Source organism: Bradyrhizobium sp. CCBAU 53415, assembly GCF_028128735.1.
In the GTDB taxonomy this organism is placed as follows: domain Bacteria; phylum Pseudomonadota; class Alphaproteobacteria; order Rhizobiales; family Xanthobacteraceae; genus Bradyrhizobium.
Genome location: NZ_LBJF01000027.1, coordinates 976175 through 1427720, shown reverse-complemented (window position 1 = coordinate 1427720; position 451546 = coordinate 976175). Strand labels below are relative to the sequence as shown.

The following is a 451546-nucleotide window of genomic DNA, read 5'->3' as shown; positions in this document are numbered from 1 at the left end:
CCGCGGCGTCATCGACCAGCCCGAACGCGCCGGGGTCGGTCGCCAGCGGCTTGAAATAGCGCGCGATGAGGGCGTCTTCGGCGGAGGGATTGTGCGGGTCTGCCACGTGCCTAGCCCCATTCTCCACTGTCATCGCCCGGCTTGACCGGGCGATCCAGTATTCCAGAAACGGTCGTGTGAACTCGATGGGCCGCGGCGTACTGGATCACCCGCCGCCGCGGGTGATGACAGCGGAGTATGGGGCAGCCATCGCGCATCAATTCACCGCCCTTGCGGGAAACTACCCCCGCCCGAACTCGTCGCCGCGAAACTGGCGGCCGATCTGGTCGAGCACCGCATTCACCATGCCGGTTTCCTCACGATCGACAAACGCGTTGGCGACGTCGACATATTCCGAAATCACCACCCGGCCCGGCACGTCCTTGCGATGCTGGAGCTCATAGGCTCCCGCGCGCAGCACCGCGCGCAGGATGGCTTCGATCCGCTTCAAGGGCCAGCCCTTCGACAGCGCCTCGTCGATCAGCGGATCGAGCTTCTTCTGGTCGCGCACAACGCCCGAGACGACGTCGCGGAAGAACGCCGCCTCGGCCGGCAGGTAAGTGTCGCCCTCGACCTCGTTGCCGAGCCAATGGCTCTCGAACTCGGCAAAGATGTCGTTGATGCCGGCCCCGGCGATATCCATCTGGTACAGCGCCTGCACGGCGGCGAGCCGCGCCGCGCCGCGGCGGTTCGCTTTCTTCTCCGGAGCGCCCGCCGGCTTCTTGGTGTTGTCAGCCATGGCTTCAGGCCTGCGCCAGGCGGCGCTTGATGCGCAGCATCGCAAGCGCGGCGCGCGCGGCATCGCCGCCCTTGTCGAGCTCGCTGGCGCGTGCCCGCGCCCAGGCCTGCGCTTCGGTGTTGACGGTGAGGATGCCGTTGCCGAGCGGCAGCTTGCGCGCCACTGCGAGGTCCATCAGCGCGCGCGAGGATTCCTGCGACACGATCTCGAAATGAATGGTGTCGCCGCGGATGACGCAGCCGAGCGCGATCACGGCGTCATAGGGCTTGCCGTTCGCCGCCGCGGCATCGACCGCGATGGCGACCGCCGCCGGGATTTCCAGCGCGCCGGGAACCGTGATGACGTCATGCGTCAGGCCAGCCGCCTTCAGTTCAGTCACCGCGCCATCCAGCAGCGCGTCCTGGAGATCGTCATAGAACCGCGCCTCGACAATCAGCGCGCGCGCGCCGGAAATGTCGGTCTGATCCTTCAGGGGTGCGCGCCGCGCGTCTGCCATCGTTCAATCCGTTTCGAAAGGGGTCGGCGCTATGTAGTCGCCGGAAGCATGTAAGCCAAGCTAGAAACCGTCATTCCGGGGCGATGCGAAGCATCGAACTAGGGTGCGCCCTTGCGCACCCGAGAATCTCGAGATTCCGGGCCTGGTCCTGAGGACCATCCCGGAAATGACGGCTACGCCGTCATTTCCGTCAGCCGCGCCGCGTAGCGGGCCATCAGGTCGACTTCGATGTTGACCTCGTCCCCCGCCTTCCAGCCGCCGATCGTCGTGACCGTCAGCGTGTGCGGGATGATCAGCACTGAAAAGGTCACGTCTGCAACTGTATTGACTGTCAACGAGACGCCGTCGAGCGTGATCGAGCCCTTGGTCGCGATGAACCGCGCCAGCTCGCGCGTCGTCGAGAGCACGAACCGCGCCATGTCGGGCAGATCCTCGCGGCTGACGATGGTGGCGATGCCGTCGGCGTGGCCGGCGACGATGTGGCCGCCGAGCTCGTCACCGATCTTGAGCGCGCGCTCCAGATTGAGCCTGGTGCCCAGCTTCCAGTGCTTTGCCGTCGTCAGCGCCAGTGTCTCGGCGGCCGCATCGACGTCGAACCAGGTCCTTTGCTTAGAGTCCTTGCCGTCGGCGACGCCGGAGGCAACCACCGTCAGGCAGACGCCGTTGCAGGCGATCGAGGCGCCGTCCGCAATGGTGGTCTGATCATAGCGGCAGGCGATGCGCAGACGGTGCAGCTGCCCCTGCGCCGTGGGCGTGAAGCTGACGATCTCGCCGATATCGGTGACAATGCCGGTGAACATTACGCACGCTCGTAGATGGTGAGAGTATCCTTGCCGAAGGTCTCGCTAGCATGAAGCTTGTAGGCCGGCGACTGCGTGATTTTCGACAGGGGCAATGCATCGAGCGCATCGACGCCGCCGGAGCCGACCTCTTCCGCGCCGCGGAACAGCCAGGTCTCGTCGACGAGATCGGCCGCGACGAAGGACGCGGCGACACGGCTGCCGCCCTCAACCATCAGGCGGGTGATGCCCTTCTCCGCCAGAGCGTGCAGCACGGCCGGAAGGTCGAGTCCGGACGAGCCTCCCCGCGACATGCGGATCACTTGCGCACCGGCCGCGCCAAGCCGCATGGCGGCAGCGGCTTCGGCGAGCTCAGAACCCACCACCCAGAGCGGCGTCTCGCGCGCCGATCGCACGAGCTGGCCCGATGCGGGAATCCGCAGGCTCTGGTCGAGCACCACGCGCACCGGCGAGCGCGCCGCCATGCCCGGCAGGCGGCAGGTGAGGAGCGGATCGTCCGCCAGCACCGTTCCGATGCCGACCAGGATCGCATCGCTGTGCGCGCGAAGGAGATGCACGCGATCGCGCGCCGCTTCGCCCGTGATCGCGACCGGCTTGCCGCCGGCCGCGCCGATCTTGCCGTCGGGCGAGACCGCGAGCTTGAGGATCACGTGCGGACGGTGATCCCTGATGCGGCGAAAATGCCCGGCATGGTCGAACGCAGCCTCCGCCGCGCAAAGACCCACATCCACCGTGATGCCGGCGGCGCGCAGGCGCGCATGGCCCTGGCCTGCGACCTCGGGATTGGGATCCTCGATCGCCGCCACCACCCGCTTGATACCGGCGGCAATCACCGCGTCGGCGCAAGGCGGCGACTTGCCGAAATGCGAGCACGGCTCCAGCGTGACATAGAGCGTGGCGCCCCGCGCCGCCTCGCCTGCGCGCAGCAAGGCCTCAGGCTCTCCATGCGGCCGTCCCCCCGGTTGCGTCCAGCCGCGGCCGACAATCACCCCGTCCTTGACGATGACGGCGCCCACGGCCGGATTGGGCCAGGTCCGCCCCTGCCCGCGCCTGCCCAGCGAGAGCGCCAGCTCCATGAAACGGCGATCGGCATCCCTGGCCTCGCGGGCCTTCTGCGCGAACTGATCCTCCAGGATGCGGAAGATCATTTGCGGATCGCGGCGAGCCGCGCTTCCTCCTCGCCGGAGAGCTCGCCGAGCACGTCGGCGAAATCCTTGGCCTCGCGGAAATTGCGGTAGACCGAGGCAAAGCGCACATAGGCGACGTCGTCGAGCGTGCGCAGATGCTCCATCACGGTCTCGCCGATCACCTCCGAGGATATCTCGGCCTCGCCCCCGGTCTCGAGCTCGCGCACGATGGTGGAGACCATCTTCTCCACCCGCTCCGGCTCGACCTGCCGCTTGCGAAGCGAAATCTGCACCGAGCGCATCAGCTTGTCGCGATCGAACGGCACGCGGCGGCCGTTGCGCTTGATCACCGTGAGCTCGCGCAGCTGCACGCGCTCGAAGGTGGTGAAGCGGAAATTGCAGGCGACGCACACGCGCCGCCTGCGGATCACGGACGAGTCCTCGGTCGGACGCGAGTCCTTCACCTGCGTATCGAGACTGTTGCAGTTCGGGCAGCGCATCCGTCGGACCCCTATTTTCGCATGATCTTATCGGAAAACCGGTATCCACTTTTCCGGATCATGCGGCGCCTTACTGGTAGATCGGGAACCGGTCGGTGAGCGCCTTCACCCGCTCCTTGATCGCAGCTTCCACCAGCGGCGCCTTGCCGTCGGAGGACTGCGCGATCGCGTTCAGGACCTCGGCGATCATGCCGCCGACCTGCTGGAATTCGGCCACCCCGAACCCACGGCTGGTCGCGGCCGGCGTGCCGAGCCGAATCCCTGACGTGACGAAGGGCGACTCGGGGTCGAACGGAATGCCGTTCTTGTTGCAGGTGATGGCCGCGCGGACCAGCGCCTTCTCCGAGACGTTGCCCTTCAGGCCCTTCGGCCGGAGATCGACCAGCATCAGATGATTGTCGGTGCCGCCGGAGACGATATCGAGACCATGGCCCTTCAAGGTCTCGGCCAGCGCCTTGGCGTTCTCGACGACGTTCCTGGCGTAGACCTTGAAGTCCGGACGCAGCGCCTCGCCGAAGGCGACCGCCTTCGCGGCGATCACGTGCATCAGGGGACCGCCCTGCAGGCCCGGGAAGATTGCCGAGTTGAGCTTCTTGGTCAGCGTCTCGTCATTCCACAGCATGAGGCCGCCGCGCGGACCGCGCAGCGATTTGTGCGTCGTGGTGGTGGTGACGTGGGCATACGGCACGGGCGAGGCATGCACGCCGCCGGCGACGAGCCCGGCGAAATGCGCCATGTCGACCAGCAGGTACGCCCCGACGCTGTCGGCGATCTCGCGGAAACGCTTGAAGTCCCAGGCGCGCGAATAGGCCGAGCCGCCGGCGATGATCAGCTTCGGCTTGACCTCCTCGGCCTGCCTGGCCACCGCATCCATGTCGATGATCTGGTCCTCGCGGCGCACCGTGTAGTGCGCGGCCTTGAACCACTTGCCGCTCATGTTGACGGGCGAGCCGTGGGTGAGATGGCCGCCGGCCGCGAGATCGAGACCCATGAAGGTGTCGCCGGGCTGGAGCAGCGCCAGGAACACCGCCTGGTTCATCTGGCTGCCGGAGTTCGGCTGCACGTTGGCGAAGTTGGCGCCGAACAGCTTCTTGGCGCGATCGATCGCGAGGTTCTCGGCGACGTCGACCCACTCACAACCGCCGTAATAGCGCGCGCCCGGATAACCCTCCGCGTACTTGTTGGTCATCACCGAGCCCTGCGCTTCCAGCACGGCCCGGCTGACGATGTTCTCGGAGGCGATCAGCTCGACCTCATGGCGCTGCCGGCCGAGCTCGCCCTTGATGGCGGCGGCGATTTCCGGATCGGCCTGCTCGAGCGAGGCGGTGAAAAACGAATCGGGCGCGGAGGCGGTCTTGGGTGCGGTCATCTTGCGAATATCTCCACCGCCGCAGCCTTTTGGCGGGCTACGGGCAGGTCTGGTGTGGCGATCGGAAGCGGCGAGCGCGATCTACCACATCGCCCGCGACAGGCCAAGCATTTGCGGGTCGGGCCTGATATTTATGCAAGATATGGTGGGGGATTGGGGGTTTTCGGCGCGGGAGCGATTCCATGGAACCACTCCGCTGCGATACTGGACCAGGGCCGCTTTGAGCCTCTTCTCTCGCCAAGAGCCGCTGCCCCCGGCCCGGCCCGGCGTCGTTTCACAGCCCCGTATACCCCGCCTTCACCGGGTCGACGCTGCCGTCGAGCTGGCGCAGATAAGTGAGGCCGCACACCGTCAACCTGTGAGTGTCCGTCTCGCCGGCTTCCATCAGGATGTTGAGGTAGTTCGTGACCTTGACACGCGCCTCCTCGCTGGCCGCGGCGGTGCGGTTGGCGAGCAGGTCATAGGTTTGCATGATGCGGTCAATGGCGGCTTCCATGGCATCCTCTGGTTCGTCGCGATTTCGGGAGTTTCGTCAGGCAACCGCCCTGGCCTCGGTCTGCGCCTGGAACCGGGCGATCGCCTTGTTGGCGAGCCTGATCTTGTTGGATTCGCCGCGCTGGAGCAGCTTGACGATGAGGCCGAGCAGGCGTTCGTCGGTGACCAGAGAGTCAGGGATCGCGCCGGAGCGGCGAAGATAGTTCGCGGCGATGCCGTAGGCCTCGCTGACGAGTTCCACATTCATCGCCTGCAACCCGCGCTCGACCAGCATCGTACCCTCCGGTTGGGAGGAATAACGGCGAAGCGCGGAACTGGTTCCGCAGACCAACAATTTTTTTTCGCAGGTGCGAAACAGGACCGTCGGCGGCGTTTCCGGTGACCTACCAGGTCACGCGCGCGCCGCCCTTGCCGAAATAGGTGCGCGAGACATCGTTGGTATAGGTCGCCTCGCCCAGCGCAAACAGCGTGAGCCGGCCCATCTGCCAGTCGACGCCGGCGCTGCCGTAGCCGCCGGCGACGCTGCCGCGGTCCGACGTTGCTGCGACGAAGTTCTGCCCGAGCAAGACGACGTTGAGCAGGCCGCCCGCGCTGCGCTGTTGCGCGAGCGCACCGGCAGAGACTCGCGCGGTCACGCGATGTCCGTTGGCGAGCGTCGCGCTGTTGGCGAAGGTGAGTTCGGCACGCTCCTCCCAGGCCTGGAAGTCGCGGCCGGGCACGCTGACATTGGCAAGGCCCGCGCCCGTCTCGGTGTAGCCGCCGAAATGCGCCGCCACGTAGCGCAGTTTCACCGCCGGGGTGACGGTGAAACCGCGCCCGTCGACGTCAAGGCGGCGCCCGAACATCAGCGCCGGATTGACGAACCAGCCGCCATAGGAAGCCGTTGCCGTCGCGACGGCGAGACCGCCCCCGATATTGCGCTGGCTGGTATTGTCCAGGCTTCCTCCAATCACGGACAGATCGAGGAAGGTGCCGCCCCAGGTCTTGCGGCCATAGGCACCGCCGAACACCGTGTCGGTGCCGGTGCTGCCGGCATTGAAATGAAGGTTGGTCTTGTTGGCGCTGCCGCCCGCCAGCACACCGAGCCTGAGGTCCGGACCGACGAGGCGCTCATAGCCGACGGCACCGCCATAACCGGTCGTGGTCCCGCCGATCAAGGCGTCGCTGTTGTCCTGCTGGCGCTGGCCGCCGAAGGCCTTGGCCCAGACCGCGCTGCCGTCGCCTTAGCTTGCGCTCGCCGCCTTGAGAACGGGCGCGCGGGCATATCCCGGGGCATCCGAGGGGAAGCTGGCGAACGCATCGAACGGGGACGGCGAGCTTTCCGTTGCGGCAAAGGCGGTGGCCCCACCCGCGCCGGGCGTGAACACCGGCGCATCGGGCAGGACCGACGCGATCCAGCCGGTGATGTCCATGATGGCGCGGTTCTGGGCGCCGACGCCGGAGAGATCGGCGACGATGATTTGGCTGGGCGTAACCACATAGGGTTTGCCGGCGGTGGTCACGGTCGACAGCGTCTTGTCAAAATTGGCGTGTTCAGGATCCAGCTTCCCGGTCCGAAGCTGACCGTGTCGGCACCGCCGCTGAAATCGACCACGCCTCCGAAGCGCGCGCCGGGAAGCACGGTCAGGCTGTCGGACTGTGCCGGTGTCGTCGCTCCGAACTGGATCGCCGTCCCGCCCGCGCCGATGATCGTGCCGGAATTGACCACGCTGCCGGCGGCGCCCGAAACCACGCCGACACCGGAAGGCCCGGTCCCGACGATTGTTCCCGAATTGACGACGTTGACGCTGCCATTGAACGCGCGAGCACCCACGCCGCTTCCGCTGATCGAGCCCGAGTTCGTCAGGAACAAATCATCGTTGCTCGCCGAGATACCCGCCGAATGGCCCCCGACGATCGTGCCCGAATTGGTAAGGCTCGCCGTCTGGGAGGCAATGACGCCTTCCCAACAGCCGCGCAGCACCCCGGAATTCGTGATGTCCACGTTGCTGCCGCTCACGCCGGAGCCGTTGTTCGCGATGATCGTGCCGGAGTTGGTCACGTTGGCATTGGCGGCAGAAATGGCCGGGCCAGATCCCGTGACGATGATCGATCCCGAATTGGTCACGTCGATATTGCCGCTCGAGAAAGGCCCTGCTCCGGCAGCCGTGATGGTGCCGGAATTGACGAGCGTCAGACTGGTCAGCGCGTACATGGCGCTGCCGGAACTCCCCAGCATCGACATCGTACCCGAATTGATCACGACGGCACTGCCGCTGGCGGCCCGGATCACAGCCGCCTGGGCGACGATGGTGCCGGAATTGGTCACGAAGGCGTCGCCACCGACGAGGATCCCGTAGGAATTGCCGGTGATGCTCCCCGAATTGACGACGGTGGCGTTCTGGCCGGCATAAACGCCCTCGAAGGGGGCGGTGATGGTACCGGAATTGGTGACGGTGACGTTGGTGCCGCCCCGCACGCCGTCACCGTTGAATGACGAAATCGTCCCGGAATTCGTCACGACCGCAGTCCCATTGGAGGCGACGCCGTACAGGCCGCTGAGCACCCCGGAATTCGTCACGGTGACGCTGCCGATGGCCTCGATGGCGGACAGGTTCGTGCCGGTGACCGTACCGGAATTGACGACCGATCCACTGTTGAACCTGATGCCGTAATTGGTGCCGGTCACCGTCGCACCCTGGACGACGGTCACGCCGAGATTGTTGATCAGAGAGGTGCCGAAGCCATTCGGATTGTCCTGGTTGACGGTATTGCCCGTACAGGTCGCCGAGACATTGTCGGCGGCGGCGGGGGTGCAGACCGCGAGCCGGCGCCGCGAACAGCGTCATGGCGGCAAAAGCCGCGAGCGCCCCAGCAAAGGAAACAGCCGCCGCGCATCGGCGCCCGGACGAATGCGGAAAATGACCGGGAGCGGCTTGCAACGGACAGGGAGAGGGCATCTGCAAAGGGCCTTGAGCGTCAAATCACTTGCGACCAATAGGTTGCCGGCACGGCATCGTAAACGGATTCGGGTTCTGCGAAGCGCGGCAGATCGATTTTGAATTCAGCGGTCAAGTCTTCCGGTCCAGGAAGTCAAATTCTTCTTCGGCGCGCGTCGGGCGCCATTCTATAACGGCCCTCGAAAGACGTTGGGATTTCACCGGCAGATTATGTCCACCCCCATTCCCGTGCTGCATTTCGACACCAGAGATTTTCCAGAGCAGGACAGATTCGACATTTGGCGTTCGAGCATCGCCACGCATCAGGTGAGCCGTCTCGAGCCTGACGCTCCGTTCGAGGCCATCGTGGATGCCTGGACCCTGGGCGACATGGTCGTGACCCATTCCCGGATCGGCGCAGCCAGGATGGCGCGGACCGCCGAGATGGCGAAGGCCGACGGGCTCGACGTGATCCAGGTCGTCTTCCTCAAGACCGGCACGGTAACCTTCACCGACGACGCGCCCTCCCCGCGCACGATGCGGCAGGGCGAACTGGCCGCATTCGATACGCGCCGCGCGCTCGTGACCGAAAGCTCGGCGCTGGATTGCGTCACCTGCACCATTGCGCGGCGCGCCTTCGAGCGTACCGGCTACGATCCCGCCACGCACGGACTGATCATTGACGGAGCCTGGGGCCGCCTCGTCGCGGATTTCCTGTTGTCCTTCGTGCAGCAACTCGAGGAGATGAGCGTCAACGATGCGGCCAGCCTGTCGGCCGCATTCGTGGGATTGCTGACGACGGCGATGCGCGCAAGGCCGCCGAGCGTCGACGGCGCGAGCGGCAGGTCGGTGACATTGGTCCGTGAGCGGGCCGAGGCCTATATCGACCAGCACCTCGCCTCCGACAAGCTCGACATCGCGGCGATGAGCCGGGCACTGGCGACGTCGAAGTCCAACCTCTATCGCGCTTTCGCCAATTTCGGTGGCGTCACGGCCTACATCCGCAAGCGACGGCTCGAGACGATCCACGCCCGCCTGAACGCGGGAGAGCCGCTTGCGATTTACGATATCGCCAGGGAATACGGATTTGCCAGCGCGGCGCATTTCAGTCGCGCGTTTCGCAAGCAATTCGGATCAGCCCGCGGCGCGCGCGCCTCGGTGGCGTGTCGGCCCCGGTCGACGCGGCCGATGACGACGTCGCACTGTTTCGCCAGTGGGAGGAACGTTTGCGCTGATGGGCGCGCGGGCTCGCTCGACGTGGAGATGCTGCTCTGCGCATCGGAGTTGCGCACATGCGCGAACGGCGCACCAGTCCGAACAGGCGGACCGGCGCGCTTGGGGAAGTCGGACTTTCGTTCGGGAGGCTGCCGGTCTTGTTGCGGGCCGGCTTGGCCTTGATCCCTTCAGAAAACTCAGAGGCGATAGAGGATCTGGTCGGTCCAGAACCGCTCGAGGCGGTGCAGCGACTTGTTCAGGGTCGCAAACTCGTCGCCGGAAATGCCGCCGACCTGCTCCACCGTCTTGACGTGCTTCTGGTATAGCGCATCGACGATGCGGCGGACTTCCTGGCCCTGCGGCGTCAGGCGGATGCGCACCGAGCGGCGGTCAACGCGCGAGCGCTGATGATCGAGGAAGCCGAGCTCGACGAGCTTCTTCAGATTGTAGGAGACGTTGGAGCCGAGATAGTAACCGCGCGTGCGCAATTCGCCCGCGGTCAGCTCCTTGTCGCCGATGTTGTAGAGCAGAAGCGCCTGCACCGAGTTGATGTCCGCACGGCCGCGGCGATCGAATTCATCCTTGATCACGTCGAGGAGCCGGCGATGCAGCCGCTCCACCAGAGTCAAAGCTTCCAGATAGAGCGACTGCACCGAACCTTGCTGGCCGGAGACGCGCTCTGCGGTATCTGCCGCAGTTGCGACGGCTTTCATCATGACACTTCCCCTGTTGTCGTTTTTATCGACACTTATTCGACGAAACTTGTGTCCCGCCTGATAGGTGCAACTTAAGGGGCGCGTTTGAAGATCGGCTTAAATAAGAGAATAAAGAGATCATGAATTTAAGACAGTGAATTGCGGATTAAGCGTGTGCCACAAGCACTTTTCGCAACAGTCTGTTGACCTTCGCAAGGTCCTGTTCACCCTCCGTCCGCCCCAGTTGTCGCATTCCAGAACAGCCCCGCCCCGTTTCGAAACGAGCGCGTAACGGCTGTGGCGGAACCGGCTGGTCAATGAAAACTTACCGCGAATTTTAGGCAACCAGCGGTCAACCAAACACAACACTCTCATGTCCCGGACAAGCGCAGCTCTTGGCAACGCGCAGCGTTGTCCAGGGCGGAGCGCAGAGCCGGGACCCAGATGTTTCAACGCGAGATTTCGGAGAGATAGGCCCCGGCTCTGCAGCGCACCGCTGAAGGGCGCTGCGCTGCGTCCGGGGCACGAGAGTGTGCGTTGTGGTCGTCCCCGCTACGGCGGCCGTTCGCGCGCGGCCATCCAGGCGAGCGCCAGATAGGCGGCGAGCATGAAGACCTCGACGCCGACCACGACGAGACTGCCGCCATAGATTCCCGGGAACATCAGCTCGATCACGGCCATCGACACCACGGTCGTCAGCCACACCACCGCGCCCCAGGGCGTGGCGAGCCAGAGGCCGACGGCGGCCACGAGTTCGATCACGGCGAAGTAGACGGTCGCGGCCTGCCAGGCCATCGACTGGTTCTCGAACGCCTCGTCCTCGGTGCCGACGAAACCCGTCACCTGCGCCCAGTGATAGAGACCTTTCAGGATCGAGAGCAGCGCCATCACCCGCAGGAACAGCACCAGCCGGCGCGTCCAGACATTGTCGTCCGACGCGGCGCGCTCCGACGAGATCGCCGCCACCGACAGCGCACTCTCTCTGGCATTGTCTCGGGCGGCGTCCCTGGCATTGGCGCCGTCGCGGGCCGCATCACGGGTGGAGATCTCGGACATGGCCCCTTCTGGCTGGTTCGCCCCGCAAAATCAATCGGCTGCCATCCCTTGCGGCAGGTCAAGCCGCGGTGACGGGAACCGTGCGAGCTGGTATAAGAATAATTCCAGCCGGAGGAAGAGTGATGGCGATCAAATACGGACGTCCGATCGAATTGCGCGAGGTGTCGCGCCGGGATGGCGGGGCAGCCTCCCCTGCCCTCGATCTGACCGTCCGGCCCCGCCGCAACCGCAAGGCCGAGTGGGCCCGGCGCATGGTGCGCGAGAACGTCCTCACCACCGACGATCTGATCTGGCCGCTGTTCCTGATCGACGGCCACAACAAGCGCGAGCAGGTCGCCTCGATGCCGGGCGTCGACCGCCTCAGCGTCGACCAGGCCGTGCGCGAGGCCGAGCGCGCGATGAAGCTGACCATTCCTTGCCTCGCGCTGTTCCCCTACACCGACCCGTCCCTGCGCGACGAGGAAGGCTCGGAAGCCACCAATCCGAACAATCTGGTCTGCCAGGCGGTGCGCGCGATCAAGAAGGAGTTTCCCGAGATCGGCGTCCTCTGCGACGTCGCGCTCGATCCCTTCACCAGCCACGGCCATGATGGCCTGATTTCCGACGGCAGGATCCTGAACGACGAGACGGTCGCGGTGCTGGTGCGCCAGGCGCTGGTGCAGGCCGAAGCCGGCTGCGACATCATCGCGCCCTCCGACATGATGGACGGCCGCGTCGCCGCGATCCGCGAGGGGCTGGACCGCTCTGGTCTGCTCGACGTGCAGATCATGGCCTATGCGGCCAAATATGCCTCCGCCTTCTACGGCCCGTTCCGCGACGCCATCGGCTCGGCCAAGACGCTGACCGGCGACAAGCGCACCTATCAGATGGACAGCGCCAACACCGACGAGGCGCTGCGCGAGGTCGAACTCGATATCGCCGAGGGCGCCGACATGGTGATGGTGAAGCCCGGCATGCCCTACCTCGACGTGGTCCGCCGCGTGAAGGACACGTTTGCGATGCCGACCTTCGCCTATCAGGTCTCGGGCGAATACGCGATGATCGCGGCCGCCGCCAACAACGGCTGGCTCGACGGCGAACGTGCCATGATGGAGAGCCTGCTCGCCTTCAAGCGCGCCGGCGCGGATGGCGTGCTGAGCTATTTTGCGCCGAAGGCGGCGGAGAAGCTGCGAGCGCAGGGGTGAGGTGCCGCAGACTGGGCGCCAAAGCCTCGCCTCATCGCCCCCGAATCGCCGGAATATTTCGGCTAGTTGACGTCCGGGTGCCCTTGGCACGGCGATGACCTGTTCCCATGTCCTGCCACGGGAGAACTCTCCTTGGGAGACGGACATGTCGTATTCGGATTCGGGCAATACGTGGCGCAATGACGGCGGCGCGCAGCCGCACGCCTACGACCCCTATCTACATCCGGAACTGTTCCGCGGCGTGGCGACGCGGCGGGTGTTCGCGTTCCTGATCGACATGGTCGTGATCTCGGTGCCCGTGATCCTCGGCTACATCTTCATCGCACTGTTCGGCGTGGTCACCCTCGGCATCGGCTGGGCATTGTTCTGGATTGCCTGGCCGGCCTCCGTCGTCTGGGCCATCGTCTATTACGGCGCCTGCATCGGCGGTCCGTCGTCGGCAACGATCGGCATGCGGGTCATGGACCTGGAATTGCGCACCTGGTATGGCGCGCCCGGCTACTTCGTGCTCGGCGCTACCCATGCCGTGCTGTTCTGGGTCACGGTCTCGTTCCTGTCGCCCCTCGTGGTGCTGGTCGGCCTGTTCAACGGCCGCCGTCGCCTGCTGCACGATTTCGTGCTGGGCACCGTCGTGATCAACAATTCCGTTCGCGCCCCCGTGCCTCAGGCGGCAAGACCGTACTGATCAAGAACCTGTCAACCAGGACCGACTAAGCTGCGTGATCTGACCTGCCGAGCAGACCGATTGACCAGGGGCTTCCGTAGCGCGATGCTGATGCTCACTTCGGAGGCCCACGACGTCCCTTGACCCAGCACTCGCGCGACACCCCCCAGTTTTACCTCACGGCGCCCTCGCCCTGCCCCTATTTGCCCGGCCGGCACGAGCGCAAGGTGTTTACGCACCTCGTGGGTGACCGCGCCGGCGATCTCAACGACCTTCTCACCCACGGCGGCTTCCGCCGCAGCCAGTCGATCGCCTACCGGCCGGCCTGCGACCAGTGCCGCGCCTGCGTCTCGGTCCGGGTGATCGCCAACGAGTTCCGGCCTTCCCGCAACTTCCGCAAGGTCATGGCGCGCAACGCCGACATCATCGGCGAGCAACGCAGCGCAGTGCCCACCTCCGAGCAATATTCGGTGTTCCGCGCCTATCTCGACGCCCGCCACCGCCACGGCGGCATGGCCGACATGACCGTGCTCGACTACGCCATGATGGTCGAGGACAGCCACGTCGAGACCCGCATCATCGAGTACCGCAAGCGCGGCCCCGACAGCGGCCTCACCGGCCGCGGCGAGGAGCTGATCGCGGTCGCCCTCACCGACGTGCTCAGCGACGGCCTGTCGATGGTCTATTCGTTCTTCGAGCCGAGCCAGGTCAGCCGGTCGATGGGCACCTTCATGATCCTCGACCACATCGCCCGCGCGCGGCGCCAGGGCCTGCCTTACGTCTATCTCGGCTACTGGATCGAAGGCTCCAAGAAGATGGACTACAAGGCCCGCTTCCTGCCGCAGCAGCGCCTCGCGCCCTCAGGCTGGCTGCGCATCGACGCGCAGGGTGACTCTGCGTCCGAGCCGCAGGATTGAAGAGGCGAATGATGAGTGGCGAATAGCGATTAGAACGCCATTCGCCATTCGCCACTCACCATTCGCGCTTCTCACCCGAACAGCGTATCCGCCAGCAGCTTCAGATTCAAAACCACGATGACGCCCGCGACGATCCACGCGATCGCGGCGACGGACACCGGGATCGCGAACTGGCCCATCTTGCGGCGGTCGGAGACGAAGCGCACCAGCGGGATGACGGCGAAGGGCAACTGCATCGACAGCACGACCTGGCTGAACACCAGCAGATCCGCCGTGCCGCGCTCGCCATAGATCGCCGTGACGATGATCACGGGAACGATGGCGATGCCGCGCGTCAGCAGGCGTCGCGCCCAGCTCGGCAGGCGCAGGTCGAGAAAGCCTTCCATCACGATCTGGCCGGCGAGCGTCGCCGTCACCGTCGAGTTCAGTCCCGAGGCGAGCAGCGCCACCGCGAACAGCGTCGAGGCAATGCCGAGGCCGAGCAGCGGCGACAGCAGCTCGAAAGCCTGGCCGATCTCGGCGACATCCGAATGGCCGCTTCCGTGGAAGGTCGCGGCGGCGACGATGAGGATCGCGGCGTTGATGAACAGCGCCAGCATCAGGGCGATGGTGGAGTCCGTCGTCGCCCATTTGATCGCTTCGCGCCGGCCGGTGTCGTTGCGCTCATAGGCGCGCGTCTGCACGATCGAGGAGTGCAGGTAGAGATTATGCGGCATCACAGTCGCGCCGATGATGCCGATCGCGATGTAGAGCATCTCGGAATTGGTGAAGATCTCGGTCTTCGGCACGAAACCGTGCAGCACCTCCGCAACCGGCGGCGCGGCAGCCACGATCTGGACCGCGAAGCAGACCGCGATCACCGCCAGCAGCGCGATGACGAAGGCTTCCAGGAAACGGAAGCCGCGGTTCATCAGGAGCAGCAGCAGGAAGGCATCGAGCGCGGCGAGCAATGCGCCGCCGATCAGGGGAATGCCGAACAACAGCTTCAGCGCAATCGCGGTGCCGATCACCTCGGCGAGGTCGCAGGCGATGATCGCCGCCTCGCAGGCGATCCAGAGCAGGAAGTTCACCGCCGGCGAATAGGTCGCCCGGCAGGCCTGCGCGAGATCGCGGTCGGTGACGATGCCGAGCCGCGCGGCCAGCGACTGCAGCAGGATCGCCATCAAATTCGAGAGCAGGATGACCGAGAGCAGCGTGTAGCCGAACCTCGACCCGCCGGCGAGGTCGGTCGCCCAGTTGCCTGGGTCCATGTAGCCGACCGAGACGAGATAGCCCGGACCGACAAAGGCGAGCAGCCGCCGCCACCAGCGGCCGGCGGCCGGAATGGCGATCGTGGAATTGACCTCGGCGAGGCTCTTGGTGGTGGGCGCATCATGGCGCCAAGCGGTGGCGTCTGGGCTCGAGGCGGGGGTCAGGTCGGGCGATCTTGCATCCATGGGGGGACAATACCGAAGTCAAAGCTTATTGCAACTCATTTGCAACTGCATCTAGCCGCATCGAGCCCCGATGCGGCGGTTATCCGCGGTCCTGTCGGGAAGCGGGTGGGTTGGCCACCCGCAGGAACGGATACTGGCGCCAACTCGACTCTGCAGGAAATGAGCCATGTCAAATCCGCCTCGCCTCCCCGACACCTTCAACCGTCTCGCCTGGTCCAACCTCGCGGCGCAGTCGGCCGAGCAGGTCGCATTGGCCGCAGCCCCCATCGTCGCCGTGCTGACGCTCGGTGTCGCAGAAGGCCAGACCGGCCTGTTGCAGACCGCGCTGACCCTGCCCTTCGTCCTCTTCGCCATTCCGGCCGGCCTGCTCGCGGACCGCGTCTCGCGCCGCTTGCTGATGGCGGGAGCCGAGGCGCTGCGGGCGGTGGCCCTTGCCGCCATCGTGCTGCTGCTCGCGCTCGGCGCCCTCGATCTGCCGCTGCTGGCTCTGCTCGGCTTCACTGCAGTGTGCGGCACCGTCGTCTACAGCGTCGCCGCGCCGGCTCTGGTGCCCTCGCTGGTGAGCGCGGACCTCCTGCCGGCGGCGAATGCCCGGATCGAGCTTGCGCGCACCATCGCCTTTGCAAGCGGGCCCGCGCTCGGCGGCGCGCTGGTCGGCTGGTGGGGCGCGAGCCCGGCGTTCGGCTTTGCCGCGGCGCTCTCGGCCATCGCCGTGGTGCTGCTCTCCGGCATCTACGAGCCCGCGCGCTCGCCGGCCCCGCGGCGGCATCCGTTCCAGGACATCCGCGAGGGCGCGGCCTTCGTGTTCCACCATCCGCTGCTGCGGCCGGTGTTCATCACCCAGTTCATCTTCAACACCGGCTGGTTCCTGCAGATCGCGGTGTTCGTACCCTACGCCGTGCGTCATCTCGGCCTGACCGCCGCCGGGGTCGGCACGGTGCTGACGATGTACGGTGTCGGCATGGTGATCGGCGCGCTCCTTGCCACGCGCGTGATGAAGCGCATCGCCTTCGGCACGGTGATCGGCCTCGGCCCGGTCACCGGCTTCGTCGCCGCATTGGTGATGGCGCTGACGGTGCTGCTCCCCTCGCCCTGGCTCGCAGGCCTCAGCTTCTTCCTGCTCGGCGTCGGCCCGATCCTGTGGGTGATCTCGACCACGACGCTGCGCCAGTCCGTAACGCCGCCGCGCCTGCTCGGCCGCGTCTCCGCCATCAACATCATGAGCTACGGCGCCCGCCCGCTCGGCTCGGCGCTGGGCGCAATCGTCGGCGGCCTCTGGAGCGCGGAAGCGTGCCTCTATCTCGCCGCCGCCGTGTTCGGCATGCAGGCGCTGGTGATCCTGCTGTCACCGGCCGTGGCGCTCGACCGGCAGCCGGACATGGTGGGGGATGAGGTGGCGGTGAGGTGCTAGCTGCGCTCTCTGCAGTCGTCCTGGTTTTCCGCCAGGACGACATTGGGGAACAGCGGCGCTAATTCGCCAGATACCGCTCATAGCTCCCCGTCACCGGCTCGCTCGCGTCGACTTCCGGATCCAGCGTGTAGAGATCCTGGGCGCGGCCGATGCCGCGCAGCGCGTAGCGGCCGGTGGAGACGAGATAGCGGCGCCCAGTGGCATCGAGGCCCTTGTAGAATTCGGATGAGGCAAGCAGCTCGCGGTCGACCGATCGGCTCATCGAGGCGATGCGGCTGACCTCGTTGACGGTCGGGCCGACCACGGTGAAATCGAGCCGGTCCTCGCTGCCGATATTGCCGTAAAAGACCTCGCCGACATGCAGGCCGATATAGGCCGACGTGGTCGGACGGCCCTCCGCCGCCCGCCGCTTGTTCAGCGCGGTGACGTTCTTGCGGAACAGGTGCTCGGCCCGCAGCGCCGCCCGCCGCGCATCCGCCATATCCTCGCCCCAGAACATCGCGAGCACGCCGTCGCCGATCAGCTTGAGCACGTCGCCGCCGGCATCGTGGATGGCGTCGATCACGGCCTGCGCGTAGTCGTTGAGGAACGGAATGATCTCGTCGGGACCGATGCTCTCGCTGATCCCGGTCGAGCCGCGCAGATCCGAATACCAGAGCACGGCGTTGATGCGCTCGGTGACGCCGCGCGAGATCCGCCCGCGCAAAACCTGTTCGGAGGCGTCGCGGCCGAGATAGACGCGGCCGAGCGTGCGCGCGATGTCGACCTGCTGCGCCGATTTGATCGCAAGACCCAGCACCGGCACGAGATCGCGCAGCGCGGCAAGCTCGGATTCGGTGAAGCCATCGTCCCGCCGCGTCGTCCAAGAGGAGTAGAGGCAGTCCATCTGCCCCAGCGCTCCGGTCTCGCCGAAGCGATGCACGAACGCCAGGAAATGCCTGTGACCGGTTTCGGCGAGGTCACCGATCTGCGAGAAATCGAGCGACGGCGCGTCGGCGAGATCGATCACCATCTCGTCGTCGCCGTGCTCGAGCAAATGATAGAATACCGAGCGGCGCCAGTTCCTGGCCGCGTCGCCCTCCGCCGTGGAGCCATACTCGACGACGTCGCTCTCGTTGGTCGGGGTGTCGCTCCAGCGGAACGCCCGGCCCTCGTAGATCGGATGCAGCGTGTCGATGACGACGAGCCCGCGCGATAATGCTAGCCCTTCGGCGCGGCAGCGCTCGCAGAAGCCGCGGAGCAGTTCAGGTTCGGGCAGGCCCGTAAGGCCCTGCCCAGCCAACCAGTTCATCAACTCGAGGCGCGAGGTCAGTTGCATGCGCCATTATGCCGTGCATTCGTGACGGGCGAAAGGTGCAGGGCCGGCTGCGCGCCAGCCTCCCGGCCCTTGCAGGTCGAATATGTCGCGGGCACGGTTGACGCACTCGCCGCGCGGGCGGCAAGTGTTGGCGATGAACACTTCGTCGACCAGAATCGGACGCACGCGCGGATGACCCAGCGCCAGCTTCCGATCATCCTGGCGCTCGGCACCACGCAGACCCTGGCCTGGGCCTCGAGCTATTATTTGCCGGCGCTGCTCGCCGATCCCATGGCCCGCGACCTCGGCGTCTCCTCCAACTGGATCTTCGGCGCGTTTTCGGCCTCGCTGGTGATCTCGGCAATGCTCGGCCCGCGCATCGGACGGCAGATCGACCTCGTCGGCGGCCGTCAGGTGCTGTCGGCCTCGAACCTGACCATCGCCGCCGGTCTCGTGCTGCTTGGGTTCTCCCAATCGATCGCGGTGATGGCGATCGCCTGGCTCGTGCTCGGCATCGGCATGGCGATGGGGCTCTACGACGCCGCCTTCGCAGCGCTCGGCCGCATCTACGGCACCGAGGCGCGCAAGCCCATTACCGGCATCACGCTGATGGCGGGCTTCGCTTCCACCGTCGGCTGGCCGCTCACCGCCTGGGGCATCGCCCATATCGGCTGGCGCGACACCTGTTTCGCGTGGGCCGCCGCCAACATCCTGATCGGACTGCCGCTCAATTTCATCATGCTGCCGGTGATCAAGGGCGCCAAGCAGGCCGCGTCCACGGCCGAGAAGCCGCATTTGCCGCTCGATCGCACCATGCTCCTGCTCGCCTTCATCTTCGCGGCGGTCTGGACCGTCACCGGCGCCATGGCCGCGCATTTCCCGCGCATCCTCGAGACCACAGGCGCAACGCCGGCCGAGGCGATCGCGGCCGGCGCGCTGATCGGCCCGGCGCAAGTCGGTGCACGCATGCTGGAGGCCGGCTTTCTCAGCCGCTTCCATCCGCTGTGGTCGACACGGCTCGCCTGCCTCACCCACCCGGTCGGAGCCGTGATCGTTGCGATCTTCGGCGGCGCGGCGGCGAGCGCGTTCGCGCTGTTCCACGGCTCGGGCAACGGCATCTTGACGATCGCGCGCGGCACGCTGCCGCTGTCGATCTTCGGCCCGAAGGATTTCGGCTATCGTCTCGGCATCATCGGCGCCCCGGCACGGATGGCGCAGGCGGTGGCGCCGCTCGCCTTCGGCCTGCTGATCGACCTCATGGGCGCCAAGGTGCTGATCGTCTCGTCCGCGCTCAGCCTTTCGGCGCTCGTGGCGCTGTTCCTGATCCGCCCGGGACCGCGGCCAGATTGACCGGGGCAAGGCTTTCGCGCACAAGCGGGCCATGACCGAAAACGCTGGCCCGCCTCGTACGCTCAAAGGCCTCCTGCGGTGGGCGACCACGCCGCCCCAGGCCTGGGGCGTCTATCTTCTCGCCATCCTGCTGGTATGGCTGCTCTCGTTCTATGCCGGCACGCTGAAACCGAAGAAGACCCCGGACGCGAGCCCTCCGACGGTGACCGCGCCGCGGAGCTAAGCCGCTTTGGCCTCGCTGGTCGCAACCCAGATACCGGCGAACACGGCGACCAGCCCGGCCAGAAGATTTCCCGTGATCGGCTCACGGCGGATCGAGATCGCCATCGCCTCGCTTCTCGTCCGGAGGACTGGTTGGAGGATCGTGTGCCGTCAACGACACCCCGTCCGCAACCAGTCGCGCGAGTTGCGGCGCGGCGGCGCTGGTGCCGACGAGGCGAAACACGGCGCCGCTTCGATTGCCCCCGGCGCGTACGCCCTGGAGAGCATCCGATTCGTCGCAGAACAGCGCATAGTCGGGACCGACGCGCCGTGGGTAGGGCCCGGGTCGTGCAGGGCCCGCCGACGAATAAGACGACTTGCGTTTTGGCGCCGAAAGAATGTAGCCGCCGGCCACGTGCACACCCGCGACGCTGTCCGTAGCAATCCCGTTAAGGGTGCCCAGGCGAGAAACAAGCGATCCGCTCCTGTCGAACTCCCCATCGGCATACGTGCAGCCGGACCCGGCCGCGCGGCCGGCCTCCCATCCGGCATCGACAAAATACGAGCGCTTCGCGCCGGTGCGCATGTTCATGTTCGGATCGGTACGCGCCACATAAGCGTGAACCTCGTGCCCGACCTCGATGCCCTCGACCCTGATCTTCCAGTTCCCATGTTCGGGCACCGTGCCGGCTCCGGCGATCGTGGGCTCGACCGCCATCAGCCACACCCTGTCGTCACCCCAGACAACCGGGGCATACGCACCGGTGTAGGGTGGAAGTACGGGTATGCTCGGCGGCGGAGGTGGAGGGGGTGGGGGCGGAGGACCAGCGGTCGATGAGGAGCTACGACCGCCGGGCGAGGTGAGCGTAACGATGACATTGTCCGTGTGGTTCTCCTTCATCCAGACCTCGGCAAAGCAGAGCACGGTGTTGTCGGGAGGAAGGCGCCACGTCCATTCGACATGATCGGGGTCTGCCATGGTTTGCCTGACGAAACGGACGTGCCCCTCGCCCAGATAGGCGTTGCCGGCGGACAGAAAAATATCAAGCTTTGGACTTCCGGAAGTGCCGTCGTAGTAGGTGACAAGCTCCCTCAGCTTGTCCTCGAGCGCCGCGGTGCCGTCGTGAGGTCCGGTCGTCGGTCCGTAGCTGACATTGATCACCACGTTCCTTATCCGGGAATCGACAAATGACATGATGTATTCGATTCCGTCCGCGACGTAGCCCTTCAGCCACACGCCGGTCGCATCACGAAGGCAGCTCTCCGGAAACTGCACGAACACGATATCGGCTTCGCAAGCGGGATCGGTCATGGGATCTCCGGGATTCCAACTCGGCGGATCGCGCCGCGCGATGCGTGCCGAGGGCGGTATGCGTCCTGCGAGGACGTCCATCACATGTGCGCCATGCGAGCGTTGATGCTTGAGGGTCTTGAAACCCGCATCCGCGTAGGAGCCATCCTCGTCGATCGTGTTCGCCCTCTTGTGCAACAGGATCCAGTCGTCGAGCCCAATCACGCCGCCTCCGGACTCTCGGAAGAACTCGAGGCCGTAATTGAAGTCGAACGGCTTCTCGCCGAAGACGTCGGCGCCGACCGGGATCGGGACTCTGGCTGGATCCTCATTCTGATCCCAGATGCCGCGCACGCGCGTCCCGGTCGCAACACCCGCGGTCCATTTGACGAACTGAGCGGCGGCGAACGGACAGCCATCGTCGATCACGCCAATGAGGAGCGATGTCGGCGCTGCTGCGCTCGCGGACCTGTTGCGGAACGCGCCCTTCTTGATGGCCGTCGGCTTCAACGGCAGCGACAGTTCGACCCGGGATACGTTGTCGTTCCATGCCCGGTAACTCTCCGGCCTGACGGCCGCCTTGCGAGCCCGCATGGTCAAATGTCGCGAATTCGGGCTGGTCAGTCCGAATTCCGCGCCGAGGTCGTGACGGCTCATTGCGGTCTTGAAGTCATCGGCCAGTTCGGCCGTCTTGAGCTCCACGAACAGGAACAGCTTCGAATTCTGCTCGTCGAAAAACTCGAAGTTCTTGAAGTCGCTCCCGATCGCGTACCGGAGATACGGGTCGAAGGATTTCGGCAATTCCTTGGCCATGGAAGGTCCTCCGCTGCAACACGCTGAACGAAGCCTCGCCTAGGTGAATTTGTACCAGTCCGTCCACTCGGCCCTGGCCTTTCCCCAAAGCTCATTCATGATGAGGGACTGTGTGATGGGCCCCTCCGGAGATTCCGAGTAGAACTTGTTCGCAGCGAACTGCTGGTCCGGGCTGAACGGATTGAAGTCCGTCCCGGCATTGTTGTCGATGTAGTTGGCGTTGAACGTGCGGCTCTTCGATGCTGTGCTCCCCAGACAACGTCCGACGAAATACTCGCCCAGCGTCACGCCCAACATGCGCCCTGCCATGCTGTCGACCGGAAAATGGAGGCCCGCCACAACACGATTGGTCGCAATGCGCGCCGCCTGACGGTCGAGCTGCTCGATCACCGTCGGGTATCTCGGTGCGAGATTGAGCAGTGCCTTCAATACTTGAGCCACCGCGTAGGTCTGCGTAGCGTGTCCCATCGGGAAGGTGCCGTGACCCGGCGTCGTGATCATCGGCTGCACTTGCGCGTTGTATTCGACCGGGCGCCAGCACGCCAGCGCGTGCTTGAAGCGCATTTCCACATAGACGCAGAACTGCAGCACCATGTTGATGAGTTCGAACGTGCGCCTCGTGCGATCTGGGTGCAGATAGACGATCGACGACCAGAAGGCGTACTGGGGATCAATCTGCGCCATGATCTCAGTGGCTCGTTCGCTGCGCAGCTCGGCCCAGCTGAGAACCATCGGGACCTGCGCCACGAATGTTGCCGGCGCCGGTCGTTGGATTTCCGCGACCAGCGATCCGGACGACCAAACCTGGAACGCGGTGCCGGCTCCCGTCCCGACTTTCGCAAAGCTGATTCCCTGCAGCATCTCGCCGACGGCTATGAAGGCACGAACCCAGGGTTCCCAGCGCTCTATTTGCACCGGGTCTTCAATGCTGGGCAATCCCGGAGCGTAGCAAACTGGCGGCGGCCCCTCGGGAACGATGATCCCTTCACGCTCGAGGATGAGTGCATCCACCATGATGGGATTGGCCCAGACGTCGCCGAGTGTGCCAAGCATCGCCCCTCCGGCCCCTCCGGCGCCGCCCGCTCCGCCTGCACCTCCTGCCCCACCTGCGCCGCCGGCTCCGCCAGCACCACCTGCGCCGCCTGCTCCTCCCGCTCCGCCTAGTTGAGCCATTGCCTGTCTCCTTGTGAAAACAAGTCGGTATGAGGTTCGTCAGCCTGTCGTCGGTAATCCTGCCGCTTCCAGGCAGCGGGCCCAGTGCCTGCCTGTTTCGAGCTGCGCATTCGGGAGGCGCCCGATGTATCGATCCACGGTCAATTGCGGCTCGAGCTCGCGCATCCTGCCCAGGGCTTCGCGGGCCTCCGCTATCCGTCCCTGCGAAACGAGCGCGATAGCAAGGACCCGCCAGGTGGACGGATGCATGCGATTGAGAACGAGAGATGAGCGCGCGAGCTTTTCCGCCTCGTCGTATCGATGCGCCGACAGGAGCGCCGTCGCGCCGAGAGACTCGAAATAATAGCGCTGCGGATCGAGCGGCGAGAGCTCCATCGCGCGGCGCGTTGCTTCCACGGCCGCCTCGCCCTCACCCTTGAAGGCATTGACGGTGCCGCGGTAGAGCCAGCCCAGCGCGTGGCTGGGGTTGGCATCGACGGCCTGGTCGCAGCGCTTTCGAGCGGTCTCCAGGTCCTTCAGCATGTGGCAATAGACGAAGCCCTCGGTCGCAAGCGCAAGCGCATCGGAGGGGTCGCGGTCGAGCGCCGCGTGAGTGGCGCTCAAGGCCTCGGCGGCCTCGCGCTTGCGGTCCTCGGACCAGCCGCGCGTCATGCGCAGGATGTACCAGTTGGCGAGCCAGGCGCGCGGGGCAGCTATCCGGCCGTGGCGATTGATCAGCTCGTCCAGAACCTTGCGCGTCTGGAGAAACTCCTCCCTGCTCGACCGGTGCATCAGGCGGATGCTGCCAAGCAGCAGCGAATAGCTCTCCAGCGTCGGCAACGGCTGGGTCAGGATATGCTCGACCTCGGCATCAAAGACCGACAGATGCACCGCAGCGGCGATGCGGTGAGCCAGTTCGCTCTCCGGCTGCAGCAGGTCGCCGAGACCGCCGCCCAGGCGGTCGGTCCAGACCACCTGGTTGGTCCGCGCCGCCGACAGCTCCGCCGTCACCAGTATCCGGTCCGCATCGACCACATAGCTGCCGCTGAGAATGTAGGTGGCACCGAGATGCGCCGATACTTCCGCCACATCGCTGACCCTGCCGCGGAATGTATTGGTCGACAGACGCGAGATCACCTTGAGGTTCGCCGATTTGGATAGGCGCCAGATCACGCTGTCCGCGATCAGGTTGCCGATGTCGAGATGTTCCTCCGCGTCCCTGCGTGCGTCGAAAGGTATGACGGCGATCGTCGGCTCCATGGGAGTTCCATAGTCTCGCCGAGCGGCGAGGCTCGGATGTGGACTGGCCGGGCCAACGCGGTAGGCGCGAACCGGCTTGTCAAAGTGCTTGAGGATACAGTCGCCCAAATCTTCGCACAGCGCATCCACTCCATGCGTCAGCTCGTCGCGCGCCGCAGCGCTGCCAATCGTCTCCCCCGGATTAGCCAGGCTGGCAAGAGCCGCCGCCAGCTGCTCATGCGCGGCCTCGCTGGCGATCGTTTCACCGGGACCGGCAAGGGTTGCGAGCCGGGCTGCAAGGTTGATACCGGTGCCATAGAAGTCGATGCCGTCGCTCCAGGCGGTGGAAGCGTTGATCCCTGCACGAAGCTGGAAGTGTTGATCTTCGGGACGCCCGGTATTCTGAGCAGCGATGCTCCGGTGCATGTCGGCCGCGGCATTGACGGCATCAGGCACCGACTCGAAGCGGGCCATCAGCCCGTCTCCAAGGCTTTTCACGAGGCCGCCGCGATAGCGCGGCAGAATCTGGCCGGTGGCAAGTTGGACGAAGTCGGTCCATCGGCGCACCGCGGATGCCTCGTGCTGCCGCATCAGCCGCACGGACTCGACGAGGTCAACCAAGAGGACCACAGTGTCCTGCTGCACGAGGCCCATTGCTCGTCTCTCCGAAGCCCGGCCTCCACTGACCGGACTCTCAGGTGAATGGCCCTTAAGGCCGGTGCTGTTTCACTTCCCTGATCTCGACCGGACCTTGCCCGGCAGTTGCCAATTCGGCGGCAGCCCTCATCGAGCGCACGTAACTCCATACTGCGCACGCGGCCGCTCGGTTATGAACCAGATCACGATTTTGCGAAATGCCCGGCCGGGCCGCATCCGCGGCAGACATGCACAACCCACGACAAACAACACAAGCTTCTTCCCGTCATGCGAGAATTCACGTTCATTCGCCGCTAATGCGGACACGTCTCCACCTCGACGGTGACGTGGCTGAGACCTTTCAATCCCGCCAGCCGCCGCTTGTAGACGGCCGGCTGCTTCGGCTTGTCCGACACCACCGAGAGCAGCACGGCACAATGGCCGGGCCCGACCTGCCAGAGATGGAGGTCGGTGACGCGATCGTCGCCGACCTCCATACGGGCCCGGATCACCCGTTCCAGCTTCTCGTCGGCGCGCACGTCGAGCAGCACCGCACCCGATGACTTGACCAGGCCGAACGCCCAGCTGGCGATCACGGCGCTGCCGATCAGGCCCACGGCCGGATCGGCCCAAACCCAGCCCGAATACATGGCGACGGCGAGCGCTGCGATCGCCAGCACCGAGGTCGCCGCATCCGTCATCACATGGACATAGGCCGCGCGAAGGTTGTTGTCGTGGTGATGGTGACGATGGCCGTGACGATCGTGGTCGTGGTCATGATCGTCGTGATCATCATGGTCGTGACCGTGATGGTGATGATGATCGTGGCTATCGCGCAGCAGCCACACGCTGGCGAGATTGACGCACAAGCCGAGGGCAGCCACCGCCATGGCTTCGCCGTACACGATCGGCACCGGCGTGATCAGCCGCAGCACGCTCTCATAGGCGATCTCGACGGCAATCAGGCCCAGGATGATCGCGCTGGCGAAGGCGGCAAGATCCCCGAACTTGCCGGTGCCGAAGGTGAAATGCGCATTCCCCAGATGCCGGCGCGCGAAGCGATAGGCGAAGGCGGCAATGCCGAGCGCCGCCGCGTGGGTGCCCATGTGCCAGCCGTCGGCCAGCAGCGCCATCGAGCCGTACAGCGAGCCTGCCACGATCTCGCCGACCATCATGACCAGCGTCAGGACGACCACGAGCCAGGTGCGGCGCTCGTTCTCGTCATGCGTCTCGCCCAGGAACGCGTGGTCGTGGGTCCATGGTTCGATGGAATGGGAATGCATCGAATTCTCCGGAATAATCAGGTCAGTCAGCGTGCAGTATAGACGGCGGGCACCAATTTCCTAAGACCCAAACGCTCCGCGGATTGACAGTGCTGCCTGGTTTCGCTGTAATCTGCGCCATGGGGATCGAGCGATCTCCCCACGAGGCGACAGGCCCAAGCATCGCGTCCCGTTCGTTTTTTGCGAGGACGCATCATGTCTACATTCACGACCATCTCGTCTGACAAAATGGCACGGCTGATCGGCACGGCGAACGCGCCTGCACTGATCGATGTGCGCACCGAGGAGGATTTTACCGCCGACCGGCGGCTGATCCCTGGCTCCGTCAGGCTCAGCCACGCCAATGTGACGGATTGGGGCGGCGCCTTCGCGCGCCGCCGCGCCGTCGTGTCCTGCTTCCGCGGCGAGAAGCTCGCGCAAGGCACCGCGGCCTGGCTGCGCCAGCTCGGGGTGCAAGCGGAGACGCTGGAGGGCGGCTTCGAGGGCTGGAAGGCGGCCGGGCTGCCGCTGGTCGATGCCCGCAAGCTGCCGCCACGCGATGCCGAGGGCCGCACCGTCTGGGTCACTCGGGCGCGTCCGAAGGTCGATCGCATCGCCTGCCCATGGCTGATCCGCCGCTTCGTCGATCCCAGCGCCGTGTTCCTGTACGTAGCGCCGTCGGAAGTGGTGGGGGTGGGCGAGCGCTTTGGTGCCGCCCCCTTCGACATCGAGAACGTGTTCTGGAGCCACCGTGGCGAGCTCTGCACCTTCGACGTGATGATCGAGGAATTCGGGATCGCAACGCCGGCCCTGCTTCGCCTCGCGACGCTGGTGCGCGGCGCCGACACCGCGCGGCCGGATCTGGCGCCGGAGGCGCCCGGCCTGCTCGCGGCCTCGCTCGGGCTGTCGCGGATGTACGACGACGACCTCGAACAGCTCAAGGCCGGCATGACGCTCTACGATGCCTTCTACCGCTGGTGCCGCGACGCCACCGCCGAGACCCACAACTGGCCGACCAACAAGGTGAAGGCGTAATGGACACCCGTAACGTTCAATCAGGAGCTGACGCCGGTCACGGCGTCAGCTTCAACGAAGCGTTCCGCGTCTGGCTTCGCGTCGCGAGCCTGAGTTTCGGCGGGCCCGCGGGCCAGATCGCGGTGATGCACCGCATCCTGGTCGAGGAGAAGAAGTGGATCTCCGAACGCCGTTTCCTGCATGCGCTGAACTATTGCATGCTGCTGCCGGGCCCGGAGGCGCAGCAGCTCGCGACCTATGTCGGCTGGCTGATGCACCGCACCGCCGGCGGGCTGTTGGCGGGCGGGCTGTTCATCCTGCCCGGCATCATCGCCATCATGGGCCTCAGCTACGTCTACGCGGCATTCGGCAATGTCAGCCTCATTGAGGCGCTGTTCTTCGGCCTCAAGGCCGCCGTGCTCGCCATCGTCGTCGAGGCCGTGGTGCGCGTCGGCAAGCGCGCGCTGAAGAGCCGCATCATGATCGCGCTCGCGGCCGCGGCCTTCGTCGCGATCTTCTTCTTCGCGGTGCCCTTCCCGATCATCATCATCGCCGCCGGCCTCGTCGGCTATGCCGGCGCGCGCAGCGGCCGACCGGAATTTGCCCCGGCCGGTCACGGCCATGGCGCTAGCAGCGCCGCGATCGACAGCATGCTCGGCGAGGCCGCGCCCGACCATGTCAGGCCCGACACCGCGCGCGCGGTCCGCGTCGGTGCGCTGTGGCTGGCGCTCTGGCTGGTCCCGGTGATGGTGTTGTTGCTCGCGCTTGGGCAAGGCAATGTCTTCAGCCAGATCGCGCTGTTCTTCTCGAAGATGGCGCTGGTCACCTTCGGCGGCGCCTACGCCGTGCTGGCCTATGTCGCCCAGCAGGCGGTCGAGCATTATCACTGGCTGAAGCCGCACGAGATGCTCGACGGACTCGGCATGGCCGAGACCACGCCGGGCCCGCTGATCATGGTGCTCCAGTTCGTGGGCTTCATGGCGGCCTATCGCGATGCCGGCGGCCTGTCGCCGATGCTCGCAGCCACGCTCGGCGGCCTGCTCGCGACCTGGGTCACCTTCACGCCCTGCTTCCTCTGGATCTTCGTCGGCGCGCCCTATATCGAGCGCCTGCGCGGCAACACGGGCCTCGCCGGCGCGCTCAGCGCAATCACCGCCGCCGTGGTCGGCGTGATCCTCAACCTCTCGATCTGGTTCGCGCTGCACACGCTGTTCCGAGAGACCGTGCCGTTGCATGCGTTTCCGCTGAACTTCGACATGCCCGTGCTGAGGAGCGTCGACATCCCCGCTCTCGTGCTCTCCATCGCCGCGGCGACGGCGATCTTTCGGTTCAAGCTGGGCATGCTGACGGTGCTCGCGGGCAGTTGCGCCGCGGGTGTGGCGCTGCGACTAGGGGCAGTCATCTAGGACGTGTAGTCACGTCCGGTGCGCACAATGCGTTGCACGATCAGCGATCTGGATTGGGGACCCATTCCTCCGCGGTTGAGTCCCAATGATGGGTGTCGTCGAAGTGCTTCCAGAGCGGTGGCCCTTGCTTGCTTTCGCCGTTCTGCCGGTTTGTGCGTGTGCGGCGTTGGACGACAAGGGCCACAGCCATAACTACCCATTCGCGAGCACTGTGTCGGAAGTTCCATTTGATTGCCGCGAGCATGGATGCCTCCGTGAAAGTGGGGCTTTCCTCACCTTAGTCCGCACCAAGGGCGCACACATGTAAACTACTTCACAGGCGGTCAAGATCTTGGACGTCGCCGAGGGCGATCACTGCGCGGTGAACGCGAGCAAGTCATCGGCTTGTCCTTTCCGTTTCAGGGTCAAAGGCAGCGCTCGCCGACCGGACGGATTCTGCCCTACTTCGTCCAAGACATGTCACTGCGGTCTGCGTGCCTGCGCCACCTCCACCCCTTCACGCACCCCGGCGGCCAGTTAGAAGATTGCTATGGACGGGCCTCGAGGATCAAATTGAACGGAGTTTCGGCGGCGCGGCGGAAGCGCGTAAACCCGGCCTGCTGAGCCACATCCCGCAGTCTTGCCTCGCCAGCCTGCGCCCCTAGCGCCAAGCCCACTTCTTGGTCGAGGGATGCAGGTGTACAGATCATGGTCGAAGCTGCGTAATAGATGCGCCCGATCGGGTTGAGATTATCCTCGAGCCGGTCATTGGCGAACGGCTCGACCAGCATGCAGGTCCCGTCCGGAGCCAAGCTCTCGCGCACATGTTTGAGAGCACCCACGGGATCACCCATGTCATGGAGACAATCGAAGAAGCAGATCAGATCATAGGCGTCGCCGGGATAACTCTTTGCCGAGTGAACATCGAACGTGATGCGATCCGCCAGACCGGCTTCCTTCGCGCCAAGCCGGGCGGCTTCGATCGAGCCCTCGTGGTAGTCGAAGCCGAAAAAGCGGGAGTTCGGGAAGGCTTGCGCCATGAGCCGAGTGGACACGCCATGGCCGCAACCAACATCGGCGACTTTGGCCCCGCGCTCCAACTTTTCCATGACACCAGTGAGCGCAGGTAGCCACTCCTGAACGAGATGATGTCTGTACGAGGTTCGAAAAAAGCGAGCGGTGCCACAGAACAGGCATTCGCTGCGCCGGTTCCAACCGACACCTCTGCCGCTCCTGAACGCGTCCGATATTTTCGGCTCGTCCAAAAACGTGGCGGCAACCACGTTGCCGACAGCGCCCAGGAAGACGGGACTGTCTTCATTGGCGAGGGCGAGCACCTGCTCGGGCTGCATCGAGAACTTGTTGTTCTCCGGATCATATTCCACGTAGCCGGAGGCGGCCTGAGTTGCGAGCCATTCTCGAACGTAGCGTTCGGCGGTGCCTGTCGCCTGCGCCAGTTCCGTGGAATTCATCGGCCCCCGCTCCGCGAGGGCCTTGTAGAGCCCGAGCTTGTCACCGAGCAGCATAAGCGAGGCGCTCATAGCTGCACCGAGATCTCCGATCATCTTCCCCATGAAGGCATTGAGGCGTTCTTCGTTGACTTCCATGATGTTCCTCCCAGGCAATCTTCACCGGCAAAAGCATTCGATCGGGCCGAGCCGCATTGCCCGCGTGCTGCTGGAGCTCGACAATAGCCATGCCCATGCTGCCGCGCCCTCAACCGGGATGGCAATTCAATGTGTGACAGCTGCAGGCGGCCCGACAAGCCAGTCCACGTTCCATTGCAGAGGCGCAGATCGAAGCCGACAACCCGTTTGCCCGCGGGCGAGCTTCGGTTGGCCGGGCCTTGCGCCCGCAAGTGTACTTTCCATCGCAAAGTGGAATGGGCCCGGAATGGAAGCAGCAATCCCCGCAACAATGGGCTCGCCTAGCGATGTCGCTGCGATCGTGATCGTCACCACAGATATGGTGACTACAAGCACATAGGTCACAATTCCCATCGAAATGTGCTTTGTCATGAGTCGAGCCCTCACAACCAAAATGAAGTCCTGCGCAGCTTAGCTCGTACGCGAATGAGTATTTGAACAGGCGTTCACCGCACGTGAGGTGCTTGTTGCGTTTATAGACCAGTCGTGAACAATGGTGTAGCAGCGATCCAGACCTAGTCTGAGCCAAGAGGCCTTGCGGCTCCTTGACGCTCGGGAAACGTAGCTGTCGTAGCCACAGATCGCGCATTCGTTGTTCTCAATATCTTGGGTTGTATATTCGCGACCACGACAGGCATGGCAACGCGTCTTCGCCTGCGGCGTAGACCGCTTTGTCCGCTTCAGGCGGAGCGACTTGCGTTCGCCCGCGAAAGTTGCCGTTCATGAGCACATGCTCTCAAGGCAAAAGCCCATAACCAATGTCCAATCGACCATTGCCCGTCGGGCGAGCCAGCCGCGCGCCCTGACCTCGATCCTGTCAAGCCCCCTTCTCGCAAAATATTCCACTTTACCGAAATTCGGATTTGTCGTACAAGCAGGACACCCTGGCCCGAGACGAGGGGCGGATCGCGATCGTCACGAACCGCGGGCTGGGCAGCGATGGACGCGACGGCGTCGGGCGCGAGAGGCATTGCAGGGCGGGACACCGTGAGCAATGGCTCCTGCGCCAACGACACGGCGCTGACAGCGTCTTCGCATGGCTTCGGGGGCGAGCACACGCCACCCCTCGGATTCCCAGCGAGGACGTGCGCGGACGGAGAAGTCGTGTGGTCCCGACGCCCGGGGTCTGTGCGTCAAGGCTTGCGGCGATGCGGCGGCCGACCGGCACGCGCATCGATCAGCTGCAAGGCGACGGGGGCAATAGTGCATCGCTCCCCGAGGAGAGCACGAAGGACACCGTTAAAACCATTCGCGCAGGGAAGGCCGGGCGACCGGCAACACCTGTGGTCCACCCCGTGTGCATTCTGTCGCGCACGGACTCGGGTGCCAGCCGGCGCCCGGCCTTCCCTGCGCTCTCGTCTTTGCGGGCGCGGCACATGAAGCAAAACTCGGGCGAGGCGCGCCGCGAGAAGGAGAACTCTTGCCCGTTATTTGAAACGTGTATCGGAGCGTCGACTGGTCAGGCCCCACTCTCAGTGTCATCGCCCGCGAAAGGCGGGCGATCCAGTACTCCGAGACGGTTGTGGTTGGGTCGATAGGCCGCGGCGTACTGGATGCCCCCGCCTTCGCGGGGCATGACACCGTTGTTATGGCAGCGGACCGCGGCCAAGTTGCACTCCCTACCGCATCATCATCCGCGCGATCGCCTCGCCGATCACCACTGTCGTGAAATGGGTGTTGGCGCGGCAGTCGGACGGCATGATCGAGGCGTCGGCGACACGCAAGCCGGAGATGCCCTTCACCGTGCCGTCAGGGTTGACGACGCCATCAGCGTCGCCGACGCCGCTCATGCGGCAGCTGCCGGCGGCGTGCTGGATGTCGCCGGTCTCACGGCGCAGCACCGCGTCGAGCTCGTGATCCGGCAGGCTGGCGGCCTGCGGCAGCGTCAGATCGGTGTCCGCGAGCCGGATCCAGTCGGCAACGCCCGAAAGCGCCGGCTGCGACGTGATCACGGCAAGGCGCTTCACCGCGTCCATCATGCGCAGCATGTCGCGGGGGTCGGCGAGCATGTTCTCCTCGACGACAGGATCGATCGCGGGATCGGTCGAGGCCAGCTTGAGCGTCCCACGCGAATACGCGTTGAACAGCCCGGCGCCGATCGCACCCGGGACGCCGATGCCGCGATGGTTGAACGCGATCAGGATCATGTCGCGCTTGCCGCCATTGGCGAGGCCCGACGAATAGGTCACGCAGCAATTGGTGTGTCGCGTATCGGGATCGGTGGGGCGAAGCTCCTCCCGGAGCTGGATCGTGGCGCGAAACAGCGGGTGGTCGAAGAAGTGGCGGCCCACCGGCAGATCGCGCGCGACAGCGATCCCCATCGCCTTCAATTCCTCTGCCGGTCCGATGCCCGAGCGCAGCAGGATCGCCGGACTGTGGATGGCGCCGGCGCAGAGCACGATCTGGCGCGCGCTGATCTCCTGGGTGCCCTGCCCCTCGATGTGGACGCGCAGGCCGGTCGCCCGTCCTTCGCTGATCAATACGCGATCGACCAGCGCATGCCCGCGGATTTCCAGATTGGCGCGGCCGCGCGCAGGCTCGAGATAGCCCTCATTGGTGGTGATGCGGCGGCTGTCGCGGCTGTTGATGGGATAGCAGGCGACGCCCTCGCCATCAGGACCATTGACGTCGGCGCACCAGGGATAGCCGCTGGCCAGCGCGGCGTCGCGCAGGCCACGATCGATCGGGCCCCATTTTTCCGGCGGCGCGCGATAGACCGGCAACGGCCCGCCGCGGCCGTGGCCCTCGGCATCGCCGAATTCCAGATCGTCCTCGATCACGGAGAACAGCGGCATCACCTCCTTCGCCGACCAGCCGGTGCAGCCATTGGCCGCCCATTCGTCGAAGGCATCCGCAACGCCGCGGATGGCGATCTGGCCATTCATCATCGACGAGCCGCCGAGCCCCTTGCCGCGCCAGTAGAAGCGTGGCTCCTGCCCCGCCACCCGGCGCGTCAGCAGATCGGGCCACTGCCATTTCTCCTGGTACTCGCGCTTGTGGATGATCGGGATCGGGTTCGGCGTCCTCACTTCCCAGGGCGCTTCATCGGCGCGCCAGTCGAGGCCGGCCTCAAGCAGCAGCACGCGACGTGCGGGATCTTCGGAGAGCCTTGCGGCCACGGCCGCGCCGGCGGAGCCACCGCCGACAACAATGACATCGTACATCGCGTTACTTCTCAACGTTCCAGAACACCGGGATGGCGGACGGTATCAGACCGCGCAGGGTCGCGCGATAGGCGGCCGGCTGGGCGAACTGGCCCCACGGAATTGCGGGTGCCTGATCGTACATGACGGCCTGGATATCGCCCGCGATCTTCTTGCGGTCCTCCTCGGCCGGCGCCTTGGCGAAGGCTTCCAGCAACGGCGTGATGCGCTGATCGCATTGCCAGCCTGTGAAGTCGGCGCAATTGAACGCCACCATGATGTTGGTCAGCGGCGAGCCCAGATCGAAGCCGCCGGCGTGGACGCCGTAAACGCTCCAGCCCTCCTTCTTGGCGCGGCGCGCCAGCACGCTCGCCCAGTCCATCACCTGCAGATCGACGTTGAAGCCGACCGCCTTCAGCCGCTCGGCCAGCACCTGCGCCGAGACGCGCGGCGCTTCGAGATCGTTGGCCTCCATCACGACCACCGGCTCGCCGGCATATTTTGTCGCCTTCAGTGCGGCTTTCGCCGCTTCTATCGACGGATTGGCGGCGGCTTCCGTGCCGGCCTTGCTCTCATAGGTGGTCCCGCAGGTGAAGAACGTCGCGCAGGGCGTGGCGTATTTGGCATCGAGGCCGAGCGCATCCAGCACCTCGCGCTGGTCGACCAGCTTCCACAGCACGCGACGGATGGCGGGATCGTCGAACGGCTTCGACGCGGCGTTGAGGCGATAGGCGCCGGCAAACATGTTGCCGCCGGTGAAGTTGACGACCTTGATGCGCGAATTCTTCTCCATCTGCGGCAACAGATCGAACGGCGCATATTGCATGAAGTCGACTTCGCCGGCCTGGAGCGCGGACGCCGCGGTCGATCCGTCCGGGATGACGCGGATCTCGAGCGTGTCGACGTTGACGCGCTTGCCGCCGGCCAGGAAGTCGGCGGGCTCGGGACGCGGTACGTAGTCGGCGAACTTCTTCAGGATCATGCGATCGCCGGTGCGGTGATCAGCCTTGCTGTAGACGAACGGGCCGGAGCCGATAATCTCGGTGATGCGCTGGTCGCCGGGTGTCTTGGCGATGCGCTCCGGCATCATGAAGGCCACGGGGCTGACGGGATTGCCGAGCGCGTCGATGACGAGCCCGGATGGCTCCTTCAGCGTCAGCACGAAGGTCTTGGCGTCGGTCGGCTCGAGCGAAGTCGTAATCGCGGAAATACGGCGGCCGAGCGCGTTGCGGGTGCCCCAGCGGCGCAGCGAGGCAACGCAATCGGCCGCCGTCACCGGCTGGCCGTCATGCCATTTCAGGCCGTCGCGCAGCGTGAACGTGTAGGTCAGACCATCGGCGGAGACCTTCCAGTCCTGCACCATCTGCGGCTTGACGTCGCCCTTGGAGTCCTTCGCAAACAGCGTGTCGAACACCATGTAGCCGAACGTGCGCGAAATGTAGGCTGGCGAGAAAATCGGATCGAGCGTGACGATTTCCGCCTCGAGCACCGCGACGAGATTGCCTGCCGCATGCGCGGGCGCGGATACCAGCGCGAGACCGAGCAGCGCGGGAATGAAAGATTTCAGTTTGAACATTGGTGCCTTTTTTTGCTGCTTATCGAAAGTTCACTTGCAGCGGCGAAAAAGCAATGTTCGTGCCCGATCGACGGAGGCACTCATGCACACGCGACTATCTGGTACGCGCCTGCGGGATACGCACTTCTGAGTTGGAGAGCGGTGCAATCGCATCCCGTCATGCGAGCCACCGGGTCCGCGCGAAGCGCGGCCCGATACAGGCTCCGCGAAGCAATCCAGAATCCCTCGACGGAAAGGCTGGATTGTTTCGCTGCGCTCGCAATGACGATGAGGCGGCAGTCGCGCCTATCCGATCACCTTGCCGAACTTGTTCGACTTCGGGAACCCCTTCGGCGGCAGCCGGCCGGCGTCGGCGCGGGTGCCTTGCCACTCAGCGAGCTCCTTCATGGTCGCCGAGAATTCGCGGCCCGCGGAGTCCTTCCAGGTCAGGCCGGCCTTGGCGTCGAACACGGCAACGTCCGAGAGCCCGCCATCCTTGTACTTCTGCAGGCGCACGCCGCGGCCGCGCGCCATCTCCGGCACCTGGTCGAGCGGGAAGACCAGCATCTTGCGGTTCTCGCCGATGACCGCGACGGTGTCGCCGAGCACTTCGGTGATCGCGCGCGCCTCGTTCGGCATGTCGACGTTGAGGACCTGCTTGCCCTTCTTGGTGGTGCCGACGCAATCGTCCTCGTTGACGACGAAGCCCTGGCCCTCGTGGCTCGCGACCAGGAATTTGCGTCCGCCCTTGTGGACGAACAGCGCGACGGGCGCAGCTTCCTGCTCGAGGTCGATGAACAGGCGGATCGGTTCGCCGTGGCCGCGGCCGCCCGGCAGCTTCGCGACATCGAGAGAGTAGAACTTGCCGTTGGTCGCGAACAGCAGCAGCTTCGAGGTCGTCTCAGCGAAGAAGGCGAAGCCGAGCTTGTCGTCCTGCTTGAAGGCGAGCCCGGAGAGATCCTCGACATGCCCCTTCATGGTGCGGATCCAGCCCTTGTCGGAGACCACGACCGTCACCGGCTCGCGCTCGACGAAGGCTTCCTCGATCGCGGCGAGATCGTGCTCGGGCGCGTCGGCAAAGGTGGTGCGGCGCTTGCCGAGCGGCGTCTTCGGCCCGAACATGTCGCGGACCTTGCCGACCTGCTCGCCGACCTTCTTCCACTGCTCCGCTTCGGAAGCGAGCACCGCGTTGATGCCCTTGAGCTCGGCACGAAGGTTCTTGTCCTCGGTGCGGATCTCCATTTCCTCGAGCTTGCGCAAGGAGCGCAGGCGCATGTTGAGGATGGCTTCGGCCTGCACCTCGGTGAGCTTGAACTCCTTCATCAACGCCGGCTTCGGCTCATCCTCGGTGCGGATGATCTTGATCACCTTGTCGATATTCAGATAGGCGATCAGGAAGCCGCCGAGGACCTCCAACCGGTGCTCGATCTGCGCCTTGCGATAGTTGCTGCGGCGGATCAGCACGTCGCGCAGATGATCGAGCCATTCGCGCAGGGCTTCGGCAAGGCCGACCACCTTGGGGATGCGGCCCTTGATCAGCACGTTGAGGTTCAGCGGAATCTTGTTTTCGAGCTCGGTCAGCCGAAACAGCGATTCCATCATCAGTGCGGGATCGACGTTCTTCGACTTCGGCTCGATGACGATGCGGACGTCTTCGGCCGACTCGTCCCTGATGTCGCCGACCAGCGGCAGCTTCTTCTGGTCCTGAAGCTCGGCGATCTTCTCGATCAGCCGCGACTTCTGCACCAGGAAGGGAATCTCGGTGACGACGACGACCCAGGTGCCGCGCGCGCCCTCCTCCTGCTGCCATCTGGCGCGGACGCGGAACGAGCCTCGGCCGGTGGTGTAGGCTTCGGCGATCGCCTGCTTGGAATCGACGCAGATGCCGCCGGTCGGGAAATCCGGGCCCTTGACCCACTTCAGCAGCGCCCTGGATTTCGCGTCGGGCTTCTCGATCAGGTGGAGCGCGGCGTCGCACAGCTCGGCGGCGTTGTGCGGCGGAATCGAGGTCGCCATGCCGACCGCGATACCCTGCGCGCCGTTGGCGAGCAGGTTCGGGAAGCCGCCGGGCAGCACGACGGGTTCCTTCGACTGGCCGTCGTAGTTGGCGCGGAACTCGACACCGTCCTCGTCGATGCCCTCGAGCAGAAGCCGCGCGACGTCGGTCATGCGCGCTTCGGTGTAGCGATAGGCGGCGGGATTATCGCCGTCGATATTGCCGAAATTGCCCTGGCCGTCGACCAGCGGATAGCGCGAGGAGAAATCCTGCGCGAGGCGGACCATGGCGTCGTAGATCGCCTGGTCGCCGTGCGGATGGAACGAGCCCATCACGTCGCCGACGATCTTGGCGGACTTCTTGAAGGCGGTGCCGGGATCGAGCCGAAGCAGGCGCATGCCGTAGAGGATCCGCCGATGCACGGGCTTCAGGCCATCGCGCGCGTCCGGCAGCGCGCGATGCATGATGGTGGAGAGCGCGTAAGCGAGATAACGCTCTTCCAGCGCCTCGCGCAGCGGCACCTCGTGGATTTCGGCCGGTTCTTCCGGCGGAACGATTCGTTTTCCCATGCCGCCCGGTTAAACCGTGGAGGCGAATCGGGCAAGGATCGATTGGTTCCCTGTGGGCGGCCTACTGGCCGGCCCAGCCGGCCGTGAAGGTCTGAGTTTTGGCCTGAGTGGGCGCCGGCGCATTGGTCAGGCAACGCCGAGCGGCCTCGATCTCGGCCTCGGTCGCGCCATGGGACCGCGCCCATGTCTCTGCGGCTGCAGCGGAATATTTCGCCACATAGTACCGGACGACCGTGCAGGAAGCCCTGCGAACCACACCCGGCTGCGGCTCGCCGGCCATTGCATCAGGCGCGAACGCAAGCAGCGCCGTGGACAAGGCGAATCCCCTGATCAACATTTAGGCTGTCCCCGTTGTGGAACCCCGAAGGCGAACTCGACCGGCCCGATTTCGTTCCGGGGAACTCCATGCCCGGGGGCAATGCAGAATCCCGCTCGGCTCATGGCGCAGGGATCGCCGCCCTCGCCTGCTGCCGTATCAAGGCATTGATGAAGCCGGCCCGCGCGTCGGAATGGCCCTGCCCGCGTGGCTCCAGCACGTGGCGCAGCAGGAAAAGGCCGGTCAGCCGGAAGCCGTCCTGGAGATCCTGCTCGGTGAGATCGCTCGCGGTTTCACCTTGGCGCAGGAACGGCGGCAGGCGCAACAGCCGGTCGCGCCACGGCTCGCCCGCGCCGCGCGACACCGCACCGCCGGATTTCGGCGAGACATAGATCAGGTCCGTGGTCTCGCCCGTCACCGCACAATTGTCCAGCGCCAGGCCGAAACCCAGCTCGGCGAGCATCGCCAGCTCGAAATGGATGACGTGCACGGCCGCGCTGCCGATATCGTCGAAATCCTCGAGCGAATGTTCGAGCAGCGCAAAGATGTCTTCGTGCGGATCGCGTTCCGGCAAGAGCCGCGCGATCGAAGCCAGATGGGTGACGCCGTAGACGCCGTGCGACGATGCCAGCAGCGTCGCGGCACGCAGCTTCAATCCCTCGATCGCATAGGTACCGAGATGCTCGTCGAGCCGCGCCCGCCACACCGCGCTGACGCTGTTGCCGGGCTGCAGGAGCGGCCGCATCCGCGAGCCGGCCCCTCCGCGCACGAGGCCGAGATGCCGGCCGTGCGCGCGCGTCAGCAGCTCGACGATGGCGCTGCTCTCGCCATGCCGCCGCACGCCCAGCACGATGCCTTCATCGGTCCATTCCATGGAGGGAATACTACAGGATTCCAGTCGGGAGCGCAGCGCCATCCCCCGTCATTCCGGGGCGCCTCGAAGAGGCGAACCCGGAATCTCGAGATTCCGGGTTCGATGCTTCGCATCGCCCCGGAACGACAGAACAGATCAATTCACGCGTTGAACCAGCCCTTCGCATCGCCGGTGAAGGAGCAATACAGCCCCATCGTCGTCAGCGCGCAGGAGACGATCTCGATGGCGCTGTCGAGCTCCATGCCCTTCTCGCCGATGATCTGGCCGAGCGAGATCACCGACAGCACGAGGGCCGCCGCCAGCACCCAGCGCGGCCAGTTCTTGCGCCAATGCGCGGCCAGCCAGACGAAATAGACGAGGAGCAGGATCATGCCGCCGGCGAGCAAGGTCGCCGTCATGATCGTCTGCTCGGTCATCTCCGCATTGGGCGTGCGGTCCTGCACCGCGACCGAGAGGGCATCCAGCATCAACGATGCATAGAGCAGCGCTTCGAAGCGCCGGACGTTGCTGGGCACGCTCATCGGATACCGATCTTTTCTTGGTTATTCCTTGGGGAAATCCAGGCCCATCTCGCGGTAGCGATCGGGATCGTCGCCCCAGTTCTCGCGCACCTTGACGAACAGGAACAGATGCACCGGCACATCCAGGATCTGCATCAGTTCCTTCCGCGAATCCGCGCCGATCGACTTGATGGTGGCGCCGCCCTTGCCGAGCACGATCTTGCGCTGGCTTTCGCGCTCGACGAAGATCGTCTGCTCGATGCGCACCGACTTGTCCTTGCGCTCCTCCCATTTGTCGGTCTCGACCGTGGACTGGTAGGGCAGTTCCTGGTGCAGCTTCTGATAGATCTTCTCGCGCGTGATTTCGGCCGCGAGCTGCCGCATCGGCGCGTCCGACATCTGATCCTCGGGATAGAGGAACGGGCCCGGCGGCACCATTTCCGCGAGCGTCTTGCGGATATCGTCGACGCCGTCACCCGAGATCGCCGAGATCATGAAGGTCCGCGCGAACTTCATGCGCTCGTTGGCGGCCTGGGCCAGAGCCAGCAGCTTCTCGCGCTGGACCAGGTCGACCTTGTTGATGACAAGAATCTTCTCGTGATTGACGCTGGCCGCCTTGGCGAGGATGGCCTCGGCCTCCTCGTCAATCCCGGTCTTGGCATCGAGCAGCACGCAGATGAGATCGGCGTCATGCGCCCCGCTCCAGGCGGTCGAGACCATGGCGCGGTCGAGCCTCCGCTTGGGCAGGAAGATGCCGGGCGTGTCGACCAGGATGATCTGCGCGTTGTTCTCGATCACGATGCCGCGGATCAGCGCGCGCGTGGTCTGCACCTTGCGCGAGACGATCGTGACCTTGGCGCCGACCAGCGCGTTGACCAGCGTGGATTTGCCGACATTCGGCGCGCCGATCAGCGCAACGAAACCGCAGCGCGTAGCAGTGGACGGCGCCCCGCCGCTTGCTTCAGCCGTCATTGCCGCCGCCAACGCCTTCGCGTTCGATCATCACCGAAGCCGCCACCTTCTCTGCCGCGCGCTTGCTGCCGCCGATGCCTTCGGCCGGCGCCAGCCCCGGCAGGTCGACGGCGACGCGGAACTGCGGATCGTGATGCGGGCCGGTGCGCTCGACCTCGCGATAAACCGGCGTCGGCAGTCCCTTGCCTTGCGCCCATTCCTGAAGGACGGTCTTGGGATCGCGCAAGGGACGGCGCGGCTTGTGCATTCGCTCGGTCCAGTTGCGCTTGACGAATTCGGCCGCCGCCGCATGGCCGCCGTCGAGGAAGATGGCGCCGATAACGGCCTCGCAGATGTCACCGAGGACGGACTTGCGCAGGCGAGCGTCGGCACTGGAGCCGACCGAGCCGAGCTTGATGTCGTCGAGCAGGCCGAGCGACTTGGCGACGTCGGCGCAGCTTTCCTTGCGCACGAGCTCGGCAAGACGCTTGGACAGCTCGCCTTCGTCGGCGTTCGGGAAAGCGTGATAGAGCATGTCGGAGACGACGAGCCCGAGCACGTGGTCGCCGAGGAATTCCAGTCGCTGATAGCTGTCGCCGCGCTTGCGCCCGGACTTCAGCGCAGAAACATGCGTGATCGCCTGCATCAAGAGGTTCGGGTCAGCGAAGCTGTGGCCGATGCGCGCCTCGAGCGCCGCGTTCGCATCCGTGCCCTTGGCCTTGCTGCTCCGCACCCGCTTCTTCTTCGCAGGTGCCTTGTTCGCAACGGTCTTGGTCGCAGCTTCCCCTTCGGGGCCCGCTTGCGCCTCGGTCGGTTGGGTCGCGATGTCCTTGGCTTCGTCTTTCATCGGACGATTTTGAAGAAGCGTTTCCAGCGTACCGCCCACGGCCAGCGCCAGAACATCCAGGCATGCTCGCCTTCAGCGATGGAGAAGAAGATCATCTGGGCGCGGCCGATCAAATTCTCCCGCGGCACGTAGCCGACCTGGCCGAGAAAGCGGCTATCGGTGGAGTTGTCGCGGTTGTCGCCCATCATGAAGAAGTGGCCGGGCGGCACCGTGTAGACGTTGGTGTTGTCCATGTAGCCGTTGTCGGCGCAGTCCAGCGTCTCATAGGACACGCCGTTCGGCAGCGTCTCCTTCCAGCGCTTCACCCGGGAGATGCCGCCGCCTTCCGAGCCGCAGGGGTCCTCGCCGACATATTCGCTCATGCGCTGCCGCTCGACCGGCGTGTCGTTGATGTAGAGCAGCCCGTCCCGCATCTGGACGTGGTCGCCGGGAAGGCCGATCACGCGTTTGATGTAGTCGGTGGAATCGTCCTTCGGCAGGCGAAACACGACGATGTCGCCGCGGTTCGGATCCGAGCCCCAGATCCGTCCCGAGAACAGCGGCGGCGAGAACGGAATCGAATAGTGGCTGTAGCCGTAGGAATATTTCGAGACGAACAGATAGTCGCCGACCAGCAACGTCGCCTTCATCGAGCCGGACGGGATGTTGAAGGGCTGAAACAGGAAGGTGCGGATCACCAGCGCGATCAGGAGGGCATGGATCACGACCCGGATCGTTTCACCGACGCCGCTCTCAGTTTTCGTTCCTGAAGTCACGCTCATTGCTCTCTCAATTCCGGCCGGCGGTCACAGAGCGCCCTCCTGGCGCGAGCAGCCCATTGCTTCGCGGCCCACGGAGATTGTCCTGATTCTGATAGTGAGGGCCAATTCCGGCGTAAAGCCGAATTCGCCCAGGCTGATTTGCGTCGGCGGACTTTTAGACGCTTGTCGCTTGCCACGCAATCAAGGATCGCATCAAAATTGAATAAGACATTGATTTATCGAGCAAATCACAAAACTATGGGAGATCCGTCACGATTTCGGCAGTGGGACTGCGGAAATGATGACAAAGGCCTGCGCCAGCGGCCAGTCGTCGGTGATCGAAACGTCGATCCGCGCCTCGAACCCCTCCGGCGTCAGGGCCTGGAGCCGGGCCTGGGCGCCGCCGGTCAATTGCATGGTCGGCCGCCCGCCCGGCAGGTTGACCACCCCCATGTCGCGCCACCAGACGCCGCGCCTGATGCCGGTGCCTAGCGCCTTGGAGCAGGCCTCCTTGGCGGCAAAGCGCTTGGCGTAGGTCGCCACCACCATCTTCTCGTTCCTGGCACGCCGCTCAGCCTTGGCCCGCTCGGCTGCCGTGAAGATGCGGTCGAGGAAGCGCTCGCCATGGCGCTCGATCACCTTGGCCACGCGGGTGATGTCGATCAGGTCGGAGCCGATGCCGATGATCATGCCCGGCTCCGGCCGCGGTCCATCGCCGCGCGCATGTTGCGCACGGTCTCGGCCAGCCCCACGAACAGCGCTTCGCCGATCATGTAGTAGCCGATATTGAGCTCCATGATCTCAGGCAGGGCCGCGATCGTCTCCGCCGTCGCGTAGTCCAGCCCGTGCCCGGCATGAACCTCGAGCCCGGCGGCCTTCGCAAGTTTCGCCCCCGCGACGATCCGTTGCCATTCGGCGGCCGCCTTGTCGCTATGGCCGTCGACGACGGCGTCACACCAGGCGCCGGTGTGGATCTCGATCACGGGCGCGCGCAGCCGGGCCGCCATTTCGATCTGGGCGGGATCGGCCGCGATGAACAGCGAAACCCGGATGCCGGCATCGTTCAGCCGCGCGATATAGGGCGCGAGCGCGTTGTGCTGGCCGACCACATCCAACCCGCCCTCGGTCGTCACCTCCTGGCGCCGCTCCGGAACCAGGCAAACCGCATGCGGCCTGGTGGCGAGCGAGATGCGCATCATGTCGTCGGTCGCCGCCATCTCGAAATTGAGCGGCTTGGAGATCTCGGCCTTCAGCCGCGCCATGTCCTCGTCGCGGATGTGCCGGCGATCCTCGCGCAAATGGGCGGTGATGCCGTCGGCACCGGCCTCGATCGCGAGCAGCGCCGCGCGCACCGGATCGGGATTGCGGCCGCCGCGCGCGTTACGCAGGGTCGCGACATGATCGACATTGACGCCGAGGCGGAGCTTCGAAGCGGGCATTTCAGGACTCACGAAATCAGGACGACAGAAGCATAGGCAAAGCGTCTATCCATTAACACGTTCGACTTTGGCGACGACCGCCTTCGCGCGCAACTGGGCCAGGATCGCGCTCAGGTGCTTCAGATCGTAGACTTCGAGGTCGATCGTCGTCTCCGTGAAATCGGGCGAGCGGCGCTGCATGCTGATGTTGTCGATGTTGCCGTCGTGCTCGGCGATCACGGTCGCGATCTGCGCCAGCGCGCCGGGCTCGTTGACGTTCTCCACCCTGATACGGGCCGGGAAACGTTGCGGTGCGGAATCCTCGATGTCCCAGCGGACGTCGAGCCAGCGCTCCGGCTCCTCCTCGAAATCCTTCAGGGCCGGCGCCTGGATCGGATAGATCGTGATGCCCTCGCCCGGCGTGACGATGCCGACGATGCGATCCCCGGGCACGGCGCCGCCGTTCGGCGCGAACTTCACCGGAAGGTCGGAATTGATGCCACGGATCGGGATCGCAACCGGGCTGCGCGGTTCCGAGGACTTCTCCTTGAGCTTGGCGGCAAGCCCTTTCTTGACGCCGTAGCGCGCGATGCGCTCCTCCTTGTAGTCGGGGTACATCGCACGCGCGACGTGGGACGCCTTGATCTCGCCCCGGCCGACCGCCGCCATGACGTCCTCGATCGAGGTGCGCGCGAGCCGCGGCAGCGCGCCCTTGAGCTTGTCGTCGGCGTATTCGATCTTGGCGCGCTCGAACAGACGCTCGACGATGCGCCGGCCGAGACCGACATATTGATCGCGCACCGCGGTGCGCGTGGCGCGGCGGATCGCGGCACGCGCCTTGCCGGTGACGGCGAGCGTTTCCCAGGCCGACGGCGGCGCCGATTGCGCCTCGGAGGTCAGCACCTCGACCTCGTCGCCATTCTGGAGTTCCGAGGACAGCGGCGCGAACTTGCCGTTGATCTTGCAGCCCACCGCGCTGTTGCCCACGTCGGTATGCACGGCATAGGCGAAATCGATCACGTTGGCGTGGCGGGGCAACGCGATCAGCTTGCCCTTCGGGGTGAAGCAGAACACCTGGTCGTGGAACAGCTCGAGCTTGGTGTGCTCGAGGAATTCCTCCGGATTGGCGCTCTCCGAGAGGATTCCGATGGTGTGGCGCAGCCAGGCAAACGCAGTGGACTCGCGCTTGAGGAATTCGGTCGGCGAGCCGACGCCTTCCTTGTAGAACACATGTGCGGCGATGCCGCGCTCGGCGATCTGGTCCATCGCCTCGGTTCGGATCTGGAGCTCGACGCGCTGGTTACCAGGGCCGATCACCGTGGTATGGATCGAGCGGTAGTCGTTCTGCTTCGGCGTCGAAATGTAGTCCTTGAAGCGCCCCGGCACGACCGGCCAGGTGGTATGGACGATCCCGAGCGCGCGATAACAGGCCTCGATGTCGTTGACGACGAGGCGGAAGCCGAAGATGTCGGACAATTGCTCGAAGCCGACTGACTTGCGCTCCATCTTGGTCCAGATCGAGAACGGCTTCTTGCGGCGGCCATAGACGCGCGCGCCGAGGCCCCGGTGACGCAGATTGTTGGAGAGCTGGTCCTCGATCTCCCCGATCAGGTTGCGGTTGCGCTCGGCGAGCGCATCGAGCCGCTGCATCACCACCGAATAGGCTTCGGGATCGAGGGTGCGGAAGGACAGATCCTCCAGCTCCTCGCGCATTTCCTGCATGCCCATGCGCCCCGCCAGCGGAGCGTAGATGTCGAGCGTCTCCTCGGCGATGCGCCGGCGCGATTCCGTCGGCACGAAGTCGAGCGTGCGCATGTTGTGCAGGCGGTCAGCGAGCTTGACCAGGAGCACGCGGACATCGTCGGCGATGGCCAGCAGCAATTTGCGCAGATTCTCGGCCTGCTTGGCCTCGCGCGAGACCAGCTCGAGCCGCTTCAGCTTGGTCAGGCCCTCGACCAGCGCGCCGATCTCGGGCCCGAAGATCTGATCGATCTCGGCCCGTGTCGCTTCCGTGTCCTCGATCGTATCGTGAAGCAGCGCGGCCACGATGGTGGCGTCGTCGAGCTTCAGGTCGGTGAGAATCGCCGCCACTTCGAGCGGGTGCGAGAAATACGGATCGCCCGAGGCGCGGGTCTGCGAACCATGCGCCTTCATGGCGTAGACATAGGCCCGATTCAGCAGGTCTTCGTTGGTGTTGGGATTGTAGGATCTGACGCGCTCGACGAGGTCATATTGACGCATCATGCGCGCGCGGGGCCTGGCCGGACGCGCGACGGGCGCAGCCGGGGCCACTGCAACCGATTCGGTTGCTGCCTGCATCTGCAAGGGTCTGCGCCGATACGCCATGCCGTCCTGCCTTCAAACGGGCCCTGGGCCGGCCCCGTTGTATACATCCTAGCTCCGATCGCACTTGTGTCCGATCAATTCAGTGACAGGACGCAGCGCCAGCCGGCAACGCTATGGTAACCACGAAAACGTCAACAAAAGCAAAGGCCCGAACGACGGTTCGGGCCTTTGATAAGATCACAAGAAGTCGACGATCGCGACGGAGGAATTACTCGTCTTCCTCGGGCTGCTCCTCGGGAGGCGCGAGGCCTTCCAGACCCTTCAGGAGCTCCTCTTCGGTCATGCGCTCCACGGCAACTTCGGTGTCGTCCGCATCGACGCTCGCGCCCGCGGAACCGATCAGCGGCACCGTATCAGGCTCGGGCTCATCCACCTCGACGAACTTCTGGAGCGAGTGCACCAGCTCCTCGCGGAGGTCCTCCGGCGAAATCGTCGTCTCGGCAATTTCGCGCAAAGACACAACAGGGTTCTTGTCGTTATCGCGGTCAACCGTTAGTTGTGAGCCGGACGAAATCATGCGGGCACGGTGGGCGGCCAGCAGGACCAGGTCAAACCGGTTGTCGACCTTGTCGATACAATCTTCTACGGTGACGCGAGCCATGAACTGTCGCTCCGTTGTGGGTGGACGAAATATGTGGATGAATGGCGCTAGTTATAGGGACCGGGAGGGTTTCGCAAGGCCAATTTGTGATTTGGCCTCGCCAAACGGCTCTGGTAACCCCACATTGGGGCCAGGACGGGTGGTTTTCCATGCTGCCATCGAGGGCGGCATCGGGCATATGCAAGTCCGCCATAACTATACCTTGATTGCCCCGACTTCTCCGGATTTGCGGTTTCGACGGGTCTCAGCGGCACTCTAGAACTGCGCGGCTTGCCATCGCCGCGCCAACAAAAAACGATCAATCACGACTACTACGCGAGCAAACTGAATGTCACCTTCTCCTACCAACAAGATCGCGCTCTTCATCGATGGGGCCAATCTCTACGCGACGGCGAAAACTCTGGGCTTCGACATCGACTACAAGCGCCTGCTGAAGGAGTTTCAGAGCCGCGGGACGTTGTTGCGGGCGTTCTATTACACCGCCATCATCGAAGACCAGGAATACTCCTCGATCCGCCCATTGATCGACTGGCTGGACTACAACGGCTACACCGTCGTCACCAAGGCGACCAAGGAATTCATCGACGCCTCCGGCCGCCGCAAGGTGAAGGGCAACATGGACATCGAGCTCGCCGTGGACGCCATGGAGCTCGCCGAGCACATCGACCAGATGGTGCTGTTCTCGGGTGACGGCGACTTCCGCTCCCTGGTCGAGGCCGTGCAGCGCCGCGGCGTGCGGGTCACGGTGATCTCCACCATCGCCAGCCAGCCGCCGATGATCGCCGACGAGCTGCGCCGCCAGGCCGACGTCTTCACCGACCTCGTCGAGCTGCAATCCAAGCTCGGCCGCGATCCGTCCGAACGCCCCGCCCCGCGTGACCGCGGCGAGCGTGGCGAACGCCACCACGCCCCGCAATTCCTCCAGCGCGCAACCACGATGGCGCCGAGGGGCGATGACGACTTCGAGGAGTGAGGCGGCCCGGTCAGGCCGCCAGCCTCTCACCGTCGTTCCCGACCGTGACTGCCCGCTCTGTCCGCGCCTGGTCGCCTTTCGCGAGGCGAATCGCGCACGCGAGCCGTCGTGGCACAATGCGCCGGTTGCGCCCTTCGGCGACATCAAGGCGCGCCTTTTGATCGTGGGCCTCGCGCCGGGAATGCAGGGCGCCAACCGCACGGGACGGCCATTCACCGGCGACTATGCCGGCGACCTGCTCTACACCACGCTGATCGAATACGGCTTTGCCAGGGGGACCTATCAGGCGCGCCCCGATGACGGCCTGAAACTGGTCGACTGCCGGATCGCCAATGCGGTGCATTGCGTGCCGCCGCAGAACAAGCCGCTGCCGGTCGAAATCAACACCTGCCGTCAGTTTCTCGCGGCGAATCTCGCATCGATGCCGAACCTGCGCGCGATCGTCGCGCTCGGGCGGATTGCGCACGACAGCGTGCTCAAGCCGCTGAATTTGAAGGGCTCGCAGGCCCCCTTCGGCCACGGCGCGGTGCATCAGGCCGGCGCGTTCAAGCTCTACGACAGCTATCATTGCTCGCGCTACAACACGAACACGGGCGTGCTGACGCCGGTCATGTTCCGAAGCGTGTTCGCGAAGGTGAAGGCGGATCTCGATTAGAGCCTTGATACAGTCAGACTAGGCAGGGTTCACCTCTCCCGGCGCGGAGAGGTGAAACCCTCAGCCCGCATCGTTTCAAACAAAACGCATCCGGTGCCGGCGATCTAGCCCTTGGTGGGATTGGCCTTCAGCCAGTCGAGCACCTCACCGGCGTTCCGGTCGGGCGGAAACACCGGATAGAACACATGCGTGATCCTGGCGTCATCGATGATCAGCGCCAGGCGCCTGATCAGCGTCAGGCCTGCGACCTCCATCGTGGGCAAGTTCAAGGCGCGCGTGAGCGCCAGCTTCTCGTCCGAGAGCACCGGGAACGGCAGATGAAGGCGCGAGGCCATCTCGGTCTGGTATTCGTTGCTCTGGGTCGAGAGGCCGAACACGTGGGAGGCACCGGCGGCTTTCAGCTCGGCGAACAGATCACGAAACGCGCAAGTCTGGGGCGTGCAACCACGTGCCCCCGGGATCATGTCCCAATCATCCACCAGCGCGATCTTGCCGGGCTCGCCGGTGCGGGGATAGGCGAACACGACGGTGCGGCCGCGCAGCGCCGACAGCGTGACCGACGTGTCGTCGGTTGCGAGCAGGCTGATCGACGGCAACATCATGCCCTCGAGATGCGCGGCGCCGCCGTCGTCGGAGGGCGCGGGAATCTGGCTCCAATCGACCTCGAGCAGGTTCCGCTGATTCATCCCGTCATCCCCTCGCCCGCATCAGCCGGCCCTTCTCCCGGCTCCAGTCGCGCTTCTTCTCGGACTCGCGTTTGTCGTGCAGTTTCTTGCCTTTTGCAACCGCCAGCTGCAGCTTGGCGCGACCGCGCTCGTTGAAGTAAAGCTTGAGCGGGATCAGCGTCATGCCCTCGCGGTCGACCGCGCCCATCAGCTTGTTGATCTGCCGGCGGTGGAGAAGCAGTTTGCGCGGCCGCTTGGGCTCGTGATTGAATCGGTTGCCCTGGAGATATTCTGGAATGGTGGCGTTGATCAGCCAGATCTCGCCGTCCTTGGAATCGGCGTAGGATTCCGCGATCGTGCTCTTGCCGTTGCGGATCGATTTGACCTCGGTGCCGGTCAGCGCAATGCCCGCCTCGATCGTGTCCTCGATGGCGTAATTGAAGCGGGCCTTGCGATTTTCCGCCATGACCTTGATCGGACGTTCGTTCTTATCGGCCATGACGGACAAACCTGACAGAGATGCGCGCGGATTCTAACAGTTCGGATGAAGTGCGCGCGTCACTTCTTGAGGAGATCGCGGATCTCGGTCAGCAGCTCGACCTCGGCCGACGGCTTCGGGGGAGCGGCCGGCGCCGCCTCTTCCTTGCGCTTCAGCGTGTTCATGGCGCGGATGACCAGGAACAGCACGAAGGCGACGATGATGAAGTTGAGCGTCAGCGTGAGGAAGCTGCCCCAAGCCAGCACGGCGCCTTGCTTTTTCGCATCAGCTAAGTTGGTGGCGGTGACTGCCTTCGACAAGGGGGTGTAGTAGTTCGAGAAGTCGAGCCCGCCGGTGACGGCGCCGATGATCGGCATGATGACGTCGCCGACCAGCGAGTTGACGATGGCCCCGAAGGCCGCGCCGATGATGACGCCGACCGCGAGGTCGACGACGTTGCCCTTCATGGCGAACTCGCGGAACTCCTTGAGCATCCGCATGCCCTTCTCGTCGACGCTCATGACGCCCCCGATTTGGCTAGCGCATCAGTTGATCAGCCCAGCGTGCACCATGGCACTGCGCACGGCAACGCGCGTCGGCTCCGAAACCGGCACCATCGGCAGTCGCAGCGTCTCGTCGAGCTTGCCGAGCAGCGACATCGCGTACTTGATCGGCGCCGGATTGCTCTCGATGAAGAGGTTGTTGTGCAGCGGCATCAGCTTGTCGTGGATCGCGAGCGCCGCCTTGGTGTCGCCCTTCTGCCAGGCGGCGTGGAACTCCGAGCACAGGCGCGGCGCGACGTTCGAGGTCACCGAGATGCAGCCATGGCCGCCATGGGCCATGTAGCCGATGATGGTGGCGTCCTCGCCCGAGAGCTGGTTGAAATCCTCGCCCATCGCCGCGCGCTGCTGCGACACGCGAACCATGCTGGCGGTGGCGTCCTTGACGCCGGCGATGTTCTTCAGCTCCCACAGCCGCTTCATGGTGTCGACCGACATGTCGATGACTGAACGCGGCGGGATGTTGTAGATGATGATCGGAATGCCGATTGCGTCGTTGATGGCCTTGAAGTGCTGGTACATCCCTTCCTGGGTCGGCTTGTTGTAGTAGGGCGTGACGATCAACACCGCGTCCGCGCCCGCCTTTTCGGCGTGCCGCGAGAGCTCGATCGCCTCCTTGGTCGAGTTGGAGCCGGCGCCCGCGATCACAGGCACGCGGCCCTTGGCTTCAGCGATGCACCATTCGACGACCTTCTTGTGCTCGTCATGGCTGAGCGTCGGGCTCTCGCCGGTGGTGCCGACCGGGACGAGGCCATTGGTGCCCTCCGAAATCTGCCAGTTGACCAGGGAGCGGAACGCCGCCTCGTCCAGCGAGCCGTTCTTGAACGGCGTGACCAAGGCGGTGAACGACCCCCGGAATTTCGTCTTGGCTGCCATGGACTTCCTCCGTACGCGGCTATCTTTCGAGCAAGCCCCATTCATATCGGGTCTGTCCTGCCGGTAAAAGGCCCGCTTCCGTGTGAGGCAGCCTTTAGGCCGCGATTTTGCCGCGGTGATGGTGCAAATCGGCCCGAGGTAAGCGGCTGTTGGTATTTTCTCCGCATATTCAATCGAATTCAGCTAGGTCTTGAGCCACTTCACTGATTCGGGGCGACGAAACGCCGTGACCTCCTCTGCTCGTGCCGCATGGCGATCCACCGGTCTGGTCGTGTGCCTGATGGCAGGACTGTCGGTAGGCTGCGCCGCCCTCGCCAAGTCCAATGAGACGACGGCGGAAACGGCCAGGGACACCGCGAAGCCGGCTACCAAGGACGCGGCCAAAGGACCGGCCAAGGGACCGGTCAAGGGGCCAGACAAAGGATCGACCAGGGAAACAGTCAAGGGAACCGGCAAGGACGCGGCGAAGGGCGCGAGCAAGGGTGCGTCCGGCGCTCAGGCCAAGGATGCCGCGAAGAAGCCTGCCAAGGATACTGCCGGCAAGGATGCAGCTGGCAAGGAACCCGCGAAGGACAAGCCCAGGCCCACGGCAGCGGTGCCCTCGTCGAAATCGCAACCTGCGCCCCACCGATCGCACCCCAAGGCCGCACCCGCGACGGCCACCGTCAGACCCGCCGCCCCGGTTGCCGCCAGACCGGTCGCAGCTCCCGTGCTGGCCCCTGCGACCCGCCAGCATGCGGCGCCGCGCAAGCCGGTCATCCCGGCCGCGGTCGCTGCGACGTCGTCGACGTCGCAAGCCGACAAGGACACGCTGGAGAGCGTCATCGAGCTCGTGCGCAAGCGCAAGGCCGGCGACGCCACCAACGCCGCGGCCGGCATCTCGGATCCCGTCGCGCGAAAGCTCGCCGAATGGATCATCCTGCGCAGCGAGGACAACGGCGCGACCGTGGAACGCTATCGCGCCTTCCTCTCCGCCAATCCGAGCTGGCCGTCGCAGGTCTTCCTGCGCCGGCGCCTCGAGGCGGCGATGTGGGACGACAGGCGCGACGATTCGGTCGCGTGGTCGTGGTTCGAGAATGAGTCTCCGATCTCCGCCAAGGGCCGCTTCACGCTCGCAAAGGCGATGCTGGCGCGCGGCGACCGCGCCAATGCCGAGCGGCTGGTGCGCGAGGCCTGGCGCAGCGATCCGATGTCGGAGGACACCGAGAACAACGCGCTCGACCAGTTCGGTGCCCTGCTGACGCCGGGGGACCAGAAAGCGCGGATGGACACCCTGCTCTACGGCAGCGAGACCGAGGCGGCGATGCGCGCCGCAAAGCGGCTCGGCGCCGGCTATGTCGCGCTCGCCAGGGCCCGCATCGCCGCCGTCAAGAAAGCGCCGAACACGCGGGCGCTGCTCGAGGCGGTGCCGCGCGAGCTGCACAATGACCCCGGCTACATCTTCAGCAGGATCCAGCTCCTGCGCCGCGAGGAGAAGTTCACCGAGGCCGCCCAGCTCATGCTGTCCGCGCCGAAGGATCCGGGTCGCCTGCACAATCTCGACGAATGGTGGATCGAGCGGCGCCTTCTGGCCCGCAAGATGATCGACACCGAGGAATTCCGCAGCGCCTATCTGATTGCGCGAGATGCGGCCCTGCCCTCGCGCGACATCTACAAGACCGAGCAGGAATTCACCGCCGGGTGGATCGCGCTGCGCTTCCTCAACGACCCCGCGACCGCCACCCAGCATTTTGCCCGCATCGGCGTCGGCAGCGTCAATCCGACCGCGCTGGCGCGTGCCGGCTATTGGCAGGGCCGCGCCGCGGAAGCTTTGGGCCGCCAGCAGGACGCGCGCAACGCCTATGCCCGCGCCGCCGAACAGTCGACCAGCTATTACGGCCAGCTCGCCCGGGCCAAGCTGGGCCTGCCGCAGATCGAGCTCAACCGCCAGCCGCGCGGGCGCGGCGCCGAGCGGCTGGAGATCGTGCGCGCTGCGCAACTGCTGTATGAGCTCGACGAGCGCGAGCTCGCGGTGCCCATGCTCGCCGACATGGGCGAGAACGGCGATCCGGAAGCGCTTGCCGGCCTTGGCGAGCTCGCCCAGCGCTATAGCGACGCGCGCGGCATGCTGCTGCTCGGCAAAGGCGCGCTCAATCGCGGCCTGCCGTTCGACTTCTATGCCTACCCGGTCAACGGCATTCCGCAGTTCACGCCGATCGGCCCCGAGGTCGAGCGCAGCATCGTCTATGCGATCGCGCGACAGGAGAGCGCGTTCAATCCGCGTGTGGTTTCGCCGGCGCAGGCCTATGGGCTGATGCAGGTGACACCGGACGCCGCCCGCTACGTCTGCAAGCGCCACGGCGCGACCTACGACCTGGGGCGGCTGAAGAACGATCCGGTCTACAACGCCACGCTCGGCTCGGCCGAGCTTGGCGGACTGCTCGAGGATTATCGCGGCTCCTACATCATGACCTTCGCCGCCTACAATGCCGGCCGCGGCAGCGTGAGGAAGTGGGTCGAGCGCTACGGCGATCCGCGCGACCCGAAGGTCGATGCGGTCGACTGGGTCGAGCTGATTCCGTTCTCCGAGACGCGCAACTACGTGCAGCGGATCATGGAGAACCTTCAGGTCTACCGCGCCCGCTTCGGCGGCGGCACGCGGTTGCAGATCGAAGCCGATCTGCGCCGCGGCGTCGGAAGCGTGGAATAGAGACCCCTCGTTCGACTCGCAGCCGGCAGCCAGGATAGCCGGCACCGTCCTCGTCAGCAGGACCTTGAGTCGCCGAGGCCTATTCAGCGATCGCCCACGATCTTCCGGCGTGACCTTGCCACGCGCGCCGTGAGCGCCGCGGCGATTGCGGTCCGGTCGGCACGCTCGCCGGTGCCTCGGCGGGCAGATGAAGGCGTGGATCGCTCCTGCCGCAAGGCCAGATCGTCAGGGTGCCTGGACGGCTGGGCCGGAGTACCCGCAGTCCTCTGCGCGCCTCGGGTCGGAAACCGCTTGCAGCGCGGCCCCCTCCCTCTTCCACGGTGACGCCCATTAGGCCGCGTCGCAGAACGATCAGGTCGACGGAGCGTGGCGCACCAAGTCGGACCATTGCGTCAAGCAAAGCGGCACGACCGGCAAAAGAAAAACCCCGGCGGTTGCCCGCCGGGGTTCTCTGTCAGGTCGTTAGACCGAACTTACCAGTTGCGCTGAGCGCGGAGCAGCAGCGTGAAGCTGTCCTGATCCTTGAGCTCGTACACAGCGCCAGCGGCCAGGCCCGGCTTGGCCAGCGCAGCGCTGGCGCCAGCCCCAGTGACCGTGCCGGCCGCGTACTTCTGGTCCAGGTGGGTCCAGTTGAAGTCAGCCGAGAAGGTCAGGTTCTTGACCGGGGTCCAGCGGGTGATGAGACCCAGCTGAGCGATGTTGTAGTCGGGGTTGCAGGAAGCCGAGGCAATGCCGAGGGCAACCGAGATGGTGCCGCCCACGCCGCACATCGCGGTCTTGGCTGCGCCACTGTAGCGGACGCCAGCGTACGCACCGTAGATCGCCGTGTTCCAGTACGGATCCCAGTTGTGGGTGTACGCACCGCGCATACCCCAGGTCTGGACCAGCTCCAGGCCGCCGCCGGTCACGAACACCGCGTCAGGCGCGAAGGCAATGCCGAGGCTCTGATACGCACCGGCCAGGCCCGTGCTGCCGTAGCTCGTCCAAGCACCTGCGCCACCGGCGAGGTCCTGGATGTTGTAACGGGTCGCACCGTCCGTGTAGACGCCCTGGATGTTGATCGTGTCACCCGCACCCGTCGGGATGTTCTTGATCGACAAGGCCAGCTGAGCTGCCCAGCCCCACTTGTCGCTGGGATGACCGGTGAGTTCAGTGGCGCCGTAGTAGCCCGCATGGTTCTCATGAGCCGCAACCGACGCCTGGAACAGACCCCAAGCCTGGTCGACGCGAACCATAGCGACGAGGTCCGGCGAGCGCGAGCCGGCGATATCGCTGGTGCCGTAGCCGAAGGTGCCCGGCACGGCCAGGTTGTTGATACCAGCCTGATAGTACTGGACCTGATCCTGCGCCGAGAACGACGCCGTGATACCCTGGCCGAAGTCAGCGGTGTAGGTGAACTGGTTGACACCGGTAACCGTGCCACCGCCACCGACGAGACCGTCGAAGTTGTTGCCGGGATAGTTGGTCCAGGGAGCGGAGAACTGGGAGACCGCCTTACCCATCGTGAAGCCAGCGAACTGGATGAAGGCGTAGTACACGCCGAGCGCACCACCGGCCACCGAGCCGCTGCCCGAGGTACCGGGAGGGGCCGAGTCGTACGCGGTCGTGCCGCCACCGGTGTATCCGCCGGTCGTCCACGAGAAGGTCGCATCGAAGAACGTGCGGACCACGCCGTATTCGGTCGCGGTGCGCGTGTCGATGTTGAGATCTTCACGAGCGCGCATGGTGTAGTAGTTGCTGAGGCGGTTGTTAGCGCCAGCAGCGCCGCTGAACGCGCCGTTGTAGACGCTGTTGGTGTTCAGCGCGACTTCAGCACGCAAGTAACCACCCAGCTTGATGCAGGTGTCAGTGCCCGGGATGTAGTAGAAACCGGCTCCGTACAGGGAGCAGATCTTCACGTATTCGACCGCCTTGGCCTTCACGGGCAGATCGGCTGCCTGCGCTCCGCCCACGGCGATCAGACCCGCCGCTGAGCCGAGCAAAAGGCTCTTAACCAACTTCATGTTAAACCTCCAAGTTGCTCTTTCAGGGAAGGTCACTGACCGGACGGCCAATTCCCCAACCCCCTCTAAATCACCGCTTTGGGCTCCTTCGCGCCTTCGGACACACCCGCATGAACGCGAGGGACTTAAGCGAATGACCTAAACGGGACGACCTCGGGATGCCCCCCTCCGTCGCTCAGCCACAATTACCGAACGTCCTTGCACACACAACAACAGAACGCTCCGAAACGGGCCGATGGAGCGTGTTTTCCGACGGGTGTTGCACAAATAACACGCAGATGTGATCAGATCGCCTTCGCAACATATTGTTTACATTGATATTTTTTTGACGGTTCCGCTTGCCATCAAAGTTCCCCACATGAGGCGCCCTAGCCGGGACCTCGGTCCGGAGGGGGTTCGACGGGCTCGAATCGTGGAATCACAAGAGAGACTCAATGAGCAGGCATCAGCCTGCCTCCGCGACTCCCAGTCTGGCGCAAGCCCGGCCACAGGCGGGCGGCAAACACTCTCTTGTCGCGCGGGGATCATCGGGATCGGGCCGGCAGCTCCGCGAACGAGGACGCGGGGGTGCCAGGTTCCAGCCCCTCTCACGCGCCATTGAATTCCCTGGCAAATTCAGCTTCCGACGCCGGCCATGCGCCAGCCGCTCCAGCTTCGGCTCTGCTCTCGCAGCGCTACGCTCTCGCCCGAGGACAAATCCGTCTTGCTTCGAAAATCACTGGGAATATTCGAGCAAAAACACGCGCTTCCAAATTGACCGGCCCAACTAATTAGAGGCATAAGGCTCGCACCGGAGAGGTGGCCGAGTGGCTGAAGGCAACGCTTTGCTAAAGCGTCATACGGTCTCAAGCTGTATCGAGGGTTCGAATCCCTCCCTCTCCGCCACCCAGCGGCAGAATCAACCCAGGTCCCTGCAATCCAGGTCGCTGCGTTCTTTCACCTGAAAGCGATCGTGAAGTTGGCGCGAAAGCCTGGGGCGAGGATGAGCATGGCGAGCTCAGCTCGATTCACGTGCTCCTTATAGATTCTCGTGCTCCTTATATATGTGTGTGCGCACCTAGATACCGGATCGCCATATCCGCCAATGCGAGGGCGATATCAGCACGGCCTCGTCGGCCCAGACATTGAACCAGACGCCGCCCCTGCGCCGGCACGGAAAGGGCCAGGGCACAACTCCCGTCTTGTGCAGACGTCCGAGTTCCAGATCGCACTCGTCCGGAGCGATCTGAATCGGCAGCCATCGTCCATTCGTACCTTGGTCGCCCATGCCGTCGGGTCTTATGCCGCGGCACGGGGCAGAAACTTGATTCAGCGCAACCCGGCCGCCCCGTGCAAACACGGGTGAGTCGCGACTCATCTCAGCGCGCGGAGATCCAGGCCCTCGCCTCGCGCTGCGCGACCGAGATCTCGGCGTCAGACATCTGTCCGGCGACTTCCTGGCGCAGCGCCACGGCGTCCTTGCGGCCCTTCAACGCGGCGAGGTTGAACCATTTGTGCGCGGCGACGAGATCGACGATCCCGGAGCGGCCGCTCGCCCAATAGATCCCGCGCTCGAACAGCACGTCCGACAGCGCGCCCGCGTCGATCGGCGTTGCCGTCTCCAGATCGAAAGTACCCTGAAACATCACGCATCCCCTTTGTTCTTATGCCGTCTCGCTCCCCGAGCGCGGCTCCCGTCCAGATAGCTGTTCAACTCTTCCCCGAGTCTTCTTGCCCATGCCGCTTGCCGGCTTGTTGGAGGCGATGATGGCGGGCAAATTTGAATGGCAGTTTAAGTATCGCGATGAAGCAGACGTAAACGCGAGCATGCGACGCCTGCACGGTGAATTCAAAAAGTCCCCGGTTTGCAGGCACTTCTGCAATTCGTCAGATTCGGTTTACCCTGGAATCTCAGGACATCGATAACCATCGCGCGCGGTGGCGCGTGTGATGTGGCGTCCCGTTTGCTGGCGTCGTCCGCGACCCGGCTGCGCCGAGGCATGCGGTTCTGCCGAAGCTTCAGCGAAGGCGGCAGGCGGGTGACCCAGTATTCCAGAGGCAGCAGTGATCCGCCGACAAGCTGCGACGTACCGGATCGTCCGGTCGACGCCGGTCAATGACACCGCACACGTGGAACGACCCGCGGACCGCAGCAGGCAGCCAACATGCACGCAGCGCTTCACCTGCTCCAAGGCAGCGCGGCCACGTCGCGGTCAGATCAGCAATGTCGGGGAAAAGGAATGCCGGCAATACCCCGGCCTCAGGAGAACGAGGGCGTCGGCGAACACGTCAGGACCAGATTCCACTTTGGCCCGAAGGCCACTCGTGAAATTGCGGAGCCCCTCGAGGAGAACCGCACCGAACGAAGAAAACTCGTTTCTTCTGCCGGACCGTCAAAGAGAACGATCCGACCGTTGACCTGATGTCTCGCCGACACCCTCTATCGTCGACCAGAACCTCTGGAAGGCGCTGATGACGTGCCGGCTATCTGGAGCCGGCAACTTCAGAAGCGAAGTTACTTCTTCTTCTTCGCGACCTTGCGGGTCTTCTTCGCAGTCTTCTTCACTGCGCTCTTCGCCTTCTTCGCCTTCGCCTTCTTCGCTTTCTTGGCCATGTTGCCCTCCGATGTGTGAGATGGCTTTAATCGCTGCGTGCACTCGGGGATCGAATGCACTTCATCCCGAATACACCAACACGAAGAAAAAAACAGCGTCTCGCTTAAAGAAGTGTTGACGGCGCAACGCGCCTGCGCTTGGCGAGCGCGACGCAAGCGCACCGCATGACGCGCAGCTGCGATCACGGAGAGCGGGCGCATCGTCGACGTTTGCGACGGATGCGATTGCAGAAAAACACTATGCGACAAGTATTTTTCTGCACGCGCGCGTCGCGCGCGATCAACGCGGCGACGTGCATCGCCATTCCTTCCATCACCTCGCAAAGGCGCTTCGCGGACTCTGAGTCGCGAATTTTGGCAATGAAAATATTTTCGTGCTTAACGGCGCGAACGCTCGTTCGAGCGTGTGCAAGCCGCTGTTTCGCGCGAATCGCGTGGCGGCGATTCGGGCGCGGCGTCGCCGCCGACGGGACGAAGCGAGCCGCCGAGGATGTGCGCGAGCGTCGCACCGAGAGCCGAAAGCGAGGTGACGAACGTGTCCGTCACCTCGTTCGAGCGCGCGAGGCTAGATGCCGAGCTTGGACTTGAGCAGGTCGTTGACGCTCTGCGGATTGGCCTTGCCGCCGGACGCCTTCATCACCTGACCGACGAACCAGCCGAGCGACTGCGGCTTGTCCTTGACCTGCGCGGCCTTGTCGGGATTGGCCGCGATGATGTCGTCGACAACCTTCTCGATCGCCGAGAGGTCGGTGACCTGCTTCATGCCGCGACTTTCCACCAGCGCGCGGGGATCGCCGCCCTCCTGCCAGACGATCTCGAACAAATCCTTGGCGATCTTGCCCGAGATCGTGCCCTCGCCGATCAGATCGATGATCGCCGCGAGCTGCTCGGCATTGACCGGAGAGTCCGTAATATCCCGGCCCTCCCTGTTGAGACGGCCGAACAGCTCGTTGATCACCCAGTTCGCCGCCATCTTGCCGTCGCGCGCGCGGTTGGCGAGCCTGTCGAGCACCGTCTCGTAGAACACCGCACTCTCGCGCTCGGCGACCAGCACGCTCGCATCATAGGCCGACAGGCCGAAGTCGGCGACGAAGCGTGTCTTCTTCTGATCCGGCAGCTCCGGCAGCTTCGCCTTCAACTCGTCGACGAATTCCCGGTTGAACTCCAGCGGCAGCAGGTCGGGATCGGGGAAGTAGCGATAGTCATGCGCCTCTTCCTTGGACCGCATCGAGCGCGTCTCGCCCTTGTTGGGATCGAACCGACGGGTCTCCTGCTCGATCTGGCCGCCGTCCTCGAGGATCTCGATCTGGCGACGCGCCTCGTACTCGATCGCCTGGCCGATGAAGGTGATCGAGTTCATGTTCTTGATCTCGCACCGGGTGCCGAGCGGCGCGCCGGGCTTGCGCACGGACACATTGACGTCGGCGCGCAGGCTTCCCTTCTCCATGTCACCGTCACAGGTGCCGAGGTAGCGCATGATCGAGCGCAGCTTGGTCACGTAGGCCTTGGCCTGCTCGGCGTCACGGATGTCCGGTTTCGAGACAATCTCCATCAGCGCCACGCCACAGCGGTTGAAGTCAATGAAGGACAGCGACGGCGACCGGTCGTGCAGCATTTTGCCGGGATCCTGCTCCAGATGCAGTCGCTCGATACCGATCGTTGCCGTCTTGCCGCCGTCGAGATCGACGATGACCTCGCCCTCGCCAACGATCGGAGATTTGTACTGGCTGATCTGGTAGCCCTGCGGCAGGTCGGGATAGAAATAGTTCTTCCGGTCGAACACCGAACGCAGATTGATCTGCGCGTTGAGACCGAGCCCGGTCCGGACAGCCTGCCTGACGCATTCCTCGTTGATGACGGGCAGCATGCCCGGCATCGCGGCGTCGACGAGCGATACGTGGCTGTTCGGCTCGCCGCCGAATGCGGTCGATGCGCCCGAGAACAGCTTCGAGTTCGAGGTCACCTGGGCATGGATCTCCATGCCGATGACCATCTCCCAATCGCCGGTGGCGCCCTTGAGAAGCTTGTGCGTGGCCGTGCTCATGTCCTGCTCCCGAGCAGCGTGGCAGCGATCCGCTCCCACTCCGCTTCCAATGAATCCTTTGCCGCCGGCTGGCCGGCCTGGCGGTACCAGTAACCGGCATTGCCGAGATCGCCTTCGACGCGGTGCAGATAGGCGTGCACCCAGGCGGCAGCGCGGCCGTTGTCGTCCTGAACGATCTTGTGCGCCTGGTCCCAGTCGCCCTTGGCGGCCCACCAGAGACCCGTGAGCGGCGCGCTCAGCTCCGGCGCGGGCGCGGCGCCGTCGAGGCTCGCGATGAAGCCAGCGACATTCACCACCACCTCGCGGGCGTGAAGCGGCCGGCGGCCTGCTCGATCACCTCGCCGAGCGAGAACAGCGTCTCCTCGTCGAAGGGCCGTCCGATCAGTTGCAGGCCGAGCGGCAAGCCCTGCGCGTCCTTGCCCGCGGGCACGGCGATGCCGGGCAGGCCCGCCATGTTCACGGTCACCGTGAAGATGTCGTTGAGATACATCTCGACCGGATCGGCGCCGCCCTTCTCGCCGATGCCGAAGGCGGCCGAGGGCGTCGCCGGGGTGAGGATCGCGTCGACACCCTTGGCGAAGCAATCCTCAAAATCCTTCTTGATCAGCGTGCGCACCTTCTGGGCCCGCAGATAGTACGCGTCGTAATAGCCGGCCGAGAGCACATAGGTGCCGATCATGACACGGCGCTTCACCTCCGCGCCAAAGCCCTCGGCGCGGGTGTTCTCGTAGAGCTCGATGATGTTCCTGCCCTGCTCGCGCAGGCCATAGCGCACGCCGTCATAGCGCGCGAGGTTGGAGGACGCCTCCGCCGGCGCCACGATGTAATAGGCCGGCAGCGCATATTTCGTGTGCGGCAGCGAAACCTCGACGAGCTCGGCGCCGGCACTTCTCAGCCAGTCCGCGCCCGATTGCCAGAGCTTCTCGATCTCGGCCGGCATGCCGTCGAGACGATATTCCCTGGGGATGCCGATCCTGAGGCCCTTCACGGACTTGCCGATTGCGGCCTCGTAATCCGGCACGGGCATGTCGACCGAGGTGGTGTCCTTCGGATCGTGCCCGGCCATCGAGCGCAGCAGCATGGCCGCATCGCGCGTCGTGCGCGCGATCGGACCGGCCTGGTCGAGCGAGGAGGCGAAAGCGACGATGCCCCAGCGCGAGCAGCGGCCATAGGTCGGCTTGATGCCGACGGTCGCGGTGAACGCCGCCGGCTGACGGATCGAGCCGCCGGTATCGGTCGCGGTCGCGCCCATGCACAGCAGCGCGGCGACGGCCGAGGCGGAGCCGCCGGACGATCCGCCCGGTACCAGCGTCGTGTTGCTTCCCTCGCGCCGCCAGGGATTGCCGACGGGGCCGAAGCACGAGGTCTCGTTGGCCGAACCCATCGCGAACTCGTCATTGTTGAGCTTGCCGAGCATCACCGCGCCATCGCGCCAGAGCTGCGAGGTGACGGTGGACTCGTAGGTCGGCACGAAATTGCCGAGGATCTTCGAGCAAGCCGTGGTGCGCACGCCCCTGGTCGCGAACAGATCCTTGATGCCGAGCGGGATGCCGGCGAGCGGACCCGCATCACCCTTGGCGATCCTGCTGTCGGCCTCGCGCGCCATCGCGCGCGCCTGGTCGGGCGTCTCCATCACGAAGGCATTGAGCACGCGCGCGGCTTCGATCGCGGAAAGATGCGCGTCGGTCAGCTCGAGTGACGTGAAAGTCTTGTCGGCGAGACCCTTGCGGGCCTCGGCGAGCGTCAGCGATGTCAAATCGGTCATTTATTGATCGGGCTGCAGAAGAACGGAGACAGGGTCTTGTCGTTGGCCGGGTCGTCTTTTTTGGCGGCGGCTTTCGCGGCAGCCTCGATCTCGTCGAGCACGGCATTGACGGCGACGTTGGGATCGGCAGCCTTGCCCTGCCGCTCCATCTTGTCGAGGTAATTCATGTAGGCCTGATAGGCCTTCTCATCGTCGCAAAGCATGCACATCGGACAATGTCCTGAGACTCTTAGTTTGGCGCATTTTCTTCACGCGAACCGGCTTCCACTTCGCTCGAAAACGCTATGCAAGTTACTCGACGACCTTGGGCACCAGGAAGAAGTGACCTTCGGTCGCCGGCGCGTTGGCAACGATATCGTCGGCGATCTCGCCGTCATTGACCACGTCCTGCCGCTTCTTCATCTGCATCGGGGTCACCGAGGTCATGGGCTCTACGCCCTCGACATTGACCTCCGAGAGCTGCTCGACAAAGGCGAGCATGGCGTTGAGCTCGCCCTGCAGATGCGGAACTTCGTCCTCGGAGACCGCAATGCGCGCCAGATGCGCGATGCGGCGGATGGTAGCGGCGTCGACGGACATTATATAAGGCCTCTCACGGCAAATCCTAAGTGCCGTATAGCAGAGGCCGGTTTTGCGCCGCAACCGGCGCTAGCGCATGATCCGGAAAAGTGCGAAGCGGTCTTCCGAAAAGATCATGCGCAAACAACAACTAAAGCGCCTATCCGGCCAGCCCCTTCATGCGGGCCATCGCCGATTTGGCGAGATCCCGGGTCAATTCGGCGGCCGGGACCTCGCGGCCGAGGGCAATCGCCTGTCCCGCCCAGAGATTGGTGAAATCCGCCCTGCCCTGCGTTTCGGCAGCCGCCTTCAGCGGCCCCAGCGCGGTCGCGGCATGGGGAAAGGGAGGTGCATCCGGCGAGACCGGGCCCGCCTCGCGCATCAGGCGGTTCTGCACGCCGCGCGCCGGCCGGCCGGTCATGACATTGGTGATGACGGTGGAATCGTCCCGCGCTTCGGCGAGCGCCTTGCGGCCGCCCGCGCTGACCTTGGATTCCGGACAGCGCAAATAAGCGCTGCCGATCTGCACGCCGGATGCGCCGAGCGCGAAGGCCGCGGCGATACCGCGTCCATCGGCGATGCCGCCCGCCGCGATCACCGGCACCTTCACGGCATCGGCAACCTGCGGCACCAGCGCGAAGGTGCCGGGCTGCTCCGCGATCCTGTCCGTCAGGAACATGCCGCGATGGCCGCCCGCCTCCGCGCCTTGCGCGATCACGGCATCGACGCCGCGCTGCTCGAGCCACACCGCTTCCTTCACCGTCGTCGCCGACGAGATCACGAGGCAGCCAGCTGCCTTCACCCGCTCGAGCAGCGCCCGTTCCGGCAGACCGAAATGGAAGCTGACGACTTCCGGCTTCAGCTCCTCGACGACGTCGCAGAACGCCGCATCGAACGGCGCGCGGTTCGCCGCGGCGATCGGCGCCGCGGGATCGAGGCCATGTTCGGCGTAGTAACCCGCGAGTCGCTGCTTCCAGCGCGCTTCGGCTTCGGCCGTGAGCTCGACCGGCGCGTGGCAGAAGAAGTTCATGTTGACCGGCGCCTTCACGCGCTGGCGGATGAGACCAACCTGCTCGCGCGCCTTCTCGGCCGAGATCATCGCACAGGGCAGCGAGCCCAACGCGCCGCCTTGCGCGGCCGCAATCACCAGCTCCGCATCCATCACGCCGGCCATCGGCGCCAGCACGATCGGAAATTCGGTCTTGAACAGATCGATCAGTCGACGGTCAGGCCACATGGTTGTTCTCTCTCGTTCGTTCTACCCTCCCCTGGAGGGGGAGGGTCGGTTCGCATGCAGCGAAGCGAAATGCGAAGCGGGGTGGGGTGATCTCTCCACACGGGCACCACCTCAATGGAGAGACTGTCACCCCACCCCGCTCGCGCTTCGCGCGATCGACCCTCCCCCTCCAGGGTAAGAAGTCTACGCCGCTATCACCGAATTCCGCCGTCCTTCCAGCAGCTGCTCGGCCTCCACCGCAATCCGCTCGACGATCTCGGCCGCCGGTGGAATATCATGAATCAGCGCGACTGCCTCGCCTGCGATCACGGCCGCGACGTCGAAATTGCCGGCCGCTTTCGCCGCGGCATAGTCCACGGCAACTGCGGCGACATTCTGCATCAGCTCGACCTCGCGGCCGATCCAGCGCCGGGCGTGATCATTGACCAGGCATCGCCCGGTAAAGGGCGCCGGCCAGACATTGTTGCGCGAGAGATCGAAGATGATGCCGCGCACCGTGGAGCCGCCATTTGCCGCGCAGATGCGCCGCTTGGCCTCCTCCGCGCCGTCGGCTTCCCGGCTCGCATAGAAGCGCGTGCCGAGCAGCACGCCGCTCGCGCCCAGCATCATCATGGCGGCGAGCCCGCGCCCGTCGGCGATGCCGCCGGCCGCTGCCACGGGAACACGACCCGCAACGAGATCGACGATCGCCGGCACGAGATCGACGGTGGTCCGCGATGCGCCATGACCGCCCGCCTCCGTTCCCTGCGCGATCAGAACATCGGCGCCGGCATCGAGCGCCTGTCGCGCCATCGCCTCGTCCTGGACCTGGCAGATGAGGCGTGCGCCGGCGGACTTGATCTTGAGCGCAAACGGCGCGGGATCGCCGAACGACAACATGATCGCCGATGGCTTCACGCCGAGCGCAATGTCGAGAAGCTCGGGCCGCTTGGCGAGGCTCCACGTGATGAAGCCGATCCCGAACGGCGCACGCAGTTCGGCGAGCTTCGCAGTCTCCTGCTCCAGCCACGCTCGCTCGCCGTAGCCACCGCCGAGAATGCCGAACCCGCCGGCACGGCTCACAGCCGCGACCAGGCGGCTGCCGGCGACGACATCCATCGGCGCCAGCAAGATCGGATGCGCGATCTCCAGCAGCGTGGTCAGCGACGTCGTCATCGGCATGGCTCCTCCCCGATCTGGACAGCGAGACTAGGCGCGACTAGCATTCTCGAAAAATGAATTGTTGCGAACGCTACCATCTCGAAAGCGAAACGACGCCATGGAACTCAGCGATCTCCAGACCTTTGCCGCCGTCGCTCGTGCCGGCGGCATCACCCGCGCCGCGGAAGAGCTCAACACGGTGCAGTCGAACGTCACCCAGCGCGTGAAGGCGCTGGAGGCGGAGATCGGAACGGCGCTGTTCGAGCGGCACGCGCGCGGCATGACGCTGACCGGTGCCGGCACGCGCCTCCTCCCCTACGCGCAAAAGATGGCGGCGCTCGCGCGCGAAGCCCTGCTCGTCGCACGCGACGATGGGGAGCCGAAAGGACCGCTCGCGATCGGATCGATGGAGACGACGGCGGCCGTGCGCCTGCCGCCGCTGCTCGCCGACTTCCATCGCCGCTTCCCCGCCGTGCGTCTATCCTTGCGCACTGCGCCGACGGCCGACCTCGTCACCGGCGTGCTCGACGGCACGCTCGACGGCGCCTTCGTCGCGGGCCCCATCACGCATGCCGATCTCATCGCGACGAGCGCCTTCCGCGAGGAGCTGATGCTGGTCAGCGCGCGGCGCTGGGCCTCGCTGGCCGAGCTGCGCGCCGGCACGCCGGAGTCCGGGCCGACCGCGCTGGTCTTCCGCACCGGCTGCACCTACCGTCAGCGGCTAGAACAAATCTTCGTCGAGTTCGGCTGGCCATCGGCCGCGCGCTTCGAGTTCGGCACGCTCGACGGCATGATCGGCTGCGTCGCCGCCGACATGGGCGTGACGTTGCTGCCGCGCGCAGTCGTCGAGCGCAGCGCGATGAACGGAAGCATCGCGATCCACTCGCTGAGCCCGGCGCACGCACGCGTCGAGACACTGTTCATTCAGCGCCGCGCGGGCTATCAAACCAGCGCGCTGAGCGGTTTTGCCGACTGCCTGAAGAAGGACGACGACGTCATCGCGGCCTGACACGACGCAGCATTCCACGCGACGAAATTCGTCACAAATCCATCGCGTTTCCGCATTGCGTTCCGCCGCGGCAACGCAGCACATCAAAAGCTTTGAGGCCCGCAACCGAACGACGAGATCGGCGCCGCCAATTACATGACGCCCGAGCTGGTGGTGAAGGCGGCCTCGCTGGTGAAGACCGGCAAGACCTACGCCCTCGGCATTCCCGTCACGCCGCAGACGCCGGCGTATCCGCCGCGCGCATTCAAGCTGACCATCGTGCAGCCCGGACAGGCCGGCAGCCCGGGTCTCGGTCCCAACAAGGCGACCTATAACGACGACATCCTCGACACCTGGGTCGGCATTGGCAGCCAGATCGACGGGCTCGGCCATCTCGGCGTCGAGCACGTCTACTACAACGGCAACAAGCTCGCCGATTTCGCCGATCCCAACGGGCTGAAGAAGCTCGGCATCGAGAAGGTGCCGCCGATAGTCACGCGCGGCGTGCTGCTCGACATGGCCGCCTATTTCAAGACCGACGTGGTGAAGGAAGGCACCGCCTTCAACGTCAAGGAGATCGAGGAAGCCGCCAAGCAGCAGAACGTCGAGATCCGCCAGGGCGACGTCGTCATCTTCCACACCGGCTGGCTCGGCCTGATCGGCAAGGACGACAAACGCTATTCGGCCGGCGAGCCCGGGCTCGGCGTCGAAGGCGCGAAGTATTTGACCGGCAAGGGCGTCGTCGCCGTCGGCGCCGACACCTGGGGGCTCGAGGTGCTGCCGTTCGAATCCAAGAACGTGTTCGAGGTGCACCAGATCCTGCTCGCGATGAACGGGACCTACATCCTCGAAAACATGGACACCGCCGCGCTCGCCCGGGACAGGGGCTATGAATTCCTGTTCGTGCTGGGACAGCCGCGCTGGACCGGCGGCGTGCAGGCAATGATCAACCCGATTGCGATCCGCTGACGCGCGGCCCGCATCGCAAGCGCCCCGGGTGAGGGTCATCAGTGTCTCGACGGAGCACACCGCTTCCCTCACCCGAAAGCCGCGTCGGTCCGCGCTCGAAGGACCCGGGCCCTAGAGTCGGATGTCCTCATAGGATTCGATCCGCCGCGGGCCGACCGAGGTCGCCTCGTGCGAATCCGCCTCGGCGAGATTGCCGAAGTCGAGCTTGGTCAACTTCGTCAGGTCCGCGATCGAGACCTGGAAGACGCTGACATCCTCCTCGGACATCCGCTCGAGCAGATCCGCCTCCTGGATGCGGTCGATCTCCATGACCTGCTTTCGCTGGCTCATCAGGAACGCCGCCGCCTTGAGCGCGTCGTCCTCCTCGTTGCGGCGGATCAGTATCTTCCAGAAATACTTCGGAATCTGAACGCCGCCGAAGCTTGGATCCTTGTGCGGCCGGCCGGCCGGATTGGGCAGATCGGAGCCGTCGGCATCCGGTCCGTCGAACACCGGGCCGTTCATGACGATGCCCTTCGCCTCGCCTTCGAGCAGGACATCGCGTGTATAGTCTTCCAATCCCGCCCAGAGCTGCTTGCCCTGGTTGAACGAGAAGAACTGCGGCGAGCAGTTGGTGAAATGGAAGGAATCGTCGCCATGCTGCTTGGCCGCGGCGACGGTGTCGCCCCAGGTCGCGTCCAGGCGGCGAACGAGATGACCGCGATCGAACGGATTCTTGCTGCGGTCCGCCTCGAAAGTGGCCTGCTTGCGGTAGAACTCGTCGCCGATCTGGGCATCGTCATCGATGCGCGGATCGCGCAGCCAGGAATCACCTTCGCGCTTCCCGACGTCCTGCTGCTTGCCGCCGTCGATATTGACGCAGCTGAAGAAGGCGAGCCGGCGCTCCTTGTTCATGACGACGCTGTAGTTGAAATATTTCAGCTCGGACTGCCTGGAGCTGCCCTTGAGCGTCGCGATCCTGGACTTGAGGGCGGTCGGAATCTTCGGCAAGGGGACCGAGAACTTGCCGGTGCCCAGAAAATTCGCCTTGTATCCGGGACGCGATTTCAGCGTGCTCTGATCGATGTGCACGGCCTCCATGGGCAGGCCGTTCTTCGCACTGATGTGAGGCAAGAGGCCGGCCGGCGGGGCGATCAACGGCTTGCCGCCGTTCGGCGCCCGTCCGTTGCCCCCCGCCGGGCCCGGAACGGGCGCGAGCGGCGCCATCGGAATGTCCTTCCTGAACATCGGCAATGGCACGCGGATCGGAACCACGAGCGAGGTCCCGTCAAGGGATTGCTCGACCCAGGCATTAACGCCAAAGGGAGGCGCGGCGGCGGGCGGCCGGACTTTCGCGACCTCGTCCCGGATCGGCGGCTCCTCCTCATCGAGCACCGGCCTGATCAAGGGATGAGAAGCAACGGCAACCTTGAGGTCGGCGACGATCGCGCTGGTCCGGATGCCTTCGTTGGCGATCCAGTCGATCGAGGATTCGTCCATCGCCGGCTTCCACACCTTGCCGTCCTTTGTCAGGGTGCGGCCCTGCGCATCCTTCCGGGGAACGCCGCTGTGGTGCAACGCGACCACCTGCCAGAAGCGGTTGAACGCCGGCGATCCCGACGATCCGGCCGTCGTATCGGTATTGTACCAGAGGAAGTCGCCGACATATTTGAGCAGCTTGTTCTCGCGGACGCAGACCTGCTTCATCTGCCCGCTGGGATGCTGGACGATGGTGAGATACTCGCCCGGGTCTGCCTTGCCGGGCGCGCCGCTCAGCGGCAGCCAGCCCCAATCCTCGAGCTCCTCGTGGCCTGACAGGGAGGTTGGCGCCACCGCAACGACCGAGAAATCCAGCCTATCATTGGTGTAGAAGAACTTGCCGGGCTCGAATCCGAACCTCACCGGCACACGCTCTTGTCCCGAAACGTCCAATTCGTAGTCGAAATCGGCGATCGAATTGGTCGCGTCGGCCGGCTTGCCGAAGACGTGATGGTTCGTCAGCAGCAGGCCGGGCCCGATCAGAAATCCGGAACCATAGCCGAGCAGATTCGACTTGAGATCCCTGAGCTGAATACGGCAGACCGAGCGTGCGGCGGCGGTCCCCTTGGCGAGATAGTTGATGCTGTCGAGATCATTGCCCTGGATGATCCGCTCCAGACCGATCTCGGCCGCCTGCACGTCGTGCGTCTCGGCCAGCAGCTGGCGCTGGCGCTGGCGGATCTTTTCGACGGTCATCTCGATCGGGCCGTCACCCAATTTCCGGTTCAAGGCTTCGGGCGAGAACTCGGCTTGCTTGAATCGCCTTTCTGAGCCCGCGATCAGGCTTGGCTTGATGAGCATCATGACCTCTCAAAATACCGGGCGAATATTGGACATGGACGGCGCCTGAAAAATTTGCGCCAAGGTTGCAGCGCGGACTGCCGGTCGCTGCCGATCATTCTGGAAATCGGGGCACGCGCCCCACACTACTTTAGACCTATATACTTACAGCTGCGCAACCAGAGCGTCAATCGGCGTGCGCTGCCGAGGACGCGACATCATGCCATGGCCTGCGACGTCGCCCGTGTGAGATTCGCCACAAATGATCGTTGCATTTGTGCGTGGTCGTTCTCACACGCTTCTTCCCATCGCCTTCAGGTGCCACCGCCGCAGCGCCACGACGGACCAGATCGCCTCGACCACACCGAACGGCCAGGCGCCCTGGAGAAACCCGTAGACCGAGCCGAGCGCGCAGGATGCGGCGAACAGCAGCACGAACCAGTGGCTGCGATCCTCCAGCGCGTAGGTGACCAGCATCGCCGTGACGGCGAACAGGCCGAATAATGTCAGCACGTCCATCTTCCGGGTTCACTCCGCTGCGTGACGCGTGATATGCGCTACGCCATGCCGGCTCTTATCCTGCCCCTCGTCGATGCTGCAACCCACTGGCCCGTGCGCGGCGCGCTGGTCGGGCTCGATCTGGGCACCAAGACCATCGGCGTCGCCGTGTCCGACCCCGATCGCCGGCTCGCGACCGGGGTCGAGACCATCGCCCGCAAGGCGTTCAAGCAGGACGCCGCCCGGCTGCTCGCGATCGCGGCCGAGCGCAAGGTGGTCGGCTTCGTGCTCGGCCTGCCCATCAACATGGACGGCAGCGAGGGCCCGCGCGCGCAATCGACCCGGGCCTTTGCCCGCAATCTCGCCGGTCTGACCGCGCTCCCCATCGGCCTCTGGGACGAGCGCCTCTCGACGGCGGCGGTCGAGCGCGAGCTGATCGGCATGGACGTCAGCCGCGCCAAGCGCGCTGAGGTGATCGACGAGCATGCCGCGATCTTCATCCTGCAGGGCGCGCTCGATCGTCTGGCAAATCTGCGCGCGGCGCCGGGGACGGACTGATCCATGCCGATCGTGATCGCGGCGCTGCTGCCGGTCTTCATCCTCATCGTGCTCGGCGTCGTACTGAGGCACAGCCTGATGCGGCTCGACACGCAATGGCACGGGCTGGAGCAACTGACCTATTTCGTGCTGTTTCCGATGCTGCTGATCCAGACCCTGGTCAAGGCCGACCTCTCCAGGGTGCCGGTCGCCGGCGTCGGCGGCGCGCTGCTGCTGTCGGCGCTCGCGATGTCGCTGCTCTGTCTCGCGCTGCGGCCGGCCCTGTCGCGGCTCGGCATCGATGGCCCCGCCTTCTCCTCGATCTTCCAGGGCGCAACGCGCTGGCAAACCTTCGTTGCGCTGTCGATCGCCGCCAACATGTTCGGCGATCTCGGGCTGGCGCTCGCCTCCGTGGCCATGGTCGCGATCATCCCGCTCGTCAACGTGTTCAGCGTCGCCGTGCTCGCCCATTACGCCGCGCAGGAGAAGCGATCCCCGCGCGCCATCGCCATGACGGTGATCCGCAATCCGCTGATCTGGGCCTGCGCGATCGGCCTCGCCGTCAATCTGATGCACCTGCCGCTGCCAAAAATCTGGCACGAGGTGGCCGACGCGCTCAGCCGGTCCTCGCTCGCCATCGGCCTGCTCGTCACCGGCGCGGGCCTGCATCTGAAAGGCCTGTTGCGTCCCAGCCTGGGCGCAGCTATCGGCGTCGGCCTGAAGCTGGTGCTGATGCCTGCGCTCGCGCTGGGGCTCGCGGCCTGGTTCGGCATCACCGGCAACGGCCTCGCGATCGTCGCGATCTGCGCGGCCGTGCCGACCTCGCCCAGCGCCTATGTGCTTGCCCGCCAGATGGGCGGCGACGCGCCGTTGCTGGCGCAGATCATCACGCTGCAGACGATCCTGGCGGCAATCACGATGCCGATCGCGATCGCGCTGACGGCTTAGCTCCCCAGCCACATCGTCAGCACCACCGCGGTCAGATTGTTCAGCGCATGGAGCACGATGGTGAGCCAGAGCGAATTGGCGCGATAACGCATGTAACCGAACCACAGGCCGATGGTGAAGACCTCGGCGAGAAAGTACATGTCGTATTGGAGGTGCACGACCGTCCAGACCAGCGACGACAGCAGGATCGCACCCGATACCCGCAGGAAGCTCGCCGACCAGCCGCGATAGAGGAAGCCTCGCGCCAAAATCTCTTCCGACATCGGCGCGGCCACGCTGAAGGCGAACAGGAGCAACAGCGCAGCGCCCTTGTCGCGTCCCGATTTCAGCAGGTCGGTCATGAAGCCCGGCGTCGCCTCACGGCCGAGCGCGCGCGACATCGTCTCCCAGACCAGCACGATCAGGATGAGGCCGACGGCGCCGAACAGCAGCTGCTTCCAGGACGGCCAGTGCAGCGCGAGATAGTCGACAAAGGACGCCTTCTTGATCCGAATGGCAAGCCAGACCGCGGCCAGCGTCGCCGGCAGACCCATGGTGACCGACAGCGCGAGCGCTTGGGGTTCGCGGCCGACGAGTTGCAGCGAGGCGAGGTCCATGGGAAGACCACGCTGCACCGCCAGCAGAACGATCGCGCCGATCTGCCCGACGAACATCGCGACGAAGATGAAAAGGCCCCACAGCGCCGTGCCCCAGAACTTCCACACACGTGGCGGCGCCGGCGTCACGGTCAGCGGCGGATGGTCGGGATTGAGGGAATCCATCAGGAGGCTTTCGTCAGCTCGCGCAGACTATCGAGAGGTCGTCATGCCCGGGCTTGTCCCGGGCATCCACGTTCTTCGCGTCGCAACTCAAGACGTGGATGGCCGGGTCAAGCCCGGCCATGACGATGTGGATTGAGAATGCCCCGCTCACGGCAGCGCCCGCTCCAGCAGCGCGCGGACGTCAGCGCTCTCCAGCTCGACCGCGCCGTACATGCTGGCGTGATCGGCCGCGAGGCGCGTCGCGGCGAACAATTCGGCATTGTGCGGCGACACGCCGTTGAGCGCCGCGGCGGCGGCAAGCAGCGCCAGCTTCTCGACGGCAAGGCGCGCGACGCGCTCGCCGTCGGCGCGGCGGAAGGTCCTGCCGATGAACGCGACCGCCTCACCGGCCCCCGGCAGACCCTTCGTCTCGGCCGCAAGCGATTGCAGCACAGCCATCGCCGCGTCCGGCTCACGCGAGAGCGCGCGGAGCACGTCGAGACACATGACGTTGCCCGAACCTTCCCAGATCGCATTGACCGGCGACTCCCGATAGTGGCGCGCCAGGATGCCGTCCTCGACATAGCCGTTGCCACCGAGGCATTCCATCGCCTCGTAGAGGAACGGCGGCGCGCTCTTGCAGGTCCAGTATTTGATCGCGGGCGTCAGCAGCCGCATATAGGCGGCCTCCGCCGCATCGTGCGGCGTGCGGTCGAAGGCACGGCAGAGCCGCATCACCAGCGCAACGCTAGCCTCGACATGCAGCGCCATGTCCGACAGCACGGCCTGCATCAGGGGCTGGTCGGCGAGATGCTTCTGGAACACGCTGCGGTGACGGGCGTGATGCAGCGCATGCGCCAGCCCCGAGCGCATCAGGCCAACGGACGCAATCGCGCAATCCTGCCGCGTCAGCTGCACCATCTGGATGATGGTGCGGATGCCCTTGCCCTCCTCGCCGACCGCTTGCGCATAGGCGCCGACGAACTCGACCTCGGACGAGGCATTGGAGCGGTTGCCGAGCTTGTCCTTCAACCGCTGGAACTGGATCGCATTGACCGAGCCATCCGGCGCGAAGCGCGGCATGAAGAAACAGGTCAACCCGCCATCCGCCTGCGCCAGCACCAGGAACGCATCGCACATCGGCGCCGACATGAACCATTTATGGCCGGTGATGCGGTAGCCGTCCCCGTCGCGCACGGCGCGCGTCATGTTGGCGCGCACGTCGGTGCCGCCCTGCTTCTCGGTCATGCCCATGCCGAGCGTCATGCCGCGCTTCTGCCACCACGGCGCGAAGCCGGGATCGTAGCTCCTGGTCGACAGCACCGGCATCACGCGCGCGAGCAGGTCGGGCTGCATCGCCAGCGCACCCACGGAGGCGCGCGTCATCGTGATTGGGCAGAGGTGGCCGGTCTCGACTTGCGCGGCGATATGGAATTTCGCGGCACGAACGACTTCGGCGGCATCGCCGGCAGGTCTTCCATCCGCCGTCCACGTCGAATTGTGCACGCCCGCATGCGCACTGTGCGCCATCAGCTCGTGATAGGCCGGATGAAACTCGACCTGGTCGCGGCGGTGCCCCCTGGAATCGAAGCTGCGCAGCTTCGGCGTGTTCTCGTTCGCAAGGCGCCCGCGATCGGCCATCGCCGCCGAGCCCCATTGCTTGCCGAATTCCGACAGTTCCCGTTCCGCCTTGGCCCCGCCGTTTGCCCTGACCGCTTCGACCAGCGGCAGGTCCGTGGCGAACAGGTCGACGTCCTCGAACGGCGGCGACTGGTTGAAGACCTCGTGGGTCGCAAAACTCGGCTGGGTCATCAGGCTTCCTCGGCGCGTGATCAGTTCCGGCGCGGCTGGATCGGGAAATCATAGGCCGCCCCGCCCGCCCCCGGCAGGGAAAAGTGCCACCACTCCTTCGAATAGTTCACAAAGCCGTGCCTGGCCATCGCAGCGACCAGCCGCTTGCGCCAGGCGCGCTGCTCCGGATTGATCGAGGTCACTGCGGTATGCCCCTTCGCGTCGGTACAGTCGTAGCCTGTGCCCATGTCGACGCTGCCTTCGGGCGCACGCATCTCGACCGGCGCCGTGCAGTCGGCATAGGTCCTTGACGGATCATATTTGGCCGAATTGTCGGCTTTGAGGTCGACCAAAGTGAGATCGAGCGCTGCACCCGTGGAATGCTGCGAGCGGCTCGCAATATAGCCGAGGCGGAACAGCTCGGTCTTCGGAATCTTCGGGTTGTAACGCCGCTCGGCCGCCGTCTCGTGACCGTTCTGCGACCACTTCACCATGTCGAGCGACGCCCGCGCCGGCCGGTAGCAGTCGAACATTTTCAGCGACAGGTTCTGTGCGGCGAGCTCCTGCTGGACCGCCTTCAGCCGCAGCCCCACCTCGCGCTTCACCACGCATTCGCCGGCGCCGTAGCCGGCGAGCGGACGGCCGACGAAATTGTTCGATGTGGCGTAGCGGATGTCCTGGATGATGCTGGGATCGATGTCGCGGAGGTAGACAAAGCTGCCGGGAAGCGATTGGGCGTGCGCTGTGCTCATCGTCATTGCGGCTAGGAACGCTGTCAGAATTTTTTTCACAGAATGCCCCACATCGTCATGGCCGGGCTTGTCCCGGCCATCCACGTTTTTTGCGTCAAATGCGATAGATGATCGTAGATGCCCGGAACAAGCCCGGGCATGACGGACAGGTCGCCACGGGGGCAAAACCGACAGATCAGGGGATAACTCGCCTCCCACCGTTTGCCCCTTGCTCCCCCCGCCATCCCCCCCTATAGCTCTGCTTTTAATGACATCGAAATCGACCTTCGTCCTCGGCCACCGGCATTTGCTGGGCATCGAGGGCCTTTCCGCGGCCGACATCAGCGGCCTCCTCGACCTGTCCGAAGAATATGTCGAGGTCAACCGCCAGGTTGACAAGAAGCGCACCGTCCTGCGGGGACGGACGCAGGTGAACCTTTTCTTCGAGGCCTCCACCCGGACCCAGTCCTCGTTCGAACTCGCCGGCAAGCGGCTCGGTGCCGACGTCATGAACATGTCGGTGTCCTCGTCCTCGATCCGCAAGGGCGAGACCCTGATCGACACCGCCGTGACACTGAACGCGATGCACCCGGACATCCTGGTGGTACGCCATCACGCCTCCGGCGCGGTGGAGTTGCTGGCGCGGAAAGTCGACGGTTCCGTGATCAATGCCGGCGACGGCGCGCATGAGCACCCGACGCAGGCGCTGCTGGACGCGCTCACCATCCGCCGCAACAAGGGCCGGATCGAAGGCCTCGTGGTCGCGATCTGCGGCGACGTGCTGCATTCGCGGGTCGCCCGCTCCAACATCATCCTGCTCAACACCATGGGCGCCCGCGTCCGCGTCGTCGGGCCCTCCACGCTGCTGCCGCCCGGCATCGAGCGGATGGGCGTCGAGGTCGCGCGCGACATGCGCGAGGGCCTGGAAGGCGCCGACATCGTCATGATGCTGCGGCTCCAGCGCGAGCGCATGAACGGCTCCTTCGTGCCCTCGTCATCGGAATATTTCCATTATTTCGGGCTCGACCAGAAGAAGCTCGCCTACGCCAAGCCGGATGCCCTCGTGATGCACCCGGGTCCCATGAACCGCGGCGTGGAGATCGACTCGATCGTGGCCGACGGCGCGCAGTCCCTGATCCGCGAACAGGTGGAGATGGGCGTCGCCGTCCGCATGGCCGTGCTGGAAGCTCTCGCCCGCAATCTGCCGAACGCGTGATGCCGATGTTGATCGATCGCCGCCCCATCCTGCTCGCCAACGCCCGCGTCGTCGATCCCTCCAGGGATTTCGACGGCGTCGGCGACGTCCTGATCGCCGACGGCACCATCCGCGAGACCCGCCGCGGCATTGGCGCGGCCGGCGTCCCCGAGGGCACCGACATCGTCAACTGCTCCGGCAAGATCGTGGCACCGGGCCTGATCGACATGCGCGCCTTCGTCGGCGAGCCCGGCCTCAGCCACCGCGAGACCTTTGCCTCGGCGAGCCAGGCCGCCGCGACCGGCGGCATCACCACCATCATCTGCCAGCCCGATACCTCTCCGGTGATCGATAACTCGGCGACCGTCGACTTCGTGATGCGCCGCGCCCGCGACACTGCGATCGTCAACATCCAGCCGATGGCCGCGCTGACCAAAGGCATGCACGGCGAGGAGATGACCGAGTTCGGCCTGTTGAAGGCGGCCGGAGCGGTTGCCTTCAGCGACGGCGACAAGAGCGTGACCAACGCCCAGGTGATGCGCCGCGCGCTGACCTACGCCCGCGATTTCGACGCGCTGATCGTGCATCATACCGAGGACCCCGATCTCGTCGGCGAAGGTGTCATGAACGAAGGCGAGTTCGCGACCCGGCTCGGCCTGATGGGCATTCCGAACGCCGCCGAAGCCGTGATGCTGGAGCGCGATCTGCGCCTCGTCGCGCTCACCGGCGGCCGCTACCACGCGGCCTCGCTGACCTGCATCGACTCCCTCGATATCCTCCAGCGCGGCCGCGACGCCGGGCTTGCGGTCAGCGCCTCGGTCTCGATCAATCATCTGGCGCTGAACGAGAACGACATCGGCCCCTATCGATCCTTCCTGAAGCTGTCGCCCCCGCTGCGGACCGAGGACGACCGCCGCGCGCTGGTGGCGGCGATCGCCTCCGGCCTGCTCGACGTCATCATGTCCGACCACAATCCGCAGGACGTCGAGGTCAAGCGCCTGCCGTTCGCGGAAGCAGCACCGGGCGCCGTCGGTCTCGAGACCATGCTGCCGGCCGGCTTGCGGCTGGTTCATAACGGCGAGTTGGAGCTGAAGACGCTGATCCGGGCGATGTCGACCCGCCCGGCCGAGCTGCTCGGCCTGCCGGGCGGAACCCTGCGTGCGGGCAGCCCGGCCGACGTCATCGTGATCGACCCCGATGTGCCCTGGGTGGTCGATCCCGCCGACCTCAAATCGCCCTGCAAGAACACCCCGTTCGACGAGGCTCGCTTTACAGGCCGCGTGGTGCGCACCATTGTCGGCGGACGAACGGTGTATGAGCATGTCTGACGTACGCGATCGTTCGACATCGGAATCGCGCCTTTGGAGCTGCCGCCATGGGGCTTGAAGCATTTCTGCCGGTGGCTTTCGTCATCGGCTATCTCCTCGGCTCGATTCCATTCGGGCTAATCCTGACGAAGCTCGCGGGCACGCAGGATATCCGCTCGATCGGCTCGGGCAGCATCGGCGCCACCAATGTGCTGCGCACGGGACGCAAGAGCCTTGCCGCGGGCACCCTGCTGTTCGACGCGCTCAAGGGCACCGTGGCCGTGGTGATCGCGGGTTACGTCGCAGGCCCCAATGCCGCAATGGTGGCCGGGCTCGGCGCTTTCCTCGGCCATCTCTTCCCGGTCTGGCTCAAGTTCAGGGGCGGCAAGGGCGTCGCCGTCTATATCGGTATCCTGCTCGGCCTGTTCTGGCCCGGCGCCGTCGTGTTCTGCCTGCTTTGGCTGGCGACCGCCTTCACCACCCGCTACTCCTCGCTCTCCGCGCTGGTGGCGGCGTTCATCACGCCGATCTTCCTGTGGTGGTTCGGCCATCTCGCCCTGTCGGCGCTCACAGCGGTGCTGACGCTGCTCCTGTTCTACGCGCATCGCGAGAACATCAAGCGCTTGCAGGCGGGCAAGGAAAGCCGGATCGGCGAGAAGGCCTAGAGCGTTTTCGAGCGAAGTGGATGCCGGTTCGCGTCAGGAAAACGCGTCAAACACGAATCTGAAGCCGAAAAAAGTACGGATATCGCCGCACCTCTACCGCATTATCCGCCAAATCCTGTTCGCAACCTTCCCGCCACTCGGGGCGGGCAGTAGCAAACGGGTTGCGCGCCTGTCATCTTGACACAGGAAGCGGCGGTTACGCGGTTGCTCAGAATGAGCGAGAAGATGATCGGTGCGCATGACGGGGCTGGTTCGCTGGGTGCTACCGGCAGCGCGGCAAGCCGGCTGCTCTCGACGACCAACATCTGGTCCGACGCGCCCTCGCTGCCGCCCGCCTCCGCGCCTGCCCCTATTTCACGGCCAGCGCCGCAGGCTCGGTCCGTCGCGCCAGCCGACGCTCGGCTCGATAGCGCGATGACCGAAGCTGTACCGGTCGGCCAGGCGCGTTCCGGCCACTGGCCGCCGCGAAAGCTTTCGCTGGCGCTGCAGGGTGGCGGCACCTTTGCCGCCTTCACCTGGGGCGTGCTGGAGCGGCTGCTGGAAGAGCCTGACATCGCGATCGACACCATCAGCGGCGCCAGCGCCGGCGCCGTCAATGCGCTGCTGCTTGCTTGCGGCCTTGCCGAAGGCGGACGCGAAGGCGCGCGGTCGCGGCTGAACCGGTTTTGGGTCCGGCTGATGCATGAGGCCTCGTTCCGCTCGCTGATGCTCGTCGGCGGCTTTTCACCGGCGGGAAGCTCGGTCGCGTTCGGCCCGACGCTGCGCTCCGGGCAGTTCGATCCATTCGATCTCGACCCGCTGCGGCAGGCGCTGTCGCGCGACATCAACTTTTCCATCTTGCGCGACGCGCGATGCCCGAAGCTGCTGATCGCGGCGACGCGGATCCGCGACGGGCAGCAGCAGATCTTCGCCAACGACGCCATCACCGCCGACGTCGCGCTGGCCTCGACCTGTCCGCCGCTGGTTCACTGCGCCGTCGAGATCGACGGCGAAGCCTATTGGGACGGCGGCTTCGGCGGCAATCCGCCGCTGCTGCGGCTGGTCCAGGAAACGGCGGCGACGGATTTGCTGCTCGTTCAGGTCACGCCGACGCGCGACAGCTATGTGCCGATCACGCTCGCCGCAATCGACCGCAGGCTCGACCAGATCATGGCCAACGCCGCGCTCAATGCCGAGATCGCGGCGATCGAATGGGCGCAGTCGCGCGCCACGGCTTCGTTGCGCCTCACCAGGATCGCGGCGGAAGACTCCGTCGACGGCCTGGCGCAGCGCTCATCGACCGATCTCGGCCGCGGCTTCATTCGCCTGCTGCACCGGAGCGGCCGCGAGGCCGCCGAGCGCTGGCTCGGGCAAGATGCAAGGGCCGGCGCAGCGCCCTCTGCGCCCGTTCAGGCCCTTGCTTCTTTCGAACCTGAGCTAGCCTGATTTCGCCAGCGCATCCTCCAGGAACCAGGCCGCCGCAAGCGCGAGCGGATCGTTGCCGAAGCGCGCGATCACCTGCACGCCGATCGGCAGGCCGCCGACCTTGAGGACAGGCACGTTGACGCAAGGATTGCCCATCAGCGTCCAGAGCCGGTTGTAGCGGGGATCGCCGGTGGTCGCGAGCTCCTTGGCCGGCGCCGTGCCCGGCGCAGAATAGGTCAAGAGCACGTCGACACCCTCGAACAGCTCGCCGAGCTCGCGGCGGCCGCGACGGCTGACCCGGCGCGCCTCGTCATATTCCTTCGGCGTCAGATGGGCCGTCGCATCGAGACTGGCGCGCAGCATCGGCGCGATCTCGTCGTGCCGCTCGGAGAACTCCCAGGCCAGCGCGCGATGCGCCTCAAAATCCTGGATGATCGGATGGATGCGCCAGGCTTCCTGCACCGCCTCGGGCAGATCGATCACCTGCACGCTGGCGCCGGCGCGCTCGGCCGCCTTGATCGCGGCCAGCAGCCCCTCTTCGGCCGCCGGCTCGACCGCGCCGGCAAACTCCTGCCTGACGACGCCGATGCGGGGCGCCTTCGCCGGGGCGATGCCCGAAAATTCGGTGCGGCCGGTCATCGCGAGCAGTCCGCGCGCGAGATCCTCAGCGCGCGCGCCAAACAGGCCGACCGTGTCGAGCGCCCACGAGTAGCACTTCACGCCGACCGTCGGCAGCATCCGGAACGACGGCTTGATCGCGGCGGTCCCGCAATAGGCCGCGGGCCGGATCACCGAGCCGCCGGTCTGGGTGCCCAGCGCCAGCGGGATCATGCCGGCGCCGACCGCCGCAGCCGAGCCCGAGGACGAGCCGCCCGGCGAGTGGCCAAGATTGTGCGGATTGCGCGTCGGCGTCGGATCGCGCGAGGCGAACGCGGTCGTGGTGGTCTTGCCGATGATGGTGGCGCCTGCCCGCTTCAGCAGCATCACGACCGGCGCGTCGCTGCGCGGCTGCCACCCGCGATAGATCTCCGAGCCCATCTCGGTCGGCATATTGGCGGTGTCGATGATGTCCTTGATGCCGACCGCAATGCCGCGCAGCGGCCCGGAGCCTTGCGCCCTCGCCGATTTGTCGTGGCGGACGAAGGCGTGGACGTCCTTCTCTTTGGCCTCGATCGCCGCGTGCGATTGCGCGATGGCGGCGTCGGGCGAAAGCTCGCCCGTTTCGATGCGGCGCTGGAGGTCGGCAAGCGAGATCATGGCAAAATCCTTCTTATTGTGATCGCTTTTAGCATCGCAGCAAGGTCGCGCAAGCGCACGTGACTGTTGCGCAACGCCCTCAGGTTGTTCCATGCTGTGCCTGCAAGGAGACGCCGTGGACGCCATCAATCCGAGCGTGGAGCTGACCGAGTCTGAGCGGATCGACCGCCTGCGGCTGATCCGCTCCGACAATGTCGGGCCGCGCACCTTCCGCTCGCTGGTCGATCATTTCGGCAGCCCGCGCGCCGCGCTGGAGCGACTGCCGGATCTCGCCCGCCGCGGCGGTGCGCAGCGAACGGGTCGCATCTGTAGTGCCGATGAAGCGAAGGCCGAGCTTGCCGCAAGCCGCAAGTTCGGCATCGCCTGGCTGGCGCCCGGCGAGGACGGCTATCCGCCGCGGCTGGCGATGATCGACGACGCACCGCCGCTGCTCGCCGTGCGCGGCGACACGAAGACCCTGATGCGGCCGATGATCGCCATCGTCGGCTCGCGCAACGCCTCGGGCGCCGGCTTGAAATTCGCCGGCCAGCTCGCGCGCGAACTTGGCGAAGCCGGCTTTGTCGTCATCTCGGGCCTCGCCCGCGGTGTCGATCAGGCCGCGCATCGCGCCAGCATTGAGAGCGGCACGATCGCCGTGGTCGCCGGCGGCCATGACTGCATCTATCCGCCCGAGCATGGCGACCTACTCACATCGATCCTCGGTCACGCCGGCGCGGCGATCTCGGAAATGCCGCTCGGTCACGAGCCGCGCGCCCGCGACTTCCCTCGCCGCAACCGGCTGATCTCGGGCGCCTCGCTCGGCATCATCGTGGTGGAAGCCGCACATCGCTCGGGCTCGCTGATCACCGCACGCATGGCGGCCGAACAGGGCCGCGAGGTGTTCGCGGTGCCGGGCTCGCCGCTCGACCCGCGCGCCGCCGGCACCAACGATCTGATCAAGCAGGGTGCAACGCTCGTCACCGAGGCCGCCGACATCATCAATGCGGTTCAGCCGATCATGGAGCGGCCGCTGATGCACCCCGCAGGCGAGCCCGACAGCGAGCCGTTCGAGAGCGATCCGCAAGGGCATGACCGCGATCAGATCACCAACCTGCTCGGCCCGGCCCCAATCTCGATCGACGATCTCGTGCGGATGTCCGGCGCCTCGCCCGCGATCGTACGAACCGTGCTGCTGGAGCTCGAACTGGCAGGTCGGCTCGAACGCCACGGCGGCGGATTGGTGTCGCTGCTTTAAAGAGCTTACCCTCCCCTGGAGGGGGAGGGTCGATCGCGCGCAGCGCGAGCGGGGTGGGGTGATCTCTCCACTCGGGCAGCGTTCGATGAGGAGAGACTGTCACCCCACCCCGTCTCACATTTCGCTGCGCTCATGTGAGCCGACCCTCCCCCTCCAGGGGAGGGTAAAGCGCGTGCCCCTCAGTGGGAGGTGACGGTCGGCTCGCATCGGTGAACCGAGATTGATCACGTCCTAACCGTCTTTACGCGCATCGAACCGCGTGCGTGCCGCCGCGATCTGCTCCTGATGTTCGATCGCCCACTCCCCGAGTGCCTTCACCGGCTGCTGAAGACCGCGGCCGAGGTCAGTCAGCTCATAGTCGACCCGCGGCGGAATGGTCGGGAAGATCGTGCGCGTGACGAGGCCGTCGCGCTCGAGGCCACGCAGCGTCAGGGTCAGCATCCGCTGCGAGATGCCGTTGATCATTCGCTTCAGCTCGTTGAAGCGCTTTGGTCCGTCGCTGAGCATCATGATGACGAACACGCTCCATTTGTCGCCGACGCGGGACAGTATGGAGGCGACCCCGCGGCAGTCCGCGTGGTTGGGATCCGGCATTGGATCTGGACTCTGATTTGGCCTTGGATTTGGCCTTGGATTTGGACTTGGGTTCAGCCTCGGCGGAGCAGGCAGATCGATGTTCTCAGGTTTCAATGATGTGCCCATGGCTCAAAAAAGTGCGTTCTTGCGGGGATTTCGATAGTCACTCATGTAGCGCTGGTTACAAACTTATACCAGGGTGACCCCAAATGAAACTCCTCCATATCGACTCCAGCGTGCTCGGCCCCCACTCCGTCAGCCGGCAGGTTTCCGCCGCCATCGTCGACCGTCTCAGGCAGGCGACCCCATCGCTTCAGGTTGTCTATCGCGACCTGACCCAGACGCCGCTGGCCCATCTCTCCGGCTCGCATCTCGCGGCCGCGCAAGGCGCCCCCGTGCCGGCGGAGCTGGCGCCTGACCTTGCCGCAAGCGCGGCCGTCCTGGACGAGTTCCTGGACGCCGAAATCGTCGTCATCGGTGCACCCATGTACAACTTCACGATTCCGAGCCAGCTCAAGGCCTGGATCGACCGCGTCCTGGTGGCTGGGAAGACATTCAAGTATGGCGCGGCCGGGCCGGAGGGGCTCGCCGGCGGCAAGCGCGTGATCGTCGCGATCTCGCGCGGCGGCTATTACGGCGCGGGCTCGCCCGTCGCAGCGCTGGAGCACCTCGAAAGCTATCTGCGCGGTGTGTTCGGGTTCATGGGCATCCACAATGCCGAGTTCATCATCGCCGACGGCATCCAGGTCGGACCGGATCACCGCGAGAAAGCACTTGCGGGGGCGCTTCAGGCGGCCACCAGCCTGCACGCGGCCTGACGCCGCGCCGAAATCAGCCGCCGCCGGACTGCGCGGCGGCTGACGGCTGCACGATCTGCAAAGCTAAGGCCAAGCGCCCTGTATGCCCAGGATCACGACAACGAGCGAGACGAACAGGCCGATCCCGGAGAACAACGCGATGGCGACGAATTCGGACGTGTCGGAACGCCGGGTCGGAACGGCGGATCGTTCGGTGAAAACGCGCGGTGACGAAATCGACGAAAAAATGCGGGCTGCTTTCAGCATAACCGACTCCCTCAAATCGTGAGTCTGTCTGTCCCTTGCCCATAATAATAAAGGGTCTTTGCGGCTGGCGCAAAGGTTCAACGCCTCACGCATGGCTTCAGTCAATGCGTCCCACAAGACGCCGGACCGGCCGGCGCAACCACACGGCGCCGGCCGATTCAATTTGCACTTGATTTGATCAGCCGCGATAGATCGGCGCGCCGCTCGGGGAGGCCACCGCGCCGCCGTCGACGAAGATTTCCTGGCCCTGCACATGCGCGGAATCATCGGAGGCGAGGAACAGCACCGTCTTTGCGACGTGATCGGTTTCACCGATGCGGCCGAGCGGCGTCGATAGCGCGATCCGTTTCTCGAACGCCTTCTCGGCTTCCGGCGTTGCCGTCGCTGGCCCCCAGATCGGCGTGCGGATCGCACCGGGCGCCACGACGTTGACGCGAATACCGCGCGGCGACAGCTCCGAGGCCATGATCCGCGCCATCGCCCGCACGCCGGCCTTCGCGGCGCCGTAAGCCGAGTAACCCGGAATGCCGAGCACTGATATCACCGAACCGTTGAGGATGATCGAGGCATTGTCGTTGAGATAGGGCAGAGCCGATTGCACGGTGAAGAACACGCCGGTCAGGTTGGTGCTGATGACCTTCTCGAAGACGTCCTGCGTGGCCGAGCCCAGCGGCGTGCCGCCGGCGATGCCGGCATTGGCGAATACGATGTCGAACTTGCCGAACTTTTCCGCGCCCTGCCTGATCGCGGCTTCCGTCGCCGTGATGTCGGTGGCATCGGCGGCGAGCGCGAGCGCGTTCGGCCCAAGCTCCTTCGCGGCAGCCTCCAGCGTCTGCTTGTTGCGCCCGGTGATCACCACCCTGGCGCCTTCGGCCACGAACAGTTTTGCCGTCGCAAGCCCGATGCCGCTGTTGCCGCCGGTGATCAGGGCCGTCTTGTTCTTCAGTCTCACGCTCGCCTCCAGTAGTTGCATGATGAAACTACATTGCCATCTAGGCCATTTGGTTTTATGATGCAACCACACAAGCGCGTGATCGGTGCTGACGCCGTGCGAACGCGATAGGACGGACGACGATGGTGAAACGAACGAGCTTCGAGGGCGATGCCTGCCCGATCGCGCGGTCGCTGGAGGCGATCGGCGACTGGTGGTCGCTGCTGATCATCCGCGAGGCGCTGTTCGGCCTGCGCCGCTTCGGCGAGTTTCAGAACAAGCTCGGCATGGCCAAGAACATCCTGTCGGCGCGCCTGCGATCGCTGGTCGACCACGGCATTCTGGAAACGGCCCCCGCCTCCGACGGCAGCGCCTATTCTGAATATCTGCTGACGCCGAAGGGCCGCGGCACCTTCCCGATCCTGGTCGCGCTGCGGCAATGGAGCGAGGAGTTCGACGAACACCCGGAGGAGATCGCGACCATCCTGGTCGACCGCGAAAAAGGCCGCCCGGTGAAGAAACTTGAGATGCGCGCCGAGGATGGGCGCCTGCTCAGCCCTGCGGACACCACGCTGAAGTCACGACCAGCATCGCGACGGCGGTCGGCGTAATGGCGCGCAGCTGCCACCGCCTCGTCATTGCGTCGCAATGACAGGGGTGATGCGGCGCGCCCCAATCTCGCACCGTCACCCTGAGCGCTTCCCGCAGCCCGAATGGAGCACAGCGCAATCCGGGGGCGCTTTGTCGGCGGCACGAGCCCGGATTACGCTTTCCATTCTATCCGGGCTTCTGCCCGCAAGCGCCCCCTCACGACAGCTTGCGCTTGGTCCGCAGCCGCAGATGCTCATCGGCCTCCAGCTTGGTCATCCCCAGGAGATAATGCAGAACGTCGAGCTTGTGGCGCTCGGCGAGCTTGCGCAATGCTCCGGTCTGCTCGGCGATGAAGGCCACCGCCTCGTCCGCGCCGCCCTCCCCTGGTTCCTCGTGACGCGAGCCTCCCCGCGCGCCTGATGCGGCGCGCGTCCGTTTCTTTGGCTTAGTTACCAAGACCCCACCCGAATCCATGGCCCCAACGGCAACATTACGCCCACATCGATCGCAACTCCAAGGTGGTATTTTGCAACTTTTTCGATATGAAACTTTTCCCATCGAGGCGGCTTTCAACACCCCTCGATTTGACAGCGGGGGCCTCACCACCCATGTTCGGGTCGAAACGGCCGACCCGAGTCCTTTCGTTTTCGGCCCGAGATTTTCCCGTAAGTTACTGGAACTACATGAATATCGTCATTGTGGAGTCGCCGGCGAAAGCCAAGACGATCAACAAATATTTGGGCTCGTCCTATGAGGTTCTGGCCTCGTTCGGCCATGTCCGCGACCTGCCCGCGAAGAACGGCTCCGTCGATCCCGATGCCAATTTCAAGATGATCTGGGAGGTCGACCCCAAGGCGGCCGGCCGGCTCAACGAGATTGCCAAGTCGCTGAAGGGCGCCGACCGCCTGATTCTCGCCACCGACCCTGATCGCGAGGGCGAGGCCATCTCCTGGCACGTGCTGGAGGTGCTGAAGGAAAAACGCGCGCTCAAGGACCAGAAGATCGAGCGGGTGGTGTTCAACGCCATCACCAAGCAGGCGGTCTCGGACGCGATGAAGCATCCGCGCCAGATCGACGGCGCGCTGGTCGACGCCTACATGGCGCGCCGCGCGCTCGACTACCTCGTCGGCTTCACCCTCTCCCCCGTACTGTGGCGCAAATTGCCGGGCGCCCGCTCGGCCGGCCGCGTGCAGTCGGTGGCGCTGCGCCTCGTCTGCGACCGCGAGCTCGAGATCGAGAAGTTCGTGCCGCGCGAATACTGGTCGCTGATCACGACCCTGCTGACGCCGCGCGGGGAAGCGTTCGAGGCCCGCCTGGTCGGTGCCGACGGCAAGAAGATCCAGCGTCTCGACATCGGCACCGGCGCGGAAGCCGAGGACTTCAAGAAGGCGCTCGAGCTGGCGACCTACGCCGTGACGGCGGTCGATGCCAAGCCGGCCCGGCGCAATCCGCAGGCGCCCTTCACCACCTCGACGCTGCAGCAGGAAGCCAGCCGCAAATATGGCTTTGCGCCGGCGCACACGATGCGCATCGCCCAGCGGCTCTATGAAGGCATCGACATCGGCGGCGAGACCACCGGACTCATTACTTATATGCGGACCGACGGCGTGCAGATCGCCCCCGAGGCAATCACCCAGGCGCGCAACGTGATCGGCGAGGACTACGGCAAGGCCTATGTGCCGGATGCCCCGCGCCAATACCAGGCCAAGGCGAAGAACGCCCAGGAGGCGCACGAAGCCATCCGTCCGACCGACATGTCACGCCGCCCGGACAGCCTGAGCCGCAGGCTCGATGCCGATCAGGCGAAGCTCTATGAACTGATCTGGAAGCGCACCATCGCAAGCCAGATGGAATCTGCCGAGCTCGAGCGCACCACCGTCGACATCATGGCGAAGGCGGGCGGCCGTACGCTGGAGCTGCGCGCCACCGGCCAGGTCGTCAAGTTCGACGGCTTCCTCGCCCTCTACCAGGAAGGCCGCGACGACGAGGAGGACGAGGATTCACGCCGCCTGCCCGCGATGAGCCAGGGCGAGGCCGTGAAACGGCAGAGCCTCTCAGTCACCCAGCATTTCACCGAGCCGCCGCCGCGCTTCTCCGAGGCATCGCTGGTCAAGCGCATGGAAGAGCTCGGCATCGGCCGGCCCTCGACCTATGCCTCGATCCTCCAGGTCCTGAAGGACCGCGGCTACGTCAAGCTCGAGAAGAAGCGCCTGCACGGCGAGGACAAGGGCCGCGTCGTGATCGCATTCCTCGAAAGCTTCTTCAGCCGCTACGTCGAATACGACTTCACCGCGGGCCTCGAAGAGCAGCTCGACCGCATCTCCAACAACGAGATCTCCTGGCAGCAGGTGCTGAAGGATTTCTGGCGCGACTTCATCGGCGCCGTCGACGACATCAAGGATCTGCGCGTGGCGCAGGTGCTCGACGTGCTCGACGAGATGCTGGGGCCGCACATCTATCCGCCCCGCGCCGACGGCGGCGACGTCAGGCAGTGCCCGAACTGCGGCACCGGCCGGCTGAATCTCAAGGCCGGCAAGTTCGGCGCCTTCGTCGGCTGCTCGAACTATCCGGAGTGTCGGTACACCCGTCAGCTCGCCGCCGATGGCGAGGCGACTGCCGACCGTTCGCTGGGACAGGACCCTGATACGGGTCGCGATGTCTGGGTCAAGGCCGGCCGCTTCGGCCCCTACATCCAGCTCGGCGAGCAGAAGGACTATGAGGAAGGCGAGAAGCCCAAGCGCGCCGGCATCCCGAAGGGCACCTCGCCCGCCGATGTCGATCTCGAGCTCGCGTTGAAGCTGTTGTCGCTGCCGCGCGAGATCGGCAAGCATCCGGAGACCGGTCAGCCGATCACGGCGGGCCTCGGCCGCTTCGGGCCGTTCGTGAAGCATGAGAAGACCTATGCCAGCCTCGAGGCCGGCGACGAGGTGTTCGACATCGGCCTCAACCGCGCGGTGACGCTGATCGCGGAAAAGGTGGCCAAGGGCCCGAGCCGCCGCTTCGGTGCGGATCCCGGCAAGGCGCTCGGCGATCACCCGACGCTCGGCACCGTCACCGTCAAGAGTGGCCGCTACGGCGCCTATGTCACGGCCGGCGGCGTCAACGCGACGATCCCTGCCGAGTTCGAGAAGGATACGATCACCCTGCCGCAGGCGATCGCGCTGATCGACGAGCGCGCCGCCAAGGGCGGGGGGAAGGCGAAAGCGAAGAAGGCGGCCAAGCCGGCCAAGGCCAAAAAGGCCGCCGACGGCGAGGACACCCCGCCAAAGCCGAAGAAACCGGCCGCGAAGAAGGCGGCCAAATCGAAAACTGAATCCACCAGCAAGGCGCGCGCCGCCGTGTCGTCGACCGCAAAAACGTCGCCGACCAAGGCCGCCGCCACCAAGGCTCCGGCCAAGAAGAGTGCCGGCAAGACTTGAGTGAAAGAATTAGAGGTTAAGTGAAACGCACGAAAGACCGTGGCTTTCCCGAAAGGCAAGCCATCGTCGCCTTCATCAAGGCAAATCCAGGAAAGGTCGGAACTCGCGAAATTGCGCGCGAGTTCGGCCTGAAGAACGCCGATCGCGCCGAGCTCAAGCGCATGTTGCGCGAGCTCGCCGACGACGGCATCATCAAGAAGAAACGCCACAAGGTGTCCGAACCGGACGCGCTCCCGCCGACGCTGCTCGCCGACGTCACCGGCCGCGACTCGGACGGCGAATTGATCGCCTGCCCCGCCGAATGGGACGAGGTCGAGAGCGGCGAGCCGCCGAAGATCCTCATCGAGATGCCACGCCGGCCCAAGCCCGGCACCGCCGCCGGCGTCGGCGACCGCGCCCTGCTGCGCGTCGAGCCGTCCGGCGAGACCGAAGGCCCGGCGTATCGCGGCCGCATCATCAAGGTCATCGACAAGGCCAAGAGCCGTATCCTCGGCGTATTTCGCAGCCTTCCCGAAGGCGGCGGCCGGCTTGTCCCCGTCGACAAGAAGTTCGCCGATCGCGAGCTGAACATCGCGAAGACCGATACGCAAGGCGCGCAGGATGGCGACCTCGTCAGCGTCGACATCGTCCGCTCGCGCGGCTTCGGCCTCGCCTCGGGGCGCGTGAAAGAGAAGCTCGGCTCGGTCAAGTCGGAAAAGGCGATCAGCCTGATCGCGATCTACGCCCACGACATTCCGCTGCAATTCTCAGCCGCCGCGATGCGCGAAGCGGAAGCGGCCGAACCTGCGAACCTGAAGGGGCGCGAGGACTGGCGCGACGTGCCGCTCGTCACCATCGATCCGCCGGACGCAAAAGATCACGACGACGCGGTCCACGCGCAGGCCGACGACGATCCCAACAACAAAGGCGGCTTCATCGTCAACGTCGCCATTGCCGATGTCAGCTTCTACGTCCGGCCGGGCACCGCGCTCGATCGCGACGCGCTCGACCGCGGCAACTCGGTCTACTTCCCCGACCGCGTCGTGCCGATGCTGCCCGAGCGCATCTCCAACAATCTTTGCTCGCTGGTGCCGGGCGAGCCGCGCGGCGCGCTCGCGGTGCGGATGGTGCTCGGCCCCGACGGCCGCAAGCGCTCGCACAGCTTCCATCGCATCCTGATGCGCTCGGCCGCGAAGCTCGCTTACGCGCAGGCGCAGGCCGCGATCGACGGAAAGCCTGACGACACGACCGGCCCCCTGCTCGATCCGATCCTGAGGCCGCTCTATGCGGCTTACGCCTGCGCCAAGCGCGCCCGCGACGAGCGCGACCCGCTCAATCTCGATCTGCCCGAGCGCAAGATCCTGCTCAAGAGCGACGGCACGGTCGATCGCGTCGTGGTGCCTGAGCGTCTGGAGGCGCACAAGCTGATCGAGGAGTTCATGATCCTCGCCAATGTCGCCGCGGCGGAGACGCTGGAGAAGAAGTCGCTGCCGCTGATCTACCGCGTGCATGACGAGCCGACGCTGGAGAAGGTCCACGCACTCTCCGAGTTCCTGGAGACGCTCGACATTCCCTTCACGAAATCAGGCGCGCTGCGTCCGACGTTGTTCAATCGCGTGCTGGCCCAGCTCGAAGGCCATGACTACTATCCGCTGGTCAGCGAAGTCGTGCTGCGCGCGCAGGCGCAGGCCGAATATTCCGCGGAGAATTACGGTCATTTCGGCCTGAACCTGCGCCGCTATGCGCATTTCACCTCGCCGATCCGCCGCTATGCCGACCTCGTCGTGCACCGTGCGCTAATCCGCGCGCTCGGGCTTGGCGAAGGCGCCCTGCCCGACAGCGAGACGCCGGAATCTCTCGGCGAGGTCGCCGCCCACATCTCGCTGACCGAACGGCGCGCGATGAAGGCGGAGCGCGAGACGGTCGACCGCCTGATCGCCCATCACCTCGCCGATCGCATCGGGGCAAGCTTCCAGGGCCGCGTCTCCGGCGTCACGCGCGCCGGCCTGTTCGTCAAACTGAGCGAGACCGGCGCCGACGGATTGATCCCGATCCGATCCCTCGGCACGGAATATTTCAACTATGACGAGAGCCGCCATGCCCTGGTCGGCACCCGCAGCGGGACCATGTATCAGCTGGGCGACGTCGTCGATGTTCGTCTGATAGAAGCAGCCCCGATCGCGGGCGCACTGCGCTTCGAGCTGCTCTCGTCGGAGAGCGAGAGCTCACCACGGGAGCGCAGGCCGTTCCGCCCGCAGCGCAAACCGTCAAAGGCCCATCCCGGACGCAGCCCAGAGAGAAAACGCAAGCCCGAGAAGCAAAGATCCGGCAAGGGAAAGAAGGGCCGAGACAAGAGCAAAGGGAAGAGCAAGGGAAAAGGCAACAAGGGTAGAGCATGGTGACGATGAGCACGGCCCCAAAAATCTGGACGCGCGAGACCGGCCTCGTCGAGAAGCGCGACCTCTTTGCCGCGATGAAGCGCGGCTTTCGCGGTCGATGCCCGCGCTGCGGCGAAGGGAAGCTGTTCCGTGCTTTCCTGAAGACGGCGGATCATTGCGCCAAATGCGACCTCGATTTCACGCCGCATCGCGCCGATGATCTGCCCGCCTATCTCGTCATCGTCATCGTCGGTCACATCGTGGTGCCCGCCATCCTCTGGATCGAGACCAATTATTCGACGCCGGTCTGGATCAGCTTCGCGGCCTATCTGCCCTTCACCTTCATTGCCTCGCTCGCGCTGCTGCAGCCGGTGAAGGGAGCTGTGGTCGGCTTGCAATGGGCTCTGCGCATGCACGGGTTTGACGAGAACCCTCCGGATGGTATTCCGCCTGTGTAAGCAACAAGCAAGAAGCGGTTTGGGTGAGGACATGACGGATATTGCGCAGACAGCGGAGAAGACCAAGATCCACGAGGGGAAGGAAGCCGATCATCATCCCTATTTCCGCCCACGGGATGCGGCGACGTTGATCCTCGTCGATCGCAGCGGCGCCGTTCCGAAAGTGCTGGTCGGCAAACGACACGACAAGGTGGTATTCATGCCCGGGAAATTCGTCTTCCCCGGCGGGCGCGTCGACAAGGCCGACTATCGCGTGCCCTGCGCGGCGCCGATCACGGCCGAGCTGGAAGCCAATCTCGCCAAGGGCAGCCCGAAGACGCCAGCCTCGCGCGCCAAGTCGCTCGCCATCGCCGCGATCCGCGAGGCCTGTGAGGAGACCGGGCTCTGCCTTGGCCGCAGAGCGGAAGGCAAGGCCCCGAAGCTCGACGGCCCCTGGAAGCCGTTCGCGGATGCCGGCCTGCTGCCCGATCCCTCCGGCCTGTTCCTGATCGCCCGTGCCATCACCCCGCCCGGCCGCGTCAAGCGCTTCGACACGCGCTTCTTCACGGCGGATGCCTCCGCGATCACCCATCGCGTCGAGGGCGTGATCCATGCCGACGCCGAGCTGGTCGAACTGGTCTGGGTCGAGCTCGGCTCGAAGCCGCTCGCCGATCTGCATCCGATGACGCGCAACGTGCTCAACGAGCTCGACACCCGCCTTGCCACCGGCCCGCTGCGCCATGACGCGCCGGTGCCGTTCTTCCATTTCTACGGCGGCAAGATGCAGAAGGATATTTTGGGCTGATTGCCTCACCTCCCGGGCTCGGTCTTCGGCGCGTGCGATAGCGCTTCCCGTCATTCCGGGGCGATGCGAAGCATCGAACCCGGAATGACGAACATGCTGAGGAACGCCCAAAAATCAAAAAATTGTTCCGCGCGATCCCCGTGGCACTGGCGCAGCCCGTACCTATGTCCTTCCGAACGACAATGAAGCAGGACACCGGGCGATGGCACAACGGCAACTCAAGCTTGGCGCGTTCATGCGCCCGATCAGCATCCACACCGGCGCCTGGCGCTATCCCGGGGCCTGGCCCGACGCCAATTTCAACTTCTCGCACATCAAGCAGCTGATTCAAAAGCTCGAGGCCGGCAAGTTCGACGCCTTTTTCATGGCCGATCACCTCGCCGTCTTGAACATGCCGATCAACGCGCTCAAGCGCAGCCACACCGTGACCTCGTTCGAGCCGTTCACGCTGCTGTCGGCGCTCTCGGCGGTCACCGAGCGCATCGGCCTGATCGCGACAGGCTCGACCACCTTCGACGAGCCCTATCACGTCGCACGCCGCTTCGCCTCGCTCGACCATCTCAGCGGCGGGCGTGCGGGGTGGAATATCGTCACCACCTCGAACCCGGACGCGGCGCTGAATTTCGGCCTCGAAGATCACATGGAGCACGCCGAGCGCTACAAGCGCGCCCGCGAATTCTACGACGTCGTCACCGGCCTGTGGGATTCCTTCGCCGACGATGCTTTCGTGCGCGATGTCGAGAGCGGGCTGTTCTTCGATCCCGCGAAGATGCACACGCTCGACCACAACGGCAAATATCTGAAGGTGCGCGGGCCCCTGAACATCGCCCGTCCCGTGCAGGGCTGGCCGGTGATCGTGCAGGCCGGCGCCTCCGAGGACGGCAAGCAGCTCGCGGCCGAAACCGCGGAAGCCGTGTTCACCGGCGGCGGCAGCCTCGCCGACGGGCAGAAACTCTATGCCGACATCAAGGGCCGCATGGAGAAGATCGGTCGCGACCCCGAGCATCTGAAGATCCTCCCCGGCGCCTTCGTCGTGGTCGGCGACAGCGTCGATGAGGCCAGGGAGAAGCGCGCGCTGCTCGACAGCCGCGTGCACTACGACAGCGCCATCGCCTCGCTGTCCGTCATCCTCGGCACCGATGCCTCCGGATTCGATCCGGACGGGCCCCTTCCCGACATCCCCGAGACCAACGCCAGCAAGAGCGGCCGCCAGCGCATGGTCGATCTCGCCGCGCGCGAAAAGCTCACCGTGCGCCAGCTCGCCCAGCGCGTCGGCGGCTATGGCGGCCTGTCTTTCGTCGGCACGGCCAGGACCATCGCCGACCAGATGGAGGAATGGCTGGTCGGGCGGGGCTCCGATGGCTTCAACATCATGTTCCCGTTCGTCCCTGCCGGCCTCGACGACTTCGTCGACAAGGTCGTGCCGGAGCTGCAGCGGCGCGGGATTTTCCGCAAGGAGTATGAAGGGGCCACTTTGAGGGAGAATCTGGGCCTGCCGCGGCCGAAAAACCGGTTCTTCGAGGCCTGATCGGGCCGATTTGAGCGGTTTTCGGGGTCTAGAGCCCCGTTCGGGACTCTACGTTGTTGTTTTTGACGCGTTTTCTTGACGCGAACCGGTGCCCACTTCGCTCGAAAACGCTCCGAAACCTTGACATCAGGCGGTTTCTGGCTAGGTTGCCGGCCAACGCGGGCCGTTTGGCCGGCTCCAGATTCCCTTCATTCCTGAGGTTCAGAACATGGCCAAAGCGGTCACCATCAAGGTCAAGCTCGTGTCCTCGGCCGACACCGGCTTCTACTACGTCGCCAAGAAGAACTCGCGCACCATGACCGACAAGCTGGTCAAGAAGAAGTACGATCCGGTCGCGCGCAAGCACGTCGAATTCCGCGAAGCCAAGATCAAGTAAGATCCGCTCAAGCGTCGAAGCGTTTTGCGGGGCCTCCATGGCCCCGTTTTATTTTGGCCGTCTCGCCTCCCGGCGCTGCGGCGTGCCTTCAACCATCGCTGCCTTGTCGACGGTTTTGCTGTGCGCCCCGGCAGCATCGCAAATCCCAACGGGCCCCGCCGCCACGCTTCCCCCTGTCACGGTCGATGCGCCGCAACAGGTGGCAAGACCGCACGTGTCTGAACGGGGAGCAAGCACAACGGCATCCCGCCGGACCGCGCCAACGTTCAAACGTCAACCGCGCGTGCGCCTTCGTATGCGCCGGGTTCTGTGATGGGGAGGATTGCCAGCCTGGAGAAAGTCGCCAGCAGTTGCAACGGCGGCTGTGCATCAAGCTTCCGGCACGGCAACGAGCCCTGGATTGGATGCAGCGAGTCGGGTGGCGGCCTGAACTATGGACCCCTGTCGCCAACGTGCCGAGACACCATCACCCATTCATCCTACGAGAATTGCGTCGAGACGAAGGTGTTCCTCGGCGAGTTTCGAAACAAAGCCCACTGGTTCTGCAGCAGCCAGCAGGCCGGCAACAGGTTCAAGGTCGCCGATCTCAAGCGCTCGGGACGCTCGCGTTAATTCTTCCTCGCCGCAGGTCTTCTGCTGCGGTTGAGCACCAGCCCTCTGCTCTCGCGTCTTGACACGCAATCTCCGAGCCACGACAAGCCGTCGTCGCTCGGATACGAGACATGCGATGCACGGCATCGCGTCGGAAGGCTCGAGAGATGAACGGCCGAGATGCGCGCCGTCGGCCGCCTCTCTATCTGACCGCGAACGGCGCTTGATAAGGCCGGCCGAAGGGCACCCCGTTGATCACGGTCTGGATCGGCTTGAGATAGGCCTTCCCTTCCCTCCTGTTGTTGCGGGTGTCGACGAAGCTGACCGGTCCCTCCACCAGCTCCATGATGGCGACATCGCCGGGCGCACCGACTTGCAGGGTACCGATCTTCGGCGCGCGATTGATGATTTTCGCCGGCGCCGTGGTGGCCATCGCGACCACCTGCTCCAACGTAAAGCCGAGCGTCATGAACTTACTCATCACATTGGGCAGGAACGGAATGCCCGGCGAATTGCCGGAGAAGACGTGGATGTCGGAGGAGATGGTGTCCGGCGTGCATCCGCCGGGGATCGCCACTTCCGCCACGGTGAAGTCGAAGCTGCCGCCGCCATGGCCGACGTCGAACATGACGCCACGCTGCTTGGCCGCCAGCGCCGCAGGCAGCAGCTTGCCGTCCTGGACGATATTGGTGAAGACGTTGGACATGTTAGGAGCGCCGGAATAGGCATGCGTCAGCACGTCACCCGGGCGCAGCAGATCGAGAATCTGCGACATCAGCTCCTTGGTTTCGACGCCGCCGATATGCACCATCATCTTGGCCGGCCAGCCGCACATCTCGCACGCCTGGATGCCGCGCTTCAGCGGCTCGAGCCCGTGCTTGTAGATCACGTTCTCCGACATACGCACCTTGACCCCAAGCAGGAAATCAGCGTTCTCGGCGAGCGCCATTGCGCAGGCTTCGGTCTGTGCGACGTCGATATTGTACAGCTCGGCAGCCGGGAACGCCGACAGGCCGTTATTGGCGATATGGACGAAGGCGTACATCCGCGCCCGGGTCTGGGCCACGATGAACCGGCGCAGCGCCGCCAGATTGTTGACCCCGGCATCGCCTGCCGAAACGACGGTCGTCGTGGCCTGGAACTGCACGAGCTCGTCAGCGGGAATGCCGATCGCCGAGCCGTAAGGATAGACGTGACAATGCAGATCGACCAGGCCGGGCATCACGAGCTTGCCTGAGGCGTCGATGCTCTTCAGCGCACGCTCGGCGGGAATGGTTTCCTGCACCGTCTCGATTACCCCCCAGCGGATGCCGATATCGCGTCTGGCGCGCAGTGACTGGCTGGCGTCGAGCACCTCGCCGCCGCGGATCACCAGATCGAACTTGTCGTTCGGGCCCATAGCCGCCCGCACCGGCGCGGTGAGGCCGACCGTAGCAACGGATGTCGACAGTGCCAGGAAATCGCGGCGTGATAACGCGGACATGATCGTCCCCCCTGTGCCTTTTGTTTTGCGGCAATGACCGGATTCGACCAGCAGCTCGGCCCTTGACGCCAACGCAGCCGTTCAGCGATGGGGCCAAAGCCATTGTGCCCGGAGAACCGATCCTATGACTGGATACAAGCCCTGAGGAGCGGCGAAATTTTCGAGAGCCGCATGAACCTTCTCGAAGCGGCATCGACTAAGCGACCGCATCCCCTGGGTCGCTTGGTGACCGACAACTCTGAGCAGACACGAGAGCTAGCGTCGCGGCGTTCGGCCGCGGATGCGGTCGAAGCCCTGCCTGATCGCCGCGAAGCGCTCGTCGATGTAGGGTTCGTGCTCGGTATCGGTGAAAATGTAAGGCCAGTCGTTTTCGATGGCCTCGCAGACCAACTCGCCCACGTAGAGCGGATCAATGCCGCAGCTGATCCGTTCCTCGAATGCCTTGATGAACTCGGCGCGAGGTCCTTCCGTCGGCGGAGGATTGCCGACGGCCCCGGCAAATCGCTGCGGCACGTTGCGCCGGGAGTTCATGATCTGCGTGCGAACTATGCCCGGACACAGAACAGAGACTCCGATCTTCCTCGGCGCGAGGACCTTACGCATCCCTTCGGACAGCGCCACCACTCCGTATTTGCTCACGTCGTACGCCGGACTTGGTCCCGGAATCAGCCCGGCCACGGACGCTGTGGAAACAACCTGCCCTCCTTCGCCATGCGCTTCGATCAGCGGACCGAAAATCTCGAAGCCCCAGATCACCGACCTCAGGTTGACGCCGAGGACCCAGTCCCAACCGGCATCGGTCCACTCACCATACGGGCCGCCGCCGCCCACGCCCGCATTGTTGACCAAGATGTGGATCTTGCCATACCGCGCGATGGTCGTGTCCGCTGCCGCCTGAAGTTCGCCTTTGAGCGAGACGTCGGCTTTCACGTCATCGACATCGACGTTGGTCCGTGTCTTCAGGTCCGCGACCGCTTTTTTCAGCGCCTGTTCCTCGATGTCGCAGAGCATGACCTTCACTCCGGCCTGTGACAACGCGGTCGCGATCCCGAGGCCAATCCCCGAGGCAGCCCCCGTCACGAAGGCGGTCCGTCCAGCCAGATCCTTCATGGGCCTTCTCCCCTGGTTCACCCAACAGTTCCCCCGCCAGACTGCGCCGCAGTCTCGTGTCCCGCGCCCGTGCGCCAAGCCTGGAAGTAGCCGATCGCCAGCTTCAAACTAGCACATTGGAGACCGGCTGGATAACGAGGACGGGGTGGGGTTTCGGAAGCGTTGGCTCCACGCCGCCCATGATCATTCAAGTCGGCTTGGCCGGGTGCCGCCGACTTCCGCTCTATCACTGCACTAAACGATGGTCGACGAATCACGTCATGCTGCCCGGAATGAAACAGCGGACACGAGGATGTCCATCGATGTAGTGCTTCCAGACCATGGTCCGTCCTGCAAGATTGGGTTGCTTGATGACAGCGCCGTCTGGCACGAGCACCCATTCGTCGTCGATGCGAACGCGGTATTGTCCGTGATCCGACTTCCAATTCGGTTCGGAGACCACGTAGGCGTCGGAGTCTTCACAGCACTTCCCGAATTCGCTTTGCAGACTCTCGAACCAGGGCTTCAGCGGGGAATTCGCATAGCGTCCGTCATCTCGCGCAAATGTTGCGGTCGACACTAGCAGTAGCAGCAGGCAGATTTGAGCTGCCAAGCGCTTCGTCGCTCTGATCGCCAGCATTTAGTCACCTCGGCCATCTCGGAAAATCAGTTTCGATTCAGCACAGCTGGCGTAATCGGCAAGGAACGCAGGAACACGAAGCGGGAGGTCACTGGTATTTCCGCGTCGGCGCGTCCCTCCTGGCCGATGAGAATGAGACCCGCTCCCCCGTTTGCGACGGTCAGGATGACCTCTTCACCAGCCCATGTCCGGATCGGGTTCATCCCGATGACGAGAAACTCACCTACGGGCTGGTCCAGATATTGAAGTCTGAGCTGCGGAGCGATTTCGGGCGGTGCAAGCCTGAAGCCCAGTTGCTGCGCGAGTTCGTAGATTTGCAGCAATGGCACCGTCTCACCCCGGAAGCCCAGATCGGCCGCGGTCACTGTCAGAAGTGTTACCGCCGTTCTGGTACCGCTGAGCGTAAACGCAGGTCGGGCAAGAGCCTCCGCAGCCGAGTTACCGACGCCGCAACCCGTCGCACTCAGTGCGGTGAGGAGAGCAAACGTATCCGGGAACGTCCCGATGCTGATCGTTTTCCATTCGGCAACATCCGAAACGGACGTTACCGGACCCGTGCGTGTCGGGACAACGGGCGCCGCCTTGAGTACTAACTGCCTCTGCAACACATCGCGCGCCGAGCATTGAGCGTGAGCGCGGTTCGCAGAGGCGAGAACGCATACGACCCAGATCAAGAGCCTCGCTGCAGTGGCAGCCCACGTCAGTACAGCCATCCGCCACATGACATCCTCCCTCGTGACGCGAGATCCGCAAGCAGTTCATGCAGTTCAGCTGCGTACGAGGATGCGCCGAGGTCACGAGAAGCGCTTTACGGGCGCCTTCCATTCTCCTTACCGTCTGCTTACATATCAGCTCCACAGGTGGGATCGTACCGCAGGAGGATGCATTTGCTTTACTCCTTTTCGGATTTCACGCTGGATACGGAACGGCGGGAGTTGCGGCAAGGAGCCGAGACAATCTCTATCGCGCCGCAGGTATTTGACCTTCTGAACTATTTGATCCGGAACAGGGAACGTGTCGTCAGTAAGGACGACCTCATCGCTGGCGTCTGGAATGGTCGCATCGTCTCGGACGCCGCTCTGACGACGCGCATCAATGCCGCCCGGAGCGCCATCGGCGACACCGGCGAGAAACAGCAGTTGATCAAAACATTGCCGCGCAAAGGTTTTCGCTTCGTTGGTGCAGCGCAGGAAGCCCGGAGGCCCGCAAATGAGACGGTTCGCGCAGTCGAGCGGACTGGCGACACGCCGCCGCGCCTATCCATCGTCGTGCTACCCTTCACGAATCTGAGCGGTGATCGTGAGCAGGACTATTTCGCGGATGGTGTAACCGACAGTTTGACCACGGACTTGTCGCGCATCGCTGGTTCATTTGTAATCGCGCGGAACAGCGCCGTCTCATACAGGGCTAGGGCAGTCGATGTACGGCAAGTCGGCCGCGAATTAAACGTTCGCTACGTGCTCGAAGGTTCAGTGCAACGCAGCGGTAAGCGGCTTCGCATCAACGTGCAGTTGATTGATGCTATCAGCGGCCAGCATCTTTGGGGCGAGCGATTCGAGAAGCCTGTCGTCGACCTGTTCGACATGCAGGACGAAATCGTATCGAGGCTCGCCAACACATTAGGTGCCCAACTCATCGAGGCTGAGGCGCGACGAGCAGAGCGTACGCCGCACCCTGATGCGATGGATTTGTACTTCCAAGGCCGGGCTTGGTTGATGAACGGGTTTAGCCTTGAATGCGTGACGCAAGCGCGGAGCTTCTTCGAACGCTCTCTAGAGTTTGACCCCGGCAACGTCGAAGCAATGATTGGCCTGGCAAATGTTGATAGGGCCGTTGGAGCCAGCTTTACGACGGATGACGGGCCTGCTCGGTTTGCAGCGGCCGAGGCGATGGTGAATAAGGCATTGTCGATCAGGCCGAACCATACTTCAGCCCACTTGACTCGGGGTTGGATCCAGATCTTTACGAACCGGGCCGCCCAAGGCATCCGTGAATTCGAGCATGTCTTGGCGCTGGATTCGAACAGGCCCAGCGCTCATGCGGCCCTTGGTTTTGCCAAATTCTATATGGGGCGCGCTGCCGAGACCGAAGGCCATATACTGGAGGCTTTACGTCTCTCCCCTCGGGACGTTGAGACCTACCTATGGGCGTGTTTTGTAGGCGTGGCCAAGCTACAGCTGGGTTCGGACGTCGAAGCGGTCAGTTGGCTACGACGAAGCACCGAGGCGAACCGAAACTTTCCTCTCGCTCATTTGGCGCTCGCCGCTGCGTTAGGCCTGACCGGCGCGCTCGATGAGGCGCGAACCGCTGCAAGAACGGGACTTGCGCTCAACTCAGGTTTCACCATCCGTCGCTTCGTCACTGCACAACAAAGCGACAATCGAGCTTTCCTTGCTGGGGTCGAGCGCGCGTGTGAAGGCTTCCGCCTCGCTAGCGTGCCGGAAGGGTGATGGACGTTTCCGGTCAAAAAACGGCCCGCAGCGCGTTCCTGCGCTACGTCGGCTTGAGTCACAAGCTGTCGATTGCGACGAAGCAACGCGGCATCAGTTCCAAACTCCCAAGCAGACGTTCTTTGAGTCCCCTCCTCGCGCCTACGCCGCCTTCAACAACGGCGCCGGCGGCTGCGACGGGCGGATCAGCGCGAACGCCACCTGCACGATGCCGCCGGCGAGGCCGAGCGCCACGCCGATGCGCCAGGCCATGGTGTAGGAGCCGAGCGTGTCGTAGAGCACCCCGCCGCCATAGGCGCCGAGGAAGCTGCCAATCTGGTGGCTCATGAAGGCGAGGCCCTGGATCATCGCCTGCCAACGCAGGCCAAACATCTCCGCGACCGCGCCCGCGACCAGCGGGCCGACGCCCATCCACAAAAAGCCCATGATCGCGCCGAACAGCAGCGTCGAGAACGGCGTCGCCGGCAGCGTGAAGTACCAGGCGAGCGCCAGCGAGCGCAGGATGTAGATGCCGCCCAGCAGCGCCAGCTTGTTCCAGCGCTGGCCTGCCCAGCCGAAGAACAGCGAGCCCAGCACGTTGAAGCCGCCGATCATGCCGAGCGTCTGCGCGCTGAGCATCGGATCGAGGCCGCAGATCGCCAGATACGACGGCAGATGCGTAGTGAGGAACACGAGCTGCATGCCGCAGACGAGATAGGCACAGGTCATCACCACGAAGGACGCATTGCCGAATGCCGCCTTCGTCACCGACGCTGCGGTCGCATCGCCGATCTCGTCGGCGGCCGGCTTGGGTAGCGGCACCTTATCGACGCGGCCGGCATACCACGCCGCGGGAATCATCAGCACCGACATGATGACGAAGCCGGCGAGCCCGATGCGCCAGCCAAACCCCTCGTTGAGCACCTGCCCGATCGGCGCCGACAAGAGCGCGCCGAGCGAGCCCGCGCCGGAGACGATGCCGAGCACGGTGGAGCGCACCGTCTCCGGCACCGCACGCGCCGCCACCGACATCGCGATCGCGGCGGCGGTGCAGGCCAGCGACGTGCCGATCAGCACGCCCGCTCCGATCATGATGCTGACGAGCCCGTTCGCGGTAGCCATCAGCGCGAGCCCCGCAATGTACATCAGCGCGCCCGCGATCATGATCGGTCGGAAGCCATAGCGCACGGTGAGCGCACCGGCGGGCGGCTGGAGAAAGCCCCAGGCGAGGTTCTGCACGGCCAGCGCCAGCGTGAAATCCGAGATCGAAATGTGAATGTCATGCGTCAGCGGCTGCATGAAGATGCCGAGGCTCTGCCGCAGCCCCATGCTGAGCGTCAGCATGATCGAGGCGCCGATCAGGATCGGCAATGTCGGACGCAGGACCTGCAACAGGGGCATATTTCTCTCCCTCGGCGGCGCGGCACGCGTGCCGTCGTCTGCGACATCGGTTGATTTTGGTTACACAGACCTGTGTACTTAGGCTATAGTCGGACGGTGCTGTCAAGCGAACAGGACGCATTCCGCTGCATGGCTCCCCCGCCCGCCCCACAGACGATGAAAGAGCGGATCCTCGAGACCGCCGACAAGCTGTTCTATCTGCAAGGCATTCGCGCCATCGGCGTCGACACCATTGCGGCCGAGATCGGCATAAGCAAGCGCACGCTCTACAACCACTTCCCGTCCAAGGACGCGCTGATCGCGGCCTACCTCGAGCGCCGCTTCGTAAGCGCGCGCCCGTCCGACAAGCCGCCGGCCGAGCAGATTCTCGCCACCTTCGATTCGCTGGAGCGGCGCTTTGCGGCCAAGGACTTTCGCGGCTGCCCATTCGTGAACGCGGTCGCCGAGCTGGGCTCCCAGGATCGCGCGGTGAAGAAGATCGCGGTGGCCTTCAAGGAAAGCCGCCGCCTCTGGTTTCGCGACCGCCTGAACGAGCTCGGTGTGGCCGATGCGGATGCGCTCGCAACGCAGCTGGTGCTCCTGGTCGACGGCTCCATCGCGCAGGACTTGGTGCGTGACGATCCGGCGATGGCGCGCGCCGCGAAGGAAGCGGCGAAGGTGCTGCTGCGCAATGCGGGGGTGGATGTGGGGGATGGGAAGCTGGCGAAGGGACGCAAGTAGGCGCCACAATATCACTGTCGTCCCGGACAAGCGCAGCGAAGCGGAGCGCAGATTCGGGACCCATAACCACAGGCCATTGTTTGGCGAAGACTCGTGGTGACCAGCTCGCGCGATAACCCCTCCCTGGGGTTATGGGTCCCCGCCCCCGTGCGCAATTGCGCGCTAGGCGGGGACGACAGCTGGGGTGTAGCAGCAGCATCAGCCCCACTATCCGACCCTACCAACATGCGCCTGTTTTGCCCGACAAGTCAAACTGCGCTGCCACCAGCGCATGCTTCTGCGCCACCGCGCAAGCCATTGATCCGACTAACGCCGGCTACTGTGCATGGGGTTGTTTTCGCAGTTTTGTGTCGCGGCAGCCTCACGCCGCCTGCGACACCACCCGGTTGCGGCCATCGTGCTTGGCCCGGTAGAGCGCGGTGTCGGCGCGCTTGAGGACATCGGCAACCGCCTCGCCCTTCCGCTCCAGCGTGGTGAGGCCGATCGAGATCGTGACCTCGATGCGCTTGGTGCCCTTGTGGATCGCGAACGGCTCGCCCGCGATCGAGCGGCGCAGGCGCTCGGCGACCATGCCGGCGACGTGCAGATCGGTCTCCGGCATCACGATCACGAACTCCTCGCCGCCGTAGCGGCAGGCGAGATCGATGCCCCGGATCGACTTGCGCACGCGCACCGCGAACTCGCGCAGGACGTCGTCGCCGGCGTCGTGGCCGTAATTGTCGTTGATCGACTTGAAGTAGTCGATGTCGAGGATCATCAGCGCCAGCGGCTTGCCGCGCATCGAGGCCTGCTCGGCCAGCGTTGCCAGATGGCTCTCCATGTAGCGGCGATTGTGCAGGCCGGTGAGCGCGTCGGTGATCGCCATCTCGATCGAGTTCTGCACGTTGTCGCGCAGATGGTCGGTGTAGCGGCGCCGGCGGATCTGGGTGCGGGCGCGGGCCAGGAGCTCGGTCTTGTCGATCGGACGCAGCAGATAGTCGTTGACGCCGATCTCGAGGCCGCGCAGCAGCCGCGTCGAATTCTCGGGATCGGCGATCGCAAGGATCGGCACATGCCGCGTGCGCTCCAGCGAGCGCGCCTGGCTGCACAGCCTGAGGCCGTCGAAATTGTTGAGGTCGAGCGAGACGATCAGGAGGTCGTAATTGCCCTCGGCGGCGTGGAACAACGCCTCCGTCGGATTCGGCTCGACGTCGATGGTGTGCTCGGCGGCGAGGATGGTCGCCAGCCGCTCATAGGAGGACTCGCGATCGTCGACCAGGAGGATGCGGCCGCCCTTGCCGGTGTCGGCCACGGCGCTGCGCTCGGGCGCCTGCATGCCGATCTCGAGCGAGGTGATGGCGCGCATGCGCAGCTCATCGGTCATCATCTTCAGCCGCGTCAGCGAGCGCACGCGCGCGATCAGCACGACGTCGGAGACGGGTTTGGTGAGGAAATCGTCGGCGCCGGCTTCCAGCCCGCGATTGCGGTCGGCGGGGCTGTCGAGCGCCGTCACCATGACGACGGGAATGTGATGCGTTGCCGGATCGGTCTTGAGGCGGCGGCAGACTTCGAAACCGTCCATGTCGGGCATCATCACGTCGAGCAGGATGATGTCGCATTCGGCGCGGCGGCTGATCGCCAGCGCCTCGGTGCCGTTCGAGGCGGTCATGACGTCGAAATATTCGGCGGACAGGCGGGCCTCGAGGAGTTTGACGTTGGCGGGAACGTCATCGACAACCAGGATACGCGCGGACACTTTGAACTCACTTCCTATCCGATAAAACGCCGGACCGTCTCAATGAATTTGCCGACCGAGATCGGCTTGGACAAATAGGCCTCGCAGCCGCCCTCGCGGATGCGTTCTTCGTCGCCCTTCATCGCGAATGCCGTGACCGCGACGATGGGAATGGTGCGCAGCTCAGGATCGTCCTTGATCCAGCGCGTCACCTCGAGCCCGGAGACTTGCGGCAACTGGATATCCATCAGCACGAGGTCGGGCCGCATCTTGCGAACGAGATCGAGCGCCTCGTAGCCGTTGCTGGTGCCGGAGGTCTGGTAGCCGTGGGCCTCCAACAGGTCGCGGAAGAGCTTCATGTTGAGCTCGTTGTCTTCCACGATCAGGACGGTCTTAGCCATCCCGCCCTCCTGATTGGCACGAAGCCGGATACATGTGACGCCTCAGACGCCGCTTCCCGGCGCTTCGAAAACTGGATTCAAACTAGCCTCAGATTCGCTTGAGTTTCGTTAAACCCGAGGGGCCACTTTCTGCGATGTGGTTTCCAGTTGCTTGCCTCGCCTCGCAAGACTCAGGCACGAGACTCGGGCATGATGCAAAGTAGACACCGAAAGTTAACGGAAAGGCAAATCGGGCCCGTGAAAAAGCCTGTTCACAACCCCCGCGAAGTCGCTGAAATCGTTGCGATTCAGGCGCTATCCTTTGTCGCGGGCGAGCCCGAGCGGCTGGGCCTGTTCCTGGCCGAGACCGGGGTGGGTCCGGAGACCCTCCGCAATGCCGCTGCGGACCCGAATTTCCTCCTCAGCGTGCTCGATTTCGTGCTGCGCGATGACGCCACCGTGAAGGCCTTTGCGCAGGCCGCGGAACTGCATCCGACCAACGTTGCTGCAGCGCGGCAGGTCCTCGGCGACGCGCTTGGCGACCCTTCCTGGGAGCGGGACGTGCCGTGAGCATCCCCGATCCGGCCGGGCCCCGCTGCTTCTGCCGGGACTGTCTGGCCGATCTGGGTATGGGCGTGCGGCGCTGCTCGGCCTGCGGTTCCCCTCGCCTCGTCCGCCACCGGGCGCTCGCCTCGCTGACCATCGCCCATATCGACTGCGACGCCTTCTATGCGACGGTCGAAAAACGCGACAATCCTGACATCGCCGACAAGCCCGTCATCATCGGCGGCGGCAAGCGCGGCGTGGTCTCGGCCGCCTGCTACATCGCGCGAACCTATGGCGTGCGCTCGGCGATGCCGATGTTCAAGGCGCTGGAAGCCTGCCCGCATGCCACCGTGATCCGTCCTGATATGGCGAAATACGTCCGCGTCGGCCGCGAGGTCCGCCAGGCCATGCAGGCGCTGACGCCGCTGGTCGAGCCGCTCTCGATCGACGAGGCCTTCCTCGATCTCTCCGGCACCGAACGGGTGCACGGCATGATCCCGGCAAAGGTGCTGGCGCGCTTTGCCCGCGACGTCGAGCGTGACATCGGCATCACCGTCTCGGTCGGCCTGTCCTGCAACAAGTTCCTGGCCAAGATCGCCTCCGACCTCGACAAGCCGCGCGGCTTTGCCGCGCTCGACCAGGAGGAAGCCCGTCTGATGCTGGCTTCGAGGCCGGTCGGCTTCATCTTCGGCGTGGGGCCAGCGACGCAGGAGCGCCTCGTGCAGCGCGGCTTCCGCATCATCGCCGACCTGCAAAAGGCCGACGAGATCGAGATGATGCGGCAGTTTCCGAGCGACGGCCGCCGACTGTGGCGGCTCGCACGCGGCATCGACGACCGCCGCGTCGAGCCCGACCGCGGCGCCAAGACGATTTCCAGCGAAACCACCTTCGAGACCGACCTCCGCGATTTCGCGACGCTGGAGAAGATCCTGTGGCGGCTCTGCGAGAAGACCTCGTCGCGCCTCAAGAGCAGCGAGCTGGCCGGCTCGACCGTCACGCTGAAGCTGAAGACCGCCGATTTCCGCCAGCGCACGCGCTCGCAGTCGATCGCAGCGCCGACCCAGCTTGCCGCAAAGATCTTCTCGATCTGCCGCGAGATGCTGGCCAGGGAGATCGACGGCACCGCCTTCCGCCTGATGGGTGCCGGCGTCAGCGCGCTGCGCGAGGGCTCGCCCGCCGACGACACCGACATGCTCGACCGACGCGCCGCCCACGCCGAACGCGCGGTGGACACCCTGCGCAAGAAGTTCGGCAGCGCCGCGGTGATCCGTGGCATCGCGTATGACGGGCCGGAGAAGGCGCAGGAGTGATCTAGTCCTGCTCGACTCAGTCGCGTTCGAATATCCGTGCACCCGGATAGGCGCGCCGGGCATACTGAACGACCAGCTGCCGATCCTGAGTTTCCAGGAACGGCGTTCGGATCTGGCAAGACCCGACGATGAGGTGCCACAAGCCGTTGAGCTTTCGAATGACGACGTTCATTTGAGCTTCCTCGCAGTGACCCGAGTGGACTCAAATTCTAAGAATCTCCCGCCGTCGCTCAATTGTACCAGCGTAAGGTCAGCGCATGAGAAGGATTGGAGGAGATATACAAAGGTATGTTGACCATGGCTTCAACAGCCGCTGGCGCCGCTAGCTTCGCAGGGGCTCAAGCGATCTTACCGGTTCGGGGACTGGCACTGTGACAGGCGAACGCGATCTCGACGCGCTGCTGAGTAACATGAGGCCGGAGATCCTGGACGGCATCTTCGTATTTTGCACGCTTGCGCCGAGTGCGAGCATTCCAACCACCATCAGCCCGATGCTGACGTTCCGCGAAGGCGAAGGAATAACGCTGGTGATACTGCGCGAGGAGGCCGAACGTGCCGGGCTGCGCCATGAATTTCCCTCGCGCCTGATCACCTTGACGGTTCACTCCGCGCTCGATGCGGTGGGCTTTCTGGCGGCGATCACGGCCCGTCTCGCCAAAGCCGGCATCAGCGTGAACGCCGTATCAGCCTTCCACCACGACCATCTCTTCGTGCCCGCCGACAGGGCCGACGAGGCGATGGCGGTTCTGCAAGAGATGGCCGAACCGAGGTCAGCATAGCGACGCTACTGGCAGCCCCGGATGGAGCAAAGCGCAATCAATCCGCAACCGCCACCGCCTCGATCTCGATCAGCCATTCCGGCGCTGCCAGTGCGGAGACACCGACGAGCGTGGACGCCGGCGGCTCCATGCCTTCGAAGAACGCGGAGCGGGCCTTGCCGATGATCGGGCGCAGCTCCGGCTTGTAGTTCACCACGAAGGTCGTGATCTTCACGATGTTGGAATAGCTCGCGCCTGCCGCCTTCAACGCGTGGCCGAGATTCTGCATCACCTGCGTGGTCTGCGCGGCGATATCGCCCTCGCCGACGATCCGTCCCTCCTCGTCCACCGAGACCTGACCGGAGATGTAGATGGTGCGCGCGCCGGAAGCGGTGACGACGTGGGAATAAGCGGGATTGTGATGCAGGCCGCTGGGGCGAAGATGATCGAGCTTCGGCATAGGACGGGCTCCCTTCTTGGTTGGGAGGGAGCCTAGCTGGAGAGGGAGCAGAGAGCCAGCCCTTCATTCCCGGCGGTCCGCAGGACCGAACTCGGAATGACGGCTGAGATCAATTGCAGGGCTTGCTGTCCTTGACGTCGAACTTGCCCATCGCGCCCGAGATCACGAAATCGTTGTAATCGAGCACGAGCTGGCGCGAGACGCCGTTCTCATAGAGCTCGAAGGACATCGCATAAACCGGCGTCTGCTCGCCTTCCTTCTGCTGGGCGTCGCGGTCGAAATAGCTGACAGTGACCGGCCAGCGCTTGAGCGACTTCATGTGCTCGTCCGACGTGGATGGATCGGACGCGGTAGCGCGGTCGGCGGGGATCGGCTGGCCGATCACGGTCAGCGTGTTGTAGACCTTCTGGCCGTCATCGGAGCCGTCATAGACGGAGAGCTCGAGCAGCGATTTTCCTTCTTTCGCGGCGGCGATGATGCGCTGGATCTGCTCGGTCGGGAACACGATCTTGCCGTCGAGTGTAAAGCTCTTCGGCGCCGGCAGCTTCAGCTTGACGTTGATATGGTCGCCGTCACGCTCGGCCGAACCGTCGACGCGGCCGGCAGCCGCCTCGTTCATGCGCGTCTCGATCTTGAAGCGGTAGCTCTTGCCGGCGGCATCCTCCCAGGAATTGGAGCGAAGATCGCTGAGCGTGACCTTGCCCTCGCCGCTGTCGAGCTCGGAGACCTGGCGGAATTCCGAGGTATAGCCCTCGCAGGCGTTCCCCGTGAAATTGTAGAGGATGCGGCCGCGGGCGTTGTTGACCGAACTGGAGCGCGATTTGACGAGGCTGAGGTCGTAGAGTGCCTGGTGCGCGAGGAACGGACCGTTGGCGGCCAGCGCCCCGCCGCCGGGGCCGAAAGCGGCCGCCACGAGCGCCATCACACCGAGCGAAGTCCGGAAAAGGTGCACCATATCTGTTCCCTGAGGAAAGCGCAGATTCGACATTTTAATGACCGTTCCATTGCGTCGCAACTGAGGCCGTTTCACGTAAAGTTGCCCTTTGCGTTGAACCTGCTGCTCTGCCTCGACAAAATGCAGCCGCCCTCCGATTGCTTGCATGTGGCCGCACGATGGGCGAAACAGGGCGCGCCCGGCCCTCAAAGGACGCGCCGGGGCAAATGATTTTGGACAACGAGGTCGGACATGGCGGGCACGGTCGAGCAGAAACTGGCGGAACAGGGCATCAAGCTGCATGAGGCCCCCACCCCCGTCGCCAACTACGTCCCGTTCGTGCGCACCGGCAATCTGCTGTTCGTCTCCGGCCAGGTCTGCTTCGACCCCGCCGGCAAGCTGATCGCCAAGGGCAAGCTGGGTGCCGGCGTCTCGATCGAGGACGGCGCGGCGGCGGCGCGCGGCTGCGCAGTCAACTTGCTGGCCCAGGTCAAGGCGGCGCTCGGCGATCTCGACAAGGTCGTCCGCGTGGTGCGCCTCGGCGGCTTCATCAACTCGGCGCCGGACTTCCTCGATGGGCCGAAGGTGCTCAACGGAGCCTCCGACCTGATGGTCGCCGCCTTCGGTGACAAGGGCCGCCATGCCCGGACCACCGTCGGGGTCGCCTCGCTGCCCGCCGATGCGGCGGTCGAGGTCGAGGGCGTGTTCGAGGTCGCCTGACGCGAATGCGTGCTCCGGATTGGCTGACAGCCCGGCCGGTCGCCCATCGCGGCCTGCATGACATCTCGCGCGGCATCGTCGAGAACATGCCGGGTGCGGTGCAGGCTGCGATTGCGGGCAATTTTTCCATCGAGGTCGATATCCAGCTCTCGGCCGACGGCGAAGCCATGGTGCATCACGACCACGCGCTGGGCCGTCTCACCGAGGCCACCGGGGACGTCATCTCGAAGACCGCGGCGGAGCTGAAGGCGGTCAAGTTCAGGGATACCGATGAGCGGATGATGTCGCTCGGCGATCTCTGCGCCATGGTCGCCGGCCGCGTGCCGCTGGTGATCGAGGTGAAGAGCTATTTTGGCGGCGACCGCAAGCTGGTGAAGCGGATGGCCGAGGTGCTGGCGTCCTATGACGGCCCCGCGGTCGGCATGTCGTTCGATCCCGACCAGGTGCTGGCGCTACGCCAATTGCTGCCCTCCCGTCCGCGCGGCATCGTCGCGCAACGGACCTATGAGGACGAGTACTGGGCCAAGCTTACCAAGGCGCAGCGCGACAGCATGCTGTATCTGCGCCATGGCTTCCAGACCCAGCCGCATTTCGTCGCCTTCAAGGTCGATCACCTCCCGGCCCCCGCGCCCTGGATCGCCCGCAACGTCTTCGGTTGCGCCCTGCTTGGCTGGACCGTGCGTACCCCGGAGCAGCGGGCTCGGGTCGGGCAATATGCGGATCAGATGATCTTCGAGGGGTTCGTGCCGTAGAGGGCATGTGTACCTCTCGTGGTGTCCCGGACGAGCTGCACGCTTTAGCGTTGCGGCGCAGAGCCGGGACCCACATCTCACGAATCCGCTGCAACATGGGCCCCGGCTCTGCAGCGCACCGCTGAAGAAGCGCTGCGCTGCGTCCGGGGCACGAGGACCCCTGTTCCCGCCCCTTGAAGTCGCTGCTGCAATGCACGATCTTGGACGCAATGGCATCATCCGAAATTACGCTCGAGGCCGTACCGTCCATTGGCGAAATCTCGCCCGAGGAGTGGGACGCCTGCGCCAATCCCGGCAAGGCCCTTACAGACAAGGCTCTTGCAGACAAGGCTCTTAACGAGAAGGCTTGCAACGGGCATGGCCCGGGAACCTCATCCGCCCATCCAGGCGATTCTCCCGGCCTCTCAAAACCTGCCTATAACCCGTTCGTCTCGCACGCATTTCTTTCCGCCGTCGAGAATTCGGGTTCGGCGACCATCCGCACCGGCTGGGGCCCCCGGCATCTCGTGGCCAAGGTCGACGGCCATGTCGTCGGCGTCGTGCCCTGCTATCTGAAATCGCACAGCCAGGGCGAATACGTTTTCGATCGCGGTTGGGCGGATGCTTATGAGCGTGCCGGAGGGCGGTACTATCCAAAGCTCCAGGTCTCGGTTCCCTTCACGCCGGCGACGGGACCGCGCCTGCTGGTCCGCGACGGTGTCGATCGCGAGCGCATCACGGAGGCGCTGGCGAGCGGGCTGGTGGCGCTGTGCGGCGTCAGCAAGGCCTCCTCGGTCCACGTCACCTTCGCGCAGGAGACCGAATGGAAGCTGCTTGCCGAGCACGGCTTCCTCCAGCGCACCGACCAGCAGTTCCACTGGCGCAACGAGGGTTTTACGAGCTTCGATGATTTCCTGGCGACGCTGAACTCCCGCCACCGCAAATCGATCAAGCGCGAGCGGCGCGATGCGCTGGCCGCCGGCATCACCATCCACTGGCTCACGGGCAAGGACATCACCGAGGATGCCTGGGACGCCTTCTTCGCATTCTACATGGAGACCGGCTCGCGCAAATGGGGCCGGCCTTACCTGACGCGCGAATTCTTCTCGCTGATCGGCGAGACCATGAGCAAGGACGTGCTGCTGGTGATGGCCCGCCGCAACGATCGCTGGATCGCGGGCGCGATCAATTTCATCGGCTCGGACACGCTGTTCGGCCGCAACTGGGGCGCGGTCGAGCATCATCCGTTCCTGCATTTCGAGGTCTGCTATTATCAGGCGATCGACTTCGCCATCAAACGCGGCCTCAGGCATGTCGAGGCCGGTGCGCAAGGCGAGCACAAGATCGCGCGCGGCTACCTGCCCCGCACCACCCATTCGGCGCACTTCATCGCCGATCCCGGCCTGCGCCGCGCCATCGACGATTACCTCAAGCGCGAGCGCGCCTATGTCGCGGAGGCCGGACGGGAGCTGGCCGAGCTCGGCCCGTTCCGCAAGGGCGCCGACGAGGCGCCTTGACGCCTCGCCGCTGCTGGTGACAGTAAGCGCAAAATCTCGAGGAGCCGCCGAGGAGCTGCCATGACCGCCTACGACACCAACAACATTTTTGCAAAGATCCTGCGCGGCGAGCTGCCCTGCTACAAGGTGTACGAGGATGAGCACGTCTTCGCCTTCCTCGACATCATGCCGCGCGTACCAGGCCACACGCTGGTGATCCCGAAGGTCCCCGCCCGCAACATTCTCGACATCAAGCCCGACGACTACGCCCATGTCGCCCGCGGCGCGCACAAGATCGCCGCCGCGGCGATGAAGGCGTTCGAGGCCGACGGCATCACCGTGCAGCAGTTCAACGAGCCCGCTGGCGGTCAGGTGGTGTTTCACCTGCACATGCACGTCATGCCGCGCCACGACGGCGTCGCCATGCTGCCGCCGGCGAGCCGCAAGGAGGACGCCAAGGTGCTGGAAGAGCACGCCGCGAAGCTGATCGCGGCGTTGAAGGGCTGATCGTCATTCCGTCTCGAAATCACCCTTCTGCGGCGCGGCCAATGGGGTGAACTCGCAGCGGTCGGGCTTGATGTCGATCAGCGGCGTGTTGTCGAGACAATCGAGCCCGCGCACCAGGATCGCGTTGCCTTCGATACCGACCAGCTTCACGATCGACGTGCCGATCGGATTGGGCCGCACTGGCGAGCGCAGCGAGAACGTGCCGCGGGTCTTCTCGTTGTTCTTCGGGCTTTGCAGGATGATGTCGCGGCGCGACTTGTCGAGCCAGTAGAGCACTTCGAGATTGCTGTAGAAATCGACGCCCTTGATCGCCGGCGCGAATGGCTCGAAGATCTCGAGGCGGCATATCGGGCCATCCTGACGCCCCTGCCGCGGCGTTTCCAGCCGCGACGTCCAGGGGGTGCGGATACGGCCGATGAAGACGAGGCCGGCATCTTGCGTCGGCGGCAGATCGATGGCGACCTCGCCCTCGCGGAGCTCCTGTTCGCGAACCATATTTCCAGTTCCTTGCTGTTCGCCGGCGGTTTTAGCCCAACCACCACTTGCCGGCCAGCATGAAGACTTCGCCCGTGACCACACCCGCAAAGATCGAGCGGCGGGTCAGCAGGAAGACGACGAGCCCGGCACCGACCGCGCCATAGCGCAGGACGTCAGGCACGGTGGCAAGCGCCCCCGGCGGCTCGACCACGATCTGGGCGATGACGCCGGCCAGGATCGCAGTCGCGACGGCCCGCACCCAGACCAGCAGCTCGGAGCCCTCGTCGATGCCGCCGCCGAACCACAGGCCCAGCATGCGCCAGATCTGGTTGGGCACGACGCCGGCGACGAACAGCACGACGAGCGCGTGCCAGTCGCCGATCAGCTGCGCGAAACTCATGCGCGCACCTCCCGCCACCAATGCACGCCATAGCCGATCGTGCCGGCCGCCACGCCGCTGACCAGGATGTCGAGGCCGGAGTTCATCTTCGCGGCCAGCGGATAGAGCAAGATCCCGAGCGCCAGCGCGACGACGTCGCCGACCTCGCGGCTGTTGCGCGCGGTCGAGAACAGGAAGGACAGCGGCGTCAGCAGCAGGATCGCCGCGCCCAGCGTCTGCGTCAGGTTGGCGGCGAGGAAATAGCCGACGGTGTTGGCTACGAGGCACACCGAGACCAGACCGAAGCCAAGCCCGTTGACGAAGGCGATCCGCCGCTCGCGCGGCACCTGTGGCAGGAAGCGATGGCATTCGACCCACAGCGTCACGGCGGTGAGATGCGCCGCGAAGAACAGCTCGCGCCGCTTGGTCGTCGGCGTACGCATCAGCGGCAGCACCGAGACCACCATGGGAAACAGCCGGATCGCACTGACGGTGACCGCGATCGCGGACTGGATGATGGTCGCGCCGGAGCCGAGCGTGGTGATCAGAATGATCTGCGCCGGGCCCGCCCAGACGAACAACGTCGAGGCGAGCGCCCAGGCCAGGCTGAAATGGGTGTCGTGGGCAAGCGCGCCGATACCGAGATAGGTCACGAACAGCACGATGGTGAGGATCGTCTGCGTGATCGAGCGCAGTCCCCACGCAAAGGCGCGCCAGGGACTTTGCCATTGAGGTGAATCGAGCCGAGGAAGCGCCACGGAGTTTTTGGCCGGGATGACGGAATCGTGCCCGCATAACGGGCAATGCGGCGGTTGACGTCAAGGAAGCCCGCGGCGGGGCTGGCATGCGCGTCGCCGACATCCGCACCGTCACCGGGGCGCCGCGAGGTCGCGAGCCGGAATGACGAGCGGAGCTACCCGCTCACGCCGCGGTTCTTCAGCACGAAGCAGGCGCCGCCCGCCTTGCGGATACGGTTGCACAGATCGTCGGCCTCGGCTCGCGTATCCGCGCCGATGCGTACCTGGTAGAAGGCGCGCGTGCCGCGGCTGCGCATCACCGAGCTTAGCAGGCTCGGATCACGCTCGCCGATCACGGTGCTCAGTTTCGTGACCGCCCTGGAATACATCGCCAGCGCCTTGTTGCGGTCGAAGCCGGCCGCGAGCTGCACCCCCCAGACCTTTGCGGCGGCAAGCTCCACATGCTGCTCGAGCTCGGCCACGAACGGATTCGGCGCGCGCTTGAGCAGCGCCATCAGATCACGGCAGCTGGTCGGCGGTGAACTCGGCGGTCCCTTGCCGGTGCCGCCTGCCTTGGCCCAGGCATCGACGCTCGTGCCGGTGATGGCGAAGACGTAGTTGCGGGTCTGCTCCGGCATCGGCCCGGTGCCGGCGAGCCATTCCTGCACGCGCCGCGGACCGGCATTGTAGGCGGCCGCGGCAAGGCCGAGATTGCCGAACTGGTTGCGCAGCTCGTTCAAGAACTCCGCCGATTTCGGCAGTGCCTGTACCGGGTTGAACGGATTGAGCAGCCCGCGCTCGCTTGCGGTGCCCGGCATGAACTGCGCGATTCCCTGCGCGTGCTCTCCGCTGCGCGTCATGGGGCCGAGCGCATCGGCCTGGAAGCGGCTTTCCTGCCAGATCACCCGGGCGAAGAATTCGAGCGGGAGATTGGCCTCGCGCGCGGCCGCCTCCACGACCAGGCAGATCGACTCCCGAGTGTCGCTCTCGCGGGCGTCTTTGGGTTTCTCCGCCGGCTTCGCGGGCTCCTCGGCATTCGGAGGCGGCACGGGGGGCGGCGTCTCCTCTGCGAGCGCCGGCGACAGCACGAGGGCCTGGCACAGAACAGCGATAACCCGAACTATTCGCATGGCATTTGACGCTATCGGACAAATCGGACCTTGACTTGGAACCCCAGCCAACTAGCAACAGACGGCAGTATCAACACAGGTCCCGCCTGATGGTGACAATCTTTTTTGATCTCGACGGCACGCTGACCAACCCAAAGCCCGGGATCACCCGCTCGATCCAGTATGCGCTGGAACGGCTCGGCGTTCCGGTGCCGAGCGAGGACGAACTCACCTGGTGCATCGGCCCTCCGCTGCTTGCGAGCCTCAGAAAGCTCACCGGAACCGATGAGCTCGCCGACCGTGCGCTCCTGCTCTATCGCGAGCGCTTCAGTGACATCGGCCTGTTCGAGAACGAGGCTTACAGCGGAATTACGGATACATTGTCGTCGCTCGCAGCGACACGTCGGCGCATGTTCGTCGCGACCAGCAAGCCTGCGGTCTACGCCGCCCGCATCGTCGATCATTTCGGCCTGAAGCCGTATTTCGAGCGCGTGTTCGGCTCCGAGCTCGATGGCACGCGCGTCGACAAGCGCGACCTGCTTCGCTATGCGCTCGACGAGACCAAGGTCGATGCGAACAGCGCGGTCATGATCGGCGACCGCAGCCACGATGTGGTCGGCGCCAGGACCAACGGGATGACCGCAATCGGCGTGCTCTATGGCTATGGCAGCGAGGCCGAGCTACGCGATGCTGGCGCGCATCACATCTGCTCCGCGCATCCCGAACTGCTCGGTCACTGTGTCGCCTAGGCGCCGGTAGTCTCGACCGCCGCCAGCATGCCGGTCTTCTGATGACAGTTCAAATATTCGAAGAACTGCTCGTCCGCGGCCGCGACCGTGACCTCGTGATACAGGCGCAGCCTGGCTGAGGGGCCGAGCGTGGAGAGATATTTCATCGCCGCACCGAAAATCCTGACGTGGGTCGGATGCGACTCCGCCCAGCGCTCCAGCGCCGCCAGGCTCTTCCACCAGCTCTGACCGTAAGACTTTTCGCTCACGCTGCCGTCGACCGCGAGCACGCGCATGTACCGGTTGGCGTAGCAGCCGATCGCGAGGCCGTCGTCGCGCAGGAAATCCATGCCCTCGCGCAGCACCGGCTCGACGTCGTCGAGATAGAGCTCGCGCTCGGACGCCTCGGTATCGCTCCAGTCCTGCCCGGAGCGGATCAGGCAGAGATTGTCATGCGCCTTCACGCGCAGCCTCGCGCCGTCGCGGATCAGCTCGGGCGCGCTGCCGGGCGCCATCGCATCGGTTTGCGACAGCGGGATACGGTCGCGCATGCCGCCCCAATAGGCGTGCTCCTGCACCTCGCCGCTCATCCCATCGGCAATTGCTGCAACCCCTTCGGGGCGATCAGGCGAGGAGAACAGCGTCTCGTGCCGCGCCACGGTGGGACGCAGTACCTCGATGAACGTGCCGAGGTCCTCGCGCTGCTGTCCGGTCCAGGCCTCGCGCGCCGGTTCGAACCAAGTGTCGAAACGCGCGATATCGTTCCAATAGGCAACCGAGATGATGGTCTCATACCCGGCCTGGTCGAGGTAACGGGCGCGGTCCCAATGCGAAGGCCCGCTTGCCGCACCGAACCGGCGCGCGATTTCGGCAAGCGCCTCCGTTGCGGCGTTCGGCGCCGCGCCGCGATACTGCACGCCGAAATAGGCCATCACGACGCGGCTCACGGCCGGCTTGTAGCGCGCCACGAAGGACGGATATGGCGGCTGGTAATCGTCCGGCACGCGTTTATGGCGCGTGCGCTCTGTCTTCAGATGCAGAGGAATTGCGGATTCCATGACCGTACCCTCCCCTCGATTGCAATGATCAGCTCGCCGCCGCGGCAATGTCGGTGGGCTCGACGGTGTCCACCGGCAAGGCGAACTGCTCGACGCGCTGGTACCGCTTCTTGTTGAGCAGCAGCCGCGTCACGTCCGGGCGTGAATAATGGCCGGCTGGATCGGCAGCGTTCTTGGCGACGCCGATGGCGCCGAGGTCGATTTCGGCGATCAGCAGCCCCTCCTGGTCCGGTGCAAGCTTCTCGCCGATCTGGCTGCCGTCGGGGCCGTAGATCGCGGCAAAGCCGCCGCCGGCATGCAGCAGCGCGTGCTTGTCCGGCCGGTCGCAGAGCTCGTCGATCATGGCCTGCGACACCGTCGCGCAAGGCGCGAGCACGAAGCAGGAGCCCTCGACCGCATAGACGCGCGAGGCCGCGTTGTTGACCTCGGCCCCTAACGCCGGCGCGAACGGATCGTAGAGCGAGAAGCTCGGCCAGGCCGCGACATGGACCTGCTCGTTCTGGGCGTACATCGCGTATTTCGACAGCGGCTGGAGATGCTCCCAGCAGCACAGTGCCCCCAAGCGGCCAATGTCGGGCCTCGCGTGCACTGCGAGATCGCTGCCGTCGCCTTCGCCATAGACGGTGCGCTCGGCATGGGTCGGCCGCAGCTTGCGGCGCTTTGCGATGGTCTCGCCATCGGGCCCGATCAGCCATTGTGCGAGATAGAGGCTGCCACCATCGCGTTCGGACAGGCCGATCACGGCCGTGAGCTTTGCCTTGCGCACGGCATCGCGCAAACGCTCGGCCTGCGGGCTGTCGTAGGACAGTGAATTGTCGAAATAGCGCTGCACGAAGCCGCGGCCGATCGCCCAGGCCGGCGAGTCCATCCAGATGTGCCAGGGGTAGCCGGGAATGAAGGCCTCGGGGAAGGCGATCAGCCTGGCGCCCTTTTCCGCGGCCTCCCTGATCAGCGCGATCGACTTGTCGATCGAGGCGTCGAGATCGAGCCAAGCCGGCGCCGCCTGCACCACCGCAACCTTGTATTTCGGATGTTCGATGCCCATTCCCGCCTCCATTGCCGGTTGATCGGACGCCACGTCCGATGCAGTCTATTTCGCCAAGCCGGGCGGCCGGGCGCTCGACTACGGCGGAACAAAAATTCGACTGGGAAGGGACCGCCGGCCGGTACGGGATTTGCCTCCGGCAAGCTGGATTCCCCGCGTTTTGCGGAATGTGAAAGGGAGGCTGTCCAGATGACAATCCAGTTCACGACAGACGGCAGCCCCGGCTATCGGCGGCTCGCCCTCTGGCAGGACATCGTCTGCGACGTCTTCGTCGGGCTCGATTGCAAGTCCGACCTCGGCAACGCCTTTCGCGGCTCGGCCACGCAGGCCTCGCTCGGCAGGGCCGTATGCTCCGAGGTCTGTTCGGACCGCCAGCACGTCTTCCGCACACCCTCTCGCATCGCGCGCTCGGACCAGGATTTTGTTCTCATCGCGCTCGGCAACCGCGGCAGCGGTGGCGTTGTGCAGGACGGCCGGGAGACCGTGATCCATCCCGGCGAGTTCGCGCTCTATGACACCACGCGTCCGTATGAGCTGAAGTTCGACGACGCCTTCACGCAGACCATCTTCAAGGTGCCGCGCGAGATGCTGCGCCGCCGGCTCGGCGGCACCGAGACGCTGACCGCGATGTCGTTCGGCACTGAGGCGCCGCTCGAGCGGCTCGCCTATGATTTCATCTTCCGGCTTTGCCAGAACGCGGACGGGTTGGCTCCGGACACCGCCGCCGCGCTGTCAGAGCAGGCGGTCGATCTCCTTGCGATGGCGTTGAGCGAGCGGCTCGGCAGGACAGCGCTGCCGTCCTCGACGCACCGCTCGGCCCTGCTCTACCGATTGAAGGCGCACATCCGCGCGCATCTCTCCGATCCCGACCTCTCGCTCGCGGAGACCGCGGCCGCGCTCGGCATCTCGCCGCGCTACGTCAACGACCTCCTCGCCGACGAGGAAACCTCGTTCCAGCGCCACGTCCTTGCCGAACGGCTCGCCCGGTGCCGGCGCGACCTCGCCTCGCCCCTGCTCGCGCACCGCCACATCAGCGAGATCGCGTTCGCCTGGGGCTTCAACGACCTCTCGCATTTCGGCCGCGTCTTCCGCGAGCATTTCGGAATGTCGCCGCGCGACTTCCGGCACAGCCAGTCGCGGCATTGAGATCTCTCCAGTCAGCCATCACAAGCACGGCCAGGCCATCCCGAAGCAAGGCCGGTATGTGAGCGCGTGATAGGACGCGACGCCTGCTTGCACTATCCTTTGCCATCGTGCCGCAGTGATCAATCAGCGGCCAGCCAGGGAGCACATCGATGGAATACCGACGCTTGGGCCGGTCAGGCCTCATGGTGCCCGCCTTGAGCCTTGGCACAGGGACCTTCGGCGGTGTCGGCCGCCTTGCGGCGTGGGGCACGACGGACGCGACCGAAGCGCGGCGTCTTCTGGACATCTGCCTCGAAGCCGGCGTGTCGATGTTCGACACCGCGGACGTCTATTCGCTCGGCGAGTCCGAGCGCGTTCTCGGGCAAGCCGTCAAGGGCCGCCGCGACAAGGTTCTGATCTCGACCAAGGCGACGTTCCGCTTCGGTGACGGTCCCAACGACATCGGCTCGTCCCGGCAGCATCTGCTCGCGGCCATCGACGGTTCGCTGAGCCGGCTCGGCACCGACTATATCGACCTGTTCCAGCTCCACGGCTTCGATGCATTCACTCCGCCTGAAGAGGTGCTTTCGACGCTCGACATGCTCGTGCGCGCCGGCAAGATCCGCTACGTCGGCGTTTCGAATTTCTCGGGCTGGCACTTGATGAAGTCGCTTGCGGTTGCCGACAAGCACGGTTTTCCGCGCTACGTCGCCAACCAGACCTATTACTCGCTGATCGGGCGCGACTACGAATGGGAGCTGATGCCGCTCGGGCTCGACCAGGGATTGGGTGCCGTGGTCTGGTCGCCGCTCGGATGGGGGCGCCTCACCGGAAAAATCCGCCGCGGCCAGCCGAAGCCGGAAGTCAGCCGACTGCCCAAGACGGCCGAGTTCGGACCGCCCGTGCCGGACGAGCATGTCTACCGTGTCGTCGATGCCATCGACGACATCGCGACGGAGACGGGCAAGAGCGTGTCGCAGATCGCGCTGAACTGGCTACTCCAGCGTCCAACGGTCTCGACGCTGATCATCGGCGCGCGCAACGAGACGCAGCTGCGCGAAAATCTGGGCGCGGTCGGCTGGTCCTTGACCAAGGACCAGGTCGCAAAGCTCGACGCGGCGAGCAAGGTGACGCTGCCCTACCCCTATTGGCACCAGCGCGTGACTTTCACCGATCGCAATCCGCCGGCGGTGTAAAACGGGCCGGCGCATATCGACCCGCATTGAGCTGTATCAGGGCGGCGAGCGGTCGCGGTCGATTGGGATCGCGCCGTCCTCATCCTGTCGGCGGCAGCGACGTTCGGCCTCGTCGCGCTTTATTCATTCGGAAGATCGAATTGCGCTGGTGAGGCCGCGGAGGCCAGCCGGACCCATGCTTGCCGCGCCGGGAGATCTGCTTCCGCTACAGGAACTGCCGGTGTCCTGACGGGTTGCTGTCGATCAACCAATTCCCTACTGGAGACGAAACCACGGCTCGAATCAGGCCCGCCATCATGTCGTCTGCCCCCATCGAGCATGCCGACGGTCTGCCGCAACCACAGCGCAACCAGGCGGTGCTGACCATCGCGCTCGGCATCATCATGGCGGTGGTCGACAGCGCCATCGCCAATGTCGCGCTGCCGACGATCGCAGCCGACCTCGACGCAAGCCCGGCCTTCTCGATCTGGATCGTCAACGGCTACCAGCTCGCGATCACGATCTCGCTGCTGCCGCTGGCCTCGCTCGGCGAGATCGTCGGCTATCGCCGCGTCTATCTGGTCGGTCTGGTGCTGTTCACGCTGGCATCGGCCTTCTGCGCGCTGGCACATACGCTGCCGCTGCTGACGATCGCGCGCATCATCCAGGGCTTTGGCGCGGCCGGGATCATGAGCGTCAACGCGGCGCTGGTACGCTTCACCTATCCGCGCCACCTGCTCGGCCGCGGCATCGGGCTCAACGCGCTCGTCGTCGCCTTCTCGGCCGCAGTCGGCCCGACGCTCGCCGCCGGCATCCTCGCGGTCGGAAGCTGGCCCCGGTTGTTCGCCATCAACGTGCCGCTCGGCGCGGTGACGCTGGTGCTGGGCCTGCGCAGCCTGCCGCACACCAGAGCCGCCGACCGCTCCTTTGACTGGCAAAGTGCGGGGCTGTCAGCAATCACGTTCGGCGTCGGCATCGCCGCAGTCGACAGCGTCGGTCATGGCGAGGCCGCGATCACCTGTCTCGTGCAGTTCGCCATCGCTGTCGTCGCCGGTGCGCTGCTGATCTACCGCGAGACTCACATGGCCTCGCCGCTCCTGCCGGTCGATCTGCTGCGTATCCCCGTGTTCGCACTGTCGATCGCGACCTCGATCGCATCGTTCTGCGGCCAGATGCTGGCGTTCGTCGCGATCCCCTTCTACCTCCAGAGCCGCTTCGGCTATTCGGCCGTGCATATGGGCCTCTTGATCACGCCATGGCCGATCGCGGTGGCATTCGCGGCGCCTCTTGCCGGTCGTCTGGTCGAGCACTATCCCGCCGGCCTGCTCGGCGGCATCGGGCTCACGCTGTTCGCCTGCGGCCTTGCCGCGCTCGCCTTCCTGCCTGCGAGTCCGACGCCGTTCGACGTGATCTGGCGGATGGCGCTCGCCGGCGCCGGCTTCGGTCTGTTTCAGACCCCCAACAACCGCACCATGATCGCGGCCGCCCCGCGCGAGCGCGCCGGCGGTGCCAGCGGCATGCTGGGCACGGCGCGCCTGCTCGGACAGACCACCGGCGCGGCGCTGGTCGCATTGTTGCTCGGCCGCTATCCGCTCGACGGAACCAGGCTGGCGCTCCTCGCAGGCGTCGGATTTGCCCTGTGCGGCGCCGTGCTGAGCATGCTGCGGCTGTCTCCGGCCGGCGCGCGCGGCGCCGAGCACGTCCGCGTGCAGGATGATCAACGCATGCGGGGCGACTGACGGTCATCGGAGGTCGACCCGACAAAAAAGGCCGGCTTCGCAGCCGGCCTTTTCGATTTCATCAAGCCCAGATCAAGCCTTTACCAGCGGCCCCTTGGAGGTCGGCCCCTTCGAGCCGCCGGGGCCACCCGGCTTCGACTTGCCCGGCGGGCGCTTGCGGGTGCCCGGGAGCTTCTCCTGCTTCGGCGTGACCGGCCCCTCGACGAATTCGAAGCCGATCTTGTCCTTGGTCTCGTCGGCCTCGTCCTTGACCAGGACGACGCGGACGTGACCGCCGCCCTTCAGCCTGCCGAACAGCACCTCGTCGGCCAGCGGCTTCTTGATGTGCTCCTGGATCACGCGGGCCATCGGGCGCGCGCCCATCTGCTCGTCATAGCCATGCTGGACCAGCCAGGCCTTGGCCGGCTCGGACAGCTCGATGGTGACATCGCGGTCGCCGAGCTGCGCCTCGAGCTGAAGCACGAACTTCTCGACCACGGTGCCGATCACCTCGACACTGAGATGACCGAACGAGACGATGGCATCGAGACGGTTGCGGAATTCCGGCGCGAACTGCCGGTTGATCGCCTCGTGGTCATCGCCTTCCCGCTTCGAGCGCGTGAAGCCGAAGGCCTGCTTGGCGAGATCGGAAGCACCCGCGTTCGTGGTCATGATCAGGATCACGTTACGGAAATTGACCTGCTTGCCGTTGTGGTCGGTGAGCCGGCCGTGATCCATGATCTGGAGCAGCACGTTGTAGAGGTCGGGATGCGCCTTCTCGATCTCGTCGAGCAGCACCACGCAATGCGGATGCTGATCGACGCCGTCGGTGAGCAGACCGCCCTGGTCGAAGCCGACATAACCGGGAGGCGCGCCGATCAGGCGCGACACCGTGTGCCGCTCCATGTATTCGGACATATCGAAGCGCAACAACTCGACGCCGAGGCTGGCCGCGAGCTGCTTTGCCACTTCCGTCTTGCCGACGCCGGTGGGGCCTGAGAACAAATAGCAGCCGATCGGCTTCTCCGGCTCGCGCAGGCCGGCACGCGCCAGCTTGATCGAAGCGGCGAGCGACTCGATCGCCTTGTCCTGGCCGAACACGGTGCGCTTCAAGGTCTGCTCGAGATGCTTGAGCACCTCGGCATCGTCCTTCGACACGCTCTTCGGCGGAATCCGCGCCATCGAGGCGATGGTGGTCTCGATCTCCTTGATGCCGATGGTCTTCTTGCGCTTGTTCTCGGCGACCAACATCTGGGCCGCACCGGACTCGTCGATCACGTCGATCGCCTTGTCCGGCAGCTTGCGGTCGTGGATATAGCGCGAGGAGAGCTGAACGGCGGCCTCGATCGCCTCATTGGTGTACTTCAGCCGGTGGTAGTCCTCGAAATACGGCTTGAGACCCTTGAGGATCGCGATGGCGTCCTCGACCGTCGGCTCGTTGATGTCGATCTTCTGGAAGCGCCGCACCAGCGCGCGGTCCTTCTCGAAGTGCTGGCGATATTCCTTGTAGGTGGTCGAGCCCATGCAGCGGATCGTGCCCGAGGCGAGCGCCGGCTTGAGCAGGTTCGAGGCATCCATCGCCCCGCCCGACGTCGCGCCCGCACCGATCACGGTGTGGATCTCGTCGATGAACAGGATCGCGTTGGGATGCGCCTCAAGCTCCTTGAGCACCTGCTTCAGGCGCTCCTCGAAGTCGCCGCGGTAGCGCGTGCCGGCAAGCAGCGTGCCCATGTCCAGTGAGAACACGGTCGCAGCCGCCAGCACCTCCGGCACCTCGCTGTCGACGATGCGCTTGGCGAGGCCCTCAGCGATCGCGGTCTTGCCGACGCCGGCCTCGCCGACGAACAACGGGTTGTTCTTCTGCCGGCGGCACAGCACCTGAATCGCACGGTTGATCTCGGAATTGCGTCCGATCACCGGATCGATCTTGCCGTCGCGCGCCTTCTTGTTGAGGTTGACGCAATAGGTCTCGAGCGCCTCGCCCTTCTTCTTGGCGTCCTCGTTGCCCTTGGTCTCGGTCTCCTCGTCGACGCCGCGCACGGGCCGCGCCTCGGACACGCCCGGCCGCTTGGCGATGCCGTGGCTGATGTAGTTGACCGCGTCGTAGCGCGTCATGTCCTGCTCCTGCAGGAAGTACGCGGCATGACTCTCGCGCTCGGCGAAGATCGCGATCAGCACGTTGGCGCCAGTCACCTCTTCGCGGCCGGAAGATTGTACGTGAATCACCGCGCGCTGGATCACGCGCTGGAAACCGGCGGTCGGCTTGGCGTCGTCGGCGCCATCCGTCACCAGATTCTCGAATTCGGTTTCAAGATAGTTGACGAGGCTCGTGCGGAGCTTGTCGAGATCGACGCTACAGGCGCGCATGACGGCGGCTGCATCGGAGTCGTCGATCAGGGAGAGCAAGAGATGCTCGAGCGTCGCGTATTGGTGATGACGCTCGTTTGCGATCGCCAGCGCACGATGCAGGGATTGTTCAAGGCTTTGGGAAAAAGTCGGCATTCGCGTCCTCTATGGCCCCCACCATCATGATCGTCATCGCCCGGTCAGGCAACAACAACCTTTGTCACATATAGTTATACAAGATCGCGGCGAAAGACCGGTTCCGCGACTCGGCGGCGACACACTTTCGGTGCAAAACCCGTTCCGATTTGGGCAAAACCACCCATCTGGGCAGGATTGACGCCGGCGCCAATGTCCGCCGGATCAGGCAGCAGGATGTGCTGCCGTCACACACTACACCAACAGAACCACTCTAAAAAAACCCGAACACGCGATTACTTCTTTTCCATCACGCATTGGAGCGGATGCTGGTGCTTGCGGGCGAAGTCCATCACCTGCGTCACCTTGGTCTCGGCGATCTCGTAAGTAAACACGCCGCACTCCCCGATACCGTGATGGTGAACGTGCAGCATGATCTTGGTCGCCGCCTCGACGTCCTTCTGGAAGAACTTCTCCAGCACGTGGACGACGAATTCCATCGGCGTGTAGTCGTCGTTCAGGATCAGCACGCGGTACAGGTTCGGTCGCTTGGTCTTCGGCTTGACCTTGGTGATGACAGAGGTGTTCGGCCCCGTCGGACCGCCGGAACGGTTCTCGTCATTGCTCATTCGGGGAGCGAGGGCGGCGGTGGCCGCGGACAGGTCGAGTCTGGACAACAGTTGCGGCATGGCTCAGGCGTTCAAATTCCCCACGGAAGCGTATGACGGTCCGCCGCAGAGCCCCAGCCTCCGGAGCTTCACACAGGCGCGCCGCCTCGGTGGATCGCCGCTTCCAACCGGTCCGGTCCAAGCCGTATCGGTCGTCAACAATATGGGCCCGCCCCCGGCTCGCCGCAAGCGTGCAAAGGTCCGGCCGATGCGGCCGCGGCGGTCCCGATTCCAGATCCGGACGATCCTAGCCAAGGTTAATCAATCCGGACCGATTTGACAAAAATTTCCGCACTACCTGGTTAGAACATGTTGATCAGGAACCACCCGGCCAGTTGCTGCGACGGTTTCGCGCGGATCATCTACGGACTTATGGTGCAGTCGAGCTGTCGCTCGAAACGCGTGGCGCGAAATCGGGCAAGGAGGAAGCTGCGCGAGACTCCGGGGCCCGCGTAGATCAGCCGATGCACTGCAATCTTGCGCGGGCAGCACCAACAAGTTCGTCCTCAACACGCCGGCGCACCAGACCGTTGACGCATTCTGGACGATCGAACGAACCGACCGTCCAGGCTGCGCGTGGCGTGCCGAGGCTAACCCGCCGCGACAAACGAAAAGCCCGGCTATTCAGCCGGGCTTTTGCTTTCAGGATATCCGGGAAAGCTTAGTTCGCGGCCGGGGTGAACTTCGACACGATGGTCTCGACCGGCTTGAACGCCTGCTTGGCGAGGTCGCCGTAGAGGCCGGCGATCTTCTGCGATTCCGCAACGAAGGTCTCGTAGGCGGAACGGGCGAAATCGGTCTGCGCTTCCATGGCCTTGTCCAGCGACTTCACGCCGGAAAGCTTCTCGACGAAGGACTTGGTGTCTTCGAACGACTTCTTCGTATAGTCGCCATAAGCGCTGGCGATCGCCTGGAGAACGTGCTGCACCGAGGTCGCGGAGGCAACGCACTGCTCGAACTGCTCTTTCCCGTAGTTCTGAAAGTCTTCAACCTTGAACATGTCGGAATCCTTATCCCTGGCTCTCGTCGGGAAGCCCGGCTCCCTGACTTCGCTCAAAATTAGTGCAACGCACAAAAAAGTCAAGAATCTTGTGCGCCGCACAAAACTCAATGCAAATCGCGGAAATTCCCGGAGTTTCCCGCAAGGGTTCCTTAAGCTTTTGGAAACTGCGGTCCCCTACCCTGATTCCCTAGACGTGTTCACTTCCGCAAACGGCCAAAAACCGCTTGAGAACATCACCTTAGCCAGAATAGCGGCTCGGGTCCAACGTCCCCCGCGGCGAACACCAGCGGAGGGACAGCCTGAGCAGGTAGTGATCCCGGGCCCCATGGGCACAATTTCGCCTCACGGGCCGGTGATCTAGTCAGAAACGGGGACGGGGTTCCATGCTTCGTAAAAACTTGTCTTCCTCGCGCTTGGCGCGGGTTGGCGTTTTCGGGCTTCTTACGGTCACCACCGCAGTCATTTTCACTACCGATGCAGCGGAGGCACGGCGCTCTCGCCGCCACTATTCGCACCACCGCGTCCAGCGCGATGTGTCCGAGAGCTCGAGCCCGAAATTCGCGTCGATCATCGTCGACGGCAATTCCGGCGCGGTGCTCCAGGCAACAAGCCCTGACGGGATCCGCCATCCGGCCTCGCTGACCAAGATCATGACGCTCTACCTGCTGTTCGAGCGCCTCGAATCCGGCAGGATGAAGCTCGACACCGAGATGCCGGTGTCCCAGCACGCCGCCGATCAGGATCCGACCAAGCTGAATCTGCGTGCCGGCCAGACCATTCGCGTCGAGGACGCGATCAAGGGCCTCGTCACCCGCTCGGCCAACGACGCGGCCGTGGTGATCGCGGAAGCGATCGCCGGCAGCGAGGACGACTTCGCCCAGATGATGACGCGCAAGGCGCGCTCGCTCGGCATGTCCAGGACGGTCTACCGCAACGCCAATGGCCTTCCCAACGACGAGCAGGTCACGACCGCGCGCGACCAGGCCACGCTCGGTCGCGCCATCCAGGAACGCTTTCCGCGCTACTACCGTTATTTCGCGACCTCCACGTTCAACTGGCGGGGACAGTCGATCCGCAATCACAATCACCTGCTCGGCAGCGTCGAGGGCGTGGACGGCATCAAGACCGGCTACACCCGCGCTTCCGGCTTCAATCTCGTCACCTCGATCCGCCGCGGCAACCGCCACCTGATCGGCGTGGTGCTTGGCGGCCGCAGCGGCGGCTCGCGCGATGCCATCATGCGCAACCTGCTCGCGGAGAACCTCGAGAAGGGGGCGACCACGCGCACGGTCGCCGCGGTCACGGAGCGCAACGGCGCCCAGGCCAATGCAGAAGTTGCTGATGCGTCGGATGCTCCGCCAGCCCGTCCCGCTCCGCAGGTCCAGGCCGCGGCCCCTGCCCTCGAGTCTGCCCAGTCTCGTCTCGCGGCCCGCCTGTCGACGCTTGCCGCGGCCACTGCCGCGGTGCCGCCGGCCCCACCCAAGCCGGAAGCCAAGATCGAGCCTGCGCCGCTCACCAATGGCGTGATCTCGAGCCAGCCACTCTCCATCATCCCCGGCTCGTCCGAGCCGATGAAGCCGGTCCGGGTCAAGACGGTTCAGGTCAAGGCTGGCGCCGTGAAGGTCGCCTCCGCGGCCCCGGTCCAGGTCGCACCGCCGGTCACCAACACCATTCCGCCCCGTTCCGACGTCGCCGAAACCTCCGGCGCCGTCGTCGCCCGGGCGGATCTCATCAACAAGCCCGAGACGGTGAGCCAGCCGGAAGCACCGAAGGCCGAGATCGCCCGCTCCGAGCTGCCGCGGCAGCCGGCGGGCTTCGGTACCGGCAACGGCATCCTCGGGGTGCTGCCGGCCGCAACCGCCGCTGCGCCCGCTCCCGCCGCTCCGAAGCTCGCGTCGGCCGACCCGGCGCCGCAGCCGATCCAGATGAGCGCCACCACCAGGCCGGCCGTCAGTCACAGCGGCTGGATCGTCCAGGTCGGCGCGCTCGAGAGCGAGAACGAAGCCCAGCAGCGCATCGACGCTGCCCGCAGCTCGGCCCGCGGCCTGCTCAGCAAGGCCGATCCCTTCACCGAGCCGGTCGTCGCCAAGGACAATCGCAAGCTCTACCGCGCCCGCTTCGCCGGGCTCGAGCGCGACCAGGCCGAAGCTGTCTGCCGCACCTTGAAGCGCGCCGAGATCTCCTGCATCACCGTTCGCAACTGATCTCCTTCTCCGTTCCGGAACCAAATGCCCGCGCCTTGCGCGGGCATTTTCGTTTGGGATCCTTGATGCCGCGGCTGTTTACGACAAGGCTGGTCCACGACAACCTCTCGTCAAGGATTTACGGTTAAAACTTTGCTCAAGAGATCGACCACGCCGACAATGGCGGGCATCGGGGCGACGGCAGACGGAGCAAACGGAGCTCACGCGGTACGGGCGTTTGTAGCGTGGTGCCGGAGTTAGCCGTTATGCGTGCGAAGCAGAGTATCCTTGGCCTCGTTTACTCGGGCAGCGAGGTACGTCGAGCCCCCCTGGTCGGGATGGAGTTTCTTCATCAGGGCTTTGTGGGCCCGGCTGATGTCGTCGCGCCCCGCCCCCGGCTGCAAGCCAAGGATCTGATAGGCTTCCTCCGCCGTCATTTTGCCGCTCGCCGCCGTGCGGCGCTGCCGCCCTGCCGCATCGCCCTGCGCGTTCTGACGCCAGGCGGGAAACCGGCGGTCCAGATAGCTTTCAAGTAACGCCACGCTCTCGGCGTCGAAGGTCGGGGCCATCGCCAGCAGGCCAGCGAGATCGAACTCGTCGAGATTGCGCCCGGCGTGAGGCCCGGCGAGGATCTCGCCCGTAAGCTGGCCGGTGTCGTGGTCGAGCCGCATGTCGAGGAATTGCGAGCGCACCCGCGAGGCCTGCCCGGACGGGCGCGTCGCGCCGCCGCCGAACAGCCCGCCGACATTGCCGAAGCCGGCATTCGCCAATGGCGTCCACCCGAGTAGCCCGGCGCCGAAAATTCCGAGCGGGATCGCAACCGCCAGCTCGCCCCGCAAGCCCGTGAAGGCCGCGACCGCCAGCGCCAGCACGCCGCCTCCAAACTTGATGGTGCGCGCCAGCACCGCCGGGTTGGCGGAGCGGAACGTCTGGAGCAGCAGGTAAAGCGTGATAACAGCGACAGCGCCGGCAATCAGGGTCATGGCCGGAGTATAGTCGCCCGCTCGACAAAATGCATGGCGTCCGCCTTCGGAAGCGGGCCGCGCCGGCCTGATCCGCTACTTCATTTGGCCAATCAGCTTTGCCGCGCCGGTCACGCTTCCGGCCAGCTTCAGCAGCGCCTCGCGGCCACCGGCGGCATAGGCCGCAGCTGCCCGCAGCAGCTCGCGCAACTGCGCCGCCGCGCCAGGATCGAACCGGCACCAGGCACCGCCGGTCAGGCGCGCGATCTCGCGGAAGGCCTGCTCGGCGACGGCGTCATGGCCTTCCTGAAACACGAATACGGGTACCTTGAGCATACCGAGCTCGCCGGCCTTGACGCAGAGCTCGTCGACCTTCTCCTCCATGGCATCACCGACGAAGACCACGGCCCGCACACCCGATGCGACCGCCTCCCGCCGTGCCTCCGACAGCACCTTGCCGATCTGGGTATCGCCGCCACGACAATCGATCTTGCTCATCAGCGTTGCAAGCCTGGCGCTGTCGGAGATCCATCCCGTGGCGCGGCACTCATTGAGGCCGCGATAGTAGACCAGCCGGATGTCGAGACTGCCGAGCGCCGCGGTTTCGCGAAACATGTCGGCCTGGAGCGCGCAGGCCATGTCCCAGGTCGGCTGCCGGCTCATCGTCGCATCCAGCGCGAAGATCAGCCGTCCCTTCGCGCCCGGTGCATGCGGTGACAATGCCCGCGCCTTGGCGACGAAGGCGGCGATGTCCTCCGAGGTTGAGGCCGACGCTTGCGGTAGCGCGCCGTCTGCTTGCGCCGAGACGGCATCGCCACCGCGCGGTTTGATGGGTTCGCCCGACATCGCGGCACCTTGCGTGAGCGGCTAATGTGGTCAGCGCATGCGGCCCGGTCAATGCGCAAAGCCTCCGCGGGCAGCGCCGGCGGAGGCTTTGACAGGTGCAGTCGAGTGGTGACGCCAACTTTTGTAGGTCACCCTTCTAAGTCAGCCCTTGCAGGTCAGCCCTTGGCGGGTGCCATCAGAGCGACCGGACCGGGCTCGAGGATCTTGGGCGGGGAGGATTGCGTATCGACGGGCGCCACCTCGTTGTCCGTCGTGCTCAGGAACTTGTCGAGCATGCCCTGGATCGAACTCTTGGCCACATCCGGACCGGTGTCGCGCATGTCGTTGTGCTGGAATTCGGTCTTCACGACCTGGATGCCCGCCTTCTCGCATTCCTCGTCGGTCGGGAGCACACCCGCGTCGGTCTTGAACTGCGGATCCTGGGAGCGGAACGACAGGATCTTGAACTTGCCGGCGGTAACGAAGGGCACGCGCAGATTGTCGAGCGTGACGACCTTCTTGACCTCATCCGGATATTGCTTGGCGAAGTACATCGTGATGTCGCCGCCCATGGAGTGTCCGACCATCGTCACCTTGTCGTAGTCGGCGTTGGGCTGAACCTTCTTCATCTCCTGCATGGCGAGATGGATATTGGCGACGCCGCGCAGGATCTGCGGCAGCCGGCCGACGTAGAGCTCGCCGGGCTTGGTCACCATCGGAGGATCGGTCGGCAAGTCGTGCTGCGGGCTCAGGACCATGTAGCCGCGCGCAGCGAAGATGTTGGCGAGGAAGCCGTATTCGGTGTTCTTGACCGTGTTGCCGTGATTGATCACTGCGACCGGCAGCGTGATCATGCCGGCATTGGCCTGCATTTCCTTGTCGCGGCGCACCGCGATGTAGACGGGCACCGGACGGTTGTCGCGCGAGGCGTCGTAGAAGGTGATGGTCTCGTGCTTGATGGCCCACTTGCTCGCCGTGAAATAGGCGATGCCGCAGAGGGCACTGACCGAAACCAGAACGGCAATTCCACGCTTCATTTTCGTCCTCAGCCTCAGGCTTGGCTGCCTGAATCCCTGTTGAAAATCGTGTTCTTCCGGGGCTCTTTGGCCCCTTGTCGCCTATTCGCTAATATATGTCACAGCAGCGTGACAGGAAGGCTAAATAATGTGAAATCGCAGCCCTTCCATTGTGCGTCGCACACGTTTTATGTGCACCCCATTCTCATACCACCACGTCAGGTGCAGCTCACCATCCGACGCAACCGATCTCGATTGGGTTCAATTTCGCAATCAACACGGGGTGAAAACGCGTCGAGCGCAGCCACGGTTCCTGCAGGAACCGGCTGCCTGAATCGGTGGAAAGTAGCAGCTTACCGCCTCAGGCACCGAGGATGTCGTGGACCTCGAGCGGCTTGTCGACCTGGCTGAACCACTCGGCCCGGTTGGCGGCGCGGCGGCGACCGCGCTCGTCGAGCGGCAGCTTGAGCTGGCGGAGCAGGCTCGTCACCTCCTCCCGCGCGGTAAGATGGCCGAGATTGGGCCGCATGCCGAGCGTGGCTTCGTCGATCTCGTCGAGCGCCGTCAGGCCACGCGGGAAGAACTCGCGGTAGACGACACGTTCGGCGAAGCCGTCAACGTAGCGGAAGCCGAGCCGCAACGACAGATCCTTCAATCCCTCGGCGACCAGCTGCTTGTTGCGCGAGCCGAGCATGGACAGGCGGTTGCGCACGACGATCCAGTCGGTGGTTGCGCCGTCGAGCTGGCGGCGCTTGCGCCTGACGTCGCGCACCATCTCGGCATAGTGGCTCTCGCCCGTCACTGCGTAGGTGGCGGGATCGACGGTGCCCAGCACGTCGAAATCGAGGAAGCTGTCGTTGATCGGCGTCACCAGCGTGTCGGCCATCGAATGGGCTAGCCGCATCAGATAGCTGTCGGTGCCGGGCGTATCGACGACGATGAAGTCGAAGCTGCTCTCGACCGCCGAGACGGCTTCCATGAACTGCTGGAACTCGGAATTCTCGTTCTCGGCGATCTGCATGGTCTCGCCGAGCCTGATGCAGCGATGCACCGGCAGTTCGAGCTCGAGCTTGGTGCGGCGAGCCCAGGCGGCGCGGTTGTCGATGTAGCGGGTGAAGCTCTGCTGGCGGCAGTCGAGATCGATGGTGGCAACGCGCTGGCCGGCCTTCAGGAGCGCAACGGCGATGTGCAAGGCGGTGGTCGATTTGCCGGAGCCGCCCTTCTCGTTGCCGAGCACGACCACATGCGCCGTGCCGGATTGGCCTTGGCTAGCCTGCACAAGCATAGTGATCCTCGACACCTCGCATGAATATCTTCGAGTTGACCGCGTCTGCGGTCAAGTGAAATGCGTGACAGGTCATGCAAATCGCAACGCGCCTGCGTCGTCATGAATCGCGGCGCCGTCGTTCGTGATGCAGTCCACGCTGTCGCGACGTCCTGCGCCACCTTGCACGGGATGCTGTGCCGCATCCGGATGCATGGCGTCCACGATCGCCGCTTGTTAAGGTTAGCCGCCCGCCACCTGCCCCGATTCCCAATCCATCGAGTCCTGATGTCATCAAGCCCCTTGATCGCCCGCACGGTCCCGGCCCTGCGACGCGCCGTCGACAATCTCCGCAAGCGAAAGGCCACGATCGCGCTGGTCCCGACCATGGGGGCCCTCCATGACGGACACGTGTCGCTGGTTCGTCTCGCCAAGCGGCGCGCCAGCCGCGTCGTGGTGTCGATCTTCGTCAACCCGACCCAGTTTGCCCCGACCGAGGATTTCGGCGCCTATCCGCGAACCTGGAAGGCCGACATCGCCAAGCTCGCGGCCGAGGATGTCGATATCGTCTGGCACCCCGGCGTCGAGGCCATGTATCCGGAGGGCTTTGCCACCCGCATCGTGCCGGAAGGTCCGGCGCTGGCCGACCTCGAGGACCGCTTCCGCCCGCACTTTTTCGGCGGCGTCGCCACGGTCGTCGGCAAGCTGTTCACGCAAGTCCGGCCGGACGTCGCGATCTTCGGCGAAAAGGACTTTCAGCAGTTGCGAGTGGTGACGCAGATGGCGCGCGATCTCGACCTCGGCGTCAAGGTGATCGGCTCCCGCACCGTGCGCGAACGCGACGGGCTGGCGATGTCCTCGCGCAACGTCTATCTGTCGCCCGAGGAGCGCCAGACCGCCACCGTGCTCTACCGCGCCATGAAGGAGAGCGCGCGGCGGATCAAGGCCGGCGATGCCATCGCGCCGGCGATGGCGGGCGGCGCCGAGATGATCAGGACAGCCGGCTTGATGCTCGACTATTACGAGGTCCGCCATGCCGAGACGCTGGCGCCGGTCGCCTCGCGCAAGGACGGCCCCCTGCGGATCCTGGTCGCGGCCAAGCTCGGCACGACCCGGCTGATCGACAATATCGCGGTTTAGAGCAGCCCGAGGTCGCGCAGTTCGCGCCGCATCGGCTCGGGCATCGCGGCGATCGAGCCGGCCGCGGACTTGCCGAGATCGGCCGGCACGGAATCGTCCGTGAGATAGCGCCAGCCCTGGAACGGGCGCATCGGCCGCGGCGAGACCGGGATCACCTTCGGCTGCATCACGATCCGGCAGCGCCCGATACCGTCCTTGTCGCGGAACGGCTCGATGCCGATGATCTTCTCCCGCGCGGCGATCTCGCCCTTGATCACCCAATAGAGCGAACCGCCGGCGAGGATTTCGGCGTCGCGCTTGGGCACCATGCGGGTGATGTGGATGTGACGTTGCGGCAGACCCTTCTTCCTGGCGGTCTGCATCCTTTCGGCCACCCACTCCTTCAATTCCTTGACGGAGTCGCAGCCGACGGCGAGCTTGATCAGATGTAGCGGCATGCCCAAGCATTAGCCGGGCAGCCACGCATTGGGAATGCCGATCTACTCGTTATCCGCAGCCGCGGGAGCCGGCGCCGAGGTCGGTGGCACAAGCGGAACCGGTGCCGCTGCCGGCGCGCGCGCGGCCTTTGGCGCCGGCGGTTTCCTCGCGGCGGGTGCCGCAGCCTGTGCCGAGGCCGCGGCCGGGGCTCGCGGTGCCGCGTTGGCTGCAGGCGCCGCCTGGCGCGTCGCCGCCGTGGGCGGCTCCGGGTTCATGATGCTCACCGGCGGGATCGACGCAGCGCTCGGGAACTCCGCGTTGGTCGGCTTGCCCGTCGGCATCGACGGCGGCAGCCCGGCAAGTGCAGCGGTAGCCGGCATCGCCGGCGCCGTTGCGGGCGCGTTCCAGGTCGGCGCATAGCGCGCGACCAGCGTGTCGTAGAGATGGGAGCCCATGTTGGCGGCGATCTGCTGCTGGTCGGTCAGCGAGCGGAACGCGGCGCAATCGAACTGCGTGCAGCCGTCGCGCGCGATCAGCACATGCGCGACAAGACCGTAGCGATCACGCTCGAGCGACTTGCGCAGCACCTTCATGTCGAGTGTCAGGCTCTTCTCGGCCGTGGCGACGTCACCGTGCGCGGTCAGCCGGTCGATCCTGGCGGCAGTGTAGGAGACGGCGGCGGCCGCTGTGTCAGGCGCGCCGAACAGCGCTTTCTCGCAGCCGGCGCCGACGGCATCGCCGGCGAGATCGTCGAGACAGGACAGCGCCGGCAGGCTCGCGATGACCGGGGCCTGCGCGCGCGCTTCGGCCGGGGCGGCCTGCCCCTCAGGTCCATAGACGCGCACGGTGGCTGCCCCGGCGATCGCGATGGATAGCAGCGTAATGACGGTCAGCGCGCCGTTGGCGACCGATCTGTCGGCGCGCAGCAGCGCGATCAGGAGGATCAATCCGAAGAATCCGGCAGCCGCCAGCGTCATCCACATCGGCAAGGCCGGCGAACGCCAGATTTGGTCGAGCGAGGTGGCCCATGCCCAGTTCATGCGCGACATCCTCTCACGCGAGCAAAGCGCGAATGGTCAAGCGAGCACCGCGAGTCGGCAACTGGCCCCGGGCCCACGTTGTGAAGGTGAAGCGGGCCTTTTGACGGCGGCAGGATACGAATCCCTGATGGCACCAATGCGCGGGTGCGGTCGGTCTTCAGGACAGCGCGAGCTGGCTTTCCTTGGCGACGCGCTCGAAGGCTTCGGTCGAACTCTTGATCCGGTACTGGCAGTCGTCGCCTTCGGTCGGCAGCAGACGGATGACTTCATACGAGCCGCTGGCAGCGGGACGCGCGACGTTGCTGGCCGTGAACAAGACGCGCGATCCCACGGGAAATTTGTGCTTCAACACCCTCTCCATCACTCAAACAGCGCCTGCCTCGCCCAGTGTCCCACTGCGATGGCCGGCCGGAAACCCGGGCCGTTATATAGCACGCACCCCGCCGTTTTGGCCAGCGTCATGCCAGCATGGCAAGCGCTCAAATTTTGCAGTCATTTCAAAATGATAACGGGACAACCGGCGGGCCGATGATACCAGCGGAGCCGCTCGTTCCGCCGGCATGTCGCAGGCTGGTGTCGCAGCCCCCGAGCCCGCGGCCCCTGGCCCGGCGCCGGCCCGAGGGCTGGCCGGCCGGCACGCGGTCGGCCGCCCCCGTCGGACCGGCGATCAGGCGTCCTCGAACTTCGCGATGACAAGCGTTTCGGCAAGCCCGTCGCGCGTCCATTCCTGGAACGCCGGCAACGCCATCATCGTCTCCATATAGGCCTTGGTGTCCGGCGCCACCTCGATCGCATAAGTGCGAAAGCGGTGCACGACCGGGGCATACATGGCGTCCGCCGCGCCGAAGCGGCCGAACAGGAACGGTCCCTTCGCAGCATAGCGAGTGCGGCACTCGCGCCAGATCTCCTCGATGCGCGCGATGTTGGCCTTGGCGTCGGCCGACAGCGCCACGGGGCGGATCGGCCGATGCAGGTTCATGCCGCATTCGCTGCGCAGCGCCACGAAGCCGGAATGCATCTCGGCGCACACCGACCGGGCATGCGCGCGCGCAGCGGCGTCGTCGGGCCACAGCTTCACTTCCGGATAGCGCTCGGCGATGTATTCGATGATGGCGAGCGAATCCCACACCGTGATGTCGCCGTCGACCAGCACCGGCACCTTGCCGGCGCGGCTGAAAGACAGGATCTGCTCCTTGTCCGCGGGATCGTCGGTGTAGAGCGGGATCAGCGTCTCCACGAAAGGGATGTCGTTGGCGCGGAGCGCGAGCCAGGGCCGCATCGACCATGACGAGTAGTTCTTGTTGCCGATCGCGAGTTTCAGCGCAGCCATGTCACCGGTCCTTCTCGATACGTCTTGAAGCGAGCCGCTTTTAGCGCCATCGCCTGCCGCCAATCAATCGTTGCTGCGCCCCGTCATGCATGGCAATCGTTGCGGTTCCTCAGGAGACAGACATGAGCAGGCATTGGGTCGACATCGCCGCCGTCGGCTTCTTCATCATCGAATGGCTGGTCTATGCCCTGACGCTGGAGCACTCGGCCTATGGCCGCGACAGCCTGTCGGCGCGCATGAACCGCTATCGCGAGGTCTGGGTGCGCCGGATGCTCGACCGCGAGACGCGCATGGTCGACATGCAGATCATGGCCTCGCTGCAGAGCGGCACCGCCTTCTTCGCCTCCACCAGCCTGTTCGCGCTCGGCGGCGCGCTGGCGCTGCTGCACGCCACCAACGACGCGATCACGATCCTGAGCAAGCTGCCGATCGACCTCAGCACCTCGCCGGCGATGTGGGAGCTCAAATGCGTCGGGCTGGTGCTGATCTGCGTCTACGCCTTCTTCAAGTTCGCATGGGCCTATCGCCTGTTCAACTATGTCGCCATCCTGTTCGGCGGCATGCCGCCGGCTGATCGGCGCGACACGCCGGAGGCCGAAGCCCATGTCATCCGCACCTCCCGCCTGTTCGAATCCGCCGGTCGCCACTTCAACCGCGGCCAGCGCGCCTTCTTCTTCGCGCTCGGCTATCTCGGCTGGTTCGTCAGCCCCTGGGTGCTGTTCGTGACCACCGCGGCCGTGGTGGTCGTGACCTGGCGCAGGCAATTCGCGTCCAGTGCATGGGCCGCGATGGCGCCGGAGGTGCCGGCGGATGGTGGTGAGGGGATGAAGCGCGATCATTGATCTCCCGTGTCCCGGACAAGCTGCAACGCGCGAGCGTTGCTGCGCAGAGCCGGGACCCAGCGCCACACGGACTGCTCAGGCGCATGGGCCCCGGCTCTGCAGCGCACCGTCGAAGTGACGCTGCGCTGCGTCCGGGGCACGAGAGCGGAGTGGCGTGCTCGCAATGACGGAACAAGAGGCGGCATTGCGACTCTCCAACGAGTATTTCGAATTGCAGACATACCTTCGCATCCTCGCGGCGCATTCGCCCGAGCTTTGCCTGGTCTCTCCACCCTCTCGATCCAAGAGGGCACAGGGAAGGCCGGGTGCTGACCTCGCACCCGCGGTCTGCTGCGCGAAAGGCACGCGCAGGAAGAACCGCACAGCAGCATACAGGTGGTGCCAATCACTCGGCCTTCCCTGCGCGATGGTCGGACGGCTTATGCCGTGATCTCCCGGGAGCCGAACTTTCCTTTGGCCTCCCTCGCCCCCGCCGAATTCACCGGCACCCGCGCCGGTTGACGCAAGAGCCGCATCCGCAAGAGCTTGACCGTAGCAACGACGGCCAGGACCACACGGTTTTGCCGTACGCGCGGCCCGCCATGTCGCCGCAGTTTTCCCGGCCCCGTCGACGGAGCCGGAAACTTACAGACGAGACGAACCTGTCAGCGCCGCTCGTCCGCACGATGCCTTGGGCTCACGGAGAGCAATCCGCCCTGCCCCTGACATCTCGTGCACGACGCTGCCGCGTCCACCGCAAGCCCGGCTCGCGAAAATGACGACCACATGATCGCCCCTCGAGGATGAGCCGGGATGGACGATACATACGCCATTTCCGAATTTCGGTAAAGCGGAATATTTTCGCGCCCGCGGGTTGACAGCCCGGCGACACAGCCCGGGCTACGGGGGCTACCCGCCGAAATCCCGCGGACTGAACGGCAAGTCCAGCACCTTCCATTCCCTGTACTTGTCGGCCGGCAGCATCTTGTACGGCTGGCAGTCCTGGAGCGCGCTCATTGCGGACTTGACGATGGCCACGCCCTTTGCGGACGGCGGAGCCTCGATCAGGATCGGCTCGCGCGCCAGCGTGCCGTCGGTGGCGAACACCGCACGCAGCTTGACATTGACGTTGTCGGTCGGCGCGACCCCGGCCGGCAGCCTGGCGCAGCTCCGCAAATGGCGGCGAAGCTCGGCGATGACTTCGGGCGGAAGCCTGGCTGCGATCGAATCCTTGGCATCGCCGCCATCGTCCTTGGGGGCATCTTTCGGCAGCTCCGGCGGCAATTCAGGCGGCAGGCCCAGCATGACGCCGTACTTGACGGTGACATCAGGCTCCGGAGCCTGATAGGCCGGCGGCGGCGCAGCCTGAGGCTGCGGCATCGCCTGAGGCGGCGGCTGGGACTGCTGCTGCTGCGGTTGCTGAGGCTGCGGTTGCACGCCGGCCTCGCGCTGCTTCGACGCTTGCGAGGGTTGCGGCTGCTTCTGCTGTGGCTCAGGCGAGGCCTGTGGTGATGGCGATGGTGCAGCAGCCTGCTGCCTGGCCGCGGGCTCCGGCGCTGAGTCCGTCTTGTCGGTGACATCCAGCTTCGGCAGCTTCAGGTCGGGGAGCGGCCCCGGCGGCTTCTCCTTCTCCTTCTCCTCGGCCCTGACCTCTTCCTGCTTCACCTGCTCCGGCGTGACGATGTCCACCGCAACGGTCTCGGGCGGCGCGGCATGGAACGGGCGGACTTCGCTGATCAGGATGACCAGCGCCACCAGCGTCAGATGCGCGATCGCCGACGCCGCAATGTCCGTCCGTATGATCTTCCGCAGTTCCATCGACCGATCTTGGGTTGCCGCCGCGGTCCTAGCATAACGGAAGTCCCTCTCAATCCCATTTCGGAGCGAAGCCGAAGTCGGTCAGCCGTCCCCTGGGATTGGCGAGCGCGGCGATCCGGCTCATCTCGTCCTCCGACAGCTCGAAATCGAAGATCTCGATGTTCTCCGACAGGCGCTCGACGCGCGAGGTGCGCGGGATCGCAGCGACATTCTGCTGCACCAGCCAGCGCAGGCAGACCTGCGCCGGCGTCTTGCGATGGGCGCGGCCGATCTCCACGAGCGTCTGGTCGGACTTGACGCGGCCCTTGGCGATCGGGCTGTAGGCGACCAGCGCGAGGCCGTGCCGTTCGCACGCCGCCCTCACCTTCGCCTGATCGAGATAGGGGTGATATTCGACCTGGTTGCAGACGAGCGGCTCCGCCGACAGCGCGACCGCCTGCTCGATCAGCGCCACCGTGAAATTGGAGACGCCGATGTGGCGGGTCAGCCCCATTTGCCTGGCATGCGACAGCGCGCCCAGCGTCTCCGCCAGCGGTACGTGGGGATTGGGCCAGTGCAGCAGCAACAGATCAACGGAGGGAAGCCGCAACCGGGCGAGGCTCTCCTTGACCGAGCGTTCGAGATCGTGGGGCGCGAAATGGTTGGTCCAGACCTTGGTGGTGAGGAAGACGTCGTCGCGGCGCACGCCCGAGGCGCGCAAGCCGTCGCCGACCTCGCGCTCATTGTCGTAGACCTGTGCGGTGTCGATGTGGCGATAGCCGAGTCGCAGCGCCTGCTCGACCACGCGCGCGGCAGGCCTCCCGCTCAGCTCCCAGGTCCCGAGCCCGATCGCCGGGATTCTTGCGCCATTGGCCTCGACGAACAGCATGAGGAATCCTCTCTGTTGCGGCAGCCCGAAATGTCACTATGGACCCGGCCGATGATGCTGCCAACGGAAGCCGCAACGATCGGGCCGAATATTCAATGCAAGACTAACGAGAGGTGTGCATCAGACCTTGGCGAGCGCCTGAAACACCGTGTCCGGGGCATGCGCGATCACCGCGAGCAGCGCGCGGGCCGGCCCTCGCGGCGCGCGCTTGCCCTGCTCCCAGTTGCGGATGGTCTCGACGGGGACGCCGAGCTTGGCGGCGAACTCCATCTGGGTCAGGCAGGCGCGGCGGCGCAAATCGCGCACCGCGAGCGGACCGGCCTCGACCGGCGCGGCATTGGCCGCCGGCTGGACCGGAAATTCCCGCCCATCCCGCAATTCGACGATCCGTCCGTCCGCCTTCAGCCGCAACCGCATGCCGATTCCCCCAAGCGCAGGCGATGATGCGGCAGGTCGCTTAAGTTCGGATTAAAGATGGTCTCGTGCCCCGGACGCTGCGCAGCGCCTCTTCGGCGGTGCGCTGCAGAGCCGGGGCCCATATCGCCACAGTGTCGTGCCGCTTTGTGGGTCCCGGTTCTGCGCAGCAACGCGAAGGGGCGTTGCAGCGCGCCCGGGACACGAGAGCGAGGGCGCCCCTACCTCAGCCCGAACCACAGGGTCGCAATGCCGAGGAAGGAGAAGAAGCCGACAACATCGGTCACGGTGGTCACGAAGGTGCCCGACGCCACCGCCGGGTCGGCCCGCACGCGCTCCAGCGCCATCGGGATCAGGATGCCGCCGAGCGCGCCGGCGACCAGGTTGCAGATGATGGCGAGGCCGATGACGATGCCGAGGCCCGGGATCTTGAACCAGGCCACCGCGGCGATGCCCGTGATCACGGCGAAGGCGAGACCGTTGACGAGACCGACCAGCGTCTCGCGCAGCACCACGCGCCATGCGTTGGAGGAGCCGAGCTCGCGGGTGGCGAGTGCCCGCACCGCCACGGTCATGGTCTGGGTTGCGGCATTGCCGCCCTGGCTCGCCACGATCGGCGCCAGCACCGCGAGCGCCACCATTTTTTCCAGCTGGCCCTCGAACAGGCCGAGCACGGAGGACGCCAGAAAGGCGGTGGCGAGATTCACCAGCAGCCAGTTGAAGCGGCCGCGCGCAATCGTCAGGAACGTGTCCGACAGTTCTTCGTCGCTGGTGACGCCGCCGAGAGCCTTGAGGTCCTCGTCCGCCTCCTCCTCGATGACGTCGACGACATCGTCGACCGTGATGACGCCGACCAGGCGGTCCTGGGTGTCGAGCACGGGCGCGGCGACGAGATTGTACTTGCCGAACATGCGCGCCACCTCTTCCTGGTCCTCCAGGACGGACACGCGGCGGCGGTCCTCGTCGGTCAGCTCGGTCAGCGCCACCGGCCGGCGCGTGCGCAAGAGCACGTCGAGCGGCACCGCGCCCTGCCAGTGCTGGTCCTTGTCGACGACGTAGATCTCGTAGAAGCGGTCGGGCAGATCGGGCGTCTCGCGCATGTAGTCGATCGCCTGGCCCACGGTGAAATCCTGGGGCACGGCGATGAACTCGGTCTGCATCCGGCGACCGGCGGAATTCTCCGGATACAGCAGGCTGCGCTCGAGCGCGACACGCTCCTTGAGCGGCAGCTTTTCGAGGATCTCCTCCTGTTCCTCGGCGTCCAGGGTCTCCAGCAGCTCGACCGCGTCGTCGGATTCGAGCTCGCGGACGCCCTCGGCGACCGTCTCCGGCGGCAGCTCCTCGAGGATCTCCTCGCGGACGGTCTCGTCGACCTCGTTCAGGGCCGAAAAGTCGAAGTCGCGGCCCGTGAGCTCGACCAGGCGGACGCGGTCGTCGGGGTCCAGGGCCCCGATCAGATCGCCCAGATCGGCCTCGTGCAGTTCCGCGACGCAGGCCCGCAGCGCCGAGCTGTCGCCGGCCTCGATCGCACGGGCAATTTCTTCGACGAATTCATGACGAATTTCGCCGTCCTCATTGCGCATCGGCACGTGGTCGAGTACCGAACCGGAGGCGGATGGGGCAACGTCCATATGTTCATCCATGGCGCGCCTCGCCGGTTGACAGGTTGGAACAAGTGGTCTGAGCTGATGGTTCAGGCAATACCCACAAGGCAACTCTGGGCGCAATGACAAAGATGCTTCGGTTGAAATGGACATCGATGACGGCGGGCGCGATCGTTGCGGCCCTCACCGGCATTGCCTCGACCCATGCCGCCGAGTGCCCGCGCAAGGATGCGCTCGGCACTTCGCGCATCCTGACCGTCGCTGCCAAGACGTATCCGCGCGTCGGCTTGAAGAGCTTTCCCCAGACGCTGCCGCTGGCGGATCACGAGGTCGTGCTGACCTTCGACGACGGGCCGTTCGCGCCGACGACGTCGAAGGTGCTGGCGGCGCTGGCGCAGGAATGCGTGCGCGCGACCTTCTTCCTGATCGGCCAGCACGCCGCCGAGTATCCCGACATGGTCAAGCGCATCGCCCGCGAGGGCCACACCGTCGGCCACCACACCTGGTCGCATCCGTTCATGGCGCATATCCCGTTCGACAAGGCGGTGGCCGATCTCGATCGCGGCATCGCTGCCGACGAGATGGCGCTGCACGGCACCTCGACGACGACACCCTCGACCCCGTTTTTCCGCTTTCCCTATTTCGAGTCGACGCAAGCAGAGCTCGACCTGCTCCAGTCGCGCGGCATCGTCGTGTTCGGGGCCGATCTCTGGGCGAGCGATTGGGAAGAGATCACGCCGGAGCAGGAATTGAAGCTCGTCACCGAACGCCTGGCGGCGAGCGGCAAGGGCATCATCCTCTTCCACGACAACAAGGTGCGCACGGCCGCAATGATGCCGGCCTTCCTGCGGTATCTGAGGGAGAACGGCTATCGGGTGGTCCACGTCGTACCGGCGGGCACGTCACAGAAGAACGCCGATGCGCGTTGATGCCGGAATGTCACGTCGGCGCAAAATGGGGTGATCCCGGCCCTATTAACACTCTGTTCATGCTAGCCCATGCAAAGATGGTAGGGGTGTTGCACCTGAACCATTTCGGGGTGTCTCCGACCTACCAAGGAGGCAATCGCCATGAGGGCAGACCGGGTTCATGATCGGAAGTAGCGTTGTTTTGCGGACGCGATCGTGGATCGTCCTCTGTCTGGGAATGCTGATCGTCGGTTCGCCGGCCGCGGTTGCGGCCGTCTGTCCCGGCCACCCGGACGCCCTCGGCACCTCCCGTACCCTCGTGGTCGATCCGCGCGAGCATCCGCTGATCGGCACCATGCAGTACCGCGAGACGCTGCCGCTGAAGGACCATGAGGTCGTCCTGACCTTCGACGACGGTCCGCTGCCGAAATATTCCAACCAGGTGCTTCAGATCCTCGCCGACGAGTGCATCAAGGCGACCTTCTTCATCATCGGCAGCCAGGCCAAGGCCAATCCGGAAGGCGTGCGCAAGCTGGTCGCGGCGGGCCACACCGTCGGCACACACAGCATGGACCACCCGCTGACCTTCGACCGGATGCCGATCGAAAAGGCCGAGGCCGAAATCAACGGCGGAATCGCGTGGACCTCGGCCGCGATGACCGATCCGTCCCAGCTCGCCCCGTTCTTCCGCATTCCCGGCCTGATGCGCGCCGAGGGCGTCGAGAACTATCTGATCTCGCGCGGCATCCAGGTCTGGAGCGCCGATTTCCCCGCCGACGACTGGCGGCATGTGTCGTCCGACCGCGTCTACCAGCTCGCGATCCAGCGGCTTGAGGCCAAGGGCAAGGGTATCCTGCTGCTGCACGACATCCAGGCCCGCACGGTGGCGGCGCTGCCGAGGATCATCCGCGACCTCAAGGCGCGCGGCTATCGCATCGTGCATGTGGTGCCCGCGACCGCCGAACGGCCGGCGACGCCGACCGCGACGGTGGAATGGCTGCTGCATCCGCCGACCGAGACGACGCCGATCGCGCGCTGGCCACGCGTGCCGAATTTCGCGTTCACGCAGACCCGGACGCTGCCGGCGCCAGCTCTTGCCGACCTCAATGCGCAGGCCGAGCATCAGCCGCTGCTGCCGCTGCGGACCATGGCGCAGGCCAATGTCGCGGCTACCCTGCCCGTGCCGGGCCGCGCGCTCTTTGCGATCCCGGAAGGCTCGGTCGAGGTGCTGCTGTCGACGACCTTGTCGCGGCGTGCCGCGACGCGGCTGGCAATTGCGGCCGAGACGCCCCGGGCCGCGGCAAAGGACAAGGCCGCAAAGGGCAAGGCCGGCAAGGCGCACGCTCACCGGACCGCGCATGCGGCGCCTGCCGCTCTCAAGCATGCCGCGCAGGCCAAGAGCGCGACGCCCCGCCCGGCCCGCGTTGCGACCAGCGTGAAGAAGCGCGCCTGAGCGGTTATTGCCGCATGATGGCGGCGACGCAGAACAGCACGATCAGCGCCAGGAAAAACAGGTCCATATAGGACTTGAGTTCGCCGTCGCGCCGCAGCCGCGCAACGTCGGCGACGACCTGCTTGCGCGCCGAGGTTCCGCCCGCACCGTCATTGATCGGAGCCTGAAGGCGCCTGGTCTCGGCCTCGAGCTTCTCGATCTTCTGGTAGAAGTAGAACGCGCGCAGCGTCGAGGCCGCGCGCATGGCGGCATAGACCAGCACCAGGATCGCCAGGATCGCCCGGTTCGGATACTTCTCCATGAAGTTCAGGCTGAAATAGACCATCGCCATGAAGGCGAAATTGGTGAGGAAGCGGTAGACGAAGCTGAGAAAGGCCATGCTGGCTCGAACCTTGAGGGATCGCGCAATCGGATTGTTGCGCGTGCGGGATCACGAGGCCGACCGGAGCAGCCGGCCTGGATGCCGTGCAGGCCGGTCTACGCCGAGTTTATTTCAACAAAGATACGATCGCCCCGCGCCCGCCGCCTTTTAGCCACACGCGGCCATAATGCAACCCGGCGCACGGCGCCGATCTGCCTCGACGCCGGCAGCCGCAACGGCTCAATGGCGATTTGGCCGAAGTCGCGATAGACTGGGGACCTGCCTCCACATCCGGGGTCTGCCGATGCCGAAGAAGGGAATCACGGGCCACGACGACTGGGTTCTGACCGAGGCGCTCGCGACCGCCCTGGTCGCACTGGAGCAGCTCGAACCGAAGCACCAGCCGAACGCGCATATGGACGACATCCGCAAGTTGCTCGCCAACGGCAAGGAGCCGGCGGCGGTGAGCCTGCACCTCGCCCAGGCCAAATGCCGCCTGTTTCCCGAGCTCGACCCGCTGGAGATCTACCGGGAATACGGCATCGGCGAGGAGTACGGCTGAAGGCTGCTTTAAGAGGGCGCGATGCGCTAGTTCTGCGACGTCTTCAGCAGCGGGCGTTCGCTCTGGCTCAGGGGATGATGAGCGTCCTCGGCACGGATTGTCTCGACGTTGTAGTAGTCCCAGGGCGCTTTCACGTCCGCAGGCTTGTTGACTTCGACGAGATGGAAATCGTGCACCAGCTTGTTGTCAGCGCGCAGCCGCTCGCCCGGCGCATGGAAATCGTCGACGGGCATTGACCGTATCTTCTCAAGGACAGCATTGGTGTCATCCGTGCCCACGGCAGCCGCGGCCCGCAGATATTGCAGGACGGCCGAATAGGCTTGTGGCGCGGTCGGCATGGCGTTGTGGAGCTTGTAGAAGCGCTGGCCGAAGGCTCGTACGCCGAATGGCCGCTGCGGCAGCCTGCTGTCGTGGATGCGCGAGAATCTGGATGCTTCTCTCACGGTCGAGGCGCTGGTGGAGCGTGCAGGGCTGAGCTCACGGCATTTCGTCCGCTCCTTCGTCGCCGAAACCGGATCCACGCCGACAAAGGCGGTCGAGCGCCTGCGCGTCGAGGTGGCGCGCGACCGGGTCCAGTCCTCCGGAGAGACGATCGAGCGTGTCGCGCGATCCACGGGCTTTTGCGACCCCGAGCGGATGCGCAGGGCCTTCATCCGAGCATTTGGTCAGCCGCCCCAGTCGTTGCGGCGCTGCGCCCGGATTGCGCGAGAGGTGCGGAAGACCGGGCTTAAGGCCCGCCCGCGACAGAGCCCGCGACCACCATGACCAGCGCGCCAAGGTCGATGTTGCCGTTGACGGTCAGCTCCTCCGAACTTTGTGCGTCCCCCGCGCCCTGGATCTTCAGCGATTGCGGCCGGTCGGCGGCCTGGCGCTGCAACTCGCCGACGATTGCCTCCTTGAGTTTTTCTTCCAGCATGGGCCTTCTCTCTCAGGCCGCCATCGCGCGACAGGATTGGGCGCAGGAGCGGCACATCGCGACGCATTCGTCCATGCCGCCGATCCGCTCGCAATCCTCGGCGCATTCGTTGCAGATTTCGGCGCACTCACCGCAGGTATGCTTGTGATGCGGCGTGTTGATCAGCATGAAATGCGCGGCGGTCCGGCACATCTCGGCGCAGGCCATCATCAGGCGGAAGTGCTTCGGCTCGACATGCTTGCCGCCGGTCTCGAGGCAATGGTTCATCGCCGTGCCGAGGCATGTGCGGTAGCAGCTCATGCAGAGGTCGATGCAGCGGGTCATGTCTTCGGACTGGACCATCCGTTCTCTCCATTGCGTGCCCCGCCTCTGTCGACCAAAGCGGAGCAACGCGCTTCGTTCCAGGATCCGGTCGATTGTGACGGGACCGGCTCAAGAAGGCGCGGCGGCAGGCTGTTATGGATCGTGCAGGCGCAATTGCGGCGTGGGCGAACGCGACCGCGAGCTGGTGCAGGTCGGTGAGGACCTCGCCGACGCCGTAGAGCCCGTCGATCGACGTGCCGAGGTCGTCGACCCTCAGACAATCATCCCCGCTCCTGGCGCGTTTGGGTCTGTTTCCTGCGGTTACGTTTCGCGGTCATGCGCAGGATACAATCGCGCCTCCGATGCAGTTCCGCCGGAACATAACTGCTGATTCGCATGTTCAAGAACGACTTGAAGGAGGATCATCATGGCAAAAGCAGCATGGAAACGGCCGGGCTCGCCGATCGGCCGCAAGGGACCGCGCAAGGCAAATCCCGCCTACAAGCGCCGCGCACGGCAGCCCTGGACGCCCGCGGACGTCAGCAAGCTGAAGCAACTTGCGAAAGGCAACACGCCAACCGGCGTGATGAGCATCAAGCTTCAGCGCCCGGTCGCAGCCATCCGCAGCAAGGCCCAGCGCGAAGGCATTTCGCTAAGGCCCGTCAATCGCTCACCCTACAACCGGCGAACCAAAGCCGCGAAGAAGGGGCGTTGACGACGCATATTGCCGGGCCGACGCAATCCATTGCGGCGACTGTAGGCCGGGTGACCGCAGCCACTTTTCCGAGACCCCGTTTCCGCCTGACGCGCCTTGCGTAACCTGTCCTCGCGCGCCGCACCGGGCGGAAGCAGGCTGGCTTGTTCGCGCAGACGCCGCGCTTCGGCGGCCAGCCGAGCCTCCAGAGTCTCGATTTGCTACTCCCGCCAGAATTCGGCCAGCTCTTCCGCTGTCACCAGGTCGACCTGGCCGTGAAAGCGGGTGCGATACATCGTCATGAGCGCATCGTGCCCGACGTCGGACGAACTGCACAGCGCGTCCTCGACGATGACAATCCTGAAGCCGAGATCGATAGCGCTCAGGGCAGTCGAGAGCACGCAGACGTCCGTCTCTGCGCCCGATATCACGACGGTACCGACCTTCTTTTCCACCAGCAGGCTCGCGAGGCCGGGATTGCTGAAGGCCGAATAGGCCGGCTTGTCGATGACGGCAGCCGGCGGAACGAAGCGGTTCAAGGCCGGCACAAGCTCAAGAGCGGATGGCGGCAGATGCCTGCGGGTCGCCTGGTGCCAGCGGCGAAAATAGCTCTGCCACTGCCCCGGGCGATCTTCCGGATCCTGCGGAGTGATGAAGCGGGTGAAGACCGTCCGGTCCCGATGGCGCGCAACGATCGAGGCAATCGTAGGCAGAACCCGTTCCATCCAGGGCGTCGCCCACAGACCGCCGGAAGCGAAAATGTTCTGCATGTCGACGCAGAGGTGAACGGCGTCCCTGATGTCGGCAACGTCCGAGGCGCTGTTCCTCATCGTCCTCCCTCCGCGGCCATACGGCCTCATCCAGCATTCGGGGCGCTCGCTTTCCGCATGACGCCTTGTCCGGTTGCAAGACCCGCACCCACAAACCCGAGATGCCATCGTCCAGCACGGTGTTCAACGCGAAGCCATACTGATCGCGGAGCCCCGCCGATCAGCGCCAGGCTTTCTCGTTCTTCTGTTCGTAATCCTTGAAAGCCTTCTCAAGCCCGCTGAGGACTTCGGCGGACGTCTCGAACATCGCTCTCAACTGCGGTTCGTCGACCTTCTGGATGTCTTCGCGCAGATGGTTCCGGATCTCCTCAAGCGCCTTCTGCATCTTCTGCGTATGGTGCCGGGGATCGCGATCTGCCGCACTTGCCATGGTCAGTCTCCTCGCTGTTAATGTGGCTGCGCCGGACGCAGGAGCGCCCGGCGGGAACGGCGAGTCAACGGACCGCCGAGAGCGTCGTTCCAATTACGAAATTCGATAAAGAAGACATGAAATACAAGGACTTGCTCACGGGATTCATCAGGCTGCACATTCTGCACCACGCTGCGGAACACGAAATTTACGGCCAGTGGATGATCGAGGAGCTGGCTCGACACGGCTACAAGCTCAGCCCCGGGACGCTCTACCCGCTGCTTCATGGCATGGAGCGGAAAGGCTATCTGCGGTCGCGCAAAGAGCATCCCGGACGAACCGCTCGCACCCTCTATCGGGCGACACCGCTCGGAAAACGCGGACTCGCATTGGCCAAGTCGCGGGTCCTCGAGTTCACCGGCGAGGCCATCAGGAAAAGCCGATAGCATCATGCATACGTGATCAGCCCGGCGAAGCCTTCGTCCATGTGGTCTTGATGATGGCAGTGGAAGAAGGTCGGCCCGGGGTCGTCGGCGACGAAATCGACCTCGGCCGTCGAGTATCTGGGCATGCTGATCGTGTCCTTGATCACCCCGGCGGTCGGCTTGTCTCCCACCTTCGTGATCTCGAACGAGTGGCGATGCAGGTGCACGGGATGCTCGTCGCCGCTGTTGTTGTTCAATACCAGGCGGTACCGCCTGCCCTTGACGACGGTGAAGAGCGGATTCGTGTCCGGCCAGGATCTTCCGTCGATGGTCCAGCGATTGTAGCCACCTCTCCCGCCCGGGATCTTCTCGAACTTCAGTCCGATCGTCTCGTCGGGCGCTGCGGCCGGTACGTCGGAGCGCCCGAACGCGGTGTAGTCCCATCTGGATTTCGCGGGCGCCGACCAGGCTGGCTCGCCGCCGCGGCCGGCGTATTCGACGACCACGCCCATTCCCATGTTGCGGTCCCCATCCTCCGTCGAGCCGAAGACCCAGACGCCGGGATTGTTCATCTCCACGATCACGTCGGCGCGCTCGGCGACGTCGAGTTTCAGGATTTCGACGGTCGCGGTGGTCGGGACCGGATTGCCGTCGAGCGCCAGCACCTTGAAACGATGTCCCGGCAGCGCGAGCGTGATGCCCATATTGCCGCTCGCGTTGAGCACCCGGAACAGCACGCGCTCGCCTTCGCGCACCCGGATCGGCTCTCCGTGGCCGAGCATGCGATCGCCGAGGGTCGCTGCGCGATACATGACCTCCAGTCCGTTGTCGGGCGGCGGGCCTGCCTTGATGTCCTGCATGCTGACCCAGTGACCCTCCCAGTGGTGCGCGGCGAGCAGCACCTCCCGGTCATAGCCGCCGGGATCGCCGGCGGCGGGCTCCACGATGAGGAATCCGAACTCGCCCGTATAGGTGCTCTTGTTGAGATCGGTCATCGCCATCGCGTGGCTGTGATACCAGCGGGTCCCAGAGGGTTTCGGGAAATATTCGTAGGTCAATGATTTGCCGGGCTCGATGATCGGCGAGCCTTCTTCCGTCGACCCGTCCTGCCGCGAAGGAATCATGAGGCCGTGCGAATGAATCAGATTGGGACAGCCGGAATCGTTGGTGACTTCGATCCGGACCGGCTGGCTCTCCCTGACCCGCAGTGCGGGCCCGGGAACGGCTCCGTTGTAGGCCGTGGTCTTGATGATTTTTCCGGGCGCGATCTCGAGCGAGATCGGCGCGATCCTGATCTTGTAATCGGCCGTCTCCTTCGGCAACGCCTGGGCATGAACGAGCGGGAGGGTCTTGGCGGTCATGAGCGAGAATGCACCGGCCCGCGCGCCGCGAAGCAGAGTTCGCCGGCTGATGAGCGACCGAGGGGTGTCTCCACGTCGATCAATCGTCGTCATCGCTCTGACCTCCTTCGGCTGGCCTTGAGTAACACCGGTCGATTGCCCCGCAACAGCCGGACGAGCAACCTCCGCCAACAAAACAAGTTAAGTTGGCAAGCTCGCATGATCTGGAACCGACGGGAGAACCGATCTTTTATCGAAATCCGATAACCGCTAGAACGATCTCGGAACGATGCGGGGTCGAAGGAAAAGTCATGACCGATGACGCGATCGAGGCGAACAAGAGCGCCACCTCGCCTGCCGAAGTGCTCCTGATCTTCCTCAAATTGGGGCTGACCTGCTTCGGCGGTCCGATCGCCCACATCGGCTACTTCCGCGACGAGTTCGTCCTGCGGCGGAAGTGGATCGACGAGCATGCCTTCGCCGATCTCGTCGGCCTGTGCCAATTTCTGCCCGGCCCCGCCAGCAGCCAGGTCGGCTTCTCGATCGGATTGATGCGGGCCGGCTACCTCGGCGCCCTCGCCGCCTGGACCGGCTTCACCTTTCCTTCGGCGGCTCTCCTCGTCCTCTTCGCCTACGGCGCGGGCACGCTCAGCGGCCCGGCCGGCACCGGCCTGCTGCACGGACTGAAGCTGACCGCCGTCGCCATCGTGGCGCAGGCCGTCTGGGGCATGGCACGAAATCTCTGTCCAGACCGCGAACGCGCATCGATCGCGGTCGTGGCCGCGCTGATCATCGTCTTCAGCACAGCTTCGATCGCCCAGATCGGCGCGATCGTTCTCGGCGGCCTCGCCGGTCTGTGGCTGTGCCGCAGCGAGGCGCCGGCGCCGTCCGGACACGTTGAAATCCGGGTGTCGCGGACCGTGGGCCTGATCACTCTCGGGATGTTCTTCGTCCTGCTGGCGGGGCTGCCGGCGCTGCGCAGCTTGACGGGATCCACCGGCGTCTCCCTGTTCGACGCGTTCTACCGCTCCGGCGCGCTTGTCTTCGGCGGTGGCCACGTCGTGCTACCGCTGCTGCGCGAGGCCTTCGTCGCCCCGGGCTGGTTGAGCGACGATGCGTTCCTTGCCGGCTACGGCGCCGCCCAGGCGGTGCCGGGCCCGCTCTTCACCTTCGCGGCCTACCTCGGCACGGTGGTCTCTCCGAAGCCGCACGGGCTCGCCGGCGCGACGCTCGGCCTCATCGGCATCTTCCTGCCCGGGATCCTGGTCCTGCTCGGCACTCTGCCGTTCTGGGACTCGTTCCGGAAGCGCGCCGGCGCCCAGGCCATGATGCGGGGCGTCAACGCCGCGGTGGTCGGCGTGCTGGGCGCTGCGCTGTACGATCCGGTGTGGACGACGACCGTGCATTCGCCACGCGACTTCGGCATCGCTCTTGTCGGCTTCGTCCTGCTGGTCGCCTGGCGCGCCCCTCCGCTCATCGTCGTCGCCTTCAGCGCTGCAGCGGGCATGGCGATGACGCTCGTTTGAGTTCAGGCAAGCGCCGTCCGGCCGAGGCCGATGAAAGCGATAGCCTGAACGCCTCGGTCGAACGGATGGTGGGGCTCTCAGTCATGTTGCGGACCTGCGGTCGAGATGACCACGCGGAAACCGCTGCTATTTCAGTAGGCGCGCGCGAAGTCACCTTCCTGCTTGATATCGGTGAATACCGGAAAGCGCGCCTTCCAGGGCGTGCCCTTGGCCGTGGTCAGCTGATTGAGCTTTTCGAGCACTCCGAGGCCATCCCTGCGCAGGCTGGCCGAGACCGCCGCGCGGTCCGGGAAGTTTTTCAGCACGGCGTCGAGCCAGATGGTGCGACCCGCCAGGAAACCGCTTGCGCCTGCCGCATAGGAGTAGTCGAGGACGCGCTCGAATTTTTCGGGCGCGGCGCCGCCCGACAGCAGCACCCAGGGAATGCTCCGCTCGCGGCAAATGTCGCCGATCGCATCGAACTCGTTCTGTGCGGCCTTGGCTTCCGCGCTACCGTCGCGGGCCGGCAGGCTGTTGGCCGCAAGCGGGCTCTCCAGCTTGAGCAGATCGACACCGTATTCGGGCCTGGCAAACTCGCGCACGCTGTCGATGACGAGGCCGGGAAGCTTGCCGGGCGATTCCACGTAGTCGGCGGTGTGGTTGGCGCTGCCGAGGAACGGATAGACCAGCAGCTCGAGGACATAGGGAATGTCGTGCCGGGCACAATCCTCGCCGATCTCCCGGACGAAGCGCTTCTGGTGTTCGTTCACCGCAGGGTCGGCGTCCGGCCGGTACCACGCCAGCACCTTGACGGCGTCTCCGCCCATGGCGCGGATCTTTTCCACGCTCCAGTTGGTGATCGCCCGGGACTTGCGGCCTCCGGCGGTCTCCTCGACGCGGTGCTCCTCGAGGGTCATGATGAGGCCACAACGCGGCGGCAGCAGGTCGATCGCGGCGGGCACCGCGAAGTTCGGATCGAACAGCATCGAGCTGCAATGCGGGGCTAGGTTCTCGACGAGGAGACGCTTGGCCGCGGTCACGTCGGAATATTCGACCTGATCGCGCGTGATCCCCTTCGCCTTTGCAATGGCGTCGAACAGCGGCGGCCGTTGATCCAGCGCGACCATGCGAAAGTGGCCGTCCGCGTCGGCAAGCCTCGCCAGGCCGCGGTTCTTTCCGATCGTTCTCATGGCTTCGTCCTCATGAATGCAAGACACTCGTTGATATCGGGGATTCCGTTCCGCCCCCCGGCGTGACGGCATTTCATCGCGGCCGCGGCCGCCGAAAATGCCATGGCGGCAGGCACATCGAGGCCGGCGCCGATCGCCAGCGCATAGGCCCCGTGGAAGACGTCGCCGGCGCCCGTAGTGTCCACGACGTCGACGGCAAAGGCCGCCTGCCGGTGCAGGCGGTCGTTCTCGTACCAGCTCACGCCGCCTTCGCCGCGCGTGACCGCGATCACCCGGCAACCGAAGCGCGCGAGCGCTGCGAGAGATTTGTCATCGGCCGAACCGGCAAAGGACGCCAGTGCGGGCTCGGAGAAGATGGCGTGGTCGGTCAGCGGCAGCAGACGCTCGAACACCTCGGCATCCGCCATGTCGCCGTCGAGCACTGTCGCAATGCCGCGCGCCCGCGCCTCCCGGAACAGCGTCGCGGCACCCTCGACCCAGCGCGGATCGGCCAGCACCGAGGCTGCCCCAGCAACGGATTCGAGCGGAAGCCAGTCTGCGGCCTCCGGATAGAGGCCACGGAAGTTCACGATCTGCCGCTCACCGGAGCCGTCGACGATGATACCGGAGACGGACGAACGGCCATCGGAAAATAGCCGGAAATTCTGGACATCGACGCCTTCGGAAACGAATGCCGACCTCATCTCATGGCCGGCGGCATCGTTCCCTGCCCGCCCCCAGAACGCGACGGACGCGCCGAGCCTTGCGACTGCGACACTCGCATTGGCGGCCATGCCGCCGCCAAGCGTGCCGTAGCCGGTCGCCTTTATCTTCTCGCTGCGGCCCGCGAACAGACGCTCGACGCGCCAGACCAGGTCGAGCGCTGCCAGTCCGAGGCAGATCACGTGCACGGGAGCGGCCCCGGACACGACGTCGTCCAGCGCCGAGAGATCGCCGATGTTCGCCGATGCACTCATCGCAAGACCTGCCCGTTGCCGGCATCGAACAAATGCGTCTTGCCGGGCTGCGGGCGCAGATTGATGCGCTCGCCGACCTTCGGCCGCAGCGACGGATCGACCCGCGCTATGGCGGAGGCACCGGCGAGATCGAAATGGATCAGCGTATCCGAGCCGAGCGGTTCGACCAGCCTGATGTCGATGGCAAGACCATCGACGGCATCGGCGGCGACGGCAAAATGCTCCGGGCGAATGCCGAGCACGGCATTGCCGGCCTGGCGCAGACGTCCCGCGGTCTCACCGTCGAGCGGCACCGCCGCGCCACCTTGCGAGAGAATCGCACGCTCGTCACGCCATTCGACCGGGAAGAAATTCATCGCGGGCGAGCCGATGAAGCCGGCGACGAACTGGTTGGCAGGCCGCTCGTAGACCGTCTCAGGCGTGTCGTATTGCTGGATCGTGCCGCTCTGGAGCACCACGATGCGGTCGGCCATGGTCATGGCCTCGATCTGGTCATGGGTTACGAAGACCATGGTGGTCTTGAGCTCCTGCGACAGCGCCTTGATCTCGGCACGCACCTGCCCGCGCAGTTTTGCGTCGAGATTGGACAGCGGCTCGTCGAACAGGAACGCCTTGGGATTGCGCACGATGGCCCGGCCCATCGCGACGCGCTGGCGCTGGCCCCCGGAGAGCTCTTTCGGCTTGCGGTCGAGATAGGGCTCGATGTGCAGAAGCGCCGCGGCGCGTCTCACGCGCGCGTCGATCTCGGCCTTCGCCAGGCCCCGCAGCTCCAGCGCAAACGACATGTTGTCGTATACCTTCATGTGCGGATAGAGGGCGTAGTCCTGGAACACCATGGCGATATCGCGTTGCGCGGCCTGCACGCCGTTGACGCGCTTGTCCCCGATGTAGAGGTCTCCGGACGAGATCGGCTCAAGACCTGCGATGATGCGCAGCAAGGTCGACTTGCCGCAGCCGGACGGGCCGACGAAAACGACGAACTCATGGTCCGCGATCTCCAGGTTGAGATCGGGGATCACGGTGAAATTGCCATAGCGCTTGACGAGATTGCGGATCGAGATCGAGGCCATGATCGCTCAGTCCAGCGCCAGCACGGGCTTGATCAGCTCGCCCTTGGCGAAGCGGGCGAAATTCTCGGGCAGCGCCGAGAGACCGAACTCGCCGTCGACGAGAACGCGGTATTCGTCCTTGTACTTGCGCAGCAGCTCGACATTCGGCTCGAAATCCGAGACCGGGAAGTAGAAGGTTCGGATCATGTAGAAATCCTTGCGGCGGAATACTTTGCCTTCCTCGATGGTCCAGGGCGCGGCATTTTCGCCGACCAGCACCAGCGCGCCGCGCGGCAGGACCAGCTCGATGCCGAGGTTGCGCGCCGCGTGCGCGCCCGAGCATTCCATGATCAAGGCAAAGCGCTTCGAAGTATCGCCTACGGGATACGCCTTCGCGCCGAAGGATTGCGCGATTCCGAGCCGCGCGGCGTTGGGATCGGCGACGCAGATGTCATCGTAGCCGAGGGCGCGGAGAGCCAGCACGACGCCGAGGCCGACCGGCCCTGCACCCATCACGAGCACCGGTCCGGCCTCGCTCGGTGGCACCACGCGGCCGACGAAGCGTACCGCGTGGCCCGATGTGCCGATAGTGTCGAGCAGCAGCGGCGCGAGGCTGTCCTCGATATCGTCGGGCACCGGAAGCAGGCAGTTTTCCGGCACCGGCACATATTCGGCATAACCGCCCGGCCTGTTCCAGCCGATCAGGCTGGAGACTTCGAGGCACATCTGGGTGTCGCCGCGCTTGCAGGCCGCGCAGTGGTCGCAGTGCAACGGTATGTAGACGGCACAACGGCGACCATGGAGGCGGTGACCGGGCTGCTCGACGACGCCAAAAATCTCATGGCCGGCGGTGAACTCGGCGCCCTTGTGCCAGAGCTTGAAGTCCGAGCCGCACAACGCGGTGCGCGAGACGCGCACCAGCACCTCGCCGGTGCCGACGTCCGGCATCGCCACGCGCTCGATGGTGATGCGGTCGTTGCCGTGGAAGACCGCAGCCTGCATGATCGAATTGGGACGGGGTGACAAATTCATCAGATAGCTAACCTTTCACCGCACCGAGCGTCAGTCCGGACACCAGCCAGCGCTGCACGAGAGCTGCCAGCACCAGCGGCGGCAATGCGATCAGCGTCGCCGCAGCCATGAGAGCGCCCCATTGCGTCGAGCCTTCGCCGATGAAGTTGAAGGCCGCTGCGATCAGCGTCTTGGTGTCGCCATTGGAGAGCACCAGCGCAAACAGGAAGTAGTTCCACGAGAAGACGAAAGCGAGGATCGCCGAGACGGCAACGCCTGATGCCACCAGCGGCAGCGCAATGCGCCAGAGAATGCGCGTGACGCTGCAGCCATCGACCTGCGCCGCCTCGAACACGCTGCGCGGGATGCCGTCGAAGGACGGCAGCAGGACCCAGATCACGATCGGCAGCGTGATCACGGCGTGGCTGAGGATCAGCGCAGTGTAGGAGCCGATCATGCCGACCTGCCGGAACATGACGTACCACGGCAGCAGGAACAGCGTGCCGGGCGCCATGCGCGCGGCGAGCGTCAGGATGGCCGGCCAGGAAATGCGCGTCCAGGAGACGGCGAAGGCCGCAGGAATCCCGAACATCAGCCCGAGCGCGGTCGAGCCGACCGTGACGATGAGGCTGTTGAGCGCGTAGCTCAGGAACGGCGTGGTCCTGGTCAGTTCGACGTAATTGTCGAGCGTCGGCGAGAAGATCAGCGTCGGCGGATAGGCAGTGACTTCGAAAGACGGCTTGAACGAGGACAGCACCATCCAGACCGTCGGCGCCATGATGAGCACGCCGGCGAGCACAAGCTGCGCGGTGTTGAGCCAGCGTATCCAGCGATCGGTGGTGGCGGCATCGGTCATGACTTCACCACGCCACTGCGCCGCGCAGGCGGTTGAAGGCGAGCACGGCGCCGAACACGATCGCCGTCAGCGTCAGCATGAGGGCGCTGGCATAGCCGATGTTGAAGAACTCGAAGCCGACGCGGAAGCCGTAGATGTTGAGCGTGTTCGAGGCGTTGCCGGGACCGCCCTGGGTGGTGATGTAGATGATGTCGAAGAAGCGCAGGAGATCGACGCTGCGCAGGATTGCGGCAGTGACGATGGTCGGCAGCAGCAGCGGCAGCGTGATGCGCCGGAAGGTCCTGAACGGGGACGCACCATCGATCTGCGCGGCCTCATAGACGCTTGGCGGAAGAGACTGGAGGCCGCCCAGCACGATCAAGGCAACGTAAGGTGTCCACTGCCAACTGTCGATCAGCGCCACGGTCGGAATGACGAGGGACGGCGAGGCCAGCCAGTCGGATGGCGGCAGGCCGAACGATTGCAGGATGTAGTTGGCGGCGCCGAGCGACGGATCGAGGATCACGAGCCACATCATGCCCGCCACCACCGGCGGCATCATGAAGGGCGAGATGAACAACGAGCGCACGATGCCCGGCAGCCGCTTGGCATGGAACAGCACCAGCGCCAGCCAGACGCCGAAGACGAGTTGCAGCACGAGAGACAGCACATAGAGCGCGATCGTGACCCATAGCCCGTGCCAGAACTCGTAGTCGGACACCAGCTTCGAATAGTTGGCAAGGCCCGCAAACGACTGCTTGCCGGTCGAGGAGAAATTCTGGAAACCGAGCCAGATCGTATAGACGACCGGAAACGCGATCATCGCGACCGTGAAGATCACGGCCGGTGCCGAAAGCGCCGCCATCTCCAGCTTCTGCCGGTCCTGCGTGAGTGTCGCAGCCGTGTCAGACATGCGTTCGTGTCCTCGATCGAGTTGGGTGCCGGCGGGCAGCGAGCCAGCCGGCACCGGGCGGTTAGTTCAGCGCGATCAGCGCATCCAGCGCCTTGTCGGCATCCGCGCAAGCCTGATCGACGGTCTTCTGCTTCAGGATCAGATCCTGCACCGCCTGCCCGATGAACTCGCGCGATTGCGGATTGGCGACGATGGGATAGCCGACTTCGGACGAGCCCTTGGTGGCGAGTACGTCGAGCGCAGCCTGCCACTCCTTGCGCACCGGTTCCTCCTCGATCCACTTGCGATATTCAGGATCGTTCGCGACGGACGGACGCGGCGGCGCAATGCCCTGGAGTGCCATTTTCTTCTGCACCTCGGGGCTGGTCGCCCACTGCACGAAGTACCAGGCCGCACCCGGCTGCTTGCTGTGCGCGGACACCGCCATGCCCCACCCGATTGTCGTCGGCACCTGGCCGGCCGCGCCCGCCGGGAACGGCAGCAGGCCGGTGTCCTTGAGGCGCGCGCCGCCTTCCATCACCGTGCGCAGTTCGTTCGAGGATTCGAACGCCATCGCGGCGCGGCCGCTGCGGTAGAGCGCGGAGATCTGCTGGAAACTGTAGTTGACCACGCCGGGCGGCCCGAAATCGCGCAGCAGCCGGCTATAGGTTTCGAGCGCCTCCTTGCCCTTCGCCGAGCAGAGGTTGGACTTGCCGCCGGCCATATACGTGCCGCCGATATTGTGCAGCATGTTGCTGAAGGTGTAGGCGACCGCAGGCTTGAGACCGCGCGAGACGAACGGCGTTACCGCGCTGTCACAGGTCTTGATCTTTTCGGCGGCCGCTTCGACGTCCTTGATCGTCTTCGGCGCATCGAGGCCGCACTTCTTGAAGATGTCGGTACGGTAATAGAAGATCGGCCCTTCGAGATTCATGGGCATGCTGGTCAACTTGCCGCCGAAGGTCGCGGCCTTCAGCAAGGCCTGACTCAGCCCGGCCGGGTCGTACTCCTTGGCGACTTCATTCTTGGCCATCGCCGTGAGGTCGGCGTACCAGCCGGCTGCGGCGAACTGCTCGCCCTCGCGCGAGGGCAGCGTCATGAACACGTCGACCTCGTCGCTGTTCGCGTTCATGACGGTGACCAGACGCTGGCGCATCTGCTGTTCCTGATAACCGTCGACCTTCAGGGTCATGCCGGTCAACTTCTCGAAGTCGGCCTTATAGGTCAGCAGCGCCTGCGAGACCGGATTGTTGTTGGCAAGAAAGGTGACGGTCTTGCCCTTGAACTTCATCCAGTCGAAATCGGCGGCGCCCGCCTGCCCACTGACGGCGGCAATCACGAGAACCGGCAACGCGACATGCGTCGCGAGCATCCTGGCCTTCATCGAACTCTCCTCCCGGCTGGCTGCCTTAAGTCGGCAGGCCAATTTTGAACGTGTTCTGAAAACGGTTACAATCTAGCCCTCACATTCGCGGTGTCAAGCGATGGACACGTGCTGCGATCTACGGCAGATTTACTTCGTTTTCGCCACTTCACGGCTCGCCACGCAGGATGTAACGTTACATTCATGAGACTGACCAACGCCAAATCTGTGAAACAGGGCATCCGCGCCGTGGCAGCGCGCGCCGGCGTGTCGACGGCCTCGGTATCGCGCGCCCTCAACAATCCGGATGCGGTCAGCCCTTCCCTGCGCGCGCGGATCGAACAGGCCATCGAGGCGCTCGGCTACATCCCGCATGCGCCGGCGCGCATCCTCTCGTCGCGTCGCTCGCGTACCCTCGGCGCTATCGTGCCAACGATCGACAACACGATGTTTGCGCGCGGCATAGCATCGCTGCAGCAATATCTGTCCTCGGTTGGATACATGCTGTTCCTGACCACGAGCGGCTATGACCTCGATATCGAGCTGCAACAGGCACGAAACCTGATCAGCCGCGGCGTCGACGGTCTCGTGCTGCGCGGCGACTGCCACCACGAAGGACTGCGCAAGCTGCTTGCGGACAATGCGGTGCCGTTCATCAATGTCGGCATCTACCAGCCCGATCGGCCCTACCCCTGCGTCGGCACCGACAACGAAGCCGCCGCCCATCGCGCGGCCGCGCACGTCATCGAGCTCGGCCACCGCCGCATCGGGATCGTCTCGGCGCTCCAGCGCAACAACGACCGCGCCAGCGCCCGCGTCGCCGGCTTTCGCCGCGCGCTGACGGAAAATGGCATCGAGCTGCCTCCGCAATGGCATGTCGAGGTACCCTATACGCTCGACGATGCGCGCGAGGCGGCGCGCTATCTCCTGAACCTGAAGGACCGGCCGTCCGCCGTGGTGTGCGGCAACGACGTCATCGCCTATGGCGTGCTGCTCGAGGCGGAGCGTGACGGGTTTTCCGTGCCGCGCGATCTGTCGGTCGTCGGCTTCGACGACCTCGACTGGAGCCGCCATTTGCGGCCGAGCCTGACCACGATCCACGTTCCGACCGGAGAGACCTGGCAGCGCGCCGGCGAATATCTGGTGCGCAGCCTCGCCGGCGAGCAGACCATCATGCATCGCGAGATCGACTTCTCGCTGGTGGTCCGCGAGTCGACGGCCCCGCCTCCGAAATTCCTGAAGTGAGACCTTCGATGACTTCCAATTTTTCGCTCGCACCCGACTTCCATGCCGTCGTGATCGGCGGCGCCGGCGACATTGGCGCTGCGATCAGCAACCAGTTTTGCGATCTCGGCGCGACCGTCACCGCAACCGGCGCCAACGAGGCCGATCTTGCCCGCACCCTGCTCAGACCACGCGACGGCCTCACGCTGGCGACGCTCGACGTCGCCGATGATGCCGCCGTCACGTCCTTCGCCGGAGAGCACAAGCGCGTCGACGCGCTGGTCAATTGCGCCGGCATTCTGGCGCGCGACAAGGAATTCGAGATCGAGACCTTCATGAAGGTGCTCGACGTCAACCTCACCGGCACGTTCCGGACCTGCATGGCGTTCCGCCCGCAGCTGGCGGAGACCAGGGGCTCGATCGTCAACATCGCCTCGATGAACGCCACGCTGGCGCTGCCGCGAATTCCCGCCTATTGCGCCAGCAAGGGCGGCGTCGTGATGCTGACCAAGGCACTCGCCTTGAAATGGGCCGAGGAAGGCATTCGCGTCAATGCCGTCGCACCCGGCTATATCGAAACCGCGATCAACGCCGCCGGCCGCACCGACCGCGCGCATTATCAGCGCATCGCCGACCGCATCGCGTTCAAGCGCTGGGGACAGCCCGAGGACATTGCTGGTGCCGTTGCTTTCCTCTGCATGCCGGCGTCGCGATACGCGACCGGAACTGTTGTCGCCGTGGACGGCGGGTTTCTTGCAGGGTGAAATCGTGGCGCGACGCGGCTCAAGAATGAACTAGTTCATACTATCGGGGCAGAGAATACCGTTACGGTACGGACTGGTCGGGAGATCAAGCATCTGCACCAGGCGACTGTCCGGGTCAGGCGCCATCGAACTGTAAAACGCTACTAAATCTGTCGTTAAGTCACGGCCTCGAGCTCCAACCCGATTTGTTGCCGACGATGGGCGGCGGGCGTACAGTTCGACGCCGGTTGTCGGACTAGTGGCGAGAATTGAAGGGACCGGCCGAATACGAACGGCTCAATCGGAAGATTTTACCCGGCCGGCCCGAGCTCGGTCGAACCATTCATAGTCTCGCGACCAGGAAGGCTCTTCATGACGGGGGGCATCGCAGAGAGGATCGTGGAGCGCAAGGTTGCCATTCTCGGGCGGCTTGGCGTCTATCCGATGGTTCGCCTCTCGCTCCCGGCGCGCAGGCTTCTCGCCTACCTCGCACTGCAGGGCCGGCCCGTCTCGCGGACCGCGGCCGCCGGCAATCTCTGGCTCGACCTCCCCGAAGACGCCGGCCGGGCCAACCTCCGCCGTGCGCTGTGGCACGTTCCGCGCGGCTGGATCGAGGCCGTGGGCGACGAGCTGGCGCTGTCGGCGGACGTCGATTTCGCGCGCGCGCAGGCCGTTGCGGCCCACGCGCTCAGGGGCGAGGCGCTGACCTACGAAGACATCGTGTTGCTCTCGAACGACGTTCTGCCCGGCTGGCATGAGGAGTGGCTGATCGCCGGGCAGGAGGCGTTCCGTCTGCTACGGGTGGAGGCGCTCGAAGCAGCCTGCAGGATGATGACGACGTCCGGCGATCTCGCACTGGCGGCACAGGCCGGGATGGCCGCGCTCGCCGCCGAGCCGCTGCGCGAGTCGGCGGCCGAAGCGCTGATCGATGCCTATCTCGCCCAGCGCAACCGCTACCAGGCGGTCCAGTGCTATCGTTCGCTGGCAAAGCGCCTTGCCTGCGAGCTGGGCGTGGCCCCGGATGAGGCGCTGGCGAAACGCGTGGCGAGCATTTGTCCCGCCTCGCGCACGGCGCATTAGCTCCCCCTCCCTTTTGTTTCATACTTTTCCGGTGGCTGCAGGGCTGGCCTTCTTCCTCCTCCCGATGATGCCGCGACGCTGCGTGGACGCCTCAGAAACACCGGCGCGGCGCCGCCGGCCACGGCTGCGGCACGCAGTGCGCCCGCGAACAAGACGGCAAGGCAACGGCGGCGCACACAGCGGCGGACGGCGGTGATGCTCAACTGCGCCGGAGACGTTCAGGAGGCCGGAGTAGCGCGATGCTGAACCAACAAGAATCATCCCACCTCTTCGCCCCGCAGGAAAATCCGTTCGCTGAAGCGTTCGCCGAAACCGGCAACGGCGCGGCGATCGGCTTCGCGCCGTGGAGCGAGAATCTCACGCCGTTCGCGGCGACGCTCGATGGCGGCGCAAGCCAGTCGGAGACCGACCGCCTGGTGGCCGAAGTCTATGCCGAGCTTCGCGACGAGTCGTTCGACGAAGCGCTTGCATTTCTCGCCGAGGAAACCGAGCAGGCCCTCGACGAGCGGTTCGTCGGCGAGACGCCGGCGTCGGCGCAGGAGCGCGAACGCTATGCCGACGCGCACCTCGCCCCGGTGCGCTTCGAGGCGCAACAGTATCTGCAGGCGCTGGAAGCGGGCATGGCCGGCCTGGACGTCGGCTCCCTCTCGGAGCAGCAGCTCGACGAGGTGCTGGAGAGGTTCGATCCGTCGGCCGGAGAACTGACGCCGGCCGGCGAAGAGTTCATCGGCAAGCTCATCAAGAAAGCCAAGGGCGTCGTCAAGACCGTTGCCAACGTGGCGAAAAGCGTCGGCAAGGTCGCGGGCTCGCTGCTCGGGCCGGTTCTGAACCGGCTGCGCGGCCTGATCAATCCTTTGCTCCGGCGCGTCCTGTCCTTCGCCATCGGCCGGCTGCCGGCGCCTCTGCAGCCGCACGCACGCGCGCTCGCCGCCCGATTCACGTCCGAGGCTTCGGAGGAGAGCATCGACGAAGCCCAGGTCTCACCGGCGAACCTGACCGACATGGAGTCGCTCGCCGAATCCTTCGACGCGGCCATCGCCGAGACAATGGCGGGCGATGTGGCAGCCGAGTTCGAAGGCGAAGCGTTCGGCGCGACGGATGAGAGCGAGATCGAGACCCGGGAACTCGAGGTGCTCGCAGAGGCGCGCGGCGCACTGATCGAACGGCTGCGCGACGCCGACGAGGACGAAGATCTCGCGCCGGCGATCGAACAGTTCGTTCCCGCGCTGCTCGGCGCGCTGCGTCTCGGAATCAACCTCGTCGGCCGGCCGAAGGTGGTTGGCTTCCTCGCCAATTATCTCGGGCAGCTGATCGGCAAATGGGTGGGACCGCAGCTCAAAGGGCCGCTGTCGAGCGCCATCGTGGATACCGGCCTGAAGCTGATCTCGCTCGAGGCCGAGGATCGGGCACAGCTCGAGCGGAGCGATGAGGTGGCCCCGGTCGCGCTTGCAAGCGTCGTCGAGGATACGGTCCGGCTGTTCGCCGAGAACGAAGACTACGTGTTCGAGGACGAAGAGCTGACCCAGCTCGCGACCGCAGAAGCGTTCAGCCAGGCCGTTGCAACGCATTTCCCGCCTCGCTTTGTTCGCGCATCGCTGCAGCAGGCCCCCTCGCTCGGCGGGACCTTCGTGAGCCGGCGCCCGCGCAGCCTCCGGCCCTATCGCAAGTACAACCGCACGCCCGATATCCAGGTGACGTCGCAGATTGCGGACACGTTGCCCACCTTCGGCGGATCGACGGTCGGCGCGGTGATGCGCGCGGCGGGCGCAAAGTTTCCGATCCGCGCGCGCATGCACATCTATCAGTCCGCCCCCGGCACCACGCTGCAGCGCATGGTGCGCATCGACCGGCCGGCCGCAGGCGCGGGCCGCGGCTACATCAACACCGCCAACGTCCATCCGCTGACGCCGGCGGCGGCTGGCGTTCTGCTGCGCGAACCGAAGCTCGGCGTGCAGGTGCCCGCCGCGTACCTGCGCTCGCGACAGCGGATCGCCGCGGGCCAGCGCTTCTACATTCTGGAGCCGCTCGGCGCCGGCGCGGCGCCGGCTTTGCCCGTGGGCCCGGCAGGACAGGCCGCGGCCGGGCGCCTGCGCGCAAGCCGTGCCTGGACATCGGTGAATCTGCGCCAGGCGCGCATCACCGTCGGCATCTATCTGTCGGAGGCTGAGACGCAGAAAATCGTCGCGGCAATCCGCAAAGGCCAGGGAAGCCTGCCGCTGCTGCAGGCGCTCACCAGGACCTACCAGGATATGGAGCGGCTCTCCGCCGGCGGTGGAGCTCCTTTCCGGATGTTGCGCGAGGACGGTGAGGACGGCGAGGCTTTCGAGGACTTCGCCGCCCACAGGGGCAAGCTGCTGCCGCCCGCCCTGACCGTGCAGTTGCGCCAGCACCTGCGCGCCTGGGTGATGCCGGCATTGACGAAATGGACACGGGCCAATGCGGAAGCGTTCGTGCGCGCGGCCGGACATCCCGATCCCGGCGTGACCGTTCGCATCCGCCTCACCGCGGTCCCGGGTCTCGACGCGATCGGCAAAATGCTGCGCGGCGGCGCGGCGGCGCCGTCCGGCGCCTCGTTGCGCGGCACGCCGAGCATCGCCATCTCCGTTACACCTGGACGAGGCGGCAAGTGACGCGCGACATCGACCAGCATCTCGTCACCTCGGACCTGCAGCGGCAGGTCGCTCACTGGCTGGCCGCCGCGCGCACGTTCCGCGATGCGGAGGAGTTTGCCTCGATCGAGGCATGGAAGTCGGTCGAACGCGACACCGGTGCGCCGCTGCGCCAGCAGATCAACGCGGTCGTCGAGGAACTCATCGCGCTCGGTGAAGCGACGCAGCGCGTCGTTGCCGAGGCGCAGCGGAATCCGGCACGCATTCCGGCCGCCTCGACCAGCGTCCAGCGTTTCCGCAATCGCTACGTCCAGGTCGACACCACGCTGGACTTCCTCGGAGATGCCGTGAACTCGCGAACGAGCGCACCTCTGCGCGAGGCGCTCACGACGCTCGACCGGCTTGCGGTCTCGAGCATGCAGGGCGTGCTCGAGCTGGCGAGGAAGCCGGTGCCAAGAGTGCTGGTGTACCAGGACAAGGGAACCGGCGCATCGATCCTGCGCGCGGGCGTCCGCCTCTGGGCGCCCGGGGCCATCATGCCGGTCGCTGCCATCAAGATCGTGCGCCACAATCTCTATCGCCCCACCTCGCTCTTCCACGAGACCGGCCATCAGGTCGCTCACCTCACCGGCTGGATGCCCTCCGTGCGCGCGGCCATAGCGCGCGCGCTGAAGGGCGATGAGAAACTTCAGGCCATGTGGACGCCTTGGGCCTCCGAGATCGGCGCCGACGTCTTTGCCTTTCTTCACACCGGCTATGCCTCGACGGCGGCGCTCTACGACGTCGTCGGCAACGCCGACACGATCCTGCAATGGCCGGTGGGCGACCCGCACCCGATCGGATGGCTTCGCACAATCCTCGGCTGCGCAATGTCTCGCCTCTGCTTCGGCGACAAGGGCCCGTGGAATGCCCTGCAGCGGGCCATGGAGGCGCATTATCCGGTCTCCCTCGCCGAAGAGACGCTGCGACCCCTGCTCGTCCGCTCGAAGGCGGCGATGCCGAGAATCGCAGACGCGTGTCTCTCGGCCCCCGTGCCGGGGCTCGGCGGCCGGCCGATGACCGACGTGCTCGATCCGAAACGCGTCTCGCCGCGGGCGCTTGCCGAGCTCGAACACACCGCCGGCGCAGCGCTCTGGACGTCGCCGGCGTGGCGGCAACGTGAGGGAATACGGATCGTCGCACTCGCCGGCCTGCGCGAGGCCGAATGTCCGGAGACGGCGCCGATGTGGATTGAACGCGCTCGCCGCTGGTTCGCCAACCAAGCCGAAGCGGCATGAACAGAGAAAGGAATGCGACATGTCCAGGAAGCCTTCACCATCGGCGGGATCGGTGTCCGCGATCGGGGTTGCGGAACGTCAGTCGGGCGGCCACTCGCAAAACCGGGAGATCGACCTCCTCAAGCGGACGATCGACGAACTGCAGCAGCGCGAAGCGAAGCGCGAGCAGGAGATGTGCCACTTGAACGAGGCGTTGAGCCGCTTGTCGCAGATGAGCGCGATCGAATGCATCCTGACCAACGGGATCGAGGAGATGTCCACCAGGCTCGCACCGCTGGCGGAGATTGGACCTCATCGCGTTCCGATCACGGATGGCGATGTGAACGCGCGTCTTGCAAGCATGATCGCATCCACGGCGCGGCCGCGCTGGGCTGGAGCGTCGGCCGTACCGATCGACACTCGTCCCGTCCCGTTCATCGGCGAAGTCGTTCCAGGCCCACGCGACAACGAAGGGTATTAGTCATGATCCAGCAGCTCATTGACCGCATGATGGCGCCGCCGTCCAACATGTCGCGCGACGCGGCCGCCGCAATCGTGCTCACGTGCGACCCGTTCGATCTGTTGCTCCACATGGAACAGGTCTGGAACGCATTTCGCGTCTGGGGGCCGCCGCCGAATCCGCAGCCGGCCAGCGACGCCCGCCGGGGCTTCCTCGGCTACGGTACCGGCTTGTTCGTGTCGTTCATCCCGGATCCGTCGCTGGCCGGTATTCCGCAATGGGACCACCTCGGCTACAGCTACGTCCTGGAGAACACACGCGCCGTCCAGATCCTGCGCCGCGTCGTCCGGGAGTATCGCTCCGGCGAAGGGTTGGGCATCCCGTCAATCGCGACCCAGCGCTGGCTCGAGATTACGGAAGTTCTGCTGTTCGGCGCCGCCAACCCGCTTGCGCCGTGGCTGTCCACCAGTGTCATCCGACCGGATCCCGAGGCGGTGCGGCGCAACGCCTACTGGCGGCTCTTCGGCCTCGACCTGGCATTCGGCACCGACGACAACCGGCCGCCCACTTACGACAAGGCCACGCATGCGAACGCGACATTCATCCAGGTGTTCGAGGAACTCCTTTTCGAGCTGTGGCAGGCGATCACCAATGTCCGTAACACATCCGGCGTGAACGCCTCCGACGACGACCGGATCTTCAGGATCGCCGAGGCATTGCGATTTGCACTGCGCGCCCGGCGGCAAAATCAGTTGCTCAGCCGGGAGGAGCTGGTCGCAGCGACGGCCCTCGGCTGGGCCGAATTGACGCTGAGCGCCAACACGCCGGTCGTCGAGGATCTGGTCGCCAACGCGACGAGCCCTTACGAGCGCCTGCGGTTGATAGGCGATCGCGTCGGTCTCGCGCCGCATAGCAAGTCGTCCGCCCTGTTCTCGATGGCTGGCGATCTTTCCCGCTTCCTGCGCATCGTCGAGTCCGGCGTCGTGTCCGGACCTGAACTGGCCTGGGTTCTCTACCTCGAGCAGCCGCCACTCGGCTCGCCGCCGAACGCAGCCTCGCCGATCGGAGCTTCCAGCAGGCGGGTCATCACCGAGTGGGCATCCGCAACCGGCAAGGATCTGAAGATACGCGCAAAGCCGATCGAGATGCGGCCGCCGACCCGGCCGCCGCTGCTCGTCGGCGCACGCTAAGGTCAACGCAGGAGGCAGACGATGCACGGGTCCATGCAGGAGATCCAATCGCTCGACCCGCTCGGCCTCGACGCTCCCTTCGCCGAGACGTCCGAGCCGGAGAACCGCGGCGGAATTGAAACGTTCGCCACGCTCGAGGGCAACCCGTTCGTCGCGTTTTCGGACGAAGCAGGCGAAACGGAATGGACTGGTGCCGGCGAATCCGAGGCCTTCGAGGAGGAAGTGGGCTCACCTCATTCCTTCGCGAACTGCACGCCGACGCAGAAGCGGCTGCTGCTCGACGTTACCGAACGGTGTCTGCGCGCGGTCCGGCATGCGGCCTCGTTCGTCGGCAGCGCCTACGGTCGGCCGAACAGGATGGGCGCAGCCACGCAGCAGCTGCTGCTGCGTCATTTTCACACGACAAGGCACGACGATCTCCGTCACATCGTCACACGACTGATGCGGATTGAAAAGGCGCTGAAGGACGGAATCAAGTTCCGCGGCGAGGCCGACTGCGCGACCGACGGCAAGGGAGCCGTCTGCGGTTATGCCCTGACGACGCAGTTGTTCGGCGGCTTTGGCAAGGTCCATATCTGTTTCGACGCGCGGGCAAGGCACTGCAACTTCAGTGCGCTGGCGCCCGACACGCAAGAGGTGACCCTGATCCACGAGGTCGCGCATCGCTATGTCGGCATCGAGGACCAGGCCTATGAGCACGAACCGAAATATTCGACCTTGTCTCCGAAGCAGGCTCTGGACAACGCGGATAGCTACGCCTTCTTCGCCGTCGAAGGCATGAACCTGCTCAGCGAGGCCTTCGAGCCGGAGCAGGAGGGCGCGTCGTCGGAAGATTTCGATGAAACGTCGTTCACCGGGCTTGAAGCCCGGGCGTGGGACTCGCATGGCTTGGCCGCGGACGACGAAGCCGCGCGAGACGAAGGCCCGGAGGCTTGGGCGCACGAGCTCGAGGAGGCTCTCGAGCTGGAATCGGGCGCCAGCCGCTGCGCCGAAGACGAACATGCCGGCGAGGACGAATATCTCGAGTCCGAGGCGTGGACGGCAACAGCGGAACAGGTCGCCTTTCGCAACAGCGTGCTAGCCGAGCACATCGCGCGCAGCCGCAAGGCCAGGGGGGCTCCCCTGCCCGACCTCGACGGCACTCAGATCGAGACGATCCCTGGCACCAGCGTCAAGACCCGGCCGGAGACCGCGCGGGCCGCCGGCCGCCTGCTCGCCGCTGCAAATGCAGATCTGCAGAAGGCTCAGAACGCGGGTGATGCCGATGCGCTGCGGACGAAACGATTGACCGCCGCAAGCGGTTATCGCGGCAGCGACCACCAGCGCTCGCTGTGGCTCACCTATTTCAAGGGTTACTACAACCGGACACGCGCGCACCGCGAAGCTCTCGCCGACGGCCCGCATTCCAGGGCCGCAATCGCCTACATGCTGAAGTCGAAGGCCTATGGCGGCTTTGGCCTCGGTGGCCGGATCGCGGCGCCGGGCTACAGCAATCACCAGAACGGCATTGCCGTCGACTTCTACCAGAACAGAAAAGCGGGACACGAGGTCGCCAACAACAGCAGTGACGCAGCGCGAGCGAACTGGCGCAGGAGTTGGTTCTACGGGTGGCTGAAGCGGAACGCAGCGGCTTACGGCTTCGAGCAGTTGCCGACCGAGGAATGGCACTGGGAGTTTCGCCGCAAGCCGACGATCACGCGCGAGTTCGAAAGCGAAGCCGTCGTCCCGGCCACCAAGCCGTATCTCGACGGCGCGCTATGGATCTACCGCTCCCGCGTCACCGGCACGAAGGTTGCCGTATTCGCGTCGGCCGCGGCCGTACGAGGCAGCGGACCGCTGGACATGCTGCTCTACATCCACGGGCTGCTCAGTCCGTGCGGCGTGCCGCGAGCCATGCCGGCGGGCATCGTGACGGAGGCCACCTTCCGGCTCGGCAAGATCGTGACCGACAGCGGCCGGCCGATGCTGCTGGTCGTGCCGCAGCTCCAGACCGGGAGCGACGCAGGCTGGAGTGCACGGGGCCTCGACCGGCCTGCGCAGCTCAATGCGCTGTTTGCCGAAGTGCTGGGCGAGACGAACCGCCGCCTCGAGCGGAGCGCCACGCACATCGGCCGGCTTGTCATTGCCGGGCACTCGCGCGCCTACGGCGTGCTCTATCCACTCGCCAACGCGAACAAATCCGCCGCGCTCGGCACCGGCGCGCTCGCAAAGCTCGTCAAGGTGTGGGTGCTCGATGCGACCTACGGCAGCCCACCCGTCGCGGCATTCAGGGCGCTCGCCGCAGCGCGGCCGAATTTGGGCGTCGACATCATCTACCGCGCGAAATCTCCGACCGACAAATTCGACGGCCGCTCCAGTGCGGGCGCGGTGGCGCTGCGCCCGGTGCCGAATTCGATCACCCATTGCGCGCTGCCCGGCAAACTGCTTCCGACCCTGCTGAGCGAGCTCGGTAAGGCCACGGACGGCGAAGCATTCGAGGATTTCGATGGGACGTCGGGCGCAGAAGCTCATTTCGAAGGAGACGACCGGGAATCGCTGGCCTGGCTGGACGTCGAGGCAGGCCTTGCTGGCGACACGCTCGACGAGGCCTTCTCCGACACGCGCTGGCCCGAATCGTCCGAGGACGAAATCGAGCACGAAGGGTGCGGATGCGGCGGCCACTCTGCGCCGCAAAATCTTGAGGCCGAGTGGTTCGGACCGGAATCGGATGACGCGGTATGGCCTGCAGGCGTCGGCGTACGCGCACTCGACGCCGAGGACGATGGAGTTGCCGCCCCCTTGAAAGGCGTCTCGGCCCTTGCGCTCGGATCGACGCTTCGCCGCGGCAGCGGCGGCGCCGGTGTCGAAGCGCTGCAGCGCGCGCTGGCGCAACTCGGCCATTCGCCGGGCGAAATCGACGGACGATTTGGCGCTGCGACCGAGAAAGCGGTCCGCGCCTTTCAGTCCCGCTCGGGCCTCACCGCCGACGGCGTGGTCGGCACGCGCACCAAGGTGGCCATCGCCGCAGCGCTCGCCGGCAAGATCGCGCCGCTGCCGATGCCACCTGCTCCAACCCCGCCGGCGCCGCGGCCTCCCGACGAGGATCTCGATGCCTTCATTGCCGGACTGGCTGCGGAATGGTCGCGGCGGACGGGCGGCAAGCCTTCGGTCGACGAGCGGATCGCGGCGCTGCGCGGCGACTACGAGGACACACTGAAGGGCGCACGCATGCGCTTTGGGACGAAATATGCCGACGACGTACTCCGCCGCGCCTGGATGATCAGCCGCGAGGAAGAGATGCACTTCCGCACCGAGCCCTCGGGCGGCTCGCTCGGCGATTTCGGGCCGCCGGCGCAGCGGGTGGAACTGGTCAGTCACGCGTCGATCGACGGAAGCGACAAGGCGCCTGTCGCGCCGATCATGGTCCGCTTCCTTGCCGAGCTGCGCCGCCGCTACGGCCCAGGCGTCGGTGCGGGCACCTATCGCGGACATGGCGGCGGGAGCTTCAACGATCGCGGCTATTCGCTCGATCTGTTCCTGAACAAGCGCGACGCCCGCGGCTTCTATCTCCGCGACGACGCCGTGAGATTGCTGCGCGCAGTGAACGAGACCGCGAAGGCGATGCAGGCGAAGTGGCGGATCATCTACAACGATTTCGCCGTCGCCGACTCCATCAATCGGGAGACCGGCAAGCGCAACGTGATCTTCGTTGGTACGACGCGCAAGGACAAGAAGAAGCGTGTGACCGGGCTCAACTGGCACGGACCGCATCCCCTCATCATCCACTTCCACCTCGACCTCGCGCCGCTGCCGGGCGCGCAGGGCGAAGCGGAGGACGAGGGATCGCAGGAGACTTCGCAAGAGAATTGGCAGGAGAATTGGCAAGAGACTTCGCAAGAGACCTGGCAGGAGAATTGGCACGAGGACCTCGCCGAAGGTGAGGACGAGGGCGAGGAGGTGCGCGCCGCCTGCGAGGGCGAATCTCCCGCAGGCGAGACCCTCACCCTTGAAGCCCTGCTCGCAGGCGAAGCGGGCGGCGATCCGGGGTTGGTGGAACGCCTGAAAGGCGTCGCCGAGTTCATGCTGGGCCCGACGCTGCGCCGGGGCAGCAAAGGCGACGGCGTGAGCAGCCTGCAGCGCGCTCTCGTGGGGCTCGGCTACGATCTGGCAGTGGACGGTGATTTTGGTTCGAACACCGAACGCGCGGTGCGTGCGTTTCAGTCGCGCAGCGGGCTGGAGGCCGACGGCATCGTCGGCGCGGCGACCAAGGCCGCAATTGGCGCCGCGCTCGGCGGGCGATCGCTGCCGCCGGCGCCCGCACCCACGCCTCCACCGACCCCCGCGCCCTACGTTCCGGGCAAAAAGCTCGCGCCGAAAGCGTTCGTCGCCACGTTCGGCGAGTCAGCCAGGGCCTCGCAGGCTGCCAGCCGCGTACCCGCCCTGGTAACGCTCGGACAGGCAGCGCTGGAATCCGGCTGGGGCGCGCATGCGCCCGGCTTCAACTTTTTCGGTATCAAGGCAAAAGCCAGCATGCCCGAAAATATGCGGCAATTGCTGAAGACAAGGGAGGTCATGTCGCGGCCCGACGCGAAATTCCCGGAAGTGATCTCGGTGACGCCGCGACCCGACGGCAAGTACGACTATGTGGTGCGCGACTGGTTCCGCGTCTATCCCGACGCTGCCACCGCATTCAGTGAGCACGGCTCGTTTCTGGCGCACAACAAGCGGTACGCCAAGGCGTTCACGGTCACCCACGACCCCTACGCCTTCGCAACCGAAGTCGCTCGCGCGGGATACGCCACCGGGCCGACTTACGAGAAGGAGCTCCACGCCGTCATGCGCATGATCGAGAAGGCGGGCGGAGGGTGACAAAGTCGAGGGCCGGCCGCCGCGATCATTCGAACCGACTGCACGGAGATCGGTGATATGCCACGAGGACCCGATATATATCGTTCCATGAGTGCTCTGTATGATGATCCGAACAACATCGAAGGGACGACATATGGAAAAAGATGGTTGCGCCACGAGTGGCGTCAAATGGCGGAAAGACAGGCCATAGACAACGCGGAAACGCAGAAGATAGTCATGGCTCTCCACGGAGGTGGGATCGAGACCGGAACGAGCGAGATCGCCCTCGCTGCGGCCGGATACCATCCAGCTACGCTGGCGGCCTCCGTTGATGGTTATGGGTTGCATGACCTCTGGCTCTTTGAGGGGTTGCTGCCCTCCCGCAACGGCGAGCTGCATGTGACAGCTTCTCACTACGATGAGCCAATAGCCACGAAGTTGGTTGAGAACGCTCAGCGTTGCATCAGCTTGCACGGCTGTACGGATACTCAAGCGAATGGAAGAATTCAGCTCGGCGGACTGGACGATGAGTTGCGTGATATCGTCTTGGAAGAATTGGATGCTGCAGGAATTCCGGCTGAGATTGCCAGCGACCCGATGCTCGACGGGAGTCTCCCCGACAACATCGCAAACAAGACGAGGACTGGCGGTTGCGCCCAACTCGAGATGGGGACGAGCTATCGTAGAAGCTTGTTCGGGATCAACACGAGGCCACAGCGGAAACACACGACAAACGCTCGATTTTGGTTACTGGTCTGCGCTTTGCGCAAATCCATGAGTCGCGTATGAGCCATCCCCCCGCTCAGCCAGGGCAATCGCATATGACTTCCGAGCGGCAGTTTAGCGAGCGCCTCGTCCTTCGAGACGACCGCTTCGCGGTCTCCTCAGGATGAGGCTAACCAACATTGGTGCCCGTTGAAACTCGTGCCGCGCACCCAGGTCCTCATCCTGAGGGCCCGCCAACGGCGGGCGTCTCGAAGGATGGCCACAGGCGAGATCGCTCCCATATGCGATTGCCCTACCCGCTCAGCGGAGGGGGCGCTCGGCACCGATGCCAGCTTATGACCCCGAAGCGGACGACGGACATCGAGACGCCTCTCGGAAACGCGTCAACCGATCTCCCGCCGAACCATGGCCGCCGCCTCGCACATCGCCTTCAGCTTTCCGAACGCGGTTGCCCGCGGCATGTACTTCATGCCGCAATCGGGCGCCGGGATGAGGCGATCTGGTGAAACATGCTTCAGACCGTTGCGGATACGATCGGCCACGGTGTCGACGCTCTCGATCGCGGGGTCCGCGAGGTCGAGCACACCGAGCATGATCTTCTTCGACGAGAGGTCCTTGAGCACGCCGAGGTCGAGCTTCGGCTGTGCGGCCTCGATCGAGATCTGGTCGGCGGTGGTGTCGTCGAGTTCGGCGAGGAAGGAATAGCCGGCCGGCTTGTTCGAGCCCGGTACGACCGCCGCATAGCCGAAACAGAGATGGACGACGGTCGGCACGGTGATGCCCTTCAAGGCGCGGTTGATCGCCTTCACGGCGTAGCGCTTGGCCAGCTCCGGATTGTTGCGCACCCAGGGCTCGTCGAGCTGAATCACGTCGGCGCCGGCCTTCTGCAGATCGAGCGCCTCGGCATTGACGGCCTCGGCGAGGGCCATCGCGAGCTCCTCCTCATCCTTGTAGAACTCGTTCCTGGCCTGCTGGCTCATGGTAAACGGGCCCGGCAAGGTGATCTTGGCGGCGCGATCGGTGTTCTCGCGCAGGAATTGCATGTCATGCAATTCGACGGGACCTTTGCGCTTCACCGGGCCAACCACGCGCGGCACCGGGGTCTGGGTGTTGCCGGTGCGCGCCACGATCATCGCGGGCTTGTCCCCGTCGATGCCGTCGAGCGCCGTGGCGAAGCGGTTGGAATAGCTCTCGCGGCGGATTTCGCCGTCGGTCACGATATCGATGCCGGCACGCTCCATATCTCGGATCGCGACGATGGTCGCGTCGTCCTGCGCCTCCTCCAGATGCTCGGCCGGCAACCGCCACATGTCGTGCAGCCGGGTACGCGGCACCACCTTCGACAGCATCGCACGATTGACCAGCCATTCCGGCTGCGGGTAACTGCCGACCACGGTGGTCGGCAGGATGTGTGTCGGCATGGGCATGGGGTCCTCCTTCCTGTTCCTGGTGAGGGCGGCCGCTCAGGCCGCCCGCGTCGCCGCGGCTGCTCCCTCGTCCTTCACGGGATTGCGCAGGATGCCGATGCCGGAGATCTCGATCTCGACGACATCGCCGCCCTTCATCCAGAGCGGCGGCGTGCGATAGGCGCCGACGCCACCGGTCGTGCCTGTCACGATGACGTCGCCCGGAACGAGCTCGGTGAAGGTCGAGCAATAGGCGATCAGGGCCGGCACGTCGAACACGAGATCGGAGATCGGGGCCTTCTGCACCTCGACGCCATTGAGACGCGTGATCAGCGTCTGTTTGCTGATGTCGGTCAACTCGTCGGTCGTGACCATCCAGGGCCCGAAGCCGCCGGTGCCGGCGAAATTCTTGCCCGGCGCGAATTGCGAGGTGTGGCGCTGCCAGTCACGGATGCTGCCGTCGTTGTAGCAGGCATAGCCGGCGACGTGGCTGAGCGCGGATTCGCGCGAAATGCGGCGCCCGGCCTTGCCAATGATGACGGCCATCTCGCCCTCATAATCGAAACGTTCGGATTCGAGCGGCCGGATCATCGGCTGGCCATGACCGACCTGGCTGTTGGCAAAGCGGGTGAAGATCATCGGATGTGCCGGCGTCGGATGGCCGCTCTCGGTCAGATGCGTGGCGTAGTTGACGCCGATGCAGAAGATCTTGTCGGGATCCGGCACGGTCGGCAGCAGCGCGACGTCCTGCAGCGTGCAGTCGGGCTTCTCGCCGGCCAGCTTCTTCAGTTCGTCGAGTGAGCCCTTGGTCAACAGCGCCTTCAGCGTCGGATATGCCTTCAGGCGCTTGCCGGCATCGATGACGCCCTTGTCGGTGACGATGCCATAGCTCGCGGCCCCGGCGATCGTGAAGCTTGCAACTTTCATCGGTCAAACACTCTCTTCGATGGAGGAGACATAGTCGTCGATCGGAACGGCAATCTCGCCGCTGCGGATCGGAACGCATTGCGGCGGGAAGTCCTGGCGGAAGCGGGCGCCGGCCGCCTCGGCCCGGTCGAGGAATCGCTCGAGGCCATTCATCGCACCGGTCGGCAGATCGTGCAGCACCATCAGCGTCCAGGGCTGCCGGCTGCATTGGTCAAGTGCGCGCTCGGTCCAGCCCTCGGGATCATCCCAGTCGCGCGGGATTGCGTTCCAGAGCACGCAGCTGTGCTTGTTGCGGGTGAGATAGTCGACGACGGAAGGTTTCAGCAGCCGCTTGTCCAGATTGCCGCCGCCGCCGAACGGCCGGAACCAGCGCTGCGGATGCGCGAGATCGCCGATCGCTCGCTGCGTGCGGCCGATCTCGTTTTCTGCGGTATCGCGCTCCGATTGCTCCCCGAGCGGAATGCTGTGCGTAAAGGTATGATTGCCGATCCAGTGGCCCTCCCCGTGCGCACGCACCGCAAGGCCGCGCCGCTCGGGTGCGGCAAGCTTCTCGCCTATGACGAAGAAGGTGGTCTTGATTCCGCGCGCGCCGAGGATGTCGAGCACGCGCGGCGTTACATCGGGATCGGGACCGTTGTCGAATGTCAGGGTCAAATCGTACACGCTGGAATACCTCAGGTCGCCGGCTGCATCGTGCCCGACGCGATCTCGTCATTGGCCTGGCCGGCGCGGGTGCCGGTCTGCCAGATCGCCGCCTTGCGCTCGATCCAGCGGATCGCGGCGTTGAAGGCGATGGCGAGAAACAGCACCAGCAGCACGCCCGCGAACACGTGCGGACTGTCGAGGATGGTGCGGTAGCGCGAGATCAGATAGCCGATGCCGGCCGAGGAGATCAGCATCTCCGAGACGACGACGCCGACGATCACCAGCGCGCCGCCGACGCGCAGGCCCGACAGCACGGTCGGGATCGCCGCCGGGATGATGACGCGGACCAGCCGCTGGCCCAGCGTCGCACCCATGCTGCGGGCCGCGAGCAGGAGTTGCGGGTCGATGGTCTGGATACCGGCCGCGGTGGCAAGCATCGTCGGCAGGAAGCCGTAGATCGAGGCGAAGGCGATCTTGGACTCCGAGCCGATGCCGAGCCAGACCGTGAAGACGGGATAGAGGATCACGAGCGGCACCGCATAGAGGCTCGATATCATTGGCATGATCAGCACACGCGGACGCGGCAGGCTGCCGACAACGGCGCCGAGCAGGATGCCGCCACCGCAGGCAAACGCCATGGAGACCACGACCTCGTAGAGGGTCACCCCGAGCGCATGACCGTACTCGCCGGCCTCGGTCCACCCCGCCATCAGCGTCGAGGACAGCGACGGCAGGAACAGCTCGGGAATGAGGCCGGTGCGCGGCAACAGCTCCCACAGCGCGATCAGGCCGATCACGATCAGATATCGCAGCGTCTTCGCACTTATCCTGGCGCTCATCTCCGCCTCACGCCGATTTGCGGATGTGCCGCCAGATGCGATCGCGCAAGCTCCCGAAGGCATCGCCGCTCAGCATCTCGTAGGTGCGCGGCCGCGGCAGCTGGACCTGAAGATGATCCACGATGCGGCCGGGCCGCGCCGACATCACGATCACCTCGTCGGCGAGATAGACGGCTTCGGTGAGGCTGTGCGTGACGAAGACGACGGTCTTTCCGGTCGCCGCCCAGATCCGCAGCAGTTCATCGCCCATGGTCATACGCGTCTGCTCGTCGAGCGCCGCGAACGGCTCGTCCATCAATAGCACCGGCGGATCCTGCACCAGCCCGCGCGCGATCGAGACACGCTGCTTCATGCCACCTGACAGCTCATGCGGGTGGCGCTTGCCAAAACCTTCGAGGCCGACCAGTTTCAGCGCATCCCGCGCCTTGGCCCGGCGCTCGGTCTTCGGCACGCCGCGCAGCGCCAGCGGAAACTCGACATTGTCCTCCGCCGTCAGCCAGGGAAACAGGCTCGCCTCCTGGAACACGACGCCGACCCTGTCGGGATCAGGCTGCAGGATCGGCGCGCCATTGATGGTGATCGTGCCTGCGGTCTGCTGCCGCAGCCCCGCCATCATCATCAAAAGGGTCGACTTGCCGCAGCCGCTCGGGCCGACCAGCACCACAAAACGGCCGGGCTTGATCTCCAGCGAGACATCCTCCAGCGCGACGACGTCCTGCGACCTGGTCTTGAAGACCTGGCCGACATTCTTCACCTCGATTGCGCCGGCGCGCGCGGCGGGCTTCAACGGGGTCACGTTCGCCAATGGCTGCATCGCGTTTCCACCCATCTGACAAGCTCGTTGAAGGTCATGGCGATCGCGGCGACCATCACGACGCCGGCGAGCAGCTGCTTCATCTGGAAATTCTCGCCCCAGGTCGCGATCTGGTGGCCGATGCCGTCGCGCGAGGCGTACATCTCGGCGAGGATTACGCCGGTGAGGTTGAAGATCATGGAGATCCGCAAGGCCTCCAGCAGCACCGGCAGCATGCTGGGCAGGTAGACGCGGAACGCGGTCTGCATCGGGGTTGCGCCATAGGAGCGCGCCACCGTCAGATGCTCGACCTTGACCGACTCTACCGCGGTCGTGGTCGACATGATCACGATGAAGATGGTCGAGAAAAAGCCGAAGCCGACCTTCTGGGCAAAGCCGACGCCGAACACGAGGATGAACATCGGCAGGAAGATCGACTTCGGGATGCTGAAGGCGAAGAACAGCAGCGGCTTGGCGACGTCGGCGAAGTAGCGGTTCTCCGCGACCAGGAAGCCGATCATCGCGCCAAAGGGCACGGCCAGCGCGAACGCCGCCAGCACCTCGGTCGCGGTGACCATCAGGTCCTTCTGCACGGCCGCGCGCTGGAGGAGGTCTCCAAGCGTCACGAACGTGTCGGACGCCGACGGCAGCAGGCGAGGATTGACGATGCCGGTGCGCGACAGCACCTCCCACAGCGCCAGGATCGCGACGATGATCGCGATCCGCGCAAGGTTGATGACGAGCGTGCTCTGCATCGCCGCTACCTGGTCGGGACGGGCTTGAACTTGGTCGAGATCACGTCCTCGACTGGCACGATGTCCTTGAGACCGCCGAGCTTGGCGAGGTCGAGCGACAACTGCACGGCCGCATTCACGTTGGGCGCGCCCATGTCGCCGCTGGTCTCGAGCTTCATGATCGTATTGTCGTATTCCAGGCCGGCGATCTCCGGCGGCATCTCGTAGAGCTCGGCGATCAGCTTGACGGTGACGTCGCGATTGGCGCGCATGAACGCGACCGCACCATAGAGGGCGTTCACCGCTTTCTGCACGAGCTGGGGTTTCGCATCGGCGAATTTGTCGAGCACGATCCAGCCCGCGGTGAGGTTCGGCGGAACCGCGGTCGAATAGTCGAGGATGGTCTTGGCTTCGCCTGATTTCGAGATCTGGAAGCTCAGCGGCGAATAGACCACGGCGGCGTCGACATTGCCGGCGAGCAGGTTCGGCACCAGGCCGCCGCCACCGACCGGGACGCGCGTGAAGTCGATCTTCTTGTCCTGGATGGTCCACAGCGCAAGCAGGTCCGAGCCGGAGCCGGCCGCGGTGATCGCAACCTTCTTGCCGTTGAGGCCCTTGACGTCGAGCGTGGATTTGGTCGGCACCATCAACTGCCAGCCGAAATTGCCCATTGCGGCATTCGCGACGATCCGCGACATCACGCCCTTCTTGCGTCCGGCCGAGACCAGCGACGGCGGATCGAGGATGATGTCGGCCGCGCCCGCAGCCATGCCCTCGAACGTCTCGGCGCCACTGCGGTAGATGGTCAGTTCCGCCTGGATGCCCTCCTTCTCGAACAGTTTTTGCCTCACAGCCGTCTCGGCGATCGTCGTCGGCCAATAGGTTTTCGTGGGCAGGCCGACGCGAATGGTGTCGGCGGCGCTCGCAGGGCCGGCAAGAATTGCGGCGGCGACGAGCGGCATGACGTAACGGCGATTGATCTTCATGATCTGCTTCCTCCCGGTCTCTGTTCTTGTTTGCCGGATTTTCCGGATCGTCAGGTCGCGCTGCTCACCTCCGCAATGCGCGAGGCAGCGAGCTCGACGAACTCTTTGGTGATGCCGAAGTGCCTTGACAACGCGCGAACTGCCGCATCCGCATCGCGTTTGATCACGGCAGCGACGATCGCCTTGTGCTCAGCTTCGACGTCGCGCGGCTTGCTACCGATCTCGCGACGGATCGATAGCCGGCGATAGCGCTCGCTCTGCTCATGCAGCACGTCGCGAAAGCCGAGCAGCCAGGACGAGCCGCAGGCGTTGACCAGCGCACGGTGGAAGATGCGATGACGGATCACCCACTCCTCGTAGTGCACGGTAGGGTCGTCGGGGTAGTGATAGGGAACGGCCTTCAGATCCGCCCAGGCCGATTTCACCGATGCGAGCCAGGCATCGTCGCCGCGCTCGATCGAACGGCGGAGCGCAAGCCCCTCGATGTCGATCCGCGTCTGCGTCACGTCGGCGAGATCGGCGAGCGACACCGGGCTCACCCGAAAGCCGCGCTGGTCGGAAGCCTGCACGAGCCCGTCGGCGACCAGCCGCGACAGCGCCTCCCGGACGGCCGCGAGGCTCACGGAGAACTGCTTGGCGAGCCCCGCGATATGCAGCTTCTGCCCCGGCAGCAGCCGAGTCGCCAGAATATCGGCGCGCAGGCGTTCGTGCAGCGCCGACGTCAGGCTGCGCGGACCATCCCCGGGGCTTCCGGACAACTGGAACTGAAGCGGACTCATGCCCGGATGATTGCAAGGCAGTGTGCGCGGGTCAATAGAAAATCGAAAATCGATTTTTATGGTTACACCACCCCATGCTCGACGTCCTATGAATGAGGGGCTCCGGACGGCGCGACGTCGAGGCGAACGGCGACACCATTCAGCTCAGGTCTTGGCGCCGGGTAGAGCTTCATGACCTGCGGATCATGGCCGGGGACGATGTGGTCCGCGCTGGGTGCTGCGGCGCGCAGCCTGTCGAATCCCACCAGCATGTCGCCGACATGAAACGCCGTCGTGAACGGACGCTCGCTGGTCATGTTCTCGTAGAAATGACTGACGTCGGAGGCGAGCACGACGGGCCCACGTCGCGTGGTGACGCGGACAAACTGAAGACCGGCGGAATGGCCGCCGGCGGCATGAACGGTCAATCCGGGCGCGATCTCAGCGTCGCCGTCGTAGAACAGCACCCGGCGCGCGTAGTTCAGCCGCACGATTCCGCAGACATCCTCGACCTCGAAGGAATGCGACAGTCGCGGATAGTGCATATAGCGCCCGGTGGCGTAGGCGAGTTCGCGCTCCTGGAGATGAAAGCGCGCATTCGGAAACCGGTCGAAATTGCCGGCGTGGTCGTAGTGCAGATGCGTGAGGATGACGTCCTTGACGTCGGCGACGTCGACATCGAACGCGGCCAGCGTTTCCACCGGGCAGCGCAGGAATGTCCGCCTGCGCTGCCTTGCGATTTCCGCGTTGAACCCCGTGTCGATGACGAAGGTGCCTCCACTTCCCTTGGCCAGCCACATGAAATAGTCCATCGGCATCGGCCCGTCATGCGGGTCGCCGCCGATGAAGTGCTCGCTCCGCTGCGCATCACGCGTGGCATAGCGAATCGCGAAAAGCTCGTATTCCGGGCCAGCCATGGGATTCACGCTCAGGAACCGGGCGCGTCGGCCTCGTTGAAAGCCTCGCGGGCATTGCGGAAGGCGTCGATGCCGGCGGGAACGCCGCAATAGACGGCGACCTGGAGCAGGATCTCCTTGATCTCCTCCTTGGTCAGCCCATTCTTCAGGGCACCTTTCACGTGGAGCTTCAGCTCATGCGGCCGGTTCAGCGCGCCGAGCATCGCCAGATTGACGATCGAGCGGGTGCGACGGTCGACGCCGGGCCGCGTCCACAAGGCCCCCCAGCAGAATTCGGTCGACCACTCCGCCATCGTGCGCGTGAACTCGTCGGCACCAGCGATCGACTTGTTGACGTAGTCCTCGCCGAGCACCTCCTTGCGGACCTTGAGGCCCTTTTCGAACAGTTCAGTCTTGCTCATGATCGTCCCTTTCAGGTCTTGAGAACTTCTAGTTGGAAGCGGTATGGCTCGACGCAAACGGCGGCCGCAGCGATTGCAGGAGAGCGGCGACGTCATCGACCGTATCCAGCCGCCAGACTGCGTCGATGACACGGTCCGCGTCCCAATCGCTTCGACCGGTCCGCACGCCCTCGCGCAGCTTTTCCTCGAGGTCGCGATCTCCAAGCGGCGCCGCCAGGCTGCCGCGCGGCGAGACGACGGTCTCGGTCAACACCCCGCCGGACGACAGGCGCAAGGTCACGCGTGCCGCGCCGTCAGGCATCTCGGCGTCCAGCTCCGCCCTCACCTTTTGTCGCAGCTGCGCGATATCGGGCCTGACCACGGTGTCGTGCGCGAATTCGGCGACGCCAGCCGTGCCGAGCAACAGCCCGCAAGCCACGCAATGCTGGATGCTCACTCGCGCATCACGCTCGTTGTTGACGGGGCGATCGCCGCGCGCCAGCAGCAGCGCCGAGCCCTGCACAATCACCCATTCGATCTGGTCGCACCTCCGGTCAATCCGCTCGCGCAACAACAGGCAGGCGTCGATGACCGAATGGAACACGATGCCCGCGGGATAGGGCTTATAGGTGTTCTTCGCGATCTCCCAGCTCCTGCCGAGACGATCGAGAAGACGAGCGAGATCCGGCTCGTCTCCCATGGTGCGCGCCCAGCCGAGCGGCCCCTCGATGGCGCGCGGCGCGGCCTCGTAGCCCTGCTGCGCGAGCAGCGCTGCGAACAATCCGTTGCGCGCGGCGTTCCCCACGCTCACGTTCTTGGCCGCGCTCGGCAGGTTCTCGACATTGCCGGCCGACTGGCTCGCCGCTAGCCCGATGGCGTTCGCGATTCCTTCCGCCGGCAGCCCCAACAGTCTCGCGCACGCCGCCGCGGCGCCGAAGATTCCGCAGGTCGATGTGATGTGCCAGCCGCGCGCGTAGTGGTGCGGCGAGACCGCATTGCCGATGCGGCATTCGACATCCACACCGAGGATGAACGCGGTCAGCACCTCGCGCCCCGATAGCCTGCGCGACTCCGCGAGCGCCAGCACAGGAGCTGCGACCGGCGCGGCAGGATGAATGATCGTTTCCGGATGCGTATCGTCGAAGTCGAGCAGATTTGCCGAGATGGCATTGAGAAACGACGCGCAGAGTGCATCCATCGGCTGGGAGAGACCGATAATTGTCGATGTCGCGGTCCCGCTGAACGGCGACAGCGTGCGCATCGCGACGGTAACGACCGGATCGCGTGCGGAGCCGAGCGCGGTTGCAAAGAAATTGAGGATCGACCGTCGCGCCTCGTGACCTTGCGCCTCGACGTCCGCCCATGACGACGCTGCGATGAAATCGGCAAGCGTCCTGCTCACACTCGAAATTGAATCTTGCGGCACGCGGGGCGTCTTCCTCGTTTTCTTCCCTCGTTTTCCTGGACCTTATGCCGATCCGCGGCAAACTGTCGACCCCAAATGTTATGCTTGACAGCTTGTCTGACAATCATAACAATCCGCCCGCTGGCGCGGGATCCCCGCCGCCGCAATGACGGCGGCCGGCCGGACCGGCCGTCGAAACAACATCGACGACGGTCAGGAAAGCGCACCCGACGGCGGATCGCGCAACAGGGAGTAGACGATGGCGGGAGAGACGCTCGGCGTGATCGGCACGGGCCGCATGGGCGGCCCCATGGCGGGACGATTGATGGACGCGGGCTATTCGCTCGTCGTCTACGACACGCAGGCCGACGCGACGCAGCCGCTGGTCGAGCGCGGCGCCCAGCTCGGCAGAACGCCTGCGGATGTCGCCTCTCGCGCCGACATCGTGCTCGCCAGCCTGCCGACACCGGATATCGTGAAGGCCGTTGCGCTCGGCCAGGACGGCATCAGCAGCGGCAACCGCGCGAAGGTCGTGATTGACCTCTCCACCTCTGGCCCTGGCGCGGCGAAGTTCGTCGCGGAAGGGCTGAAAGCCAGGGGCATGACCCTGGTCGATGCGCCCGTGAGCGGCGGCATCAAAGGCGCCGTCAACGGCACGCTGGCGGTAATGGTGTCGTGCCCGCAATCCACCTACGAGACGGTTCAGCCGATCCTGAGGAATTTCGGCAAGCTGTTCTACACCGGCGACAAGCCCGGCGTGGCGCAGACGGCCAAGCTCGCCAACAATCTGATGGCTGCCGCAGCGCTGGTGATCACGTCGGAAGCCGTCGCCATGGGCGTCAAGGGCGGCGTCAACGCAAAGGTGCTGATCGACATCATCAACGCCAGCAGCGGCCGCAACAGCGCCTCCGAAGACAAATTCCCACGCGCGGTGCTGCCGGGCACCTTCGATTTCGGCTTCACCACCGGTCTTTCCTACAAGGATGTCCGTCTCTGCGTGGATGAAGCCGAGGCCATGGGCGTGCCGATGGTCTGCGGCGCGGTGGTGCGGCAGATGCTGGCGATCACCAACGCCAAGTACGGCGCTTCGTCCGATTTCACCTCGATCGCCAAGGTGCTCGAGGAGTGGGCCGGAGTCGAGATGCGCGGCTGAGCGCACAGGCCCAGGGGAGAGCAACCTGCGATGACCATCGGCCCGACCGGATCAGGCAAGGTGCCGCTCGCGCGCCAGATGGCGCGGAGCGCGCTTGCGCTGAATATCGGTTGCTTTGAGCCGGAGGTCGTCGCCAAGGCAAAGCTCTGCCTGCTCGACTTCCTGTCCTGCGCCTTCGAGGCGGGCCATCACCCCTGGAGCCGTCAGGCGATCGCGATCGCGCAAGGCGGCGGCAGCGCGACAATCATCGGGACCTCGCAACTGTCCTCGCCGACCGGCTCAGCCTTCGCCAATGCCGTGATGGGTCACGGCCTCGTGCGCGAAGACATGCATGCGGCCAGCATCGCGCACCACGGCGTCGTGATCTGGCCCACTCTCCTCGCGCTGTCCGAACAGACCCCGCTGCACGGCGTCAGGCTGCTCACAGCCGCCATCATCGGCTATGAGGCCGGCGCGCGAATCGGCCGCGCGCTGCTGACGTCCGATCTCGCGCGCCTCTATCGCCCCACCGGACTTGTAGCCCCCCTGGGCGCTGCGCTCGGCGGAAGCTACGCGCTCGGGCTTTCCGAGGACCAGGCGACCAGCGCCATCGCGATCGCGGCCAATACGTCCAGCGGACTGAACGAGTGGCCGCATGCCGGCGGCTCGGACATGTATTTCCATCCGGGCTTTGCCGCCAGCAATGCGATCAAGGCCATCGGCCTTGCCGCAGCCGGCGCTTTCGGCTCGGAAACCATACTGGAGGGCGAAGCCGGCCTGTTCGCCGCCTACCGCCGCCAGGCCGCGCCCGACAGCATCACGCTCTTCCCGAACGGCGAGTGCGAGATCATGGCCGTCTACAACAAGCCGGTCCCCGCCTGCAATTTTGCGCAGACAGCTGCACAGGCAGCGCTTCGCGTCTCGCACGAGCTTGCCGGCATCGACGACATCAGCCGCGTCGTCATTCGCGCTCCCGATGCCGCCGTCCGCTATCCCGGCTGCGACTCCACGGGCCCCTATCGGAATGCGCTCCAGGCCAAGATGAGCATCCCCTTCAGCGTCGCAGCTACGTTGGCGCGGGGTGAGATCGAGGAAGAGAACTATGCGGGGCTCGATGATGCCGACATCGCCCGGCTGGTTTCGGTCACGGACCTCAAGGCGGATCCCGGCTTCACCGCCGCCTTCCCCGGCAAGCAGGGCGCGGATGTAACCGTGCATCTGCGCGACGGCCGGACCTTCCGGCACGCCCTGCCCGACGTCATCGCCGCAACACCTTCAGACATTCGCGCACGCTTCCGCAGCTCCGCAGCCAGAGTCCTCGGCGGCGATCGCGCGCATCGGCTCGAGCAATTCATCGACGACTGCGAACAGCTCGACAATGCCGGAATCATCGCCGCGCAATGTCGCCTCGACGCAACGGAACGGACCTTACGATCGGCATCATAAGAAGTGCCGGAGAGTTATGGGGGAGACATGGTCGACTTGGAGACCAACGTAGCATCGTCAGCAGCCGGTGCAGACGCCGCACGGAGGCGGGGCTGATGGAAGGATTCCTGCAAGCGCTCGCCGCGGGCCTTCTGATCGGCGCCATCTACGGCCTGATGTGTGTCGGGCTCGGCCTGATCTTCGGCGTCATGCGGGTCATCAACTTCGCCCATGGCGACTTCATGATGCTCGGCATGTACGCCGCCTTCCATCTCTTCACCGCCGCCGGCGTTCAGGCGGTGTTCGGCAACACGGTCGGACCGTTCGTCGCGATCCTGCTGGCCGGCCCCGTGCTCGCCGTGTTCGGCTATTTCGTTCATCGGATGCTGATCTCGCACGTGTCAGGCACGCGCACCGCCTCGCTGGAAGGCGAAGGTCATTACGCCCAGCTCATCCTCACGCTCGGCATCGCGTTGATCCTGCAGAACGGCGGCCTCATCGTGTTCGGCTCGGTGCTGGCCTCGATCCGCACGCCGCTGTCGAGCTCGGCCTGGGAGCTCGGCCCATTCTTCGACATGAGCATCTTCCTCAACAAGGCGCGCAGCATCGACGCGATCGTCTCGCTGGCGATCATGACCCTGCTCTCGCTGCTGATCGCGCGGACCCGGATCGGAAAGTCGCTCCGCGCTGCCGCGGACAATCCGACCGCAGCGACCTATATGGGCATCGACGTCGACCGCGCACACCGCACCGCCTTCGCGCTCGGCTGCGGCATCACCGCGATCGCCGGCGGCCTGCTCGCCACCAACTACCCGTTCCATCCGTTCGTCGGCCTCGAATACGTCATCGTCATGTATGCCGGCGTCGTGCTCGGCGGCATGGGCAGCATCATCGGCGCCTTCTGGGGCGGCATGACGATCGGCCTCGTGCAGCAGATGTCGACGCTGATCCTGCCGACGCAGTTGCAGAACGCGGCGATCTTCGCCGTCTTCCTCCTCATCGTCTTCTTCCGCCCGCAAGGCTTCTTCGGGCGCATGGTCGAGAGGACGTGAGCATGCTCCGGATGCGTTCCTTTCTGCCTCCCCTGCTCTTCACGCTTGCCTATGCCGGGATCTCGCTCGGCGTCACCAACTCGTACTACCAGCTCATCCTGACGCTGGTGCCCGTATGGGCGGTGTTCGGGCTGTCGTGGAATCTGCTCAGCGGCTATACCGGCCTGATCTCGTTCGGTCACGCCGCCTTCTTCGGGATCGGCGCCTATGCGACCGCGCTCGGGCAGATCTATTTCAACATCTCGCCGTGGCTGCTGATCCCGATCGCCGCCATGCTCGGCGGCATCGCCGGGCTGCTGATCGGCTTCCCGACCTTCCGCCTGCAAGGCCACTATTTCGCCTTGGCGATGCTCGCCTATCCGCTCGCCATCCTCTACGTCTTCGAGTGGCTCGGCTTCCAGGAGGTGACGCTTCCGATCAAGCGCGAGGCGCCGATCGCCTATATGCAGTTCGCCGATCCGCATCTCTACACCCTGCTGGGGCTGGCCATCATGTTCGCCACCATCGTGCTGACGCAGGTGATCGAGCGATCCCGCTTCGGCATGGCCCTGCTCGCGATCAAGCAGAACGAGGCGGCGGCCGAGGCAGCCGGGATCAACACCTTGGCCTGGAAACTGCGCGCAATCACGCTGAGCGGGGCAATCGCCGCCGCCATCGGCGGCTTCTACGCACAGGTGCTGCTGGTCGTGACGCCGCAATCGGTGTTCGGCATGCTGGTGTCCGCGCAGGCGCTGACGGTGGCGATGTTCGGCGGCGTCGGCACGGTCTGGGGGCCGGTGATCGGCTCGGTGATCCTGATTCCCCTTGCCGAGATCCTGCACGCCGAGGCCGGCGCGCGCTTCCCCGGCATTCAGGGCGTGATCTTCGGCTTCGCCATCGTCTGCGTCATCCTGATGGCGCCGGAGGGACTGTTCTGGAAGTTGCGCGACCTCCTGCGCAAGCGGTTCGCCCCCGAGGCAGCTGGTGCCGCGGCCCCAGTGGCATCGACCGCCAACGTCACGGCGCTGAAACCCGCCATGCGACAGCGCGCCGCGACCGGCGAGGTCGTGCTCGAGGTCAAGAACCTGTCGCGCTCCTTCGGCGGCCTCAAGGCGGTGCAGGATGTCAGCTTCAAGCTGCACAAGAACGAGATCCTCGGCATTATCGGACCGAACGGCGCCGGCAAGACCACGCTGTTCAATCTCCTCAACGGCTTCCTGAAGCCGAACCAGGGCGAGGTGCTGGTCGACGGCCGCAACATGTCCGGCCAGCGCCCGCACGTGATCTGCGAGGCCGGCATCGGCCGCACTTTCCAGGTGATGCGGCCGTTCCTGCGCATGTCGATCCTCGACAATGTCGTGGTGGGCGCCTATGTGCGCGCGCGATCCGACGAGGAGGCGCGCAAGCTTGCCGCCGACGCCGTCGCCCGCGTCGGGCTCTCCGCCGTGGCGGACCGTGTCGCCGGCGAGCTTTCGACCAAGGAGTTGCGGCTGATGGAGCTTGCCCGCGCCATCGCCGGCCAGCCGCGCATCCTGCTGCTCGACGAGACGCTCGCGGGCCTCGGCCATGGCGAAGCCGACGAGGTCGTCGCCGTGATCCAGCAGCTCGCACGCGACGGCATGACCATCGCGATCATCGAGCACACGATGCAGGCGATGGTCCGCCTGGTCGACAGCTTCCTCGTGCTCGACCACGGCGCCGTCATCACCGAGGGGCTGCCCGAGGTGGTGACACGCGACAGCCGGGTGATCGAAGCCTATCTCGGCAAGAAATGGGTGGGCCATGCTGCGAATTGAGGGATTGAGCGCGGGCTATTCCGCGAAGCCCGTCCTGAACGACGTCTCGATCGAAGTCGGCGCGGGTCAGTTCGTCGCGATCGTCGGTCCGAACGGCGCCGGCAAGACCACGCTGTTCAAGACGATCTCCGGCATCGTGAAGCCGAGCGGCGGGGCAATCACGTTCGACGGAGTCGATCTCCTCGCGGTGCCGCCGCCACGGCGCGCCCATCTCGGCATCGCCCACGTCCCCGAGGGCCGCCAGGTCTTCCCGTCGCTGACCGTGATGGAGAATCTGGAAATGGGCGCGATGACCGAGAGCGGGCGCCGGGACTGGCAGGCCAATATCGAGCGGATCTTCGAATGGCTGCCGGTACTGAAGGAGCGCCGCAGTCAATTCGCCGGCACGATGTCCGGCGGCCAGCAGCAGATGCTGGCAATCGGCCGCGGTCTCGCCTCCTCGCCGAAGCTCTTGATGCTGGACGAGCCCTCGATGGGGCTCGCGCCATCGACCGCGGACTTCATCTTCGAACGCCTGATCGAGATACGGCGCCAGTCCGGACTGACCATGCTGCTGGTCGAGCAGCGCGTCGCGGAAGCGCTTGAATCCGCCGATCACGGCTATGTCCTCGAAGCCGGGCACGTCGTGCTCCAAGGCAACAACGCCACCCTGCGCGCCGACGACCGCGTGCGGAAGGCCTATCTCGGCATGTAACGAACTCAAGAACAATGATCAGGGAGGAAACAAGATGAACAGGACATCGAATGGCAGGATATCGACGGGCTTGACGCGTCGGACCGTGCTGTCGGGCGCCGCCGCCGTCGGCCTCGCCGGCGTGGCACGCGCGCAGGCCCCCGGCGAGATCAAGGTCGGGCTGATCGTACCGCTGTCGGGCATCTATACCCGCCCCGGCCAGGTGATGAAGATGGGCGCCGAGATGGGCGTCGAGCACATCAACGCGCAAGGCGGCATCAAGGCGCTCGGCGGCGCCAAGCTGAAGCTCGTGGTGATCGATTGCGGCGACACCACCGAGAAAGCCAAGAACGCGGCACAGCGCATGGTGGCGCAGGAGCCTGATCTGGTCGCCGCAACGGGCTCCTATCTCTCCTCCTTCACGCTCGCCGTCACCGAGGTGACCGAGCGCGCCGAACTGCCGGTGCTGACGCTGTCCTATTCGGACCTGCTCACCGACCGCGGCTTCAAGTACATTTTCCAGACGGCTGCGACCGCGAGCCGCCAGTCCGAGCTCGGCCTGCCGACGCTGATGAAGCTCGCCGAGAATGCCTCAGGCAGGAAGCCGAAGACCGTGGCGATGCTGATGGACAACACCGCGACATCGGTCGCAACGGCCAAGGCGCTCAAGGAAAGGCTTTTCGCGCAGGAAGGCCTCCAGCTGGTGGTCGAGGAAGTCTGGACGCCGCCGCTGTCGGATGCGACGCCGCTGATCCAGAAGGTTCGTTCGGCCAAGCCCGATCTGCTGCTGTTCATGCCGAATGCGGTGTCGGACGCCAAGCTGGGCCTGGAGAAGATCAGCGAGTTCGGCCTCGGCCAGGGCAAGATCCCGACCGTGTCCTTCAGCATCACCATTGCCGAGCCGGACATGCTCCAGAGCGTGAGCCCGGAGACGGTGCAAGGCATCATGACCATCGTCGCCAACTGGGGCTCGAAGGGCCACGAGGCCCTGATCGCCGAGCTCAAGGCAAAATACAAGGAGCCCTGGATGACGCAGAACGTCATCTCGACCTATGGCGACATGTGGCTGATGAAGGAAGCGCTGGAGAAGGCCGGCAAGGCCGACCGCAACGCGGTCGCGCAGGCGTTCCGCACCATGGATGCCGGTCCGTCGAAATACTATCCGGGCGGTCAGCTCAAATTCGACGAGAAGGGCCGCAGGATCGGCGCCGGCGTCGTCATCGTGCAGTGGCAGTCGGGCGTGCCAGTCACCGTTTATCCGCCTGACCTCGCGCAGGCGCAGCCGTTCTGGCCGAAGAAATCCTGACAGCGTCGCGAATATTCAAGGGAGGAGGATTGTCATGACTGCAAGAAGCAAGATCACGATCACCCGACGAACGCTGCTTGCCGGCGCCTCCGGCACGCTGATCGCATCCCGTGCCTGGGCCCAGCAACCCTCGGAAGTCAAGGTCGGCCTGCTGGTGCCGATCTCCGGGCTCTATGCGCGTCCGGGAACGGTGATGCGCGAGGGCGCCGAAATGGCGGTGGAGCACATCAACGCGCAAGGCGGCATCAAGGCGCTCGGCGGCGCCAAGCTGAAGCTCGTCGTGCTCGATTCCGGCGACACCACGGAGAAGGCCAAGAACGCCGCCCAGCGCATGGTGGCCCAGGAGAGCGACCTCGTCGCGGCAAGCGGCGCCTATCTGTCGTCGTTCACGCTCGCGGTCACCGAGGTCACCGAACGCGCCAACCTGCCCGTCCTCACCCTCTCCTACTCCGACCTGATCACGGATCGCGGCTTCAAATACGTGTTCCAGACGTCTGCCACGGCGGGCTCCCAGGCACGACAGGCGTTGCCGCAGATCATCAAGCTGGCGGAGACGGCGTCCGGCAAGCGGCCGAAGACGGTCGCGATCCTCACCGACAATACCGCGGCGTCAATCGCCTCCGCAAAGTCGATGCGCGAGGGCCTGCTGGCGGAGAACCAGCTGCAGCTGATCGTCGACGAGACGTTCACGCCGCCGCTCGCAGATGCGACGTCGCTGGTGCAGAAGATCCGCTCGGCCAAGCCCGACCTGCTCTTCTTCCTGCCGACGGTGATCTCGGACGCCAAGCTGCTGCTGGAGAAGATGAACGAGTTCGGCCTCGGCCAGGGCAAGGTTCCGACGATCTCGTTCGGCATCGCGATTGCCGAACCCGACATGCTGCAGACCGTGAGCCCCGAACTGCTCCAGGGCGTCTTGACCTGCGTCGCCAGCTGGGGCGCCAAGGGCCACGAAGCGCTGATCGCCGAATTGAAGACCCGCTACAAGGAGCCGTGGATGACGCAGAACGCGATCTCCACCTATGGCGACATGTGGGTGATCAAGGACGCGCTGGAGAAGGCCGGCAAGGCCGACCGCGTCGCCGTCGCCGAAGCGCTGCGCACCATGGATGCGGGCCCCTCGAAATACTACCCGCTGGGCGAGATCAAGTTCGACGGGAAAGGACGCCGCGTCGGCGCCGGCATGACCATCGTGCAGTGGCAATCCGGCGTGCCGGTGACGGTGTTCCCGCCCGAACTGGCGCTGGCAAAACCGTTCTGGCCGAAGAGCTGACAACGCCCGAACAAGAAAGGAGAACAGAATGGACAAGGCGACCTACGACCGCGGTCTCGAAATCCGCAAAGCCGTGCTCGGCAACGAGTTCGTCGACAAGGCGATCGCATCCGCGGACGCGTTCAACCGCCCGATGCAGGACCTCACCACCGAGTATTGCTGGGGTTACGTCTGGGGGCGCGAGGGACTGACGCGAAAGACGCGCAGCTTCCTCAACCTGGCAATGCTCTGCGCGCTCAACCGCCCGCATGAGCTCAAGACCCATGTCCGCGGCGCGCTCGCCAACGGCGCGACCCGCGAGGAGATCCGCGAGGTCTTCATGCAGGTCGCGATCTATTGCGGCGTGCCGGCCGGCGTGGACGCGTTCCGGAACGCGAAGGAAGTCTTTGCCGAGTTCGACAAGAAGTAGCGGGCATGGCTGCGATGAAGGGCAAATGGGCACTCGTGACCGGCGCAACGGCGGGCCTCGGCTTCGCCGTGGCGGAAGGCCTCGCCGGCGCCGGCGCCAACATCGTCCTTCACGATATCAATGCGCCGAAACAGGCCGCGGATGATCTCCGCGCCCGCTTCGGCGTCGAGGTGATCGCGGCCGGCGTCGATCTCGCCCGGCGCGAGGCGATCGAGGCCATGATGGCCGATCTGCTCGACCGCTGCGGCGCCGTCGACATCCTCGTCAACAACGCCGTCGTCAGGCATTTTGCGGCCATCGAGCGGTTTCCGCCCGAGCGCTGGGAGCAGGCGCTGGCCGTCAACTTGTCGGCGCCGTTCCATCTGATCCGGCTGGCGCTGCCGGCGATGAAGCAGCGCGGCTGGGGCCGCATCATCAACATGGGCTCGATCTATTCGAGCCGCGCGGTCGAAGACCGCATCGACTACGTCACCACGAAGACGGCGATCGCAGGGATGACCCGCGCCGTGGCGATCGAGACAGCCCGCAGCGGCATCACCTGCAACACCCTCTGCCCGGGCACGCTGCCGACGCCCGCCATCCTCAACAAGATCGCGACGATGGCTTCGAATGGCGGTCGCCCGGTCGCCGACGTCACCCGCGACTATCTCGGCGAGCGCCAGCCGACGCAGCGCTTCGTCGAAATGGGCGCCGTGGCGGCCATGGTCGTCTTCCTCTGTGGTCCTGCCGCAAACGACATCACCGGAGCCAGCCTGCCGATCGACGGCGGCTGGTCCGCCGCATGAGTCCATTGGAATGGGAGTGTTGCGATGACTGAACAATCGGGCCAGACCGTCGTCCTGACTGGTGCCGCCGGTGGCATGGGGCGCGCCATCACCAAGGCGCTGCTGGAAAGCGGCCGCCGCGTCGTGCTGGTCGACCGCGACGCCAAGGCGCTGCAGGAGCTGGCGGCCACCGCCGGCAGCGCCGTATTTCCGATCCAGCTCGACGTCAGCGATGCGCAGGCCGTGGATCGCCTGCCGGAGGCCATCCCGGCGCATTTCAAACCGGTCGACGTTCTCATCAACAATGCCGGCCATGACATCGGCGGACGGACGCGATTCGACGTCGGCTCCGCGGACGACTGGTCGAACATCATCCAGACCAATCTGATCGGCCTGATGCGCGTGACGCGCGCGCTGCTCCCCGACATGGTCCGACGCAACGCCGGTCATGTCGTCAACATCAGCTCCATCAACGCAGTCCGTATTGTCCCGGATATGGCCGCCTACAGCACCAGCAAGGCGGGTGTGCACATGTTCACCGAGACCCTTCGGGGCGAGCTGGCGGACACCGCGATCCGGGTGACCGAGCTCCAGCCCGGCCTGACCAGGACCAACATCATCCTGACCCGCTACCGCGGCGACAAGCAGAAAGAGAGGGACTATTTCGACCAGTTCAGGATGGCGCTCGAGCCGGCCGATATCGCCCGTTCGATCGTCTTTGCCCTTGACCAGCCCGCCCACGTTCAAATTGCCGAAATGATGATTCTGCCTGTAAACCGGTATTGAATCATTCCAACCAAGGCCCGGACATGGAAAGACGCCGCGAATTGCAGTCGACACTCCGCATCGATGACGTACCGACCGTCCGGGCGATGGTGGCGCAAAAGCTGCGCGAGGCGATCATGTCCGGCACGCTGAAACCGGGACAGCGTCTGGTCGAGCGCGAGCTCTGCGAGATGATGGGCGTCAGCCGCCCCTCGATCCGGGAAGCGCTGCGTGCCCTCGAGGCCGACGGATTGGTCAATACGGTCCCGCACCGCGGCCCGGTGGTTTCCACGATCAGCCTCGAAGAGGCCCGGCAGCTCTACGCGGCGCGCGCCGTGCTCGAAGGCTTTGCCGGCCGCGAATGTGCCAGGCTTCACGATCCGGAAGTGGCTCGCCGGATCGGGAAAGCCCTGACGCGGCTGAAGGCTGCCGCGGCCAAGCAGGATCTCGTCGGATGCCTGGAAGCCAAGACCGATTTCTACGCGGCGCTGATCGGCGGCTGCCGCAACGCGTTCATCGAGCGCATGCTCAAGCCGCTCCACGACCGGATCCAGCTGTTGCGGATTACCTCGATGTCGCAGCCGAAGCGGATCAACAAGAGCCTGCGCGAGGTCACCGCGATCTGGCGCGCGATCCAGAATGGCGATGCGGACCTCGCCGAGCGCTGCTGCGTCGACCACATCAATGCGGCTGCGGTGGCCGCGCTCGACATGATCGAAAAATCGTCGGCAGCCAAGGAGGCGGCGCCTTCCGACGACTGAAACATTGCCGCCAGGGAGTGTTCGATGACGTATCTCGTACGATCGCTGATCCTGTTCCTCCTGCTCTATCCCGGCGGCGCGGCCATCGCGGACGACTACCCCGCCCGCCCGATCACGATCATCGTGCCCTTCTCCGCCGGTGGTCCCGGCGACGTGATCGCACGCATCCTCGGCAACGCCATGAGCGCGACGCTGAAACAGTCCATCGTGATTGAAAATGTCGTCGGCGCCGGCGGCACGCTCGGCACCAACCGCGTCGCCAAGGCGGCCCCTGATGGCTACACGCTGCTCCTGATGCATGTCGGCCAGGCTACTGCGCCTGCCCTCTACGCCAAGCTGCCGTTCGATCCGGTCGGAGATTTCGCGATGATCGGGCTCGTCACCGACGTCCCGATGATCCTCGTGGCGCGGCCGACCTTTCCAGCCAAGGACCTCAACGAGCTCATCGCACACATCCGCAACGCCGGCGACAAGATGACCTTCGGCAATGTCGGTCTCGGCTCAGCCTCGCAGCTCTGCGGTTTGATGTTCATGAGCGCGACGCATACCAAGCTCACCCCAATCTATTACAAGGGCGGCGGGCCGGCATTGAACGACGTCATCGCCGGCCACATCGATGTCTATTGCGATCCCGCGACCGGGCCGACGCCCTATATCCAGTCGAACACGATCAAGGGCTACGCGATCACCAGCAAGAAGCGCGTGGCGACGCTGCCTGGCGTGCCGACCTCGGCTGAAGCCGGCGTTCCGGCGTTCGACGTGACGACGTGGTATGGTCTCTACGCGCCGCGCGGGACGCCCAAGCCTGTCGTCGAGCAGCTCGTAAGCGCGCTGCAGACGGCGCTGAAGGATCCCGCGCTGGTCAGCCGCTTTGCCGAGCTCAGCATGGCTCCAGTCGAGCCCGAGCGCGCGACCCCCGAAGCCCTCGAAGCCTTCCTGAAAGCTGAGATCGGCAAATGGGGCCGGATCATCAAGGCGGCTGGAATCGAGCCGCAGTAGAGCGGGCGTCAAGCAGGCGACGAGCGGCTCGCGAAAGCACTGCTCAGACAATCGACGGTCGCAAATTCGGCTGCTGCGATGCCGCTCGAAATATGAAGGATGGGGCGCAGCTCCGAGACATGCGCCCGGTCGATTCCCGATTTGCGTCGGAACGCCGTCATCTCCGGGCCGCGACCGGAAATCTCAATGATTTCAGAGAAATATGAGGCTTGGTGCGCTCGGAGGGACTCGAACCCCCACGGTGTTACCCACTGCCACCTCAAGGCAGCGCGTCTACCAGTTCCGCCACGAGCGCTAGGAGATGCCGGCCTGAGGTCTTTAGGCTGGCCGGATCAGCGGCCGCCGATCTAACAAATCCATCAGGGGGATACAAGCCCGCAAAGGTCCCGAATTCCACAAGCTTGGCAGGAAAGTTGCGGCCCTTCTCCCAGGGATCGGGCCTATCGGTGCCCCGCCCGCTAGCGCGTGCCGGCCGTGCGCGGCAGCATCTGTTTGACTTCGACCGCGATCCGGTTGCGGTCCACCAGCACGACGCCGGAAGCAACGGGCAGATTATTGGCCAGGACCTTGACCTCGTCGGCCTCGGTAGCATCCAGCTCGATGATGGCGCCGCGGGAAAGACGTAATACCTGATGGATCGGCATGGTGGTCGTCCCGAGGACGACCATGAGATCCACGGTGACTTTGTCGAGAGTGGGCACTGTCAGGACCGCCGCAACTTGGGACTCTTCATTTGCGCCTGCGATCATCACCACGTTATGGTTAGCCAATGGTTAATTCGCCTCAAAACCCCCGCCAAAACCAGCGCCAAGACCAGCGCCAAGACCAGCGCCAAGAGCTCGATTTGAGTTCGTTTTCCGCCGCGGGCGGCGAGCCCGTCGAATGGCTTATCTCGGACGCTCCGGTGCCCTATCCGGACGCGGTGGCCGCCATGGAGGCCCGGGTCGCCGCGATCGCGGCGGGCGAGGCCCCGGAATTGGTCTGGCTGCTCGAACACCCCCCGCTCTACACCTCGGGCACCTCGGGCAAGCAATCCGACCTGCTCGATGCCCGCTTCCCGATCTTCGCGACCGGGCGTGGCGGGCAGCTCACCTATCACGGGCCGGGCCAGCGGGTGGCCTATGTCATGCTGGACCTCAAGCGCCGCCGGCCGGACGTTCGGGCCTATGTCGCGAGCCTGGAGGAATTGATCCTGCGCACGCTGGCCGCCTTCAACATTCGCGGCGAGCGCCGCGAGGACCGGGTCGGCGTCTGGGTCAGGCGGCCCGACAAGGGAGCGGATCACGAGGACAAGATTGCGGCGATCGGCGTCCGCCTGAAGCGCTGGGTGTCCTTCCACGGCATCGCCATCAATGTCGAGCCGGAGCTGTCGCATTTCGCCGGCATCGTGCCCTGCGGCGTCGCCGATCCCCGCTATGGCGTCACCTCGCTGGTCGACCTCGGCCAGATCGTGACCATGGCCGACGTCGACATCGCGTTGAAGCAGGCGTTCGAGCAGCTGTTCGGGCCGACCACGGCTCTGGTGCCAGAGGCCGCCGCCTGACGGACACACACACCGGTCCGTTCTCCGCAGATGCAGAATCGGCTACGCTCGATTCCGGCGTCGCCCGCGCCTCCCCCCTCCGCCGGGAAAGCAGACTTCATGCCGGGCGAATTGATCATCGGACCGACTGTTCGAGCGCTCGGCATAAGGAGGGATTGCGATCATGCTCGCAATGGGAGGTTCTCACGATGAGACTGTCTGCGCCGATCTATCATCTCAAGCGCAAGGCGAAGCGCCTGTCCCGCGAGGACGGCATTCCACTCCACGACGCGCTTGACCGCATCGCCACAACGGAAGGGTTTTCCGCCTGGAGCCTGCTCGCGGCGAAAGCCGCGGCGGAGACACCGGCCGGCAAACTGTTTCCTCGATTCCGGCCGGGAGACCTGGTGCTGGTCGGTGCGCGCCCCGGTCATGGCAAGACCCTGATGAGTCTCGAACTTGCGGTAGAGGCCATGAGGAAAGGCGGCCGTTGCGCGTTCTTCTCGCTCGAATACACCGAGAGAGACGTTCTGGACCGCTTGCGGGCAATCGGCGCAGACCCCGCACAGTTCGACACCTTGTTCGAGGTCGATTGCTGCGACGCGATCAGCGCCGACTACATCGTCAAGCAGATGGCGGCCGCCCCGCGCGGCACATTCGTCGTGATCGACTATCTGCAACTGCTCGACCAGCGGCGGGAAAACCCCGACCTGACCGTTCAGGTGCGCGCCCTGAAATCCTTCGCACGCGACAAGGGGCTGATCGTCGTCTTCATCTCGCAGATCGACCGGTCCTATGACCCATCACTCAAGCCCTGTCCTGATCTCAGCGATGTCAGGCTGCCGAACCCGCTGGACCTGAAGCTGTTCGACAAGACGTGCTTCCTCAACAATTCCGAGGTTCGGTTCCGGGCGGCGAACTGACGATCCCTCTGAACCGGTCGCGGGTGAGATTGCTCACCCGCGACCAGGCATCACGCCGCCTGCAGCGAAACCTCGAGCTTGCCGGCGATGTAGCGCCGCTCCTGGGTCAGGCCGCCAAAGCCGTAGGCGTCGCCCTTGACCTCGTCGACATGCAGGTAGGTCTCCGGATGCAGCGGACCCAGGATCTCGGCCATGCGCTTGAACATCGCAGCGAGATAAGCCGCCTTCTCGTCCTTGGTGTTGGTGCCCTCGGTGACGTGAATGTCGATCCAGTAGCTTGCAAGCTTCTGTTCGGCAAGCGACTTGCCGCCGGCGAACCAATCGCTGGCATCCACGGACTTCACGATGATGGCGGTGACCTTTGGATCCTTGTGCAGGATCCTTGCGGTGAGTTCGGACACGACATTGGCGATGTCGGCCTTCAGCGACGGCGATTGGCGGGATGTGGCGTAGGACACGGTGATCAGGGGCATGATGGTTCTCCTCAGGATGCCGCGCGGATTTTTGCGGGGCGTTGGTGAGAAGCTAGACCTGCGGGCCTCATTTTGATATCTTATCTATGATAATATTAGTGATAACAATGTATAATGAAAGCCGCACTCGACATCGCCACGGTCCAGGCCTTCCTGCTGGTTGCCGACCTCCAGAGCTTTACCCGCGCGGCCGAAGCGCTCGGCACGACGCAGGCAGCTGTCAGCCTCAAGCTGCAGCGGCTCGAGGCATTGCTCGGGAAACGTCTCGTGGAACGCTCGCCGCGCGCGGTCCGGCTCACTGCCGATGGCGCCGCGTTCCTCGATCGCGCCCGCGCGCTCATGGAAGCGCATGACCGTGCGCTTTCCGGCGAGGCTTCCGCCGTGCAGTCGCTGTCGCTCGGCATTTCCGATCACGCCGCAGGCCCGGAGCTGGTGCCGCTGCTCGAACGGCTGCACGCGATGTCCGCGAATCTCACCCTCGCCGTCACGGTCGGCTTCTCGCGCGAGATGCAGGATGCGTATGACGCGGGCCGCTTGGATGCGGTGATCGTGCGCCAGGAAGGCAGCCGCCGCGGCGGCGAAAAGCTAACCGAAGACGAGTTCGGCTGGTTCGCGGCACGGCGCTTCGCACTCCCAAGCGGCGAAGCACTGCCGCTCGCAACGCTCGCCCCGCCCTGCGGCGTCCGCGCCATCGCCATGCGCGCGCTCGACAAGGCCGGCATCGCCTGGCGCGAGCGATTCGTCGGCGGCGGCGTGACGGCGGTGGTCGCCGCTGCGCTTGCCGGCCTCGCGATCGCACCGCTGGCGCGGCGGATCGCACCTCCGGGTTTGATTGATATCGGGCCCGCGTACAAGCTGCCGGGACTCGGCAGCTCGAAGGTGCTGCTGCATTCGAGAGTCAGCGATCCCGCCAGACTCGCGGCGCTGCGCGCGGTGGCCGCGATGTTCAGGAGCGTGGCGACCAGCGAGCAGCCAGTCCGCCGAGCCTGATCGCCCCCTGCATACTTTGTGCGAGGCCCTTATACGGCTCAAGATATTGCCTAAAAATGTCCCATGGAGCGGAACAAATCCGCCGCCTGCGGCGTTTGCCCCCGTCGAGGCGGGGTCCGAATGACCAAAAAGTTCAGTCAACAGAGAGACTTGTTCGAGAGCGAGCGCAGTTTCCGGCTGTTGGTTGAGGGGGTTGCCGACTACGCCCTCTACATGCTCGACCCCAAGGGGATCGTCACCAGCTGGAACATCGGCGGCGAACGCATCAAGGGCTATTCGCCTGAGGAGATCCTCGGCCAGCATTTTTCTCGTTTCTACACCGAAACCGACCGCGCCAACGGCAAGCCCGCGCGGGCGCTCGGTATTGCGCGGGAAAAGGGCCGATACGAGGAGGAAGGCTGGCGCGTCCGCAAGGACGGGACGTTCTTCTGGGCCAGCGTGGTGATCGATCCGATCTACGAGGACGGCGCGCTGATCGGCTTCGCCAAGATCACGCGCGACATCACCGAGCGTCGCAATTCCCAGCTCAAGCTCGAGGCGATGCAGAAGCAGCTCGCCGAGTCCCAGAAATTCGACGCACTCGGACAGCTCACCGGCGGGGTTGCCCACGACTTCAACAATCTTCTGATGATCATCAGCGGCAGCCTTCACATCCTGAAGAAGAGCGCCGCCGACGACCCCAAGCTCGAGCGCGCCACGTCCGCGATCGAGACCGCGACCAAACGCGGCGCCGCGCTGACGAACCAGCTCCTCACCTTCGCACGGCGACAGAGCGTCAACCCGCAGGCGATCGATTTCGCCGAACGCGTCGCGGCCATCCGCGAGGTGCTGCTCGCCGGCGTGGGCAGTTCCGTGCGTCTCGCCTTCGACATCCAGTCCGACACCTGGCCGATCAAGGCCGACGTCTCCGAGTTCGAGACCGCGCTGCTCAACCTCGTCATCAATGCCCGCGACGCGATGCCGGAAGGCGGCACCGTGACGGTTAGGGCGCGCAATGTCGTGCTGAACGAGACGCCCCTCGCCGGCGACTTCGTCGCAATCGACGTCGCCGATTCCGGGCTTGGAATTCCCTCCGACGTTCTCGACAAGATCTTCGAGCCGTTCTTCACGACCAAGCCGATCGGCAAAGGCACGGGCCTCGGCCTTTCGCAGGTGCACGGCTTCGCCCACCAGGCCGGCGGCACGGTGAAGGTCGCAAGCGAGCTTGGAAAGGGCACGACATTCACCATCGTCCTGCCGCGCGGCATAGATGCGCCGTCGCGCGAGGCAACGGGAGCCGCGTTCCGCGGCAGCGGCACGGTGCTGCTGGTCGAGGACAATCCCGACGTCGCCCTGGTCAGCATCGGTCTTCTCGAGCAGCTCGGCTACCAGGTGCGCCGGGTCGCCGATGCCGAAGCGGCATTGCGCGAGATCGAGAGCAACGGCGTCGACTTCGTGTTCTCGGACATCGTCATGCCGGGCAAGATGGATGGGCTCAGCCTCGCCCATCGCCTCCGCCAGATCCGCCCTGGCCTGCCGATCCTGCTTGCCACCGGTTACAGCGAGGTCGCCGCCGGTGTGCGCGGCGATTTCCCGATCCTGCGCAAGCCCTACGAGATCCATGAGCTGAGCGAGGCGATCGCGAAATTGCCGCGGTGATTTCCTCTTCGCCTCTCCCCGCGTGCGGGGAGAGGGAGCAGACCTACACCGTCGGCAGCACCGAGAATGTCTCCCCTGCCCGACGCAGATTGAGTTCATCCGCGCTCGCGGTTTCACTGGTGACACTGTCGACGCGCGAGGACGGCGGGCCGTGGCGGCACAGCGCGACCATGTCGGCAACGTGCTTCGGCGCGCCAGCGAACAGCGCTTCCACGCTGCCGTCGCGGCGGTTGCGGACCCAGCCTTCGAGGCCGCTCGTCGTCGCCTGATACTCGACCCAGGCCCGATAGCCGACGCCCTGCACGCGTCCGCGGATCATGACCTGAAGAATCGCCCGGCTCACTTTTTCGGTTCCAGGACGTCGGCGCTGCGCGCCCTGACCTCGCTCTCGCGCATGACGTGGGCCATCAGCTCCGACGATGCCAAACCCTCGAGGCTTTTCGGCGCCGTGCCCTCGCGCAACGCCTTCTGCGTCTCATAGACGGCCTGCGTCGCGGCGGCGATCGGTGCATGGCCCTGCAGCGCGATGCGCACGCGCTGGCTCGCAAGGTAATCGAGCGCGTTCAATTGCTCCGGCGCGCCGCCGAGCACGATCGGCAGGCGCGTGGCGGATGCGATGGCCTCGAGCTCGGCGCGCGACTTGATGCCCGTGAAGAACAATGCATCGATCCCGGTGGCCTCATAGGCCCTGGCGCGGCGGATCGCATCCTCGATCGAGGTGATCGCGGCGGCGCCCGTGCGGCCCATGATCACCAGCGACGGGTCGCTGCGGCCGCCAAGCGCCGCCTTCATCTTGCCGACGCCTTCCTCGATCGGGACCAGCTGCGACTTCGTCTCGCCAAAGGCCGCCGGCAACAGCGTGTCCTCGATGGTGAGGCCGGCCGCGCCCGCCATCTCCAGCTCCTGCACCGTGCGGCGCACGTTGAGCGCATTGCCGTAGCCGTGATCGGCGTCGACCAGAACGGGGAGTGTTGCGGCGCGCGACATCCGCCGCATCTGCTCGGCAAGCTCGGTCAGCGTGATCAGCGTGACGTCGGGATCGCCGAGCACGGCGAGCGAGGCCACTGATCCCCCGAACATGCCGAGCGGAAAACCGAGGTCCTCGGCAATGCGGATCGAGATGGCGTCGTACACAGAGCCGGGATGGACACAAGCCCCGCCCGACAGGACGGAGCGTAGTTTCTCGCGGCGGGAACGGAAGGCCATGGGTGCTGTCTCGGTCAGGTCACGGAGGCCACAGCATACTCCGTCATTGCGAGCGACGGAAATATGGCACTCTCGTGCCCCGGACGCAGCGCAGCGCCCTTCAGCGATGCGCTGCAGAGCCGGGGCCCATGCTGCTGAGCGAAATGCTAGCGATCTGGGTCCCGGCTCTGCGAAGCAACGCTAATGCGTTGCATCGCGTCCGGGACACGAGAGTGGGCTTCGTTACGCAAACTCCAGGATCAGTGCGTCCACCGCGAGCGTCGAGCCCGCGCTGGCATGGATCTTCTTCACGGTGCCGTCCTGCTCGGCGCGCAGCACGTTCTGCATCTTCATGGCTTCGACCACCGCCAGCGTCTCGCCGGCCTTGACCTCCTGCCCTTCGGTCACCGCGATCGAGACGATGAGGCCGGGCATCGGGCACAGCAGCTTCTTGCCGGTGTCGGACGCCGTCGTCACCGGCATCAGCCGCGCCGAAGCCGCTTCCGCCTCGGTCCAGACATAGACCGGCACCTCGACGCCCTGATGCGCCAGGCGAATGCCGTTGGCGATCGGGCGTGTCTGCACCGCGACGAAGTGGCCGTCGATGGTGCCCTGCCAGACCGGATCGCCCGGCTTCCATGCGGACTGCAACAGATGCGCATTGCCGACCTCGCCGTCGGCATCGACGAAGCGGATCGCGATCGCATCGCCCTCACGCGCGACCTCGAGCGAGATCTCCTGGCGATCGAGCCAGACCGCGCGGCGGCGCTCGCGCTGCACGACGCGGCCGCCCATCTGGCCGGAGATCTGGCGTTTGCGCTCGCCGAGCACGTGATCGATGGCGGCGCCGACCGCGGCGATCCGACGCGCGACCTCGCCTTCGGGCACGCGCACCGCAAAGCCCTTGGGGAATTCCTCGGCGATGAAGCCGGTCGAGAGCCGGCCCTCGCGCCAGCGCGGATGATGCATCAGCGCCGACAGGAACGGGATGTTGTGCCTGATGCCGTCGACGTAGAACGAGTCCAGCGCGGTGGCCTGCGCCTCGATCGCAGCCGCACGCGACGGCGCATGCGTCACGAGCTTGGCGATCATCGGATCGTAGTGGATCGAGATCTCGCCCCCTTCCTGCACGCCGGTATCGTTGCGGATGGTGATGCCGTCCTTGCTGGCCTCCGCCGGCGGGCGATACTTCACGAGCCGCCCGATCGAGGGCAGGAAGTTGCGGAACGGGTCTTCGGCGTAGAGGCGGGATTCCACCGCCCAGCCCGTCAGCGTGACGTCCTTCTGCGCGATGGCAAGCTTCTCGCCGGCGGCGACGCGGATCATCTGCTCGACGAGGTCGATCCCGGTGACGAGTTCCGTGACGGGATGCTCGACCTGGAGGCGCGTGTTCATCTCCAGGAAGTAGAAGCTCTTGTCCTGTCCCGCCACGAACTCGACGGTGCCGGCGGAGTCGTAGTTCACGGCCTTGGCCAGCGCGACCGCCTGCTCGCCCATCTTGCGGCGGGTGGCCTCGTCGAGCAGCGGCGACGGCGCTTCCTCGATGACCTTCTGGTTGCGGCGCTGGATCGAGCATTCGCGCTCGCCGAGATAGATCACGTTGCCGTGCTTGTCGCCCAGCACCTGGATCTCGATGTGGCGGGGATCGACGATGAACTTTTCGATGAAGACGCGGTCATCGCCGAACGAGGCCTTCGCTTCCGCTTTCGCCAGCCCAAATCCCTCCTCGACCTCCTGGGTCGAGTAGGCAATCCGCATGCCCTTGCCGCCACCGCCGGCGGAGGCCTTGATCATCACGGGATAGCCGATCGCGTCGGCGATCCTGACCGCGTGCCTGGCGTCTTCGATGACGCCGAGAAAGCCCGGCACGGTCGAGACGTCGGCGTTTGCCGCCGCCTTCTTGGACTCGATCTTGTCGCCCATCGCCGCGATCGCGCCCGGATTCGGGCCGATGAAGACGATGCCGGCCGCCTCCAGCGCGCGCGGAAACGCCTCGCGCTCGGACAGGAAGCCGTAGCCGGGATGCACGGCTTGCGCGCCGGTCTTGCGGCAGGCCTCGACGATCTTTTCGATCACCAGATAGCTCTCGGCCGCAGCGGGCGGGCCGATCAGCACGGCCTCGTCGGCCATCTCGACATGGAGGGCATCGCGGTCGGCCTCGGAATAGACCGCAACCGTCTGAATTCCCATCTTGCGGGCGGTCTTGATGACCCGGCAGGCGATTTCGCCGCGATTGGCGATCAGAATGCGTTTGAACATGCTTTTCTTGAGTCTCGACCTTGGGCGGGACCCGTCTCCTGGCCGTTGGGGGCCTATGGGACGGGCCGTGTGGCCCCCGTGGTACATCAAAATGGGCCGGAGGCAACGGTCTAAATCCGGGGCCTCTGGCGTACCAGCGCAAGACCGAAATGGGCCGGCGAGCCCTAACGCGCGATGCGATCAGGATGAAGCGTCATCGCGCTCTAGGTTATTGTTTAAGCATAATCTTTTCGGAAAGCCGCTGCGCACTTTTCCGGATCATGCTTTAGGGACGCCGTGCCGCGTCCAGGGGCTTCCCGGCCTTGGCCACGTCCCGGACCAGGCCGTGAATGAAGCCGAGCTTGGCGACCACCACGGGCGACAGGATGAAGGGATAGAGGTCGCGCAGGCCCATGGCGCGGTTGACGCTGTTCATGGCGAAGGTGAAGGGCAGCCATGCGTTGACCAGCGCCTCGACGTCCCTTGCCTCGTAGGGGTCGAAACGGATGCGCGCCGTCAACTCCCCGTCGCGATCGACCTTGGGGCGCACCTCCATGCCGAACTCGGCGGCCATCTCCAGGGTGTCGACGATGTGGAGGTAGTGCGCCCAGGTCTCGGCGAAGTCTTCCCAGGGATGCATCGTGGCGTAGGCCGAGACGTAGCTCTGCTGCCAGTCGGGCGGCGGGCCTTCGGCATAATGGCGCTGCAAGGCCTGACCGTAATCGGCCGCATCGTTGCCGAACACGGCGCGGCACGGGTCGAGCTTGCCGCCGCCCTGCACCAGCACGTCCCAGAAATAGTGCCCGACCTCGTGGCGGAAATGTCCGAGCAGCGTCCTGTAAGGCTCGCCCAGCTCCAGCCTGCGCCGCTCGCGCTCGATGTCGTCGGCTTCGGTCAGCGCGATCGTGATCAGGCCATTGTCGTGGCCGGTCATGACCGTCTCTCCGCTGTGCGGATCGTCGGCGAGGAAATTGAAGATCAGGCCATGCTCGGGATTGTCCCGCCGGGACTGGAGCGGCAGCTTCCAGCGGATCAGGGAATAGAATAATCGGTGCTTGGCCACCTCCAGCTCACGCCATCCGGCGAGCTGCGCCGGATCGGAGAGGTTCGGCACCGTCCCATTGTGGCGGCAGGCGCGACAATAGCCGGTGGTATCGCCTGTGTCCGTGAGCCAGTTGCAGGCATCGTACTCGGCATTGCGGCACAGCATCCGGCCTTCGCCATTGTCGGCCAATGTCCTCCAGGTTTCTCCGTCGGGCTCGATCGCCGACATGGTCTCCTTCTCCGGCAGGAAGGCGACACGATGGCCGCAGCGTTCGCAGGCACGATTCTCGAAATAGAGAACGTTGCCGCAGGCCTGACAGACGAAGAGCTTCAAGATCTAGCCTCTTTGGAAAGGGATTCTTATGAGAGTTGGCACCTCGCGAAGACGCCTCGATCAGCCGATCGTTCCAGTGTCCGGAACAAATTGCCAGACCAGACGTTGCCACCGCGCAGTTTTCGGCGTTCAGGCACGCTCGCTCTTATTTCCCGATACTTTCCCCTCTGAAACGATGGCCATCGCGTTCCGTCTGTGTGAATATCGGTCCGGCACGTGCGCACCCGCATCACAACGGCCGATGCCTTGAACGATCCCTTGCCCGAGACCATCGCCGCCGAAAGGCTGCGCCAGCACCTCGAAGACATCGCACGCGAGCGCGACAACGCCTATCGTGCGCTGCAGGAGCGCGAGGCCGAGCTCGCGCGCATCCAGCGTATCGGCAAGGTCGGCGGCGTCGAGGTCGATTTCCGCGAGGGCTTCAAGAACCGCCGCTCGCCCGAATATCTGATCATCCACGGCCTGCCGCCGGAAGCTGCCGAGGAGTCGCACGAGGATTGGGTCAATCGTATCCATCCCGACGACCGCGAGGCAACCGTCAAGCATTTCTTCGAGGCTCTCGCCGGAACGAGCGAAGACTACGTTGCCGAATACCGCATCATCCGTCCCAGCGACGGCGAGACCCGCTGGATCCGGGTCGTCGCCAAGATCGAGCGCGACAAGGACGGACGCGCCATTCGGCTCGTCGGCGCCCACATCGACATCACCGACCAGATGCTCGCGCGCGAGACGCTGCGCGAGAGCGAGGAGCGCTTCCGGCTGATCGCCGACAGCGCGCCGGTGCCGATCTGGGTGACCAAGCTCGATCGCAAGCGGTCCTTCGCCAACCAGGCCTATGTCGATTTCGTCGGCCTGCCGTACGACCAGGCCATCGATTTCGACTGGCGCAAGGTGTTGCATCCCGACGACCTTCCGCACGTGCTCCAGCAATCCGTCCAGGGCGAAGCGTCCCTCAAACCCTTCGTGCTGGAAGCGCGTTACAGGAACGCAAGCGGCGAATGGCGGTGGCTTAGATCGGAATCGCAGCCACGCTGGGACCCGACCGGCAAGCATATCGGCTTCATCGGCGTCGCCCACGACATCACCGTCGCCAAGCAGGCCGAGATCGAGCTCAGGCAGCTCAACGAGACGCTGGAACAGCGCATTGCCGAGCGCACCGCCGAGCTCGAATCCAACGAGGCACGGCTGCGCGCGATCCTGGAGACCAGCAATCAGTATCAGGGCCTGGTCAATCTCAGAGGCGAGCTGCTTTACGCCAACAGGACCGCGCTGGACGGTATCAAGGCGGGCTCTTCGGATGTGATCGGAAAGCTGTTTTGGGACACGCCCTGGTTCAGCGCGACGGAGGGCATGAGCGCGCTGGTGCGCGAAGCCTTCCACACCGTGCTGAGGGGTGAAGCGGTCCGGCTGGAGATGCGCCTGCGCCTTCCCGTCGGCGAGCGCGATTTCGACTTCGGCATGCGCCCCGTGTTCGACCGCCACGGCAACATCACCGGTGCCGTGCCCGAGGCCGTCGACATCACGGAGCGCCGCCGCGGCGAGGAAGCGCTGCGGCAATCGCAGAAGATGGAGGCGATCGGCCAGCTCACTGGCGGCGTCGCCCACGACTTCAACAATCTCCTCACCATCATCCGCTCTGCCACCGACTTCCTGCGCCGCCGCGAGCTGCCGGAGGAACGTCGTCGCCGCTACGTCGACGCCATCTCCGAGACGGTCGAGCGCGCCTCCAAGCTGACCGCGCAGCTTCTGGCGTTCGCGCGCCGCCAGCCGCTGAAGCCGCAGATCTTCAACGTCGGCAGCCAGGTCGAAGGCGTGGCGCAGCTGGTCCGGCCGCTGGTCGGCGCCCGCATCGAGATCGCCGTGGAGGTTCACGATGCCGACTGCTTCACCGTAGCCGACATCGCCCAGTTCGAGGCCGCGCTGATCAACCTCGCCATCAACGCCCGCGATGCCATGGATGGCGAAGGCCGCCTCACCATCGCCGTGCGCAAGGTCCCTGGGATTCCGAGCCTGCGCGCACAATCGGCGCGCGGCGGCGACTATGTCGCCATCTCTGTCACCGACACCGGCAGCGGCATCGCGCCGGAGCATCTCGATTCGATCTTCGAGCCGTTCTTCACCACCAAGGAGGTCGGCAAGGGCACAGGGCTCGGCCTCAGCCAGGCCTTCGGCTTCGCAAAGCAGTCCGAGGGCGACATCGCGGTGACGAGCACGCAAGGCAAAGGCGCGACCTTCACCATCTATCTGCCACAGGCGCGAAGCCCGGCGACGGACAAGGAAGCCGCGGCGCTGAGCCACGAGGCTGCGGCGACCGGGCGAGGCTATCGCGTGCTCGTGGTCGAGGATGACGACGAAGTCGGCCGTTTCTCGACCGAACTCCTGGAGGATCTCGGCTATGTCGTCCGCCGCGTCGCCAACGCGAACGCGGCGCTGGTGATCCTCGGCGAGAACGAATTTGCCGTCGACCTCGTGTTCTCCGACGTCATCATGCCCGGAATGAACGGCGTCGAGCTTGCCGGCATCATCCGCGAGCGCTATCCCGGCCTGCCCGTGGTGCTCACCAGCGGCTACAGCAACGTGCTCGCCGAAAACGCCCATCGCGGCTTCGAACTGATCCAGAAGCCGTATTCGGTGGAATCGCTGTCGCGGATACTGCGCAAGGCAATCACGGAGAAGCTCTCGGTGGCACGGTGAGTGTCATGGGCATGAGGCGGCGCCTTGCATTCCGTCATTGCGAGCGTAGCGAAGCAATCCGGCTTCTTTCCGCAGCGGCAGCCTGGATTGCTTCGTCGCAAGAGCTCCTCGCAATGACGGCGCCGGCGCGCCGTCCCGAGACCCGGCATGGCGCCTTGCAGGCGTACGGGAAGACAGCGGTTCTCGCATCGGTTATCGCTGCCGAATGAATCCCCTGCATTCGAGGATTGACCGTGCCGTCTGACGCCATCTGGGCCTGGAGCATCATCATCGTCGCGACCGCAGGCGTCATCATCCGCCCCTTTCGCCTACCCGAGGCGATCTGGGCCGTGATCGGCGCTGGCGCGCTGGTGCTGCTCGGCTTGCTGCCATGGCAAGATGCACTGACGGGTATCGAGAAGGGCGTCGACGTCTATCTCTTCCTGATCGGCATGATGCTGATCGCAGAACTGGCGCGGCTCGAAGGCCTGTTCGATTATCTCGCCGCGCTCGCGGTCGAATATGCGCGCGGCTCGCCGCAGCGGCTATTCCTGCTGATCTATCTCGTCGGCACGCTGGTGACCGTGCTGCTCTCGAACGACGCCACCGCGATCGTGTTGACGCCTGCGGTCTACGCCGCGACGCGCGCGGCGGGCGCCAAGCCGCTCCCCTATCTGTTCGTCTGTGCCTTCATCGCCAATGCCGCGAGCTTCGTCCTGCCGATTTCCAATCCGGCCAATCTCGTCGTGTTCGGCGCGCGCATGCCGCAGCTCACCGAATGGCTGCGCCTGTTCGCCCTGCCCTCGGCGGCCTCGATCCTGCTCACCTACGTGGTGCTGCGCCTGAGCCAGCACCGCGCGCTCGAGGAAGAGACGATTGCCCGCAGCGTGCCGCATCCGAAGCTTGGACGCGGCGGCAAGCTCACGGCAACAGGCATCGTCGCGATCGGCATCGTGCTGGTCACTGCGTCAGCGCTGGATCGGCAGCTGGGCCTGCCGACCTTCATCTGCGGCGTCGCGACGGCGGCGATCGTGCTGCTGATCAACCGGCAATCGCCCTTGCCCGTGCTGCACGGTGTCTCCTGGAGCGTGCTGCCGCTGGTCGGCGGGCTGTTTGTCATGGTGGAGGCGCTGGTGAAGACCGGCGTGATCGCGCAGCTCAGCGCCCTGCTGCAGGAGGCGGTCGCGCAATCGGTGCCCCAGGCCGCCTGGAGCGTCGGTATCGCCACCGCGCTCGCCGACAACATCGCCAACAACCTTCCGGTCGGCCTCGTCGCCGGCTCGGTCGCCGCCAACGATCATCTGCCCGCACCAGTCGTCAGCGCCATCCTGATCGGCGTCGATCTCGGCCCCAATCTGTCGGTGACCGGCTCGCTCGCCACCATCCTCTGGCTGGTCGCGCTCCGGCGGGAGAAGATCGAGGTCGGCGCCTGGCCGTTCCTCAAGCTCGGCCTGCTGGTGACCCCGCCTGCCCTGATCGCTGCGCTGGCGGTCGCCATCAGGTAGCGGCAAAACGCACCGGTTGAATAGGTGCAATTGTTTGCGGTGCATCAATGCCGGCGGTGCGGCTGCGGCTAGAGTTCATTTGTCGCGCGCTTCGGACATGCCGCGGCAAGGAAGGTTCATCATGCAGATTCGATCAAAGTCGCTGCCGCGGAGTTGCTCCCTGCGTCGCGGAATTCAGAGCCTCGTCGCGCCCGCCGAAAGCCGTACCCATCCCCTGCTCGTCTTCTGCGCCGTGGTGCTGCTGGCCTTGTTCGCCATCCTGGAGATTGATCTGCACACGGCCCAGCTTCAGGCCATCGGCCTGCTCGGCCACGGCACCGGGATCGATCCGGTCTTCCTGAGCCCGTAGCGGGAGGAGCCCGATCGCGGCCACGACGCCGCGACCGGGTCGCACCTCAGTCGTTCTCGTAGCCGTAGACTTCCGGAAGGATGAAGATCGCGGCGAGCAATCCGATCAGCGGGAAGATTGCGACGAACAGCGTGGCGTTGGCCTGTCCGATCGCCGCGAACAGCGACGGAAACAGGAAGATCGCCAGGAACGACGGCAGCTTGACGAACATGTAGGCGAAGCCGCTGGCGGTGCCGCGGTATTTCGGCTTGGCGACCATGGTCGGGATCGTCATGCAGTTCGACGCATCCCAATAATGGCCCCACAGCATGGCGGCGGCCGCGAACGGCAGCAGTATCTTGTTGTCGGTGTAGAGCGCGAAAGCCGCGACCAGGAGTGAAGCCAGCACGATGCCGAAACCGGCGATGGCGATGCCGCGATGGCCGATCTTCGGCGTCAGCAGCGGACCGACCCAGCCGGACAGCGCGGCGAAGCAGAACAGTCCCATCGTCACCAGGTTGTTGCCGAGCACGCTCGACACGCCGACCATCACGAACAGTACCGGCAGGTAGAACGCAAACGTCGAGAACTCGCTGCCTTGCGCGAAGCAGGCGATCCAGCCGTAGAGAGTGGCGCGCCAGCGGATCGGATCCTTCCTGAGGTCGGCGAGGAAGGCGCGGGTCGAGACCTTCGGCACCTCGACGTCCCGATCCGGCAGCATGTCGAGATTGTCGTTGAACATCTCGCGGGCGACCTGCTTGGCCTCGCGGTAGCGCCCCTTCTGCACCAGCCACACCGCCGTCTCCGGCACGTCGTGGCGCATGATCAGGATGATCAGCGCCGGCACAGCGCCGAGACCGAGCGTCACGCGCCACAGCATCTCGTGGTTCATGTCGGTCAGGAGGAAGATCACGATGACGCCGATCGTCAGGACCTCGCCGACCGCGAACATGAACTGCCAGCGGTTGCCCATGACCTCGCGCTCGCCCTTGGCCATGGATTCCATGATGTAGGTGTAGCCGGTCGAGATGTCGGAGCCGAGCGGGATGCCGAGCAGGAAGCGGATCACGACCAGCCAGGCGACATCAGGCACGACGGCCTGCGCCAGCGCCAGCACGATGAACATCACCATCGTCACCAGGAACATCACGCGGCGGCCGATCTTGTCGGACAGCCAGCCGCCGAGCAGCGCGCCGATCAGGGCGCCGCCCTGCGTGCCGGCCGCGGCCAGGCCCAGCATCAGCGGATCGGGATTGTACTGCTCCTTGATGAAGATCAGCACGAAGGCGATCGAATAGAGGTCCCAGGCCTCGACCAGGATCGAGGCCATCATCAGCCAGCCGACCTTGTTGCCCTTGGGGCTGTAGTTCGTGATGAGATAGCGGACCGCGGCTTCGCTCGCGGTCGGTTGTGGCATGGCCATCGTTGACATTTTTCTTGGTCCTCTCTTCGAAACTCTCTACGCGTCGAGCAGCGGCTCGATGCTGCAGTCGAGCAGGCGCGGATCGATCCCCGCCTCCATGCCCGTGAACATCTCGTCCATGTAGTCGATCAGGGCATCGCTCGCCTTCACCGCGTCCTCGACGCGGCGGTTGGCGACGGCTGCCAGAATGGCGAGATGATGATCGATCGTGCCGGACAGATCCGCCTGCCCCGGCATGAAGCGGTGATGGATGTAGCCGATGCGCCGATACAGCGTGTGCAGTGGCCGCATCGTATGCACCAGGAACGGTTCGCCCGCAGCCTCCAGCACCAGCGCATCGATGCGACGGTCGAGGCTGTTGAATTCGTCGAGGGTCAGGCTGGCGCGGCGCTCGCGCAGCAGGCGTTCGATGTGCAGCGCCTGATTGCGATGCGAGAGGCTGGCGCGATCGGCGGCAAGTCGGACGACGAAACGCTCCATGTCGCGGCGCAAGACCAGCAGCATGCGCTCGCGCGCGAGATCGATCGGCGCGATGTGCAGGCCGTGACGGGGCCGGATGATGATGAGGGTATCGGCCGAGAGACGATTGACGGCGTGATGCACCGGTGTGCGCCCGAAGCCGGTGATGTGCTGCAACTCCAGCATCGTCATGAATTGTCCGGGCTTGAGCTCGCAGTGAACGAGGAGCTCTTCGATCTTCTGGTAGGCCAGCTCGAAGAAATTGAGCCGGTTGCGCCGCGAGGGCTTGCCCTCGGCGTCGTCGTCGCTTCTCACCACCTCGAGTGCGCGCTTGCGCTTTGCCATGTCGTTCTCTCCCGTTGGCCCGCGCTCTCGTTGCTGGATGGCGCCCTATTGGTTCGAGCCTTAAAACATGTTGTGATATATTACAAGCCGGCGTAAGACTCCCGCGCGGCCTGCAACATGTTGCAGTGCAAAATGAGAGGACGGACGCGCGACGTCTGAAATGGGAGGACAATTGCCTTGAAGATCACGTCGATCGAGACGCTGCGTACCGAGGAATTTTCCAACGTCATCTGGGTCCGCGTTCACACCGACACGGGTGTGATCGGACTCGGCGAAACGTTCTACGGCGCGGGCGCGGTGGAGGCGCAGATCCACGACACCTTTGCCGGCCGCCTGCTCGGCCGCAATCCCCTGCATATCGAAGCCATTCACCGCGACATGCTGAACCTGCCGATGGCGCAGTCGTCGACGGGCGTCGAGTATCGTGCAGCCTCCGCGATCGACATTGCGTTGTGGGATTTGTTCGGGAAGGTCTGCGGCCAGCCGGTGCACCAGATGCTTGGTGGCCTGTGCCGCGACAAGCAGCGCATCTACAACACCTGCGCCGGCACGCAATATGTCCGCTCGACCAACATCAGCCCGGTCGCGAACTGGAATCTCGGCGCTTCCAAGGGGCCTTACGAGGATCTCGACGGTTTCATGCATCGCGCCGACGCGCTCGCCGAGAGCCTTCTGGAAAGCGGCATCTCCGCCATGAAGATCTGGCCGTTCGATCCGGCGGCGCAGGAGAACAAGGGCCTCTACATCACCGCCGCTCAGATGAAGCAGGCGATCGAGCCGTTCGAGAAGATCCGCAAGGCGGTCGGCGACAGGATGGAGATCATGGTCGAGCTCCACTCGCTGTGGAATCTGCCGACCGCAAAGCAGATCGCCCGCGCGCTGGAGCCGTACAAGCCGACCTGGTACGAAGACCCGATCCGCATGAACTCGCCGCAGGCACTGGCCGAATATGCGCGCTCGACCGACGTCTGGGTCTGCGCCAGCGAGAGCCTGGGCTCGCGCTTCCCCTACAAGGACATGCTCGACCGCGACGCCATGCACGTGGTGATGGCGGACCTTTGCTGGACCGGCGGCCTCACCGAGGGCCGCAAGATCGCGGCGATGGCCGAGACCTATCACCGGCCCTTCGCGCCGCACGACTGCATCGGCCCGATCGGCTTCATCGCGGCCATCCACATGTCGTTCAGCCAGCCCAACACGCTGATCCAGGAATCGGTGCGCGCCTTCTACAAGGGCTGGTACAATGAGCTCGTCACCACCATGCCCACGATCAGGGACGGCTATGTCTTCCCGATGGAAGGTCCGGGCCTTGGCGCCGACCTCCTGCCTGCCGTCTTCGAGCGCAGCGATCTCACCGTGCGTCGCTCCAACGTCTGAGGATTTCTCGAGATGAGCACCTCCCTCTTCGATCTTTCCGGTCGCACCGCGCTCGTGACCGGCTCCTCCCGCGGCCTCGGCCGCGCCATTGCCGAGGGCATGGCCAAGGCCGGCGCCAGGATCATCGTCAACGGCGTCGACCCCAGGCGCGTCGAGCAGGCCGTCGCCGAGTTTCGCAGCGCCGGGTACCAGGCTGAAGGCGCCGCGTTCATCGTCACCGACGAAGTCGCGATCGTCGCTGCCTTCGATGACTTCGACAAGAAGGGCATTGCGGTCGACATCGTGGTCAACAATGCCGGCATCCAGCATCGCAAGCCGCTGGTGGAATTCACCACCGACGAATGGCGCAAGGTGATCGAGACCAACCTCACCAGCGCCTTCGTGATCGGCCGCGAAGCGGCCAGGCGCATGATCCCGCGCAAGCGCGGCAAGATCATCAATATCGGCTCGCTCGGCAGCGAGCTCGCCCGCCCGACCATCGCGCCCTACACCGCCGCCAAGGGCGGCATCAGGAACCTGACCCGCTCGATGGCGGTGGAATGGGCCCAGCACGGCATCCAGGCCAATGCGATCGGCCCGGGCTACATGCTGACCGACATGAACGAGGCGCTGGTCAACAACGCCGATTTCAACACCTGGCTGATGGGCCGCATCCCCTCCAAGCGCTGGGGCAAGCCGGACGAGCTGGTGGGCGCGGCGATCTTCCTCGCCTCGGATGCCTCCACCTACGTCAACGGCCAGATCATCTATGTCGATGGCGGCATGATCGCCGCGATGTGACCGCGAAGACAGCGAAGGAGCAAGCCATGCGCGCCGTCGTCATTCACGCCCCGAAGGACCTGCGGATCGACGATTATCCGGACGTCGCCCCACGTCCTGGCGAGGTCCGCATCAAGATCGCCAATGGCGGCATCTGCGGCTCGGACCTGCACTACTACCATCACGGCGGCTTCGGCACGGTGCGAATCCAGCAGCCGATGGCGCTCGGTCACGAGATTGCCGGCGTCGTCGCCGCCGTCGGTGACGGCGTTACCGCCGTCAAGCCCGGCACGCGCGTTGCGGTCAATCCGAGCAACCCGTGCGGACAGTGTCTGCATTGCCGGGAGGGCATGCGCAACCAGTGCCTCGACATGCGCTTCCTCGGCAGTGCGATGCGTTTTCCCCATGTCCAGGGCGGCTTTCGCGAATTCATCACGGTCGATGCGACGCAGGCGGTGCCGATCGCGGACGAGCTCTCGCTGGCGGAGGCCGCAGTCGTGGAGCCGCTCGCGGTGTGCTTGCACGCCGGCAAGCAGGCGGGCCCCCTGCTCGGCAAGCGCGTGCTGATCACCGGCTGCGGCCCGATCGGCGCGCTGATGATCCTGGTCTCGCGCTTCGGCGGTGCGTCCGAGATCGTGGTGACGGATGTGGCCGACGCGCCGCTCGCGATCGCGAAAAAGCTCGGCGCCACGCGTGCCATCAATGTCGCGACCAATGCCACCGCGCTCGATCCCTGGCGCGCCGGCAAGGGCGTTTTCGACACGCTGTTCGAGGCCTCCGGCAATCAGGCAGCGCTGCGCACCGCGCTCGACGTGCTGCGCCCGGGCGCAACTCTGGTTCAGCTCGGCCTTGGCGGTGAGATGACGCTGCCGATCAACTCGATCGTCGCGAAGGAATTGCAGCTCCGCGGCACCTTCCGTTTCGACTCCGAGTTCGAGCTCGCGGTGCGGCTGATGGGCGAAGGCCTGATCGACGTCAAACCGCTGATCACGGCGACCATGCCGTTCGAGAACGCGGTCGCCGCCTTCGAGCTCGCCAGCGACCGCGCGCGGTCGATGAAGGTGCAGCTGACGTTCTGAAGCGCGCTAGTGGCTCTCAATCAACCGGTCGCTGACCAGCCGCACGGCCCCACGCTTCCAGGAATAGTCGGCGCCCATGCGCAGGCCGCTGTCGCCGCGCGCCAGCACCGTGCCGGTATTGGCATCGCGCAGCTGGAACCCGAGTGTGTATTCGGTGCGGCTGACCCGCCGCACCACTCCGAGCAGCGACCGATCCGCTCCGAGCTTCCGCGCAATCGCCGCCTCGCAACCGCCGCAGTCGCGCAATGCCTGCCCCGCGGAGGCGCCGCGCGCGCTGCCGACGTCGACGATGCGGTAGCGGCCGGATTGGCCGAGGGCGTTACGTACGCTGCCGGTGACCTCGGCCAGGTATGCCGCATCCGAGGCGGCTGAAGCGCTCGCCGAGGCGGCTGTCATATCCTCGAGCTCGAAGTCGAACACGGCCAGCGCGGGCGTGGCGAGCGCGGCCATGACCTCGCGGGACACGAAGACCTCCGCCCGATGCCATGATTCATCATTGTCGCCGCGAAAGGTGTAGAGCTTGTCCATCACGAGCTTCCTGGCGCCGACATCGATCACCGCGACCTTGGCCCATTGCACCAGCGTGCTCGTCTTCTGGATGCCGCCGATGACCTTGAACGCCGCTCCGTCCTGGGTGGACGGCACCAGGCGGTAGCGCTGGTCCGCACCGATGTCCTTTCGAAGCGCCGCCATGAACGCCGCCAGCCGACGCTCGTGGGCGGCAATCTGGTTGGTCGGCTCGGCCGAGGTATCGGTATAGCTGAAATCGTCGATGGCGACGGCAATGGCCACCTCGGCGGTAGCAGGCGAATGAGGCAGGAGGAGCAGGAGAACGGCAGAGAGAACCAACCGGAATAGATTCATGAATGCGGTCTCGCAAATGAAGCGGTTCGCAAATCTCGGCGGCAGCCCTCGGCCCCGCAACGGGGACCGTCCCGGCGAGCGCCGGGAAAATTTCACGCCATTGCACTGCAGTAACACCTGGCGCTTTCCGCGGCTGGCGTTCTGCCGTTTAATGCAGGGGCGACAGACCCGTTCGCGCAAGGCACGCCCGATGTGGAACCGCCCGAGATTCGATCTCAAGGTCCGACTGACGTTGCGCGTGGCCGCGATATCGGCCGCCTGCTTCGCCGGGATATCCGCCTATTTCCTGATCACGGCCGATCGTGAGGCCCATGCACGCATCGACGGCATCGCCGCGATCGTGGCGAAGTCGCTGGAGCTGCAGCAGGGTAAGATCCAGTGGGTGGCCGGTCCGCGCTCCGACTTTCCCAACCTCGACCCCGTCGCCGCCTATGTGATGACGCCCGGCTTGTGTCTGGCATTCCGCGGCGCGAGCGGCGAGATGCTGCAGCGGTTCTGCAGCGGTGCGCCTGCCCCGGCGAGCCCGCCGCCGCAGGCCTTCGCCGCCTTCTATCGCGGCCTGTTCGACCCCGGTCGCGAGGCGGCACGGCCCGTGATCGTGCGTGGAGCGAAGCTCGGCGAGACCGTGGTCTCGGTCGATGCGGCCGTGCAGACGGCCGAGGCCTGGCACGAGGCCGGCCGCCTGATGATCGCGCTTGCGATCGCGCTGCCGCTGCTCTGCGCGCTGGTCTATGCCGCGCTGGCGCGCGCGCTGCGCCCGACCCGCATGATCGGCGCCGGCCTCGAGCGGATCGCCGCCGGTGACCTCACCGCGCGACTACCGCCGTTCGACCTCGCCGAGCTCTCTGCCATCCGCGATGTCTTCAACCATCTCGCCGAAAGCCTCGACACCGCGCTTGCCGAGCGCAGCGAGCTGACGCGGAAGCTGATCGCGCTGCAGGATGACGAGCGCCGCCATCTCGCGCGCGAGCTGCATGACGAGTTCGGCCAGTCGCTCGCCGCGATCCGCGCGCTTGCCGCGTCTGCCCGCCAGACCGCGGCGCAGGACTGTCCCGGATTGCTGGGAGAGTGCGACAGCATTGCCCGAACCGCGACCGGCATGATGGAGACGCTGCGCGGGGCGCTGTTCCGGTTGCGGCCGCCGGATGTCGACGAGCTCGGCCTGGTCGCAAGCCTCGAAGGACTTGTGTCAGGGTGGAACGGCCGCAGCCGCGGCCAGACCCGCTTCGATATCCGGTTCGACGGCGCCTTCGAGAGCGTGCCAGCCTCGGTCAGCGCCAATCTCTACCGCATCGTGCAGGAGGCGCTCACCAACGCGGCCAAGCATGCCGGCGCAAACAAGGTCAGCCTGCATCTGACGATGGCCGACAGCGAGATCGCGCTCGCGATCGAGGATGACGGCCGGCAGAACGAGGCTGCCGTCAAATCCGGCATGGGCCTGCTCGGCATGCGCGAGCGCGTCGCTGCGCTTCGCGGCCGGCTGAGCTTTGAGACCGGCCCGAATGGTTCCGCGATTCGTGTGTTCATTCCCCTCGCGGACGCCGATCGGCAGGCGCTGGAGCACGCGGCATGAGCGCGACTGATGCGACCATCCTGCTGGTCGACGATCATTCCGTCGTCCGCGAGGGCTATCGCTCCGTGCTCCAGAAGCAGCCCGGCCTGCGCGTCATCGCCGAGGCGGCCGACGGTGCGGAGGCCTATCGTCTGTACAAATCCGAGGCGCCCGACCTCGTCATCATGGACCTCAGCATGCCCGGCATCGGCGGCATCGAGGCCGTCAGGCGGATCAGGCAGTGGGACAAGGCGGCGCGAATCCTCGTCTTCACCATGCACGAGAATGCCGGCTTTGCCGTGCAGGCGATTCGCGCCGGTGCGAGGGGTTACGTCACCAAGACCAGTCCGCCCGAGACGCTGGTGCGCGCGGTCAAGGACGTGCTCGCCGGCAAGATCGCCATCAGCCCCGACATCGACCACGAGCTTGCGCTCAGCCGCATCAGCGGCGAGAGCTCGGCCGCCGACGTGCTGACGCCGCGCGAGTTCGAGGTGCTGCGGCTGCTGCTCGCCGAGAACACGACGGAGCAGATCGCCGAAACGCTTCATGTCAGCCCGAAGACGGTGGCGAACCTGCATTCCCTGATCAAGGACAAGCTCGGCGTCGGCTCCGACATCGAGCTGGTCCGCCTCGCGCTGCGCCAGGGACTGTTGACGGAAGTCTGATTCCGCTGCCTTACGGCGCCAGCCTAGCTCCGTCAGGGGAGAACGCTTCCACCGTGTCACCGATCCTGAACGACATCATGTCTCGGCCGACAAGCAGCGGCCCCCTGTAACTCTTGCGCGTGCGCTCGATCAGCGGCTCCTCGGGAATCCCCGGCGTGGGCTTCGCCGTGCCGAAAACGATGTGGGAGTAAACGGCGAGCTTTGGCTTGGCGGACGCAAAGATCTGGCCGGCCTCCTCGGGCGAGGTGTGGTGCGCCTGGATGTCCTTATAGACGGGATTTTTGACGAGCAGCTCCGGCTCGATCACCGCCACCTCGTGGATCAGGAGGTCGGCGCCCTCGGCCGCCTTCGCAATACGCTCGTCGTACTTGGTGTCGCCTGAGAGCACGACCTTGTGGCGGCCATATTCGACGACATAACCGAACGAGGGCTTGATCTTCTCGCCGTGATTGACCTCGATCGCAGTAACCTTCACGCCGTTGTTCTCATAGATCAGCCCGGCGTCGATATCCTTGGCCGCGAACGTGACCGCCACGGGATCCAGATGCTCGTCATCGATGCGAATGCGGATGTCGTCGACGAAGGCCTTGGTCAGGTTCTCCGTCATGGCGACGGTTCCCTTCGGCCCGTAGAGCTTCATCGGACCCTTGCGCGAGGCCCAGGGCGTGGCGAGCCAGCCGGTCAGCCACATGTCGGGAAGGCCGACGATGTGATCGGAATGCAGATGCGTGATGAAGCTCGCGGTGATCGCGCCGAGCGGAATCTTCAGCTTGTAGAGCTGGATGGTCGCGCCGCGGCCGAGATCGAACAGCAGTTTTTCGCTCCCTGCCTCCACGAGAGTCGACGCGCTGAAACTGGTCGGTCGCGGCGTCGGCACGCCGGTGCCGAGCAGCGTGACCTTCATCGGTTCGGCACAGGCGACCGTGGTGAACGCGAGCAGCACAAGGCTCGCCCGCAAGAGGGTTTTGAGCATATCTTCTTTTCCTGAATGTTGGATTATTGGCGGCGGATCATTCGCGCGCGACCACCGAGTCCAGCCACGCGCAGTTGAGCGGCGGCACGCGCGGGTCGGCGACGCGCACGCCGCGCGCGGCCGCATCCAGCCGCATGTCGCGCAAGCGCTTGCGCTGCTCCTCGGGCATGTGGAGCCGCTCGTGGCCCCATAGCGAGGGCCCGTCAAAGGTCTCGTGCGGCTGCCAGGTCTCTGGATCGATGACGCGCCCACCCCAGCCATATTCGATGAAGAAGCCGGAGGGCGTATTCACGTAGAACGAGGTCATGTGGTCATTGGTGTGCCGGCCCAGCGTGTAGGCGATGCGCCCCTCATCCATCTGCGCGAGGTCGTAGCCCTGCCCGACATCATCGAGGCTGCCGAGCTCGACCATGAAATGATGCAGCGCCTTGCGGCCGGAGCCGACCATCGCGAAGGAATGGTGGCGGCCATTGACGTGGAAGAAGTAGAGGCCATAGGGCTTCAGCCCGAAATCAGAGACGTGGAAGCCGAGCACGTCGCGATAGAACGGCAACAGCGGCGCGACATCCTCCACATTGAGCACGACATGCCCCATGCCGAGCGCGCCGGTGCGGAAACCCGAGATCGGTCGTCCGGGCATGAAGGGCTCGCGCGCAAGCTCAGGCTTGCAGAAGGCCTCCAATCTGTTGCCCGCGGGATCGGCGAACGCAATCAGCTCGGTGACATGCCGCTCGTCAGCGAGCGCACGCGAGCCTCGGACCACCTTGATGCCCTGCCCTTCAAGTCTGCCGGCGAGCTGCTCCAGCTCGGCCGTCGAAGGAACTTCCCACCCCATCACCGCGAGCCCCGCATCGTTGCTGCCGTCGACGATCAGGCGCTGCTTGCGGTCGTCCATGCGGAAGGCGCGCATCCTGCCGCCACGATCGACCTGCTGCATGCCGAGCAGCCCGGTCGCCATCTGGCTCCACTGATCGAGCCGGGATGAATTGATCCCGATATAGCCGAGCGCTGTGATTTCCATCGAATTCCTCCCGAAGGCATCGCGACCGCCGCACCGCGGCGAGCTTGATACCGGCCGCGCGCGATCCTACGGTGGCATCGCAATCGCTTCGCGTTCGCAAGGACGATAATCGCGGGGCCGTCGGCCACAAGGGAGGAAATACGAAGTGTCCAAGGAGCGGACGCGGAACGGCCAGCCGCGGCAGTCCGAAGGCGTCCGCGCCTTCAAGCGCGGGCTCGACGTGCTGCAGGAGGTCAACCGCTCCGGCGGCATCCGCGCCGGGGACGTTGCCCGCGCGCTCGACCTGCCGCGCCCCACGGTCTACCGCCTGCTCGAAACGCTGGAGGAACTCGGCTATATCGCCCGCAGCGCCAGCGACGACCGCTTCCGAGTCACCCGGCGGGCGCTGAGCCTCGGCGACGGCTACGATCCCGGCGTGGTGATCTGCCAGGCGGCAGCCCCTTATCTGACCGAGCTCAGCAAGACCCTGGTCTGGCCGGTCGATCTCTCCACCTACGAGAACGCCGCGATGGTGGTGCAGGAGACCACGCATTCGCGCAGCCCTCTCTCGATCGACCGCGGCATGATCGGCAGGCGTCTGCCGATGCTGCGCACCTCTGCCGGCCGCGCCTATCTCGCCGCCTGCCCCGCGCACGAGCGCGATCTGATCGTCAATCACCTCCGCCGCATCGATGATGCCGACGACCGCCCCTTTCTCGACGAAGCCCGCCTCGACCGCATGATCGCCGAGACTGCCGCGCGAGGCTACGCGATCCGCAGCGAGGGTGAATACAATCCCAAGACAGCCTCGATTGCCGTGCCCATTGTTCGCAACGGCATCGTATTTGGCTGCATCTCCATCATCTGGATCCGCTCGGCACTGGGGATCGACGAGGCGATTGCGCAGTTTGCAGCGCGGCTTCAGGAGACGGCCTCAGCCATCCCGGTCGAGACGTAACGCGCTCACGTCTCCACGCCGTCATGGCCGGGCTCGTCCCGGTCATGGCGAGCGGCGGAAGTCCGTCCGCTGGGCGGACACTTGGCACGGCGGCATTGAAGGGGTGGCATCGCCTGGGGAAGAGATAGCCCCATGCAAGATAAATCCGCCTTCGAAGAGTTTGACGTCGTGATCGTCGGCCGCGGGCCGGTTGGCGCCACGCTCGCCAACCTGCTCGGCCTGTGCGGCGTGCGGACACTGGTGCTGGAGCGCGAGGCGCGGACCTATCATCTGCCGCGGGCGGTGCATTTCGACGATGAATGCATGCGCGTGTTTCAGACCATCGGCCTTGCCGACGCGATCCTGCCGCATGTCATCCTCAGTCCCGGCATGCTCTTTCTCGATGCCGCCGGTCGCATGCTTCTGGATTGGTCCCGTCCACAGACGCTGACGCCGATGGGCTGGCATCTCAGCTACCGCTTCCACCAGCCGGATCTGGAGGACGTGTTGATCGGCGGGCTCGCCCGCTGGCCACACGTCACCCTGCGCAACCGCTGTGATGTGTTCGCGCTCGATCAGGACGAGGACAGCGTGCGCGTCCGCTATGAAGACCTCTCCAGCGGGAAGCTCTGTGAGGTCCGCGCCGGCTATGTGATCGGCTGTGATGGCGCCCGCTCGCTGGTGCGCCGCTTCATCGGTTCCAGCATGGATGACCTCGGCTTCCACGAGCGGTGGCTGGTGATTGACGTCCTGCTCAAGCGTGACCGCGACGATCTCGGCGATTACAGCCTTCAGCATTGCGATCCGCGCCGGCCGGCGACTTATGTGCGCGGCACCGGCACGCGGCGCCGCTGGGAGATTACGGTGCTCCCGGACGAGGATTCGCAAGCCGTCACTCAGCCGGCCGAGGTCTGGGAGCTGCTGTCGCGCTGGATCGGGCCCGACGATGCCGAGATCGAGCGCGCGGCGGTCTACACTTTTCATTCCGTTATCGCGCAGCAATGGCGAAACGGCCGGCTGCTGCTGGCGGGCGACTCCGCGCATCAGACCCCGCCGTTCCTCGGCCAGGGAATGTGCGCCGGCATCCGCGATGTCGCCAACCTCGCCTGGAAGCTCGGCGCCATCATCCGCGACGGCGCAGCGCCCGGTCTGCTCGACACCTATCAGAGCGAACGGCTGCCGCATGTGCGCGAATTCATCGAGCTCGCCATTCGCCTCGGCGGCGTGATCAACACCAAGGCGATCGAAGCCGGCCTTGCCGCCGGCCAGCCCCGCGACAATGCCCCGGTCAAGCTCGAGGTGAAAAAGCCCCTGCTCGGCCCCGGACTCGCGCTCGGCGATTTGCCACTCGCCGGCCATCTCGCGCCGCAATTTGCGTTGAACGACGGCCGCCGCAGCGACGACCTAGTCGGCTACAGCCATGTGCTGTTCGTAGCGGACGCCACGCTCTCCTCGCGTCTCGCGCTTTCACAGGCAGGTATCGAGATCCTGACCCACGATGATGCGGAAGCCATCGGCGACTGGCTCCGCGCGCAGGGCATCGTCGCCGCGCTGGTCCGTCCCGACCGTTACATCCGCGGCACCGCCCGCAACGAGTCCGAGCTCGCCCGGCTCGTTGCCGTTCTCGAGCCTTCAACCCACGTGCCGTCCGCGGCCTGATCGAACCCACTTCCAAGGACATCTCATGAAGCTGCTCTCTTTCATCGCCGGTGGCCGCGCCTCCTTCGGAGCCGTCAAGGACGGCGGCGTCGTCGATCTCGGCGCGCGGATGGCGGGCTGCACCACGCTGCGGCAGCTGCTCGAAGCTGGTCGCCTGGCCGAGGCGGTAAGGCTGGTCGCATCCGCTGCACCCGATCATCCGCTCGACAGCATCACCTTCGCTCCCGTCATCCCCGATCCCGGCAAGATCATCTGCGTCGGCCTCAACTATCGGGACCACGTCGCGGAGACGGGCCGCACCGTCACCGAAAAGCCGGCGCTGTTCGCGCGCTTCGCCTGTAGCCAGGTCGGCCATCTCCAGCCTATCGTCAAGCCGAGGGTGAGCGACGATCTCGACTATGAAGGCGAACTTGCACTCGTCGTCGGCAAGGCGGGCCGTCACATTCCCGCCGACCGCGCGCTCGACTACGTCGCCGGCTATTCCTGCTACAATGAAGGCAGCATCCGCGACTGGCAGCGCCACACCAGCCAGTTCCTCGCCGGCAAGACCTTTGCCGAAAGCGGCAGTTTCGGTCCGTGGCTGGTGACGACGGACGAAATCCCCGATCCGTCGAAGCTCACTTTGCAGACCCGGCTGAACGGCAACGTCGTGCAGGACACCACGACGGATCTCCTGATCACCGCCATCCCCGAGTTGATCGCCTACATCTCCACCATCTGCCCGCTCGTGCCCGGCGACGTCATTGTCACGGGCACGCCGGGCGGTGTCGGCGCCAAGCGCACGCCGCCGCTGTGGATGCGCCCCGGTGACACCGTCGAAGTCGAGATTTCCGGCATCGGCACCTTGCGCAACAAGGTGGTCGCCGAACCGGCCTGACCGTCAAGACCGATCAATCAACGATAAACTCAGGAAACGCCATGGGCACCCGCACCACCTCCGCCGCCATCCTGCTGATGACACTCGCGCTCGCGGGCTCCGCTGCGCAGGCCGAGATCAAGGGCGACGCCATACGCATCGGCGTCCTCACCGACATGAACGGCGTGTTCGCGACCGCCATGGGTCCGGGCTCGGTCGAGGCGGCGCGGATGGCGGCGGAGGAGTTCGGCGGCAGGATCAACGGCAAGCCAATCGAGATCCTGCAGGCCGATCACCAGAACAAGCCGGACCTTGCGGCATCGCTCGCGCGAAAGTGGTTCAGCGACGGCGTCCAGGCGATCGCCGATGGCGGCAGCTCCGGCGCGGCACTGGCGGTGCAGGAGCTCGTGCGCGGCAATGGCAAGATATTCCTCATCTCCGGCGCAGGCGCAAACCAGCTGACTGATGAAGCGTGCGCTCCAACCAGCGTGCAATGGACCCAGGACGCCTATTCCACGGCGACCGCCGTGGTCTCCGGCATCATGCAGACCAGCAGGGAGCCTTGGTTCTTCATCACCGGCGACTACGCCTTCGGCCATTCGATCGAAGCAACCGCGCGCGACCGCATCGCCGCGCTCGGCGGCAAGGTCGCCGGCAGCGTCAAGGCGCAGCTCGGCACGCCCGATTACAGCTCATTCCTGCTCCAGGCACAGTCGTCGGGCGCCAGGATCCTCGCGATCAACGTCGCCGGCGATAACGCTACTGCGATCAAGCAGGCCGAGGAATTCGGGCTCGCCGATCAGGGCATGAGGATCGTGCCGATGTCGTTCCAGAACGTTGACATCGAGGCCGTGGGCTTGAAGGCCACGCGCGGTGATCTCATCGTCACCTCGTTCTTCGAGGATGTCTCGCCCGCCGCCCGAAAATTCTCGGATGCATTCTATGGGCGGCGCAAGGCGATGCCCTCGCAGATCCAGGCCGGCGTCTACTCCGCCGTGCGCCACTATCTGCAAGCGATCAAGGACACCGATTCCGACGACAGCGCGACCGTGATGGCGAAGATGAAGGCAACCCCGGTGTCGGATGCCTACACGCCCAACGGCCGCATTCGCGAGGACCAGCGCATGGTGCACGATCTCTATCTGGTTCAGGTCAAGACGCCGGAGGAATCGAAAGGCCCGTGGGATTTCGTCAAGCTGGTCGCGACGATCCCGCCCGACCAGGCCTTTCGTCCGCTCGACCGCAGCAAGTGCGGGCTGGTCGGCAAGTAGAGCGTTTTCAAGCGAAGTGGATACCGCTTCGCGCCGGGAAAACGCGTCGAAATGGGAATCTGACCATCAGGCGAGATAGCGCGTCAGATAGCCTTCCATCGCATAGAGCGCGCAGAGCGCAAGGCTCGACCAGACGGCAGCACTGAAATACAGGAACATCCAGGTCAGCTCGCCCTTCCAATGCGCGATGTCGTGGGTCACCACCCAGCGCGTCGAGACGTCATGCAGACCTTCGAGGAGGCCGAGGAAATCGTTGCCCTCGGCGTGCCCTGCCCGCCAGCGGCTGAGATACATCGGCACGTCGACGGTGACGAGGAAGGCGAGGAAGCAGGCGATGCCGACGACGCCTGACATCAGCGCCCAGCGCACCACGCCCTGGAATTCCGGCATCAGGCGGCACAGCGCGATGCCGGCGAGGAAGAAGGTCACCGCCCACAGCGAATTCTCGATCGCGTTGTAGAGATAGTTGGTGGTCACCACCGCGTACCAGGAGAAGCACTCGGCGATGATGATCACCGGAACGATCACCCACGCGATGTTCAGCGCCGTCTCGGCGCCGGTCATGGTGCCGAGTTGATGCAGGATGATGGCCCATTGCGCCGCGAAGCAGACCTCGGCCACGGTCGCGACCGAGCGGCCGACGAAGACGCTCGATAGCCAGGTGTCGAACAGGCAGATGCGCTGCACGTCGGCGCGCGGCAGCACCGAACGGAAGGCACAGCCGAACACATAGCCGGCGCACAGCAGCAACATCAGCCCGATGTCCGAGCCACCACCGAGGCTGCCCGCAGGCGTCGGATAGAACTCGCGATAGAGCGTGAACCAGACGAGGATATTGGCGCTGCTCACAAGCGTGAGGGATCCCCACCACCACGCGAGGGGATTTGACCGCGCCTGCCACTGCAACATGAGCCGCTCCGAAAATAATCCATCTGACATGTCGTCGTTACAATCCTGTCACAAGACGGCATGCAATCACGACAAAAATCTGTGTGTTCGGATGGTCTCCAGCGCATTGTTCAGGGAGACACAGCAGTTGGCATCGTCCACATAATCGGTTGTGACCGAATTTATTGGACATCCTGAACCAGGTTGTCTGATATTTAGGAATGATCTCCACTGGCTCGTCCAAACCGCGACATCCGCTCTCCTCCGCCGCAGCAGTGCTGGCGGAGAGCGCCGACGACGCCGCCTTCGCCACGACGCTGGCAAAGGGGCTCGTCGTGCTCGAGGCGTTCAAGGCCGGGAGCACGCTGCTGGGCAACATGGAGCTGTCGGCGTTGACGGGCATCCCGCGCCCGACGGTGGCGAGGCTGACCCATACCCTGGCCGAGCTTGGCTACCTCCGTTACGACGCCGAGCGGGCGAAGTACCGGGTCGGTGCGCGGGCGCTGCGGATGGCGCATCCTCTGCTCGCCGGAATGCAATTCCGCCAAATGGCGCGGCCCATGATGCAGGAGCTGGCGCACAGCGTCCGCGGCACGGTCTCGATCGGCCTGCTCGACGCCACCTCGATGATCTATGTCGAAACCGCGCGCTCCGGCGATGTCGGCCCGCACGTGCCCGACATCGGCATGCCCATTCCCGTCGTGATGACCGCCATGGGCCGCGCAGCTGCGTCGACCTTGCCGCCGGCCGATGCGGACCGGCTGGAACGGAACATCGCCGCCGAGGACGCCGGGCTGTGGTCAGCGGTCCGCGACAAATACCGCGCCGGGATCGCGCAATGCAAAAGCCGTGGCTTCTGCACCTGCTGGGGCGAGTACATGGCCTCGATCCATGCCGTCGCCGCGCCGCTGTTTCATGCGAGCGAATCGAAGCAGTCGTTCTCGATCAATTGCGGCATCCCCGCCTTCCGGCTCCAGCCGGGACAGCTCGAGAGCGAGATTGGTCCGCGCATCGCAGCGCTCGCCGACAGCATCCGCGCCATCGTCGGGCAGGCCGAATCCACGACGCCGCCGCGCAAGACCAGGAAGATTACAAGCGCCGGGAAATGACATGGCTGGGCCGCTCGAAGGATTGAAGGTTCTCGACATCGCGACGATCATCGCCGCGCCGTTCGCTGCCACGCTGCTGGCCGACTACGGCGCGGACGTGCTCAAGATCGAGATGCCCGGGCACGGCGACGGCGTGCGGTCGTTTCCGCCGTTCAAGGACGGCAAGCCGCTGTGGTGGAAGGCCGCCAACCGCAACAAGAAGTTTGCCACGCTCGACCTGCACACACCGGAAGGACTTGCGCTGTTCAAGCAGCTCCTTCCACGCTTCGACGTGCTGATCGAGAATTTCCGCCCGGGAACGCTCGATCGCTGGGGCCTTCCCAAGGAGGTGCTGTGGTCGATCCAGCCGCGCCTCGTGATCCTGCGCGCCACCGCCTTCGGGCAGAACGGCCCCTATCGCGAGCGCCCCGGCTTTGCCCGCATCTTCGAGGCCATGGGCGGACTCACCTACATCACGGGGGAGAGCGACGGCGAACCGACCCATCCCGGATACCCGATCGGGGATTCGATCGCGGCCTGTTCGGCGCCGTCGGCGTGCTCGCGGCGCTGTGGAAGCGGGCACGCGACCCGAACGCTCCCGGCGAGGAGATCGATCTTTCGCTGACCGAAGCCACCTTCCGCCTGCTCGACGTCCTCGCCATCGAGCACGACCAGCTCGGTGCCGTTCGAGGGCGGATCGGCAACGCCAACGGCTATTCGGCGCCGGCCGCCGTGTTTCGCACCAGCGACGATCACTGGGTGACGCTCGCAGGTTCGACCAACGCCCTTTTTGCAGCGAACTGCCGGGCGATCGGACGTCCCGACCTCGTCGACGATCAGCGCTTTGCCACCAACGACCAGCGCGTCAGGCACGCCGCCGAGCTCAACGACATGTTCGCGGCCTGGTGCGCCGCGCATCCTCTCGACGAAGTGCTCGCGAAATTCAACGCCGCGCAGGGAACGCTGGCGCCGATCTATTCGATCGATCAGATCGCCGACGACCCGCAGGTGAAAGCGCGCGAGGTGATCACCCGCGTGGCCGATCGGGATTTCGGCACGGTTGCCATGACCAATGCCGTTCCGCGCTTCACCGTCGACCCCGCGCGATTGCGCCACGCCGCCGGAGACATCGGCCAGGACAACGCCGAGGTCTACCGGGATTGGCTCGGCCTTTCGGAGCAGCAGATCGAACAGCTCACCCAACGAAAGGTGATCTGAGGTCGGAAGACCAACAATAGAAGACCAACAACGAGAGGGAGGACGAAAACAGTGGCATCGTTCAAGGTCACACGCCGAACCCTGCTGGGCGCAATCGCAGGCGGCCTTGCGGCAGGATCAGGCCTGGCGGCGCATGCCGAGGACATCTGGCCGTCGCGCCTGGTGCGGCTGATCTCGCCCTACGGGCCCGGCGGCTCCAACGACATCTCGCTGCGTTTGCTCGCCGAAGAGTTCGGCCGCAGCCTGCATCAGCAGTTCATCGTCGAGAACAAGCCGGGCGCCGGCACCCGCATCGCCAACGATATGGTCGCCCATGCACCCGGCGACGGCTATACCCTTCTCTACGTCGCGGCCCCCTACGCGACCGCCGAGGCGCTGTTCGGCAAGCTGACTTATGACCGCAAGGATCTGCAGCCGGTCGCGATGGTCGTGGTTGCGCCGCTATTCCTCATCATCAGCGCCGATGCGCCGTTCAAGACGCTCCCCGAGCTGATCGCCTACGGCAAATCGAAACCGGATGGGCTGACCTTCGCCTCGCCCGGCGCCGGCTCGCAGCCGCATCTGGCCGGAGAGCTTCTGTTCCGCGACGCCGGCGTCAAGGGTCTGAACATCCCGTTCCGGGGCGATGCTGCGTCCTACACCGAGCTGCTTGCCGGCCGCGTTGATGCCACGCTGACGGCGCTGCCGACCGCCCTGCCCTACATCCAGAGCGGCAAATTCACCGTGCTCGGTGTCGCCTCGCCCCAGCGTAGCGCGCTCTACCCGCAGGCGGCGACGCTGCGCGAGCAGGGCTTTCCCAACGTGGCGGCCGCCGGCTGGTACGGCTTCATGGCGCCGTCCACGACGCCGCGCGCGATCATCGACAAATTCCAGGCCGAGGTTCTGCGCACGCTCGCCGAACCCGCGATCAAGGACAAGCTAACCGCCCAGGGCCTCGAGGTGCGAGCCGGCACCGCGGCCGAGTTCGGCCAATTCATCGACAACGAGACGCAGAAGTGGACCGGGCTGATCCGCGACGCCGGTCTCAAGGGCGAATGAGGATCGAGAGGGACCGGACATGAAAAGCACTGTTCTCACCCGCATCGCGGCTTCCGCGCTGCTTCTGTCGCTCTCGACCGCGGCAGCGCAGGCGCAGAAGAAATACGACACCGGCGCGTCCGATACCGCGATCAAGGTCGGCCAGACCGTGCCGCTCAGCGGCCCGGTTTCGGCCTATGCCGTGATCGGCAAGACCCAGGCCGCCTACATGAGGATGATCAACGACCAGGGCGGCGTGAACGGCCGCAAGGTCGAGCTGATCCAGTACGACGATGCCTATTCGCCGCCGAAAACCGTGGAGCAGGTCCGAAAGCTGGTCGAAAGCGACGAGGTGCTGCTGACGTTCCAGATCATCGGCACCGCGCCGAACGTCGCCGTGCAGAAATATCTCAACGCCAAGAAGATCCCCCAGCTCTTCGCCGCAACCGGCGCGGCGCGCTTCACCGACCCGAAGAACTTCCCCTGGACCATGGGCTTCAACCCGTCCTACCTCGTCGAGGGGCGGATCTACGCGCAGTACCTGCTGAAGAACCACCCGAACGCGAAGATCGGCGTGCTCTACCAGAATGACGACCTCGGCAAGGACTATCTCGCCGGCCTCAAGGCCGGCCTCGGCGACAAGGCGAACATGGTCGTAGCCGAGACGTCCTACGAGATCACCGAGCCCACCATCGACTCGCAGATCCTGCGGTTGAAGGACGCGGGTGCCGACGTGCTGTTCAGCGCGACGACCCCGAAACAGGCGGCCCAGGCGATCAAGAAGGTCGCGGAGATCGGCTGGAAGCCGCTGCACATCATCGACATCAACGCCTCCTCCGTCAGCGCCGTGCTCAAGCCGGCGGGACTCGACAATTCCAAGGGCGTGGTCAGCGTCGGTTACGTCAAGGATGCCGCCGATCCCGAATGGAAGGACGACCCCGGCATGAAGCGCTACCTCGCCTTCATGGCCAGGTACTATCCCGACGGCGACAAGGATTCGAACCTGAACGTCTATGGCTACATCACCGCGCAGCTGCTGGTGCAGGTGCTGAAGCAGTGCGGCGACGACCTCACCCGCGACAACGTGATGCGACAGGCGGCCAATCTCAAAAACGTCGTGCTCGACCTGACGCTGCCGGGGATCTCGGTCACGACCACGCCGACCGACTACCGCGTCAACAAGCAGTTCCAGATGGTGCAGTTCGACGGCCAGCGCTGGCAGAAACTCGGCGAGATCGTGACGGACGAGGCGAAAGAGTGAAACGGCGAAACGCCGGCTCGGTGGCCGCTCAATACACTCCCACCCGGTGGCCGCCGCTGCGCAAACGATCGTCGCTCTCGTCGAGATGGCGCTGGTATTCGGAGATCGCACGGTTGGCCATGCGGATCCGGTTCGTCTGTCCCTCCTCGACCATCACCGTGATGCGCTGCGCCAGGAACACGCAGGCATCGAATTCGTCGCGGACGGCGCCCGTACGCGCGAGAAAGTCCCAGGCGATTTCGTAGGCCTCTTCCGCGGCCGGATTGCGGTAGTCGCTGAAGATGATGTGCGTCATCACTGCCAAAGCCGGAGCGCGGCAATCGTTCCTACCGGTCGGCGGCAGGCCGGGCGCGCGAAAGGCCATCAGCCGCCTTGGACAGCCGATGGTATATTCCTGCCGAGGAGCGCGAGAAACCGCGCGGGCTGGCGGTTGATTTGACTCAGGATGGTCCTGTAGCGGCTCCGATGGGCGCTTCGTCGATCGTCAACGCCCGCGCTCCCATCGCGCGCGCCTCACGTCATCCGACCGGAAGCGGACCTCGCGACTCCGCGCGTGTTCCGCCGAAGGACCCGACGCTAACCTGCGATAGCAAAACATTAAGCAGGTCGTTCACGGCAGGAACGTCGAGCTCGACCGCTGGTTCACAGCAGCGTGCGGCCCTCATCGCGGCCCAAGGAATTGCTGATCTGATGACCAACGCTCCCCCGACCGCCGGCAATCTCTCGATCTCGCGTCCCGGACACGGACGGCCGGACAATGCCTCCGATCCCTACTTCATGCGGATCCGCGACGACCTCGCGGACAAGGGCTTCTTCACCGCAACAGCGGAAGAGCTGATCACATGGGCGCGCACCGGGTCCTTGATGTGGATGACGTTCGGCCTCGCCTGCTGCGCGATCGAGATGATGCAGATGTCGATGCCGCGCTACGACGCCGAGCGGTTCGGCTTCGCGCCGCGGGCGTCTCCGCGGCAATCCGACGTGATCATCGTCGCGGGCACCTTGACCAACAAGATGGCGCCCGCCTTCCGCAAGATCTACGATCAGATGCCCGAGCCGCGTTACGTGATCTCGATGGGATCCTGCGCCAACGGTGGCGGCTACTATCATTATTCCTATTCGGTCGTGCGCGGCTGCGATCGCGTGGTGCCGGTCGACATCTATGTGCCCGGCTGTCCGCCCACCGCAGAGGCGTTGCTCTATGGGGTGCTGCTGCTTCAGCAGAAGATCCGGCGCATGGGCACGATCGAACGCTAGACGGCAAAGATTGCAGCCATCGAACGGATCGGATATGACGCAGATCCCGCTCTCCTCCGCGGCGGAAGCCGAGCAAGCCGCATTCGACTTCGACCGCAACGACGATACAAGGCAGATCGTCCCCGACGTCGCATACCGGCAGCTTGCCATCGTCAACGTGATCTTCGTCGGCTTCGAAGGTGCCGGCGACGGCAATTGGGTGCTGGTCGACGCGGGCATTCCCGGATCAGCTTACGCCATCCGCTCCGCCGCCGGCGCGCGATTCGGTGGACAGGGCCGTCCGGCCTGCATCGTCATGACACATGCGCATTTCGATCACGTCGGTGCACTCGAGACGCTGGCGAACGAATGGGACGTCCCGGTCTATGCACATCACGCCGAGCATCCCTATCTCGACGGCACGCGAAACTATCCGCCGGCCGATCCGAGCGTCGGCGGCGGGCTGCTCGCCCTGCTCTCTCCGCTGTTTCCGACCCGGCCCGTCGACGTCGCATCGCGCCTCTACGACCTTCCCGTGGATCACACCGTGCCCTTTATGCAGGATTGGCGATGGGTTCCTACGCCGGGCCATACGCCCGGCCATGTCTCGCTCTGGCGAGAGCGCGATCGTGTCCTGATTGCCGGCGATGCCTTCATCACCACCCGGCAGGAATCTGTCTACGCGGCGATGACCCAATCACCGGTGATGCATGGACCGCCGATGTATTTCACGCCGGATTGGGCGAGCGCGAAAAGCTCGGTGCGCCAACTCGCCGCGCTCCGTCCCGAGGTCGTCGTGACCGGCCATGGCGCGGCGATGCAAGGATCCGAGATGCGCTCCGCACTCGATGCACTTGCCGAACGTTTTGACGAAGTCGCGATGCCTCCACATCGCCGAGCATAGGAACAGTCGCCGCCGCGCACAATTGGATCATCGTGAACCTCAAGGAGAAAACGACATGCGTAAGACAGTTCTGACGATCTTCACCGCGGCGATGCTCGCCGGCGCTACGGCTGGCGCGGCGTTCGCGCAAGGCGCGGGTGGCGCTGGCGGAGCCGGTGGCGCTGGCGCGGGTGCCGGCGCAGGTGCGGGTGCCGGCGGCGCTGGGTCCGGAGCAGGCTCGGGCAGCGGCGGTGCGGGCGCAGGGAGCGCCGGCGGCGGTGGTGGGATCACGCATGTGGAGCGTGGCGGGCAAGGCGCCTCCAGCGCCCCGGGCATGCGCAACGAAACCACTCCGCCATCCAACGGCACAACGCGCCGCTAGAAGAGCGCGGTCGCGCTCACCCGGGCCGATCCTCTTCGAATCGTGCGCGCGAGAGCAGCCCCGGCGAGTCCTCCCCGCGCCGGGGCTGCATCCGTGTCCGAACCGCTGTGGCCGGGTCCAAAACGTCTCATATTGGCTGCGAGAGTTGGACAGTCCCGCTCGAGTGCGGCAGATGCAGGCGGTACTAACGCGCTCACGCGATCCGCCGGCTCCCGCTGCCCCGGCATTTCCGGGGCGCAACCTCGTCGCGCGCCCGGAATGACGGCGCGGCTCTCAGACCTTCAGCCCCGCGACATACGCCGCAAGCTTGTCCAGCGTCTGGTAGCCGTATTCGACGGCGCCGAAGCCGATCATGCCGTCGCGCTGCTCGGTGCTCGAGGCCAGCTGGCGCATCATGAGTACGGTCTTGCCGTTGCTCTGCTCGGCAAAGGTGACGGTGAAGCGGAACATGCCGGGATCCTCGTCCTGGTCGACGCCGTGGTCCATCTCCATCAGAGACGGCCGCTCGATGCGGCGGAAGCGCATCCGGTTCGGATAGACCGTGCCGTCGGGACCGATCATGTTGAAGCGCCAGACGCCGCCGACGCGCACGTCGATCTCGAAGGTCTCGACCTTGAATCCCTTCGGCCCGAACCATTGCGGCAGATGCTTCGGATCGGACCACGCCTCGAACACCAGATCGCGCGGCGCGTCGATCACGCGCGACATCACGATCTCGCGGTCGAGCGACCACTGCGACAGGGCGGGATTGGCAGAATTCGTCATCACTCGGAACCTTTCCGTTTGGCTGTTCGGGACGGCCGCCTGGCGGCAGCCCTCTCCTTCTCTTTCTTGAGCTTCATCACATAGGCCTCGAACCGATCGAGCCGCGCCTCCCAGATCGCGCGCTGCTGCTGGAACCAGTCCTCCGCGCCGACAAGCGCATCCGGGCTGAGACGGCAGGTGCGCACGCGGCCTGATTTCTCCGACAAAATGAGCCCGCTCGTCTCCAGCGCGTGGATGTGCTTCATGAAGCTCGGCAGCGCCATGTCGAAGGGATCGGCGAGCTCGCCGACCGACGCCTCGCCGGCACACAGTCGCATCACGATCGCCCGCCGTGTGGGGTCGGCAAGCGCTGCGAAAATCTGGTCGAGGCGGGACGATTGGTTAGCCATGAAGCTAACTATACACCGAGACCGACGGGCGTCAACAATTGTTAGCTGATTGGCTCAGTTTTGGAGCCAGGATCGAGCTACGCGCACCTCAGACCGAGCGCGTCAGCCCGCCGTCGACGCGGATGTTCTGGCCGGTGATGTAGGCGGCGCCGTCGGAGGCCAGGAACGAGATCGTCGCCGCGATCTCCTCGACCTTGCCGTAGCGCTTCATCGGCACGCTGTCGCGGCGCGCGTCCTGCTGCGGCAGGCTGTCGATCCAGCCCGGCAGGACGTTGTTCATGCGGATGTTGTCGGCTGCATAGGCGTCGGTGAAGATCTTGGTGAAGGCGGCAAGCCCTGCGCGGAACACCGCCGAGGTCGGGAACATCGCGCTTGGCTCGAACGCCCAGGCCGTCGAGATGTTGATGATGGCGCCGCCCTTCGCCTGCATCAGCGGCGTCACCAGCCGCGTCGGACGGATCACGTTCAGGAGATAAGTGTCGAGGCCGGCATGCCACTGCTCGTCGGTGATCTCGGTGATGGGCGCACGCGGCCCGTGCCCGGCGCTATTGACGAGCACGTCGATCCGCCCCCACTTCGCCATCGCAGCGTCGACGAGGCGCTTCAGATCGTCATTCGACTGATTCGAGCCGGTGACGCCGCAGCCGCCGAGCTCGGCAGCCAGCGCCTCGCCCTTGCCGGAGGACGACAGGATGGCGACGTGAAACCCGTCTGCTGCCAGCCGCCGCGCAGCCCCCGCCCCCATGCCGCTGCCGCCGGCGGTAACGAGTGCGACCTTCCCTGCTGCCATGACCGATCATCCCTGTTGTTGAGGCGAGCCGCAGGCTCGGCCTATCATGAGGCCTTCTACAGCCAGACCTGTCGGCAGGTCCATGGTCGAAGGCATCCATCATGAGCGACTTGAGATGAGTGATTTGCAGATCCGCAACCTGCGCCCCGACGAAATCGCCCTCGCCGTCGACTGGGCCGCGGCCGAGGGCTGGAATCCGGGCCTCGCCGATGCCGCCTGCTTCGCGATCCCCGATGCGCTGGGCTTCTTCGTCGGCGAGATCGACGGCGAGCCGGTCGCGACCGTCTCCTGCGTCAATTACGACGACCGCTTCGCCTTCCTCGGCTTCTACATCGTGCGCGAGCGCTTTCGCGGCGCGGGCCATGGCCTGCGCCTCTGGAACGCGGCGATCGCGCATGCGGGCGCGCGCGTGATCGGGCTCGACGGCGTCGTGGCGCAGCAGGACAATTACAGGAAATCGGGCTTCCAGCTTGCCTACGCCAATATCCGCCACGGCGGCGTCGTGACCGTGCGGCCGAAACCGTCTGCCGAGGTCGTCGCCCTCGACAAGATCCCGTTTGCAATTGTTGAAGCCGATGATGTCACCGTCTTCCCGGCCCGGCGCAGCGCCTTCTTGCGCGCCTGGATCAACACACCCGGTCACGTTGGCCGCGCGTTGCTGCGTGACGGCAAGCTCGCCGCATGGGGCGTGATCCGTCCGTGCCGGACGGGCTACAAGATCGGCCCGCTCGTCGCCGACGATCGCGCGGCGGCGGAGGCGGTTGTGCAGGCCCTGCTGGAAAACGCGGGCGGCGGCGAGGTCTTCCTCGATGTCCCCGCCGTCAATCGCGAGGCCATCGCGCTCGCGGCCTCTTTCGGCCTCAAGCCCGTGTTCGAGACGGCGCGGATGTACACCGGACCGATCGCGCCGCTTCGCATCGACCGTGTCTTCGGCGTGACCAGCTTCGAGCTGGGCTAGTTCAGTAGCAGCGCATGATGTTGACGGTGTGCTCGCTGCCGCCGCGGCCGGGCACCGTCACCTGCTCCGTCGGGCAGCTCGGTACATAGGGGCGGTCGGACGGAACGACGTTCGGTGGATAGCGATGCGTCCAGTCCCAGGGCACATCATAGGTGTAGGTGTAGCGCACATCGGTGGAGAGCGGCTGGCTTGGATCGGCGAAGGGCTGGCTGTAGCCGGCGCCGTCGTAGAAGAAGCCGCCGCCGCCCGGCCAATAGACCCAGGGGTTGCTCCGCCGATGGAACCGGGCGCCCGGCCCGATCGGCGCACGTGCTGCGGCCCGAGGCGCGGCGGCTACGACGCCGGGCGACGCGGCGCCAGCGGGTCTGGCAAGACTGTCACTGCAGCTAAGGAGCAGCGCGGCTGCGCTGAGCGAGGCGAACAACGCCCCAAGTGATCTGGCAATCATGATACGCACCACACTCGTTTGGCTCTGCGATAGCGGCTCCCCGCGAGAGGCTAGGCCCGGCCGACGCCCACCCGCAAACGTATAATTAATCATTGGTTAAGGCACGAGGTTAACGGGGAACATGGTGCGGCAGAACGCCCGGGATTCTTATCTCGTTTCAGCCATTCCGTTCCACGGCGTGCGCTTCATAACCAGTTGATCGGAGTTGACCGCTCCCGGCCCATACGTCCGGAACGCTCCCGCATCGCAACCGTTGGCCCCGGCACAAGCAAGGAGCATCTCCAATGCAGAACAAGTCGAAACTCCTATGCCTGATCACGGCATCGCTGGTCGTGGGCACCGCGGCCGCCTCGGCGCAGGGCTACGACTGGAACGGACCACGCGTGGGCTCGGACCGCACGGCCCCTTACGAACCGGTACAACCGCGCGCGTACTATCCTGACGTCGTGGGGCCCTACGGCGCGTTCAATGGCACCAACCATCCGACGCCGAGCTCGACGCAGGGCGATGTCGGCCCCGACGGCAACAACAACGGCACGCTGACCGGCAGCTATCGCTGGTAAGGCCGATTGACGCGAGGCCCACCGTCCCGCTGCGGGCGGTGGGCCTTCGTACGTCAGCGGCCCTGCTGCTTGCGCAGCCAGTCGAGCAGGTCCTGCGGACTTCCGCTGCCCTGTGTCACGATGGCGGTATTTCCGCCGCTGCGGCGATAGACCGTCGTGCGCCCGGGCGCCTTCTCGATTCTCACCTCGGCCTGCGCCGGATCACCGCTCTGGGTGATGACCGACGATCCGTTCTCGTCCTGGACCACCGTGGTGTGACCGTCGCCGGCTCCGGCCGGCGCCGTCGCAACCACGGTCATGAGTCCCAGTCCGGATGCGAGCACAAGCAACTTCATGTCACGCCTCCATCATCGGCCGAACTGGAAGATCGCCAGCCAGTTGAAACGCCCGAACTGCCGCACTGTTCCCGTGTTCATGTCTCCGATCTGGAGCAGGAGCGCGTTGGTGGAATTGCCGATCTGGGTGATCCCGGCGGTATTGCTCACCCCGGACTGACCGATCACGGCATTGGTGATGCCGCCGACCTGGATCACGTTGGCATAGTTGCGCGTGCCGTTCTGGACGATGGTCGCGTCCGCCGTGCCGGTCCCGCCGACCTGGATCACCCGCGCGATGTTGATGCGGCTGTTCTCCTCGATCGTGACAGGCTGGACGCTGTCGCCGAACTGCACGACCGTTTCGATGCTCACGTTCCGGTTGGTCACGCTTCGCTGGACGGATCCCGCGGAGGCCTCCGTCGCCACGCTCCCGGCGGCGAGTGCCGCCATCATCACCAGAACATGCCTGCCGTGTCTCATCGCAATTCGCCCCGCCCGGATTCTGTGGCTTCCGGCTCGCGCCGATCCTACGGACCGCTCTGGTTGACCGTCGACGTGTTGACCGCGCCGAACTGCGCGACGGATCCTGAATTCATGGCGCCGAGCTGGGAGAGCAGGCTCGACGCCGACTGGCCGACCTGGCCAATCGAAGCGGAGTTGAAAATTCCCATCTGGCTGACCGACGCTGACGTCGTCCCGCCGAACTGGAGTATCCCGACGACGTTGGTGGTCCCGGCCTGCACGACGGTACCGCTCGTGCTACCGCCGACCATGAACAGGCCAGCCATGTTGAACTGGCTGCTCTGGTTCACCGTGACGGGAGCACCGCCAACCGACACGATGTTCCTGAAGTCGAAGGTCTGCGCCTGCACCGAGCCTATCTGTGTGCAACAGACGACAAGAACCGCCATACTTGCGGCTGCGAAAAACTGATGCTTCATGGCAGGCCTCTGCGATGTTGCCGATACCAGGAATGCCCCCCCCATCACGGGGTCTGCTGAAGAATCGTCGATCCGTTCAAGACGCCGAGTTGAGACAGAAAGGCCGCGTTGTTGCCGCCGATCTGCCCGATCAGGCTCGTGTTCGAGCCTCCGCTCTGCCCCGCCAGCGCGAAATTGCTGATCGCGGCCCCCGCCAGCCATCCTCCCTGCCCGATCGTCAGCGAGTTGACCGAAGTCGATGTCCCCGCTTGCGAGATGGTCGCCGAGTTGATCGTGCCGAACTGCAGGGTGGTGGCAGTGTTGCTGGTGCCGCCGCTCTGGGAGATGACGGAGCTGTTCGCTCCGCCGAATTGCAGCACGCTGGCCGAATTTCCGGCGTTGGCTCCGCCAGCGGTCAACGCGCTGAGGGTGATGACCGTCGCCATGACAAATTTGACACGCATTGGATGTCCTCCGCAAAGAATAGCGGCCGTAGATCCGCCTCCGGTCGGGCGGCTGTGCGGTGTCTTCCAGGCGCCGCCCGGACGCGCAGCGCTGCTGCGCGCCCAGGGCGGTTCAGGGCTGGCTCAATGCTGGTTGATGACGCTGGTGTTGCCGAAGAGGAAGATCGAGTTCTGCCCCACGGTTGCGCTGTTGCTCGGCGGCAGCAAGGGGAACGAGCTCTGAGAGATCGAGCTGTTGTTGCCGCCGAAGGCGTTCTGCAGGGTCGTGGCCGTGTTCACGATGCCGCCAGTCTGGCTCACCGTGCTGACGTTGTTGAGGGACGGAATGCCGAGGCCCTGCGAGGTGGTCGCCGAATTGAAGAAGCCGATCTGGGTCGTGCTGGAGCTGTCATTCGTCACGCCGTTCTGCGTCACGGTCGAGGAGTTTGCGCCGCCGACCTGAACGGTGGTGGCGGTGTTGGCCGCGTGAGCAGCGGACGAGAGAGCGAACACGGCGACGGAAGCGAGAAACAATTTGCGCATGGCTAATCCCTTTTCTGCCAAAGTATCTGACCAGGAGTGGCGATGCCGGTCGTCGAACGCACCGACATCATGGGATTACTGTGAACTGATTGGCCCCGAGGCGACAGACTGCAGTTCATGCTAGTCCGGACCGACTAGATTCGCGCGGCGTCAGTGCCCTGTGGCGTGAAACGAAGAATGCACCGCGCCAACGCGCGCAGCGTCTGCCTCCAGCCCCATGCTGTCGATCAGCCGCACCACCTCGATCGGCGTCCGCAGCTCCAGCTTTCGCATCATCCTGGCGCGATGCACCTTCGCCGTCACTTCGCTCACGCCAAGTCGCGCCGCGATCTGCTTGGCGATGAGCCCTTCAGCCATCAGCAGCATGATCTCGCGCTCTCGCGCCGTCAGCGTCTCAACACGCTGGCGGGCTTCGCGCATGGCATCTTCGCGTTCGAGCCGTCTGCGATCGCGCTCGATGCCATGCCTGATCGCATCGAGGATCTCCTGCTCGCGAAAGGGTTTCGGCAGAAACTCGACCGCGCCGCGCTTCATGGCCTCGACCGAGATGCGGACGTCGGAATGGCCGCTGATGAAGACGATCGGAATGGGCACGCCTGTCTCGGCGAGCCGGCGCTGAAGCTCGAGGCCGGTCGGCGACGTGCCGGGAAAGCGCACATCGAGCACGAGGCACGAAGGCCCGCCGGAAATATTCTCCCCGAGAAACTCTTCCGTCGAGGCGAACAACTTCACCTTGTGTCCAGTTTCCTCGCAGAGACTTCCGATCGCAGTTCGAATCTGAATTTCGTCATCAACGACATAAACCATGGCTTGACATGAACTCATGGCAACGGACTCCCCGGCTTGGGTCTCGATAGGCAAGCAACGAGCCATCCATTCTTCTCGCAGGCGAAGACAAGGTGCTTGGGTAAAGTCGCAGGGATCGGGCGAGTCGCATCCGTCCACCGGTTCGACCTCTTAGGGCCAACATCCGCTCACCACCAGTGAAGGCGTTCACATATCGAGCTTCGTGATTGGAGAGAGTTGAGCTCGCCACTGTGCGCATCGCGGCGGCGCGCGATGTCGAGAACGCGGCCATCCGGTGTATCGACTGCTGTATCGCCAGCTGCGTCATGCATCATCACTCACGTGCCGACCAGAACGCCGGGCACCGGCCGCTTCGGCCGGAGCAGACGGGACGTTCAGTAAACTTGTCGAATTCGATGCGGCACGCGCCATATCGATACGCTCCGTATGCATCTCCAGCAAATCACGAAAAGTCGCACCCCGACGACTTTACTTCTGGATCATCAGCCGCGCCCGACCGTCGCCCCTGCAGGAGCGACATACTGACGATTGATATCGCTGTGGTAGAATACAACCATAGCGAGCGATACGTCCGTGCCGCCAGCGAAGCCATTTTCAAGAGGCGGGTTTTTGATATGCGATTCGTTTCGATCATTGCCTTCCTCGGAACTGCATGCGGCCTCGTCGCGGTCACCACCGCGGGGCCGGTCGTCATGGGCGCGGCCGGGAGCGCTGCGGACAAGGCGTCGCACGTCCTGGAATCGACCAGGCGCCTGCTCGTGCCGGTCGGTCGCGAAGCCCCGACCTTCGGGTCGGATGCGCCAATGTTCCGCTACGCTTCGATCCAGCGCGGCAGCATCGAGCAGACCGTCACCGTCACCGGCGCCCTGCAGCCCGTCAAGACGATCGAGGTGGGTTCCCAGCTGTCCGGCCAGCTCGCCCGGGTCTATGTCGACTTCAACGACACCGTCGCCAGGGATCAGCCGCTCGCCTTGATCGACCCGCGCAGCTTTGCGGCCAAGGTCGACGAGGCCCAAGCCTCCCTGGCCGTCGCCAATTCCCTGGTCGACATCGCGCGGGCCAAGCTCGATCGCGCCAGGATCGACCTGGAGAACGCCAGGGGCAGCCGGGACGTGCTCGCCGCCAAGCTCGAGAGCGCCCAGGCGGTCAAGAGCTCGGCGCAGAAGACCCTGCAGCGGAAGCTGGCGCTCCAGTCGCAAAACGTCGTGGCGACGACGACAGTCGACGACGCGCAGACCGAGTTCACGGCACGTCTGGCCCAGGAGCGCGAGGCCGAGGTCTTAATGTCCCTCAACTCCTATTCGGTGGAGGGGGCACAAGCCGACGTCCGCCGCATCGAGGCGGAGTTGCAGCAGGCACGCATGGCCGTGCCCGAAAAGGCCGCCGTGCTCGCCGCGGCCCGGGCCGATCTGGACCGCACCGTCATCCGTTCGCCGATCGACGGCGTCGTCGTCGGCAGGTTCGTCAACGAGGGCCAGACGCTCGCAGTCGGACTGGAATCACGCACCACCTTCATGGTGGCGCACCGCCTGGAGGACATGGAGATTCACGCGCAGGTCGATGAAGCCGATATCGGCCGTATCGCTCCCGGGCAGCGCGCGCATTTCACCGTTGACGCCTACCCGGACCGCCGCTTCGAGGCCGTGGTGCGCCAGGTGCGCAAGGCGCCGCAGACCCAACAGCATGTCGTCACCTACACCGTGGTCCTGGCGACCTCCAATCTCGACGGCGCGCTGCTCCCCGGAATGACCGCGCTGGTGAAGATCGTGATCGAACGCCAGGACGACGTGCTGAAGGTGCCGCTCGCCGCGCTGCGTTTCCACCCGGCCGGCACGCGGCCGGACGCCACGGCACGCAGCGGCGTGTGGGTGCGCACCGCGAGCGGCGCGCTCCGGCACGTGGCCGTGACGGTCGGCGCAGCCGGCACCGAGCAGGTTGCGCTGCGGAGCGGAGACCTTGTCGAGGGCAGCCAGGTCGCCGTCGGCCAGGCCATCCGCCCGGCAGGCATGGAAATTCTCGGAATCAGGTTCGGGTCATGACCGCCTCTCCGCCCCTCATCCGCCTTCAGTCGGTCAGCAGGACCTATCGCACCGAGGGAGTCGCGGTGGCCGCCGTGCGCAATGTCAGCTTCGACATCGCGCAAGGCGAGATCGTCGCCGTGATGGGGCCGTCCGGCTCCGGCAAGTCGACGCTGATGAACATGATTGGACTGCTCGACCTGCCGAGCGAAGGGGCGGTCTACCTCCAGGGGGCCAACGTCGCCGAGCTCACGGAAGATCGCCGTTCGTCCTTGCGCGCCCGCAGCATCGGCTTCGTGTTCCAATCCTACAATCTGCTCGCGCGGCACGATGCGATCGAGAACGTCGCATTGCCGCTGGTCTATTGCGGCGTCGGTCGCAAGGAACGTCTGGCGCGCGCCGAGCAGCGCCTTCGGGACGTCGGCATGCTGCACCGGGCCCATCACTTCCCGCGGCAGCTCTCCGGCGGCGAGCAGCAGCGCGTCGCGATCGCGCGCGCATTGATCGCCTCCCCCCTGATCGTGCTCGCGGACGAGCCGACCGGCGCGCTCGACAGCCGCACCGGCGCCGAGATCCTGTCCCTGTTCGCCGCGCTCAACCGGACCGGCCAGACCATCGTTATGATCACGCACGATTCCGGCATCGCGACCCAGTGCCGGCGCACGATCCATCTGCATGACGGCGAGCTCGTCGGCGACAGGACGCCGGCTCCGATTCTGCCGAAACGGAGCGCTGCGTCATGACGATGCTCCAGGGCTTTCAGATCGCCTTGCACGCCTTGCGCCTCAATCTGCTGCGCAGCTTCCTCACCATGCTCGGCATCGTGATCGGCGTGGCCTCGATCGTGACGGTGTTTGCGATCGGGTCCGGCGCGCAGCTCCGTCTCCAGGAGCAGATCCGTTCGATCGGCGCCAACGTGCTGATGATCACTCCCGGCGCGGTCTACCAGGGCGGCGTGCGCCTCAAGGACGGCAGCAAGCTGACGATGACCGAGAGCGACGTGCAGGCCATTCTCGAGCAGATTCCGGAAATCCAGGCCGCGGCCGGCTCCATCGCCGGGACGGCGCAGGTTATCCACGAGGGCAAAAACTGGAACACGACGATCAACGGCACGACGACCGGTCACTTCATGGTGCGAGACTGGCAGCTGGCGACCGGGCGCTATTTCTCCGCCACCGAGGAGGCCGGTGCCGGCAAGGTCGTGATCCTCGGAAGCACGGTTGCGCGCGAGCTGTTCGCGCCAGGCGACGATCCCATCGGCACGCAGATCAGGATCATGAAGGTGCCGCTCGAGGTGGTCGGCGTTCTCGACCGCAAGGGCCCGGCGCAGGACGACGTCGCCTTCGTGCCGCTCACCACGGCCAAGCTGCGCTTTCTGGGCAGCGCAAGCAACATCAACCGCGACTCGGTCGCCTACATCATCGCCAAGGTGGCTTCGGATGGTCAGATGGCGGGGGCACGATCGGAGATCGAAAACCTGCTGCGGCAGCGCCATCGTATCCCCGCCGGCCAGGAGGACGATTTCAAGGTCCAGGACCCGGCCGCCGCCATGGAGGCACAGCAGGGAGCGATCCGCACCGTCGCGCTGCTGCTCGTTGCCATCGCCTCGGTCTCGCTCCTCGTCGGCGGCATCAGCATCATGAACGTCATGATCGTGTCGGTCACCGAACGCACGCGGGAGATCGGCATCCGCCGCGCGCTTGGCGGGCGAATGCGCGACATCCGCCTGCAGTTTCTCTGTGAAGCGCTCGTCCTCTGCCTGCTCGGCGGCGCCATCGGCGTCGCCGGCGGCATCACGCTCTCGATGACGGTGGCTCGCATGGCGGGGTGGATCACCTCGATCGACGGCCAGGCGATCGGCCTTTCCCTCGTCTTCTCCATCGCGACTGGCCTCATCTTTGGTTTTTATCCCGCCCATAAGGCATCAAAGCTGAGCCCGATCGAGGCGCTCAAGACGGAGTGAGGACATGCTGGGATGTTCGCATCAAGCAAAGGCCAGGGAGGCACTAGCCATGAGCTCGGATCCAAAGGATTTGATCACACCGACACCGCGCGAGCGGGAGCTGATGATGCTGATCGCGCGGGGGATGCAGAACAAGAACATCGCCTACGAGCTCAGTATCTCGGAAAATACCGTGCGGGCGCACATCGGCAACATCATGCGGAAATACCGGCTTCAGAACAGAACGCAGATCGCGATCGTGTTTGCATTGCACGCCGCGCCGTCGTCGCTTCGCCGTGATCTCGCCAAGGCCGAACGTTATCCGACGGCAACACAAAATCCACGGGCGCTAACCGCGCCGGATTGAGTGTTCCGGTCACAATCCCTTGCGTTGCCCGACGGGCAAAACACGCGAGCCCTAGGTCAACGCGCGGTAGCGAAAATATTTCACTTTGCCGAATTTCGGAATTGTCGTACATGTCGCGACAAACCCGGCCCAAGGAAGAGGGGCGTATCGCGATCGTCACGACACGCGGGCCGGACGGCGGTGGACGTGGGTCACACCGGCGCGAACAGCTTCGCAGGGCGGGCAACCGTGAGCGGACGCGTCGTGCCAGCGACGGGTGTGGTTTGCGTACGGCAAAATCGTGTGGTCCTGGCGCCCGGGGTCTGTGCGCCAAGTCTTGCGGTGATGTGGCGGCCCAACCGGACACGCGCATCAGTCATCCGCAAGGCGACGGGGGCAATAGTGCATCGCTCCCCGGGGAGAGCGCGACATAAGCCGTAAAACCACTGCGCAGGGAAGGCCGATTGCTTGGCTACACCTGTATGCCGCTGTGCAAATTCTTGTTGCCACCTTTCGCACAGTGGACCGCGGGTGCCCGGCCGGCATCCGGTCTTCCCTGCGCCCTCTTTCATGTGAGGGTGAGGCGACGGAAGCAAAGCTCGGGCGAAACAAGCCGCGAGGATGCGAAGGCGTGCCCTGCGAACGCAAGCTCTCGTGGCCCGGACTCTGCTCAGCACGAAGTGATGCGCTGCAGAGCCGGGGCCCAGAACCTTCGTGCACTGAATTTGCGACTGCATGGGTCCCGGCTCAGCGCAGCAACGCCAAAAGCGCGTTTACGCGCGTCTTCGACGCGCTATGGGCGTTGCAGCGCGTCCGGGACACGAGGCCACCTCGCCCCTGCCCTTCTTTGCGTGGCCTTCCGCTCTTGTAACAAGACTGTCATACAGCAAAACTAAACGATTGCCGGGGGCCGCGGGTCGCGGCCACGCCGCCTCACCGCAGGGAGAGATTTGATGCGCCGTTCACTGGTGTTGCTGTCCGCCGGACTGACCGTGCTGTCCACCGGACTTGCCTCCGCCCAGAACAACACGCCCCGCAACCTGATCCTGTTCATTCCCGACGGTCTTCGCGCGCTGAAGGTCACACCGGAGACGGCACCCGCAATGGCCGAGATCCGCGACAAGGGCGTCAACTTCAGGAACCCGCATTCGCTCTTCCCGACCTTCACCATGGCCAACGGCTCGGCGATGTCGACCGGCCACTATCTCGGCGACACCGGCGTGTTCTCCAACACGATCTGGACCAACTACACCTCCGCACCCGCAGGTGACACCGTCGTCCCCTTCATCGAGAACGACGCCGTGCTCGGCGACATCGACGAGCACTTCAAGGGCGACTACCTCAATGAAGAGACCATTCTGAAGATGGCCCGCGACAAGGGCCTCAGCACCGCCGCGATCGGCAAGGTCGGCCCGACCTACCAGTTCGACCACACCGACAAGGCTGAAAAGCCCGGCCCGCATTCGATGGTGTTCGACGACTCCACTGGCGGCAAGAACGGTGTTGCACTGTCGGACGAGGTGAAGGACGCCTTGACCAAGGCCGGCCTTCCGCTTGCCACGCCGCCACGCGGCGACAATTCCAAGGCGGGCGATGCCAAGACGCCGGGCACGACGGTCGCCAACGTCGCGCAGCAGGCCTATTTCGCGGACGTCGCCACCAAGGTGGTGCTGCCGATGTTCAAGGCGCGCAACAAGCCGTTCGTGCTGGTGTTCTGGTCGCGCGACCCTGATGGCAGCCAGCACAATACCGGCGACAGCCTCAACCAGATCAAGCCGGGCATCAATGGCCCGACCTCGATGGCGGGCATCAAGAACGCCGACACCAACCTCGCCCAGCTCCGAAAGGCGCTCGACGAGCTCGGGCTCGCCGCCTCGACCAACATCATCGTCTCGGCCGATCATGGCTTCTCGACCATCTCCAAGCAGAGCAAGACCAGCCCCTCCGTCAAGGTCAGCTATGACGACACGCCGAAGGATTTCCTGCCGATGGGCTTCCTGGCGCTCGACCTTGCGAAAGCGCTCGACCTGCCGCTGTTCGACCCCAACGACAAGAATGCGAAGGTCGAAGGCAACAGGCATCCCAAGGCCGGCAACGGCGTGCTCGGCAAGGATCCGACCAGGCCCGATCTCGTCGTCGCCACCAATGGCGGCTCCGACCTGATCTATCTGCCGAGCAAGGACAGGAAGCTGGCGGCGAAGACAATCAAGGCGCTGCTCGAGCAGGACTACGTCTCCGGCCTGTTCGTCGAGGACTCGCTCGGCCGCTTCCCCGGCACCCTGCCGCTGTCGAGCATCAATCTGCGCGGCAAGTCGGCGACGCCGACGCCGTCGATCGTCGTCAACTTCCGCTCCTATGCCAGCGATTGCGGCGAGGCGCCGACCAACTGCTCGGTGCAGGTCGCAGACACCGTGCTGCGCCAGGGCCAGGGCATGCATGGCAGCTTCAGCCGCGGCGACACCATGAACTTCATGGCCGCCATCGGACCGGACTTCAAAGCCGGCTATGTCGACGAGATTCCGGTCAGCAATGCCGACGTCGGCATGACGGCAGCCCAGCTGATGGGCCTGCGCGGTGCGCACAACGGCGGCCTCGTCGGCCGGGTGATGTCGGAGGCCATGCCCAACGGCATCGTGCCGAAGGCCTTTGTCGGCACGCTGAAGTCCAGGCCCGCGGAGGGTGGCCTCAGGACCGTGCTGAACTTCCAGCGCGTCGGCAGCCAGCGCTATTTCGATGCCGCCGGCTTCCCAGGCCGCACGCTGGGGCTCGAGCCTGATGCCGGCAAACAAAAAACGGCGGGGAAGTAGCCCGCCGTTCCCTCGCGTCCTCAAGTGACGCGCAAGATCTTACATGCCCGGTCTCTTACATCCCAATGTCGAACACGTTCGGCAATTGGCCCGCCAGAGGCAGTGCGGTGGCGCCCAGGAAGGTCGCCACCATCGCCATCAGGCGACGGTTGTTCTGGCGCTTGCCGCGCATCTGGCCGGCGATCCACTCCAGCATCTCGCTGTTGACCTTGGAGGCATAAGACGGCGCCCAGCTCTCGATCTCGGTGTCGGCCGACAGCGCCACGCTGCGCGGCGGCACCTTCAGGCCCGAGGCGCTCGCGGCATAGTGGGCGACCGCCTTGGCGAGCAGGTCGTCGAACCGGCCACTGTCGGTGCGCTCGGTGGCCGCCTCATTGATCTCGAACAGGACTTCGGCCTCGGTGCGGCTGACCGGCTGATCGTTGACGGCGGTCGCGGTGAGGATACGCATGCACCAGGCGGTATCGTCGGCATCGAGCGAGCGGGAAAAGTGGACGCGGCCCTTGGTGGTCGGGCCTTCGCCCGTGATGACGCCGTCGCGTACGATGGAGAGTGCATGAGCCGCAGTATCGCGGCAGGACGGTTCGAGGGACGACGACTCGGTAGGCTTAGGCGCAGCGGCGGACATAGTTCACTTCCAGATTTCTTCCGACGGCCAGCATTTTCATGCCGGCGTGAAGGGGTGGTTAACGATTCGATACGGGGATCGCGACTTTTCCAGATGGTTGCCAATTGGTCGCTGTCAGGACCATTTTGGTTCTGGGGCGCGCCGGGCGAGCGTGATGAAAGTCATAAAAGGCTTTATCGGGGCAATCGAGCCCGTGCTGCTCCGGTGGCGATGTTTCACAGCAGGCGCCGCTGTAACAGAAAGGTGCTGGGAAATCGGCCCTTCAAAGAAGGAATTCACATTTTACTTGAAGTGGTTCACATGGCGTTCACTTGGGTTCGCCAAGCCCCTATAATGACCGTGACGACCCAAGATCAATTCCCAAGCAAATTCAATGCGATGAGGTAGAACCATGACACTTCCGATCGGCGCCACCGCCCCCGACTTCGAAGCCGAGACCACCGAAGGGAAGATCAAGTTCCATGATTGGATCGGCAACAGCTGGGCGCTCCTGTTCTCGCACCCGAAGGATTTCACGCCGGTTTGTACGACCGAGCTCGGCGCTCTCGCCAAGTTGAAGCCGGAGTTCGACAAACGCGGCGTCAAGCTGATGGGGCTCTCGGTCGATCCGGTCGACAACCATGCCAAATGGTCGGAGGACATCAAGGAGACCCAGGGCGCCGCGCCGAACTACCCGATGATCGGCGACACCGATTACAACGTCTCGAAGCTCTACGGCATGCTGCCGGCCGCGATCTCGGGCGATCCCCTCAAGCGCACCGCCGCCGACAACCAGACCGTCCGCAACGTCTTCATCATCGGGCCGGACAAGAAGATCAAGCTGGTGCTGGTCTATCCGATGACGACGGGCCGGAACTTCCAGGAGATCCTGCGCGTCATCGACTCGCTCCAGCTCACCGCCAAGCATCGCGTCGCGACGCCGGCCGACTGGTCGCAGGGCGACGACGTCATCATCGCGGGCTCGGTCTCCAACGACGAGGCCAAGACGATCTACCCGCAGGGCTGGAAGGAGCCGAAGCCCTACCTCCGCATCGTGCCGCAGCCGAAATGACTTTTGGCGGTTGCGGATAGCAACCGCAAAAGTCATCCCGGGATGGTCCGAAGGACCAGACCCGGGATCTCGAGATTCCGGGTTCGGTCCTGCGGACCGCCCCGGAACGACTGTAGCGATTACGCCGTCCGCACGCGGTCCAGAAAACCGTCGACCTCGGCCTTCAGATGCAGGCTCTCGCCCGACAGCGCCCGGGCCGAGGCAAACATCCGGTTGGACGTCTCGCCCGTCTCGCTCGCGCCCTTGGCGGCGTGACGAATATTGACGGCGACATCGGCCGTGCCTGATACCGCCGCGCGAACGCTGGCAACGATGTTGTGGGTCGCACTCTTCTGCTGCTCGACCGCAGCCGAGATCGAACCTGCGATGCCGCTGATGCGCTCGATGGTCTGGCTGATAGCCTTGATGGCGGCGACCGATTCCTCGGTCGCGAGTTGCATGCTCTCGATCTGGCTCGAGATCTCGTCGGTCGCTTTCGCAGTCTGTCCGGCGAGCGTCTTGACCTCCTGAGCCACCACCGCGAAGCCGCGCCCGGCATCGCCTGCGCGCGCGGCCTCGATGGTGGCGTTCAACGCCAGGAGATTGGTCTGCTCGGCGATTGAGGTGATCAGCTTGACGACGTCGCCGATGCGCGCACCGGCTTCAGAGAGTTGCGCGATGCGCTGGTCTGTCGCCTCGGCCTGCCGCACCGCCTCGGCGGAGATCTCGTTGGATTCCTGCACCCGGCGGGTAATCTCGGAGATCGATTGAGACAGCTCGTCGGATGCCGACGCAGCTGAACGCACGTGCTCGGAGGCGCTTTCAGAAGCTCCCGCCGACTGCGCCGACAGATCGGCCGTGGAGCGCGCGGCGTCGGTGAGTTGCCGCGCGGCACGCTCGAACTCGCCCGACGATGCGAGCACCTTGTCGAGAATGCCGCCGACACTGCCGCGGAACCCCTCGACGAAGCTGCGCAGCTCCGCCTTGCGCTGCTCGGCCGCGGCAGTCGTTGCCGCCGCCTGTTCGCTGCGCAGGCGCGCCCGCTCCTGCGAATTGCTCTTGAACACCGCAACCGTGCGGGCGATCTCGCCGATCTCGTCGGCACGATCCTCGCATTCGATCGCGACGTCGCTCTCGCCGTTGGCAAGCGCAGTGAGCGAGCGCGTGACCGAGGTGAGCGGCCGGGTGATGCGGCGGACGACCAGCAAGGTCAGGGCCAGCACCAGAAGGGCGGCCAGCCCTGCGGCCGCCGCCATGCTCGAAATCGCCTGAGTCAGCATGTTCTCGTACTGGACCATCGGGATGCCGACATAGAGAATGCCGGCGACCTTGCCGGTCGAGTCCAAAATCGGAAAATAGGCGGTCATGAACGTCTTGCCGAACAGCGTGGCCGGCCCCTTATAGGCTTCGCCACGGCGCAGCGCGGCCTGCCCCGGATGATCGGCGGCAAGCTGGGTGCCGACGGCGCGGTCGCCGTTTTCCTTCTTCACATTCGTGGAGCGGCGAACAAACTGGCCGTTCGTCGCGTCGAACACGAACAGGGTCGCATTGCCGCCGACATAGGACACCGCGCGATCGACGATGGCATGGTCCTTGAAGTCGGGCATCTTGGGGATTTCCGCGCGCACGACTGCGCCGTCCTGGACCGTGATCTTGGCCTCGGGAACGGTCTCCGCGAACGCCAGCGCCAGCGTGCGCAGGCTGACGTCGATGTCGCGGAGCGCGCGATCATTGAAGGCGGAGGTGAGCGACCAATAACCGGAGCCGACCACGAGCCCCGTATTCATGGCGATCAACAGCACGGCGCACAAGACAGCCTTGGTGCCCAGCTTGAACTGCGGCAGGAACTTCGAAGCTTTGAACATGGATGGAATGACCCCGGTAATTCCTGCATAATCGTGCAACAGGCTTACGGCGGCATTAACGACCATCATACCGCTGCAGGCGGCACGCCTTTCCAAATCGTAAACGAGGACACCCCCTGACCGCGCCAAACGTGCCGCCCATCATCGTCTGGTTTCGTGACGATCTCCGCCTGTCCGACCACCCCGCCCTGCACGCCGCCGCGGAGACTGGAGCGCCGGTGGTCTGCCTCTACGTGCTCGATGAGACGACCGGGCGGGCACCGGGTGGCGCGGCGCGCTGGTGGCTGGCGCAGTCGCTGCGGGCGCTCGAGGCCGAGATCGCCGAGCGCGGCGGATCGCTGGCCCTGCGAAGGGGACCGGCCGCCAGGGTTATCCCCGAGGTGGTGCGCGAGAGCGGCGCCCGCGCCGTCTACTGGAACGGGATTGCCCAGGCGCCGCATCGGTGGGTTGAACGAGCGCTTGAATCGGCGCTGGCAAAGCTCGGAGCAGACTCGCAAAATTGCCCCGGCGATTTGCTCGTCCCACCCTCGGCGATCCGCAACAAGGACGGCCGGAGCCTGCGCGTGTTCACACCATTCTGGCGGCGCGTGCTGTCGCTCGGCGATCCGCCAAAGCCGCTGCCCGCACCGAAGGCGCTGCGCCCTGCAGCAAGGATCGCCGGCGATCGCCTGGAGAGCTGGAAACTCGAGCCGGCCAAACCCGATTGGGCGGGTGGCCTGCGCGAGGCATGGGGTCCCGGCGAAGCCGCAGCACGAGGCCGCCTCCGCGACTTCCTCAAGCGCACCGCATGCGTCTATGCCGGCGACCGCGACCGCCCGGACCGGGAGGGCACCTCGCGGCTCTCGCCGCACTTGAGGTTCGGCGAACTCAGCCCTCGCCAAGTTTGGCACGCCGCGCGATTCGCCGCGGCCGAAGATCCGACGCTCGGGCCGGGCATCGAAAAATTCCTGAGTGAGCTCGGCTGGCGCGAATTCTGCCGTCATCTCCTCCACGACCATCCCGACCTCGCCACCGCGAACTTGCAAACCAACTTCGATGGCTTCCCCTGGACGCACGATGACAAGGCGCTCGCTGCCTGGCAGCGCGGGCGCACCGGCTATCCGATCGTCGATGCCGGTCTGCGCGAGCTCTGGCACACCGGGGTGATGCACAACCGGGTGCGGATGGTGGTCGCCTCCTTCCTGGTCAAGCACCTGCTGATCGACTGGCGCGAGGGGGAAGCCTGGTTCTGGGACACGCTGGTCGATGCGGACCCCGCCAGCAATCCCGCCAACTGGCAGTGGGTCGCCGGCTGCGGTGCAGACGCAGCGCCCTATTTCCGCGTGTTCAATCCGGTGCTCCAGGGCGACAAGTTCGATCCGGACGGCGCCTACGTTCGGCGCTGGGTGCCGGAACTGAAGAACCTGCCGGCCAAGCTGATCCACCAGCCCTGGCAGGCAACGCCGATCGAGCTTGCGAGCGCGGGCATCACGCTCGGCAAGACCTATCCGCAGCCGATCATCGATCATGCCAGGGGACGCGAGCGTGCGCTCGCCGCCTACGCAAAGATCCGCAGAGGTTGAGCGCCGCTTTGACACAATTTCGAAACCCGCTATCGTCATCGCCTCAATCAAACCGTGGGGGACGATATGGACGACGAAAAGCCGATCACCGAACAGGCGATGGACACGATCACCAGCGCCGTCGATGCAACCAAGGACGCGGCGGTCGCCGCCGTCAAGCAAGTCAGGAAAGCCGCCAAGAAGGTCGCGAAGAAAGTAGGCCCGAAGAAGACGTCCAAGAAGAAGGCGAAGACGTCCTCAAAGAAGGCGGCCAAGAAGACCGCGAAGAGGGCCGGCAAGACATCTGCGAAAAAGGGCGTCAAGAAAGCCGGCAAGAAGAAGAAGGCCAAGAAGGCGAAGCGCTGATCACGACGCTCAGAACAGGTCTCCCGGAGTGGACATCCGCCTGGAGACCTGCCCCACGATACGCGACCCTTCCGCGCGGCGGCCCGGCCGGTCCAGCCGACCACGAACGTGCCGCGCTCAGCAGGGATGTATCCCAGCGCCGCGCTCTGTCCGCCTAAAGCGCGATACGATTAGAATGAATCGTCATCGCGCTTTGGGTTGTTGTTTAAGCATGATCTTTTCGAAAAACCGCTGCGCACTTTTCCGGATCATGCTTTAAGAGCGCCGGTTGACGACGAACACCGCCGCCGCGCACATCGTCATCCCGGCAATCGCCAACGCATCGAGCCTCTCGCCGAACAGCAGATAGGCCATCAGCGCGGTGACGGCCGGCACCAGGTAGAACAGGCTCGCGACCGAGGTTGCTGCGGCGTGGCGGATCAGCCAGTACAACAGCCCGATCGAACCGATCGAGAGCGCCACGGCGAGCCAGGCGAGCGCGAGCACGAACTCCTGTGTCCAATGCACCACCCGGTCTTCGAACAGGAATGCTCCGATCGCGAAGAAAATTGTGACGGCAACGTATTGCACGAGATTGCCGGCTCGCCAGTCGATGTGGTTGCAGTAGCGGCGCTGATAGAGCGTACCGAGCGTGATGCTGATCAGCGAGACCACCGAGGCAAGCCAGCCGAGCCCTGCTTCGCCGGTCATGGGGCGGTTGTGCAGGATCAGCACGACGCCGCCGAGGCCGAGCACGAGCCCGGCCCATTGCACCGGCGTCACCCGCTCGCCGAGCCAGCGATTGGCAATGGTCGAGGTCAGGATCGGCTGAAGGCCCGGAATCAGCGCGGAAAGGCCGGCCGGAATCGAATGCGCGATCGCGATTGCGGTGCCGCCGAGATAGAAGCCGTGGACGAGGATGCCGGCGACCGCGCTGTGTGCAATGCCGGCGCGATCGGGCCATTTCGGCCGCGCGATGCCTGCGATGATCGCCATCAGGCCGACCACGATCGCCATGCGGATGGCGAGATAGGTCAGGGGATCGGCATTGTCGACGACGTATTTGGTGCCGATGAATCCGGTGCTCCAGAGCAGCACGAACAGGATCGGCGCCGCGCGGGCGGTCAGGGTTTCTTGATTTTGGTTCATTGCCGCCTCATTGCCTCAGTGGAGGCCATACGGCAATGCGAATTCGTCCCGACGATGCTGCGCTGCGACGGGCAGCAGTGGTCTGGTTCAGCCGTTCACCATTCGTCCGGACAGGGGTCGATGATCTTCCAGAGCTCGACGCCGTTCTTGATCTTCTTCATGTCGGTGGTGAGCCCGCCATTGCGGCGAATCCAGTCCTTCACCTTGTCGGGGTAGTAGGACATTAGATCGGAGGTGCCTTCGGCACTGGTGACCTTGATGCCGAAGGTGAACGCCTTGTCGTAATAGGCCTGATGGAAGCCGAGGCTGGCGCGAGGCGTCACGCAGATCTTGTTCATCGGCACGATGCCGAGCACGAGCGTGCAGGCCGAATTGCAGATGCCGTCGATGATGACGCGCTCCCCCTTCTCGCGAACGCGCTTGTATTTGGCCTTGTACTCCTCGACATAGCCGCCATGGTCGCGGGTGATGTGCAGCTCGGCGCGCGCCGGAGTAGCGGCGACGGAGAGCAACAGCAGGCTCAGAAGCGTGATGCGCATGGCGAGGTGACGGCGATGGCCTTCAGGAATGGACCGACCTCGAAGGACCCGCAAAACGATCCCAGGGGCCGGCGACGGGATTCTTATCCAAATACTCTTTGGTCATACTTGTGTGGGGAATTCATTAAGCATCCCGAAAAGGCCAAAAATGGGCAGCTTTCGACCCTATGTCCGGCAATTCTGTCACACCCACCCGAAAATCTGCGGGATAGGCCGTGATTTCGGGCCTCCGGAGCGATGCCTGACCGCCCGAAATTGCTATAAAATGACTGACCTATTCGAGCAGGTTCCGGAGAATCGAGATGAGCAAGTTGACGCTTGTAGCCGCGGTTGCGGCCCTGACGGCTGCAATCCTGGCCCCTGGCCACGCGGACGCGCGCGGACATCACCGGTACCACCGCTCCTACGTCAGCCCGCTGCCCTACCCGATCAGCTATCTGCACAATTACGGACCCGGCATCACCCCCGGCACCTTCGCCTATTACGACGGCCCGTCGACCAACCACTGCTACCGGAGTGCATCCGCTTATATCGGCCAGGACGGCCGGCGGCACCCCTGCTACTGAGGCGCCGCGCCCTCTTTCGGCACCTATTTCGCAGCGCCCGACATCAGCAATTGCTTCTCGATCTCGTAGACCGGCAGCTTGACGAGATCCTTCGCGACCTCTCCCCGAAGCGCCTTGCGCACGACGTCCGAATAGTCGGTGCGGATCATGCCGAGCGCGCGCGGTGAGGCCACCATGGTCAGGGCCTTGGTCTCGCCGGAGCTGACGGCAGCATCGAGCCGGTCGGCCAGCTCCCGCAAGAAGGCACGCTCGGCCTCATCGTGCCAGTCGGTCTGCTCGACCGAGCTGCGCGACCCGCCGGCTGCCGGATGCAATCGGCCTGGCGCATCGCTGCCTTGCGCGGTGGTCGACGGGTTGGGCTGCTCGCGCACCTCTCTGGTGTGGAGATTCGGAAACATCTCGTCGCCGAGGTTCTCCAGAATGAGCGCCTTGCGACCGTCACACACGACCAGCCAGTCACCCTTGTCCATTCTCATCTTGTCCATCACAACCTCTCATTGTCATTTGCAGGCGCAGCATCCGGCATCAGAGCTGTTCTTCGAATTCCTCGAATGACTTGCCGAATTGCGCCATCGCCTCTTCCAGATAGTCGGCGAGCATGGGCGTGCCGATCAGGTAGTCGGCGGTGCGCTGGTTGTGGGCTTGCGCGGCCTGACCGCGCAGTTCGCGCCAATCGGAGAGATCGCCGTCGCCGCGGCCGAGCCAAGTCAGCGCCACGAGATCGATCTGCTCGTCGACATTGAGATCGCGGATGAAGCCCGCAAGCTCCGCGCGATCGGTGGTATGGCCGCGTCCGCCGCGGCCATAGCTCGCGTCGTCGTCGCCGGAGTCCAGGATGACGCCACCCCCGGCCGCTTCACTATCGGAGCGACGCGATTTCGAGATGACGAAGAAGACCTTCTCCGGCGAGATCGACAGATTTGGAATGTCTCGCATCCAGCTCACCTTGCCCGGCAGCAGGCACCACGCCACTGCCATTTCAGCAACTTTAAGAGCCAGGGCAGACCTGTGAATTGCGCAGGATCAAGGTTTAAGGCACGGCATGAACCTACAGCCAAAGCCAGCTGACAGGCTGAGAGCGGGGCTGGCCAGCGTGCTGAAGGTTGGTTCATCAGGATTACATTTCGGTTCCGCCACAATTTGATCAGAACAACTTCGATATCCTGCATCGCGTAAGCGGAGGAAGACATCATGAATCTCAAGATTGGCATCGTCGCCGCGTCCCTGTTCGGCGGCCTCGTGGGATCGTCGGCGGCATTCGCCATGCCCATCGCGCCCGCACCTGCGACACCGCAGCTCTCCGGCGTCGAACAGGTCCGCATGGTCTGCAACGCCTGGGGGCGCTGCTGGTGGCGCCCGAACTACTACGGGTATTACGGGCCGCGGCCATACTACGGCCCGCGGTATTATGGGCCGCCGCGCTATTACGGTCCACGCTACTACGGTTATCGCGGCTATCGCCGCTGGTGACGTTTGAAGGGGCCTTCGGGCCACTTCGCTTTTGCGAGATCGTGCCTTGCGTGGCTGCACTGCCTGCGGCCGTTTCAAATCCGATCCAGATCAAGGATGAAATCTTTCGATGCCATTAGGCATGAACAAGTAGGCGCGGTCGAAGGACGCAGCAGCAGGAGGAACGGAGCTTTGCGCCCTTCGCCTGTCACGCGAGCATAAGGCAGCATTTTCATCGACCTCGCCTCCGGCGCACCGCCGAGGACTTGACGGACTTCGTGGCATGATGTCCGCAATACTACGGCCTGGAATCCGGTTTACTGAAACGCGATGTTTCGCCATTGATTGCGATGCATCGACGTTCATTTGATTGTTTCATTTCAGCGGCCGGCCAGAACCATGTTGTTCGACAACCTCGCTCCCTCCTCCGCGTTGCAACTGGTCGGCTTTTCCGACATCGATGCGTTTCGGCCGATCGAGACGATGGAAGATGCGAGAAGCATTCCGCTCGACATCCCGAACTTCGCGGCGGCCCGCGCCGTCGTCTCCCTGCCGGCTTGCCGCATCATCATGACGAGATCGTTCGCACGCATCCTCGACACCGCCTATCGCATGCCGGGCGGGATGGTGATCCTGTCCATGACCGACGACCTTCGGGTCAACTTCAAGGGAATGGATCTCGACGCCGGCTTCTTCGTTGCGCTCCGCGGCAACGATGAGTGCCATTTCGTCGAACCCCGGACCAATCATCATGCGATGATCATCTTCTCCCCCGAGTTGAGAGACCGGGGCTGGTTCGACCTCGCCGACGATTTGCGGGCCCATGTCGCGAACCGGCCCGCCCTGCTCCACACGCGACAACTCCTGCTCGACATCCTGCGAACCGCGTCAGTGCAGCCGCGCCTGTTCGAAACCACCGAAGTTGCGGCCCATCTCCAGGAAGGCCTGCTGCTCGCGCTCGACGATTTGTTTCGGATCGATTCGATGTCGGATCGGAGCGCCCCGGTCCAGGGCGAGCGGGCGATCAAGCTCGTGCAGCGCATCGACGATTACGTCGCGACCTATCCGACCGCGCCGATCTACACCGCCGATCTCGCCAGCGAGTTCGGCGTCTCGGTCCGGACGCTCGGCGGCGCCGTCAGCAGAGTGCGCGGCATGAGCCTGCACCAGTACATTCGCCTGAAGAGGCTGTGGGCGACCCGCGCCCGCCTCCTCAAGGGCGGCGGCATCACCGTTGCCACCTGCGCACGCGCCCACGGCTTCCACCATCTCGGTGAGTTTGCCGCAGCCTATCGCGCCACCTTCCACGAGGCGCCCTCCGACACGCTGGCACGCGGCCGGCGAAGCGGTATCCCGGCAGGCTGATTGACGTCGCAGGCCGTCGCGACGGTGACCCGGCATCAGCGCCGTTTCCGAACATGTCTGGAACAACCGACAACCCGTTCGGCACGAGGTTGTCACCCATGTCTCAGGTACGTTCTGTTACCTATGTGTCCGGGCTGGACACTGGACAAATCGCAGAGTGGCGCGCTCGGAAGGATTCGAACCTCCGACCCTCGGAATCGAAATCCGATGCTCTATCCAGCTGAGCTACGAGCGCCCTGGCCCGGTACCGGGCCACCCTAAATTCGCCCGACAGGTGCTGGTCAGGAAGCAGCACGGCGGACGGCGTTCGGGTCGCTTCGAATTAGCAGAGAGGCCGGCCAATAAAAAGCCCTACCCGCCCCCTTCGAGGCGGATCGAAGGCGCTGTCACCAGGTCATGTTGAAGAGGCCGAAATGCGGCTGCTGAGCGACCAGCATCGGCCGGCCGGGCTGCGGCGCGTGATGCGCCCTGACGATCTTGCGCTTGGGCTGAGCCTGCACCGGAACAGCCTGAGCCTGAGGATTTTGAGGCTGAGTGGCCCCGGACTTTCTGGCCGCGGCATTTTCGGCCTTCGGTGCCGGCGTGAACTGCGCGAAGGTCTCGCGCACCCGCGTCTTGGCCGACATCTCAGCCAAAGCCGGCGGCAGGCCCTCCTGGACCGGCGGCCGCGGAGCCGCAACGGAGGCGGTCTTCACCTCCGGTGCGGCAATCGTCGGCTGGCTGGTGTCGAGCACGACTCGCTCGGGCAGGTGCCGATCGGACCGAATGCGGATCAAGGGCTGGTCGTTGCTCGCGGTCGCGACGGCTTCTGCGACGGGTGCCGCCGGGAAAACGAAATTTGCCGCGAACAGCAGTGCGAGCAAGGCTCCACCGACAAAAACGAAATACCTAAGGATGGGCATAGCCGCGCTCCGCCCCCCGCATCCCCGCGTGGGCTCTCTGCCTCAACAGGCGATCTCTCAATTGGTTCCTGGCCCAGCCATTCGGTTCAAATGGCGACGCTTGGTTTTTTGGCCAAGATCCGCGGAGGGTAACTTTTCCGCTACCGGAACACGTTGCCCTTAGACGCGGCGTGCCGCAACCAGCGAACATTTCGCCTGATCGGCATTCACGTTGACGAAGCCGACGGAAATACGTGCAAAGGTCTTGCGGCTCTTCATGCTAACCGGATCCGTCAGTACGCGGCTGCGGTCGGTAAGATGACTGCCGTCGCGCCGCGTAAAGGCGCAGACGATCTCGACATCCTTTACGGCATAATCATTGTCGTTTCGCAGCGTGAACGTCACCAGGGCTTTGGAGCCAAGGCCGCCGCGGCGCCAGGTCTGCGATGAAATCCTGAGATGGCCGAGATCTGCCGTTGCCGGTGCCTGAGCTTCGGACGCCGGCGGCACCACCGCGGACGCATCCCCCGAAGGAGCTGCCTCAACAGTCGCGAGCTCCGGCCTCATCGGCTCAGCACTATTGCCTTTGGAAAGAGGCAGCAGCATCCAGATGCCGCCCCCGACGACGATTGCCGCCAGCAGCCAAAGAAGGCTGCGGCCAAACGAGACGCTCGCGATCGTTACGGCCCGCGCCAGTCGCTCGCCGGTCCCGGCGAAGCGTCCCAATCCGATCCGGTCGAGCCTGGCGTTCATGATTGCACCACCGATCGCGGCCGAAGCGCCATCAACGGCGGATTCGGTCACTGCTTACCTTAATCCGGCAGACGAATTAAGGTTCCCCTGTGGTTGCGAGTCGGCAGCGATGGTGGCGATGACCGGCGCGGGCCGCTAACATGCGCTGCAACATCGAAGACCGCGTCGGGAGAACCTGAAATGCCAGTCGTCACTTGGGATCACGTCCATCTGCGCAGCCCCGATCCAGAGGCCACGGCGGCCTGGCTGCGGGACATCCTTGGTGGCGAGATCGTACGCGCGCCGGGACGGATCGACGTGAACCTCGGCGGGGCCAGGATCTTCATCGCACCGCTCGAGGGCGACAGCGCCGTCAACCCGCCGCCTCCGCACCCGCATCAGGGGCTCGACCATTTTGGTCTGACGGTGAAGGACATCGACGCTGTCGCCGCCGAGATCAAGGCCAAGGGCGTCACGTTCACGCGCGAGCCGACGACCATCCGGCCCGGCGTACGCATCTGCTTCATCCGCGGCCCCGAAGGCATCTCCATCGAGCTGCTCGAGCGCGACAAGAAATACACCTGACGTAGCGCAACGCGTGCCGCCTCAGGCATCAGCCGACCGGGGCGGTTAAGTCATGCTACCGGGCATAAAGCAGCGGATGGTGACGCCCATGTAGCCGTAGATCGGCCAGACCATGGTGCGCCCCACCCGGTTCGGCTCCGAGATCACGGCCTCCTCGGGCACGTCGACCCAGACGAGCTCCTGCTGCTGGCCGTCGAGCGTGTAGCCATAGCGCGGGACGCGGACGCGATAGTGCCCGTCCTTGCTGTCCCAGTCGGAATCGGAGAGCGCCGAACCGTCGGCATCGGAGCAGCAAGGCCCCTTGCCGCTGCGCAGACCGTCGAACCATGCCTTCAATTCGGCATTGGTGTTGACGAACTGGCCGCGGTCACGCGCGTGCCCGAAGGGAGCCGCGAGCGCAATCAGGCCCGAGGCGCACACCAGCCTTGTCACCCTTCGCCAGCGTGTGGTGCTGCCAATCCGCCGTTGTTCGCTTCTGCAATTCGTGGGACGCGCACTGCATAGACGCGGCTCATCGCCGCCGGAATCGATCCAGTTGGTCACGTTCGTCTTGCTCCAGCACCCCGCGGCCAGTGCAACAATGATTATGCATTTTGCGGGCCAACTCTGATTCGCAACGGCGGGCCTCGCTTCATCATCAGAGCGCCATGACGGCGCCACGCACAAGCCGGGACAACTACGGCTCGCCGCTGCACGCTACCGCGTCCCGGCCGGCAAACTGCCGCGTTGCGCGAGAGGGTGCGCTTTGGCATAAAAGCCGGACCGGTTACGCCATCGGGCGAAGGCGGCCGGCCTACGGGACGTTATGAAGAACGGCCTCTATTCAATTCACGTGACCCTGCTCGATGGGCGAGCCGGCAAGGGCAGCGGCGTGATTCTTTTCCGCGACGGCAAGATTCTGGGCGGCGACGCCTACCTCTATTACACCGGCAGCTACACGGTGAAGGACAACAAGACCTTCAAAGGCGAGGTGCTGGTGCAACGGCACACTTCGCCTCGGGGCGATGACAATCCGCTGTTCGGTGGCCCCGCCCCAGTCGGCATCGGCGTCAGCGGCACCTACACGGAGACGCGCGCGGAGATGACGGGCACGGCGCTGGTCGGCAAGGCCAGCCTGATCTTCGGCGCCACCCTGCATAGGCTCGCAGACGTCGATTAGGATCGGCTATTCCGCCGCCTGCTCGAGCGGCGCCACGCGCGGCAGGATGATCTGGATGCGTGTGCCGCCGCCCGGCTCGGAATCGAGATCGAGCCGCCCGCCGAGCCGGTTCGTCACGATGCTGTAGACGATGTGCAGCCCGAGGCCGGTGCCGCCCTGGTCGCGTCGCGTCGTGAAGAACGGATCGAAGGCACGGCGACGGACGTCGAGCGACATGCCGCAGCCATTGTCGGAGAAGATGATCTCGACATTGTCCTTGCCGGACTCGCGCACCTGGATCTCGACGGTCCCAGGCCGGCCGTCCGGAAAGGCGTGCGCCACCGAATTGAGAAACAGGTTGGTCAGCACCTGGCCGTACGGACCGGGATAGCTGTTCATGGTCAGATCCGGCTGGCATTCGACGTTGAGGGTCAGATTGTGCTTGCGCAGGCCCGGTCGCAGGCTCATCACCACCTGCTCCGTGAGATCACCGAGATCGAAAGTACGCTGATCCGAATAGTTGCGGTCGGCTGCGACCTGCTTGAACGACTGGATCAGCTCGGCGGCACGATTGAGATTGGAGACGAGCTGCGAGGATGCATCGCGGCTGGTACCGAGGAAGTCGTTGAGCGTGGAGCGGCGCAGTTCGCCGCGCTCGACCTCGGCCGTGAACATCGCGGTCTTGCGCTCCAGCGCGGAGGCGACCGTGAGGCTGATGCCGACGGGGTTGTTGACCTCGTGGGCGACACCGGCGACCAGGCGCCCGAGCGCGGCGAGCTTCTCCGCCTCGATCAGTGAAGCCTGCGTCTCGCGCAGATTGCGCAGCGCCGTCTCGGCGGCTTCCTTGGCCTTGCGCATCTCCTGCTCGCCGCGCTTGCGCTCGCCGATGTCGAGCGCGACGGTCACGATCCGCTCGATCTCGCCCTCGGCATCGAGCAGCGGCAGCTTGTTGACCAGCCATTGCCGCATGTTGCCGGCCGCGTCCTTGTACTCCTCCTCGTAGAAGCCGAGCCCCTTGCGGAGCTTGAGCACACGCTTGTCGTTCTCGTCGGTCTTGGCCGCGCCATAGCGCGACATCAGATCGGCCGTGGTGCGGCCGAGCGCGTCGCCCGGCTCGATGCCGAAGATGCCCGCCATGTAGCGGTTCATCAGCACGTAGCGCAGCTCGCGGTCCTTGACGTTGATCACCGCCGGCACGGTGTCGATGACCTGCTGAAGCAGGCGCCGGCCTTCGGCGATGGCATCTTCCGCGCGCTTCTGGTCAGTGATGTCGCGCAGCGTGCCCTCGTAGCGGACGATGTTGCCCTGCTCGTCCCGCACGCCCGTGGCGCTGTCGGAGAGCCAGAGGATGTCGCCGCTGCGCTGGCGCACCTGGTACTCGAACTCGCGCACCATGCCGTCGCGCGCCATCAGCCGCTGGTATTCGGCACGCGCCTCGGGATGGACGTAGATCGTGTGGGCGATGTCGTTGATGCTGTCGATCAGCTGCTGCGGGCTGTCATAGCCCATCATTCGCGCCAGCGCCGGGTTGGCGTTGAGGAGGTCACCGGCCGGAGTCGTCACATAGATCCCGTCGACCGAGCCCTCGAACAGCTTGCGGTAGCTTTCTTCGGCGAGGCGCTGCTCGGTGAGCGCGCGCACCGCCGCCTCGCGCGCCGTGTCGGCCTCTTCCAGCGCGCGGCGGAACACTTCGGCGGCTCGCGCGATGTCGCCGATCTCGTTGTCGAGGTCGGCGGACGGAATCGACGTGTCCTTCCGGCCGGCCGCAAGCGCGCGAATGGATCGCGCGATCTGGGCGAGCGGACGCACCGTCCTGCGCACGACAAACAGCGCAGCGCCGATGCCGATCAGCACGCCGATCGTACCGAGCACGATGCTCTGCCATCGCGCCTCAGTCAACGTACGGGCAAAATCGCGCGACAGCACGTGGCCGCGCCGATCGCTGACCTCGCGCAGCAATTCGGTGACGCGGCCGATCAATCGGCCCTCGGTTCCCAACACCTCGCGATCGATATCGGCGATCTGCCGCTCGCGGACGGCCACGGCCATGATGGCCTCGGCATAGTCGTTCACGGCCGACTTCAGCTTCGTATCGCCAATATCAAGCGCCCGCATCCCCTGCGCGGCCTGCTCGGCTGCGGACGGGTTGCGCGCGAGCAGCCCGAGCGCGATCCGGCTCTGCGCCTCGGTCAGACGGGACGCCAGCTCGCGGTCGGCAGTGCCTGCGACGGCTGCATTGAACCGCTCGCGCAGCGGCGGCAGGCCGGCGAGCAGTTGGGCGCGGCGGTCGATCAGGGTCGAGATCCGCTCCAGGCCGTTGCGATAGGTCGCAAGCCGCTCGGTGACTCCGTCGATCATGTCCTGCTGCTCGGGCGCGAGCTCGATGCGGGTCTTCTTGAGGATGTCGCTCAGGGTCGATGCCGCCTCGCCCACCTGCTGGAACTGGATGCCGGCGCCGGGGTCCGTGACGAAGTCGCGCGCGGCAAGGCGCAACTCGTTCATGCGACGATCGATATCCTCGGCGAGGTCTCCGACGCTCTGGAGCCGCTGCAGCTCGGCAAAGGTCGTGTCGATGTGCCGGATCGCGATCACGCTCGCGGTCGAAGTGACGATGATCACCGCCAGCACCAACAGAAAGCTGCCGAAGGTGAGCTGACCGATGGAGAGCGAGAATGTTCGCCTTTTCTCAGGGGGCGGCGTCAATTCGGCGGACATTGGTGGTTTGGGGACCGGGCTGCTGGAGACCCAATATACGACGTATTGCCGCCCGGGGGGAACATGCCTCGGGACACGGAATATCCTTAAATATCGGGACCGACCGCCCTCGTCAGCCTCGGCCCTGGGACGGCTTGACGCCGGCTGGCCTGCGGGCCGGGATGGTCATGGCGGCAACGCCGAAGACGACGCAGGCAAGTCCGATCCGGGCGGTCCTGCTCATGGCCCGTCCCGTCCTTCCACGATGGACGGAACCTAGCGCGAGCGCGGTCTCAATAATTCGGCCGGCGTCGAAGTGTTCTAGCCGACCGCCCCCACCTCGAACACTTCGCCGTCGTAGCCGGCTTCGCGGGGGATGCGGAGCTGGCGGCCGGTTTCGGTCTTGGTCATGACCGGCATCACCGTGACGATGGACAGGCCGCGGGCATGCTCGAGTGCCGCGCTCACGTTTGGCTGCTTCGCAAGCCGGATCAGATTGCGCGTGGTCGGGAACGGCAGCTTGAAGCGGCCGCTCTCACCACCCTCGACCGCTTCGCGCGGCGACACCCAGATCGAATCCGTGGACTCGCGGCCGTCATGGGCGCCGAGTTGATCGGGCGGAGCTGCCGCGAGGAAGAACCAGGTGTCGAAGCGCTTCGGCATGCCCTCCGGCGTGATCCAGTGCGCATAGGGCACGAGCGTGTCCAGCGCGAGCTGGAGACCGTTGCCGGCCAGAATGTCGAGGAAGCTGATCTTGTGCTCGTTGAGCGCGACGCGATGCCTATCTGCGATCTCGCCGGCGCGTCCGGCATCGACCGGCGTGCCTGCGTTCTTCGACCGGGCCAGCAGGATGCCGCTTTCCTCGAAGGTCTCGCGGATCGCGGCGATACGAAATCCGCGGTCCGCTTCGCTGAGGCCCTCGCCGCCCGAATACAGGTCCGAGCGCGCGACGATCTCCTGATCGCCGGCATCGACGCTGCCGCCCGGAAACACCAGCGCGCCCGAGTTGAACTCGATCTGATGATGGCGGACCATCATGAAGACCTCGACCTCCTGTGCGCCATCACGGAGCAGGAGGATCGTCGAAGCCGGGCGTGATGCTGATGTCTCGGCCATGCGACTAGCCCGCGGCGCTGGATTGCGGGCCGAGATTGGCACGCTTGTCGAAACGGGCGACGCGCGACAAGAGGTAGTCGACCTCGGCCTTCGCTGTTGCCGTCATAGTCGCGCCGGGCTTGCGCTGCGCGCTGGAAGCGATGATGCCGCGCTTCTGCAGCACGTATTTGCGCACGGTGAGGCCGACGCCAGGCTGCTGCTCGTAGCGGATCAGCGGCAGATGCGCGTCGAAGATGTCATGCGCGGCGTCGCGCTTGCCGGCCTTGGAGAGGTTCACGACGTCAATCAGGAGCTCCGGGAAGGCGTAGCCGGTCATCGCGCCATCGGCACCGCGCTCCATCTCGAAGTCGAGGAAGGTGCCGCCATTGCCGCAAAGGATCGAGAGCGGGCGCAGCGAGCCATCCTTCTGGAAGCCGCGCAAGGTCGAGATCTTCTCGAGGCCCGGCCAGTCCTCGTGCTTGAGCATCACGCAGTTCGGATTGTCCATAACGATCTTGCGGATCACGGCGGGGGTGAACACCACCTGCAAGGTGAGCGGATAGTCCTGGAGCACCCAGGGCACATCCGGGCCGATCGCCTCGGCAGCCTGCTTGAAATAGCCGACGATCTGGTCGTCGGTGCGCAAGCTCGGCGGCGGCGCGATCATCACGCCGGCTGCGCCCGCCTCCATCGAGGCCTTTGCAAGCGAGCGCATGGTGGCAAAGCCCGGCGCGGAGACCCCAACGATCACCTGCATCTTCTTGGCGCGCTTGACGTAGCGCACCGCCACCTGCTCGGCTTCGGTGGCATCGAGCTTGGGGGCCTCGCCGAGGATGCCCAGCACCGTGACGCCGTCGCAGCCGACCTCCTCGTAGAAGTCGGTCAGGCGGTCGATCGAGCGCTCGTCGATCCGGCCGTCGTCGTGGAACGGCGTCGGCGCGATTGCGAAGGTGCCCTTGGCGTCGGCGGTGAGTTTCATAAGTGCTCTATCCTCTCATTCGTCATTCCGGGGCGATGCGACAGCGTCGAACCCGGAATTTCGAGATTCCGGGTTCGTGCTTCGCACGCCCCGGAATGACAGAAAAGCTAAAACCTCCGCGCCCCCATCTTGATCTGCTCCTCGGAGAAGAAGATCTCCTTGGCGTGATCGACGATGTCCTGGGCCTTCCAGCCCGAGTGCGGAGGCTTCCAGCCTTCCATTTCCATCATCCGCATTTCGCGCACGCCGCGGGGCCCGGACACGCCCAGCACCTTGCCGGTCTGGTCGCCCGACAAATCGCTCACCATGTATAGCACGGCCGGCGCGATGCCGTCCGGCCCGAGCGCTGCCGAGGGGTTCTCCTTATAGCGGGGCAGGTCTGCGGTCATGCGGGTCAGGGCGCCCGGGGCCAGGGTCCAGATCCGGATGTTGTATTTGCGGCCCTCGATCGCCAGCACGTTGGAGAGGCCCCAGATGCCGCCCTTGGCCGCGCCGTAATTGGTCTGGCCGAAATTGCCGATCAGGCCCGAGGTCGAGGAGGTGTTGACGATGACGCCGCCGCCGTTTTCCCGCATCCAGCGAAACACCGGCAGGGTGCAACAAAAGGTGCCCTTCAGATGGACCTTGATGACCTTGTCCCAATCGGCCTCGGAGGCCTTGGCAAAGGTCTGGTCGCGGAGGATGCCAGCATTGTTGACCAGGATATCGGCCCGGCCGAAATGCTTGATGGCATCGTCGAACACCGACTGGCCGCCCTCCATGGTGGAGATATCGGCGCCGTTGGCGACCGCCTTGCCGCCCTCGGCCTTGATGGCGTCGACGACCTGCTGGGCCATCGAGGTGTCGGCGCCGGAGCCGTCGCGGGGTCCGCCAAGGTCGTTGACGACGACGGACGCCCCTTCCCGCGCGAACAGTTTGGCGTAGGCCTCACCCAATCCCCCGCCCGCGCCGGTGATCAGCGCAACCTTGCCGTCGAGTAGTCCCATGGTGGCTTCTCCCTGTTTGTTTTTATTTCTTGCGTGTCCCGGACGCGATGCAGCGTGAAACGCTGCGTCGCAGAGCCGGGACCCAGCTCTTTGTCAGGCACCCTGGGCCCCGGCTCAGCAGCGCATCACTGACGTGCTGCGCTGCGTCCGGGGCACGGGACCGACCTAACCCAGCACCGTCTTGCCGTTCTTGATCACGGTGACGCCGCGCGACTTCACCTTGGCTTCGAACGAGATCGTGTTGCCGTCCTTCCAGAGGTCCATGGTCACGGTCTCGCCGGGATAGACCGGGGAGGAGAACCGCGCGACGTGCTGGCGGAAGGCGTTCGCGTCGTAGTCTGCATAGGTCTGGAGCACGCCGCGGCAGGTGATGCCATAGGTGCACATGCCGTGCAGGATCGGGCGCGGGAAGCCGGCCTTCTTCGCAAACTCCGGATCGGAGTGCAGCGGGTTGCGATCGCCGCAGAGGCGATAGACCAGCGCCTGATCGAGGCGCGTGGTGATGTCGATGGTCTTGTCGGGGCTGCGCGACGGGATCTTGTGCGGATCGGGCTGGGTCAGGTTCGGCCCGCCGAAACCGCCGTCACCGCGGGCAAAGCGCGAGGCGACCAGCGTCGCCAGCTTCTCGCCCTTCTCGTTCTTCAGCACGGTCTGGTGCACGATGACGACGCCCTTGTCCTTGCCCTTGTCATAGACCTCGACGACCGAGGAGTCGGCGGTGATGTTCGCGGCCACCGGCAGCGGTTGGTGAAAGGTGATGTCGCGCTCGCCGTCGACCACCATCACTCGGTTGAGGTTCATCTCGCCCGGCCCCGAGCCCCAGGCCGCGACGGAGGCGAAGGTCGGCACCACCTTCAGCGGCCGCGGCGTCAGCGTGCCCTCGTTGACGAAGGCGAGCTCCTTCTCGTCCAGAGGATCGGCGCCGAGCCCGATGCCGTAGGCGTAGAGCATCACCTCGCGATCGGTGTAGGAATATTTCTGGCCGAGGTTTTTGAGGGCTTTGAGCTCTTCGTATCTGGCGGACATTTTTCTGGTTTCCCCTGGTTCTCATCCTCATGGTGAGGAGGCGCTCTTGCGCCGTCTCGAACCATGAGGATGCCCGAAACGCTTCTTCGTTGTGGCCATCCTTCGAGACGCTCGCTTGGAGCACCTCAGGATGAGGACCGTCCTACGCGGGGAAGGACGGAGAATTCGTAGGATGGGTAGAGCGCAGCGAAACCCATCATCGCCTGTGTCGGTGGGTTTCGCTGCGCTCTACCCACCCTACGCAGCTTCGTCTCAGGCCGGCGTGAAGAACGGCAGCGGCGCGCCATCCGTGGGCTTGAACACCACCTTCACCTTCTGGCCGATCTTCAGTTTCTCGAGATCGCAATCGACGAAGTTGGTCTGCACCGACGGCCCCTCCTTCAGCGTGACGTAGCCGATCGCATAAGGCCCGGTCGGCGATTTCCGCATCAGGCTCCAGGTGTAGATCGTGCCCTCGCCCGACGCCTCCTCCCAGACCGTCTTGTCGGAGTAGCAGAACGGGCAGATCGAGCGCGGGAAGTAATGCGCTTCGCCGCACGCCGTGCAGCGCTTGATCATGAACTTGCCCTCCTTCGCCGCATCCCAGAAGGCAGCGGTCTCGGGGTTCGTCACCGGGGCCGGATATTTTTTTGCATCTACCATCACACGCGCTCCAGAATGGCCGTCGAGGCGGCGTGGCGGACACCCAGAAGGCCGCCGGTGCCGTGGGCAATGGCGAGATCGCAATTCCTGACCTGCACCTTCGGATGCGCCTCGCCGCGCAGCTGGCGTACAGCCTCGATGATCTTGGTCATGCCGCCGCGGTTGACCGGATGGTTGCTGCAGAGGCCGCCGCCGTCGGTGTTGAACGGCAGCTTGCCGACGCCCGAGATCAGATTGCCGTCGGCGACGAACTTGCCGCCCTCGCCCTTCTTGCAGAAGCCGAGGTCTTCGAGCTGCATCAGCACGGTGATGGTGAAGCTGTCATAGATCGAGGCGTACTTGATGTCCTTCGGCGTGATGCCCGCTTCCTCGAACGCTCGCGGGCCGGACCAGACGCCGGCGGAATAAGTGAGGTCGAGATCCTTGCCGCCGCGCGGTCCCTTCATGGCTTCGCCATGGCCGATCAGGCGCACGAGCGGCTTCTTCAGGCTTTTCGCAATCTCCGGCGTCGTCACGATCAGCGCGCCGCCACCGTCGGAGACGACGCAGCAATCCATGCGGTGCAAGGGATCGGAGATCATCGGCGAGTTCAAGACGTCCTCGACGGTGACGACGTCCTTGAGCATCGCATGCGGATTGTACTGCGCGTGGTGCGACGCCGCGACCTTGATCCAGGCGAGCTGCTCGCTCGTGGTGCCATAGTCGTGCATATGGCGCATGGCACACATGCCATAGGCATTGTGCGTGGTCGCGCCGTAAGCGGACTCGAAATCCACCTCCGCGCCGGCCGCCCGCGGCGGCATCGCCCCGGTGCGCGGCTTGCCGGCGAGCGTCACAAGCGCGATCGAGCACTTGCCCGCCGCGATCGCCTCGGCCGCGTGGCCGAGATGGATGATGTAGGAACAGCCGCCGGTCTCGGTGGAATCGACGTGACGAAGCTTCCTGGTGTTCAGGCCGAGATAATCCACCATCGGCCAGGCGCCGCCGGGGGCATCGCCCGCGCAGAAATAGCCGTCGACATCGTCCTTGCTGATCCCGGCATCCTCGATCGCGCCCTTGGCGACCTCGGCGTGGAGCTGGGCGGTGGATTTGTCCGGCGCATGCCGGGTCGGGTGTTCGTAGATCCCGGCAATGTAGGCCTTGCCCTTGATGGTCAAACTTCAGGTCTCCGCTTGCGCTTCTTCTGGCTGGGTTTTTCTGAACCGCGATGGCCTGATTGGCAAGCGCGGAAATATTCCGCCCCGCGAGAGGGCGGCGGGTGGCGCAAGTGGAGCTACGCTCTCGTGTCCCGGACGCGCTGCAACGCTTCAGCGTGCTGCGCAGAGCCGGGACCCATGCGGCCGCGTTCTCGGTGCGAGATGGGCCCCGACTCTGCAGCGCACCGCGAAGGGCGCTGCGCTGCGTCCGGGGCACGAGACCTATCGTGCAGACGCACCCCCGCATCCTCGCGGCGCATCTCGCCCGAGTTTTGCTCCTGTCTTGCCTCCCTCCGGAAACAGAGGGCGCAGGGAAGACCGGGTGCCGGCTGGGCACCCACGGTCCGCTGTGCGCGAATTGCGCGAAGAACAGATGCACAGCGGCATACAGGTGAAGCCAAACATCCGGCCTTCCCTGCGCAGTGGCTTTACGGCTTATGTCGCGCTCTCCCCGGGGAGCGATGCACTATTGCCCCCGTCGCCTTGCGAGCGATCGCAAGTCTTGACGCACAGACCCCGGGCGTCAGGACCACACGATTTTGCCGTACGCGAGACCGCGCCCGTCGTGCACGAGACAATCGCTCGCGCGACGCAGCCCGCGTCCACCGCCACTCACCCCGCGTTTCGTGACGATCGCGATACGCCCCTCTGAGAGGGATGAGGTGGCGGATGGATACGACAATCCCGAATTTCGGTAAAGCGGAATGTTTTTGCGTCGGGATATTGACCCATGGGATGGGTGTTTTGCCCGGCGGGGAACGCAAGTGATGGTGTCCAAGTTGCCGTAGGTAGGCAAAGCGAAGCGTGCCCACGTAATCGATGGCAAGTGGTGGGCACGGCGCAACTGCGCCTTTGCCCACGCTGCGAGACGCCCCTACTCCGCCGCGATCTGACGTGGCGCAGGCGGCGGGTTGGCGAGGTCCGCGGCGAGCTGGGCGTAGCGCACCTTGGCGTCCGCCACCGCCTTCTCCTTCACCGGACCGTAGCCGCGGATGCGGTCGGGCAGTGACAGCAATTCCACCGCGGTGTCGATCGTGACGGGCGACAACAGACCGAGCACGGTGGCGACGTCCTTCTCGTAGCCGGCGATCAGGTCGCGTTCGAGCTTGCGGTCGGCGCTGCGGCCGAAGATGTCGAACGGCGTGCCGCGCAGGAATTTGAACTTTGCCAGCACCCGGAAGACGTTCAGCATCCACGGGCCGAAGGCCCGCTTCTTCGGACGTCCCAGCGCATCGACACCACTGCTGAGGATCGGCGGGGCAAGATTGAAATTGAACTTGAAGTCGCCCTCGAACTGGTCGCGCAGCTGCTGCTCGAAGGCGCCGTCGCTGAAGAGGCGGGCGACTTCGTATTCGTCCTTGTAGGCCAGCAGCTTGGCGTAGTTCACCGCGACTGCGCGCGGCAGCGCATCGCCATAGCCGCCCTTTACCGCGGCATCGCGGACCTGGTCGACCAGCTTGCGATAGCGCCTGGCGAGACGGCCGTTCTGGTAGGCGGTCAGATGCTTGGCGCGGTGCTCGATGACTTCGTCGAGCGTCATGGCATCCAGCGTCTTCGGCGCGATCACCTCGTCCGTCCCCTTCAGCATATCGGCGAGACGCTGGGGATCGGCGACCGCGAGCCGCCCGAGGCGGAACGCTTCCTTGTTCATCTTGATCGAGACGCCGTTGACCTCGATCGCCTGCTCGATGGACTCCGCCGACAGCGGGAACAGCCCCTTCTGATAGGCGTAGCCCATCATCATCATGTTGGTGGCGATGGCATCGCCAAGCAGCTGTTCGGCCGGCTTTGTGAAGTCGAAGAACACCGAGTCCTTGTGCAAAGCCGTCTCAAGCACCGCATTGAGCTTGCGGGTCTGGAAGTTGAAATCGCGGTTGAGCACGAAATCGGCGGTCGGGATGACGTGGCTGTTGATGATGCCGCGGGTACGGCCGGAGTCGCAGAGCGAGATCGTGTCCTTGGCGACGGCGACCACTTCATCTGCCGCCAGCACGAGATCGGCCGTGCCGGTGACGATGCGCGAACAGGTCACCTCGGCCGGATGATCCGACAGGCGCACATGGCTGAGCACCGCCCCGCCCTTCTGCGCGAGGCCCGACATGTCCAGGATCATCGAAGCCTTGCCCTCGATATGAGCCGCCATGCCGAGCAGCGCGCCGATGGTCAGCACGCCGGTGCCACCGACGCCGCCGACAGCAATGTTATAGGGCTTGTCGAGCGTCGGGCGCGATGCCGGCTCCGGCAGCTCGCCGATATCAGCAAGCTCCGCCGGCGCGCGGTGGCGCGGCGCGCCGCCATCGATGGTGACGAAGGACGGGCAGAAGCCCTTCAGGCAGGAATAGTCCTTGTTGCAGGAGGATTGGTTGATGGCGCGCTTGCGGCCGAACTCGGTCTCCAGCGGCTCGACCGAGATGCAGTTCGACTGAACCGAGCAGTCGCCGCAGCCTTCGCAGACGGCCGGGTTGATCATGACGCGGCGTGCCGGATCCTCCATCAGGCCGCGCTTGCGGCGGCGGCGCTTCTCGGCGGCACAGGTCTGCACGAAGACGATCGCCGAGGTGCCCTTGTACTCGCGGCACATCTTCATGACGCTGTCGAGCTCGTCGCGGTGATATTTCTTCACGCCCGGCGCGATGGTGTCGGCCGGATAGGAGTCGGGGTTTTCCGAGACGAGGTAGATCTCGCTGATGCCTTCGGCGTGAAGCTGCGCCATGATTTTCTGCGGCGAGAGATCACCGTCATGGCGCTGGCCGCCGGTCATGGCGACGGCGTCGTTGTAGAGGATCTTGTAGGTGATGTTGGCCTTGGAGGCGACCGCTTGGCGGATCGCCAGAATACCGGAGTGGAAATAAGTGCCATCGCCGAGATTGGCGAAGATGTGGTTCTCGTTGGTGAAGGGTGCGATGCCGACCCATGGCACGCCCTCGCCGCCCATATGTGTAAACGTCTCGGTCGAACGGTCCATCCACAGCGCCATGAAGTGGCAGCCGATGCCGGCGAGCGCGCGACTCCCCTCAGGGACCTTGGTCGAGGTGTTGTGGGGACAACCGGAGCAGAAATAAGGAGTGCGGGAAACAGGCGCGACAGCCTGCATCTGGGTTGCCTGACGGCCGTTGAACCAGTCGGCCTTGACGCGGAGCATCTCCGCGATCTCAGGGTTGAGATTAAGTCGAAGCAGGCGCTCGGTGAGCGAAGTCGCAAGCGAGGCGACGCTGAGCTCGGCCGCGAAGGTCAGGAAGCGCTTGTCGTGCTCGTCCATCTTGCCGACGATGCGCGGGCGGACGTCGTCGCGCCAGTTGAACAACACCTGCTTGACCTGGTTCTCGACGATCTCGCGGCGCTCCTCGACGATGAAGATCTCTTCGAGACCGACAGCGAATTGATGCACGCCTTCCGGCTCAAGCGGCCACGGCATGCCGATCTTGTAAAGGCGCAGGCCGATCTTGGCGGCGACGTCCTCGGTGATCCCGAGCTCGCGCAGCGCCTGGCGGACGTCCTCGTAGCTCTTGCCCGAGGCCATGATGCCGAACCGCGCGTTCGGCGAATCCATGGTGATGCGGTTGACCTTATTGGCGCGCGCGAAGGCGATCGCGGCGAAGCCCTTGTAGTCCTGTAGGCGCCGGTCCTGCTCAAAGCGGTCGTCGGGCCAGCGCAGATTGAGGCCGCCCGGCGGCAGCTCGAAATCGGTCGGGATAATGAAGGGCTTCATCTCGTCGGTGAGGTCGATCTCGGCGGTGGTCTCCACCGTCTCGGTGATCACCTTCATGCCGACCCAGCAGCCCGAATAGCGCGACATCGCGATGCCGAGCAGGCCCATCTCGATCATCTCGTGGATGCTGGAGGGGTAGAGATAGGGCATCAGCGCAGAGATGAAGGCGTGGTCGGACTGATGCGGGACGGTCGAGGACTTTGCGCCGTGGTCGTCGCCGGCAAGGCACAGCACGCCGCCGTTCTTGGCCGAGCCTGCGGCATTGCCGTGGCGGAACACGTCGCCGCAGCGGTCGACGCCGGGGCCCTTGCCGTACCAGATGCCGACCACGCCGTCGTATTTGGCACCGGGCGAGAGATTGAGCTGCTGCGAGCCCCAGACGGCGGTGGCGGCGAGGTCCTCGTTCACGCCGGGCTGGAACTTGATGTTGTACTGTTCGAGGTGCTTGCGGGCGGCGAAGAGCTGCTGGTCGTAGCCGCCGAGCGGCGAGCCGCGATAGCCGGAGATGAAGCCGGCGGTGTTGAGGCCGCTGGCGCGGTCGCGCCGGATCTGGGCCATGGGCAGACGGACCAGAGCCTGGATGCCCGTGGTAAAGACGTGTCCGGTCTGCTGGGTGTATTTTTGATCGAGACTGATCGGACCCTGGTTGATGCCCATGCTGTCCTCGTTTCGCCCTGCTGAGGCCTTTGTTACTTAAGGTCGCTTAAGCCGTTGCCTTCCCGTTGTTTTTAGCTAGGGCGCGCCGACCACCACCGCCACTCTATGTCGGATATTTCATGATCCGCACCACAAATCTGGACCAAAGGGCGCGCCGGGTAAAAATCGCAATTTCGTGGCCTGAAACACGCTGGGCATTTTCAATTTGTGTCACCATACCCCCGCCGTCGCGAAATGAATCGACGCCCCCTCGTACGGGATGCGGGCGTTTGGTCGCAGGAGTGGCTTCGATGCGGACGATTCTGACCGGCTTGGCCGTTGCAGGCTTGGCGTTGTGCAGTGCAGTTGCCGGCGCGGCCCTTGGCGCCGAGCCGTCGCTGGAGCTGATCGCCTACGGCAAGGCGCTGGTCGAGGCCGGCGACTGCGCGGGCTGCCACACCGCCGATCCGGCCAGGCCGTTCGCGGGTGGAAAGCGCATCGACACGCCGTTCGGCGCGATCTATGCGCCGAACCTGACGCCCGACCGCGACACCGGGATCGGCGCCTGGGCGGACACCGATTTCACCCGCGCCCTGCGCTATGGCATCGCGCCCGATGGCTCGAACTATTACCCGGCGTTTCCCTATCCCTACTTCACGAGGATGACGAAGGACGACACGCTGGCGATCCGCGCCTATCTCGGCACGCTCGCACCCGTCACCAGCCGCAACAAGCCGCCGGAGCTGCGCTGGCCGTTCGGCTACCGCGGCCTGATGCGGCTCTGGAACGCCGTGTATTTCAAGCCCGGCCTGTTCGAACCGGACCAGAGCAAGAGCGCGGCCTGGAACAGAGGCGGCTATCTCGTCACCGGGCTCGGCCATTGCGGCGCCTGCCACACGCCGAAAAACTATTTCGGCGCCGACAAGGACGCGCAGGCGCTATCCGGCAACGAGGTCGGCGGCTGGTTCGCCCCCCGCCTCGATGGCGCCGCCCGCACCGGGCTGAAATCGTGGAGCGAGGGGGACATCACGGAGTATCTGCAGAGCGGGCGCAACGCCAGGAGCCATGCCGGCGGGCCAATGGCGGAGGTCGTCGTCAAGTCGACCGCGAAAATGAGCGATGCGGACGTGCGTGCCATCGCGCTGTATCTGAAGAGCCTGCCGCCGGCACGGCGCGAGACGATCGTGACGCCGCCCAACGATGCCGAGATGAAGGCTGGTCAAAAGGTCTACGCAAAACTCTGCATCGCCTGCCATGAAGCCGACGGCTCCGGCGCCCCGCGCATCTATCCGCCGCTGCCGGGCAATGCGCTGCTGCAATCGATCAATCCATCCTCCACCTTGCGTATCATCCTCGACGGCGCCCACACCGTGACCACCCCGCGCGCGCCCAACACCGGCGAGATGCCGGGTTATGCCAAGCAACTGTCCGACGACGAGATCGCCGCGGTGACGAATTACATCCGCAATTCCTGGGGCAATGCAGGCCCGCTGGTGACGCCGAGCCAGGTGGCGAAGGCGAGGAAGCGAGGCGCGAATGGCGAGTAGTGAGTGGCGAATGGCCACATCTATTCGCTATTCGCCATTCGCGCGCGCAGCGTTCACCGCTCGTCGTCCCCCGTGAACACAAACTTTGGCATCTCCCATCTGTAGCGCACCGCGAGCAGGCGGAAGCTGAGGCCGAGCACGAAGGTCAGAATCGTCCAGAGCTCGGCATTGAGATTGAGGCCGAACGCCGTGGCATAGAACAACCCTGTCACGACCGAGACGCTGGCATAGAGCTCGGACCGGAACAGCAGCGGTATGTCGTTGCAGAGCACATCGCGCAACACGCCGCCGGCGCAGCCCGTCACCATGCCCGAGACGATCACGATCGGCAGCGAAGCGTCCACCTGCCAGGCGACGTTGCAGCCGATCATGGTGAAGACCACGAGGCCGATGGCATCGAGCACGATGAAGGCGAGGTGCAGCCGATGCACGAGGCGCGCGATCAGGATGGTCAGCAGCGCCGCCCCGCCCGGCAGTGCGAGGTAGATCGGGTGGGCCACCCACACCAGCGGATAGTGACCGAGAAACAGATCGCGCAGCGTCCCGCCGCCAAGCGCGGTGATGCAGGCGAGAAGACAAACGCCGACATAATCCATGTTGCGCCGCCCCGCGGCCAGTGCCGCCGTCATGCCCTCCGCCGTGAGGGCGACGAACGCCAGAAAGTGCAGCACGCTATCGGTCGGCGGCAGGCTCCACATCGGCTTCGTCCCTCGTCGTGGTCATGGAACTCGCATCCAGTTCCCGCATGAGCAGGTTCCCGATTCCCGCCGCGGGGGCAACATGCGACGAAAGCATTAGGTGGCACGGAACGGAAGCTCGCGCCTGTGGGTTGTCCCGACGTCATAACCCGAGGAGACCCAATCGATGGCTGACGACCGTTTTCCCAACGATCCGTACCGCCCGAACCTCGCCGATGATGAGTATTCTCGCGCGGCGCGTCGGGACGCCGACCTTCAGGCCGATCCCGAGCTCGGGGAAGGCCCTGCCTCCAGCGGCAAGATCGCGCTGTTTGCGGTAGCGGTCGCCCTGGTGCTGGGCGCGGTGTTCTACGGCTTGAACAATACCACCTCGACCAACCAGGCCAGCAAAACGCCGGCCTCGCAGACCGCGCAGACGCAGCCGACCAATCCGGCGGCGCCTCCCGGCATGCGCGACGTGACGCCGCGCAACAACGCCGAGCCGGGCGTAACCACGGGTGCGGCGCCGAGCAGACCTGCTGCCCCGGCTCCCGATACGCCTGCTGCAAAGCCGGCGCCGGATTCGCAGACGCCGTCTAACGGCGCGAAGTAACGGTTCGCAATGACACGAGAGAGCGGCGGGACACGACATCCCGCCGCTGTTCGTTTAGCTGAACATCTTGTTGAGCTCGCCGCCGGAATAGCCGCTGCCAAGCTCGGTAAATGTGCCCTGCTCCGCCATCTCCTTTGCCGCGCGCATGAAGCCGCCCCAGGCGGCGCGGGCGAGCGAGCCGCCCACACTGATCCGGCGCACGCCGAGATCCTGGGCTTCCTGCAGCGACAGGCCGGACGCGCCGATCAGAAGATTGAAAGGCTTCGGGTGCACCGCCTTCACCACCGCGGCGATGTCCTCGCGGCTCTTCAGGCCGGGCGCGTAGAGGCAGTCGGCGCCGGCATCGGCATAGGCGGTCAGCCGATCGATGACGAGCTTGAGGTCGGTGACGCCCCACAAATACGCCTCGCAACGGCCGACCAGCAGCGTGCCACTGTCGCCGATCGCCTTGCGCGAGGCCGTGATGCGCTCGACCGCCAGCGCGCGGTCGTAGAGCGGGTTATCCTTGTCGCCGGTGGAATCCTCGATCGAAAGGCCCGCGACGCCGGTGCGCACACCGCGCTCGACATTGTCGGCGACCCTGTCCGGCTCGACCGCAAACCCGCCCTCGAAATCCGCATTCACGGGAATGTCGACGGCCGAGCTCAATGCTGCCAGATGCTGACAGACGTCCTCGATGCTGACGTGATTGTCGGCCTTGCCGATGGTCCAGGCAAAGCCCGCGCTCGATGACGCAATCGCCTTGAAGCCGAGATGCTGCAACGCTTTCGCACTGCCGACATCGACCGGATTGGGCAGGATGAAGCAGCCGCTCTCGTGCATCTTCCTGAACGTCGCGCGCTTGTCCGCGGTCGTCACATGCATGTTTCTCTCCCTTATTGGTCGCGCAGACATAGGCACGCGTCATCGCGCGCGCTAGTGCGCGTCGTGCACCGCGCGGCTGTCCTTCGGCGCCTGCTCGCGGTCGGTCATGCCGTAGTCGCGGATCACACTGGCGATGCGCAAATGATAGTCCGCGAAGATTTGCGCGCGGCCTTTCGCCTGCGTGCGGCGATGCTCCATCGTGTTGCGCCAGGCCTGCACGGCCGCCTCGTCCCGCCAGAACGACACCGACAGGATCTTGCCCTTCTCGGTCAGGCTCTCGAAGCGCTCGACCGAGATGAAGCCGTCGATGGTCTGCAGGATCGGCTTCAGATCGGCCGCAAGGTCGAAATAGTCCTGGCGGTGTTCCGGCTTGGGCCAGACCTCGAAGATCACGGCGATCATGGGCATCTCCTTGCCTTGATGCCCTATAATATCACCTTGCGCAGGAAAGTGCGCTCCTCGGCGAGGATGAATTTCTCCGCCTCCGCAAAGTTGAAATTTGCGGTGCCGTCGAGATCGGCGCGCAGCCGCTTGCGATAGGACTCGTACGCCGCCAGGCTCTCGAACGAGATCAGGGCGAACGCGATGTTGTTGGTGCCCTCATGCGGCATGAAATAGCCGATCAGGTCGCCGCCACATCTCGGGATGATGGTGAGCCAGCGCTTCGAATATTCCTCGAACTGCGGGCGCTTGAAGGGGTCGAGCTGATAGCGGATGAAGACGGTGACGGACATGACGGGTTCCTGTGCTTGAAGCAGCACGCTACGCCCTTGCCCGGCCACAATGCTTCGGCTACCATCGAAGCATGAAATCAGGTCCCGACATCGCCATGGTCGCCTCGCTGGTCGGCGACCCCGCCCGCGCCAACATGCTCACGGCGCTGATGAACGGCCGCGCGCTCACTGCGAGCGAGCTGGCGCAGGAGGCCGGCATCACGCCGCAAACCGCGAGCTCGCATCTTTCGAAGCTCGAGGCCGGCGGCCTGATCGAGCCGGAGAAGCAGGGCCGCCACCGCTATTACCGCCTCACCGACGACGACGTCGCGGGCGTGCTCGAGGGGCTCGCGGGCCTTGCCGCGCGGACAGGCCACATGCGCGTACGCACCGGACCGAAGGACCCTGCGCTGCGGCGCGCGCGGATCTGCTACGACCATCTCGCCGGCGATCTCGGCGTGCAGATGCTCGACTCCTTGCGCGAGCGGCATCTGGTGAAGCAGAAGAAACAGGAGATCGAGCTGACCGCCGAAGGCGAGCGCTTCCTCGCCAGACATCTGCAGATCTCGCCCGAGATGCTGGCCCATCCGCGCCGCCCGGTGTGCAAAGCCTGCCTCGACTGGAGCGAGCGGCGGCATCATCTCGCCGGCACGCTGGGTGCGGCCATGATGCAGCGCTTTGCCGAGCTGAAATGGGCCTCGCGCGATGCCGCGCCCGGCAGCCGAGTCGTGAATTTCACCCGCACCGGCGAGAAGCAATTCGCCGCGCTGTTCGGGAATGGGCAGGACTGATCACGCGGGGCGCGTGGGTTCGCACGTTTGCGTGTGAATGCGAGGTCTCGTCGTGGCCGGGCTTGACCCGGCCATTCACGCGTTTATGGCCACGTCATTCCGGGGCGGCTCGTAGAGCCGAACCCGGAATCTCGAGGTTCCGGGTTCGATGCTTCGCATCGCCCCGGAACGACATGGCCAACCACGAGACTCCCATGATCCGCCTCCTCTCCGCCGCACTCGCCGCCGCTCTCCTCGCGTTCCCGTTCACCTTCGCCAACGCCGCCGACACCGCGCCGCGCGAGCCCTATGGCATCGCGCTCGAAGGCTTTGCCTATCCCTACCCCGTGCACCTCCTGCCGATCGTCAATGACGGCGAGCAGCTCAGCATGGCCTACATGGATGTCGCCGCGGCGCAGCCGAACGGCCGCACCGTGGTGCTGCTGCACGGGCGCAATTTTCCGTCGAGCTATTGGGCACCCGTCATCAAGATGCTGAGCGAGGCAGGCTTTCGCGTCGTGGTGCCGGACCAGATCGGCTTCGGCAAATCCTCCAAGCCGCAGGGCGAACTGCACTTCGACAATCTGGCGCGCAACACCATTGCGCTGCTCGATCATCTCAAGATCGACAAGGCCGAGATCGTCGCGCATTCGCTCGGCGGCATGCTGGGCGTGCGCATCGCCCGCGCCTATCCGGACCGCGTCGCCCATCTGGTGCTGACCGCGCCGATCGGGCTCGAAGATTACCGCCTCTACGTGCCGCCGACTCCGACCGGGAAGATGATCGAGACCGAGGACAAGCTCACCGCCGAGGGCTATCGCAAGCAGCTCCAGACCAACTACGCGATCAAGCTGCCGGCCGAGGCGATCACACCGTTCATCGATGCCCGCTTCAACATCAAGGGAAGCCCGGACTATCCGCGCTGGCTGCGCGCCTTCGTCAGCTCCGGCCAGATGATCTACCGGGAGCCGGTGGCGCACGAAATCCCGCTCATCACGCTGCCGACGCTGTTCGTCATGGGCGCCGACGATCACAATGCGCCGGGCCGGCCGCTCGCGCCGGAGGCGCTGCGGGCCAAGATGGGGCAGAACGCCGAACTGGCGAAGGCGCTCGCGGCGAAGATGCCGAATGCGCGGGCCGAAGTGATCCCGGACACCGGCCATCTCGTCTTCCTGGAGGCGCCCGAGAAATACAGGGAGCTGGTGCTGGGCTTTCTCGGCCGCTAAAGCACGATGCGATTCGGATGAATCGTCATCGCGCTCTAGCCTATTGTTTGGGCATGATCTCCGCGCAAACGCGTTCCGCGTTTGTCGCGAAGGAAAACCGCTGCGCACTTTTCCGGATCATGCTTTGGCGACACTTGCGTGTCGTCTGAGGCAGGATGCGGGGAACGTTCATGCCGCATTCAGGTCATGATTGGCAGGTTTGGATCGCGACGTGTCGGCACGCTTCGGATTTAACGTGTCGAATCGTGTCTCTTGATTCATTGTGCGCCAAAAGCGCCATTCCCCTAGCCTGCCCCAGAGGACGAGAAGGAATATCAAATGAAATACCTGTTTGCCGCCGTCATGCTCGCCAGCGCGGTCGTCGGTTTCAGTGAGGCAGCCAGCGCCGCCGGCGGTTGCGGCCCGGGCTGGTATCGCGGCCCCTATGGCGGCTGCCGTCCGATGCGCGGCCCGGTCGTGGTTCGCCGCGCTCCGGTGGTGGTCGCCCCGGCACCGGTCGTCGTTGTGCCCCGCGCGCGCGTGTGCCCCTACGGCTTCCGCTGGTACGCCGGCCGCTGCCGCCCGTTCTGATCTCGTCTATCCGCATTGCGGAGTGGCCGCGCGGCGGAAGCCTGCGCGGCCATTTTTTTGCTGCGACAATTCGTCCGCCGTGGAACCGGAGTGCTTCCAGAATCGAAACGGGGACCGCCAGCGTCGATCCCCGTCCAATCCGCGAACTTCGCGAGCTCACCAGTAGTGACGGCGGTGCCAGCGCCGCCGATGCCGGCGCCAATGACGGTGGCGCCAGCCCCAGTGGCGGTGATGGCCATAGTGAACCTGCTCGGGCGTCAGCTTGGCGGCTTCCTCGCTGGTGGTGACGGCGGGATGAGCGTCGGGACTGCCTTGCGGCATGCGGGCGGAATCACCGACCGGCTGCGGTGACAGCGGCGCGGCCCGGGCGGTCGCGGCGAAGGCGGCGGCGCCCGCCGTCACACCCAATGCAAGTTTCAAAAAGTTCCGACGCTCCATGACATGTCCTCTAGGCTATCGAGCAAGTGATGCAGAGGAAGTGTCGCGGTCATGACATGAACCGAGGCTGAATCGCGCATTCAGATTCATGGCGCGGCGGACAATGTCTCCCGCCTATTCCGCAAACTCCTGCGCCAGCACCAGCGTTTCGCGCGCGCGCTTCACGTCGGGCCAGTCGCGGTTGAAGTCGGCGACGAGCTTCTGCAGCGCGTCACCTTTCAGCATCGCATTCAGCTTTGCCTCGTCATCGAACTGATACATCGCCTGATGCAGCCTAGGATCATCCAGGCTCCAGAACCGCCAGGCTTTGCTGACGCCAAACGCCTTCACTGCGTCGGGCAGATGTTCCGTCTCGTACCATCTGTCGAAAGCGGCGCGCTTGCTGGCGTCGGTGACGGTGGCGCGGACGACGAAGAAGGCTGCTGGCATCAGGTTTCCTCCCATTGTTTGGCGCGAGACTAGCCGCTTCAGTCGCCGGCGACAAAAAGTTGGCACCCGTGTCGGAATGGGCGCTCTTCATTCGTCCTTTGCTTCGAACACGGAGACAGCACATGGCCGACCTCACCCTGACCACCTTCAACTGGGTTCCCGAACCGCCGCGCGGCTTCGTGCGCGACCTTCGCGTGCGCTGGGCGCTCGAAGAGGCCGCCTTGCCATATCGCGTCGCCAGCGCGCCGTTCGACGATCGCGGGCCTGCGCATCTCGCGCATCAGCCGTTCGGCCAGGTGCCCTGGCTGACCGACGGCGACCTCTCGATCTTCGAGACCGGCGCGATCCTGCTGCATCTCGGCGGGCTCAGCGACAAGCTGATGCCCAGAGGTCCGCGCGGCCGCGCCGAGACGACGGAATGGGTGTTCGCGGCGCTCAATTCGGTGGAGATGGCCAGCCTGCCCTGGGGAATGTCGAAGTTCATGGGACATCCGACTGACACGGCGGCGTGGAAATTCGTGGACGACTTCCTCAAGCTTCGGCTCAAACATCTCGAGCCGGTGCTGGCCGGTCGCGAATGGCTGGCCGGCTCCTTCTCCGTCGCCGACATCCTGATGTCGGACGTCCTGCGCGTCGTCGACGGTTTCGGCGGGCTGGCGGACCATCCTGCCTGCCGCGCCTACGTCGCCCGCGCCACCGGCCGCCCCGCCTTCATCAAGGCGCACGCGGACCAGATGGCGCATTTTGCTGCGGCGGATAAGGCACGTGGGTCGTGATGCGGCTCACACATTCAATCCAGCTCTTGGCCTACAGAGTCGCCACCGCCGAATGAAGCAGTTCGCCTGAGTTTATTTCCGCCAAAAGGTGCCCCATGGCTCGCATCGAATATCTCAAGCAACAGATCGCTCGCGCCGAGCGGCTGGCCAAAGCCATCCTCGACCGGCAGACCGCCGACCGGCTTCAAGCCTTCGCCGCCGAATGCCACACGGAATTGTCGGAGCTGACGCTCAAGACCGCCGCGTGAGGCGTGCTGGCGCTGGTTGCGTCACACCAGCTTCAGCGGAGCATCGGCGACCAGGCGAAGGTCGATGCGTCCGATCAACGCCGCACGCCGCGCCTCCGCAGCACGAATCGCGTCATCCGTCTGCCGCAGCGTGCTCACATTCGAACCGAGCGAAACGATCCCGCCGAGAACCAGAGCGATTGATCCGAGCGCTGCAGTCTGCCCCGTGCCAAATAGGCCGAGGATCGTAACCAACAGCAGCGCTGCTCCCCCACCGATCGCGATCTTGGACGCCAGGATGTACTTCCGGCACCGCTCGGCGATCTCGGCGAGCGCCTCGATCCGATCTTCGATGTCGGAGATTTCATCTGTCGGATCGTCGTCAGTCATGGGGCTTCGGATTTGGGAGCTTGCTTACGAATGAAGCTAGCGCCAAGGGTTGTTCTTAGCCGGGTAGTTTCCCGCCAACCGATCTATAGAATTCCGCGAGTTGGTTCGCCAACAATGAGGCTAGCAAATCTTCCATTTTCGAGACATCGATCCGGCCACCATCGCGAAAAGCTAAATCGGCCGCATCCAAGGCATCGAAATAGGGCCGCCGGTTATCGACTATTTGATCTGGAATCGTCGGGGTGCCCGGCAAAAGAGTGCCAGCCCGAATTGAGAGCACAACGTACGAGACAATTCGGGAAGTGCGCCCATTCCCATCCGCGAACGGATGAATCCAGTTTAGCCGCCACATGACATAAGCAGCTAGATGAATCGGCGTGCTGAGTTCCCAGTTATCATTGACGTAGTCGCACATATCCTCAACGAGTTCTGGGACCAGATGTGCGCCGGCAGGCTCATGCTTGCTTCCCTCGATGGCAGCGCCACCAGGGCGATAGTTGCCAGCGTAAGAGCTAATGCCCGCCAAGGCTTCCCGTTGCAGACCGAGGATGAGCGAGGGACGGAGTTTGAATGAGCCCCGTTCAAGAGCAGTCTGGATCACGCCAATAGCCGCGTCGTACTGGCGGAACCCGTTCCGGGCTTCCGCTGCGGCCTTCGCTTGCGGATCTCTAATCAACTCAGGTTCGAGCGCCCGGCTATCACGCCGTTCGCGCCCTTCGCTTGTCACTTCTCTTCCTTGCTTTCCTTGGCCAAATTCTCGGCCTCACGATTCACCATTTCGCGCGTAATGAGCGCATTCTCGAAATGGGTGTTACCGTACACAAAGCTGCGCCGCTGCTCCTCCCGGTGTTCCGGGGTTGGATTTGCGGTTTTTGCAGCCTCGATGAGTTTCTTGAGAGCGTCAGTCATGTCGTCAATATAGTCGAATCGGCCCGACCGTACCACGCCATTTTTCTAGCGGGCCGACCTCCCCCCCTCACAGCGGCAGATTGTCGTGCTTCTTCGCCGGCATTTCCGTCTTCTTGTCCTTCAGCATCGCCAGCGCCCGCGCGATCCGCTTCCGCGTCGAGTGCGGCATGATGACGTCGTCGATGTAGCCGCGCTCGGCGGCGATGAACGGCGACAGGAAGCGGTCTTCGTATTCCTTGGTGCGCGCGGCGATCTTGTCGGGGTCGCCGATGTCGCTGCGGAAGATGATCTCGACGGCGCCCTTGGCGCCCATCACCGCGATCTGGGCGGTCGGCCAGGCGTAGTTCATGTCGGCGCCGATCTCCTTGGAGGCCATGACGTCGAAGGCGCCGCCATAGGCCTTGCGGGTGATGATGGTGACGAGCGGAACGGTGCACTGCGAGTAGGCGAACAAGAGCTTGGCGCCGTGCTTGATGAGGCCGCCATATTCCTGGCTCGTGCCCGGCAGGAAGCCCGGCACGTCGACGAAGGTGACGATCGGAATGTTGAAGGCATCGCAGAAGCGGACGAAGCGCGCGGCCTTGCGTGAGGCGTCGCTGTCGAGCACACCCGCCAGCACCATCGGCTGGTTGGCGACGAAGCCGACGGTGCGGCCAGCGATGCGGCCGAAGCCGGTGACGATGTTCTTGGCGAAGGCTTCCGCGATCTCGAAGAAATCGCCCTCGTCCACGACCTTCAGGATCAGCTCCTTCATGTCGTAGGGCTTGTTGGGATTGTCGGGGATCAGCGTGTCCAGCGACATGTCGACACGGCCGATGTCGTCGAAACTCGGCCATTCCGGCACGCCGTCGGTATTGTTGGACGGCAGGAAGTCGATCAGGCGCCGCATCTGCAGCAGCGTCTCGACGTCATTCTCGAAGGCGCCGTCGGCGATCGAGGAGCGCGTGGCGTGCACCGAGGCACCGCCGAGCTCCTCGGCGGTGACGACCTCGTTGGTGACGGTCTTCACCACGTCGGGGCCGGTCACGAACATGTAGCTGGTGTTCTTCACCATGAAGATGAAGTCGGTCATCGCGGGCGAATAGACGTCGCCGCCGGCGCAGGGCCCCATGATGACGGAGATCTGCGGGATCACGCCCGAGGCGAGCACGTTGCGGCGGAACACGTAGGAATAGCCGGCGAGCGCGGCGACGCCTTCCTGGATGCGGGCGCCGCCCGCGTCATAGAGGCCGATGATGGGCGCCCTCGCCTTCATCGCCATGTCCTGGAGCTTTGTGATCTTCAGCGCATGGGTCTCGGACAGCGAGCCGCCGAATACGGTGAAATCCTTGGCGAAGACGAATGTCTTGCGCCCGTTGACGGTGCCCCATCCGGTGACGACGCCATCGCCCGGCACCTTGGTTTTCTCCATGCCGAACTCGGTGGAGCGGTGCTCGACGAACATGTCGAACTCCTCGAACGATCCCTTGTCGAGCAGGAGCTCGATGCGCTCGCGCGCGGTCAGCTTGCCGCGGGCATGCTGCGCCTCGATGCGCTTCTCCCCGCCACCGAGCTTGGCGCCGGCGCGACGGTCTTCAAGGGCGTCCAGGATGTGTTTCATTTGCTCCCGCCAGTTCTTAAATGATGCGGGGTTCTAACACGGCATTTTGCAGGCCGGGAAGCGGCTTTCGGCGTCGCAGGGCTGCCCTGCCGCAGCGGGAAAGCGCAAGGAATTACAAAGTTTTGCCTGGGAGACGAGCATGACCGAAGGAACGGCCGGGACCGGCGCGGCGACAGGCGGTGTCAACATCCTGCTCCGGTTGGAGGGCCTGACCCTGTTTGCGGGGATGGTGATGCTCTACGCCGCCTGGGACGGGTCCTGGCTGGTGTTTGCCTTGCTATTCTTCGTGCCCGATCTGAGCTTCCTGGCATACCTGTCCGACGCCAAGTTCGGCGCGCTGGTCTACAACGCCGCTCACAGCTACATGGCGCCGGTGGCGCTGCTGACGCTGGGCTTCGGCCTCGCCTCGCCCCTCACTTTGTCCATTGCCTTGATCTGGCTTGCCCATATCGGCATCGACCGGGCGCTGGGCTACGGCCTGAAATATTCCGCCGGGTTCGGCTTCACCCATCTCGGCCGGATCGGCCGGCAGAAGGAGGCCTGACCGGCGCGCGCGCCCTTGCAATGACGTCGGTGCGAGAGCTGCGCTCGCAATAACGAGGACTTCCTTGCGGTCCGCAATAGGGCGCGATCACTACATACGCTAGATCGCGCCCATCTCGGCAAGGCAAGCTTGCGTCAGCGGCATGCGCTCGCCGATCAGGCGCGACTCCTTGCAATCCATGTTGAGCGCGAACACGGTGTGCGCCTCCCCCTTCTCGGCCCAGCCGACCATCCAGCCGAGCGACGGCTCGCCGCGCTCGGCACCCAGCAATCCGGACTTGGCGCGGATGACGCTGTCGCCGACCTTGGTCACCGGCAGGATGTCGGCGACGAGATCCTGACTGCGCTTGCTGATCGGCAGCACACGGCGACGCAGCCGGTCGACGAAATCGATCTGCTCGACCGGATCGATGCGCAGGGCGCCGGTGAGCCAGAACTGGTCGATGCCGCCGCCGATGTCGCGATTGCCGTAGTCGAACTCGTCGACATATTTCTGCATGCGCTCCTGCCCGATGCGGCGCGCGATCTCCTGATAGACCGGCACCGCGCTGACCGCGATCGCACTGCGCAGCGTGTGGTCCTTGTTCCAGGCCTCGATCGGACGCTTGACGCCGTCCCAGGCAAACACATCCTTGTCGGGGTCGGCGACCACGCCGGTCTCGAGCGCAATCAACGAGTTTGGAATCTTGAAGGTCGAGGCCGGCAGCTTGCCCTCACCCGAGCGCTCCTTGTCGCTGGCGACGATCAGATAGTCCTCGACCTTGTAGCCGACGAAGGTGCCTGATGTGCCGAGGTCGGTGAAGCGTTTCGCAAGGCTCTCACGGATTTCATTGCGCGGCGGCGCGACGTGGGCGCGCGCGCGGGATGGCAGGACCGCGGCTGCGGCAAGAAGACCGAGGGTGGAACGACGGGTGAGCAACAGCGATATCCGTGAGCAATGAAAGCCAGCGCGACCATGCAGCCGCTACGTGGTGAAACGATGACAGGTTGGTTTTACCGCCCCCGGCCCGACAGCCGCAGCACGAACACCAGCACCTCGGCAACGGCCTTGTAGAGATCCGGCGGGATCTCCTCACCTAGCTCGACCTTGGACAGCGCGCCGGCCAGGACTTCGTTCTCCTCGATCGGGATGTCGTGGGCCTTCGCGATCTCGACGATCTTTTCGCCGATCGTGCCCTTGCCCTTGGCGACGACGACAGGCGCGTTGGTGCCCTTCTCGTAATGGAGCGCGATCGCGAGCCTGGACGGATCGCTCATGTCGCGCGATCCAGGAAGTGGCCGGCGCGGGCAGGCGCCGGTTGCGGCGGCGTGCCGTCGCGGACCACGATGTCGCCGGGCGTGAGCTCGGCCCGCGTCAATGCCTGGCTGAGCTCGCCAATACCGGCACGGAGTTGCTGCGCCGTCGCCGGCCGCTCTGCCCACATCCGCACCAGGGTCTTGTCGCCGTTCAGCGTGATCAGCGCATGCACGGGACCCGCCGGCTCGACATCGAGCGAGAAGCGCGCGCGCCAGGCGCGCCTGGCGGGATCGGCGGAGTCATTGCCGCCATCGCGCGAGATCTCGAACTGGGCCATCGCGGTGCCCTGCGGAGTCGCGAACGGAATCTCGAAATTCCACTGCGGCACGGCCGGATCGACGCGGTGGCCGCCGGCGTCGGTGCGATCGGGGAGCGAGGCGACCTGGAGCAAGGTCTGCCGCGCGATCGCGGCGTCGGTGTCGCCGAGCAGGCGATGCACCGCGGTGGCCAACGGTGCATCCGGCGCGAGCGACGGCGAGGCGATCGGCTGGGGCACCGGCAATGCGCCGCGGAACGGCGGCGGCGTGGTCGCACGGGTGGCCGCCTCGAAGATGTGGCCGTCCGGCACGGCCTTGTTGGACCCTGGCACGTTGCCGATCATGCGCGGCAGGTTTTGCGTCATCTCCTGCAAGAGGCTGGCGGCAAGCCCTGCGGTCATGGTCCGCGGCATCGCGGCCTGCGCAACGCCGGCGGCAGCATCAGCCAGGACGGCGGCCGCTTGTGTGGCGCTGCGCGGCATTTGCTGAGGTTGCGCGATCTCGGTTTCTGATGAGGGCACGGCCCCGCCTGTCGGCTGAGCCGGTGCAGCTGCCGCCTGCGGCGTCCCCGCGGCGCTGGCGGGCATGGTGGCGCCTTGCGTATGCGGCGGGGGAGCTTCGAGCGTGGCCAGTGCCTGGCGCAGCACCAGCAGCGCCGCCTTCAGATCGGGCATTGCGCCGGACGACGGCGTCGCGCCCGCGGCCAGCGAGGCCTCGAGGAACAGCCCCGACCTCTGGAAAGCGGTTTCGATATCGCCGCCATCAAGCCCGGTGTTGAGCGGCGTCTGCTGCGCAAGCACGTCCAGCACCGCCTGCTTCAGGCCCGCGGGCAGATCGCTGCCGGTGACGACGGCGGCCAGATTGGCAAACAGCGGCGCCTGGCTGCCCTGCCTGGTGACGGCCTCGGCCGAAGCCGCCGTGACCGCGACCTGCTCCGAAGGCGTCAACGTACTGCGCGCTGCGCCCGCCGACGGCGCAAGCGGCGGGCTCTCCACCAGCGAGGCCGCACGCGGCGTCAGCGTGACCATATCGGCGGCCGCCTCCCCTGCTCCGCCGACGACGGCAAGGCGGACAGTGCCGTCGTTCTGTGACACCGCCAGCTGGAGATTTTGCCCGGGCGACAGCGCGACTTCCGACATCACGTCGAGGGATAGATTTGCGATCGCGATCCGCACCAGATTGTCGGCGAGGACGCTGACGACCCTGGCATCGACGACACTGCCGGCTTGAAGCACGAGATCGGGCGTGGCCGCATCAGCCAAGGGGCTGGCGGCGCTGACGGGAGCGATGGAGGTAACCGGCGTCGGCATCTCAGCGGCCTCTGGGAGCGCCGGCTACCGTAACGCTGCGTCGTAAACCTCTCGTTAAGGACCTGTGGTTGCGGACGGCTTTGTGGCCGCCAGCACCGCCACGGCGGCCTCGAAATCCCTGAGGCGGATGGCCCGGCGGCTAGCTGCCTCCTCGTCCACGCCCCATTGCTCGGCGTTCCAATCCTCATCGACATGAGCGGCGGCCCAGACCTGGCCGGCGTCCCGCGCGCCATGGGCCAGCGCCAGCGCCAGCAGCGCCGAGCCGCTCAGGGTCGTCACCACGTGAAGGGCCGCGACCGACCAGGCATCCCGCGGCAGCGCGGCGCGCGCCGCGCGAAGCGCCTCGTCCGGCTGCTTCACATGCATGATGCCCTCGGACAGGATGAAATGCGCTCCCAACGTCTCCGCCGCCCAGAACAGCACCGGATCCCAATGCGCGGCCTCGCGGGCGACCAGTCCCTCGGGATGGCCGGCACGATAGAACAGCAGATCAGACTCGAAATATTTGGCGAGATCGTCGCTGACGAGCTCGACGCGATCGACGACACCCTCCACCACGCTGTTGGCGATCCGCGTCAGCGGCATGGTCACGGGGTCGATCGTCTCGCCCTGGGCCGCCCATTCCGCGGCCACCGCATCGGCAAGATCGCGCGAAGGGACTACCACCCGACGACCGGACGGCGTACGGATCGGCTTGCCGTCGAGCGCAATGACATACCCGCCGTCGGCCTCGCTCACGCCCGCCTCCTTGTAGAAGCGCTTGCGCTGCGGCGGGCGCGCCGACTGGCGTGCCGCCTCGCGCGGATCGGGCGGGGTCTGCCCCGCAGCTTCGTCGAACAATTCGCGCATGTCGCTTTTTCGGTCCTGCCGCTGAATGCCAGGCTTTTAAGATAAGACCGGCAGCCGATAAAGCGAGCGGCCTGAGGGAACTTATGGGCCCTGTTCGCCGGGCTTCAACCGGTAGCGACAGGAGACCGAATCGACCCTAGTTCGCGCATCTGAGCGCATAGGTGCCGCGGTCGGCGGGGCCCAGCCCCGCGCCTGCGGCGTCCTCGAGGCACTTCGACACGCGATCGCTGAACGAATTGCGCGGGAACGGCCGGTAGTTGTGGCTCGGCCGCGCATCGATCTGCGGCATCTTCGGCACCTCGAGCTTCGGCGGCGGTGGCGGCGAAGGCGGCGGAACGACCTGTGTGGGGCCCGGCAGTATAATCTGTGCCTGAGCCGCCTGCCCCAAGACCTGCCCCAAGAGCAGTGCGGTGAAAACCATGAGACAGAGCGAGAACCGTTTCATGAGCGATATGTTGTGCTCCGACCACCCCCGTTCAACTTAACTATTCTTCAGGCGCGTTCTCGATCGGATCAAATCGGGTTGCATCCAGTCCGAGCAGGTTCCAGGACTGCTGCATGTGCGGCGGCAACGGCGCGGTGGCGTCGATGACACCGCCGCGCGGATGCGGAATGACGATGCGGCGTGCCAGGAGATGCAGCCGGTTCTGCAGGCCGCCCGGCAGCTGCCAGTTCTCGATGTTGAAATATTTGGGGTCACCGACGATGGGATGGCCGATATGGGCCATGTGGGCGCGCAACTGGTGGGTGCGCCCGGTGACCGGCTTCAGCGACACCCAGGTCAGCTTGTTGCCGGCGGTCTCCACCACCGCGTAATAGGTCACCGCGTGGCTGGCGCCCTCGTCGCCATGCTGGGCGATGCGCATGATGGTGTCGTCCTCGCTCTCTTCCTTGGCGAGGAAGGTCGAGATGCGTCCCTGCTTGGGCTTCGGCAGGCCCGGCACCAGCGCCCAATACACCTTCCGCGCCGACCGCGAGCGGAACGCGCCGGTCAGATGCGAGGCGGCAAAACGCGTCTTGGCGATCAAGAGACAGCCGGACGTCTCGCGATCGATGCGGTGCACGAGGCGCGGCTTCTGGCCCTTGGCATCGCGCATCACCTCCAGCATCTGGTCGATGTGCCGCGTCATGCCCGAGCCGCCCTGCACGGCAAGGCCGGCCGGCTTGTTCAGCACGAGCACGTCGTCGTCCTCAAAGATCGTCATCTCCTTCAGCGCCTTGAGCGTCTTCTGTGCCGCCTCCGACAGCTCCCCCACAGCCTTCGGCGCGTCGAGCTTCAGCGGCGGAATGCGGACGCTCTGGCCCTCCTCCAGACGGTCCTTGCTGTCGACGCGCTTGCCGTCGACGCGCAGTTCGCCTTTGCGGACGACGCGCTGGATGTGGGAGAACGACAGGCCGGGAAAGCGCGCTTCGAGGAAGCGATCGACGCGCATGTTGTTCTCGTCGGCCGTCACGGTGACGGTCTGCACCTTGGTCGGCAGCAATGCTTCGACGGGCTTCTCCGGCGCGGGCCTGTCCTGGGGGACTTTGGGCGGCCGCCGCTCGGCACGCTCGGGGGCACGCCGCTCGGCACGCTCTCCGGCAAAGCGCGGCGGCTTGCCGCCCGGACGCGGCCCGGCCTTCTTCGCGCTGCGCGCGTGATGCGGACGAGCGTCCTCGCGCTCGTCACGCGAGCGGGGCTTTGGATTCATTCTCTTGATGCGGCGGCTCATGCGGTTTTTCCAAGCTTTCGTGTCGACTGCGCGTTGGCGCGGCGGGGCAGCGACGCAACCTGCGCGCCCACCTCCTTCTCCGCCAGCCGCAGCTCATATTGCTGTTGCAGGTTCATCCAGAATTGCGGGCTCGTGCCGAACCAGTGACCAAGGCGCAGCGCCGTATCAGCAGTAATGCCGCGCTGTCCGTTGATGATGCCAGTGATACGATTGACCGGCACATCGATCTGACGCGACAGCTCCGCGGCTGTAATGCCGAGTTCGCGTAGTTCTTCGGCGAGGTGCTCACCGGGATGTGTGGGTGTCTGGGGCATGGGAATTCCCCCGCCGAGTAGCAAGATTTACGTGTTACGTAAACCGTAAATGTACACCCTGCGGCGAGCCACAGCTCTACTTCCCGCCCCGCTCATTGCGCAGCTTAGCCCAGTAATCCAGCCGCTTCCGGATCTCCCGCTCGAAGCCGCGTTCGGGCGGGTCGTAGAAGGTCTGGCGGCCCAGGGCTTCCGGGAAGTAGTCCTGGCCGGAGAAGGCATCGGGGGCGTCGTGGTCGTATTCATAAGCCGCGCCGTAGCCTTCGGACTTCATCAGCTTGGTCGGGGAATTGAGGATGTGCTTCGGCGGCAGCAGCGAGCCGGCCTGCTTGGCGACTTGCATCGCCGTGCCGAAGGCGGTGTAGACCGCGTTCGATTTCGGCGCAGTGGCGAGATAGACGACGGCCTGCGCGATCGCGAGCTCGCCTTCGGGATGGCCGAGGAAGTCGAAGGCATCCTTGGCCGCATTCGCGATGACGAGCGCCTGCGGATCGGCAAGCCCGATGTCCTCCACCGCCATGCGCACGACGCGGCGGGCCAGGAACAGCGGGTCCTCGCCGGCGTCCAACATCCGCGCGAGATAATACAGCGCCGCGTCGGGATCGGAGCCGCGCACCGATTTGTGCAGCGCCGAGATCAGATTGTAATGGCCGTCGGCCGACTTGTCGTAAATCGGCGCGCGGCGTTGCAGGATGTCCTGCAATTGCGCCGCATTGAAGATCTCGTCCGCGCGCGCCGAACGCCAGACCTCCTCGGCGAGCGTCAGCGAGGCGCGGCCGTCGCCGTCGGCCATGCGCACCAGCACGGCGCGCGCCTCCGCATCGAGCGGCAGCTTCCTGCCCTCGACCGCCTCGGCATGCGCGAACAGCTTTTCGATCGCGGCGGCGTCGAGCGAGCGAAACACCAGCACGCGCGCGCGGGACAGAAGCGCCGCGTTGAGCTCGAAGGATGGATTTTCGGTGGTGGCGCCGACCATGACGACGGTGCCGTCTTCCATGACGGGCAGGAAGGAATCCTGCTGGGCGCGGTTGAAGCGATGCACCTCGTCGACGAACAGCAGCGTGCCCTTGCCCATCTCGCGGCGGGCGCGCGCGGCATCAAAGGCCTTCTTCAGATCGGCGACGCCGGAGAACACGGCCGAAATCTGCTCGAAATGCAAATCCGTTGCGTCCGCCAGCAGCCGAGCCACCGTGGTCTTGCCGGTGCCGGGCGGGCCCCAGAACACCAGCGATCCGAGCGTGCGCGTCTCCAGCATGCGCGTCAATGCACCGTCGGGGCCGAGGATGTGGTCCTGGCCGACGACCTCCGAGAGCGCGCGCGGGCGCAGCCGGTCCGGCAGCGGATGCGGAGCCTCATGGTCGAGCCCCGCCGCGGCAAAGAGAGTCGGCGTCTGTTGTGGTCGCTTCGGACTCATCCGCCCAGCGTGACGTTGATCTGCTGGCCGCCGCGCACCAGCGTAATGCGCCAGATCCGCGGCCGTTCGCCCGCGGCCTTCTCGAGGTCGCTGGTCTTGCCGATCTTCAGGTTGTTGACGGCGAGGATGATGTCGCCCTTCTGGAAGCCGACGCTCGCGGCCGCGGTATCACCGCCCACATCGGTGATGACGACGCCTTCGGTGTCGGCGTCCAGATGCAGTTCGTCAGCGACCGCCGGCGTGATGGTCGAGACCTTCGCGCCCTGGAACGGCGAGCGCGCGGTAACGACGAGTTCGTTGCGGCCGATGTCGGGCGCAGTTTCCAGCGCCACTGTCAGCTTGAGCGGCCTGGTGCCGCGCTGCACGTCGATCTGCGCGGTGCCGCCGAGGGGACGGGTCGCGAAGCGGTAGTCGAAGGCGTTGGGATCATCCACGGTCTGGCCGTCGATCCCGGTGATGAGGTCGGAGGATTTCAGGCCCGCCTTCGCTGCGGGGCCATTGGGCACCACGCTCGCCACCAACGCACCGGTCGGCGAGCGCAGGCCGAGGCTCTCCGCGATCTCGGGCGTCACCGCCTGCAACTTTGCTCCCAGCCACGGCCGCTTCACCGCCTTGCCGCCGCTCTTGGCGGAGGCGACGACGACGCGCACCATGTTGGATGGAATCGCGAAGCCGATGCCTTGCGAGCCGCCGGAGCGCGAATAGATCGCGGTGTTGATGCCGGCGAGCTTGCCGCTCATGTCGACCAGCGCGCCGCCGGAATTGCCGGGATTGATCGGCGCATCGGTCTGGATGAAGAACTGATAATCGGTGATGCCGACTTGCGTGCGCGCCAGCGCCGAGATGATGCCGTGGGTCACGGTCTGGCCGACGCCGAAGGGATTGCCGATTGCGAGCACGACGTCGCCGACCAGCAGCTCATCCGAATTGGTGAGGTCGAGGGTCGGGAATTTCTCCTTCGTATCCTTGAGGCGCAGCACGGCGAGATCGGTACGCGAATCCTTCAGCAGGATCTCGGCCTCGAACTCGCGCTTGTCCGACAGCGATACCTTGACCTGGTCCGCACCTTCGATGACGTGGACGTTGGTGACGACGAGCCCGGAGGCATCGACGATGACGCCGGAACCGAGCGAGCGCTGCATCTGCTCGGGCTGCTGACCCGGCACGCCGAAGAAGCGGCGGAAGATCGGGTCGTCCAGCAGCGGATTGCGGTTCTGCACCACCTTGGCGGCATAGACGTTGACGACCGCCGGCTGCACCCGCTGCACGATCGGCGCATAGGACAGCCGCAGCTCGACAGGCGACGACGGGAGGCGACGGTCCTGCGCCGAGGCCGGATTGAAATGGGCCGGAAAGGCTATGCACAAGGCCGTGACGACGGCGGTCCAGGTCGATCGAAACATTCCTACCTCTTGGAAAAGACGCCGGAATATAGGCGCGTTCGCCCCTCAATAGAAGGGCGCAGGGCGGCAATATTCGGCCTCATTCCGGTGTCTCCCGAATGCAAGCCCGGCGTGCGAAAGCGACCGCTTGCCTGTCGTCGCGGATTGGCATGACACGCGTCATCTTGCATGCTCGCTCCCAGCGGATTCGGTTGCGGCGAATTTGCATCAGCGGGAACCAGCGCAACCGGCGGCGCGCCGTCGCGCGGCAGTCATCGACCGTTCTTAGGCTCTGCGCTGACGACTTGGGGAAGTTGGTCCAACCGATGGAGTGATGATGTGAGCAGGACAAGGATTGCAGCGACCGCGATTGGTCTCGCCGGCGCACTGGCGGCTTCGCAGGCCCAGGCCCAATCGGCAACCAACAGCGAGCAGGAGATCGCGCTGTTGAAGCAGCAGTTGAAGATGCTCGAGCGAAAGCTCGACAAGCTTCAGAGCCAGACGGCGGCGAACGCCGCGGCTACCGCGAAGGCGAAAGCCGAAGCCAAGGCGGAGGCGCGCTCGGAGGCGAAGGCGGTGGTCGCCAACGCGAACGCGGCGATCCCCGTCAAGGGACCCGCGCCGGCATCCGGCGTCGTCGTGACGATGCCGAACAACCGGCCGACGATCTGCACCGCCGACCAGGCCAATTGCGTCGCCATCACCAGCCGCCTGCATTGGGATGTCGGCGGCTACGATTATCGTCCCAACACCGCAGCGACCGTGCCGCAGAGGCTCAACAGCGGTCAGAACGTCCGCCGCGCGCGCATCGGCGTCGCCGGCAAGTTCTTCAACGACTGGAACTTCGCGCTGGTCTACGATTTCGGCGGCTCCTCCGACGGATTTGGCGGCGCCGCGCCAGGATCGCTGCCGGGCGGCGGCGTCGCCGGCGTCGAGAACGCCTATCTCAGCTACACCGGCCTGAAGCCGTTCGGCGGCAAGATGGCGATCGAGGCCGGCATCATGGATCTGCCCTACACCATGGACGAGGCCACGAGCTCCAACGATATCCTGTTCATGGAGCGCGCCTCACCCGGTGTGATCGCGACCAACATCGCCGCCGGCGACTTCCGTTCCGCAGCCGGTGCGCGCTGGTTCAACGACCAGCTCTGGATCGGCGGCTATGTCACGGGACCGTCGACCGGCGCGATCCATTCCGCCTCGAGCGCTTCGCCGCCGGGCACGAGCGAGCAGTACGGCGCGGTGGCGCGCGTCGCCGGCAATCCCATCAGCGGCAGAGACTACTCGGTACATATCGGCGCCGACGCGCAATGGCTGATCCAGCCGCCGCGCAATCTGATCGCCAACACGCAGACGCTCGCGCTCAGCGATCGTCCGGAATTGCGTCTCGACCCGACGACCCTGATTTCGACCGGCGCCATGGCCAATGTTTCGGGGGCACAGGTCTACAGCGTCGAGGCGGCAGCGACCTACGGGCCGCTCATCGTCCAGGGCGAGTATTTCTGGTACAACGTCGACCGCACCGCCAACACCGGCGTGCCGCTGGTCGGCGCACCGAGCCTGAAGTTCCAGGGCGGCTATGCGCAGGCCGGCTACGTGCTGACTGGTGAGGGGCGCACCTACAACGCGGCGAGCGCGGCCTATAGCGGCGTCAAGCCGGCGCATCCGTTCTCGCTCGACGGCGGCGGCTGGGGTGCGTGGGAAATCGCCGGGCGCTTCTCGACGGTCGACCTGAACGATCAGCTTGCAACGGCGAGCGGCATCGCCGGCGGGCGGCAGACGGTCTATACGCTCGCGCTCAACTGGTATGTCAACGGCAACGTCCGCTTCATGCTCGATTACCTGCACGGCACGGTGTCGCGACAGGCTTCGCCGGTCTCGACCGCAGACGTCGGCTCGAAGTTCGATGCCGTCGCAATGCGCACGCAGTTTGCGTTCTGAGGCCAGGCTACACTCGTCGTCCCGGGGCGTGCGCAAGCACGAACCCGGGACCTATAGCCACAGGATGAGATTGGGCGAAGGCTCGAAGTTGCCAGCTGGCGCCACAACGTCTCCTGGGGTTATGGATCGCTGCGTTCGCAGGGACGACACCCAGAGCTCGGCGAGCTGACTCAAAATTTCACGCCGCACGCTTCTTCTTCACGACCACCGGCGGCGGCGCGCAGGACAGCCGCTCCTGGTGACGCTCGCCCCAGGCCTTCAGGATGTCGATGACCGGCTTGAGGCTCTCGCCGAGCTCGGAGAGACAATATTCCACCCGCGGCGGCACTTCGGCATAGACCTTCCGGATGACGAGCTTGTCCTCCTCCAGCGCGCGAAGCTGCTTCGTCAGCATGCGCTGGGTGATGCCGGGCATCCGGCGGCGTAATTCGCCGAAGCGCTGGGTGCCGCTCTGCAGGTGATAGAGGATCACCCCCTTCCACTTGCCGTCGATCAGATCCAGCGTCGCCTCGACCGAGCAGCCGGGCCGACGGGCAAAATTGCGCCGTTTCATGCGTGGCTTCCCAATAGTATCCAAACAGGGACTATATCCCCGAATTTACAGTACTTGCCAAATCGGAGCCAGGGCGACAGTTAGCGGGTCGGGCGCCCCTGCCAAGCCGGGGCGCCATCTGATGGAGACAAGCCATGAAGGCCGTCGGCTACAAAAGATCGCTTCCGATCGAGGATGCGGATTCACTGATCGACTTCGAGACCGCCAAACCCGAACCCAAGGGGCGCGACATCCGCGTCGCCGTGAAGGCGATCTCGGCCAATCCCGTCGATTACAAGGTGCGCAAGCGCGCCGTCCCGCCCGAGGGCGAGACCAAGATCCTGGGCTACGACGCGGCCGGCGTGGTCGATGCGGTCGGACCTGAGGTCACGCTGTTCAAGCCGGGCGACGAGGTGTTCTACGCCGGCTCGATCCTGCGCCAGGGCACCAACGCCGAGTTCCACCTGGTCGACGAACGCATCGTCGGCAACAAGCCGAAGAGCCTGTCGTTCGCGCAAGGAGCCGCCCTTCCCCTCACCTCCATCACCGCCTGGGAGTTGCTGTTCGACCGGCTCGGCGCCGTACCCGGCAAGAGCGTCGATCCTCGCACGCTGCTGATCACGGGCGGCGCCGGCGGCGTCGGCTCGATCCTGATCCAGCTCGCCCGTCGCCTCACCGGGCTCACGGTGCTCGCAACCGCGACGCGGCCGGAATCGCAGAAATGGTGCCTCGATCTCGGCGCGCATGCGGTGATCGACCACGGCAAGCCGATGAAGGAGCAGATCGAGAAGCTCAAGCTGCCGCCGGTCGCGCTGGTGGCGAGCCTCACTTTCACCGACCAGCACTACAAGGCGATCGCCGAGCTCATGGCCCCGCAGGGCAAGTTCGGCCTGATCGACGATCCGCCGGAATTCGCCATGAGCACGTTCAAGGGCAAGGCGATCTCGGTGCACTGGGAATCGATGTTCACGCGCTCCTCGTTCCAGACGCCGGACATGATCGCGCAGCATCACCTGCTCAACGACGTCGCCGACCTCATCGACAAGGGCGTGTTGCGCACCACGCTGGACCAGACCTTCGGCACGATCAACGCAACCAACCTCAAGCGCGCCCATGCGCTGCTCGAGAGCGGCAAGTCGCGCGGCAAGATCGTGCTGGAGGGGTGGTAGGCTTCAGCTCGAAGCGTGCGGCGCCTTCGCTTCCGGCGATTGCGTCGCCCGTTCGACGAAGCCCTTTGCCAGTGCATGATAGATGCCCTCCTCGCAGATCATTCGCGAGGTGACATGCGCGATCAACGCGGCCGCCATCAACGGCACGACCATGCCGTGATTGTCCGTCATTTCGGTCACGATCACGAACGCCGTGATCGGCGCCTGCACCACGCCGGCGAAGTACGAGACCATGCCGAGCAGCATGATCGCGCCGAGCGGTGCATCTTGGAAGAACGAGGCGACGTTGCTGCCGATGCCGGCACCGACAGCCAGCGACGGCGAGAAAATGCCGCCCGGTATGCCGCTGATTGCAGCAAAGGTCGTCGCCAGGAGCTTGAGCACGCCGAAATCCTGCGGCAGCGGCGAGCCGTGCTCCAGCGCCGTCTTCACCTGCTCATAACCGGTGCCGTAGATCGTATCGCCGGACACCAGACCGCAGATCGCGACAGCGATGCCGCACGCGAATGCGAACCAGAGCGGATGGCCTTTGATCGCGCGTCCGAGCGGATTCTTGAACCCGCGCGCCATCGCGATGACGATGCGGCTGAACAGGCCCCCCGCGAGGCCGCCGACCACGCCACAGAGCGGAACGGCCAGCCAGTCCGTGCCACGCGCCAGCGACGTCGCGCTGCTGCCGAAATAGGCGTAGTTGCCCGCCAGCGCCAGCGAGGTCAGGCCGGCCGCGATCACGGCCGCAATGATGAGGCTGGACGTGCGGGTCTCGAAAGCGCGGCTCATCTCCTCGATGCCGAAGACGATGCCGGCGAGCGGCGTGTTGAACGCCGCGGCAACGCCTGCGGCGGCGCCGGCCAGGATCAAGCCCGGCTGGCGGCGCGGCGAAACGCGGCCGAGCGCGAACATGATGGACGCGCCGACCTGCACCGTGGGCCCTTCCCGGCCAACGGAGCCGCCACACAACAGACCGAACAGAGTGAGGATCACCTTTCCGGCCGCGATCCGGATCGAAACCAGACTCTCGCGCGCGCCCTGATCGGTCAGATGGCGCGCGGCAATGGCTTGTGGAATCCCGCTGCCCTGCGCGTTGGGAAACAGCCGGATGGTCAGATAGGCCGACAGCATGAAGCCGAGCGGGGTCACCGCCAGCACGGCGTAGCGCGACTTCGCCAGCAGCAGCGCGAAAGCATGCTGCGCCAGATCGGCTAGCTGCGCCAGTGCCACCGCCGTGGCGCCGACCCCGATACCACCGAGCAGGAAGATCGCCTGCCGCTGCCATCGCGCGGACGTCAATCTGAAGAGGCGTTTGTGGCGGGTCGACAGGGGCCAGAGCATGAATGCCCATCCTAGCCGACAGCGCGCCGAATGGAACCCGCAGGGCGGCAGACCAGCTAGACTGGAACGACTCCGTCGACGAACATCAGCCGCCGCTCCAGCGCCGCCTGTCGCAACTTCAGCGCCTCCGCGTATTCCGGTGAGGCGTACCATTCGCGCGCGCGAGCCATCGAGGCAAACTCCACGATGATGATGGTCTCGGGCGGCGGGCCGCCCTCCACCACCTCAGCGGCGCCGCCGCGCGCAAGATAGCGGCCGCCATATCGCGCGATGGTCTGCTCGGCCAGTGTACGATAGGCCTCCATCGCGGCCCTGTCGCGCGTCTCGACCTCCGAGATCACATAGGCCGCCATGCGCATCGCCTCATGCGATCGTGTTGACGATGCCGCCTTCCGCGCGCAGCGCGGCGCCATTGGTGGCAGACGCCTCCTTCGAGGCAACATAGACCACCATGTTGGCGATCTCGTCGACACTGGCGAAGCGCTGGATCAGCGAACTCGGGCGATGCTGCTTGACGAAATTGGCGGCGGCCTCGTCCACCGACTGACCGCTTTGCTTCGCGAGATCCCTGACGAAAGTCTCGACGCCCTCCGACATGGTCGGGCCCGGCAGCACGGAATTGACGGTGACGCCGGTGCCGCGAGTGAGCTGGGCCAGGCCGCGCGCGATCGCAAGCTGGGCCGTCTTGGTCATGCCGTAGTGGATCATCTCGACGGGAATGTTGAGCCCGGACTCCGAGGAGATGAAGACGATGCGGCCCCAGTTGCGCTCGAGCATGCCCTTCATGTACGCGCGCGACAGCCGCACGCCGCTCATGACGTTGACCTCGAAGAAGCGGCTCCAGTCCGCGTCCGGGATATCGAAGAAGGGCTTGGGCTCGAATATGCCGGCATTGTTGATGAGGATGTCGACCTCGGGCAGCGCCGCAACCAGCGCCTCGCAGCCCGAAGCGGTCGAGACGTCGGCGGCGATGCCCCGCACCTTGGCGCCCGTGCCTTCCAACTTGCGCACGGCCGCATCGACCTTGTCCTGGCCCCGCCCGTTGACGACGACGCTTGCGCCCGAGGCGGCTAGGCCCTTGGCGATGGCATGGCCGATGCCGGCGGTCGAGCCGGTGACGAGGGCGGTCTTTCCGAAAAGGTCGATGTTCATGCGTCGTCTCTCCATAGAGGTTGGCGGAGATATCGTGCGCTGCCCACGCAGCTTCAATCGTCCCTCACCCACGCGTGAGGCTGGCCCGCCACAACAGCCGTGCCGCAGGTCGGCAAAGCGTACCGTGCCCATCCTGTTGCCGCGGAATGCGATACTTACGCCGTCATACTGACAGGGCAGCATACGCCATCGGCGCTCGAGCTTGTGCCGGTCGTACGCGATGCCTTACGCAATCGCACGTTTGATTTCGTGATCGTTCCAGGCCCTCACGGCCGCGCCATAAAAAAAGCGGCGCCCACGGGCGCCGCTTTCTGAAAACTTCAAGTACCCGTCGGCTTACGCCGCCTCGGCTTCCTTCGCCTCGACCGGACCGGAATCCTGGCCCTTGGCATCGACGTCGCGATCGACGAACTCGATCACGGCCATCGCAGCGTTGTCGCCATAGCGGAAGCCGGCCTTGATGATGCGGGTGTAGCCGCCCTGGCGGTCCCTGTAGCGGGTCGCCAGCGTGTCAAAGAGCTTCTTGACCATGTCGACGTCGCGCAGCTCCGCGATCGCCTGGCGGCGCAGCGACAGGCCACCCTTCTTGCCGAGGGTGACGAGCTTCTCGACGATCGGACGGAGCTCCTTGGCCTTGGGCAGCGTGGTAACGATCTGCTCGTGCTTGATGAGCGCAGCCGCCATGTTGGCAAACATCGCGCGGCGGTGCTCGGCCGTACGGTTGAGCTTCCGATGAACCTTGCCGTGACGCATGTGTGTAGTCCTTACGTTAAAACTGCCGCGACGGTTCGTCGGACATGTTGCTCAGGTGGGCTGCCTGCGTTCGCCCTGGTCAGTCATTCCGGACGGCGCGAAGCGGCGATCCGGAATTTCGAGATTCCGGGTTCGGCTCTGCGAGCCGCCCCGGAATGACGAAATGCTCAGTAGTGATCCTCGAAGCGCTTGGCGAGCTCGTCGATGTTCTCCGGCGGCCAGCCCGGCACTTCCATGCCGAGATGCAGACCCATCTGGGCCAGCACTTCCTTGATCTCGTTCAGCGACTTGCGGCCGAAGTTCGGGGTGCGGAGCATTTCCGCTTCGCTCTTCTGCACGAGGTCGCCGATGTAGACGATGTTGTCGTTCTTCAAGCAGTTGGCCGAACGCACCGACAGTTCGAGCTCGTCCACCTTCTTGAGGAAGGCCGGGTTGAAGGCGAGATCCGGGATGATCTCCTGGGCGACTTCCTTGCGCGGCTCTTCGAAGTTGACGAACACGTTGAGCTGATCCTGCAGGATGCGCGCAGCATAGGCCACGGAGTCATCCGGCGTGATCGCGCCGTTGGTCTCGATCGTCATGGTCAGCTTGTCGTAGTCGAGGATCTGGCCCTCGCGGGTGTTCTCGACCTTGTACGAGACCTTGCGGACCGGCGAGTACAGGCTGTCGACCGGGATCAGGCCGATCGGCGCGTCCTCGGGACGGTTGCGCTCGGCGGGCACGTAACCCTTGCCGGTGGAGACCGTGAACTCCATGCGGATCTCGGCGCCCTCGTCGAGCGTGCAGATCTGCAGATCGGGGTTCAGCACGACCACATCGCCGACGGTCTGGATGTCGCCGGCGGTGACGACGCCCGGGCCCTGCTTCTTCACGACCATCCGCTTGGGGCCTTCGCCCTGCATCTTGATCGAGATGTCCTTGATGTTGAGCACGATGTCGGTGACGTCCTCACGGACGCCCGCGATCGAGGAGAACTCGTGCAGCACACCGTCGATGTGCACCGACTGCACCGCCGCGCCCTGGAGCGAGGAGAGCAGGATGCGGCGCAGCGCGTTGCCGAGGGTCTGGCCGAAGCCGCGCTCGAGCGGCTCGGCGACGATGGTCGCGAAACGCGAGGGATCGCTGCCGGGCGTGACCTGGAGCTTGTTCGGCCGAATCAGTTCTTGCCAATTTTTCTGGATCGTCACTGTTTCACCCATACAGGCCAGTCGATTTGACAGTTCAAATACTGGCGTTGGAGAAAGGCCGCAGATCATTCCCGCGGCTTCTTGCAAAGTCATTGCGGGCGCCGCTGCGCCCGCAACTCGTAGAAATCAAACGCGCCGACGCTTGCGGGGACGGCAACCGTTGTGCGGAATCGTGGTCACGTCACGGATCGAGGTGACGGTGAAGCCCGCGGCCTGGAGCGCTCGGAGCGCCGACTCGCGGCCCGAACCCGGACCGGCGACTTCGACTTCCAGCGTGCGCATGCCGTGCTCCTGCGCCTTCTTCGACACGTCCTCGGCGGCGACCTGCGCGGCATACGGGGTCGACTTGCGCGAGCCCTTGAAGCCCATCGTACCGGCCGAGGACCAGGCGATCGTGTTGCCCTGCGCGTCGGTGATGGTGATGGTCGTGTTGTTGAACGACGAGTTCACGTGAGCGACGCCGGAGGCGATGTTCTTGCGCTCACGACGACGAACGCGGGTGGCTTCCTTGCCCATTGAGTCCCTTTCCTGAAGATCTCAAACGCCGCCGTAACGCCAGCGGCTACACCTGTGGAACGAAAAGCGTGCAGCGAACGGGTGATCCCCTCTTTCGCCACACGCCGCGATCGGATTCGAAAAACTTACTTCTTCTTGCCGGCGATGGCCTTGGCCGGGCCCTTGCGCGTGCGCGCATTGGTGTGGGTGCGCTGGCCGCGCACCGGCAGACCGCGACGATGACGCAGGCCGCGATAGCAGCCGAGGTCCATCAGGCGCTTGATGTTGATGCCGACCTCGCGACGCAGATCGCCCTCGACGAGATAGTCGCGGTCGATGACTTCGCGGATCTGGAGCACTTCGGCGTCGCTGAGCTGATTGACGCGACGATCCTCGGGGATCTTCACCTTCTCCATGATCTCGCCGGCGATCTTCGCGCCGATGCCATGGATGTACTGGAGCGCGATCAGCACGCGCTTGTTGGTGGGAATGTTCACGCCGGCAATACGGGCCACGGCCTTCTCTCCTGTTGCCGATCCCTCGTCAGGAATCGGGCTTTAAGTGCTTGCTTTTCTCGGGCAGGTGTTCACAAACGCGAACACGACGCCCACCCCCGGTCTTCCTGGGGCCCGGCATCGTCTGAAACTATCCGACTTGGATGCGGGGCTTATTAGGGGATTCCAGGGGCTTTCGTCAACCGCTGCTAGCGTTTTGCTCGCTTTTTCGTGACCTTTTTTGCAGCCTTTTTGGCACCCTTTTTGACGGCCTTCTTGGCGGTCTTCTTGGCCGTCCTTTTGGCTGCCGTTTTGACCGTTTTCCCGGCCGCCTTCTTGGCTGCCTTCTTGGCGCCCTTCCTAGCCTTCTTGACCGTCTTTTTGCCGGATTTGGCCGATCTGGCGGCCTTCTTGGCTGCCTTCGCCGGCTTCTTGGTCGATTTCTTCGCCACCTTGGTCTTTTTGGCCGGTGCCACCTTGGCCGCGCTTCTGGCGTGGGTCTTGGGCTCGACCGCGCCGAGCGCCAGGAGCTGGCGGTGGATGGCGCGGGTGACCTCGTCAATGGCCATCATGCCGTCGATGGTCGAGAGCTTCCGACGCTCGGAATAGTAGTGAATCAGCGGTTCCGTCTGGCTGCGATAGCTGGCAAGCCGCTTGGTCAGGACCTCCGGGGTGTCGTCGAGTCTGACCTCCTCGCCGCGCTCCCGCATCTGGGCAACGCGAGTCTCGACCCGGCTCAGGAGCGCGCTCTCGTTGACGCGGAGCTCGATCACGGCGTCGAGCTTGAGATGCTTGTGCTTGAGCAGCTCGTCCAGCGCCTCGGCCTGCGGCACGGTGCGCGGAAAACCATCGAGGATGAAACCGTTCTTGGCGTCCGGCTGGTCGATGCGGTCGGAGATGATTCCCACCACGACCTCGTCAGGCACAAGACCGCCGCTGGCCATGATCTCCTTGGCCTTCAGCCCGACCGGCGTCCCCGCCGCGACGGCCGCGCGCAACATTTCACCCGTCGAGAGCTGGACAATGCCATAGCGCTGCACCAACAGCTGGGCCTGAGTCCCCTTGCCCGACCCCGGCGGTCCCAGAAGTATAATTCTCATCGGCGTAACGCCCCCCGGCTTGGTGAGCGATACGTCGCGCACCTGCGTTTGAAGATCAAGAACAGTGCAAACCATAATCGGCGCCGCACCGCTACCCATATCATAGGGGAGCGAATGCCCGGACGCCAAGAAGGCCTTTTGAAATCAGTGATTGCGCTGCCGTGTGAGCAGCTCTGCCGATGCGAACCGAACCGCTGACCGGACGCCTCTGCGCGCGCCGCGTTGCGGCGTGCAGCGAATCGGCGGCGCGGTCGCGCCGCCTCAAGCGTGACCGTGCCTAGCGGCGGCGGCCGCGAAGCTTCGACTTCCGGATCAGGCCTTCATACTGGTGTGCCAGCAGATAGCCCTGAACCTGCGCCACCGTGTCCATGGTGACACTGACGACGATCAGCAGCGAGGTGCCGCCGAAATAGAACGGGACCGAGGCGTAGGAGATCAGGATCTCGGGAATCAGGCAGACGATCGCCAGATAAATCGCGCCGAGCACGGTGATGCGCGACAGCACGTAGTCGATATATTCCGCGGTACGTTCTCCCGGACGGATGCCCGGAATGAATCCGCCGTGCTTCTTCAGATTGTCCGCAGTCTCGGTCGGGTTGAACACGATCGCGGTGTAGAAGAAGGCGAAGAACACGATCAGCGCCAGATACAGGATCAGGAACAGCGGGCGGCCATGGCCGAGCTGGGTGGTGATCCACTGGAACCACTCCGGCCCGCTGCCGGCATTGAAGTTCGCAACCGTGGTCGGCAGCAGCAGCAGCGACGAGGCAAAGATCGGCGGGATCACGCCCGAGGTGTTGAGCTTGAGCGGCAGATGCGAGGACTGGCCCTCGAACATCTTGTTGCCGACCTGGCGCTTCGGATACTGGATCAAGAGCCGGCGCTGCGCGCGCTCCATGAACACGATGAAGGCGATCACGGCGACGGCCATGATGATCACGACCAGGATCAAGCCGGTCGACATCGCGCCCTGACGGCCGAGCTCGAGCATGTTGGCGAGCGCCGCGGGCAGCTCGGCGACGATGCCGGCGAGAATGATCAGCGAAATGCCGTTGCCGATGCCGCGCGAGGTGATCTGCTCGCCCAGCCACATCAGGAACATGGTGCCGCCGGTCAGCGTGATCGCGGTGGACAGGCGGAAGAACATGCCGGGATCGCTGACGACGTTGCCGGCACCCTCGAGGCCTACCGCGATGCCATAGGACTGGAACGCGGCCAGGATGACGGTCAGGTAGCGGGTGTACTGGTTCAGCGTCTTGCGGCCGGCCTCGCCTTCCTTCTTCAGCGCCTCGAGCTGCGGCGAGACGGTGGTAAGGAGCTGGATGATGATCGAGGCCGAAATGTACGGCATGATGTTCAACGCGAAGATCGCCATGCGGTGGATGCCGCCGCCGGCGAACATGTTGAACATGCCGAGGATGCCGCCCGCCTGGGAGCGGAACACCTGCTCCCAGATGTTGGGATCGATGCCCGGCAGCGGGATGTAGGTGCCGAGCCGATAAACGAGCAGCGCACCCAGGGTGAACCAGATGCGCTTCTTCAGTTCGTCGGCCTTGGCAAACGCGCCGAAATTGAGATTGGCTGCCAGTTGTTCCGCTGCAGAGACCATCTTGGACTTTCTCCCGCCGCCTGTTGCGCCGTCATGCCCGCGGCCGGGCTACTCTGGCGGACGCCGGACATTATCTGGGGCTCGGCTTCGATAAGTCCACGTCCCGCATGCGTAAAGGCCCGCGAGCCGCGGGCCGATGACGCAGTTGTTACGCCGCCTCGCCTTCTTCCTTGGCAGGGGCGAGGATCTTCACCGAACCGCCGGCCTTCTCGACCGCGGCGATCGCGGTCTTGGTGGCGCCGTGCACCTCGATGTTGAGCTTGGACTTGAGCTCGCCGCGGCCGAGCAGCCGCAGGCCGGCCTTGGCGCGGCGCAGCACGCCGCCCTTCACCAGGGCCTCGACGTTCACGACGCTGCCGGCGTCGATCTTCTTGGCATCGACCGCTTCCTGGAGCCGGTCGAGATTGATCTCGGCGAACTCGACGCGGAAGATGTTGTTGAAGCCGCGCTTGGGCAGACGGCGATGCATCGGCATCTGGCCGCCTTCGAAACCCTTGATGCGCACGCCCGAACGCGCGGTCTGGCCCTTGCCGCCGCGGCCGGACTGCTTGCCCTTGCCCGAACCGATGCCGCGGCCGACGCGCATGCGCTTCTTGCGCGAGCCGGCGTTGTCGGCGATATCGCTGAGCTTCATCGCCCTTCTCCTTGTGTCTTGCGCCTGATCTTCACCGAAACACGGTGCCCGCTGCTCGGGATCATGCGCCTTTGCTTACTTCTCGTCGACGATGCGGACGAGATGGTGAACCTTCTCGATCATGCCGCGGACCGCCGGGGTATCAGGCAGTTCGCTGGTGCGGCCGATCTTATTGAGCTTGAGCCCGATCAGCGTCGAGCGCTGCGAGTGATGGCGGCGGATCGCGCTGCCGGTCTGCTCGAGCTTGATCGTCTTGCTGGCCTTGGCCATGGGAGTCTACTCCGAAAGCTTCCGTTAGTCGGCAGCCGCCTCGGCATCGCCACCGATACGGCGCGACTGCAGAGTGGACACCTTGATGTTGCGGCGGGCTGCGACCGAACGCGGCGAATCCTGATGCTTCAGCGCGTCGAAGGTTGCGCGAACCATGTTGTAGGGATTCGAAGAGCCGATCGACTTGGCAACCACGTCCTGGACGCCGAGCGTCTCGAACACGGCGCGCATCGGGCCGCCGGCGATGATGCCGGTACCGGCCGGAGCTGCACGCAGGTAGACACGGCCTGCGCCATGACGGCCGGCGATGTCGTGATGGAGCGTGCGGCCCTCGCGCAGCGACACGCGCGTCAGGTTGCGCTTGGCGGACTCGGTCGCCTTTCGGATCGCCTCGGGCACTTCGCGCGCCTTGCCGTGACCGAAGCCGGCTCGCCCCTTCTGGTCGCCGATCACGACCAGCGCCGCGAAACCGAAGCGCTTGCCGCCCTTGACGACCTTGGCCACGCGGTTGATGTGGACGAGCTTGTCGACGAACTCGCTGTCGCGCTCCTCGCGCTCCCTGCGTTCACGTCCGCCGCCGCGTTGATCGCGTCCACCACGTTGTTCGCGTTCAGCTGCCATGGTTTTTCCAATCCTTCAGAGGCTTACGCCTCAATCCTCAAATTCTGTTAGAAGCTCAGCCCGCTCTCACGCGCCGCATCGGCCAGAGCCTTGACGCGCCCGTGATAGAGATAGCTGCCGCGATCGAACACGACTTCCTTCACGCCCTTCTCGGCGGCGCGCTGGGCCAGCAGCTTGCCGACCGCCTTCGCCGCATCGATGTCGGCGCCGGTCTTGCCGCCGTCGCGCATCGACTTCTCGAGCGACGAGGCAGAGGCCAGCGTCTCGCCCTTCAGGTCGTCGATGACCTGGGCGTAGATGTGCTTGGACGAGCGGAACACCGAGAGGCGCGGACGGCCGCCGGCGGAGCGGCGCAGCTTCAGCCGCACACTCCGCTTGCGCCGGGCATTCGTAACCTTGGCTTTCGACATGACCGGCTCCGTTACTTCTTCTTGCCTTCCTTGCGGAAGATGAATTCGCCCACATACTTCACGCCTTTGCCCTTGTAGGGCTCCGGCGGACGGTAGGCGCGGATCTCGGCGGCGACCTGGCCGACGCGCTGGACGTCGCTGCCCGCCACCGTGATCTCGGTCGGCTTCGGCACGGTGATCGTGATCCCCTCGGGGATCGGATAGATCACGTCGTGACTGTAGCCCAGCGCAAGCTGCAGATTCTTGCCCTGCATCGCAGCGCGATAGCCGACGCCGGTGATCTCGAGCTTCTTCTCGAAGCCCTTGGTGACGCCTTCGACCAGATTCGCGACCTGGGCGCGAGCGGTACCGTACAGCGCCTGCGCGCGGTTGGTCTCGGCTCGCGGCTTGACCTTGATCTGGCCGTTCTCGAGCTTCACCTCGACGTCGTCATGAACGACGAACTGAAGCTGACCCTTCGGCCCCTTCATCTTGACGGTCTGCCCATCGACGGTCGCGGTAACACCCGACGGCACCGCCACAGGCCTTTTGCCAACACGTGACATGGATCGAAAATCCTTCTCAGAACACCGTGAAGAGGACTTCACCGCCCACATTCGCGTCGCGCGCGCTGTGGTCGGCCATGATCCCCTTCGGCGTCGACAACACCGAAATGCCGAGTCCGTTGTTCACCCGCGGCAGGTTCTTCACCGAGGCGTAGACGCGACGCCCGGGCTTGGAAACGCGTTCAATCTCGCGAATGACGGGCTCGCCGTCGAAATACTTCAACTCGATCTCGATCTCGCTGCGGCCCGAGGAATGCTCGAGCGTGGCGTAACCGCGGATGTAACCCTCGGTCTTCAGAACCTCGAGCACGTTCTCGCGCATCTTCGAGCCAGGCGTGGAGACCTTGGTCTTCGAACGCATCTGCGCGTTGCGGATACGGGTGATCAGATCGCTGATTGGATCGTGCGTAGACATCTAAACGACCCTCCTTACCAGCTGGACTTCACGAGGCCCGGGACCATGCCCTTGGAGCCAAGGTCGCGCAGCGCGATACGGGACAGCTTGTTCTTGCGGTAGTTCGAGCGCGGGCGGCCCGACAGTTCGCAGCGCAGGCGGATGCGGGTCGCCGACGAGTTGCGCGGCATTTCCGCCAGCTTCAGCGTCGCGGCGAACCGCTCCTCCATCGGCAGCGTCTTGTCGGCGATGATCGCCTTCAACCGCTCGCGCTTGGCGGCGGCGTTCTTCACCATCCGCTTGCGCCTGTTGTTCTTCTCGACTGAACTCTTCTTTGCCATGCTTGGCTCCTGGGTATCCGCGTTTGAGAGGCTTTGGGTCAGCGTCTCACTGCCGGAACGGGAAATTGAAAGCGGTCAACAAGGCCCTCGCCTCTTCGTCGGTCTTGGCCGTGGTGCAGACGGTGATGTCCATGCCGCGGGCTTCCGTGACCTTGTCGAAGTCGATCTCGGGGAAAATGATGTGCTCCTTGATGCCGAGCGAGTAGTTGCCGCGGCCATCGAAGCTCTTCGGGTTCAGGCCGCGGAAGTCGCGGACGCGCGGCAGCGCGACGTTCACCAGGCGATCGATGAACTCATACATGCGGGCCTTGCGCAGCGTGACCTTGCAGCCGATCGGCTGGTTCTCACGCAGCTTGAACGTCGCGATCGCGATCCGCGAATAGGTCACGATCGCCTTCTGGCCGGCGATCTGGGTCAGCTCGGCAGCGGCGGTCTCGGCCTTCTTGCGGTCATTGACGGAATCGCCAACGCCCATGTTCAGCACGACCTTGTCCAGGCGAGGAACCTGCATGACGTTCTCGTAACCGAACTTCTCGGTCAGAGCCGTGCGGATCTTCGCATCATATTCCGCGCGCAGGCGCGGCGTGTAAGCGGCCTCAGCCATCGATCTCAGCTCCCGAGCTCTTGGCGATGCGGACCTTCTTGCCGTCCGCCAGAATCTTGAATCCGACGCGGGTCGGCTTTCCGTCCTTGCCGACATACGCGATGTTGGACAGTTGGATCGGCGCCTCTTTCGAGATGATGCCGCCCTCCTGGGCCTGCGTCTGCTTCTGGTGACGCTTGACCATGTTGATGCCGCGCACGAGCGCGGTGCCGGCGTCGGGACGGACCTCGAACACTTCGCCGGTGCGACCCTTGTCGCGGCCGGTCAGCACGACGACCCTGTCGCCCTTGCGGATCTTCGCAGCCATCACAGCACCTCCGGCGCGAGCGAGATGATCTTCATGTGGTTCTTGGCGCGCAACTCGCGCGGCACGGGCCCGAAGATACGGGTGCCGACCGGCTCGGACTGGTTGTTGATCAGGACGGCGGCGTTGCGGTCGAAGCGGATGACCGAACCGTCGGCGCGGCGGATGTCCTTGCGGACGCGCACCACGACGGCCTTCATCACGTCGCCCTTCTTCACCTTGCCACGCGGAATTGCTTCCTTGATCGACACGACGATGATGTCGCCGATCGTGGCGTAGCGGCGCTTGGAGCCCCCGAGCACCTTGATACACATGACACGGCGTGCGCCAGAATTATCGGCCACGTCGAGGTTGGTCTGCATCTGAATCATTGATGCACCTCGTCCTCTTTCTCTTTGCGCCAGCCCAGCCGGCGCTCAACATTTCCCTGAAGTCAGTCGGCTAAAGCCAACAGATCAGGCGCTTTTCTTGTGTTCGCCCCGGATCACGACCCAGCGCTTCAACTTCGAAATCGGCTTCGTTTCCTCGATCCACACCATGTCGCCCGGCTTGAACTCGTTGCTCTCGTCGTGCGCGTGATAGTTCTTCGAACGGCGGATCGTCTTCTTGTAGATCGGGTGCGTGAAGCGGCGATCGACGCGCACCACGATGGTCTTGGCCTGCTTGTCGCTGACGACCACGCCCTGCAAAGTACGTTTCGGCATCTTCGTAAGCCTCTTACTTCTTCTTGGCGCGCGTCTGCGCGGCGACGGTCTTGATCCGGGCGATGTCACGGCGGGCCTCGCGCAGGCGAGAGGTGTTCTCGAGCTGCCCGGTGGCGCGCTGGAAGCGCAGGTTGAAGCGCTCCTTCTTCAGGTTCAGGATGGCGTCATCCTGCTGGTCGGGGCTCATCGCGCGGATGTCTTCGATCTTCATCTGGGCCATGGCCATTACTCCGCAATGCGCTCGACGAAGCGCGTCTTGATCGGCAGCTTGGCCGCCGCCAGGGTCAGCGCCTCACGCGCGGTCTGGGTGTTGACGCCATCGATCTCGAACAGCACCCGGCCCGGCTTGACCCGCGCAACCCACAATTCCGGCGAACCCTTGCCGGAGCCCATGCGGACTTCGGCCGGCTTCTTGGACACCGGAACGTCGGGGAACACACGGATCCAGACGCGGCCGGCGCGCTTCATGTGACGGGTCAGCGCGCGACGAGCGGCTTCGATCTGGCGCGCGGTGACGCGCTCAGGCTCGGTCGCCTTCAGGCCGAACTGGCCGAACGCCAACGTCGCGCCCGAAGACGCAACGCCGTGGATGCGGCCCTTATGCGCCTTCCGGAACTTCGTTTTCTTAGGTTGCATCATGGCTTTAAGCCCTCAAATTCCTGTGCGGCTTTAGGCTGCAGCCGTGTCGCGGCGCTGACGGCCACGGTCACCACTGCCACCCGTCTCGCCTTCGGCCATTCTCTTGTCCTGGGCCATCGGATCGTGCTCGAGGATCTCACCCTTGAAGATCCAGACCTTGACGCCGCAGGTGCCGAAGGTCGTGAACGCGGTCGCAACGCCGTAGTCGATGTCGGCACGCAGCGTGTGCAGCGGCACGCGACCTTCGCGGTACCACTCCATGCGCGCGATTTCAGCACCGCCGAGACGTCCCGAGCAGTTGATGCGGATGCCTTCCGCACCGAGGCGCATCGCCGACTGCACGGCGCGCTTCATGGCACGGCGGAACGCCACGCGGCGCTCGAGCTGCTGCGCGATCGACTCCGCCACCAGCGTCGCATCGAGCTCCGGCTTGCGGATCTCGACGATGTTGATGACGACGTCGGACGAGGTGATGTCCGCGACCTTCTTGCGCAGCTTGTCGATGTCCGCGCCCTTCTTGCCGATCACCACGCCCGGACGGGCCGAGTGGATGGTGACGCGGCACTTCTTGTGCGGACGCTCGATCACGATGCGGGCGACGGCCGCCTGCTTGAGCTCCTTGTGCAGGATCTCGCGGATCTTGACGTCCTCGTGCAGCAGCTTGCCGTATTCCTGCTTGCCGGCGAACCAGCGGGAATCCCAGGTCCGGTTGATGCCGAGACGCAGACCGATCGGATTGATCTTTTGACCCATCGTGTTCTCCTGCGCCCTTAAGCGGCGGCTTCAGCTTCGACCTGACGAACGATGATCGTCAGCTGCGAAAATGGTTTGTAGACGCGGCCCGAGCGGCCGCGGCCGCGAGCGGCAAAGCGCTTCATCACGAGGCCGTTGCCGACGAAAGCCTGCGCCACGACGAGATCGTCGACGTCGAGGTCGTGGTTGTTCTCGGCGTTGGCGATAGCCGACTCCAGGCACTTCTTCACGTCGACCGCGATCCGCTTGCGCGAAAACTGCAGGTCGGCGAGCGCGGCAGACGCCTTCCGGCCGCGAATGAGCTGGGCGACCAGGTTGAGCTTCTGCGGGCTCACCCGCAGCATCCGGGCGACCGCCTTGGCCTCGTTGTCGGCGAGGCTCCGTTCGCGCTTAGGTTTGCTCATCGTTTAATCCTCAAGCCTTCTTGGCTTTCTTGTCGCCGGAGTGGCCATGGAAGGTCCGGGTCGGCGAGAACTCGCCGAACTTGTGACCGACCATTTCCTCGTTGACGGCCACCGGCACGTGCTTCTGACCGTTGTAGACGCCGAAGGTCAGGCCGACGAACTGCGGCAGGATCGTCGAGCGACGGCTCCAGATCTTGATGACGTCGTGACGGCCGGACGCGCGCGCGGCATCTGCCTTCTTGAGCAGAGAACCCTCGACGAACGGGCCTTTCCAGACTGAACGAACCATGTCCGGCGTTCCTTACTTCTTCCGCTTGTGGCGGCTTAGGAGAATGAATTTGTTGGTCGATTTGTTGGTGCGGGTCTTCTTGCCCTTGGTCGGCTTGCCCCACGGGGTGACCGGGTGGCGGCCGCCGGAGGTACGACCTTCACCACCGCCGTGCGGATGGTCGATCGGGTTCATCGCGACACCGCGGTTGTGCGGGCGACGGCCCATCCAACGCTTGCGACCGGCCTTGCCGATCGAGGTGTTCATGTGATCCGGGTTCGACACCGCGCCGATCGTGCCGCGGCAACGGCCGTGCACCAGGCGCTGCTCGCCCGAGTTCAGGCGGATGATGACGTAGTCCTGGTCGCGACCGACGAGCTGGGCATAGGTGCCTGCGGAACGCGCGAGCTGGCCGCCCTTCCCGATCTTGACCTCGATGTTGTGGATGATCGTGCCGACCGGCATGTTGCCGAGCGGCATAACGTTGCCCGGCTTCACGTCGACATAGTTGCCGGCGATGATCGTGTCGCCCACGGCCAGGCGCTGCGGCGCCAGGATGTAGGCCTGCTCGCCGTCCTGATACTTGATCAGCGCGATGAACCCGGTGCGGTTCGGATCATACTCGAGCCGCTCGACGGTCGCGGGAACGTCGACCTTCTCGCGCTTGAAATCGACCGTACGCAGCGTCTGCTTGTGACCGCCGCCGCGGAAACGCACCGTGATGCGACCGGTGTTGTTACGGCCGCCCGAGGACTTCTTGCCCTCGGTGAGCGCCTTGACCGGCTTGCCCTTGTACAGGGCCGAACGATCGACCATGACCAGCTGGCGCTGGCCCGGCGTCGTGGGATTGAATGTCTTCAGTGCCATCGTCGTACGACCTTACAGACCGGTGGTCACGTCGATCCGGTGGCCCTCTTCGAGGGTCACGATCGCGCGCTTGGAGTTCGACTGCGAGCCGAGATTGCCGCGGAAGACCTTGGTCTTGCCCTTGCGGACCAGCGTGTTGACGCTCTTGACCTTGACGTCGAACAGCTTCTCGACCGCTTCCTTGATCTGCGGCTTGGTCGCCTTCGCGGCCACCTTGAACAGCACCTTGTTGTGCTCCGAGGCGATCGTCGCCTTTTCGGTCACGACCGGCGACAGGATCACGTCGTAGTGGCGAGGCTCGATGTTCTTCGTCATTTGAAGCGCGCCTCCAGCGCATCGATGGCGGCCTTGGTCAGAACGAGCTTCTGACGGCGCAGGATGTCATAGACGTTGATGCCCTGAATCGGCAGCACGTCCATGTTCGGGATGTTGCGGGCCGCAGCGGCAAAACCGTTGTTGAGCTCGGCGCCGTCGATGATCAGCGCGTTGGTGAGCCCGAGGCCCGAGAAGTGACCCAGCAGCGCCTTGGTCTTGGCGGTCTCGAGCGCGGCCTTGTCGATCACGACGAGATCGCCGTCCTTGGCCTTGGCCGAGAGCGCATGCTTGAGCGCCAGCGCGCGAACCTTCTTCGGCAGGTCGGTGGCGTGCGAACGCACCACCGGACCGAAGGCACGACCGCCGCCGCGGAACTGCGGCACGCGAGCCGAGCCGTGACGAGCACCGCCGGTGCCCTTCTGCTTGTACATCTTCTTGCCGGTGCGCCAGATCTCGGCGCGGCCCTTGGCCTTGTGCGTGCCGGCCTGGCGCTTGTTGAGCTGCCACTGCACGCAGCGCGCGATGATGTCCTCGCGCGGCTCGAGGCCGAAAATGGCGTCGGAGAGCTGGACCGAGCCGGCTTCCTTACCTTCGAGGGTGGTGACCTTCAATTCCATCTCACGCCTCCTGCGCAGCCGGAGCGGCTTCCGCGTCGCCAGCAACCTTGAACTTGCCGGGCTTCGGAGCTTCCTTCGGCAGCGGCTTCTTGACGGCGTCGCGCACGCGGATCCAGCCGCCCTTGGAGCCGGGAACGGCGCCTTCGACGAGGATCAGGCCGCGCTCGACATCGGTCTGGACGACGCGAAGGTTGAGCGTGGTGATGCGATCGACACCCATGTGGCCGGGCATCTTCTTGTTCTTCCAGGTCTTGCCGGGATCCTGACGGCCACCGGTCGAACCGATCGAGCGGTGCGAGATCGACACACCGTGCGTGGCGCGCAGACCGCCGAAGTTCCAGCGCTTCATGCCGCCGGCGAAGCCCTTACCGACCGAGGTGCCGGTGACGTCGACGAACTGACCGACGACGAAGTGATCGGCCTGGATCTCGGCGCCGACCGGGATCATCGCATCCGCGCTGACGCGGAATTCCTCGACCCGGCGCTTCGGCTCGACCTTGGCGACCGCGAACTGGCCGCGCTCGGCCTTGGGCATGTAAACGGTCTTGCGGCTGCCAGAACCGAGCTGGAGCGCGACATAACCGTTCTTCTCTTCGGTGCGGTGGCCTACGACCTGGCAATTGCCGAGCTTCAGCACGGTCACGGGAATATGTTCGCCGGCCTCCGTGAAGACCCGCGTCATCCCGACCTTTTGTGCGATCACTCCGGAGCGCATCGGCTTGCTTCCTGTTCTTTCTGTCCTTGCGGACTAGCTAATCTTCGTTGTGAGCAAGACCCGGTCCGAAAACCGGTGCCCACTTTTCGGGGTCTTGCTCAGAGCTTGATCTCGACGTCGACACCGGCGGCCAGGTCGAGCTTCATCAAAGCATCGACGGTCTGCGGGGTCGGATCGACGATGTCGAGCAGGCGCTTGTGGGTGCGCATCTCGAACTGTTCGCGGCTCTTCTTGTCGACGTGCGGCGAACGGTTGACGGTGAACTTCTCGATGCGGGTGGGCAGCGGAATGGGTCCGCGGACCTGCGCGCCGGTGCGCTTCGCCGTGTTCACGATCTCGCGGGTCGACGTATCGAGGATACGATGGTCGAACGCCTTGAGACGGATACGAATGTTTTGGCCGTTCATTGCCGTGCTTTCTTTAGTGAGTGGCGAGTAGCGAGTAGCGAATAGAATCCCCTATTCGCCACTCACCATTCCCTATTCGCTTGTTACTCGATGATCGAGGCGACGACGCCGGCGCCGACGGTGCGGCCACCTTCGCGGATCGCGAAGCGGAGCTTTTCTTCCATTGCGATCGGCACGATCAGGTGCACTTCCATCGCGATGTTGTCGCCCGGCATCACCATCTCGGTGCCTTCCGGCAGGTGCACGACACCGGTCACGTCGGTGGTGCGGAAGTAGAACTGCGGACGGTAGTTGGTGAAGAACGGGGTGTGGCGACCGCCCTCTTCCTTGGTGAGGATGTAGGCCTCGGCCTTGAACTTGGTGTGCGGCTTGACCGAACCGGGCTTGGCCAGAACCTGGCCGCGCTCGACGTCCTCACGCTTGGTGCCGCGGAGCAGCGCACCGATGTTGTCGCCGGCCTGGCCCTGATCGAGCAGCTTGCGGAACATTTCGACGCCGGTGACGGTGGTCTTCTGGGTCGCACGCAGACCGACGATCTCGATTTCCTCGCCGACCTTGACGACGCCGCGCTCGACACGGCCGGTCACGACGGTGCCGCGCCCCGAGATCGAGAACACGTCTTCAACCGGCATCAGGAACGGCTGGTCGATCGGACGCTCCGGCTGCGGGATGTACTCGTCGACGTTCTTCATCAGCTCGAGGATGGCGTCGTGACCGAGCTTCTTGTCGGAGTCTTCCAGAGCGGCGAGCGCCGAACCCTTGATGATCGGAATCTTGTCGCCGGGGAATTCGTACTTCGAGAGCAGTTCGCGGACTTCGAGCTCGACGAGCTCGAGCAGCTCCGGATCGTCGACCATGTCGCACTTGTTGAGGAACACGACCAGCGCGGGCACGCCGACCTGGCGGGCGAGCAGGATGTGCTCGCGGGTCTGCGGCATCGGGCCGTCAGCGGCCGACACGACCAGGATCGCACCGTCCATCTGGGCGGCGCCGGTGATCATGTTCTTCACGTAGTCGGCGTGGCCGGGGCAGTCGACGTGGGCGTAGTGGCGGTTCGGCGTCTCGTACTCGACGTGCGCGGTCGAGATGGTGATGCCGCGCGCCTTCTCTTCCGGCGCCTTGTCGATCTGGTCGTACGCGGTGAACGTCGCACCGCCGGCTTCGGCGAGAACCTTGGTGATCGCAGCGGTCAGCGACGTCTTGCCATGGTCGACGTGACCGATGGTGCCGATGTTGCAGTGCGGCTTGTTACGTTCAAACTTTGCTTTGGCCATTTGACTCTCCGTTCAATCGTCAGCTTTCAACCGACGACAATCAGGCAAACTTCTTCTGGACTTCTGCCGACACGTTGGCCGGCGCTTCTGCGTAGTGGTCGAACTGCATGGTGAAGGTCGCGCGACCCTGGCTCATCGAGCGCAGGTTGTTCACGTAACCGAACATGTTCATGAGCGGCACCATCGCATTGATGACGTTGGCGTTGCCGCGCATGTCCTGCCCCTGGATCTGACCGCGCCGGGAATTCAGGTCGCCGATGACCGAGCCGGTGTAGTCTTCCGGGGTCACCACTTCGACCTTCATGATCGGCTCGAGCAGGACGGACTTGCCCATCTGCAGCGCTTCGCGGAAGCAGGCGCGCGAGGCGATTTCGAAGGCGAGCGCCGACGAGTCGACGTCGTGATACTTGCCGTCGACGAGCTGCACCTTGACGTCGACCACGGGGAAGCCCGCGACCACGCCGGACGACAGCACGCTCTCCAGGCCCTTCTCGACGCCGGGAATGTATTCCTTCGGCACCGCGCCGCCGACGATCTTCGACTCGAACTCGTAGCCCTTGCCGGGCTCGTTCGGCTCGACGATGAACGACACGGCCGCGAACTGGCCGGTACCGCCGGTCTGCTTCTTGTGGGTGTAGCTGTGCTCCACCCGCTTGGTGACGCGCTCACGGAAGGCCACCTGCGGCGCACCGATGTTGGCGTCGACCTTGTAGGTGCGCTTGAGGATGTCGACCTTGATGTCGAGATGGAGTTCGCCCATGCCCTTGAGGATGGTCTGGCCGGACTCGTGGTCGGTTGACACGCGGAACGACGGATCCTCCGCGGCGAGCTTGGCCAGCGCCACGCCCAGCTTCTCCTGGTCGGCCTTGGACTTCGGCTCGATCGCGATCTCGATGACCGGCTCGGGGAATTCCATCTTCTCCAGGATCACCTGCTTGTCGGGATCGCACAGCGTATCACCGGTGCGCGCTTCCTTCAGGCCGGCCAGCGCGACGATGTCGCCGGCATAGGCTTCCTTGATGTCCTCGCGGTTGTTCGCATGCATCAACAGCATGCGCCCGATCCGCTCCTTCTTCTCGCGGGTCGAGTTCACGACGCCGGTGCCGCTCTGCAGGATACCGGAGTAGATGCGGCAGAAGGTGATGGTGCCGACGAACGGGTCGTCCATGATCTTGAACGCGAGCAGCGCCAAGGGCTCCTTGTCGTCCGCCTTGCGCACGACTTCGTTGCCCTTGTCGTCGGTGCCCTTGATCGCGGGCACGTCGAGCGGCGACGGCAGATAGTCCACGACGGCGTCGAGCAGCGGCTGCACGCCCTTGTTCTTGAACGCAGAGCCGCACAGCACGGGGTAGAACGCCCCGGTCAGCACCGCCTTGCGGATCAGGCGCTTCAGGGTCGCTTCGTCCGGCTCCTTGCCGTCGAGATAAGCGGCCATGGCGTCGTCGTCGAGCTCGACGGCGGCTTCCACCATCTTCTCGCGGTATTCCTTGGCCTGCTCGACGAGATCTTCCGGAATGTCGACATAGTCGAACTTGGCGCCGAGCGCTTCATCGTTCCAGACGACGCCCTTCATCTTCACGAGGTCGACAAGACCCTTGAAGTTGTTCTCGGCACCGATCGGCAGCTGGATCGCGACGGGCTTGGCACCCAGACGGTCGACGATGTCGGCAAGGCACTTGAAGAAGTCCGCACCGATCTTGTCCATCTTGTTGGCGAAGACGATGCGCGGAACCTTGTACTTGTCGCCCTGGCGCCAGACGGTCTCGGTCTGGGGCTCGACGCCCTGGTTGGAGTCGAGAACGCAGACCGCACCGTCGAGCACGCGCAGCGAACGCTCGACCTCGATGGTGAAGTCGACGTGGCCGGGCGTGTCGATGATGTTCAGGCGCTTGCCGTTCCAGAACGCGGTGGTCGCAGCCGAGGTGATCGTGATGCCACGCTCCTGCTCCTGCTCCATCCAGTCCATCGTCGCGGCACCTTCGTGCACTTCGCCGATCTTGTGGCTCTTGCCGGTGTAATAGAGGATGCGCTCGGTCGTCGTGGTCTTGCCGGCGTCGATATGCGCCATGATACCGAAGTTACGGTAGTCCTCGATGGCATGTTGGCGGGGCATGGGTCGTTCCTTGCGAGTCCGAGTGTGTCGCCGTTACCAGCGGTAGTGCGAGAAGGCGCGGTTGGCTTCCGCCATGCGGTGCACGTCTTCGCGCTTCTTGACGGCGTTGCCCCGGTTATTCGATGCGTCCAGGAGCTCCGCCGAGAGCCGCTCGGTCATCGTCTTCTCGTTGCGCTCGCGCGCAGCCGCGATCAGCCAGCGGATGCCCAGGGCCTGCCGGCGGGTTGAACGAACCTCGACCGGAACCTGGTAGGTCGCGCCGCCGACGCGGCGGGAACGCACCTCGATGGTCGGCATGACATTCTCGAGCGCCTGCTCGAACACGCCGAGCGGGTTCTGCTTGGTCTTGGTTTCGATGATTCCGAACGCACCGTAGACGATGCCTTCGGCAACCGACTTGTTGCCGGCATACATCACCGAGTTCATGAACTTCGTGACGATGATGTTCCCGAACTTCGGATCGGGAAGGACTTCACGCTTTTCAGCAGAATGGCGACGAGACATGGACGAGGTTCCCGCTTACTTCGGACGCTTGGCGCCGTACTTCGAACGACGCTGCTTACGGTTCTTGACGCCCTGGGTATCCAGAACGCCGCGGAGGATGTGATAGCGCACGCCGGGCAAGTCCTTGACGCGGCCGCCGCGGATCATGACCACCGAGTGCTCCTGGAGGTTATGGCCCTCGCCGGGGATGTAGCCGATCACCTCGAAGCCATTGGTCAGACGCACCTTGGCAACCTTACGAAGCGCCGAGTTCGGCTTCTTCGGGGTCGTGGTGTAGACGCGAGTGCAAACACCACGCTTCTGCGGTGACTGCTGCAGCGCCGGCACCTTCTTGCGCGACTTCTGCACTTCACGCGGTTGAGCGATCAGCTGGTTGATCGTCGGCATCCTGGCCTTACCCTTTGTTCTGCCGCGGCCCCTTCCGGGTCCGCTATCTTGCCGCGGCCCCTTCCGGGTCCGCTATCTTGCCGCGGCCCGTTGCCGGGACCGCAAATTTCTTTCGAGCCACCCGCCCGACGAGGCTGCCTCACCCGGAACAATCCGCGCAAAGCGAAATTGCGCCAACCGCTCCATCAACGAGCGGAAAGCGCTTCGACGCCACAGAGGACCGCAGTATTGAGCCGCCAGCGTAAAAGCCGCAGCCCGCTCACCGAGGTCATGCATCCGAATTCAATCTCAAGAGAACTTGCTCGAGAGAACTAAAGTCGCACTGGCATTGCCTAGCTATGATCGACAGCGTTTGAGCGGCATTCGTCGAGGTTGGTGCCCGCCTTGAGCGATCCCTTGTGAATCTAGTCCTCAGGGATCAACGGGTGGCCCGTTCCGACGCTGGCGATGCTCACCGCCTGTCGTTAAGTGAGGCGCTTTCTATAAGCGAGAATCGGTCTAGTCAAGGCGAAACGACAGTCACAAGGCGCTTCCCGCGCCTGCAGAAATAGTCTCTTGGCGACCTCACCACGCCCGCCCCGATAGGGGAACGAAGCGCCTGCTGGGTCAGTTCCGACGAAATTATACCCGGATTAAATATACTTTTATTACCAAGCCGGGGCACTTTTCCTGCCCGCGCACAAATCCGGCGTTCCGCGGCGGGGCTTGCAGCTCAATCGCCTGCCGCGACGCCGGTCGTGCCAGCGACCTCCGGCGGCACTGATCAATTGGCAGTTGGCCGATGCGGCCAAACCAAAGGAGACAAAAAAATCAGCCGCTTGGCGCCGGACCCACGATTTGCATCCGGGAATCACCGAGCCGGAGCTGAACGCCCTGTCCGGTTACTCCTCGTCCTCCTCATCATCGGGATCGTCATCGTCGCTGTCGTCGGCGCGACCCGACGCGCCAAGCGGCTGGTGGATCTGGTCGTTCCATAGCTTTCGGTAGGTGCCGTCCTTGGCGAGCAGCTCGGCATGGGAGCCGCGCTCGATGGCCCTGCCCCCTGAAATCACGATGATCTCGTCCATCTCGACCACCGAGGTCAGGCGGTGGGTCGACCAGATCATGGTGCGGCCCCTGGCGATCTTGAGCAGCGTACGGTTGATCGCGGCTTCCGTGGTCTGGTCGAGCGCCGAGGTGGCTTCGTCCAGCAGCAGCACGGAAGGGTTGCGGATGATTGCACGCGCGATCGCGATGCGCTGGCGCTGCCCGCCCGACAGCGTGTCTCCGCGCTCGCCGACCGGGGTGTCGTATCGCTGTGGCAGGCTCATGATGTAGCGGTGGATCTCGGCCTTCTTGGCCGCCTCCTCCACCTCCTCGTCGCTCGCCCCTTCCTTGCCCAGGCGGATGTTCTCGCGGATCGACATGTTGAACAGCATGTTCTCCTGGAACACCACCGCCATGCTTCGGCGCAGCGAATCCAGCGTCACCTTGCGGACGTCGACGCCGTCGATGGTGACGCGGCCCTCGTCGGGCACGTAGAGCCGCAGGATCAGATTGAGCAGCGTGCTCTTGCCGGAGCCGCTCGGGCCGACGATCGCGATGCGCTTGCCGGCATTGAGCTTGAGGCTGAGATTGTCCAGCACCGGCGTCTGACTGCCCTCGTACTGGAAGGTGACATGATCGAAAGTGATGTCGTTGGTGATGCGCGGCAGATCGGGCGCGCCGGGACGATCGGCACCGCGGCTCGGCTCGTCGAGCAGCTCCTGGATGTGACGGATCGCGGCGGCAGAGGAGATCGACACCGGGATGAAATGCATCACATGGGCGATGTTGTAGGAGACCTCCCAGAACGCGCTCTCGAAGGTGACGAAGGTGCCGATGGTGATCTGGCCCTTGGTCGCGAGATACGCGCCGATCGCAAGCACCACGAGGTGCAGGAGGAGCACCGAGATGGTGACCGTCCGCTCCACCATGGTCGAGAGGAACGCGGCCGAGGCGATCTTGTTGCGGGTCTCGTCGTTGCGCAAGGTGAAGAAGCCGAACATCTTGCGCTGCAGGCTGAACGCCTTGATCACAGCCTGGGCCGCCACGTTCTCCTGCACCATGCCGAGCAGCGCCGACTCGTTGAGCTTCTGCTCGTAATTGGCCTGCACCGCCTTGGGCGTCAGGATCCGCGGGCCGATCAGCGTGATCGGGAACACCAGCAGCGCGACCACGGCGAGCTGCCAGTTCAGGAACACCATCAGGATGATGCCGGCGATCAGCTCCAGGAACGGCAGCGCGGCACTGTTCGCAAACGTCTTGACCGAGCCCTCAAAGGCAGAGAGATCGACCGAAAAGCGCGACAGGATCTCGCCGCGCCTGGTGCGGCCGAAATAAGCCGCCGGCAGCTCCTGGACGTGCTCGAACAGGCGCCTGCGGACATCGGAGATGATGCAGGCAGCCAGCCGCGCATCCCAGCGCTCGTACCAGACCGCGATGATCGAGGTGGTAATACCGGCGACGGCGAGCACGCCGAGGATCTTGTACAGCGCCTGGAAGTCCTCCTCGCCGAGCGCGTCGTCGATCAGAAATTTCAGGCTGAGCGGCATGATGACGTTGAACAGCGTCTCGACGCAGACGCCGAACGCCACGAATGCCAACATCCGCTTGTAGTTCACCAGGAAAGGTTTGACGAACCCGACGATGGTCGCGAGCGCGCCGGCGGCTTCGCGCGCGGTAAAGACGACGAGGTCCTCGTCCTCGTCGTCCTCGTCGAGCTCCAGCTCGTCCTCGTCGTCTTCGAGGTCCGGCTTGGCAGCGGAAGCGAGCCTGGCGTCGAGCTCGACCGCCTCGTCCGGGGCGAGTTTCTGTTTGTCGGGAGAAAGAGGCCTGGATGCCATGAAACCAACCGATGCTGACGGCCGGCATGACCGCAGAGAATGCAGGAGATAGCGGCAACCGCTATTGCAACGATTCTATGCGACCAGGATGAATTCGGCAAAATAATTGGCGAATTCGATCCGCGGTCGGCCGCTAGTCCTCGTCCTCGACCTTGTCGAAGAAGGAATAGCGCAAGCTGTCGGCGTCGGCGTACCACTGCCCTGGCCCCTTGTTGGCAGCGAGCGTCGCCTCCCATAGCGCATCCGTGCAATCCTTGCGGTGCATCGACAGGTCGAAGCCATTGCCGAAGAAGAGTTCGGACCATTCCCACCAGGTGCCGAGCTTCTTGACCCCACGCAGGAGGTCGTAGCGGTCGATCAATGCCGGCGCGAGGTCCGAGGTGATCGAGCCAAAAACGAGGCCGGTCTTGACCACGCGATTCAGCTCCCTGATCGCGCGGACCACCTGCTTCGGAGAAACGTGACAGAGGCTGGTCTCGAACACGAAATCGAACGCGCCGTCCTTGAACGGCATGTCGGTGACCGAGCCGAGCTTGTTGTACTTCTTCAGCGCTGTCGGCGTCTTGGCGTGGATGGCGCGGTTGTTCTCGATTCCCCATGCATCGATGCCGCGATCGCGCAGCGCGCCGACCAGTTCGCCGCTGGCGGAGCCCGCGACCAGCAGCTTGGCGCCCGTCGTCCTGCCCCAGACGATGCCGATCAGCCTGATGAGATAGTCGGGATCGGTGAAGTGCCGCCACGCTTGGTGATAAGGGCCGAGGCCGCGATAGTTCTCGAAATAATCGCGATCGATCTTGTCCGAGAGCGGCTTGCTCTCCTGCGCGCGTTCGCGGCGCAGGCGCATCATCTCGGTCAGGATGATGTCGGTCGCCGCATCCGAGGAGTCGAGCAGACCGTTCAGCGTGGAATCGAACAGATAGTCGCCCACCACCACGATGCCGGGATGCTCCTTCGGCTCGGGCCTGTGATTGGTCATGACGTCGCGCACGGGCAGACCGCCTGGAATCGCGTTCACCGACGACAGCCAGCGGTGGATCTTGCCTTCCATGAAGTGCGCACGCGCATCGCCGAGCGAGGCCGGCAGCGACTTCAGGGCGGCCTCGACCAGCTCCTGGTCCGAGAGATTGGCAAAGGCCAGCGCATCGGAGCCGGGAATGAGCCAGTTCAGCACGCCGTGCTTGCCGACGTCGTGGCGGGCGCCCTCGTTGTAGACGCAGCAGCCGCCGAAGGCTTCCGACATGAACCAGGCGCCCGGAATCTTCTCGCCCCAGAACGGCTCGTCGAACAGGATCGAGACGCGCAAATAGTGCGCGGGGCGATCAAAGTACGCAACGTGCTTGACCATCGACTTACGCAGCTGCTCGCCCTCCCAGCCCAGGGTGGCGAGCCAGGAATGGGGCAGGCAGACCAGGACCAGATCGAAGTCGCGCGTCTCCGGCCCCTTGCCGTTCATCATCTTGAGCTGGTAGCGGCCGGTCGGCGCCCTGCCGACGGTGAGCACGCGGTGATTGAGCTGGATGTCGGCATTGACCTCCGACTGCAGGCACTCGATCAGCTGCTCGTTGCCGTTCTGGATGGAATAGAGGCCGATATAGCCGTCGACGTCCATCAGATAGTTCTTGAGCGCGTTGAGTCCGTTGGTGTTGTGGCTCTCGGTCGCGATGTCGGAGCGCGCCATCACCTTGAAGAAGCGCTTTGCCGTCTCGTCCTCGACCTCCTCGTCGAGCACCTGCTCGGCGGTCTTGTAGGCCCAGGGGTTCTCGTTGTCGTGCGCGCCGACGCCCTCGTAATATTCGATCGGCGACATCACCTCGGTGCAACGCTTGCGAAACGCCTCGATCGCAGCCGCGGTCTTGGCGCCGTATTTGCGGCGCATGCCCGGCACGTCGTCGAGGAGCTCACCGCCGAACTGCACCTGCTCGGCATCCATCGGAATCGTCTGCAAGCCGAAATGCTGGATCAGCTCGCGCAGCGGATCCGGACCCGTCATCGAGTAATCGTAGATCTCGGCCACGCCCGCCTCGTACATCGCGGCCGCGGAATCGAACTTGCGCGTGACGATCTTGCCGCCGAGCCGGTCGGAGGCCTCGTAGATGGTGACGCGGCAGAGATCACCGAGCTTACGCTTCAGGTACCAGGCGCTCATCAGCCCGCCGGGGCCGCCGCCTACGATTGCGAGATCTAGCATGTGAGTTCCGTGGTCCTCCGGCCCTGTCCCCATCACGGGACCACCGGTCTAGGCTCTCCTAGCAGAAGCGCTTTTGCGGCTGAAGGAAAGATGAACAAAGGCTGATCCTGCATCGCAGCAAGCAAAGAAAGCAGCAAAAAGGCCGGCAAAAGCCGGCCTTTTCATTGTCCTCGGTATTCCTACGGATGAACGATCATTCCGCAGGCGGCAGCGCAGGAAGCTCTGCTTCCGGCGCGGGCGACACGACGGCCGCCTGCTTCTCGCGCTCGTCCAGGATCAGCTTGTCGCGCTTCATGGCGACTTCGCGGATCTTGGCCATGGAGGCGCCGGTGCCCGCCGGAATCAGACGGCCGACAATGACGTTCTCCTTGAGGCCTTCGAGCGGATCGACCTTGCCGTTGACCGCCGCTTCGGTGAGGACGCGTGTGGTCTCCTGGAACGATGCCGCCGAGAAGAAGGACCGAGTCTGGAGGCTCGCCTTGGTGATGCCGAGCAGAACCGGCGTTCCCGTGGCGGGCTTCTTGCCCTCCTCCTTGGCCTTCTCATTCAGGGCGTCGAACTCGATCTTGTCGACCTGCTCGCCCGAGATCATGTCCGTATCGCCCTGGTCGGTGACTTCCACCTTCTGGAGCATCTGACGGACAATCACCTCGATGTGCTTGTCGTTGATGAGCACGCCCTGGAGCCGGTAGACCTCCTGGATTTCGTTGACCAGGTAGGCCGCGAGCTCCTCGATGCCCTTGACCGCAAGGATGTCGTGCGGCGCCGGGTTGCCTTCGACGATGAAGTCGCCCTTTTCGACGACGTCGCCGTCCTGAAGGTGGATGTGCTTGCCCTTCGGGATCAGGTACTCGCGCGGCTCGTCGGTCTTGTCCATCGGCTCGATCGAGATGCGACGCTTGTTCTTGTAGTCGCGCCCGAACCGGATGGTGCCCGCGATTTCGGCGATGATCGCCGCATCCTTCGGGCGCCGAGCCTCGAACAGTTCCGCCACCCGCGGCAGACCGCCGGTGATGTCACGCGTCTTGGCGCTTTCGGTCGAGACACGGGCGAGGATGTCGCCCGGATTGACCTTGGCACCGACGTCGACCGAGAGAATGGCGTCGACCGACAGCATGTAGCGGGCATCGCCGCCACGGGCGAGCTTGAGCACCTTGCCGTCCTTGCCCTTCACCACGATGGCCGGACGCAGGTCCGAACCGCCGCGGGTCGAGCGCCAGTCGATGACCACGCGCTTGGCGATGCCGGTGGCCTCGTCGAGCGTTTCCGAGATCGACTGCCCCTCGACCAGATCCTCGAAGCCGATGGTACCTTCGACTTCGGTGAGGAGCGGACGGGTGTAGGGATCCCACTCGACGATGCGCTGGCCGCGCTTGACGTTGTCGCCCTCGTCGACGTGCAGGCGCGAGCCGTACTGGACGCGGTGCGTCGCACGTTCGGTGCCGTCGGCATCGACGATCGCCACCACCATGTTGCGCACCATCGCGATCAGGTGGCCTTCGCTGTTGCGGGCGATGGCCTTGTTCCTGATCACGATCTTGCCGTCGAAATTGGCTTCGACGAACGACTGCTCGTTGAGCTGCGCCGCACCGCCGATGTGGAAGGTGCGCATGGTGAGCTGGGTGCCCGGCTCGCCGATCGACTGCGCCGCGATGACGCCGACCGCTTCGCCGTGGTTGACCGGCGTGCCGCGGGCGAGATCGCGGCCGTAGCACTTGCCGCAGATGCCGTTGACGAGCTCGCAGGTCAGCGCCGAGCGGATCTTCACCTCCTGCACGCCACCCTGCTGGATGGCGTCCAGATGGCTCTCTTCCATCAGCGTGTCGCGCTTGATGATCACCTTGCCGGAGCTGTCGCGAATGTCCTCGCAAGCCGTGCGTCCGAGGATGCGCGAGCCGAGCGAAGCCACCACGGTGCCGGCATCGACGATGGCGCGCATCTTGATGCCGAGCTTGGTGCCGCAGTCCGACTGCGTGATGATGCAGTCCTGCGCCACGTCGACCAGACGACGGGTCAGGTAGCCCGAGTTCGCGGTCTTCAACGCGGTGTCCGCGAGGCCCTTACGGGCGCCGTGAGTCGAGTTGAAGTACTCGAGAACCGAGAGGCCTTCCTTGAAGTTCGAGATAATCGGCGTCTCAATGATCTCACCCGACGGCTTGGCCATCAGGCCGCGCATGCCGGCGAGCTGGCGCATCTGGGCCGGCGAACCGCGGGCACCGGAGTGGGCCATCATGTAGATCGAGTTGATGTCGGCATCGGCCCCGCTCGCCGTCTTCTTGGTGGCGGAGATCTCCTTCATCATCGCCTTGGCGATTTCTTCCGTGGCCTTCGACCAGGCGTCGACGACCTTGTTGTACTTCTCGCCATGGGTGATCAGACCGTCGTTGTACTGCTGCTCGAAATCCTTCGCCAGCGTACGAGTGGTGTCGACGATCTTCCACTTGCCGTGCGGCACGACCATGTCGTCCTTGCCGAACGAGATGCCGGCCTTGAACGCGTTGTAGAAGCCGAGCGCCATGATGCGGTCGCAGAAGATCACCGTCTCCTTCTGGCCGCAGTGACGGTAGACCTGGTCGATGACGCCCGAGATCTCGCGCTTGGTCATCAACTTGTTGATGATCTCGTAGGAGATGCGCGGGTTCTTCGGCAGCAGGTTGCCGAGCATGACGCGGCCTGCGGTGGTTTCGATCCACCGCTTGGAGACCTTGCCGGTCTCGTCCATGCCTTCCCACCGGTACTTGATCTTGGTGTGGAGGTGGATGACCTTGGCGTGCAGCGCGTGCTCGAGCTCGGCCATGTCGCCGAACACCTTGCCCTCGCCGGGCAGGCCTTCACGCATGATCGAGACGTAGTAGAGACCGAGCACGATGTCCTGCGACGGCACGATGATCGGCTGACCGTTCGCCGGATGCAGGATGTTGTTGGTCGACATCATCAGGACGCGCGCTTCCAGCTGCGCTTCGAGCGACAGCGGAACGTGCACGGCCATCTGGTCGCCGTCGAAGTCGGCGTTGAACGCCGAGCAGACCAGCGGATGAAGCTGGATCGCCTTGCCCTCGATCAGCACCGGCTCGAACGCCTGGATGCCGAGGCGATGCAGCGTCGGCGCGCGGTTGAGCAGCACCGGATGCTCGCGGATCACCTCGTCCAGGATGTCCCAGACCTCGGGCCGCTCCTTCTCGACCAGCTTCTTCGCCTGCTTCACGGTGGTGGACAGGCCCTTGGCGTCAAGCCGCGAATAGATGAACGGCTTGAACAGCTCGAGCGCCATCTTCTTCGGCAGGCCGCACTGATGCAGGCGCAGCTCGGGGCCGACCACGATCACCGAACGACCCGAATAGTCGACGCGCTTGCCGAGCAGGTTCTGGCGGAAGCGGCCCTGCTTGCCCTTGAGCATGTCGGCGAGCGACTTCAGCGGGCGCTTGTTGGCGCCCGTGATGACGCGGCCGCGGCGGCCGTTGTCGAACAGCGCGTCGACGGCCTCCTGAAGCATGCGCTTCTCGTTGCGGATGATGATGTCCGGCGCGCGCAGCTCCATCAGCCGCTTCAAGCGGTTGTTGCGGTTGATGACGCGGCGGTAGAGGTCGTTGAGGTCCGAGGTCGCGAAGCGGCCGCCGTCCAGCGGCACCAGCGGACGCAGGTCCGGCGGGATCACCGGGACCACGGTCATGATCATCCATTCCGGCTTGTTGCCGGAGTGGCGGAACGCTTCCACGATCTTCAGGCGCTTGGCGAGCTTCTTGTGCTTGATGTCGGAGTCGGTCTCCTGCATCTCGACACGCAGCGAGGCCTCGAGCTTCTCGAGGTCCATGCCCTTGAGCAGTTCGCGGATCGCCTCGGCGCCGATCATGGCGGTGAAGCTGTCCTGGCCGTACTCGTCCTGCGCCTTCAGATACTCGTCTTCCGACAGCAGCTGACGGTCCTTCAGCGCGGTCAGGCCGGGCTCCAGCACGACGTAATATTCGAAGTACAGGATCCGCTCGAGATCCTTCAGCGTCATGTCCAGGAGGAGGCCGATGCGCGAGGGCAGCGACTTCAGGAACCAGATGTGGGCGACGGGGGCTGCGAGCTCGATATGGCCCATGCGCTCGCGCCGGACGCGCGACAGCGTGACCTCGACCGAGCACTTCTCGCAGATGATGCCCTTGTACTTCATACGCTTGTACTTGCCGCACAAGCACTCGTAGTCCTTGATCGGCCCGAAGATGCGGGCGCAGAACAGGCCGTCACGCTCGGGCTTGAAGGTACGGTAGTTGATGGTCTCCGGCTTCTTGATCTCGCCGTAGGACCAGGACAGAATCTTCTCCGGGGACGCGATCGAGATCCGGATCTGGTCGAAGACCTGAGCCGGCGTCGTCGGGTTAAAGAGATTCATAATTTCTTGGTTCATCGTCTTCTCCTCGCGTACCGGTCGCCTCCGGCCGCAAAAGTCGAAAATCACTTAGCGGGGCGCCCTGCCCTCAAGGCCTCAGGCGGAGCGCCAATGCCCGGCCGTGAGGGCCGGGCATGACAGGTCGAATTACTCGGCCGCTTCCGACGTCGGCGCCGGTCCCATCTTGGAGTTGTGCAGGTCGACGTTGAGGCCGAGCGAGCGCATTTCCTTGACCAGCACGTTGAACGATTCCGGAATACCGGCCTCGAACGTGTCGTCGCCGCGCACGATCGCCTCGTACACCTTGGTACGGCCGGCGACGTCGTCCGACTTCACCGTCAGCATCTCCTGGAGCGTGTACGCCGCGCCGTAAGCCTCGAGCGCCCACACCTCCATTTCGCCGAAGCGCTGGCCGCCGAACTGCGCCTTGCCGCCCAGCGGCTGCTGGGTGACGAGCGAGTACGGACCGATCGAACGCGCATGGATCTTGTCGTCGACCAGATGGTGCAGCTTGAGCATGTAGATGTAACCCACCGTCACCTTGCGATCGAACGGATCGCCGGTGCGGCCGTCGTAGACGGTCGACTGACCCGAAGCGTCGAGACCGGCAAGCTTCAGCATCTCCTCGATGTCGGCTTCCTTGGCGCCGTCGAACACCGGCGTCGCGATCGGCACGCCGCGGCTGAGGTTATGGCCGAGTTCGAGCAGTTCGTTGTCGTTGAGCGACTTGATCGTCTCGTCCTCGCCGTAGACCTTCTTCAAGGTTTCCTTCAGCGGCTTGATGTCCTGCTTCGACAGATAGGCGTCGACCGTCTGGCCGATACGCTTGCCGAGACCGGCGCAGGCCCAGCCGAGATGGGTCTCGAGGATCTGTCCGACGTTCATGCGCGAGGGCACGCCGAGCGGATTGAGCACGATGTCGGCATGCGTGCCGTCTTCGAGGAACGGCATGTCCTCGATCGGCACGATCTTCGACACCACGCCCTTGTTGCCGTGGCGGCCGGCCATCTTGTCGCCGGGCTGGATCTTGCGCTTCACCGCGACGAAGACCTTGACCATCTTCATCACGCCGGGCGGCAATTCGTCACCGCGCTGAAGCTTCTCGACCTTGTCGAGGAAGCGCTGTTCCAGCCCCTTCTTCGACTCGTCGTACTGCTTCCGCATGGCCTCGATCTCGGCCATCAGCTTGTCGTTCGGCGAGGCGAACAGCCACCACTGCGACTTCGGGTACTCCTCGAGCACCGCACGGGTGATCTTGGTGTCCTTCTTGAAGCCTTTCGGACCCGCAATGCCCTGCCGCCCCTCGAGGAGCTCGGCGAGACGGTTGTAGACGTTGCGGTCCAGGATCGCCTGCTCGTCGTCGCGGTCCTTGGCCAGACGCTCGATCTCTTCCCGCTCGATCGCCAGCGCACGCTCGTCCTTGTCGACGCCATGACGGTTGAACACGCGCACTTCCACGATCGTGCCCTGCACGCCCGGAGGAACGCGCAGCGAGGTATCGCGAACGTCGGAAGCCTTCTCGCCGAAGATGGCGCGCAGGAGCTTTTCTTCCGGCGTCATCGGGCTTTCGCCCTTCGGCGTGATCTTGCCGACGAGGATGTCACCGGCACGCACTTCCGCACCGATGTAGACGATGCCGGCTTCGTCGAGGTTCTTCAGCGCTTCTTCCGAGACGTTCGGAATGTCGCGGGTGATTTCCTCGGGTCCGAGCTTGGTGTCGCGGGCCATCACCTCGAACTCCTCGATGTGGATCGAGGTGAAGACGTCTTCCTTCACGATCCGCTCGGAGAGCAGGATCGAATCTTCGAAGTTGTAGCCGTTCCATGGCATGAACGCGACCAGCACGTTGCGACCGAGCGCCAGCTCGCCGAGATCGGTCGACGGACCGTCGGCGATGATGTCGCCCTTCTTGACGACGTCGCCGACCTTCACCAGCGGACGCTGGTTGATGCAGGTCGACTGGTTGGAGCGCTGGTACTTCATGAGACGGTAGATATCGACGCCCGACTTGGTCGGATCGAGATCTTCCGTGGCACGGATGACGACGCGGGTCGCGTCGATCTGGTCGATCACGCCCGAGCGGCGCGCCGCGATCGCGGCACCCGAGTCCCGGGCAACGACGCCTTCCATGCCGGTGCCGACGAACGGCGCCTCGGCGCGAACCAGCGGCACCGCCTGGCGCTGCATGTTCGAGCCCATCAGCGCGCGGTTGGCGTCGTCGTTCTCGAGGAACGGGATCAGCGCCGCGGCGACCGAAACAAGCTGCTTCGGCGACACGTCCATGTAGTCGACCTTGTCGGGCGTCATCGGCACGACGTCGCGGGTCCCGCTCGAGCGGCAGACCACCAGGTCTTCGGTAAAGCGGCCCTTGGCGTCGACCGGCACGTTGGCCTGGGCCACGGAGTAGCGCCCCTCTTCCATCGCCGACAGGTACACGACCTCGTCGGTGACGCGGCCGTCCTTGACCTTGCGATACGGCGTCTCGACGAAGCCGTACTTGTTCACGCGCGCGAAGGTCGCGAGCGAGTTGATCAGGCCGATGTTCGGACCTTCCGGCGTCTCGATCGGGCAGATGCGGCCGTAATGCGTCGGATGCACGTCGCGCACCTCGAAGCCGGCGCGCTCGCGGGTCAGACCGCCCGGTCCAAGCGCCGACAGGCGGCGCTTGTGGGTGATTTCCGACAGCGGGTTGGTCTGGTCCATGAACTGCGAGAGCTGCGAGGAGCCGAAGAACTCGCGCACGGCGGCAGCCGCCGGCTTGGCGTTGATCAGGTCCTGCGGCATGACCGTGTCGATGTCGACCGAGGACATGCGCTCCTTGATCGCACGCTCCATGCGCAACAGGCCGATGCGATACTGGTTCTCCATGAGCTCGCCGACCGAACGCACACGGCGGTTGCCGAGATGGTCGATGTCGTCGATCTCGCCCTTGCCGTCGCGCAAATCCACCAGCGTCTTGATGACGGAGAGGATGTCCTCCTTGCGCAGCGTACGCTGGGTGTCGGGCGCATCGAGGTCGAGGCGCATGTTCATCTTGACGCGGCCGACCGCGGAGAGGTCGTAGCGTTCGGCGTCGAAGAACAGCGACTGGAACATCGCCTGCGCCGATTCCAGCGTCGGCGGCTCGCCCGGACGCATCACGCGGTAGATGTCGAACAGCGCATCCTCACGCGTCATGTTCTTGTCGGCCGACAGCGTGTTGCGGATGTAGGGGCCGACATTGACGTGGTCGATGTCGAGCAGCGGCAGTTCCTTGTAGCCCTGCTCGTTGAGCGCCTTCATCAGCTTGTCGGTGATTTCCTCACCGGCCTCGGCGTGGATCTCACCGGTCTTCGGGTTGACGAGATCCTCGGCGACGTAGTTGCCGACCAGCTCCTCGTCGGCCATGCGCAGCGCCTTCAGCCCCTTCTCCTGGAGAAGGCGGGCGGCACGAACGGTGAGCTTCTTGCCGGCCTCGAGCACGACCTTGCCGGTGTCGGCGTCGATCAGGTCGTTGACGGTCGAATAGCCGCGGAACCGGTTGGCGTCGAACGGAACGCGCCAGCCTTCCTTGGTCCGCTTGTAGAGGATCTTCTTGTAGAACGTGGACAGGATCGCTTCGCCGTCGAGGCCGAGGGCGAACATCAGCGACGTCACCGGAATCTTGCGGCGACGGTCGATGCGCGCATAGACGATGTCCTTGGCGTCGAACTCGATGTCGAGCCAGGAGCCGCGATACGGGATGACGCGGGCGGCGAACAGCAGCTTGCCCGAGGAATGGGTCTTGCCCTTGTCGTGGTCGAAGAACACGCCGGGCGAGCGGTGCATCTGCGAGACGATGACGCGCTCGGTGCCGTTGACGATGAAGGTGCCGTTCATCGTCATGAGCGGGATGTCGCCCATGTAGACGTCCTGCTCCTTGATGTCCTTCACCGACTTGGCGCCGGTCTCCTCGTCGATATCGAACACGATGAGGCGCAGCGTCACCTTGAGGGGCGCGGCGAAGGTCATGCCGCGCTGGCGGCACTCGTCGACGTCGTATTTCGGCTGCTCGAACTCGTAGCGGACGAATTCCAGCATCGAGGTGCCCGAGAAATCCGAGATCGGAAACACCGAGCGGAACACCGCCTGCAGACCCTCGTCGAGACGGCCGCCCTGGGGTTCGTCGACCATCAGGAATTGGTCGTAGGACGCCTTCTGAACCTCGATGAGGTTCGGCATCTCGGCGACTTCCTTGATGTGTCCGAAGAACTTGCGAACGCGTTTGCGACCGGTGAATGTCTGCTGCGCCATCGTGGCCTCTCATTTTCGTCGCCCGCTCTGGGCGCGCCGTCCGGAACGCGGCTGCCACCGCTCTCCGGGTTGAATTTTCGAACCCGCCTTGGGGGCCAGAGACGCAGTTTCAGGCGCGAATGTCCTGAATCTGTTCTTCAGACCTTCAAAACGCAAAACGACGCGCGGGGCGCAAGAGCGCGCCCGCCCGTCACAACGATCGTCTTCACGGACTGCAAAAGCCCGAAATAGCCTGCTCTCCCAACGGCTTACAGGGAAATCCGGCATCCCTGCCCACCGCGCTTTCGTGCTGCCGACCCGATATGGGGCGACAATAGTGCAGATTCGAGGGGCAAACCCTCAAATCCCCACACTTTTTCGTGTTCGGCCTGCGTCGGAACGTTCCGTCGCACGCCTTTTGCATCCGGCCCCTGTCTTTCCGATCGTCATGGCCGGGCTAGACCCGGCCATGACGATCTTGGGACGAGATCCCGGGTCTCGCTTCGCGAGCCCGGGATTTCGCTGAAGTATCTTGCGTTACTTCAGCTCGACCTTGGCGCCAGCCTTCTCGAGCTGGGCCTTGATCTTGTCGGCTTCTTCCTTGTTCACGCCTTCCTTCAGCGGCTTCGGAGCACCCTCGACGAGGTCCTTTGCTTCCTTCAGGCCGAGACCGGTGATGGCGCGGACTTCCTTGATGACCTCGATCTTCTTGTCGCCGGCGCTGGCGAGAACGACCGTGAACTCGGTCTTCTCTTCGGCCGGAGCGGCAGCGCCGCCACCAGCAGCCGGGCCGGCCACGGCGACGGCCGCGGCAGCCGAAACGCCCCACTTCTCTTCGAGGAGCTTTGCGAGTTCAGCAGCCTCGAGCACGGTGAGGCTCGAGAGGTCGTCAACGATCTTCTGCAAGTCAGCCATTGTTCAGTTTCCTTGAGTGTAAGTCTGGTTCGGGTTTGAGTTTTGCGAAGGGCGTCAGGCCGCTTCGCCCTTTGAGGCATGAGCCTGGATGACGCGCGCGAGCTTGCCCGCGGGCGCGTTGGCGAGCTGAGCGATCTTGGTCGCTGGGGCCACAATGAGGCCGACGATCTTGCCGCGCAGTTCATCAAGCGACGGCAGCGAGGCAAGCGCCTTCACGCCGTCGACATTCAGGACGGTCTTCCCCATCGATCCGCCGACGATGACGAACTTTTCGTTCGCCTTGGCGAATTCGATGGCGACCTTTGGCGCCGCTACCGGATCGTTCGAAGTGGCGATCACGGTCGGTCCCTTCAGCATGGGGCCGATGGCAACGACGTCAGTGCCTTCAAGAGCAATTTTGGCGAGACGGTTCTTCGAGACCTTCACCGCAGCACCCGCCTGCTTCATCTGCTGGCGCAGCTTCTGCATCTGGGCGACGGTGAGGCCGGAATATTGAGCAACGACCGCGACGCTCGTGGTCTTGAAGACCTCATTGAGCTGTTCGACCGCTTCCTTTTTTGCCGCTCGTTCCACAGCAAGCTCTCTCCGGTTGGCGGTCATCGCAAAAAGCGGGACCACCGGGTTGCACCCATCGTCCCGCCCGAACCTGAACCTCGGGGCCAAAACCCCACGGACACGCCGGGCAAGACGACAATTCAAAGCCTGCCCTCCGGGAGCCCAGGAGCCCACGGCGTGTCGAGGTCCGAACCAGATCCGTTTCGCAGATCAGCCCTTGAAGCTGGATGCGAAGTGAAATCCGGCCTTCACCCGTCTATGCAGGCCATGCGATTAAGCCGTTGAGAAATCGAAGTTTCCCGCGGGCGCCTGCAGTCTTGGACAGGACAAGGTCAGCCGGCAAACCGCCCGACCTCTGCCCGCATCCCACCAACCGACGGGCTTTCCTTCCTTTTCCGGCAAATCCTTGCGGACGTCCTGAAAAGGAATGATCTCCTGTCATGCCGGTTTTTCGGAATGCGTGCACGAACGCGCCAGCCGAGGCCGGCACGTTCGGAGGCGGTTCTTTAACCGCTCCGGGCCTGCTTGCCAAGAGCAAAATTCACACCAGTTCCAATCGATTGCCGGCCGGGCTTGATCCCGGCCGACAAGGGCCGATTCAGGCCGATTTGACCGCGTAAGGCAGCGGTTTGCCCGCGAAGAACGCGGTCAAGTTCGCCAGGACGCAGTTTTGCATGGCAACGTGCGAATCCAGGGTGTGACCGCCGATGTGCGGAGCGAATACCACATTGGGCAGCGCGGTGAGTGCATCGGGGGTGTGCGGTTCCTTCTCGAAGACGTCGAGGCCGGCGCCGGCGATGGTCCTGTCGGTGAGCGCCGCCACCAGGGCCTTCTCGTCGATCACCGAGCCGCGGGAGATGTTGACGACATAGCCGTCCGCGCCGAGTCGCCGAAGGATGTCGGCATTGACGACGTGCTGGGTCTCGGCCCCTGCCCGCACCGCGATCATCAGCACGCTGCACCAGTCGGCCAACGCCCCCAGCGACGGGAAATATTGATAGGGCAGATCATACTCGCTGCGGCTGAAATAGCCGATTTCGCTCTCGAAGGCCGCGCAGCGCACGGCGATCTTGCGGCCGATCTCGCCCATGCCGTAGACGCCGATACGGCGGCCGGGCATGCCCGCCTGGGGCCGCATCATCGGCGATTGCTTCGAGGCGGCCCAATCGCCGCTGCGGACATATTGGTCGGCCACCAAAATCCGCCGCGTCGCCGCCAGCATCAGGGTCATGGCGATATCGGCGACCGAGGCCGCATTGGCGCCTGGACTGTGGCCAACCGCGATGTTTCGGCTGGCTGCCGCCTTCAGGTCGACGCCGTCATAACCGGTGCCGTAGCAGACGATGGCGCCGAGCTTTGGAAACAGGTCCATCGCCTCCGCCCCGAGCGGGGTGCCGCCCGCGGTCAGCATCGCGCGGATGCCGTTGAGTTCACCCGCCGAGAACACCTCGCGCGCAGGCTTGCCCCCGGTGTCGAGCAATTCGAACCGCTCCGCGAAACGCGCCATCATGGTCTTGGGAAAGCGCGAATAGATCAGGACCTTGTCAGCCATTGTTCTTGTTTCCGGTGAGCGTCGCCACAAACGACGAGGGGCGGAATCGGTTGCCCAATTCCGCCCCTCGCCTCATGCAATTATCGAACCTTAGCCGAGAATGGTGCCCGGCTCGACCTTCACGCCGGGGCCCATCGTCGAGGACACCGCAACGCGCTGGATGTAGGTGCCCTTGGAGCCGGCCGGCTTTGCCTTCGAGACTGCATCGGCCAGAGCCTTGATGTTCTCGACCAGCTTCTCCTCGGAGAACGAGGCCTTGCCGACGCCGGCCTGCAGGATGCCGGCCTTCTCGACGCGGAACTCGACCGAGCCGCCCTTGGCACCCTTCACCGCGCCGGTGACGTCCATGGTCACGGTGCCGATCTTCGGGTTCGGCATCAGGCCGCGCGGGCCGAGCACCTTACCCAAACGGCCGACCAGCGGCATCATGTCGGGGGTGGCGATGCAGCGGTCGAAATCGATCGAGCCGTTCTGCACCTTCTCGACCAGGTCTTCGGCGCCGACGACGTCGGCACCGGCGGCCTTGGCCTCATCGGCCTTGGCGCCACGGGCGAACACGCCGACGCGGAGCGTACGGCCGGTGCCGTTCGGCAGGGTCACGACGCCACGGACCATCTGGTCGGCGTGACGCGGGTCGACACCGAGATTGATCGCGACCTCGATGGTCTCGTCGAACTTCGCCTTGGCGCGCTCCTTGACCATCTTGATGGCGTCCGCGAGCGGGTAAAGCTTTTCGCGATCAATGCCTTCGCGGGCTTTGTTCAAACGCTTTCCGATTGCCATGACCGCTTACCCCGCAACTTCCAGACCCATCGAACGGGCGGAGCCCTCGACCATCTTCATGGCCGATTCGATGGTGTCGCAATTCAAGTCCTTCATCTTCTTCTCGGCGATCTCGCGCACCTGCGCCTTGGTCACCTTGCCGGCCTTGTCACGGCCCGGCGCCTTCGAGCCGGACTGGATCTTGGCAGCCTGCTTGAGGAAGAAGGACATCGGCGGCGTCTTCATCTCGAAGGTGAACGAACGATCGGCGTAGATCGTGATCACGACGGGAATCGGGGTGTTCTTCTCTTCCTTCTGGGTCTGGGCGTTGAACGCCTTGCAGAACTCCATGATGTTGAGACCGCGCTGACCGAGCGCGGGACCGATCGGGGGCGAAGGATTCGCCGCACCGGCCGGGACCTGAAGCTTCAGGTATCCGGTCACTTTCTTTGCCATGTATCACTCCTGTTGTGCCGGCGATTGCCGGCGGTTTCAGGTTCGTGGTCGGGATCGACGGGCGGCTGGCAACCGCCCTCGTCCTCCCACGGCCTCTCATTGCGCAAAGCGTTTCGGCTTCACGCGCAACCCGATCAGACCTTCTCGACCTGACCGAATTCCAGCTCGACCGGCGTGGCGCGGCCGAAGATCGACACGGCGACCTTCACGCGCGAGCGCGCCTCGTCGATTTCCTCGACCACACCCGAGAACGAGGCGAACGGGCCGTCGGCCACGCGCACGTTCTCGCCGATCTCGAACGACACCGACGCCTTCGGCCGTTCCACGCCCTCCTGCACCTGGTGCAGGATGCGCATGGCCTCGGCTTCCGAGATCGGCATCGGCTTGTTTTCCGCACCGAGGAAGCCCGTCACCTTGGGCGTGTTCTTGATCAGATGGAACGCCTCGTCGGTCAGCTTCATCTTCACCAGCACATAGCCCGGGAAGAACTTGCGCTCGGCGTCGATCTTGCGGCCGCGGCGCACTTCCGTGACCTTCTCGGTCGGCACCAGCACCAGCTCGAACAGATCCTCGAGCCCGCGCTGCTTGGCCTGCTCGCGGATCGATTCGGCGACCTTCTTCTCGAAGTTCGAATAGGCGTGGACGATGTACCAGCGCTTGTCGGACACTTGAGCGGTTGCTGTTGCCATCAGTGAATGCCCAGGAGAAAGGTGATGAGGACGCGGATGATCTGGTCGGCGGCGAAGAAGAAGATCGAGGCAACCGCGACCATGACGAACACCATGATGGTGGTGATCGTGGTCTCACGACGGGTCGGCCAGGTGACCTTGGCGGTCTCCGAACGCACTTCCTGCAAGAACTTGAAGGGGCTGACTGCCATCGTTTGATGTCCAGCGTCCGTCGACAGACGCGAATGAATTTCGGGGATCCGAACAGCCGCCGCTGGCCCAGCCCTCTGTTTCGAAGGATGAGCCGGAAACCGGGCTCGATTATTCGGGGATTTCAAAGCCGCGCCGGAGATCCGCGTCTAACGGGCCGGCTGCGAGTGCGGGGTAGATACTGCGGATGGGGCCAAAGGTCAATATATCGGGGCTTCGCGCCGGCAAGCCGGCGTCCTCGGCGACCGCGCACAGCCCGGGCAGGATCAAGGATTTCCCGTCGTCCCCGCCCCAAGCGGGGATCGGCCTCCGCCCGAAACCTCCCCGACCGACCCGCCCGGGTCAGTCGGCCCGGTCGACCATGGAGATACCCGGGAGCGGCACCACGAATTTGCCACCCTCGGCGAAATAGCGGGCGTGCTTGGCCCGGATCGGGTCGACATAGCGCCAGGCGAAGACCACGACGAACGCGGGCTTGCGCTCGTAAAGGGCGGCCGGGGGCAGAATCGGAATGTCGTAACCCGGGCCGGCCATCACATTCCCCTTCTTGGGGTCGTCGTCGACCAGGAAATCGATCTTGTTCTCCAGGCCGAACTGCGGCAGCAGCGTCGTGGTGCCGACCGAGACGCCATAGCCGGCGACCAGTTGACCGCGCGCATGGGCGGCATCGGCCATCGCGACCAGCTCGTCGCGGATGGCCGCGATCCGTTTCACATAAGGCGCATAATAGGCCGGCTGATCGACGCCGAGCCGGTCCTCCTCGGCGATGAACTTCGCGACCTCCGCTGACGGCTTCTTCGCGCCGCCTGCGCGCTGGACCGTCACGCGGATCGAGCCGCCCTTGGTCCAGATGTGCTGAACGTCGATCACTTCCATGCCGAGGCGCGCGAAGAAACGCGTCAACGGCTTGATGTTAAAATACGACAGATGCTCGTGATAGACGGTATCGAGCAGGTTCTTCTCGGTGACGTCGACGCCGTATTGGGTTTCGAAGACGAACAATCCGTCCGGCGCGAGCACGTCGCGAACCCCGATCACCAGCGGATCGAGATTGTCGACATTCGCGATCATGTTGTTGGCGATCACGACGCTCGCCGCACCATGGCTTTGCAGGATGCGGTGCCCGATAGCGTCGGTAAAGAAATCGCCGATGGTCTCGATCCCCGCTTCCGTCGCGCGCCGCGCGATATCGACAGCGGGATCGACACCCAGCACCCGCATGCCGCGCTCCCTAAAGAAGCCGAGCAACGATCCGTCGTTGCTGCCGAGCTCGACGACCAGCGAGCCCGGCGCGATGCCGAAGCGGCTGACGACGTCGTTGGCATAGCCTGCGAAATGCTCCCGCAGGCCGAGCGAGAGCGAGGTGGTATAGACGTAATTGCGGTACTGGATCTCCGGATTGCCGACCTCGAGAATCTGGAGGTGGCCGCAGTCCCTGCACAGATGCAGCGACATCGGTACCGCAGCCCGGAAGACGGGATCGTCGACGCTGGCGTTCGGCACCTGGAAGTTCGGCGTGCCAATGGGCATGCCTGCCATCGGAACGACCCGCTCCTGCTTGTCTGAATGACAGAGGCGGCAAGTATGGCGGACGTAGAACAGGTTTTTCATCGTGGAACCGAAATACGAGATGCGCGAGCGGGTGAGACAATCCCACCCTGTGAAGACCGGATCGGCAATGGGCTCAAGCAGGTCATGAGTGGCTCGAGACTTCGGTGCCCTGCCCCAGCACGAAGCTGGGCGCTTCCTCCGCCGCCTTGGCAGCCTTGTCCGCGGAATACGACCCGCGCTCCGGACTCGCCAGCCAGATCGCGCCGCCGGCGAGCCCGACGATCACGCTGATGGCGCCCAGCAGAAGCGAAACCGACAGTGCTTCCTCGGACGGCACCCCTGCCAGACCGAGGCAGGCGACCATCGCTCCTTCGCGAACGCCCCAGCCGCTGATCGAGATCGGAACGGCCGTCAACAGCACCACCGGCGGAATCAGGATGCCGGCGTCCAGCACCGAGAGCTGCGCTCCGACACCGCGCGCCAAGGCGTAGCAGGCCGCCGCGGTCACCAGATGAATGAGGAGCGCCGATCCGAACAGCACACCACGGCGCTCGGATTGCAGGAGAAGAAACCTGACCAGCGTCCCGAACCGGACGAAGCTTGCGATCGCGGGAAGCGCGATGAGGCGCTTCGGCAGACGGTCGAGCGTCAACAGGACCACGGTACCGGCGACACCCGCCAGCGTCAGTCCGCCGATGGCCAGGATCGCAGCCTGATTGGACACGCGTGACACCAGGAACGGCAACCCGGCCACCATCAGCACGATCAGCCCGATCAACGCCGTGAAGCGGTCCGCGGCAACGCCCTTGACCGCTCCCGACCACTGCACGCCACGTTGGCGGAGCAGCCACATCCGCACCGCGTCCCCGCCGACCGATGACGGCAACACCTGGTTGAACCAGAGGCTGATCATGAGAATCCGCCAGCCCGCGAGCCAGTTCAACGACACACCGAGCGCGCGCATGATCAGCTCCCACCTGCCGTTGAGCACGAAGGTCTGAAAGAAGATCAGCGCCAGGGCGACGACGAACAGGACGGGATCGACGGAGACGAGATGAGCCCGCAATTGGCCGAGGTCGAGACCACGCGCGATGTAGACCAGCACCGCGACCGACAGCAGCAGCTTTACCGAGAACAGGGCCGCCTGCTTGAACCGCGACTGCATCGGATGCACGCCCTCAGGATGCCGGATATTCCGCGCGACCGATGACGAGGTCGATCGCGGCCATCATCCAGAACTGGTGCGTGGTCTCGACAATGTTGTAGCTGCGGCTGTCCACCCAGAAATTGACGTCGCCGAGATTGCGCAGGGGATTGTCCGCGTTCATGCCCGACAGCGTGATCACGTCGAGCTTCATCGTCCGCGCCTGCACAACCGCATTGAGGATGTTCTTCGAGCGTCCGGACGAGCTGATCGCGACGAGGCAGTCGCCGGCGCGGGCGCTCAGCCGCACCGCATGCGCGATCCAGTCCTCGAATCCATAATCGTTGGCAAGGCACGACATCATGCTCGCATCGCTGAAGCAGAGCGCAGGCACGGACGCGTTCTTCGCAAGATCGATCGCCAGATGCGAGGCGATGCCGGCCGAACCGCCATTGCCGATGAAGATGACGCGACCACCCTGCTCGCGCGTGCGCAACCAAGCCGCGCGAGTGGCGGAGATCCTGGCAAAAACAGCGTCGTCGACCGCCGTCGCGCGATGCAGGCGCCCCATGTAATCTGACAGGAAAGCCTTGTGATCGGGATCGACTGACTCGGCAGGCATGGGCTGGCGGCTCGACTGCAACATGTGGCCCTGATACCGGCTATTACCACCGATTGCAAAGGTATAATGCTTGCAAAAGTGGCGAGCGACTGGTAGTCGGCCTTTCGGGTTTCACTCAACATTGGCGACGCCCGCAGGGCATTCGCACTACGGATGTTCCCTATGAAGTGCATCGTTACTGGCGGCGCCGGTTTCATCGGCAGTCACCTCGTCGATCGCCTCCTCGATGACGGCCACGAGGTGATCGCGCTCGACAATTTCGTCATCGGACGTCCCGAAAATCTCGCCTCGCGCGCCAAATCGGATCGGCTCAAGATCGTGCGGGCCGACGTCACCGAGCCGAACTCGATTGCACCGTATTTCCACGGTGTCGACTGGGTCTTCCATCTCGCGGCGCTGGCCGACATCGTTCCCTCGATCGAGTCCCCGATCCCGTATCACCGCGCCAACGTCGACGGCACGGTCAACGTCCTCGAGGTTGCGCGGCACGCGGGAGTCAGCCGCTTCGTCTATGCGGCGTCGTCGTCCTGCTACGGTATTCCCGACGTCTACCCGACGCCGGAGAGCGCCGAGATCCGGCCGATGTATCCCTACGCGCTCACGAAGAATATCGGCGAGCAGTGCGTCATGCACTGGTGCCAGGTCTACAAGCTGCCTGCGGTGGCACTGCGCCTGTTCAACGTGTACGGGCCGCGCCATCGCACCACGGGCACCTACGGCGCCGTGTTCGGCGTGTTCATGGCGCAGAAGCTCGCGGGCAAGCCCTTCACGGTGGTCGGCGATGGCGAGCAGACCCGCGACTTCACCTTCGTCAGCGATGTCGCCGATGCCTTCGTGACCGCCGCGCGCTCCGATGTCTCGCACGAGATATTCAACGTCGGTTCGGACAACACCTACAGCGTCAACCGGCTGGTCGAGCTTCTCGGCGGCGACAAGGTTCATATTCCCAAGCGTCCGGGCGAGCCCGACTGCACATACGCCGACATCACCAAGATCAAGCGGATCCTGAAATGGACGCCGAAGGTGAAGTTCGAGGACGGCGTCGCGACGATGCTGAAGTCGATGGACCAGTACAGGGACGCGCCCCTGTGGACTGTGGACAAGATCGCCGATGCCACCAAGGACTGGTTCAAATATCTCGGTGGCAGCGACGAGACGGCGTCAGGCACGCCGCAGAAGGCGGGCCGTTGAGCGGACTCGTCCGACCTCAGCGTCCGTGCCGCCAACCGATCATTTCCGGGCCGGCCAGACCGACCCGCGCTTTGGATAATTAACATGGGTAATGCTCCGACTGAAAAGCCGACCGTCCATCCGGCACCGCACCAGAAGATCAAGACGATCGAGGAGCTGGGCGAGATCGCGCGGGCCGCGCAGGCCGAGGGCCGGACCGTTGCGCTCTGCCACGGCGTGTTCGACCTCGTGCATCTCGGCCACGTCCGGCATATCCTGGCGGCGCGCAACGAGGCCGACGTGGTCATCGTGACCGTCACGGCCGACCGCTTCGTCAACAAGGGCCCGGGGCGGCCGATCTTTCCGGAGAACATGCGCGCCGAGATGCTGGCCGCGCTCGGCACCGTCGACTGGGTCGGCATCAACCGGACATCGAGCGCCGAGACGATCCTCGATACCGTGCGCCCCGACATCTACGTGAAGGGCTCCGACTACGAAAATCCCGACGATGACGTCACCGGCAAGATCGCCGTCGAGCGGGAGGCCGTCGAACGCCATGGCGGCCGCATCGTCTTCACGCGCGACGTGACCTTCAGCTCGTCGTCGCTGATGAACCGGTACTTCGACATCTACGATCCCCCTCTGCGCGATTACCTCCAGAAGGTGCGCGAAGGCGGTGGCGCCGAACGCCTGCTGAAGCTGATCGACAAGATCCAGGACATGCACGTCGTGCTGGTCGGCGATACCATCATCGACGAATACCAGTACGTCACGGCGCTCGGAAAGGCTTCGAAGGAGAACATTGTCGCCACCCTGTTCAAGAATGGCGAGCAATTTGCCGGCGGCGTCATTGCCGCGGCCAATCACGTGGCGAGCTTCTGCAAGTCGGTGGAGATCGTCACGACGCTGGGCGGCAACGACTACCCCGAAGAATTCATTCGCGCACATGTCCGCCCGAATGTCACGCTCACGCCGATCCGCGTTCAGGGCCGCCCGACCACCCGCAAATTGCGCTACGTCGAGATGGGCTATCTGCACAAGCTGTTCGAAGTCTACACCATGGACGACACACCGCTCGACGAGGCCGAGCGCAAGGAGATCGACCGTGTCACCGCCGAGCGGGTGCGCGGCGCTGACGTCGTCATCGTCACCGATTTCGGTCACGGCATGATCGCATCCAGCACGATCGACACGCTGATCGCGAACTCCAGGTTTCTGGCGGTCAACGCCCAGAGCAACAGCGGAAACCACGGCTACAACCTGATCACGAAGTATCCGCGCGCCGACTACGTCTGCATCGACGCGCCGGAAGCGCGCCTGGCGGCCACCGACAAGTTCAACGACATCGCGTCGGTGATCCAGGACCGCCTGCACGGCAAGATCGATTGCGACAACATGATCATCACGCACGGCTCGTTCGGCTGCTACCCCTTCTCGTCGAAGACCGGCGTCGCGCGCGTTCCCGCCTTCACCAAGACGGTCGTCGATACGGTCGGCGCCGGCGATGCCTTCCTGACGATTACGGCGCCGCTGGTCGCAGCCGGGGGCAATATCGAGGATGTCGCCTTCATCGGCAACGCGGCAGGCGCGATCAAGGTGGGCATCGTCGGCCACCGCAGCTCGGTCGAAAAGGCGCCGCTGGTCAAATTTGTCACCGCGTTGTTGAAGTGACGCGAACGGGAAAATCTGGAGAACGACTGTGATTGGTCAGAAATGGAATGTGATGGTCACCGGTGGCGCCGGCTATGTCGGCAGCGTGCTGGTTCCCCAGTTGCTGGCGGCGGGCCACAAGGTCACCGTGCTCGACCTCTTCATGTATGGCGAGGACGTCTTCAACGCCGTTCGCGACAATCCGAACCTGCGCCTGATCAAGGGCGACATCCGCGATGAGGCCGCGATCAACGAGGCCCTGCGCGGCAACGATGCGGTGATCCACCTCGCCTGCATCTCCAACGACCCCTCGTTCGAACTGGATCCGGGGCTCGGCAAGTCCATCAACTACGACTGCTTCCGTCCGATGGTGCGCGCGGCGAAGAAGGCCGGCATCAAGCGCTTCATCTATGCGTCGTCCTCGAGCGTCTATGGCATCAAGGACGAGGCCGAGGTGACCGAGGAGCTGTCCTGCGAACCGCTCACGGACTACTCGAAGTTCAAGGCGATGTGCGAGACCGACCTCGCCGACGAGGCCGCATCCGGCTTCGTCACCTGCACGGTTCGTCCCGCCACCGTCTGCGGCTATGCTCCGCGGCAGCGTCTCGACGTCGTCGTCAACATCCTGACCAATCTGGCGGTCAACACCGGCCGCATCCGCGTGTTCGGCGGAACGCAGAAGCGGCCAAATCTGCACATCGAGGACATGTCCGCGGCCTATCTGTTCCTGCTGCAGCAGGATGACGCGAAGATCGACGGCAAGACCTACAACATCGGCTACGAGAACCACTCGCTGATGAAGATCGCCGACATCGTCAAATCGGTGGTCGGAGACAATGTCGACGTGGCCGTCGAGCCGACCGACGATCTCCGTTCCTATCACGTCTCCTCGGAGAAGATCCGCCGCGAGCTCGGATTTGCGCCGACGCACACGATCGAACAGGCGGTGTCCGGACTCGTGGATGCCTTCAAGACCGGCCGCCTGCCGAACTCTCTCAACGATCCCAGGTATTTCAACATCAAGATGATGCAGAACATCAGCCTGAAGTGAGCGGCGTGCGGATCGGCATCGATTTCGACAATACGATCATCTGCTACGACAAGGTCTTTGCCGCCGTCGCGCGCCAGCGCGGGCTGGTGCCGGCGGGCTGGGACGGGCTGAAGACCGAGGTGCGGGACTATCTGCGGTCCCGCGCGGGCGGCGAGCTTGCCTGGCAAGGGCTGCAGGGCTTCGTCTACGGCAAGGGAATTGGCGGCGCCGAGATCTATCCCGGAGTCCGCGAGTTCCTCGCAACGTGTCGCAACGCAGGCGCGAGCGTCTTTATCGTCAGCCACAAGACGCAGTTCGGCCATCAGGATCCCGACCGCGTCGACTTGCGCGAGGCCGCGCGCGGTTGGCTGAGGGGCGCGGGTCTCATCGACGCCGCCGGCGCGGCGCTGGCCGCGGGCGATATCTATTTCGAGGACACGCTGGCGGCCAAGGTCGAGCGCCTCGCGAACCTGCAGCTCGATATATTCATTGACGATCTCGTCGATGTGTTCGAGCAGCCGCACTTTCCGAAGACGACGCGATCGATCCTGTTCACGCAGTCGCGGCCTCCCCATCCCGAGCATTGCGAGCCGATTGCGACCTGGGCCGATATTCACCGCGGAGTGTTCGCGCGATGAGCGAGCCGGACATCAGCGTGCAGGATGCGATCTCGATCGGCAGCCGCCTCTCCGGGGCGCAGGTTGCGGCCGCCCAGCCGGCGCGGTCCGGCGGCAACAACCGGGTGTTTCGGCTGGAGATGGCGAAGGGACCGCCCCTCGCCCTCAAGCATTATCCATCCGACGGACGTGATCGCCTCGGACAGGAATATGACGCGCTCTCGTTTCTGTCGCGCCACGGCATCACGTCGACGCCGCGGCCCGTGGCGAAAGATCCGGCTGCATTCTGCGCGCTGTATCAGTGGTTCGACGGCGATGCCGCGGTCTTGCGTCCCCAGCGCGACGATGCCGACCAGTTGGCCGATTTCCTGATCGAGCTGCAAGAGCTGCGCAGTGCGGAGGGCGCGCAGAATTTGCGGAACGCGTCAGCCAGCGTCTTTTCGCCCGAGCAAGCCATCGCCCAGTACGAGCAACGTCTCGATGGGCTACGGCGCGCATCGCAGGATCACCCGGACCTGCGCGCGTTCATGGACGGCAGCCTGGTTCCCAGCACCGCCATCGCGATCCGGCAACTCCGTCGACGCTATGCGGAACTGGGCCTGGATCCGGCAGCGGACCTTGCACCCGCCCATCGCGCATTGAGCCCGTCGGATTTCGGGCTGCACAACGCGCTGCGCACCGCCGACGGCAGACTGCGTTTCATCGACTTCGAATATTTCGGCTGGGACGATCCGGTCAAGCTCGTGTCCGACACTGCGATCCACCCCGGCAGCGATCTGCCGGCGGCCGGCGCGGACCGATTGATCGAACGGCTCTCGCGCGCCTTCGAAGCTGGGGATGACGCGTTTGCGATCCGCCGTGACGTACTGTATCCTGTGTTCGGGGCGATTTGGTGCCTGATTGTCCTGAATGCCTATTTGCCGGAAAGCCGCTCCCGGCGCGCCCTGGCTGCGCAAGGTGGCGATCTGACGGTCCGCCTTGCCGGCCAGCTCGACAAAGCCCGCCGGCTCCATCAAACGATTTGCCAACGTGATCCAGATCTCACCCCACGCTGAAGCCGCTCTCACCTGCACGCTGGACGAGCGCAGCCTTTATTTGCGCCGCCTGGTCCTCGGTTCTGTCCGCTCTGCGGGGCGCGGACATGTCGGTCCGGCCCTGTCGCTGATCGAGATGGTCCGCGTGCTCTACGACGACGTGTTGCGGATCGATCCGAACAACCCGCGCGATCCGGAGCGCGACCGCGCGATCCTCAGCAAGGGACACGGTTGTCTGGCGCTCTATGCGCTCCTGGCCGATCGCGGCTTCTTCCCACTGTCGGAGCTGGAAGGCTTTTGCGGGCCCGACAGCATTCTGGGCGGACATCCCGAATATGGCATGGTGCCGGGGGTCGAGGCATCGACCGGCGCGCTCGGCCATGGCCTGTCGATCGGTGTCGGCCTCGCGCTCGCCGCGCGGATGCGCGAGCGCAGCTACCGGACCTTCGTGCTGCTCGGCGATGGCGAGATCAACGAGGGATCGGTGTGGGAAGCCGCCATGGGCGCGGCCAAGCACGGGCTCGACAATCTGGTCGCGATGATCGACTACAACAAGCTCCAGAGCTACGGGCCCACCGACTACGTCCTGCCGCTGGAGCCGCTTGCGGACAAATGGCGCAGCTTCGGCTTTGCCGTGCAGGAGCTCAATGGCCACGACGTCGGCGCCCTGCGCACCGTCCTGAAGCAGGTCCCGGCCGTTCCGGGCCAACCCACCGCGATCATCTGCCATACCGTCAAGGGCAAGGGTCTTCCGGCCGCGGAATCCAACGCCGACTGGCATCACAAGAACAAGCTGACCGACAGCGAGCTCGACGCCATTCGCGTCGCCGTCGGCGATTTTTGATCGGCTTCCCATGCGCAACACCGCGATGAACATGGTCCACAAGCTCGCCGCGCGCGACGAGCGAGTGCTTTACATCGGCTCCGATCCCGGCGCCGGCACCTTGCGCGCGATGAGCAAGGAGTTTCCCAAGCGCCATCTGATCGAGGGCATTTCGGAAGCGCACATCATCGGCATGTCCGCAGGTCTCGCGATGGAGGGCTTCATGCCCTACGTCAACACCATCGCGACGTTCCTCACCCGGCGCTGCTACGAACAGGTCGCCGTCGACCTCTGCCTGCACAATCTGCCGGTGCGGCTGATCGCCAACGGCGGCGGGCTCGTCTACGCACCGCTCGGCCCCACCCACCAGGCGATCGAGGATATCGCCATCATGCGGGCGCTGCCGAACATGACGGTGATCTGCCCGTGCGACGCCGACGAGGCGGCGCGCATGATGGAGCAGACGCTGGACTGGGAAGGTCCGATCTACATCCGGCTCGGAAAGGGTGGCGACGCCATCGTCTCCAAGGCCGAGCACGGCTTCGAGATCGGCAAGGCCATCCTGATGCGGCCGCCGGGCGACGTTCTCATGGTGACCACCGGCATCATGCTTCAGCGCGCTATCGCCGCGGCCGATCTCTTGGCCGCGCAGGGCGTCCGCGCCGGAATCCTGCACATGCATACGGTGAAGCCGCTCGACACCGCGGCGCTGCTGCAGGCGATCCGCGGCGTCAAGCTCGTGGCCACGCTGGAGGAGCATGTGCCCTCCGGCGGTCTCGGCAGCGCGGTCGCGGAGACGCTGATCGACAAGCTCGGTTCGGGCCTGCCGGCGATGCTGCGTCTGTCGCTGCCGGACCGCTTCATGCACAATTACGGCTCGCAGGACTCGCTGCTGAAGAAGCACGGACTTTCTGCGGGCTCCATTGCGACCTCGATCGAGCATGCGCTCGCGGCGTCGCATACCGCCTCCCCTCAACTTCATTCCACCTGACGGGTCACATGTACGACGTTCGCTATTCCTATCTGCTCGAGCAATTCGCCGACCCCGCTCCGATCCTGGCCGAGATCGGCCGGCTGGTTGCGACCGGTGACTTCACCCTTGGCAAGCCCGTCGCCGAATTCGAGAAGCGCTTTGCCGAGCTGATCGGCGTGCGTCACGCCATCGGCGTCGGATCAGGCACCGACGCGCTCAAACTGCCGCTCAAGGCGCTCGGCATCGGCCATGGCGACGAGGTCATCACCGCCGCCAACACCTTCATCGCCACCGTCGGCGCGATCGCCGAAACCGGCGCGACGCCCGTGCTGGTCGATTGCGACGATTCCTTCTGCATGAACGTCGACCAGGTCGAGGCAGCGATCACCAGCAAGACCAAGGCGATCATGCCGGTTCAGCTGACCGGCGAGGTCACCGACATGGGCAAGCTGATGCCGATCGCGCAGCGCCACAACCTGCCCGTCGTCGAGGATGCCTGCCAGGGCATCCTGTCGGAATTCGCGGGAAAACGCTCCGGCACTCATGGCATCGCGGCCGGCTTCTCGCTGCATCCGCTCAAGAACCTCAACGTCTGGGGCGATGCCGGCGTCGTCGTCACCAATGACGACGGCATGAACGAGAAGCTTCGCCTGATCCGCAACCACGGCATGAAGAACCGCGACGAGATCGCGATCCTCGGCTGCAATTCGCGGCTCGATTCCCTTCAGGCAGTCGTCGGCAACTGGCTGATCGGCCAGACCAGCGAGATCACGCGGCGCCGGATCGAGAACGCGGCCTATTACGACGCGGGCCTCGCCGGCCTGCCCGGCCTGCGCATCCCGCCGCGCCGGCCCAACGTGAAGCACGTCTACCATCTCTACATGGTGTTCGCCGAGCGCCGCGACGAGCTCTACAAATACTGTCTGGACAACGGCATCGAGGCCAAGATCCACTATCCGATCCCGCTGTATCAGCAGGAAGGCCTCAAGCATCTCGGCTACGCGCCCGGCACCTTCCCGGTCACCGACCGCCACGCGAAGGAGGTCATCAGCTTCCCCGTCGACCAGCACCTGACGCGCGCGCAGCAGGACCGCGTCATCGAAACCGTCAGGAAGTTCTGCCATGGACGCTGACACCGGCCGCCGGCGCATCGGTTACGTCAATCTTCCCGCGCAATTCGAGGAAGAACGCGCCGAGATCATGCAGGCGGTCGAAGGCGTATTCCAGCGCGGCGATTTCATCGGCGGGGCGGCGGTTGCGAAGCTGGAGGAGGAATTGTCCGCCTATCTCGGCTCGGCTCATGTCGTGACGCTGAATTCCGGCACCGACGCGCTGATCCTCGCCATGCGGGCGCTCGACATCGGCCCCGGCGACGAGGTGATCACTCCGCCGAATTCGTTCGTGGCATCGACCGCCGCGATCATCGCGGTCGGCGCCACGCCCGTCTTTGCGGACGTGCTGCCGGACCAGAACATCGATCCGGCCGCGGTCGAGGCCGCCGTCACCCCACGGACCAGGGCGATCATGCCGGTGCACCTGACCGGGCGCATGGCCGACATGACCCCGCTGATGGCGATCGCGGGCAAGCACGCGCTCGCCGTGATCGAGGACAGCGCGCAAGCCGTCGGCTCGACCTATGACGGCCGGATGAGCGGCACCATCGGCACGTTCGGCTGCTTCTCCGCCCATCCCTTGAAGAATCTCAATGCCGCGGGCGATGCCGGCTTCCTCGTCACCACCGACGCCGAACTCGCCGCGAGAATCCGCCGGCTGCGCAATCACGGCCTGATCAACCGCAGCGACGTCCAGGAATGGGGCATCGTCTCGCGGCTCGACACGCTTCAGGCCGAGGTGCTGCGCATTCGCCTGCGTCACCTGCCCTCGGTGATCGAGCGCCGACGGCGCAACGCCGCGCAATACCGCGCCGAGCTCGCGGGCCTGCCGCTGTTCATTCCGCCCTGCCGCAACATCGAGTTCAACACCTTCCACACCTTCGTGGTGCAGACCGACCGTCGCAACGATTTCCAGAAATATCTTGCCGACAAGGGCATCGAGACCGCGATCCACTATCCGGTCCCGATCCACCTGCAGCCGGCGGCGGCGCATCTGGGGCATGGCCGCGGCGCGTTTCCCGTGACCGAGCGGCAGGCGGACCAGATCCTCACCCTCCCCATCAACCAGTTCCTGTCGGCCGCCGATATCAGCTATATCTGCGCGACCGCCCGGGAGTATTTTGCATGACGGACACGGACTTCCTGCACGCCGACGAGCAGGCGCTGGCGCAGCGCTTCATCGACGATGGCTTCGTCACCACGCCGGCCGACGATCGCGCCGGGCTCGATCGGATCCAGCGTCGTGCCGCGGAGCTTGCGGCGGACTATCTGAAGCTGCCGCACAGCAACGATCCCTACGCGATGCTCGACACCATCCACACGCGGGTGAGCGTGGATGATCTCAACGGCCTGCGGCTGCACGTCTTCAACGGCCTCAACGCCGAGCCGTGGTTCCGGCCGACCTATTTCCGTCTGGCGCGCTCGACCATCGAGACCATCGTCGGCAACGAGCTCTGCATGCAGCGCCGCGTCAATCTGAGCATCCAGCTTCCCGGCGACAGCTCGTCGCTGCTCGCCACCCATTCCGACGTCTGGTCGGGCGACTCGCCGTTCGAGGTCGTGGTCTGGGTACCCCTGGTCGACGTGCACCGGACCAAATCGATGTATCTGCTGCCGCCGTCCCTGAACGGCGACATGCAGGACCGGATGGCGACCTTGCGCAGCGCCGAGGAGCTGTACAAGACGATCAAGCCGCACGCGACCTTCATCGAGATCCCCTACGGCCATGTGATGCTGTTCAACCAGACCCTGATGCACGGCAATCGCGTCAACGAGGAAGCCGGCACGCGCTGGAGCATGAACTGCCGCTTCAAGAGCATCATGTCGCCCTACGCGGACAAGCGTTTCGGCGAGTTCTTCGAGCCGATCCTGCTGCGCCCGGCAACGCGGGTCGGGATGCAATACAAGCTGCCGGGAGGCTTCCATGGCTGAGCGAGCCGGCCATCGCGGCTATATCGGCGCCCGGCCGCTGAACGGCAGCCGCACCCCGCAGCATGTCCAGAACATTGTGATCCGCGACTATGCACGGCGGAAGAACCTGCACTATCTGCTGAGCGCCGCCGAGCACACCATGCCCGGCAGCTACATGGTGCTCGAGGACATCCTGGACGAGTTGCCGCAGCTGCGTGGCCTGATTCTCTACAGCATCTTCATGCTGCCGCCCGACGAGGCACGGCGGCGGCAGATCTACGATCGCGTGCTGCGCGAGGGCTGCGACCTCCACGCAGCGGTCGAGGAGATCACGCTGTCGTCGCAGAAGGACATTCAGGCCGTCGAGGACATCCTGCTCGTCAATAAGTTCGCGACCATCCTGTGACGATGCCGCGGACCGGTTGGCCCCCATGACCGAGATCAACCTGCTCCAGCCGATGCACGCATCGACCAGACGGAACTACGTCCAGCGCGTGGTCGAGCATGACAAGGCGGAATCCGCCACCGTCGCGCGGCAATGGGGACGCGACTACTGGGACGGCGACCGGCGCTACGGCTACGGCGGCTATCGCTACGACGGACGGTGGCGCCCGCTGGCCCAGACTCTGATCGATCGCTACGGCATCAAGCCCGGCATGAGCGTGCTCGACGTCGGCTGCGGCAAGGGCTACCTGCTCTACGAGTTCACCCAGCTCGTCCCCGACCTCAAGATCGCCGGCATCGACATCTCCGACTACGGCATCGCCAACGCCAAGGAGGAAGTGCGGCCGCACTTGAAGGTCGGCAATGCCGTCGAGCTCCCCTACCCCGACCACAGCTACGACCTTGTGGTCTCACTCGGCGTGCTGCACAATCTTCCGCTTGAGGAGGTGTTCCGCGCCGTATCGGAAATCGAGCGGGTCGGACGTGGCGCCTCGAAATACATCATGGTGGAATCGTTCCGGAACGAGCGCGAGAAGGCGAACCTCCTCTACTGGCAGCTCACCTGCCTGAGCTTCCACGCGCCCAAGACGTGGGCGTGGATCTACGACAAATGCGGCTACACGGGCGACCATGGTTTCATCTTCTTCGAATGACGCGGCCAGCCGGCATCGGCGAACATCGCTGCGCGCGCAGAATCCGGAAGTGTTCTATTCGGACGATGCCATCGTCACGGCGGACGACGCCACCATCGCGGAACTGAAGCGCATCGCCGCTCAAAATCCGCGCCTGCGCAGCCGGCTTTGCACGCACCCCGACCCGTCGTCCGGCCTGCATGAGATGCTGATCGTGCATCACCGCGAAGCCTATGTGCGGCCGCACAAGCATTTCGGCAAGCCGGAGTCCTTTCATCTGATCGAGGGGACTGCGCGGATCATCATCTTCGAGGACGACGGCCGAATTCGAGATGTGCTCGACATGGCGCCCTACGGCCAGGGCAAGCTGTGCTACTACCGGATGCCCGAGGAAGTATTTCACTCGATCCTGATCACGTCGGAATGGCTGGTGTTTCATGAAACCACCTCCGGCCCGTTCGATCCCTCCCGCACGGCATTCCCCGACTGGGCGCCGGACGGCAGCGACGCAGCGGCGGTCCGGGGCTACATGGCCAAGGTCGAGGCTCTTGCGGCCGCATATCAAGGCAGATCGCCCCTGGCGTAGACAGTCGCGATGAACATCCAGAACGAACGTGCGCCATCGGACGCCGTCTACCTTTGGGCGGCCGGGGCTCTCGCCCTTGTTGCAAGCGCCCCGACGCTGTTTGCGCGGCAGATATTCGGCGACGACTGGACAGTTTACTACATCTACTGGACTGAAGGCGCGGCGAGCGTCGCCCGACTGATGTGGCAGGCCGCCCACGGCGGCTATGCGATCCCGATGGAGCTTTTCGTAGCACTTGGTTCGGATACGCCGAGCCTCGTCGCACGCATCACCGGGCTGACGTGCCATTTGCTGAGCGGCCTGCTGCTCTATCGGGCCTTGGGACTATCCGCCTATACCCGTCCCGTCGCGGCGCTGACCGCCGCACTCTTCCTGCTGACTCCGTTCTACGTCATCCGGCTGACCTTCAACGCGATCTACGATTTCTTTCTGGTCTTCTATCTCCTGTCGCTCGTGCTCATGGAAGCGCGATCGCGGACGCTCCGATGGATCGCGCCGCTCTGCCTGTTCTTCTCGCTCTCGCTGGAGACCTTGATCGCACTCGAGCCGTTGCGATTGCTGATCGCCTGGCGTGCGGGCGAACGGTGGACGGCATGGTTCGCGCGACTCGTCCCATTTTGGCTGATGATCCTGGCGGTTGTCGTGCTGCGAGTGACGATCATGGGAAAAAGCGGCCACTACGCCGAGCAATATGCGCCGGTGCACGATATCAATGTCATCGCCGCCGCGTTCCTCACGCATCTGCGCGCATTTCCCCGCGCTCTGGCCTTCGCCTTCGACTACGCCGCAGCGATGTTCGGCCGCGGAATCTTTGCCGCGCTCATTCTGACGGTGATCGCCGTTGGCGCCCTCTTTGGCGAGCGCCTGTCGCGGAGCAAATGGCCTCTCACCTCTGCCAGATCCGTTCTGCTGCTCCTGCTGGGGGCCACAATTACGGTGCTTGGCGCCGTTCCCTATGCGCTGGTCGGCATCTACGGGGATGTGACGCGGGGCGAGTCGAGGCTGTTGTTTCCGTCGCAGTTCGGCGTCCTGCTGCTCTTGGCGACGGCGATTCAGCTGGTTCCGAGCGCGCGGCTCAGGGCAGCGGTCGCGGGCTCCGTCATCGCCGTGTTCGCGCTATCGATGGCCCATGATTCAAAATGGCTGCTGTATGACGGTCTCGTCACCACGGATCTGACGCGCCAGGTGCGGGCGGCGCTCCTTGCCGACCCCGAGCCGAAGGTTGTCGAGATCAAGATCATCCCGGCCAGCTGGACCCTGCTCTTCAGACAACGCTGTCTCGGTGCGGCCGATATGAACGCTGCGCAGATGATCCTGCGAGATGGGCAGCGCCAGCCGTCGTTTGCCTATACCGACAACTGCGGCGATTTCACCAATCCAGCTTTTGTGCCGGCGGGCCGCTGCCCGGTGTCTTACATCGACGACAGCCAGCACTGCCCGGCGCGACGTGAAACGTGGCAGTATCAGGCCACACCGGGCATCCCGCCGCTTGACGAAATGGGCCTGCTCGAACTGCTGGCGTCGGAGCGCAGCACCGCTTCGTCCTCAACGGGAGGCCGCGGCCAACTGACCCGGACCGCGGACGGTCGGCAGGTGCCGCTGCCGCGGAGCGAGTACCGTCCTCCCTGTGGCCGGGCTGGGGTACGGCCTCTGCTCTGGTTGCTGGCGATGCCCGCTCCGGGCTGCGACTAGCGCCTTCGCGCCAGCCGCAGCCCAAGCGGATCTCCCCGCGTTATTTCTTCAAATAGAGGTCAAGGTCTTTTCCGCTCTCCGCGAGGCGATACTGCTTGCTGAGAACATCCTTGATCTTTGCCTCGGCCCAAGCGTAACCCAACGTGGAGCGGCGATCGATGAACAGCTTGTCCGCATTGGCCAGGCTCATATCGAGGTGATGCAGGTCAAAGACCGAGATTGACGGGACGAAGTAATATTTGGGAGCCCGTTCCGCCTCCAGCAAGAACACCCAGTCGATTCGCGAGATGAGCGCAGTACGCTCATCCGGACCGACATGTTTCTTGATCAGGTCGAGATCCTGCTGGGGCGCGTAGTACTCATCGCCCTTCCATTGCGTGAGTGGAAAGGGATCCACCATATTCAGCGCGATGCTGGGGTAGCGCAGATACGACTGCATGCCGTGCGGAATCGTCGGCTGTTTCGGATCAAAGACGAAGCAGACGTAAATCGCCGTCAATGCGAATGCAGCGGAGCATGCGGCGCGTCGCCCTGCGCTTCCCCAGTGAGGAACCACATATCTCTCGATGAACTGCCGGAGCCACCAGGCCGCCACGATCAGATGGGGCAACGAATTCTGATGCCAGACCGCGAGAAGCGAACGGTTCACCCACTTGAAGGTCAGGAAACATCCGATGATCGCGAGGAAAAGGATAGCGGCGCGATCCGGTGAGGGACGCTCCGTACCCAGAATGAACGACCGGGACAAGACGGCGATCGTCGCAACCGCAAGGCCGGGAACCAGCAGGTTGCTGATCAATCCCCAGTTCAGGCCCCAATTGATGAATTCGAGCCCCCACATCGCCTTTCCATACAGGAGGATCGGTTCAAAAAGATCGGCATGAAAGGCGAAGCCGAAGGCATTCTTGCCGTAGGCTGCCGCGGAGATTCCGTAGAACGCAATCAGCGCCGATACCGTGACGATACCCGCGAGCCTGAACCGCCCGGGGGTGCGGGCAAATACGATGAAGAAGGAGATCGCCCCCGAAACGGTGATGGCGATTCCGGTCTCGAACATGATGCAGAGGGATGCCCCCATGACGACGCCGAGGAGACACGCCGACAGTGCATTGGGCTTTCTATAGAGCCGGATGAAAAGCCCGACAGCGATCATCAACAACGGAAACCGGATCGGCCAGGCCGACGGACCGAACAACGAATTGCCCTCGGTCTGGAAGTTGAGAAAGAATGCCGTGACCGTAACCGCGGCGCCCCAGAAGACCGACTGGAAGAGCCAGGAGATCAGCAGAAACGCGGAGATGTAGAACAGCGTCGTCACGGTGCAGATCGTCCAGACGTAGTTCTCCAGCGTATGCAGAAGCGACGGCGTGAGCAGATGGAAAAACAGCGGTCCCGTCAGCAGCGAGTAGTGCGACGTGTAGTCGGCGCCGAGGCTCAAGGATGGAATGAACCTATAGAGCGCCGGTCCGATCATGTAGGACACGATGTGCTGCTCCGGTCCGATGCGCGCCGCCATCGAGGTGATGGAGTGCGGGAACATCAGTACCGTCAGGATCGCGGCGAACACCACCAGGAACAGCAGACGTCGAGTCGTCCATAGCGTCCAATTCTCATCCGCAAGCAGTTGTGGCGCTCGGTACGATTGCGTCGTTGGCAGGAAGTGCGGATGCAGCACCCCTACCGCAAGGACGATCGTCGCAAGCAGCAGCGGCAGCCATGCGATATGTTGGCGAAGCGGCTGGTAGCCGAGGTGCAGGAGCGGAATGGCGATGGCGATGCAAGCCAGGCTGATGCCCAGCCGGGACTGCCGCCTGAAATAGCCGAACCAGACGGCGGCCAGGATAGGCCCGATCACGATCCACCCGGTCAGCAGGTACTTTTCGAAGAACTTGATCTTGATTCGATCCGGCTCCAGCTCGAGAGACGTCACCAGCGATTTGTCGATACCGTTGAAGTACCTGACGCCCAGCGGATCGGAGAGGGACATCGGCCACGAGAGCAGCGCAAGGAAAAATAGGGCAAAAGCCATCGCCACGACCAGATCGTTCAGTTCGTTGTCGTGCTGCTGTCCTAGCTTCATGGAAACCTCGTGGGTGACATGACCCATCTCGTGCTGTGGGGAAGTCGAGACTGCGTCTGCTTACTCAGGGCGGTGGGAAGGAGCGGGCGAAGCCCTGCGCGGCCGTTTTGACAGATGAAAGACATGGCAGGCGCTTCGCTTGTCAAACCAAATGTTCATCGCTGGTCCACGGGAAAGCAACTTGGGCCCATCTGCACGAGCGATCGCATCGCGGTGCGCCAATGCGCGACCGACAGAAATCGCTGCCTATCGGAAATCTGCTGCGGCGGCCTGACGACCGGGCTGCGGCGGCATTGCGTCCTGATATATGGATTGTCGAGGAATTACAATTGCTTGAGCGCGGCACTTGCAACGCTTTGCTCGGTCGATGCGTATCGGGGCGAAGCCGCCTTCGCAACGGCTTCTTGACGCTTGCAAGACGCCTGCCCGGCTGGTAGTTGCTGCTTTTCCGGCACCTTCAGCTGGTGTGCCTGTCCGATCGGGGCATGGGGCTTGAGATGCTTCGTTACCAGCCGCATCAACTCCATCGAAAGTCATCGTGTCTGAACCCGTGAGCAAGAACTGCCGGCTTTGCCATGCCAACGACCTGCGACCGGTCATCGATCTGGGCCTGATGCCGATCGCGCATCGTCTGCTGCACAGCAGGGATGAGCGCGAGGAACGATTTCCATTCGAGGTGCTGGCCTGCGGTGCGTGCGGCCTCCCGCAGATCGTCGAGCCGATCGATCCCGATATTCTCTATCGCCAGTTCAACTACAATTTCAGCAGTTGGAAGCCAGAGCCGCATCAGCCCGACGAGCTCGACACCATCGCGCAGTTCACGAGACATCATTCGGTTTTCGAGATCGGCTGCAACGACGGCCTGTTCATGGACAAGCTTCGCGAGCGCGGCGCGAAGGTCCTGTTTGGCGTGGAGCCCAATCCGGTCTCCGGCAAGATCGCCAGCGAGCGCGGCATCACTGTATATTCCGATATGATCAGCCCCGCCCTGTGCCGCGACGCCGTGGCAAAAGCCGGCAAGTTCGATCTCGTCATTGCGCGCCAGGTGCTTGAACACATCGTCGATTTCGAGAACTTCTTCGAATGCGTCAAGCTCGCGCTGAACGAGGATGGCCTGCTGTTCATCGACGTTCCGGACTTCGCGCCGGGATCGTCGGTCGGAGATCTCTCGGTGCTCTGGGAGGAGCATGTCAGCTACTTCACGGAGGCCACCTTGCTCGCCCTGCTGGCGCGCCACGGCTTCGAAACCGTCTCGGTGAAGAAATACAATTTTAGCGGAGGCACCCTCGCCGTTGCTGCGCGCCGGAAGCAAGGCGAGGTCGCCGCGCCGACACCGTCCCCGGGGGTTGGAGAGAAGTTCGCGCAGCTCGCCCGCGAATATGGAGCGCGCCTTCGGCCCGCCCTCGCAAAGTTTCGGGCACGCGGCGCGCAGGTCGCGATCTACGGAGCCGGCTGCCGCGCCTGCACCTTCACCAATGCCCACGAATTGGCAGACCTGATCGACCTCTCGGTCGACGACCAGACTGAGCGTCAGGGCCTCTTCCTGCCGGGAACCCGTATTCCGATCCGTTCGCCTGAGGAGTTGCGGGACCGCACTGAGCCACTCATCTGCCTGCTCGCGGTCAACCAGGAGAACGAGGCCAAGGTCAGCGCCCGCCTCCGCGAAGCGCTGAAGCGTCCGCTGAATATCGTTTCGGTCTTTGCTCCATCCGACATCTGGCGTGAGCTGGATCGGCTCGAGGCGGCAACAGCAGGCTAGGCGTAATGGCTGACGCGAAGCTGTTTCAATACTACCAGCGCCAGAGCATTCTGCCGACGTTCGGCAACTTCAAGTCCGCGGCAGAACTGAACGCTTATGCCGCCCATCGGCGCGCGCTGTTCCTGGACAAGCTGTTGTTGCCGCCCCGGTTGTTTCGCGATGCCGAGGTGCTCGAATTCGGCCCCGACTCCGGCGAGAACGCGATGGTGTTTGCCGGTTGGGGCGCGAAGATGACGTTGGCGGAGCCCAACCAGCAGGCGCACGAGAAGATTCGCTCCTACTTCGATCACTTTGGGCTGTCGGACCGGCTTCGCGAGCTCGTTCTGACTGATGTCGAGGGATTTCGCGGTCAGCGCCGCTTCGATCTCGTGGATGCGGAAGGTTTCATCTATACCGTCCAGCCGACCGAGACCTGGCTGCGCATCTTTCACGACCTGCTCAATCCCGACGGCTACGCCGTAGTCTCCTACTATGAACGCTATGGCGGATTTTTCGAGCTCGCACTCAAGGCGATCCATGCGGCCGCCAAGGCGTTGACGGGCCTCGCGCCACAGGAAAGCGCAAAGCGTCTGTTCGAGACGAAGTGGAACAGCATTCCCCATACCCGCCGCTTCGAATCCTGGTTGATGGATGTCCTCGAAAATCCGTTCGTCCGTTACCGCTATTTTCTCGACGCTGCGACGCTGCGCAGCGCCGCGAATGCGCTCGGTTTCGACGTCCACGCGGCCTGGCCCTCTTATGACGACACGCTGGCGGTCTACTGGCACAAGAAGATATTGTCTGATGATGAGAAGCTGCGCCGCGCAGAGCAGCATCTTCGTCGCAGCCGTCTCAGCTTTCTCGGCGGACAGAAGCTCTATCTGGTCGGACCAATCGAGGCTGTCGATACGATCTGTGCCACGATCGAGCGGCTGGCCGTCGAGATCGACCGATTGATTGACGACCCGCTTGGCGAAGGCCTGGCGAGAATCATATCCGATCTGGACGCGCTCCGCGGCGCTGTCAGGACCACGGACATCCTGGCTGACGACAATGCCGACGTCGCCGCGTTCCAGGCGACGCTCGACAGTTTCCTGCAGATATTCGAGGCGATCGGACGTCGGGACAGCGACGGCCTGGCCGCTCTCACCCGGTCGGACGAAGCTTTCATCAGGATGTGGGGGCAGCCGGCGCATTTCCTGGTCATACGCAAGCGCCTCGGGCCGCCACAGGATGTGTAGAAATTGACGCCGGGGATTGGCATCATCGGCACCGGCATGGTGGGCCAAATGTGCCACCTTGCCAATTTCATTTCCAATCCCGCCTGCCAGGTGGTTGCCGTCGCCGACCTGCGGCCTGATTTGGCCGCGGCCGCCGCCGCAAAGTTCGCGGTGTCGCGCGTCTATCGTACGCACCGGGAACTGCTCGACGACGATGCCGTGTCCGCCGTCGTCGTGGTGACGAGGCGACGCGCCACTGGTCCCATCGTCCTCGACGCGCTGAACAGCGGTCGCCATGTGCTCTCGGAAAAGCCGATGGCATATACGACTGCTCAAGCAGCGACCCTCGTTGAGGCCGCCCGAAAGCACGACCTGATCTACAGCGTCGGCTACATGAAGCGTCATGACGCCGGCGTTGCGCGGGCGCGGTCGCTGCTGGCGCGCCTTCGGGCGGATGGATCGCTCGGACCTATCATCGGAGCTCGCGCATGGTGTCTCGGTGGCCTCACCGGTGCCTCGGTCGACAGCTTCGTCATGACCACGGAAACCCGTCCCGAGGGGCTCGAGCTTTGGCCGGATGGGCCCGACTGGATGCCGGCGGCGATGCGGCCGCGCTATGATACGTTCTTGAACGTGTTCAGCCACATCATCAACCTCGCGCGCCATGTGCTGGGCAGTTCCCCCACATTGCACGCGATGCCGACGGCGACCGCGCCGGAGACCAGCATGGCCCTCGACTTCGCCGGCATTCCCTGCACCTTCGCGTTCGCCAACGGGGCCGCCGGTCCATGGCGGGAGGGACTGGTGGTCGAATTCGAGCGTGGCACCGTAACAATCGAATTGCCGCCGCCCTTTGCCGAAGAGGAGGCCTTGGTCACCCTCGATCAGGACGGCCAATTCTCGCAAATGGAACGCGGACGAAGCTGGGCATTTCGCCGGCAAGCCGAAGCATTCGTCTCGGACCTGATCGGACATACACCACCGGCTGCCTCCGGCGAGGACTCGTCCGTCGATATCGCGCTGGCCGAAGCGCACTGGAAACGCGGTCTGTAGCATGGATATCGTACCGGGCCCGGCGCAAGCCGTCGCGATATGCCTCAGCGTTGCGCTTCCATTGTTGTTGTTCGTCGTGGCCCGTGCCACGAACGTACGCGGCGCCGGCCGGACCTTTCGGATCGGCGTGGGCCTCGCAACAGCATCGTTTGTGCTCGCTTGCCTTTTCCTTCCCGGCGAGCGGCATTTCGATGACGTCCTCGCCGGCGCGCTCCTGCTGGCCACGGGCATCCTGCTGTCCTACGTATTCTGGAGCCTGCTCGCCTGGGGCTTTACCCTGACCTTGCTGACGTCGCTGGTTCAGGCCGGCCGTCCGATGACGTCGGACGAATGGGCTACCGCTTACATGCGGGGCGGCAATCTCGGCACGTTCGCCCGCAATCGGCTGAAACTGCTGCTCGGCTCCGGAATGGTTGCTTCAAGCGACGGCAAGCTCGTGGCGACAGTGAAGGGCACGATGGTCGCCGGCGTCGTCAGACTCATTCGTTTCGTCACGGGACTCGGACACGCGCCATGATGTCGTTTGTCTGGGGAGCCATCGGGATCATCGCGTTCATCGTCGTTGCGCCCGCCATGCAATGGATGGCGCGGCGCACGGCACGGCCGTTGTCGCCCACGATCGTCCTGGCGATCGCCGCCGTCCTCTCGCACGTCGCCAGCACAATCCTCGGCGCCATGACGGTCCCGCAATTCCAATATTGGAACGCCGCCTCGGTCTTCAGCTTCGGCGTGATGAGCTACGTCTTTGCCTTCGGCGCCGTCTACAAATCAGTTTCGCTTGAGATACTGCTCGATGTCACCGAGCGACCCGGGCGCGAATCGTCCCTCGCGGAGGTGGTGGAGCATCGGATTCCGGATGTGTTCCTCGGCAGGACCAAGATACTGGTCGAGTCCGGCCTCGCCGAGCACATCGGCCCGACCTTTGCCCCCACTGCGGCGGGCCGGAAATTGGCCGGCAGGATCACGCGGCTCCGCCGCCTTTTCGCCATTGGCGATACCGGTCTGTATGATTTTTCGGACTAGTTGCGCAGAACACACACATCGCCGGTTTCGTACCGGGCCGTGTTGTTCGCCCGGCTCAGATGACCTAGAGTTGCGCTGGAGTTCCAGGGGTACAGGGTAGCCGGCACCGGCGACATTGCGATGACACCTTCCAAGGCGGCAAAAAGGCTTACGATCGTCATCCCTGCACTGAACGAGCAGGACAAGATCGCCGACACCATTGAGGGCGTGCTGCCGCTCGCCCGCGAGCTGCTCGACGATTTCGAGATTTTCCTGATCGACGACGGCAGCACCGACGCCACCGGCGCGATCATGGACGAGTTCGCGGCCGGCGAGCCGCGCATCGTCGTGCATCACAACGCCGAACGGCGGGGCGTCGGTGCCGGCTTCGAATACGCCCTGTCGCGTGCGAAGTTCGATTCCATCACCCTCATTCCGGGCGATCACGCCTTTCAGAATGAGGGTATTGCCCGCATGTTCAAGGCGGCGGGCGCCGCCGACATCGTCATCACCTATCGCGACAACCAGTCGGACCGCTCGATCAACCGCTCCCTCCAGTCGCATTCCCTGCGGTTCATCCTGAACTGCCTGTTCGGCTTCTGGCTGTCCGACTACCACAGCATGATCGTCTATCCCGTGAGATGGCTGCGCCAGATCGCGGTCAAGGCCGACGGCTACGGCTATCAGATCTGCGCATTGATCTCGCTACTTCAGCTCGGCCTCACCCACGTCCAGGTCCCCGTGAGCCTGAATGCGGAGCTGAAGGGGTCGTCCCGCGCGCTGCGGCTGCGCACCTATTTCGAGCTTGGCGGCACCATCGTCTCGCTGCTGCGTCGCGTTCCCATCCGGAATGTCGATCTCAGTCAGATTCCCCTCGACGCGGAACGCGCCCCCGCGCGCTAGTCGACGCCGCGCGGCCTCGCTCAGCGTGGAACGTCGGGCGTCTGGGCTGGCTATCGGCGATTCGTACGTGGGACGTTCTTGTCCCTATCCCGCCAGCATCCCATCCAAGTGTCTGATTTTACTGGCAGGAGTGGCAGGGCTCGAACCTGCGACCCCCGGTTTTGGAGACCGGTGCTCTACCAATTGAGCTACACTCCTACGAACCCGCGTCACCGCGGATCAGGGCCGCTTTCAAGCACAGGGGACGGCCGGTTTGCAAGGGTGAACCGCGCCGGCTCCGCTTGTTTGTGCCGGGGTTTCTGGGCCACAGTCCGTTGGCGACAACGAAAAACAAACCGGGAGTGCCCATGACCCCTACAGCGACCGCCACAGCCGCCCCACAGGCCACGACCGCGCTCCAGACCCCGCCCGTGCCGGAAGCCCGCCCCGAGACGCTCGGGCTGTCGCGTCCCCGCCTCCAGGCCATGTCGGACGCCTTCAAGCGCGAGATCGACAAGGGAACCGTTCCCGGCGTCACCGTCCTGGTCGCCCGGCGCGGCCAGATCGGCTGGTTCGAGGCGCTCGGAAAGCAAAGTCCGGCGGGCGCCGCACCGATGGCGCGCGATTCGATCTTCCGCATCTTCTCGATGACCAAGCCGATCGTCTCGGTCGGCATCATGGCGCTGGTCGAGGATGGCCGGCTCCTGCTCAGCGACGCCGTCGCAAAATTCATCCCGGAATTTGCGAGCCAGAAGGTCGGCATCGTCAAGGACGGCAAGCTGGAGCTGGTGCCGCCGGCGCGACCGATGACCGTGCAGGACCTGCTTCGCCACACCTCGGGTCTGACCTACGAGCACCAGGGCGACGGCCCCGTGCACAAGCTCTACCAGGAGTCCCGCGTCCGCAGCCGCAAGATCAGCAATGCCGAGCACGCCGCACTGGTGGCGAGCTTCCCGCTGGTCTGCCAGCCCGGTGCGGAGTTCAACTACAGCCGCTCCACGGACATTCTGGGCCGCATCATCGAGGTGGTCAGCGGCAAGACGCTCGGCACCTTCCTCACCGAGCGCGTGCTCGCGCCGCTGCAGATGGCCGAGACCGGCTTCTCGACATCCGAGGCCAATGCGGGCAGGCTCGCCGAGCCGTTCGCGGCCGATCCCTGGACCGGCGACAAGGTCGCACTGTTCAACATGCTCGAGCAGCCACTGATGGAGTCGGGCGGCGGCGGCCTGGTCTCCACCACGATGGACTATGCCCGCTTCTGCCTGATGCTGCGCAATGGCGGCACGCTCGACGGCAACAGGATCATCGGCCGCAAGACGCTGGAGCTGATGGCGTCCGATCACCTCGGGCCAGGCGTTGCGATCAACGGCACCCTGCTCTCGCCCGGCCACGGCTTTGGCCTCGGCTTCGCCGTGCGCAAGGAGGCCGGCATCGCGCCCTTCCCCGGCAGCGTCGGCCAATATTTCTGGAGCGGCATTGCCGGCACGTTCTTCTGGATCGACCCGAAGGAGGATCTGTTCGCGGTGTTCATGAGCCAGGGCCCCGGACAGCGCGACTACACGCGGACCCTGGTGCGGGATCTGGTTTACGCGGCGGTGGAGTGACCCGAAGGGTCATTGCGGGGCGGTCCGCAGGACCGAACCCGGAATCTCGAGATCCCGGGTTCGCGCTAAGCGCGCCCCGGGATGACGCTCTATCGCGTCAACTGATCGTCGCGCCGCCGTCGATCACCATGGTCTGGCCGGTCATGAAGTCGCCGGCCTTCGAACCCAGGAACACCGCGGCGCCTGCGATCTCGTCGGGAATGCCGATGCGCAAGAGCGGCGAGCGCGAGGTCGAGGCCTTCAAATTCTCCGGATTGTCCCACAACGCCTTGGCGAAATCGGTCTTGATCAGGCCGGGCGCGATGCAGTTCACGCGGATGTTGTGCTTGCCGTATTCGCAAGCGAGGTTCCGCGCGAGCTGCATGTCGGCGGCCTTGGAGATCGCGTAGGCGCCGAGGATGGTCGAGCCCTTGAGGCCGCCGATCGAGGACACGATGATGATCGAGCCGTCCTTGCGCTCGATCATCTGCGGCACCACCATCGAGATCAGCCAGTTGTTGGCGACGATGTTGTTGTCGAGAATCTTCCTGAACTGATCATCGGAGATGCCGGCGAGCGGTCCGTAATACGGGTTCGAGGCGGCGTTGCACACCAGCACATCGATCCGGCCGAAGGCACGGTTGCTCTCGTCGACGAGGTTCTGCAGGTTCTCTTTTGACGAGATGTTGGCGGCGATCGCGACCGCGGTGCCCTTGCCGAACTTGTCGTTGATGCCTTTCGCGACCTGCTCGCAGACGTCGGCCTTGCGCGAGGAGATCACCACCTTGGCGCCGTGCTCGGCCATGCGCTCGGCGATCGCAAGCCCGATGCCGCGCGTCGATCCCGTGATGACGGCGACTTTCCCCTTCATGTCGAACAAGGTCATGTGTCTCTCCCAGATTGATCTTGGTTTCTATGTCATTCCGGGGCGATGCAGAGCATCGAACCCGGAATCTCGAGATTCTCAGGTGCGCAATTGCGCACCATAGTCTGGTCCTTCGGACCATCCCGGAATGACGACCAACTCAGGCCAGCTTCTTGACTTCCGGTCCCGCCGGCTGGTGCATCGCCGCGTGCGCAGCATCCGCGATCCAAGGCTGCTGGTTCACCATCGGCAGCCGCCAGACGGTGCGCTCGGGGCTCGCAAAATGGTCCAACCGCGTCACCGACACGTTGTCGATATCGAACGCCAGCCCCCGCTCCGGCTGGCCGTCGAGCGCGAGGCCCAGCGCCGCCTTGATGGTGCCGCCATGCGCGACCGCGATGATGTCCTGGCCTGCCGCCTCTTTGTTGATCCGCTCGATGGTGCGGCGCGTGCGGTTGTAGAGGTCCATGAAGCTTTCGCCGCCGGGCGCGGGCTCGTTGATGTCGGCGAACCAGCTGGCGCCGACGGGGCGGCTGGCGATGAACCGGGCGCGGTTCATGCCCTGCCAGCGGCCAAGGTTTTGCTCGGCGAGATCCGCTTCCCACTTCATCGATGCAGGCCTTGGGAAGCCCGCGGCCCAGATCGCCTCGGCGGTCTGGTGGGTGCGCATCAGATTGCTCGAATACCAGACCGCCGTGCGTGGCAGCACCTTGGCAACAGCATTGAACACGTAGGTATCGCTGGTGTCGCAGGCGATATCGCTTTGCCCGTAGATGTTGCCGCCGTCGTTGCGCACCGGCGCGTGACGGACCCACCACCACCGTGTCGTGACCACATTGGGCTTGTCTGCACCTGTCATCGAAACCCTTCCATCCCGTCTGATGTCGCTGTACGTGAGTAGCGAACGTGTCTCAAGACACTTTACCGTTTGAAATCTTGTTTGAAATTCCGTCGCGCGGCAAGCGCCGTGCGCAAGCAAAAGGGAGAAACGCATGGGCCGCCTGCAAGGCAAATCCGTCATCATCACCGGCGCGGGCAGCGGCATCGGTCGCGCGGCTGCACTGCTGTTCACCAGGGAAGGCGCAAAGCTGATCGCGGTCGATCGCACCGAGGCCGTGAAGGAGACGGTCGGCGAGATCAAGAAAGCCGGCGGTGTCGCCGAAGCCATGATCGCGGATGCCGGCTCCGAAACGGACGTCATCGCCGTCATCGACAAGGCGGTGAAGACGCATGGCCGGCTCGACGTGATCTGGGCCAATGCCGGCATCTCCGGCGGACTCGTTCCGATCCCCGAGCAGACGGTGGAGCACTGGCAAGAGATCTTGCGCATCAACCTGATCGGACCGTTTCTCGCGGTGAAACACGCGATGCCGCACATGGTCAAGCAGCAGTCCGGCGCGATCGTGCTGACCGCCTCCGTCGCGGGCCTCAAAGCCGGCGCCAGCGGACATCCCTATGCGGCGAGCAAGGCCGGTGTGATCAGCCTGGTGCAGACCACCGCCTATTCGCTCACCGGCACCGGCGTGCGCATCAACGCGGTCTGCCCCGGCCTGATCGAGACAGGCATGACCAAGCCGATTTTCGACCGCGCCAAGGAGCGTGGCACCCAGGACAAGATCGGCCAGCTCAACCCGCTCAAGCGCCCCGGCCAGCCGCACGAACTCGCCGCGATGGGCTTGTTCCTGGCGAGCGACGAAGCGTCGTACGTCAACGGCCAGGCCTTCCCGGTGGACGGCGGCTTGACGGCGTCGATGCCATATACGGGGAAACCGGTTTAGCACGGGTGATCTGGTGTCCCGGACGCGCTGCAGCGTTCTTACGCTGCTGCGCAGAGCCGGACCAGCGGGCCGCACAGCTCGCTGAAGCATGGGCCCCGGCTCTGCAGCGCATCGCCGAGAGGCGCTGCGCTGCGTCCGGGGCGCGAGAGCCGGAGTTTGGCTCGCAATTGCTTCAATACCGTCATTGCGAGTGGTGAATGCCTCGCGCATTCAATTTGCACCTTCACCGCAGACACACTTTCACGTCCTCGCGGCTTGTTTCGCCCGAGCTTTGCTTCCGTCGCCTCACCCTCACATGAAAGAGGGCGCAGGGAAGACCGGATGCCGGCCGGGCACCCACGGTCCACTGTGCGAAAGGTGGCAACAAGAATCTGCACAGCGGCATACAGGTGTAGCCAAGCAATCGGCCTTCCCTGCGCAGTGGTTTTACGGCTTATGTCGTGCTCTCCCCGGGGAGCGATGCACTATTGCCCCCGTCGCCTCGCGGATCACTGATGCGCTCGCCCGGTCGGGCAACACACATCTCCGCAAGACTTGACGCACAGACCCCGGGCGTCAGGACCACACGATTTTGCCGTACGCACGTCACACCGGTCGTACGCGCGACACTCTCGCTCACGGTTGCCCGCCCTGCGATGCCCTTCGCGCCGGTGTGACCCACGTCCACCGCCGTCCGGCCCGCGTGTCGTGACGATCGCGATACGCCCCTCTTCCTTGGGCCGGGTTGTCGCGACATATACGACAATTCCGAAATTCGGCAAAGTGAAATATTTTCGCTACCGCGCGTTGACCTATGGCTCAGGTGTTTTGCCCGTCGGGCAACCCAAGGTCTGGTAGACCGCATGAGCGAAGCGACATCCGGGATTCCCGGCGCGAGTTGTCCTGGGTGTCGCTTCGCTCACCCAGGCTACGGAGAGCGTCGTGTTGATTTGCCCATCCCGCCACCACGTTGGTATGGTTCATGCAGTCGCTTCATGCAATCGCCTTCAGCTTCCATCCCTCTGACAAGACCGAGACATGCCAGGCTCAAGACCCGACCGTATCCGCCAGATCCTCGCCGACCTCGTCGGCTTCGACACCGTCAGCGACCGCACCAACCTGCCCTTGATTGCCCATATCGAGAGCTATCTCGCCGCGCTCGGCGTCAAGGGCGAGCGCATCGTCGATGAGACCGGCGAGAAGGCCTCGCTGTGGGTCACGATCGGCCCCGAAGACCGTCCCGGCCTCGTTCTGTCCGGCCACACCGACGTCGTGCCGGTCGCGGGCCAGGACTGGAGCCATGATCCGTTCAAGCTCGTCGAGCGCGACGGCAGGCTCTATGGCCGCGGCACCACCGACATGAAGGGATTTGTCGCGGTGTGCCTCGCCATGGTGCCGGAGATGCTGGAGGCCGGGCTCAAGACGCCAATTCATCTGGCGATCTCCTATGACGAGGAGATCGGCTGCGTGGGCGTGCGGCCGATGCTGCGCGAGGTCGCGAAAAAGAAGACGATCAGGCCGCTCGGTGCCTTCATCGGCGAGCCGACCCAGATGCAGGTCGTCATCGGCCACAAGGGCAAGCACGGCGTGCGCGCGACCTTTCGCGGGCTCGCCCGCCACTCCTCGATCGCGCCCGACGGCGTCAACGCGATCGAATACGCGGCCGAGTTGATCGTCGAGATCCGCCGCCGCGCCGTCGCGCTCGCGGCCGTGCGCGCGACGGACAGCCTCTACGACGTCCCGCATTCGACGCTGCTCACCAGCATCGTGCACGGCGGCGCCGCGCTGAACATCGTGCCGGATACCTGTACGGTGGATTTCGAATGCCGCGGCATCGGCATCACCGAGTCCAGAGAGGTGACGGATGCGATCGTCGCCTGGGCCAAGGCCGAGATCGAGCCGGCGATGAAGGCGAGACATCCGGACTGCGGCATCGATTTCGAGGAGATCCTCGACTATCCCGCGCTCGACACGGCCGCCGATGCCGCAATTGTCACCCTCGCCAAGAGCCTTGCGGGCCGCAACGACCACGCCAAGGTCGCTTTCGGCACCGAAGCCAGTTTGTTTGCCAGCATCGCCGACATCCCCTCGGTGGTGATCGGCCCGGGCGCGATCGCGCAGGCGCATACGCCGGACGAGTTCGTGGAGATGGCCGAGCTGGAGAAATGCGCGAGCTTCGTGGAGCGGCTGATCGCGCATTGCGCGAAGGGGTGATCGTCACTCGCCGTTGTTGGGTCCCGGCTCTGCGCAGCAGCGTTGCACGCTGCAGCGCGTCCGGGACACGAGAGCGGCGCTCTGAAAACGCAAAAAGCGCGACCATCGGCCGCGCCTTTTTCGTCCTACACCGCGCCCGCCTTCTGCGCGTATTCCCACGAGGCCTTTGACAGCGGCACGGTGCGCTTGGCTGACTCAAGCGCCTTGGCGTTGGCGGCGGTGCCGTCGCGGATGCGGCCGGCGATGCCTTGGGTGATGCCCGCGAGGCGGAAGAGATTGTAGGAGAAGTACCAGTTGAGATCGGGCACGCTCATCCCGGTCGCGTTGCAATAGATCTGCGCCGCTTCTTCCAGGCTCGGGATGTTCAGCGCCTTGAGGTCGACGCCTTGCAGGCCCGGCATGATCCACTGCATGAGGAGATAGGTGAAGTCGGCCATGGGATCGCCGAGCGTCGACAGCTCCCAGTCCAGCACGGCCTGCACGCGCGGTTCCGTTGCGTGGAAAATCATGTTGTCGAGGCGATAGTCGCCATGCACGATCGAGACGCGCGCCTGCTCCGGCACGGTCTTGGGCAGCCATTCGGCGACCTTCTCGAATTCGGGAATGTGCTGCGTCTCGGACGCGCGATACTGCTTGGTCCAGCGGTCGATCTGGCGTGCAAAGTAGTTACCGGGCTTCCCGAAATCGCCGAGGCCGATCGCCGTGGGATCGTACATGTGGAGCTTGGCGAGCGTCTCGATCTTGCTGGTGAAGATCTTGCGCCGCGCGTCGGCGTCCTGGCTCGGCAGCGTCGGATCCCAGAACACCCGGCCCTCCTCCATCGACATGATGTAGAAGGCGGCGCCGATGACGCCGTCGTCCTGGCACAGCGCATAGGCGCGCGCGACCGGAAAACCCTGCTTTCCAAGCGCCGCGATCACCCGATATTCGCGATCGACCGCATGCGCCGACGGCAGCAACTTGCCGAACGGCTTGCGGCGCATCACGTAGGAGCGGTTCGGCGTGTTGAGACGGTAGGTCGGGTTGGACTGGCCGCCCTTGAACTGGAGGACGACCAGCGGCCCCTCGAAGCCCTCGACGTGCTCGCGCATCCAGCCTTCCAGGCGCAGCTCGTCGAAACGATGCCGCTCCTCGACCGGCTTGGTGCCCGAGAACTCTTCGTCTTTCCTGACGCCGTCAGCCACGATGACGCTCCCTCTTCAGTCCTGACCTTTTCAGGTCGAGCATGATCCTAATCGGTAACCGCTGACGCACTTGCGTCAAGCGGTCACCGCATCATGCCCTGTCGTTTCTTCAGATCGGGAGCGCCTCCCGGCTCTCCCTCTCAATGATTGGGAGAATTTGCATACTTCCGAACCTCAAGTCTGGCAATGGCGCGATTGTGCACCTCGTCCGGACCGTCGGCGAGACGGAGCGTGCGGATATGGGCGTAGTCCTTGGCGAGGCCCGCCTCATCCGAGACGCCGGCACCGCCGAAGGCCTGGATCGCCTCGTCGATGATCTTCAGCGCCATGTTGGGGGCTGCGACCTTGATCATGGCGATCTCGGCCTGCGCGGTCTTGTTGCCGACCTTGTCCATCATGTCGGCCGCCTTGAGGCACAGAAGACGCGTCATCTCGATGTTGGTGCGGGCTTCGCCGATGCGCTGCTCCCACACCGAATGCTCGACGATCTTCTTGCCGAAGGCGGTGCGCGAGGTGAGACGCTTCACCATCTTCTCCAGCGCCTCCTCGGCCTTGCCGATGGTGCGCATGCAGTGATGGATGCGGCCAGGTCCGAGGCGGCCCTGCGCGATCTCGAAGCCGCGGCCTTCGCCGAGCAGGATGTTCTCCTTCGGCACCCGCACGTTCTCGAGCAGCACCTGGGCATGGCCGTGCGGCGCGTCGTCGAAGCCGAACACCGGCAGCATCTTCTCGACCTTGATGCCGGGAGTGTCGAGCGGAACCAGGATCTGCGACTGCTGCTGGTGCTTGGCCGCCTTGAAATCGGTCTTGCCCATCAGGATCGCGATCTTGCAGCGGGGATCGCCGACGCCGGACGACCACCATTTGCGGCCGTTGATGACGTAATGGTCGCCGTCACGCTCGATGCGGGTTTCGATGTTGGTGGCGTCGGACGAGGCGACCGCCGGTTCCGTCATCAGGAAGGCGGAACGGATCTCGCCGTCCATCAGCGGACGCAGCCATTTGCGCTTCTGCTCCTTGGTGCCGTAGCGGATGAACACTTCCATGTTGCCGGTGTCAGGCGCGGAACAGTTGAACACTTCCGAGGCCCAGGTGATGCGGCCCATCTCTTCCGACAGCAGCGCATATTCGAGATTGGTCAATCCCGCGCCGCGAAATTCGTCGTCTTCATGCTCGGACGGCGGCATGAACATGTTCCAGAGACCTTCGGCCTTCGCCTTCTTCTTGAGATCTTCCAGGATCGGGATGACCTTCCAGCGGTCGCCGCTCTTGTCCTGCTGGTCGTAGACCGGCACCGCCGGGCGGACGTGCTTGGCCATGAAGGACCGCACGCGGTCGAGCCATTCCTTCTGCTTGGGGGACAGATCGAAATCCATGGGACGCTCCTCGCTTCTTTCAACAAACGCTTTTGCGCCGGATTGTCCTCCCGCTGCGCGCAGCCCGCAATCGCGACTGCGCCGCTTGCGAGCCTCAGCGGAACCCATCGCAGTTGCGAACGAGTCCCGATTGCGGATTGACTTTCTCCGACCTTCAAACGATAGTTTCATACAACTGTTTGAATTGCAACTCCCCTCCCCGAGGGCACCCATGGCCAGCGATCATACGAGGTCTGCCATTCTCGCTGCCGCCGAACGGCTCTACGCCGATCGCGGCTTCGGCGACGTGACGCTGCGCGACATCGTCGCGGAGGCGGGCGTCAACCTGGCGGCGGTGAACTATCATTTCGGCTCGAAGGACGAACTGATCGCGGAGCTGTTCGTGACACGTTCGATCGCCACCAACCGCGAGCGCCTGCGCGAATTGAAGGCGGCGGAAGAGCAAGGCGGCGGCCGGGCGCCGATCGAGGTGATCTTGCGCGCCCTGGTCGGTCCGACCTTGCGCGGCTGCCTCGGCCCGGAGAACCAGCGCTCCACCGCGGCGCGCTTCATGATCCGCGCTTCGATCGAATCCGTGCCGCCGATCCGCCGCATCAAGAACCGCGAAATCGATCATTTGCGCAAATTCGCCGGCGCGATGCGCCGCGCCCTGCCCGATCGCAGCGAGGTCGATATCTACTGGGGCCTCAACTTCGCGCTCGCGATGGCGCACCACACCATCCGCGAGAGCGAGCGGCTGACGAAGCTGTCGGAAGGCAAATGCGATCTCGACGACGTCGAGGACGTGGTCGCGCGCGTGGTCAGCGTGGCAACGATGGCGCTGACGGCGGGAAAGGCGGAGACGAAGACGCCGGCCCGCGCGTTGGCGCGGGACGCGCGCTGATCAATTAGCTCGGTCGAAAGCCGATGCGAGGTCGCTCCCGCGTGCGGGAAGACCTCGGAATTCCGCGCGTGGCGCGGCGGCGGGCTATGCCCGCGGCGGCATCTCCTCGGCCTCTTCCTTGGCGAGCAGCAGCAGCATCTCGATGCCCATCTCGCCTTCTTGGGGCGATCGGATGAACTTTATTTCCTCGGCGCTCTGCCGCAGCGCGGCAATGATGGCGACGGCCTGATTGGCCGTGGCCGCCTCGGTCGCCAGAATGGCCTTCTGGTCCTTGGCCTGGAACCCGATCGTGTAGGACATTCGCTTCCCTCCCGCACTCAAGTGGGGAGATCGAAGCAGAGTCGCGCGCGGAACGGAAGCCTGTGCGACTACGGACCGGGGTTGTCTGGGAATTGCGCGCAAGCCTCAGGCAAGGCCCAGTATTGCGCGCATTCCCGGCTGTCGCAACGGCGCGCGCCGCGGCCCGCGCTCATCCGGCTAGATGATCCCCTGTCGCTTCAGCGCCTCGATCTTCTCCGCATCATAGCCGAGCTTGCCGCCGAGCACCTCCCGGGTGTGCTCCCCCAGCAACGGCGGAGCGCGGTAGGTCTGGATCGGCGTCTCCGAGAGGGTCAGCGCGTTGCGGACCAGCGAGAGATCGGGCTCAAAGGGATGGTTGACCTTCACCCGCATGCCGCGCGACTGGACGTGCGGGTCGGAAAACACCTGCTCGAAATTGTTGATCGGGCCTGACGGCACCCCGGCCTCCTCCAGCTTCTCCAGCCAGTAGGCCACCGGCTTCCTGAGGAACAGGCCGGCGAAGATCGCCATGATCTCCTTGCCGTGCACGACGCGGTCGTTGTTCTTGACGAAGCGCGGATCGTTCGCGAGCTCGGGCTCGCCGAGCACCGCGCAGGTGCGCTGGAACTGGCCGTCATTGCCGACCACCAGCATCAACTCGCCGTCGGCGCAGCGGAACACGCCGGCGGGCATGCCGCCATTGCCCCAGGTGCCGCGGCGCGGCGGCGTCTTGCCGTTGACGAGGTAGATCTGCAGCCAGTGCGACAGCGATGCGATGACGGTGTCGAACAGGCAGACGTCGATGTGCTGTCCCTGCCCGTCATTGGCATCGCGATGGTAGAGCGCCGAGAGAATCCCGATCGACGCGTTCATGCCGGTCATGTAGTCGACGATCGACGGGCCGACCTTCATCGGGCCCTCGCCAGGCTCTCCGTCGATATGCCCGGTGACGCTCATCAACCCGCCCATCGCCTGCAGGATGGCATCATAGCCGGCACGCGGCGCGTAGGGACCGGTCTGGCCGAAGCCGGTCACCGAGCAATAGATGATGCCGGGATTGATCGCCTTGATGGTCTCGTAGTCGAGGCCATAGCGCTTGAGATCGCCGACCTTGTAGTTCTCCATGAAGACATCGGCATCCTTGGCGAGCTCCCGGATGATCGCCTGGCCCTCGGGCTTGGCGATGTTGACGGTGACCGACTTCTTGTTGCGGTTGGCGCAGAGGTAGAACGAATTGTTGTTGTTGGCCTTGCCCTCGGGATCGGCCAGGTAAGGCGGTCCGAAGGCGCGCGCGTCGTCGCCGGTGCCCGGCCGCTCGATCTTGATCACCTCCGCGCCGAGATCGCCCAGCATCTGGGCCGACAGGGGCCCGGCCAGCACGCGGGTGAGGTCAAGGATCTTGATGCCTGAGAGCGGCAAGGCCGACATGTCGATTTCCTCCGGGGAACTGATCTTGGCGCGGCGGCTCCAGGCCATGCCGCGCTCCCTGCGGATACACTATTTTGGGCTCCTGAGCACTGCACTGGCGGCATGCGGCCATCTCCTGCCGGGCAGCCGCTTTCTGCCGCAACTTTCCGCGCCGCGAATAATGCATGATCGGCTCACGTCACTGCCGCCACCGCCCGCGGCCGCCGCCGTCCGAGCAGGACCAGGATCAGCACCGTCGCGCAGGAGAAAGCCAGCGTGAGACCGAGCGCACCGCGGCTGCCGAATTCGGTGAGCAGGCCGACGAGAAGCGGCGGCGAGATCGCGGAGGCGAGATTGAGCGGCAGCGCGATCATCGACATCGCCCTGGCGAACTCGGCCTGGTCGTAGAACACGAGCGGAATGGTGGCCCGCGCCACCGCCATCGCGCCGCTGCCGGCGCCATAGAGCAGGATGAAGACGGCAACGGCCCAGGTTGCGCCCTCGCCCAGCATCAAGAGCAGCATGGCGAGGGGCAGCGCAGTGCCGGCGGCGAGCCCGGTCGTGATCCCGTCCCACCGCCCGCCGCCGAGAAGATCCAGTCCGCGGGCGCTGACCTGAATCACGCCCAGCATCGAGCCGAAGGCGAGCGCCTGCGCCGGCGCCAGCCCCTCCGCCCGGAGCAGCTCGATCAGGATGGCGCTGATGCCGAAATTGACGAAGGCGTTCAGCGTGATCGCGGCGACGACGAGGCCGAACGTGCTCCTTGGAATCGCAGCCGGCGGCGACCGCTTGGCCGGCTCGCCAGCATCATCCCCGGCGATCTTCCGGCGTGGCGCGAGGAACGCATGGAGCGGGAGGCTGACGACGAGCATCATCGCGGCATAGACGAGGCACGTCCCCCGCCAGCCGAGGTGACCGCTCAGGAACGAGGTCGTCGGCCAGAAGATGCTGCTGGACAGGCCCGTCACCAGCATGAGCGCGCCGATCGCATTCTTGGCCTGCCGCCCCGCGATCTCGTTCAGCATGATATAGGCGCCGCTCGACAGCGTGGCGCTGCCGGCGATGCCGAGCACGATCCACGCTGCGAAATAAAGCATCGGCTCGCGCGCGAGCGACAGCAGCACGAAGCCCGGCGCAGTGACGATCGTGCCGACCATCATGACCGTCCGCGCACCATGCCGCGCAAACGATTTGGCGAGCAACGGGCCGCACAGCCCCATCGAGACGTAGAGAACGGATGTCCCGGCAAACACCGCCGGCAAGCTCATGCCGAGATCGGCGGCGAGATCGCGCCCGACGATGGCGGGAAGGCCTATCGTGCCCCATCCGACCAATTGCGTGATCGCGAGCACCAGCAGGACGCCGACGAGCCTGCCGTCAGATTTCAAGAACCGCATTCCAAACGTCGCCTGCCCGCCAGGCGCAGATCGCGCCGGCGGCACGTCATACCCGGTATATGGGACGAGCGGGAATGTCGGTTCCGAATGGCACTGCGGCGCCAGCCGCAGAACAGGTGTTAGGAGGTGTGACCGGGATCGATATGCTTCGGCGTCTTCTTCTCGCGCTGAGGCGTCATCTTGGCCGGATCGGGCGCGTCCGGCACGCCGCGCGGTCCGAGCTGCTCGCGCTGGATGTCGTCCTCGGACCGTGATGGCTCGACGCCGTTCTGCTCGCGGGGCTTGGTCATCGCGGCCTCCTTCCTTCGAACGCCATTCTGCGGCCGACGTCTACGCACCCAGCGCGTTGTCGCCGGCTTCGCGGCCGGGCACGCTGACATGGACTTCATGTCCCTCACGAAGCGCCAGGGATGCCGCGGCGACCGCCGACTCGAAGGCGGCTTCCTTGGTGGCGTACCGGCTCTTGACGTCGCCATCATGCAGCACGCCCCATTCGCCCTGCACCGGCACGACGGCATATTGAGCAAGGCCCATTGTGGAGCTCCTCTCGTTCTCGCGATCTATCGTTGCGTCAGCTGCGGATGCGCGGCGCTCACCCGCCAAACCGTGTTGCCGCTATCGTCTGCGACCAGCAGCGCGCCTGATTTGTCGATGGCGACGCCCACGGGACGGCCACGCGCCTGGTTGTCGCCGTTCAGGAAGCCCGTGACGACGTCCTGTGCCGGACCGCTCGGCTTGCCGTCCGTGAACGGCACGAAGACCACCTTGTAGCCGTTGAGCACCTGCCTGTTCCAACTGCCGTGCTCGCCGACAAAGGCACCGCCGCGATAGGCTGCCGGCAGACTGCTGCCGGTGTTGAAGGCAAGCCCGAGCGGGGCGACATGCGAGCTCAGCGCATAATCGGGCACGATCGCCTTGGCGACGAGATCCGGCCGCTGCGGCTCGACGCGGGGGTCGACGTGCTGGCCGTAATAGCTGTAGGGCCAGCCGTAGAAGCCGCCATCCTTCACCGATGTCATGTAGTCGGGCACGAGATCGGGACCGAGTTCGTCGCGCTCGTTCACCACCGTCCATAGCGCGCCGGTCTGCGGCTCGAAAGTCAGCCCGTTTGGATTGCGCAGGCCGCTTGCGAACACGCGCCAGCGGCCGCTGGCACGGTCGACCTCGAGGATCGCGGCGCGGTTGTGCTCGGCCTCCATGCCGTTCTCGGTGATGTTGCTGTTGGAGCCAACGCCGGCATAGAGTTTTGAACCGTCGGGGCTCGCGACCAGGCTCTTGGTCCAATGGTGATCGATCGGTCCGCCCGGCAGCGGCGTCAACACCGTCCCGGGCGCCGTGATCTTCGTGTCGCCCTCGGTGTAGGGATATCTCACGATCGCATCGGTGTTTGCGACATAGAGATCGTTGCCGACCAGCGCGACGCCGAACGGCGAGTTGAGATGGTCGAGGAAGATGCTTTGCGTCTCGGGCACGCCGTCGCCATTGCTGTCGCGCAGCAGCGTGATGCGGTTGCTCGCGCCGGTATCGCCGCCCGAGGTCGCCCAGGACTCGACGAAGCCCATCACGATCTCTTTTGGCCGCTTGATCGGGGCGCCCTTCGGCGCCTTGGATTCCACCACCAGTACGTCGCCATTGGGCAGCACGTAGAGCGAGCGCGGGTGCTGCAAGCCTGTGGCGAAGGCCTTGGCCTGCAAGCCCTGCGCAACCGTCGGTGCCTCATCCTTCTTCCAGCCGACGATGCGGGCGATGTGGATCGGCGGCAGCAGATATTGCTGGATGTCGGGGAGCGTCGGGTTGACGCCCACTTGCGCCCTGGGATCGCCGCTGCCGTCATTGCAGCCGGCCAGAGACAGCAGCGACGAACACAGCAGCGCGCGGACAAGCAAGAACTTCATCGCGCAACTCCCACGCCGTGGCGATAGACCATGGCCCAGCCAAGCCAGCCCGTGATCGGCAGGATCAGCACAGTGATCGCGGACAGAACGAGCCCGGTCGGCCACACCGATGTCCAGGCATCGCGCATGTGGATCATCGTATTGAAGATCGCCAGGATCAGCACCACCGCATTGCCGATCAGGTGTGGCCAGGCCGGCGCCTGCGCCCGCACCAGCCGGTTACCGAGGAAATCGGTGAGGCCCGCGATGGCCGCCAGCACGCCAAAGATGACGCCGACGAGCAGAAGCCACGCCGAAAAATCCGCCCACATGATCTCGGTGCTGACGACATAAGTGATGTCGGTCAGCAGCGCCCCGATGAAACACACGATCGGAATCGGCACCAGCATCGGATGAACCGGATGTCCCGCAATCTGCGCGGTGGCGCGCACACGCACGTCTTCTTGCACGATGGCCCTCGTGTGAGATGTCTCCCCTGCCTCAGCAGCCAACTCCCGCTTGGAGCGATGGTTCCTGGCACATGCGGATGATGCGACCGGCTCGGGTTTGCGACAGTGCTCACTCCGGTGGATTGAACGTCCGCGCGACGCGTACACGGACTCCTTGCGAGGAAGCCGCGACCAAGGTCGACACTTCCGGCTTCGCCCGCTATGCGCCAGGACAAGGCGGCCTTGGCCATCGGCGCCTTGCCGGCTTACTACAAGAACGCGTGACCGGCTCAAAGGCAACAGTCCGTTGAACCCGAGGAACGCGGCCCGACACAAAGCCGTATGGCGGTCCATGAAATGAGGGATTGTTAACTGCGCATCCACCTGGCGGTTTTGTTGTTTGTGACGACGTTCGCAAGAGATCAAAACTGGGAGCGATTCATGCAGACCACGTTTGTCGTACCGGATGCAGAAAGTGGCGATTGCCGGCCCGCCCCTCCGGGACAACCCGGCGTCGCCGGATCGCCGACGAGCCAGACGCGCCCCAAGGCTCCTGCCGGTGAGAATGCGGACAAGCAACCCGCAGGGGTGGTTGTCGTTTCCAGAATATTTCAAAATCAAAGCTGAGCCAGGCGGTATCCGGAGCAGCGAAGGTGACCCGCTTCCTGATCACCCGATCGTTTCGAACAACGTACGCGAAGGAAGCGCGTCTCCCTGACGCCTCCTCGCTATCGGGCCCATCGCTCGACGGGTAAGAGTTGTTGACTCATCTCCCGCAAGCTGGTCGCCGCGACGGTGCGTCCCCGATCAACCTGACGCGACGTTGCCCTCCCAGCACATACCCACTGCGCTGCCGTGCGATGGCTGCGACGTCGGGAAAGGCCGGCAATGGAGCGGGTGCAGCCAGACCCTCGCACGCTTGGCGTGTGAAGCACTTCACATCGTTGAACCCGGAGACGTTGTACCCTGAAAGCGTCGGGAATTATTGGTTCAGCGTCATGGTTCCGACCGTGAGTTCGTGAAACGCGAGCCGAAAGCCCCGACAGAGGCGGAGGCACGCTCATGTCCACGTCCACGACGGCGGATCCATCCATTGCCGCGAACGCGCAGGCCTCCGCAGGCGCCGGCCATTCTGCGCTACGCGCCCTCCAACTGCCTTACCTTCTACTCGGACCTGATGGACGAGTTGGTGACGCCGATCTGTCGCCATACAATCTCGCAACCACCATCAAGCCAGGTGTGTCGCTCGACACCGCGCTCTCGATTCCGTTCGAGACCTTGATCGACGCAGCCCGGTCCGACAGGCCCAAGCCACTGCCGGCTCTGCTCTATACCGCAACCATGCCGACGCTCGTCCTGGCGCAGCCTGTGCGACTGGCGGACGGACTGCTGGTGTTGATCATCAGCCTCGATGCCCTGCAGGCCGCGGAGCAGCAGAAATTCGAGCGGACACCTTACGGGGTGGTCCGGCTTGGACTCGACGGTCGGGTCGATTTCGCCAACCCTGCGGCGCTCCGCCTCTGGAGCATGACTGAACTGGTCGGACAGCGCTTTGTGGACCTGCTCCCCGAGCGCTTCCGGGACGAGTTCGTTGTCAAGCTGGGCGAAGTGCTCGACACCAAGACGTCGCGCTCAATCAGGCTTACAAGCGGTGCCGCCGTGCTGATCGGCACGCACAAGGTGCACTCGGAGCCGCGACTGACCTTGCTTCCTGAATTTCTGGACGGCAGCACTTTACGCGGCGTGCAGATCGTCATCCGCGAGGGCATCATCAATGCGTTGCGCGTCGCATTGCGAGAGGCGGCCCTTGAAACGGCGAAGGGTGGATCGGCCCCGAAGCCCGATGGCCCGCATGGCCCGACCTGGCGAGACCGAACCCGCCGAATGCTCGACCTGTTGAGGGACGTCCTGCCGCATGACCTCGCGATCATCAGCGAGGTCTCCGGCAGCGCCGAATGGATACGCCCCATCCTGATGCACCCCGAGCCACCGAATCACTGGCCGCGCATGTGGTGGCGCATGTCCAGGGAGGAGCTCGCGCAGTTCGACGCCGGTCCCTACCGCGAAGAACTTACGAAGTGGATGGAATCGAATCCCGATCGCCACGACGAGCCCCTGTTGAAGCTCCTGCGGGAGGTCCGGCCCGGCGGCAAGCCGCTGGAGTCCTTTGCCATCGTTCCAATTCGGCCGAACGGCCGCACAGAGGCCGTTCTGACGTTGGCTTCGACGCAGCCAAGGCGCTTCGAGGTCCTGAGCGAGGCAGGAACGGCCGGGTCCGGCTACGATGATGAAGAGGAATTGCCTCGCGATCCACTCGCCGTGCTCGATCGCCTCGGCCTCGACACCCTTCTGCTCATGATGCTCCGACGCGCCAGACGTGAGGCGGAGGCCGCGCAAAGAACCCTCGTCGCCAACATCGAGGCCGCCGAGACGGTACCGGATGCGGTGCTCATATTGCTGCGCGAGCTGGTCAGGCATTTTGGCTGGGACCATGCGGCGGCCTTCATCGCGCATCATCCGGAGGGAGCCGAGACGATGCCTTCGCGGGACGCAGATCCGCACGCGGATGCGGAAGAGCTGCAGCTTTTCGCCCAATTCCCGGAAACTGAAAATGAAGCCGAGCATCCGCTGGCAATCCCGAAGAACTATACACAGCCGCTCTACGACCCGCGGCCAGGCGAGGAATTCGACGAGGCCCGTGCTCTTGAATCGGGAATGCTCGGCGCCGCCATCCGTAACGCGCGGCGCGGCAACACCGGCGTGCTCGTTGCGAGCGACGTGACCAAACTCGACGATGCCGGACGACCGCCGCACTGGTTCCGTTCGGTCGGCGAGAAGCCACGCTCGGCGCTGACGATCGCCATTACGATCAATGGCCGCACACGCTGGGTTCTGGATACGGTCTCCCGCCAGCCCAATGCCTTTATCGAGGAGGACGGGGATCATATTGCCCCCCTGGTCAAGGGTCTGGCCGCGCGCATCTCGCAGCTGCGCGAATACAAGCTGAACGAACGCCTGATCGACCTGATCGACAAAGCCGTTCTGATCACCGACGACGCCGGCGTGATCCTGCGCGCCAACCCACGTGCGCGCGAGCTTCTCGGCCTCCCGCCGTTGTATTTCGACAGACGAGACCATCGTCTCATCGAGTTCGTGCATGGACCGAACGGCGCCGGCCTTCCCGGCCCGCACCAGACCGAGGCAAAGCTGAGCATTGGACCGAAGGGCGGCAAAGGTGTGGAAACGCACGTCAGGCGGCTCGAGGACATGACAAGGACGTCCGACATCATCTGGCTGCTCAGCGGCGCCGATCGCCAGACCTACAACGTCGAGACACGTTACATCGCCGAGACCGTGCAGGAAGTGGCCCGTCAGGTGCGTGCGCCGCTTCTGCTGGCCGCCACGCTGGCCAAACAGCTTGGGCACGTCTCGCTGCAGGACACGATCGCACCGTTGGCTAAGCAAGTGCGCGAGGGCATCGCAAAGGCCGACATCACCTTCGAGCGACTCGCCGAAGCACAAGGAGCGCTGCGCGATCCGAAGAGAGAGGAGCGCATCGTCCCGCTCAAGGCGCTGTTGGACGAACTCTGCGATACGCTTCCGGGGACTGACCGCGACCGGCTACGGCTGGACACCGCCAGCGAGGCCGAAGTCAGCGGCGATCGAGGCCGGCTGGCCTATGCACTTCGCACATTGCTCGGCTATATGCTCTCACGCGACACCGGCCCCATAAGCATCAAGCTTCGCCATCTGAGTCTGCAGGCTGAGATCGAATTGTCGGGAGCGGAGATCGAGCAATCCGCGAAGCCGGAGGACGCCGTGCGTGCCGCGGCCCTGGAGGCCGCCGCAGACGCCCAAGACAGCGTGCGGGCAGTCTTGTTGGCCCATGGCGGCGGGCTGGAGCGTACGACAGCCGGCTTCCAGATACATGTACCGCTTGCACACGACACGGAGGCATCGCCGTGAACGTCTTGTTCATTTGCAACGATCCAACCATGCAATTGATGGTGCAGGAGAACGTCGAGGGAGCGAACTTCAGGACCCTCGCCAATGTCGACGTCGCGACACAGTATCTCGAGACGAGAGTGCCGGACGTCGCGCTGATCGATCCCGAGACTGGCGTAGGCCGGCAGGGGGACAACGGCGTACGCACATTTCTGGAGCGCTTTTCCGCTTTGGACGCCAGGTTTGGCTCTGTGGTGATGCTCCGTGCGCCCGGTTCAGAATACGAAGTCGAGGCGGTGCGCAATCCACGCGTCTGGACATGGAACACTTGTGCAGGGATGGACGGCGGACTGGACCCCTGGGAGCGGCTGAACCGGTCTCTGGAGGTCGCATCGTCTGCGCCAAAGGCGCGGAATTTCAGGGCCATCGTCACCTTTACCGGGGATGCCGTGACACTCAGTGTCGAAGAGAACGGCATTTCCGTGATCCGCGATCGTCCCCTGCTCACCGATGCGGATTCGAAAGCGACGCTCGAGGCCATGGTCATCGATGATCTCGAACCTTCCGAGATCGGCGACCTTCGCAAAACCTGGCGAAGCTACAAGTCGAGCGGCTGCAACGCCTTCAACGCCCTGTTCGGCCCGATCGGAAAGGCGCTCATCAGCAACGAGCCAAACGAGTCCGTCGAGTTTCGATTCGATATGGAGCCGATGCAGTTTCAGCGTCGCTTTGCCTTGCCGCTCGAACTCATCGCACTTGCCGTCAACGACCGTCCCGACGGATTCCTCTGTAATCTCCGTCCGATGGCTCGCCGCGCATTGCACATCAAGAAGCGTCCCGCAAACGGCGACCACCTTCCGCATATTCTGTTCGTGAACGCCGGATCGGCAGAGGGCGAGTTCTCCATTCTGGGCGACGACAATCCCGCACGGAGGTGGCTGCCCTCGATCCGGGACAGCACCGACGCGCAGCGAGAGCGATTGGAAGACCTCCGCGACCGCGCCCTTTGCACACTCGAGGAACTCACACTCGAAGGCTTCAACGAGAGGTGTGAGGCGCGCGGCGTCAAGAAGGCAAGAAGCTTTCGGAACGCTCTGGAGCGCCGTCTCTGCGAGCCGACAGACGAAGACACCGCCATCGACATCCTGCACTTTGCCGGCCACGGGATCAGCCAACGTCAGACCGAGACGCGGTTGATATTGCCCGCCGTCCCGCCTCGGCCCGACGAGGCCGCCAAGGATGCCGACCTGCTCGAGGTCAGAGAACTCGCGGGATGGTTGCCCGACAATGTCCGGGTCGTGTTTCTCGCCGCCTGCCAGAGCGCTTCGATCTCTGCCGCGGAACACCTGCATCTGGCCAAAGGCTGCAGCCTCGTCGGTTTCCGTTGGAAGGTCGTGGCAAAGCGCATCCCGGACTTCGTTAGCGGCTTCTACGACGCACATCTGCGCGAGAGGAAGTCGGTGGCCGGCGCCTATCGGGCCGCTTGCCAGAAGGCACAGTTGCCGGAGGACCCTGCCTGGGTCAGCGCCGTTGCGCTGGCGGCAGACTGACATCGGAGGAGTGACGGCATGACCACGCTGAACGGCATTGCTGAGTGGATCAGCGGCACCTGGGAGGGACTCAGGACCAGACCGCGCCTGCGTCAGATCTATACGCCTGTCGCGGCGCCCGGCGAGCCGCCTTCAAGCTCGTTCATCCCGGAGCGCAGCTACGTCACCATTCGGATTCGAGAGCTTCGCCTGGCCGAGGCTGGCGCTCTCCTCAATGACTACCTGCCGATGTGCACGTGCTTCCTGCGCGAGGGAGCGGGAGATGCGGCTCGGACGATGCCGTTTGTGATCGGCGCGGAGATGATCCGGAGCGGCCTTGGCGCCAACGCACCGCGCGATGCGGGCCGAAATCTCGCAATCCATGACATGGAACTGGTGCGCCATCTGCCGGTGCGGGGACAAGGCCTCACGCTCTATTCCTCGCTGTGTCACTTCAAGGACGATTCCGTCGCACGCGGACTGCTCGGCTTCGCGGCAGAGGCGGCCAAAGCGGTCGGCGGAGAGGGTCTCGCAGCACCCGTTCGCATGGCCGGAGATCTGACCGGAAAACTGCAGACGCTGCTGGGCTCCGGCGGGGTGGAAACGCGCTTCGCCAGGCTGGACGGCGATCCACTGCGCCAGAGCGGTCACTTTTTGCTCGCCGCATCAAGCGAAGGAATCGACGGCGCGTTGTCGGTGCGAGACGGTATCGTCTACCAGGGTGACGGCGCCGCGGCCAGGCCGCTGGAGAATGTCGACTATCTGTTGCTGGAATTCGGCCATCTGGAGACGCTCGCCAGCGAAGACCTCGCCTTCGTTTCGCATCTGCCGTTTCACAAGCGCTACGAGCAGGTCGAGCAGGAGATCATCAAATCACAGGGACAACGCTCGCCGGTCGCGGATGATTTGATGATCAAGCTGCAGCAGGAAATCTTCGCTTCCCCCGCCCTTGTCGCACGCGATCGCTTCTCGCTCACGCAAATCTACCTCGCCGCGCGACAGAAGCTGGAATCCTCATTCAAGAACCAGTTTGCCGCAGGCGAAAAGTTCGACGCGGGAACCATTCTGTGGGAGCGCGAGCGAAAGGCCTCGACCCCCAAGGTCGGCCGTCTGATTGCCGCTGCGCGGGGAGGATTGGGCCAGGCGCTCAGAACGGAGCGCAAGGCCCCCGCGGGTACACCAACGACGATGCAGGATTTTGCCGCCATCGCCGCGGCGGTTCGAGCCGCAGGGCTGCCCGAAGACCTGCCTGACAACTTGTTTGATCTGTCGGAGGCCGATCGCGACAACAAGCTTGAAGCGGCCAACCTGGCACTGGAAACTGCCAGCCTGGCATTGACACGCGCCGTGCTACACTAAAGCATGGTTCGGAAAAGTGCGCAGCGGTTTTCCGAAAAGATCATGCTTAATGCGATCAGGATAAATCGTCATGGCGCTTTCAGCAGTCTTCGCAGACTGGATAGCGGCAGCGTATTGATCACGTCGGATGGCCCGAGCCATCCGCGGGGCGCGTGATCGACACAAATCGCTTATTGTCGCCGTCGAAGGACTGGATGCACGCGGAAGCTCACGGGGCCCGTGCGGCCGTCTTCCCGGCCGGGAACCGCTTCAGGATTGCAATGACTTCATCATCGCTGACCTGGCTGAAATCCCGATAATAGTAGCCGATCGCGCCGAAGTCCCGCGGCGTATCCAGGCAAACGATTGCATCGACCTCTCCGTGCAGCTTCTGCAGCGTCTCGAGGGGGGCCACCGGTACGGCGAGGATCAATTCCTTTGGCCCCCGCTTTCGCAGCGCCCGGATCGCTGCGAGCGTCGTCGCGCCCGTCGCAATGCCGTCGTCGACGATGATCGCGACCTGCCCCTTGACGTCCGACCGTGCGCGATTGCCCAGATAGCGTTTGCGCCGCCTGTCGATCTCGACAAGCTCCTCTTTGCAGATGGCCTCGAACGTCTCCTCGCTCACGCCGGTCAAATCGACGATCTCCTGGTTGCGAACGATGACGGGCTGCTCCCCGTCCACGACCGCGCCCATCGCAAGTTCCGGCTGCATGGGTACGCCAATCTTGCGCACCAGAACCAAATCAAGAGCCGCCTGCAGCCGACCGGCCACCTCCGCCGCCACGGGAACGCCGCCGCGCGGCAGCGCCAGGATGACAGGATGGCGGCCCTTGTACTTCACCAAAGCTGCGGCCAACTGACGGCCGGCATCGTCTCTGTCTTGAAACAACATATCGGCGGATCCGCGTGAATTTGAAACAGACTATTGCGCAGGCGGCCAGGATCGTTGATCAGCGTCAAACCGCATCGCTCTTCGTTTGGCAATAGGTTGTCATGCTGGAGCGTCAGAACGACCTTTCGATCGAGGAAGCCGAGAACGACAGCGTCTCTGCCCTGGCCCGCAAGGTCGCCTTTCTGGGCCAGCCCGGGAGCTACAGCCCGGCTCTCGATCGCATTCAGGCGCGCGAGACTCACATGTCGTGGATCATCATGAATGGCGCGCGCGTCTACAAGCTCAAGAAGCCGGTGCGCTTTCCCTATCTCGACTTCTCGACGCCGGCTCGCCGCAGGGCCGCGTGCCTGGCGGAAGACAGCCTCAACCGCCGGCTCGCGCCCGACGTCTATCTGGGCGTCGTGCCGCTGACCGAAAGCGCCTCGGGCTACGCGATCGGCGGCAACGGTCCCGTCGCAGACTGGCTTGTCGTGATGTGCCGGCTGAACGAGGATGAAACGCTCGAAGCCATGCTCCGCAGCGGCAAGGCTCGCACCGCCGATGCCGAGCAGCTCGCCGCGGTTCTCGCCCGCTTCTATTCGCATGCCGCGCGGGTCCTGATCGAACCAGAGACCTACCTGGCTTCGCTCCACCAAGCCGCCGTGCTCGATTGGCGAACTCTCCTGAAAAGAAGCTTCGGCCTGCCCCATGGCACGATCTCGCGTGTTGCGTCCGTTCAACGACCGCGATCGACCTGATCCTTTCGATCAGCAGCGGCGCCGTCGTAAGTGCAACGGAAGGACAGCGAAAGGCGTTCTCGAAGGCCGCTTCGTTATGCACATCCAGCGTCACGATTCTGCTCGTACCGACCGCCTCGAACAGGGACGCCAGGTAGCGGATGGTCACGGGATCATTTTCCTTCGTCCGGCGATCCTTTCGCGCATAGCAGAGATATGGCGTGACCGCGGTCACGCTGGTGGCGCCCGCGTCCTTCAGTGCGCCGATCAGGAACAGCAGGCGACAAAGCTTGTCATTCGGGCTCTCGACGGGGCCACCGTGAAGACTGTGAATCACGTAGACATCGCAACCGGCCACCGTATCGAGCGGACGGACCTTGTGTTCGCCGTCTTCGAAGCTGCGCTCCTCGTGAGCGGCCAGCTTGCAGCCCAGCGACGTCGCGATGTGCTCGCCCAACTCCGTGCTGCCGTTCAGGGCGAACAGGCGCAGCCGATCGCTCCGCGCCAATGCGGTCCGAGGCATCCAGCTACTATCCATCGTGGGCACTCCACAATTCAGTGATGAAGCACCTACGCCCGCAAGCCGTGCTTGCTCAGAACTTTGACCGTGCTGGCCTGGGGCCCCTTCACTCCGAGTTCCTCAACGAAGCTGACACGCGAGCCGACGGCGACGTTCGCGCGGCCCTCCACGACACTGTTGCAATTGAAGTAAATCTCCTGGCCGTCGGCCCCTTCCAGAAAGCCGAACTCGCCGCTGGGGTCGATACGCACAACCGTCCCCACCGGCTCGCCTTCGTGGAGCTTGATCTGGCCATGCATCACGCGCACCTGGTCCTGCAGCTGCCGCCGCGCACGCTTGAATGCATCGTCCACCGCAAAGGTCAGATCGGCGTACCGCTCGTCCTCCTTTGGCGTCCGCCCGACATTGACTTCGCGTCCTTCGGGAAGGGACAGCCGGATGCTGACCTGGTATTGACCGCCCGTCTTGTGACGATCGCCGGGGCCTCGCACGATGATGCGGCCCGCTGTCGCCCGACCGTAGCGCTTCTCCAGCTCGGCAATGTGCCCGTCGATCGCGGCCTGCAGCTTCGCCGACGGCGTCACGTGCTCGAATTCAATCTGGGCCGGGGTTTGCATGGTTGGGCTCCTCCTGTCAGGCGGTCGATCTGAGCACACGGCGTGCCCACGGCTTTGCGGGAAATCAATGCGATCCAATCCGGCAATCCATGGAACTTTGCGGCACGTCAAAGCAGTCCAGCCCGAGCCTGCAAATAATTTATGATCTGTCTCTGATCCGGGAGCAACATCATGAGCACGTCCACGGGTGTGACCGCGCTGGACCATTCGGTCCAGGAAACGAATGTTTGGCTCAAGGCCATCGACGAGCAGCTGGCGCTGGAGAACCGTCATCAGGCCTACAATGCATTGCGAGCCGTCCTGCACGCCTTGCGCGATCGGCTGCCGCCGGAAGTCGCCGTCAAGCTCGGGGCTCAGCTGCCGATCATGGTGCGCGGCATCTACTACGAAGGCTGGCACATGGCGGCGACGCCGACGAAGGAACGGCATATCGAGGAATTTGCGCTACATGTCGCCAGGGAGCTTCCGCCGCAGTTCCCAATGAGTGCGCTCGCCGCAGCCCGCGGCGTTTACGAAGTGCTGTGGGAGAAGCTGGATCCCGGTGAATTCGAGAAGCTGATGGCCCATCTTCCGGCGCCACTCAAGAATCTACAGGGCTGACCGGACCCGGAGGGCGGCTTCATGAAACGCGAGCAATCGTTCGACGCTTTCATTTCGCCGCCAGGGCTCGCAGGAACGCTGACATTGCCGGAAAATCCTCGTGGCCTGGTCGCGTTTGCGCACGGCAGCGGCTCGAGCCGGTTCAGCACCCGCAATAGAGCGGTCGCGCGGGAACTGAATGCACGGCGCTTTGCGACGCTGCTGTTTGATCTTCTCACGCCGCAAGAGGAGCGCGACCGTTCAAACGTCTTCGATGTCGCAATGCTTGGACAACGGCTGGTCGCGACCGCCGACTGGCTTCAGGGCCTCGAACCTGCGGTTGCCCGCCTCCCTGTCGGGTTGTTCGGCGCCAGTACCGGCGCCGCGGCCGCCCTCATGGCGGCGGCTCAGTTGCCTCACCGAATTGCCGCGGTGGTCTCACGCGGTGGACGCCCGGATCTGGCCGGCGAGGCCCTGCCCCATGTCGGTGCGCCAACCCTGTTGATCGTCGGCGGCGCCGATGTCGGCGTGATCGAGCTCAATGAGGAGGCGCTCACCCGGCTTGGCGGGCCGAAGGCTCTGGAAATCATTCCTGATGCAACGCACCTCTTTCCCGAGCCGGGCGCCATGGATGCCGTCATCGAGCATGCCAGCCGATGGTTCGAGCGATACCTGTAGACGCCAGCGCCAGTCCGCGCCGCTTGAGCTGGATCAGTACGGAGCCGGTCAACCCCGGCAGAATGCTCAAAATCCAGAGGGGACTTTCGCATGACCAACATCATGGTGGCAACCGACGGATCGAGCCGCGCATGCCGCGCAATCGATGTGGCAGCAGAGCTTGCCAAAGCGTTGGCATGCGATCTCCTGATCGTAACGGTTGCCGACGGACTTCTGGGGGAAGAGGTTCGCCAGCTTCCGCACACCGGAGCCACCGCCGGTGATCTGCTGGAAGCCTTGACGGGGCAGACCCTCAAGGCGGCGCAAGCCCGTGCGCGCGAAGCAGGTCCCGCATGCATTGAAGTTCGGACATGTTGGGGTGACATCACCCAATCCCTGATCGATCTTGCGGCCCAAACGTCGACCAAGATGATCGTCGTGGGACGGCGCGGACGCGGCCAGTTGGCAGGCCTGCTGCTCGGCAGCGTCTCGCAGAAGCTCGTCAGCCTCGCTCCTTGCGCAGTGGTCGTCGTTCCCTAGCGGGGGATTGGCCGCAAACCGCGTCAAGGCTCTGAGACCAATCGGAAGGTGGCAGCTGGGATGGCTTTTCGACAACGCGCACTTTCGAAGGTCTACCAGCTGATCGAGCCCGGCCCCGTCGTACTGCTGACGACGGCCAGCCGCGGGCGCCCCAATGTCATGACCATGTCGTGGCGATGGTGGAGTTTGAACCGCCGCTCATCGCGTGCATCGTCAGTGAAGCCAATTTCAGCTTTGCCGCGCTTCGCTCGGCTGGAGAAGCCGTGATTGCAATTCCGCCACGCAGCCTTGCCGATACGGTCGCCAGGGTCGGCAACTGCTCAGGCCGCAACAGCGACAAGTTCAAGCGCTTCGGGCTAACTCCTCTTCCGGCGACCCTGGTCGGCGCGCCCCTCGTCAGGGAATGCTTTTGCAATCTCGAATGTCGCGTGACGGATACCAGCATGGTCCCGCGCTACAATCTGTTCGTTCTCGAGGTTCTGCGCGCATGGATCAATCCCGCCCGGAAGAACCCAAGGACCCTTCACCACCGTGGATACGGCGCGTTCACCGTCGACGGCGCCACGATCAAGACGAAGTCGAAGATGAGGTAGTCGCGCAACGCGCGATGCCGGACCAACTCAGGCCGCGGGAGCGATGCTTCAGCGGTACCAGCAATGGCCGCGCCGGCAGACGCGATGGTGGGGATAGATCCAGCGCGGACCCCAGCAGGAACGATACCAGTGATAGCCGGTCTCGCCCGATCGGTAGCAGCCGGCCACCGCGCTCGTGGGTGCCAGCGCACCGGCCGCGACGATCGCAGCGACGGCGGCGAACATCGCAAATCTTCGCATCTCGTTCTCCTCGAAGAGTCCAAAGGCGGTGTATTTGTCCCGACAAAGCGCTCGTGCGCGTTGAGTTGAATCAACGCATGAGCTGGCGGCGAAGGTCTTGGCAGGCGGAGCGCTTCCCATCGGTCGCTTCGCCACGCATGAGAGGATCGGCCCCGCTGACGTCCGAATCCCTGAGAGGCCAAGCGCGAACACCGACAAGGATGAGCGTTGACATGTTATAACATTTAAGCAAATGTACTGACTAACCGGAGCGCAAATCCGGATTTTCGGGAGGACAGTATGGCGTCATTCAAGCCGACACGACGAACGCTGCTCAAGAGTGGAACCGCGGCTGCGGCTCTGGCGGCGTTCGGCCCTGGCATTCTGCGGCACGCGTCGGCGCAGGACGCCGACCTTGCGCCGTACAAGTCCGCGCAGATCGACTGGCGGCAGGTCTCCGGCGAGACGATCACCGTGGCGGTGATCCCCGCGAGCTATTTCGAGAATCTGATCGCGCTCGCGCCTCAGTTCAAATCGCTGACCGGCATCGACGTTCGCTTCGAGAAAATTCCGCCGGCGCAGATCCGGCAGAAGAGCGTCATCGACCTGACCTCGAAGACCGGCACTTACGCTACTCACGCCGCGGACCCCATGTATTATGCACTCTACGCCGCGAACAAATGGGTCGAACCGCTCGACACCTATCTCAACGACAAGGCGCTGACCGATCAGGCCTGGTTCAAGCTCGACGACATCATTCCGGCATGGCGCAGCGCGAACGGCGTCGACGGCAAGCTCTACGGCATGCCCTATGACGGCGAAGTCACCATTCAGGTCTATCGCAAGGACCTCTACGACGCGAAGGGTCTGAAGCCGGCCGACACGCTCGAAGCCTATATGTCGAACGCTGCGGCGCTGAACGCGCCGAACGACCGCGTCTGGGGCGCAGCGCTCCGCGGCGTGGCCGGTGCCGGCCAGAACATGTACATCTATCCGTCGATCTTCCGCGAGTTCGGCGGCGAGTGGATGAAGGGCGGCAAGCTCACCGTCAACGGCCCCGAGGCCGAGGCGGCGCTCGCCTGGTACGTCGACATCATGAAGAGGTACGCGCCGACGGCGGCGGCCAACTGGAACTGGCCGGATATTGCCGACGCCTTCTCGCAAGGCACCGTCGCGAGCTACATCGACGCGCATTCGTCGGCCTCGGTGATCAACAATCCGGAAAAGTCCAAGGTCATCGGCAAGGTCGCCTATGCGCGCTGGCCGAAGGGGCCATCGGGCAAGCGCACGACATCGATCTGGAACTGGGGCTTCCCGATCAACTCCGCGCTGCCGGAGAAGAAGCGGAAGGCGACCTGGCTCTTCATCCAGTGGGCCGCGAGCGCCGAGACCCAGGCGCGCACCGCGCATCGTTTCGCCGGCCCGACCAAGCGTTCCGGTGTCAACCGCACGTCGGTCTGGAAGGATCCTGACTACATCAAGCTGATGAACGGCTTTGGCGGGAATTTCGTCGAGGCCACGATGGGAGCCTTGCAGGAGGACACCGACGTCGATTGGCGTCCGCGCGTGCCGCAATGGCCTGCCATCGGCGACACCATGGCGACCGCGATCCAGTCGGCCCTCTCCGGCCAGGCCACGATCAAGGCTGCCCTGGATGATGCGCAGCGCCGTATCGAGCCGATGATGCGCGGCTGAGACATGGCCTCGACAGCGATGACATCGGCCGGCATTTCGAGCGAGGCGCCTCGCACCGATTTCGGCCGCGTCCTCGAACAGCGTGAGCGCCGGTTTGCAGCAGCCCTGCTCGCGCCGGCGTTTCTCGCGCTGCTCGCCACGACGACGTTTCCGCTGCTCTTCCTGGTCTATACCAGCGCCTTCCGCATGGACCTCGCGATGCCGTTCACCAACGGCTTCGTCGGGCTCGAGAACTACCGGGTGCTGCTCTCCGACGAACGCTTCTGGTCCTCGCTGCTGGTGAGCCTCGTCTATACCGGCTCGACCGTCGCGCTGCAGGTCATCATCGGCCTTGCGCTCGCCTTGCTGGTCATGGACATGAAGCGCGGCCAGGGCTGGTTCAGGGTCATCGCCATCCTGCCCGTGGTGCTGTCACCGGCCGTGGTCGGCATGATCTGGCGCACCTTCATGCTGGCACCGGAATTCGGCATCGTGGACTTCCTCGCCATCAACGCCGGCCTCGGCAGCAAGAATTGGCTTGGCGATCCCACGCTCGCGATGGTCTCGGTGATCGCGATCCATACATGGCAGTGGACACCGTTCGCGTTCATGGTGCTGCTGGCCTCGCTCGCCTCCCTGCCCGAGGATATCTACGAGGCCGCGCGGCTCGACCGCGCCTCGGCCTGGCAGCGCTTCCGGCGCATCACCCTGCCCCTGCTGCGGCCGGCGATCGTGATGGTCGTCATCATGCGGACCATGGTGGCGTTGACCGCGTTCGCGGCGATCTTCACCGTCACTGCCGGCGGCCCCGGCACCGCGACCGAGATCCTCAATCTGTATGCCTACCGGAAATCCTTTACCGAATTGTCGATCGGCTACGGTTCCGCGCTCGCGGTCGCGCTGCTGATCGTGACCATCGTCATCTCAGGCATCCTGTTTGCGATGCGGAGGGCGAAATGACCGCAAGGCGCTTCCGCATCATCGCGCTGCTCGGGATCTCCACGGTCTTCCTGCTGGCCTGGGCCTTCCCGATCGTCTGGAGCGTGCTGAACTCGCTCAAGACCGATACCGACGTGCTGGCCTACCCGCCCAAGCTGGTATTCTCACCGACGCTTGAAGCCTATCGCGACGTGCTGTTCGGCTCCGGATCGATCCTGCCGAACCTCCTCTCCAGCGTCATCATTTCCGTGGGCACCACCATCGTCACCATGCTGATGGCGGTGCCGGCGGCCTACGCGCTGGCGCGCTTGCGCTTTCGCGGCAAGAAGTTCGCGGGCTTCTACGTGCTGGCAACGCAGATGCTGCCGCCGGTCGGCATCATCATCCCCTACTTCCTGGTGCTGCGGAACATCGGCTGGATCGACACCTACCAAGGCATCATCCTGATCTATCTGTCGTTCTCCCTGCCCTTCGCGATCTGGCTGCTCGTCTCCTATTTCGAGGACATTCCCTTCGAGATGGAGGAAGCGGCCTATCTCGACGGAGCGAGCCGGCTGAAGACGCTGTGGCGGATCATCATTCCGCAGGTCCGCGGCGGCATCGCCGTGACCGTCGTGTTCGTGTTCCTCAATGCCTGGAACGAGTTCCTGTTCGCCGTCGTGCTCAGCGGCAACACGGTGCGCCCGGTCACGGTCGCCATGTTCAATTTCGTCTCCGTCGAGCAGACGCTGTGGGCCAAGCTCGCCGCGGTCTCGGTCCTCGCCATGCTTCCTGTCGTCGTCCTCGGCGTGGTCGCGCAGAAGCATATCGTGAAGGGCCTGACGGTCGGTGCAGTCAAGGGCGGAGGGCGCCGATGAGCGGCCAGGGTCAGGTCAGTTTTCGCAACATCGTCAAGATGCACGGCGAGTTCGCCGCACTTAAAGGCGTTACTTTTGACATCAAGCCTGGCGAATTCTTCGCCCTGCTCGGCCCTTCCGGCTCGGGCAAGAGCACAACGCTGCGCATTCTCGCCGGCTTGGATGCGCCGACCGACGGCCGCGTGCTGATCGACGACAAGGACGTCACCTCGACGGACGCGCGGGACCGGGACATCGCCATGGTGTTCCAGAGCTACGCGCTCTACCCGCACATGACGGTGGCCGAGAACATCGCCTTCCCGCTGGAGATGGCCAAGCTGCCGAAGGCCGAGATCGCGCCCGCCGTGAAGGACGCCGCCCGAAAGGTGAAGATCGATCATCTGCTCGATCGCAAGCCGGGCCAGCTCTCGGGCGGCCAGCAGCAGCGCTGCGCGCTCGCCCGCGCCATCGTGCGCAGGGCACGTCTGTTCCTGCTCGACGAGCCGCTCTCGAACCTCGACGCAAAGCTGCGACTGGAAACGCGCGCCGAGCTGAAGAAGCTGCAGCGCTCGCTCGGTGTCACCGCCGTTTACGTCACCCACGACCAGGAAGAGGCCATGACGCTCGCGGATCGCATGGCGGTGTTCATGTCGGGCGAGATCCAGCAGGTCGGCACGCCCGCGGAGGTGTTCGGGCGCCCGAACTCGATCGACATTGCCGGCTTCATCGGCAATCCCCCAATGAACCTCGTTCCCGCCCGCTACGTGGACGGCGACGTCATCATCGCCGGTCATCGTCTGAAGACCACGACCACGACGGCCGGCGAGCGCGACGTGGTGGCCGGCCTTCGACCCGGCGCCCTGCGCATGACGGAGAACGGGCTCGGTGCGCGCGTGGATCTGATCGAGGATCTCGGCGATACCGCCGTGCTCGATCTCGACTGCGCCGGCACCATGATCCGCATGCGCGTCGCCGACGGCAACATTCCCGGCGAGGGCGACATGATCTCCATCACGGCCCGTCCGCAAGACATTCACCTGTTCGACCCAGCGACCCGCATGCGACTCTGACACCATGGCTGTTCAAACGCGCAAGAAGAAACCCACACCGCTCGGCAGTGATGTCGTCGCGGAAGGCTCGACGCCCCTGCACATCCAGATCCGCGAATCCATTCGCAGCCAGGTTCGCGACGGCAAGCTGATCGACGAGACCGGCCGCCTGATGACCGAAGCCGAGCTCGGCCGTCATTTCGGCGTCAGCCGCATCACCATCCGCAACGCCATCGCGCCCCTGGTGAACGAAGGCATGTTCGACCGCTCGCGCGGCCGCGGCACCTTCCTGCGCTCGAACCAGCCCGAGAACTGGGTCGGCCACCTCATGGGCTTTTCGGAAACCATCCGCGACGCCGGCTATCAGCCCGGCGCCAGGATTCTGCATCAGGGCATGACCAATCGGCACGACGCCGCCGTTCGGGAGCAATTGCGTGAACGGGCCGTCTGGCAGCTCCGTCGTCTCCGGCTGGCGGACGACACCCCGATCGCCATCGAGCACGCGTTCTACCCACCCGATATCGGTCTCGAGCTCGAGAAGCGCGACCTGATCTCCATCATCATGTATCGCGTGTTCGAGGACGAGCTTGGCCTCGCCATCAAGGACGCGCAGCAGACCATCAGTGCCGACCTCGCCGACGCCAGCAGCGCGAAGCTGCTCGGGGTGAAGGTGGGCTCTCCGCTGCTCGCCATCGAGCGCGTCACCTTCGGCAAGGACGGAAGAGCGCTGGAGCTGCTGCGCGCGGTCTATCTGCCGAAATATTTCCGCCTCAGCATCAGCCTGACGCGCCGCCACTGACAACGCCACACGTCAATAACGAGGACGCAAACATGCCGAATGGCGCAAAGACTCCCGATGGCCCCAACATCCTGCTCATCCTCAACGACGACATGGGCTTTTCGGACATCGGCTGCTACGGCGGCGAGATCCAGACGCCGAACCTCGACCGCCTCGCGGCCAACGGTCTGCGCTATTCGCAATTCTACAACACCGCCCGCTGCAGCCCCTCGCGCGCCTCGCTGCTCACCGGCCTGCATCCGCACCAGACCGGCATCGGCATCCTCACCTACAGCAACGGTCCGGAGGGCTATGCCGGCAATCTGAACAAGAGCTGCGTCACCATTGCCGAAGCGTTGAAGAGCAAGAACTACACCAGCTATCTCAGCGGCAAATGGCACATCGCCAGCAGCCTGACAGAGCCGACCGACGCCTGGCCGATGCAACGCGGTTTCGATCACTTCTACGGCACCATCATCGGAGCCGGCAGCTTCTATCACCCGAACACGCTCACCCGCGGCAACGACAATATCGAGCACGAGGCCGAGAAGGACCCGTCGTTCTTCTACACCGACGCGATCAGCGACCAGGCGGCCGCCTTCATCCGCCAGCACAAGGCGGAAAAGCCCAATGCGCCGTTCTTCCAGTATGTCGCCTACACGGCGCCGCACTGGCCGCTTCATGCCCATGACGAGGATATCGCCAAGTACAAGGGCCGCTTCGATGCGGGTTGGGACAGGCTGCGCGAGGAGCGCCTCAAGCGGCTCGTCGACGACGGCATCATCCATCCGAACTGGCGCCTGACCGATCGCGATCCGACCCAGCCGCCGTGGACCGAGGCGGAGCAGCGCCAATGGACGCTGCGCTGCATGGAGGTCTATGCCGCGCAGATCGACCGCATGGACCAGGGCATCGGCCGCATCCTGAAGGCGCTGGAAGAGACCGGCCAGATGGACAATACGCTGATCATCTTCCTGTCCGACAATGGCGCCTGCGCCGAGGACATTCCGGAAGGCGTCACGTCAAGGGAGCTGGTCGATCAGCTCATGATTGCCAAGGCGACGACCCGCGACGGCAGGCCGGTACGCTTCGGCAACGATCCGACCCTGATGCCCGGCGCCGAGGACACCTATCAGAGCTACGGCACGGCCTGGGCCAATCTCTCCAACACGCCGTTCCGTCTCTACAAGCACTGGATCCACGAGGGCGGCATCGCGACGCCGTTCATCGTGCACTGGCCGCGCGGCATCTCCGAGAGGGGTGGCCTGCGGCACAATCCGAGCCAGCTCACCGACGTGATGGCGACCATTCTCGACGTCACCGGCGCCACCTATCCGAAGGAATATAACGGCAACGTCATCCTGCCCTGCGAGGGCGAGAGCCTCGTGCCTTCCTTCGCGGCGGCTTATGGCGGCCGCGGCCCGCTGTTCTGGGAGCACGAGGGCAACGCAGCCGTTCGCGTCGGCAAGTGGAAGCTTGTTCGGAAATATCCGGGACCGTGGGAACTCTACGACATGGAGACCGACCGCACGGAAATGCACGATCTTGCGGGCGACCATACGGATCGCGTCCGCGAGATGACGGCGCAATATCAGCAATGGGCCAATCGCTGCGGCGTGATCCCGCGCGAGAAGATTCTCGAGCTCATGAAGGCCGAAGGCGGCACGGCCTTCTGGGAGGAAGAGAAGCAGAAATAGCGCATGACGGAGGATCGTTCGCATTGCTGCACGCAGGGCGGCGCCGGCAAGGCGCCGGCGGTCGATGATGCGCAACCGGCGATCCTTCCCAGCCCAGTCGCGATACCGCGCCGCTGGAGCGTGCTGATCGGCGGGACCTTTCACATGGGGTCCGCCGGCGGCGGCTTTGTCGGAGACGGCGAAGGGCCCGTGCGACCGGTCACGCTGTCGCCCTTTGCGATTTCCTGCCACGCCGTGAGCAATCTGCAATTCGGCGACTTCGTCCGCGCCACGGGCTATACGACCGAAGCCGAACGCTTCGGCTGGAGCTTTGTCTTCGATGGACTGTTGCGGGAGGAAACGCGAGCGGCGCAGACGACCCGTGTCCGGGAAACACCGTGGTGGATCCCGGTGCCGCATGCCTATTGGGCGCAGCCGGAGGGACCGTCGAGCAGCGTCCTCGACCGGCTCGATCACCCCGTGGTCCATGTCTCCTGGAATGATACGCAGGCCTATTGTGCATGGTCGGGCACGCGCCTTCCGACCGAAGCGGAATGGGAGATGGCCGCGCGCGGCGGATTGGACCGGGCGACCTACCCCTGGGGCGATGAGCTGCAGCCCAATGGCGAGCATCGCTGCAACATCTGGCAGGGCCATTTTCCCGATCGCAACACCATGGACGATGGCTATTTCGGCACGGCGCCCGTTCACGCATTCGCGCCGAACGGCTACGGCCTGCACAATGTCGCCGGAAATGTCTGGGAATGGTGCTCGGACTATTTTTCGCCGAGCTATCACCGCCTCACGTCCTCACGGGATCCAATGAACCGCGAACCTGCCCCGAACAGATCGATGCGCGGCGGATCTTTCCTCTGCCACGAGTCCTACTGCAACCGCTACCGCGTCGCTGCGCGAAACTCCAACGCACCCGACTCGTCATCGAGCAACATCGGCTTCCGCGTCGTGCGCACCGAGCCGTGGCGGGATCCGGCTTAGGATGGCGCCGGCACCAGATGCCGCGAAGCCGGCTCCTGCACCCGGTATACGTCTGCTGCCGCTCTCCCTGCGCAACTTCGTGCGCAATCGCGAGACCGGCCTCGTGCTGGTCGCCATTGTCGTCGGGCTGCTCAGCGGGGTCCTCGTGGCCGCGATCTCGAGTCTCAGCCAGATTTCGCACGCACTGCTGTTCGATATTCCTTTCGACGCGCATCTCAGCGCCACCGGCGTGATTTCCTGGCAACGCACACTGCTGATCCCGAGCATCGGCGGCCTGATCCTCGCGCTGATCGGAGTGTACTTCGCCCGGAGGGTGAAGGGACAGCAGCTCGCCGACGCCATCGAGGCCAATGCGCTCTATGGCGGCCGGGTGTCGTTCCGCGGAAGCTTGCTGATCTCGATCCAGACCCTGCTGTCCAACGGGTTCGGCGGATCGGTCGGGCTGGAAGCCGGCTACACCCAGATCTGCTCGATGTTCGGCTCGCATGTCGGCCAGCGACTCGCCGCCCGGCGCAACGACATGCGGTTGCTGGTAGCCTGCGGTGCAGCCGGTGCAATCAGCGCCGCGTTCTCGGCCCCGCTCGCCGGCGCCTTCTATGCCTTCGAGGTCGTGCTCGGCGCCTACACCTCCGCCGCTCTGGTACCCGTCATTGCAAGCGCCGTCACCGCGTGGCTGGTCGCGCGCCGGTTGACGCACCAGTCCTTCCTGATGGTACCGGGATTTCCATCGCCCATGTCCGTCGAGATGATCGGGCAGACCGTGCTGATCGGCGTCATCTGCGCCTTCGTCAGCATCCTCGTCATGCTGGCGGTCGCGTTCTCCGAACGTTGCTTTCAGCGCATCACGCTGTTCAGGGGATTCATGCGCCCGATCCTCGGCGGTCTCCTCCTCGGCTGCCTCGCCTTGCTGACGCCGACCGTGCTGGGCGCCGGCCACGGCGCGATGCAGATCCTCCTGGTCAGCAACCCGACCTGGCTCCTGCTCGCCACGACCATCGTGTTCAAGATCCTCGCGTCAGCCATTTCGCTCGGCTCTGGCTTCCGCGGGGGTCTATTTTTCGCTTCCCTCCTGCTCGGCGCGCTGATCGGACAGCTCTACAGCATCGTGCTGACCGGACCTCTTCCCACGCTCGCCCTTCAGCCCGGCACCGCCGCAATCGCCGCCCTCGCCGCGCTGGGCACCGGCGTCCTGGGGGCCCCGTTCAGCATGGTCTGTCTCGCGCTCGAAATCACCGGCGACTTCTCCGTCACCGTGGGGGCCGTGGTCGCATCATCGGTCTGCGCCCTGATCGTCCGCGAGCTGTTCGGTTACAGCTTTGCGACATGGCGTTTCCACCTGCGCGGCGAGGTCATCCGCGGCCCCCAGGACATCGGCTGGGTCCGGCAGATGAGCGCGGCATCCCTGATGCGTACCGATTTCGAAACCGCGCCGACAACGATGCCGATCGGCGAGGCGCAAAAGCTGTTCTCGCCGGCGCAGGTCCGCCAAGTCGTGTTGCGCGATCCCAACGGCATCTATGCCGGCATCGTCGCGGCCGCGACGCTGCATTCGGTCGCCAATCAGGACGACGAGCCGCTCGGAGCGCTGGCGCAGCAGCAGGACGAATGCCTGCTCCCGACCACATCGGTCCGCGAGATCCTGAAGGCCTTTGAACGCAGCGAAGCCGACGTGCTCGCGGTCGTCGACCGCGCCGACCACCGCGCCACGATCGGCACGCTGAGCGAATCCCATGTGCTGCGTACCTACGGGGAAGAGCTCGAGCGCCGGAACCAGGAACTGTTTTCTCGTTGATGCCGCTAGGGCCGCAGGTCCATGTCGATCCGCACGAAGTCGCCGCGATAGGTGACTTCGCCGAGATAGATCACGGTGCGGTCTCGGGTCGTGAAGACACGGCGGACTTCGGCAACCGGAGAGTTCAGCGGCACGCGCAGCAGCCGCGCCGCTTCGATATCCGCAGTGCCAATCGTCAGCGTTTGACGGGCGCTGGCGATTGCGGGATCCCTGAGATCGTTGAGAATAGGGATCACGGTCTCGTTGCGAAAGCGTTTTGGCGAACGACGAAAAATCTTCTCGTCGAGATAGATCGAGATGACGCAGTAGGGTTGTCCCTGGCGCGAGTGAAGGCGGCGCATGAAGACGTATGTCTCGGCCGGCTTGCCGTCGTCCGGAAACAACGGCGCATCGCTGCGGCTTTCCGAGACGTTGATGATCTCGGGCGAGGTGTCGCGGTACATGTCCGCGAGATCCGACAGCGTGGTCTCGACCTTGAGCCAGCGGTCCTGTCGCACCGTGCCGGTGACGAAGGTGCCGCGGCCCTGCTGCGCCTCGATGACACCGTCGCGGGCGAGCAGCTCGACGGCCTGCCTGATGGTGACCCGTGAGACGCCGAACTCGGCCGCGAGCTCCTCGTTGGCCGGCAGGCGAAAACCCTGGGTCCAGACGCCGCGCGCGATCCGCTGGCGGAAGATGTCGGCGATCTGCGCGTATTTGGGGACGTGACTGTCGGAACTCAATTCCATCTCGTCCTCCTGAATTCAGGCCACGTGATCAAGCCATGACCAGCGCGGCACCGCGTTCGCCGATCATCAGGCTGGTCGCGTTGGTGTTGGCCGACGTGATCTGCGGCATCACCGAGGCGTCGATCACGCGCAATCGCTCGACCCCGCGCACGCGCAGCTGCGGATCGAGCACCGCCTGCGCGTCCCGGCCCATGCGGCAGGTCCCGACGCAGTGAAACACCGTGCCCCCCGTATTGCGCGCAAAATCCCACAGCCCGGCATTGTTCCTTGCGGCCTCGCCCGGCACCATCTCGACATCCCAGAGCGGACGAAACGCCTTCTGCCGATATATCTCGCGCAGAATCTTCAGGCCGGCAACGATGGTCTTGCGATCAATCTCCTCGGCGAAATAGTTCGGCGCAATCCGCGGCTGGTTGAACGGATCGACCGAGCGGATCGCAAGCTGTCCGCGCGATTGCCCGTGACATTGCCAGACCGAGGCCGTGAAGCCGGAATAGCCGTGCAGGGGTTCGCCGGGCTTGTCGACCGAGAGCGGCATCACGTTGAACTGCACGTCAGGACGACCGCCGACCGCATATTCGGTGCAGGCTGCGCCGCCAACCTGCCCCGCGCCGACCGTCAAAGGGCCGCTGCCTGCCAGCATCCATTGCAGGCCCATCCTGGCCAGCTCGACAGGATTGCGGACTTGATCGTTGAGTGAAATTCGCTCCTTCAGGCGGACGATCAATCGGGCCTGATAGTGGTCCTGAAGATTGGCGCCGACCTCCGGAGAATCGGCAACGACGGGAATATCGAGCTTGCGCAACAGGTCTGCCGGACCGACGCCGGAGAGCTGGAGCAGTTGTGGCGACTGCAGCGCCCCGCCGGACAGGATGATCTCGCGATCCGCCGATGCGCTGTGGACCTGTCCCTTGCTGATCCACTCGACGCCGGTCGCGACGCGGCCGTTGAAAACGACCTTGCTGACCTGCGCATGAATGATGATGGTGAGGTTGGGGCGATCGGAGATGGGACGCAGAAATGCCGACGCCGAGCTGGTTCGCCAGTGCCGTCCGATACCGAGCTGATAGGTGCCGACGCCGAGCGTCGTCGCGCCGTTGAAGTCGGGATTGCGCGGCAGCCCGAACTGCACGCCCGCTTCCACCCAGGCGCGCGACGCCCGATTGTCGTTGCGGAGGTCGGAGACCTCGAACTCGCCGAGACCACCGTGGAATTGGCTTTCGCCACCGCGGTAGCGCTCGTGGCGTCTGAAATAGGGCAGAACTTCGCGATAGCTCCAGCCGTCGGCGCCCAGGCGTTCCCAGTCGTCAAAATCCTCGTGCTGGCCGCGGATGAAGATCAGCCCGTTGATGGACGATGATCCGCCGAGCACGCGACCGCGCGGCCAGACTATGGCGCGGCCGCCGCTGCCTTCCGAGGGTTCGGTCTCGAACAAGCGCGAGAAGCGTTCGTCGTAGATTGTCCGGTAGTAGCCGACCGGCAGCTTCAGCCAGAAATTCCGGTCCGATCCCCCCGCCTCCAGCAGAAGCACGCGGCAGGCCGGATCGGCCGACAGGCGGTTTGCGACCACGCAGCCGGCCGAACCCGCCCCGACGATGATGTAATCATAGCTTTGCCTCGACATCAGAGCGTCCGGTATTGTTCGATTGAGGCAAGATCGGGGGATACGCCAAGGCCCGCCTCATCGCCGAGCTCGATCACGCCATCCTGCACGTTCAGCACGGGCTCGCAGAAGCGATCGCGCAGCGGATTTTCATTGCTATCGACCTCCAGCAGCCCGTCGCCGCCGACGCCGGCCAGAAGATGCGCCGATGCCAGAAGGCCGATACCGGCGCCGAGATAATGTGGACAGAACAGCTTGCCTGACGTCAGGATGTCGCGCGCAATGCCTGCGCAGGCCGACAGCCCGCCCCATTTGGCGATGTCGGGCTGGACAACGCCGAGAACCGGCTCTCTCAGCACCTCGGCGAAGCCGGCGTGGCTCGCAATGTTCTCGCCGGCAGCGAGCGGAAAGCTGATCTTCTCGTGCAGTTGCTGCCACTCCTGCCGCGGGCGGTCCGCACGGATCGGCTCCTCGAGCCAGGCAAGGCCGAACGGCTCCAGCTGCGGCGCAAGCTCGAGCGCCTGTGCGATGGTCCAGCCCTGGTTGACGTCGGCTGCGAGCACGCCATCGCCGACGAGGCGCCGCAGCGCAGCGAGATTGGCGCGATCATGCGCCGGATCAAAGCCGATCTTCAGCTTCAAGGCTCGGTAGCCGCGGCCGAGAGCTGCTTCCGCGGCTCGCTCCGATCCCACCGGATTGATGCCGCTCGCATAGACCTTGATCCTGTTCCGAGATCCGCCGAGCAGCTTCCACAGCGCAACGTTCTGGCGCCGCGCGTGAAGATCCCAAACCGCGAGATCGATGCCGGCGATGGATTGCGCGAACGGCCCCGCTTCTCCGGACTGCAGCGCAAGCACCGAGGTCCCCACCGTCAGCCGTTCGAACACAGCCGAAGGTTCATTCGCCTTGAAGCCGGCAAGAGCCGGCGCGAGCACCTCGTTGATCAGCCGAACGCGATGCTCGGCGCCCGGCGCGGGGAAATTGCACCAGACTTCGCCCCACCCGACATTGCCGTCGGTGTCCTCGACACGGACAAAAACGGCCGGCCGGTCCGCCATCCGCCCGAACGAGGTGATGACCTGCGTTCTCAGCTGATAGCGATAGCCGAACGCCTGAACGCTCCGGATTGTGAAGAACGGCAATGTCATGCGCGGAAGGCCTGCGGCGCCAGCGAAGAGGCGCCCTCTTGTATGGTCATCCTATTTATAATATGACTTCGACAAACATCAACTGCAATCCGGGTGGAAGCGTCGAATGGACGGAACTGGCGTGAGACGCTTTGTTCTTGGATTGACACCGTGGATCGGTGCGATCCTGCTCTGGTATGCCGTGCGCTGGAGCGGCTTCGTCAACATCTCGCTGATCCCTGCCCCGCACCAGGTCGCCGCGAAATTCTTCGAGCTTCTCACCAAGGAAGGCCTGCTGATCGACATCTTCGCCTCGACCAGGCGTGTCTTTTTCGGCGTCTTGCTCGGCATCCTCGTCGCGGTGCCCGTCGGTTTCCTGCTCGGCTGGTATCGCCCGGCCCGCACCTTCGCCGACCCCATGATCAACTTCTTCCGTGCGCTGCCGCCGATCGCGCTGATCCCGCTGGTGATCGTGTATTTCGGCGTGGATGAGCTCGCAAAGCTCGTCATCCTGTTCTACGCCTCGTTCTTCTCCGGCGTGATCGTGATGTACGAGGGTGTCTCCCAGATCACGCCGCTCTATATCCGCGTGGCGCAGACCCTCGGCGCCAACCAGGCGGAAATTTTCCGCAAGATCATCATTCCCCTCACCGTACCGCATATTCTCACCGCGCTGCGCGTGGCATTGGGCGTCGCCTGGGCGACGCTGGTGGCTTCCGAGCTGATCGCGGCCCAGCGCGGGCTCGGCGCCATGATCCAGAACGCCTCGACCTACTTCCTGCTCGACGTCATTTATGTCGGCATCATCTGCATCGGCCTGATTGCGTTGATCATGGACATGATCCTGCGCAAGATCACGGCGCGGCTGCTGGTCTGGCAGGATCGGGCCATCGCATGACCAAGCGCGCACAATTCGACCGGGTTTCGCTTGCATTCGAGACCCCGAAGGGGCGGCTCAACGTCGTCGAAGACGTCAGCTACGACATCGACGATGGCGATTTCATCGCCGTAATCGGCCCCTCGGGCTGCGGCAAGACCACGATGATGAGCATGCTCGCCGGCTTCCAGAAGCCGACCACGGGCAACGTGCTGTTCGACGGACGGCCCGTGGCAGGCCCCGGTCCCGAGCGCGGCGTCATCTTCCAGGAATATGGCGTCTTCCCGTGGCTGACGGTGAAGCAGAACATCGCCTTCGGCCTGACGCTTCGGGCCAATCGGGTCGTGGCCAGTGAACGCGACGCGATCTGCGATCACTATCTCGGCCTGATGGGACTGTCGGACTTCGCGAACTCGTATCCGAAACATCTGTCCGGCGGCATGCGCCAGCGCCTCGCGATCGCGCGCGCCTATGCCGTCAAGCCGCAGTTCCTGCTGATGGACGAGCCGTTTGGCGCGCTCGACGCCCAGACCCGCTCCAACATGCAGAACCTGCTGCTGAAGGTGCTCCAGACCGAAGGCAAGACGGTGATGCTGATCACCCACTCGGTGGAGGAAGCGATCTACCTCGCCTCCCGTATCGTGGTGGTGACGGCACGGCCGGCGCGGATCAGGGAGATCATCGACGTGCCGTTCGCCTACCCGCGCGACGAGTCGATCCAGGAGCGGCCCGAATTCGGCGAGCTGCGCAGCTACATCAGGCAGCTCGTGATGGACGAGTATCGCGCCCAGCAGGCGCAGATGCGTCCGGTCTCATTCTCGGAATAACAAGCAAAACGGAGGACACATCATGGATCGGCGGCAATTTCTGACCACGACGGCAGGCCTTGCGCTCGGCACCTTCACTGCCGCAGCGCCCGCGATCGCGCAGGCCAAAACAAAAGTTCGCGTCGGTTATCTCCACACTGTCGCAGTCGACGGCCAGATCTGGACCGGCATGGACCGCGGCTCCTTCGAGAAGCAGGGGCTCGAGCTCGATCTGCGGCAGTTCAACACCGGCCTCGAGATATTCCAGGCGCTGATCGGCGGCAGCCTCGACGTGCTGGCCACCGGCGCCGTGCTCTCGAACTTCCCGGCCCGCGGCCAGGGCAAGGTTTTCCTGATCAACGACATCGAGGTCGCGACGGCGCAGCTCTGGGTTCGCGGCGATCAGGGCATCAAATCGTTCGCAGATCTGAAGGGAAAGCGCATCGCGACTGCGACCGGCACCACAGCGCATGTATTCCTGGATACCGCACTCCGGGCCAACAAGGTCGATCCCAAGGAGGTCGAGCTCGTGAACCAGACCATGCCGGCCGCCGTGACCGCCTTCATCTCCGGCGCAGTGCCGGCCGTTGCTCTCTGGGTCCCCTTCAACGTGACGGTTCGCGACAAGGTGCCGGGCGCGGTCAAGCTCGCCGACGCGTCGGCCTACTATCCGAAAGCCGCGATCATCGGAGGCTGGGCCGCGGCCAACGACTATTACGAGCCGAACAAGGAAACGCTGGCGAAGCTGATCCGTGGCTGGGCCGACGCCAACGACTACATCATTGCGAACAGCACCGAGGCGATGGAGAAGCTGCAGAAGGGTCACTACAGCCAGACGCCGATGGCCGATATCAACGAGTCGTTCAAGGCGCAGAAGATGTTCACGTCCAAGGACTGGAAGCGCATGTACTCCGACGGCACGGTCACCAATTGGCTGCAGCAATCGACCGATTTCTTCATGGCCAATGCCGGCATCAAGGACTTCACGCCGGCCAGTAAATATTTCGATCCGAGCCTCTATCTGAAAACGATCGCGTGAGGACAAAAGACCAAGCTTGCCTGCCAAACAACTTGCTCAGCCCGCTGCGACGGAGTCTTTTGCGCCGCGGGCGCCTGCTGCAGCGCGAAACCACTTGCGCCGCAGCATTCAAAAATGAGACTGCCAGTCAAGCCGAACGCGGCACCGATGCGTGCACCGCATTCGACTTCGGCTAGCTTCCCCCTGAAGCCGCGGCCTTCGAGCCACGGGCATCGCGCGGTTCGGCGCGGCAACAAAGCGACCACACAGGGGAGGAGCACATGTCGAAATGCAGCATGGGACTGCTCGCGTTGAGCAGCCTGTTTCTTTCGGGCGCAGCGATCGCCCAGGAAAAGATCAAGGTCGGTGTGACCGCGACGCTCGAAGGCACTTACACGGTGCTCGGCGAGGACGGCATGCGCGGCCACCAGACGGCGCTCAACGTACTCGGCAAGAAGGTCGGCGACAAGGAACTCGAATTCATCGTCGCCTCGACCGACGCAACGCCGGACTCGGCCGTGCGCGCGGTGCGCAAGCTGATCGAGCAGGATAAGGTCCAGATCCTGCTGTCGCCCCTCTCCGGCGACGAGGGTATCGCGGTCAAGAACTTTGCCAAGACCCATCCCGAGCTGACCTTCATCAACGCGGCCTCTGGCGCGCAGGAAACGACCTATGTCGACCCTGCCCCGAACTTTTTCCGCTACAACATGGACGGCGCGCAGTGGCAGGTCGGCCTCGGCAAATACGCCTATGAGGAAAAGAAATATCGCAAGATCGCAACCGTCGGCGAAGACTACTCCTTCATCTACACCCAGGTGTTCGGGCTGGTGCTCGAATTCTGCGGAATGGGCGGACAGGTCACCAATCGGCAATGGGTGCCGCTGGGAACGAAGGACTTCGCCTCCGTCATTGCCGCCCTGCCCGACGACGTCGACGCCATCTATCTTGGGCTCGGCGGCGCGGATGCCGTCAACTTCCTCAACCAGTATCAGCAGGCCGGCGGCAAGGCGCACCTGATGGGCGGTTCCATCATGATCGACCAGACCATCCTGTCGTCCAAGGGCAACGCCAAGAACGCCCTGGTCGGCACCATCGCGGCGAGCGGCCAGGCCGACACCTGGGAGGATCCGGGCTGGCAGAAATTCGTGAAGGCCTATCAGGATGCCTTCCCGCCCAACAAGCGCTTCCCCAGCCCCTCTCTGCTGGCCACCAACTACTATGATTCAACCATGGCGCTGATCCTTGCACTGCGTCAGGTCAACGGCGATCTCTCCAACAATCAGGCGACGTTCAAGGAAGCCCTGGCGAAGATCGAGATTGATGCGCCGAATGGGAAGATCAAGCTCGACTCCAACCGCCAGGCGATCGGAACCAACTTCGTCACCGAAGTCGTCGATGACGGCAAGGGCGCGCTGTTCAGCAAGGTCGTGAAGGTGATCCCCAACGTGAACCAGACGCTCGGCTATGATCCGGCGGTGTTCTCGAAGATCGGACTGCCGAGCCGTACCGTGCCGGAATGTAAGAAGTATTGACGCATCACATGAACGATACGGGACGGGGAGCGACTCGCTGACGCGGCCGCTCTCCGCTCTTGCAATCCCGGCGGCATTGTTGAACGCTGGCTGAAAGACAAGAACATTCGGGAGGGGAAGGCATGAGCCGTGCGCTCGCCGTCTTCCACGGCCGGTTCGGCCGGGCGACGGTTTATCAATTGAACCGCCCTTTCAATATCCACGCCCATCGTGAAGGTCATCTGATCTTCCATGTCGGCGGCATGCCGGCATGCATCGATGTTTCCGACGGACACTATGATCTCACCGAGTCTTCCGTCGTCGCCGTCAATCCCTGGGAACCGCACAACTTTCTGCCGACCGATCTCGACGGCGGCGCCATCTTCTTCGTGCTCTACGTCAATGCCGAATGGTTCGCGCCGGATGCCTCGGGCACCGACCGGATGCGTTTCGGCCGCACCCAGTTCAGGCGCACGCCTGCACTCGACAAGCACATCAGGCGGACCGCTGCGCTCGTGTGCGGCGCACCATCGCTCTCCAGTCTCGATTGCGAGCTGCGGAGGTTGATCGACATCTGCTATGACGAAAGCTGGCAGCAGGCCGAGAGCGCGCGCGATCCGCGCGCAAACGGCTCCGTCACCGATTTTCGCGTGCGCAAATGCATCAAGATGATGTCGGAAAGCCCCGGCGCCGAGATCGAGCTCGACACCATCGCGCGGGAATCCGGCCTGTCGCGGCCGCACTTCTACAGGCTGTTCCGCGTCCAGACCGGAGTTACGCCCAACCTCTATCTCAACACGCTGATCATGGAACAGGCGCTCGAAGCACTGGTGGCCAGCGAGACGCCGATCGCCGACATCGGTTTCGATCTCGGCTTCTCCTCGCAGAGCGGCTTCACCCGCTTCTTCGCGGCCAATGTGGGAATGGCCCCGACCGATTATCGTCGCGCAGCCAAGGTTTTGCGCGCCTGACCGACGCACGAAAAGATACTCACGATCAAACGTCGCCCTCGCCGCCCGGCTAGGATGCGGGCAACGCGATCCCGAGATGATCGCGACCGGCGGGAGCGAACGTCATGGCAAGGCCTGCAGCCGCTGCAAGGCTGTCCGACCTGCATTCAGTGAACCTTCGGCCTGTCGCCCGAACAAGCGGACGGCGCATATGAGCCGCTTTGTCGAACGCCATCCGGCCTGGGCGCTGATCGCGATCATTGCCATAGCCGTCGCGCTCTGGCTGATCTTCGCGGTCTGGCCGCCCGGCCTCGAAGAGGCGATCGGCCGCAAGCGCGTCTTCCTCAACGCCGTCTTCAACGGCATCACGCTTGGGGGACTCTACTTCCTGGTCGCCAGCGGCTTTACGCTGATCTTCGGCCTGATGCGCAACGTCAACCTCGCGCACGGCTCGCTCTATCTGTTCGGCGGCTATGTCGGCTATGCCATCAGCTCAGCGACCGGCTCCTGGCTGCTCAGCTTCATCGTCGCCTTCATCCTGACGGCCCTGGTCGGCATCCTGCTCCAGGTCATCGTGTTCCGGCGCATGGAAGGTCAGGACCTCAGACAGACCATGGTGACGATCGGGCTGTCGATCGTTTTTGCCGATCTTATGCTCTGGGCCTGCGGCGGCGACTTCTACCAAATCGAGACACCGAACTGGCTGATCGGCCCCGTGGAGCTGCCGCTGATCACGGCGATCAAGTCCTCGGGCGAGCCGGTCTATCTCCGATATCCCATGGTGCGGCTGGTAATCTTCGCCGCCTCCGTGGTCATCGGCGTGGCGATGTGGCTCGCGCTCAATCGCACCCGGATCGGCATGATCATCCGCGCCGGCGTCGACGATCGGGACATTCTGGCTGCGACCGGCGTGCGCATCCAGCTCGTCTTCGTGCTGGTGTTCGCGTTCGGCGCGGGGCTTGCGGGCATCGCCGGCGTCGTCGGCGGCACCTTCCAGTCCTTGTCGCCCGGCGAGGACATTCGTTTCCTGCTGGCTTCCCTCGTCGTCGTGATCGTCGGCGGCATGGGCTCGATCCCCGGTGCGGCGCTGGGAGCGCTGATCATCGGCCTCGCCGAGCAGCTCGGCTCGGTCTACATCCCGACCTACGCCATCGTCGTGACCTTCCTGATCATGGTGCTGGTGCTGGCGATCCGGCCGCAAGGCCTGTTGGCGAGGCGCTGAGATGTCGCTCGCACACGATGCCCGCGTTGCCATCCGCCCTGCCACCGTGGCGCAGCGCCCGATGCGGACATGGCCGGAAGTCAACAATCCCGCCGCCTGGATCGTCGCGGCCATTCTCCTGATCATGCCGCTGATCGCCAACGGTTTCTTCCTGATCGAGATTTTTGCGACCACGCTGATCCTCGGCATCATGGCACTGAGCCTGATGTTCCTCGCCGGCTATGGCGGCATGGTCAGCCTGATGCAGCTCACCATCGCCGGCTTCTCCGCCTACATGGTCGCCGTGTTCGGCATCAGCGGCAACGCCAATATCAGCCTGGGCTGGCCGTGGTGGCTCGCAGTGCCGATGGCGCTGGCCCTGGCCACCGCGTTCGGCACGCTCGGCGGCGCGCTCGCGGTGCGCACCGAAGGCATCTACACCATCATGATCACGCTCGCGATTGGCGCTGCCTTCTACTATTTCACCAACCAGAACTGGGCGATCTTCAACGGCCATACCGGCATCAACACCGTGGCCACGCCGCATTTCTGGGGCGTGAACTGGCGCGCCGACATTCCCTTCTACTACGTCGTGCTCGCGGTCGCCGCGCTCTGCTATTTTGCCGTCGAATATCTCTCGCGCGCGCCGTTCGGACTTGCGCTTCAGGGCGTGCGCGACAATCCGCGGCGCATGGCGGCGCTCGGCTTCAACGTCAATGCGCACCGCATCGCCGCCTATGCCTTCGCCTCCTTCGTGGCTGCGCTCGCCGGCGTCCTCCAGGTGTGGAACTATCGCCAGATCTCGCCGGGCTCGGTCAGTGTCGGCGCCTGCATCGATGTGCTGATCATCGCGGTCGTCGGCGGCATCACGCGCCCGATCGGCCCCTTCATCGGCGCGCTCATCTTCGTGCTGCTCCGCACCTTCGCGCTCGACTTCCTGGTCCGGCTTGGACTCGACGGCAACCGCTTCCGGCTGCTGATCGGGCTCGGCTTCCTCGCCATCGTGTTCTGGTCGTCGGATGGTGTCATCGGCCTATGGCAGCGCTGGCGTCAGAGCCAGCGTCCGGCGGCGAAACGACCGGGCGGAGGACGCGGCCATGGATAGCGTCGCGCAACGCCTCTCGGCCGTCGGCGCCGGCGCCGCGCTGGAGCTGCGCGGGGTGACAAGGCTGTTCGGCGCGCTCGCGGCGCTGACCGACGTCACCATCACCGTGCGCCCGGGCGAGCGGCGCGCCGTGCTCGGCTCGAACGGCGCCGGCAAGACCACGCTGTTCAACTGCATCACTGGCGACTTCCCGCCCTCCTCCGGCACCATCCGCTTCTTCGGCGAGGACGTCACGCACTTCCCGCCCTATGAGCGCATCCGGCGCGGACTACGCCGCACCTACCAGATCTCGGCTCTGTTCCCCGGCCTCACCGTGCAGGACAACGTCTATCTCGCCTGCCGCGGCGTCTCGCGGGGACGCTTCTCGTTCCTGCGCCCGGGACAGAACGATGCCCTGATGCACGCGGCCGACAATCTCGTGCAGGCCGTGCATCTGTCCGCCGTGAAGGATCAGCGCGTGGCCGAGCTGGCGCACGGCCAGCAGCGCCAGCTCGAGATCGCGCTCGCGCTCGCCGGCGCGCCGCGCTTCGTCCTGTTCGACGAGCCGGCCGCAGGCCTGTCGCCGACCGAACGGGCCGAGCTGATCGAGATCCTGACCTCGCTGCCGGCGCATATCGGCTACATCATCATCGAGCACGACATGGACGTCGCCTTGCGCGTCGTCGAGAGCGTCACGATGATGCACAACGGCCGCATCTTCAAGGAAGGCCTGCCGCAGGAGATCCAGTCCGATCCCGAGGTGCAGGAGCTCTACCTCGGAGGCGGCCATGAATGAGGCTCGCCGCACCGGCGCAGCGCTCGAGGTCCGCGGCCTCGACGTCTACTACGGCCATTCACACGCGCTGCAAGGCGTCGACCTCACGCTGGAGAGCGGCGTGTTCTCCGTCGTCGGCCGCAACGGCATGGGCAAGACCACCCTTTGCAAGGCGATCATGGGCCTGGTGGAGGTGAGCGGCGGCTCGATCCGGGTCCGCGGCGAGGACATCACGCGGAGACCGCCGGCCCAGATCGCCCGGCTCGGCGTCGGCTATGTGCCGCAGGGCCGCCGTCTCTGGCGCTCGCTCAGCGTCGACGAGCATTTGCGGCTCGCCGGCAGCATGCGCTCCGGTGCCTGGACCGTCGAGCGCATCTACGACACCTTCCCGCGCCTCGCCGAGCGCAGGGATCACGGCGGCGGTCAGCTCTCCGGCGGCGAGCAACAGATGCTGGCGATCTCGCGCGCGCTGCTCACCAATCCGCATCTGCTGATCATGGACGAGCCGACCGAAGGCCTTGCGCCCGTCATCGTGGCGCAAGTGGAGGAGATGCTGCTGCGGCTCGGTGAGGACGGTGACATGTCCGTGCTCGTGATCGAGCAGAACATTGGTGTCGCCACCGCGATTTCCCGCAGCGTCGCGATCATGGTCAACGGCCGCATCAACCGTATCATCGACTCCGGCCGACTTGCCGCCGACCGCGAGCTCCAGCAGCGCCTGCTCGGCGTCGGGCTTCACGCCGAGCTCGAGCCGGATGTCGACGTCACTGTGTCCGGCCCTGAGGCGAAGCCCGCGCCGGCGCTGCGCCCCGGCGGGCCGATCCGCATCTACATCTCCAACCCGACGCCGCCGACGCGATGGTCGCAACCGGTCCCGATCGCCCGCATCGAGGCGGCGGCCCGCACGCGCTCGACCGGGGTTACGCGGCTGGAGGAGACGACGCGGCGCAGGCGCGAGCCGATGGCGGTGCAGACCGCGGGGCCGCCTGTCGTGCTGGTCGTGGGCACGCTCGACACCAAGGGCCCTGAGCTGCGCTTCATCCGCGACATCATCGCAGGCACCGGCCTTCGCACACGGCTGATCGACGTTTCGACCAGCGGCCGGCATTCCAGCTGCGATGTCTCCGCGCAGGAGATCGCGCTGAACCACGGCCGCGGTGGAGCGGCCGTGTTCGGCCCCGACCGCGGCGCCGCCGTGACCGCGATGGCGGATGCCTTCGTCAACTGGCTGCGGCGCCAGGGCAACGTCGCCGGCGTGATCTCGGCCGGCGGCTCGGGTGCGGCGTCGCTGGTCGCACCGGCCATGCGCACGCTGCCCGTCGGCGTGCCCAAGCTGATCATCTCCTCCGTCGCCTCCGGCGACGTCGGGCCCTATGTCGGCCCCGCCGACATCACGATGATGTATTCGGTCACCGACGTGCAGGGGCTGAACTCGATCTCGCGCGCGGTGCTCGCCAACGGCGCCTATGCGCTCGCAGGCATGGTCAAGGCGCGAGTCGATCAACGCGCCGCCACGGCACACGAGGCCGGCAGCCTGCCCGCGGTCGGCATCACCATGTTCGGCGTCACGACGCCGGCCGTGCAGAAGATCGCAGCCGAGCTGCGCGATGATTTCGAATGCCTGGTCTTCCACGCCACCGGCGTCGGCGGTCGCTCCATGGAAAAACTCGTCGAGTCCGGGCAGATCGCCGGCGTGATCGACCTCACCACGACCGAGATCTGCGACCTGCTGATGGGTGGCGTGTTTCCGGCGACGGAGGATCGCTTTGGCGCGATCATCCGCAGCCGGCTGCCCTATGTCGGTTCGGTCGGCGCCCTCGACATGGTCAATTTCGGCGCGCCCGACACCGTTCCCGAACGCTACCGCGGCCGCAAGTTCCATGTCCACAATCCGCAAGTGACGCTAATGCGGACGACGGCGGAAGAGAACGAGCGCATGGGCCGCTGGATCGGCGAGCGGCTCAACCAGATGGACGGCCCGGTGCGCTTCTTCCTGCCCGAGGGCGGTGTCTCCGCGCTCGATGCGCCAGGCCAGCCATTCTGGGACCCGGAGGCGGATGCCGCCCTGTTCCGCGCGCTGGAGCGCAACGTGCGGCAGACCGGCAACCGGCAACTCATTCGTGTCCCCAAGAACATCAACGATCCCGACTTCGCCGCCGCCATCGTCAGTGCGTTCCGAACCTTGTTCGGCCGCACCGGCGCGCGGCGGAGACTAGCGAGGTGACCGATGGCCAGGTTTGAACGCGCAGCCCTCTTGAAAAAGTTTCGCGACATGGCAAGGCGCGGTGAGCCGATCGTCGGAGGCGGCGCCGGCACCGGTCTGTCGGCCAAGTGCGAGGAAGCCGGCGGCGTCGATCTCATCGTCATCTACAATTCGGGCCGCTATCGCATGGCCGGTCGCGGCTCGCTCGCGGGCCTGATGGCCTATGGCGACGCCAATGCCATCGTGCTGGAGATGGCCGGTGAAGTGCTCCCGGTGGTCGGCCAGACCCCGGTGCTTGCGGGCGTCAACGGCACCGATCCGTTCCGCGACATGGATGTCTTCCTCGACCAGCTGAAGGCGCTTGGCTTCTCAGGCGTCCAGAACTTTCCGACGGTCGGCCTGATCGACGGCACCTTCCGTGCCAATCTCGAAGAGACCGGCATGTCCTATGCCCTCGAGATCGACATGATCGCCAGGGCGCACGACAAGGACATGCTGACGACGCCCTATGTGTTCAGCGAGAAGGAGGCCGCCGCGATGGCGATCGCCGGCGCCGATATCATCGTCTGTCACATGGGCCTGACGACCGGCGGCACGATCGGCGCACAGACCGCGCCCAAGCTCAAGGACTGCCCCGCGCGTATCGACACCTGGGCCTCGGCGGCGCTCAGCGTCAATCCGGATATCCTGGTGCTGGCGCATGGCGGCCCGATCGCGGATCCCGCCGATGCCGATTTCATCATGAAGAATACCCGCCATTGCCATGGCTTCTACGGCGCGTCCTCGATGGAGCGGCTGCCCGTGGAGCGGGCGCTGACGGAGCAGGTACGTCAATTCAAGGCGATCGGCGCGCAGTAACGCCTGATGGTTCGAGGGAGGGAAGGATGTCGGGGATGTTGGTCGGTGAATTGATCCTCTGGCTGATCGTCGCGATCATCGTGATCGTGGTGGGCGTCTATATCGTGAACTGGCTCTACCATCGCTCCTCCAAGGAGACCTCGTTCGTCCGGACCGGTTTCCTCGGCGAACGCGTGGTGATCAATGGCGGCGCCTTCGTGCTGCCATTCATCCACGATTACACGCCGGTCAATATGAACGTGCTGCCGATGGGCATCGTGCGCTCGCGACAGGATGCCGTGATCACCCGCGACCGCATGCGCGTCGACATCGAGGCCGACTTCTACGTCCGGGTGCAACCGACCCGCGAAGCCGTGTCGATCGCCGCGGCTACCCTCGGACGCCGCACCATGGAGCCGGAGCAGCTGCACGCGCTGCTCGCCGGCAAATTCATTTCCGCGATCCGTTCGGTCGCCTCCGAGATGACGATGGAGGAGATGCACGAGCGGCGCGGCGACTATGTCGCGCGCGTCAAGACCAATGCAGCAGAGGCCCTCGCGCAGAACGGCCTCGAGCTGGAATCGGTCGCGATCACCGATCTCGACCAGACCGACCTCGAGTTCTTCAATCCCTCGAACCGGTTCGATGCGGAAGGCCTGACCCGCCTGATGGAGGACATCGAGGCGAAACGGAAGCTGCGCAACGACATCGAGCAGGATTCGATGATCAAGATCCGCTCGCGCAATCTGGAGGCCGAGCGGCAGGCGCTCGAGATCGAGCGGGAGAGCGAGACCGCGCGCCTCGAGCAGGAACGCGACATCGAGATGCGCCGCGCGCTCCAGCGCACGGAGGTGGCCCGCGAACGCGCGCTGCGTGAGACCGAGGCCGAGCAGGCCCAGATCTCCGCCCGCGAGGCCATCGAGCGCGCCCGCATCGCCAATGACCAGGCGATCGCGGAAGCCCGCATCGCCTCCGAGCGCGAGACCCGGCAGAAGGAGATCGAACGGACCCGCACCATCGAGGAGAAGGAGCTGCTGGCACGCGAGGAGATCGAGAAGACCCGGATCGCCAATCAGCGCTCGATCGACACGAGCCGCATCGCCTCCGAGCGCGAGGTGCGCCAACGCGAGATCGAGCGGATGCGCACGGTCGAGGAAGCCGAAATTTCCGCCCGCGAAGCCATCGAAAAGGCCCGGATCCAGCAGGACCGCGTCGTCACCGATGCGCGGATCGCCAACGAGGAGGAGACGAGGCGCCGCGAGATCGAACGCACGCGTGCCGTGGACGAGGCCGAGATCGCCGCGCGCGAGGCGACCGAAAAGGCCCGCATCGCCCAGACCCTGACCGTCAATGTCGAGCGCATCTCCTCCGACGAGCGCACCCGCGCGCTGGAGATCCAGCAGGTGCGCACCATCCAGGAGGCCGAGATCGAGGCGCAGCGCGCGGTCGAGGCAGCCCGCATCGCCCGCGAGCGGACGCTCGCCGCCGAGCGCATCGCCGCCGAGCAGAACACACGGCAGCTCGAGATCGAGCGCAACCAGGCGCTTGATGTCGCCGGCATCGCCGCGCGAGAGACCACGGAGGCGACGCGCATCGCTCAGGAGGAGCGCGTCCGTTCGCTGGAGATCGCCCGCAACCGCGCCGTCGAGGAAGCCGACATCGCCTCGCGCGAGGCGATCGAGGCGGCACGCATCGCCCAGGAGAAGGCAGTTGCGGCCGAGCGCATCCAGGCCGAGCGCGAAACCCGCGCGCTGGAGATCGAGCGGACCGGCGTCTTGGAGGCGGCCGAGCTGAAGCGGCGTGACGCGATCGAGCGCCAGCGTATCACCGTCGATCTGGCGCTCGAGGCCGAACGCATCAATTCCTCGAAGCAGCGCGAGGTGCTCAACATCGAGCAGAAGAAGGCAATCGAGATCGCCGACGAGAACCGGGTCATTGCCCTCTCGACCAAGCGCTCCGAACGGATCGATGCCGACCGGCAAGTCAAGCAGGCCGAGATCGTCGCCCGCAAGGAGGTCGAGACCACCGACGTCTCGCGCGAGCAGGCGCTGGAGGCCGCCCGCATCGAGCGGCGGCGGGCGATCGAGCAGCTCGAGGTCGCCCGCGTGCAATCCTTGCAGGAAGCCGAGATTGCCTCCCGCGAGGAGGTCGAGCGTGCCCGCATCGCCTCCGACCGCGGCCTCGACGAGGCCCGTATCGGCCGCGAGCGCGAGCTGCGCAAGCTCGAGGTCAATCGCGAAAAGGACGTCGAGACGGTCCTGATGGAGAAGGCCATCGCGATCCACCAGAAGTCACTGGAGGAGTCCGCTGCTCGCGCCGCCGCCGAGGAGGCGCGGATGCGGGCAACTGAAGCCGCCGAGCGCGTCGTCACCGCCCGCGAGAGCGAGATTGCAAAACGCCGCAAGACCGTCGAGGTCCTGCTGGCCGAGAAACAGGCGGAGGAAACCCGGATCGCGGCTGAGGCCGAGCGCGTGCGCGCAGCGGTGGAGGCAGAGGCGCAGCGCATGCTCAACGAAGCCGAGAACGTACTGACAGATCAGGCCCGTTACTCGCTGTTCCGCAGAAAACTGCTCGACCGCATCGAGGGCATCGTGCGCGAGAGCGTCAAGCCGATGGAGAAGATCGAGGGAATCCGCATCCTCCAGGTCGATGGCCTCAACGGCAACAGCCACGGCGGCAATGGCGGCCGCAGCGCCACCGACGAGGTGATCGACTCGGCACTGCGCTACCGCGTCCAGGCGCCGCTGATCGACTCCATCCTGTCCGACATCGGCGTCGAGGGCGGCAGTCTCGCAAAGATGCCCGGCCTGATCCGCGAGGCCCGCGACATGCAGGGCATCAAGGATTCCGCGCGCAAGAGCGGCGGCGGCAGCGACAAGCCTGCGGCCTCCCCGCCCGCACCCGAGGGCGGCGAGCCGCCGGCCGAGCGCGGGCCACGAAAGAAGAGCTGAGGTCTGAACCATGGCCCGCGTCTACGTCTCAACCGTCGTCAACGCCCGCAACGACCGCGTCTGGGCGCGGGTGCGCGACTTCAACGGTCTGCCGAACTGGCATCCGGCGATCGCCGAAAGCCGGATCGAGGGCGGCGAGCCCGCCGACAAGATCGGTTGTGTGCGAGATTTTCGCCTGCGCAACGGCGACCGCATCCGCGAGAAGCTGCTCGGCCTCTCCGACTACGACATGTTCTGCACCTACTCGATCCTGGAATCCCCGATGGGTGTCGAGAACTACGTCGCGACCCTGCGGCTCACGCCCGTCACCGACGGTGACCAGACCTTCATGGAGTGGACCGCCGAGTTCGATTGCGCGCCGGAGCGGGAGACCGAACTCGTCAACAACATCGGCGGCGGCGTGTTCCAGGGCGGCTTCGATGCGCTGAAGCGCGTGTTTGGAGGCTAGCCGTGCCGCATATCGTCAAGAGCACGATCCTGAACACGCCGACCGACGCGGTGTGGAACGTGCTACGCGATTTCAACGGGCATGATCGGTGGCATCCGGCGGTCGCGACCTCGTCGATCGAGCGCGCCCAATCCGCCGACAAGATCGGCTGCGTGAGACGGTTCAAGCTCAAGGACGGCTCCGAACTGCGCGAGCAATTGCTGGCCCTGTCCGACCTCGAACAGACCTTCAGCTACTGCCTGCTCGATACGCCGATCCCGATGTTCAACTACGTCGCCCATGTCCGCCTGCTGCCGGTCACCGACGGCGACCGTACCTTCTGGCACTGGGAGTCGCGCTTCACGACGAGACCCGAGGACCGCGACCGCATCACCCACATGGTCGCGGAAGACATCTATCAGGCCGGGTTCGAAGCGATCCGCCGGCATGTGAAGGAGGCCGCTTGAGCCATGGCCGTGACGGTAAAGACCTTTGCGAATGCAAGCGAGGCAGCCGGAGCGCTATCCGCCGACCGCAGCACGCGCTACCTCGGCGGCGGTACGCTGGTGATGCGCGCGCTGAACGAGGGCGACGTCTCGATCTCGACCGTCGTTCGCGCCAGCGATCAGGCGCTCACCCGCATCGATGCGTCCGGCCCGCGCATCATGCTGGGCGCCGGCGTCACCTTCGCGCGCATCCTCGCCGAGCGCGACCTCGCCTTCCTGCACGCTCCCGCCCGCTCGATCGGCGGCCCCGCCGTGCGCAATATGGGGACCATCGGCGGCAATCTGTTCGCGCCGAGTCCCTACGGCGATTTCACCGTGGCGCTGCTGGCGCTCGACGCCACCATCGCGGTGCAAGGCGGCTTCGGCACCCGCGACGTTCCGATCGAAGAATTCCTGCAGGCGCGCGACCGGCAGGCCGGGGCGCTGGTGCTGTCGGTCTCCTGCACAAGGCCGGCGAGCACGGACGCCTTTCGCTATCGCAAGATCGCCCGCATCAAGCCCAAGGGCGGCTCGGTCATCACGCTGGCCGCGCATCTGCCGATCAGCGGCGGCCGGATCGCCGGTGCCCGGATCGCACTGGGATCGATGGCGCCGACGCAGATCCGCGCCCGCGCCGCCGAGCGGGCGCTGGAGGGCCGCTCGCTGGATGCAGCAACCATCGCTGCTGCCGCATCAGCGGCAGCCGAGGGAACTTCGCCATCCGACAACGCGCTCGGCAGCGCCTGGTATCGCCGCGAGATCGTCGGCGTGCATCTGCGGCGCCTGCTGTCAGGCCAGGAATAGACAAGGAATAATTCGCCATGTCCAAGATACCCCTGCAATTCCGCCACAACGGCCGCGACGTCGCGATTTTCGTCGACGGCGGCACCAATCTCCTGGTCGCGCTGCGCGAATTGATCGGCGACATGACGCCGAAATTCGGCTGCGGCCAGGGTGGCTGCGGCACCTGCAGCGTGCTGATCGACGGCGAGCTTCACTTGTCCTGCCTGACACTGGCGGAGACGGTCGCCGGCCGCTCCATCGAGACGCTCGACGGCATGAAGCAGGGCCCGAACCTGCATCCGCTGCAACGCGCCTTCGCCGACAATTTCGCCGCGCAATGCGGCTATTGCACGCCGGGCATGCTGATGGCCGCCAAGGCGCTGCTCGACCGCAATCCCTCCCCGAGCCGGGCCGACGTCATCGAGGCGATCTCCGGCAATATCTGCCGCTGCACCGGCTACGAGCCGATCATCAACGCCATCCTCGCCGCCGCCGGCGGCCGGGTCAGCGTGTAAGGGAATGCGACCATGCTGGAACTGCGCAAAGATATCTTCGCTGACGAGCGCGACGATAATTTGAAGGAAATCGGCAAGGGCACCCAGCGCCAGGACATGCTCGGCCATGTCACGGGCACATCCAGCTATTTCAATGACCACAAGCTGCAGGGCATGCTGCACCTGAAGGTCGTGCGCTCGACCCAGGCGCATGCGCGGATCCGCCGGATCGACACCACGGACGCCGAGCGCTCCGCCGGCGTGCGACGGATCATTCGCGGCACTGATGTGCCGGTCAATCTCAACACGCTGCTCAGCCTGATCAACTTCGGCAAGGACGACGAGCCGTCGCTGGCTGTCGACAAGGTTCGCTACAAGGGCGAGCCAATCCTCGCCGTCGTCGCCGATAGCGAGCGCGAGGCCTTCGAAGCCATCGCAAAGGTCCGGGTCGACTACGAGCCGCTGCCGACCGTGTTCGACGTCGAGGATGCGCTCAAGCCGGGCGCACCCGTGGTCAACGAGACCTATCCGAAGAACGCCTTCATCTATCACGACGTCTATGACCATCAGCGCCTGCGCTTTGGCGATGCCGATGCGGCGCTTGCGACCGCCGACCACGTGCTCGAGCAGCGCTACCAGATGTCGCCGATCGAGCACGCGCCGACCGAGACCAACGGCGCCATCGCCGCGCCCGACACCAACGGCCGCTACGTCGTCTACACCTCGACGCAGGCGCTGTTCTTCTCGGTCGACACCTGTGCCAAGATCCTGGACGTGCCCTCCAACACCTTCCACTTCATCGGCGGCACGGTGGGCGGCGGGTTTGGCGGCAAGGTGGATACCTTGACCGAGCCGCTCGCGATCCTCGGCGCCATGATGACCGGGCGCCCCGTCCGCTACATGTTCGGCCGCGAGGAGGAGATGCAATACGGCCCGCCGCGCGGCGCCGAGCGTATCTACATCAAGGACGGCGTCATGCGAGACGGCCGCATCGTCGCCCGAAAAATTCGCGCCTATTTCGACAGCGGCGCCTATACGCGGCTGTCCAGCTATGCCGCGGTGAAATGCGCCGCGCATCTGCCGGGCCCCTACACCATCCCGAACGTCTATGGCGATGTTTATTGCGTCTTCACCAATCGCACGCCGGCGACTGCCATGCGCGGCTTCGGCGTGACCGCGATGGACTTTGCGATCGAATGCCAAATGGACAAGCTGGCAAATCTCGTCGGCATGGACCCGATGGAGTTTCGGATTCTGAACGCCTATCGCGACGGCGACATGAAGGCGCACCGGCGCGAGGCCAAGAACACCGCGCTGATCGAATGCGTGCAGGTCGCCGCCGAGAAGGCCAAATGGCCGATCCGCGACGAGTTCAGGCGTGCCTCCTCGCGCAGGGACGGCGGCGGCAGCCGCGCCGTGATCCCGCCGACACCAACGGACTCGCGCGCAAGGCCGACGGCTCCTTCGCAGCAGCGCACGAGTTACGACCGGCTCCCGCCCACCGTCACCCGCGAACCGCCGCGCGAGCCGCCACCATCAAGTCCGCCGCCGCCCTCGTCGCGGCCGGCCACGCCTTCGCACGGCGCGACCCGCTTCTCCTCCGTGTTCGGCACCAGGAGGCGCTAGATGACCCGGCATCGCGGACGCGGCATGGCGTCGATCAACTATCCCATCGGCATGAATCTCGGCGGCGATCCGAGCCAGGCGCTGGTGCATTCCAACCCCAGCGGCAAGTTCACCGTGGCGCTGTCGTCGATCGATCTCGGCCAGGGCATGAAATCGGTGACGCGGCAGATCTGCGCGGAGACGCTGGGCGTCCCGGTCGAGGACGTCTATGTCGACACCGCCGATTCCGATACCGGCCCGCACTGCATGGGCTCGTTCGCCTCGCGCGGCACCCACCGCGTCGGCAACGCCGTGATGGCCGCCGCCCGCGAGGCGCGCGGCGTGATGATGGAGGCCGCGGCCGAGGAGCTCGAGGTCAACGCCGCCGATCTCGAAACCGACGGGCGCGGCAATATCCACGTCAAGGGCGCGCCGCATCGCTCGATCTCGACCAAGGATGTCGCGATCGCCGCGCAGTTCAAGCAGGGCAAGACCATTTCCGGCCGCGGCATCTTCCTCGTGCCGTTGTCGGACGTCGACCCCGAAACCGGCGAGATGTCGCCGGCGACCTGCTACGCCCATGCCTGCCTGGTCGCCGAGGTCGAGGTCGACGACGAGACCGGCGAGGTCGCGATGGTCCGGATGGACTCCGCCTATGAGCTCGGCCGCGCGCTCAACCCGCGCCTGGTCGAGCAGCAGCTCGTCGGCGGCGCCTGGATGGGCGTCAGTCACGCGCTCTACGAGACGCCCGAGCCCTACTATCCCGATCCGGCTCACGGGCCCCGCGACTTCGTCGAATATCTGATGCCCGGTCCCGGCGACATCTGCCCGCACGATATCGCGGTGCTGGAACGTCCCGCGCCCGACGGGCCGTTCGGGGCCAAGGGACCGGGCGAGATGTGCGCCAATCCGGTGCTGCCGGCGGTCGCAAATGCGATCTTCAACGCCGTCGGCGTTCGCATCGACGATCTGCCGATCACGCCCGAAAAAGTGCTGCGGGCAATCAAGGCCCAGGGCGGCGCGCGGCCGCAGGCACGGCGCTGAGGCTCGTCCATGGCGGTTCGCGGCAACATCGTCGGCATCGACAGTCCCGAGGCGCTGGAGAAGGCGCTTCGGGCAGCCTACTACCTCGCCGACGAGGGCCTTGCGACTGCCGCCTATCTCGGGCTCGCACTCGGCAAGCCGCTGCTGCTCGAGGGTGCGCCCGGCGTCGGCAAGACGGAAGCCGCGAAGGCCATCGCCGCCGTGCTCGGCCGGCGCCTGATCCGCCTGCAATGCTATGAGGGCATCGACGCCTCCGCCGCGCTCTACGAATGGAACTACCCGCGCCAGATGCTCGCGATCCGGCAGGCCGGCGACGACAGCATCGACATCTACGGCGAGACCTTCCTGATCGAGCGGCCGATGCTGGCGGCGCTGCGCGCGCCGGACTCGACCGTCCTGCTGATCGACGAGATCGACCGTGCCGACCAGGAGTTCGAGGCGTTCCTGCTCGAATTCCTCTCCGACTTCCAGATCTCCATCCCCGAGCGCGGCACGGTCCGCGCGGCGGAGCGCCCCGTGGTCGTGCTGACCTCGAACCGGACGCGTGACCTGCACGAGGCGCTGCGCCGCCGTTGCGTCTATCACTGGATCGATTATCCAACCGCCGAGCGGGAGGCGCGCATCATCATGATGCGCGCATCCAGCGTCGCCGAAGCCACGGCGCGCGCCGTCGTCGCGGCCGTCGAAAAATTGCGGCGCGAACCGCTAAGCAAGGCCCCCGGCATCGCCGAGGCAGTCGATTGGGCCGAGGCCGCGACGCTCCTCAACAAGGGCGGCGCGCGCTGGCCGGATGCCTTCAAGCGCTCGATCGGCGTGGCGCTGAAGGACGAGGAGGACCTGCACTTCATCGCGCCCCGGCTCGATGCCATGCTCGCGGAGGCAACCGCATGAGCGCCGAGCTGCAGCTTCCGCGCGCTGCCCGCATCTTCGTTTCCTTCGTCGCGCTGCTGCGCGCCAACGGCTTCGCCGTCGCGCCGGAGCAGACCGCCGCATTTCTCGGTGCGATCGCGCTGCTGGGTCCGCGCGATCTCGACGACATCAGGCAGTCTGGGCTCGCCACCCTCGCGCCACCGCCCGAGCGCCGCGCCACCTTCGACCGGCTGTTCGACCTTCACTTCCGCGGCAGCGAGGCGATCGAGCATGCCGAAGACGGCGAGGACGATGAGACCGTCCGTCTGCAGGAGGAAGGTCGCGGCGACGAGGATCCCCTGCTCTCCGACGACGCCAACGAGTCCGGCCTTGGCGCAACGCGCACCGAGGCACTGGTCGAGCGCCGCTTTGCGCAACTCTCCACGACCGATGCGCTCCGGCGCCTGGCACGAGAGGCCCCTCGCCGCCTGCCGCGGCGGCGCGGGCACCGCCGCTTGCGGGCGCGCCGCGGCCCCTTCGCCGATCTCCGCCGCACTCTTCGCGACAGCGTCCGCAGCGACGGCGAGATCCTCCGTCTCGGCCACATGAAGCGGCGTCAGCGCCCGCGCAAGATGCTGCTGCTGATCGACGTCTCCGGCTCGATGAAGAGCCGCACCGAGGAGAACATGAAGCTTGCGCATGCGCTGGTGCAGGCAGCGCCGAATGTCGAGGTGTTCACCTTCGGCACGCGGCTGACCCGTGTCACCCGCGCGCTAAGGCTGAAGCGCCGCGAACAGGCGCTCAACGCCGCGGCACATCTGGTCAGCGACTGGGATGGCGGCACCCGCATTGGTGATGCACTGCAGGCTTTCCTCACCGTGCCGCGGTTCGGCGCATATGCCCGCGGCGCCGCCGTGGTCATCGTGTCCGACGGGCTCGAACGCGGCGAGCCCGGCACCCTTCGCGACGCCGTCGCGAAGCTATCGCGGCGGGCCTGGCGCCTGAGCTGGCTGACGCCGCTCGCCACAAGCCCGGCCTTCCGGCCGCAGACCGAAGCGCTGGTCGCGATCGAGCGCTTCGTCGACGATCTCGTGGACGGCGGATCGAGCGCCTCGATCGTCGCCCATGTACTGGCACTGGGACGAAGGAGAGCTGCGTGAACGACATTGTCGACGGCCATCATCACATCTGGCGGCAGGCCGACCTGCCCTGGCTGACCGGCCCCATGCAGCCCCGCATCTTCGGACCGTACGAGCCGATCCGGCGCGATTATCCAATCCGGGAATATCTCGACGATCTCGAGGCCACCGGCGTCACGCACTCGGTCTACGTGCAGACCAACTGGGCACCAGAGCATTTCGAAGACGAGGCAGCCTGGGTGCAGCGGACCGCCGACGAGCATGGCTGGCCGCATGCCATCGTGGCCTATGCCAATTTCGCGGCCGAGGATGTCCGCCCGCAGCTCGACCGTCTCAAGCGCTATCCACTGCTGCGTGGCGTGCGCATGCAACTGCACTGGCACGAGAACCCGCTCTACCGCTTCGCGGCCCGTCCGGATCTCTGCGCCGACCCGACGATCCGTCGCAACGTCGCGCGTCTGGCCGATTACGGCTGGAGCTTCGACCTGCAGGTCTTCACCCCGCAAATGCCGGATGCCGCGCAGCTCGCCCGGTCCTGTCCCGACGTGATGTTCGTCCTTCAGCATGCGGGCATGCTCGAAGACCTCTCGCCGGCGGGCCGTGCGGCCTGGCGCGCCGGGATGGCCAGGCTCGCGACCTGTCCGAACGTGGTCTCGAAGCTGTCCGGGCTCGGCACCTTCATCCATCGCAACGACGCCGCGCACATCGCGGCCGTGCTCACGGACACCGTCGCGATTTTCGGCGCCGAGCGCTGCCTGTTCGGCTCCAATTTCCCGATCGAGAAACTATGGACCAGCTATCGCGAGCTCGTCGGTGCGTTTCGCGCGGCCGCAGCCCCGTTCAGTGCGGAACAACAGGACGCGATCTTCCGCACGACGGCGAGGCGCGTCTATCGGCTTTGACAGAGAAGAAACAAGACAGGAGAGAACCGAATGGCGCTGGAGATCAAGATCCTGGACTACGGCGATATCGAGCTGGAATCGAGCTTTCTGGTGCTCGGCCGCGACTGCGGCCGCACCCGCCGCGTCCTTACCCTCGGCTTCCTGATCCTCGGCGGCCCCTACCCTGTCGTGGTCGACACCGGCTATCGCTCCAACCAGATCATGGAAACGCTGGGGATGCGGGGGCTTCAGTACCACGAGAACATGATCGAGAACCAGCTCGCGCGTCACGGCGTCCGCATGGGCGACGTCCGCTTCGTCTGCCACACTCATCTGCACATCGACCATGCCGGCAAGGACGACCTGTTCCCGATGAACACGACCGTCGTGCTCAACCGCAAGGAGCTTGAATATTCCGTCTCCGGCCTGATGCACCCGCAATATCCGGCGCCCGACATCAAGCACCTGATCGACCGCCTGCATACCAAGAGCGCGCTGCGCTTCCTGGACCTCGAGATCACCGGCCCGATCGAGCTGATGCCCGGGGTCTATTGCGATGCCGCCAACGCCCACACCGAGGGATCGATGAACATCATCGTCCACACCGCCGATGGCATCGCGACCATCTGCGGCGACGTGATCTACGACTTCAACGACCAGATCGTGACGCCCTTCAACGAAATCCACGATTGGGAGCCGCGCACCACCGGCAACCACGGCACCAGCAAGCGCGCGGAAAAAGCTGCGATCAAGAAACTTCTCAGCAGTTCGCGCTATCTCCTTCCCGTGCACGATCGTCCCGCCAAGATCGAGGGCGGCCATGTCGTCGGGCGGCTGCACGATCAGGTCCCCGGCCCGATCGTGCAGTCGCTGCCCCAGCGCAACTGGTTCCCGGCTTGATGTTGTCGAGGATCAACCGATGACCCACGTCACCTTGCGAAGCGAATTCGAGACCCTGATCGACCCCTATGCGCCGGTCGCGCAAATCGGCACCGGCTTCGACTTCACGGAAGGGCCGATCTGGCATCCGGTCGATCATTATCTGCTGTTCTCGGACATGCCGGGCGACGTGCGGCGGCGCTGGGACGCGCGGCGCGGCGTCGTCGAGGTCAAGCGTCCCTCGAACAAATGCAACGGCATGACCTATGATGCCGAGCTCAACCTCATCGTCTGCGAGCACGCGACGTCGTCGCTGATCCGCGAGCATCCGGACGGGCGACGGGAGGTGCTGGCTTCGCACTTCCAGGGCCAGGAGCTCAACAGCCCGAACGACGCCTGCGTCCATTCGTCCGGCGCGATCTATTTCTCCGATCCCTGGTATGGCCGGATGCCGGTCTATGGCGTCGAGCGGCCACGCCAGCTCGGCTTCCAGGGCGTCTATCGCGTCGTGCCCGGCGGCGAGCCGAAGCTCGTGGTCGAGCGAAACCTGTTCGATCAGCCGAACGGGCTGTGCTTCTCGCCGGACGAGAGGCTGCTTTATGTCAACGACACCGTGCAAGCGCTGATCCGCGTATTCGACGTCAACAGCGATGGTTCGCTGTCGGACGCGCGCGTCTTCGCCAGCGGCATTCGCTCCGAGCTCGAGCCAGGCGTGCCCGACGGCATGAAATGCGATCAGCATGGCAATGTGTGGGTCACCGCTCCCGGCGGCGTCTGGGTTTATTCGTCGCGCGGGGAGCTGCTCGGCAAGGTCCGCGTGCCCGAGCTGGTCGCCAACCTCGCCTGGGGCGGTCCGGATTTCCGCACGCTGTATTTGACCTCGACCCATTCGGTGTACGCAATCGCGACCAGGGTCGGCCCCCGCCACGAGCCCTACATGAGCGGCAGGCGCGCCGGCGGCGGAACAGGCCCGAGCTCATCGCCAGCCTCGCCCGTCTTGACCGAGGGCGAGATGCGGCTCGATCCGCAACGCTGCGCCATGATCATCCAGGATCTCCAGAACGACGTCATCATGGATGGCGGCGCTTTCGCCGAGTCGGGCGCGCCTGGACATGCGCGGCAACAGCACGTGGTGGACAACGTCCGCCGCCTCGCCGAGACCGCACGCGCCCGCGGCGTTGCCATCATCCACGTCTGGTTCGTCGTCGAGCCCGGCGCGCCCGGGGTCACGCTGAATGCGCCGCTGTTCGAGGGCCTCGTCGACAGCAAGGCGATGGTGCGCGGAAGCTGGGGCGCGGCCCCCGTCTCCGGCCTCGAACCGCGGCCCGGCGACTTCGTCGTCGAGAAGATGCGTATGAGTGCCTGGGAGGGTACGCGGCTGGAGACGATCCTGAAAGCGACCGGCCGCGACATGATCATCAACACCGGTGCCTGGACCAACATGTCGGTCGAACACACCGCGCGCACCGGTGCCGACAAGGGCTATTTCATGATCGTGCCCGAGGATTGCTGCTCGACGATGAATTCCGATTGGCACAATGCCTCGATCAATTTCGCGATGCAGAACGTCGCGGTCGTGACCAGGGCCGATACCGTCATCAGAGCGCTGGGATGAGCTGTGGCAAAGCTGCTGCACCTGTCATGCTCGCCCCGCGCCGAGTCCGAGTCGAGTGCCGGGGCGCGCGTCTTTCTTGACGGATTCCGCCGCGCCCGGCCGGATTGGGACGTCGATGTGGTGGACATCTGGCGCGAGCGGATGCCGGAATTTACGGGCCCCATTGTCGAAGCCAAGTATGCGCGCATGACGGCTCGGGCCTTCACCCAGGCGCAACGCGACAGCTTTGCCGAGGCCGAGCGAATGGCGCTGCGCTTTTCGCTCGCCGATCGGGTGCTGATCTCGACCCCGATGTGGAACTTTGGCCTTCCCTACAAGCTCAAGCAGTGGTTCGACATCATCGTCCAGCCCGGGCTCACCTTTCGCTTCGATCCGTCGCAGGGATATTTCCCGCTGCTGCAGGATCGGCCGACGCTGATCATCATCGCCAGCGGCAGCGATTTTGGCACCGGAATGAACCGCGGCCGGATCGATATGGCAACGCCTTACTTACGGGAAATCCTGCGCTTCATCGGAATCAGCAATGTCAGTTTCGTGCTGATCGGTCCAACCACGGGACCGCAGCAGCCGATCGATGCTGCCCGTGAAAGGGCCCATCAGCGCCTCGCTGCAATGGCCGCGACCTTTTGATTGGAGCCAGTGCCTGTCTCTTTCAAGTCTGCGGGACCGCTTCATCGATCGACCGCTCCATTGATGAATGGTGTACGACGCCTCCGACAATGATCCTGCAGAAGTTCACGGTGAAACGACCGTAAAGGGCGCCTAACCCGGACCCCGAGGATGCGAAGCGATAGGAGGAACCGAGAACGCGAGCGATCTCGAACAATCCCATGAACTCGTGGTGCGCCAGCGCCAAGTTGATGCCGAGCAGCGGCAGCAACAGGCCCTGCATACCGACGCCGCTCATGACGCCCTCGCTTCGGGGCGCGGCAGCGGCAGAAACTGCGCGAGGTGAGCACTCCTCCATTGATATGGCGTATCGCCGGCGAAGCGCTTGAACACCGTCGTGAAATGGGCCTGTGTCTGGAACCCGACGGTCAAGGCGATGTCGACGAGCGAGATGTCGGACCGCTGCAGCAATTCCTGGGCTCGTTCGATCCGCCGCTTCAGCAGATAGTCGTGCGGCCGCATGCCGACGGCCGCCCGGAACTGCGCGGCGAAGTGCATCCGGCTCAGGCCGGCAACGGCGGCCAGATGCTGCAAGGTGACCTTCGCGTCCAGATTGTCATCGACATATTGCATGACGCGCTTGAGGCGCCATTTCTGCAACGACCGTACCGCCCGGCAACCGCGCCCTCCGCGGGCGCCCTCGGCCAACTCGGACTGGCCTCGTCCGACCGTCGTCCCTCCGCTGGCCTTGCGGGTCAGAATGGCCAGGCGCAATGCGTCGACGAGAATGGCGGAATCGGGATGGTGCATGGCTTTGGTGGCCGCAAGTGCATCCGAAAGGCGCCGCATCACCGGGTCCGTGAGCGCCTCCGCACCCGTCTCCCGATCAGACTCCGCGGACGCGTGTGCAAGACGCTTCGCGGACACCCTGAAGCTCGGCCCCCCATTGGCAGATCCCTGCACGTCCGGCGCAGGCTGCTCGATGGCCAGCGCCACATCCAGATGCACGAGGGAAAGCGTCACGGCCTCCTCGCCGGAACGCGGCGAACGTCTCGATGGCCGCAGCCGCGGGCCGTCGATTGACGAGACGTCAATTGCGGCGGCGGCAAGATCCTTGGAATTTTGCGAGTATGACACCTGCAGCGACATCGTCGAACCTCCTTGTCCCATTTCGCACCGGCAATGCCGACCGGCTTGTCCGAATGCGATGGGAGCAGATTAATTCGGCGATGCGCGCGCTCCATTCTACGCGCGGGTGCAGGGATAAGGTCTCGGGTTAACCGCATCATACGCAAGTATGATGCCGGGCGAGAGGGCGGGCGGAACACCTCGTTTGGGACGCTCGAGCCGGGTGCCCCCGCCTGCCTGCGGTAAGTTGACGCGCCTGCGATCGGCAAAATCACCAATGAGCCTTGTTCCGCCGGGGACCCACCCTGTCGGCGCCCGTGCCGGCGTCAACTGTCCACGAGGTCTTCCACGAGAGCACGAAAATCCGCCGGCTGGATATTGTGGACGCGATCAAATCGCGGCATCAACGCGGCTGCGATGAGAAGAAGCACCGCCTGTGACGATGACGAACTCTTGATCGGCCCACGGGTTCATCCATGAGCCGCGCCGGCCTGCGGTTCTGGTCCGCCTTCCTCGCCCTCGCGGTTTTCCTGGTCGACGTGCTGACGCCGCTCGAGGGCGCGGTCGCGGTTCTCTACGTCGTGGCGATCCTGCTCGCGGCGAGGACAAGCCGGCGCAATGACATCATCGTCGCCGCGATTGGCTGTGCCGCCCTGACGATCACCGCGTATCTGTTATCGCATGATCACGAGCCCATCGGCTCGGCGGCCCTTCGTGCCCTGGTGAGCCTCGCGGCCATCGCCATCACGACCCTGCTCGCGCTCCAGAATCATGCCGCGACCAATCGCCTGGCGGCGCAGGCGCGCCTGCTCAACCTCTCGCATGACATGATCTTCGTCCGCGATCGCGCCGGCGTGATCAATTTCTGGAACAAGGCCGCGGAACAGACCTACGGCTGGTCAGCCGATGAGGCGCTCGGGCAGGTCGCCGACAGGCTTCTGCGAACCAGCTATCCCGACCGGAGGGAAGCCATCGAGGCCAGCCTGCTCGATACCGGGCGATGGGAAGGCAGGGTGGAGCAACGGACGAGGGCCGGCGCCGCACTCGCGGTCGATGCCCGCTGGGCCCTGCAGCGCGACCATCTCGGCAAAGCTGTCGGCGTGCTCGAAACGCACACCGACGTCACGGACCACGTGGCGGCGCACAGCGCGCTGGTGCAGAGCGAGCAGCGTTACCGCCGGATGTTCGACGCAAGCCGGATTGGCGTCGTCGAGGAGGACTGGAGCGGACTGCGGGCCGCACTGGATTCGCTATCGACCGGAGCGGCGGATCTGCGCGCTTATCTGGCACGAAACCCCGATTTCGTCCGGCATGCCCGCGGGCTCGCCGCAATCATCGACGTCAATCCCGCCCTGCAGAAGATGGCGGGAACGAGCAGCTCTGCGGCCTTCATCCAGAACGTGGACAAGCTGCTGGGCGAGAACGATCGCAGTTTCCTCGAAGCGCTGGTCGCATTCGCGGAGGGAGAACGGTTCCACGAAGGGGAGACCGAACTCGTGCGCCTCGACGGACGGAAGGTCCCCGTGCTGTTCACCATCACCTTTCCGCCTCAATCCGACGAAAATCACAACGTGCTCATCTTCGTCGTCGACATCACCGAGCGCCGGCAGGCGCAGGACGCGCTGCTCGCGGCACAAGCCGAGCTCGCCCATGCTGCGCGCGTCGCCACCCTCGGCGAGCTCAGCGCGTCGATTGCGCACGAGGTGAACCAGCCGCTGGCGGCGATCGTGACCAGCGGCGAAGCCGGCTTGCGGTGGCTGCGGCGCGACGTACCCGATCTCAAGGAAGTTGCGACGACGATCGACCGTGTCGTTGCTCAGGGCCGCCGCGCCAGCGAGATCGTGACCCGCATCCGGACCTTCCTGAAGAAGGCCCCGCCCCAGCGGGACATGCTGCAAGTCGCCGAGATCATCGAGGAGGCGACCGCACTGGTGGCACGCGAGCTCGCCAAGGACGACGTCGCCCTCACCGTCGAGGCGCAGCACGGCCTGCCGCCGGTTCGCGGCGACCGGGTTCAGCTGCAACAAGTCCTGGTCAATCTTCTGATCAATGCCAGCCAGGCCATGTCAGGCCGGCCCGGTTCCCGCACCATCACGCTGCGCGCCGGCAGCGTGGACAGCGAAACCCTCGCCATCACGGTGCAGGACAGCGGCCCTGGCATCCAGCCTGACGACCTGCCGCGCCTGTTTGATCCGTTCTTCACGACGAAGGATGGCGGAATGGGCATGGGGCTTGCGATCTGCCGCACCACGGTGGAAGCTCACGGCGGACGATTGTCGGTGGTGAGCACCCCGGGCTCGGGAACGACATTCCACCTGACATTGCCATTCAGCCAAGAGCACGCCTCGCCATGACACGACCAAACCAGGCGCTGCCGCCAGCCCGGCCCTCCAACGCGATCGTCATCGTCGTCGACGACGACGCAGGCATCCGGGCCTCGCTCGACAGCTTGTTCCGATCCGTCGGTCTCGAGACGCGCCTGTTCGGCTCGCCGGCCGAATTGCTCGCCGGCTCGCTGCCCGACGGCCCCGGCTGCATCGTGCTGGACGTACGCCTTCCGGGCGTGAGCGGGCTCGATCTGCAGAGCCAGTTCGTCCGGCAGGGCATCAGCTATCCGATCATCTTCATGACCGGCCACGGGGACATTCCGATGTCGGTGCGCGCCATGAAGGCCGGCGCCGTCGACTTCCTTTCCAAGCCGTTCCGCGACCAGGACATGCTTGATGCCGTGACGGCAGCGCTCGAGCGTGATGCTCAGCACCGCGCCGAAGCCGCGACCAAGGAGGACATCCGCGCCCAGTACGAGACCCTGACGGCGCGCGAGCGCGAGGTGATGGGCCATGTCACCTCGGGCCTGATGAACAAACAGGTGGCCGCCCTGATCGGCCTCAGCGAGATCACGGTCAAAATCCACCGCGGGAACGTCATGCGCAAGATGGGGGTTAGGTCACTGGCCGACCTCGTTCGCAAGGCCGAGGCGCTCGGAGTTTCCCAAACCCGCAGGACTACGGACCAAACCTGAGTATAATTTCGGCGGTCCTGCCCTCGGGTGCATAAGGCGTCGTCGGCCGCGCAACGGGAGATATCCTCCTTGCCTTGCGGAACACCGCGGTCAGGATTGTGCGCAAATGGCCAAGACCCCTGTGATTGCGATTGTGGACGACGATGAAGGCGTTCGCACTTCGCTGGCGAGCCTGGTGCGCTCGCTCGGCTACGAGGCCGATGCCTACGAATCCGGCATGGATTTCCTGCGGCATGCGCCGGGAGACGATCCGGCGTGCATGATTGCCGACATTCAGATGCCTGTTGTCGCCGGCGATGAACTTCAAGCACGGTTGATTGCCTCCGGTCGCCGCTTCCCGATCATCTTCATGACGGCATTTCCAAGCGAATCCGTGCGCCAGCGCGTGATGGCGGCCGGCGCGCATTGCTGTCTCGGCAAGCCCTCCAGCGGCGATGAGATCATCCGCTGTCTCGAAGAGGCGCTGGCAGGCCACGTGCCGTAGCCGATCCGCCCGCCTCTCGGGCGACGCCTCCCCCCCCCCCGAACCAGACGTGCATTCCGGCAAGCGGGATGGTGGACCGGAAATGCCGGCAGGCCCGGCAAACCTCATAGTCGGCATCGATTTTATCGACATCGGCCGGGCGGCACGCTCTGCCGGGAACGGATGGGGCACGATGCCAGTGACCGCCACCAGTGCTGCCGCACCGCGCCCGCTGGTCTTCGCCGGCTTCCCGGCCAGCTCCTGGGCGTTCGCGCTGCGGGTCTGGCTGGCGATGATGCTCGCACTCTATGTGAGCTTCTGGCTCGAACTCGAATCCCCCTCGTCGGCGGCGTTGACCGTGGCGATCCTGGCTTTGCCGACGCGCGGTCAGGGCATGGAAAAGGCCGGCTACCGGCTGCTCGCGACGGCGATCGGGGTCGTGGCATCGATTGCGATCGCCGGCGTGTTTTCTCAGACCGACGCCCTCCTGCTCGCCGTGCTCGGCATCTGGGTCGGGCTCTGCGTCTATGTCGCCGCCATGCTGGACGGCAATCGTGCCTATGCGGCGGCGCTCTGCTGCATCACCGTCGCCCTGATCGCCATCCAGCAGATCGACACGCCGCTCCAGGTCTTTCCGACCGGCATAGCGCGCGGCGCCGCCATCGGCATCGGGGTCCTTGCGGTGGCGCTGGTCAACGAGGTGCTGGCCGCGCCGGACTACCATCCGGTGCTGGCAGGGCGCATCGAGGCGCTGCGCCGACGGGTCACGGACCTCACGCAGGGGACCGAGCCTGACTCCGCAACGGCCGCGGCGGACCTGTTGCACGACATCGCTGCGATACGTCCGGAGATCGCCAGCCTTGCGACGGAATCGAGCATCGGCACGGCAAGAACCGCGTCCGCGCGTTCCGCGCTGGTCGATCTCGTCAGCGCACCCTCCCTTGGCCGCATGCTCGCGGCGCTCCCCGTCACGTCTGCCCCGGCGCAAAATGCGGACGACCCGGGCCGGGAGGCGGCCAGGCTGACGACCATTTCGCGATGCTGGCTCCAGAGCGAGATCAGCCACAAGCTTGCCCAGGTCCGCGGCAGCCACGATGCGCTGCGCGAAGGGACGCGTCCGTATCATGCATGGCGCGCGCCGCTCTACCGCTCGCGCCGCATTGCGGCGGAGACCGGCGCACGGGCCGCGATCTCATTCACGCTGATTGCGATCTTCTTCGCGCTGACAGGCTGGCCGACCACCGAGCTCTGCCTCTCGCTCGTCGCGGTAATCCTCGGCCTCGGCTCGACGGCGCCCGCGCCGCGCACCTTCACGATGGTGACAGTGGCGGCGATGCCGATCGCCTGCGCGCTGGCCGGCATCCTGAAGTATTTCGTCTTCAACGGCGTGTCCGAATTTCAGCTGCTGGCGATCGGTCTCGCGCCTGTCGCCATCGGCTTCGCACTGCTGATCTCATTGCCGAACCCGCTGCTGTGCTCCCTCGGCCGGCTCGCCCTGGTGTTCACGATCGCCGTACTCGCACCGGCCAATCCGCAGAGCTACGACCCCGAAGTGTTTCTCGTGACGAGCTTCTTTGCCTGTCTGTCGTCCGTGCTCGTGCTCGCAGCGCAGATGCTGCTGCCTCCCATGTCGGGCGACCGGCGAGTTCGTCTGCTGCTGCGAGAGGCCAGGGGGGAGCTGGGCCAGCTCGACAGCTGGCGAGATCGAGACCTCGCGCCGGAGGAAGCCGCGTTCCGCGACGCAGCTCGGGTCGAACAGATTCTAACCGCAAACGGCGCCTCGACTCTCGATGGTCAGATCGCGGCCAGGGCGATGCACTGTTTCGACCAGGCCGAGAGCCTGCGGCGCTGCCGCGCCGAACTGGAGCGGCTGACACGGGGGCCGCTTGCACGAGTGGTGCAGGACGCACGAGAGGCCCTCGCCCGGCGTAACGGTGCCGCGATCCTCGCTGCTGCCAGGGCGCTGCGCAAGGCGGCATCGCGAAACAACCTGTCCGCCAATTCGGCCATCGCCGTGCTGGTTCCGGCAAGCGCCGTATTTGCACCCCCACGGTCTCCAATCGATCCCAGCCAAGGCAGGCAGCCATGACGAACACATATCGGGAGTTCGTCGTCGGCGGCGTGCTCATTGCTCCCATCGTCTCCTATGCCGCAATCGCGCTGCTTGCGTTCCTGATGCTTCGCCCGCTGCTGCGCTTCGTCGGCTTCGCGAGACTCTTCAGCAACCCGTCGCTCGCCGAACTCAGCCTCTACATCGCGATGTTCGGTTTGCTCGCACTGTTCTTCTAGGGAGAAAATCGTAATGCACGCGACCCTGTCCCGGGACGCTGCCCCGCTCCGCGGCGAACCGTCAACCGAAGACACCGATACCACCGACGCCATGGACCGATCGGTCGAGCCGCAGCCTGTGGCACGCGACACCAGCGTTCGCTCCGTGGAAACCCGCGGACCTTCGGCCCAGGCCGCGCACACCGCGAAGCAGCTGCGCTATGCCGTCGGCCGGTTCATCCGCGGTGCCGGCAAGCATCTTGCGACCCTCGGCATCGCACTGCTCGCAGTGTTGATAGCGGCTGCGACCTGGCAGCACTACGTCACCGCTCCGTGGACGCGGAACGGCAGCGTCCGTGTCCAGGTTGCCAATGTCGCGCCGCAGGTTGCGGGCAAGATCGTGGAGCTTCGGGTCGCCGACAACCAGTTCGTCCACAAGGGCGACGTTCTCTACGTGATCGATCCGTTCGACTTTGAGGTAGCCGTTCGCATCGGCAAGGCCCTCGTCGACCAGCGGGCCGCGGACCTCGTGGTGAAGCAGGCCGAGTTCGACCGCCGACAGCACCTGTCCGATCTTGCGACGACACCCGAAGAGCAGCAGATCTTTGCAGGCAATGCGGCACAGGCGAAAGCTGCCTACGAGGCGGCGGCGCATCAGCTCGCACAGGCGGAGCTGAACCTGAAGCGCACCAGCGTGGTCAGCCCCGTCGACGGCTATGTCACCAATCTCTTGTTGCGCGCGGGAGACTATGCCGTCACCGGCGTCAGCAACGTTTCCGTGATCGATTCCAACAGTTTCTGGATCGATGGCTATTTCGAGGAAACCAAGATGGCGCGGGTTTGCATCGGCGATCGCGCTGAAGCGCAACTGGTCGGTTATCCCAAGCCGATACTGGGACATGTGAAGACCGTGACGCGCGGCGTCAGCGTGTCGAACGCCGCCGCAGGCACACAGGGCCTGCCCAACGTGGACCCGATCTACACCTGGGTGCGCCTCGCGCAGCGCGTGCCGGTTCGCCTCGCCATCGACACCGTGCCACCCGATGTGCCGCTCGTCTCCGGCATGACAGCGACGGTGACCATCCGACAGCCCTCCGCGGGCGGAGGCCAAACCTGGCTCGACCGGTTCCGCGCGACCTTCGTCGATCCCGTCTCCGATCTGTTCGGCGCGGGCCGTCCGCCTCGTCCGGACTGCCTGCAGGCGACGTCGCAGCAGCGCCCCGAGGTGGAAGCGCTTCCCTATGCGCGCGAGCCTGCGGTTCCGCCAGCAGAGAAGGTCGCACCCGCCTTGACTCCTGGCCTCGACGCCTCGCCACGCCTGCCCTGATACGCGCGCGCGCCGACGCAGCGTCATCCGGAACACGTCGGGCCCCGTCCAAGCTCTCAGGCGGCCACCCTCCGTCGACGCGCAAAGGCTGCGTCTCACCTGCTGCGCAGGGGCCTGTCGTGAATCATGCGAAATGAGAAACGGCGGGGGTTCATGAAATACTTTGGCTGCGGGATCGGCGATGGTGTGCATGTTGAGTGACTGAGACCCCCAAGTCACAGCTCGAGCCTCCCTCCTCCCTGGGCATGCGAGCATTCAGGGGCCGTCCTCCCCCAAGGGACGGCCCCCTTTTTTCGACAGCACAACGCGCGGGACATCGTCCGTTCGGGGACTTGCCGGCATTAGGGGCTGACGTGACGCCTGACCCAGGTGCGGACGCCCTGAAGACTCCTGAAATCATCCAGCGCGCGCACCGGCGCGATTTCCACCGCCATGCCGCTCAGCGCATGTCCCGGCCCGAGTTCGAGGAACCCCGTCGCGCCCGCTTCGACACAGGCTTGCAGGCAATCGGCCCATTGCACGGTCTGCGAGATCCGCGCGGCGAGCTTATCGAGACCAGTCTCGCGCGAGACGACCGGAGCGGCATCGATTCCGCTCAGAATGCGGGCGCCGGTCCTCGGTGGGAATACCGCTGGCGCCAGGCGCAAGGCCTCGCGAAAGACCGCAGACGCTCCAGCGAGCCGTTCGGTGTGGGAGGCAACCTCAACCGGCAAGGCGACCATCCTTGCGCCGTGCATGGACCGCGCGTCCTCGGCGATCCTGCTCGACGCCTCGCGGCCACCGCCAATGACAAAGGCATCGCCAGGATTGACGATGGCAACCGCTGCGCCGTGGCGCTCGCAAAGGCCATCGGCCTGCGCTCGCGAAAGGCAGCGAATGAACAGCAGTCCATCACCGGCGCGCGTCGCCGCATCCATGGCATCCGCCCGGCGTGCCACAAGGTCGAGAGTGATGGTCGCGTCGCCCGGCGCCGGCTGCAATGCGCGCGTCGCGCGCAGCGCGGTTGTTCTGCCAGCTCGTCATCGCTTTTTTTCCTTCGTCGGACCAGCGCCGCCCTGCGGCGTCAGCGTTTTTCCGATCGCATTCGTGAAGTTTCGGAGGCAGTCGGGACGGCGGGAGTGCTGTCTCTCCCGCCGTCCTTCCTTCCACCGGCCGTGCGTCAGGACCGGCAAAATGCGTCGTCAGCGAGTGGCCGGTTGATCGATGCTGCGTGCGGCGCGGGTGATCACAGCCGCAACTTCCTTCGGATGCGACTCGTAGACCGAGTGGCTCGCGCCCGGGATCACCGTGATGTGGCTCTTGGCGCGCTCGTAGTACCAGCGTTCCAGATCTGGATTGATGATCTGGTCGCCGCCGGCGACGATGCCCCAGCTCGGCTTGGTCTTCCACGCAGCCTCCGTCAGCGGCGTGCTGAACACCTGCGCCGCGGCCGGGACCTGGGAGCGCGCAACGAACTCGGCCCGCTCGCGCGGGAGATCGGGCGCGAACAGCTTCGGGAATTGCACGGGATCGAGATAGGTGAACTTGTCCGGCGTGATCTTGATGACGCCTTCAGTCTTGCCGAGCACGCTCGGCGTCTTCTTGCCCAGCGCCGATTCGTCCTCTCCAACGTCGGGCGCGTGCGCGGCGACGTAGACGAGGCCGGCGACATTGGGGTGAACGCCGGCTTCGGTGATGATCGAACCGCCATAGCTGTGGCCCACCAGGAGCGTCGGACCATCCTGGAGATCGAGAACCCGCTTCGCCGCAGTGATGTCGTCGGCAAACGACGTTTCGGGCTCCTGCACCATGGTGACGCGGAAGCCCTCCCTGGTCAGGATCTCGTAGACCGGCTTCCAGCCGGACGCATCCACCCAGGCGCCATGCACGAGGACGATGTTCTTCAACGGTTCCGCACGCGCCGGGGCGACGCCCGCGAACAGGGAAAGGGCGGCAGCAAAGACGAGGCCAGCGTTGAGGTGTTTCATGTCTGGATCACTCCGGGTTGGAACGATCCGACATTAAGTTCGACGTTTGCCTGCGTATTTCGGCAAACAACGGCCCTTGCCACTTCGCACGCCGGATATGTCCGCCGCAGCTCCGATTCCGCTCGCGTCCGGTTTCTTTGGCAGCACGACCTCGTGCGCATGCAGAGCGGCCGACGTTCTTAAGCGAAAGACCGCTCGTATCGATTCTGACATTCGAGACAGACGTTCAGTCACCGACACGAGAGGATCGACAATGACATCGAATTCACTCATCCGGATCGCAGCTGCCATTATAGTCCTCCTGAATGCGGCAACTCCGGTTCATGCAGCGTCCTGCGAGGATTCGATCGGGCGTGTCCAGGCACAGCTGGACGCGGCGATCGAGAAGAATGCCGGCGCACATGGCTGGGGTCCGGAAAGCCTCGACGCACTACGCGGTTATCAACCCACGCCGCGATCTCTGGCGCAGGCGCAAGGCGCGAGCGGAGCGCATCTTCGGCTCGCGCTCGATGCCCTCGATCGCGCGCGTGCCGCGGACCGTTCTGGCGACATCGCCGGGTGTCGCCGCGAGCTGTCCAGGGCGGCGCTGCTGCTTCAGAAGCGGCGACAATGATTCCGGAGGGGATGCCTTTTCGATCGTGCGGCCAGACAGCGAGGCGTGCGTTCAGGGAATACCGGCACGCCGGCCGCTCCCTATCGTTCCGCGCAATGAAGGAATCCGGAGCAGCCCATGCGAGAACAGCCCTCCTCGAACACGTCCAGATACCGCCGGCTTGCATCGATGCTTCCGGGCGCGGCGCTCGCAGTCAGCCTGATATCGTTGCCCTCCGCCGCGGCCATTGCGCAGATGGCGCTGCCGACGATGCCTCCATCGATCGGCATGCCCTCGACCTCGCCGCTCAACCTGGGTTCGACGCGGCCTGAAGGCATTCCGCTGGGCTCGACTGAGATTGCAACGCCGGGCGTATCCCCGATCACGCCATCGCAAGGCACGGCGAACTGCGCCGCCTCAGGCACCCCCGGATCATCGGGAGCCCTGTTCGACGGCGGCGGGCTCTCCGGAAGCTCGTCACCTGGCTGCCCGAACGGCATGACGACCCAGTCAGCCTTGCCTCCCTCGACATCGACAGTCGGACGCGTCGGGATTCCGCTCGGATCCACCGAGCTCGGCGGCGCCGGAATCAGTCCGTTCGTGCCGGTGCCCGGCCCCGGCTCCAGCCCTGGCTCGATGGGCAGCACGAGTTCTATCGACGGTTCCGGTACTCCCGGAGATCAGCAAGGACCATTGCCGTGAAACGGAACCTCACCATTGCACTGGTCGCTTTCGCCGCGATCCTGATCGGCGGAGGGCTCCGGTTCTTCGGAAGCGATCGGAAGCCGGCCGTGGCGGCCGCGCCGGTGCCAGCCGCCGTGCCGGTGGTCGCCGCCACCGTCACCGGCAAGGACGTCCCGATCTACCTGCGCGGCATCGGCACCGTCATCGCCTACAACACCGACGTCGTGCGCAGCCAGATTCAGGGGCAGATCGTCAGGATCGCCTTCACCGAGGGACAGGCCGTCAAGGCCGGCGACCTGCTAGCCCAGATCGATCCGCGCCCTTACGAGGCCCAGATCGAGCAGCTGACGGCCAACCGCGACCGGGACCAGGCGCAGCTCACCAATGCGGAGGCCAATCTGTCCCGCTACAATCAGCTCGGCGACAAGGGCTATGCGACCCCGCAACTGATCGAGACGCAGACGGCGCAGGTGGCGCAGCTCAAGGCCGCCGTGAAGGCGGACCAGGCGCAGATCGATCAAGCCAATGTCCAGCTCAGCTATACGCGCCTGACATCGGCGATTCCCGGCATCACGGGCGTTCGCCAGATCGATGTCGGCAACGTGATCCATCCGACCGATCCGAACGGTCTCGTCGTCGTCACCCAGATCGAGCCGATCTCGCTGTTGTTCACCCTGCCGCAGACGGACCTGCCCGTCATCCAGCAGCACGCCGCAAAGGGCGAGCTGAAGGTCATCGCCTACAGCCAGGACAACAAGATGAAGCTCGACGAAGGCACGCTGCTGCTGGTCAACAACGAGATCGCGGGAACGACCGGCACCGTTCAGCTCAAGGCGGTGTTCCCGAATCGCGAGCACCGGCTGTGGCCGGGCCAGCTGGTGAATGCGCGCCTGTTGCTCGAAATTCAGAAGGACGCGCTCACTGTCGCGGGCTCGGCCGTGCAGCAGGGACCGAACGGCAGCTACGTCTATGTCGTGACCGGCGGCCAGACGGCCAGCTTGCGTCCGGTTCACGTCGCACAGATCAGCGATGGCCAGGCGCTGATCGACCAGGGGCTGAAGTCAGGCGACGTCGTTGTGGTCGACGGCCAGTATCGGCTCACGGAAGGCAGCCGCGTCCGCGAACTGCATGGCAAGGCGGCACGGGAGGCCGACCTGCAGAGCGCCGTGCAGGACGCGATCCCATGAACCTTTCGGCGCCGTTCATCCTGCGGCCGATTGCAACCGCCCTGCTGATGGCCGGCCTGCTGCTGTGCGGCCTTGCGGCCTATCCGCTGCTGCCGGTCGGTGCGCTGCCGAACGTCAACTACCCGACGATCCAGATCTCGGCGCAATTGCCCGGCGCAGACCCCGGCACCATCGCCTCGTCGCTCGCCACACCGCTCGAGCAGCAGCTCAGCCAGATCCCCGGCATCACACAGCTCACCTCGTCCAGTGCGCTCGGCGTGGCCCAGCTCACGGTGCAGTTCGAGCTGTCGCGCACGGTGGACAGCGCGGCGGTCGACGTGCTCGCAGCGATCAACGCCGCGAGCCCGTTCCTGCCGCCGAACATTCCCTACCCGCCCACGATCAGAAAGGTGAACCCGGCGGAGACGCCGATCATGCTGATCGCGCTGACGTCGGACTCGCTGCCGCTGACCACGGTCGACGCCTATGCGGAAAATATCCTGCTGCCGAAGATTTCGCAGGTTCCCGGCGTCGGCCTCGTCGGCATCGGCGGCCAGCAGAAGCCTGCGATCCGCATCCGCGTCAATCCGCAGGCGCTTGCCGCGCGCGGCATCGGCCTCGAAGACGTCCGCAACGTCATCGCCGGCGCGAACGTCGATTTGCCAAAGGGCACGCTCAACAGCCCGCGCGTCACCTATACGCTGAACACCAACGACCAGCTGCTGAAGCCCTCCGCCTACGAAGACCTCATCATCGCCTATCGCAACGGCTCGCCGGTGCGGATTCGCGACGTGGGCACGGCGATCGAGGCACCCGAGAACGACCTTCTGGCCGGCTGGTACGGCAAGGAGCCCGCCATCGTCCTCGCCGTCCAGCGCGTGCCCGGCGCCAACGTCATCGAGACGGTCGACCGCGTCAAGAAGCTGCTGCCGCAGCTGCAGGCTTCCGTTCCGCCGGCGATCAAGGTGACGATCGCCGCCGATCGCACCGCCACCATTCGCGCAGCAGTTTCCGACGTTCAATTCACGCTGCTCCTGACGGTCGCCCTGGTGGTGATGGTCATATTCCTGTTCCTGCGGAACTTCTGGGCCACCGTCATCCCGGCGATCACCGTTCCCCTGGCGCTGATCGGGACGTTTGCGGTGCTCTATGTGCTCGGCTACAGCCTCGACAACCTCTCGCTGATGGCACTGTCGATCGCCGTCGGCTTCGTGGTCGACGATGCTGTCGTGGTCATCGAGAACATCGTGCGCCATCTCGAACAGGGCATGACTCCACTGGAGGCGGCGCTCAAGGGCTCCGCCGAGATCGGCTTCACGATCGTCTCCATCACGCTGTCGCTGATCGCGGTTTTCATTCCGCTCTTCCTGATGGGCGGCTACGTCGGCAAGCTGTTCCAGGAATTCGCCGTCACCATCACCGCCTCGCTGCTGCTGTCGCTGATCATCTCGCTCACCCTGACGCCCATGATGTGCGCGCGCCTCCTGAAGGACGATTCACGGAGAAAGCACGGCCGGATCTATCTCCTGTTCGAGCGCGGCTTCGATGCCCTGCTCGCGCTCTACGCGCGGGGCTTGCGCGTGGTGCTGCGGCATCGCTTCGCGACGCTGCTCGTCATGCTCTCGACCATCGCGTTGACCGGCTACCTCTACGTGATCATCCCGAAGGGATTCTTCCCGCAGCAGGACACCGGACAGATCGTCGGCATCACCGAGGCTGCCCAGGACATCTCCTTCCCCGCGATGTCCGAGCGCCAGCAGGCGATCGTGGGCATCCTCTCAAAGGATCCCGCGATCCAGTCGGTAGCGAGCTATATCGGTCCGGGCGGCCCGACCGCGACGCTCAACCAGGGGCGCATCTTCATCGTGCTGAAGCCGAAGCCGGAGCGCAAGGCGAGCGCCGACCAGGTGATCAACCGGCTGCGCCCGCGACTCGCCCACATCCAGGGCATCACACTGTACATGCAGGCGGCGCAGGACATCACGATCGGCGCACGCCTGTCGAAGACGCAGTATCAATACACCCTGACGGATGCCGATTCCAACGAGCTCACCCACTGGTCGGCGATCTTCCTGGAGAAGCTCCGCGCGCTCGACCTCATCAGCGACGTCGCAAGCGACCAGGCCAATGCCGGGCCGCGGCTGGAGGTCACCGTCAATCGCGAGGTCGCCTCGAGCTTCGGCATCCTGCCGACGACGATCGACAATGCGCTCGACGACGCGTTCGGCCAGCGCATCGTCTCCACCATGTTCACCTCGCTGAACCAGTACCACGTCGTGATGGAAGTCGATCCACGCTTCCAGTACGGGCCCGAAGCGCTCAAGGACATCTACCTGAACTCGGCCTCCGGCCAGCAGGTTCCGCTGAGCACTCTGGTCCATGCCGTCATCAAGCCCGCGCCGATCCTGATCAACCACCAGAGCCTGTTTCCGTCGGTGACGATCTCGTTCAACCTGCGGCCCGGCGCCGCGCTGGGCGATGCCGTGACGGCGATCCAGAAGATCGAGAAGGACACCGGCAAGCCCGCCTCGCTGTCGACCTCGTTCCAGGGTAACGCACAGGCGTTCCAGTCCTCTCTGTCGGGCACGCCGTTGTTGATCGGCGCGGCGCTGATCGTGATCTACATCATTCTCGGCGTCCTCTATGAGAGCCTGATCCATCCGATCACGATCCTGTCGACGCTGCCGTCGGCGGGAATCGGCGCGCTGCTGCTGCTGCTGGCGGTCCACATGGATCTCAGCGTCATCGCCATCATCGGAATCATCCTGCTGATCGGCATCGTCAAGAAGAACGGCATCATGCTGGTCGATGTCGCGCTCGAGGTGGAGCGCCAGCATGGGCTCAGCCCCGAGGAGGCGATCTACCAGGCCTGCACGCTTCGCTTCCGCCCGATCCTGATGACGACGATGGCTGCGCTGCTCGGTGGCGTTCCGCTGATGATCGGCTCCGGCACCGGTGCGGAGCTGCGCCAGCCGCTCGGTTACACGATCGTCGGCGGCCTGATGCTGTCGCAGATCCTGACGCTCTACACCACGCCCGTCGTCTATCTCTATCTCGATCGGCTGGGCAACTGGTTCACCGGACGCAAGCCGCAGGCGGCGAAGGCATCCACTCCATCCACGACCGGGGCAGAGACGGAATTGAGCCATGAATCCGCTTGAGAAAGTGAAGACCGGCATGACGGCGGACAAGCTGGTGACCGTCACGCGCGAAATGACGGTCGGCCATGTGGTGCCGGGCATGCCTGAAGTCTACGGCACGCCGATGATGATCTTGCATATGGAGATGGCAGCGGGATCGGCGGTTCAGCCGTTCCTGCCCGCAGGCCATGTCAGCGTCGGGATGATGGTCAATATCCGCCACCGTGCGGCCACGCCCGTCGGCCGCGCCGTGCGCGCGACGGCGCGGGTCGTCGCGATTGAGGCCAGGAGCGTCCTGTTCGAGGTCGAGGCATGGGACGGCGACCGCAAGATCGGCGACGGCACCCACCGCCGTGGCGTCGTCGATGTCGCCGAGTTCGAGAGACGATTCGGTGTGACCAGATCCATGGCCGAGATGGCCTTAAAGTCGCACGCGGTTCGGCCGTAGCTTCGTGCGTTTTGGCAAAGCGCTTACGAAAACGCAAAAGACCGCCTTTCGGCGGCACGGTAGACCTTCCGCATGACAGTCGAACGCCTGGATGGCTCCAACCCCGTACGGCCCCGGCGATGGTGGCACCGCGTGCTGCCGATCCAGACGATACAGGATCGGATTCTGCTGTGGGCCTGGGGCAGCCTCGTCTTGACCCTGCTGTCCTTCGCCTGTTCGCTGCTTGGCGACAACTTCACGGCGATCGCTTTCGCCGCTTTTCTGGCCGCTTCGCTGACGCTCGTCGGCGCGATCCTGGATATCACGGCCCTGAAGAAGGCCCACGCCGAGTTGGAGCGGAGCGAGCTGCGCTACCGCCATTTGTTCAGCCGCATGCCGATCGCATTCCGGCAGCTCGACGCCACCAAGCTCGTCGTGCTGTTTCGAAAGCTGCGCGCCGAGGGCGTCAAGGATCTCGGCGCCTATTTCGACAGCCATCCCGAATTTCTCCGCACCTGCATGGATGCGCTCACCTTTCAGGAGGCCAACGAACGAGCCATCAAGATGTTCGGGGGAGGCGTCGAGGGCTATGTCGGACGTTCCATGGCCGATAGCTGGAAGGAACGCCCCGATACGTTCCGCCGGGCGATGGAGTCCCGCTATCGCGGCGAGACGAATTTCGAGGAAGAGACCAGGATGGTGACGTGGGACGGCCGCATCGTCGACGTTCTCTTCACGACCGCCCGCGTCGGCCCGATCAACGATCTCGAAGTCAGCCTGGTCGGCACGATCGACATCTCGCAACGTATTCGCGCCCAGCAGAAGCTCCAGCAGGTGCAGGCCGAGTTCGCGCATGCCGCGCGGGTCTCGATGCTCGGCGAGCTCACCGCCTCGATTGCTCATGAAGTCAATCAGCCGCTCGCGGCCATCGCCACCAACGGCGCAGCCGGACTTCGGTGGCTGAACAGGCCCACTCCCGATATCGTCGAGATCCGCAAGACGATCGAAAACATCGTCAAAGACGCGCAGCGGGCGGCGAACATCGTGTCGCGCGTTCACGGAATGGCCTCCCGGAGGGCCCCCGAACAGACATCGCTGTCATTTGATGAGATCGTTCGCGAAGCGCTTCTCTTCCTCCGGCACGAACTCGAATCCCGCGCGGTGACGATCGTGCATCGGCCCGATCCGAGCGCGCCGCGGGTGCTCGGTGATCGCACCCAGCTGCAGCAGGTGATCGTCAATCTCGCCATCAACGCAGTGCAGGCGATGACGCAGGCCGGATATGACGATCGCCGGATCGTCATCAGCACGGTCTCGCCGGACGCTTCGACATTGTGCTGTACCGTCGAGGACAACGGTGCAGGCATCGCCGCCGAGCATGTCGGCCGGCTCTTCGACAGCTTCTTCACGACCAAGGAGACCGGGATGGGCATGGGACTGCCCATCTGCCGGTCGATCGTCGAAGCGCATGGCGGCCGGATCGGCGCGGAAGGCAATGGCGCGCTCGGCGGAGCCCGTTTCTGGTTCACACTGCCGGTCTCCGTCCGGGCGGACTCGCCGCACTGCGACGCGTGACCGGAGCGTCTCGGCCGCGGGCTCTATTCCCCGGTCGCAGCCGAACGCACCAGGCGGATCGGAACGCCCTTGTATGACGGCGTGAAGCTGAGCGGATCCCGGGCGTAGAGCGGGACCAGCGGATTGGTCTCCGGATAGTATGCCGCACAGCAGCCGGTCGGGAAGGAGTAGGCCACGACGCGGAAGTTGCGCACGATCCGCTCGGCGCCATCGGTCGATGCGGTTATCAGGTCGACGCGATCGCCGTCGGCCAATCCCCGCTTCTTCAGCTCATACTCGTTGAGGAAGACCACGTCGCGCTGGCCGAACACACCGCGGTAGCGGTCGGACATCGAGTAGAGCGTGGTGTTGTACTGGTCGTGGCTGCGTATGGTGGTGAGCCAGAGGAAATCGGCATCGCTCTGCGGGTCTTCGCCGCACCCTGGAAACACAAGGAAGTTCGCCTTGCCCGACGGTGTCGCCCATATCCGCTCGCGCGCCGTCGAGGTGAGGTGAAAGCCGCCGGGGACACGAATACGGGCATTGTAACCCTGGAAGATCGGGAACACCGCCTCGATCGCATCGCGGATCCGGTCGTAGTCGGCAACGAAACCGTCCCAGTCGACCACCGTGCGCTCGCCTAGTGTCGCCTTGGCGACGCCGGCGATGATCGCGACCTCGCTGCGCAGATGCTCCGATGCAGGCTTGTTGCGGCCGCCGGACGCATGCACCATCGACATCGAGTCCTCCACCGTGATCGACTGCGGTCCCGACGCCTGGACATCGATCTCGGTGCGTCCGAGGCATGGCAGGATCAGGGCGGCGCGGCCATGGATCAGGTGGCTGCGGTTGAGCTTGGTCGAGACGTGGACGGTGAGATCGAGCTTGCCAAGTGCCACCTGCGTCGCCTGCCAGTCCGGAATGGCGGCGGCGAAATTGCCGCCCATCGCAAAGAAGGCCCTCACCTCGCCGCGGATCATGGCCTCCAGCGCGGTCACGACGTTGTGCCCCGGCGCGGACGGCGGCTTGAAGCCGAAGCGTTGCTCCAGGCGCTCGAGGAAGTCTGCCTTGGGAACCTCGGTGATCCCCACGGTGCGATCGCCCTGCACGTTGGAATGGCCGCGAACCGGGCAGACGCCGGCACCTTCGCGCCCGACATTGCCGCGCAACAGCGCAAGATTGGCGATCTGCTGCACGTTGTGCGCGCCGCGCCAGTGCTGGGTGATGCCCATGCCGTAGACGATGATGGTCCGCTCTGCCTTCATGTACGCGCCGGCCGCATATTCCATGTCCTCGCGCGTCAGGCCGGACTGACGTTCGATGTCGGGCCATTGCGTGCGCTTGAGATCGTAGATCAGCGCTTCGACGCCGACGGTGTGACCGCGAATGAAATCCCAGTCCAGGATCTCCGGCTGCTCGGCGGCGCGGGCAACCTCGTCCGCCTCGACCAGGATCTTCATGATTCCCTTGAGGACAGCGACGTCGCCGCCGACCCGCACCTGGAAGAGCTTCGAGCTGATCGTCGTCGACGTCAGCGTGATCATCTCGACCGGGCTCTGCGGCGCCTGGAATCGCTCCAGCGCGCGTTCGCGAAACGGGTTGAACGAGATGATCGATGCGCCGCGACGCGCCGCATTGCGCAGGCTGGTCATCATCCGCGGGCTGTTGGTGCCCGGATTCTGGCCGAGGATGAAGATGCAATCGGCCTTGTCGAAATCTTCCAGCAGCACGGTGCCCTTGCCGACCCCGAGCGAGTACGGCAGGCCGACGCTGGTCGCCTCATGGCACATGTTCGAGCAGTCGGGGAAATTGTTGGTGCCGTATTCGCGTACGAAGAGCTGATAGAGAAAGGCTGCCTCGTTCGAGGTCCGCCCGGAGGTGTAGAACTCCGCCATGTTCGGGTCCGGCAGTGCCCTGAGCTCACGTCCGATCATGTCGAACGCATCGCTCCATTCCACCGGGAGATAGCGGTCGGATGCGGCATCATAGGCCATCGGATGCGTGATCCGCCCGACCATTTCGAGATCATAGTCGCTCCAGCTTGCGAGCTCGGTGATGGTATGCTCGGCGAAGAATTCAGGGGTGCAGCGCTTTGAGGTTGCCTCCCAGGCGACCGCCTTGCCGCCGTTCTCGCAGAACTCGAACGACGAGGTGTGCTTCGGATCGGGCCATGCGCAGCCGGGACAATCAAAGCCCTGCGGCTGATTCATTCGGCTCAACGTCGCCGCGCCCTTCAGCGGCACGCGCTGGACCAGAAGCGCCTCGCTGAGCGCCTTGAGCGCGCCCCAGCCGCCGGCTGGTTCACGGTAGGGACGAACCGATTTCGTGGTCATCTCGATATCTCTCGATCTTGCACTTCTCCGGGCCAGTTAAGGATCGGACGGGCAGAGCCGTCTTTTCAAAACGAAGCCGAATTTCTCAATTGCACACGCGCGATTCCGGACCGCCGGTCGCAGCAGCCAGTGCATTCCGGCAAAAGGAGCGCCATTCCCGGAAGCTGAAACGACGAGCGGAAACTAGGGTTGGCGGTTGAAGCCCCTGCGCCACAGAGGGCTTTCGCCAATCTTCAGGAGCGACCCAACATGTTTTCACGACGCGATTTGCTGGCCATGTCCGCGGCAGGCGCCGCTATGGTCGGCTCCAGTGCACAGGCCGCAACCTTCGGCAATCCGGATGAACCGCCGCAAGGGGCGGTAAACGCAAGGAGCCCGGGAAGCCTGACCGATCCCGGTCCGCAGAATCCCGCACTCGCCAAGCAATTCCCATCGGTGCAGAGCCCGCCCGCGACCGATGTCGGCGGCCTGCCGATGGATTGGGCCTCGTTCAACAATGCGCCGAAGCGGATCCAGAATGGCGGCTGGGCCCGGCAGGTCACCGTCGAGGACTTCGCCATCTCCAAGGAGATCTCCGGCGTCAACATGCGGCTGTCCGCCGGCGGCATCCGCGAGCTGCATTGGCATCAGGCCGCCGAATGGGCGATCATGACCTACGGCACCTGTCGCATCACGGTGCTCGACACCCAGGGGCGCCCCTATGTCGCCGACCTCAAGGCCGGCGACCTCTGGTATTTTCCGTCGGGCGCGCCGCATTCGCTGCAGGGACTGGGTCCCGACGGCTGCGAATTCGTGATCTGTTTCGATGACGGCCATGCCAACGAGTTCAACACGTTGCTGGTGACGGATTGGCTCGCCCATACCCCGCCCGAGGTCCTGGCCAAGAACTTCGGCGTCCCGGCCGAGGCCTTCGCCAAGATCCCGCTGCACAATCTCTGGATCTTCCAGGGGACGGTGCCCGGCGATCTCGCCACCGATCGCGCCGCAGTCGCCAGGCACGCCGAAGCGCCGCCCTACCCGTTCGTCCATTCGCTCGGCAGCTCGACCCCGGTCAAGGAGAGCTCCGCAGGAAACATCCGCGTTGCCGACAGCAGCAACTTCAAGGTGTCCACCACCGTCGCCGCGGCACTGGTGACGATGCCGCCGGGAGCCGTCCGGGAAATGCACTGGCATCCGAACGCCGACGAGTGGCAGTACTACATCAAGGGCAAGGCGCGGATGACGGTGTTCGACACCGGTCCGAACGCGCTGACGACGGATTTCTCGGCCGGCGACATCGGCTATGTCCGGCGCAATCTCGGCCATTACGTCGAGAATGTCGGCGACACCGAATTGCAATTCGTCGGAGTGTTCCGCGCACCGCGGTACGAGGAGGTCTCGCTCTCCAACTGGCTGACGCACACGCCGCCCAAGCTCGTCGCCCAGCATTTCAACATCGACGAGAAGCTGATCGCCCAATGGCCGGACAACGGCCCCGGCGTCATGCCCAAGTCCTGAATGTCCAAGTCCTGAATGTCCAAGTCCTGAAAGACAAACTCCTGAAAGACAAACTCCTGAACCTGGGCCGTGAACGAGGGCCTGAACGAAAAAGGCGCCGGAAACGGCGCCTTTCTTCTTGGCCGCGATAGCTCACGGCAGGTTCGAGCCGCGCGTCCGTCAGTAATGATCGACCGCCGCCGCGGACTTGCCGCGGAAGACACGATAACCGACCGCGACATAGAGCAGCATCAGCGGAAAGACGAACAGGCCGGCGCCCCAGAACAGGAATGCGAGACTTGCATGAGGCGCCGCGGCCTCGTCGATCGTCACGACGAACGGGATCATATAGGGCCAGAAAGACAGGGCGAGCGTGCCGAACGCCGCCGCGAAGATCAGCGCGACCATGTGAAATGGCCAGTAATCGTCGTGGCGCAGGACACTCGTGGCGAGCACTGCGGCGGCTCCGGCGCCGACGAGCGGAAACAGGAACAGATAGGGCCGGTCGGTCCAGCGCTGCAGGATCGGAAGATGTTCGGCAAGCGCATAGGCGAAGACGACGATCAGGAACATCAGGACGCCGATGGCCAGCGGCGAGATCTGGCGCCGCGCGGCGTCCCGAACGGGACCATCGCACTTCCTCACCAGCCAGCAGGCGCCGAGCAGCGAATAGCCGAAGCAGAGTCCAATCCCGCACAGGGCAGAAAAGACAGTGAGCCAGCCGAACGTCCCGCCGACGTAGTCGCCGTTGGAGAATTGGAGTCCTGCGACCAGGGCCCCCACCATCGCGCCCTGCATGAAGCTGGCGGCAAGCGAGCCCGCGACGAAGCTGACGTCCCAAATCCATCGCGAACGGAGCGCCTTGCCGCGAAACTCGAACGCCACGCCGCGCAGGATCAATCCGAGCAGCATCACGATGACCGGTATATAGAAGGCTGACATCACCGTGGCGTATGCCAGCGGAAACGCGCCCCACATGATCACGCCGGCGACGACAAGCCAGGTCTCGTTGCCATCCCAGACCGGAACGACCGTGCGCAGCATCGCCTCCCGTTTCGCCTCGCTGCGTGCGAGGCCGAACAGCATCCCGACCCCGAGGTCGAAGCCGTCCAGAAGGAGATAGATCAGGATGCTGATGGCAAGAAGCGCAACCCAGAACGTCACCATGGCTATTCTCCCGCCTCGACGATGGTCGGCATTTTGTCGGCCAGCGACATCGGCCGGTTGGGCACGGGAACGTGCAGCGGCTCGCCGCCGAGTCCCGCCGGTCCGGCGCGCAACAGCCGATAGATGTAATAGGTTCCGAACGAGAAGATGAAGGCGTACACCGCGACGAAGAGGATCAGCGAAGCCGTGGCGGCCGACGCGGTCAGGAACGGCGTCACGGCATCCGCCGTGCGTAGCGCGCCATAGACAGTCCATGGCTGGCGGCCGACTTCCGCGGTGTACCAGCCCGTGAGGATGGCGATCC

440 protein-coding genes, 4 tRNA genes and 5 pseudogenes (2 of these 449 cut by a window edge) are annotated in these 451546 nt (G+C 64.8%); 197 read left to right on the top strand and 252 right to left on the bottom strand.

The genetic code is table 11. The features are described 5' to 3' along the window. The 12 genes and pseudogenes from thiL to XH87_RS34815 form a co-directional block, all read right to left on the bottom strand. Nucleotides 1-106: the beginning of a thiamine-phosphate kinase gene (gene thiL / locus XH87_RS34870; protein WP_271590693.1), read on the bottom strand. Its footprint begins 914 nt before the window's first position; the window shows 106 of its 1020 coding nt (coding positions 1-106); it begins with the start codon at nt 104-106; its stop codon lies beyond the left edge, outside the window. A 174-nt stretch (nt 107-280) separates the two neighbouring features. Beyond that, nucleotides 281-778: a transcription antitermination factor NusB gene (nusB, locus tag XH87_RS34865; RefSeq protein WP_271590692.1), complete on the bottom strand. Its 498-nt coding sequence runs from the start codon at nt 776-778 to the stop codon at nt 281-283. Nucleotides 779-782: 4 nt separating this feature from the next. Further along, nucleotides 783-1274, bottom strand: a complete 492-nt coding sequence (gene ribH / locus XH87_RS34860; protein WP_035712802.1) for a 6,7-dimethyl-8-ribityllumazine synthase — start codon at nt 1272-1274, stop codon at nt 783-785. A gap of 173 nt (nt 1275-1447) precedes the next feature. Further along, complete coding sequence (locus XH87_RS34855) at nt 1448-2074, bottom strand: riboflavin synthase (RefSeq protein ID WP_271590691.1); 627 nt, start codon at nt 2072-2074, stop codon at nt 1448-1450. Continuing rightward, entirely contained in the window at nt 2074-3222 is a 1149-nt protein-coding gene (gene ribD, locus XH87_RS34850) for a bifunctional diaminohydroxyphosphoribosylaminopyrimidine deaminase/5-amino-6-(5-phosphoribosylamino)uracil reductase RibD (protein WP_271590690.1), read from the bottom strand. The genes XH87_RS34855 and ribD overlap by 1 nt, the downstream gene beginning before the upstream one ends. Beyond that, nucleotides 3219-3701, bottom strand: a complete 483-nt coding sequence (nrdR, locus tag XH87_RS34845) for a transcriptional regulator NrdR (protein ID WP_011087793.1) — start codon at nt 3699-3701, stop codon at nt 3219-3221. Before nrdR ends, ribD begins: the two co-directional genes overlap by 4 nt. 70 nt (nt 3702-3771) lie before the next feature. Continuing rightward, a complete protein-coding gene (glyA, locus tag XH87_RS34840; protein WP_158670865.1) occupies nt 3772-5070 on the bottom strand; it encodes a serine hydroxymethyltransferase in 1299 nt (432 codons plus the stop codon). Between the two features lie 274 nt (nt 5071-5344). Then, on the bottom strand, nt 5345-5566 hold the full coding sequence (locus tag XH87_RS34835; RefSeq protein WP_271590689.1) for a hypothetical protein: 222 nt from the start codon (nt 5564-5566) through the stop codon (nt 5345-5347). A 36-nt stretch (nt 5567-5602) separates the two neighbouring features. Then, nucleotides 5603-5839, bottom strand: a complete 237-nt coding sequence (locus XH87_RS34830) for a hypothetical protein (RefSeq protein WP_271590688.1) — start codon at nt 5837-5839, stop codon at nt 5603-5605. Between the two features lie 109 nt (nt 5840-5948). Then, nucleotides 5949-6764: pseudogene (locus tag XH87_RS34825) on the bottom strand (autotransporter outer membrane beta-barrel domain-containing protein); the annotation flags it as partial. A 24-nt stretch (nt 6765-6788) separates the two neighbouring features. Beyond that, complete coding sequence (locus XH87_RS34820; protein WP_271590687.1) at nt 6789-7067, bottom strand: hypothetical protein; 279 nt, start codon at nt 7065-7067, stop codon at nt 6789-6791. Further along, nucleotides 7064-8257 carry a beta strand repeat-containing protein gene (locus XH87_RS34815; RefSeq protein ID WP_271590686.1) on the bottom strand — a complete coding sequence of 398 codons (1194 nt, stop codon included), beginning with the start codon at nt 8255-8257 and terminating at the stop codon, nt 7064-7066. Before XH87_RS34815 ends, XH87_RS34820 begins: the two co-directional genes overlap by 4 nt. A gap of 670 nt (nt 8258-8927) precedes the next feature. On the opposite strand from XH87_RS34815, the gene XH87_RS34810 reads away from it, so the two are divergent. Next, on the top strand, nt 8928-9881 hold the full coding sequence (locus XH87_RS34810) for a helix-turn-helix transcriptional regulator (protein WP_333909212.1): 954 nt from the start codon (nt 8928-8930) through the stop codon (nt 9879-9881). Between the two features lie 14 nt (nt 9882-9895). Here the strand turns inward: XH87_RS34810 and ldtR are convergent, their stop codons facing one another. Together ldtR and XH87_RS34800 are read right to left on the bottom strand one after the other, a co-directional pair. Further along, nucleotides 9896-10414: a transcriptional regulator LdtR gene (gene ldtR, locus XH87_RS34805; protein WP_025036696.1), complete on the bottom strand. Its 519-nt coding sequence runs from the start codon at nt 10412-10414 to the stop codon at nt 9896-9898. A 531-nt stretch (nt 10415-10945) separates the two neighbouring features. After that, nucleotides 10946-11449, bottom strand: a complete 504-nt coding sequence (locus tag XH87_RS34800) for a DUF6163 family protein (protein ID WP_271590684.1) — start codon at nt 11447-11449, stop codon at nt 10946-10948. A gap of 122 nt (nt 11450-11571) precedes the next feature. Between XH87_RS34800 and hemB the strand changes: the two genes are divergently transcribed. The 3 genes from hemB to XH87_RS34785 all read left to right on the top strand — a co-directional run bounded on the left by hemB (nt 11572) and on the right by XH87_RS34785 (nt 14214). Next, nucleotides 11572-12633, top strand: a complete 1062-nt coding sequence (gene hemB, locus XH87_RS34795) for a porphobilinogen synthase (protein WP_271590683.1) — start codon at nt 11572-11574, stop codon at nt 12631-12633. 145 nt (nt 12634-12778) lie between these two features. Beyond that, entirely contained in the window at nt 12779-13318 is a 540-nt protein-coding gene (locus XH87_RS34790) for an RDD family protein (RefSeq protein ID WP_158670870.1), read from the top strand. A gap of 119 nt (nt 13319-13437) precedes the next feature. Beyond that, complete coding sequence (locus tag XH87_RS34785) at nt 13438-14214, top strand: arginyltransferase (RefSeq protein ID WP_035712782.1); 777 nt, start codon at nt 13438-13440, stop codon at nt 14212-14214. Between the two features lie 71 nt (nt 14215-14285). On the opposite strand, the gene XH87_RS34780 is transcribed toward XH87_RS34785, so the two are convergent. Then, on the bottom strand, nt 14286-15650 hold the full coding sequence (locus tag XH87_RS34780; RefSeq protein ID WP_271590682.1) for an Nramp family divalent metal transporter: 1365 nt from the start codon (nt 15648-15650) through the stop codon (nt 14286-14288). Nucleotides 15651-15816: 166 nt separating this feature from the next. Between XH87_RS34780 and XH87_RS34775 the strand changes: the two genes are divergently transcribed. After that, a complete protein-coding gene (locus XH87_RS34775) occupies nt 15817-17061 on the top strand; it encodes an MFS transporter (RefSeq protein ID WP_271590681.1) in 1245 nt (414 codons plus the stop codon). A gap of 58 nt (nt 17062-17119) precedes the next feature. On the opposite strand, the gene XH87_RS34770 is transcribed toward XH87_RS34775, so the two are convergent. Next, on the bottom strand, nt 17120-18379 hold the full coding sequence (locus XH87_RS34770) for an adenylate/guanylate cyclase domain-containing protein (protein ID WP_271590680.1): 1260 nt from the start codon (nt 18377-18379) through the stop codon (nt 17120-17122). 171 nt (nt 18380-18550) lie between these two features. Here XH87_RS34770 and XH87_RS34765 point away from each other — a divergent pair, with 171 nt between their 5' ends. Together XH87_RS34765 and XH87_RS34760 are read left to right on the top strand one after the other, a co-directional pair. Beyond that, complete coding sequence (locus tag XH87_RS34765) at nt 18551-19708, top strand: MFS transporter (protein WP_158667884.1); 1158 nt, start codon at nt 18551-18553, stop codon at nt 19706-19708. A 31-nt stretch (nt 19709-19739) separates the two neighbouring features. Then, nucleotides 19740-19931 carry a hypothetical protein gene (locus XH87_RS34760; protein ID WP_271590679.1) on the top strand — a complete coding sequence of 64 codons (192 nt, stop codon included), beginning with the start codon at nt 19740-19742 and terminating at the stop codon, nt 19929-19931. Nucleotides 19932-20012: 81 nt separating this feature from the next. Here XH87_RS34760 and XH87_RS34755 read toward each other — a convergent pair whose 3' ends face one another. The 4 genes from XH87_RS34755 to dmeF all read right to left on the bottom strand — a co-directional run bounded on the left by XH87_RS34755 (nt 20013) and on the right by dmeF (nt 26323). Further along, nucleotides 20013-22013 (bottom strand): hypothetical protein, encoded by a 2001-nt coding sequence (locus tag XH87_RS34755; RefSeq protein WP_271590678.1) that lies wholly within the window; start codon nt 22011-22013, stop codon nt 20013-20015. A 39-nt stretch (nt 22014-22052) separates the two neighbouring features. Further along, nucleotides 22053-23066, bottom strand: coding sequence for a phosphatase PAP2 family protein (locus tag XH87_RS34750; protein WP_271590677.1), 1014 nt, complete (start codon nt 23064-23066; stop codon nt 22053-22055). A gap of 159 nt (nt 23067-23225) precedes the next feature. Continuing rightward, nucleotides 23226-25058, bottom strand: a complete 1833-nt coding sequence (locus tag XH87_RS34745) for an adenylate/guanylate cyclase domain-containing protein (RefSeq protein ID WP_271590676.1) — start codon at nt 25056-25058, stop codon at nt 23226-23228. Nucleotides 25059-25354: 296 nt separating this feature from the next. Next, the gene (gene dmeF / locus XH87_RS34740; protein WP_271590675.1) at nt 25355-26323 is read right to left on the bottom strand and encodes a CDF family Co(II)/Ni(II) efflux transporter DmeF; all 969 of its coding nucleotides are present in this window, start codon (nt 26321-26323) and stop codon (nt 25355-25357) included. Between the two features lie 195 nt (nt 26324-26518). Between dmeF and XH87_RS34735 the strand changes: the two genes are divergently transcribed. Together XH87_RS34735 and chrA (XH87_RS34730) are read left to right on the top strand one after the other, a co-directional pair. Beyond that, nucleotides 26519-27337, top strand: a complete 819-nt coding sequence (locus XH87_RS34735; protein WP_271590674.1) for a sulfurtransferase/chromate resistance protein — start codon at nt 26519-26521, stop codon at nt 27335-27337. After that, nucleotides 27337-28722 (top strand): chromate efflux transporter, encoded by a 1386-nt coding sequence (gene chrA, locus XH87_RS34730; RefSeq protein ID WP_271590673.1) that lies wholly within the window; start codon nt 27337-27339, stop codon nt 28720-28722. The genes XH87_RS34735 and chrA (XH87_RS34730) overlap by 1 nt, the downstream gene beginning before the upstream one ends. Before the next feature lie 527 nt (nt 28723-29249). Here chrA (XH87_RS34730) and XH87_RS34725 read toward each other — a convergent pair. The 14 genes from XH87_RS34725 to rpoZ form a co-directional block, all read right to left on the bottom strand. Beyond that, entirely contained in the window at nt 29250-30308 is a 1059-nt protein-coding gene (locus XH87_RS34725; RefSeq protein WP_158667892.1) for a class I SAM-dependent methyltransferase, read from the bottom strand. A 1658-nt stretch (nt 30309-31966) separates the two neighbouring features. Beyond that, nucleotides 31967-33511: a GMC family oxidoreductase gene (locus tag XH87_RS34720; protein WP_271590672.1), complete on the bottom strand. Its 1545-nt coding sequence runs from the start codon at nt 33509-33511 to the stop codon at nt 31967-31969. A gap of 4 nt (nt 33512-33515) precedes the next feature. After that, nucleotides 33516-35066, bottom strand: coding sequence for an ABC transporter substrate-binding protein (locus tag XH87_RS34715; RefSeq protein WP_271590671.1), 1551 nt, complete (start codon nt 35064-35066; stop codon nt 33516-33518). Nucleotides 35067-35351: 285 nt separating this feature from the next. Beyond that, nucleotides 35352-37610 carry a DNA topoisomerase IV subunit A gene (gene parC / locus XH87_RS34710; protein WP_271590670.1) on the bottom strand — a complete coding sequence of 753 codons (2259 nt, stop codon included), beginning with the start codon at nt 37608-37610 and terminating at the stop codon, nt 35352-35354. A gap of 61 nt (nt 37611-37671) precedes the next feature. Continuing rightward, nucleotides 37672-37947: a hypothetical protein gene (locus XH87_RS34705; protein WP_158669424.1), complete on the bottom strand. Its 276-nt coding sequence runs from the start codon at nt 37945-37947 to the stop codon at nt 37672-37674. A 100-nt stretch (nt 37948-38047) separates the two neighbouring features. After that, entirely contained in the window at nt 38048-38800 is a 753-nt protein-coding gene (recO, locus tag XH87_RS34700) for a DNA repair protein RecO (protein WP_271590936.1), read from the bottom strand. A gap of 140 nt (nt 38801-38940) precedes the next feature. Continuing rightward, nucleotides 38941-39321, bottom strand: a complete 381-nt coding sequence (locus XH87_RS34695; protein ID WP_271590669.1) for a hypothetical protein — start codon at nt 39319-39321, stop codon at nt 38941-38943. A gap of 21 nt (nt 39322-39342) precedes the next feature. Then, nucleotides 39343-40272: a GTPase Era gene (gene era, locus XH87_RS34690; protein WP_271590668.1), complete on the bottom strand. Its 930-nt coding sequence runs from the start codon at nt 40270-40272 to the stop codon at nt 39343-39345. Then, a complete protein-coding gene (gene rnc / locus XH87_RS34685; protein ID WP_271590667.1) occupies nt 40262-41098 on the bottom strand; it encodes a ribonuclease III in 837 nt (278 codons plus the stop codon). The genes era and rnc overlap by 11 nt, the downstream gene beginning before the upstream one ends. Further along, complete coding sequence (lepB, locus tag XH87_RS34680; protein WP_035709969.1) at nt 41095-41859, bottom strand: signal peptidase I; 765 nt, start codon at nt 41857-41859, stop codon at nt 41095-41097. Before lepB ends, rnc begins: the two co-directional genes overlap by 4 nt. A gap of 249 nt (nt 41860-42108) precedes the next feature. Further along, nucleotides 42109-42528, bottom strand: coding sequence for a holo-ACP synthase (gene acpS, locus XH87_RS34675; protein WP_158669421.1), 420 nt, complete (start codon nt 42526-42528; stop codon nt 42109-42111). Beyond that, on the bottom strand, nt 42525-43277 hold the full coding sequence (locus XH87_RS34670; protein WP_271590666.1) for a pyridoxine 5'-phosphate synthase: 753 nt from the start codon (nt 43275-43277) through the stop codon (nt 42525-42527). The genes acpS and XH87_RS34670 overlap by 4 nt, the downstream gene beginning before the upstream one ends. A gap of 45 nt (nt 43278-43322) precedes the next feature. Then, nucleotides 43323-45602 carry a RelA/SpoT family protein gene (locus XH87_RS34665; RefSeq protein WP_271590665.1) on the bottom strand — a complete coding sequence of 760 codons (2280 nt, stop codon included), beginning with the start codon at nt 45600-45602 and terminating at the stop codon, nt 43323-43325. 208 nt (nt 45603-45810) lie between these two features. Beyond that, complete coding sequence (gene rpoZ / locus XH87_RS34660) at nt 45811-46203, bottom strand: DNA-directed RNA polymerase subunit omega (protein ID WP_007603391.1); 393 nt, start codon at nt 46201-46203, stop codon at nt 45811-45813. A gap of 328 nt (nt 46204-46531) precedes the next feature. Between rpoZ and XH87_RS34655 the strand changes: the two genes are divergently transcribed. Continuing rightward, the gene (locus XH87_RS34655; RefSeq protein ID WP_027573659.1) at nt 46532-47176 is read left to right on the top strand and encodes a LabA-like NYN domain-containing protein; all 645 of its coding nucleotides are present in this window, start codon (nt 46532-46534) and stop codon (nt 47174-47176) included. After that, a complete protein-coding gene (locus tag XH87_RS34650) occupies nt 47157-47831 on the top strand; it encodes a uracil-DNA glycosylase (protein ID WP_271590664.1) in 675 nt (224 codons plus the stop codon). The genes XH87_RS34655 and XH87_RS34650 overlap by 20 nt, the downstream gene beginning before the upstream one ends. 104 nt (nt 47832-47935) lie before the next feature. Here XH87_RS34650 and XH87_RS34645 read toward each other — a convergent pair whose 3' ends face one another. Genes XH87_RS34645 through dapA form a run of 4 tightly spaced genes read right to left on the bottom strand, consistent with a single transcriptional unit; the run spans nt 47936 to nt 50410 of the window. Further along, nucleotides 47936-48517, bottom strand: coding sequence for a peroxiredoxin (locus XH87_RS34645; RefSeq protein WP_271590663.1), 582 nt, complete (start codon nt 48515-48517; stop codon nt 47936-47938). 4 nt (nt 48518-48521) lie between these two features. Further along, entirely contained in the window at nt 48522-48995 is a 474-nt protein-coding gene (gene smpB, locus XH87_RS34640) for an SsrA-binding protein SmpB (RefSeq protein ID WP_035709956.1), read from the bottom strand. A 59-nt stretch (nt 48996-49054) separates the two neighbouring features. Beyond that, nucleotides 49055-49468, bottom strand: a complete 414-nt coding sequence (gene mscL, locus XH87_RS34635) for a large conductance mechanosensitive channel protein MscL (RefSeq protein WP_035709982.1) — start codon at nt 49466-49468, stop codon at nt 49055-49057. A 51-nt stretch (nt 49469-49519) separates the two neighbouring features. Further along, nucleotides 49520-50410: a 4-hydroxy-tetrahydrodipicolinate synthase gene (dapA, locus tag XH87_RS34630; RefSeq protein WP_157287355.1), complete on the bottom strand. Its 891-nt coding sequence runs from the start codon at nt 50408-50410 to the stop codon at nt 49520-49522. 280 nt (nt 50411-50690) lie between these two features. Here dapA and XH87_RS34625 point away from each other — a divergent pair, with 280 nt between their 5' ends. After that, on the top strand, nt 50691-53099 hold the full coding sequence (locus tag XH87_RS34625) for a transglycosylase SLT domain-containing protein (protein WP_271590935.1): 2409 nt from the start codon (nt 50691-50693) through the stop codon (nt 53097-53099). 473 nt (nt 53100-53572) lie between these two features. On the opposite strand, the gene XH87_RS34620 is transcribed toward XH87_RS34625, so the two are convergent. After that, on the bottom strand, nt 53573-55102 hold the full coding sequence (locus tag XH87_RS34620; protein ID WP_271590662.1) for a porin: 1530 nt from the start codon (nt 55100-55102) through the stop codon (nt 53573-53575). Between the two features lie 792 nt (nt 55103-55894). Here XH87_RS34620 and XH87_RS34615 point away from each other — a divergent pair. Further along, nucleotides 55895-55987 (top strand) — tRNA-Ser (locus XH87_RS34615). Nucleotides 55988-56460: 473 nt separating this feature from the next. Here the strand turns inward: XH87_RS34615 and XH87_RS34610 are convergent. The 8 genes from XH87_RS34610 to XH87_RS34575 form a co-directional block, all read right to left on the bottom strand. Continuing rightward, nucleotides 56461-56727 (bottom strand): hypothetical protein, encoded by a 267-nt coding sequence (locus tag XH87_RS34610; RefSeq protein WP_035709947.1) that lies wholly within the window; start codon nt 56725-56727, stop codon nt 56461-56463. Between the two features lie 1533 nt (nt 56728-58260). Then, on the bottom strand, nt 58261-59739 hold the full coding sequence (gatB, locus tag XH87_RS34605; RefSeq protein ID WP_271590661.1) for an Asp-tRNA(Asn)/Glu-tRNA(Gln) amidotransferase subunit GatB: 1479 nt from the start codon (nt 59737-59739) through the stop codon (nt 58261-58263). Next, the gene (locus XH87_RS34600; protein WP_085973914.1) at nt 59736-60038 is read right to left on the bottom strand and encodes a hypothetical protein; all 303 of its coding nucleotides are present in this window, start codon (nt 60036-60038) and stop codon (nt 59736-59738) included. The genes gatB and XH87_RS34600 overlap by 4 nt, the downstream gene beginning before the upstream one ends. Continuing rightward, nucleotides 60029-61504 (bottom strand): Asp-tRNA(Asn)/Glu-tRNA(Gln) amidotransferase subunit GatA, encoded by a 1476-nt coding sequence (gene gatA / locus XH87_RS34595; protein WP_271590660.1) that lies wholly within the window; start codon nt 61502-61504, stop codon nt 60029-60031. The genes XH87_RS34600 and gatA overlap by 10 nt, the downstream gene beginning before the upstream one ends. After that, a complete protein-coding gene (locus XH87_RS34590) occupies nt 61501-61713 on the bottom strand; it encodes a hypothetical protein (protein WP_035709922.1) in 213 nt (70 codons plus the stop codon). Before XH87_RS34590 ends, gatA begins: the two co-directional genes overlap by 4 nt. Before the next feature lie 82 nt (nt 61714-61795). Next, nucleotides 61796-62083, bottom strand: coding sequence for an Asp-tRNA(Asn)/Glu-tRNA(Gln) amidotransferase subunit GatC (gene gatC, locus XH87_RS34585; RefSeq protein ID WP_271590659.1), 288 nt, complete (start codon nt 62081-62083; stop codon nt 61796-61798). A gap of 139 nt (nt 62084-62222) precedes the next feature. Continuing rightward, on the bottom strand, nt 62223-63299 hold the full coding sequence (locus tag XH87_RS34580; RefSeq protein ID WP_271590658.1) for an NAD(P)H-dependent flavin oxidoreductase: 1077 nt from the start codon (nt 63297-63299) through the stop codon (nt 62223-62225). Nucleotides 63300-63482: 183 nt separating this feature from the next. Continuing rightward, a complete protein-coding gene (locus XH87_RS34575) occupies nt 63483-64460 on the bottom strand; it encodes an NAD(P)H-dependent flavin oxidoreductase (RefSeq protein WP_271590657.1) in 978 nt (325 codons plus the stop codon). A 97-nt stretch (nt 64461-64557) separates the two neighbouring features. On the opposite strand from XH87_RS34575, the gene XH87_RS34570 reads away from it, so the two are divergent. Next, nucleotides 64558-65448: a LysR family transcriptional regulator gene (locus XH87_RS34570; protein WP_271590656.1), complete on the top strand. Its 891-nt coding sequence runs from the start codon at nt 64558-64560 to the stop codon at nt 65446-65448. A gap of 105 nt (nt 65449-65553) precedes the next feature. Continuing rightward, nucleotides 65554-66396 (top strand): annotated as a pseudogene (locus XH87_RS34565) (cyclase family protein); the annotation flags it as partial. Nucleotides 66397-66507: 111 nt separating this feature from the next. On the opposite strand, the gene XH87_RS34560 reads toward XH87_RS34565, so the two are convergent. Together XH87_RS34560 and XH87_RS34555 are read right to left on the bottom strand one after the other, a co-directional pair. Beyond that, nucleotides 66508-68718, bottom strand: coding sequence for a DNA/RNA non-specific endonuclease (locus XH87_RS34560; RefSeq protein WP_271590654.1), 2211 nt, complete (start codon nt 68716-68718; stop codon nt 66508-66510). A gap of 267 nt (nt 68719-68985) precedes the next feature. Continuing rightward, nucleotides 68986-69213, bottom strand: coding sequence for a hypothetical protein (locus tag XH87_RS34555; protein ID WP_271590653.1), 228 nt, complete (start codon nt 69211-69213; stop codon nt 68986-68988). 45 nt (nt 69214-69258) lie between these two features. Here XH87_RS34555 and ruvX point away from each other — a divergent pair, with 45 nt between their 5' ends. Together ruvX and XH87_RS34545 are read left to right on the top strand one after the other, a co-directional pair. Next, the gene (ruvX, locus tag XH87_RS34550) at nt 69259-69750 is read left to right on the top strand and encodes a Holliday junction resolvase RuvX (RefSeq protein ID WP_271590652.1); all 492 of its coding nucleotides are present in this window, start codon (nt 69259-69261) and stop codon (nt 69748-69750) included. A 3-nt stretch (nt 69751-69753) separates the two neighbouring features. Beyond that, nucleotides 69754-70677, top strand: coding sequence for an AEC family transporter (locus tag XH87_RS34545; RefSeq protein WP_271590651.1), 924 nt, complete (start codon nt 69754-69756; stop codon nt 70675-70677). Here the strand turns inward: XH87_RS34545 and XH87_RS34540 are convergent. The 3 genes from XH87_RS34540 to XH87_RS34530 all read right to left on the bottom strand — a co-directional run bounded on the left by XH87_RS34540 (nt 70674) and on the right by XH87_RS34530 (nt 73966). Next, complete coding sequence (locus XH87_RS34540) at nt 70674-71438, bottom strand: CPBP family intramembrane glutamic endopeptidase (RefSeq protein WP_271590650.1); 765 nt, start codon at nt 71436-71438, stop codon at nt 70674-70676. The two genes, XH87_RS34545 and XH87_RS34540, sit on opposite strands and share 4 nt — an antisense overlap. 147 nt (nt 71439-71585) lie before the next feature. Further along, nucleotides 71586-73229, bottom strand: coding sequence for an isovaleryl-CoA dehydrogenase (locus tag XH87_RS34535; RefSeq protein WP_271590649.1), 1644 nt, complete (start codon nt 73227-73229; stop codon nt 71586-71588). A 20-nt stretch (nt 73230-73249) separates the two neighbouring features. After that, nucleotides 73250-73966, bottom strand: a complete 717-nt coding sequence (locus XH87_RS34530) for a M15 family metallopeptidase (RefSeq protein ID WP_271590648.1) — start codon at nt 73964-73966, stop codon at nt 73250-73252. A 241-nt stretch (nt 73967-74207) separates the two neighbouring features. Here XH87_RS34530 and XH87_RS34525 point away from each other — a divergent pair, with 241 nt between their 5' ends. From XH87_RS34525 to XH87_RS34510, 4 genes are all read left to right on the top strand, one after another. Further along, a complete protein-coding gene (locus XH87_RS34525; RefSeq protein ID WP_124157940.1) occupies nt 74208-75155 on the top strand; it encodes an aspartate carbamoyltransferase catalytic subunit in 948 nt (315 codons plus the stop codon). Nucleotides 75156-75160: 5 nt separating this feature from the next. Then, the gene (locus XH87_RS34520) at nt 75161-76462 is read left to right on the top strand and encodes a dihydroorotase (protein WP_271590934.1); all 1302 of its coding nucleotides are present in this window, start codon (nt 75161-75163) and stop codon (nt 76460-76462) included. Between the two features lie 47 nt (nt 76463-76509). Further along, complete coding sequence (gene plsY, locus XH87_RS34515) at nt 76510-77106, top strand: glycerol-3-phosphate 1-O-acyltransferase PlsY (RefSeq protein WP_035709893.1); 597 nt, start codon at nt 76510-76512, stop codon at nt 77104-77106. Between the two features lie 213 nt (nt 77107-77319). Continuing rightward, nucleotides 77320-78531 (top strand): patatin-like phospholipase family protein, encoded by a 1212-nt coding sequence (locus tag XH87_RS34510; RefSeq protein ID WP_271590647.1) that lies wholly within the window; start codon nt 77320-77322, stop codon nt 78529-78531. Here the strand turns inward: XH87_RS34510 and XH87_RS34505 are convergent. Continuing rightward, nucleotides 78523-79767, bottom strand: a complete 1245-nt coding sequence (locus XH87_RS34505; protein ID WP_271590646.1) for an amidase — start codon at nt 79765-79767, stop codon at nt 78523-78525. The genes XH87_RS34510 and XH87_RS34505 overlap by 9 nt on opposite strands. A gap of 91 nt (nt 79768-79858) precedes the next feature. Here XH87_RS34505 and dprA point away from each other — a divergent pair, with 91 nt between their 5' ends. Then, nucleotides 79859-81001: a DNA-processing protein DprA gene (gene dprA / locus XH87_RS34500; protein ID WP_271590645.1), complete on the top strand. Its 1143-nt coding sequence runs from the start codon at nt 79859-79861 to the stop codon at nt 80999-81001. A gap of 231 nt (nt 81002-81232) precedes the next feature. On the opposite strand, the gene XH87_RS34495 is transcribed toward dprA, so the two are convergent. Next, nucleotides 81233-81703 (bottom strand): winged helix-turn-helix transcriptional regulator, encoded by a 471-nt coding sequence (locus XH87_RS34495; RefSeq protein WP_271590644.1) that lies wholly within the window; start codon nt 81701-81703, stop codon nt 81233-81235. An 83-nt stretch (nt 81704-81786) separates the two neighbouring features. Here XH87_RS34495 and XH87_RS34490 point away from each other — a divergent pair, with 83 nt between their 5' ends. Then, complete coding sequence (locus tag XH87_RS34490) at nt 81787-82395, top strand: FMN-dependent NADH-azoreductase (protein ID WP_271590643.1); 609 nt, start codon at nt 81787-81789, stop codon at nt 82393-82395. 63 nt (nt 82396-82458) lie between these two features. Here the strand turns inward: XH87_RS34490 and XH87_RS34485 are convergent, their stop codons facing one another. Then, nucleotides 82459-82641: a hypothetical protein gene (locus XH87_RS34485; RefSeq protein ID WP_271590642.1), complete on the bottom strand. Its 183-nt coding sequence runs from the start codon at nt 82639-82641 to the stop codon at nt 82459-82461. 178 nt (nt 82642-82819) lie between these two features. Next, on the bottom strand, nt 82820-83593 hold the full coding sequence (locus XH87_RS34480; protein WP_035709926.1) for an SDR family oxidoreductase: 774 nt from the start codon (nt 83591-83593) through the stop codon (nt 82820-82822). A gap of 122 nt (nt 83594-83715) precedes the next feature. Between XH87_RS34480 and XH87_RS34475 the strand changes: the two genes are divergently transcribed. Then, entirely contained in the window at nt 83716-84183 is a 468-nt protein-coding gene (locus tag XH87_RS34475) for a winged helix-turn-helix transcriptional regulator (RefSeq protein ID WP_271590641.1), read from the top strand. 196 nt (nt 84184-84379) lie between these two features. Here the strand turns inward: XH87_RS34475 and XH87_RS34470 are convergent, their stop codons facing one another. Then, nucleotides 84380-84523: a hypothetical protein gene (locus XH87_RS34470; RefSeq protein WP_225150133.1), complete on the bottom strand. Its 144-nt coding sequence runs from the start codon at nt 84521-84523 to the stop codon at nt 84380-84382. Between the two features lie 323 nt (nt 84524-84846). On the opposite strand from XH87_RS34470, the gene topA reads away from it, so the two are divergent. The 6 genes from topA to rpmG all read left to right on the top strand — a co-directional run bounded on the left by topA (nt 84847) and on the right by rpmG (nt 93085). Further along, the gene (gene topA / locus XH87_RS34465) at nt 84847-87582 is read left to right on the top strand and encodes a type I DNA topoisomerase (RefSeq protein WP_271590640.1); all 2736 of its coding nucleotides are present in this window, start codon (nt 84847-84849) and stop codon (nt 87580-87582) included. Between the two features lie 20 nt (nt 87583-87602). Further along, entirely contained in the window at nt 87603-89963 is a 2361-nt protein-coding gene (gene rnr / locus XH87_RS34460) for a ribonuclease R (RefSeq protein WP_271590639.1), read from the top strand. Further along, nucleotides 89957-90397: a DUF983 domain-containing protein gene (locus tag XH87_RS34455; protein ID WP_271590638.1), complete on the top strand. Its 441-nt coding sequence runs from the start codon at nt 89957-89959 to the stop codon at nt 90395-90397. Before rnr ends, XH87_RS34455 begins: the two co-directional genes overlap by 7 nt. Before the next feature lie 31 nt (nt 90398-90428). Further along, nucleotides 90429-91181: an NUDIX hydrolase gene (locus XH87_RS34450; protein ID WP_271590637.1), complete on the top strand. Its 753-nt coding sequence runs from the start codon at nt 90429-90431 to the stop codon at nt 91179-91181. 202 nt (nt 91182-91383) lie between these two features. Continuing rightward, nucleotides 91384-92709, top strand: coding sequence for an LLM class flavin-dependent oxidoreductase (locus XH87_RS34445; protein WP_271590636.1), 1326 nt, complete (start codon nt 91384-91386; stop codon nt 92707-92709). A gap of 208 nt (nt 92710-92917) precedes the next feature. After that, nucleotides 92918-93085, top strand: a complete 168-nt coding sequence (rpmG, locus tag XH87_RS34440; protein WP_007603295.1) for a 50S ribosomal protein L33 — start codon at nt 92918-92920, stop codon at nt 93083-93085. 793 nt (nt 93086-93878) lie between these two features. Here rpmG and XH87_RS34435 read toward each other — a convergent pair. From XH87_RS34435 to XH87_RS34420, 4 genes are all read right to left on the bottom strand, one after another. Further along, nucleotides 93879-95159 carry an amidohydrolase/deacetylase family metallohydrolase gene (locus XH87_RS34435; RefSeq protein ID WP_271590635.1) on the bottom strand — a complete coding sequence of 427 codons (1281 nt, stop codon included), beginning with the start codon at nt 95157-95159 and terminating at the stop codon, nt 93879-93881. 255 nt (nt 95160-95414) lie between these two features. Further along, nucleotides 95415-96269 carry an SDR family NAD(P)-dependent oxidoreductase gene (locus tag XH87_RS34430; protein ID WP_271590634.1) on the bottom strand — a complete coding sequence of 285 codons (855 nt, stop codon included), beginning with the start codon at nt 96267-96269 and terminating at the stop codon, nt 95415-95417. A 253-nt stretch (nt 96270-96522) separates the two neighbouring features. Next, nucleotides 96523-96888 carry a hypothetical protein gene (locus tag XH87_RS34425; protein ID WP_035709836.1) on the bottom strand — a complete coding sequence of 122 codons (366 nt, stop codon included), beginning with the start codon at nt 96886-96888 and terminating at the stop codon, nt 96523-96525. A gap of 26 nt (nt 96889-96914) precedes the next feature. Continuing rightward, nucleotides 96915-97496 carry a hypothetical protein gene (locus XH87_RS34420; protein WP_333909211.1) on the bottom strand — a complete coding sequence of 194 codons (582 nt, stop codon included), beginning with the start codon at nt 97494-97496 and terminating at the stop codon, nt 96915-96917. 273 nt (nt 97497-97769) lie between these two features. Between XH87_RS34420 and XH87_RS34415 the strand changes: the two genes are divergently transcribed. Continuing rightward, on the top strand, nt 97770-99338 hold the full coding sequence (locus XH87_RS34415; RefSeq protein WP_271590632.1) for a winged helix-turn-helix domain-containing tetratricopeptide repeat protein: 1569 nt from the start codon (nt 97770-97772) through the stop codon (nt 99336-99338). 141 nt (nt 99339-99479) lie between these two features. Here the strand turns inward: XH87_RS34415 and XH87_RS34410 are convergent, their stop codons facing one another. Next, the gene (locus tag XH87_RS34410) at nt 99480-100718 is read right to left on the bottom strand and encodes an MFS transporter (protein WP_271590631.1); all 1239 of its coding nucleotides are present in this window, start codon (nt 100716-100718) and stop codon (nt 99480-99482) included. 129 nt (nt 100719-100847) lie between these two features. Here XH87_RS34410 and XH87_RS34405 point away from each other — a divergent pair, with 129 nt between their 5' ends. After that, on the top strand, nt 100848-101438 hold the full coding sequence (locus XH87_RS34405) for a TetR/AcrR family transcriptional regulator (protein ID WP_333909210.1): 591 nt from the start codon (nt 100848-100850) through the stop codon (nt 101436-101438). Between the two features lie 361 nt (nt 101439-101799). Here XH87_RS34405 and XH87_RS34400 read toward each other — a convergent pair whose 3' ends face one another. Further along, nucleotides 101800-103173 carry a PleD family two-component system response regulator gene (locus tag XH87_RS34400; protein ID WP_271590629.1) on the bottom strand — a complete coding sequence of 458 codons (1374 nt, stop codon included), beginning with the start codon at nt 103171-103173 and terminating at the stop codon, nt 101800-101802. A gap of 14 nt (nt 103174-103187) precedes the next feature. Beyond that, nucleotides 103188-103553: a response regulator gene (locus XH87_RS34395; protein WP_035709808.1), complete on the bottom strand. Its 366-nt coding sequence runs from the start codon at nt 103551-103553 to the stop codon at nt 103188-103190. A 237-nt stretch (nt 103554-103790) separates the two neighbouring features. Here XH87_RS34395 and XH87_RS34390 point away from each other — a divergent pair, with 237 nt between their 5' ends. Then, the gene (locus tag XH87_RS34390; RefSeq protein ID WP_035709806.1) at nt 103791-104102 is read left to right on the top strand and encodes a DUF3572 domain-containing protein; all 312 of its coding nucleotides are present in this window, start codon (nt 103791-103793) and stop codon (nt 104100-104102) included. After that, nucleotides 104099-105388 (top strand): DNA polymerase IV, encoded by a 1290-nt coding sequence (locus tag XH87_RS34385; protein WP_271590628.1) that lies wholly within the window; start codon nt 104099-104101, stop codon nt 105386-105388. Before XH87_RS34390 ends, XH87_RS34385 begins: the two co-directional genes overlap by 4 nt. 16 nt (nt 105389-105404) lie before the next feature. Here the strand turns inward: XH87_RS34385 and XH87_RS34380 are convergent, their stop codons facing one another. Then, nucleotides 105405-105560 carry a hypothetical protein gene (locus XH87_RS34380; RefSeq protein ID WP_008548553.1) on the bottom strand — a complete coding sequence of 52 codons (156 nt, stop codon included), beginning with the start codon at nt 105558-105560 and terminating at the stop codon, nt 105405-105407. 199 nt (nt 105561-105759) lie between these two features. Here XH87_RS34380 and XH87_RS34375 point away from each other — a divergent pair, with 199 nt between their 5' ends. Continuing rightward, nucleotides 105760-106167, top strand: coding sequence for an ACT domain-containing protein (locus XH87_RS34375; RefSeq protein ID WP_271590627.1), 408 nt, complete (start codon nt 105760-105762; stop codon nt 106165-106167). Nucleotides 106168-106204: 37 nt separating this feature from the next. On the opposite strand, the gene XH87_RS34370 is transcribed toward XH87_RS34375, so the two are convergent. Both XH87_RS34370 and XH87_RS34365 read right to left on the bottom strand, forming a co-directional pair. Further along, entirely contained in the window at nt 106205-106606 is a 402-nt protein-coding gene (locus XH87_RS34370) for a RidA family protein (protein ID WP_271590626.1), read from the bottom strand. A 109-nt stretch (nt 106607-106715) separates the two neighbouring features. Continuing rightward, on the bottom strand, nt 106716-107561 hold the full coding sequence (locus XH87_RS34365; RefSeq protein ID WP_271590625.1) for a cell envelope integrity EipB family protein: 846 nt from the start codon (nt 107559-107561) through the stop codon (nt 106716-106718). Between the two features lie 231 nt (nt 107562-107792). Here XH87_RS34365 and XH87_RS34360 point away from each other — a divergent pair, with 231 nt between their 5' ends. From XH87_RS34360 to XH87_RS34345, 4 genes are all read left to right on the top strand, one after another. Next, on the top strand, nt 107793-108260 hold the full coding sequence (locus XH87_RS34360; protein WP_014494672.1) for a RidA family protein: 468 nt from the start codon (nt 107793-107795) through the stop codon (nt 108258-108260). A 5-nt stretch (nt 108261-108265) separates the two neighbouring features. After that, nucleotides 108266-109012, top strand: coding sequence for a glycerophosphodiester phosphodiesterase (locus XH87_RS34355; protein ID WP_271590624.1), 747 nt, complete (start codon nt 108266-108268; stop codon nt 109010-109012). 209 nt (nt 109013-109221) lie between these two features. Then, nucleotides 109222-110508: a GNAT family N-acetyltransferase gene (locus tag XH87_RS34350; protein ID WP_271590623.1), complete on the top strand. Its 1287-nt coding sequence runs from the start codon at nt 109222-109224 to the stop codon at nt 110506-110508. A 60-nt stretch (nt 110509-110568) separates the two neighbouring features. Next, nucleotides 110569-110994, top strand: a complete 426-nt coding sequence (locus tag XH87_RS34345; RefSeq protein WP_271590622.1) for an HIT family protein — start codon at nt 110569-110571, stop codon at nt 110992-110994. 3 nt (nt 110995-110997) lie between these two features. Here the strand turns inward: XH87_RS34345 and tsaA are convergent, their stop codons facing one another. From tsaA to XH87_RS34325, 4 genes are all read right to left on the bottom strand, one after another. Continuing rightward, nucleotides 110998-111489, bottom strand: a complete 492-nt coding sequence (gene tsaA, locus XH87_RS34340) for a tRNA (N6-threonylcarbamoyladenosine(37)-N6)-methyltransferase TrmO (protein ID WP_035709784.1) — start codon at nt 111487-111489, stop codon at nt 110998-111000. A gap of 31 nt (nt 111490-111520) precedes the next feature. After that, entirely contained in the window at nt 111521-111871 is a 351-nt protein-coding gene (locus tag XH87_RS34335) for an AzlD domain-containing protein (protein ID WP_035709782.1), read from the bottom strand. Next, nucleotides 111868-112608 carry an AzlC family ABC transporter permease gene (locus XH87_RS34330; RefSeq protein ID WP_271590621.1) on the bottom strand — a complete coding sequence of 247 codons (741 nt, stop codon included), beginning with the start codon at nt 112606-112608 and terminating at the stop codon, nt 111868-111870. Before XH87_RS34330 ends, XH87_RS34335 begins: the two co-directional genes overlap by 4 nt. Nucleotides 112609-112763: 155 nt before the next feature. Continuing rightward, nucleotides 112764-113717 (bottom strand): lytic transglycosylase domain-containing protein, encoded by a 954-nt coding sequence (locus tag XH87_RS34325; RefSeq protein WP_271590620.1) that lies wholly within the window; start codon nt 113715-113717, stop codon nt 112764-112766. Between the two features lie 89 nt (nt 113718-113806). Here XH87_RS34325 and XH87_RS34320 point away from each other — a divergent pair, with 89 nt between their 5' ends. Beyond that, nucleotides 113807-114445: an HAD family hydrolase gene (locus XH87_RS34320; RefSeq protein ID WP_271590619.1), complete on the top strand. Its 639-nt coding sequence runs from the start codon at nt 113807-113809 to the stop codon at nt 114443-114445. On the opposite strand, the gene XH87_RS34315 is transcribed toward XH87_RS34320, so the two are convergent. Beyond that, nucleotides 114442-115482: a phenylacetaldoxime dehydratase family protein gene (locus XH87_RS34315; RefSeq protein WP_271590618.1), complete on the bottom strand. Its 1041-nt coding sequence runs from the start codon at nt 115480-115482 to the stop codon at nt 114442-114444. The two genes, XH87_RS34320 and XH87_RS34315, sit on opposite strands and share 4 nt — an antisense overlap. A 28-nt stretch (nt 115483-115510) precedes the next feature. Then, nucleotides 115511-116527 (bottom strand): carbon-nitrogen hydrolase family protein, encoded by a 1017-nt coding sequence (locus XH87_RS34310; protein ID WP_271590617.1) that lies wholly within the window; start codon nt 116525-116527, stop codon nt 115511-115513. A 189-nt stretch (nt 116528-116716) separates the two neighbouring features. On the opposite strand from XH87_RS34310, the gene XH87_RS34305 reads away from it, so the two are divergent. The 3 genes from XH87_RS34305 (at nt 116717) to XH87_RS34295 (ending at nt 120566) form a co-directional block, all read left to right on the top strand. Next, a complete protein-coding gene (locus tag XH87_RS34305) occupies nt 116717-117673 on the top strand; it encodes a helix-turn-helix domain-containing protein (protein ID WP_271590616.1) in 957 nt (318 codons plus the stop codon). A 149-nt stretch (nt 117674-117822) separates the two neighbouring features. Beyond that, a complete protein-coding gene (locus XH87_RS34300; RefSeq protein ID WP_271590615.1) occupies nt 117823-118848 on the top strand; it encodes an aldo/keto reductase in 1026 nt (341 codons plus the stop codon). Between the two features lie 296 nt (nt 118849-119144). Next, nucleotides 119145-120566, top strand: a complete 1422-nt coding sequence (locus XH87_RS34295; RefSeq protein WP_271590614.1) for an MFS transporter — start codon at nt 119145-119147, stop codon at nt 120564-120566. Between the two features lie 72 nt (nt 120567-120638). On the opposite strand, the gene clpA is transcribed toward XH87_RS34295, so the two are convergent. The 3 genes from clpA to XH87_RS34280 form a co-directional block, all read right to left on the bottom strand. After that, a complete protein-coding gene (clpA, locus tag XH87_RS34290) occupies nt 120639-123047 on the bottom strand; it encodes an ATP-dependent Clp protease ATP-binding subunit ClpA (protein ID WP_158671596.1) in 2409 nt (802 codons plus the stop codon). 275 nt (nt 123048-123322) lie between these two features. Then, a complete protein-coding gene (gene clpS / locus XH87_RS34285; RefSeq protein WP_015685564.1) occupies nt 123323-123655 on the bottom strand; it encodes an ATP-dependent Clp protease adapter ClpS in 333 nt (110 codons plus the stop codon). 700 nt (nt 123656-124355) lie between these two features. Then, nucleotides 124356-124694, bottom strand: coding sequence for a phasin family protein (locus tag XH87_RS34280; RefSeq protein ID WP_271590613.1), 339 nt, complete (start codon nt 124692-124694; stop codon nt 124356-124358). Between the two features lie 386 nt (nt 124695-125080). Between XH87_RS34280 and XH87_RS34275 the strand changes: the two genes are divergently transcribed. After that, nucleotides 125081-126901 (top strand): serine hydrolase, encoded by a 1821-nt coding sequence (locus XH87_RS34275; protein ID WP_271590612.1) that lies wholly within the window; start codon nt 125081-125083, stop codon nt 126899-126901. A 236-nt stretch (nt 126902-127137) separates the two neighbouring features. On the opposite strand, the gene XH87_RS34270 is transcribed toward XH87_RS34275, so the two are convergent. The 4 genes from XH87_RS34270 to XH87_RS34255 all read right to left on the bottom strand — a co-directional run bounded on the left by XH87_RS34270 (nt 127138) and on the right by XH87_RS34255 (nt 130968). Then, on the bottom strand, nt 127138-127863 hold the full coding sequence (locus tag XH87_RS34270) for a DnaJ domain-containing protein (protein WP_271590611.1): 726 nt from the start codon (nt 127861-127863) through the stop codon (nt 127138-127140). A gap of 75 nt (nt 127864-127938) precedes the next feature. Further along, nucleotides 127939-128688, bottom strand: coding sequence for a VWA domain-containing protein (locus XH87_RS34265; protein WP_271590610.1), 750 nt, complete (start codon nt 128686-128688; stop codon nt 127939-127941). A gap of 155 nt (nt 128689-128843) precedes the next feature. Next, nucleotides 128844-129704: an alpha/beta fold hydrolase gene (locus tag XH87_RS34260; protein WP_035709732.1), complete on the bottom strand. Its 861-nt coding sequence runs from the start codon at nt 129702-129704 to the stop codon at nt 128844-128846. Between the two features lie 340 nt (nt 129705-130044). Continuing rightward, nucleotides 130045-130968, bottom strand: a complete 924-nt coding sequence (locus tag XH87_RS34255) for a division plane positioning ATPase MipZ (RefSeq protein ID WP_271590609.1) — start codon at nt 130966-130968, stop codon at nt 130045-130047. Nucleotides 130969-131235: 267 nt separating this feature from the next. Between XH87_RS34255 and panC the strand changes: the two genes are divergently transcribed. Next, nucleotides 131236-132087: a pantoate--beta-alanine ligase gene (panC, locus tag XH87_RS34250; protein WP_271590608.1), complete on the top strand. Its 852-nt coding sequence runs from the start codon at nt 131236-131238 to the stop codon at nt 132085-132087. Here panC and XH87_RS34245 read toward each other — a convergent pair. From XH87_RS34245 to XH87_RS34230, 4 genes are all read right to left on the bottom strand, one after another. Continuing rightward, nucleotides 132084-132524, bottom strand: a complete 441-nt coding sequence (locus tag XH87_RS34245; protein WP_035709726.1) for a DUF1489 family protein — start codon at nt 132522-132524, stop codon at nt 132084-132086. The two genes, panC and XH87_RS34245, sit on opposite strands and share 4 nt — an antisense overlap. 42 nt (nt 132525-132566) lie before the next feature. Beyond that, nucleotides 132567-133544, bottom strand: coding sequence for a hypothetical protein (locus XH87_RS34240; RefSeq protein WP_271590607.1), 978 nt, complete (start codon nt 133542-133544; stop codon nt 132567-132569). 157 nt (nt 133545-133701) lie between these two features. After that, a complete protein-coding gene (locus XH87_RS34235; RefSeq protein WP_029674288.1) occupies nt 133702-133905 on the bottom strand; it encodes a hypothetical protein in 204 nt (67 codons plus the stop codon). Between the two features lie 306 nt (nt 133906-134211). Next, nucleotides 134212-134874, bottom strand: coding sequence for a glutathione S-transferase family protein (locus XH87_RS34230; RefSeq protein ID WP_158668944.1), 663 nt, complete (start codon nt 134872-134874; stop codon nt 134212-134214). Nucleotides 134875-134996: 122 nt separating this feature from the next. Here XH87_RS34230 and XH87_RS34225 point away from each other — a divergent pair, with 122 nt between their 5' ends. Next, nucleotides 134997-135716 carry a DUF599 domain-containing protein gene (locus XH87_RS34225; RefSeq protein ID WP_271590606.1) on the top strand — a complete coding sequence of 240 codons (720 nt, stop codon included), beginning with the start codon at nt 134997-134999 and terminating at the stop codon, nt 135714-135716. An 888-nt stretch (nt 135717-136604) separates the two neighbouring features. Here XH87_RS34225 and XH87_RS34220 read toward each other — a convergent pair. The 4 genes from XH87_RS34220 to mgtE all read right to left on the bottom strand — a co-directional run bounded on the left by XH87_RS34220 (nt 136605) and on the right by mgtE (nt 140438). Further along, a complete protein-coding gene (locus XH87_RS34220) occupies nt 136605-137513 on the bottom strand; it encodes a hypothetical protein (protein WP_271590605.1) in 909 nt (302 codons plus the stop codon). 49 nt (nt 137514-137562) lie between these two features. Next, nucleotides 137563-138381, bottom strand: coding sequence for an aldo/keto reductase (locus tag XH87_RS34215; RefSeq protein ID WP_271590604.1), 819 nt, complete (start codon nt 138379-138381; stop codon nt 137563-137565). 120 nt (nt 138382-138501) lie between these two features. Continuing rightward, nucleotides 138502-138798 (bottom strand): helix-turn-helix domain-containing protein, encoded by a 297-nt coding sequence (locus XH87_RS34210; protein ID WP_199763249.1) that lies wholly within the window; start codon nt 138796-138798, stop codon nt 138502-138504. A 218-nt stretch (nt 138799-139016) separates the two neighbouring features. Next, the gene (mgtE, locus tag XH87_RS34205; protein WP_271590603.1) at nt 139017-140438 is read right to left on the bottom strand and encodes a magnesium transporter; all 1422 of its coding nucleotides are present in this window, start codon (nt 140436-140438) and stop codon (nt 139017-139019) included. 83 nt (nt 140439-140521) lie between these two features. On the opposite strand from mgtE, the gene XH87_RS34200 reads away from it, so the two are divergent. Together XH87_RS34200 and XH87_RS34195 are read left to right on the top strand one after the other, a co-directional pair. After that, the gene (locus XH87_RS34200; RefSeq protein WP_442868332.1) at nt 140522-141328 is read left to right on the top strand and encodes a polysaccharide deacetylase family protein; all 807 of its coding nucleotides are present in this window, start codon (nt 140522-140524) and stop codon (nt 141326-141328) included. A 160-nt stretch (nt 141329-141488) separates the two neighbouring features. Then, a complete protein-coding gene (locus XH87_RS34195; RefSeq protein WP_271590602.1) occupies nt 141489-142760 on the top strand; it encodes a polysaccharide deacetylase family protein in 1272 nt (423 codons plus the stop codon). A 4-nt stretch (nt 142761-142764) separates the two neighbouring features. Here XH87_RS34195 and XH87_RS34190 read toward each other — a convergent pair whose 3' ends face one another. Beyond that, complete coding sequence (locus XH87_RS34190) at nt 142765-143139, bottom strand: hypothetical protein (RefSeq protein WP_271590601.1); 375 nt, start codon at nt 143137-143139, stop codon at nt 142765-142767. 286 nt (nt 143140-143425) lie between these two features. Between XH87_RS34190 and XH87_RS34185 the strand changes: the two genes are divergently transcribed. Continuing rightward, nucleotides 143426-143683 (top strand): hypothetical protein, encoded by a 258-nt coding sequence (locus XH87_RS34185; protein WP_035715087.1) that lies wholly within the window; start codon nt 143426-143428, stop codon nt 143681-143683. A 26-nt stretch (nt 143684-143709) separates the two neighbouring features. Here XH87_RS34185 and XH87_RS34180 read toward each other — a convergent pair whose 3' ends face one another. Next, nucleotides 143710-144021: an ABC transporter substrate-binding protein gene (locus XH87_RS34180; RefSeq protein WP_271590932.1), complete on the bottom strand. Its 312-nt coding sequence runs from the start codon at nt 144019-144021 to the stop codon at nt 143710-143712. Between the two features lie 37 nt (nt 144022-144058). On the opposite strand from XH87_RS34180, the pseudogene XH87_RS34175 reads away from it, so the two are divergent. Further along, nucleotides 144059-144448, top strand: a pseudogene (locus XH87_RS34175) (helix-turn-helix domain-containing protein); the annotation flags it as partial. Here the strand turns inward: XH87_RS34175 and XH87_RS34170 are convergent. After that, nucleotides 144411-144599: a hypothetical protein gene (locus XH87_RS34170; protein WP_271590600.1), complete on the bottom strand. Its 189-nt coding sequence runs from the start codon at nt 144597-144599 to the stop codon at nt 144411-144413. The pseudogene XH87_RS34175 and the gene XH87_RS34170 overlap by 38 nt on opposite strands. Before the next feature lie 12 nt (nt 144600-144611). Continuing rightward, complete coding sequence (locus XH87_RS34165; protein WP_035715092.1) at nt 144612-144941, bottom strand: four-helix bundle copper-binding protein; 330 nt, start codon at nt 144939-144941, stop codon at nt 144612-144614. Between the two features lie 388 nt (nt 144942-145329). Here XH87_RS34165 and XH87_RS34155 point away from each other — a divergent pair, with 388 nt between their 5' ends. Further along, nucleotides 145330-145617: a hypothetical protein gene (locus tag XH87_RS34155; protein ID WP_035715094.1), complete on the top strand. Its 288-nt coding sequence runs from the start codon at nt 145330-145332 to the stop codon at nt 145615-145617. Nucleotides 145618-145817: 200 nt separating this feature from the next. Here XH87_RS34155 and XH87_RS34145 read toward each other — a convergent pair whose 3' ends face one another. Next, on the bottom strand, nt 145818-146426 hold the full coding sequence (locus XH87_RS34145; RefSeq protein WP_271590599.1) for a cysteine hydrolase family protein: 609 nt from the start codon (nt 146424-146426) through the stop codon (nt 145818-145820). A 160-nt stretch (nt 146427-146586) separates the two neighbouring features. Beyond that, a complete protein-coding gene (locus tag XH87_RS34140) occupies nt 146587-146796 on the bottom strand; it encodes a hypothetical protein (protein WP_271590598.1) in 210 nt (69 codons plus the stop codon). 116 nt (nt 146797-146912) lie between these two features. Between XH87_RS34140 and XH87_RS34135 the strand changes: the two genes are divergently transcribed. Further along, the gene (locus XH87_RS34135) at nt 146913-147221 is read left to right on the top strand and encodes a PadR family transcriptional regulator (RefSeq protein WP_271590597.1); all 309 of its coding nucleotides are present in this window, start codon (nt 146913-146915) and stop codon (nt 147219-147221) included. 2 nt (nt 147222-147223) lie between these two features. Here the strand turns inward: XH87_RS34135 and XH87_RS34130 are convergent, their stop codons facing one another. Beyond that, a complete protein-coding gene (locus tag XH87_RS34130; protein WP_271590596.1) occupies nt 147224-148561 on the bottom strand; it encodes a multicopper oxidase family protein in 1338 nt (445 codons plus the stop codon). A gap of 290 nt (nt 148562-148851) precedes the next feature. On the opposite strand from XH87_RS34130, the gene chrA (XH87_RS34125) reads away from it, so the two are divergent. Beyond that, complete coding sequence (gene chrA / locus XH87_RS34125) at nt 148852-150066, top strand: chromate efflux transporter (protein WP_271590595.1); 1215 nt, start codon at nt 148852-148854, stop codon at nt 150064-150066. A 131-nt stretch (nt 150067-150197) separates the two neighbouring features. Here chrA (XH87_RS34125) and XH87_RS34120 read toward each other — a convergent pair whose 3' ends face one another. The 7 genes from XH87_RS34120 to XH87_RS34090 all read right to left on the bottom strand — a co-directional run bounded on the left by XH87_RS34120 (nt 150198) and on the right by XH87_RS34090 (nt 157362). Continuing rightward, a complete protein-coding gene (locus XH87_RS34120; protein ID WP_271590594.1) occupies nt 150198-151235 on the bottom strand; it encodes a tagatose 1,6-diphosphate aldolase in 1038 nt (345 codons plus the stop codon). Further along, nucleotides 151232-152191: a sugar kinase gene (locus XH87_RS34115; RefSeq protein WP_271590593.1), complete on the bottom strand. Its 960-nt coding sequence runs from the start codon at nt 152189-152191 to the stop codon at nt 151232-151234. Before XH87_RS34115 ends, XH87_RS34120 begins: the two co-directional genes overlap by 4 nt. Beyond that, complete coding sequence (locus tag XH87_RS34110; protein ID WP_035715119.1) at nt 152188-153261, bottom strand: ABC transporter ATP-binding protein; 1074 nt, start codon at nt 153259-153261, stop codon at nt 152188-152190. The genes XH87_RS34115 and XH87_RS34110 overlap by 4 nt, the downstream gene beginning before the upstream one ends. 6 nt (nt 153262-153267) lie before the next feature. Further along, nucleotides 153268-154272: a zinc-dependent alcohol dehydrogenase family protein gene (locus XH87_RS34105; protein WP_271590592.1), complete on the bottom strand. Its 1005-nt coding sequence runs from the start codon at nt 154270-154272 to the stop codon at nt 153268-153270. A 7-nt stretch (nt 154273-154279) separates the two neighbouring features. Further along, nucleotides 154280-155107 (bottom strand): carbohydrate ABC transporter permease, encoded by an 828-nt coding sequence (locus tag XH87_RS34100; RefSeq protein WP_035715125.1) that lies wholly within the window; start codon nt 155105-155107, stop codon nt 154280-154282. 4 nt (nt 155108-155111) lie between these two features. After that, on the bottom strand, nt 155112-155999 hold the full coding sequence (locus tag XH87_RS34095) for a carbohydrate ABC transporter permease (RefSeq protein WP_035715128.1): 888 nt from the start codon (nt 155997-155999) through the stop codon (nt 155112-155114). A gap of 61 nt (nt 156000-156060) precedes the next feature. Beyond that, entirely contained in the window at nt 156061-157362 is a 1302-nt protein-coding gene (locus XH87_RS34090) for an ABC transporter substrate-binding protein (RefSeq protein WP_271590591.1), read from the bottom strand. 183 nt (nt 157363-157545) lie between these two features. Here XH87_RS34090 and XH87_RS34085 point away from each other — a divergent pair, with 183 nt between their 5' ends. From XH87_RS34085 to XH87_RS34045, 9 genes are all read left to right on the top strand, one after another. Continuing rightward, nucleotides 157546-158586 carry a LacI family DNA-binding transcriptional regulator gene (locus tag XH87_RS34085; RefSeq protein ID WP_271590590.1) on the top strand — a complete coding sequence of 347 codons (1041 nt, stop codon included), beginning with the start codon at nt 157546-157548 and terminating at the stop codon, nt 158584-158586. 8 nt (nt 158587-158594) lie between these two features. After that, nucleotides 158595-159329: an SDR family NAD(P)-dependent oxidoreductase gene (locus XH87_RS34080; RefSeq protein WP_271590589.1), complete on the top strand. Its 735-nt coding sequence runs from the start codon at nt 158595-158597 to the stop codon at nt 159327-159329. Between the two features lie 351 nt (nt 159330-159680). Then, nucleotides 159681-160388 (top strand): AfsR/SARP family transcriptional regulator, encoded by a 708-nt coding sequence (locus XH87_RS34075; protein ID WP_271590588.1) that lies wholly within the window; start codon nt 159681-159683, stop codon nt 160386-160388. Between the two features lie 416 nt (nt 160389-160804). Next, the gene (locus XH87_RS34070) at nt 160805-163018 is read left to right on the top strand and encodes a hypothetical protein (RefSeq protein ID WP_271590587.1); all 2214 of its coding nucleotides are present in this window, start codon (nt 160805-160807) and stop codon (nt 163016-163018) included. Then, nucleotides 163015-164274, top strand: coding sequence for a hypothetical protein (locus tag XH87_RS34065; protein WP_271590586.1), 1260 nt, complete (start codon nt 163015-163017; stop codon nt 164272-164274). The genes XH87_RS34070 and XH87_RS34065 overlap by 4 nt, the downstream gene beginning before the upstream one ends. Further along, nucleotides 164228-164734, top strand: a complete 507-nt coding sequence (locus XH87_RS34060) for a hypothetical protein (protein WP_157461166.1) — start codon at nt 164228-164230, stop codon at nt 164732-164734. The genes XH87_RS34065 and XH87_RS34060 overlap by 47 nt, the downstream gene beginning before the upstream one ends. Before the next feature lie 2 nt (nt 164735-164736). Further along, complete coding sequence (locus XH87_RS34055) at nt 164737-165903, top strand: hypothetical protein (RefSeq protein ID WP_271590585.1); 1167 nt, start codon at nt 164737-164739, stop codon at nt 165901-165903. Nucleotides 165904-165924: 21 nt separating this feature from the next. Then, a complete protein-coding gene (locus tag XH87_RS34050) occupies nt 165925-170751 on the top strand; it encodes a peptidoglycan-binding protein (protein ID WP_271590584.1) in 4827 nt (1608 codons plus the stop codon). Between the two features lie 87 nt (nt 170752-170838). Beyond that, nucleotides 170839-171519 (top strand): poly-gamma-glutamate hydrolase family protein, encoded by a 681-nt coding sequence (locus tag XH87_RS34045; protein WP_271590583.1) that lies wholly within the window; start codon nt 170839-170841, stop codon nt 171517-171519. Between the two features lie 320 nt (nt 171520-171839). Here XH87_RS34045 and XH87_RS34040 read toward each other — a convergent pair whose 3' ends face one another. From XH87_RS34040 to XH87_RS33990, 11 genes are all read right to left on the bottom strand, one after another. Then, the gene (locus tag XH87_RS34040; protein ID WP_271590582.1) at nt 171840-172883 is read right to left on the bottom strand and encodes a uroporphyrinogen decarboxylase family protein; all 1044 of its coding nucleotides are present in this window, start codon (nt 172881-172883) and stop codon (nt 171840-171842) included. Between the two features lie 36 nt (nt 172884-172919). Further along, nucleotides 172920-173789, bottom strand: a complete 870-nt coding sequence (locus tag XH87_RS34035; protein ID WP_271590581.1) for a fumarylacetoacetate hydrolase family protein — start codon at nt 173787-173789, stop codon at nt 172920-172922. 3 nt (nt 173790-173792) lie between these two features. After that, entirely contained in the window at nt 173793-174452 is a 660-nt protein-coding gene (locus XH87_RS34030; protein ID WP_271590580.1) for a polysaccharide deacetylase family protein, read from the bottom strand. 11 nt (nt 174453-174463) lie between these two features. Continuing rightward, complete coding sequence (locus XH87_RS34025; RefSeq protein WP_158670525.1) at nt 174464-175273, bottom strand: ABC transporter permease; 810 nt, start codon at nt 175271-175273, stop codon at nt 174464-174466. Nucleotides 175274-175280: 7 nt separating this feature from the next. Then, nucleotides 175281-176087, bottom strand: coding sequence for an ABC transporter ATP-binding protein (locus tag XH87_RS34020; RefSeq protein WP_271590579.1), 807 nt, complete (start codon nt 176085-176087; stop codon nt 175281-175283). Beyond that, complete coding sequence (locus XH87_RS34015) at nt 176066-176821, bottom strand: ABC transporter permease (protein WP_271590578.1); 756 nt, start codon at nt 176819-176821, stop codon at nt 176066-176068. Before XH87_RS34015 ends, XH87_RS34020 begins: the two co-directional genes overlap by 22 nt. A 5-nt stretch (nt 176822-176826) precedes the next feature. Next, entirely contained in the window at nt 176827-177786 is a 960-nt protein-coding gene (locus tag XH87_RS34010) for an ABC transporter substrate-binding protein (RefSeq protein ID WP_271590577.1), read from the bottom strand. Nucleotides 177787-177836: 50 nt separating this feature from the next. Then, nucleotides 177837-178565 carry a GntR family transcriptional regulator gene (locus XH87_RS34005; RefSeq protein ID WP_035715177.1) on the bottom strand — a complete coding sequence of 243 codons (729 nt, stop codon included), beginning with the start codon at nt 178563-178565 and terminating at the stop codon, nt 177837-177839. 86 nt (nt 178566-178651) lie between these two features. Beyond that, nucleotides 178652-179461, bottom strand: coding sequence for an N-acyl homoserine lactonase family protein (locus XH87_RS34000; protein ID WP_271590576.1), 810 nt, complete (start codon nt 179459-179461; stop codon nt 178652-178654). A gap of 11 nt (nt 179462-179472) precedes the next feature. After that, nucleotides 179473-179862: a carboxymuconolactone decarboxylase family protein gene (locus XH87_RS33995; protein ID WP_271590575.1), complete on the bottom strand. Its 390-nt coding sequence runs from the start codon at nt 179860-179862 to the stop codon at nt 179473-179475. A gap of 28 nt (nt 179863-179890) precedes the next feature. Next, entirely contained in the window at nt 179891-181243 is a 1353-nt protein-coding gene (locus XH87_RS33990) for an MmgE/PrpD family protein (protein WP_271590574.1), read from the bottom strand. 262 nt (nt 181244-181505) lie between these two features. Here XH87_RS33990 and XH87_RS33985 point away from each other — a divergent pair, with 262 nt between their 5' ends. The 12 genes from XH87_RS33985 to XH87_RS33930 all read left to right on the top strand — a co-directional run bounded on the left by XH87_RS33985 (nt 181506) and on the right by XH87_RS33930 (nt 193577). Further along, nucleotides 181506-182399 carry an NAD(P)-dependent oxidoreductase gene (locus XH87_RS33985; protein ID WP_271590573.1) on the top strand — a complete coding sequence of 298 codons (894 nt, stop codon included), beginning with the start codon at nt 181506-181508 and terminating at the stop codon, nt 182397-182399. A gap of 30 nt (nt 182400-182429) precedes the next feature. Then, the gene (locus XH87_RS33980; RefSeq protein WP_271590572.1) at nt 182430-183824 is read left to right on the top strand and encodes an MmgE/PrpD family protein; all 1395 of its coding nucleotides are present in this window, start codon (nt 182430-182432) and stop codon (nt 183822-183824) included. Between the two features lie 95 nt (nt 183825-183919). Continuing rightward, on the top strand, nt 183920-184855 hold the full coding sequence (locus tag XH87_RS33975; RefSeq protein WP_271590571.1) for a branched-chain amino acid ABC transporter permease: 936 nt from the start codon (nt 183920-183922) through the stop codon (nt 184853-184855). A 2-nt stretch (nt 184856-184857) separates the two neighbouring features. Next, a complete protein-coding gene (locus XH87_RS33970; protein WP_271590570.1) occupies nt 184858-186630 on the top strand; it encodes a branched-chain amino acid ABC transporter ATP-binding protein/permease in 1773 nt (590 codons plus the stop codon). After that, a complete protein-coding gene (locus tag XH87_RS33965) occupies nt 186617-187324 on the top strand; it encodes an ABC transporter ATP-binding protein (RefSeq protein WP_271590569.1) in 708 nt (235 codons plus the stop codon). The genes XH87_RS33970 and XH87_RS33965 overlap by 14 nt, the downstream gene beginning before the upstream one ends. 34 nt (nt 187325-187358) lie before the next feature. Beyond that, nucleotides 187359-188609, top strand: a complete 1251-nt coding sequence (locus XH87_RS33960) for an ABC transporter substrate-binding protein (protein WP_271590568.1) — start codon at nt 187359-187361, stop codon at nt 188607-188609. A gap of 34 nt (nt 188610-188643) precedes the next feature. Continuing rightward, nucleotides 188644-189879 carry an ABC transporter substrate-binding protein gene (locus XH87_RS33955; protein WP_271590567.1) on the top strand — a complete coding sequence of 412 codons (1236 nt, stop codon included), beginning with the start codon at nt 188644-188646 and terminating at the stop codon, nt 189877-189879. Nucleotides 189880-189907: 28 nt separating this feature from the next. Then, nucleotides 189908-190288, top strand: coding sequence for a carboxymuconolactone decarboxylase family protein (locus XH87_RS33950; protein WP_271590566.1), 381 nt, complete (start codon nt 189908-189910; stop codon nt 190286-190288). 5 nt (nt 190289-190293) lie between these two features. Continuing rightward, complete coding sequence (locus XH87_RS33945; RefSeq protein WP_271590565.1) at nt 190294-191073, top strand: SDR family oxidoreductase; 780 nt, start codon at nt 190294-190296, stop codon at nt 191071-191073. Nucleotides 191074-191097: 24 nt separating this feature from the next. Further along, a complete protein-coding gene (locus XH87_RS33940) occupies nt 191098-191838 on the top strand; it encodes an SDR family oxidoreductase (protein WP_035714842.1) in 741 nt (246 codons plus the stop codon). Nucleotides 191839-191861: 23 nt separating this feature from the next. Further along, nucleotides 191862-192578 (top strand): GntR family transcriptional regulator, encoded by a 717-nt coding sequence (locus XH87_RS33935; protein ID WP_271590564.1) that lies wholly within the window; start codon nt 191862-191864, stop codon nt 192576-192578. A 24-nt stretch (nt 192579-192602) separates the two neighbouring features. After that, nucleotides 192603-193577, top strand: a complete 975-nt coding sequence (locus XH87_RS33930; protein ID WP_271590563.1) for a tripartite tricarboxylate transporter substrate-binding protein — start codon at nt 192603-192605, stop codon at nt 193575-193577. A gap of 210 nt (nt 193578-193787) precedes the next feature. Here the strand turns inward: XH87_RS33930 and XH87_RS33925 are convergent. Beyond that, nucleotides 193788-193872: transfer RNA gene (locus XH87_RS33925), tRNA-Leu, on the bottom strand. Nucleotides 193873-194035: 163 nt separating this feature from the next. After that, the gene (locus tag XH87_RS33920; RefSeq protein ID WP_035714832.1) at nt 194036-194278 is read right to left on the bottom strand and encodes a FliM/FliN family flagellar motor switch protein; all 243 of its coding nucleotides are present in this window, start codon (nt 194276-194278) and stop codon (nt 194036-194038) included. Between the two features lie 68 nt (nt 194279-194346). Here XH87_RS33920 and lipB point away from each other — a divergent pair, with 68 nt between their 5' ends. Together lipB and XH87_RS33910 are read left to right on the top strand one after the other, a co-directional pair. After that, nucleotides 194347-195120: a lipoyl(octanoyl) transferase LipB gene (gene lipB, locus XH87_RS33915; protein ID WP_271590562.1), complete on the top strand. Its 774-nt coding sequence runs from the start codon at nt 194347-194349 to the stop codon at nt 195118-195120. Nucleotides 195121-195308: 188 nt separating this feature from the next. Next, nucleotides 195309-196022 (top strand): DNA helicase, encoded by a 714-nt coding sequence (locus XH87_RS33910; RefSeq protein ID WP_271590561.1) that lies wholly within the window; start codon nt 195309-195311, stop codon nt 196020-196022. A gap of 50 nt (nt 196023-196072) precedes the next feature. On the opposite strand, the gene XH87_RS33905 is transcribed toward XH87_RS33910, so the two are convergent. Next, nucleotides 196073-196495, bottom strand: coding sequence for a tautomerase family protein (locus tag XH87_RS33905; protein WP_271590560.1), 423 nt, complete (start codon nt 196493-196495; stop codon nt 196073-196075). A 114-nt stretch (nt 196496-196609) separates the two neighbouring features. Between XH87_RS33905 and XH87_RS33900 the strand changes: the two genes are divergently transcribed. Next, nucleotides 196610-197485 (top strand): LysR family transcriptional regulator, encoded by an 876-nt coding sequence (locus XH87_RS33900; RefSeq protein ID WP_271590559.1) that lies wholly within the window; start codon nt 196610-196612, stop codon nt 197483-197485. A gap of 120 nt (nt 197486-197605) precedes the next feature. Further along, nucleotides 197606-199123: a PAS domain-containing sensor histidine kinase gene (locus XH87_RS33895; protein ID WP_271590558.1), complete on the top strand. Its 1518-nt coding sequence runs from the start codon at nt 197606-197608 to the stop codon at nt 199121-199123. 43 nt (nt 199124-199166) lie between these two features. On the opposite strand, the gene XH87_RS33890 is transcribed toward XH87_RS33895, so the two are convergent. From XH87_RS33890 to XH87_RS33875, 4 genes are all read right to left on the bottom strand, one after another. After that, nucleotides 199167-199466: an acylphosphatase gene (locus XH87_RS33890; protein ID WP_271590557.1), complete on the bottom strand. Its 300-nt coding sequence runs from the start codon at nt 199464-199466 to the stop codon at nt 199167-199169. Beyond that, entirely contained in the window at nt 199463-200329 is an 867-nt protein-coding gene (locus XH87_RS33885) for an isocitrate lyase/PEP mutase family protein (RefSeq protein WP_271590556.1), read from the bottom strand. Before XH87_RS33885 ends, XH87_RS33890 begins: the two co-directional genes overlap by 4 nt. A 222-nt stretch (nt 200330-200551) precedes the next feature. Continuing rightward, a complete protein-coding gene (locus tag XH87_RS33880; RefSeq protein ID WP_271590555.1) occupies nt 200552-202567 on the bottom strand; it encodes an acetyl-CoA carboxylase biotin carboxylase subunit in 2016 nt (671 codons plus the stop codon). Nucleotides 202568-202832: 265 nt separating this feature from the next. Then, nucleotides 202833-203924, bottom strand: a complete 1092-nt coding sequence (locus XH87_RS33875; RefSeq protein ID WP_271590554.1) for a zinc-binding metallopeptidase family protein — start codon at nt 203922-203924, stop codon at nt 202833-202835. A 216-nt stretch (nt 203925-204140) separates the two neighbouring features. On the opposite strand from XH87_RS33875, the gene XH87_RS33870 reads away from it, so the two are divergent. The 3 genes from XH87_RS33870 to XH87_RS33860 all read left to right on the top strand — a co-directional run bounded on the left by XH87_RS33870 (nt 204141) and on the right by XH87_RS33860 (nt 208451). After that, entirely contained in the window at nt 204141-206618 is a 2478-nt protein-coding gene (locus tag XH87_RS33870; RefSeq protein ID WP_271590553.1) for a PAS domain-containing hybrid sensor histidine kinase/response regulator, read from the top strand. Nucleotides 206619-206851: 233 nt separating this feature from the next. Continuing rightward, nucleotides 206852-208102 carry an arsenic transporter gene (locus XH87_RS33865; protein ID WP_271590552.1) on the top strand — a complete coding sequence of 417 codons (1251 nt, stop codon included), beginning with the start codon at nt 206852-206854 and terminating at the stop codon, nt 208100-208102. Between the two features lie 121 nt (nt 208103-208223). Continuing rightward, on the top strand, nt 208224-208451 hold the full coding sequence (locus XH87_RS33860) for a hypothetical protein (RefSeq protein WP_271590551.1): 228 nt from the start codon (nt 208224-208226) through the stop codon (nt 208449-208451). A gap of 46 nt (nt 208452-208497) precedes the next feature. Here XH87_RS33860 and XH87_RS33855 read toward each other — a convergent pair whose 3' ends face one another. Both XH87_RS33855 and XH87_RS33850 read right to left on the bottom strand, forming a co-directional pair. Further along, a complete protein-coding gene (locus XH87_RS33855) occupies nt 208498-209862 on the bottom strand; it encodes an MFS transporter (RefSeq protein WP_271590550.1) in 1365 nt (454 codons plus the stop codon). 27 nt (nt 209863-209889) lie between these two features. Beyond that, nucleotides 209890-210657: a GntR family transcriptional regulator gene (locus XH87_RS33850; protein ID WP_158672151.1), complete on the bottom strand. Its 768-nt coding sequence runs from the start codon at nt 210655-210657 to the stop codon at nt 209890-209892. Nucleotides 210658-210834: 177 nt separating this feature from the next. Here XH87_RS33850 and XH87_RS33845 point away from each other — a divergent pair, with 177 nt between their 5' ends. From XH87_RS33845 to XH87_RS33835, 3 genes are read left to right on the top strand one after another with little or no spacing between them, the layout of a single operon-like run. Continuing rightward, nucleotides 210835-212034, top strand: coding sequence for a mandelate racemase/muconate lactonizing enzyme family protein (locus XH87_RS33845; RefSeq protein WP_271590549.1), 1200 nt, complete (start codon nt 210835-210837; stop codon nt 212032-212034). Nucleotides 212035-212046: 12 nt separating this feature from the next. After that, the gene (locus XH87_RS33840) at nt 212047-212814 is read left to right on the top strand and encodes an SDR family oxidoreductase (protein WP_271590548.1); all 768 of its coding nucleotides are present in this window, start codon (nt 212047-212049) and stop codon (nt 212812-212814) included. A gap of 26 nt (nt 212815-212840) precedes the next feature. Further along, nucleotides 212841-213872, top strand: coding sequence for an L-idonate 5-dehydrogenase (locus tag XH87_RS33835; RefSeq protein ID WP_271590547.1), 1032 nt, complete (start codon nt 212841-212843; stop codon nt 213870-213872). Nucleotides 213873-213878: 6 nt separating this feature from the next. Here the strand turns inward: XH87_RS33835 and XH87_RS33830 are convergent, their stop codons facing one another. Then, nucleotides 213879-214736: a DUF3280 domain-containing protein gene (locus tag XH87_RS33830; protein ID WP_271590931.1), complete on the bottom strand. Its 858-nt coding sequence runs from the start codon at nt 214734-214736 to the stop codon at nt 213879-213881. A 190-nt stretch (nt 214737-214926) separates the two neighbouring features. Between XH87_RS33830 and XH87_RS33825 the strand changes: the two genes are divergently transcribed. Beyond that, nucleotides 214927-216309: a sensor histidine kinase gene (locus XH87_RS33825; RefSeq protein WP_271590546.1), complete on the top strand. Its 1383-nt coding sequence runs from the start codon at nt 214927-214929 to the stop codon at nt 216307-216309. Further along, entirely contained in the window at nt 216306-216953 is a 648-nt protein-coding gene (locus tag XH87_RS33820) for a response regulator (protein WP_158668940.1), read from the top strand. Before XH87_RS33825 ends, XH87_RS33820 begins: the two co-directional genes overlap by 4 nt. A gap of 10 nt (nt 216954-216963) precedes the next feature. On the opposite strand, the gene XH87_RS33815 is transcribed toward XH87_RS33820, so the two are convergent. Together XH87_RS33815 and XH87_RS33810 are read right to left on the bottom strand one after the other, a co-directional pair. Beyond that, nucleotides 216964-217926, bottom strand: a complete 963-nt coding sequence (locus XH87_RS33815) for an MBL fold metallo-hydrolase (protein WP_271590545.1) — start codon at nt 217924-217926, stop codon at nt 216964-216966. Between the two features lie 37 nt (nt 217927-217963). Then, complete coding sequence (locus XH87_RS33810; RefSeq protein ID WP_271590544.1) at nt 217964-218947, bottom strand: VOC family protein; 984 nt, start codon at nt 218945-218947, stop codon at nt 217964-217966. Between the two features lie 145 nt (nt 218948-219092). Here XH87_RS33810 and XH87_RS33805 point away from each other — a divergent pair, with 145 nt between their 5' ends. From XH87_RS33805 to XH87_RS33790, 4 genes are all read left to right on the top strand, one after another. Then, entirely contained in the window at nt 219093-219884 is a 792-nt protein-coding gene (locus XH87_RS33805) for a DNA-binding transcriptional regulator (RefSeq protein WP_271590543.1), read from the top strand. A gap of 132 nt (nt 219885-220016) precedes the next feature. Further along, on the top strand, nt 220017-221522 hold the full coding sequence (gene mhpA / locus XH87_RS33800; RefSeq protein ID WP_271590542.1) for a bifunctional 3-(3-hydroxy-phenyl)propionate/3-hydroxycinnamic acid hydroxylase MhpA: 1506 nt from the start codon (nt 220017-220019) through the stop codon (nt 221520-221522). A gap of 25 nt (nt 221523-221547) precedes the next feature. Beyond that, nucleotides 221548-222399 carry a fumarylacetoacetate hydrolase family protein gene (locus XH87_RS33795; RefSeq protein ID WP_271590541.1) on the top strand — a complete coding sequence of 284 codons (852 nt, stop codon included), beginning with the start codon at nt 221548-221550 and terminating at the stop codon, nt 222397-222399. Nucleotides 222400-222440: 41 nt separating this feature from the next. Next, nucleotides 222441-223649, top strand: a complete 1209-nt coding sequence (locus XH87_RS33790; protein WP_271590540.1) for an ABC transporter substrate-binding protein — start codon at nt 222441-222443, stop codon at nt 223647-223649. Nucleotides 223650-223715: 66 nt separating this feature from the next. On the opposite strand, the gene XH87_RS33785 is transcribed toward XH87_RS33790, so the two are convergent. Further along, a complete protein-coding gene (locus XH87_RS33785; RefSeq protein ID WP_271590539.1) occupies nt 223716-224558 on the bottom strand; it encodes a hypothetical protein in 843 nt (280 codons plus the stop codon). A 200-nt stretch (nt 224559-224758) separates the two neighbouring features. On the opposite strand from XH87_RS33785, the gene XH87_RS33780 reads away from it, so the two are divergent. From XH87_RS33780 to XH87_RS33765, 4 genes and pseudogenes are all read left to right on the top strand, one after another. Next, nucleotides 224759-225646, top strand: a complete 888-nt coding sequence (locus tag XH87_RS33780) for an IclR family transcriptional regulator (RefSeq protein ID WP_271590538.1) — start codon at nt 224759-224761, stop codon at nt 225644-225646. A gap of 1 nt (nt 225647) precedes the next feature. Beyond that, a pseudogene (locus XH87_RS33775) lies at nt 225648-226843 on the top strand (CaiB/BaiF CoA transferase family protein). A 51-nt stretch (nt 226844-226894) separates the two neighbouring features. Beyond that, the gene (locus XH87_RS33770) at nt 226895-227881 is read left to right on the top strand and encodes a tripartite tricarboxylate transporter substrate binding protein (RefSeq protein WP_271590537.1); all 987 of its coding nucleotides are present in this window, start codon (nt 226895-226897) and stop codon (nt 227879-227881) included. 19 nt (nt 227882-227900) lie between these two features. Continuing rightward, complete coding sequence (locus XH87_RS33765) at nt 227901-229121, top strand: ABC transporter substrate-binding protein (protein ID WP_271590536.1); 1221 nt, start codon at nt 227901-227903, stop codon at nt 229119-229121. Between the two features lie 28 nt (nt 229122-229149). Here the strand turns inward: XH87_RS33765 and XH87_RS33760 are convergent, their stop codons facing one another. Then, a complete protein-coding gene (locus XH87_RS33760; RefSeq protein WP_271590930.1) occupies nt 229150-229416 on the bottom strand; it encodes a hypothetical protein in 267 nt (88 codons plus the stop codon). Between the two features lie 395 nt (nt 229417-229811). Here XH87_RS33760 and XH87_RS33755 point away from each other — a divergent pair, with 395 nt between their 5' ends. The 3 genes from XH87_RS33755 to XH87_RS33745 are packed head-to-tail and all read left to right on the top strand — an operon-like array spanning nt 229812 to nt 231622. Continuing rightward, nucleotides 229812-230378 (top strand): NuoB/complex I 20 kDa subunit family protein, encoded by a 567-nt coding sequence (locus XH87_RS33755; protein WP_271590535.1) that lies wholly within the window; start codon nt 229812-229814, stop codon nt 230376-230378. Between the two features lie 34 nt (nt 230379-230412). Next, a complete protein-coding gene (locus XH87_RS33750) occupies nt 230413-231261 on the top strand; it encodes an MBL fold metallo-hydrolase (RefSeq protein WP_271590534.1) in 849 nt (282 codons plus the stop codon). 55 nt (nt 231262-231316) lie between these two features. Beyond that, nucleotides 231317-231622, top strand: coding sequence for a hypothetical protein (locus XH87_RS33745; protein WP_271590533.1), 306 nt, complete (start codon nt 231317-231319; stop codon nt 231620-231622). 273 nt (nt 231623-231895) lie between these two features. Here XH87_RS33745 and XH87_RS33740 read toward each other — a convergent pair whose 3' ends face one another. The 3 genes from XH87_RS33740 to XH87_RS33730 all read right to left on the bottom strand — a co-directional run bounded on the left by XH87_RS33740 (nt 231896) and on the right by XH87_RS33730 (nt 233566). Further along, nucleotides 231896-232387 carry an SRPBCC family protein gene (locus XH87_RS33740; RefSeq protein WP_271590532.1) on the bottom strand — a complete coding sequence of 164 codons (492 nt, stop codon included), beginning with the start codon at nt 232385-232387 and terminating at the stop codon, nt 231896-231898. Then, a complete protein-coding gene (locus tag XH87_RS33735) occupies nt 232387-232776 on the bottom strand; it encodes an ArsR/SmtB family transcription factor (RefSeq protein ID WP_035714708.1) in 390 nt (129 codons plus the stop codon). Before XH87_RS33735 ends, XH87_RS33740 begins: the two co-directional genes overlap by 1 nt. Before the next feature lie 88 nt (nt 232777-232864). After that, nucleotides 232865-233566, bottom strand: a complete 702-nt coding sequence (locus tag XH87_RS33730; RefSeq protein WP_271590531.1) for an SDR family oxidoreductase — start codon at nt 233564-233566, stop codon at nt 232865-232867. A 115-nt stretch (nt 233567-233681) separates the two neighbouring features. Between XH87_RS33730 and XH87_RS33725 the strand changes: the two genes are divergently transcribed. Next, nucleotides 233682-234524: a GNAT family N-acetyltransferase gene (locus tag XH87_RS33725; protein WP_271590530.1), complete on the top strand. Its 843-nt coding sequence runs from the start codon at nt 233682-233684 to the stop codon at nt 234522-234524. A 1-nt stretch (nt 234525) separates the two neighbouring features. Here the strand turns inward: XH87_RS33725 and XH87_RS33720 are convergent, their stop codons facing one another. Further along, nucleotides 234526-234972, bottom strand: a complete 447-nt coding sequence (locus tag XH87_RS33720; RefSeq protein ID WP_271590529.1) for a hypothetical protein — start codon at nt 234970-234972, stop codon at nt 234526-234528. 284 nt (nt 234973-235256) lie between these two features. Between XH87_RS33720 and XH87_RS33715 the strand changes: the two genes are divergently transcribed. Beyond that, nucleotides 235257-235535: a hypothetical protein gene (locus XH87_RS33715; protein ID WP_035714698.1), complete on the top strand. Its 279-nt coding sequence runs from the start codon at nt 235257-235259 to the stop codon at nt 235533-235535. 53 nt (nt 235536-235588) lie between these two features. Here the strand turns inward: XH87_RS33715 and XH87_RS33710 are convergent, their stop codons facing one another. The 6 genes from XH87_RS33710 to XH87_RS33685 all read right to left on the bottom strand — a co-directional run bounded on the left by XH87_RS33710 (nt 235589) and on the right by XH87_RS33685 (nt 238583). Next, nucleotides 235589-235870: a hypothetical protein gene (locus XH87_RS33710; protein WP_271590528.1), complete on the bottom strand. Its 282-nt coding sequence runs from the start codon at nt 235868-235870 to the stop codon at nt 235589-235591. 12 nt (nt 235871-235882) lie between these two features. Further along, nucleotides 235883-236332, bottom strand: a complete 450-nt coding sequence (locus tag XH87_RS33705; protein WP_271590527.1) for a curlin — start codon at nt 236330-236332, stop codon at nt 235883-235885. A 47-nt stretch (nt 236333-236379) separates the two neighbouring features. Next, nucleotides 236380-236793: a curlin gene (locus XH87_RS33700; RefSeq protein WP_271590526.1), complete on the bottom strand. Its 414-nt coding sequence runs from the start codon at nt 236791-236793 to the stop codon at nt 236380-236382. Between the two features lie 44 nt (nt 236794-236837). Further along, on the bottom strand, nt 236838-237218 hold the full coding sequence (locus tag XH87_RS33695) for a curlin (protein ID WP_271590525.1): 381 nt from the start codon (nt 237216-237218) through the stop codon (nt 236838-236840). Between the two features lie 141 nt (nt 237219-237359). Continuing rightward, nucleotides 237360-237758: a hypothetical protein gene (locus tag XH87_RS33690; protein ID WP_035714683.1), complete on the bottom strand. Its 399-nt coding sequence runs from the start codon at nt 237756-237758 to the stop codon at nt 237360-237362. Between the two features lie 150 nt (nt 237759-237908). After that, a complete protein-coding gene (locus XH87_RS33685) occupies nt 237909-238583 on the bottom strand; it encodes a response regulator transcription factor (RefSeq protein ID WP_035714681.1) in 675 nt (224 codons plus the stop codon). Between the two features lie 596 nt (nt 238584-239179). On the opposite strand from XH87_RS33685, the gene XH87_RS33680 reads away from it, so the two are divergent. The 5 genes from XH87_RS33680 (at nt 239180) to XH87_RS33660 (ending at nt 245678) form a co-directional block, all read left to right on the top strand. After that, a complete protein-coding gene (locus XH87_RS33680) occupies nt 239180-240604 on the top strand; it encodes an efflux RND transporter periplasmic adaptor subunit (protein ID WP_271590524.1) in 1425 nt (474 codons plus the stop codon). Beyond that, complete coding sequence (locus XH87_RS33675) at nt 240601-241326, top strand: ABC transporter ATP-binding protein (protein ID WP_271590523.1); 726 nt, start codon at nt 240601-240603, stop codon at nt 241324-241326. Before XH87_RS33680 ends, XH87_RS33675 begins: the two co-directional genes overlap by 4 nt. Next, nucleotides 241323-242546 carry an ABC transporter permease gene (locus tag XH87_RS33670; protein WP_271590522.1) on the top strand — a complete coding sequence of 408 codons (1224 nt, stop codon included), beginning with the start codon at nt 241323-241325 and terminating at the stop codon, nt 242544-242546. The genes XH87_RS33675 and XH87_RS33670 overlap by 4 nt, the downstream gene beginning before the upstream one ends. A gap of 103 nt (nt 242547-242649) precedes the next feature. Continuing rightward, the gene (locus XH87_RS33665; protein ID WP_244429688.1) at nt 242650-242892 is read left to right on the top strand and encodes a response regulator transcription factor; all 243 of its coding nucleotides are present in this window, start codon (nt 242650-242652) and stop codon (nt 242890-242892) included. A gap of 932 nt (nt 242893-243824) precedes the next feature. After that, a complete protein-coding gene (locus XH87_RS33660) occupies nt 243825-245678 on the top strand; it encodes an alkaline phosphatase family protein (protein ID WP_271590521.1) in 1854 nt (617 codons plus the stop codon). A gap of 55 nt (nt 245679-245733) precedes the next feature. Here XH87_RS33660 and XH87_RS33655 read toward each other — a convergent pair whose 3' ends face one another. Continuing rightward, nucleotides 245734-246306 (bottom strand): hypothetical protein, encoded by a 573-nt coding sequence (locus XH87_RS33655; RefSeq protein ID WP_271590520.1) that lies wholly within the window; start codon nt 246304-246306, stop codon nt 245734-245736. A gap of 391 nt (nt 246307-246697) precedes the next feature. Between XH87_RS33655 and XH87_RS33650 the strand changes: the two genes are divergently transcribed. Continuing rightward, entirely contained in the window at nt 246698-247357 is a 660-nt protein-coding gene (locus XH87_RS33650) for a peroxiredoxin (RefSeq protein WP_035709692.1), read from the top strand. 119 nt (nt 247358-247476) lie between these two features. Here XH87_RS33650 and XH87_RS33645 read toward each other — a convergent pair whose 3' ends face one another. Then, complete coding sequence (locus XH87_RS33645; protein WP_271590519.1) at nt 247477-249201, bottom strand: methyl-accepting chemotaxis protein; 1725 nt, start codon at nt 249199-249201, stop codon at nt 247477-247479. A gap of 170 nt (nt 249202-249371) precedes the next feature. Here XH87_RS33645 and XH87_RS33640 point away from each other — a divergent pair, with 170 nt between their 5' ends. Both XH87_RS33640 and XH87_RS33635 read left to right on the top strand, forming a co-directional pair. Continuing rightward, complete coding sequence (locus XH87_RS33640) at nt 249372-250763, top strand: cryptochrome/photolyase family protein (RefSeq protein ID WP_271590929.1); 1392 nt, start codon at nt 249372-249374, stop codon at nt 250761-250763. Nucleotides 250764-250829: 66 nt separating this feature from the next. Beyond that, entirely contained in the window at nt 250830-251108 is a 279-nt protein-coding gene (locus XH87_RS33635) for a histone (RefSeq protein ID WP_271590518.1), read from the top strand. A 255-nt stretch (nt 251109-251363) separates the two neighbouring features. Here XH87_RS33635 and XH87_RS33630 read toward each other — a convergent pair whose 3' ends face one another. Together XH87_RS33630 and XH87_RS33625 are read right to left on the bottom strand one after the other, a co-directional pair. Next, nucleotides 251364-252236 carry a DMT family transporter gene (locus XH87_RS33630; protein WP_035709682.1) on the bottom strand — a complete coding sequence of 291 codons (873 nt, stop codon included), beginning with the start codon at nt 252234-252236 and terminating at the stop codon, nt 251364-251366. A gap of 95 nt (nt 252237-252331) precedes the next feature. Next, the gene (locus XH87_RS33625; protein WP_035709681.1) at nt 252332-252775 is read right to left on the bottom strand and encodes a hypothetical protein; all 444 of its coding nucleotides are present in this window, start codon (nt 252773-252775) and stop codon (nt 252332-252334) included. A 302-nt stretch (nt 252776-253077) separates the two neighbouring features. On the opposite strand from XH87_RS33625, the gene XH87_RS33620 reads away from it, so the two are divergent. Next, entirely contained in the window at nt 253078-253341 is a 264-nt protein-coding gene (locus tag XH87_RS33620) for a hypothetical protein (RefSeq protein ID WP_271590517.1), read from the top strand. 23 nt (nt 253342-253364) lie between these two features. Here the strand turns inward: XH87_RS33620 and XH87_RS33615 are convergent, their stop codons facing one another. After that, nucleotides 253365-253826, bottom strand: a complete 462-nt coding sequence (locus tag XH87_RS33615; RefSeq protein ID WP_035709674.1) for a host attachment protein — start codon at nt 253824-253826, stop codon at nt 253365-253367. A gap of 40 nt (nt 253827-253866) precedes the next feature. Beyond that, nucleotides 253867-254319, bottom strand: coding sequence for a DUF3775 domain-containing protein (locus XH87_RS33610; protein WP_442868331.1), 453 nt, complete (start codon nt 254317-254319; stop codon nt 253867-253869). A 213-nt stretch (nt 254320-254532) separates the two neighbouring features. Here XH87_RS33610 and XH87_RS33605 point away from each other — a divergent pair, with 213 nt between their 5' ends. Together XH87_RS33605 and XH87_RS33600 are read left to right on the top strand one after the other, a co-directional pair. Next, the gene (locus tag XH87_RS33605) at nt 254533-254811 is read left to right on the top strand and encodes a hypothetical protein (protein ID WP_271590516.1); all 279 of its coding nucleotides are present in this window, start codon (nt 254533-254535) and stop codon (nt 254809-254811) included. 378 nt (nt 254812-255189) lie between these two features. Beyond that, nucleotides 255190-256155 carry an AraC family transcriptional regulator gene (locus XH87_RS33600; RefSeq protein WP_271590515.1) on the top strand — a complete coding sequence of 322 codons (966 nt, stop codon included), beginning with the start codon at nt 255190-255192 and terminating at the stop codon, nt 256153-256155. Nucleotides 256156-256313: 158 nt separating this feature from the next. Here XH87_RS33600 and XH87_RS33595 read toward each other — a convergent pair. From XH87_RS33595 to XH87_RS33585, 3 genes are all read right to left on the bottom strand, one after another. Beyond that, nucleotides 256314-256390, bottom strand: a tRNA-Arg gene (locus XH87_RS33595). Nucleotides 256391-256541: 151 nt separating this feature from the next. Further along, nucleotides 256542-257057, bottom strand: a complete 516-nt coding sequence (locus XH87_RS33590) for a hypothetical protein (protein WP_271590514.1) — start codon at nt 257055-257057, stop codon at nt 256542-256544. A 159-nt stretch (nt 257058-257216) separates the two neighbouring features. After that, nucleotides 257217-257789 carry a hypothetical protein gene (locus XH87_RS33585; RefSeq protein WP_271590513.1) on the bottom strand — a complete coding sequence of 191 codons (573 nt, stop codon included), beginning with the start codon at nt 257787-257789 and terminating at the stop codon, nt 257217-257219. Between the two features lie 180 nt (nt 257790-257969). Here XH87_RS33585 and XH87_RS33580 point away from each other — a divergent pair, with 180 nt between their 5' ends. After that, a complete protein-coding gene (locus XH87_RS33580) occupies nt 257970-258353 on the top strand; it encodes a VOC family protein (protein WP_200455535.1) in 384 nt (127 codons plus the stop codon). 45 nt (nt 258354-258398) lie between these two features. Here XH87_RS33580 and XH87_RS33575 read toward each other — a convergent pair whose 3' ends face one another. Next, nucleotides 258399-258896, bottom strand: coding sequence for a hypothetical protein (locus tag XH87_RS33575; RefSeq protein ID WP_271590512.1), 498 nt, complete (start codon nt 258894-258896; stop codon nt 258399-258401). 262 nt (nt 258897-259158) lie between these two features. Here XH87_RS33575 and XH87_RS33570 point away from each other — a divergent pair, with 262 nt between their 5' ends. Beyond that, the gene (locus tag XH87_RS33570; RefSeq protein ID WP_035709663.1) at nt 259159-259512 is read left to right on the top strand and encodes a GrlR family regulatory protein; all 354 of its coding nucleotides are present in this window, start codon (nt 259159-259161) and stop codon (nt 259510-259512) included. A gap of 6 nt (nt 259513-259518) precedes the next feature. Here the strand turns inward: XH87_RS33570 and XH87_RS33565 are convergent, their stop codons facing one another. From XH87_RS33565 to XH87_RS33530, 8 genes are all read right to left on the bottom strand, one after another. Then, the gene (locus tag XH87_RS33565; RefSeq protein WP_271590511.1) at nt 259519-262206 is read right to left on the bottom strand and encodes a PAS domain S-box protein; all 2688 of its coding nucleotides are present in this window, start codon (nt 262204-262206) and stop codon (nt 259519-259521) included. A gap of 300 nt (nt 262207-262506) precedes the next feature. Next, nucleotides 262507-263301, bottom strand: coding sequence for an NUDIX hydrolase (locus XH87_RS33560; protein ID WP_271590510.1), 795 nt, complete (start codon nt 263299-263301; stop codon nt 262507-262509). A gap of 4 nt (nt 263302-263305) precedes the next feature. After that, nucleotides 263306-264259 (bottom strand): dihydrodipicolinate synthase family protein, encoded by a 954-nt coding sequence (locus XH87_RS33555; RefSeq protein ID WP_158667718.1) that lies wholly within the window; start codon nt 264257-264259, stop codon nt 263306-263308. 107 nt (nt 264260-264366) lie between these two features. Next, nucleotides 264367-265245, bottom strand: coding sequence for an SDR family oxidoreductase (locus XH87_RS33550; RefSeq protein ID WP_271590509.1), 879 nt, complete (start codon nt 265243-265245; stop codon nt 264367-264369). 165 nt (nt 265246-265410) lie between these two features. Next, nucleotides 265411-266271, bottom strand: coding sequence for a MaoC family dehydratase (locus XH87_RS33545; protein WP_271590508.1), 861 nt, complete (start codon nt 266269-266271; stop codon nt 265411-265413). Nucleotides 266272-266523: 252 nt separating this feature from the next. Then, nucleotides 266524-266913, bottom strand: a complete 390-nt coding sequence (locus XH87_RS33540; RefSeq protein WP_212345850.1) for a Zn-ribbon domain-containing OB-fold protein — start codon at nt 266911-266913, stop codon at nt 266524-266526. After that, a complete protein-coding gene (locus tag XH87_RS33535) occupies nt 266913-268070 on the bottom strand; it encodes a thiolase domain-containing protein (protein WP_271590507.1) in 1158 nt (385 codons plus the stop codon). The genes XH87_RS33540 and XH87_RS33535 overlap by 1 nt, the downstream gene beginning before the upstream one ends. Before the next feature lie 913 nt (nt 268071-268983). Next, nucleotides 268984-272475 (bottom strand): indolepyruvate ferredoxin oxidoreductase family protein, encoded by a 3492-nt coding sequence (locus XH87_RS33530; protein WP_271590506.1) that lies wholly within the window; start codon nt 272473-272475, stop codon nt 268984-268986. Nucleotides 272476-272765: 290 nt separating this feature from the next. On the opposite strand from XH87_RS33530, the gene XH87_RS33525 reads away from it, so the two are divergent. Continuing rightward, the gene (locus XH87_RS33525; RefSeq protein WP_271590505.1) at nt 272766-274001 is read left to right on the top strand and encodes a c-type cytochrome; all 1236 of its coding nucleotides are present in this window, start codon (nt 272766-272768) and stop codon (nt 273999-274001) included. Nucleotides 274002-274054: 53 nt separating this feature from the next. Here the strand turns inward: XH87_RS33525 and XH87_RS33520 are convergent, their stop codons facing one another. Then, the gene (locus XH87_RS33520) at nt 274055-274699 is read right to left on the bottom strand and encodes a trimeric intracellular cation channel family protein (protein ID WP_271590504.1); all 645 of its coding nucleotides are present in this window, start codon (nt 274697-274699) and stop codon (nt 274055-274057) included. A 166-nt stretch (nt 274700-274865) separates the two neighbouring features. Here XH87_RS33520 and XH87_RS33515 point away from each other — a divergent pair, with 166 nt between their 5' ends. After that, nucleotides 274866-275291: a hypothetical protein gene (locus XH87_RS33515; RefSeq protein WP_271590503.1), complete on the top strand. Its 426-nt coding sequence runs from the start codon at nt 274866-274868 to the stop codon at nt 275289-275291. Nucleotides 275292-275345: 54 nt separating this feature from the next. Here the strand turns inward: XH87_RS33515 and XH87_RS33510 are convergent, their stop codons facing one another. From XH87_RS33510 to XH87_RS33500, 3 genes are read right to left on the bottom strand one after another with little or no spacing between them, the layout of a single operon-like run. Then, a complete protein-coding gene (locus tag XH87_RS33510; RefSeq protein ID WP_271590502.1) occupies nt 275346-276155 on the bottom strand; it encodes an isocitrate lyase/PEP mutase family protein in 810 nt (269 codons plus the stop codon). A gap of 51 nt (nt 276156-276206) precedes the next feature. Next, nucleotides 276207-276557, bottom strand: coding sequence for an antibiotic biosynthesis monooxygenase family protein (locus XH87_RS33505; protein ID WP_035709642.1), 351 nt, complete (start codon nt 276555-276557; stop codon nt 276207-276209). Between the two features lie 23 nt (nt 276558-276580). Beyond that, nucleotides 276581-276889 carry an NIPSNAP family protein gene (locus tag XH87_RS33500; protein ID WP_158667728.1) on the bottom strand — a complete coding sequence of 103 codons (309 nt, stop codon included), beginning with the start codon at nt 276887-276889 and terminating at the stop codon, nt 276581-276583. A 71-nt stretch (nt 276890-276960) separates the two neighbouring features. On the opposite strand from XH87_RS33500, the gene XH87_RS33495 reads away from it, so the two are divergent. The 3 genes from XH87_RS33495 to XH87_RS33485 all read left to right on the top strand — a co-directional run bounded on the left by XH87_RS33495 (nt 276961) and on the right by XH87_RS33485 (nt 279434). Next, nucleotides 276961-277659 carry a metalloregulator ArsR/SmtB family transcription factor gene (locus XH87_RS33495; RefSeq protein ID WP_271590501.1) on the top strand — a complete coding sequence of 233 codons (699 nt, stop codon included), beginning with the start codon at nt 276961-276963 and terminating at the stop codon, nt 277657-277659. A 194-nt stretch (nt 277660-277853) separates the two neighbouring features. After that, nucleotides 277854-278864, top strand: coding sequence for an alpha/beta fold hydrolase (locus XH87_RS33490; RefSeq protein WP_271590500.1), 1011 nt, complete (start codon nt 277854-277856; stop codon nt 278862-278864). Between the two features lie 318 nt (nt 278865-279182). After that, nucleotides 279183-279434, top strand: coding sequence for a GCG_CRPN prefix-to-repeats domain-containing protein (locus tag XH87_RS33485; protein WP_271532354.1), 252 nt, complete (start codon nt 279183-279185; stop codon nt 279432-279434). Nucleotides 279435-279590: 156 nt separating this feature from the next. On the opposite strand, the gene XH87_RS33480 is transcribed toward XH87_RS33485, so the two are convergent. Next, the gene (locus tag XH87_RS33480) at nt 279591-279872 is read right to left on the bottom strand and encodes a twin-arginine translocation signal domain-containing protein (RefSeq protein WP_271590499.1); all 282 of its coding nucleotides are present in this window, start codon (nt 279870-279872) and stop codon (nt 279591-279593) included. A gap of 114 nt (nt 279873-279986) precedes the next feature. Next, on the bottom strand, nt 279987-280301 hold the full coding sequence (locus tag XH87_RS33475; RefSeq protein WP_271590498.1) for a hypothetical protein: 315 nt from the start codon (nt 280299-280301) through the stop codon (nt 279987-279989). A 122-nt stretch (nt 280302-280423) separates the two neighbouring features. Here XH87_RS33475 and XH87_RS33470 point away from each other — a divergent pair, with 122 nt between their 5' ends. Both XH87_RS33470 and XH87_RS33465 read left to right on the top strand, forming a co-directional pair. After that, complete coding sequence (locus XH87_RS33470) at nt 280424-281077, top strand: glutathione S-transferase family protein (protein ID WP_271590497.1); 654 nt, start codon at nt 280424-280426, stop codon at nt 281075-281077. A 95-nt stretch (nt 281078-281172) separates the two neighbouring features. Next, on the top strand, nt 281173-281325 hold the full coding sequence (locus tag XH87_RS33465) for a hypothetical protein (protein WP_271590496.1): 153 nt from the start codon (nt 281173-281175) through the stop codon (nt 281323-281325). 21 nt (nt 281326-281346) lie between these two features. Here XH87_RS33465 and XH87_RS33460 read toward each other — a convergent pair whose 3' ends face one another. The 4 genes from XH87_RS33460 to XH87_RS33445 all read right to left on the bottom strand — a co-directional run bounded on the left by XH87_RS33460 (nt 281347) and on the right by XH87_RS33445 (nt 284203). Further along, on the bottom strand, nt 281347-281694 hold the full coding sequence (locus XH87_RS33460) for a hypothetical protein (protein ID WP_271590495.1): 348 nt from the start codon (nt 281692-281694) through the stop codon (nt 281347-281349). 55 nt (nt 281695-281749) lie between these two features. After that, nucleotides 281750-282421: a Fic family protein gene (locus XH87_RS33455; protein WP_271590494.1), complete on the bottom strand. Its 672-nt coding sequence runs from the start codon at nt 282419-282421 to the stop codon at nt 281750-281752. Then, a complete protein-coding gene (locus XH87_RS33450) occupies nt 282418-282603 on the bottom strand; it encodes a hypothetical protein (RefSeq protein ID WP_271590493.1) in 186 nt (61 codons plus the stop codon). Before XH87_RS33450 ends, XH87_RS33455 begins: the two co-directional genes overlap by 4 nt. A 67-nt stretch (nt 282604-282670) precedes the next feature. Further along, a complete protein-coding gene (locus XH87_RS33445; RefSeq protein WP_271521724.1) occupies nt 282671-284203 on the bottom strand; it encodes an acyl-CoA carboxylase subunit beta in 1533 nt (510 codons plus the stop codon). Between the two features lie 139 nt (nt 284204-284342). Here XH87_RS33445 and XH87_RS33440 point away from each other — a divergent pair, with 139 nt between their 5' ends. Beyond that, the gene (locus XH87_RS33440) at nt 284343-284747 is read left to right on the top strand and encodes a DUF4260 domain-containing protein (protein WP_271590492.1); all 405 of its coding nucleotides are present in this window, start codon (nt 284343-284345) and stop codon (nt 284745-284747) included. 99 nt (nt 284748-284846) lie between these two features. Here XH87_RS33440 and blaOXA read toward each other — a convergent pair whose 3' ends face one another. The 9 genes from blaOXA to XH87_RS33395 all read right to left on the bottom strand — a co-directional run bounded on the left by blaOXA (nt 284847) and on the right by XH87_RS33395 (nt 293299). Continuing rightward, nucleotides 284847-285665: a class D beta-lactamase gene (blaOXA, locus tag XH87_RS33435; RefSeq protein WP_271590491.1), complete on the bottom strand. Its 819-nt coding sequence runs from the start codon at nt 285663-285665 to the stop codon at nt 284847-284849. Between the two features lie 74 nt (nt 285666-285739). Further along, nucleotides 285740-286003: an EscU/YscU/HrcU family type III secretion system export apparatus switch protein gene (locus XH87_RS33430; protein ID WP_035709619.1), complete on the bottom strand. Its 264-nt coding sequence runs from the start codon at nt 286001-286003 to the stop codon at nt 285740-285742. Further along, a complete protein-coding gene (fliK, locus tag XH87_RS33425) occupies nt 286000-287610 on the bottom strand; it encodes a flagellar hook-length control protein FliK (RefSeq protein ID WP_271590490.1) in 1611 nt (536 codons plus the stop codon). The genes XH87_RS33430 and fliK overlap by 4 nt, the downstream gene beginning before the upstream one ends. A 54-nt stretch (nt 287611-287664) precedes the next feature. Beyond that, nucleotides 287665-288459, bottom strand: coding sequence for an ATP12 family chaperone protein (locus XH87_RS33420; protein ID WP_271590489.1), 795 nt, complete (start codon nt 288457-288459; stop codon nt 287665-287667). Nucleotides 288460-288595: 136 nt separating this feature from the next. After that, entirely contained in the window at nt 288596-288904 is a 309-nt protein-coding gene (locus XH87_RS33415) for a hypothetical protein (RefSeq protein WP_271590488.1), read from the bottom strand. Between the two features lie 40 nt (nt 288905-288944). Continuing rightward, on the bottom strand, nt 288945-290171 hold the full coding sequence (locus tag XH87_RS33410; protein ID WP_271590487.1) for an RluA family pseudouridine synthase: 1227 nt from the start codon (nt 290169-290171) through the stop codon (nt 288945-288947). Next, the gene (locus tag XH87_RS33405; protein ID WP_035709610.1) at nt 290168-290485 is read right to left on the bottom strand and encodes a HigA family addiction module antitoxin; all 318 of its coding nucleotides are present in this window, start codon (nt 290483-290485) and stop codon (nt 290168-290170) included. Before XH87_RS33405 ends, XH87_RS33410 begins: the two co-directional genes overlap by 4 nt. A 76-nt stretch (nt 290486-290561) precedes the next feature. After that, on the bottom strand, nt 290562-291896 hold the full coding sequence (locus tag XH87_RS33400) for a replication-associated recombination protein A (RefSeq protein ID WP_271590486.1): 1335 nt from the start codon (nt 291894-291896) through the stop codon (nt 290562-290564). Then, nucleotides 291893-293299 carry a DegQ family serine endoprotease gene (locus XH87_RS33395; protein WP_271590485.1) on the bottom strand — a complete coding sequence of 469 codons (1407 nt, stop codon included), beginning with the start codon at nt 293297-293299 and terminating at the stop codon, nt 291893-291895. The genes XH87_RS33400 and XH87_RS33395 overlap by 4 nt, the downstream gene beginning before the upstream one ends. Before the next feature lie 318 nt (nt 293300-293617). On the opposite strand from XH87_RS33395, the gene XH87_RS33390 reads away from it, so the two are divergent. Continuing rightward, nucleotides 293618-295219: an OprO/OprP family phosphate-selective porin gene (locus XH87_RS33390; protein ID WP_271590484.1), complete on the top strand. Its 1602-nt coding sequence runs from the start codon at nt 293618-293620 to the stop codon at nt 295217-295219. A 178-nt stretch (nt 295220-295397) separates the two neighbouring features. Here XH87_RS33390 and XH87_RS33385 read toward each other — a convergent pair whose 3' ends face one another. Further along, nucleotides 295398-295772, bottom strand: a complete 375-nt coding sequence (locus XH87_RS33385; RefSeq protein WP_271590483.1) for a winged helix-turn-helix transcriptional regulator — start codon at nt 295770-295772, stop codon at nt 295398-295400. A 134-nt stretch (nt 295773-295906) separates the two neighbouring features. Here XH87_RS33385 and XH87_RS33380 point away from each other — a divergent pair, with 134 nt between their 5' ends. After that, nucleotides 295907-296920: a zinc-binding alcohol dehydrogenase family protein gene (locus XH87_RS33380; RefSeq protein WP_271590482.1), complete on the top strand. Its 1014-nt coding sequence runs from the start codon at nt 295907-295909 to the stop codon at nt 296918-296920. Nucleotides 296921-296923: 3 nt separating this feature from the next. Here XH87_RS33380 and XH87_RS33375 read toward each other — a convergent pair whose 3' ends face one another. From XH87_RS33375 to XH87_RS33140, 48 genes are all read right to left on the bottom strand, one after another. Further along, complete coding sequence (locus XH87_RS33375; RefSeq protein ID WP_271590481.1) at nt 296924-298252, bottom strand: chloride channel protein; 1329 nt, start codon at nt 298250-298252, stop codon at nt 296924-296926. 56 nt (nt 298253-298308) lie between these two features. Next, the gene (locus tag XH87_RS33370) at nt 298309-298605 is read right to left on the bottom strand and encodes a DUF1330 domain-containing protein (protein ID WP_271590480.1); all 297 of its coding nucleotides are present in this window, start codon (nt 298603-298605) and stop codon (nt 298309-298311) included. A 10-nt stretch (nt 298606-298615) separates the two neighbouring features. Beyond that, nucleotides 298616-299404, bottom strand: coding sequence for an SDR family NAD(P)-dependent oxidoreductase (locus XH87_RS33365; protein WP_271590479.1), 789 nt, complete (start codon nt 299402-299404; stop codon nt 298616-298618). 336 nt (nt 299405-299740) lie between these two features. Continuing rightward, on the bottom strand, nt 299741-300157 hold the full coding sequence (gene rplQ, locus XH87_RS33360) for a 50S ribosomal protein L17 (protein ID WP_271590478.1): 417 nt from the start codon (nt 300155-300157) through the stop codon (nt 299741-299743). Nucleotides 300158-300324: 167 nt separating this feature from the next. Then, the gene (locus XH87_RS33355; protein WP_029674561.1) at nt 300325-301356 is read right to left on the bottom strand and encodes a DNA-directed RNA polymerase subunit alpha; all 1032 of its coding nucleotides are present in this window, start codon (nt 301354-301356) and stop codon (nt 300325-300327) included. A gap of 114 nt (nt 301357-301470) precedes the next feature. After that, nucleotides 301471-301860, bottom strand: a complete 390-nt coding sequence (rpsK, locus tag XH87_RS33350; protein ID WP_007603045.1) for a 30S ribosomal protein S11 — start codon at nt 301858-301860, stop codon at nt 301471-301473. Between the two features lie 125 nt (nt 301861-301985). Further along, nucleotides 301986-302354, bottom strand: a complete 369-nt coding sequence (gene rpsM, locus XH87_RS33345; RefSeq protein WP_035709590.1) for a 30S ribosomal protein S13 — start codon at nt 302352-302354, stop codon at nt 301986-301988. 188 nt (nt 302355-302542) lie between these two features. After that, on the bottom strand, nt 302543-303433 hold the full coding sequence (locus XH87_RS33340; protein ID WP_271590477.1) for an adenylate kinase: 891 nt from the start codon (nt 303431-303433) through the stop codon (nt 302543-302545). Nucleotides 303434-303710: 277 nt separating this feature from the next. Next, on the bottom strand, nt 303711-305042 hold the full coding sequence (secY, locus tag XH87_RS33335) for a preprotein translocase subunit SecY (RefSeq protein ID WP_035709588.1): 1332 nt from the start codon (nt 305040-305042) through the stop codon (nt 303711-303713). A gap of 148 nt (nt 305043-305190) precedes the next feature. Then, nucleotides 305191-305676, bottom strand: coding sequence for a 50S ribosomal protein L15 (gene rplO / locus XH87_RS33330; protein ID WP_018322273.1), 486 nt, complete (start codon nt 305674-305676; stop codon nt 305191-305193). 75 nt (nt 305677-305751) lie between these two features. Next, nucleotides 305752-305946: a 50S ribosomal protein L30 gene (gene rpmD / locus XH87_RS33325; protein ID WP_074116734.1), complete on the bottom strand. Its 195-nt coding sequence runs from the start codon at nt 305944-305946 to the stop codon at nt 305752-305754. 24 nt (nt 305947-305970) lie between these two features. Beyond that, the gene (rpsE, locus tag XH87_RS33320) at nt 305971-306567 is read right to left on the bottom strand and encodes a 30S ribosomal protein S5 (protein WP_014494507.1); all 597 of its coding nucleotides are present in this window, start codon (nt 306565-306567) and stop codon (nt 305971-305973) included. 47 nt (nt 306568-306614) lie between these two features. Next, entirely contained in the window at nt 306615-306977 is a 363-nt protein-coding gene (gene rplR, locus XH87_RS33315; protein WP_035709584.1) for a 50S ribosomal protein L18, read from the bottom strand. Between the two features lie 11 nt (nt 306978-306988). Next, the gene (gene rplF, locus XH87_RS33310) at nt 306989-307522 is read right to left on the bottom strand and encodes a 50S ribosomal protein L6 (protein WP_271590476.1); all 534 of its coding nucleotides are present in this window, start codon (nt 307520-307522) and stop codon (nt 306989-306991) included. A gap of 16 nt (nt 307523-307538) precedes the next feature. Then, complete coding sequence (gene rpsH, locus XH87_RS33305) at nt 307539-307937, bottom strand: 30S ribosomal protein S8 (RefSeq protein WP_027554158.1); 399 nt, start codon at nt 307935-307937, stop codon at nt 307539-307541. Nucleotides 307938-307951: 14 nt separating this feature from the next. Then, complete coding sequence (rpsN, locus tag XH87_RS33300) at nt 307952-308257, bottom strand: 30S ribosomal protein S14 (RefSeq protein ID WP_024342455.1); 306 nt, start codon at nt 308255-308257, stop codon at nt 307952-307954. Nucleotides 308258-308303: 46 nt separating this feature from the next. Next, nucleotides 308304-308861 carry a 50S ribosomal protein L5 gene (gene rplE, locus XH87_RS33295; RefSeq protein WP_025036988.1) on the bottom strand — a complete coding sequence of 186 codons (558 nt, stop codon included), beginning with the start codon at nt 308859-308861 and terminating at the stop codon, nt 308304-308306. Then, complete coding sequence (rplX, locus tag XH87_RS33290; RefSeq protein ID WP_035709580.1) at nt 308854-309168, bottom strand: 50S ribosomal protein L24; 315 nt, start codon at nt 309166-309168, stop codon at nt 308854-308856. The genes rplE and rplX overlap by 8 nt, the downstream gene beginning before the upstream one ends. Further along, nucleotides 309168-309536 carry a 50S ribosomal protein L14 gene (rplN, locus tag XH87_RS33285; protein WP_007603030.1) on the bottom strand — a complete coding sequence of 123 codons (369 nt, stop codon included), beginning with the start codon at nt 309534-309536 and terminating at the stop codon, nt 309168-309170. The genes rplX and rplN overlap by 1 nt, the downstream gene beginning before the upstream one ends. A gap of 84 nt (nt 309537-309620) precedes the next feature. Then, entirely contained in the window at nt 309621-309869 is a 249-nt protein-coding gene (gene rpsQ, locus XH87_RS33280) for a 30S ribosomal protein S17 (RefSeq protein WP_028177969.1), read from the bottom strand. A gap of 13 nt (nt 309870-309882) precedes the next feature. Further along, nucleotides 309883-310089 (bottom strand): 50S ribosomal protein L29, encoded by a 207-nt coding sequence (gene rpmC / locus XH87_RS33275; protein ID WP_011088144.1) that lies wholly within the window; start codon nt 310087-310089, stop codon nt 309883-309885. Between the two features lie 5 nt (nt 310090-310094). Further along, a complete protein-coding gene (gene rplP, locus XH87_RS33270) occupies nt 310095-310508 on the bottom strand; it encodes a 50S ribosomal protein L16 (protein WP_008136349.1) in 414 nt (137 codons plus the stop codon). Nucleotides 310509-310538: 30 nt separating this feature from the next. Further along, nucleotides 310539-311261, bottom strand: a complete 723-nt coding sequence (gene rpsC, locus XH87_RS33265; RefSeq protein ID WP_028177968.1) for a 30S ribosomal protein S3 — start codon at nt 311259-311261, stop codon at nt 310539-310541. 17 nt (nt 311262-311278) lie between these two features. Then, a complete protein-coding gene (rplV, locus tag XH87_RS33260; protein WP_008549264.1) occupies nt 311279-311665 on the bottom strand; it encodes a 50S ribosomal protein L22 in 387 nt (128 codons plus the stop codon). A gap of 10 nt (nt 311666-311675) precedes the next feature. Beyond that, the gene (gene rpsS / locus XH87_RS33255) at nt 311676-311954 is read right to left on the bottom strand and encodes a 30S ribosomal protein S19 (RefSeq protein ID WP_008136357.1); all 279 of its coding nucleotides are present in this window, start codon (nt 311952-311954) and stop codon (nt 311676-311678) included. A 12-nt stretch (nt 311955-311966) separates the two neighbouring features. Next, nucleotides 311967-312800 carry a 50S ribosomal protein L2 gene (gene rplB / locus XH87_RS33250; protein WP_025036991.1) on the bottom strand — a complete coding sequence of 278 codons (834 nt, stop codon included), beginning with the start codon at nt 312798-312800 and terminating at the stop codon, nt 311967-311969. Nucleotides 312801-312812: 12 nt separating this feature from the next. Continuing rightward, a complete protein-coding gene (locus tag XH87_RS33245; protein ID WP_035709576.1) occupies nt 312813-313115 on the bottom strand; it encodes a 50S ribosomal protein L23 in 303 nt (100 codons plus the stop codon). After that, nucleotides 313112-313732 (bottom strand): 50S ribosomal protein L4, encoded by a 621-nt coding sequence (gene rplD, locus XH87_RS33240; RefSeq protein ID WP_035709574.1) that lies wholly within the window; start codon nt 313730-313732, stop codon nt 313112-313114. Before rplD ends, XH87_RS33245 begins: the two co-directional genes overlap by 4 nt. Nucleotide 313733: 1 nt before the next feature. Then, complete coding sequence (gene rplC / locus XH87_RS33235) at nt 313734-314447, bottom strand: 50S ribosomal protein L3 (RefSeq protein WP_024342448.1); 714 nt, start codon at nt 314445-314447, stop codon at nt 313734-313736. Between the two features lie 98 nt (nt 314448-314545). Then, complete coding sequence (gene rpsJ, locus XH87_RS33230) at nt 314546-314854, bottom strand: 30S ribosomal protein S10 (protein WP_002712302.1); 309 nt, start codon at nt 314852-314854, stop codon at nt 314546-314548. Nucleotides 314855-314937: 83 nt separating this feature from the next. Next, on the bottom strand, nt 314938-316128 hold the full coding sequence (gene tuf, locus XH87_RS33225; protein WP_074116743.1) for an elongation factor Tu: 1191 nt from the start codon (nt 316126-316128) through the stop codon (nt 314938-314940). Between the two features lie 40 nt (nt 316129-316168). Next, a complete protein-coding gene (fusA, locus tag XH87_RS33220; RefSeq protein WP_035709571.1) occupies nt 316169-318241 on the bottom strand; it encodes an elongation factor G in 2073 nt (690 codons plus the stop codon). A gap of 33 nt (nt 318242-318274) precedes the next feature. Beyond that, on the bottom strand, nt 318275-318745 hold the full coding sequence (gene rpsG / locus XH87_RS33215) for a 30S ribosomal protein S7 (RefSeq protein ID WP_271590475.1): 471 nt from the start codon (nt 318743-318745) through the stop codon (nt 318275-318277). Between the two features lie 15 nt (nt 318746-318760). Continuing rightward, nucleotides 318761-319132: a 30S ribosomal protein S12 gene (gene rpsL, locus XH87_RS33210; protein WP_007603006.1), complete on the bottom strand. Its 372-nt coding sequence runs from the start codon at nt 319130-319132 to the stop codon at nt 318761-318763. Nucleotides 319133-320013: 881 nt separating this feature from the next. Beyond that, entirely contained in the window at nt 320014-321996 is a 1983-nt protein-coding gene (locus XH87_RS33205; protein WP_271590474.1) for an ABC transporter ATP-binding protein, read from the bottom strand. 133 nt (nt 321997-322129) lie between these two features. Beyond that, on the bottom strand, nt 322130-324184 hold the full coding sequence (locus XH87_RS33200; protein WP_271590473.1) for an FAD-dependent oxidoreductase: 2055 nt from the start codon (nt 324182-324184) through the stop codon (nt 322130-322132). Nucleotides 324185-324377: 193 nt separating this feature from the next. Then, nucleotides 324378-328574, bottom strand: a complete 4197-nt coding sequence (gene rpoC, locus XH87_RS33195; RefSeq protein WP_035709563.1) for a DNA-directed RNA polymerase subunit beta' — start codon at nt 328572-328574, stop codon at nt 324378-324380. 129 nt (nt 328575-328703) lie between these two features. Continuing rightward, nucleotides 328704-332828, bottom strand: a complete 4125-nt coding sequence (gene rpoB, locus XH87_RS33190) for a DNA-directed RNA polymerase subunit beta (RefSeq protein ID WP_035709561.1) — start codon at nt 332826-332828, stop codon at nt 328704-328706. Nucleotides 332829-333344: 516 nt separating this feature from the next. Continuing rightward, entirely contained in the window at nt 333345-333722 is a 378-nt protein-coding gene (rplL, locus tag XH87_RS33185; protein WP_157329202.1) for a 50S ribosomal protein L7/L12, read from the bottom strand. A 54-nt stretch (nt 333723-333776) separates the two neighbouring features. Further along, nucleotides 333777-334295 (bottom strand): 50S ribosomal protein L10, encoded by a 519-nt coding sequence (gene rplJ, locus XH87_RS33180; RefSeq protein ID WP_035709556.1) that lies wholly within the window; start codon nt 334293-334295, stop codon nt 333777-333779. Between the two features lie 580 nt (nt 334296-334875). Continuing rightward, a complete protein-coding gene (locus tag XH87_RS33175) occupies nt 334876-335829 on the bottom strand; it encodes a 2-hydroxyacid dehydrogenase (RefSeq protein WP_271590472.1) in 954 nt (317 codons plus the stop codon). Nucleotides 335830-335919: 90 nt separating this feature from the next. Further along, nucleotides 335920-336612, bottom strand: a complete 693-nt coding sequence (rplA, locus tag XH87_RS33170) for a 50S ribosomal protein L1 (protein WP_018647230.1) — start codon at nt 336610-336612, stop codon at nt 335920-335922. A 6-nt stretch (nt 336613-336618) separates the two neighbouring features. Further along, on the bottom strand, nt 336619-337047 hold the full coding sequence (gene rplK / locus XH87_RS33165; RefSeq protein ID WP_008136439.1) for a 50S ribosomal protein L11: 429 nt from the start codon (nt 337045-337047) through the stop codon (nt 336619-336621). A 134-nt stretch (nt 337048-337181) separates the two neighbouring features. After that, entirely contained in the window at nt 337182-337736 is a 555-nt protein-coding gene (gene nusG, locus XH87_RS33160) for a transcription termination/antitermination protein NusG (RefSeq protein WP_028146088.1), read from the bottom strand. Beyond that, nucleotides 337736-337927: a preprotein translocase subunit SecE gene (secE, locus tag XH87_RS33155; RefSeq protein ID WP_007602984.1), complete on the bottom strand. Its 192-nt coding sequence runs from the start codon at nt 337925-337927 to the stop codon at nt 337736-337738. Before secE ends, nusG begins: the two co-directional genes overlap by 1 nt. A 340-nt stretch (nt 337928-338267) precedes the next feature. After that, nucleotides 338268-339536, bottom strand: a complete 1269-nt coding sequence (locus XH87_RS33150; protein ID WP_158668574.1) for a class I SAM-dependent methyltransferase — start codon at nt 339534-339536, stop codon at nt 338268-338270. 82 nt (nt 339537-339618) lie between these two features. Beyond that, nucleotides 339619-340641 carry a lysylphosphatidylglycerol synthase transmembrane domain-containing protein gene (locus XH87_RS33145; protein WP_158668575.1) on the bottom strand — a complete coding sequence of 341 codons (1023 nt, stop codon included), beginning with the start codon at nt 340639-340641 and terminating at the stop codon, nt 339619-339621. Between the two features lie 13 nt (nt 340642-340654). Beyond that, nucleotides 340655-341242 (bottom strand): SIS domain-containing protein, encoded by a 588-nt coding sequence (locus XH87_RS33140; protein ID WP_271590471.1) that lies wholly within the window; start codon nt 341240-341242, stop codon nt 340655-340657. 162 nt (nt 341243-341404) lie between these two features. Between XH87_RS33140 and XH87_RS33135 the strand changes: the two genes are divergently transcribed. The 14 genes from XH87_RS33135 (at nt 341405) to XH87_RS33070 (ending at nt 354916) form a co-directional block, all read left to right on the top strand. Beyond that, nucleotides 341405-342433, top strand: coding sequence for an SDR family oxidoreductase (locus tag XH87_RS33135; protein ID WP_271590470.1), 1029 nt, complete (start codon nt 341405-341407; stop codon nt 342431-342433). A gap of 84 nt (nt 342434-342517) precedes the next feature. Continuing rightward, entirely contained in the window at nt 342518-344083 is a 1566-nt protein-coding gene (locus XH87_RS33130) for a PfkB family carbohydrate kinase (RefSeq protein WP_271590469.1), read from the top strand. A gap of 28 nt (nt 344084-344111) precedes the next feature. Further along, nucleotides 344112-345113, top strand: coding sequence for an NAD-dependent epimerase/dehydratase family protein (locus XH87_RS33125; RefSeq protein WP_158668577.1), 1002 nt, complete (start codon nt 344112-344114; stop codon nt 345111-345113). Nucleotides 345114-345118: 5 nt separating this feature from the next. Beyond that, a complete protein-coding gene (locus XH87_RS33120) occupies nt 345119-345730 on the top strand; it encodes a hypothetical protein (RefSeq protein ID WP_271590468.1) in 612 nt (203 codons plus the stop codon). After that, the gene (locus XH87_RS33115) at nt 345727-346764 is read left to right on the top strand and encodes an aminoglycoside phosphotransferase family protein (protein WP_271590467.1); all 1038 of its coding nucleotides are present in this window, start codon (nt 345727-345729) and stop codon (nt 346762-346764) included. Before XH87_RS33120 ends, XH87_RS33115 begins: the two co-directional genes overlap by 4 nt. Beyond that, nucleotides 346739-347587, top strand: a complete 849-nt coding sequence (locus tag XH87_RS33110; protein WP_271590466.1) for a transketolase — start codon at nt 346739-346741, stop codon at nt 347585-347587. The genes XH87_RS33115 and XH87_RS33110 overlap by 26 nt, the downstream gene beginning before the upstream one ends. Nucleotides 347588-347597: 10 nt before the next feature. Next, on the top strand, nt 347598-348557 hold the full coding sequence (locus XH87_RS33105) for a transketolase family protein (protein WP_271590465.1): 960 nt from the start codon (nt 347598-347600) through the stop codon (nt 348555-348557). An 8-nt stretch (nt 348558-348565) separates the two neighbouring features. Next, the gene (locus tag XH87_RS33100) at nt 348566-349672 is read left to right on the top strand and encodes a DegT/DnrJ/EryC1/StrS family aminotransferase (RefSeq protein WP_271590464.1); all 1107 of its coding nucleotides are present in this window, start codon (nt 348566-348568) and stop codon (nt 349670-349672) included. Next, nucleotides 349662-350780, top strand: coding sequence for a DegT/DnrJ/EryC1/StrS family aminotransferase (locus XH87_RS33095; RefSeq protein ID WP_271590463.1), 1119 nt, complete (start codon nt 349662-349664; stop codon nt 350778-350780). Before XH87_RS33100 ends, XH87_RS33095 begins: the two co-directional genes overlap by 11 nt. Then, on the top strand, nt 350777-351583 hold the full coding sequence (locus XH87_RS33090; protein WP_158668583.1) for a sporadic carbohydrate cluster 2OG-Fe(II) oxygenase: 807 nt from the start codon (nt 350777-350779) through the stop codon (nt 351581-351583). Before XH87_RS33095 ends, XH87_RS33090 begins: the two co-directional genes overlap by 4 nt. Then, nucleotides 351576-351968 carry an LIC12192 family sporadic carbohydrate cluster protein gene (locus XH87_RS33085; protein WP_100234768.1) on the top strand — a complete coding sequence of 131 codons (393 nt, stop codon included), beginning with the start codon at nt 351576-351578 and terminating at the stop codon, nt 351966-351968. Before XH87_RS33090 ends, XH87_RS33085 begins: the two co-directional genes overlap by 8 nt. A gap of 25 nt (nt 351969-351993) precedes the next feature. Then, the gene (locus XH87_RS33080) at nt 351994-352659 is read left to right on the top strand and encodes a class I SAM-dependent methyltransferase (protein ID WP_035709510.1); all 666 of its coding nucleotides are present in this window, start codon (nt 351994-351996) and stop codon (nt 352657-352659) included. After that, nucleotides 352637-353224: a WbuC family cupin fold metalloprotein gene (locus XH87_RS33075; RefSeq protein WP_050991055.1), complete on the top strand. Its 588-nt coding sequence runs from the start codon at nt 352637-352639 to the stop codon at nt 353222-353224. Before XH87_RS33080 ends, XH87_RS33075 begins: the two co-directional genes overlap by 23 nt. A gap of 9 nt (nt 353225-353233) precedes the next feature. Beyond that, nucleotides 353234-354916, top strand: a complete 1683-nt coding sequence (locus XH87_RS33070; protein WP_271590462.1) for a hypothetical protein — start codon at nt 353234-353236, stop codon at nt 354914-354916. 40 nt (nt 354917-354956) lie between these two features. On the opposite strand, the gene XH87_RS33065 is transcribed toward XH87_RS33070, so the two are convergent. Together XH87_RS33065 and XH87_RS33060 are read right to left on the bottom strand one after the other, a co-directional pair. Then, on the bottom strand, nt 354957-357023 hold the full coding sequence (locus XH87_RS33065) for a hypothetical protein (RefSeq protein ID WP_271590461.1): 2067 nt from the start codon (nt 357021-357023) through the stop codon (nt 354957-354959). A gap of 296 nt (nt 357024-357319) precedes the next feature. Beyond that, nucleotides 357320-357523: a hypothetical protein gene (locus XH87_RS33060; protein WP_271590460.1), complete on the bottom strand. Its 204-nt coding sequence runs from the start codon at nt 357521-357523 to the stop codon at nt 357320-357322. An 11-nt stretch (nt 357524-357534) separates the two neighbouring features. Between XH87_RS33060 and XH87_RS33055 the strand changes: the two genes are divergently transcribed. The 6 genes from XH87_RS33055 (at nt 357535) to XH87_RS33030 (ending at nt 362912) form a co-directional block, all read left to right on the top strand. Then, complete coding sequence (locus tag XH87_RS33055; RefSeq protein WP_245333460.1) at nt 357535-358755, top strand: class I SAM-dependent methyltransferase; 1221 nt, start codon at nt 357535-357537, stop codon at nt 358753-358755. Nucleotides 358756-358760: 5 nt separating this feature from the next. Further along, the gene (locus tag XH87_RS33050) at nt 358761-359975 is read left to right on the top strand and encodes a class I SAM-dependent methyltransferase (RefSeq protein ID WP_271590459.1); all 1215 of its coding nucleotides are present in this window, start codon (nt 358761-358763) and stop codon (nt 359973-359975) included. A gap of 3 nt (nt 359976-359978) precedes the next feature. After that, nucleotides 359979-361007 (top strand): Gfo/Idh/MocA family protein, encoded by a 1029-nt coding sequence (locus XH87_RS33045; RefSeq protein WP_271590458.1) that lies wholly within the window; start codon nt 359979-359981, stop codon nt 361005-361007. Between the two features lies 1 nt (nt 361008). Next, a complete protein-coding gene (locus XH87_RS33040; RefSeq protein WP_271590457.1) occupies nt 361009-361524 on the top strand; it encodes a hypothetical protein in 516 nt (171 codons plus the stop codon). Next, the gene (locus tag XH87_RS33035; RefSeq protein ID WP_244429621.1) at nt 361521-362030 is read left to right on the top strand and encodes a hypothetical protein; all 510 of its coding nucleotides are present in this window, start codon (nt 361521-361523) and stop codon (nt 362028-362030) included. Before XH87_RS33040 ends, XH87_RS33035 begins: the two co-directional genes overlap by 4 nt. A 120-nt stretch (nt 362031-362150) precedes the next feature. After that, nucleotides 362151-362912 (top strand): glycosyltransferase family 2 protein, encoded by a 762-nt coding sequence (locus XH87_RS33030; protein ID WP_271590456.1) that lies wholly within the window; start codon nt 362151-362153, stop codon nt 362910-362912. Between the two features lie 122 nt (nt 362913-363034). On the opposite strand, the gene XH87_RS33025 is transcribed toward XH87_RS33030, so the two are convergent. Next, a tRNA-Trp gene (locus XH87_RS33025) sits at nt 363035-363110 on the bottom strand. Between the two features lie 149 nt (nt 363111-363259). Between XH87_RS33025 and XH87_RS33020 the strand changes: the two genes are divergently transcribed. Beyond that, the gene (locus tag XH87_RS33020) at nt 363260-364495 is read left to right on the top strand and encodes a serine hydrolase domain-containing protein (RefSeq protein WP_271590455.1); all 1236 of its coding nucleotides are present in this window, start codon (nt 363260-363262) and stop codon (nt 364493-364495) included. 97 nt (nt 364496-364592) lie between these two features. Here XH87_RS33020 and XH87_RS33015 read toward each other — a convergent pair whose 3' ends face one another. Together XH87_RS33015 and XH87_RS33010 are read right to left on the bottom strand one after the other, a co-directional pair. Further along, complete coding sequence (locus tag XH87_RS33015) at nt 364593-365360, bottom strand: SDR family NAD(P)-dependent oxidoreductase (RefSeq protein ID WP_035709493.1); 768 nt, start codon at nt 365358-365360, stop codon at nt 364593-364595. A gap of 139 nt (nt 365361-365499) precedes the next feature. After that, on the bottom strand, nt 365500-366198 hold the full coding sequence (locus XH87_RS33010) for a histidine phosphatase family protein (protein WP_271590927.1): 699 nt from the start codon (nt 366196-366198) through the stop codon (nt 365500-365502). Nucleotides 366199-366331: 133 nt separating this feature from the next. On the opposite strand from XH87_RS33010, the gene XH87_RS33005 reads away from it, so the two are divergent. Both XH87_RS33005 and argE read left to right on the top strand, forming a co-directional pair. Continuing rightward, the gene (locus tag XH87_RS33005) at nt 366332-367117 is read left to right on the top strand and encodes an SDR family NAD(P)-dependent oxidoreductase (protein ID WP_271590454.1); all 786 of its coding nucleotides are present in this window, start codon (nt 366332-366334) and stop codon (nt 367115-367117) included. A 1017-nt stretch (nt 367118-368134) separates the two neighbouring features. Next, entirely contained in the window at nt 368135-369310 is a 1176-nt protein-coding gene (gene argE / locus XH87_RS33000) for an acetylornithine deacetylase (protein ID WP_271590453.1), read from the top strand. 125 nt (nt 369311-369435) lie between these two features. On the opposite strand, the gene XH87_RS32995 is transcribed toward argE, so the two are convergent. Then, nucleotides 369436-370494, bottom strand: a complete 1059-nt coding sequence (locus XH87_RS32995; protein ID WP_158672099.1) for a phosphotransferase family protein — start codon at nt 370492-370494, stop codon at nt 369436-369438. Between the two features lie 140 nt (nt 370495-370634). Then, nucleotides 370635-371870 carry an acyl-CoA dehydrogenase family protein gene (locus tag XH87_RS32990; protein WP_271590452.1) on the bottom strand — a complete coding sequence of 412 codons (1236 nt, stop codon included), beginning with the start codon at nt 371868-371870 and terminating at the stop codon, nt 370635-370637. 211 nt (nt 371871-372081) lie between these two features. Between XH87_RS32990 and XH87_RS32985 the strand changes: the two genes are divergently transcribed. Beyond that, nucleotides 372082-372753, top strand: a complete 672-nt coding sequence (locus tag XH87_RS32985; protein ID WP_158669287.1) for a TetR/AcrR family transcriptional regulator — start codon at nt 372082-372084, stop codon at nt 372751-372753. A gap of 84 nt (nt 372754-372837) precedes the next feature. On the opposite strand, the gene XH87_RS32980 is transcribed toward XH87_RS32985, so the two are convergent. The 7 genes from XH87_RS32980 to XH87_RS32950 all read right to left on the bottom strand — a co-directional run bounded on the left by XH87_RS32980 (nt 372838) and on the right by XH87_RS32950 (nt 378180). Beyond that, a complete protein-coding gene (locus tag XH87_RS32980) occupies nt 372838-373053 on the bottom strand; it encodes a hypothetical protein (protein ID WP_035699089.1) in 216 nt (71 codons plus the stop codon). Between the two features lie 177 nt (nt 373054-373230). Continuing rightward, on the bottom strand, nt 373231-374460 hold the full coding sequence (locus XH87_RS32975) for a CaiB/BaiF CoA transferase family protein (RefSeq protein WP_271590926.1): 1230 nt from the start codon (nt 374458-374460) through the stop codon (nt 373231-373233). 173 nt (nt 374461-374633) lie between these two features. Next, complete coding sequence (locus XH87_RS32970) at nt 374634-375836, bottom strand: MFS transporter (RefSeq protein WP_271590451.1); 1203 nt, start codon at nt 375834-375836, stop codon at nt 374634-374636. A 119-nt stretch (nt 375837-375955) separates the two neighbouring features. Continuing rightward, entirely contained in the window at nt 375956-376126 is a 171-nt protein-coding gene (locus tag XH87_RS32965; protein WP_271590450.1) for a hypothetical protein, read from the bottom strand. A gap of 40 nt (nt 376127-376166) precedes the next feature. Then, nucleotides 376167-376370: a hypothetical protein gene (locus tag XH87_RS32960; protein ID WP_035699092.1), complete on the bottom strand. Its 204-nt coding sequence runs from the start codon at nt 376368-376370 to the stop codon at nt 376167-376169. A gap of 26 nt (nt 376371-376396) precedes the next feature. Beyond that, on the bottom strand, nt 376397-377731 hold the full coding sequence (locus XH87_RS32955; protein WP_271590449.1) for a PQQ-dependent sugar dehydrogenase: 1335 nt from the start codon (nt 377729-377731) through the stop codon (nt 376397-376399). Then, complete coding sequence (locus XH87_RS32950; RefSeq protein WP_271590448.1) at nt 377728-378180, bottom strand: DUF2231 domain-containing protein; 453 nt, start codon at nt 378178-378180, stop codon at nt 377728-377730. Before XH87_RS32950 ends, XH87_RS32955 begins: the two co-directional genes overlap by 4 nt. A gap of 1041 nt (nt 378181-379221) precedes the next feature. Here XH87_RS32950 and XH87_RS32945 point away from each other — a divergent pair. Genes XH87_RS32945 through XH87_RS32935 form a run of 3 tightly spaced genes read left to right on the top strand, consistent with a single transcriptional unit; the run spans nt 379222 to nt 384992 of the window. Beyond that, entirely contained in the window at nt 379222-382125 is a 2904-nt protein-coding gene (locus XH87_RS32945) for a PAS domain-containing protein (RefSeq protein WP_271590447.1), read from the top strand. A gap of 38 nt (nt 382126-382163) precedes the next feature. After that, on the top strand, nt 382164-383654 hold the full coding sequence (locus XH87_RS32940; protein WP_271590446.1) for a CHAT domain-containing protein: 1491 nt from the start codon (nt 382164-382166) through the stop codon (nt 383652-383654). An 18-nt stretch (nt 383655-383672) separates the two neighbouring features. Next, nucleotides 383673-384992, top strand: coding sequence for a hypothetical protein (locus XH87_RS32935; protein WP_271590445.1), 1320 nt, complete (start codon nt 383673-383675; stop codon nt 384990-384992). 208 nt (nt 384993-385200) lie between these two features. On the opposite strand, the gene XH87_RS32930 is transcribed toward XH87_RS32935, so the two are convergent. After that, nucleotides 385201-385866 carry a phosphoribosyltransferase gene (locus XH87_RS32930; RefSeq protein WP_271590444.1) on the bottom strand — a complete coding sequence of 222 codons (666 nt, stop codon included), beginning with the start codon at nt 385864-385866 and terminating at the stop codon, nt 385201-385203. A 101-nt stretch (nt 385867-385967) separates the two neighbouring features. Between XH87_RS32930 and XH87_RS32925 the strand changes: the two genes are divergently transcribed. Then, nucleotides 385968-386603 carry a hypothetical protein gene (locus XH87_RS32925; RefSeq protein ID WP_271590949.1) on the top strand — a complete coding sequence of 212 codons (636 nt, stop codon included), beginning with the start codon at nt 385968-385970 and terminating at the stop codon, nt 386601-386603. 49 nt (nt 386604-386652) lie between these two features. On the opposite strand, the pseudogene XH87_RS32920 reads toward XH87_RS32925, so the two are convergent. Further along, a pseudogene (locus tag XH87_RS32920) lies at nt 386653-387105 on the bottom strand (ribose-phosphate pyrophosphokinase-like domain-containing protein); the annotation flags it as partial. 47 nt (nt 387106-387152) lie between these two features. After that, nucleotides 387153-387719, bottom strand: a complete 567-nt coding sequence (locus XH87_RS32915; protein WP_158671587.1) for an HPF/RaiA family ribosome-associated protein — start codon at nt 387717-387719, stop codon at nt 387153-387155. Nucleotides 387720-387890: 171 nt separating this feature from the next. Here XH87_RS32915 and XH87_RS32910 point away from each other — a divergent pair, with 171 nt between their 5' ends. The 4 genes from XH87_RS32910 to XH87_RS32895 all read left to right on the top strand — a co-directional run bounded on the left by XH87_RS32910 (nt 387891) and on the right by XH87_RS32895 (nt 390088). After that, a complete protein-coding gene (locus tag XH87_RS32910) occupies nt 387891-388319 on the top strand; it encodes a DUF2267 domain-containing protein (protein ID WP_035699107.1) in 429 nt (142 codons plus the stop codon). Nucleotides 388320-388340: 21 nt separating this feature from the next. Further along, complete coding sequence (locus XH87_RS32905; RefSeq protein WP_271590443.1) at nt 388341-388976, top strand: dienelactone hydrolase family protein; 636 nt, start codon at nt 388341-388343, stop codon at nt 388974-388976. A gap of 90 nt (nt 388977-389066) precedes the next feature. Then, nucleotides 389067-389495, top strand: coding sequence for a universal stress protein (locus XH87_RS32900; protein ID WP_271590442.1), 429 nt, complete (start codon nt 389067-389069; stop codon nt 389493-389495). Between the two features lie 176 nt (nt 389496-389671). Further along, on the top strand, nt 389672-390088 hold the full coding sequence (locus XH87_RS32895) for a flavin reductase family protein (protein WP_442868338.1): 417 nt from the start codon (nt 389672-389674) through the stop codon (nt 390086-390088). Nucleotides 390089-390136: 48 nt separating this feature from the next. Here XH87_RS32895 and XH87_RS32890 read toward each other — a convergent pair whose 3' ends face one another. Further along, nucleotides 390137-390328: a hypothetical protein gene (locus tag XH87_RS32890; RefSeq protein ID WP_271590441.1), complete on the bottom strand. Its 192-nt coding sequence runs from the start codon at nt 390326-390328 to the stop codon at nt 390137-390139. Nucleotides 390329-390607: 279 nt separating this feature from the next. On the opposite strand from XH87_RS32890, the gene XH87_RS32885 reads away from it, so the two are divergent. The 8 genes from XH87_RS32885 to XH87_RS32850 are packed head-to-tail and all read left to right on the top strand — an operon-like array spanning nt 390608 to nt 400047. Continuing rightward, on the top strand, nt 390608-392002 hold the full coding sequence (locus XH87_RS32885) for an ABC transporter substrate-binding protein (protein WP_271590440.1): 1395 nt from the start codon (nt 390608-390610) through the stop codon (nt 392000-392002). A gap of 3 nt (nt 392003-392005) precedes the next feature. Further along, entirely contained in the window at nt 392006-392941 is a 936-nt protein-coding gene (locus XH87_RS32880; RefSeq protein WP_158669337.1) for a carbohydrate ABC transporter permease, read from the top strand. Then, entirely contained in the window at nt 392938-393777 is an 840-nt protein-coding gene (locus XH87_RS32875) for a carbohydrate ABC transporter permease (RefSeq protein WP_271590439.1), read from the top strand. The genes XH87_RS32880 and XH87_RS32875 overlap by 4 nt, the downstream gene beginning before the upstream one ends. Further along, nucleotides 393774-394826, top strand: coding sequence for an ABC transporter ATP-binding protein (locus XH87_RS32870; RefSeq protein ID WP_271590438.1), 1053 nt, complete (start codon nt 393774-393776; stop codon nt 394824-394826). The genes XH87_RS32875 and XH87_RS32870 overlap by 4 nt, the downstream gene beginning before the upstream one ends. Nucleotides 394827-394830: 4 nt before the next feature. Beyond that, entirely contained in the window at nt 394831-395604 is a 774-nt protein-coding gene (locus XH87_RS32865) for a GntR family transcriptional regulator (protein ID WP_158669335.1), read from the top strand. Nucleotides 395605-395636: 32 nt separating this feature from the next. Beyond that, complete coding sequence (locus XH87_RS32860) at nt 395637-397280, top strand: arylsulfatase (protein ID WP_271590437.1); 1644 nt, start codon at nt 395637-395639, stop codon at nt 397278-397280. Between the two features lie 3 nt (nt 397281-397283). Further along, on the top strand, nt 397284-398255 hold the full coding sequence (locus tag XH87_RS32855; protein ID WP_271590436.1) for a formylglycine-generating enzyme family protein: 972 nt from the start codon (nt 397284-397286) through the stop codon (nt 398253-398255). 1 nt (nt 398256) lies between these two features. Beyond that, the gene (locus XH87_RS32850; RefSeq protein ID WP_271590435.1) at nt 398257-400047 is read left to right on the top strand and encodes a chloride channel protein; all 1791 of its coding nucleotides are present in this window, start codon (nt 398257-398259) and stop codon (nt 400045-400047) included. A gap of 5 nt (nt 400048-400052) precedes the next feature. Here XH87_RS32850 and XH87_RS32845 read toward each other — a convergent pair whose 3' ends face one another. The 3 genes from XH87_RS32845 to XH87_RS32835 are packed head-to-tail and all read right to left on the bottom strand — an operon-like array spanning nt 400053 to nt 403526. Further along, nucleotides 400053-400775 carry a GntR family transcriptional regulator gene (locus tag XH87_RS32845; RefSeq protein WP_035699124.1) on the bottom strand — a complete coding sequence of 241 codons (723 nt, stop codon included), beginning with the start codon at nt 400773-400775 and terminating at the stop codon, nt 400053-400055. 28 nt (nt 400776-400803) lie between these two features. Next, nucleotides 400804-402399, bottom strand: coding sequence for a GMC family oxidoreductase (locus tag XH87_RS32840; protein ID WP_271590434.1), 1596 nt, complete (start codon nt 402397-402399; stop codon nt 400804-400806). Beyond that, nucleotides 402399-403526: a mandelate racemase/muconate lactonizing enzyme family protein gene (locus tag XH87_RS32835; protein ID WP_271590433.1), complete on the bottom strand. Its 1128-nt coding sequence runs from the start codon at nt 403524-403526 to the stop codon at nt 402399-402401. Before XH87_RS32835 ends, XH87_RS32840 begins: the two co-directional genes overlap by 1 nt. Nucleotides 403527-403647: 121 nt before the next feature. On the opposite strand from XH87_RS32835, the gene XH87_RS32830 reads away from it, so the two are divergent. The 23 genes from XH87_RS32830 (at nt 403648) to XH87_RS32720 (ending at nt 428549) form a co-directional block, all read left to right on the top strand. Further along, nucleotides 403648-404403: an ABC transporter permease gene (locus XH87_RS32830; RefSeq protein ID WP_433960399.1), complete on the top strand. Its 756-nt coding sequence runs from the start codon at nt 403648-403650 to the stop codon at nt 404401-404403. Continuing rightward, entirely contained in the window at nt 404400-405209 is an 810-nt protein-coding gene (locus XH87_RS32825) for an ABC transporter ATP-binding protein (RefSeq protein ID WP_271590432.1), read from the top strand. The genes XH87_RS32830 and XH87_RS32825 overlap by 4 nt, the downstream gene beginning before the upstream one ends. Nucleotides 405210-405231: 22 nt before the next feature. Continuing rightward, the gene (locus XH87_RS32820; RefSeq protein ID WP_271590431.1) at nt 405232-406227 is read left to right on the top strand and encodes an ABC transporter substrate-binding protein; all 996 of its coding nucleotides are present in this window, start codon (nt 405232-405234) and stop codon (nt 406225-406227) included. Nucleotides 406228-406487: 260 nt separating this feature from the next. Continuing rightward, on the top strand, nt 406488-407738 hold the full coding sequence (locus XH87_RS32815) for an ABC transporter substrate-binding protein (protein ID WP_271590430.1): 1251 nt from the start codon (nt 406488-406490) through the stop codon (nt 407736-407738). A gap of 122 nt (nt 407739-407860) precedes the next feature. After that, complete coding sequence (locus XH87_RS32810) at nt 407861-408688, top strand: AraC family transcriptional regulator (protein ID WP_158670643.1); 828 nt, start codon at nt 407861-407863, stop codon at nt 408686-408688. A 190-nt stretch (nt 408689-408878) separates the two neighbouring features. Then, nucleotides 408879-409889: a branched-chain amino acid ABC transporter permease gene (locus tag XH87_RS32805; RefSeq protein WP_271590429.1), complete on the top strand. Its 1011-nt coding sequence runs from the start codon at nt 408879-408881 to the stop codon at nt 409887-409889. A 1-nt stretch (nt 409890) separates the two neighbouring features. Beyond that, a complete protein-coding gene (locus XH87_RS32800) occupies nt 409891-410973 on the top strand; it encodes a branched-chain amino acid ABC transporter permease (RefSeq protein WP_271590428.1) in 1083 nt (360 codons plus the stop codon). Next, nucleotides 410966-411748, top strand: coding sequence for an ABC transporter ATP-binding protein (locus tag XH87_RS32795; RefSeq protein ID WP_025035423.1), 783 nt, complete (start codon nt 410966-410968; stop codon nt 411746-411748). Before XH87_RS32800 ends, XH87_RS32795 begins: the two co-directional genes overlap by 8 nt. After that, nucleotides 411741-413951, top strand: coding sequence for an ABC transporter permease (locus XH87_RS32790; RefSeq protein ID WP_271590427.1), 2211 nt, complete (start codon nt 411741-411743; stop codon nt 413949-413951). The genes XH87_RS32795 and XH87_RS32790 overlap by 8 nt, the downstream gene beginning before the upstream one ends. A 3-nt stretch (nt 413952-413954) precedes the next feature. Next, nucleotides 413955-414788: a phosphoenolpyruvate hydrolase family protein gene (locus tag XH87_RS32785; RefSeq protein ID WP_035699146.1), complete on the top strand. Its 834-nt coding sequence runs from the start codon at nt 413955-413957 to the stop codon at nt 414786-414788. 26 nt (nt 414789-414814) lie between these two features. After that, complete coding sequence (locus tag XH87_RS32780; protein WP_271590426.1) at nt 414815-417718, top strand: flotillin family protein; 2904 nt, start codon at nt 414815-414817, stop codon at nt 417716-417718. A gap of 10 nt (nt 417719-417728) precedes the next feature. After that, complete coding sequence (locus tag XH87_RS32775; protein WP_035699161.1) at nt 417729-418166, top strand: SRPBCC family protein; 438 nt, start codon at nt 417729-417731, stop codon at nt 418164-418166. A gap of 2 nt (nt 418167-418168) precedes the next feature. Then, nucleotides 418169-418612, top strand: a complete 444-nt coding sequence (locus tag XH87_RS32770; RefSeq protein ID WP_271590425.1) for an SRPBCC family protein — start codon at nt 418169-418171, stop codon at nt 418610-418612. 3 nt (nt 418613-418615) lie between these two features. Beyond that, nucleotides 418616-419434, top strand: a complete 819-nt coding sequence (locus XH87_RS32765; protein ID WP_271590424.1) for an FAD binding domain-containing protein — start codon at nt 418616-418618, stop codon at nt 419432-419434. 17 nt (nt 419435-419451) lie between these two features. Next, nucleotides 419452-419928 (top strand): (2Fe-2S)-binding protein, encoded by a 477-nt coding sequence (locus tag XH87_RS32760; protein WP_271590423.1) that lies wholly within the window; start codon nt 419452-419454, stop codon nt 419926-419928. 12 nt (nt 419929-419940) lie between these two features. Further along, nucleotides 419941-421533 (top strand): xanthine dehydrogenase family protein molybdopterin-binding subunit, encoded by a 1593-nt coding sequence (locus tag XH87_RS32755; protein WP_271590422.1) that lies wholly within the window; start codon nt 419941-419943, stop codon nt 421531-421533. After that, nucleotides 421534-422556 (top strand): xanthine dehydrogenase family protein molybdopterin-binding subunit, encoded by a 1023-nt coding sequence (locus XH87_RS32750; protein ID WP_091887626.1) that lies wholly within the window; start codon nt 421534-421536, stop codon nt 422554-422556. It begins immediately after the preceding gene. Nucleotides 422557-422565: 9 nt separating this feature from the next. Beyond that, entirely contained in the window at nt 422566-423447 is an 882-nt protein-coding gene (locus XH87_RS32745) for an AAA family ATPase (protein ID WP_035699172.1), read from the top strand. Continuing rightward, the gene (locus XH87_RS32740) at nt 423444-424565 is read left to right on the top strand and encodes a vWA domain-containing protein (protein WP_271590421.1); all 1122 of its coding nucleotides are present in this window, start codon (nt 423444-423446) and stop codon (nt 424563-424565) included. The genes XH87_RS32745 and XH87_RS32740 overlap by 4 nt, the downstream gene beginning before the upstream one ends. Continuing rightward, nucleotides 424562-425446 (top strand): amidohydrolase family protein, encoded by an 885-nt coding sequence (locus tag XH87_RS32735; RefSeq protein ID WP_271590420.1) that lies wholly within the window; start codon nt 424562-424564, stop codon nt 425444-425446. The genes XH87_RS32740 and XH87_RS32735 overlap by 4 nt, the downstream gene beginning before the upstream one ends. Before the next feature lie 30 nt (nt 425447-425476). Further along, on the top strand, nt 425477-426325 hold the full coding sequence (locus XH87_RS32730) for an MBL fold metallo-hydrolase (protein ID WP_158669297.1): 849 nt from the start codon (nt 425477-425479) through the stop codon (nt 426323-426325). Nucleotides 426326-426344: 19 nt separating this feature from the next. Further along, nucleotides 426345-427919: an isochorismatase family protein gene (locus XH87_RS32725; RefSeq protein ID WP_271590419.1), complete on the top strand. Its 1575-nt coding sequence runs from the start codon at nt 426345-426347 to the stop codon at nt 427917-427919. Between the two features lie 3 nt (nt 427920-427922). Then, entirely contained in the window at nt 427923-428549 is a 627-nt protein-coding gene (locus tag XH87_RS32720; protein ID WP_271590418.1) for an FMN-dependent NADH-azoreductase, read from the top strand. 22 nt (nt 428550-428571) lie between these two features. On the opposite strand, the gene XH87_RS32715 is transcribed toward XH87_RS32720, so the two are convergent. Next, nucleotides 428572-428826 carry a hypothetical protein gene (locus XH87_RS32715; protein WP_035699184.1) on the bottom strand — a complete coding sequence of 85 codons (255 nt, stop codon included), beginning with the start codon at nt 428824-428826 and terminating at the stop codon, nt 428572-428574. Further along, a complete protein-coding gene (locus XH87_RS32710; RefSeq protein WP_271590417.1) occupies nt 428823-429677 on the bottom strand; it encodes a helix-turn-helix domain-containing protein in 855 nt (284 codons plus the stop codon). The genes XH87_RS32715 and XH87_RS32710 overlap by 4 nt, the downstream gene beginning before the upstream one ends. 455 nt (nt 429678-430132) lie before the next feature. Between XH87_RS32710 and XH87_RS32705 the strand changes: the two genes are divergently transcribed. The 6 genes from XH87_RS32705 to XH87_RS32680 all read left to right on the top strand — a co-directional run bounded on the left by XH87_RS32705 (nt 430133) and on the right by XH87_RS32680 (nt 436736). Then, nucleotides 430133-432010, top strand: a complete 1878-nt coding sequence (locus tag XH87_RS32705) for an ATP-binding protein (protein WP_271590416.1) — start codon at nt 430133-430135, stop codon at nt 432008-432010. Then, the gene (locus tag XH87_RS32700) at nt 432007-432678 is read left to right on the top strand and encodes a response regulator transcription factor (protein ID WP_035699187.1); all 672 of its coding nucleotides are present in this window, start codon (nt 432007-432009) and stop codon (nt 432676-432678) included. Before XH87_RS32705 ends, XH87_RS32700 begins: the two co-directional genes overlap by 4 nt. Before the next feature lie 106 nt (nt 432679-432784). Further along, nucleotides 432785-433162: a response regulator transcription factor gene (locus XH87_RS32695; RefSeq protein ID WP_271590415.1), complete on the top strand. Its 378-nt coding sequence runs from the start codon at nt 432785-432787 to the stop codon at nt 433160-433162. A gap of 172 nt (nt 433163-433334) precedes the next feature. Beyond that, a complete protein-coding gene (locus XH87_RS32690; RefSeq protein WP_271590414.1) occupies nt 433335-435230 on the top strand; it encodes an FUSC family protein in 1896 nt (631 codons plus the stop codon). Next, a complete protein-coding gene (locus XH87_RS32685; RefSeq protein ID WP_271590413.1) occupies nt 435227-435430 on the top strand; it encodes a DUF1656 domain-containing protein in 204 nt (67 codons plus the stop codon). Before XH87_RS32690 ends, XH87_RS32685 begins: the two co-directional genes overlap by 4 nt. 13 nt (nt 435431-435443) lie before the next feature. Continuing rightward, on the top strand, nt 435444-436736 hold the full coding sequence (locus XH87_RS32680) for a biotin/lipoyl-binding protein (RefSeq protein WP_271590412.1): 1293 nt from the start codon (nt 435444-435446) through the stop codon (nt 436734-436736). A gap of 341 nt (nt 436737-437077) precedes the next feature. Here the strand turns inward: XH87_RS32680 and XH87_RS32675 are convergent, their stop codons facing one another. Next, nucleotides 437078-437653, bottom strand: coding sequence for a hypothetical protein (locus XH87_RS32675; RefSeq protein ID WP_271590411.1), 576 nt, complete (start codon nt 437651-437653; stop codon nt 437078-437080). 264 nt (nt 437654-437917) lie between these two features. After that, nucleotides 437918-438703, bottom strand: coding sequence for an alpha/beta hydrolase (locus tag XH87_RS32670; RefSeq protein WP_271590410.1), 786 nt, complete (start codon nt 438701-438703; stop codon nt 437918-437920). 253 nt (nt 438704-438956) lie between these two features. On the opposite strand from XH87_RS32670, the gene XH87_RS32665 reads away from it, so the two are divergent. Next, nucleotides 438957-439316: a hypothetical protein gene (locus tag XH87_RS32665; protein WP_271590409.1), complete on the top strand. Its 360-nt coding sequence runs from the start codon at nt 438957-438959 to the stop codon at nt 439314-439316. An 80-nt stretch (nt 439317-439396) separates the two neighbouring features. Here XH87_RS32665 and XH87_RS32660 read toward each other — a convergent pair whose 3' ends face one another. After that, on the bottom strand, nt 439397-439942 hold the full coding sequence (locus XH87_RS32660; RefSeq protein WP_199763025.1) for a hypothetical protein: 546 nt from the start codon (nt 439940-439942) through the stop codon (nt 439397-439399). Between the two features lie 51 nt (nt 439943-439993). Here XH87_RS32660 and XH87_RS32655 point away from each other — a divergent pair, with 51 nt between their 5' ends. From XH87_RS32655 to XH87_RS32640, 4 genes are all read left to right on the top strand, one after another. Then, on the top strand, nt 439994-441166 hold the full coding sequence (locus tag XH87_RS32655; protein ID WP_271590408.1) for an efflux RND transporter periplasmic adaptor subunit: 1173 nt from the start codon (nt 439994-439996) through the stop codon (nt 441164-441166). Continuing rightward, the gene (locus XH87_RS32650; RefSeq protein ID WP_035699197.1) at nt 441163-444306 is read left to right on the top strand and encodes an efflux RND transporter permease subunit; all 3144 of its coding nucleotides are present in this window, start codon (nt 441163-441165) and stop codon (nt 444304-444306) included. The genes XH87_RS32655 and XH87_RS32650 overlap by 4 nt, the downstream gene beginning before the upstream one ends. Continuing rightward, nucleotides 444293-444733, top strand: a complete 441-nt coding sequence (locus tag XH87_RS32645; RefSeq protein WP_158669305.1) for a thioesterase family protein — start codon at nt 444293-444295, stop codon at nt 444731-444733. The genes XH87_RS32650 and XH87_RS32645 overlap by 14 nt, the downstream gene beginning before the upstream one ends. 72 nt (nt 444734-444805) lie before the next feature. After that, entirely contained in the window at nt 444806-446287 is a 1482-nt protein-coding gene (locus XH87_RS32640; RefSeq protein WP_271590407.1) for a sensor histidine kinase, read from the top strand. A 23-nt stretch (nt 446288-446310) separates the two neighbouring features. Here the strand turns inward: XH87_RS32640 and XH87_RS32635 are convergent, their stop codons facing one another. Continuing rightward, nucleotides 446311-448599, bottom strand: coding sequence for an FdhF/YdeP family oxidoreductase (locus XH87_RS32635; protein WP_271590406.1), 2289 nt, complete (start codon nt 448597-448599; stop codon nt 446311-446313). Between the two features lie 249 nt (nt 448600-448848). Here XH87_RS32635 and XH87_RS32630 point away from each other — a divergent pair, with 249 nt between their 5' ends. Continuing rightward, a complete protein-coding gene (locus XH87_RS32630; RefSeq protein ID WP_158672091.1) occupies nt 448849-450096 on the top strand; it encodes an oxalate decarboxylase family bicupin in 1248 nt (415 codons plus the stop codon). Nucleotides 450097-450255: 159 nt separating this feature from the next. On the opposite strand, the gene cydB is transcribed toward XH87_RS32630, so the two are convergent. Together cydB and XH87_RS32620 are read right to left on the bottom strand one after the other, a co-directional pair. Further along, nucleotides 450256-451242 carry a cytochrome d ubiquinol oxidase subunit II gene (gene cydB / locus XH87_RS32625; protein ID WP_271590405.1) on the bottom strand — a complete coding sequence of 329 codons (987 nt, stop codon included), beginning with the start codon at nt 451240-451242 and terminating at the stop codon, nt 450256-450258. Nucleotides 451243-451244: 2 nt separating this feature from the next. Next, nucleotides 451245-451546, bottom strand: partial view of a cytochrome ubiquinol oxidase subunit I gene (locus tag XH87_RS32620; protein WP_271590404.1) — the 3' portion only. The gene runs 1099 nt beyond the window's last position; 302 of the gene's 1401 nt are visible here — the last part of the coding sequence; its start codon lies beyond the right edge, outside the window; it ends in the stop codon at nt 451245-451247.

Bases quoted from the DNA above. Each gene is read 5' to 3' on its own strand.
- XH87_RS34720 (WP_271590672.1), bottom strand. From the start codon at position 33,511: ATGTACGATGTCATTGTTGTCGGCGGTGGCTCCGCCGGCGCGGCCGTG.
- XH87_RS33505 (WP_035709642.1), bottom strand. From the start codon at position 276,557: ATGATCGCCGTGATCTTCGAGGTCTGGCCCAAGCCGGAACACCGCCAG.
- XH87_RS32715 (WP_035699184.1), bottom strand. From the start codon at position 428,826: ATGAGCGGCGTCGGTATGCAGGGCCTGTTGCTGCCGCTGCTCGGCATC.
- XH87_RS33835 (WP_271590547.1), top strand. From the start codon at position 212,841: ATGCGCGCCGTCGTCATTCACGCCCCGAAGGACCTGCGGATCGACGAT.
- XH87_RS33685 (WP_035714681.1), bottom strand. From the start codon at position 238,583: ATGAGTTCATGTCAAGCCATGGTTTATGTCGTTGATGACGAAATTCAG.
- recO (WP_271590936.1), bottom strand. From the start codon at position 38,800: ATGGAATGGACCGATGAAGGCATCGTGCTGGGCGTGCGGCGGCATGGC.
- XH87_RS34570 (WP_271590656.1), top strand. From the start codon at position 64,558: ATGGAACTCAGCGATCTCCAGACCTTTGCCGCCGTCGCTCGTGCCGGC.
- XH87_RS33620 (WP_271590517.1), top strand. From the start codon at position 253,078: ATGAGCAAGTTGACGCTTGTAGCCGCGGTTGCGGCCCTGACGGCTGCA.
- mscL (WP_035709982.1), bottom strand. From the start codon at position 49,468: ATGCTCAAGGAGTTCCGCGAGTTCGCCATGAAGGGCAACGTCGTCGAC.
- XH87_RS34130 (WP_271590596.1), bottom strand. From the start codon at position 148,561: ATGACCGCCAAGACCCTCCCGCTCGTTCATGCCCAGGCGTTGCCGAAG.
- XH87_RS32890 (WP_271590441.1), bottom strand. From the start codon at position 390,328: ATGCGAAGATTTGCGATGTTCGCCGCCGTCGCTGCGATCGTCGCGGCC.
- XH87_RS34835 (WP_271590689.1), bottom strand. From the start codon at position 5,566: ATGGAAGCCGCCATTGACCGCATCATGCAAACCTATGACCTGCTCGCC.
- XH87_RS34445 (WP_271590636.1), top strand. From the start codon at position 91,384: ATGGCACAACGGCAACTCAAGCTTGGCGCGTTCATGCGCCCGATCAGC.
- XH87_RS34505 (WP_271590646.1), bottom strand. From the start codon at position 79,767: ATGATCTCGCTTGCCGACCTCCAGCGCCGCATCGAAACGGGCGAGCTT.
- XH87_RS34210 (WP_199763249.1), bottom strand. From the start codon at position 138,798: ATGCGGTTGCGGCTGAAGGCGGACGGACGGATCGTCGAATTGCGGGAT.
- XH87_RS34120 (WP_271590594.1), bottom strand. From the start codon at position 151,235: ATGAGAACGATCGGAAAGAACCGCGGCCTGGCGAGGCTTGCCGACGCG.
- XH87_RS33070 (WP_271590462.1), top strand. From the start codon at position 353,234: ATGAACATCCAGAACGAACGTGCGCCATCGGACGCCGTCTACCTTTGG.
- XH87_RS34425 (WP_035709836.1), bottom strand. From the start codon at position 96,888: ATGCTGGCGATCAGAGCGACGAAGCGCTTGGCAGCTCAAATCTGCCTG.
- XH87_RS34450 (WP_271590637.1), top strand. From the start codon at position 90,429: ATGACGGATATTGCGCAGACAGCGGAGAAGACCAAGATCCACGAGGGG.
- XH87_RS33930 (WP_271590563.1), top strand. From the start codon at position 192,603: ATGACGTATCTCGTACGATCGCTGATCCTGTTCCTCCTGCTCTATCCC.
- XH87_RS32705 (WP_271590416.1), top strand. From the start codon at position 430,133: ATGAGCCGCGCCGGCCTGCGGTTCTGGTCCGCCTTCCTCGCCCTCGCG.
- XH87_RS32685 (WP_271590413.1), top strand. From the start codon at position 435,227: ATGACGAACACATATCGGGAGTTCGTCGTCGGCGGCGTGCTCATTGCT.
- XH87_RS32630 (WP_158672091.1), top strand. From the start codon at position 448,849: ATGTTTTCACGACGCGATTTGCTGGCCATGTCCGCGGCAGGCGCCGCT.
- XH87_RS33370 (WP_271590480.1), bottom strand. From the start codon at position 298,605: ATGGCGGCCTATGTGATCTCGGAGGTCGAGACGCGCGACAGGGCCGCG.
- XH87_RS32700 (WP_035699187.1), top strand. From the start codon at position 432,007: ATGACACGACCAAACCAGGCGCTGCCGCCAGCCCGGCCCTCCAACGCG.
- XH87_RS33810 (WP_271590544.1), bottom strand. From the start codon at position 218,947: ATGGAAATCACAGCGCTCGGCTATATCGGGATCAATTCATCCCGGCTC.
- XH87_RS33520 (WP_271590504.1), bottom strand. From the start codon at position 274,699: ATGTGGAGCCTGCCGCCGACCGATAGCGTGCTGCACTTTCTGGCGTTC.
- XH87_RS33570 (WP_035709663.1), top strand. From the start codon at position 259,159: ATGAAGAACGGCCTCTATTCAATTCACGTGACCCTGCTCGATGGGCGA.
- XH87_RS33015 (WP_035709493.1), bottom strand. From the start codon at position 365,360: ATGACCTTGTTCGACATGAAGGGGAAAGTCGCCGTCATCACGGGATCG.
- rplB (WP_025036991.1), bottom strand. From the start codon at position 312,800: ATGGCACTGAAGACATTCAATCCCACGACGCCGGGCCAGCGCCAGCTG.
- XH87_RS33625 (WP_035709681.1), bottom strand. From the start codon at position 252,775: ATGCGCATCACGCTTCTGAGCCTGCTGTTGCTCTCCGTCGCCGCTACT.
- XH87_RS33985 (WP_271590573.1), top strand. From the start codon at position 181,506: ATGGCGGGAGAGACGCTCGGCGTGATCGGCACGGGCCGCATGGGCGGC.
- XH87_RS33830 (WP_271590931.1), bottom strand. From the start codon at position 214,736: ATGAATCTATTCCGGTTGGTTCTCTCTGCCGTTCTCCTGCTCCTCCTG.
- XH87_RS32780 (WP_271590426.1), top strand. From the start codon at position 414,815: ATGTCGGGGATGTTGGTCGGTGAATTGATCCTCTGGCTGATCGTCGCG.
- XH87_RS32730 (WP_158669297.1), top strand. From the start codon at position 425,477: ATGGCGCTGGAGATCAAGATCCTGGACTACGGCGATATCGAGCTGGAA.
- rplQ (WP_271590478.1), bottom strand. From the start codon at position 300,157: ATGCGTCACGGCAAGGTTCATCGGAAGCTCAACCGTACGGCCGAGCAC.
- rpsS (WP_008136357.1), bottom strand. From the start codon at position 311,954: ATGGTTCGTTCAGTCTGGAAAGGCCCGTTCGTCGAGGGTTCTCTGCTC.
- XH87_RS33780 (WP_271590538.1), top strand. From the start codon at position 224,759: ATGATCTCCACTGGCTCGTCCAAACCGCGACATCCGCTCTCCTCCGCC.
- XH87_RS34090 (WP_271590591.1), bottom strand. From the start codon at position 157,362: ATGAAGGCCAGGATGCTCGCGACGCATGTCGCGTTGCCGGTTCTCGTG.
- XH87_RS34810 (WP_333909212.1), top strand. From the start codon at position 8,928: ATGGCGAAGGCCGACGGGCTCGACGTGATCCAGGTCGTCTTCCTCAAG.
- XH87_RS33485 (WP_271532354.1), top strand. From the start codon at position 279,183: ATGAAATACCTGTTTGCCGCCGTCATGCTCGCCAGCGCGGTCGTCGGT.
- XH87_RS32775 (WP_035699161.1), top strand. From the start codon at position 417,729: ATGGCCCGCGTCTACGTCTCAACCGTCGTCAACGCCCGCAACGACCGC.
- XH87_RS34415 (WP_271590632.1), top strand. From the start codon at position 97,770: ATGCATTTGCTTTACTCCTTTTCGGATTTCACGCTGGATACGGAACGG.
- XH87_RS34725 (WP_158667892.1), bottom strand. From the start codon at position 30,308: ATGGAAGTCAACGAAGAACGCCTCAATGCCTTCATGGGGAAGATGATC.
- XH87_RS33580 (WP_200455535.1), top strand. From the start codon at position 257,970: ATGCCAGTCGTCACTTGGGATCACGTCCATCTGCGCAGCCCCGATCCA.
- XH87_RS33610 (WP_442868331.1), bottom strand. From the start codon at position 254,319: ATGGCAGTGGCGTGGTGCCTGCTGCCGGGCAAGGTGAGCTGGATGCGA.
- XH87_RS32840 (WP_271590434.1), bottom strand. From the start codon at position 402,399: ATGTCGAGGCAAAGCTATGATTACATCATCGTCGGGGCGGGTTCGGCC.
- rplO (WP_018322273.1), bottom strand. From the start codon at position 305,676: ATGAAGCTCAGCGATATCGCCGACAACGCCGGCTCGCGCAAGAAGCGC.
- XH87_RS33935 (WP_271590564.1), top strand. From the start codon at position 191,862: ATGGAAAGACGCCGCGAATTGCAGTCGACACTCCGCATCGATGACGTA.
- XH87_RS34695 (WP_271590669.1), bottom strand. From the start codon at position 39,321: ATGAGCGTGCCCAGCAACGTCCGGCGCTTCGAAGCGCTGCTCTATGCA.
- XH87_RS33905 (WP_271590560.1), bottom strand. From the start codon at position 196,495: ATGCCCCTGATCACCGTGTCCTACGCCACATCCCGCCAATCGCCGTCG.
- XH87_RS33355 (WP_029674561.1), bottom strand. From the start codon at position 301,356: ATGGGTGAAACAGTGACGATCCAGAAAAATTGGCAAGAACTGATTCGG.
- XH87_RS32755 (WP_271590422.1), top strand. From the start codon at position 419,941: ATGCTGGAACTGCGCAAAGATATCTTCGCTGACGAGCGCGACGATAAT.
- nusB (WP_271590692.1), bottom strand. From the start codon at position 778: ATGGCTGACAACACCAAGAAGCCGGCGGGCGCTCCGGAGAAGAAAGCG.
- XH87_RS34790 (WP_158670870.1), top strand. From the start codon at position 12,779: ATGTCGTATTCGGATTCGGGCAATACGTGGCGCAATGACGGCGGCGCG.
- rpsE (WP_014494507.1), bottom strand. From the start codon at position 306,567: ATGGCAGCTGAACGCGAACAACGTGGTGGACGCGATCAACGCGGCGGC.
- XH87_RS32670 (WP_271590410.1), bottom strand. From the start codon at position 438,703: ATGAAACACCTCAACGCTGGCCTCGTCTTTGCTGCCGCCCTTTCCCTG.
- XH87_RS32980 (WP_035699089.1), bottom strand. From the start codon at position 373,053: ATGTCCTACACGATCGGGTTCCAGGCCAAGGACCAGAAGGCCATTCTG.
- XH87_RS33745 (WP_271590533.1), top strand. From the start codon at position 231,317: ATGCGTAAGACAGTTCTGACGATCTTCACCGCGGCGATGCTCGCCGGC.
- XH87_RS34715 (WP_271590671.1), bottom strand. From the start codon at position 35,066: ATGTTCAAACTGAAATCTTTCATTCCCGCGCTGCTCGGTCTCGCGCTG.
- XH87_RS33945 (WP_271590565.1), top strand. From the start codon at position 190,294: ATGGCTGCGATGAAGGGCAAATGGGCACTCGTGACCGGCGCAACGGCG.
- fusA (WP_035709571.1), bottom strand. From the start codon at position 318,241: ATGCCCCGCCAACATGCCATCGAGGACTACCGTAACTTCGGTATCATG.
- secE (WP_007602984.1), bottom strand. From the start codon at position 337,927: ATGGCAGTCAGCCCCTTCAAGTTCTTGCAGGAAGTGCGTTCGGAGACC.
- XH87_RS33340 (WP_271590477.1), bottom strand. From the start codon at position 303,433: ATGAGAATTATACTTCTGGGACCGCCGGGGTCGGGCAAGGGGACTCAG.
- XH87_RS34235 (WP_029674288.1), bottom strand. From the start codon at position 133,905: ATGGAGAGGGTGTTGAAGCACAAATTTCCCGTGGGATCGCGCGTCTTG.
- XH87_RS34230 (WP_158668944.1), bottom strand. From the start codon at position 134,874: ATGGCTGCGCTGAAACTCGCGATCGGCAACAAGAACTACTCGTCATGG.
- XH87_RS33135 (WP_271590470.1), top strand. From the start codon at position 341,405: ATGAAGTGCATCGTTACTGGCGGCGCCGGTTTCATCGGCAGTCACCTC.
- acpS (WP_158669421.1), bottom strand. From the start codon at position 42,528: ATGATCATCGGCATCGGCTCCGACCTGATCGACATCACCCGCGTGGCC.
- clpA (WP_158671596.1), bottom strand. From the start codon at position 123,047: ATGCCGACTTTTTCCCAAAGCCTTGAACAATCCCTGCATCGTGCGCTG.
- XH87_RS33385 (WP_271590483.1), bottom strand. From the start codon at position 295,772: ATGAAACGGCGCAATTTTGCCCGTCGGCCCGGCTGCTCGGTCGAGGCG.
- XH87_RS33405 (WP_035709610.1), bottom strand. From the start codon at position 290,485: ATGCCCCAGACACCCACACATCCCGGTGAGCACCTCGCCGAAGAACTA.
- rplX (WP_035709580.1), bottom strand. From the start codon at position 309,168: ATGGCTGCGAAGATCCGCAAGGGCGACAGGGTCGTCGTGCTGACCGGC.
- XH87_RS34365 (WP_271590625.1), bottom strand. From the start codon at position 107,561: ATGGTGCACCTTTTCCGGACTTCGCTCGGTGTGATGGCGCTCGTGGCG.
- XH87_RS34485 (WP_271590642.1), bottom strand. From the start codon at position 82,641: ATGCTGAAAGCAGCCCGCATTTTTTCGTCGATTTCGTCACCGCGCGTT.
- cydB (WP_271590405.1), bottom strand. From the start codon at position 451,242: ATGGTGACGTTCTGGGTTGCGCTTCTTGCCATCAGCATCCTGATCTAT.
- XH87_RS33970 (WP_271590570.1), top strand. From the start codon at position 184,858: ATGCTCCGGATGCGTTCCTTTCTGCCTCCCCTGCTCTTCACGCTTGCC.
- XH87_RS33400 (WP_271590486.1), bottom strand. From the start codon at position 291,896: ATGAGTCCGAAGCGACCACAACAGACGCCGACTCTCTTTGCCGCGGCG.
- XH87_RS32810 (WP_158670643.1), top strand. From the start codon at position 407,861: ATGAGCCGTGCGCTCGCCGTCTTCCACGGCCGGTTCGGCCGGGCGACG.
- XH87_RS33090 (WP_158668583.1), top strand. From the start codon at position 350,777: ATGACGGACACGGACTTCCTGCACGCCGACGAGCAGGCGCTGGCGCAG.
- XH87_RS33700 (WP_271590526.1), bottom strand. From the start codon at position 236,793: ATGAAGCATCAGTTTTTCGCAGCCGCAAGTATGGCGGTTCTTGTCGTC.
- XH87_RS34055 (WP_271590585.1), top strand. From the start codon at position 164,737: ATGATCCAGCAGCTCATTGACCGCATGATGGCGCCGCCGTCCAACATG.
- XH87_RS32795 (WP_025035423.1), top strand. From the start codon at position 410,966: ATGGATAGCGTCGCGCAACGCCTCTCGGCCGTCGGCGCCGGCGCCGCG.
- secY (WP_035709588.1), bottom strand. From the start codon at position 305,042: ATGGTCTCTGCAGCGGAACAACTGGCAGCCAATCTCAATTTCGGCGCG.
- XH87_RS34170 (WP_271590600.1), bottom strand. From the start codon at position 144,599: ATGCTGGAAGAAAAACTCAAGGAGGCAATCGTCGGCGAGTTGCAGCGC.
- rpsC (WP_028177968.1), bottom strand. From the start codon at position 311,261: ATGGGTCAAAAGATCAATCCGATCGGTCTGCGTCTCGGCATCAACCGG.
- XH87_RS33510 (WP_271590502.1), bottom strand. From the start codon at position 276,155: ATGCATGTGACGACCGCGGACAAGCGCGCGACGTTCAGGAAGATGCAC.
- XH87_RS32900 (WP_271590442.1), top strand. From the start codon at position 389,067: ATGACCAACATCATGGTGGCAACCGACGGATCGAGCCGCGCATGCCGC.
- XH87_RS32895 (WP_442868338.1), top strand. From the start codon at position 389,672: ATGGTGGAGTTTGAACCGCCGCTCATCGCGTGCATCGTCAGTGAAGCC.
- XH87_RS33430 (WP_035709619.1), bottom strand. From the start codon at position 286,003: ATGAGCGATCCGTCCAGGCTCGCGATCGCGCTCCATTACGAGAAGGGC.
- XH87_RS34545 (WP_271590651.1), top strand. From the start codon at position 69,754: ATGCCGATCGTGATCGCGGCGCTGCTGCCGGTCTTCATCCTCATCGTG.
- XH87_RS33545 (WP_271590508.1), bottom strand. From the start codon at position 266,271: ATGTCCGCCAGATACGAAGAGCTCAAAGCCCTCAAAAACCTCGGCCAG.
- XH87_RS34525 (WP_124157940.1), top strand. From the start codon at position 74,208: ATGACATCGAAATCGACCTTCGTCCTCGGCCACCGGCATTTGCTGGGC.
- XH87_RS33095 (WP_271590463.1), top strand. From the start codon at position 349,662: ATGGACGCTGACACCGGCCGCCGGCGCATCGGTTACGTCAATCTTCCC.
- XH87_RS33650 (WP_035709692.1), top strand. From the start codon at position 246,698: ATGACACTTCCGATCGGCGCCACCGCCCCCGACTTCGAAGCCGAGACC.
- tsaA (WP_035709784.1), bottom strand. From the start codon at position 111,489: ATGGTTCGCGAACAGGAGCTCCGCGAGGGCGAGGTCGCCATCGATCTG.
- XH87_RS33010 (WP_271590927.1), bottom strand. From the start codon at position 366,198: ATGACAGGTGCAGACAAGCCCAATGTGGTCACGACACGGTGGTGGTGG.
- XH87_RS34650 (WP_271590664.1), top strand. From the start codon at position 47,157: ATGACGACTTCGAGGAGTGAGGCGGCCCGGTCAGGCCGCCAGCCTCTC.
- XH87_RS33130 (WP_271590469.1), top strand. From the start codon at position 342,518: ATGGGTAATGCTCCGACTGAAAAGCCGACCGTCCATCCGGCACCGCAC.
- XH87_RS34080 (WP_271590589.1), top strand. From the start codon at position 158,595: ATGACTTCCAATTTTTCGCTCGCACCCGACTTCCATGCCGTCGTGATC.
- XH87_RS34345 (WP_271590622.1), top strand. From the start codon at position 110,569: ATGACCGCCTACGACACCAACAACATTTTTGCAAAGATCCTGCGCGGC.
- XH87_RS33750 (WP_271590534.1), top strand. From the start codon at position 230,413: ATGACGCAGATCCCGCTCTCCTCCGCGGCGGAAGCCGAGCAAGCCGCA.
- XH87_RS34580 (WP_271590658.1), bottom strand. From the start codon at position 63,299: ATGTGGCCTGACCGTCGACTGATCGATCTGTTCAAGACCGAATTTCCG.
- XH87_RS34140 (WP_271590598.1), bottom strand. From the start codon at position 146,796: ATGGCAAGTGCGGCAGATCGCGATCCCCGGCACCATACGCAGAAGATG.
- XH87_RS33005 (WP_271590454.1), top strand. From the start codon at position 366,332: ATGGGCCGCCTGCAAGGCAAATCCGTCATCATCACCGGCGCGGGCAGC.
- XH87_RS34255 (WP_271590609.1), bottom strand. From the start codon at position 130,968: ATGCTTGTGCAGGCTAGCCAAGGCCAATCCGGCACGGCGCATGTGGTC.
- XH87_RS33940 (WP_035714842.1), top strand. From the start codon at position 191,098: ATGACTGAACAATCGGGCCAGACCGTCGTCCTGACTGGTGCCGCCGGT.
- XH87_RS33470 (WP_271590497.1), top strand. From the start codon at position 280,424: ATGGCCGACCTCACCCTGACCACCTTCAACTGGGTTCCCGAACCGCCG.
- XH87_RS32825 (WP_271590432.1), top strand. From the start codon at position 404,400: ATGACCAAGCGCGCACAATTCGACCGGGTTTCGCTTGCATTCGAGACC.
- XH87_RS32750 (WP_091887626.1), top strand. From the start codon at position 421,534: ATGACCCGGCATCGCGGACGCGGCATGGCGTCGATCAACTATCCCATC.
- XH87_RS34575 (WP_271590657.1), bottom strand. From the start codon at position 64,460: ATGCCGATGACGACGTCGCTGACCACGCTGCTGGAGATCGCGCATCCG.
- rpsJ (WP_002712302.1), bottom strand. From the start codon at position 314,854: ATGAACGGCCAAAACATTCGTATCCGTCTCAAGGCGTTCGACCATCGT.
- XH87_RS32760 (WP_271590423.1), top strand. From the start codon at position 419,452: ATGTCCAAGATACCCCTGCAATTCCGCCACAACGGCCGCGACGTCGCG.
- XH87_RS33670 (WP_271590522.1), top strand. From the start codon at position 241,323: ATGACGATGCTCCAGGGCTTTCAGATCGCCTTGCACGCCTTGCGCCTC.
- XH87_RS32975 (WP_271590926.1), bottom strand. From the start codon at position 374,460: ATGTCGGCCTTGCCGCTCTCAGGCATCAAGATCCTTGACCTCACCCGC.
- XH87_RS33880 (WP_271590555.1), bottom strand. From the start codon at position 202,567: ATGTTCAAACGCATTCTGATCGCCAATCGCGGCGAAATCGCCTGCCGG.
- XH87_RS33725 (WP_271590530.1), top strand. From the start codon at position 233,682: ATGAGTGATTTGCAGATCCGCAACCTGCGCCCCGACGAAATCGCCCTC.
- XH87_RS33900 (WP_271590559.1), top strand. From the start codon at position 196,610: ATGAAAGCCGCACTCGACATCGCCACGGTCCAGGCCTTCCTGCTGGTT.
- XH87_RS33115 (WP_271590467.1), top strand. From the start codon at position 345,727: ATGAGCGAGCCGGACATCAGCGTGCAGGATGCGATCTCGATCGGCAGC.
- XH87_RS32965 (WP_271590450.1), bottom strand. From the start codon at position 376,126: ATGACCAAGCCCCGCGAGCAGAACGGCGTCGAGCCATCACGGTCCGAG.
- XH87_RS33815 (WP_271590545.1), bottom strand. From the start codon at position 217,926: ATGCTCAAAACCCTCTTGCGGGCGAGCCTTGTGCTGCTCGCGTTCACC.
- XH87_RS34475 (WP_271590641.1), top strand. From the start codon at position 83,716: ATGGTGAAACGAACGAGCTTCGAGGGCGATGCCTGCCCGATCGCGCGG.
- XH87_RS33615 (WP_035709674.1), bottom strand. From the start codon at position 253,826: ATGGACAAGATGAGAATGGACAAGGGTGACTGGCTGGTCGTGTGTGAC.
- XH87_RS33205 (WP_271590474.1), bottom strand. From the start codon at position 321,996: ATGGCATCCAGGCCTCTTTCTCCCGACAAACAGAAACTCGCCCCGGAC.
- rplL (WP_157329202.1), bottom strand. From the start codon at position 333,722: ATGGCTGACTTGCAGAAGATCGTTGACGACCTCTCGAGCCTCACCGTG.
- XH87_RS33660 (WP_271590521.1), top strand. From the start codon at position 243,825: ATGCGCCGTTCACTGGTGTTGCTGTCCGCCGGACTGACCGTGCTGTCC.
- XH87_RS34115 (WP_271590593.1), bottom strand. From the start codon at position 152,191: ATGAGTGCATCGGCGAACATCGGCGATCTCTCGGCGCTGGACGACGTC.
- XH87_RS32790 (WP_271590427.1), top strand. From the start codon at position 411,741: ATGAATGAGGCTCGCCGCACCGGCGCAGCGCTCGAGGTCCGCGGCCTC.
- XH87_RS34620 (WP_271590662.1), bottom strand. From the start codon at position 55,102: ATGAAGTTGGTTAAGAGCCTTTTGCTCGGCTCAGCGGCGGGTCTGATC.
- rpsG (WP_271590475.1), bottom strand. From the start codon at position 318,745: ATGTCTCGTCGCCATTCTGCTGAAAAGCGTGAAGTCCTTCCCGATCCG.
- XH87_RS33960 (WP_271590568.1), top strand. From the start codon at position 187,359: ATGAACAGGACATCGAATGGCAGGATATCGACGGGCTTGACGCGTCGG.
- rplF (WP_271590476.1), bottom strand. From the start codon at position 307,522: ATGTCACGTGTTGGCAAAAGGCCTGTGGCGGTGCCGTCGGGTGTTACC.
- XH87_RS33565 (WP_271590511.1), bottom strand. From the start codon at position 262,206: ATGTCCGCCGAATTGACGCCGCCCCCTGAGAAAAGGCGAACATTCTCG.
- XH87_RS34645 (WP_271590663.1), bottom strand. From the start codon at position 48,517: ATGAATCAGCGGAACCTGCTCGAGGTCGATTGGAGCCAGATTCCCGCG.
- XH87_RS32675 (WP_271590411.1), bottom strand. From the start codon at position 437,653: ATGGATGCGGCGACGCGCGCCGGTGATGGACTGCTGTTCATTCGCTGC.
- XH87_RS33840 (WP_271590548.1), top strand. From the start codon at position 212,047: ATGAGCACCTCCCTCTTCGATCTTTCCGGTCGCACCGCGCTCGTGACC.
- XH87_RS34560 (WP_271590654.1), bottom strand. From the start codon at position 68,718: ATGATGCTCATCAAGCCAAGCCTGATCGCGGGCTCAGAAAGGCGATTC.
- XH87_RS33530 (WP_271590506.1), bottom strand. From the start codon at position 272,475: ATGGGCATCAACCAGGGTCCGATCAGTCTCGATCAAAAATACACCCAG.
- rpsQ (WP_028177969.1), bottom strand. From the start codon at position 309,869: ATGCCGAAACGTACTTTGCAGGGCGTGGTCGTCAGCGACAAGCAGGCC.
- XH87_RS33590 (WP_271590514.1), bottom strand. From the start codon at position 257,057: ATGCCCATCCTTAGGTATTTCGTTTTTGTCGGTGGAGCCTTGCTCGCA.
- rpmC (WP_011088144.1), bottom strand. From the start codon at position 310,089: ATGGCCCAGATGAAGATCGAAGACATCCGCGCGATGAGCCCCGACCAG.
- XH87_RS33450 (WP_271590493.1), bottom strand. From the start codon at position 282,603: ATGACTGACGCTCTCAAGAAACTCATCGAGGCTGCAAAAACCGCAAAT.
- XH87_RS33975 (WP_271590571.1), top strand. From the start codon at position 183,920: ATGGAAGGATTCCTGCAAGCGCTCGCCGCGGGCCTTCTGATCGGCGCC.
- XH87_RS32680 (WP_271590412.1), top strand. From the start codon at position 435,444: ATGCACGCGACCCTGTCCCGGGACGCTGCCCCGCTCCGCGGCGAACCG.
- XH87_RS32955 (WP_271590449.1), bottom strand. From the start codon at position 377,731: ATGAAGTTCTTGCTTGTCCGCGCGCTGCTGTGTTCGTCGCTGCTGTCT.
- XH87_RS32940 (WP_271590446.1), top strand. From the start codon at position 382,164: ATGGTGCAGGAGAACGTCGAGGGAGCGAACTTCAGGACCCTCGCCAAT.
- XH87_RS33705 (WP_271590527.1), bottom strand. From the start codon at position 236,332: ATGAGACACGGCAGGCATGTTCTGGTGATGATGGCGGCACTCGCCGCC.
- XH87_RS33080 (WP_035709510.1), top strand. From the start codon at position 351,994: ATGACCGAGATCAACCTGCTCCAGCCGATGCACGCATCGACCAGACGG.
- XH87_RS34510 (WP_271590647.1), top strand. From the start codon at position 77,320: ATGAGCGAGAAGATGATCGGTGCGCATGACGGGGCTGGTTCGCTGGGT.
- XH87_RS34405 (WP_333909210.1), top strand. From the start codon at position 100,848: ATGGCTCCCCCGCCCGCCCCACAGACGATGAAAGAGCGGATCCTCGAG.
- XH87_RS33030 (WP_271590456.1), top strand. From the start codon at position 362,151: ATGACACCTTCCAAGGCGGCAAAAAGGCTTACGATCGTCATCCCTGCA.
- XH87_RS33850 (WP_158672151.1), bottom strand. From the start codon at position 210,657: ATGGCAAAGCGCAAGCGCGCACTCGAGGTGGTGAGAAGCGACGACGAC.
- XH87_RS33380 (WP_271590482.1), top strand. From the start codon at position 295,907: ATGAAGGCCGTCGGCTACAAAAGATCGCTTCCGATCGAGGATGCGGAT.
- rplN (WP_007603030.1), bottom strand. From the start codon at position 309,536: ATGATTCAGATGCAGACCAACCTCGACGTGGCCGATAATTCTGGCGCA.
- XH87_RS34265 (WP_271590610.1), bottom strand. From the start codon at position 128,688: ATGTCGGGCGAACCCATCAAACCGCGCGGTGGCGATGCCGTCTCGGCG.
- XH87_RS34270 (WP_271590611.1), bottom strand. From the start codon at position 127,863: ATGACCCTGATTGCCGGCGCTGTCGCTGTTATCACGCTTTACCTGCTG.
- XH87_RS33445 (WP_271521724.1), bottom strand. From the start codon at position 284,203: ATGAAACACATCCTGGACGCCCTTGAAGACCGTCGCGCCGGCGCCAAG.
- XH87_RS33420 (WP_271590489.1), bottom strand. From the start codon at position 288,459: ATGCGCGAATTGTTCGACGAAGCTGCGGGGCAGACCCCGCCCGATCCG.
- XH87_RS33910 (WP_271590561.1), top strand. From the start codon at position 195,309: ATGAGACTGTCTGCGCCGATCTATCATCTCAAGCGCAAGGCGAAGCGC.
- rplE (WP_025036988.1), bottom strand. From the start codon at position 308,861: ATGGCTGAGGCCGCTTACACGCCGCGCCTGCGCGCGGAATATGATGCG.
- rplP (WP_008136349.1), bottom strand. From the start codon at position 310,508: ATGATGCAACCTAAGAAAACGAAGTTCCGGAAGGCGCATAAGGGCCGC.
- XH87_RS34325 (WP_271590620.1), bottom strand. From the start codon at position 113,717: ATGCGAATAGTTCGGGTTATCGCTGTTCTGTGCCAGGCCCTCGTGCTG.
- XH87_RS34305 (WP_271590616.1), top strand. From the start codon at position 116,717: ATGACAATCCAGTTCACGACAGACGGCAGCCCCGGCTATCGGCGGCTC.
- rplR (WP_035709584.1), bottom strand. From the start codon at position 306,977: ATGTCGAAAGCCAAGGTTACGAATGCCCGGCGCAAGCGGAGTGTGCGG.
- dprA (WP_271590645.1), top strand. From the start codon at position 79,859: ATGCTGTGCCTGCAAGGAGACGCCGTGGACGCCATCAATCCGAGCGTG.
- XH87_RS33690 (WP_035714683.1), bottom strand. From the start codon at position 237,758: ATGCGCAAATTGTTTCTCGCTTCCGTCGCCGTGTTCGCTCTCTCGTCC.
- rplC (WP_024342448.1), bottom strand. From the start codon at position 314,447: ATGCGCTCCGGAGTGATCGCACAAAAGGTCGGGATGACGCGGGTCTTC.
- XH87_RS33140 (WP_271590471.1), bottom strand. From the start codon at position 341,242: ATGCCTGCCGAGTCAGTCGATCCCGATCACAAGGCTTTCCTGTCAGAT.
- XH87_RS33645 (WP_271590519.1), bottom strand. From the start codon at position 249,201: ATGTTCAAAGCTTCGAAGTTCCTGCCGCAGTTCAAGCTGGGCACCAAG.
- XH87_RS34755 (WP_271590678.1), bottom strand. From the start codon at position 22,013: ATGGCCAAGGAATTGCCGAAATCCTTCGACCCGTATCTCCGGTACGCG.
- XH87_RS34220 (WP_271590605.1), bottom strand. From the start codon at position 137,513: ATGGAACTGCGGAAGATCATACGGACGGACATTGCGGCGTCGGCGATC.
- XH87_RS33965 (WP_271590569.1), top strand. From the start codon at position 186,617: ATGCTGCGAATTGAGGGATTGAGCGCGGGCTATTCCGCGAAGCCCGTC.
- XH87_RS33655 (WP_271590520.1), bottom strand. From the start codon at position 246,306: ATGTCCGCCGCTGCGCCTAAGCCTACCGAGTCGTCGTCCCTCGAACCG.
- XH87_RS34180 (WP_271590932.1), bottom strand. From the start codon at position 144,021: ATGCCGACCGCGCCACAAGCCTATTCGGCCGTCCTGCAATATCTGCGG.
- XH87_RS33465 (WP_271590496.1), top strand. From the start codon at position 281,173: ATGGCTCGCATCGAATATCTCAAGCAACAGATCGCTCGCGCCGAGCGG.
- rpmG (WP_007603295.1), top strand. From the start codon at position 92,918: ATGGCCAAAGCGGTCACCATCAAGGTCAAGCTCGTGTCCTCGGCCGAC.
- clpS (WP_015685564.1), bottom strand. From the start codon at position 123,655: ATGAGCAATGACGAGAACCGTTCCGGCGGTCCGACGGGGCCGAACACC.
- XH87_RS34735 (WP_271590674.1), top strand. From the start codon at position 26,519: ATGTCTACATTCACGACCATCTCGTCTGACAAAATGGCACGGCTGATC.
- XH87_RS34105 (WP_271590592.1), bottom strand. From the start codon at position 154,272: ATGAATTTGTCACCCCGTCCCAATTCGATCATGCAGGCTGCGGTCTTC.
- XH87_RS34190 (WP_271590601.1), bottom strand. From the start codon at position 143,139: ATGGCCTTTCTCAGCTTCGTCTACCGCTTCCTCACCAATTTCGCCTTC.
- XH87_RS34310 (WP_271590617.1), bottom strand. From the start codon at position 116,527: ATGGGCATCGAACATCCGAAATACAAGGTTGCGGTGGTGCAGGCGGCG.
- rnc (WP_271590667.1), bottom strand. From the start codon at position 41,098: ATGAAAGACGAAGCCAAGGACATCGCGACCCAACCGACCGAGGCGCAA.
- XH87_RS34000 (WP_271590576.1), bottom strand. From the start codon at position 179,461: ATGGCTGGCCCGGAATACGAGCTTTTCGCGATTCGCTATGCCACGCGT.
- XH87_RS34015 (WP_271590578.1), bottom strand. From the start codon at position 176,821: ATGCAGAGCACGCTCGTCATCAACCTTGCGCGGATCGCGATCATCGTC.
- XH87_RS34670 (WP_271590666.1), bottom strand. From the start codon at position 43,277: ATGCCCGCTTCGAAGCTCCGCCTCGGCGTCAATGTCGATCATGTCGCG.
- glyA (WP_158670865.1), bottom strand. From the start codon at position 5,070: ATGACCGCACCCAAGACCGCCTCCGCGCCCGATTCGTTTTTCACCGCC.
- XH87_RS33790 (WP_271590540.1), top strand. From the start codon at position 222,441: ATGGGCACCCGCACCACCTCCGCCGCCATCCTGCTGATGACACTCGCG.
- XH87_RS34745 (WP_271590676.1), bottom strand. From the start codon at position 25,058: ATGGGCCTCGTGCAGCAGGACACTGTGGTCCTCTTGGTTGACCTCGTC.
- XH87_RS34165 (WP_035715092.1), bottom strand. From the start codon at position 144,941: ATGGTCCAGTCCGAAGACATGACCCGCTGCATCGACCTCTGCATGAGC.
- XH87_RS33395 (WP_271590485.1), bottom strand. From the start codon at position 293,299: ATGTTTCGATCGACCTGGACCGCCGTCGTCACGGCCTTGTGCATAGCC.
- XH87_RS34350 (WP_271590623.1), top strand. From the start codon at position 109,222: ATGGCATCATCCGAAATTACGCTCGAGGCCGTACCGTCCATTGGCGAA.
- XH87_RS33490 (WP_271590500.1), top strand. From the start codon at position 277,854: ATGATCCGCCTCCTCTCCGCCGCACTCGCCGCCGCTCTCCTCGCGTTC.
- XH87_RS34245 (WP_035709726.1), bottom strand. From the start codon at position 132,524: ATGCCGCTACATCTGATCAAGCTCGCCGTCGGCTGCGACTCCGTCAAG.
- nrdR (WP_011087793.1), bottom strand. From the start codon at position 3,701: ATGCGCTGCCCGAACTGCAACAGTCTCGATACGCAGGTGAAGGACTCG.
- topA (WP_271590640.1), top strand. From the start codon at position 84,847: ATGAATATCGTCATTGTGGAGTCGCCGGCGAAAGCCAAGACGATCAAC.
- XH87_RS34855 (WP_271590691.1), bottom strand. From the start codon at position 2,074: ATGTTCACCGGCATTGTCACCGATATCGGCGAGATCGTCAGCTTCACG.
- XH87_RS34495 (WP_271590644.1), bottom strand. From the start codon at position 81,703: ATGGGCACATCATTGAAACCTGAGAACATCGATCTGCCTGCTCCGCCG.
- XH87_RS32850 (WP_271590435.1), top strand. From the start codon at position 398,257: ATGGCGCCGGCACCAGATGCCGCGAAGCCGGCTCCTGCACCCGGTATA.
- XH87_RS32960 (WP_035699092.1), bottom strand. From the start codon at position 376,370: ATGGGCCTTGCTCAATATGCCGTCGTGCCGGTGCAGGGCGAATGGGGC.
- XH87_RS33950 (WP_271590566.1), top strand. From the start codon at position 189,908: ATGGACAAGGCGACCTACGACCGCGGTCTCGAAATCCGCAAAGCCGTG.
- rpsH (WP_027554158.1), bottom strand. From the start codon at position 307,937: ATGTCTACGCACGATCCAATCAGCGATCTGATCACCCGTATCCGCAAC.
- XH87_RS33100 (WP_271590464.1), top strand. From the start codon at position 348,566: ATGTACGACGTTCGCTATTCCTATCTGCTCGAGCAATTCGCCGACCCC.
- XH87_RS33200 (WP_271590473.1), bottom strand. From the start codon at position 324,184: ATGCTAGATCTCGCAATCGTAGGCGGCGGCCCCGGCGGGCTGATGAGC.
- XH87_RS34100 (WP_035715125.1), bottom strand. From the start codon at position 155,107: ATGACCGATGCCGCCACCACCGATCGCTGGATACGCTGGCTCAACACC.
- gatB (WP_271590661.1), bottom strand. From the start codon at position 59,739: ATGAGCACGGCCACGCACAAGCTTCTCAAGGGCGCCACCGGCGATTGG.
- rpsL (WP_007603006.1), bottom strand. From the start codon at position 319,132: ATGCCGACGATCAACCAGCTGATCGCTCAACCGCGTGAAGTGCAGAAG.
- XH87_RS33695 (WP_271590525.1), bottom strand. From the start codon at position 237,218: ATGGCGACGGTCATCACCCTCAGCGCGTTGACCGCTGGCGGAGCCAAC.
- XH87_RS34300 (WP_271590615.1), top strand. From the start codon at position 117,823: ATGGAATACCGACGCTTGGGCCGGTCAGGCCTCATGGTGCCCGCCTTG.
- XH87_RS33515 (WP_271590503.1), top strand. From the start codon at position 274,866: ATGGCTGACGACCGTTTTCCCAACGATCCGTACCGCCCGAACCTCGCC.
- ribD (WP_271590690.1), bottom strand. From the start codon at position 3,222: ATGATCTTCCGCATCCTGGAGGATCAGTTCGCGCAGAAGGCCCGCGAG.
- XH87_RS33995 (WP_271590575.1), bottom strand. From the start codon at position 179,862: ATGAGCAAGACTGAACTGTTCGAAAAGGGCCTCAAGGTCCGCAAGGAG.
- XH87_RS33480 (WP_271590499.1), bottom strand. From the start codon at position 279,872: ATGGAGCGTCGGAACTTTTTGAAACTTGCATTGGGTGTGACGGCGGGC.
- XH87_RS32885 (WP_271590440.1), top strand. From the start codon at position 390,608: ATGGCGTCATTCAAGCCGACACGACGAACGCTGCTCAAGAGTGGAACC.
- XH87_RS32815 (WP_271590430.1), top strand. From the start codon at position 406,488: ATGTCGAAATGCAGCATGGGACTGCTCGCGTTGAGCAGCCTGTTTCTT.
- XH87_RS34430 (WP_271590634.1), bottom strand. From the start codon at position 96,269: ATGAAGGATCTGGCTGGACGGACCGCCTTCGTGACGGGGGCTGCCTCG.
- XH87_RS34665 (WP_271590665.1), bottom strand. From the start codon at position 45,602: ATGGCGTATCGGCGCAGACCCTTGCAGATGCAGGCAGCAACCGAATCG.
- XH87_RS33175 (WP_271590472.1), bottom strand. From the start codon at position 335,829: ATGGCTGACAAGGTCCTGATCTATTCGCGCTTTCCCAAGACCATGATG.
- nusG (WP_028146088.1), bottom strand. From the start codon at position 337,736: ATGGCAACAGCAACCGCTCAAGTGTCCGACAAGCGCTGGTACATCGTC.
- XH87_RS34195 (WP_271590602.1), top strand. From the start codon at position 141,489: ATGATCGGAAGTAGCGTTGTTTTGCGGACGCGATCGTGGATCGTCCTC.
- rplK (WP_008136439.1), bottom strand. From the start codon at position 337,047: ATGGCAAAGAAAGTGACCGGATACCTGAAGCTTCAGGTCCCGGCCGGT.
- XH87_RS33075 (WP_050991055.1), top strand. From the start codon at position 352,637: ATGGTTTCATCTTCTTCGAATGACGCGGCCAGCCGGCATCGGCGAACA.
- XH87_RS34490 (WP_271590643.1), top strand. From the start codon at position 81,787: ATGAAACTCCTCCATATCGACTCCAGCGTGCTCGGCCCCCACTCCGTC.
- ldtR (WP_025036696.1), bottom strand. From the start codon at position 10,414: ATGATGAAAGCCGTCGCAACTGCGGCAGATACCGCAGAGCGCGTCTCC.
- rpsN (WP_024342455.1), bottom strand. From the start codon at position 308,257: ATGGCAAAGAAGAGTTCAGTCGAGAAGAACAACAGGCGCAAGCGGATG.
- XH87_RS33605 (WP_271590516.1), top strand. From the start codon at position 254,533: ATGAATCTCAAGATTGGCATCGTCGCCGCGTCCCTGTTCGGCGGCCTC.
- XH87_RS33730 (WP_271590531.1), bottom strand. From the start codon at position 233,566: ATGGCAGCAGGGAAGGTCGCACTCGTTACCGCCGGCGGCAGCGGCATG.
- XH87_RS32665 (WP_271590409.1), top strand. From the start codon at position 438,957: ATGACATCGAATTCACTCATCCGGATCGCAGCTGCCATTATAGTCCTC.
- lepB (WP_035709969.1), bottom strand. From the start codon at position 41,859: ATGAGCGTGACTTCAGGAACGAAAACTGAGAGCGGCGTCGGTGAAACG.
- XH87_RS33860 (WP_271590551.1), top strand. From the start codon at position 208,224: ATGCAGATTCGATCAAAGTCGCTGCCGCGGAGTTGCTCCCTGCGTCGC.
- XH87_RS32945 (WP_271590447.1), top strand. From the start codon at position 379,222: ATGTCCACGTCCACGACGGCGGATCCATCCATTGCCGCGAACGCGCAG.
- XH87_RS32970 (WP_271590451.1), bottom strand. From the start codon at position 375,836: ATGCGGTTCTTGAAATCTGACGGCAGGCTCGTCGGCGTCCTGCTGGTG.
- XH87_RS32855 (WP_271590436.1), top strand. From the start codon at position 397,284: ATGACGGAGGATCGTTCGCATTGCTGCACGCAGGGCGGCGCCGGCAAG.
- XH87_RS32710 (WP_271590417.1), bottom strand. From the start codon at position 429,677: ATGTCGCTGCAGGTGTCATACTCGCAAAATTCCAAGGATCTTGCCGCC.
- XH87_RS33955 (WP_271590567.1), top strand. From the start codon at position 188,644: ATGACTGCAAGAAGCAAGATCACGATCACCCGACGAACGCTGCTTGCC.
- ruvX (WP_271590652.1), top strand. From the start codon at position 69,259: ATGCCGGCTCTTATCCTGCCCCTCGTCGATGCTGCAACCCACTGGCCC.
- XH87_RS33150 (WP_158668574.1), bottom strand. From the start codon at position 339,536: ATGAAAAACCTGTTCTACGTCCGCCATACTTGCCGCCTCTGTCATTCA.
- chrA (WP_271590595.1), top strand. From the start codon at position 148,852: ATGACCGATGACGCGATCGAGGCGAACAAGAGCGCCACCTCGCCTGCC.
- chrA (WP_271590673.1), top strand. From the start codon at position 27,337: ATGGACACCCGTAACGTTCAATCAGGAGCTGACGCCGGTCACGGCGTC.
- XH87_RS32785 (WP_035699146.1), top strand. From the start codon at position 413,955: ATGGCCAGGTTTGAACGCGCAGCCCTCTTGAAAAAGTTTCGCGACATG.
- hemB (WP_271590683.1), top strand. From the start codon at position 11,572: ATGGCGATCAAATACGGACGTCCGATCGAATTGCGCGAGGTGTCGCGC.
- XH87_RS34045 (WP_271590583.1), top strand. From the start codon at position 170,839: ATGAGTGCTCTGTATGATGATCCGAACAACATCGAAGGGACGACATAT.
- XH87_RS34320 (WP_271590619.1), top strand. From the start codon at position 113,807: ATGGTGACAATCTTTTTTGATCTCGACGGCACGCTGACCAACCCAAAG.
- XH87_RS34410 (WP_271590631.1), bottom strand. From the start codon at position 100,718: ATGCCCCTGTTGCAGGTCCTGCGTCCGACATTGCCGATCCTGATCGGC.
- XH87_RS33895 (WP_271590558.1), top strand. From the start codon at position 197,606: ATGACCAAAAAGTTCAGTCAACAGAGAGACTTGTTCGAGAGCGAGCGC.
- era (WP_271590668.1), bottom strand. From the start codon at position 40,272: ATGACGGCTGAAGCAAGCGGCGGGGCGCCGTCCACTGCTACGCGCTGC.
- XH87_RS32640 (WP_271590407.1), top strand. From the start codon at position 444,806: ATGACAGTCGAACGCCTGGATGGCTCCAACCCCGTACGGCCCCGGCGA.
- XH87_RS34360 (WP_014494672.1), top strand. From the start codon at position 107,793: ATGGCGGGCACGGTCGAGCAGAAACTGGCGGAACAGGGCATCAAGCTG.
- XH87_RS33065 (WP_271590461.1), bottom strand. From the start codon at position 357,023: ATGGGTCATGTCACCCACGAGGTTTCCATGAAGCTAGGACAGCAGCAC.
- rpoZ (WP_007603391.1), bottom strand. From the start codon at position 46,203: ATGGCTCGCGTCACCGTAGAAGATTGTATCGACAAGGTCGACAACCGG.
- XH87_RS34085 (WP_271590590.1), top strand. From the start codon at position 157,546: ATGAGACTGACCAACGCCAAATCTGTGAAACAGGGCATCCGCGCCGTG.
- XH87_RS32935 (WP_271590445.1), top strand. From the start codon at position 383,673: ATGACCACGCTGAACGGCATTGCTGAGTGGATCAGCGGCACCTGGGAG.
- XH87_RS34025 (WP_158670525.1), bottom strand. From the start codon at position 175,273: ATGAGCGCCAGGATAAGTGCGAAGACGCTGCGATATCTGATCGTGATC.
- rplA (WP_018647230.1), bottom strand. From the start codon at position 336,612: ATGGCAATCGGAAAGCGTTTGAACAAAGCCCGCGAAGGCATTGATCGC.
- XH87_RS32650 (WP_035699197.1), top strand. From the start codon at position 441,163: ATGAACCTTTCGGCGCCGTTCATCCTGCGGCCGATTGCAACCGCCCTG.
- XH87_RS33560 (WP_271590510.1), bottom strand. From the start codon at position 263,301: ATGGCCGAGACATCAGCATCACGCCCGGCTTCGACGATCCTCCTGCTC.
- mgtE (WP_271590603.1), bottom strand. From the start codon at position 140,438: ATGGATGAACATATGGACGTTGCCCCATCCGCCTCCGGTTCGGTACTC.
- XH87_RS34020 (WP_271590579.1), bottom strand. From the start codon at position 176,087: ATGCAGCCATTGGCGAACGTGACCCCGTTGAAGCCCGCCGCGCGCGCC.
- XH87_RS34280 (WP_271590613.1), bottom strand. From the start codon at position 124,694: ATGTTCAAGGTTGAAGACTTTCAGAACTACGGGAAAGAGCAGTTCGAG.
- XH87_RS34380 (WP_008548553.1), bottom strand. From the start codon at position 105,560: ATGAACGTCGTCATTCGAAAGCTCAACGGCTTGTGGCACCTCATCGTC.
- XH87_RS32985 (WP_158669287.1), top strand. From the start codon at position 372,082: ATGGCCAGCGATCATACGAGGTCTGCCATTCTCGCTGCCGCCGAACGG.
- XH87_RS33785 (WP_271590539.1), bottom strand. From the start codon at position 224,558: ATGTTGCAGTGGCAGGCGCGGTCAAATCCCCTCGCGTGGTGGTGGGGA.
- XH87_RS34335 (WP_035709782.1), bottom strand. From the start codon at position 111,871: ATGAGTTTCGCGCAGCTGATCGGCGACTGGCACGCGCTCGTCGTGCTG.
- XH87_RS33795 (WP_271590541.1), top strand. From the start codon at position 221,548: ATGAAGCTGCTCTCTTTCATCGCCGGTGGCCGCGCCTCCTTCGGAGCC.
- XH87_RS33885 (WP_271590556.1), bottom strand. From the start codon at position 200,329: ATGGCCTTCCGTTCCCGCCGCGAGAAACTACGCTCCGTCCTGTCGGGC.
- XH87_RS33630 (WP_035709682.1), bottom strand. From the start codon at position 252,236: ATGAACCAAAATCAAGAAACCCTGACCGCCCGCGCGGCGCCGATCCTG.
- XH87_RS34760 (WP_271590679.1), top strand. From the start codon at position 19,740: ATGACCGAAAACGCTGGCCCGCCTCGTACGCTCAAAGGCCTCCTGCGG.
- rpoB (WP_035709561.1), bottom strand. From the start codon at position 332,828: ATGGCGCAGCAGACATTCACCGGTCGCAAACGCGTTCGCAAGTTCTTC.
- XH87_RS33760 (WP_271590930.1), bottom strand. From the start codon at position 229,416: ATGACGCACATCATCTTCAGCGACTACCGCAATCCGGCCGCGGAAGAG.
- XH87_RS32865 (WP_158669335.1), top strand. From the start codon at position 394,831: ATGGCTGTTCAAACGCGCAAGAAGAAACCCACACCGCTCGGCAGTGAT.
- XH87_RS34135 (WP_271590597.1), top strand. From the start codon at position 146,913: ATGAAATACAAGGACTTGCTCACGGGATTCATCAGGCTGCACATTCTG.
- XH87_RS33245 (WP_035709576.1), bottom strand. From the start codon at position 313,115: ATGACGAAGAACATCGAGCCTCGCCACTACGACGTGATCCTGTCGCCG.
- gatC (WP_271590659.1), bottom strand. From the start codon at position 62,083: ATGTCCGTCGACGCCGCTACCATCCGCCGCATCGCGCATCTGGCGCGC.
- XH87_RS34520 (WP_271590934.1), top strand. From the start codon at position 75,161: ATGTTGATCGATCGCCGCCCCATCCTGCTCGCCAACGCCCGCGTCGTC.
- XH87_RS33035 (WP_244429621.1), top strand. From the start codon at position 361,521: ATGATGTCGTTTGTCTGGGGAGCCATCGGGATCATCGCGTTCATCGTC.
- XH87_RS32870 (WP_271590438.1), top strand. From the start codon at position 393,774: ATGAGCGGCCAGGGTCAGGTCAGTTTTCGCAACATCGTCAAGATGCAC.
- XH87_RS34555 (WP_271590653.1), bottom strand. From the start codon at position 69,213: ATGGACGTGCTGACATTATTCGGCCTGTTCGCCGTCACGGCGATGCTG.
- XH87_RS32860 (WP_271590437.1), top strand. From the start codon at position 395,637: ATGCCGAATGGCGCAAAGACTCCCGATGGCCCCAACATCCTGCTCATC.
- XH87_RS34200 (WP_442868332.1), top strand. From the start codon at position 140,522: ATGACAAAGATGCTTCGGTTGAAATGGACATCGATGACGGCGGGCGCG.
- XH87_RS34155 (WP_035715094.1), top strand. From the start codon at position 145,330: ATGGCAAAAGCAGCATGGAAACGGCCGGGCTCGCCGATCGGCCGCAAG.
- XH87_RS32690 (WP_271590414.1), top strand. From the start codon at position 433,335: ATGCCAGTGACCGCCACCAGTGCTGCCGCACCGCGCCCGCTGGTCTTC.
- XH87_RS32835 (WP_271590433.1), bottom strand. From the start codon at position 403,526: ATGACATTGCCGTTCTTCACAATCCGGAGCGTTCAGGCGTTCGGCTAT.
- XH87_RS33715 (WP_035714698.1), top strand. From the start codon at position 235,257: ATGCAGAACAAGTCGAAACTCCTATGCCTGATCACGGCATCGCTGGTC.
- XH87_RS33500 (WP_158667728.1), bottom strand. From the start codon at position 276,889: ATGTCCGTCACCGTCTTCATCCGCTATCAGCTCGACCCCTTCAAGCGC.
- XH87_RS34035 (WP_271590581.1), bottom strand. From the start codon at position 173,789: ATGAAAGTTGCAAGCTTCACGATCGCCGGGGCCGCGAGCTATGGCATC.
- XH87_RS33675 (WP_271590523.1), top strand. From the start codon at position 240,601: ATGACCGCCTCTCCGCCCCTCATCCGCCTTCAGTCGGTCAGCAGGACC.
- XH87_RS34610 (WP_035709947.1), bottom strand. From the start codon at position 56,727: ATGTTTCAGGGTACTTTCGATCTGGAGACGGCAACGCCGATCGACGCG.
- XH87_RS34185 (WP_035715087.1), top strand. From the start codon at position 143,426: ATGCCGAAGAAGGGAATCACGGGCCACGACGACTGGGTTCTGACCGAG.
- rplV (WP_008549264.1), bottom strand. From the start codon at position 311,665: ATGAGCAAACCTAAGCGCGAACGGAGCCTCGCCGACAACGAGGCCAAG.
- XH87_RS33765 (WP_271590536.1), top strand. From the start codon at position 227,901: ATGAAAAGCACTGTTCTCACCCGCATCGCGGCTTCCGCGCTGCTTCTG.
- mhpA (WP_271590542.1), top strand. From the start codon at position 220,017: ATGCAAGATAAATCCGCCTTCGAAGAGTTTGACGTCGTGATCGTCGGC.
- XH87_RS33720 (WP_271590529.1), bottom strand. From the start codon at position 234,972: ATGATTGCCAGATCACTTGGGGCGTTGTTCGCCTCGCTCAGCGCAGCC.
- XH87_RS33825 (WP_271590546.1), top strand. From the start codon at position 214,927: ATGTGGAACCGCCCGAGATTCGATCTCAAGGTCCGACTGACGTTGCGC.
- smpB (WP_035709956.1), bottom strand. From the start codon at position 48,995: ATGGCCGATAAGAACGAACGTCCGATCAAGGTCATGGCGGAAAATCGC.
- XH87_RS32875 (WP_271590439.1), top strand. From the start codon at position 392,938: ATGACCGCAAGGCGCTTCCGCATCATCGCGCTGCTCGGGATCTCCACG.
- XH87_RS33105 (WP_271590465.1), top strand. From the start codon at position 347,598: ATGCGCAACACCGCGATGAACATGGTCCACAAGCTCGCCGCGCGCGAC.
- rplD (WP_035709574.1), bottom strand. From the start codon at position 313,732: ATGGAATTGAAGGTCACCACCCTCGAAGGTAAGGAAGCCGGCTCGGTC.
- XH87_RS33475 (WP_271590498.1), bottom strand. From the start codon at position 280,301: ATGCCAGCAGCCTTCTTCGTCGTCCGCGCCACCGTCACCGACGCCAGC.
- XH87_RS34145 (WP_271590599.1), bottom strand. From the start codon at position 146,426: ATGAGGAACAGCGCCTCGGACGTTGCCGACATCAGGGACGCCGTTCAC.
- XH87_RS34655 (WP_027573659.1), top strand. From the start codon at position 46,532: ATGTCACCTTCTCCTACCAACAAGATCGCGCTCTTCATCGATGGGGCC.
- XH87_RS33740 (WP_271590532.1), bottom strand. From the start codon at position 232,387: ATGACGAATTCTGCCAATCCCGCCCTGTCGCAGTGGTCGCTCGACCGC.
- XH87_RS33665 (WP_244429688.1), top strand. From the start codon at position 242,650: ATGATGCTGATCGCGCGGGGGATGCAGAACAAGAACATCGCCTACGAG.
- XH87_RS32635 (WP_271590406.1), bottom strand. From the start codon at position 448,599: ATGACCACGAAATCGGTTCGTCCCTACCGTGAACCAGCCGGCGGCTGG.
- XH87_RS34765 (WP_158667884.1), top strand. From the start codon at position 18,551: ATGACCCAGCGCCAGCTTCCGATCATCCTGGCGCTCGGCACCACGCAG.
- XH87_RS32725 (WP_271590419.1), top strand. From the start codon at position 426,345: ATGACCCACGTCACCTTGCGAAGCGAATTCGAGACCCTGATCGACCCC.
- rpsK (WP_007603045.1), bottom strand. From the start codon at position 301,860: ATGGGCAAGGAAGCCACCCGCGTTCGTCGTCGTGAGCGCAAGAACATC.
- XH87_RS34540 (WP_271590650.1), bottom strand. From the start codon at position 71,438: ATGGATTCCCTCAATCCCGACCATCCGCCGCTGACCGTGACGCCGGCG.
- XH87_RS34705 (WP_158669424.1), bottom strand. From the start codon at position 37,947: ATGTTGATCAGGGGATTCGCCTTGTCCACGGCGCTGCTTGCGTTCGCG.
- XH87_RS33410 (WP_271590487.1), bottom strand. From the start codon at position 290,171: ATGAGCCGCCGCATCAAGAGAATGAATCCAAAGCCCCGCTCGCGTGAC.
- XH87_RS33085 (WP_100234768.1), top strand. From the start codon at position 351,576: ATGGCTGAGCGAGCCGGCCATCGCGGCTATATCGGCGCCCGGCCGCTG.
- XH87_RS34435 (WP_271590635.1), bottom strand. From the start codon at position 95,159: ATGTCCGCGTTATCACGCCGCGATTTCCTGGCACTGTCGACATCCGTT.
- XH87_RS32925 (WP_271590949.1), top strand. From the start codon at position 385,968: ATGCTGGAGCGTCAGAACGACCTTTCGATCGAGGAAGCCGAGAACGAC.
- XH87_RS32905 (WP_271590443.1), top strand. From the start codon at position 388,341: ATGAAACGCGAGCAATCGTTCGACGCTTTCATTTCGCCGCCAGGGCTC.
- gatA (WP_271590660.1), bottom strand. From the start codon at position 61,504: ATGACCGATTTGACATCGCTGACGCTCGCCGAGGCCCGCAAGGGTCTC.
- XH87_RS34075 (WP_271590588.1), top strand. From the start codon at position 159,681: ATGACGGGGGGCATCGCAGAGAGGATCGTGGAGCGCAAGGTTGCCATT.
- XH87_RS33585 (WP_271590513.1), bottom strand. From the start codon at position 257,789: ATGAACGCCAGGCTCGACCGGATCGGATTGGGACGCTTCGCCGGGACC.
- XH87_RS34625 (WP_271590935.1), top strand. From the start codon at position 50,691: ATGGCAGGACTGTCGGTAGGCTGCGCCGCCCTCGCCAAGTCCAATGAG.
- XH87_RS33495 (WP_271590501.1), top strand. From the start codon at position 276,961: ATGAAATCAGGTCCCGACATCGCCATGGTCGCCTCGCTGGTCGGCGAC.
- XH87_RS33735 (WP_035714708.1), bottom strand. From the start codon at position 232,776: ATGGCTAACCAATCGTCCCGCCTCGACCAGATTTTCGCAGCGCTTGCC.
- XH87_RS32805 (WP_271590429.1), top strand. From the start codon at position 408,879: ATGAGCCGCTTTGTCGAACGCCATCCGGCCTGGGCGCTGATCGCGATC.
- XH87_RS33710 (WP_271590528.1), bottom strand. From the start codon at position 235,870: ATGAAGTTGCTTGTGCTCGCATCCGGACTGGGACTCATGACCGTGGTT.
- XH87_RS34240 (WP_271590607.1), bottom strand. From the start codon at position 133,544: ATGAACTGGGCATGGGCCACCTCGCTCGACCAAATCTGGCGTTCGCCG.
- XH87_RS32800 (WP_271590428.1), top strand. From the start codon at position 409,891: ATGTCGCTCGCACACGATGCCCGCGTTGCCATCCGCCCTGCCACCGTG.
- XH87_RS34295 (WP_271590614.1), top strand. From the start codon at position 119,145: ATGTCGTCTGCCCCCATCGAGCATGCCGACGGTCTGCCGCAACCACAG.
- XH87_RS33460 (WP_271590495.1), bottom strand. From the start codon at position 281,694: ATGACTGACGACGATCCGACAGATGAAATCTCCGACATCGAAGATCGG.
- XH87_RS34530 (WP_271590648.1), bottom strand. From the start codon at position 73,966: ATGACGATGAGCACAGCGCACGCCCAATCGCTTCCCGGCAGCTTTGTC.
- XH87_RS33060 (WP_271590460.1), bottom strand. From the start codon at position 357,523: ATGGAGTTGATGCGGCTGGTAACGAAGCATCTCAAGCCCCATGCCCCG.
- XH87_RS34370 (WP_271590626.1), bottom strand. From the start codon at position 106,606: ATGCCGAAGCTCGATCATCTTCGCCCCAGCGGCCTGCATCACAATCCC.
- XH87_RS32765 (WP_271590424.1), top strand. From the start codon at position 418,616: ATGGCCGTGACGGTAAAGACCTTTGCGAATGCAAGCGAGGCAGCCGGA.
- XH87_RS34275 (WP_271590612.1), top strand. From the start codon at position 125,081: ATGCTTCGTAAAAACTTGTCTTCCTCGCGCTTGGCGCGGGTTGGCGTT.
- XH87_RS33525 (WP_271590505.1), top strand. From the start codon at position 272,766: ATGCGGACGATTCTGACCGGCTTGGCCGTTGCAGGCTTGGCGTTGTGC.
- XH87_RS32745 (WP_035699172.1), top strand. From the start codon at position 422,566: ATGGCGGTTCGCGGCAACATCGTCGGCATCGACAGTCCCGAGGCGCTG.
- XH87_RS33415 (WP_271590488.1), bottom strand. From the start codon at position 288,904: ATGAAACGGTTCTCGCTCTGTCTCATGGTTTTCACCGCACTGCTCTTG.
- XH87_RS33680 (WP_271590524.1), top strand. From the start codon at position 239,180: ATGCGATTCGTTTCGATCATTGCCTTCCTCGGAACTGCATGCGGCCTC.
- XH87_RS34395 (WP_035709808.1), bottom strand. From the start codon at position 103,553: ATGGCTAAGACCGTCCTGATCGTGGAAGACAACGAGCTCAACATGAAG.
- XH87_RS33540 (WP_212345850.1), bottom strand. From the start codon at position 266,913: ATGGTAGATGCAAAAAAATATCCGGCCCCGGTGACGAACCCCGAGACC.
- XH87_RS34750 (WP_271590677.1), bottom strand. From the start codon at position 23,066: ATGCTTGGCACACTCGGCGACGTCTGGGCCAATCCCATCATGGTGGAT.
- XH87_RS33555 (WP_158667718.1), bottom strand. From the start codon at position 264,259: ATGAAACTCACCGCCGACGCCAAGGGCACCTTCGCAATCGCGCCGACG.
- XH87_RS33020 (WP_271590455.1), top strand. From the start codon at position 363,260: ATGACCCCTACAGCGACCGCCACAGCCGCCCCACAGGCCACGACCGCG.
- XH87_RS34800 (WP_271590684.1), bottom strand. From the start codon at position 11,449: ATGTCCGAGATCTCCACCCGTGATGCGGCCCGCGACGGCGCCAATGCC.
- XH87_RS34260 (WP_035709732.1), bottom strand. From the start codon at position 129,704: ATGAAGCGTGGAATTGCCGTTCTGGTTTCGGTCAGTGCCCTCTGCGGC.
- XH87_RS34095 (WP_035715128.1), bottom strand. From the start codon at position 155,999: ATGTCTGACACGGCTGCGACACTCACGCAGGACCGGCAGAAGCTGGAG.
- dapA (WP_157287355.1), bottom strand. From the start codon at position 50,410: ATGGCAGCCAAGACGAAATTCCGGGGGTCGTTCACCGCCTTGGTCACG.
- XH87_RS34110 (WP_035715119.1), bottom strand. From the start codon at position 153,261: ATGGCCTCGATCTCGATCCGCAATCTCGTCAAGCGCTATGGCAATTTC.
- XH87_RS33375 (WP_271590481.1), bottom strand. From the start codon at position 298,252: ATGCTCTGGCCCCTGTCGACCCGCCACAAACGCCTCTTCAGATTGACG.
- XH87_RS33820 (WP_158668940.1), top strand. From the start codon at position 216,306: ATGAGCGCGACTGATGCGACCATCCTGCTGGTCGACGATCATTCCGTC.
- XH87_RS34355 (WP_271590624.1), top strand. From the start codon at position 108,266: ATGCGTGCTCCGGATTGGCTGACAGCCCGGCCGGTCGCCCATCGCGGC.
- XH87_RS32695 (WP_271590415.1), top strand. From the start codon at position 432,785: ATGGCCAAGACCCCTGTGATTGCGATTGTGGACGACGATGAAGGCGTT.
- XH87_RS32915 (WP_158671587.1), bottom strand. From the start codon at position 387,719: ATGCAAACCCCGGCCCAGATTGAATTCGAGCACGTGACGCCGTCGGCG.
- XH87_RS33145 (WP_158668575.1), bottom strand. From the start codon at position 340,641: ATGCAGTCGCGGTTCAAGCAGGCGGCCCTGTTCTCGGTAAAGCTGCTG.
- XH87_RS33550 (WP_271590509.1), bottom strand. From the start codon at position 265,245: ATGGGACTACTCGACGGCAAGGTTGCGCTGATCACCGGCGCGGGCGGG.
- plsY (WP_035709893.1), top strand. From the start codon at position 76,510: ATGGGGCTTGAAGCATTTCTGCCGGTGGCTTTCGTCATCGGCTATCTC.
- XH87_RS34535 (WP_271590649.1), bottom strand. From the start codon at position 73,229: ATGACCCAGCCGAGTTTTGCGACCCACGAGGTCTTCAACCAGTCGCCG.
- XH87_RS34215 (WP_271590604.1), bottom strand. From the start codon at position 138,381: ATGCTGTTCGTCGAGGCCAATGGCGCAAGAATCCCGGCGATCGGGCTC.
- XH87_RS34040 (WP_271590582.1), bottom strand. From the start codon at position 172,883: ATGCCCATGCCGACACACATCCTGCCGACCACCGTGGTCGGCAGTTAC.
- XH87_RS34775 (WP_271590681.1), top strand. From the start codon at position 15,817: ATGTCAAATCCGCCTCGCCTCCCCGACACCTTCAACCGTCTCGCCTGG.
- panC (WP_271590608.1), top strand. From the start codon at position 131,236: ATGTCATCAAGCCCCTTGATCGCCCGCACGGTCCCGGCCCTGCGACGC.
- rpoC (WP_035709563.1), bottom strand. From the start codon at position 328,574: ATGAACCAAGAAATTATGAATCTCTTTAACCCGACGACGCCGGCTCAG.
- XH87_RS34225 (WP_271590606.1), top strand. From the start codon at position 134,997: ATGAGCAGGCATTGGGTCGACATCGCCGCCGTCGGCTTCTTCATCATC.
- ribH (WP_035712802.1), bottom strand. From the start codon at position 1,274: ATGGCAGACGCGCGGCGCGCACCCCTGAAGGATCAGACCGACATTTCC.
- XH87_RS33755 (WP_271590535.1), top strand. From the start codon at position 229,812: ATGACCAACGCTCCCCCGACCGCCGGCAATCTCTCGATCTCGCGTCCC.
- XH87_RS34005 (WP_035715177.1), bottom strand. From the start codon at position 178,565: ATGAGTCCGCTTCAGTTCCAGTTGTCCGGAAGCCCCGGGGATGGTCCG.
- XH87_RS33980 (WP_271590572.1), top strand. From the start codon at position 182,430: ATGACCATCGGCCCGACCGGATCAGGCAAGGTGCCGCTCGCGCGCCAG.
- XH87_RS33855 (WP_271590550.1), bottom strand. From the start codon at position 209,862: ATGTCAACGATGGCCATGCCACAACCGACCGCGAGCGAAGCCGCGGTC.
- XH87_RS32930 (WP_271590444.1), bottom strand. From the start codon at position 385,866: ATGTTGTTTCAAGACAGAGACGATGCCGGCCGTCAGTTGGCCGCAGCT.
- XH87_RS33365 (WP_271590479.1), bottom strand. From the start codon at position 299,404: ATGAACATCGACCTTTTCGGAAAGACCGCCCTCGTCACCGGCTCGACC.
- rpmD (WP_074116734.1), bottom strand. From the start codon at position 305,946: ATGGCCAAGGCCAGCAAGACGATCAAGCTCGAGCAGACCGGCAGCGCG.
- XH87_RS32740 (WP_271590421.1), top strand. From the start codon at position 423,444: ATGAGCGCCGAGCTGCAGCTTCCGCGCGCTGCCCGCATCTTCGTTTCC.
- XH87_RS34050 (WP_271590584.1), top strand. From the start codon at position 165,925: ATGCACGGGTCCATGCAGGAGATCCAATCGCTCGACCCGCTCGGCCTC.
- XH87_RS34780 (WP_271590682.1), bottom strand. From the start codon at position 15,650: ATGGATGCAAGATCGCCCGACCTGACCCCCGCCTCGAGCCCAGACGCC.
- XH87_RS32645 (WP_158669305.1), top strand. From the start codon at position 444,293: ATGAATCCGCTTGAGAAAGTGAAGACCGGCATGACGGCGGACAAGCTG.
- XH87_RS33635 (WP_271590518.1), top strand. From the start codon at position 250,830: ATGGACGACGAAAAGCCGATCACCGAACAGGCGATGGACACGATCACC.
- XH87_RS34010 (WP_271590577.1), bottom strand. From the start codon at position 177,786: ATGAAGATCAATCGCCGTTACGTCATGCCGCTCGTCGCCGCCGCAATT.
- XH87_RS32880 (WP_158669337.1), top strand. From the start codon at position 392,006: ATGGCCTCGACAGCGATGACATCGGCCGGCATTTCGAGCGAGGCGCCT.
- XH87_RS32845 (WP_035699124.1), bottom strand. From the start codon at position 400,775: ATGGAATTGAGTTCCGACAGTCACGTCCCCAAATACGCGCAGATCGCC.
- XH87_RS32820 (WP_271590431.1), top strand. From the start codon at position 405,232: ATGGATCGGCGGCAATTTCTGACCACGACGGCAGGCCTTGCGCTCGGC.
- fliK (WP_271590490.1), bottom strand. From the start codon at position 287,610: ATGCCGACGCCGGTTACCTCCATCGCTCCCGTCAGCGCCGCCAGCCCC.
- XH87_RS32910 (WP_035699107.1), top strand. From the start codon at position 387,891: ATGAGCACGTCCACGGGTGTGACCGCGCTGGACCATTCGGTCCAGGAA.
- lipB (WP_271590562.1), top strand. From the start codon at position 194,347: ATGGTTAATTCGCCTCAAAACCCCCGCCAAAACCAGCGCCAAGACCAG.
- XH87_RS34315 (WP_271590618.1), bottom strand. From the start codon at position 115,482: ATGGAATCCGCAATTCCTCTGCATCTGAAGACAGAGCGCACGCGCCAT.
- dmeF (WP_271590675.1), bottom strand. From the start codon at position 26,323: ATGCATTCCCATTCCATCGAACCATGGACCCACGACCACGCGTTCCTG.
- XH87_RS33040 (WP_271590457.1), top strand. From the start codon at position 361,009: ATGGATATCGTACCGGGCCCGGCGCAAGCCGTCGCGATATGCCTCAGC.
- XH87_RS34455 (WP_271590638.1), top strand. From the start codon at position 89,957: ATGGTGACGATGAGCACGGCCCCAAAAATCTGGACGCGCGAGACCGGC.
- argE (WP_271590453.1), top strand. From the start codon at position 368,135: ATGCCAGGCTCAAGACCCGACCGTATCCGCCAGATCCTCGCCGACCTC.
- XH87_RS33050 (WP_271590459.1), top strand. From the start codon at position 358,761: ATGGCTGACGCGAAGCTGTTTCAATACTACCAGCGCCAGAGCATTCTG.
- XH87_RS34770 (WP_271590680.1), bottom strand. From the start codon at position 18,379: ATGCAACTGACCTCGCGCCTCGAGTTGATGAACTGGTTGGCTGGGCAG.
- XH87_RS33600 (WP_271590515.1), top strand. From the start codon at position 255,190: ATGTTGTTCGACAACCTCGCTCCCTCCTCCGCGTTGCAACTGGTCGGC.
- XH87_RS32990 (WP_271590452.1), bottom strand. From the start codon at position 371,870: ATGGATTTCGATCTGTCCCCCAAGCAGAAGGAATGGCTCGACCGCGTG.
- parC (WP_271590670.1), bottom strand. From the start codon at position 37,610: ATGGGAAAACGAATCGTTCCGCCGGAAGAACCGGCCGAAATCCACGAG.
- tuf (WP_074116743.1), bottom strand. From the start codon at position 316,128: ATGGCCAAAGCAAAGTTTGAACGTAACAAGCCGCACTGCAACATCGGC.
- XH87_RS34830 (WP_271590688.1), bottom strand. From the start codon at position 5,839: ATGCTGGTCGAGCGCGGGTTGCAGGCGATGAATGTGGAACTCGTCAGC.
- XH87_RS33440 (WP_271590492.1), top strand. From the start codon at position 284,343: ATGACCGAAGGAACGGCCGGGACCGGCGCGGCGACAGGCGGTGTCAAC.
- XH87_RS34590 (WP_035709922.1), bottom strand. From the start codon at position 61,713: ATGTGCATGCTTTGCGACGATGAGAAGGCCTATCAGGCCTACATGAAT.